The sequence below is a fragment of the Burkholderia thailandensis E264 genome (assembly GCF_000012365.1).
GTDB classification, from domain to species: Bacteria; Pseudomonadota; Gammaproteobacteria; order Burkholderiales; family Burkholderiaceae; genus Burkholderia; species Burkholderia thailandensis.
The window spans coordinates 1,259,611-1,719,048 of record NC_007650.1; the positions used below are offsets into that span (position 1 = coordinate 1,259,611).

General features: G+C 69.1%; 379 protein-coding genes and 15 pseudogenes (2 of these 394 cut by a window edge). 181 read left to right on the forward strand and 213 right to left on the reverse strand.

Features of this window, described 5'->3' with window-relative positions; genetic code table 11:
• Positions 1 to 693: the 3' portion of an efflux RND transporter periplasmic adaptor subunit gene (locus BTH_RS05550; RefSeq protein WP_048901535.1), read on the forward strand. Its footprint begins 576 nt before the window's first position; 693 of the gene's 1,269 nt are visible here — the last part of the coding sequence; the start codon falls outside the window, past its left edge; it ends in the stop codon at positions 691 to 693.
• Positions 694 to 909: 216 nt separating this feature from the next.
• On the opposite strand, the gene BTH_RS05555 is transcribed toward BTH_RS05550, so the two are convergent.
• The 3 genes and pseudogenes from BTH_RS05555 to BTH_RS05565 all read right to left on the reverse strand — a co-directional run bounded on the left by BTH_RS05555 (position 910) and on the right by BTH_RS05565 (position 5,319).
• The gene (locus BTH_RS05555; protein WP_011401137.1) at positions 910 to 2,178 is read right to left on the reverse strand and encodes an IS256 family transposase; all 1,269 of its coding nucleotides are present in this window, start codon (positions 2,176 to 2,178) and stop codon (positions 910 to 912) included.
• 86 nt (positions 2,179 to 2,264) lie between these two features.
• Positions 2,265 to 4,537 (reverse strand): annotated as a pseudogene (locus tag BTH_RS05560) (prolyl oligopeptidase family serine peptidase).
• A 248-nt stretch (positions 4,538 to 4,785) separates the two neighbouring features.
• Positions 4,786 to 5,319, reverse strand: coding sequence for a cytochrome b (locus BTH_RS05565; protein WP_009896577.1), 534 nt, complete (start codon positions 5,317 to 5,319; stop codon positions 4,786 to 4,788).
• Positions 5,320 to 5,838: 519 nt separating this feature from the next.
• On the opposite strand from BTH_RS05565, the gene BTH_RS05570 reads away from it, so the two are divergent.
• The 4 genes from BTH_RS05570 (at position 5,839) to BTH_RS05585 (ending at position 7,637) form a co-directional block, all read left to right on the forward strand.
• The gene (locus tag BTH_RS05570; protein ID WP_009896579.1) at positions 5,839 to 6,186 is read left to right on the forward strand and encodes an ArsR/SmtB family transcription factor; all 348 of its coding nucleotides are present in this window, start codon (positions 5,839 to 5,841) and stop codon (positions 6,184 to 6,186) included.
• A complete protein-coding gene (locus BTH_RS05575; RefSeq protein ID WP_009896581.1) occupies positions 6,176 to 6,610 on the forward strand; it encodes a YeeE/YedE family protein in 435 nt (144 codons plus the stop codon). Before BTH_RS05570 ends, BTH_RS05575 begins: the two co-directional genes overlap by 11 nt.
• Position 6,611: 1 nt before the next feature.
• On the forward strand, positions 6,612 to 7,034 hold the full coding sequence (locus tag BTH_RS05580) for a DUF6691 family protein (protein WP_009896583.1): 423 nt from the start codon (positions 6,612 to 6,614) through the stop codon (positions 7,032 to 7,034).
• 93 nt (positions 7,035 to 7,127) lie between these two features.
• Positions 7,128 to 7,637: a GNAT family N-acetyltransferase gene (locus BTH_RS05585; RefSeq protein ID WP_009896584.1), complete on the forward strand. Its 510-nt coding sequence runs from the start codon at positions 7,128 to 7,130 to the stop codon at positions 7,635 to 7,637.
• Positions 7,638 to 7,948: 311 nt separating this feature from the next.
• Here BTH_RS05585 and BTH_RS05590 read toward each other — a convergent pair whose 3' ends face one another.
• The 4 genes from BTH_RS05590 to BTH_RS05605 form a co-directional block, all read right to left on the reverse strand.
• Entirely contained in the window at positions 7,949 to 8,161 is a 213-nt protein-coding gene (locus BTH_RS05590; RefSeq protein WP_011401139.1) for a DUF3079 domain-containing protein, read from the reverse strand.
• Positions 8,162 to 8,465: 304 nt separating this feature from the next.
• Complete coding sequence (locus tag BTH_RS05595; protein ID WP_009896586.1) at positions 8,466 to 8,738, reverse strand: hypothetical protein; 273 nt, start codon at positions 8,736 to 8,738, stop codon at positions 8,466 to 8,468.
• Between the two features lie 313 nt (positions 8,739 to 9,051).
• Positions 9,052 to 9,912 (reverse strand): class I SAM-dependent methyltransferase, encoded by an 861-nt coding sequence (locus BTH_RS05600; protein WP_009896587.1) that lies wholly within the window; start codon positions 9,910 to 9,912, stop codon positions 9,052 to 9,054.
• Positions 9,913 to 10,074: 162 nt separating this feature from the next.
• The gene (locus BTH_RS05605) at positions 10,075 to 11,424 is read right to left on the reverse strand and encodes a cytochrome-c peroxidase (RefSeq protein WP_227739544.1); all 1,350 of its coding nucleotides are present in this window, start codon (positions 11,422 to 11,424) and stop codon (positions 10,075 to 10,077) included.
• Here BTH_RS05605 and BTH_RS34965 point away from each other — a divergent pair.
• Positions 11,423 to 11,737 carry a hypothetical protein gene (locus BTH_RS34965; protein WP_223297107.1) on the forward strand — a complete coding sequence of 105 codons (315 nt, stop codon included), beginning with the start codon at positions 11,423 to 11,425 and terminating at the stop codon, positions 11,735 to 11,737. The genes BTH_RS05605 and BTH_RS34965 overlap by 2 nt on opposite strands.
• Here the strand turns inward: BTH_RS34965 and BTH_RS05610 are convergent.
• The 4 genes from BTH_RS05610 to BTH_RS05625 form a co-directional block, all read right to left on the reverse strand.
• The gene (locus tag BTH_RS05610; RefSeq protein WP_011401142.1) at positions 11,703 to 13,181 is read right to left on the reverse strand and encodes a metallophosphoesterase family protein; all 1,479 of its coding nucleotides are present in this window, start codon (positions 13,179 to 13,181) and stop codon (positions 11,703 to 11,705) included. The genes BTH_RS34965 and BTH_RS05610 overlap by 35 nt on opposite strands.
• A gap of 218 nt (positions 13,182 to 13,399) precedes the next feature.
• A complete protein-coding gene (locus BTH_RS05615) occupies positions 13,400 to 14,290 on the reverse strand; it encodes an amidohydrolase family protein (RefSeq protein ID WP_009907539.1) in 891 nt (296 codons plus the stop codon).
• A gap of 51 nt (positions 14,291 to 14,341) precedes the next feature.
• Complete coding sequence (locus BTH_RS05620; protein WP_011401144.1) at positions 14,342 to 15,649, reverse strand: MFS transporter; 1,308 nt, start codon at positions 15,647 to 15,649, stop codon at positions 14,342 to 14,344.
• A gap of 49 nt (positions 15,650 to 15,698) precedes the next feature.
• On the reverse strand, positions 15,699 to 16,424 hold the full coding sequence (locus BTH_RS05625; RefSeq protein ID WP_009896591.1) for a GntR family transcriptional regulator: 726 nt from the start codon (positions 16,422 to 16,424) through the stop codon (positions 15,699 to 15,701).
• Between the two features lie 200 nt (positions 16,425 to 16,624).
• On the opposite strand from BTH_RS05625, the gene BTH_RS05630 reads away from it, so the two are divergent.
• Both BTH_RS05630 and BTH_RS05635 read left to right on the forward strand, forming a co-directional pair.
• The gene (locus tag BTH_RS05630; RefSeq protein ID WP_019255458.1) at positions 16,625 to 17,887 is read left to right on the forward strand and encodes an MFS transporter; all 1,263 of its coding nucleotides are present in this window, start codon (positions 16,625 to 16,627) and stop codon (positions 17,885 to 17,887) included.
• A gap of 355 nt (positions 17,888 to 18,242) precedes the next feature.
• Complete coding sequence (locus tag BTH_RS05635; RefSeq protein WP_009896593.1) at positions 18,243 to 18,863, forward strand: HAD hydrolase-like protein; 621 nt, start codon at positions 18,243 to 18,245, stop codon at positions 18,861 to 18,863.
• Positions 18,864 to 19,321: 458 nt separating this feature from the next.
• Here BTH_RS05635 and BTH_RS05640 read toward each other — a convergent pair whose 3' ends face one another.
• Both BTH_RS05640 and BTH_RS05645 read right to left on the reverse strand, forming a co-directional pair.
• Positions 19,322 to 20,713 carry an NYN domain-containing protein gene (locus BTH_RS05640; RefSeq protein ID WP_009896594.1) on the reverse strand — a complete coding sequence of 464 codons (1,392 nt, stop codon included), beginning with the start codon at positions 20,711 to 20,713 and terminating at the stop codon, positions 19,322 to 19,324.
• Positions 20,714 to 21,075: 362 nt separating this feature from the next.
• Entirely contained in the window at positions 21,076 to 21,585 is a 510-nt protein-coding gene (locus BTH_RS05645) for an Lrp/AsnC family transcriptional regulator (RefSeq protein WP_009896595.1), read from the reverse strand.
• A 192-nt stretch (positions 21,586 to 21,777) separates the two neighbouring features.
• Between BTH_RS05645 and BTH_RS05650 the strand changes: the two genes are divergently transcribed.
• From BTH_RS05650 to BTH_RS05655, 3 genes are all read left to right on the forward strand, one after another.
• Positions 21,778 to 22,794, forward strand: coding sequence for a 1-aminocyclopropane-1-carboxylate deaminase (locus BTH_RS05650; RefSeq protein ID WP_009907543.1), 1,017 nt, complete (start codon positions 21,778 to 21,780; stop codon positions 22,792 to 22,794).
• Between the two features lie 175 nt (positions 22,795 to 22,969).
• Positions 22,970 to 23,128 carry a hypothetical protein gene (locus tag BTH_RS34300; protein ID WP_009896597.1) on the forward strand — a complete coding sequence of 53 codons (159 nt, stop codon included), beginning with the start codon at positions 22,970 to 22,972 and terminating at the stop codon, positions 23,126 to 23,128.
• A 319-nt stretch (positions 23,129 to 23,447) separates the two neighbouring features.
• Positions 23,448 to 23,801 (forward strand): hypothetical protein, encoded by a 354-nt coding sequence (locus tag BTH_RS05655; protein ID WP_009896599.1) that lies wholly within the window; start codon positions 23,448 to 23,450, stop codon positions 23,799 to 23,801.
• 87 nt (positions 23,802 to 23,888) lie between these two features.
• Here BTH_RS05655 and BTH_RS05660 read toward each other — a convergent pair whose 3' ends face one another.
• The 4 genes from BTH_RS05660 to BTH_RS05670 form a co-directional block, all read right to left on the reverse strand.
• Positions 23,889 to 24,530, reverse strand: coding sequence for a VC0807 family protein (locus tag BTH_RS05660; RefSeq protein WP_009896600.1), 642 nt, complete (start codon positions 24,528 to 24,530; stop codon positions 23,889 to 23,891).
• A 177-nt stretch (positions 24,531 to 24,707) separates the two neighbouring features.
• Positions 24,708 to 26,099, reverse strand: coding sequence for an alkaline phosphatase family protein (locus BTH_RS05665; RefSeq protein WP_011401150.1), 1,392 nt, complete (start codon positions 26,097 to 26,099; stop codon positions 24,708 to 24,710).
• Positions 26,100 to 26,214: 115 nt separating this feature from the next.
• Positions 26,215 to 26,496: a hypothetical protein gene (locus BTH_RS33240; RefSeq protein WP_127446362.1), complete on the reverse strand. Its 282-nt coding sequence runs from the start codon at positions 26,494 to 26,496 to the stop codon at positions 26,215 to 26,217.
• Positions 26,497 to 26,520: 24 nt separating this feature from the next.
• Positions 26,521 to 26,862 (reverse strand): hypothetical protein, encoded by a 342-nt coding sequence (locus BTH_RS05670; protein ID WP_009896602.1) that lies wholly within the window; start codon positions 26,860 to 26,862, stop codon positions 26,521 to 26,523.
• A gap of 173 nt (positions 26,863 to 27,035) precedes the next feature.
• Here BTH_RS05670 and BTH_RS05675 point away from each other — a divergent pair, with 173 nt between their 5' ends.
• Positions 27,036 to 28,226: a serine hydrolase domain-containing protein gene (locus tag BTH_RS05675; protein ID WP_009896603.1), complete on the forward strand. Its 1,191-nt coding sequence runs from the start codon at positions 27,036 to 27,038 to the stop codon at positions 28,224 to 28,226.
• A 273-nt stretch (positions 28,227 to 28,499) separates the two neighbouring features.
• Here BTH_RS05675 and BTH_RS05680 read toward each other — a convergent pair whose 3' ends face one another.
• The gene (locus BTH_RS05680; RefSeq protein ID WP_009896604.1) at positions 28,500 to 30,530 is read right to left on the reverse strand and encodes a BCCT family transporter; all 2,031 of its coding nucleotides are present in this window, start codon (positions 30,528 to 30,530) and stop codon (positions 28,500 to 28,502) included.
• 339 nt (positions 30,531 to 30,869) lie between these two features.
• Here BTH_RS05680 and BTH_RS05685 point away from each other — a divergent pair, with 339 nt between their 5' ends.
• From BTH_RS05685 to BTH_RS05720, 8 genes are all read left to right on the forward strand, one after another.
• Complete coding sequence (locus BTH_RS05685) at positions 30,870 to 31,805, forward strand: MurR/RpiR family transcriptional regulator (RefSeq protein ID WP_009896605.1); 936 nt, start codon at positions 30,870 to 30,872, stop codon at positions 31,803 to 31,805.
• Positions 31,802 to 32,830: an isoaspartyl peptidase/L-asparaginase family protein gene (locus tag BTH_RS05690; protein ID WP_009896606.1), complete on the forward strand. Its 1,029-nt coding sequence runs from the start codon at positions 31,802 to 31,804 to the stop codon at positions 32,828 to 32,830. Before BTH_RS05685 ends, BTH_RS05690 begins: the two co-directional genes overlap by 4 nt.
• A 40-nt stretch (positions 32,831 to 32,870) precedes the next feature.
• On the forward strand, positions 32,871 to 34,859 hold the full coding sequence (locus BTH_RS05695; RefSeq protein WP_009896607.1) for a dipeptide ABC transporter ATP-binding protein: 1,989 nt from the start codon (positions 32,871 to 32,873) through the stop codon (positions 34,857 to 34,859).
• Between the two features lie 192 nt (positions 34,860 to 35,051).
• Positions 35,052 to 36,614 (forward strand): glutathione ABC transporter substrate-binding protein GsiB, encoded by a 1,563-nt coding sequence (gsiB, locus tag BTH_RS05700; RefSeq protein WP_009896608.1) that lies wholly within the window; start codon positions 35,052 to 35,054, stop codon positions 36,612 to 36,614.
• Between the two features lie 157 nt (positions 36,615 to 36,771).
• Positions 36,772 to 37,692: a glutathione ABC transporter permease GsiC gene (gsiC, locus tag BTH_RS05705; protein ID WP_009896610.1), complete on the forward strand. Its 921-nt coding sequence runs from the start codon at positions 36,772 to 36,774 to the stop codon at positions 37,690 to 37,692.
• Positions 37,693 to 37,699: 7 nt separating this feature from the next.
• On the forward strand, positions 37,700 to 38,602 hold the full coding sequence (gene gsiD / locus BTH_RS05710) for a glutathione ABC transporter permease GsiD (protein ID WP_009896611.1): 903 nt from the start codon (positions 37,700 to 37,702) through the stop codon (positions 38,600 to 38,602).
• Positions 38,602 to 39,942: a P1 family peptidase gene (locus BTH_RS05715; RefSeq protein WP_009896612.1), complete on the forward strand. Its 1,341-nt coding sequence runs from the start codon at positions 38,602 to 38,604 to the stop codon at positions 39,940 to 39,942. Before gsiD ends, BTH_RS05715 begins: the two co-directional genes overlap by 1 nt.
• Positions 39,942 to 40,769, forward strand: coding sequence for a M55 family metallopeptidase (locus BTH_RS05720; protein WP_009896614.1), 828 nt, complete (start codon positions 39,942 to 39,944; stop codon positions 40,767 to 40,769). The genes BTH_RS05715 and BTH_RS05720 overlap by 1 nt, the downstream gene beginning before the upstream one ends.
• A 173-nt stretch (positions 40,770 to 40,942) precedes the next feature.
• On the opposite strand, the gene pcaG is transcribed toward BTH_RS05720, so the two are convergent.
• Both pcaG and pcaH read right to left on the reverse strand, forming a co-directional pair.
• Entirely contained in the window at positions 40,943 to 41,536 is a 594-nt protein-coding gene (gene pcaG, locus BTH_RS05725; protein ID WP_009896617.1) for a protocatechuate 3,4-dioxygenase subunit alpha, read from the reverse strand.
• A gap of 2 nt (positions 41,537 to 41,538) precedes the next feature.
• Positions 41,539 to 42,243 carry a protocatechuate 3,4-dioxygenase subunit beta gene (gene pcaH, locus BTH_RS05730; RefSeq protein WP_009896619.1) on the reverse strand — a complete coding sequence of 235 codons (705 nt, stop codon included), beginning with the start codon at positions 42,241 to 42,243 and terminating at the stop codon, positions 41,539 to 41,541.
• Positions 42,244 to 42,351: 108 nt separating this feature from the next.
• On the opposite strand from pcaH, the gene pcaQ reads away from it, so the two are divergent.
• Positions 42,352 to 43,353, forward strand: a complete 1,002-nt coding sequence (gene pcaQ / locus BTH_RS05735) for a pca operon transcription factor PcaQ (RefSeq protein WP_009896621.1) — start codon at positions 42,352 to 42,354, stop codon at positions 43,351 to 43,353.
• 215 nt (positions 43,354 to 43,568) lie between these two features.
• Here pcaQ and BTH_RS05740 read toward each other — a convergent pair whose 3' ends face one another.
• Both BTH_RS05740 and BTH_RS35565 read right to left on the reverse strand, forming a co-directional pair.
• Positions 43,569 to 44,240 (reverse strand): hypothetical protein, encoded by a 672-nt coding sequence (locus tag BTH_RS05740; protein WP_009896622.1) that lies wholly within the window; start codon positions 44,238 to 44,240, stop codon positions 43,569 to 43,571.
• A 292-nt stretch (positions 44,241 to 44,532) separates the two neighbouring features.
• A pseudogene (locus BTH_RS35565) lies at positions 44,533 to 44,905 on the reverse strand (hypothetical protein); the annotation flags it as partial.
• 296 nt (positions 44,906 to 45,201) lie between these two features.
• Here BTH_RS35565 and BTH_RS05755 point away from each other — a divergent pair.
• Positions 45,202 to 46,671, forward strand: coding sequence for a GGDEF domain-containing protein (locus BTH_RS05755; protein ID WP_009896627.1), 1,470 nt, complete (start codon positions 45,202 to 45,204; stop codon positions 46,669 to 46,671).
• A gap of 210 nt (positions 46,672 to 46,881) precedes the next feature.
• The gene (locus BTH_RS05765; RefSeq protein ID WP_009907552.1) at positions 46,882 to 47,550 is read left to right on the forward strand and encodes an O-methyltransferase; all 669 of its coding nucleotides are present in this window, start codon (positions 46,882 to 46,884) and stop codon (positions 47,548 to 47,550) included.
• A gap of 165 nt (positions 47,551 to 47,715) precedes the next feature.
• Here BTH_RS05765 and BTH_RS05770 read toward each other — a convergent pair whose 3' ends face one another.
• On the reverse strand, positions 47,716 to 48,834 hold the full coding sequence (locus BTH_RS05770) for a 3-deoxy-7-phosphoheptulonate synthase (RefSeq protein ID WP_009896629.1): 1,119 nt from the start codon (positions 48,832 to 48,834) through the stop codon (positions 47,716 to 47,718).
• A gap of 293 nt (positions 48,835 to 49,127) precedes the next feature.
• Between BTH_RS05770 and BTH_RS05780 the strand changes: the two genes are divergently transcribed.
• A complete protein-coding gene (locus BTH_RS05780) occupies positions 49,128 to 49,565 on the forward strand; it encodes a YciI family protein (protein WP_009896633.1) in 438 nt (145 codons plus the stop codon).
• A gap of 141 nt (positions 49,566 to 49,706) precedes the next feature.
• Here the strand turns inward: BTH_RS05780 and BTH_RS05785 are convergent, their stop codons facing one another.
• The 6 genes from BTH_RS05785 to BTH_RS05810 form a co-directional block, all read right to left on the reverse strand.
• Positions 49,707 to 51,221, reverse strand: a complete 1,515-nt coding sequence (locus tag BTH_RS05785; protein ID WP_009896635.1) for a GGDEF domain-containing protein — start codon at positions 51,219 to 51,221, stop codon at positions 49,707 to 49,709.
• 333 nt (positions 51,222 to 51,554) lie between these two features.
• Entirely contained in the window at positions 51,555 to 51,749 is a 195-nt protein-coding gene (locus BTH_RS05790) for a hypothetical protein (RefSeq protein WP_009896639.1), read from the reverse strand.
• 250 nt (positions 51,750 to 51,999) lie between these two features.
• On the reverse strand, positions 52,000 to 53,295 hold the full coding sequence (locus tag BTH_RS05795; RefSeq protein WP_009896641.1) for an APC family permease: 1,296 nt from the start codon (positions 53,293 to 53,295) through the stop codon (positions 52,000 to 52,002).
• A gap of 344 nt (positions 53,296 to 53,639) precedes the next feature.
• Positions 53,640 to 58,340, reverse strand: coding sequence for a DEAD/DEAH box helicase (locus BTH_RS05800; protein WP_009896642.1), 4,701 nt, complete (start codon positions 58,338 to 58,340; stop codon positions 53,640 to 53,642).
• A 456-nt stretch (positions 58,341 to 58,796) separates the two neighbouring features.
• Positions 58,797 to 59,321, reverse strand: coding sequence for a hypothetical protein (locus BTH_RS05805; protein WP_009896647.1), 525 nt, complete (start codon positions 59,319 to 59,321; stop codon positions 58,797 to 58,799).
• 304 nt (positions 59,322 to 59,625) lie between these two features.
• The gene (locus BTH_RS05810) at positions 59,626 to 60,144 is read right to left on the reverse strand and encodes a metal-dependent hydrolase (RefSeq protein ID WP_009896649.1); all 519 of its coding nucleotides are present in this window, start codon (positions 60,142 to 60,144) and stop codon (positions 59,626 to 59,628) included.
• 481 nt (positions 60,145 to 60,625) lie between these two features.
• On the opposite strand from BTH_RS05810, the gene ggt reads away from it, so the two are divergent.
• Complete coding sequence (gene ggt, locus BTH_RS05815) at positions 60,626 to 62,347, forward strand: gamma-glutamyltransferase (protein WP_009896652.1); 1,722 nt, start codon at positions 60,626 to 60,628, stop codon at positions 62,345 to 62,347.
• A gap of 204 nt (positions 62,348 to 62,551) precedes the next feature.
• Here the strand turns inward: ggt and BTH_RS05820 are convergent, their stop codons facing one another.
• Positions 62,552 to 64,117: a TolC family protein gene (locus BTH_RS05820; RefSeq protein ID WP_025370252.1), complete on the reverse strand. Its 1,566-nt coding sequence runs from the start codon at positions 64,115 to 64,117 to the stop codon at positions 62,552 to 62,554.
• A 145-nt stretch (positions 64,118 to 64,262) separates the two neighbouring features.
• On the opposite strand from BTH_RS05820, the gene BTH_RS05825 reads away from it, so the two are divergent.
• From BTH_RS05825 to ppk2, 7 genes are all read left to right on the forward strand, one after another.
• The gene (locus tag BTH_RS05825) at positions 64,263 to 64,436 is read left to right on the forward strand and encodes a hypothetical protein (protein ID WP_009896656.1); all 174 of its coding nucleotides are present in this window, start codon (positions 64,263 to 64,265) and stop codon (positions 64,434 to 64,436) included.
• A gap of 239 nt (positions 64,437 to 64,675) precedes the next feature.
• Positions 64,676 to 64,861 carry a hypothetical protein gene (locus BTH_RS05830; protein WP_025370253.1) on the forward strand — a complete coding sequence of 62 codons (186 nt, stop codon included), beginning with the start codon at positions 64,676 to 64,678 and terminating at the stop codon, positions 64,859 to 64,861.
• A gap of 135 nt (positions 64,862 to 64,996) precedes the next feature.
• Positions 64,997 to 67,120, forward strand: coding sequence for a peptidase domain-containing ABC transporter (locus BTH_RS05835; protein ID WP_009896660.1), 2,124 nt, complete (start codon positions 64,997 to 64,999; stop codon positions 67,118 to 67,120).
• Positions 67,117 to 68,139 carry a hypothetical protein gene (locus tag BTH_RS05840; protein WP_009896662.1) on the forward strand — a complete coding sequence of 341 codons (1,023 nt, stop codon included), beginning with the start codon at positions 67,117 to 67,119 and terminating at the stop codon, positions 68,137 to 68,139. Before BTH_RS05835 ends, BTH_RS05840 begins: the two co-directional genes overlap by 4 nt.
• Positions 68,140 to 68,151: 12 nt before the next feature.
• The gene (locus BTH_RS05845) at positions 68,152 to 69,447 is read left to right on the forward strand and encodes an HlyD family secretion protein (protein WP_009896664.1); all 1,296 of its coding nucleotides are present in this window, start codon (positions 68,152 to 68,154) and stop codon (positions 69,445 to 69,447) included.
• Positions 69,448 to 69,460: 13 nt separating this feature from the next.
• A complete protein-coding gene (locus BTH_RS33245; protein WP_009896666.1) occupies positions 69,461 to 70,975 on the forward strand; it encodes an OmpW/AlkL family protein in 1,515 nt (504 codons plus the stop codon).
• A 222-nt stretch (positions 70,976 to 71,197) separates the two neighbouring features.
• Positions 71,198 to 72,130 carry a polyphosphate kinase 2 gene (gene ppk2 / locus BTH_RS05855; RefSeq protein WP_011401162.1) on the forward strand — a complete coding sequence of 311 codons (933 nt, stop codon included), beginning with the start codon at positions 71,198 to 71,200 and terminating at the stop codon, positions 72,128 to 72,130.
• 55 nt (positions 72,131 to 72,185) lie between these two features.
• Here the strand turns inward: ppk2 and BTH_RS05860 are convergent, their stop codons facing one another.
• On the reverse strand, positions 72,186 to 72,443 hold the full coding sequence (locus BTH_RS05860; protein WP_009896671.1) for a hypothetical protein: 258 nt from the start codon (positions 72,441 to 72,443) through the stop codon (positions 72,186 to 72,188).
• 403 nt (positions 72,444 to 72,846) lie between these two features.
• Between BTH_RS05860 and ilvA the strand changes: the two genes are divergently transcribed.
• A complete protein-coding gene (gene ilvA, locus BTH_RS05865) occupies positions 72,847 to 74,454 on the forward strand; it encodes a threonine ammonia-lyase, biosynthetic (RefSeq protein WP_011401164.1) in 1,608 nt (535 codons plus the stop codon).
• Between the two features lie 556 nt (positions 74,455 to 75,010).
• On the opposite strand, the gene BTH_RS05870 is transcribed toward ilvA, so the two are convergent.
• From BTH_RS05870 to BTH_RS05900, 6 genes are all read right to left on the reverse strand, one after another.
• Entirely contained in the window at positions 75,011 to 76,075 is a 1,065-nt protein-coding gene (locus BTH_RS05870) for a DMT family transporter (protein WP_025370255.1), read from the reverse strand.
• Positions 76,076 to 76,224: 149 nt separating this feature from the next.
• Positions 76,225 to 76,815 (reverse strand): IMPACT family protein, encoded by a 591-nt coding sequence (locus BTH_RS05875; RefSeq protein WP_009896681.1) that lies wholly within the window; start codon positions 76,813 to 76,815, stop codon positions 76,225 to 76,227.
• 217 nt (positions 76,816 to 77,032) lie between these two features.
• Positions 77,033 to 77,734 carry a DUF2894 domain-containing protein gene (locus BTH_RS05885; RefSeq protein WP_025404182.1) on the reverse strand — a complete coding sequence of 234 codons (702 nt, stop codon included), beginning with the start codon at positions 77,732 to 77,734 and terminating at the stop codon, positions 77,033 to 77,035.
• Complete coding sequence (locus BTH_RS05890) at positions 77,727 to 78,374, reverse strand: OmpA family protein (protein WP_009896686.1); 648 nt, start codon at positions 78,372 to 78,374, stop codon at positions 77,727 to 77,729. Before BTH_RS05890 ends, BTH_RS05885 begins: the two co-directional genes overlap by 8 nt.
• Positions 78,371 to 80,707, reverse strand: a complete 2,337-nt coding sequence (locus BTH_RS05895) for a DUF802 domain-containing protein (RefSeq protein ID WP_009896687.1) — start codon at positions 80,705 to 80,707, stop codon at positions 78,371 to 78,373. Before BTH_RS05895 ends, BTH_RS05890 begins: the two co-directional genes overlap by 4 nt.
• A 10-nt stretch (positions 80,708 to 80,717) precedes the next feature.
• The gene (locus tag BTH_RS05900; RefSeq protein ID WP_009896688.1) at positions 80,718 to 81,482 is read right to left on the reverse strand and encodes a DUF3348 domain-containing protein; all 765 of its coding nucleotides are present in this window, start codon (positions 81,480 to 81,482) and stop codon (positions 80,718 to 80,720) included.
• Between the two features lie 255 nt (positions 81,483 to 81,737).
• Between BTH_RS05900 and BTH_RS05905 the strand changes: the two genes are divergently transcribed.
• A complete protein-coding gene (locus BTH_RS05905) occupies positions 81,738 to 82,070 on the forward strand; it encodes a DUF2322 family protein (protein WP_009896689.1) in 333 nt (110 codons plus the stop codon).
• Between the two features lie 131 nt (positions 82,071 to 82,201).
• On the opposite strand, the gene BTH_RS34310 is transcribed toward BTH_RS05905, so the two are convergent.
• Positions 82,202 to 82,576: a hypothetical protein gene (locus BTH_RS34310; protein ID WP_155624921.1), complete on the reverse strand. Its 375-nt coding sequence runs from the start codon at positions 82,574 to 82,576 to the stop codon at positions 82,202 to 82,204.
• Positions 82,577 to 82,825: 249 nt separating this feature from the next.
• On the opposite strand from BTH_RS34310, the gene BTH_RS05915 reads away from it, so the two are divergent.
• Positions 82,826 to 84,244 (forward strand): CoA transferase, encoded by a 1,419-nt coding sequence (locus BTH_RS05915; RefSeq protein WP_009896692.1) that lies wholly within the window; start codon positions 82,826 to 82,828, stop codon positions 84,242 to 84,244.
• A 202-nt stretch (positions 84,245 to 84,446) separates the two neighbouring features.
• On the opposite strand, the gene BTH_RS05920 is transcribed toward BTH_RS05915, so the two are convergent.
• Positions 84,447 to 85,190 carry an SDR family oxidoreductase gene (locus BTH_RS05920; RefSeq protein ID WP_009896693.1) on the reverse strand — a complete coding sequence of 248 codons (744 nt, stop codon included), beginning with the start codon at positions 85,188 to 85,190 and terminating at the stop codon, positions 84,447 to 84,449.
• 120 nt (positions 85,191 to 85,310) lie between these two features.
• On the opposite strand from BTH_RS05920, the gene BTH_RS05925 reads away from it, so the two are divergent.
• From BTH_RS05925 to BTH_RS05935, 3 genes are all read left to right on the forward strand, one after another.
• Entirely contained in the window at positions 85,311 to 86,213 is a 903-nt protein-coding gene (locus tag BTH_RS05925; RefSeq protein ID WP_009896694.1) for a LysR family transcriptional regulator, read from the forward strand.
• A 151-nt stretch (positions 86,214 to 86,364) separates the two neighbouring features.
• Entirely contained in the window at positions 86,365 to 87,057 is a 693-nt protein-coding gene (locus BTH_RS05930) for an aspartate/glutamate racemase family protein (RefSeq protein WP_011401170.1), read from the forward strand.
• 130 nt (positions 87,058 to 87,187) lie between these two features.
• Entirely contained in the window at positions 87,188 to 88,087 is a 900-nt protein-coding gene (locus BTH_RS05935) for a LysR family transcriptional regulator (protein ID WP_009896696.1), read from the forward strand.
• A gap of 186 nt (positions 88,088 to 88,273) precedes the next feature.
• On the opposite strand, the gene BTH_RS05940 is transcribed toward BTH_RS05935, so the two are convergent.
• Both BTH_RS05940 and BTH_RS05945 read right to left on the reverse strand, forming a co-directional pair.
• A complete protein-coding gene (locus BTH_RS05940; protein ID WP_009896697.1) occupies positions 88,274 to 89,080 on the reverse strand; it encodes a glycine betaine ABC transporter substrate-binding protein in 807 nt (268 codons plus the stop codon).
• Between the two features lie 63 nt (positions 89,081 to 89,143).
• Positions 89,144 to 90,157: a zinc-binding alcohol dehydrogenase family protein gene (locus BTH_RS05945; RefSeq protein WP_009896698.1), complete on the reverse strand. Its 1,014-nt coding sequence runs from the start codon at positions 90,155 to 90,157 to the stop codon at positions 89,144 to 89,146.
• A gap of 118 nt (positions 90,158 to 90,275) precedes the next feature.
• Here BTH_RS05945 and BTH_RS35455 point away from each other — a divergent pair, with 118 nt between their 5' ends.
• The gene (locus BTH_RS35455) at positions 90,276 to 90,410 is read left to right on the forward strand and encodes a hypothetical protein (RefSeq protein WP_009907582.1); all 135 of its coding nucleotides are present in this window, start codon (positions 90,276 to 90,278) and stop codon (positions 90,408 to 90,410) included.
• 210 nt (positions 90,411 to 90,620) lie between these two features.
• Here the strand turns inward: BTH_RS35455 and BTH_RS05950 are convergent, their stop codons facing one another.
• Positions 90,621 to 91,592 (reverse strand): LysR family transcriptional regulator, encoded by a 972-nt coding sequence (locus BTH_RS05950; protein WP_011401173.1) that lies wholly within the window; start codon positions 91,590 to 91,592, stop codon positions 90,621 to 90,623.
• 170 nt (positions 91,593 to 91,762) lie between these two features.
• On the opposite strand from BTH_RS05950, the gene BTH_RS05955 reads away from it, so the two are divergent.
• Genes BTH_RS05955 through BTH_RS05965 form a run of 3 tightly spaced genes read left to right on the forward strand, consistent with a single transcriptional unit; the run spans position 91,763 to position 95,522 of the window.
• Positions 91,763 to 93,082 carry an MFS transporter gene (locus BTH_RS05955; protein WP_009896701.1) on the forward strand — a complete coding sequence of 440 codons (1,320 nt, stop codon included), beginning with the start codon at positions 91,763 to 91,765 and terminating at the stop codon, positions 93,080 to 93,082.
• A gap of 25 nt (positions 93,083 to 93,107) precedes the next feature.
• A complete protein-coding gene (locus BTH_RS05960; protein ID WP_009896702.1) occupies positions 93,108 to 94,469 on the forward strand; it encodes a Zn-dependent hydrolase in 1,362 nt (453 codons plus the stop codon).
• 30 nt (positions 94,470 to 94,499) lie between these two features.
• Entirely contained in the window at positions 94,500 to 95,522 is a 1,023-nt protein-coding gene (locus BTH_RS05965; RefSeq protein WP_009896703.1) for a histone deacetylase family protein, read from the forward strand.
• 455 nt (positions 95,523 to 95,977) lie between these two features.
• Here BTH_RS05965 and BTH_RS05970 read toward each other — a convergent pair whose 3' ends face one another.
• The 4 genes from BTH_RS05970 to cobA form a co-directional block, all read right to left on the reverse strand.
• Positions 95,978 to 98,173, reverse strand: coding sequence for a hypothetical protein (locus BTH_RS05970; RefSeq protein WP_025370258.1), 2,196 nt, complete (start codon positions 98,171 to 98,173; stop codon positions 95,978 to 95,980).
• 621 nt (positions 98,174 to 98,794) lie between these two features.
• Positions 98,795 to 99,856, reverse strand: coding sequence for a CmpA/NrtA family ABC transporter substrate-binding protein (locus BTH_RS05975; protein WP_009896705.1), 1,062 nt, complete (start codon positions 99,854 to 99,856; stop codon positions 98,795 to 98,797).
• A 17-nt stretch (positions 99,857 to 99,873) separates the two neighbouring features.
• Positions 99,874 to 100,470 carry an ANTAR domain-containing response regulator gene (locus BTH_RS05980; RefSeq protein WP_009896706.1) on the reverse strand — a complete coding sequence of 199 codons (597 nt, stop codon included), beginning with the start codon at positions 100,468 to 100,470 and terminating at the stop codon, positions 99,874 to 99,876.
• A 102-nt stretch (positions 100,471 to 100,572) separates the two neighbouring features.
• On the reverse strand, positions 100,573 to 101,448 hold the full coding sequence (cobA, locus tag BTH_RS05985; protein ID WP_009896707.1) for a uroporphyrinogen-III C-methyltransferase: 876 nt from the start codon (positions 101,446 to 101,448) through the stop codon (positions 100,573 to 100,575).
• Positions 101,449 to 102,331: 883 nt separating this feature from the next.
• Between cobA and BTH_RS05990 the strand changes: the two genes are divergently transcribed.
• From BTH_RS05990 to BTH_RS06005, 4 genes are read left to right on the forward strand one after another with little or no spacing between them, the layout of a single operon-like run.
• Complete coding sequence (locus tag BTH_RS05990; protein WP_009896709.1) at positions 102,332 to 103,657, forward strand: MFS transporter; 1,326 nt, start codon at positions 102,332 to 102,334, stop codon at positions 103,655 to 103,657.
• 35 nt (positions 103,658 to 103,692) lie between these two features.
• Positions 103,693 to 106,272, forward strand: a complete 2,580-nt coding sequence (gene nirB / locus BTH_RS05995; protein WP_009896711.1) for a nitrite reductase large subunit NirB — start codon at positions 103,693 to 103,695, stop codon at positions 106,270 to 106,272.
• A 37-nt stretch (positions 106,273 to 106,309) separates the two neighbouring features.
• Positions 106,310 to 106,663 carry a nitrite reductase small subunit NirD gene (nirD, locus tag BTH_RS06000; RefSeq protein WP_009896712.1) on the forward strand — a complete coding sequence of 118 codons (354 nt, stop codon included), beginning with the start codon at positions 106,310 to 106,312 and terminating at the stop codon, positions 106,661 to 106,663.
• Between the two features lie 41 nt (positions 106,664 to 106,704).
• Positions 106,705 to 110,988, forward strand: a complete 4,284-nt coding sequence (locus BTH_RS06005; RefSeq protein ID WP_009896713.1) for a bifunctional nitrate reductase/sulfite reductase flavoprotein subunit alpha — start codon at positions 106,705 to 106,707, stop codon at positions 110,986 to 110,988.
• A 320-nt stretch (positions 110,989 to 111,308) separates the two neighbouring features.
• Here BTH_RS06005 and xylB read toward each other — a convergent pair whose 3' ends face one another.
• The 8 genes from xylB to BTH_RS32805 form a co-directional block, all read right to left on the reverse strand.
• Complete coding sequence (xylB, locus tag BTH_RS06015; RefSeq protein ID WP_009896714.1) at positions 111,309 to 112,769, reverse strand: xylulokinase; 1,461 nt, start codon at positions 112,767 to 112,769, stop codon at positions 111,309 to 111,311.
• Entirely contained in the window at positions 112,766 to 113,758 is a 993-nt protein-coding gene (locus tag BTH_RS06020; protein WP_011401177.1) for an AraC family transcriptional regulator, read from the reverse strand. The genes xylB and BTH_RS06020 overlap by 4 nt, the downstream gene beginning before the upstream one ends.
• 38 nt (positions 113,759 to 113,796) lie before the next feature.
• Complete coding sequence (locus BTH_RS06025) at positions 113,797 to 115,053, reverse strand: ABC transporter ATP-binding protein (protein ID WP_009896716.1); 1,257 nt, start codon at positions 115,051 to 115,053, stop codon at positions 113,797 to 113,799.
• Positions 115,054 to 115,056: 3 nt separating this feature from the next.
• On the reverse strand, positions 115,057 to 116,091 hold the full coding sequence (locus BTH_RS06030; RefSeq protein WP_009896717.1) for an NAD(P)-dependent alcohol dehydrogenase: 1,035 nt from the start codon (positions 116,089 to 116,091) through the stop codon (positions 115,057 to 115,059).
• A gap of 21 nt (positions 116,092 to 116,112) precedes the next feature.
• Entirely contained in the window at positions 116,113 to 116,925 is an 813-nt protein-coding gene (locus BTH_RS06035; protein WP_009896718.1) for a carbohydrate ABC transporter permease, read from the reverse strand.
• The gene (locus BTH_RS06040; RefSeq protein WP_009896719.1) at positions 116,925 to 117,803 is read right to left on the reverse strand and encodes a carbohydrate ABC transporter permease; all 879 of its coding nucleotides are present in this window, start codon (positions 117,801 to 117,803) and stop codon (positions 116,925 to 116,927) included. Before BTH_RS06040 ends, BTH_RS06035 begins: the two co-directional genes overlap by 1 nt.
• Before the next feature lie 182 nt (positions 117,804 to 117,985).
• Positions 117,986 to 119,266 carry an ABC transporter substrate-binding protein gene (locus BTH_RS06045; protein WP_009896720.1) on the reverse strand — a complete coding sequence of 427 codons (1,281 nt, stop codon included), beginning with the start codon at positions 119,264 to 119,266 and terminating at the stop codon, positions 117,986 to 117,988.
• A gap of 91 nt (positions 119,267 to 119,357) precedes the next feature.
• On the reverse strand, positions 119,358 to 119,879 hold the full coding sequence (locus tag BTH_RS32805) for a hypothetical protein (protein WP_162465483.1): 522 nt from the start codon (positions 119,877 to 119,879) through the stop codon (positions 119,358 to 119,360).
• A gap of 92 nt (positions 119,880 to 119,971) precedes the next feature.
• Between BTH_RS32805 and BTH_RS06050 the strand changes: the two genes are divergently transcribed.
• Positions 119,972 to 120,442, forward strand: coding sequence for a DM13 domain-containing protein (locus BTH_RS06050; protein WP_009896721.1), 471 nt, complete (start codon positions 119,972 to 119,974; stop codon positions 120,440 to 120,442).
• Between the two features lie 228 nt (positions 120,443 to 120,670).
• Here BTH_RS06050 and BTH_RS06055 read toward each other — a convergent pair whose 3' ends face one another.
• The 9 genes from BTH_RS06055 to BTH_RS06095 form a co-directional block, all read right to left on the reverse strand.
• A complete protein-coding gene (locus BTH_RS06055; protein ID WP_009896722.1) occupies positions 120,671 to 121,804 on the reverse strand; it encodes an MFS transporter in 1,134 nt (377 codons plus the stop codon).
• Positions 121,805 to 121,833: 29 nt separating this feature from the next.
• Complete coding sequence (locus BTH_RS06060) at positions 121,834 to 122,616, reverse strand: DeoR/GlpR family DNA-binding transcription regulator (protein WP_038707724.1); 783 nt, start codon at positions 122,614 to 122,616, stop codon at positions 121,834 to 121,836.
• Positions 122,617 to 123,218: 602 nt separating this feature from the next.
• Complete coding sequence (locus BTH_RS06065; RefSeq protein WP_009896724.1) at positions 123,219 to 125,252, reverse strand: bifunctional DedA family/phosphatase PAP2 family protein; 2,034 nt, start codon at positions 125,250 to 125,252, stop codon at positions 123,219 to 123,221.
• A gap of 43 nt (positions 125,253 to 125,295) precedes the next feature.
• Positions 125,296 to 128,415 (reverse strand): efflux RND transporter permease subunit, encoded by a 3,120-nt coding sequence (locus tag BTH_RS06070; RefSeq protein WP_009896725.1) that lies wholly within the window; start codon positions 128,413 to 128,415, stop codon positions 125,296 to 125,298.
• Between the two features lie 47 nt (positions 128,416 to 128,462).
• Positions 128,463 to 129,527 (reverse strand): metal transporter, encoded by a 1,065-nt coding sequence (locus tag BTH_RS06075; protein WP_011401181.1) that lies wholly within the window; start codon positions 129,525 to 129,527, stop codon positions 128,463 to 128,465.
• A complete protein-coding gene (locus BTH_RS06080) occupies positions 129,524 to 130,930 on the reverse strand; it encodes a TolC family protein (RefSeq protein ID WP_009896727.1) in 1,407 nt (468 codons plus the stop codon). Before BTH_RS06080 ends, BTH_RS06075 begins: the two co-directional genes overlap by 4 nt.
• A 168-nt stretch (positions 130,931 to 131,098) precedes the next feature.
• Positions 131,099 to 131,389: a DUF4148 domain-containing protein gene (locus BTH_RS06085; protein ID WP_009896729.1), complete on the reverse strand. Its 291-nt coding sequence runs from the start codon at positions 131,387 to 131,389 to the stop codon at positions 131,099 to 131,101.
• A 92-nt stretch (positions 131,390 to 131,481) separates the two neighbouring features.
• A complete protein-coding gene (locus BTH_RS06090) occupies positions 131,482 to 132,798 on the reverse strand; it encodes a sensor histidine kinase (RefSeq protein ID WP_011401183.1) in 1,317 nt (438 codons plus the stop codon).
• Positions 132,788 to 133,477 carry a response regulator transcription factor gene (locus tag BTH_RS06095; protein WP_009896734.1) on the reverse strand — a complete coding sequence of 230 codons (690 nt, stop codon included), beginning with the start codon at positions 133,475 to 133,477 and terminating at the stop codon, positions 132,788 to 132,790. Before BTH_RS06095 ends, BTH_RS06090 begins: the two co-directional genes overlap by 11 nt.
• Positions 133,478 to 133,573: 96 nt before the next feature.
• Here BTH_RS06095 and BTH_RS06100 point away from each other — a divergent pair.
• A pseudogene (locus BTH_RS06100) lies at positions 133,574 to 133,810 on the forward strand (VOC family protein); the annotation flags it as partial.
• A gap of 202 nt (positions 133,811 to 134,012) precedes the next feature.
• Here BTH_RS06100 and BTH_RS06105 read toward each other — a convergent pair.
• The 3 genes from BTH_RS06105 to BTH_RS06115 form a co-directional block, all read right to left on the reverse strand.
• On the reverse strand, positions 134,013 to 134,369 hold the full coding sequence (locus tag BTH_RS06105) for a hypothetical protein (RefSeq protein ID WP_009896738.1): 357 nt from the start codon (positions 134,367 to 134,369) through the stop codon (positions 134,013 to 134,015).
• A gap of 13 nt (positions 134,370 to 134,382) precedes the next feature.
• Positions 134,383 to 136,386 carry a carboxypeptidase regulatory-like domain-containing protein gene (locus BTH_RS06110; RefSeq protein WP_009896740.1) on the reverse strand — a complete coding sequence of 668 codons (2,004 nt, stop codon included), beginning with the start codon at positions 136,384 to 136,386 and terminating at the stop codon, positions 134,383 to 134,385.
• 84 nt (positions 136,387 to 136,470) lie between these two features.
• Positions 136,471 to 137,373 (reverse strand): metal-dependent hydrolase, encoded by a 903-nt coding sequence (locus BTH_RS06115; protein ID WP_009896742.1) that lies wholly within the window; start codon positions 137,371 to 137,373, stop codon positions 136,471 to 136,473.
• Positions 137,374 to 138,406: 1,033 nt separating this feature from the next.
• Here BTH_RS06115 and BTH_RS06120 point away from each other — a divergent pair.
• Complete coding sequence (locus BTH_RS06120; protein ID WP_009896744.1) at positions 138,407 to 140,152, forward strand: cation:proton antiporter; 1,746 nt, start codon at positions 138,407 to 138,409, stop codon at positions 140,150 to 140,152.
• A gap of 57 nt (positions 140,153 to 140,209) precedes the next feature.
• Here the strand turns inward: BTH_RS06120 and BTH_RS06125 are convergent, their stop codons facing one another.
• The 7 genes from BTH_RS06125 to BTH_RS34320 all read right to left on the reverse strand — a co-directional run bounded on the left by BTH_RS06125 (position 140,210) and on the right by BTH_RS34320 (position 148,165).
• Entirely contained in the window at positions 140,210 to 140,983 is a 774-nt protein-coding gene (locus tag BTH_RS06125) for an SDR family oxidoreductase (protein WP_009896746.1), read from the reverse strand.
• A gap of 49 nt (positions 140,984 to 141,032) precedes the next feature.
• Positions 141,033 to 142,034 (reverse strand): arabinose ABC transporter substrate-binding protein, encoded by a 1,002-nt coding sequence (locus BTH_RS06130; RefSeq protein ID WP_011401186.1) that lies wholly within the window; start codon positions 142,032 to 142,034, stop codon positions 141,033 to 141,035.
• 256 nt (positions 142,035 to 142,290) lie between these two features.
• The gene (locus tag BTH_RS06135) at positions 142,291 to 144,081 is read right to left on the reverse strand and encodes a peptidoglycan D,D-transpeptidase FtsI family protein (RefSeq protein ID WP_009896750.1); all 1,791 of its coding nucleotides are present in this window, start codon (positions 144,079 to 144,081) and stop codon (positions 142,291 to 142,293) included.
• Positions 144,082 to 144,759: 678 nt separating this feature from the next.
• Positions 144,760 to 146,313, reverse strand: a complete 1,554-nt coding sequence (locus tag BTH_RS06140; protein WP_025370262.1) for a methyl-accepting chemotaxis protein — start codon at positions 146,311 to 146,313, stop codon at positions 144,760 to 144,762.
• Positions 146,314 to 146,964: 651 nt separating this feature from the next.
• Positions 146,965 to 147,114: a hypothetical protein gene (locus tag BTH_RS34315; RefSeq protein ID WP_009900078.1), complete on the reverse strand. Its 150-nt coding sequence runs from the start codon at positions 147,112 to 147,114 to the stop codon at positions 146,965 to 146,967.
• Between the two features lie 98 nt (positions 147,115 to 147,212).
• Complete coding sequence (locus tag BTH_RS06145) at positions 147,213 to 147,812, reverse strand: nucleotidyltransferase family protein (protein ID WP_009896753.1); 600 nt, start codon at positions 147,810 to 147,812, stop codon at positions 147,213 to 147,215.
• Between the two features lie 194 nt (positions 147,813 to 148,006).
• A complete protein-coding gene (locus tag BTH_RS34320) occupies positions 148,007 to 148,165 on the reverse strand; it encodes a hypothetical protein (RefSeq protein ID WP_154660028.1) in 159 nt (52 codons plus the stop codon).
• A gap of 112 nt (positions 148,166 to 148,277) precedes the next feature.
• Between BTH_RS34320 and BTH_RS06150 the strand changes: the two genes are divergently transcribed.
• Complete coding sequence (locus BTH_RS06150; RefSeq protein WP_009896755.1) at positions 148,278 to 148,853, forward strand: cysteine hydrolase family protein; 576 nt, start codon at positions 148,278 to 148,280, stop codon at positions 148,851 to 148,853.
• Between the two features lie 193 nt (positions 148,854 to 149,046).
• Here the strand turns inward: BTH_RS06150 and BTH_RS06155 are convergent, their stop codons facing one another.
• The 4 genes from BTH_RS06155 to BTH_RS06170 all read right to left on the reverse strand — a co-directional run bounded on the left by BTH_RS06155 (position 149,047) and on the right by BTH_RS06170 (position 154,450).
• A complete protein-coding gene (locus BTH_RS06155; RefSeq protein WP_009896757.1) occupies positions 149,047 to 149,730 on the reverse strand; it encodes a Fe2+-dependent dioxygenase in 684 nt (227 codons plus the stop codon).
• Positions 149,727 to 150,470 carry a tetratricopeptide repeat protein gene (locus BTH_RS06160; protein ID WP_009896758.1) on the reverse strand — a complete coding sequence of 248 codons (744 nt, stop codon included), beginning with the start codon at positions 150,468 to 150,470 and terminating at the stop codon, positions 149,727 to 149,729. Before BTH_RS06160 ends, BTH_RS06155 begins: the two co-directional genes overlap by 4 nt.
• Positions 150,471 to 150,474: 4 nt before the next feature.
• Positions 150,475 to 152,721, reverse strand: coding sequence for a TonB-dependent receptor (locus tag BTH_RS06165; RefSeq protein WP_009896759.1), 2,247 nt, complete (start codon positions 152,719 to 152,721; stop codon positions 150,475 to 150,477).
• Between the two features lie 433 nt (positions 152,722 to 153,154).
• Positions 153,155 to 154,450, reverse strand: a complete 1,296-nt coding sequence (locus BTH_RS06170) for an aspartate carbamoyltransferase (protein WP_009896761.1) — start codon at positions 154,448 to 154,450, stop codon at positions 153,155 to 153,157.
• Between the two features lie 282 nt (positions 154,451 to 154,732).
• Here BTH_RS06170 and BTH_RS06175 point away from each other — a divergent pair, with 282 nt between their 5' ends.
• Positions 154,733 to 154,867, forward strand: a complete 135-nt coding sequence (locus BTH_RS06175; RefSeq protein WP_004528487.1) for an entericidin A/B family lipoprotein — start codon at positions 154,733 to 154,735, stop codon at positions 154,865 to 154,867.
• 133 nt (positions 154,868 to 155,000) lie between these two features.
• On the opposite strand, the gene BTH_RS06180 is transcribed toward BTH_RS06175, so the two are convergent.
• The 3 genes from BTH_RS06180 to BTH_RS06190 form a co-directional block, all read right to left on the reverse strand.
• Complete coding sequence (locus BTH_RS06180) at positions 155,001 to 155,471, reverse strand: cupin domain-containing protein (RefSeq protein WP_025370263.1); 471 nt, start codon at positions 155,469 to 155,471, stop codon at positions 155,001 to 155,003.
• Entirely contained in the window at positions 155,468 to 155,905 is a 438-nt protein-coding gene (locus BTH_RS06185; RefSeq protein ID WP_009896781.1) for a carboxymuconolactone decarboxylase family protein, read from the reverse strand. Before BTH_RS06185 ends, BTH_RS06180 begins: the two co-directional genes overlap by 4 nt.
• Positions 155,906 to 156,099: 194 nt before the next feature.
• Complete coding sequence (locus tag BTH_RS06190; RefSeq protein ID WP_025404184.1) at positions 156,100 to 157,578, reverse strand: PLP-dependent aminotransferase family protein; 1,479 nt, start codon at positions 157,576 to 157,578, stop codon at positions 156,100 to 156,102.
• A gap of 22 nt (positions 157,579 to 157,600) precedes the next feature.
• On the opposite strand from BTH_RS06190, the gene BTH_RS33260 reads away from it, so the two are divergent.
• The 13 genes from BTH_RS33260 to BTH_RS06245 all read left to right on the forward strand — a co-directional run bounded on the left by BTH_RS33260 (position 157,601) and on the right by BTH_RS06245 (position 183,550).
• Positions 157,601 to 157,837 carry a hypothetical protein gene (locus tag BTH_RS33260; RefSeq protein WP_127446364.1) on the forward strand — a complete coding sequence of 79 codons (237 nt, stop codon included), beginning with the start codon at positions 157,601 to 157,603 and terminating at the stop codon, positions 157,835 to 157,837.
• Positions 157,824 to 158,042 carry a hypothetical protein gene (locus BTH_RS33265; RefSeq protein ID WP_127446365.1) on the forward strand — a complete coding sequence of 73 codons (219 nt, stop codon included), beginning with the start codon at positions 157,824 to 157,826 and terminating at the stop codon, positions 158,040 to 158,042. The genes BTH_RS33260 and BTH_RS33265 overlap by 14 nt, the downstream gene beginning before the upstream one ends.
• A gap of 167 nt (positions 158,043 to 158,209) precedes the next feature.
• Positions 158,210 to 158,437 (forward strand): hypothetical protein, encoded by a 228-nt coding sequence (locus BTH_RS06195; protein WP_009896785.1) that lies wholly within the window; start codon positions 158,210 to 158,212, stop codon positions 158,435 to 158,437.
• 96 nt (positions 158,438 to 158,533) lie between these two features.
• Positions 158,534 to 159,232 carry a hypothetical protein gene (locus tag BTH_RS06200; protein WP_009896787.1) on the forward strand — a complete coding sequence of 233 codons (699 nt, stop codon included), beginning with the start codon at positions 158,534 to 158,536 and terminating at the stop codon, positions 159,230 to 159,232.
• A 15-nt stretch (positions 159,233 to 159,247) separates the two neighbouring features.
• A complete protein-coding gene (locus BTH_RS06205) occupies positions 159,248 to 168,367 on the forward strand; it encodes a type I polyketide synthase (RefSeq protein WP_227739545.1) in 9,120 nt (3,039 codons plus the stop codon).
• A 25-nt stretch (positions 168,368 to 168,392) separates the two neighbouring features.
• Complete coding sequence (locus BTH_RS06210; RefSeq protein ID WP_009896791.1) at positions 168,393 to 169,454, forward strand: TauD/TfdA family dioxygenase; 1,062 nt, start codon at positions 168,393 to 168,395, stop codon at positions 169,452 to 169,454.
• Positions 169,451 to 173,413: a non-ribosomal peptide synthetase gene (locus BTH_RS06215; RefSeq protein WP_009896793.1), complete on the forward strand. Its 3,963-nt coding sequence runs from the start codon at positions 169,451 to 169,453 to the stop codon at positions 173,411 to 173,413. Before BTH_RS06210 ends, BTH_RS06215 begins: the two co-directional genes overlap by 4 nt.
• Before the next feature lie 17 nt (positions 173,414 to 173,430).
• On the forward strand, positions 173,431 to 178,155 hold the full coding sequence (locus BTH_RS06220) for a non-ribosomal peptide synthetase (RefSeq protein WP_011401192.1): 4,725 nt from the start codon (positions 173,431 to 173,433) through the stop codon (positions 178,153 to 178,155).
• Positions 178,152 to 179,444 carry a hypothetical protein gene (locus tag BTH_RS06225; RefSeq protein ID WP_009896796.1) on the forward strand — a complete coding sequence of 431 codons (1,293 nt, stop codon included), beginning with the start codon at positions 178,152 to 178,154 and terminating at the stop codon, positions 179,442 to 179,444. Before BTH_RS06220 ends, BTH_RS06225 begins: the two co-directional genes overlap by 4 nt.
• Complete coding sequence (locus tag BTH_RS06230) at positions 179,441 to 180,505, forward strand: 1-aminocyclopropane-1-carboxylate deaminase/D-cysteine desulfhydrase (protein ID WP_009896797.1); 1,065 nt, start codon at positions 179,441 to 179,443, stop codon at positions 180,503 to 180,505. The genes BTH_RS06225 and BTH_RS06230 overlap by 4 nt, the downstream gene beginning before the upstream one ends.
• Positions 180,506 to 180,516: 11 nt before the next feature.
• The gene (locus BTH_RS06235; RefSeq protein WP_009896798.1) at positions 180,517 to 181,464 is read left to right on the forward strand and encodes an MsnO8 family LLM class oxidoreductase; all 948 of its coding nucleotides are present in this window, start codon (positions 180,517 to 180,519) and stop codon (positions 181,462 to 181,464) included.
• The gene (locus BTH_RS06240) at positions 181,461 to 183,281 is read left to right on the forward strand and encodes a fatty acyl-AMP ligase (RefSeq protein ID WP_011401193.1); all 1,821 of its coding nucleotides are present in this window, start codon (positions 181,461 to 181,463) and stop codon (positions 183,279 to 183,281) included. The genes BTH_RS06235 and BTH_RS06240 overlap by 4 nt, the downstream gene beginning before the upstream one ends.
• Positions 183,278 to 183,550, forward strand: a complete 273-nt coding sequence (locus BTH_RS06245) for an acyl carrier protein (protein ID WP_011401194.1) — start codon at positions 183,278 to 183,280, stop codon at positions 183,548 to 183,550. The genes BTH_RS06240 and BTH_RS06245 overlap by 4 nt, the downstream gene beginning before the upstream one ends.
• A gap of 28 nt (positions 183,551 to 183,578) precedes the next feature.
• Here the strand turns inward: BTH_RS06245 and BTH_RS06250 are convergent, their stop codons facing one another.
• Positions 183,579 to 184,349: an IclR family transcriptional regulator domain-containing protein gene (locus BTH_RS06250; protein WP_009896803.1), complete on the reverse strand. Its 771-nt coding sequence runs from the start codon at positions 184,347 to 184,349 to the stop codon at positions 183,579 to 183,581.
• Between the two features lie 35 nt (positions 184,350 to 184,384).
• Complete coding sequence (gene shiA / locus BTH_RS06255) at positions 184,385 to 185,692, reverse strand: shikimate transporter (protein WP_009896805.1); 1,308 nt, start codon at positions 185,690 to 185,692, stop codon at positions 184,385 to 184,387.
• 372 nt (positions 185,693 to 186,064) lie between these two features.
• On the opposite strand from shiA, the gene BTH_RS06260 reads away from it, so the two are divergent.
• Positions 186,065 to 187,210 carry a 4-hydroxyphenylpyruvate dioxygenase family protein gene (locus tag BTH_RS06260; protein ID WP_011401196.1) on the forward strand — a complete coding sequence of 382 codons (1,146 nt, stop codon included), beginning with the start codon at positions 186,065 to 186,067 and terminating at the stop codon, positions 187,208 to 187,210.
• Here the strand turns inward: BTH_RS06260 and BTH_RS06265 are convergent.
• The 6 genes from BTH_RS06265 to BTH_RS06290 form a co-directional block, all read right to left on the reverse strand.
• The gene (locus BTH_RS06265; protein ID WP_009896813.1) at positions 187,200 to 187,496 is read right to left on the reverse strand and encodes a phosphopantetheine-binding protein; all 297 of its coding nucleotides are present in this window, start codon (positions 187,494 to 187,496) and stop codon (positions 187,200 to 187,202) included. The two genes, BTH_RS06260 and BTH_RS06265, sit on opposite strands and share 11 nt — an antisense overlap.
• A 90-nt stretch (positions 187,497 to 187,586) precedes the next feature.
• Positions 187,587 to 188,510, reverse strand: coding sequence for a chlorinating enzyme (locus BTH_RS06270; RefSeq protein WP_009896815.1), 924 nt, complete (start codon positions 188,508 to 188,510; stop codon positions 187,587 to 187,589).
• Between the two features lie 145 nt (positions 188,511 to 188,655).
• Positions 188,656 to 188,901 carry a phosphopantetheine-binding protein gene (locus BTH_RS06275; RefSeq protein ID WP_009896817.1) on the reverse strand — a complete coding sequence of 82 codons (246 nt, stop codon included), beginning with the start codon at positions 188,899 to 188,901 and terminating at the stop codon, positions 188,656 to 188,658.
• Between the two features lie 17 nt (positions 188,902 to 188,918).
• Positions 188,919 to 190,415, reverse strand: coding sequence for an amino acid adenylation domain-containing protein (locus BTH_RS06280; protein WP_009896819.1), 1,497 nt, complete (start codon positions 190,413 to 190,415; stop codon positions 188,919 to 188,921).
• Positions 190,416 to 190,506: 91 nt separating this feature from the next.
• A complete protein-coding gene (locus tag BTH_RS06285; RefSeq protein WP_009896821.1) occupies positions 190,507 to 191,127 on the reverse strand; it encodes an acyl-homoserine-lactone synthase in 621 nt (206 codons plus the stop codon).
• An 83-nt stretch (positions 191,128 to 191,210) separates the two neighbouring features.
• Positions 191,211 to 191,528 carry a DUF4902 domain-containing protein gene (locus BTH_RS06290; protein WP_009896822.1) on the reverse strand — a complete coding sequence of 106 codons (318 nt, stop codon included), beginning with the start codon at positions 191,526 to 191,528 and terminating at the stop codon, positions 191,211 to 191,213.
• Between the two features lie 729 nt (positions 191,529 to 192,257).
• Here BTH_RS06290 and BTH_RS06295 point away from each other — a divergent pair.
• Together BTH_RS06295 and BTH_RS06300 are read left to right on the forward strand one after the other, a co-directional pair.
• Positions 192,258 to 193,490, forward strand: a complete 1,233-nt coding sequence (locus BTH_RS06295; protein WP_011401199.1) for a cation:proton antiporter — start codon at positions 192,258 to 192,260, stop codon at positions 193,488 to 193,490.
• Positions 193,491 to 193,540: 50 nt separating this feature from the next.
• Positions 193,541 to 194,398: an alpha/beta fold hydrolase gene (locus BTH_RS06300; protein WP_009896828.1), complete on the forward strand. Its 858-nt coding sequence runs from the start codon at positions 193,541 to 193,543 to the stop codon at positions 194,396 to 194,398.
• A gap of 98 nt (positions 194,399 to 194,496) precedes the next feature.
• On the opposite strand, the gene bpsR2 is transcribed toward BTH_RS06300, so the two are convergent.
• Together bpsR2 and BTH_RS06310 are read right to left on the reverse strand one after the other, a co-directional pair.
• On the reverse strand, positions 194,497 to 195,201 hold the full coding sequence (bpsR2, locus tag BTH_RS06305) for an N-acyl-homoserine lactone dependent regulator BpsR2 (protein WP_009896830.1): 705 nt from the start codon (positions 195,199 to 195,201) through the stop codon (positions 194,497 to 194,499).
• Between the two features lie 549 nt (positions 195,202 to 195,750).
• Entirely contained in the window at positions 195,751 to 197,832 is a 2,082-nt protein-coding gene (locus BTH_RS06310; RefSeq protein WP_011401200.1) for a M3 family metallopeptidase, read from the reverse strand.
• A 194-nt stretch (positions 197,833 to 198,026) separates the two neighbouring features.
• Here BTH_RS06310 and BTH_RS06315 point away from each other — a divergent pair, with 194 nt between their 5' ends.
• From BTH_RS06315 to BTH_RS06355, 9 genes are read left to right on the forward strand one after another with little or no spacing between them, the layout of a single operon-like run.
• Positions 198,027 to 202,556, forward strand: coding sequence for a non-ribosomal peptide synthetase (locus BTH_RS06315; protein WP_025404185.1), 4,530 nt, complete (start codon positions 198,027 to 198,029; stop codon positions 202,554 to 202,556).
• Positions 202,557 to 202,563: 7 nt separating this feature from the next.
• Positions 202,564 to 207,138 carry a type I polyketide synthase gene (locus BTH_RS06320; RefSeq protein WP_009896833.1) on the forward strand — a complete coding sequence of 1,525 codons (4,575 nt, stop codon included), beginning with the start codon at positions 202,564 to 202,566 and terminating at the stop codon, positions 207,136 to 207,138.
• Entirely contained in the window at positions 207,131 to 211,132 is a 4,002-nt protein-coding gene (locus BTH_RS06325) for an SDR family oxidoreductase (protein WP_009896834.1), read from the forward strand. Before BTH_RS06320 ends, BTH_RS06325 begins: the two co-directional genes overlap by 8 nt.
• 39 nt (positions 211,133 to 211,171) lie before the next feature.
• Positions 211,172 to 214,606, forward strand: coding sequence for a non-ribosomal peptide synthetase (locus tag BTH_RS06330; protein WP_009896836.1), 3,435 nt, complete (start codon positions 211,172 to 211,174; stop codon positions 214,604 to 214,606).
• The gene (locus tag BTH_RS06335; RefSeq protein WP_009896837.1) at positions 214,587 to 216,986 is read left to right on the forward strand and encodes a polyketide synthase; all 2,400 of its coding nucleotides are present in this window, start codon (positions 214,587 to 214,589) and stop codon (positions 216,984 to 216,986) included. Before BTH_RS06330 ends, BTH_RS06335 begins: the two co-directional genes overlap by 20 nt.
• A 12-nt stretch (positions 216,987 to 216,998) precedes the next feature.
• Positions 216,999 to 218,591, forward strand: a complete 1,593-nt coding sequence (locus BTH_RS06340) for an MBL fold metallo-hydrolase (protein ID WP_009896838.1) — start codon at positions 216,999 to 217,001, stop codon at positions 218,589 to 218,591.
• A gap of 4 nt (positions 218,592 to 218,595) precedes the next feature.
• Entirely contained in the window at positions 218,596 to 219,441 is an 846-nt protein-coding gene (locus BTH_RS06345) for a GNAT family N-acetyltransferase (protein ID WP_009896840.1), read from the forward strand.
• Positions 219,422 to 220,264: a thioesterase II family protein gene (locus tag BTH_RS06350; protein ID WP_009896842.1), complete on the forward strand. Its 843-nt coding sequence runs from the start codon at positions 219,422 to 219,424 to the stop codon at positions 220,262 to 220,264. The genes BTH_RS06345 and BTH_RS06350 overlap by 20 nt, the downstream gene beginning before the upstream one ends.
• A 60-nt stretch (positions 220,265 to 220,324) precedes the next feature.
• Positions 220,325 to 221,551, forward strand: a complete 1,227-nt coding sequence (locus BTH_RS06355) for an MFS transporter (protein WP_009896844.1) — start codon at positions 220,325 to 220,327, stop codon at positions 221,549 to 221,551.
• 262 nt (positions 221,552 to 221,813) lie between these two features.
• Here BTH_RS06355 and BTH_RS06360 read toward each other — a convergent pair whose 3' ends face one another.
• Positions 221,814 to 222,659 carry a TauD/TfdA dioxygenase family protein gene (locus BTH_RS06360; protein ID WP_011401204.1) on the reverse strand — a complete coding sequence of 282 codons (846 nt, stop codon included), beginning with the start codon at positions 222,657 to 222,659 and terminating at the stop codon, positions 221,814 to 221,816.
• A gap of 773 nt (positions 222,660 to 223,432) precedes the next feature.
• Here BTH_RS06360 and BTH_RS06365 point away from each other — a divergent pair.
• Positions 223,433 to 225,151: a CocE/NonD family hydrolase gene (locus BTH_RS06365; RefSeq protein WP_009896848.1), complete on the forward strand. Its 1,719-nt coding sequence runs from the start codon at positions 223,433 to 223,435 to the stop codon at positions 225,149 to 225,151.
• A gap of 338 nt (positions 225,152 to 225,489) precedes the next feature.
• Here BTH_RS06365 and fnr read toward each other — a convergent pair whose 3' ends face one another.
• The 4 genes from fnr to BTH_RS06385 all read right to left on the reverse strand — a co-directional run bounded on the left by fnr (position 225,490) and on the right by BTH_RS06385 (position 229,952).
• On the reverse strand, positions 225,490 to 226,218 hold the full coding sequence (gene fnr, locus BTH_RS06370; RefSeq protein ID WP_085952895.1) for a fumarate/nitrate reduction transcriptional regulator Fnr: 729 nt from the start codon (positions 226,216 to 226,218) through the stop codon (positions 225,490 to 225,492).
• 69 nt (positions 226,219 to 226,287) lie between these two features.
• Complete coding sequence (locus tag BTH_RS06375) at positions 226,288 to 226,698, reverse strand: response regulator (RefSeq protein WP_009896854.1); 411 nt, start codon at positions 226,696 to 226,698, stop codon at positions 226,288 to 226,290.
• A 546-nt stretch (positions 226,699 to 227,244) separates the two neighbouring features.
• On the reverse strand, positions 227,245 to 227,892 hold the full coding sequence (locus tag BTH_RS06380) for a response regulator (protein WP_009896856.1): 648 nt from the start codon (positions 227,890 to 227,892) through the stop codon (positions 227,245 to 227,247).
• Positions 227,889 to 229,952, reverse strand: a complete 2,064-nt coding sequence (locus BTH_RS06385; protein WP_009896858.1) for a PAS domain S-box protein — start codon at positions 229,950 to 229,952, stop codon at positions 227,889 to 227,891. The genes BTH_RS06380 and BTH_RS06385 overlap by 4 nt, the downstream gene beginning before the upstream one ends.
• A 12-nt stretch (positions 229,953 to 229,964) precedes the next feature.
• Here BTH_RS06385 and BTH_RS33270 point away from each other — a divergent pair, with 12 nt between their 5' ends.
• The 7 genes from BTH_RS33270 (at position 229,965) to BTH_RS06415 (ending at position 239,518) form a co-directional block, all read left to right on the forward strand.
• Positions 229,965 to 230,588 carry a hypothetical protein gene (locus BTH_RS33270; RefSeq protein WP_127446366.1) on the forward strand — a complete coding sequence of 208 codons (624 nt, stop codon included), beginning with the start codon at positions 229,965 to 229,967 and terminating at the stop codon, positions 230,586 to 230,588.
• Positions 230,585 to 234,409: a nitrate reductase subunit alpha gene (locus BTH_RS06390; RefSeq protein ID WP_011401206.1), complete on the forward strand. Its 3,825-nt coding sequence runs from the start codon at positions 230,585 to 230,587 to the stop codon at positions 234,407 to 234,409. Before BTH_RS33270 ends, BTH_RS06390 begins: the two co-directional genes overlap by 4 nt.
• On the forward strand, positions 234,406 to 235,935 hold the full coding sequence (gene narH / locus BTH_RS06395) for a nitrate reductase subunit beta (RefSeq protein WP_009900137.1): 1,530 nt from the start codon (positions 234,406 to 234,408) through the stop codon (positions 235,933 to 235,935). Before BTH_RS06390 ends, narH begins: the two co-directional genes overlap by 4 nt.
• Entirely contained in the window at positions 235,932 to 236,624 is a 693-nt protein-coding gene (gene narJ / locus BTH_RS06400) for a nitrate reductase molybdenum cofactor assembly chaperone (RefSeq protein ID WP_009896864.1), read from the forward strand. Before narH ends, narJ begins: the two co-directional genes overlap by 4 nt.
• Before the next feature lie 103 nt (positions 236,625 to 236,727).
• A complete protein-coding gene (gene narI / locus BTH_RS06405) occupies positions 236,728 to 237,411 on the forward strand; it encodes a respiratory nitrate reductase subunit gamma (protein ID WP_009896865.1) in 684 nt (227 codons plus the stop codon).
• 10 nt (positions 237,412 to 237,421) lie between these two features.
• A complete protein-coding gene (locus tag BTH_RS06410; protein ID WP_009896866.1) occupies positions 237,422 to 238,219 on the forward strand; it encodes a peptidylprolyl isomerase in 798 nt (265 codons plus the stop codon).
• A 24-nt stretch (positions 238,220 to 238,243) separates the two neighbouring features.
• The gene (locus BTH_RS06415) at positions 238,244 to 239,518 is read left to right on the forward strand and encodes an MFS transporter (protein WP_009896867.1); all 1,275 of its coding nucleotides are present in this window, start codon (positions 238,244 to 238,246) and stop codon (positions 239,516 to 239,518) included.
• 5 nt (positions 239,519 to 239,523) lie between these two features.
• Here BTH_RS06415 and BTH_RS06420 read toward each other — a convergent pair whose 3' ends face one another.
• The 6 genes from BTH_RS06420 to BTH_RS06445 form a co-directional block, all read right to left on the reverse strand.
• The gene (locus BTH_RS06420; protein ID WP_009896868.1) at positions 239,524 to 239,853 is read right to left on the reverse strand and encodes a hypothetical protein; all 330 of its coding nucleotides are present in this window, start codon (positions 239,851 to 239,853) and stop codon (positions 239,524 to 239,526) included.
• Positions 239,854 to 239,893: 40 nt separating this feature from the next.
• Positions 239,894 to 240,112, reverse strand: coding sequence for a ribbon-helix-helix protein, CopG family (locus BTH_RS06425; protein WP_004533002.1), 219 nt, complete (start codon positions 240,110 to 240,112; stop codon positions 239,894 to 239,896).
• A 106-nt stretch (positions 240,113 to 240,218) separates the two neighbouring features.
• Positions 240,219 to 241,028: a fused MFS/spermidine synthase gene (locus tag BTH_RS06430; RefSeq protein WP_009896884.1), complete on the reverse strand. Its 810-nt coding sequence runs from the start codon at positions 241,026 to 241,028 to the stop codon at positions 240,219 to 240,221.
• Between the two features lie 41 nt (positions 241,029 to 241,069).
• The gene (locus BTH_RS06435) at positions 241,070 to 241,330 is read right to left on the reverse strand and encodes an HPr family phosphocarrier protein (protein WP_009900145.1); all 261 of its coding nucleotides are present in this window, start codon (positions 241,328 to 241,330) and stop codon (positions 241,070 to 241,072) included.
• A gap of 61 nt (positions 241,331 to 241,391) precedes the next feature.
• Positions 241,392 to 241,838, reverse strand: coding sequence for a hypothetical protein (locus tag BTH_RS06440; protein WP_009896887.1), 447 nt, complete (start codon positions 241,836 to 241,838; stop codon positions 241,392 to 241,394).
• A 532-nt stretch (positions 241,839 to 242,370) separates the two neighbouring features.
• Entirely contained in the window at positions 242,371 to 243,144 is a 774-nt protein-coding gene (locus tag BTH_RS06445) for a YoaK family protein (RefSeq protein ID WP_009896889.1), read from the reverse strand.
• 376 nt (positions 243,145 to 243,520) lie between these two features.
• On the opposite strand from BTH_RS06445, the gene hyfB reads away from it, so the two are divergent.
• From hyfB to BTH_RS06480, 7 genes are all read left to right on the forward strand, one after another.
• A complete protein-coding gene (gene hyfB / locus BTH_RS06450; protein ID WP_009896891.1) occupies positions 243,521 to 245,527 on the forward strand; it encodes a hydrogenase 4 subunit B in 2,007 nt (668 codons plus the stop codon).
• Positions 245,521 to 246,471 (forward strand): respiratory chain complex I subunit 1 family protein, encoded by a 951-nt coding sequence (locus BTH_RS06455; RefSeq protein ID WP_009896892.1) that lies wholly within the window; start codon positions 245,521 to 245,523, stop codon positions 246,469 to 246,471. The genes hyfB and BTH_RS06455 overlap by 7 nt, the downstream gene beginning before the upstream one ends.
• Positions 246,472 to 247,131, forward strand: coding sequence for a formate hydrogenlyase (locus BTH_RS06460; RefSeq protein ID WP_009896893.1), 660 nt, complete (start codon positions 246,472 to 246,474; stop codon positions 247,129 to 247,131). It abuts the gene before it with no gap.
• Entirely contained in the window at positions 247,124 to 248,584 is a 1,461-nt protein-coding gene (locus BTH_RS06465; RefSeq protein ID WP_009896894.1) for a hydrogenase 4 subunit F, read from the forward strand. The genes BTH_RS06460 and BTH_RS06465 overlap by 8 nt, the downstream gene beginning before the upstream one ends.
• 3 nt (positions 248,585 to 248,587) lie before the next feature.
• Positions 248,588 to 250,267, forward strand: a complete 1,680-nt coding sequence (locus BTH_RS06470) for an NADH-quinone oxidoreductase subunit C (protein WP_011401212.1) — start codon at positions 248,588 to 248,590, stop codon at positions 250,265 to 250,267.
• Positions 250,267 to 250,791: an NADH-quinone oxidoreductase subunit B family protein gene (locus tag BTH_RS06475; protein ID WP_009896896.1), complete on the forward strand. Its 525-nt coding sequence runs from the start codon at positions 250,267 to 250,269 to the stop codon at positions 250,789 to 250,791. Before BTH_RS06470 ends, BTH_RS06475 begins: the two co-directional genes overlap by 1 nt.
• A 385-nt stretch (positions 250,792 to 251,176) precedes the next feature.
• Complete coding sequence (locus BTH_RS06480; RefSeq protein WP_011401213.1) at positions 251,177 to 251,593, forward strand: hypothetical protein; 417 nt, start codon at positions 251,177 to 251,179, stop codon at positions 251,591 to 251,593.
• A 446-nt stretch (positions 251,594 to 252,039) separates the two neighbouring features.
• Here the strand turns inward: BTH_RS06480 and BTH_RS06485 are convergent, their stop codons facing one another.
• Entirely contained in the window at positions 252,040 to 252,999 is a 960-nt protein-coding gene (locus tag BTH_RS06485; RefSeq protein ID WP_009896900.1) for a universal stress protein, read from the reverse strand.
• A gap of 388 nt (positions 253,000 to 253,387) precedes the next feature.
• Here BTH_RS06485 and BTH_RS06495 point away from each other — a divergent pair, with 388 nt between their 5' ends.
• Positions 253,388 to 253,645, forward strand: a complete 258-nt coding sequence (locus BTH_RS06495; RefSeq protein ID WP_009896903.1) for a DUF2249 domain-containing protein — start codon at positions 253,388 to 253,390, stop codon at positions 253,643 to 253,645.
• A 138-nt stretch (positions 253,646 to 253,783) separates the two neighbouring features.
• Positions 253,784 to 254,401: a hypothetical protein gene (locus BTH_RS06500; RefSeq protein ID WP_009896906.1), complete on the forward strand. Its 618-nt coding sequence runs from the start codon at positions 253,784 to 253,786 to the stop codon at positions 254,399 to 254,401.
• A 105-nt stretch (positions 254,402 to 254,506) separates the two neighbouring features.
• On the opposite strand, the gene BTH_RS06505 is transcribed toward BTH_RS06500, so the two are convergent.
• Complete coding sequence (locus tag BTH_RS06505; protein WP_009896908.1) at positions 254,507 to 255,289, reverse strand: hydroxyethylthiazole kinase; 783 nt, start codon at positions 255,287 to 255,289, stop codon at positions 254,507 to 254,509.
• Between the two features lie 271 nt (positions 255,290 to 255,560).
• The gene (locus BTH_RS06510) at positions 255,561 to 256,118 is read right to left on the reverse strand and encodes a PadR family transcriptional regulator (RefSeq protein ID WP_009896909.1); all 558 of its coding nucleotides are present in this window, start codon (positions 256,116 to 256,118) and stop codon (positions 255,561 to 255,563) included.
• Positions 256,119 to 256,315: 197 nt separating this feature from the next.
• Between BTH_RS06510 and BTH_RS06515 the strand changes: the two genes are divergently transcribed.
• The 3 genes from BTH_RS06515 to BTH_RS06525 all read left to right on the forward strand — a co-directional run bounded on the left by BTH_RS06515 (position 256,316) and on the right by BTH_RS06525 (position 260,011).
• Complete coding sequence (locus tag BTH_RS06515; RefSeq protein WP_373365263.1) at positions 256,316 to 258,286, forward strand: FAD-dependent oxidoreductase; 1,971 nt, start codon at positions 256,316 to 256,318, stop codon at positions 258,284 to 258,286.
• A gap of 94 nt (positions 258,287 to 258,380) precedes the next feature.
• On the forward strand, positions 258,381 to 258,821 hold the full coding sequence (locus BTH_RS06520; protein WP_009896912.1) for a nuclear transport factor 2 family protein: 441 nt from the start codon (positions 258,381 to 258,383) through the stop codon (positions 258,819 to 258,821).
• 401 nt (positions 258,822 to 259,222) lie between these two features.
• Positions 259,223 to 260,011: a helix-turn-helix transcriptional regulator gene (locus BTH_RS06525; RefSeq protein WP_025988600.1), complete on the forward strand. Its 789-nt coding sequence runs from the start codon at positions 259,223 to 259,225 to the stop codon at positions 260,009 to 260,011.
• Positions 260,012 to 260,250: 239 nt separating this feature from the next.
• Here BTH_RS06525 and BTH_RS06530 read toward each other — a convergent pair whose 3' ends face one another.
• The 14 genes and pseudogenes from BTH_RS06530 to BTH_RS06590 form a co-directional block, all read right to left on the reverse strand.
• Entirely contained in the window at positions 260,251 to 261,669 is a 1,419-nt protein-coding gene (locus tag BTH_RS06530) for a DUF6687 family protein (RefSeq protein ID WP_009896916.1), read from the reverse strand.
• Positions 261,670 to 261,687: 18 nt separating this feature from the next.
• A complete protein-coding gene (locus tag BTH_RS06535) occupies positions 261,688 to 262,179 on the reverse strand; it encodes a DUF2165 family protein (protein ID WP_009896917.1) in 492 nt (163 codons plus the stop codon).
• A 73-nt stretch (positions 262,180 to 262,252) separates the two neighbouring features.
• Complete coding sequence (locus BTH_RS06540; protein ID WP_011401219.1) at positions 262,253 to 263,656, reverse strand: MFS transporter; 1,404 nt, start codon at positions 263,654 to 263,656, stop codon at positions 262,253 to 262,255.
• 31 nt (positions 263,657 to 263,687) lie between these two features.
• Positions 263,688 to 264,551, reverse strand: a complete 864-nt coding sequence (locus BTH_RS06545; protein ID WP_009896920.1) for a VOC family protein — start codon at positions 264,549 to 264,551, stop codon at positions 263,688 to 263,690.
• 2 nt (positions 264,552 to 264,553) lie between these two features.
• Entirely contained in the window at positions 264,554 to 265,606 is a 1,053-nt protein-coding gene (locus tag BTH_RS06550) for a methyltransferase (RefSeq protein WP_009896921.1), read from the reverse strand.
• Between the two features lie 59 nt (positions 265,607 to 265,665).
• Complete coding sequence (gene ribD, locus BTH_RS06555) at positions 265,666 to 266,835, reverse strand: bifunctional diaminohydroxyphosphoribosylaminopyrimidine deaminase/5-amino-6-(5-phosphoribosylamino)uracil reductase RibD (RefSeq protein ID WP_009896922.1); 1,170 nt, start codon at positions 266,833 to 266,835, stop codon at positions 265,666 to 265,668.
• Positions 266,836 to 266,953: 118 nt separating this feature from the next.
• Positions 266,954 to 267,937: a formylglycine-generating enzyme family protein gene (locus tag BTH_RS06560; RefSeq protein WP_009896923.1), complete on the reverse strand. Its 984-nt coding sequence runs from the start codon at positions 267,935 to 267,937 to the stop codon at positions 266,954 to 266,956.
• A complete protein-coding gene (locus tag BTH_RS06565) occupies positions 267,934 to 268,644 on the reverse strand; it encodes a 1,6-didemethyltoxoflavin N1-methyltransferase (protein WP_009896924.1) in 711 nt (236 codons plus the stop codon). The genes BTH_RS06560 and BTH_RS06565 overlap by 4 nt, the downstream gene beginning before the upstream one ends.
• Positions 268,641 to 270,338: a WD40 repeat domain-containing protein gene (locus BTH_RS06570; protein WP_009896925.1), complete on the reverse strand. Its 1,698-nt coding sequence runs from the start codon at positions 270,336 to 270,338 to the stop codon at positions 268,641 to 268,643. The genes BTH_RS06565 and BTH_RS06570 overlap by 4 nt, the downstream gene beginning before the upstream one ends.
• Complete coding sequence (gene ribA, locus BTH_RS06575) at positions 270,335 to 270,952, reverse strand: GTP cyclohydrolase II (RefSeq protein WP_009896926.1); 618 nt, start codon at positions 270,950 to 270,952, stop codon at positions 270,335 to 270,337. Before ribA ends, BTH_RS06570 begins: the two co-directional genes overlap by 4 nt.
• A 45-nt stretch (positions 270,953 to 270,997) precedes the next feature.
• Positions 270,998 to 271,296 (reverse strand): annotated as a pseudogene (locus tag BTH_RS34970) (hypothetical protein).
• The gene (oprB, locus tag BTH_RS06580; RefSeq protein ID WP_227739546.1) at positions 271,293 to 272,936 is read right to left on the reverse strand and encodes an efflux RND transporter outer membrane subunit OprB; all 1,644 of its coding nucleotides are present in this window, start codon (positions 272,934 to 272,936) and stop codon (positions 271,293 to 271,295) included. The pseudogene BTH_RS34970 and the gene oprB overlap by 4 nt, the downstream one beginning before the upstream one ends.
• A gap of 2 nt (positions 272,937 to 272,938) precedes the next feature.
• The gene (locus tag BTH_RS06585; RefSeq protein ID WP_009896928.1) at positions 272,939 to 276,049 is read right to left on the reverse strand and encodes an efflux RND transporter permease subunit; all 3,111 of its coding nucleotides are present in this window, start codon (positions 276,047 to 276,049) and stop codon (positions 272,939 to 272,941) included.
• Entirely contained in the window at positions 276,046 to 277,143 is a 1,098-nt protein-coding gene (locus BTH_RS06590; RefSeq protein WP_011401222.1) for an efflux RND transporter periplasmic adaptor subunit, read from the reverse strand. Before BTH_RS06590 ends, BTH_RS06585 begins: the two co-directional genes overlap by 4 nt.
• A gap of 150 nt (positions 277,144 to 277,293) precedes the next feature.
• Here BTH_RS06590 and BTH_RS06595 point away from each other — a divergent pair, with 150 nt between their 5' ends.
• Positions 277,294 to 277,986 carry a helix-turn-helix transcriptional regulator gene (locus tag BTH_RS06595; protein ID WP_009896930.1) on the forward strand — a complete coding sequence of 231 codons (693 nt, stop codon included), beginning with the start codon at positions 277,294 to 277,296 and terminating at the stop codon, positions 277,984 to 277,986.
• 51 nt (positions 277,987 to 278,037) lie between these two features.
• Here BTH_RS06595 and BTH_RS06600 read toward each other — a convergent pair whose 3' ends face one another.
• Positions 278,038 to 279,792 (reverse strand): N-acyl-D-amino-acid deacylase family protein, encoded by a 1,755-nt coding sequence (locus tag BTH_RS06600; protein ID WP_009896931.1) that lies wholly within the window; start codon positions 279,790 to 279,792, stop codon positions 278,038 to 278,040.
• Positions 279,793 to 280,316: 524 nt separating this feature from the next.
• Between BTH_RS06600 and BTH_RS06605 the strand changes: the two genes are divergently transcribed.
• The 8 genes from BTH_RS06605 (at position 280,317) to ftsH (ending at position 289,235) form a co-directional block, all read left to right on the forward strand.
• Positions 280,317 to 281,306, forward strand: a complete 990-nt coding sequence (locus BTH_RS06605; protein WP_025370283.1) for an HlyD family secretion protein — start codon at positions 280,317 to 280,319, stop codon at positions 281,304 to 281,306.
• Positions 281,303 to 282,250 (forward strand): ABC transporter ATP-binding protein, encoded by a 948-nt coding sequence (locus BTH_RS06610; RefSeq protein ID WP_009896934.1) that lies wholly within the window; start codon positions 281,303 to 281,305, stop codon positions 282,248 to 282,250. Before BTH_RS06605 ends, BTH_RS06610 begins: the two co-directional genes overlap by 4 nt.
• Positions 282,247 to 283,299 (forward strand): ABC transporter ATP-binding protein, encoded by a 1,053-nt coding sequence (locus BTH_RS06615; RefSeq protein ID WP_009896936.1) that lies wholly within the window; start codon positions 282,247 to 282,249, stop codon positions 283,297 to 283,299. Before BTH_RS06610 ends, BTH_RS06615 begins: the two co-directional genes overlap by 4 nt.
• The gene (locus BTH_RS06620; RefSeq protein WP_009896938.1) at positions 283,281 to 284,417 is read left to right on the forward strand and encodes an ABC transporter permease; all 1,137 of its coding nucleotides are present in this window, start codon (positions 283,281 to 283,283) and stop codon (positions 284,415 to 284,417) included. Before BTH_RS06615 ends, BTH_RS06620 begins: the two co-directional genes overlap by 19 nt.
• A 20-nt stretch (positions 284,418 to 284,437) precedes the next feature.
• On the forward strand, positions 284,438 to 285,568 hold the full coding sequence (locus BTH_RS06625; RefSeq protein WP_009896940.1) for an ABC transporter permease: 1,131 nt from the start codon (positions 284,438 to 284,440) through the stop codon (positions 285,566 to 285,568).
• Between the two features lie 103 nt (positions 285,569 to 285,671).
• Positions 285,672 to 286,202, forward strand: coding sequence for a hypothetical protein (locus tag BTH_RS06630; protein WP_011401225.1), 531 nt, complete (start codon positions 285,672 to 285,674; stop codon positions 286,200 to 286,202).
• A 479-nt stretch (positions 286,203 to 286,681) separates the two neighbouring features.
• Complete coding sequence (locus BTH_RS06640) at positions 286,682 to 287,194, forward strand: BCAM0308 family protein (RefSeq protein WP_009896944.1); 513 nt, start codon at positions 286,682 to 286,684, stop codon at positions 287,192 to 287,194.
• 52 nt (positions 287,195 to 287,246) lie between these two features.
• On the forward strand, positions 287,247 to 289,235 hold the full coding sequence (gene ftsH / locus BTH_RS06645) for an ATP-dependent zinc metalloprotease FtsH (RefSeq protein ID WP_009896945.1): 1,989 nt from the start codon (positions 287,247 to 287,249) through the stop codon (positions 289,233 to 289,235).
• A gap of 106 nt (positions 289,236 to 289,341) precedes the next feature.
• On the opposite strand, the gene BTH_RS06650 is transcribed toward ftsH, so the two are convergent.
• Together BTH_RS06650 and BTH_RS06655 are read right to left on the reverse strand one after the other, a co-directional pair.
• Positions 289,342 to 289,947 (reverse strand): rhomboid family intramembrane serine protease, encoded by a 606-nt coding sequence (locus tag BTH_RS06650; protein WP_009896948.1) that lies wholly within the window; start codon positions 289,945 to 289,947, stop codon positions 289,342 to 289,344.
• A 249-nt stretch (positions 289,948 to 290,196) separates the two neighbouring features.
• Positions 290,197 to 290,421: pseudogene (locus tag BTH_RS06655) on the reverse strand (amino acid permease); the annotation flags it as partial.
• 60 nt (positions 290,422 to 290,481) lie between these two features.
• Here BTH_RS06655 and BTH_RS34325 point away from each other — a divergent pair.
• The 7 genes from BTH_RS34325 (at position 290,482) to bcmE (ending at position 296,441) form a co-directional block, all read left to right on the forward strand.
• Complete coding sequence (locus BTH_RS34325; RefSeq protein ID WP_167316229.1) at positions 290,482 to 290,622, forward strand: hypothetical protein; 141 nt, start codon at positions 290,482 to 290,484, stop codon at positions 290,620 to 290,622.
• A 618-nt stretch (positions 290,623 to 291,240) separates the two neighbouring features.
• On the forward strand, positions 291,241 to 291,732 hold the full coding sequence (locus BTH_RS06660; protein ID WP_009896951.1) for an NUDIX hydrolase: 492 nt from the start codon (positions 291,241 to 291,243) through the stop codon (positions 291,730 to 291,732).
• Positions 291,729 to 292,184 carry a nucleoside 2-deoxyribosyltransferase gene (locus BTH_RS06665; protein WP_009896955.1) on the forward strand — a complete coding sequence of 152 codons (456 nt, stop codon included), beginning with the start codon at positions 291,729 to 291,731 and terminating at the stop codon, positions 292,182 to 292,184. Before BTH_RS06660 ends, BTH_RS06665 begins: the two co-directional genes overlap by 4 nt.
• A gap of 1 nt (position 292,185) precedes the next feature.
• On the forward strand, positions 292,186 to 293,175 hold the full coding sequence (locus BTH_RS06670; protein WP_009896957.1) for a thymidylate synthase: 990 nt from the start codon (positions 292,186 to 292,188) through the stop codon (positions 293,173 to 293,175).
• Positions 293,176 to 293,190: 15 nt separating this feature from the next.
• Positions 293,191 to 293,931: a class I SAM-dependent methyltransferase gene (locus tag BTH_RS06675; RefSeq protein WP_009896959.1), complete on the forward strand. Its 741-nt coding sequence runs from the start codon at positions 293,191 to 293,193 to the stop codon at positions 293,929 to 293,931.
• A 201-nt stretch (positions 293,932 to 294,132) separates the two neighbouring features.
• Complete coding sequence (thiD, locus tag BTH_RS06680) at positions 294,133 to 294,933, forward strand: bifunctional hydroxymethylpyrimidine kinase/phosphomethylpyrimidine kinase (RefSeq protein WP_009907667.1); 801 nt, start codon at positions 294,133 to 294,135, stop codon at positions 294,931 to 294,933.
• Between the two features lie 77 nt (positions 294,934 to 295,010).
• On the forward strand, positions 295,011 to 296,441 hold the full coding sequence (bcmE, locus tag BTH_RS06685; protein ID WP_009896963.1) for a thiamine pyridinylase: 1,431 nt from the start codon (positions 295,011 to 295,013) through the stop codon (positions 296,439 to 296,441).
• Positions 296,442 to 296,521: 80 nt separating this feature from the next.
• Here bcmE and BTH_RS06690 read toward each other — a convergent pair whose 3' ends face one another.
• Positions 296,522 to 297,331, reverse strand: a complete 810-nt coding sequence (locus BTH_RS06690) for an SAM-dependent methyltransferase (protein WP_009907668.1) — start codon at positions 297,329 to 297,331, stop codon at positions 296,522 to 296,524.
• Between the two features lie 855 nt (positions 297,332 to 298,186).
• On the opposite strand from BTH_RS06690, the gene BTH_RS06700 reads away from it, so the two are divergent.
• The 3 genes from BTH_RS06700 to BTH_RS06710 are packed head-to-tail and all read left to right on the forward strand — an operon-like array spanning position 298,187 to position 301,913.
• A complete protein-coding gene (locus BTH_RS06700) occupies positions 298,187 to 298,666 on the forward strand; it encodes a carboxypeptidase regulatory-like domain-containing protein (protein WP_009896969.1) in 480 nt (159 codons plus the stop codon).
• 58 nt (positions 298,667 to 298,724) lie between these two features.
• Positions 298,725 to 301,238 carry a cation-translocating P-type ATPase gene (locus BTH_RS06705; RefSeq protein WP_009896971.1) on the forward strand — a complete coding sequence of 838 codons (2,514 nt, stop codon included), beginning with the start codon at positions 298,725 to 298,727 and terminating at the stop codon, positions 301,236 to 301,238.
• A 51-nt stretch (positions 301,239 to 301,289) separates the two neighbouring features.
• Complete coding sequence (locus BTH_RS06710) at positions 301,290 to 301,913, forward strand: hypothetical protein (RefSeq protein WP_009896973.1); 624 nt, start codon at positions 301,290 to 301,292, stop codon at positions 301,911 to 301,913.
• Between the two features lie 155 nt (positions 301,914 to 302,068).
• On the opposite strand, the gene BTH_RS06715 is transcribed toward BTH_RS06710, so the two are convergent.
• Both BTH_RS06715 and BTH_RS06720 read right to left on the reverse strand, forming a co-directional pair.
• Positions 302,069 to 304,507 (reverse strand): HAD-IC family P-type ATPase, encoded by a 2,439-nt coding sequence (locus BTH_RS06715; protein WP_161654357.1) that lies wholly within the window; start codon positions 304,505 to 304,507, stop codon positions 302,069 to 302,071.
• 237 nt (positions 304,508 to 304,744) lie between these two features.
• Complete coding sequence (locus BTH_RS06720) at positions 304,745 to 306,115, reverse strand: DUF3326 domain-containing protein (protein ID WP_009896976.1); 1,371 nt, start codon at positions 306,113 to 306,115, stop codon at positions 304,745 to 304,747.
• A 151-nt stretch (positions 306,116 to 306,266) separates the two neighbouring features.
• Here BTH_RS06720 and BTH_RS06725 point away from each other — a divergent pair, with 151 nt between their 5' ends.
• From BTH_RS06725 to BTH_RS06750, 6 genes are all read left to right on the forward strand, one after another.
• Positions 306,267 to 306,686 carry an archease gene (locus BTH_RS06725; RefSeq protein ID WP_009896978.1) on the forward strand — a complete coding sequence of 140 codons (420 nt, stop codon included), beginning with the start codon at positions 306,267 to 306,269 and terminating at the stop codon, positions 306,684 to 306,686.
• A 13-nt stretch (positions 306,687 to 306,699) separates the two neighbouring features.
• Positions 306,700 to 308,133 carry an RtcB family protein gene (locus BTH_RS06730; protein ID WP_009896980.1) on the forward strand — a complete coding sequence of 478 codons (1,434 nt, stop codon included), beginning with the start codon at positions 306,700 to 306,702 and terminating at the stop codon, positions 308,131 to 308,133.
• 57 nt (positions 308,134 to 308,190) lie between these two features.
• Positions 308,191 to 308,451, forward strand: a complete 261-nt coding sequence (locus BTH_RS06735; RefSeq protein WP_009896982.1) for a hypothetical protein — start codon at positions 308,191 to 308,193, stop codon at positions 308,449 to 308,451.
• 130 nt (positions 308,452 to 308,581) lie between these two features.
• Complete coding sequence (locus BTH_RS06740) at positions 308,582 to 309,286, forward strand: hypothetical protein (protein WP_009896988.1); 705 nt, start codon at positions 308,582 to 308,584, stop codon at positions 309,284 to 309,286.
• A 131-nt stretch (positions 309,287 to 309,417) separates the two neighbouring features.
• Entirely contained in the window at positions 309,418 to 309,717 is a 300-nt protein-coding gene (locus BTH_RS06745; protein ID WP_011401232.1) for a GYD domain-containing protein, read from the forward strand.
• Between the two features lie 108 nt (positions 309,718 to 309,825).
• Complete coding sequence (locus BTH_RS06750; RefSeq protein WP_009896992.1) at positions 309,826 to 310,959, forward strand: CapA family protein; 1,134 nt, start codon at positions 309,826 to 309,828, stop codon at positions 310,957 to 310,959.
• 115 nt (positions 310,960 to 311,074) lie between these two features.
• Here the strand turns inward: BTH_RS06750 and BTH_RS06755 are convergent, their stop codons facing one another.
• The 5 genes from BTH_RS06755 to BTH_RS33280 form a co-directional block, all read right to left on the reverse strand.
• Positions 311,075 to 313,870, reverse strand: coding sequence for an Hsp70 family protein (locus BTH_RS06755; protein ID WP_009896994.1), 2,796 nt, complete (start codon positions 313,868 to 313,870; stop codon positions 311,075 to 311,077).
• Between the two features lie 3 nt (positions 313,871 to 313,873).
• Positions 313,874 to 315,721, reverse strand: coding sequence for an Hsp70 family protein (locus tag BTH_RS06760; protein WP_009896996.1), 1,848 nt, complete (start codon positions 315,719 to 315,721; stop codon positions 313,874 to 313,876).
• The gene (locus BTH_RS06765; RefSeq protein WP_009896998.1) at positions 315,718 to 316,293 is read right to left on the reverse strand and encodes a DUF2760 domain-containing protein; all 576 of its coding nucleotides are present in this window, start codon (positions 316,291 to 316,293) and stop codon (positions 315,718 to 315,720) included. The genes BTH_RS06760 and BTH_RS06765 overlap by 4 nt, the downstream gene beginning before the upstream one ends.
• 314 nt (positions 316,294 to 316,607) lie before the next feature.
• Entirely contained in the window at positions 316,608 to 317,372 is a 765-nt protein-coding gene (locus tag BTH_RS06770) for a 2-keto-4-pentenoate hydratase (RefSeq protein ID WP_009897000.1), read from the reverse strand.
• Positions 317,362 to 317,754, reverse strand: a complete 393-nt coding sequence (locus BTH_RS33280) for a hypothetical protein (protein WP_154660029.1) — start codon at positions 317,752 to 317,754, stop codon at positions 317,362 to 317,364. The genes BTH_RS06770 and BTH_RS33280 overlap by 11 nt, the downstream gene beginning before the upstream one ends.
• 204 nt (positions 317,755 to 317,958) lie before the next feature.
• Between BTH_RS33280 and BTH_RS06775 the strand changes: the two genes are divergently transcribed.
• The 3 genes from BTH_RS06775 (at position 317,959) to BTH_RS34765 (ending at position 319,779) form a co-directional block, all read left to right on the forward strand.
• Positions 317,959 to 318,474 carry a ProQ/FinO family protein gene (locus BTH_RS06775; RefSeq protein ID WP_009897002.1) on the forward strand — a complete coding sequence of 172 codons (516 nt, stop codon included), beginning with the start codon at positions 317,959 to 317,961 and terminating at the stop codon, positions 318,472 to 318,474.
• A 13-nt stretch (positions 318,475 to 318,487) separates the two neighbouring features.
• On the forward strand, positions 318,488 to 318,817 hold the full coding sequence (locus BTH_RS06780; RefSeq protein ID WP_009897004.1) for an H-NS family nucleoid-associated regulatory protein: 330 nt from the start codon (positions 318,488 to 318,490) through the stop codon (positions 318,815 to 318,817).
• 425 nt (positions 318,818 to 319,242) lie between these two features.
• Entirely contained in the window at positions 319,243 to 319,779 is a 537-nt protein-coding gene (locus BTH_RS34765; protein WP_172961430.1) for an IS21 family transposase, read from the forward strand.
• 10 nt (positions 319,780 to 319,789) lie between these two features.
• Here BTH_RS34765 and BTH_RS06785 read toward each other — a convergent pair whose 3' ends face one another.
• From BTH_RS06785 to BTH_RS34975, 14 genes and pseudogenes are all read right to left on the reverse strand, one after another.
• Positions 319,790 to 320,890 (reverse strand): phage late control D family protein, encoded by a 1,101-nt coding sequence (locus BTH_RS06785; protein WP_009897009.1) that lies wholly within the window; start codon positions 320,888 to 320,890, stop codon positions 319,790 to 319,792.
• A complete protein-coding gene (locus BTH_RS06790; RefSeq protein ID WP_009897011.1) occupies positions 320,890 to 321,315 on the reverse strand; it encodes a phage tail protein in 426 nt (141 codons plus the stop codon). Before BTH_RS06790 ends, BTH_RS06785 begins: the two co-directional genes overlap by 1 nt.
• 17 nt (positions 321,316 to 321,332) lie before the next feature.
• Entirely contained in the window at positions 321,333 to 324,293 is a 2,961-nt protein-coding gene (locus BTH_RS06795; RefSeq protein WP_009897013.1) for a hypothetical protein, read from the reverse strand.
• A gap of 2 nt (positions 324,294 to 324,295) precedes the next feature.
• Complete coding sequence (locus BTH_RS06800) at positions 324,296 to 324,409, reverse strand: GpE family phage tail protein (protein ID WP_004552648.1); 114 nt, start codon at positions 324,407 to 324,409, stop codon at positions 324,296 to 324,298.
• Between the two features lie 8 nt (positions 324,410 to 324,417).
• Complete coding sequence (locus BTH_RS06805; RefSeq protein ID WP_004531064.1) at positions 324,418 to 324,762, reverse strand: phage tail assembly protein; 345 nt, start codon at positions 324,760 to 324,762, stop codon at positions 324,418 to 324,420.
• Positions 324,763 to 324,819: 57 nt separating this feature from the next.
• Entirely contained in the window at positions 324,820 to 325,329 is a 510-nt protein-coding gene (locus tag BTH_RS06810) for a phage major tail tube protein (RefSeq protein WP_009897021.1), read from the reverse strand.
• 15 nt (positions 325,330 to 325,344) lie between these two features.
• Positions 325,345 to 326,517 (reverse strand): phage tail sheath protein, encoded by a 1,173-nt coding sequence (locus BTH_RS06815; protein ID WP_009897023.1) that lies wholly within the window; start codon positions 326,515 to 326,517, stop codon positions 325,345 to 325,347.
• Positions 326,518 to 326,572: 55 nt separating this feature from the next.
• Entirely contained in the window at positions 326,573 to 327,244 is a 672-nt protein-coding gene (locus tag BTH_RS06820; RefSeq protein WP_004533037.1) for a tail fiber assembly protein, read from the reverse strand.
• A 16-nt stretch (positions 327,245 to 327,260) separates the two neighbouring features.
• Positions 327,261 to 329,624: a hypothetical protein gene (locus BTH_RS06825; RefSeq protein ID WP_009897025.1), complete on the reverse strand. Its 2,364-nt coding sequence runs from the start codon at positions 329,622 to 329,624 to the stop codon at positions 327,261 to 327,263.
• Between the two features lie 10 nt (positions 329,625 to 329,634).
• Entirely contained in the window at positions 329,635 to 330,189 is a 555-nt protein-coding gene (locus BTH_RS06830) for a phage tail protein I (protein WP_009897027.1), read from the reverse strand.
• Positions 330,182 to 331,087 carry a baseplate assembly protein gene (locus BTH_RS06835; protein WP_004524450.1) on the reverse strand — a complete coding sequence of 302 codons (906 nt, stop codon included), beginning with the start codon at positions 331,085 to 331,087 and terminating at the stop codon, positions 330,182 to 330,184. Before BTH_RS06835 ends, BTH_RS06830 begins: the two co-directional genes overlap by 8 nt.
• Positions 331,084 to 331,446 carry a GPW/gp25 family protein gene (locus BTH_RS06840; RefSeq protein WP_004531058.1) on the reverse strand — a complete coding sequence of 121 codons (363 nt, stop codon included), beginning with the start codon at positions 331,444 to 331,446 and terminating at the stop codon, positions 331,084 to 331,086. The genes BTH_RS06835 and BTH_RS06840 overlap by 4 nt, the downstream gene beginning before the upstream one ends.
• Entirely contained in the window at positions 331,443 to 332,123 is a 681-nt protein-coding gene (locus BTH_RS06845) for a phage baseplate assembly protein V (RefSeq protein WP_009897036.1), read from the reverse strand. The genes BTH_RS06840 and BTH_RS06845 overlap by 4 nt, the downstream gene beginning before the upstream one ends.
• Positions 332,045 to 332,278, reverse strand: a pseudogene (locus BTH_RS34975) (hypothetical protein); the annotation flags it as partial. The gene BTH_RS06845 and the pseudogene BTH_RS34975, both read right to left, overlap by 79 nt.
• An 18-nt stretch (positions 332,279 to 332,296) precedes the next feature.
• Between BTH_RS34975 and BTH_RS06850 the strand changes: the two are divergent.
• Positions 332,297 to 333,073, forward strand: coding sequence for a DNA-methyltransferase (locus BTH_RS06850; protein ID WP_011401235.1), 777 nt, complete (start codon positions 332,297 to 332,299; stop codon positions 333,071 to 333,073).
• A 165-nt stretch (positions 333,074 to 333,238) separates the two neighbouring features.
• Here the strand turns inward: BTH_RS06850 and BTH_RS06855 are convergent, their stop codons facing one another.
• The 14 genes and pseudogenes from BTH_RS06855 to BTH_RS06920 all read right to left on the reverse strand — a co-directional run bounded on the left by BTH_RS06855 (position 333,239) and on the right by BTH_RS06920 (position 340,335).
• On the reverse strand, positions 333,239 to 333,742 hold the full coding sequence (locus BTH_RS06855; protein WP_004534424.1) for a hypothetical protein: 504 nt from the start codon (positions 333,740 to 333,742) through the stop codon (positions 333,239 to 333,241).
• 153 nt (positions 333,743 to 333,895) lie between these two features.
• Positions 333,896 to 334,363 (reverse strand): phage virion morphogenesis protein, encoded by a 468-nt coding sequence (locus BTH_RS06860; protein ID WP_004531055.1) that lies wholly within the window; start codon positions 334,361 to 334,363, stop codon positions 333,896 to 333,898.
• Positions 334,360 to 334,776, reverse strand: a complete 417-nt coding sequence (locus BTH_RS06865; RefSeq protein WP_004531054.1) for a phage tail protein — start codon at positions 334,774 to 334,776, stop codon at positions 334,360 to 334,362. The genes BTH_RS06860 and BTH_RS06865 overlap by 4 nt, the downstream gene beginning before the upstream one ends.
• Entirely contained in the window at positions 334,769 to 335,044 is a 276-nt protein-coding gene (gene lysC, locus BTH_RS34980; RefSeq protein ID WP_216642431.1) for an Rz1-like lysis system protein LysC, read from the reverse strand. Before lysC ends, BTH_RS06865 begins: the two co-directional genes overlap by 8 nt.
• Positions 334,965 to 335,321, reverse strand: a pseudogene (lysB, locus tag BTH_RS06875) (Rz-like lysis system protein LysB); the annotation flags it as partial. The gene lysC and the pseudogene lysB, both read right to left, overlap by 80 nt.
• Positions 335,318 to 336,130, reverse strand: a complete 813-nt coding sequence (locus BTH_RS06880; RefSeq protein ID WP_009897048.1) for an N-acetylmuramidase domain-containing protein — start codon at positions 336,128 to 336,130, stop codon at positions 335,318 to 335,320. The pseudogene lysB and the gene BTH_RS06880, both read right to left, overlap by 4 nt.
• Complete coding sequence (locus BTH_RS06885; RefSeq protein WP_004524440.1) at positions 336,127 to 336,399, reverse strand: phage holin family protein; 273 nt, start codon at positions 336,397 to 336,399, stop codon at positions 336,127 to 336,129. Before BTH_RS06885 ends, BTH_RS06880 begins: the two co-directional genes overlap by 4 nt.
• Before the next feature lies 1 nt (position 336,400).
• Positions 336,401 to 336,745: a putative holin gene (locus tag BTH_RS06890; RefSeq protein WP_004524439.1), complete on the reverse strand. Its 345-nt coding sequence runs from the start codon at positions 336,743 to 336,745 to the stop codon at positions 336,401 to 336,403.
• A 14-nt stretch (positions 336,746 to 336,759) separates the two neighbouring features.
• Positions 336,760 to 336,966 carry a tail protein X gene (locus tag BTH_RS06895; RefSeq protein ID WP_004524438.1) on the reverse strand — a complete coding sequence of 69 codons (207 nt, stop codon included), beginning with the start codon at positions 336,964 to 336,966 and terminating at the stop codon, positions 336,760 to 336,762.
• Positions 336,963 to 337,214 carry a hypothetical protein gene (locus tag BTH_RS06900; RefSeq protein ID WP_004524437.1) on the reverse strand — a complete coding sequence of 84 codons (252 nt, stop codon included), beginning with the start codon at positions 337,212 to 337,214 and terminating at the stop codon, positions 336,963 to 336,965. The genes BTH_RS06895 and BTH_RS06900 overlap by 4 nt, the downstream gene beginning before the upstream one ends.
• Positions 337,214 to 337,693, reverse strand: coding sequence for a head completion/stabilization protein (locus BTH_RS06905; protein WP_009897054.1), 480 nt, complete (start codon positions 337,691 to 337,693; stop codon positions 337,214 to 337,216). Before BTH_RS06905 ends, BTH_RS06900 begins: the two co-directional genes overlap by 1 nt.
• A gap of 99 nt (positions 337,694 to 337,792) precedes the next feature.
• Positions 337,793 to 338,482, reverse strand: coding sequence for a terminase endonuclease subunit (locus BTH_RS06910; protein WP_009897056.1), 690 nt, complete (start codon positions 338,480 to 338,482; stop codon positions 337,793 to 337,795).
• Complete coding sequence (locus BTH_RS06915; RefSeq protein WP_009897058.1) at positions 338,479 to 339,492, reverse strand: phage major capsid protein, P2 family; 1,014 nt, start codon at positions 339,490 to 339,492, stop codon at positions 338,479 to 338,481. Before BTH_RS06915 ends, BTH_RS06910 begins: the two co-directional genes overlap by 4 nt.
• Before the next feature lie 33 nt (positions 339,493 to 339,525).
• Complete coding sequence (locus tag BTH_RS06920; protein WP_009897062.1) at positions 339,526 to 340,335, reverse strand: GPO family capsid scaffolding protein; 810 nt, start codon at positions 340,333 to 340,335, stop codon at positions 339,526 to 339,528.
• Between the two features lie 143 nt (positions 340,336 to 340,478).
• Here BTH_RS06920 and BTH_RS06925 point away from each other — a divergent pair, with 143 nt between their 5' ends.
• The 4 genes from BTH_RS06925 (at position 340,479) to BTH_RS06940 (ending at position 343,911) form a co-directional block, all read left to right on the forward strand.
• A complete protein-coding gene (locus tag BTH_RS06925; RefSeq protein ID WP_009897068.1) occupies positions 340,479 to 342,248 on the forward strand; it encodes a terminase ATPase subunit family protein in 1,770 nt (589 codons plus the stop codon).
• Complete coding sequence (locus tag BTH_RS06930) at positions 342,245 to 343,300, forward strand: phage portal protein (RefSeq protein WP_009897070.1); 1,056 nt, start codon at positions 342,245 to 342,247, stop codon at positions 343,298 to 343,300. The genes BTH_RS06925 and BTH_RS06930 overlap by 4 nt, the downstream gene beginning before the upstream one ends.
• Before the next feature lie 106 nt (positions 343,301 to 343,406).
• On the forward strand, positions 343,407 to 343,679 hold the full coding sequence (locus BTH_RS06935; protein ID WP_011401239.1) for a BrnT family toxin: 273 nt from the start codon (positions 343,407 to 343,409) through the stop codon (positions 343,677 to 343,679).
• Positions 343,639 to 343,911, forward strand: a complete 273-nt coding sequence (locus tag BTH_RS06940) for a BrnA antitoxin family protein (RefSeq protein ID WP_009897071.1) — start codon at positions 343,639 to 343,641, stop codon at positions 343,909 to 343,911. Before BTH_RS06935 ends, BTH_RS06940 begins: the two co-directional genes overlap by 41 nt.
• 557 nt (positions 343,912 to 344,468) lie before the next feature.
• Here the strand turns inward: BTH_RS06940 and BTH_RS06945 are convergent.
• The 12 genes from BTH_RS06945 to BTH_RS07015 all read right to left on the reverse strand — a co-directional run bounded on the left by BTH_RS06945 (position 344,469) and on the right by BTH_RS07015 (position 354,577).
• Complete coding sequence (locus BTH_RS06945) at positions 344,469 to 345,584, reverse strand: DUF3396 domain-containing protein (RefSeq protein ID WP_043288998.1); 1,116 nt, start codon at positions 345,582 to 345,584, stop codon at positions 344,469 to 344,471.
• A gap of 14 nt (positions 345,585 to 345,598) precedes the next feature.
• Positions 345,599 to 346,336: a VRR-NUC domain-containing protein gene (locus tag BTH_RS06950; protein ID WP_009897075.1), complete on the reverse strand. Its 738-nt coding sequence runs from the start codon at positions 346,334 to 346,336 to the stop codon at positions 345,599 to 345,601.
• Positions 346,333 to 346,866 (reverse strand): PAAR domain-containing protein, encoded by a 534-nt coding sequence (locus BTH_RS06955; RefSeq protein WP_009897076.1) that lies wholly within the window; start codon positions 346,864 to 346,866, stop codon positions 346,333 to 346,335. The genes BTH_RS06950 and BTH_RS06955 overlap by 4 nt, the downstream gene beginning before the upstream one ends.
• Positions 346,867 to 346,968: 102 nt before the next feature.
• Positions 346,969 to 347,250 carry a hypothetical protein gene (locus BTH_RS34985; protein ID WP_011401241.1) on the reverse strand — a complete coding sequence of 94 codons (282 nt, stop codon included), beginning with the start codon at positions 347,248 to 347,250 and terminating at the stop codon, positions 346,969 to 346,971.
• Between the two features lie 74 nt (positions 347,251 to 347,324).
• Positions 347,325 to 347,978: an AAA family ATPase gene (locus BTH_RS06965; protein ID WP_009897080.1), complete on the reverse strand. Its 654-nt coding sequence runs from the start codon at positions 347,976 to 347,978 to the stop codon at positions 347,325 to 347,327.
• A 100-nt stretch (positions 347,979 to 348,078) separates the two neighbouring features.
• Entirely contained in the window at positions 348,079 to 348,285 is a 207-nt protein-coding gene (locus tag BTH_RS06970; RefSeq protein WP_004532731.1) for an ogr/Delta-like zinc finger family protein, read from the reverse strand.
• Complete coding sequence (locus BTH_RS06975) at positions 348,282 to 348,548, reverse strand: ogr/Delta-like zinc finger family protein (protein ID WP_004532697.1); 267 nt, start codon at positions 348,546 to 348,548, stop codon at positions 348,282 to 348,284. Before BTH_RS06975 ends, BTH_RS06970 begins: the two co-directional genes overlap by 4 nt.
• Positions 348,549 to 348,563: 15 nt before the next feature.
• Positions 348,564 to 350,357 carry a replication endonuclease gene (locus BTH_RS06980; RefSeq protein ID WP_009897085.1) on the reverse strand — a complete coding sequence of 598 codons (1,794 nt, stop codon included), beginning with the start codon at positions 350,355 to 350,357 and terminating at the stop codon, positions 348,564 to 348,566.
• Positions 350,357 to 351,784, reverse strand: coding sequence for a DNA (cytosine-5-)-methyltransferase (dcm, locus tag BTH_RS30080; protein ID WP_043288967.1), 1,428 nt, complete (start codon positions 351,782 to 351,784; stop codon positions 350,357 to 350,359). The genes BTH_RS06980 and dcm overlap by 1 nt, the downstream gene beginning before the upstream one ends.
• Positions 351,781 to 352,902: a phosphoadenosine phosphosulfate reductase family protein gene (locus BTH_RS06995; RefSeq protein ID WP_011401243.1), complete on the reverse strand. Its 1,122-nt coding sequence runs from the start codon at positions 352,900 to 352,902 to the stop codon at positions 351,781 to 351,783. Before BTH_RS06995 ends, dcm begins: the two co-directional genes overlap by 4 nt.
• Positions 352,903 to 353,257: 355 nt before the next feature.
• Positions 353,258 to 353,479, reverse strand: a complete 222-nt coding sequence (locus BTH_RS07010; protein WP_009897093.1) for a hypothetical protein — start codon at positions 353,477 to 353,479, stop codon at positions 353,258 to 353,260.
• A 315-nt stretch (positions 353,480 to 353,794) separates the two neighbouring features.
• On the reverse strand, positions 353,795 to 354,577 hold the full coding sequence (locus tag BTH_RS07015) for a hypothetical protein (RefSeq protein WP_004532752.1): 783 nt from the start codon (positions 354,575 to 354,577) through the stop codon (positions 353,795 to 353,797).
• Positions 354,578 to 354,957: 380 nt separating this feature from the next.
• Between BTH_RS07015 and BTH_RS07025 the strand changes: the two genes are divergently transcribed.
• Positions 354,958 to 355,296: a DUF3693 domain-containing protein gene (locus BTH_RS07025; RefSeq protein ID WP_009897097.1), complete on the forward strand. Its 339-nt coding sequence runs from the start codon at positions 354,958 to 354,960 to the stop codon at positions 355,294 to 355,296.
• Positions 355,297 to 355,433: 137 nt separating this feature from the next.
• Here the strand turns inward: BTH_RS07025 and BTH_RS07030 are convergent, their stop codons facing one another.
• Positions 355,434 to 355,919: an aminoacyl-tRNA deacylase gene (locus tag BTH_RS07030; protein ID WP_009897098.1), complete on the reverse strand. Its 486-nt coding sequence runs from the start codon at positions 355,917 to 355,919 to the stop codon at positions 355,434 to 355,436.
• A 244-nt stretch (positions 355,920 to 356,163) separates the two neighbouring features.
• Positions 356,164 to 356,307 (reverse strand): annotated as a pseudogene (locus BTH_RS07035) (pyridoxal-phosphate dependent enzyme); the annotation flags it as partial.
• Between the two features lie 256 nt (positions 356,308 to 356,563).
• On the opposite strand from BTH_RS07035, the gene BTH_RS07040 reads away from it, so the two are divergent.
• Positions 356,564 to 357,052 (forward strand): adenosine-specific kinase, encoded by a 489-nt coding sequence (locus tag BTH_RS07040; RefSeq protein WP_009897101.1) that lies wholly within the window; start codon positions 356,564 to 356,566, stop codon positions 357,050 to 357,052.
• A gap of 384 nt (positions 357,053 to 357,436) precedes the next feature.
• Here BTH_RS07040 and BTH_RS34330 read toward each other — a convergent pair whose 3' ends face one another.
• Complete coding sequence (locus tag BTH_RS34330; protein WP_162482703.1) at positions 357,437 to 357,670, reverse strand: hypothetical protein; 234 nt, start codon at positions 357,668 to 357,670, stop codon at positions 357,437 to 357,439.
• A 333-nt stretch (positions 357,671 to 358,003) separates the two neighbouring features.
• On the opposite strand from BTH_RS34330, the gene BTH_RS07050 reads away from it, so the two are divergent.
• From BTH_RS07050 to irlS, 6 genes are all read left to right on the forward strand, one after another.
• Complete coding sequence (locus BTH_RS07050; protein WP_009897104.1) at positions 358,004 to 358,285, forward strand: hypothetical protein; 282 nt, start codon at positions 358,004 to 358,006, stop codon at positions 358,283 to 358,285.
• A 254-nt stretch (positions 358,286 to 358,539) separates the two neighbouring features.
• Positions 358,540 to 359,916 (forward strand): TolC family protein, encoded by a 1,377-nt coding sequence (locus tag BTH_RS07055; protein WP_009897105.1) that lies wholly within the window; start codon positions 358,540 to 358,542, stop codon positions 359,914 to 359,916.
• A gap of 10 nt (positions 359,917 to 359,926) precedes the next feature.
• Positions 359,927 to 361,381 carry an efflux RND transporter periplasmic adaptor subunit gene (locus BTH_RS07060; protein ID WP_009897106.1) on the forward strand — a complete coding sequence of 485 codons (1,455 nt, stop codon included), beginning with the start codon at positions 359,927 to 359,929 and terminating at the stop codon, positions 361,379 to 361,381.
• 65 nt (positions 361,382 to 361,446) lie between these two features.
• Positions 361,447 to 364,680, forward strand: coding sequence for an efflux RND transporter permease subunit (locus tag BTH_RS07065; protein ID WP_009897107.1), 3,234 nt, complete (start codon positions 361,447 to 361,449; stop codon positions 364,678 to 364,680).
• Positions 364,681 to 364,686: 6 nt separating this feature from the next.
• A complete protein-coding gene (irlR, locus tag BTH_RS07070; RefSeq protein ID WP_009897108.1) occupies positions 364,687 to 365,376 on the forward strand; it encodes a heavy metal response regulator transcription factor IrlR in 690 nt (229 codons plus the stop codon).
• Positions 365,373 to 366,767 carry a heavy metal sensor histidine kinase IrlS gene (gene irlS, locus BTH_RS07075; RefSeq protein ID WP_009897110.1) on the forward strand — a complete coding sequence of 465 codons (1,395 nt, stop codon included), beginning with the start codon at positions 365,373 to 365,375 and terminating at the stop codon, positions 366,765 to 366,767. Before irlR ends, irlS begins: the two co-directional genes overlap by 4 nt.
• A gap of 91 nt (positions 366,768 to 366,858) precedes the next feature.
• Here irlS and BTH_RS07080 read toward each other — a convergent pair whose 3' ends face one another.
• Entirely contained in the window at positions 366,859 to 367,131 is a 273-nt protein-coding gene (locus BTH_RS07080; protein ID WP_009897112.1) for a DUF4148 domain-containing protein, read from the reverse strand.
• A 270-nt stretch (positions 367,132 to 367,401) separates the two neighbouring features.
• On the opposite strand from BTH_RS07080, the gene BTH_RS07085 reads away from it, so the two are divergent.
• The 3 genes from BTH_RS07085 (at position 367,402) to BTH_RS07095 (ending at position 369,833) form a co-directional block, all read left to right on the forward strand.
• The gene (locus BTH_RS07085) at positions 367,402 to 367,755 is read left to right on the forward strand and encodes a hypothetical protein (protein ID WP_223297112.1); all 354 of its coding nucleotides are present in this window, start codon (positions 367,402 to 367,404) and stop codon (positions 367,753 to 367,755) included.
• Positions 367,756 to 367,832: 77 nt separating this feature from the next.
• Positions 367,833 to 368,096: a hypothetical protein gene (locus BTH_RS07090; RefSeq protein WP_009907682.1), complete on the forward strand. Its 264-nt coding sequence runs from the start codon at positions 367,833 to 367,835 to the stop codon at positions 368,094 to 368,096.
• A 477-nt stretch (positions 368,097 to 368,573) separates the two neighbouring features.
• Positions 368,574 to 369,833 carry an acyl-CoA dehydrogenase family protein gene (locus BTH_RS07095; RefSeq protein WP_009897117.1) on the forward strand — a complete coding sequence of 420 codons (1,260 nt, stop codon included), beginning with the start codon at positions 368,574 to 368,576 and terminating at the stop codon, positions 369,831 to 369,833.
• A 111-nt stretch (positions 369,834 to 369,944) separates the two neighbouring features.
• On the opposite strand, the gene BTH_RS07100 is transcribed toward BTH_RS07095, so the two are convergent.
• Complete coding sequence (locus BTH_RS07100; protein WP_009897119.1) at positions 369,945 to 370,637, reverse strand: methyltransferase family protein; 693 nt, start codon at positions 370,635 to 370,637, stop codon at positions 369,945 to 369,947.
• Between the two features lie 15 nt (positions 370,638 to 370,652).
• On the opposite strand from BTH_RS07100, the gene BTH_RS33300 reads away from it, so the two are divergent.
• On the forward strand, positions 370,653 to 370,883 hold the full coding sequence (locus BTH_RS33300) for a hypothetical protein (protein ID WP_154660030.1): 231 nt from the start codon (positions 370,653 to 370,655) through the stop codon (positions 370,881 to 370,883).
• Between the two features lie 43 nt (positions 370,884 to 370,926).
• Positions 370,927 to 371,193: a hypothetical protein gene (locus BTH_RS33305; RefSeq protein ID WP_127446368.1), complete on the forward strand. Its 267-nt coding sequence runs from the start codon at positions 370,927 to 370,929 to the stop codon at positions 371,191 to 371,193.
• A 16-nt stretch (positions 371,194 to 371,209) separates the two neighbouring features.
• Here BTH_RS33305 and BTH_RS07105 read toward each other — a convergent pair whose 3' ends face one another.
• The 8 genes from BTH_RS07105 to BTH_RS07140 all read right to left on the reverse strand — a co-directional run bounded on the left by BTH_RS07105 (position 371,210) and on the right by BTH_RS07140 (position 378,356).
• Positions 371,210 to 373,840 carry a TonB-dependent siderophore receptor gene (locus BTH_RS07105; protein WP_375166618.1) on the reverse strand — a complete coding sequence of 877 codons (2,631 nt, stop codon included), beginning with the start codon at positions 373,838 to 373,840 and terminating at the stop codon, positions 371,210 to 371,212.
• A 76-nt stretch (positions 373,841 to 373,916) separates the two neighbouring features.
• Complete coding sequence (locus BTH_RS07110) at positions 373,917 to 374,921, reverse strand: FecR domain-containing protein (protein WP_009897122.1); 1,005 nt, start codon at positions 374,919 to 374,921, stop codon at positions 373,917 to 373,919.
• The gene (locus BTH_RS07115; RefSeq protein WP_009897125.1) at positions 374,918 to 375,427 is read right to left on the reverse strand and encodes a sigma-70 family RNA polymerase sigma factor; all 510 of its coding nucleotides are present in this window, start codon (positions 375,425 to 375,427) and stop codon (positions 374,918 to 374,920) included. The genes BTH_RS07110 and BTH_RS07115 overlap by 4 nt, the downstream gene beginning before the upstream one ends.
• A gap of 184 nt (positions 375,428 to 375,611) precedes the next feature.
• Positions 375,612 to 375,971, reverse strand: coding sequence for a COG4315 family predicted lipoprotein (locus BTH_RS07120; protein WP_009897126.1), 360 nt, complete (start codon positions 375,969 to 375,971; stop codon positions 375,612 to 375,614).
• A gap of 39 nt (positions 375,972 to 376,010) precedes the next feature.
• Entirely contained in the window at positions 376,011 to 376,826 is an 816-nt protein-coding gene (locus BTH_RS07125) for a YceI family protein (protein ID WP_009897128.1), read from the reverse strand.
• 43 nt (positions 376,827 to 376,869) lie between these two features.
• On the reverse strand, positions 376,870 to 377,682 hold the full coding sequence (locus tag BTH_RS07130) for an anti-sigma factor family protein (RefSeq protein WP_009897129.1): 813 nt from the start codon (positions 377,680 to 377,682) through the stop codon (positions 376,870 to 376,872).
• Positions 377,679 to 378,200 (reverse strand): sigma-70 family RNA polymerase sigma factor, encoded by a 522-nt coding sequence (locus BTH_RS07135; protein WP_009897131.1) that lies wholly within the window; start codon positions 378,198 to 378,200, stop codon positions 377,679 to 377,681. The genes BTH_RS07130 and BTH_RS07135 overlap by 4 nt, the downstream gene beginning before the upstream one ends.
• Before the next feature lie 15 nt (positions 378,201 to 378,215).
• Positions 378,216 to 378,356 carry a hypothetical protein gene (locus BTH_RS07140; RefSeq protein WP_009897133.1) on the reverse strand — a complete coding sequence of 47 codons (141 nt, stop codon included), beginning with the start codon at positions 378,354 to 378,356 and terminating at the stop codon, positions 378,216 to 378,218.
• A 646-nt stretch (positions 378,357 to 379,002) separates the two neighbouring features.
• On the opposite strand from BTH_RS07140, the gene BTH_RS07145 reads away from it, so the two are divergent.
• The 3 genes from BTH_RS07145 (at position 379,003) to BTH_RS07155 (ending at position 382,121) form a co-directional block, all read left to right on the forward strand.
• Positions 379,003 to 379,980 carry a helix-turn-helix transcriptional regulator gene (locus BTH_RS07145; RefSeq protein WP_009897135.1) on the forward strand — a complete coding sequence of 326 codons (978 nt, stop codon included), beginning with the start codon at positions 379,003 to 379,005 and terminating at the stop codon, positions 379,978 to 379,980.
• A gap of 163 nt (positions 379,981 to 380,143) precedes the next feature.
• The gene (locus tag BTH_RS07150) at positions 380,144 to 380,848 is read left to right on the forward strand and encodes a fumarylacetoacetate hydrolase family protein (RefSeq protein ID WP_009897137.1); all 705 of its coding nucleotides are present in this window, start codon (positions 380,144 to 380,146) and stop codon (positions 380,846 to 380,848) included.
• A 364-nt stretch (positions 380,849 to 381,212) separates the two neighbouring features.
• Complete coding sequence (locus tag BTH_RS07155) at positions 381,213 to 382,121, forward strand: CPBP family glutamic-type intramembrane protease (RefSeq protein ID WP_308411123.1); 909 nt, start codon at positions 381,213 to 381,215, stop codon at positions 382,119 to 382,121.
• Between the two features lie 267 nt (positions 382,122 to 382,388).
• On the opposite strand, the gene BTH_RS07160 is transcribed toward BTH_RS07155, so the two are convergent.
• A complete protein-coding gene (locus tag BTH_RS07160) occupies positions 382,389 to 383,060 on the reverse strand; it encodes a MarC family protein (protein WP_009897143.1) in 672 nt (223 codons plus the stop codon).
• A gap of 91 nt (positions 383,061 to 383,151) precedes the next feature.
• On the reverse strand, positions 383,152 to 384,477 hold the full coding sequence (gene paaK, locus BTH_RS07165; protein ID WP_009897146.1) for a phenylacetate--CoA ligase PaaK: 1,326 nt from the start codon (positions 384,475 to 384,477) through the stop codon (positions 383,152 to 383,154).
• A 268-nt stretch (positions 384,478 to 384,745) separates the two neighbouring features.
• Here paaK and BTH_RS07170 point away from each other — a divergent pair, with 268 nt between their 5' ends.
• The gene (locus BTH_RS07170) at positions 384,746 to 385,834 is read left to right on the forward strand and encodes a calcium:proton antiporter (RefSeq protein WP_009897148.1); all 1,089 of its coding nucleotides are present in this window, start codon (positions 384,746 to 384,748) and stop codon (positions 385,832 to 385,834) included.
• Positions 385,835 to 385,948: 114 nt separating this feature from the next.
• Here the strand turns inward: BTH_RS07170 and BTH_RS07175 are convergent, their stop codons facing one another.
• Positions 385,949 to 386,917 carry a LysR family transcriptional regulator gene (locus BTH_RS07175; protein ID WP_009897150.1) on the reverse strand — a complete coding sequence of 323 codons (969 nt, stop codon included), beginning with the start codon at positions 386,915 to 386,917 and terminating at the stop codon, positions 385,949 to 385,951.
• A 20-nt stretch (positions 386,918 to 386,937) separates the two neighbouring features.
• On the opposite strand from BTH_RS07175, the gene BTH_RS35580 reads away from it, so the two are divergent.
• From BTH_RS35580 to BTH_RS07200, 7 genes and pseudogenes are all read left to right on the forward strand, one after another.
• A complete protein-coding gene (locus tag BTH_RS35580; protein WP_009907698.1) occupies positions 386,938 to 387,201 on the forward strand; it encodes a hypothetical protein in 264 nt (87 codons plus the stop codon).
• Positions 387,202 to 387,262: 61 nt separating this feature from the next.
• Positions 387,263 to 388,441, forward strand: coding sequence for an HPP family protein (locus BTH_RS07180; RefSeq protein WP_009897152.1), 1,179 nt, complete (start codon positions 387,263 to 387,265; stop codon positions 388,439 to 388,441).
• Positions 388,442 to 388,572: 131 nt separating this feature from the next.
• Complete coding sequence (locus tag BTH_RS07185) at positions 388,573 to 388,986, forward strand: MarR family winged helix-turn-helix transcriptional regulator (protein ID WP_009897153.1); 414 nt, start codon at positions 388,573 to 388,575, stop codon at positions 388,984 to 388,986.
• Between the two features lie 33 nt (positions 388,987 to 389,019).
• A pseudogene (locus BTH_RS07190) lies at positions 389,020 to 390,507 on the forward strand (chloride channel protein); the annotation flags it as partial.
• 78 nt (positions 390,508 to 390,585) lie between these two features.
• A pseudogene (locus BTH_RS35850) lies at positions 390,586 to 390,876 on the forward strand (CBS domain-containing protein); the annotation flags it as partial.
• 441 nt (positions 390,877 to 391,317) lie between these two features.
• Positions 391,318 to 392,820, forward strand: coding sequence for a class I SAM-dependent methyltransferase (locus tag BTH_RS07195; RefSeq protein WP_025370294.1), 1,503 nt, complete (start codon positions 391,318 to 391,320; stop codon positions 392,818 to 392,820).
• 160 nt (positions 392,821 to 392,980) lie between these two features.
• Positions 392,981 to 393,865, forward strand: coding sequence for an FkbM family methyltransferase (locus BTH_RS07200; RefSeq protein ID WP_009897156.1), 885 nt, complete (start codon positions 392,981 to 392,983; stop codon positions 393,863 to 393,865).
• A 92-nt stretch (positions 393,866 to 393,957) separates the two neighbouring features.
• Here BTH_RS07200 and BTH_RS07205 read toward each other — a convergent pair whose 3' ends face one another.
• Together BTH_RS07205 and BTH_RS07210 are read right to left on the reverse strand one after the other, a co-directional pair.
• Positions 393,958 to 394,689: a LytR/AlgR family response regulator transcription factor gene (locus BTH_RS07205; protein ID WP_009897157.1), complete on the reverse strand. Its 732-nt coding sequence runs from the start codon at positions 394,687 to 394,689 to the stop codon at positions 393,958 to 393,960.
• Position 394,690: 1 nt separating this feature from the next.
• Entirely contained in the window at positions 394,691 to 395,710 is a 1,020-nt protein-coding gene (locus tag BTH_RS07210) for a sensor histidine kinase (protein WP_025404188.1), read from the reverse strand.
• A gap of 304 nt (positions 395,711 to 396,014) precedes the next feature.
• Here BTH_RS07210 and BTH_RS30100 point away from each other — a divergent pair.
• A pseudogene (locus tag BTH_RS30100) lies at positions 396,015 to 396,173 on the forward strand (integrase core domain-containing protein); the annotation flags it as partial.
• A 62-nt stretch (positions 396,174 to 396,235) separates the two neighbouring features.
• Here the strand turns inward: BTH_RS30100 and BTH_RS07215 are convergent.
• A pseudogene (locus tag BTH_RS07215) lies at positions 396,236 to 396,679 on the reverse strand (MFS transporter); the annotation flags it as partial.
• Between the two features lie 1,123 nt (positions 396,680 to 397,802).
• Here BTH_RS07215 and BTH_RS07220 point away from each other — a divergent pair.
• Positions 397,803 to 398,081, forward strand: coding sequence for a hypothetical protein (locus BTH_RS07220; protein ID WP_308411103.1), 279 nt, complete (start codon positions 397,803 to 397,805; stop codon positions 398,079 to 398,081).
• Between the two features lie 123 nt (positions 398,082 to 398,204).
• Here BTH_RS07220 and BTH_RS07225 read toward each other — a convergent pair.
• Together BTH_RS07225 and BTH_RS07230 are read right to left on the reverse strand one after the other, a co-directional pair.
• Positions 398,205 to 398,432, reverse strand: a pseudogene (locus BTH_RS07225) (DUF6683 family protein); the annotation flags it as partial.
• Between the two features lie 34 nt (positions 398,433 to 398,466).
• Positions 398,467 to 398,961, reverse strand: coding sequence for a GFA family protein (locus tag BTH_RS07230; RefSeq protein ID WP_009897170.1), 495 nt, complete (start codon positions 398,959 to 398,961; stop codon positions 398,467 to 398,469).
• Positions 398,962 to 399,205: 244 nt separating this feature from the next.
• Between BTH_RS07230 and BTH_RS07235 the strand changes: the two genes are divergently transcribed.
• Positions 399,206 to 400,507: a UDP-N-acetylglucosamine 1-carboxyvinyltransferase gene (locus BTH_RS07235; protein WP_009897172.1), complete on the forward strand. Its 1,302-nt coding sequence runs from the start codon at positions 399,206 to 399,208 to the stop codon at positions 400,505 to 400,507.
• A 58-nt stretch (positions 400,508 to 400,565) separates the two neighbouring features.
• Here BTH_RS07235 and BTH_RS07240 read toward each other — a convergent pair whose 3' ends face one another.
• The 3 genes from BTH_RS07240 to BTH_RS07250 form a co-directional block, all read right to left on the reverse strand.
• On the reverse strand, positions 400,566 to 401,333 hold the full coding sequence (locus BTH_RS07240; RefSeq protein ID WP_009897174.1) for an ABC transporter ATP-binding protein: 768 nt from the start codon (positions 401,331 to 401,333) through the stop codon (positions 400,566 to 400,568).
• A gap of 64 nt (positions 401,334 to 401,397) precedes the next feature.
• A complete protein-coding gene (locus tag BTH_RS07245) occupies positions 401,398 to 402,111 on the reverse strand; it encodes an ABC transporter permease (RefSeq protein ID WP_009907705.1) in 714 nt (237 codons plus the stop codon).
• Positions 402,108 to 402,797 (reverse strand): ABC transporter permease, encoded by a 690-nt coding sequence (locus tag BTH_RS07250; RefSeq protein WP_009897177.1) that lies wholly within the window; start codon positions 402,795 to 402,797, stop codon positions 402,108 to 402,110. The genes BTH_RS07245 and BTH_RS07250 overlap by 4 nt, the downstream gene beginning before the upstream one ends.
• 461 nt (positions 402,798 to 403,258) lie before the next feature.
• On the opposite strand from BTH_RS07250, the gene BTH_RS07255 reads away from it, so the two are divergent.
• Positions 403,259 to 404,062: a lipid II flippase Amj family protein gene (locus BTH_RS07255; protein ID WP_009897179.1), complete on the forward strand. Its 804-nt coding sequence runs from the start codon at positions 403,259 to 403,261 to the stop codon at positions 404,060 to 404,062.
• A gap of 204 nt (positions 404,063 to 404,266) precedes the next feature.
• Here BTH_RS07255 and BTH_RS07260 read toward each other — a convergent pair whose 3' ends face one another.
• The 5 genes from BTH_RS07260 to BTH_RS07280 form a co-directional block, all read right to left on the reverse strand.
• Positions 404,267 to 405,382 (reverse strand): porin, encoded by a 1,116-nt coding sequence (locus tag BTH_RS07260; RefSeq protein WP_011401259.1) that lies wholly within the window; start codon positions 405,380 to 405,382, stop codon positions 404,267 to 404,269.
• Positions 405,383 to 405,434: 52 nt separating this feature from the next.
• Positions 405,435 to 405,848 carry a DoxX family protein gene (locus BTH_RS07265; protein ID WP_009897182.1) on the reverse strand — a complete coding sequence of 138 codons (414 nt, stop codon included), beginning with the start codon at positions 405,846 to 405,848 and terminating at the stop codon, positions 405,435 to 405,437.
• A 193-nt stretch (positions 405,849 to 406,041) separates the two neighbouring features.
• Entirely contained in the window at positions 406,042 to 407,385 is a 1,344-nt protein-coding gene (locus BTH_RS07270) for a cytochrome c (protein WP_009897184.1), read from the reverse strand.
• The gene (locus BTH_RS07275; RefSeq protein ID WP_009897186.1) at positions 407,385 to 408,998 is read right to left on the reverse strand and encodes a GMC family oxidoreductase; all 1,614 of its coding nucleotides are present in this window, start codon (positions 408,996 to 408,998) and stop codon (positions 407,385 to 407,387) included. The genes BTH_RS07270 and BTH_RS07275 overlap by 1 nt, the downstream gene beginning before the upstream one ends.
• Complete coding sequence (locus tag BTH_RS07280) at positions 408,998 to 409,513, reverse strand: sugar dehydrogenase complex small subunit (RefSeq protein ID WP_009897187.1); 516 nt, start codon at positions 409,511 to 409,513, stop codon at positions 408,998 to 409,000. Before BTH_RS07280 ends, BTH_RS07275 begins: the two co-directional genes overlap by 1 nt.
• A 241-nt stretch (positions 409,514 to 409,754) precedes the next feature.
• Between BTH_RS07280 and BTH_RS34335 the strand changes: the two genes are divergently transcribed.
• The 6 genes from BTH_RS34335 (at position 409,755) to BTH_RS07295 (ending at position 417,005) form a co-directional block, all read left to right on the forward strand.
• Complete coding sequence (locus BTH_RS34335; RefSeq protein WP_154660031.1) at positions 409,755 to 410,105, forward strand: hypothetical protein; 351 nt, start codon at positions 409,755 to 409,757, stop codon at positions 410,103 to 410,105.
• A gap of 168 nt (positions 410,106 to 410,273) precedes the next feature.
• Entirely contained in the window at positions 410,274 to 410,660 is a 387-nt protein-coding gene (locus tag BTH_RS30120; protein WP_009897189.1) for a hypothetical protein, read from the forward strand.
• Between the two features lie 389 nt (positions 410,661 to 411,049).
• Positions 411,050 to 412,660, forward strand: coding sequence for a S8 family peptidase (locus tag BTH_RS07285; protein WP_025404189.1), 1,611 nt, complete (start codon positions 411,050 to 411,052; stop codon positions 412,658 to 412,660).
• A 525-nt stretch (positions 412,661 to 413,185) separates the two neighbouring features.
• On the forward strand, positions 413,186 to 413,350 hold the full coding sequence (locus BTH_RS34340) for a hypothetical protein (RefSeq protein ID WP_167316230.1): 165 nt from the start codon (positions 413,186 to 413,188) through the stop codon (positions 413,348 to 413,350).
• A gap of 44 nt (positions 413,351 to 413,394) precedes the next feature.
• The gene (mgtA, locus tag BTH_RS07290) at positions 413,395 to 416,184 is read left to right on the forward strand and encodes a magnesium-translocating P-type ATPase (RefSeq protein ID WP_009897192.1); all 2,790 of its coding nucleotides are present in this window, start codon (positions 413,395 to 413,397) and stop codon (positions 416,182 to 416,184) included.
• Positions 416,185 to 416,261: 77 nt separating this feature from the next.
• Positions 416,262 to 417,005: a transporter gene (locus BTH_RS07295; protein WP_009897194.1), complete on the forward strand. Its 744-nt coding sequence runs from the start codon at positions 416,262 to 416,264 to the stop codon at positions 417,003 to 417,005.
• Between the two features lie 125 nt (positions 417,006 to 417,130).
• On the opposite strand, the gene BTH_RS07300 is transcribed toward BTH_RS07295, so the two are convergent.
• Positions 417,131 to 417,541, reverse strand: coding sequence for a DNA-binding protein (locus tag BTH_RS07300; protein WP_009897197.1), 411 nt, complete (start codon positions 417,539 to 417,541; stop codon positions 417,131 to 417,133).
• Positions 417,542 to 417,551: 10 nt separating this feature from the next.
• Positions 417,552 to 418,970, reverse strand: coding sequence for a PLP-dependent aminotransferase family protein (locus BTH_RS07305; protein WP_009897198.1), 1,419 nt, complete (start codon positions 418,968 to 418,970; stop codon positions 417,552 to 417,554).
• A 178-nt stretch (positions 418,971 to 419,148) separates the two neighbouring features.
• Between BTH_RS07305 and BTH_RS07310 the strand changes: the two genes are divergently transcribed.
• The 3 genes and pseudogenes from BTH_RS07310 to BTH_RS07320 all read left to right on the forward strand — a co-directional run.
• Positions 419,149 to 421,473 (forward strand): FdhF/YdeP family oxidoreductase, encoded by a 2,325-nt coding sequence (locus BTH_RS07310; RefSeq protein WP_009897203.1) that lies wholly within the window; start codon positions 419,149 to 419,151, stop codon positions 421,471 to 421,473.
• Positions 421,474 to 421,485: 12 nt separating this feature from the next.
• Positions 421,486 to 422,394 (forward strand): bestrophin family protein, encoded by a 909-nt coding sequence (locus BTH_RS07315; protein ID WP_009897204.1) that lies wholly within the window; start codon positions 421,486 to 421,488, stop codon positions 422,392 to 422,394.
• A gap of 17 nt (positions 422,395 to 422,411) precedes the next feature.
• A pseudogene (locus BTH_RS07320) lies at positions 422,412 to 422,693 on the forward strand (YiaA/YiaB family inner membrane protein); the annotation flags it as partial.
• A 159-nt stretch (positions 422,694 to 422,852) separates the two neighbouring features.
• Here BTH_RS07320 and BTH_RS07325 read toward each other — a convergent pair.
• Positions 422,853 to 424,166, reverse strand: coding sequence for an Nramp family divalent metal transporter (locus BTH_RS07325; protein WP_019256156.1), 1,314 nt, complete (start codon positions 424,164 to 424,166; stop codon positions 422,853 to 422,855).
• Between the two features lie 108 nt (positions 424,167 to 424,274).
• Positions 424,275 to 425,531 (reverse strand): oxalate decarboxylase family bicupin, encoded by a 1,257-nt coding sequence (locus BTH_RS07330; RefSeq protein ID WP_009897208.1) that lies wholly within the window; start codon positions 425,529 to 425,531, stop codon positions 424,275 to 424,277.
• Positions 425,532 to 425,824: 293 nt separating this feature from the next.
• Here BTH_RS07330 and BTH_RS07335 point away from each other — a divergent pair, with 293 nt between their 5' ends.
• Complete coding sequence (locus tag BTH_RS07335; protein ID WP_009897210.1) at positions 425,825 to 427,426, forward strand: ABC transporter substrate-binding protein; 1,602 nt, start codon at positions 425,825 to 425,827, stop codon at positions 427,424 to 427,426.
• 91 nt (positions 427,427 to 427,517) lie between these two features.
• Here BTH_RS07335 and BTH_RS07340 read toward each other — a convergent pair whose 3' ends face one another.
• From BTH_RS07340 to BTH_RS34345, 3 genes are all read right to left on the reverse strand, one after another.
• A complete protein-coding gene (locus BTH_RS07340) occupies positions 427,518 to 428,123 on the reverse strand; it encodes a 2OG-Fe(II) oxygenase (RefSeq protein ID WP_009897211.1) in 606 nt (201 codons plus the stop codon).
• Positions 428,124 to 428,239: 116 nt separating this feature from the next.
• On the reverse strand, positions 428,240 to 431,638 hold the full coding sequence (locus BTH_RS07345) for an autotransporter domain-containing protein (RefSeq protein WP_025404191.1): 3,399 nt from the start codon (positions 431,636 to 431,638) through the stop codon (positions 428,240 to 428,242).
• 370 nt (positions 431,639 to 432,008) lie between these two features.
• Entirely contained in the window at positions 432,009 to 432,185 is a 177-nt protein-coding gene (locus BTH_RS34345) for a hypothetical protein (protein ID WP_009897214.1), read from the reverse strand.
• Between the two features lie 821 nt (positions 432,186 to 433,006).
• On the opposite strand from BTH_RS34345, the pseudogene BTH_RS34995 reads away from it, so the two are divergent.
• Positions 433,007 to 433,486: pseudogene (locus BTH_RS34995) on the forward strand (hypothetical protein).
• Positions 433,487 to 433,797: 311 nt separating this feature from the next.
• Here the strand turns inward: BTH_RS34995 and BTH_RS07355 are convergent.
• The 4 genes from BTH_RS07355 to tssI form a co-directional block, all read right to left on the reverse strand.
• Positions 433,798 to 434,391, reverse strand: coding sequence for a hypothetical protein (locus tag BTH_RS07355; RefSeq protein ID WP_009897217.1), 594 nt, complete (start codon positions 434,389 to 434,391; stop codon positions 433,798 to 433,800).
• 9 nt (positions 434,392 to 434,400) lie between these two features.
• Positions 434,401 to 439,062, reverse strand: a complete 4,662-nt coding sequence (locus tag BTH_RS07360; protein WP_009897218.1) for an RHS repeat-associated core domain-containing protein — start codon at positions 439,060 to 439,062, stop codon at positions 434,401 to 434,403.
• Positions 439,063 to 439,113: 51 nt separating this feature from the next.
• The gene (locus BTH_RS07365; protein ID WP_009897219.1) at positions 439,114 to 439,554 is read right to left on the reverse strand and encodes a DUF1795 domain-containing protein; all 441 of its coding nucleotides are present in this window, start codon (positions 439,552 to 439,554) and stop codon (positions 439,114 to 439,116) included.
• Positions 439,555 to 439,660: 106 nt separating this feature from the next.
• Positions 439,661 to 441,646, reverse strand: coding sequence for a type VI secretion system tip protein TssI/VgrG (gene tssI, locus BTH_RS07370; protein WP_009897220.1), 1,986 nt, complete (start codon positions 441,644 to 441,646; stop codon positions 439,661 to 439,663).
• Between the two features lie 351 nt (positions 441,647 to 441,997).
• Here tssI and BTH_RS07375 point away from each other — a divergent pair, with 351 nt between their 5' ends.
• The 10 genes from BTH_RS07375 (at position 441,998) to BTH_RS07420 (ending at position 451,971) form a co-directional block, all read left to right on the forward strand.
• Entirely contained in the window at positions 441,998 to 443,164 is a 1,167-nt protein-coding gene (locus tag BTH_RS07375; RefSeq protein ID WP_025988604.1) for a hypothetical protein, read from the forward strand.
• 709 nt (positions 443,165 to 443,873) lie between these two features.
• Positions 443,874 to 444,764 (forward strand): sap1 transcriptional regulator SapR, encoded by an 891-nt coding sequence (sapR, locus tag BTH_RS07380; RefSeq protein ID WP_009897226.1) that lies wholly within the window; start codon positions 443,874 to 443,876, stop codon positions 444,762 to 444,764.
• A gap of 20 nt (positions 444,765 to 444,784) precedes the next feature.
• Positions 444,785 to 445,354, forward strand: coding sequence for a D-alanyl-D-alanine dipeptidase (gene ddpX, locus BTH_RS07385; protein ID WP_009897228.1), 570 nt, complete (start codon positions 444,785 to 444,787; stop codon positions 445,352 to 445,354).
• Between the two features lie 122 nt (positions 445,355 to 445,476).
• Positions 445,477 to 447,078, forward strand: coding sequence for an ABC transporter substrate-binding protein (locus tag BTH_RS07390; protein ID WP_009897230.1), 1,602 nt, complete (start codon positions 445,477 to 445,479; stop codon positions 447,076 to 447,078).
• Positions 447,079 to 447,098: 20 nt separating this feature from the next.
• Complete coding sequence (locus tag BTH_RS07395; RefSeq protein WP_009897231.1) at positions 447,099 to 448,169, forward strand: ABC transporter permease; 1,071 nt, start codon at positions 447,099 to 447,101, stop codon at positions 448,167 to 448,169.
• Between the two features lie 42 nt (positions 448,170 to 448,211).
• The gene (locus BTH_RS07400) at positions 448,212 to 449,153 is read left to right on the forward strand and encodes an ABC transporter permease (RefSeq protein ID WP_009897233.1); all 942 of its coding nucleotides are present in this window, start codon (positions 448,212 to 448,214) and stop codon (positions 449,151 to 449,153) included.
• Between the two features lies 1 nt (position 449,154).
• Complete coding sequence (locus BTH_RS07405) at positions 449,155 to 450,036, forward strand: ABC transporter ATP-binding protein (protein ID WP_009897235.1); 882 nt, start codon at positions 449,155 to 449,157, stop codon at positions 450,034 to 450,036.
• Positions 450,033 to 450,800, forward strand: coding sequence for an ABC transporter ATP-binding protein (locus BTH_RS07410; protein WP_009897236.1), 768 nt, complete (start codon positions 450,033 to 450,035; stop codon positions 450,798 to 450,800). The genes BTH_RS07405 and BTH_RS07410 overlap by 4 nt, the downstream gene beginning before the upstream one ends.
• A gap of 262 nt (positions 450,801 to 451,062) precedes the next feature.
• Positions 451,063 to 451,335, forward strand: coding sequence for a hypothetical protein (locus BTH_RS07415; protein WP_009897238.1), 273 nt, complete (start codon positions 451,063 to 451,065; stop codon positions 451,333 to 451,335).
• Positions 451,336 to 451,635: 300 nt separating this feature from the next.
• The gene (locus BTH_RS07420; RefSeq protein ID WP_011401273.1) at positions 451,636 to 451,971 is read left to right on the forward strand and encodes a type 1 fimbrial protein; all 336 of its coding nucleotides are present in this window, start codon (positions 451,636 to 451,638) and stop codon (positions 451,969 to 451,971) included.
• A 140-nt stretch (positions 451,972 to 452,111) separates the two neighbouring features.
• On the opposite strand, the gene BTH_RS07425 is transcribed toward BTH_RS07420, so the two are convergent.
• From BTH_RS07425 to BTH_RS07440, 3 genes are all read right to left on the reverse strand, one after another.
• Positions 452,112 to 452,984 (reverse strand): LysR substrate-binding domain-containing protein, encoded by an 873-nt coding sequence (locus BTH_RS07425; protein WP_009897241.1) that lies wholly within the window; start codon positions 452,982 to 452,984, stop codon positions 452,112 to 452,114.
• Positions 452,985 to 453,473: 489 nt separating this feature from the next.
• Complete coding sequence (locus BTH_RS07435) at positions 453,474 to 454,358, reverse strand: PEN-L family class A beta-lactamase (RefSeq protein ID WP_025370306.1); 885 nt, start codon at positions 454,356 to 454,358, stop codon at positions 453,474 to 453,476.
• A 228-nt stretch (positions 454,359 to 454,586) separates the two neighbouring features.
• Positions 454,587 to 455,558: a M23 family metallopeptidase gene (locus BTH_RS07440; protein ID WP_009897244.1), complete on the reverse strand. Its 972-nt coding sequence runs from the start codon at positions 455,556 to 455,558 to the stop codon at positions 454,587 to 454,589.
• Positions 455,559 to 456,172: 614 nt separating this feature from the next.
• On the opposite strand from BTH_RS07440, the gene BTH_RS07445 reads away from it, so the two are divergent.
• Positions 456,173 to 457,084: a LysR family transcriptional regulator gene (locus BTH_RS07445; protein ID WP_009900344.1), complete on the forward strand. Its 912-nt coding sequence runs from the start codon at positions 456,173 to 456,175 to the stop codon at positions 457,082 to 457,084.
• A gap of 482 nt (positions 457,085 to 457,566) precedes the next feature.
• Here BTH_RS07445 and BTH_RS07450 read toward each other — a convergent pair whose 3' ends face one another.
• Complete coding sequence (locus tag BTH_RS07450) at positions 457,567 to 458,721, reverse strand: porin (RefSeq protein WP_009897249.1); 1,155 nt, start codon at positions 458,719 to 458,721, stop codon at positions 457,567 to 457,569.
• Between the two features lie 18 nt (positions 458,722 to 458,739).
• Here BTH_RS07450 and BTH_RS35000 point away from each other — a divergent pair, with 18 nt between their 5' ends.
• Together BTH_RS35000 and BTH_RS07455 are read left to right on the forward strand one after the other, a co-directional pair.
• Complete coding sequence (locus BTH_RS35000) at positions 458,740 to 458,973, forward strand: hypothetical protein (protein ID WP_080511293.1); 234 nt, start codon at positions 458,740 to 458,742, stop codon at positions 458,971 to 458,973.
• A 171-nt stretch (positions 458,974 to 459,144) separates the two neighbouring features.
• Positions 459,145 to 459,438, forward strand: the 5' end (the start) of a protein-coding gene (locus BTH_RS07455) for an OpgC domain-containing protein (protein ID WP_025370307.1). Its footprint extends 861 nt past the window's final position; the window shows 294 of its 1,155 coding nt (coding positions 1–294); the start codon lies at positions 459,145 to 459,147; the stop codon falls past the right edge of the window.

The window sequence follows — 459,438 nt, forward strand, 5'->3', positions numbered from 1 at the left end:
CGGGCGAAGTCGTCGCTGGCGAACGCGCAGGCGGCGCTGGCGGGGGCGCAGGCGCAGCTGGAGGCGGCGCGCGCGCTGGGCAGCGAGCGGCCGGTCGAGCAGAACCCGGCGGTGCAGCAGGCGGCCGCGCAGTTCAAGCTGGCGTACCGGAACCTGAGGCGCACGACGATCGTGTCGCCGGTGGACGGCACGGTCGGTCAGCGGTCGGTGCAGATCGGTCAGCAGGTGGGGCCGGGGGTGCCGCTGATGTCGGTGGTGCAGTTGCGGCAGGTGTGGGTGGAGGCGAACTTCAAGGAAGGGCAGATCCGGCACATGCGGGTGGGCCAGCCGGTGCGGCTCGAATCGGACCTGTACGGCGCGCGGGTGACGTACCACGGCCGGGTGGAGGGGGTCTCGGCGGGCACGGGCAGCGCGTTCTCGATGCTGCCGTCGCAGAACGCGGCGGGGAACTGGATCAAGGTGGTGCAGCGCCTGCCGGTGGTGATCTCGCTGGAGCCGTCGGAGCTGGCGGCGCACCCGCTGCGGGTGGGGCTGTCGATGCGCGCGACGGTGGAGACGAAGGTGCGTGGCGGCCGCCTGCTCGACGGCGACGCGCCGCTGCCGGGGCTGCGCACGCGGGTGCACGAAGCGCAGGCGGGCGAGGCCGAGGCCGCGGCTTCGGCAGTGATTCGGGAGAATGACGGCCGCAGGTGACGGGCGGTTGCGGGATCGCGACAGAGAGGCCGATGGGGCGTGAGGCGGCGGTCATCTCGCGTTGGTTGCGTCGTCCGGTTTACCGGCTTCCGACGTGGCGGCGATCACGTCGATCAGCGCCACGAAGGAGCGGCAACGCGGGCGGTCGAGCGCCTTGTCAACGCGATCTACTCGGGACGTGTCAGGAATTTCGTGTGCTGAGGCCGGTTAAAGGTCTCAGTTGATGGCGGAGGTGAATCGCTCGCCGAACAGAATGGCGAACTGATTAACTGCTTGCCGCCAAGTGATAGGCGGCATCTTCCAATCCTTTTCGATGTTGCGCAAGGCCAGATACAGCAGTTTGCTGGCGGCTTCGTCGCTCGGGAAGTGGCCGCGGTTCTTGACGATCTTGCGCAACTGCATGTGCATGCTCTCGATAGCGTTTGTCGTATATACGATTCGACGCACCTCCGGCGGATAGGCAAAGAAGGGAATCACCTGTTCCCATTGGCGCTGCCACATGGCCGCGACGGTAGGGAATTTGCGGCCCCACTCGCTCTGCGCAAAGGCGTCGAGCGCCGCTGCCGCCGCCTCGGCCGTGGCGGCCTGGTAGATCGGCTTGATCGCGGCAGCCAGCGGCTTGCGATCCTTCCAGCTCGCCAGATTCAGCGAATTGCGGATCAGATGCACGATGCAGGTCTGGATTTGGGCGGCCGGATAGACCGCCTCGATCGCTTCGGGGAAGCCGCGCAACCCATCGACCACCGCGATCAGGATGTCGTGCAAGCCGCGGTTCTTCAGCTCGTTGAAGACCTTCAGCCAGAACTTGGCGCCTTCGGTTTGCTCGATCCACAAACCCAGTACTTCCTTGCGGCCGTCGGCGCGGATGCCCAGCGCCAGATAGACCGCCTTGTTCTTGACCGTGCCTTCGTCGCGGATCTTCAGCCGCAGCGCGTCGAAGTACACAATCGGATACATGGCCTCGAGCGGGCGCTGCTGCCACTGTTCGACGTCGGCCAGCACCTCGTCGGTGACCGTCGAAATCAGGTCGGGCGACACCTGCAACCCGTACAGTTCCAGCAGATGGCCCTGAATCTCGCGAACGCTCATGCCGCGCGCATACATGCTGATCACGTGGTCGTCGAAGCCTGGCAGCCGGCGTTGGTACTTGCCAACCAACTGCGGCTCAAACGTCGCCTGTCGATCGCGCGGAATATCCAGCTTCAGTTCGCCGTTGGGCGTCAGGACCGTCTTGGCGCTGGTGCCGTTGCGGTGGTTACCGGCCCTGCCTTGCTCGGTCTCGGCTGCCAGATGGTGGCTCAACTCGGCCGCGAGCATGCGCTCGGCCAGTTGCTTCTTGAGCTGGCCGGCCAGCCCCGATTCGCCCAGGATCGACTCGGCATCCTTGCCCTGAACCTGGGCAAGCAACTGATCGATCAGCTCATCGGGAAACAGCTTTGGTGCCTTCGGATTCTTGCTCTTCTTGCTCACTGTTGCATCGGTCATAGGACGTTAGTTCCGTTATCGTCTCATGACCTCAGCACACTAAAAATCTGACAGGCTCGGGCGGTCGAGCGCCTTGTCAACGCGATCTACTCGCGCGCGTCATTCGCGTCTCGGGACAGGTGATTCCATAGAAACGCATACCCGATCGCCTCGTGCTCGGCCGCATCGATCGCGTCGGCGCTGCCGTGGCCGCCATCGGTTTTTTCGAGCAGCCATACGTTCCGATGTCCTTGCGCCTGCATGCGCGCGACCATCTTTCTCGCATGCGCGGGATGCACCCGATCGTCGCTCGTCGATGTCGTGAAGAGCACGGGCGGATACGCGACGTCGCTCGCGACCCGGTGATACGGCGAGTAGGCCGCGAGCGCCGGCGCATGCGCCGGATCGTCGGGGTCGCCGAATTCGTCGAGCCACGACGCTCCCGCGTGCAGCAGCGGATAGCGCTGCATGTCGAGGAGCGGCACGTCGCTCACCACCGCGCCGAACAGGTCCGGGCGCTGGATCATGCACGCCGCGACCAGCAACCCGCCGTTGCTGCCGCCGCGGATGCCGAGTTGCGCGGCGCTCGTCACGCCGTCCGCGACGAGTTTCTCGGCGACCGCGATGAAGTCGTCGAACGACCGCTGCCGCTCCGTTTGCCGCGCCGATTCGTGCCACCGCGTGCCGAACTCGCCGCCGCCGCGAATATGCGCGAAGACCGCGATACCGCCTTTCTCGAGCCAGCCGATGCCGAGCAGCGGATCGTAATCGGGCGTGAGCGCGATCGCGAAGCCGCCGTAGCCGTTCAGCAGACACGGGCGCGGCGTGCGCGCCGCGGCGTCCAGCGCGTCGCGCGGGCCGACCAGCGTATAAGGCACGAGCGTGCCGTCGCGCGAGCGCGCGTGTTCACGCCGCACCGCCAGCGCGGACGCGTCGAACTGCGTCGGCCAGCGATCGAGCAGCGCCCATTCCGACAGGTCGTCGTCGGCGAGATTCGCGAGCGAATACTCGGGCGGCGTCAGGTAATCGTCGACGCTCACGTACACCTCGTCGTCGAACGTCGGCTCGACGGGCGATACGTCCACCTGCGCGAGCCCGCGCGCGGGGAACGCGCGCGACCGCCAGCGCCACGCGTCGCCATCCTGATGTTCGGGACACCAGATCATCGTGCGCGTGAGCACGTCTTCGAGCCAGGACACCAGCACGTAACGGCGCGTGTGCGTCCAGCCGCACGCGGACGTGCGATCGTTTGGCTCGAACAGCGTCTCGAACGTGCGGTTGCCGGCGACGAACGCATCCTCGCGGATCGCGAGCAAGCTGCCGCCCGCGTGGTGCGCGCCGTCGCAGGTCCAGTCGAGCCGCGGCTGAAGCATCAGCCATCCGCTCCAGTAGCCGACCTCGACGTGCGGCGGCACGTCATAGCGCGTCCATGCACCGTCGCCGGCGAGGCGATAGGTGTTCGCGTCGTAGAAGTTGATCGCCTGTTCGATCGCATGATGCCGATCGAGCGGATCGTATTGCGCGTCGACGGAGATGTCGCCGCGCGCGCCGCGAAACACGACGGGCGCGGCGGACAGCGGCGTGCCGCGCTTCCAGCGCCGGACTTCGCGCGGATAGCCGGAGCGCGTGACGGTGGCGCCGCCGTTGTCCCAGCCGACGTAGATCGTGTCGCGATCGATCCATTCGACCGAGTGCTTGCCGGCCGTTTCGATCGAGAAGCCGTCATCGACGAACCGGCCTTGCTCGATGTCGAACTCGCGGACGACGACTGCGTCGGCGCCGCCGTCGGACAGCACGATCAGCGCGCGATCGCCGTCCGGCTCGAGAATGAGCTGATCGTCGAACACCCATTGAACGCCTTGCGCTTCGTCGAGCGCATCGAGATCGATCAGCGTCTGCCAGTCGGCACGGCCGCTGCGCCAGCTCGCCCATCGCGTGCGCCGCCACAGGCCTTTCGGATGCTGCTCGTCCTGCCAGACGTCGTACGCCCAGTCCTGCCAGCGTTGAGGAATCACCGGGCGCTCGCGCGGCAGCAGCGCCTGCGTGAAGCGATCGACCAGTGCGCGGTAGCCCGCGTCGTCCAGCCACGGCGCATCGTGCGTGCTGGCGTTTTGCGCGTCGACCCAGTCGACGCTCGCGGAGCTGTCCAGCTCTTCGAGGAATTGGTACGGATCGGCCTGTTCAGGACGGAAAGCATGAGGCATGGCGTTTTTTTTCAGGAAGCGTGGCGTGCCATGGTAGCGCAAGCCGATGCGCGTTCGCGCTTCGATGCCGGCGCGGTCAATCTCGAATGGCTCGCCGCGTGCGTTTTCCGCGGCCCGACACACGAACGCACGCACGTCGCAAGCGCGCATTCGTCATACGCGAAGCCGCTGCGCAAGTTGTCCGTTTCCTCCGAGCCAAGGCGCGATTCCGCCTATCGCCCCAATGCGCGGCGTTATTTAGAAATGGAAACTAACTGGTGAAAAAAAGACCCGGCCGGAGCCGGGTCGAAGAGAGCGATGCAAACGGCAAAGACCGTGTCGGCCGTGGTCTTGCATCCGGCCGGCCCTCGCCGCCACGACATCACTCCGCGTGGCTGTTGCGCGCGTGGCGCGCCGACACTCGATCGGCCGCCGCGCGGCGCGTTCAGATCATCCGCTCGAACGCGCCGTCCTTCATCACGAAGCGATGGACGAGCGCCGCGAGCACATGCATGCCGATCAGCGCGATGAAGAGCGTCGCCGACAGGCTGTGCCATTCGCCGATAGCCGCGCCGAGCGAATGAGGGGCGGCGATCGTCGGCAGCGGGACGACGCCCGTGAGCTTCAACTGCCACGTGCGGCCGTTCGCGTTCAGCCAGCCGAGCAGCGGCACGGCGATCAGCGCGACATACAGCAGTTTGTGAACCGCGCTCGCCGCGAACGACAGAAGCGCGCCTTGCTGATGCGCGGGCGGGCTGCGGCGCACGATCGACCACAGCAGGCGCGCCGCGATCACGGCGATCAGCGCGGTGCCTAGCGCGACGTGCCAGGCGACGAGACCGGCGGGCGGCGCCGTGCCGTGCACGTCCGGCATCGTCCAGCCGAGCGCGAACTGCGCGAGCACGAGCGCGGCGACGCTCCAGTGGAAAATGCGGCTGAGCAGATCGTAGCGATCCGGGGTTCGTGGGGAGCGTGTCATTGCGCGAATCGTCCAGTGATGTAAGTCGTTAGTAGGGATCGGCTGGCCGACCTGTCGTGCGTTGTCGGGCTCGCCCGATTATCGCGGGCGATGCTTATGGAAATCTTAAGGTCGCGCCGACGCGCCGACGCGTCGGCGGGAAGGCGCGCGTACGTCGTCGCAACACGCACGATCGCCCGGCCGTCTGCCGAGCGACGCGGCTCAAAGCCAATTCGGCCGGCCCGCATGCGCCGGGACCGGACTATCGGCAGACGAATCGACGGCCGTCGGCCGGGTCGCGCACCCGCTCGCCGCGGAAAGCGCGCCAAGGCAAAGTAGCAGAATGAGAATGCGTTTCATGTCCGTGCGGTGCCTTCCGTTTCAGTTTCGCCTGTCGCCACTCTGCCGGACGTGGGCTTAAGGCTGGCTTAACCGCCTGACCCGGTTCGAGCGCTGAGACACGATCGCACGGCCTTTGCTTTTCGGTGTTCATTATGTAAAAATATATAATGTTGTTTTGTAGATTATTGAGGTGACGCGATGAGTGCTGCACGCTCGCCGATCGACTTGTCGGAGATGCGCGCATCGGCCGATGCCGCGTGCGCGTTGCTGAAAGTGCTGTCGAATCCGGACCGGTTGCTGATGATGTGCGAGCTCGCGCAATGCGGCGAGCTGTGCGTGAGCGACATCGAGGCGCGGCTCGACATCCATCAGCCGACGCTGTCGCAGCAACTCGGCGTGCTGCGCGAGCACGCGCTCGTCGAGACGCGGCGCGACGGCAAGAACATCTATTACGCGCTCGCGAGCGAGCCGGCGGTCGCCGTCATGGCCGCGCTCTACGAGCAGTTCTGTACAACAAACAAAAAGGGGAAGCGACGTGGTCGTTGATCTCGTTCATTTCACGCCGGGTCTGTCGTTCGCGGGCGGCCTGTTGATCGGCGCCGCGGCCGCGCTGCTCGTGGTCTTCGATGGCCGCATCGCCGGCATCAGCGGCATCGTCGGCGGGCTGCTCGCCGGCCGGCGCAGCGACGCCGGATGGCGCGCGGCGTTTCTCGTCGGCCTGATCGCGGCCGCGGTCGTCGCGAATGCGCTCGATTGGTATTCCATGCCAGCCGTCGACGCCGGCTGGGTGAGGCTGATCGTCGGCGGCGTGCTCGTCGGCATCGGCACGCGCTATGCGGGCGGCTGCACGAGCGGGCACGGCGTGTGCGGCATCTCGCGCTGCGCGCTGCGCTCGATCGTCGCCATCGCGATGTTCATGGCTGCGGGCGTCGCGGCGGTGTTCGTGCTGCGTCACGTGTTCGGAGGGTGACATGAGCGTGTTGTTCGCATTCTTGTCGGGCTTGCTGTTCGGGGCCGGGTTGCTGCTGTCCGGGATGGCGAATCCCGCGAAGATACAGGGCTTTCTCGATCTCGCCGGCAATTGGGACCCGTCGCTCGCATTCGTGATGGCGGGCGCGATCGCGGTCAGCTCGGTCGCATTCGCGTTCGCCAAGCGCCGCGAGCGCTCGTTGCTCGGGCTGCCGATGCAGATTCCTCCGCGTGGGGCCGTCACGCTCAGGCTCGTCGCGGGCAGTGCGGCGTTCGGCGTCGGCTGGGGGCTGGTCGGATTTTGTCCGGGCCCGGCTGTCGTATCGCTCGGTCTTGGCGGCGCGAAGGTATTCGGCTTTGTCGCGGCAATGCTGATCGGGATGGCGGCGTTCGAATGGATCGAGCGCTTCAGGGCGAAGCGTTGAGCGCGGCGGCGGCCGCCTGATGCGAGGGCGCGCGGCACGGTGGAGCCGGGATATGTACGATCGCGGCTTTCCGTTTTCGATTTCGGATCGCCGATGATTTCGATTCGTTTGCTCGAACCTGCCGATGCTGCGGCGTTCAGCGCCCTGCGTCTCGTTGCGATCAACACGTCGCCGACCGCGATATGGCCGACGCGTGCCGAAGAGGCGGGGCGGTCGCGGATGGAAGTCGAGGCGCGGCTTCGTGCATCCGGCACGCAGGCGGTGTTCGGCGCGCTGACCGTCGACGGCGAATTGATCGGCGTCGCCGGCGTGCGCCGGGAAGCGCTCGTGCAAATCGGCCATAAGGCGACGCTTTGGGGCGTGTTCGTTGCACCCGCGCATCGCGGCAGCGGGCTCGCGAGGCGTCTAGTCGATGCCGCGTTGACGCATGCGTCGCGCGATTGGGGTGTCGCTCAGGTCAATCTATGCGTGAATACGGGAAACGAGCCTGCGAAAGCGCTTTACGCATCGCTCGGATTCGAGACGTTCGGCGTCGAGCGGCGTGCGATGCGTATCGGTGATCGCTTCTATGATGAGCAGCACATGGTCAGGGTGCTCCGTTGAGCGCATGGTGAACTCGGCGGCCGTGGCGTATCGACACGCCCGTGCCGCCGTGCCGCCGCGCTGTGAGCGCCCGTCGGTCGCTTCGCGTGCGCAGGGAACATTCGACCGGAGAACGCGGGCCGGAGGATCGACGTCACGCCGCGTTCGCAGTCATGCTCGCGCAGCTCATGCGAACCGGCCTGAGCCGAATATCGAATGATGAGCGGCTTGCGCTCGCACGAAGCGCGCGCGGGCCGCATCTTTGCTTCTTCCGCATCGGCGGCTTGTTCGTCGAATGAGTCACGGCCGGCGCGTCGGGCCGCGGCGCGGCGTTATCGAGCGGCCGCTTGCGTCTGTTGCATTTGCTTCTGCGCCGCCTCGTTCTCCTGCTCCCATTCGTACCAGTCGTCACCGAGCAATTCGACCGGGTGCTGAGTTCGGTCGGAGCCGTTGCCGCACGACAGCGCGTCAACTGAACAATATCGGTCGCATCCCCAGCAATTACGTTCGGGGTGTTTTGGATGCAGCGGGAATTTCTTCGCCATGCCGGGGTACCTCGCAAAATGCGTTGGAGGGTGTCGCGGCGAGCGATGTCAGACGGCGCCTCGTGGGCGGGGTAGACGGCTGGGAAGGGCGCGACGCTCGCACGGCCTCGTGCGTGGCGAGTTGGCCGGATGTCCGCCGCCGCGACCAGTACATTCTGTCGCTCAGGCGACGCGCATTCCTTGATGTCGCGCATGGAATCACAAGGTGCGACGCAACGCCGCGCCGCACCCGACGGCCGCCGCCGCCCGGCTTCGTTTCGCCCCGTCCGCGCTGATCGGACGGGCCGGATATGGCGCATGCCGCTTATCGACTCGCGGCATGCGTGGCGAGGTGCTGCCGGATTAGTGTCAAGTAACGGTCGCCGACCGCGTGATCGACTTCGGCGCGCCGCGTCTGATAGCGCAGCGAGATCGGCGGCCAGACGCCCAGGTAGCGGCAGACCGCCGACAGGTAGGGCTTGCGGACGCGCCCCATGTGCTGCGCCGCGCGTTCCACGCGCTCGTCGCCAACCTGGTTGCGCAGCCAGGCGAGGATTTGTCGGTCGGTATCGTTGACGATGCGAACCAGGTGCTCCATCTCACACCTCACTGGATATAAATACAGTGCTGTTAATTTATCCAGTATTGGGCGCGTGTGCAACTGCAATAAATGGGGGCGAACCAAGGCGCGCGAGGACGAGCGGGATCGGGAAGGAACACCGCGCGGCGGAAGCGTGCGGGAGACGTCGCGGCGGACGGCGTTCGATGGCGCTTGACGCCGGCGTCGCGACGCAGGCCGCGCCCCATCGTGCCGCATTCGCCGGGCCGCGTCCGGACGCGCGCAATGGCCGGCTCGCGGATCGGATCGCGATCGGCGGCTTTCCGTCATGCGCCCGGCCGCGCATGCCCGTTCACGTCGACGCGACCAGGAACGCCTCGCCGCTCGACGGCCGCAAGCCGTCGGGGCGGCCTTCGAAATAGCGCCGGACGAGATCGTCGGTCGACACGTGCCGAACCTCGCGAAATCCCGCTTCGCGGGCGAGCGCGAGCATTTCGGCGGGGCTGAAGAAGCTCACGAAAGGCGTGCCCGCTGCCCGCGCGCGTTCATAGACGGCCGCGTGCTGCGCGCGCTCGGCCGGATCGTCGATGAGTTCGAGCGGCAGCAGGAACGTCATCGCGAGCGTCGAGCCCGGCGCGAGCGTCGCGATCCGGCGCAGCGTGCCGGCGATCGCGTCGCGCGTCAGATACATCGAGACGCCTGTCGACGACACGACGGCCGGCCGGCTGTCGTCGAAGCCGGCGGCGCTCAGCTGCGCCCGCCACGCGCCGCTCGCCTCGAAATCGACCGGCACGAGCCGCAGCCATTCCGGCACGCCGTAGCCGAGCGCGATCAGGCGCTGCCGTTTCCACGCCTGCGTACCCGGCTGGTCGATTTCGAATACCCGAAGGTGCGACGCGAGCTTCGCGCGGCGCTGCGCGAACGTGTCGAGGCCCGCGCCGAGCACCACGTACTGCGCGACGCCCCGTTCGGCCTGCTCGCCGATCAGATCCTCGACGAAGCGCGCGCGCCCGACGATCGACGCGCGGTAGCCGCGCGTGGCCTGCGGGGCCATGTCCGGGCGGCTGCGCCAGTCGTCGTCGGGGGCGGCCAATTCGAGGCCGATCCCGTCGTCGAGCACGTGCGGCGGCGCATCGATCTCGACATGCAGCGCGCGCCACAGCGCGACCCGTACCGCGGTGCTGTCCGGCGCGGCAATCGATTGGTTCGACATGACGTTTCCTCCATTCGATAGACGAGCTTCGTCGATACGCCACAGTGTATCGGTCTATCGATCCGTCGATCGCGCGTCGCCGTCCCGAGCGGCGGCGTGCGGCTCGCGCATCGCCGATGCGCTACCGGTTCGGGGCCGCCTCGCCCGGTCGGGCGCCGGCCGTCACGGCCGCGCCGCCTTGCCGTCCGGCGCCGTGGGCATCAGCCCGACGTAGCGCGCGTCCGTCAGCGTGCGCAAGAAGGCGACGAGATCGTCGACGTCGGCGTCCGTCATCGCGGGCGGCGTGCCGGGGCGGCGGTTCATCGGCGTCGAGTTCACGTTGACGTTGCCGCGATACGCACGCGGCACGTCGTCGAACGTGTCGCGGCCGTGGTACCAGCGTGCCGGATCGGTCGAGCGCGTGTTGTAGAACGCGACCGCGTCGCGCAGCGTGTCGAACACGCCGTTGTGCATGAACGATTCCTTGATCGCGACGTTGCGCAGCCCCGGCGTGCGCAGGTAAGCGCACCATTGTGTCGGCTCGGGCCAGCGCAGTTTCGCGGCGGTGTCGCACAGGCCGTTGTCGAAGTGGCGCGGGTCGCGGTTCGCGGGCAGCGCGCGATTGCGCGGCACCGCGATCGCGTCGTAGCCGAAGTCGGTGAAGAGCGAGCGCTCGGGCCGGCTCGCGGTGTCCGACAGCGTGTGGCAGCTCATGCAGTTGCCCTTGTCCGGATTCCTGAAGAGCGCGAGCCCGCGCATCTCCTGCGGCGTGAGCGGTGCGCGCTTCGTCACGTACGCGTCGTAGCGCGACGAGAAGGGCGCCATTTCGTCGCTTTGCAGGTACGCCTGCATGGCTTCGCCGAGCACGCGCACCATCCGCTCGGGATCGCGGCGCACCGATGGGCCGAAGCGCCCGGCGAGCGCCGCGCCGAGCCCGGTGCGGCCGATCTTGCGCATCAGCGCCGCGGCCGACGCGTTGTTCATCTCGTCCGGATCGAAGAGCGGGCCGCGCAACTGCTCGGCGAGCGTGTCGGCGCGGCCGTCCGAGAACAGGCCGCCGAACGGCGCGGGCGCGAGCGCGTCGTCGTCCTGATAGAAGTGGCGGCGCGGCACGTAGCGCACGTACAGCAGCGACGGCGCGTTGCGGCGGCTGAAATGGCCGGGCCGGCTGCCCTGCGGCACGCGCGGGCCGGCGAGCGCCGCGGGAGAGAGCGTCGGCGCGAACGCGCGGCCCGGATCGTGGCAGCTTGCGCACGACATGCCGCGCGGCTCCGACAATGCCGGATCGAAAAACACGCGCTTGCCGAGCGCGGCGAGCGTCGGGTCCGGGCGGAACACGGCCGCCGTCGGGTCGACTTTCGACGCGACCTGCGGCGTGCCGCGGCCGATCGTGTCGACGACGCGCTCAGGCGGCGCGCCGGGGAGCAGGACCGTCGTCGGCGGCGAGGGCGGGGCGGCCTTGGCGCGGGCGGCGTCTAGCGCGGCTTTCGCATGGGCCGGGCCGGACGCGCCCGGCGTGCTCGTCGGGTTCATGGGACTCGTTGAGCTTGCGGCGCTCGCCGGGCGAGCCGCGTGTGTCGAGTGTGTCGCGTCCGGCGCGGCCGGGCCGGACGCGAGCGCGATCGCCGATGCGCACGCGGCGAGCGCGCCGCATGCCGCCCGCACGATGGTCGAGAGGGTCAGCACGGTGCGGCGCGTCCTCGTCGTGCCGAGCGCGGCCGGGCCGAGCGCGAAGGCGGTGACGGACGCGCGCGCCGTGAGCGCTGCGGCGGGCACCGCGCGCCGCGCCGCGCTGCTTCGCCTGCGGCCCGTCACGGCGCGACGAAGCCGGTCTTGTCGCACGTGAGCGTCGTGCCCGCCTGGTCGCAGCTCGCGAGCAGCTTGCCCGCCGCCGTGTACGCCTTGAATGTCCAGCCGCGAGCGGGCGCCGCGCGCCGCTCCATGATCAGGAAGCCGAAGCTGTTGTTGTGCGACAGCTTGTCGATGACGACGCCCGGCGCGGGCGTCAGATTCGCCGGAAACGGATCGGGCAGCGCGACGTCGAGATTGTCGCCGCCGTTGCCCGACACGATCGTCGCCGGGTGGCCGGACGCGAAGTTGATCGCCTGGAAGTCGTGCACGTGGCCGTGCAGCGCGATCTGCACGCCGGGCGGGTAGTACGCCTGCGCGTAGAGGCTCGACATCACCGATTGCAGCGCGAGGTTGCCCGGCGCGGGCGTGCTGCCCGGAATCGGCGCGAACGCGAGGATCGGGTGATGGTTGGTGAAGATCGTCGTCGACATGCCCGGCTTGTTCGCGAGCGCGGCCACCGTCTGGAACTGCTTCTGGTAGATCTGGAACTGTACGTCGGTCGTCTTGAGCGCCGCGCGCCCGACCTTCGCGGTATCGAACACGATCACCTGCGAGCCAGTGCCGAGCGGCACCGCGTAGGGCTCCGAATAGTTCGCGTTGCCGTCGTTCGCGGGATCGTTGCACGAACGCGCGTCCGAGTACGGGCGCGGATCGAGGAAGCGGAACCAGCCCTGGCCCGCGCGCGCGCATTCCTCGTGGTTGCCGCGCACGACGACCCACGGCGCCTTCGCGAGGAGCGGCGCGGCGGGCTCGAACAGATCCGCGCGCCACGCGTCCCAGCCGTAGCCCCACGGGCTGTTTTTGCAGCCGGCGATGTCGGGCGGGCACGCGTTCTCGCGATAGTGATAGTCGCCGACGTGCAGCACCAGATCCGGATTCAGCTTCGCCACGCTCGCGGCGATCGTCGCGAACGGCCACACCGTTGCGTCGCTGCACGCCTGGAACGCGTTGTCGGCCTTCTTCATCCGGCAGCCGGTGTCGGCGATGATCGCGACGCGCTGCGGCTCGGCCTTCGGCAGCGGCAGCGCACGCCCGGCGACGGTCACGCCCTTCGCGTTCGCGGGCACCGTCGCTTCGCAGACGGATACCGGAAAGCCCGAAGGCTTGGAATCGGCCGGATCGCTCGCGGTCGGGCGTTGCGCGGCGGTGCCCGCGGCGGCGCGCAGCGTCATTCGGGCGATCTTGCCGTCGGCGTTCAGTTGCGGGCAGACGGCGGGCGCCGCCTCGCCCGGCGCTGCGGCGGGCGGCGCGTAGCTCGTGATCACGCGGGCGATCGCCTGGTTGGCGTCGCCGATCTCGACCCACGCCGCCTGGATGTTCGCGCTCGCGCTCGCGGCGTCCGGCTGGTTGTCGATGCTGCTCGTGCAGGCCTGGAGTAGCGCGGCGCTCGCGAGCGTCGGCAAAAGCGCGGCGGCGCGGCGAAGAATCGGTCGTGGCATGGTCGTTCCCGTTGGAAAGCCGTAAAAGTACGCATGACCGATGTAATCAATGTGAAGGCGACGTGACATCGTCGCATGGCATGCGGCGATGGCCGGGGCGAGTGCGGCGCTGTGGGGGCGCGAGATTGGACGGGCGCGAGGGCCGGCGGACGGCGTGCGATACCGGCGGCGCGCGTGGGCGTGCGCGGCGCGACGCAATGCGCGCCGCGCCCGCTGCATCATGCGCCGTGAAGCTCGCCGAACCGAAACAGCCGCGCGGGTGTCTCGACGAAGATCGCGCGGCGCATCGCATCGTCGCGCATCCATTGCCGGGCGAGCGCGAAGGCGCGGCCGAACGTCTCCGTCCTTTCGAACTGCGTATGCGGCCAGTCGCTGCCCCACACGAGCCGCTCGGCGCCGAACTCGGCCGCGAGCGCATCGAACGCCTCTTGCGCGCGGGCGTTCGCTTCGCCGGGCGCGAGGGGCCAGTTGCGATAGACGCCGGAGACCTTCACCCAGACGCGGCGCGTCGCGGCCGTGCGCAGCAGATCGCGAAAGCCGGCGTCGGCGATGCCGCATGCCGGGTTCGGGCGGCCGAAATGATCGACGACGACATTCACGCGATGCGCGAGCAGCGGCGCGATCAGCCGCCCGAGCCGCTGCGCTTGCGCGTGCAGTTCGACGTGCCAGCGCAGCGCCGCGATGCGCTCGAGCGTCGCGCGCCATGCCGGGCCGTCGAGCGCCGGGTCCGGCATGCCGATCAGGTTCAGCCGGATGCCGACGACGCCCGCGCGATCGAGCGTATCGAGTACGTGCGGTTCGCAGCCCGCGTCGATCACGGCGACGCCGCGCAAGCGCCGCGGCTGCTGCGCGAGCGCGCGCAGCAGGTAGCGGCAGTCGCTGCCGAGAAAGCTCGGTTGCACGAGCACGCCGTGCGATACGCGATGCGCGTCGAGCTGCGCGAGGTATGCATCGAGCGGCGCGTCGTAATCGGGCGCGTAGCGGCGCCGGCCGGCGAGCGGCAACCCCGTTTCGAACACGTGCGCGTGCGCGTCGATCGCCGTGATGTCGCTGGCCGCGCGCCGCATCGCCGCTGCATGCGCGCACGCGCTCCACTCCTGCCCGCTCAACGCTCGATGCTCCTCATGCGATGAATCTCCAACCCGAATCCGGCGCGAACCTCAACGATGCCGCGCGCCCGGCGCGCCGATGCGATCGGCTCGCGCATCGGCGGTGGCGTGCGCGACCGCGAGATCGTCGAGCGCGCGCGCGCGTGTCTCGGGCAGCAACAGCACCGCGACGACGACGATCGAATATGCGATCGCCGCGTCGATGCCGATCGCGGTGCCGAGCGGCATGTCGGCCGACATGTGTCCGACGAGCACCGGAAAGCCCGCCGACGCGACGCGCCCGAAGTTGTAGCAAAAGCCGACGCCCGTGCCCCGGGTGCCGCGCGGATACAGTTCGTTGAAGAGCGCGCCCATGCTCGCCGGGATGCCGGCCGCGAAGAAGCCGAGCGGAAAGCCGAGCACGAGCATCGCGGCGTTGCCGAGCGGCAGGAACAGATACGCGATCACGGTCGCGATGCAGCACGCGGCGAACGCGAGGATCGTGCCGCGCCGCCCGATGCGGTCGAGCAACTGCGCGCTTGCGATGCAGCCGCAGAAGAACGCGACGATGATGACGGCCAGATAGCCGCCCGTGCCGAGCACCGACAGATGCCGCTCGACTTTCAGATAGGTCGGCAGCCATGTCATCAGCGCGTAGTAGCCGCCGTGTGCGCCGACGCCGAGCAGTGCGCCGATCAGCGTCATGCGCCGCGTGTCGCGCGAGAAGATGCCGACGAGCGGCACGCTCGCTCGTGCCGCGGCCGGCGTGTTCGACGGGCTCGACGCGCTCACCGAAGGCTCGACGATCCCGCGCCGCACATAGACGATCAGCAGCGCGGGCAGCAGCCCGATGGCGAACATCGCGCGCCACGCGAGCGCGGCGGGCATCAGCGAGAACGCGAGTGCATAGAGCAGCACGGCGGCCGCCCAGCCGAGCGCCCATGCGCTCTGCACGGCGCCCATCGCCTTGCCGCGATGCTCGGCGCGGATCGTCTCCGCCATCAGCACGGCGCCCGCGGCCCATTCGCCGCCGAAGCCCGCGCCCTGCAGCGCCTTCAGGACGACGAACTGCGGATAGCTCGTCGCGAACGCGCACGCGAACGTGCCGACGGCGAAGCACGCGATCGTCCATTGCAGCGTGCGCACGCGGCCGAAGCGGTCGGACAGCATGCCGGCTACCCAGCCGCCGATTGCCGATGCGACGAGCGTCGCGCCGCCGACGAAGCCCGCCTGCGTGCGCGACAGCGACCATTCGGCGACGATCGCGGGGATCACGAGGCTGAACATTTGCATGTCGAGCGCATCGAGCGCCCAGCCGCCGAAGCAGGCCCAGAACGTGCGCCGTTCGCGCAGCGATACGGTGGCGAACCATTCGAACACTGTCGTCTCCAGTCGCGCGCCGGGCGGCGCCTTTCGCGCGAGCGCGCGGTTAGCGGATTTCCGCCTGATAGATGAACTCGCTCGCGGGGCCGCGCGAGCGCCGCCATTCGAGCGGCCGGCGGTCGTAGCCGTACGCGAGCCGCTCGATCACGACGGCGGGCGTGCCCGGCTCGATGCGCAGCAGGCGTGCGTGCGCGGGGCCGATCGCCTCGACGGTCAGCGTCTCGGTGGCCGACGCGACGATCTGGTTGCAGTGCGCTTCGTAGACGGGGTACAGCAGGTCGCCGATCGAGTCGAGTTCGAGCCGCGAGAACGCGGCGAAGCGGTCGTACGGCAGCCAGATTTCCTCGGCGAGCATCGGCGCGCCGTCGATCAGCCGCACCCGCGTCATCTCGATCACCGGCGCGCGGGCCGGGATCTGCAGCGCGGCCGCGACGGCCGAAGTCGCTTCGACGACCTCGCGGCGCAGGATCCGGCTCTCCGGTATCCGGCGCTCGCCGTGCTTGCTCTGGAAGCGAAAGAAGCGAAACAGCGAGCTGTCGAAGCTCGCGCGCCGCACGAACGTGCCGCGCCCCTGGAAGCGTTCGAGCATCCCGTCGGCGACGAGCAGATCGACCGCCTTGCGCACCGTTCCGATCGCGACGTCGTAGCGTTTCGCGAGCGCCTGCTCGGTCGGGATCGCTTCGCCCGGCCGCCAGTGCCGCGCGGCGATGAGCGCGGCCAGCTCGTCGCGCAGGCGCTGATAGCGGGGGAGACGGTCGTCGGTAGCGTGCATGGTTTCTCCAAATTCATCTGTATGTTTGCATGACTTCAGTACGAGCGAATCAGTGGAAACCCGATGAAATGCATGAATCACGTGTGTGCGACGCGGGTTATTCCGCATTGTCGCATGCTGCTAATCAACTAATCATCTATATGAATTTTTGAACAAGGAGACGGCAGGTGGACGAGTCCTCAATCCGTGAACGGGCGGTCATGACGAAAATCGCGCGGCGGCTAATGCCGCTGCTCGTCATCATGTTCCTGATCGCGTTCATCGACCGGCAGAACGTCGGTTTCGCGAAGCTGCAGATGGTCCACGCGCTCGGGATGACCGAGACGTCGTACGGGCTCGGCGCGTCGCTGTTCTTCATCGGCTACCTGCTGTTCGAGGTGCCGAGCACGCTCGCGCTGCACCGGTTCGGCGCGCGCCTCTGGCTCGCGCGCATCATGATGACGTGGGGCGTGATCACGGTCCTGCTCGGCTTCACGCATTCGACGAGCGTCTTCTACGTATTCCGTTTTCTGCTCGGCGTCGCGGAGGCGGGCTTCTATCCGGGCGTCATCTATTACCTGACGCTGTGGTTCCCGCAGAGCCACCGCACGCGCGTGCTCGGCCTCTTCACGCTTGGCAGCGCGCTCGCGAACATGCTCGGCTCGCTCGCGGGCGGGCTGCTGCTGTCGCTCGACGGCCGGCTCGGGCTTGCCGGCTGGCAATGGGTGTTCGTCGCGACGGGGCTGCCCGCTGTCGCCGTCGCGTTCGTCGCGTTGCGCTATCTGCCGGAGTCGGTCGAGCGCGCGACGTTCCTCGCCGACGACGAGAAGCGTGTCGTGCTCGCCGCGCTCAAGCGCGAGGCGTCGCCGGAGGCGGTGTCCGAATCGCCGTGGCGCGCGCTCGTCGATCCGCGCGTGCTGATGTTCGCGCTTGCGTACATGCTGATGTCGACGTCGCTGTACGGCGTCACGTACTGGCTGCCGACGCTCCTGAAGAGCAGCGGCGTGCCTGCGTCGCTGAACGGGCTGCTGAACATGATTCCTTGGGCGATCGCGGCGCTGCTGCTGTTGTGGTTGCCCGCGCGGCTCAAGCGCGAGCGGCTCGTGCTGAAGGCGATGGCCATCGTCGCGGGCGTCGGCGTTGCCGGCTTCGCGCTCAGCCTCGCGCTGCCGGGCCTGCCTTTGCGCTTCGCCGCGCTCGTGCTGGGCGGCGCGTGCATCCCGCTGCTGTATCCGTGCTTCTGGTCGCTGCCGCCGCGTTTCTTTTCCGGCGCGCGCGCCGCGGCGAGCATCGCGGCGATCAACTCGATCGGCAATCTCGGCGGCTTCTTCGCGCAGAACCTGATGCCGTACGTCGGCAAGGCCGCGGGCAGCACGAGCGCGCCGATGCTGGTGCCCGTCGTGTGTCTCGCCGCGCTTGGCGTCGGCATGCTCGCCGCCGCGTCGGTGGCCGGCCGGCGGCGGGCGGCGGGCATGGCGGCCTGAGCGCCGCATCGCGCCGGCGGCGTCTCGGGCGCCCCGGGCGTGCGTTTCGGCGTGAAATTGTCCGGGCGGCGTTGCGCGAGCACGCCGCCCGGTTCGTTTGGCGCGCGGCGTTCGCGAGCCGCGCTTCGTGCGCGGTCGAGCGAAAGGGCGAGGGATTGGAGGCGGGCGCCGCGCGCGTCGTTCGAGGCGCTCGAACGTTTCGCCGCGGTTTTGTCGAGGGTGCGTTTCGTGACACAATCGCGGGCCCTGTCCGATGCGACCGTGTCTGACACGACCGTGTCTCACCGGCCGTGTCTCAACGGCCGTGTCGACCCGACAGTTTCCCTCCGGCCACGATAAACACAACGAGGAAAACTTGGCCTACAAGCTTATCGCCTTCGATTTCGACGGCACGCTCGCGGATTCGCTCGCGTGCTTTCTTCTGGCATTGTCCGAATCCGCGCGGCAGCACGGCTTTCGCGCGATCGACGGCGCGTTGCTGCCGCAGGTGCGCGGGATGTCCGCGCACGAGATCGTCAAGCTGCTCGGCGTGCCGCCGTGGAAAGTGCCGCTCATCGCCGCCGACATGCGGCGGCGGATGCATGCGCGCGCTTCCGACGTGCGGCTCTTTGCGGGAATCGACGCGACATTGCGCGCGCTCGCGCAGCGCGGCACTCGCATTGCCATCGCGACGTCGAACTCGGAGGCCGTCGTGCGCGCGATCGCCGGACCCGCGACGTGTGCGCACATCCGGCATTTCAGTTGCGGGATCTCGCTGTTCGGCAAGGCCCGGCGGCTGCGCGCGCTCGCGCACGCAAGCGGCTTCGCGTGCGCCGACGTGCTGTACGTCGGCGACGAAGTGCGCGACGCACAGGCCGCGGATCGCGCGGGGATTGCATTCAGGGGCGTCGCGTGGGGCTATACCGCGCCGGATGCGTTGCAGGCGCATTGCCGGATGCCGTTGATCGAGCGGCCGGAGGAGTTGCTGGCGCTGTAGCGGCGCTCGCGGCGATGTGGCGAGCTTCGATGTGTCGGCGTGTCGATGCGGCGAGGCTGGCCGGGCGCGTTGCTTCGCGGGAGACGACCAGCCGGTCGAGGCTCGAAATAGGCTCCAAATGGCTCGAAATAGGCCTCAGGCGCGACGGACCAAGCGCGGCGATGGCGTAATCGCGGAAGGGCGCGCGGCCGGGCCGATGCCGCCTGCGTCGTTCGTCGGCGGCGCTGCGCGCGGCTTTGCAGGCTGAGCGCAGCGGTCTGCCGCTGAACGGCGTGTGACGGCCCGGCGGCGTCGGCCGAGCGCGAGACTCGCGAGGTGCGCGGATCGCGTCCGGCCGTCGCCGGCGACTCCGCCTGCGCGACGATGTCTGTCGCGCATCTTCGCGCTTCAGGCCGCGCGCGCGTCCGTTCCGCAATCACTGCAGACGCTCGCCGCGCGCTCGGCCGGCAACGCGCCGCTCAGGATTCGTTCGTCGCCACGGTTTTGCGCGGACGGCGCGCACGCGGGGCCGACTTGCGCGGGGCCTTTGCCGGCGCCGCTTCGGCTGCCGCTTCGGGAGGTGGTTCGCCGGCCGCGTTCGCCTCCGCGGCGACGGCGGGCGACGCGGGCGATGTGTCCGCCGCGCGCGCCTTGGTCCCCTTGGCCTTTTTCGCCGCGGTCTTGCGAGTGCGCGAGCGCGCGGGGCTCGCCGCCTCGGCTTCCTGCGCTTCGGCCGATTCATCCGTGCGAGCCGGTTCGCGCGCGGCCCGCTCTTCACGCGGCTCGTGCGCTTCGTGCGCCGGATGCGTATCGCGCGCGGCTTCCGCCGTGCGTTCGCGGCGGAAGTCGCGCGGCGCGGAGACGTTCGCTTCGGCGATCTCTGCGTCCGCTTCGATGTCGGCGTCCGCGTGAGCTTCCGCGCCCGTCTCGACGATCAGCGGCATCTGCTCGGGCACGCGCTTCTTCGCGCCGCGACCCTTGCCGTGCGCCTTCTTGCCCGACGGCTTCGCGCCCGCGTGATTGTCGTCGACGGTCGCGGCCGCCTCAGCCGCGCCGGCGAACTCGACGGCAACCGTCTGGATCGGCCGGAACACGAACGTGCCTGATTTGTCGTCGCGGCCGATTTCGAGCAGCCCGCGCGCCTGCGCTTCCTCTAGCAGGTTGCCGAACGCGCGGAAGCCGTAGTACGACTCGTTGAAATCCGGCTTGCGGCGCTTGATCGCGCTCTTGAGCACCGACGCCCAGATCTTGCCGCTCTCGCCGCGCTCGGACGCGAGCGCGTCGAACGTCTCGACGGCGAGCGAGATCGCTTCCGCCTTGCGCGCGTCGCCGTCGTGCCTGCGGTGCCTGTCGTCGTCGGCCGTGCGCTTCGCGCCCGCTTCGGCCTTGCGCGCGTCGCGCTTGGCGAGCGCGCGCTGCTGCTCGCGGGCGAGGTCGTCGTAGAAGATGAATTCGTCGCAGTTCGCGACGAGCAGATCGGACGTCGAGTTCTTCACGCCGACGCCGATCACGCGCTTCGCGTTCTCGCGCAGCTTCGACACGAGCGGCGAGAAGTCCGAATCGCCGCTGATGATGACGAACGTATCGACGTGCGCCTTCGTGTAGCAGAGATCGAGCGCGTCGACGACGAGCCGGATGTCCGCCGAATTCTTGCCGGACTGGCGCACGTGCGGGATTTCGATCAGCTCGAAGCTCGCCTCGTGCATCGCAGCCTTGAACGTCTTGTAGCGATCCCAATCGCAGTACGCCTTCTTGACGACGATGCTGCCCTTGAGCAGCAGCTTCTCGAGCACGGGCTTGATGTCGAATTTCTCGAACTTCGTGTCGCGCACGCCGAGCGCGATGTTCTCGAAGTCGCAAAAGAGCGCCATGTTGACGCTGTCCTGGGGTAAGGCCATGAGGTCTCCAACCTGAGTGTCGGGTCGATCTTGCGATCGCGAATGGCGCACATGATAGCGGGTCGGCGCGTGCGCGCGGAAATCCGCGCACCCGGCGGCGCGCTCGTCGATGCGCTGGTTGATGCGCGCGGGGGCGTGAGCGGTGTCGCGAACGCGGGGCGAAAGCGGGCGCGCCGCGCCCTCTCTGCGTCGCGCCGATGCGGATTCCCCGCGCGTTCCGCGCGCGCCGAACGCGTGTCCGGCATGGTTCGGGCGCGTCGCAACGCGTGCCGGGTGCGATGAAGCGGGCCGCCGCCCGCGCGTTGGGCGCGCGATTCGCGCGAATGCGCCGCGGCTCAAATCGGAAAGCTCGTCGTCGACAGAATCTCCTTCAGCACGACGAACGTGCGGATCTGCCGCACGCCGGGCAGGTACAGCAACTGCTCGGCGTGCAGCCGGTTGAACGTATCGCTGTCGCGCGTGCGGATCAGCATGATGTAGTCGAACTCGCCCGTCACGACGTGGCATTCCATGCAGCCCGACACCTTCTGCGCGGCCTGCTCGAACGCGCCGAACGAGTCGGGCGTCGAGCGGTCGAGCACGACGCCGATCATCACGAGCATTCCCGCGTTCAGCGCCTTCGGCTCGAGCAGCGCGACGATCCCGCGGATCAGCCCCATCTCCTTCAGGCGCTCGACGCGGCGCAGGCATGCGGGCGCGCTCAGGTTCACCTTCGCGGCGAGCGCGACGTTCGAGATCGACGCGTCGCGCTGCAGCATGCGCAGGATCGCGCGATCGACGCGGTCGATGTCCGCGCCCGCCGGTTGCGCGGCGGCCTTCGGTGCGGATTTTTTTGTTGCGCACATGCTTTGAGATTCCTAATTTAGTTAAGTCTAATGCTGATGGCAAAACATAAAAATAGGAAATAGGAAGTATATTCGCAACCCTGTTATTCCCGATCGTTTTTAACATGAGGCATCGCTGCGGCTGCGATCGAACGGTGCGATGCGCCGTCCGATGCGCCCGCGCGCCCGAACCTTCGACGACAGGAGCGACCGATGAATCTCCAGAAATTCCCGCGTTATCCGCTGACCTTCGGCCCGACGCCGATCCAGCCGCTCAAGCGGCTCTCCGCGCATCTCGGCGGCAAGGTCGAGCTGTACGCGAAGCGCGACGACTGCAACAGCGGCCTCGCGTTCGGCGGCAACAAGACGCGCAAGCTCGAATACCTGATCCCGGATGCGCTCGCGCAAGGCTGCGACACGCTCGTGTCGATCGGCGGCATCCAGTCGAACCAGACGCGCCAGGTCGCGGCGGTGGCCGCGCATCTCGGCATGAAGTGCGTGCTCGTGCAGGAGAACTGGGTCAACTATCACGACGCCGTCTACGATCGCGTCGGCAACATCCAGATGTCGCGGATGATGGGCGCCGACGTGCGCCTCGTGCCGGATGGCTTCGACATCGGCTTTCGCAAGAGCTGGGAGGACGCGCTCGCCGATGTCCGCGCGAGGGGCGGCAAGCCGTATGCGATTCCGGCCGGCTGCTCCGATCATCCGCTCGGCGGCCTCGGCTTCGTCGGCTTCGCCGAGGAGGTGCGCGCGCAAGAGGCCGAGCTCGGCTTCAAGTTCGATTACGTCGTCGTGTGCTCGGTGACGGGCAGCACGCAGGCCGGGATGGTCGTCGGGTTCGCGGCGGACGGGCGCGCGGATCGCGTGATCGGCATCGACGCGTCGGCGAAGCCCGCGCAGACGCGCGAGCAGATCCTTCGGATCGCGAGGAATACCGCCGATCGCGTCGAGCTCGGCCGCGACATCGCGAGCGGCGACGTCGTGCTCGACGAGCGCTTCGGCGGCCCCGAATACGGGTTGCCGAACGAGGGCACGCTCGAGGCGATCCGGCTGTGCGCAAAGCTCGAAGGCGTGCTGACCGATCCCGTCTACGAAGGCAAGTCGATGCACGGGATGATCGAGAAGGTGCGGCTCGGCGAGTTTCCCGCCGGCTCGAAGGTGCTGTACGCGCATCTCGGCGGCGTGCCCGCGCTGAACGCGTACAGCTTCCTGTTTCGCGACGGCTGATCCGGCGCGCCGGGCAGCCGTGCGTGCTCGCGCCGACGAACGGGGCGGCGCGTTCGCGCGACGGCATGGCGACGGCGCGGGCGCGTCGCCCGTCGTCGTCCCGATCGACGCGCGGCGCCAGCGCACCCGCTGATCGTCCGGGGCGAGCCGCCGGAACCCGACGATCGAGCCGGTGATGGTCAGCAACAACATCGTCGCGCTGCACAACTTCGAGATCGCGTGCGACGCGATCTCGATCTCCGGCGAGGTCACGGTGCGCTCGCGGCAGGCGCGCGGCGCACTTGCGGGGCGGCCGATGCCGATCGCGGGATGGATGCGCGCGCGATCGAATTGAAGACGTTAGTCGGGCGCACGCGGCACGAAAGTCGTGCCGCTTCGTGCCGCTCGTTCTCGAATCCCGGTGCGCGCGGCTCGCGAGCGATGGCGACGGAGGCGGCCAAGGCGGCGACGCGACGTTTCGCCGATGCGACGGAATGCGCAGGCGGCGCGGCGTGGCGTGCGAGGCGGGCGTCACGTTACATGTTCCGTAACGTCGGCGCCGTTCACGCGCCGCCGCGTCGCTGCGGCCTTGTCGCGACGGAGCCGGCCGCGCGCATTGCGGCTGGCACTCTTATTGCTCCTGAAGGAAAAAGAACCGATTCAGGGAGCTTCACATGGGATTCGTCGGGGGCGAGCGCCGGCGCGCGCGCATCGCGGAGTCGAACGAGATCGACGGCGCGACGCTGATCACCAAGGTGGCGTCCGAGCCGCTCGCCGCGCTTGGCGGCGCGCGATCCGAAGCGACGCCGCCGCTCACGCTGTACGGCGCATATCGGCAGGGCTTCGCCGACTATCTCGCGGGGCGGCCGAACCCGTACCGGATCGGCAGCCGCCTCGCCGGCATCTGGCACGAAGGGCACGCGGAGGCCGCGTCGAACGACGCGCTCGATTTCACGGCGCGCGCGCGGACCTGCGGGGGCGCACGCACGGCGGCGAATCCGGTCGCGTTCTTTCGCCGCCGCCGGTAGAGCCCGCCCACGCCGCCGACGGACGGCCCCCGGGCGCCGAGCCCGCCGCCTTGCGGCCGATGTCTCGCGGCCGCCGCCGCGCGCCGCTCAGCCGAGCGCGCCGCCTCGCGGCAAGCCGGCGAGCGCGTGCGCGCGCATCACCTTCCGATACCACAGCGTCCACAGCATCAGCGCGCCGTAGATGCCGTAGCCGACAAACGGCGCGACGACGAGCACGCGCTCGACCGGCCAGTTCCAGACCATCCACGCGCGCAGCAGATTCTCGGCGACGAGGCCGCTGCCCCACACAAGCGTCATCAGCCGCATCGCCGATACGAACGCCGGCCGCTCGGCCCACAGCGCATCGATTCGCGCGGCGCCGTCGTGCGCCTCGCGCGCGATGGTCGCCCGCGCGAGATGGAACACGAGCGGCTTGCGCAGTGCGAGCGAGCCGAGGAACGCGACGCCGATCGCGCCCGACGCGAGCGATTCGCGCATCAGCAGCATCCGCGGGCTGCCGCCCGCGAGCGCGGCGGCGATCGACAGCACGATGCCGAACAGCACGACCGCGGACAGCGCGTCGATCCGCCGGAAGCGCGCGAGCTCGATCACGCTCCAGGCGAGCGGCGGCACGGCCGACGCGATCAGGCCGCCCGTCTCGCCCCAATGCGGCGCCGCCGCGCGATAGGCGGCCCAGGGGAGCAGCAGGTTCACCGTCAGTTCGGCGACGAGGCCGGAGCGTATCTTCATGGCGGCGACGGGTTTCGTTGGGTCCGGCCGGAACGCGGTCGGCGCGGGCCGGGGGCGCGGCGTGCGTCCGCTTCGCTTCAAGCACCTATCATGCCGGATTTCGCGAGCGTCGCGCGTCGAGCGGCATGCGAGCGGGCGGTGCGCCGTGCGCCCCGGCGCGGGCGAAGCCGCTGGCCGCTATGTCGGCTTCGCCGTCGCCCGGCGCGTGAAGAAATCGAGCGCGTGCTGGCGCGTCGCGATCGGCGCGACGCTCGCGGCCGGATCGTTCCCGTCGCGCCGCGACGTGCCGGTCACGAGGCTCTTCTGCAGATCGTTGAGCGGCGCGCTCGGCGGCGGTTGGACGAAGTCCGCCGACGGCGCGGCGATCGCCGGCAGATCGCCGCGCGGCACGCTGCGCGTGAAAAGCTGCGCGAGCGTCGGCGCGTTCGCGATCCGCGCGCTCTTGAGCATCTTGTCGGGCGCGATGGCGAGCCAGTCGCGCAGCGTCGCGAGGATCGACGTGTGATCGTACGGGACGTTCGTCGGCGAGCGGAACACAGTGCCCGCTTCGATGTACGGCGATACGACGACGGCCGGCACGCGCACGCCGAAGCGATCGAACTCGAATGTCTCGTCGCCGGGGTTGCTCGCCGCGTCGGGCGGCGTCGCGTTCGCGGGCGGCAGCACGTGATCGAAGCAGCCGCCGTGCTCGTCGTAAGTGACGACGAGCAGCGTGCGCGGCCAGCCGGGCGACGTGCTGATCGCCGTCCAGATATCGTGCAGGAACTTGTCGCCCGCGAGCACGTCGTGCGGCGGATGCTGGTCGTTCGGCTCGAACAGGAAGCTCGGCTCGACGAACGCGTACCGCGGGAGCGCGTCGTTCTTGCACGCGGCGACGAAATCCGGGAAGCGCTCGAAGTTGTCGGCGTACTTGTCGTTCCACAGCGACGGAAACATCGTGTGCGTGAGCGACGGCGTGACGGCCGTGTCGCTGTACACGGCCCAGCTCGCGCCGATCGACGACAGCACGTCGAAGATCGTCGGCACGTCCCATTCGAGCGGATCGGGGATCGCGCCGTTGTTCACGTGCCCGTTCGACGTGCCCGCGTGCGCGAACGCGCGGTTCGGCCAGGTCTGGCTCGGCACCGACGCGAACCACGCGTCGGACACCGCGTACGCGCGCGCGAGCGCCGTGAGCGTCGGCAGTTGCGCGACGCTGTGGCATTGCATCACGTGGCCCGGGTCGGATGTCCGCGTCGTCTCGTAATTGACGACGAAGCCCTGCATCGGCGGCCACGGGTTGCCTGCACCGCCCGGGCCGAGGATCTGGCTCGTCACGTTGACGAAGGTTTCCTGCGGATCGGGGATCACGTTGTTCGTCGCCTCGCGCGTGACGGCGATCGTCTTGCCCGCCCTCGACGGATTCGACATGTCGGGCTTCAGGCCGTCGAACTGCGGCGAGCCGCGCGCGGGCAGCACGTGCGCGGGCTGCGTGCCGGGCGGGTAGAGCCAGCCGAGCATCGTGTCGAACGAGCGGTTCTCGAACATCACGACGACGATGTGCTCGACGTTTTCGAGGATCTTCGCCACGATCTTCTCCTTTTTATGCGCGGGCGGCGTCGCCGGGCGGCGCGCGCGGCGGCCCACGTCGCGGCGTCGGTCCGGGGCGGTGCGCGCCTGCGTGCTTCCGAGCGCAGCGGATGGATTAGGTATATCCGATATTCCGGGAAAAACAAGGCGGCGCGGCCGGCGTTCCAGCGACGCGGCGCGCTGGGGGATGGGCGCGGGCCGGGGCGGTTTCGATCATCGCCGCGAATTCATCTCCCGGAGCGCTATTCGCGCCGCCGCCCATGAAGACCGATTCGTTACGCCGATAGCCGCGCTGATGCCGCAGATGCCGCTGCCGATGGCGGCGGATCGCGGCGCGATCCGCGCGGTGCGTGAACGAACGGGCGCCGCCGGATGCGCGTGCGGGTTCGGTCGTCATGCGCAAGCGGGGCGCAACGCGCGCCTACCGCTGCCCATGCCGCAGCCGCGCGATCGCCTGCCACGCGCAGCCGGCCGTCGTGCCCGCGATGCCGAGCATCACGACGAGCACGCCGAGCCCGAAGCCGGGCGGCATCTCGCCGGAATTCGGCGCGGACGGCTTCGCGAGCAGCGCGCACGCGGTGCCGCCCGCGATCAGCGCCGCGCACGCGAGCCAGTAAGCGCGGCCGCGCGACCGGGCGAGCGCGCCGCGCAGCGACCAGCCGAGGCCGAACAGATACAGCAGCGCGAGCGTGCCGAGCGCGGCCCATTCGGCGAAAGTCGTCGCGCCGGCGGCGAGCGCGGCGGGCGTGGCGGGGGCGATCATCGGAGCGGCACCTCTTTGGCGGGCGGGGAAATCGGGGGCGACCGGCTATCTTAGCGAATCGCGCCGAGCGCGCGCAGGTCGCGCGCTTTGCCCCTGCCCGGCGGGGGGCTACGTCGGCGCAATCGCCGCAGCCTGTCTAGAATCGACGCTTTCCGACGACGAGGAGCCGCACGATGAATCTGGAGTCCGTAACCCCCGCAACCGCGGCAGCCGCCGCAACGGACCACGCCGCGGTCGCCGGGCGGCTCGACCGCGTGTTCGCGACGGCGCTGGCCGAGCGGCGCGTCGTCGGCGCGGTCGCGCTCGTCGCGCGCGGCGGCGAACTCGTCTACCGGCGCGCGCACGGTTTCGCGGAGCGCGAGACGCAGCGGCCGATGCGCGAGGACACGCTGTTTCGCCTGTCGTCGATCACGAAGCCGATCGTCACCGTGGCGGTGCTGCGCCTCGTCGCCGCCGGCCGGATGGCGCTCGACGCGCCGATCACGCGCTGGCTGCCGGAGTTCGCGCCGGCACTGCCCGACGGACGCGCGCCCGCGCTGACCGTGCATCAACTGCTGACCCACACGGCGGGCCTGAGCTACTGGCTGCTCGAGGCGCCGGGCTCGGCCTATCACACGCTCGGCATCTCGGACGGCATCGATCTCGTCGACTTCGATCTCGCCGAGAACCTGCGGCGCATCGCGGCCGCGCCGCTCGCGTTCGAGCCGGGCAGCGCGTGGCGCTATTCGCTCGCGCTCGACGTGCTCGGCGCGGCGATCGAGCGCGAAACGGGGCTCGCGCTGCCCGACGCGGTCGCGCAGCTCGTCACGACGCCGCTCGGGCTGCGCGACACGGGCTTCGTCGCCGCCGATCCCGCGCGCTTCGCGGCGGCGTACGCGAACGCCGCGCCGCAGCCCGTGCGAATCACCGACAACCTCGACGTGCCGCTGCCCGAAGGGCACGGCGTCGCGGTGCGCTTCGCGCCGTCGCGGGTGTTCGACGCGACGGCGTTTGCGTCGGGCGGCGCGGGGATGTACGGCAGCGCCGACGACGTGCTGCGCGTGCTCGAGACGATCCGCACGGGCGGCGACGGCTTCCTGCCGGCCGCGCTCGCCGCCGCGATGCGCACCGATCACACGGGGCCGGCCGCCGAGACGCGCGGGCCCGGCTGGGGCTTCGGCTATGGCGGCGCGGTGCTGTCCGACCCGGCGCGCGCGCAGTCGCCGCAAAGCGCGGGGACACTGCAATGGGGCGGCGTCTATGGGCATTCGTGGTTCGTCGACGCGGCGCGCGGCCTTACCGTGCTGCTGATGACGAACACCGCGTATGAAGGGATGTCGGGGCCGTTGACGGTCGAGGTGCGCGACGCGGTCTACGCCGTGTGAGTCGCGAGGCGGGGCGCGCGGCGCGACGAAAGCTGCGCGCTCGGCATCGTCCCGCGCAGATGGCGCCAACGGCGCGCGCGCGTCGCCGCCGCGCGCCGGAGCGCCGTGGCGGAATGCGTGGGCCCGCCGCCTTGCCCGCCGAGCCGGGCCGTGATTCGGCGGACGCGGTCGCATGCCCCGCGCGCGAACCGGCCCGACGCCCGGCCCGAGCCTCTACTTCATCGTCGGACCGGCCCTCGGCCCGGCCCGGCGCAGGCGTTTTTCCGCCGCCGCTTACTGTGTCAGCCCGTCCGGCCCGGCATGCTCGGGCGCGCGGTTCAGCAGATGCGTGCGCGTGTCCGACGCGAGCGACACGTAGCGCTCGTATTGCCGCAGCACGTCGGCGATGATCTCGTCGCCGCGCAGATACTCGATGTCGTAGCCGAGCCGCCCGTCCGCGAAGAACGTCAGCACCTCGCACACGTGCTCGCGCTGCGGCTCGGGTTCCGCCGCCTCGCGGATACGGAACGCGGGCGCCGACTTGCGCGACACCCGTGCGCCGTAGACGAAATCGCGCTGTGCGGGCGCGGGCACCGTGAGGCGCACCGCATCGTCGTCGTCGCGCGCGACGTGCGCGTCGACGCCGCCTGCCTTCAGTTCTTCGGCGACCTTGCGCAGCGCGGGCTCGACCGTCTGCGCGATGAACCGCCGCGCGTCGGCGCCCGTCGTGTGGCGCAGGATCTGCGACAGGCGCTGGCGCCAGTGCTGGCCGGTCCAGAAGCTGGTCGCGGGCGCCATCTCCTGCGAGTAGTGCGCGTGGTCGGCCTTCAGGCCGCGCCAGAGCCCATAGCAGAGCGCGAGCATCACGAGCGCGACGGGCAGCGCGGCGACGAGCGTGAGCGCCTGCAGCGCCTTCAGCCCGCCCGCGACGAGCAGCACCGACGCCGTCACGCCGAGCACGGCCGCCCAGAAGAGCCGCTGCCACACGGGCGAATGCGGCGCGCCGCGCGTCGCGATCGCGTCGATCACGAACGCGCCCGAATCGGCCGACGTGACGAAGAACACCGCGATCAGCACGATCGCCGCGACCGACAGCAGTTGCGTGAGCGGCAGGTAATCGAAGAAGCGGAACAGCAGCGCGTCGACGTTGGTCGCCGTCTGCGCGAGCGCGCCCGCGGCCGCGTGCGTGTCGAGCCAGATCGCGCTGTTGCCGAACGCGGTCATCCAGACGAGATTGAACGCGGTGGGCACGAGCAGCACGCCGATCACGAACTCGCGGATCGTGCGCCCGCGCGAGATCCGCGCGATGAACATCCCGACGAACGGCGACCACGACACCCACCACGCCCAGTAGAGCAGCGTCCAGCCGCCGAACCAGCCTTTGTCGTTCGGCGCTTCGTATGCGTACGTGCGAAACGACAGCGACACGAGCTTCGACAGATATTCGCCGACGTTGTCGCCGAACGCGCGCAGCAGGAACGACGTCGGCCCCGCGACGACGACGAACGCGAGCAGCGCGAACGCGAGCATCAGGTTCAGCTCGGACAGCCGGCGCACGCCCTTGTCGAGCCCGCTCGCGGCGGAGAGCCCGGCGAGCGCGACGACCACCGCGACGAGGCCGATGCGGAACGCGTCGCTGTCGGTTTGCCAGCCGGCGATCGTGTGCAGGCCAGCGCTCAGCTGCAGCACGCCGTAGCCGAGCGTCACCGCGATTCCGGCCACGGTGCCGACGAGCGCGAACGCGTCGACCGTGTGCCCGATCCAGCCGTTCACGCCTTCGCGCAACACCGGATAGAGGCCCGAGCGCAGCGTGAGCGGCAGGTTGTAGCGAAAGCCGAAATACGCGAGCACGAGGCCCATCACGCCATACGTCGCCCACGCGTGCAGGCCCCAGTGGAAGAACGACATCAGCATCGCCTCGCGCGCGGCGGCGGGCGTGCCGCCCAGCGCGGTGGGCGGCTTCAGGTAATGCTGGATCGGCTCGCCGACGCCGAAGTACATGAGGCCGATGCCCATGCCGGCCGCGAACAGCATCGCGGTCCACGACACGAAGCTGAATTCCGGCTCGGCGTCGTCGGGGCCGAGCTTGATGTTGCCGAAGCGGCTCGCCGCGATCAGCACGATGAAGATCAGGAAGGTCGTGATCGCGAGCACGTAGAACCAGTCGAAACGCTCGACGATCCATTGCTGGCCGGCGCCGAAGAGGGCGCCCGCTTCGTTCGGCAGCAGCGCGCAGACGGCGAGGAGCGCGCCGATCACGGCGAGCGACGGCACGACGACTTGCGGCTTGAGCGTCGTGCGCGGCGCGGATCGGGATGAGGGCATGGGCGGGTCTCCGGAAAAAGTGGCGTCGCGAGGCGCACGCCGCGGCCGACGCGGGCGCGGAACCAGTGCGGGCGGAGCGGGTGCGGCGACGCGCGCGATGCGCGGGTGGAGGGGCTGCAACGGTGAGGATGCAGGCTGAAACTGACAGATTGTAAGCTATTCGCCGATGATGCCGGGAAAAGCGGATCGGATCGCGCCGCGCACCTCCCGGTGAGCCCCTTGCGGCGAGGGTTTGCGGCGATCGCCCGGAGGCAGTGCAAACCCGGATGAAAATTTATTTTTTCTATTTTGTCGATTGTGTAAATTTACTTTCATCGCCACTCGACTCAACGCCGCCGCATGTCCGACTCGCCCGACTCGCCGCCCGACGCCGAACCGTCGATCGCCGCGCGCATCGCCGCCGTGCTGCCGTCGCTCACGCCGATCCACCGGCGCATGGGCGAGTACGTGCTCGCGAATCCGTTCCGCGCGGCGACGATGCGCATCGACGAGCTCGCGAACGCGGTGGACGCGTCGATCGCGACCGCGAACCGCTTCGCGCGCGCGCTCGGCTTCGACGGCTATCCGGCATTGCGCGCGGCGCTCGTGCGCGGCTTCGAGGCAACGCTCGCGCCCGTCGAGCGGCTGCGTTCCGCGCAGGAGCATGAGGCGGGCGCGCGCGGCGGCGAGCTGATCGACGCGAGCTTCGAGCAGGCGCTCGCGAATCTCGAGCGCACGCGCGCCCGGCTCGATCGCGCGAACGTCGAGGCGGCCGTCGATTCGCTGCTCGCCGCGCGCCGGATCTTCATCGTCGGGATGGGCGCGAGCGCGTTTCTCGCCGGGCTGATGGAGCACGGGCTATCCGTGTATCGCGACAACGTGCAGTCGCTCGCGCTGCTCGGCGGCCCGACCGACGCCGCGCGGCGCCTGTTCAGCGCGCGCGGCGACGACCTTGTCGTCGCGATCGCGTTTCCGCGCTACGTGCACGACACGATCGAGCTCACGCGCCGTGCGGCCGAGCGCGGCGCGCCCGTGCTCGCGATCACCGACGGGCCCGATTCGCCGGTCGCGCCGTTCGCCGCGCGCGCGCTCTTCGTGCACGCGGAGCGCCGGCTCGCGGCGACCTCCGAGGCTGCGGTGCTCGCGCTCGTCGAGGCGCTGATCGACGCGCTCGCGCATCGCTCGCAACGCTCGGCGCGCGCGGCCGCCGAAGTGACCGAATTCATGCTGCCGTGGCTCGAGGCACGGGGCGCGTGCGCCGCGCCGCCGCGCCGTTCCAGGAAAACCGACCGATGACTTCACCCGCAATCGTTGCGATTCACGGCGGCGCAGGCACGATCCTGCGCGACGCGATGACGGCCGACGCCGAAGCGCAGTACCGCGCCGAGCTGAACGCGATCCTCGCCGCCGCGCAGAAAGTGCTCGCCGACGGCGGCAGCGCGCTCGACGCGGTCAGCGTCGCCGTGCGCATGCTCGAGGATTGCCCGCTCTTCAACGCGGGGCGCGGCGCCGTCTACACGGCCGACGGCACGCACGAGCTCGACGCCGCGATCATGGACGGCGCGACGCTGAAAGCGGGCGCGATCTGCTGCGCGACGCGCGTGCGCAACCCGGTGCTCGCCGCGCGGCGCGTGCTCGAGGCGAGCGAGCACGTGATGTTCGCGGGCGCGGGCGCCGATGCGTTCGCGGCCGCGCAGGGGCTCGAGCTTGCCGCGCCGGGCTACTTCGACACCGAGTTCCGCCGCGCGCAATGGCTGAGGGCGCGGCGCGCGTCGGGCACGATGCTCGATCACGACGCGGCGGCGTTCGCGTTCGGCCAGGGCGACGGCGATGGCAACGGTCACGGCGGCGGCGAGCGCGCCGCGCCTGCGCCCGAGCCGCTCGATCCGGACCGCAAGCACGGCACGGTCGGCGCGGTCGCGCGCGATCTGCACGGCCATCTGGCGGCGGCGACGTCGACGGGCGGGATCACGAACAAGCAGCCGGGGCGCGTCGGGGACACGCCGATCATCGGCGCGGGCTGCTATGCGAACGACGCGACGTGCGCGGTGTCGGCGACGGGCACGGGCGAGATGTTCATCCGCCTCGCGACCGCGTACGACGTGTCCGCGCAGATCGAATATCGCGGCGCATCGCTCGCGTCGGCCGCGTACGACGTCGTGATGAACAAGCTGCCGAGAATCGCGGGCCGCGGCGGAATCATCGCGCTCGACGCGCGCGGCAACCTCGCGATGCCGTTCAACACCGAAGGGATGTACCGCGGCTACGCGCGCGTCGGCGAGGCGCCCGTCACCGCGATCTATCGCGAGGACGCGGCGTGACGCCGCGAACGCGCGCAGACAGGACCGACAGGAGAAACCGATGAGCGCGAGCCGATCCGTCCCGAGCCTGCCCGACGCGCGCGTGCTCGCGGTCGACGGGCTGACCGTCACGTTCCGCCGCGAGGGCGCGGCATTCGTTGCGGTGCGCGATCTGTCGTTCCACGTCGATCGCGGCGAGACGCTCGCGATCGTCGGCGAATCGGGCTCCGGCAAATCGGTGACGTCGCTCGCGCTGATGCGCCTCGTCGAGCACGGCGGCGGCGCGATCGCGGGCGGCGAGATCGCGCTGCGCCGGCGCGGCGGCGCGGTGCTCGATCTCGCGCGCGCGTCGCCGTCGACCTTGCGCACGGTGCGCGGCGCGGACGTCGCGATGATCTTCCAGGAGCCGATGACGTCGCTCAACCCGGTCTTCACGGTGGGCGACCAGATCAGCGAGGCGATCGCGCTGCATCAGAGCAAGCGCGCGGGCGAGGCGCGCGCCGAGGCGCTGCGCCTGCTCGATCTCGTGCGCATTCCCGAGGCGCGGCGCGTGTTCGCGCGCCATCCGCATCAGCTCTCGGGCGGGATGCGCCAGCGCGTGATGATCGCGATGGCGCTGTCGTGCCGGCCGGCGCTGCTGATCGCCGACGAGCCGACCACCGCGCTCGACGTGACGATCCAGGCGCAGATCCTCCAACTGATCCGCGGGCTGCAGGACGAGATGGACATGGGCGTGATCTTCATCACGCACGATATGGGCGTCGTCGCGGAAGTCGCCGACCGCGTGCTCGTCATGTATCGCGGCGAGAAGGTCGAGGAGGGCGCGTCCGACGCGATCTTCGCCGCGCCGTCGCATCCGTACACGAAGGCGCTGCTCGCGGCGGTGCCGCGGCTCGGCTCGATGCGGGGCACCGATGCGCCCGCGAAGTTTACGCTGCTGCGCTTCGATCCGGTCGCGGGCGATGCGGTCGTCGTCGCGGGCGGCGATGCGTCGGGCGCTTCGGCTGGTTTGGTCGCCCCGGGTGCTTCGCTTGATTCGACCGCTTCAACCGCCGCGCCGGCGGCGCACGCGCGCGCCGGCGGCGCTTTCGCGCAGCCCGCGATCGCTCCGGCGTCGCCGCCGCTGTTGCGCGTGCGCGAGCTCGTCACGCGCTTTCCGCTCAAGCGCGGCGTGTTCGGCCGCGTGTCGCAATACGTGCACGCGGTCGAGCGGGTGAGCTTCGAGCTGCGCGCGGGCGAGACGCTTGCGCTCGTCGGCGAATCGGGCTGCGGCAAATCGACGACGGGCCGCTCGCTGTTGCGGCTCGTCGACAGCCTGAGCGGCTCGATCGAATTCGAGGGCCGCGAGATCGGTGCGCTGAAGGGCCGCGAGCTGCAGGCGCTGCGGCGCGACATCCAGTTCATTTTCCAGGACCCGTTCGCGTCGCTGAATCCGCGCCTGACGGTCGGCTTCTCGATCATGGAGCCGCTGCTCGTGCACGGCGTCGCGAGCGGCGAGCAGGCGCAGGCGCGCGTCGACTGGCTGCTCGAGCGCGTCGGCCTGCCCGCCGACGCCGCGCGCCGCTATCCGCACGAGTTCTCCGGCGGCCAGCGGCAGCGGATCGCGATCGCGCGCGCGCTCGCGCTCAACCCGAAGGTCGTGATCGCCGACGAATCGGTGTCGGCGCTCGACGTGTCGGTGCAGGCGCAGATCGTCAACCTGATGCTCGACCTGCAGCGCGAGCTCGGGCTCGCGTATCTGTTCATCTCGCACGACATGGCGGTGGTCGAGCGGATCAGCCATCGCGTCGCGGTGATGTATCTCGGGCAGATCGTCGAGATCGGCCCGCGCCGCGCGGTGTTCGAGACGCCGCGCCATCCGTACACGAGGAAGCTGATGAGCGCGGTGCCGATCGCCGATCCCGCGCGCCGCCATGCGCCGCGCACGCTGGCCGCCGACGAACTGCCGAGCCCGATTCGCGCGGCCGGCGACGAGCCGCTCGTCGCGCCGCTCGTCGCGGTCGGGCCGGATCACTTCGTCGCCGGGCATCGGGTGGGCGGCGCGTATTGAGGCGGCGCCCGGCGTCGGCGCGGCGGGCCGTAACACGCGGGCGGCGCGGGACGCCGGCCTCGCCGAACGAGAGACGACAGCAGGACCGCACGGCAGCGGAGCCGCAGGATCGCAAGAACGCAGGATCACCAGACCGCAGGACCGCACGAACCCGTCACACGCACTCACGCAGCATCGCAAAGGAGCCCACACATGATTCAGTCGCATTCGTTCTTGCCGTTCTCGCCGCGCGCGCTTCTTGCCGCCTGCGCGGGCGTGATCGCGATGTCGTCCGCGCCGCTCGCGCTCGCCGAGCAGACCGCGGTGATGGCCGTCGATTCGACGTTCACGACGCTCGACCCGTACGATTCGAACGATACGCTGTCGCAGGCGGTGTCGAAGTCGTTCTATCAGGGCCTGTTCGGCTTCGACAAGGACATGAAGCTCGTGAACGTGCTCGCGACCGGCTACGAAGCGAGCCCCGACGCGAAGGTGTACACGATCAAGCTGCGCCAGGGCGTGAAGTTCCAGGACGGCACCGATTTCAACGCGGCCGCGGTGAAGGCGAACTTCGACCGCGTGACCGATCCGGCGAACCACCTGAAGCGCTACAACATGTTCCGCCGCATCGCGAAGACGGAAGTCGTCGATCCGCACACGGTGAAGGTCACGTTGACCGAGCCGTTCTCGGCGTTCGTCAACGTGCTCGCGCATCCGTCGGCCGTGATGATCTCGCCCGCCGCGCTGAAGAAGTACGGCCGCGAGATCGGGCTGCATCCGGTCGGCACCGGCCCGTTCGAGCTGGTCGAATGGAAGCAGACCGACGACCTGAAGGTGAGGAAGTTCGCCGGCTACTGGAAGGCCGGCTATCCGAAGGTCGACGCGATCGACTGGAAGCCCGTCGTCGACAACAACACGCGCGCCGCGCTGATGAAGACGGGCGAGGCCGATTTCGCGTTCCGCATCCCGTTCGAGCAGACGGCCGACCTGAAGGCGAACCCGAAGGTCGACGTGATCGAGCGCCCGTCGATCATCCAGCGCTACGTGAGCCTGAACGTGCGGCAAAAGCCGTTCGACAACCCGAAGGTGCGCCAGGCGCTCAATTACGCGGTCAACAAGGACGCGCTCGCGAAGGTCGCGTTCGCCGGCAACGCGACGCCCGCCACCGGCATCGTGCCGCAGGGCGTCGACTACGCGGTGAAGCTCGGCCCGTGGCCGTACGATCCGGCGAAGGCGCGCGCGCTGCTGAAGGAGGCGGGCTACCCGAACGGCTTCGAGACGACGCTCTGGTCCGCGTACAACAACTCGACGTCGCAGAAGGCGATCCAGTTCGTCCAGCAGCAGCTCGCGCAGGTGGGCGTGAAGGCGCAGGTGCAGGCGCTCGAGGCGGGCGAGCGGGTCGCGAAGGTCGAGAGCGCGCAGGACCCGGCCAAGGCGCCCGTGCGGATGTACTACATCGGCTGGTCCGCGTCGACGGGCGAGTCGGACTGGGCGATCACGCCGCTGCTCGCGTCGTCGTCGATTCCGCCGAAGCTCGTGAACACCGCGTACTACAGGAACGACGCGGTGGATGCCGATCTCGCGAAGGCGCTCGAGACGACCGAGCGCGCGAAAAAGGCCGAGCTGTACGCGGACGCGCAAAAGCGCATCTGGGCCGACGCGCCCTGGATTCCGCTCGTGCAGGAGAAGATCGTCTATGCGCGCAGCAAGCGTCTGCAGGGTGCGTACGTGATGCCGGACGGCTCGTTCAACTTCGACGAGATCGCGATCAAGTGACCGTGACGGTGACGCGCGCGACGCGAGGCGGCCCGGGCGATTCGCCGGGGCGGCGCGATCCCGCCCGCCCGGGCGGGCGGGGCGCATCGGACGCGTGGGGCGCATCGGGTACCGGCGGCGCGCGGCTCGTTCGCGCGCCGCATCGAGAGGCAAGCGCATGCTGAATTTCCTGGTCAAACGACTGTTCGGGCTGCTGCCGACGCTCGCGTGCGTCGCGGTGCTCGTGTTCCTGTTCGTCCACCTGCTGCCGGGCGATCCCGCGCGGCTCGCGGCCGGGCCCGAAGCCGACGACGCGACGGTCGCGCTCGTGCGCGCCGATCTCGGCCTCGACAAGCCGCTGCCCGCGCAGTTCGCGAGCTTCTTCGCGCGGATCGCGCAAGGCGACTTCGGCGTCTCGACGCGCAGCAAGCGGCCCGTCGCGACCGAGATCGGCGAGCGCTTCATGCCGACGCTGTCGCTGACCGTCGTCAGCATGGCCTGGGCGACGCTCTTCGGGATGGCGATCGGCATCGCGTCGGCCGTGTGGCGCAACCGCTGGCCGGACCGCGTCGGCATGACGCTCGCGGTGTCGGGCATCTCGTTTCCGGCGTTCGCGCTCGGCATGCTGCTGATGGAAGTGTTCTCGGTGAAGCTCGGCTGGCTGCCCGTCGTGCCGGACGGCTCGTGGAAGAGCTACGTGCTGCCGTCGCTGACGCTCGGCGCGGCCGTGGCCGCCGTGATGGCGCGCTTCACGCGCGCTTCGTTCATCGAGGTGCTGAACGAGGATTTCGTGCGCACCGCGCGCGCGAAGGGCGTGCGCGAGCCGATGGTCGTGCTCAAGCACTGCCTGCGCAACGCGATGATTCCGGTCGTCACGATGATGGGGCTGCAGTTCGGCTTCCTGCTCGGCGGCTCGATCGTCGTCGAGGCGGTGTTCAACTGGCCGGGGCTCGGCCGCCTGCTCGTCGATGCGGTGACGATGCGCGACTACCCGGTGATCCAGGCGATCGTGCTGCTGTTCTCGCTCGAATTCATCCTGATCAATCTGACCGTCGACGTGCTGTACGCGGTCATCAACCCGACGATCCGTTTCAAGTGAGGCGCGCATGAACGCCACTGTCTCCACCACCTCAGCCCCGTCCGCCGCCGCGCCGGCCGCGATCCGCACGCCGTGGAGCGAGTTCTGGCGCAAGTTCAGGAAGCAGCGCGTCGCGCTCGCGGCGGGCGCGTTCGTGCTGCTGCTCGTCGTCGTCGCGATCGTCGGCCCGCACCTCGCGCCGTACGACCCGGAGAACTACTTCGACTACGACGCGCTGAACGCGGGCCCGTCGGCCGCGCACTGGTTCGGCGTCGATTCGCTCGGCCGCGACATCTTCAGCCGGATCGTCGCGGGCGCGCGGATCTCGCTCGCCGCGGGCTTTTTCTCGGTCGCGCTCGGCGCGGCGATCGGCACGGTCTTCGGGCTGCTGGCCGGCTACTACGAAGGCTGGTGGGACCGCGCGACGATGCGCGTCGCCGACGTGCTGTTCGCGTTCCCGGGCATCCTGCTCGCGATCGGCGTGGTCGCGATCCTCGGCAACGGGATGATCAACGTGATCTGCGCGGTCGCCGTGTTCAGCGTGCCCGCGTTCGCGCGGCTCGTGCGCGGCAACACGCTCGCGCTCAAGCAGATGACCTACGTCGAGGCCGCGCGCAGCATCGGCGCGTCCGACTGGACGATCATCATGCGGCACATCCTGCCCGGCACCGTGTCGTCGGTCGTCGTCTACTTCACGATGCGCATCGGCACGTCGATCATCACCGCCGCGAGCCTGTCGTTTCTCGGCCTCGGCGCGCAGCCGCCGACGCCCGAGTGGGGCGCGATGCTCAACGAGGCGCGCGCGGACATGGTCAACGCGCCGCACGTCGCGCTCTTTCCGAGCATCGCGATCTTTCTGACCGTGCTCGCGTTCAATCTGCTCGGCGACGGGCTGCGCGACGCGCTCGATCCGAAGCTGGAGCGGCGCTGATGGGCGCGCGCGCGGCGAGCGGGCCGGATGAGACGGGCGAGGCGAAAGTGGCGCACGTGACGCACGCGGCCGGTGGGGCGCACGCCGCGCCGCACGTCGGCGTGCTGCCGGCGGGGCCGCTTCGCAGCATCGCCGACGTCGCGGGCGTGACGGTCGGCCACGCGACGCTCGACGCGCTCGGCGTGCAGACCGGCGTGACCGTCGTGCGGCCGCACGCGGGCGACGTCTATCGCGACAAGGTGCCCGCCGCGTCCGCGGTGATCAACGGCTTCGGCAAGAGCGTCGGGCTCGTGCAGCTCGACGAGCTCGGCGTGATCGAGACGCCGCTCGCGCTGACGAACACGTTCGGCGTCGGCGCGCTCGCGCACGCGCAGATCCGCGCCGCGATCGACGAGAATCCGCAGATCGGCCGCACGTGGCCGACCGTCAATCCGCTCGTGTTCGAATGCAACGACGGCTATCTGAACGACCTGCACGCGTTCGCGGTGACGCCCGCGCATTACGCGCAGGCGCTCGCCGACGCGCGGCCCGCGTTCGCGCGCGGCGCGGTGGGCGCGGGGCGGGGGATGTCGTGCTTCGATCTGAAGGGCGGAATCGGCTCGGCGTCGCGCGTCGTGCGCGCGGCGGGCGAGGCGTGGACGGTGGGCGCGCTCGTGCTCGCGAACTTCGGGCGGCTGCCGATGCTGACGATCGCCGGCGTGCCGGTCGGGCGGATGATCGCCGAGCGGGACGCGGGCGGCGCACGGCGCGCGCACGGCGCGCGGGACGATGCCGGGGCGGGCGAGATGCGCGAGATGGGCGATGGGGCGCGCGATGCGGGCGGCCGCGAGAATGTCCGCACGGGCGGCGGCGCGACCGATGGCCCCGCGTCGCGCCGCGCACGCGACGCCGGCGCCTTTTCGCCGGACGCGCCGCTGTCCGCGCCGCGGGACACATCGCCGGACACATCGCCGCCCGAGCAAGGCTCGATCATCATGCTCGTCGCCACCGATGCGCCGCTGTCGTCGCGGCAACTCAAGCGCGTCGCGCTGCGCGCGGCCGCGGGCCTCGCGCGCACGGGCTCGGTGTACGGCCACGGCAGCGGCGACATCGCGCTCGCGTTCTCGACCGCCTACACGGTGCCGCACGACGCCGAGCGCGTCACGCTGCCGGCGCTCGTCGCGGATGCGGCGCTCGATCCGCTGTTCGCCGCCGCGGCCGACAGCGTCGAGCAGGCGATCGTCGACGCGCTGTGGTGCGCAACGCGCGTCACGGGCCGCGACGGCCACGCAAGGCGCGCGTTGCGCGACGCGGCGCCGGAACTCGAACGATGGCTGCGCGCATCGCGCGCGGGAGCGTGATGAAAGTCCTGATCTCGACCGATATCGAAGGCGTGGCGGGCGTCGTGAACGTCGAGCAGACGCGCGCCGGCAATGCCGAATACGAGCGCGCGCGCCGCTGGATGACCGCGGAGGCGAATGCGGCTGTCGAGGGCGCGTTCGCGGGCGGCGCGACGTGCGTGTGGGTCAACGATTCGCACGGCGGCTTTCGCAACCTGCTGCCCGACGGCATCGACGCCCGCGCGCGCGTCGTGCTCGGCAAGCCGCGCACGCTCGGGATGATGGCGGGCCTCGAAGCCTCGCCGGACCTCGTGTTCATGATCGGCTATCACGCGAAATCGCAGACGCGCGGGCTGCTCGCTCACACGATCAACAGCAGCGCGTTCGCGCGCGTGGTGCTCGACGGGCGCGAAATCGGCGAGGCGGGGCTGTACGGCGCGCTCGCGCACGAATACGGCGCGCACGTCGCGCTGCTGTCCGGCGACGACGTGTTCGTCGACGAGACGCGGCCGCTCTTCCCGGCGGCGCGCTTCGTGACCGTGAAGGACGCGGCGGGCTACGCGAGCGGCGTGTCGATGACGCCCGCCGCCGCATGCGGGGCGATCGGCATCGCCGCGCGGCAGGCGGTCGAGCAGGCGCGCGAGGCCGCGCGCGTCGCGCGGCAGCACGCGCCGCGCGCGGCGCGCTGCGAACTGCAGGCGCAGACTGTCGCGGCCGCCGATCTGTTCTGCCAGTGGCCGTCGCTCGAGCGCGTCGACGCGCTCACGCTGCGCTTTTTCGCGCCGTCGATCGAGCACGTCGTGCGCACGCTGAACTGTCTGTCGGCGATGTCGTTCATGCTGCGCTGAGCGCGCGGCGGCGGGCGCGCGCGGCGGCGAGGGCGAGGCGGGTGCGAGGCGGCCGCGTGCGCCGCCGCGCGCTCGCAAGAGGCCGCGCGGCGAGCCGGGCAAAGCGACGCGCGTGCGCGCCGATGCCGGCCCGAAGCGGGCCCGAAGCGGGCCGCCGCGCCTCGCACGCCGGATCAGACGTCGAAGAACACCGTTTCCCGCTCGCCCTGCATATGGATGTCGAAGCGGTAGACCGCCACGCCGTTCGCCCGCGCGTCGCGCGTCGCGATCAGCGTCGCGCGCCGCGCGGCGGGCACGGCTTCGAGAGCCGCGTCGGCCGCGTTCGCCGCCGCTTCGTCGTCGAAGTAGATCCGCGTGAACGCGTGCGTGAGAATCCCGCGCATCATCACCGTCACGTCGACGTGCGGCGCGTCCGTGTCCGACGTGCGCGCCGGCTTCACCGTGCGCACGACGAAGCGGTTCTGCGCGTCGGTGCCGGTGCCGACGCGCGCGAAGCCGCTGAAGCCGCGCCGCGCCGCTTCTTCGCGCGACGCCGGATAGCGGCCGTCGCCGTCGACGTGCGTGAATTCGAGCACAGCGTCGCCGACGGCGTTGCCGTCGCCGTCGAGCACGCGGCCGACGAGCAGGATCGGCTCGCCCGCGGCGTCGGGCGTCGCGATCTCCGCCGTGAAGAGGCTCTTCAGGTCGTAGTTGTACTGCTGCGGGCAGAGGCCGTAAGCGAAGTACGGGCCGACGGTCTGCGAAGGGGTCTGTTTCAGCGTCGTCATGTTCAGCGCTCCATCGGGGTGGCGTCGCGGCCGCGCAGCACGATGTCGAATTCGTAGCCGAGCGCGAAGCCTTCTTCGGTCGTATCGATCGAGAAGCGCGAGATCAGCCGGTCGCGCGCGTCCTCGGGCGTGCCCTGGAAGATAGGGTCGAGCGCGAGGAGCGGATCGCCCGGGAAATACATCTGCGTGACGAGCCGCGAGCCGAAGTAGTCGCCGAACAGCGAGAAATGGATGTGGTTGGGCCGCCACGCATTCGGATGGTTGCCCCACGGATACGCGCCCGGCTTGATCGTGAGAAACCGGTAGCGGCCGTTCTCGTCGGTCAGGCACCGGCCCGCGCCGAGGAAGTTCGGGTCGAGCGGCGCGTCGTGCCGGTCGACCTTGTGCACGTAGCGGCCGGCGGCGTTCGCCTGCCAGACCTCGACGAGCGTGTTGCGCACCGGCTTGCCGCCCTCGTCGAGCACGCGGCCCGTGACGACGATCCGCTCGCCGAGCGGCTCGCCGTTCTTCGCCGCGTTTTTCGTCAGGTCGTGGTCGAGCGGGCCGAGATCGTCCGCGCCGTACACGGGCGCGTGCTGGTTGCGCAGCTTCTCCTTCAGCGGAATCAGCGGCTGCGTCGGGCCGCGCTTCACGGAAGAGCGGTACGGCGGGTGAATGTACGCGGGATGCGACGGCCAGTCGCGCGGCGCGAGCGTCGAGGAATCCATCGGGATCGTCTCCGGTTTGATGGTTGTCAAGGCGGGATGGAGGGACTTTAGCTAATCGAGAAAGTTATGCAAAATGATGTTTTATCGCTGATCGTATAACTGTAAGTAATGCAAAACCGGATCGCCGACGGCCGGGTCAAGTTCCGGCACCTGCAGTGCTTTCTCGCGGTCGCGCAATTCGGCGGCGTGCAGAAGGCCGCGCAAAGCCTGTCGATCACGCAGCCGGCCGTGTCGAAGACGATCGCCGAACTCGAATCGATCCTCGGCGTGCGGCTGTTCGAGCGCGGCCGGCAGGGCGCGCGGCCGACGCGCGAGGGGCAGCTGTTCATCCCGCACGCGAGCGCGTGCGTGCTCGCGCTGCGGCAGGGCGTGGGCCTCCTCGCGCGCGCGAGCGGCGGCGCGGCGGCGACGCTCGAGATCGGCATGTTGCCGACCGTCGCCGCGTCGCTCGCGCCCGCCGTGCTGAAGGCGCTCGCGACCGACTGGCCGCGCGCGGTCGTGCGGATCACGACCGTCGCGAACGCCGAGCTGCTCGAGCGGCTGAAGGCGGGCGCGATCGAGTGCGCGATCGGGCGGCTGTCCGAGCCGGAGCGGATGGTCGGGCTGTCGTTCGAGCATCTGTACAACGAGCCGCTCGTCGCGGTCGTGCGCGCGGGGCACCCGCTTGCGGCGAGCGCGTCGCCCGCCGCGCAGCTCGCGCGCCATCCGGTCGTGCTGCCGCCCTACGGCACGATGATCCGTCAGGCGGCCGAGCAACTGCTGAGCGCGTGCGGCGCGCCGCCGCTCGAATCGTTCGTCGAGGTGCTGTCGGTGTCGGTCGCGCGCGCGCTCGCGCTCGAGAACGACGCGGTCTGGTTCGTGCCGCGCTACGCGGCCGAATTCGATCTCGCGGCGGGCACGCTCGTGCGGCTCGCGCTGCCCGTCGAGGGCGCGGACGAGCCGGTCGGGCTGATCCTGCGCACCGACGCGCAGCCGTCGCCCGTCGCGCGCTCGCTCATCGACGCGGTGCGGGCGGTCGCGCGGCGGCGGCTTGGCGAGCCCGGCAGGCGGCCGCGCGTCGGGCGGGGGGCGGCGAAGAAGGCGCGTGGCGAGGGCGGGCGCAACGCGTGACGCCGGCGGCCGGTCATGCGATGCAGGGCGCTGCGTTGCGTGCCGGATGCGCTTCGATTGGCTGATTCGGGCGGCTGATTCGGGCGTTTCGCCTGATCGCGGGTGACATTCGCCGCCGCGGCAACGCCGCGCAGCGTGGACGGCGCGCATCGCCGCCACGTTGCCGCACCGCCGCACCGCCGCGACGCGCCGCGCGGCCAACGGCGAGCGTTCGCTCACTCCACGCCAAGCCTTCCGAAATCGAATCGCTCTTTGGACAGCAGAAAGCCGCTCGCTTTCTTGCCCGGCTCCGAGCCCTCGATCTGGCATTGCTTGAGCAGCGAGACATACGTGTTCTGCTTGTAGCCGCTGTCCGGCGCGGGCTCGACGTAGCGCACCCATAGTTCGAGCGCGTCCTTGTTCGGCATCGCGATGAAATGCCCGGCGTCGCGCAACTGGTTGACGTAAGCGCTCGACATCCACCACGCATATGCGGTGCGGCTGCGCATCAGCTCGCCGCGCGTCTCGACGAACAGCACGCACGCGAGCGCCGAATTGGGCGTCGCGCAGATCAGATCCAGGTCGGCCGGTTTGATCGGAAAATAGCCTTCCCAGCTCGGCCGCTCGCCTTTTTCCTTCTGCGGCGCGACGGGCGCGGCCTGGCGGCTCTTGACCTGCACGTAGATCGGCGTTTCGGGCACGCTGCGATCGACGGGCCGCGGCGCGTCGTCGAGCCGCGACAGATGCCGGTACGCGCGCGTGACGACGAGATCGAAGCCCTTGTCGATCGGCAGCTTGAACGCTTCCATGTTGTGGCGGAAGCACTCGGACATGATGTAGTGCTCGCCGGCCGCGCCGATATAGAGATATTCGGTGGGAATGGACGAAGACGATTTCGCGTTGGCCATGTCGTGGATGAAGGGTGGACGAGTCGGATTTGCGGTTGCGACGCTTGCCGTTCGAATGCGCAATGCCGCGGCGTTTCGGGCATTTCGTGCATTTTGGCGATTTGGCCGCCAAACGAGCGACGCATTCGATCGGGCGCGTCGTTCGGCACGCTTGCGCGTCACGCAAAAGTACGACGAACGACCTCGCGGGCGCAAGCGCGCGCCGCATCGCCGGGCCGCGCCGTTGGCTACGCCCGCGGCCGCGCGGGCGTAGCGGAAACGCGGCGCGGGCGGCGGGCGCCGTGGCGCGTTGACGGGGTGGATCGGGCGTTATTGAGCGCTTTCCTGCGACGTGAATCGAATTGCGGTGCGCGAGGTCAACATTGCGCCGAACGTTCGATAAAATGGCCGCTCGTCGCGTTGCGCGACGTCGATTCGAAATGCGTTCCGATCGACTGCTCCGCGTCGCCGATTCGGCGCGCCGATGCACTTCGCGATCGGAATTTTCCGATCCGGCTCGGCCTGTCGGCGCGCGACGCGCGTCGTTTCGATGCGCGTCGTGCCGCGCGCATCGCGGATAATAGCCGGCGATGTTTTTCGTGACGAAGCGCGTCGCGCTCATCTAGGGCCTGTTCACGCTGATAGCGGGCTTGCGCCGGCCGCCAGAAGGGCCGGGCGCGAGGGATGGGGCGCAGCGAATACTCGACGTATTCGACGTAATCGCAAGGAGCATGGCGCGGCGATCGGCCCTTCTGGCGGCCAGCCCCGCGAATCGATTTCAAGAATCAGGGGAACGGGCCTTGCCGGCCGCATTGCGGCGTCGCGCGTCGCTTGTTTGGCTCGGCCAAACGGCGGCTCCGTGCCCCTTGCGCTGCGGCCGGCAACGCACGTTCGCAAGCCCGATATTTGCGTGAACAGGCCCTAGTCAAGCATGAAAACGATACATGCCGGCTTGCGCGGACGGCGAGGACCGTCGCACCGGATGCCGCTCGGCTACATGGTGATTGCCGGCGCGGTGGCGGTCGCGATCGTCATGATGTCGATCTGCGCGGCGATCCTGCGCGACAGCCGCGACGACGCGTTCGAGCACGCGCAACGCGCCGCGCGCAACACGCTGCAAATGATCGAGCGCGACGTCACGCGCAGCTTCGCTCTGTACGGCGGCACGCTCGCGCGCATCGCCGCGCAGCTCGGCGACCGCCGGATCGCCGCGCTGCCCGCCGATCTGCGCCGCGAGATCCTGTTCGATTCCGCGGCGGCCGCGAACGAAGCCGGCGCGATGTACGTGCTGGACGCGCGCGGGCATGTGACGCTCGCGTCGACGCGCGGCCCGCTGCCGACCGCGAGCTTCGCGTCATACGATTTTTTCGCCGCGCAGCGCGACTCGCCGGCGCTCGGCACATACCTGAGCGGGCCGTACCGGATGCCGTCGCGCGGCGGCGAGCCGTGCGTCGCGCTGTCGCGGCGCGTCGAGCGCGCGGACGGCGCGTTTGCGGGCGTCGTCGTGCTCGCGGTGCGCGTCGCGTATTTGCGGCAGTTGCTGGCGGCGGCGAGCGCGGGCCCGCACGGGGTGCTCGCGCTGGTGCACGCGGACGGACGCATCGTGGCGCGGATGCCGTTCGACGAGACGCTCGTCGGCCTCGACCTGAGCGGGACGAGCCTCTACTCGCGCATGCAGTTCGGCCGCTCGGGCGAGTTCTTCGACGTCGAGCCGATCGATCACATGAAGCGCTTCTACCTGTATCGGCGGCTCGACGGCGTTCCGCTCGTCGTGCAGGTCGCGATCGCCGATGACGACATCTATGCGACGTGGCGCGTGCGCGCGTGGCGCTTCGGCGTGGTGACGGGCGTGTTCGCGCTGATCTTCGTCGTGATGAGCGCGTATCTCGCGCATTCGCTGTGGCGCAAGTCGACGGCCGAGGCGGCGCTCGCGCGGCTCGCCGGCACCGACAGCCTCACGGGCCTGCACAACCGGCGCGCGCTCGACGAGACGCTCGAGCGCGAATGGCGGCGCGCGGTGGGCGGCGAGCGGCCGCTCGCGATCCTGTTCGTCGACATCGACCACTTCAAGCGCTACAACGACACGTACGGCCATCAGGTCGGCGACGAGGTGCTCGCGACCGTGTCGCGCTGCATCGCGCAGCAGGCGGCGCGGCTCGGCGACGTCGTCGCCCGCTACGGCGGCGAGGAGTTCGTCGTCGTGCTGCCGGACACGCCGCGCGGCGGCGCGCTCGTCGTCGCCGAGCGCGTGCGCCTCGGCGTGCGGATGCTCGGCATCGAGCACGAGGGCTCGGAGGTCGGGTTCGTGACGGTCAGCGTCGGCGTCGCGGTGTGGCAGCCGGACGGCGCGCGCGCGCCGCACATCGCGGCGATCGTCGAGGCGGCGGATCAGGCGCTCTATCAGGCGAAGGCGGCCGGGCGCAATCGCGTCGTCGACGTCGGGCCCGCTTGACGGGCGATTCGATCGGCGCGGGCCGCGATGACGAAACGATGCGGTTCGCCGGGCGTCGATGCTCGCCGTTCGCCGTTCGTCGCTCGTCGCTCGTTCCCGACCGCGATTTCCGCCTGACGGCGGGTCAGGCAAATCCAGCGTGTGACGGCGCGATGCTCGCCCGCCGCCCGCCATAGAATGACCTTCCCCCCGACAGACGAAAGGTGCGCGATGAACGAACGACAATGGAGCGCGGTCGACGATTTCTTCTGCAGCCAACTGGCGCCTTCCGATCCGGCGCTCGACGCGGCGCTGGCGTCGAGCCGGGCGGCCGGCCTGCCCGCGATCAACGTCACCGCGAATCAGGGCAAATTCCTGAACCTGCTCGCGACGATCCGCAGCGCGCGCCGGATTCTGGAACTCGGCACGCTGGGCGGCTACAGCACGATCTGGCTCGCGCGGGCGCTGGCGCCGGGCGGCACGCTCGTCACGCTCGAGGCGAACCCGGACTACGCGGCGCTCGCGCGCGAGAACATCGGACGCGCGGGATTGGGCGGCGTCGTGTCGGTTGTCGTCGGCCGCGCGAAGGGCAGCCTAGAGCGGCTGATCGCCGAGCGCGCCGAGCCGTTCGATCTGATCTTCGTCGACGCGGACAAGGACAACTATCCGGCATATCTGCCGCTGACGGTCGAGCTGTCGCGGCCGGGCACGGTGATCGTCTCCGACAACGTCGTGCGGCAGGGGCGCGTCGCGGATCGGCAGAACCATGATCCGGACGCGGTTGGCGTGCGCGAGTATTTCCGTCTGATCGCCGCGCATCCGCGCCTGTCGACGACCGCGCTGCAGACCGTCGGCTCGAAGGGCTGGGACGGGTTCGCGCTGACGGTCGTGACGGCGTAGGCGGCGGGGCGCGGCGGCCAATCGCCGCCTGCGCCGTTCGGCGAGTCGTCAAAACGATGACGAGGCAAGCCGGCGAACCGGCGAACCCGCGAACCGGCGGCGCGGCGCCTTCCTGCACCGCAGCAAGCCGGGCCGCGCGGTTCACACCGCCGGCCGCGCGCGGCGTCAGGCGGTGCGCCGCCGCCGCACCGCCTGCGCGAGCGTGTCGAGCACGGGCTCGGTCTGCGCCCAGCTCAGGCATGCGTCGGTGATCGACACGCCGTATTGCAGCGGCGCGCCGGGCTTCAGATCCTGCCGGCCGGCCTCCAGGTTGCTCTCGACCATCACGCCGGTAATGCGCCGCTCGCCGTCCGACAACTGCCGCGCGAGGTCCTCGGCGACGTCGATCTGCCGCAGGTGCGACTTGTTCGAATTCGCATGCGAGCAGTCGACCATCACCTGTTCGCGCAGGTCCGCCGCGCGCAGCGCCGCGCACGCTTCGTCGATGCTCGCGCGATCGTAGTTCGGGCCCTTCTTGCCGCCGCGCAGGATCACGTGCGCGGTGTCGTTGCCGCGCGTCTCGAAGATCGCCGCCATTCCCATCTTCGTCATGCCCATGAACGCGTGGCTCGCGCGCGCCGCGACGATCGCGTCGGCCGCGACCTGCACGCCGCCGTCGGTGCCGTTCTTGAAGCCGATCGGGCAGCTCAGCCCCGACGCGAGCTGCCGGTGACTCTGGCTCTCCGTCGTGCGCGCGCCGATCGCGCCCCACGCGATCAGGTCCGCGATGTACTGCGGGCTCAGCAGATCGAGGAATTCGGTGCCGGCGGGCAGGCCGAGCGCGTTGATGTCGATGAGCAGCCGGCGCGCGGCGCGCAGCCCTTCGTTGATGCGGAAGCTGCCGTCGAGGCGCGGATCGTTGATGTAGCCCTTCCAGCCGACCGTCGTGCGCGGCTTCTCGAAATACACGCGCATCACGATCAGCAGGTCGTCGCGCAGCGCGTCGGCGGCGGCCTTCAGCCGGCGCGCGTAGTCGAGCGCCTGGTCGTGATCGTGGATCGAGCACGGGCCGACGATCGCGAGCAGGCGATCGTCGCGGCCGTGCAGCACGCCGCCGATCGCGTCGCGGCTCGCTTCGACGAGCGTCTGGACGGCGCCCGGCACGGGCAGTTCGTCCTGCAGCAGCGCCGGCGAGATGAGCGGGCGCACCGCGCCGATGCGCACGTCGTCGATGCGCGTCGTGTCCTGCGTCGCGTCGGCGCAGCCGGCTTCCCGGTCGCGCTGCGGGTTGTCGATGTTTTGCATGGTGGGGTTCCGGTTCTACGAAGTCAGCCACGATTATGGCACTCGCGCCGGGCCGGGCGCGACGCTCGGCGGCGCTTCGCGCTGCGCCGCCGCAAACCATCGCGACGCGTGCGTCGCGCGGCGCACGCATCGGCGGCGCACGCAGGCGCGCATCGGCGCGCACGTCGGATTTTTCGGCGCGAGGATGTCGAATCCGGCGAGGCCCGATCGTCGACACGTCGTGGCCGCCCGATGAAACCGGACCCGATCCGGCGCCTGGGCGGCTCGACTCGTTCACTCAAGGAGAAAGCAAGATGCGCGTGATGGTCATGGTGAAGGCGACGAACGAATCGGAAGCGGGCAAGTTGCCGACGAAGGCGCAGTTCGAGGCGATGGGCAAGTTCAACGAGGAACTCGTGAAGGCGGGCGTGATACTCGCGGCCGACGGTCTGCATCCGAGCGCGAAGGGCAAGCGGGTGCGCTTCTCGGGCAGCGCGCGGACCGTGATCGACGGGCCGTTCGCGCAAACGAAGGAACTCGTCGCGGGGTTCTGGCTGTGGAAGGTCGCTTCGATGGACGAAGCCGTCGAATGGGTGAGGCGGTGCCCGAATCCGATGGACGGCGATTCGGAGATCGAGATCCGACCGCTGTACGAGATGGAGGATTTCGGCGAGGAATTCACGCCCGAGCTGCGCGAGCGCGAGGCCCGGTTGCGCGACGGGATCGACGAGCCGCGCGAGGGGGCGCGCTGACGCCGGGCGGGCGTCGGCGGCTGCCGGCGGCGGGCGCGAAACGAGCGCGCGGCACGCGGAAGAGCGCCGCAGCCGGCGGCGCATGCCGTGTCGCCGCCGCGCGCGGGCGCGCCTGCGACGGGCGCGGCGCGCAGCGCATCGTCATGCGGGCGACGCGAGCGCGCCGGCCGCCACGGTGCGGTCCCGTCCGTCCGCCTTGGCCCGGTACAACGCATCGTCGGCCGCGCGGACGAATGCATCGAGCGACGCATGAGCGCCTCGCCGGGCGGTTGCGCATCCGACGCTCACGGTGAAGCGCGGGATCGGCGGCGTCGCGCCGGCCCGCGTCGCGTCGCGAATGCCCGCGCGAATCGATGCGGCGATCCTCGCCGCGGCGGCCTCGTCGGCATCGGGCAGGATCGCGACGAATTCCTCGCCGCCGTACCGCGCCGCCAGATCGCCCGAGCGGCCCGCGTGCCGCGCGATGCACGCGGCGAGCCGCTTGAGCGCGAGATCGCCCTGCGTGTGGCCGTGCGCGTCGTTGTAGCGCTTGAAGTGGTCCGCGTCGATGAAGAGGATCGACAGGCAACTGTCATTGCGTTGCAGACGCGCCCATTCGCTTTGCAGCGCGTCGTCGAGCGCGCGGCGGTTCCCGAGGCCCGTGAGCGGATCGGTCCGCGACAGTTCGAGCAAGCGGTCTCGCGCGGCGGTGCGATCGCGCAGCGCGAACGCGAGCAGCCACACCACGCCGGAAAACGCGACGCTCACGCACGCGGCCGAGATGCCCACGCCGAGCGCGAGCGAATGCCACGACGCGAGCACATCCTGCTGGGCGGGCGCGACGACCGCGATCAGCGGCGTGCCCGGGATGCGCTCGAACGTGTAGAGGCGCAGCACGCCGTCGATCGACGAGCGCGCCGCGTAGAAGCCGGCGTCGTGGTTCACCATTCGCGGGAAGGTTGGCGATTTCACGACGATGCTCGGCCCCGCGTGCGGCAGGCCGGGATTGCGCGCGACGAGCGTGCCGTCGACATGGACGATCGCGCTGACGCCGTTCGGCCCGACGTTCAGCTTCGACAGCAGATGCCGGAAATACGCGACGTCGATCGCGACCACGGCCACGCCGTCGAACGAGCCGTCGGCCTTGCTGATGCGCCGGCTCAGCGCGATCGACTCGACGCCGTCGCGCGCTCTGGACCGGTAGGGCTTCGATACGAACAGCCCCGCGTCGCGCGTGTTCCGGTGCACGAGAAAATAGTCGCGGTCGCTGAAGACGCCCGCGCGCGACGCGTTGCAACAGCCGTCGACGATACGCCCGTGAACGCTCATCACGCCCATGCCGGTCACGTATTTCGCGGCGGCGGTTCGATCGAACAGCAGTTCGTGGCGCGTTGCGCGCTCGAGCCGCCGGATCTCGGGCTGATCGAGGCCGGCGATCAGCGTGAGCAGCGAGTGGTCGGATGAATCGATCGTTCTCGCGATGTTGCTGACGATAATCGTCGCGATGTTTCTCGACATCTCGTGTGCATGCTCGATGGCCTGGTTGCGCGCCGCGCGGAGCGTGACGAGGCTGATCGTCAACACGCCGAGCGCCATCAGCATGCCGAGCGTGCCGGCGATCCACGGATGGCGGCCGGTCAGGGCGGCGAGGCGGCTGGTCGGGATGCGGGCGATCACGATGCGGGGCTTGTAGCGGGTTGGGGGGGCGGCGCCGGGGCGCGGATCGACACCGGCGAGCGGCGCCGTGCGCCGGCGGTTGGGGGGCGCGGTGACCGGCGGCCCCCGCGTTATCGGCCGAGGCGCGCGAATCTTTAGGCCGGCGGAGAAGCCGGCGCGGCGGTTCGGCGCGGATGCCGGCGCATGGCGCGCGCGGACGGTCATGCGCGGGCGATCGCGACGGGGCGGCGGCGAGCGCGCCGCTGCAACGGCTGCGCGCGCGGTCCGGATTCTTCGCGATGACGGCGCGGCGGGCGCGGCGATGAGCCGCCGCGCCCGCCGTTCATCGAGCGGTCAGCGGCGCGGCTCGCGCAACGACGCTTCAGCCGCATGCAGCGTGCGCCGCCGGACCCAGCCGCTCACGAGCCGGATCGCGAGCCAGTCACGCGTGAACGAGAGCTTCGCTGACCGGCGCGGACAATACGCGGATGTCTTGGCCTCCAGCACGAGGCCGCGCTGCGGTGCGTCGACAACGGCGAAGCGCAGCACGCGCTTCGCGTCGTGCGGGGCGCGGTGGCGTTCGAACGACGCGCGGCGTCGCCGATCGCCGCAAGCCCGAAATCCGGCCGCCGGAACCGGCCGACGCGCCCGAGCGACAACTCGCGCTCGTCGCGCTCGTCGCGCCGCAGCCGCGTGAACGCGTCGAAGCCGAAAGGGCGGTCGGCGCGCGGGCCGCGCGGCGGCGTTGCGTTCGTCGCTGGCGCGATTCCGGCGCGATTCCGGCGCGGGGCGGCGGCTTTCAGCGCTTCGCCGCCGTTCGCTTGTCCGTCACGCGGAGATACCCGATTGCCGCCGCCGTCAGCAGCAGCGGCCACAGCAGATACCAGCCCGTCGTCGCGAGCAGCAGGAGCGACGACAGGAACGCGACGACCGACGCGCGACGCGCGAACCCGCCGCGCGGCAGCAGCTTCGTGGCCGCCGCCGAGCCGAGCACGTAGACCATCACGAAATTGCCGGATGTCGCGAGCACGAGCGGCTTCGGCCCCGTGCCCGTCGCGACGGTCGCCGCGAGCGCGCAGCCGGCGAGCGCCGCGAGGACCGCGAGGCTGCGCCGCGGCACGCCGCCCGTCTGGCTGCCTTGCGCGAACCAGCGGGGCAGCGCGCCGTCGCGGCCGAGCGCGGCGCCGAGCTTCGCCGCGCCCGCGAAGTACGCGTTCATCGTGCCGAGCGTGAGCAGCAGCGCGGCCGCCGTCGCGATCAATTGCGCGTTGCCGCCGATTCCGCGCGCGATCAGCGCCGCGAGCGGCGCGCCGGACGTGCCCGCCGCGGGCCCGAGCACGAGCACGCTCGCGGCCGCGACCGACAGGTACAGCAGCCCGACCACCGCGACCGCGATGCCGGTCGAGCGCGGCAAGTCGTGCGCGGGCCGCCGGAACTCGGCCGCGAGATGCGTGATCGCTTCCCAGCCCGCGAAGCTCCAGACGAGCAGCGCGGCGGCCTGACCGACCGCGAGCCAGCCGTGCGGCGCGAACGGATGCAGGTTCGCCGCGCGCGCGTGCGGCGCGGACGCGAGCACGGCGGCGACGAGCAGCGCGACGAGCAACGCGGACAGCACGAGCTGCATGCGTCCCGACACGGTGACGCCGAACGCGTTCGCGGCCGCGACGATCGCGATCAGCGCCGCCGCCGACGCGATCATCGTTGCGTGTCCACCGCCCGTGACGGCGGCGACGTACGCGCCGCCGAACATCGCGGCGGCGGGCGCGCCGGCCGGCACCGCGAAATAGAAGCACCAGCCGACGACGGCCGCCGCTTTCGCGCCGAACGCGTTGCGCACGTAGGTCGATACGCCGCCCGCGTCCGCGTAGCGGGCGCCGAGCGCGGCGAAGGTCGCGGCGAGCGGGATCGACAGCACGACGAGCGCCGCCCACGCGAGCAGCGACGCGGGGCCCGCGACTTCGGCCGCGAGCGCGGGCAGCGCGATCACGCCGGTGCCGAGCACCGCGCCGATGTAGAGCGCGGTGCCCTGAAGGATCGTGAGCGAGCCTGCGTGGTGCGGCGCGGCCGTGGCGCCGCGCTCGACGGGGGCGTTCATCTGTCGGGGTCTCCTGGTGTGGGCGTGTTCGAGTGTGCCGGCGCGTGCGTGCGGCATCGGGCGGAAGATCCGCCGGGCGGCGCGCAACGCGAGCGGCGATGATAGTGGATGGCGGCGATTTCGGCGCGCGGGCGTTCAGTAGTTTGTCGTCGCCGGCGGGGATTGTTTCGTGTGGTGATGGGGAAGCGGCGGGCTTGCGCCGTGCGATCGGCCGGGGTTGGACTGGCGAGGCGGGCGTCTTCGCGAGCCGCCCGCGCGCCGGCCGGCTCGGTGCGACGCGGGGGCAGGCCGCGGCGCGGGCGGGCCGGGACGCGCGCCGAACCGCCGCTGCGGCCCGGCCCGCGTTACCGGTGCCGGGCGAGCTTCATGCGTGCGTCGTCCTGCTCGGCCGCACCGAGTTCGCGCGCATAGACGAACTGCCCGCCGACGAGCGAGGCGATCGGCACGCCGTCGCGGAACAGGACCCGGTTGCCCGCGAGCGCGGGCACGCGCTGGCCGGGCAGCAGCGTGCCTGTCAGGTTGAGCGGATCGGCGCCGCTCACGCACAGCATCAGCCCCTCGGCCGGCCGGCGGCGGAGTTCGCGCAGGATCGGGATCGCGTCGGGCAGCGCGAACTGCTCGCCCGCGAGGCCCGCGACGAACCGGCCGCCGCGGATCTCGCCGCGCGCCTCGAGCCGCCGGTAGACGGGCAGCAGCTCGCGCCAGCTCGGCATCCATTCGGCCTCGCCTGCGAGGATGCGCCAGAACACGACGCCGTAGCGGCGCAGCAGCGTGCGCGCGACATGCTCGAGCGCGGCGGGCGCGATCGCATGGCGGCCCGTCGGCGGCGGCGCGGCCCGCATCGCGCGCGCGATGCGGGCGTCGGCATCGGCGACGGACGCGTCAAGGCGGCGCGCGGCGCCGCCGCCGATACGGTGCGCGCCGCCGTCGGACGCATCTTCGTCGCCTGCTTCGAAATCGAGCGGCGCGAGCGGCGGCCGCTGCACGAGCGCCCAGCGCCCCGCGTCGTCCATCCCGCCGATCAGCGCGCCGCCGCGCCGCGCGCGCGACGGCCGGTGCGCGCTGCGCTGGGCGGCCGGCCGGATCAGCGCGCGCAGGCCCGCGAAGCTGTCCGCGTTGACGAGGCCCGCCGCGACGAGCTCGCCGAGCGCGCGCTCGAGCTCGACGGGCAACAGGTGCGCGTGCGCGGCCAGCTCGTCGAAGAACATCGCGCCGTATGCGGCGAGCGTCGCGCGCACGCGTTCGGCGCGCGCCGACAGCGCCGGCTGCGCGGCCGGATCGCGCAACGCCTGCCAGGCCGCGAGCTCGCGGCGCGGCAGCAGCACGACGGGCGTCGTCTTCACGGGCGCGCTCGCGGCCTTCGACGGCGCGCCGAGCCGCGCCCACGTCAGCTTGCCGGCGCGGCACGGCTCGTCGAGGCCGCCCGCCACGTAGTCGGCGAGCCGCGCCGGCAAAATCTCGTCCTCCCATGCGCTCGCGGCCGCCTCGAAGCCTTCGAGCTGATGGACGACCGATGCGAGCGCGTCGCCTCCCAGGCCGCGCGTATCGGGCGCGACGCGCTGCCAGTGGAGCAGGAAGCGCATGAAGTCCGCGAGCCCGACGGGCTCGATCTCGCGCCGCAGGCGCTTGACCGTATAGCGATGGATGCGCGCGAGCAGGTGCCGCTCGCACCATTCGTCGTCGCGCGCGCCCGGCGTGAAGCGGCCGCGCATCACGTAGCCCTCGCGCTCGAGCGCGGCGAGCGCGATCGCGACCGACGCGTCGGGCAGCGCGAGCGGCGCGGCAAGCGCATCGGCCGCGAGCGGGCCGAAGCCGGTGAGGCGCGCGCGGATCACGTCGACGAGCGCGGCGTCGGGCTCCCATCGCGCGTCGAAGCCGGGCGGCGGGGCAAGCGGCGGATCGAGCGCGGCGTCCTCGCCGTACAGCGCGCGCATGCACGCGACGCGCTCGGCCGGAATCCACAGCCCGCGGCCGCCGGCGAGCGCGAGCCGCGCCGCGCGCCGGCCCGCCGCGAGCCGCGCGATGCACGCGCGCCAGCCGTCGTGCGAATCGATTTCGTCGTCGGCGATGCACGCGAGCCCGACGAGCGCGTCGTGCATCTCGTCGGCATCGCGCACGAGCGGCCACGCCTCGTCGCGCACCGAGTCGATCGCGCCCGCGTCGAGCGCGCCGAGATCGTCGGCCGATTCCGGATCGGTCCAGCGCCGCGCGAGCACCGCCTGCGTGCGGCGCTCTTCGAGCGGCGCGTCGTCCAGGAAGGCGTACGGCTTCGCGTTCAGGATCTCGGCCGCGAGCGGAGAAGGCGCGCTCAGATCGCGCGCGACGAGCGCGACGCCGCCCGCCTCGATCCGCCGCAGCAGCGCGAGCCAGCCTTCGGTGTCCATCGCGTCGTGCAGGCAGTCGTCGAGCGTCTGGTCGACGAGCGGATGTTTCGGCACCTCGCGTTCGCCGACGATGTTCTCCGCGCACGCGACCTGATCGGGGAACACGGTCGCGAGCAGATCCTCGCTCTTCATCCGCTGCAGTTGCGGCGCGACCTTGCGGCCGCCCGCGAAGCGCGGCAGCGCGAGCGACGTCGTCGCGTTCCAGCGCCAGCGCGCGGTGAAGAGCGGCGCGTCGAGGAGCGCCTGGATCAGCACGTGTTCGGCGCTCGACGCACGCAGGTAGCGCCACACCTCGTCGAGCGCGAAGCTGTGCGCGAGCGACAGCGACAGGATCAGCGCGTCGTCCGTCGCGGCCGCCTGCAGCTCGAAGTTGAAGCTGCGGCAGAAGCGCTTGCGCAGCGCGAGGCCCCACGCGCGGTTGATCCGGCTGCCGTAGGGCGAATGGATCACGAGCTGCATGCCGCCCGATTCGTCGAAGAAGCGCTCCATCACGAGCGTGTCCTGCGTCGGCAGCGCGCCGAGCGCCGCGCGGGCGCGCGCGAGGTAATCGGCGATCTGCCGCGCGGCCTCGGCGTCGAGGCCGAGCTCGCCCGTGAGCCACGCGAGCGCGGGCGCGAGGCGGCTTGGCTCGGGCGCGAGCTCGGACGCGGGGGCGAGTTCGGACACGGCGGCGATCTGCGTCGCGGCGGGGGCAGACGTGGCGGCGGACGTGCGGGCCGCGAGCGGCGCCGCGGGCGAAGCGCGGCGCGCCAAGGCGGGCGTGCCGTGCGTCGCGGCGGCGGGCGCACGCGCGCCTTGGCCGGCCGTGGCCGCTTCGCGCTCGGGCGCGGCGGCGGGCGAGCCGGCCGCGTCGCCGCGCGCGAGCAACGCGTCGAGCCGCGCGCGCAGCCGCGCGACGCCCGCCGACAGCTCGTCGCTGCGCGCGGGCGCCTCGCCGAGCCAGAACGGGATGTTCGGCGCCTGCCCGTGCGCATCCTCGACGCGCACGCGTCCCGTCTCGATCCGGATGATCCGGTACGACTGGTTGCCGAGCTGGAACACGTCGCCCGCGAGGCTCTCGACCGCGAAATCCTCGTTCACGGTGCCGATGTTCACGCCCTGCGGCTCAAGCAGCACCGCGTAGTCGGCGTTGTCGGGAATCGTGCCGCCCGACGTGACGGCCGCGAGCCGCGCGCCGCGCCGCCCGCGCACCGTGTGCGCGACGACGTCGCGATGCAGGTACGCGGCGCGCGCGCCGCGCCGGCTCGTGAAGCCTTCGGCGAGCATCTTCAGCACGTCGTCGAACCGCTCGCGCGCAAGCGTCGCGTACGGCGCGGCCTGCGTCACGCAGCGATAGAGCGCGTCCTCGTCCCACTCTCGGCACGCGATTTCGGCGACGAGCTGCTGCGCGAGCACGTCGAGCGGCGCGTGCGGGATGCGCAGCACGTCGAGCTCGCCGCGCCGCACGCAATCGAGGAGCGCCGCGCATTCGACGAGCTCGTCGCGCGACAGCGGAAAGAGCCGCCCCTTCGGCACGCCGCCCACATGGTGCCCGGAGCGTCCGACGCGCTGCAGGAACGGCGCGATGCCGCGCGGCGAGCCGAGCTGGCACACGAGATCGACGTCGCCGATGTCGATGCCGAGTTCGAGCGACGCGGTGGCGACGAGCAGCTTCAGCTTGCCGTGCTTCAGGCGCTGCTCGGCGTCGAAGCGGTGCTCCTTCGCGAGGCTGCCGTGGTGCGCGGCGATCGCGTCCGGGCCGAGCCTGTCCGCGAGATGGCGCGCGGCGCGCTCGGCCATCCGGCGCGTGTTGACGAACACGAGCGTCGTCCGGTGCGCGGCGGCCAGTTCCGCGACGCGGTCGTAAAGGCGCTCCCACACGTCGTTCGCCATCACCGGCCCGAGCGGCACGGGCGGCAATTCGAGCGCGAGATCGCGCGTGCGCGTGTGGCCTGTGTCGACGATCGCGCAATCGAGCGGCGCGTCGTCGCGGCCGCCGACGAGAAAGCGCGCGACCGCCTCGACAGGCTTTTGCGTCGCGGACAGCCCGATGCGCGGCAGCTTGCGGCCGACGAGCGCGTCGAGCCGCTCGAGCGACAGCGTGAGATGACTGCCGCGCTTGGCGGCCGCGAGCGCGTGGATTTCGTCGACGATCACGGTGCGCGTGCTCGCGAGCATCCGCCGGCCCGATTCAAACGACAGCAGCACGTACAGCGATTCCGGGGTCGTGACGAGAATGTGCGGCGCGTGCTTGCGGTGCGCGACGCGCTCGGCCTGCGTGGTGTCGCCCGTGCGCACGGCGGTGCGGATCTGCGGCACGGGCAGCCCGCGCCGCGCGATTTCGGCGGCGATGCCGGCGAGCGGCGCCTCGAGGTTCACGTGGATGTCGTTCGACAGCGCCTTGAGCGGCGACACGTAGACGACGAGCGTCTCGTCGGGCAGCGCGCCGTCGTGCGCGAGCGCGTCGCGCACGAGATCGTCGAGCGCGGACAGGAACGCGGTGAGCGTCTTGCCGGAGCCCGTCGGCGCGGCGACGAGCGTCGAGCGGCCGGCCTTGATGTGCGGCCACGCGAGCGCTTGCGCGCCGGTGGGCGCGGCGAACGTGTCGGAGAACCAGGCGGCGACGACGGGGTGGAACGCGTCGAGCGCGCCGGCGGCGGGGCGGGTGGGGGTGACGTCCATCGCAATCGTAAGTGTGGGCGGGCGCGGCCGTTGCAAGGCTCGGCCGGGCCCGGCGAGATAGTGTGCCAGACGCGCGGGCGGCCTGCAGGCGCAACGCAAACGGCTGCGCGATGCGGCGCGGCGGGCGGATCGACGGGAGCCGGCGGTGCAACACGGGGCCGGAACGCGAACGCGGCTCACGGCAACGCGGCCGCGTTGCGCGGCGGATCGGGGCGATCAAGACGATCGGGGCGGCGCGCGTCATGCCGCGCGGGCGCGGCATGCGCGGGAGAAATGGCTGCGGCGGCCGGAGCGCTCGCCGGCGACTTGCCCGCATTGGCGCTGGCGTTGAGCTGGCACATCGAGCCGGCGATGTCCGGGGGGACCTCTTCAGCGGAAACGTCAGCGGCACAGGCGCGCGCGCGTCACGTCACGTCACGTCACGTCACGGCGTTCGCGCGTCTGCGCCGACAATCGTCAGAACAGCCAGCTCTTCAGCATGCCGGCCGGGTCCGTGAAGATGCTCATCGGATGGACGACGAAGAGCTGGAGCGACTCGATCGAATGCGGAATGATCGCGAGCTTGTAGACGATGTGCGCCGCGACCAGCGCCACCGCGAGTTGCGCCGCGCGCGCCCAGAATCGCCGGCCGGTCAGGGCGATGTGCCGCTCGGCCGCGCGCCACACGCCGACGATCCACCAGACGTTGAGGAGCGACAGCGCGGCATCGGCGAGGACCACCGCCGGGACCGCCGCGAGCGCGCTCGCGATCGCGTCGTTGTCGCCCGGCCCTTGTCCGTGATCGAGCAACTCGAACACGCGGGTCATCAGCACCTCGCTGCAGACCGTCCGCAGCACGGAGACCGGCACCGGATTCAGCCAGAAGGAGACGGCGAGCGAGTAGCCGCCGCGCCAGTGCCGGACGATCCAGCGAAGCGGGCCGAAGCTCGGCAGCGGGCGCGCGGCGGACGAAGGCGCAGGCGTCGTGATGTCGTCGGTCATGTTCTCGTGCGTTGTGTCGCAAACGATCCGGCCCGATCGTCGAAGGGGGCGGCGAGGCCGCGTTCGTCATTCTACCGGCGGCCGCGGCGCGGGCCGCGAGGCTGCCGCGTGCCCTGGCGGTGGGCCTTCGGCGCGGCGACCATCGGTCGGATGGCCGAAGGTCGAGCGGGCGCCGACGCCGCGCGCATCGAGCGGACAATCGCCGGACGCGCGACTGTCGGTCGAGCCGTGATCGATCGGGCGATGACGATTGGGCGTGCGTCGGCCGGGCAATCGCCAATCGTTCGTTCATCGGCCGATGGCGTCACACCGTGCGCAGCCAGCCGAGCCAGTGCGCGAGCGGCGCGGCGTGCCCCCACGCGGCCTGCGCGAGCCACAGCGCGCCCGCCCACGCGGCCGCGACGACGATCAGGTCGCAGTGCCCGCTGTTCCACCAGTTCAGCGAATGGCGTTTCCACAGCCACGGCACGCCGAGCGGGTTCGGCCAATCGGCGATCAGATGCACGAACCCGCCGCATGCGAAGCCGAAGAGCGGCGCGGCCCACGGGTGGCGATGGCCGAGCGACCGGTACGCGAAGGCGAGCATCGCGACCCACGCGAGGCCCCAATGCGTGACGGTGCGATGCGTGACCCAGAGCCGCCGCGAGCGGCGCCACCACGCGAGCTCGAGCCAGTCGGGCGCGGTGCCGCCCGCGACGCCCGCCGCGAACGCGGCGAGGCTGTAGACGTGCCACGGTCCCGAGGCGCCCGCCTGCGCGACGAGCGCCGCGGCAACGAGCCCCGCGGCCCAGCCGCTCGCATGATGTGCTGCGTGTGAAGCCATGCCGGTATTGCGTCGGCGTACCGACGAAAGCGAAAAGGGGCGCTATCTTCGCAGATTTGGCGCGCGGCGCGCAGCGGCGGCGGTGGAAAATTTTCGGCGCGGGGCAATGGGTTCGAGCGAGTCGTTGCAGGCGATGCGCCACTCACGCGGCGCGGCCAGGCGCGGTCCCTCGCGCCGATGCCGGCGCCGTGCCGGTTGCGGGCTCTGCGCGGTTGCCCGCGCGTTGCCGTCGCCGGGCGTTTCGATGCAACTAACTACACGGATTGAAGCGTCGGCGCGCGGCCGACGGCCGCCTCCGCGCGCCGCATGATCGATCGTCCGGCGCGCGTCGCCGCCATCCGGTTGCAACGCGTCGCTTGCGGGCAGCCCGCCCGCGCGCCTACGAAACGCCATTTTTGTATACGTGCGCGGCCATGCTATAAGCCTATTCATCGGACCTTTGTGCCCCAATTAGCAAGGAGATCGGAATGGGAGACATGCAATGAACGCAACGAATCGCTTCAAGTCGACGGCGCTCGCCGCACTCGTGAGCGCGACGCTCGCCGGCTTCCTGCCGAGCGCGCCCGCTTACGCGAAGGGCCCGCAGCAGCGCGTCGTGCTGGACGGCTCGGCCGTCGCGGTCGCCGACAAGTACAGCGCCGACGCGGCCGAGCAGATCTTCAAGCAGGGCGGCAACGCGGTCGACGCCGCGGTCGCGATCGCATTCACGCTCGCCGTCACCTATCCGGAAGCGGGCAATATCGGCGGCGGCGGCTTCATGACCGTCTACATCGGCGGCAAGCCGTACTTCCTCGACTATCGCGAGCGCGCGCCGCTCGCCGCGACGAAGGACATGTACCTCGACAAGGACGGCAACGTCGTCAAGGGCATGAGCCTGTACGGCGATCGCGCGGTCGGCGTGCCGGGCACGGTGGCCGGGATGTGGGAGGCGCAGAAGCGCTTCGGCAAGCTGAAGTGGAAGCAGGTGCTCGCGCCCGCGATCCGCTATGCGCGCGACGGCTTCAACGTCGACGAGCAGCTCGCGCAGCGCGGCGCGGAAGCGTCGAAGGAGTTCGGCGGCAAGACGAACTTCGACCAGTACTTCAGCGGCCTGAAGGCGGGCGCGAACTTCAAGCAGCCGGAACTCGCGGCGGTGCTCGCGCGCATCGCGAACGACGGCGCGAAGGACTTCTACGACGGCAAGACGGCCGACCTGATCGCCGCGTCGATGAAGAAGGGCGGCGGCCTGATCACGAAGCAGGATCTCGTCCAGTACAAGGCGGTGTGGCGCCAGCCGGTGCAGGCGAGCTGGAACGGCTATCGGGTGATCACCGCGCCGCCGCCGAGCTCGGGCGGCATCGGCCTCGTCCAGTTGCTGAAGATGAAGGCGGACCGCAAGGCGGATTTCGACGGCGTCGCGCTGAACTCGCCGCAATACGTGCACCTGATCGCCGAGATCGAGAAGCGCGTGTTCGCCGATCGCGCGCAGTACCTCGGCGATCCGGATTTCTACAAGGTGCCGGTCGCGCAGTTGACCGACGACGCATACATCGCGAAGCGCGCGGCCGAGGTGAATCCCGAGAAGCCGTCCGATACGAAGAGCGTGCAGCCGGGCCTCGGCACGTCGATGCCGGAGAAGGCCGAAACCACGCACTTCTCGGTCGTCGACAAGTGGGGCAACGCGGTGTCGAACACGTACACGATCAACGGCTACTTCGGCTCGGGCGTGGTTGCCGAAGGCACGGGCATCGTGCTCAACGACGAGATGGACGACTTCTCCGCGAAGCCGGGCGTCGCCAACATGTTCGGCGTCGTCGGCAGCGACGCGAACGCGATCGAGCCGAAGAAGCGGCCGCTGTCGTCGATGTCGCCGACGATCCTGACGAAGGACGGCAAGGTCTCGCTCGTGATCGGCACGCCGGGCGGCTCGCGGATCTTCACGTCGATCCTCCAGGTGATCACGAACCTGTACGACTTCAAGATGCCGCTGAAGGACGCGGTCGGCGCGATGCGCTTCCACCATCAACTGCTGCCGCCGAACACGATCTTCTGGGAGCCGTACCACCCGATCGACGGGGATCTGGCGAAGGGCATCGAGGCGAAGGGCTACACGCTCAAGGGCCAGGATTTCAGCGGCGACATCCAGGCGATCCGGATCGACGGCAAGACGCCCGAGCCGGTGTCCGATCCGCGCGGCCGCGGCGTGTCGCGCGTGATCCAGTGAGCGCCTCGCGCCGCGTGCCGAAACGGCGCGCGGCGCGATGACGAACGCGCGGGCGAAAGCGCGGCGCGCCAATCGAGGCGCGGTGCGCTTCGCTTTCGCTTGAGTTCGAGCGCTCGCTTTTGCTTTTGCGCCACGCTCGCATCGCATCGCTGCCCGTTGCCGAGCCGCCCGCATCGGCCGCGTCCGCGCGGCCCGGTCATTCGCTCATTCGCTCCTGCGATCCGCCGGGGCCGCATTGCTCGCGAGGAAGCTGTCGACCGCGACGAGCGACTGCTCGTCGAGCGTGCCGAGAATGCCCTTGAGCTTCAGTTGCAGCTTCAGCGCGTCGAGGTAGCTCTCGAACAGCTTCTGGCGGATGTTCGAGATGTCGGTGCGCAGGTTCAGCGTCTCGTACGTCGTGCTGTAGCCCACCTGATGCGCCTTCATCGACGAGTCGTACGCGAGCCGCGCCGCCTGCAGCGACTGCTGCAGCGCGCGGATGCGCGTGCCGATCGACTGCAGCGCCGCGAGCATCTCGCGATGGTCGGTGCTCAGTTGCTGCTCGACCTCGCGCAGCCGGTTCTGATACTGCGTCGCGACGTGGTCGGCCTCGATCTTCCGGTAATGCACGCTGCCGCCCGAGAAGATCGGGATCGTCACCTGCACGCCGACCGCGCTCTGGTGGAAGTCGTTCTTGTCGGTCAGGCCGCGCAGGTTCGGATTGAGGCCGCGCGAATACGTCGCGAACAGGTCGACGGTCGGCAGGTGCTCCGCGTTGATCCGTTTCGACGCGAGCCGCGCGACGCGCAGGTCGCGATATGCCTGCTGATACGACGGGTTGTCCTGCGGCTGGTAGTCGCCCGCCGGAATGCGCGGCGACGTGCCGTGCATCGCGAGCCGCGGCCAGCGCGTGAAGTCGATCGCGGAGCCGAGCAGCGTTTCGTAGCGGGCGCGCCGCGCCTCGACGTCGGTGCGCGCGAGCGCCTCGTCCGATTGAGCGAGGCTTCTGCGCGCCTCGATCTCGGCCGTGTCGCCGATCGTCTTCATGCCGAGTTGCGCCATGCGGCGCGTGTCGCTTTCGAGGCGCGTGAGCGCGTCCACCTCGTCGTCGGCGAGCTGGAGTTTCTCGCGCGCGGACAGCAGGTCGAAGCATGCGTTCGCGACGCGCATGATCAGCTCCTGCTTCGCGACTTCGAGCTGCTGCCGCGCGGATTCCTCGAATTCCTTCGCGCGGCTCATGTCATACAGGTACGGCATGTTGAATAGCGCCTGCGAGAGTTGCGCGGCGCCGTACGCGGCGGTGCTGTTGCCGCTCACGTCGATGCCGAACAGGTTCGCGTGCGTGCCGTAGCGGCCCCATTCGAACTGCGCGCTCACCTGCGGCAGCATCTGCGCGCGCGCCTGCGGAAATTTCTGCCGCGCGGCGTCGTATTCGGCCCGCGCCTGGAGGAATTTCGGATCATTCGAGATTGCGTGCTGATAAGCCTCGTCGAGACAGAATGCGCGCGCCGATTCGGAACCGGTGCCGAGTGCGGCAAGCGCCGCGCAAACGGTAACGTAAACCACATTGATGCGGAGTCGAAAGGATTTTGTCGTTAAGTGAAAACCCGCATGCCGAAATTTAGACGAGGCACCCAAATTCGCTGTTTCAAACATCTCCGTCTCCATCTCCTGCCTTGTGTCAAGTGGTCCGGGGCACAAATTAAACGTTTTAAATATCGAGTTGAAACGCATGCATCTTTTTGGTGAATTCCGTGTCGTCAAAAATCCATATAAGACGCGACCGGCCATCTTGTTTCTGTCTTGGGCGCATGATAGCCTGATTCCGGCTTGTAATCGCAGCGATAAAAAATAAACGTCGTTCGGTTATTTACGGCCATTGGCATTATTAGAGAGAAGTCTTGACGTCGTCTTTATTCTTTACGAGGAGATAGTTATGAAGGTCATGACGATGGAGCAGGCGAAGGTGGTCAACGGTGGCGGCCCGATCAGCTCGCTGGGCACGCTGGCGGCAGCGTCCGGTCCGCTGTTCACGGCGCTCGGCCAGTTCATGCCGACGCTCGGCGGCTATCTGCAAGACCCGAAGAACTTCAATAGCAACGGCAAGTAAGTCCTAGCCGTCGCATTTGCGCGGGGAGGCGCCCCCCGCGTAAAATCATCTGAAGTTTGATCTGTAAAACGGTAATCCGTGGCCAATCTAGATATAAAACACTTATTCATTCGTCTTAGTTGGCAATCGGAGGAAGTGATCAGGAGACAGTGATGTCGAGGCATCTCCGAACGGGGCGTTCGCTCAGGCGGATGCGGATTCGGGTCGATGACATCGCTACAAGCGTAAAGGCCACCCCGATGCAAGCCATATCAGAACAGCAGGCCCGTGCGATCCGCGGCGGAGGCTCCGCGTACGCCAACTCGGCCGCCTACACGGTTTCCCTTGCGAATCAGTCGATCGGCCCCGTCGTCAACGGGCTCTTGACCGAGTACCAGGCCCAGGCCGTCAACCAATTCAAGATGGCGCTCGGCTCCGGCAGCTGACGCCGGTTTCGCGCATCGTTTCCCATCGCGTTCCGCACCGGCGGGGCGCGCGTTCATGCCGCGCCCGCGCGAAGGCCCCGAGCCGGATCGCGCCGCGCGCGGGCCGGCATTGTCGTGTCAAGCGATTCGCAAGCTATGTGGTTCAATACAAATAAAGTCAGGCCCATTCTTCAGGACGAGGTGACCGAGTGCGGTCTCGCGTGCCTTGCGATGATCGCCACTTGGCACGGCCGCGACACGACGTTGCGCACGCTGCGCAACCGGTATCCGGTCAAGATCGATTCCGGCCTGTCGTTCTTCGATCTGATGGAGATCTCGAACGACCTCGGGATGCGCGCGCGCGGGCTCCAGTTCGAAGCGAACGAGATCGACGCGCTGAAGCTGCCCTGCATCCTGCACTGGGGGATGAACCACTATGTCGTGCTGACGAAGGTCGGCTACGGCAGCGTGCACATCGTCGATCCGGCGCTCGGCGAGACCAAGCTGCCGCTCGCGCAGGCGCTCACCCAGATCACGGGCTACGCGCTCGAGCTCAATCCGGACATCGGCTTCAAGCATGTCGGCACGTCGGACAAGATTCGCCTGAGCGACTATCTGGTGGGCCTCACGGGCATCCGCAAGAGCATCCTGCTCGGCGTCGCGGGCGGCATCGCCGCACAGTTGCTGCTGCTGCTCGGGCCGTCGTACGTGCAGTTGACGATCGATGAGGCGCTGAAGAAGACCGACGTCGACATTCTGTACCTGCTGACGATCCTGTTCGGCATCGTGTTCCTGTTCGACACGCTGTACGCGAACCTCGTCGGCAACATCAAGAGCTACCTGCGCAACATCGTGTCGCAGCAGCTGTCCGCGAACATGGTCGGGCATCTCGCGCGGCTGCCGATCGGCTATTACCTGTTCCACAACACGGGCGACTCGATCTCGCGCGTGTCGTCGGTGTCGGAAATCGGCCGGTTTCTCGTCGACGGGCTGATCGGCGGGCTGCTCAACGTGTTCACGTGCGTGATCACCCTCGTGCTGATGCTGTACTACAGCCCGGTGCTCGCCGGCATCAGCCTCGCGGGGATGGTGCTGTTCGCGCTGTCGCGGCTCGCGATCCAGCCGCAACTGCAGGATGCGATGTCGCAGATCCTCACGCGCGGCGCCGAGGCCGACGCGCTGCTCATCGAGAACATCCGCTCCGCGCATTCGATCAAGCTGCTGTCGTCGGAGACCTCGCGCAGCAGCCTGTGGGTGAACGCGTTCACGCAGAAGCTGCAGGCGGTGCGCCAGCAGGAGCGGCTGCAACTGCTGTTCGATGCGATCTCGAAGGGCATCGTCCACGTCGAGCAGCTCGTGATCGTCACGTACGGCGCGTGGCTCGTGATGCACGGGCAGAGCACGATCGGCATCATCTACGCGTTCATCCAATACAAGAACCTGTTCGCCGACAAGTTCGTCGATTCGATTCAGCTCTACGTGCGGCGCAAGGTGCTGCAGGTCCACATGGACCGCGTCGCCGACGTGCTGCAGACCGAGACCGAGGAGCCCGCGCCCGACGCGCCGGTGCGCTCGATCGAGCATTTCGACGGCTCGCTGTCGATCCGTGCGCTGACGTACACGCCGAAGGGCGGCCGTCGTGCGATTCTCGAAGACGTGAATCTCGACGTGCCCGCCGGCGCGAAGATCGCGATCGTCGGCCGCACCGGCAGCGGCAAGACGACGCTCCTGAACCTGATCTGCGGGCTGTACCAGCCGGCGCCCGGCTCGCTGTTCGTGGGCGGCGTCGATTTGTCCGAGGTGAACCTGAGACTCTACCGGAAGCACGTCGCGGCGGTCACGCAATCGGATCAGCTGTTCCGCGGCACGATCCGCGACAACATCACGAACTTCGCGCCCGCGCCGCGCTTGGGCGCGATGCACGAGGCCGCGCGCCTCGCGTGCATCGACCGCGACATCGACGTGCTCGACAACCGCTACGACACGCCGCTCGGCGACACGCAGAAGTTCCTGTCGGCGGGCCAGATGCAGCGCCTGCTGATCGCGCGCGCGCTGTATTGCGAGCCGCGGCTTTTGATTCTCGATGAGTTCTCGTCGAACCTCGATCAGGCGACCACGCATGAGATCTGCCGCAACGTGCTGATGCTGCCGTGCACGATCGTGCTCGTCACGCACGACGCGTCGATCCTGTCGATGGTCGATCGCATCTACGAGATGCGCGACGGCCGCCTGGCCGACATCACGCCCGCGCGGCAACCGGAACTGGAGGTGCAGAAATGACGCTGATGCGGCTCTTCCTGTTCAACGCGTTCTCGTATTGCTTCTTCCTGCGGCGGGTCGTCAAGCGGATCGCGCTCGGCCGCTCGCCCGAGCGCGGGCTCGGCATGATGCGCTGGTGCGCGGGCGTGTGCCTGCGCCTGTTCCCGTCGATTCGCGGCTCGATCGAGATGTCGGTGCGGCACATGCTGAGCGCGCATCTGAACGACGATCCGGTGCGCATTCGCGGCGTCGCCGACGGCATCGTCCGCGAGCTGTTCGAGGCCGAGGTCGCGGGGCTGATGCTGCGCTCGCACAGCATCGCGTCGATGAAGGCGCTGATCGACCGGATGGAATGCGAAGGCGAGAGCGTGCTGCGCGCGGCGCTCGCGCGAGGCGGCCCGCTGATGCTCGCGGGGCTGCACTTCGGCAATCTGATGCTGTTCGTCACGAAGCTGCGGCTGATGATTCCCGACGACCGCAAGATGATGATCGTGATGCACAAGGACGCGCCGGGCGCGTTCTTCGACGACGCGCTGCGCCTTGTCGACGAATACGGCGCGGGCAAGATCGAGCTGATCGACATCGAGCAGCGCGTGCATCTGCGCCGGCTCGTCACGGGCTTGCGCAAGGAAGCGCCCGTGTTCCTGCTGTTCTCCGATTTGCACGGCCGCTTCGGCAAGACCAACGCATGCCGGCTCGGCGGGCGCTGGGTGCGGCTCGCGGGCGGCGGCGTGAAGCTCGCGGTCGAGCACGACATTCCGGCGCTCGTGTCGTACGCGACGGGCGTGCCGTTTCGCGACGCATGCAAGGTGCATTTCGTCGAGCTCGACGCGCGGCCCGCGTCGCGCATGCTCGGCGTCGCCGACGACGCGTCGCGCGTCGCGGCCACCCACCAGCGGATCGCCGACAAGCTCGAGGAAGCGCTCGTGAAGCAGCCCGAGCAGTGGCACTTCTGGGAGCACTTCACGCCGTACCTGATGCCATCCCCGTTGCTCGAGCAGAACGCGCGCGCCGCCGCGCAATCGCTGCGCAGCGCCTGACGAGTTTCGCCCATGCCTATCTGGATGACCGCTCTGAGAGAGCAGAAGACGCCGCGCAAGCTCACGCGCGGCACGGCGTTCGGCACCGTGATCAACGGCGTCGTCGACGTGCCGATTTCGATGCGTTTTTTCTGCTATCTGTCGATCGCGATGTTCGCGATGTTCATCGTCGCGCTCGTGCGCCTCACCTATGCGAACACCGAGAACGTGATGGGGATGCTCACGCCGCGCTCGGGGTTGATCGGCGTCGGCGCGCCGCCCGGATGGGCGGTGCGCGAGGTGTTCGTCGCGAAGGATCAGCACGTGAAGGCCGGGCAGAAGCTCTTGAGCGTCACGCGCGACACGAGCTTCGTGTCGCAGGCGAACAACGTGCAGGGGATGCGCGAATCGATCAAGCGGCAGCGCGTGGAGGTGGGACAGCAGATCGACGCGGCGAAGCTCGAATATCAATCGACGATCCAGCAGATCAATCAGCAGATCGCGGCGTTCGACGAGAGCCGCGGGCTCATCGACAAGCAGATCCAGGACCAGAAGCGGATCGTCTCCGAATACCAGGAGCGGCGCGACCGCGTGAAGCAGTTGTTGAACGAGCAGGTGGTCACGCTCGAGCAGTACAACCAGGTCAACACGCAATACCTGCAGGCAAGCCAGGCGTATCAGGACCTGATGCTGCGCCGGGCCGATCTCGCGAAGAACGCGATGAAGCTGCGCGGCGATCTGGAAACCGTGCAGAGCAAGTACGACGGCTCGAACGCCGAGCTGAAGATCAAGCAGGAAGAGCTGAACTCGAAGGAATACAACATCGACGAGAGCGTGAACCAGGTGCTGTACGCGCCCGCCGACGGCCAGATCGTGCGGCTCGACGTCGTGCAGGGCAGCGTGATCGATCCGCCCGGCACGCGCGTTGTCGAGATCCTGCCCGCGAAGGCGGACGGGCTCATCGCCGAGCTGTACATCCCGTCGTCGAAGGCCGGCTTCGTCAGGCCGGGCCAGGAAGTGAAGCTCGCGTACGGCAGCTATCCCGTCGAGAAGTTCGGCACCTATCGCGGCAAGCTGCTGTCGGTGTCGCCCGTCGCGTTCACCGCGAAGGAGCTGAACCTGCCGGCCGACAACGGCGCGCCGCAGACCTACTTCAAGAGCTGGGTCGAGCTTGTCGACCGCAATCCCGCATTCGAAGGCAAGGCGCTCGCACTGAAGGCCGGCATGACGCTCAGGGCGGACATCGTGCTCGAAAAGCGCACGTTGCTCGAATGGCTGTTCGAACCGTTGTATCGGATCCGGCAGCGGATATTCGGTACGCCTGCGTGACGGTTGATGCGTGATGGGTGACAAGCATCGCCGTCGACGTGCGCGCCGCGACTGGCGCGCCCCGGTGTCCTGCTGGCTCGGCGCGACGCTGCTCGCGTGCGCGTGGTCCGCGCACGCGCAGGACAGCGGCGCGGCGAGGTGGCGCGACGGCGCGGACGGCATCGGCTTCTTTCCGGGCGGCGACGCGCCCGGCTTCGACGCGAGCGCGTGGGGGCCGGTGCCGGGCGACGCGCGTCGCGCGGCGTTGGACGCGGGGCGCGGCGCGGCGTCGAACGGCGGCGCGGCTTGGAGCGGCGCGCCGGACGGGGCGGGCGCGTCGGCGGCATCGAACGCGTTCGCCGCGGCCCCGAACGCGCCGCGTCCGCGCAAGCTGACCGATGAGAAGATCATGCTCGGCCAGCGCGTCGCGCCGGCCGCCGCGCCGCGCGCCGAGGGCGATGACGGCATCGGCTTCGCCGACGCGCCCGGCGGGGCGCCGGCGGACGTCGCGGCGTCATCCGCCGCGTGCGGCGGCGGCGGGTGTGCGGCCGACGGTGCCGGCGACGGCGGCGCGACGCGCCGCCCGCCCGCCGACGCGACGCCGCGCTTCATCGCCGGCGTGCGCTACGACCGGATGCCGTACGAGCTGCACCCGATCGATCCGGAGATGCTGCCCGATTTGCCGGAGGCGCAGGGCCCGACGCTCCTCGAGCAGTTGCGGGGCGACGACAGCAACATGATCGGGATCGGCTGGCACTACGTGCTGTCGACGGGGCGCTCGACGCCCGTGACGACGACGACGGCGGCGCTCGGCATCGGCAGCTTCGCGAATCCGGGCTCCGCGGTGTCGATCAGCAATACGAACACGCCGGCGTTCACGTTCACGCACTTCTTCGGCGAGCACGTCGCGGCCGAGGTTGTCGCGGGGATTCCCCCCAAGCTGACGATGCGCGGGCACGGCAGCATCGGGCTGCCGTTCGACAAGATCTTCTCGGGCGTGCAGGGCCGGTTGCCGCTCGTCGATCTCGGCAACACGCAGAGCAACCCGCTCGGCACGACGCGCGCGTGGCTTGGCTCGGCCGTGTTCAAGTATTACCTCGGCAAGCGCGAGGACCGGCTCCGGCCGTACGTCGGCCTCGGACTCAGCTACACGCGCTTCACGAACACGAACCTGAACCCGGTGTTCGCACGCAAGCTCGCGTCGCTCGGCGGCCTGCTGTCGGCGGGCATCTCGCTTGGCGACCTGCAATCGCTGCTCGCCGATCCGGGCGCGCTCGACCGGCTGCTGCAGGCGGGCGCGAACCTGATCCTGCCGAACGGCGTGCGCGCGACGGCCAACGTGAAAAGCGCATGGACGCCCGTGTTCGTCGTCGGCGCGAACTACCAGCTCACGCGCCAGCTGTCGCTGTCGACCGCGCTGTCGTACATTCCGCTGAAGGCGGCGATCACGGTCGACATCAACGATTCGAAGCGAATCCTCGCGTCGAACACGACGACGCTTTCCGCGAACGTGCTGCTCTGCACGATGCTGCTCAACTACCGGTTCTGAACCGTGCGGCGCGCTCGGCCGGGCATCGGCGGCATCCGCTGCTCCTTGCCGCGCGCCGGCGATCGCCGCGCGACCGGCGGCCGGTTGCGAGACTGACAGGCGGCCGACCGGCGACCGACCGGCGGACAACCTCGCGGCCGCGGGCCGCGGTCATTGCCCGGACATTCTCGCCTGCGATAATGTCCGCGGAACGCATCTGCGACGCGCAGCAAGGAGGCCGACATGGACATGAGCGAGAAGGACACGCGGCGCGATACCGCGCCGCTGCACGAGCGGCAGCGCCGCTTCGAGGAGGATCTCGTCGACGCGTACGACGAAGAGCTCGAGATGGAGCTCGACGATCGCCGCTTCGACGACGAGTCGCTCTTTTCCCCCGAGCGCCGCGAAGCGCGCAAGCGCTACTTCCGCGAGCTGTTCCGTCTGCAGGGCGAGCTGGTGAAGCTGCAGGACTGGGTGGTGAGCAGCGGGCACCGGCTCGTGGTGATCTTCGAGGGCCGCGACGCGGCGGGCAAGGGCGGCGCGATCAAGCGGATCACGCAGCGCCTGAATCCGCGCGTGTGCCGGGTCGCCGCGCTGCCCGCGCCGAGCGACCGCGAGCGCACGCAGTGGTACTTCCAGCGCTACGTCGCGCATCTGCCCGCGGGCGGCGAGATGGTGCTGTTCGATCGCAGCTGGTACAACCGCGCGGGCGTCGAGCGCGTGATGAACTTCTGCACCGATGCGGAATACGAAGAGTTCTTCCGCTCGGTGCCCGAGTTCGAGAAGATGCTGGTGCGCAGCGGAATCCAGATCGTCAAGTACTGGTTCTCGATCACCGACGAAGAGCAGGAAGTCCGCTTCCAGAACCGCATCGAAGATCCGCTCAAGCAATGGAAGCTGAGCCCGATGGATCTCGAGAGCCGGCGCCGCTGGGAGGCGTACACGGCGGCCAAGGAGGAGATGCTGATGCGCACGCACATTCCGGAGGCGCCGTGGTGGGTCGTGCAGGCGGTCGACAAGAAGCGCGCGCGGCTCAACTGCATCCACCATCTGCTGAGTCTCGTGCCTTACTACGAGATCGAGCGCGATTCGGTGCATCTGCCGCAGCGCGAGCATCACGACGACTACATCCGGCGTCCGGTGCCGGGGGACATGATCGTGCCGGAGATTTACTGAAGTGTTCGCGCGGCGCGCGCGGGCGAACGTCCGCGCGCGCCGGCGCCCGCTCGCGTCAGTAGTGCTTGGCCGGAATGCCGAACAGGTTGAGGAGCGAGTTGCCGAGGTTCACGGCCCCCGTCGTCAGCACTTCGCCGACGCCGTATGCGGCTCGGCTGATCGGCGACAGAAGGCCGAGCGTCAGCGTGTTGCCGATCGTTTCCGCGCCTTTGCCGGCGACCTCGATCAGATTGCCGAGCGTGTCGAAGATGCTGCCGCCGTCGTAGTAGCCGCCCGACACGTGGGCGATTTCCTGCTGGCTGAGTTCCTGCATCCTGGTTCTCCTGAGAAATTTGGACCAAAGAGTCCGGATTGACGGGGGCCGACGGGCGCCGAGTCCCGCCGGCATTCGGCGACACCGGACCGGGGCCGGTGTCGCAGCAGACGTTAGAGGCATTCCCGATTGAAAGGTGTGCGTCAGGTTACGTATGTGATGTGTCGGGATGTGCCGCACGCCGTGGCCGCGCGGCTTCGAGCGCGCCGGGTGGGATTGACAAACCGCGCGCGCTACCGCAAGCTTGCGCGAATGAACTCCCACTGCTTCCGCATTGCGCACATTATTCGCACCATTCGTCGAATGGTGGGTTAGCGCGCGTCCGAAGCAATCACAGCAACCCGCCCCGTGAGGCGGGTTTTTTGTTTCCGTCTCCCGGGGCCCACTCTCAGGAGAGCCCGCCATGCAGTCAGACGACGCCGTCACGGAAACCCCCGAAGCCCTCACGCCCGACGCGCGCCCGCGCGCGACGATCGCGCCGCGCGCGGGCACGCTCGACGATTACCTCAAGCTGACGCTGAACGCGCGCGTCTACGACGTCGCGCGCGAGACGGCGCTCGAGCGCGCGCGCAACCTGTCCGCGCGGCTCGACAACGCCGTCTACCTGAAGCGCGAGGACAACCAGCCGGTGTTCTCGTTCAAGCTGCGCGGCGCGTACAACAAGATGGCGCACATCCCCGCCGACGCGCTCGCGCGCGGCGTGATCACCGCGTCGGCGGGCAACCACGCGCAAGGCGTCGCGTTCTCGGCCGCGCGGATGAACGTGAAGGCGGTGATCGTCGTGCCGGTGACGACGCCGCAGCTGAAGGTGGACGCGGTGCGCGCGCACGGCGGGCCGACCGTCGAGGTGATCCAGGCGGGCGAATCGTACAGCGACGCGTACGCGCACGCGGTGAAGGTGCAGGCCGAGCGCGGCCTCACGTTCGTTCATCCGTTCGACGATCCGTACGTGATCGCGGGCCAGGGCACGGTCGCGATGGGAATCCTGCGCCAGCATCAGGGGCCGATTCACGCGATCTTCGTGCCGATCGGCGGCGGCGGGCTCGCGGCGGGCGTCGCCGCGTACGTGAAGGCGGTGCGCCCCGAGATCAAGGTGATCGGCGTGCAGACCGACGATTCGTGCGCGATGAAGCAATCGCTCGCGGCGGGCAAGCGCGTCGAGCTCGCCGAGGTCGGCCTCTTCTCGGACGGCACGGCGGTCAAGCTCGTCGGCGAGGAGACGTTCCGCCTCTGCGCGGCGTATCTCGACGACGTCGTGACCGTCGACACCGACGCGCTTTGCGCGGCGATCAAGGACGTGTTCCAGGACACGCGCAGCGTGCTCGAGCCGGCCGGCTCGCTCGCCGTCGCGGGCGCGAAGCGGTATGCGGAGCGCGCGGGCATCGAGGGCGAGACGCTCGTCGCGATCACGTCCGGCGCGAACATGAACTTCGACCGGATGCGCTTCGTCGCCGAGCGCGCCGAGGTGGGCGAGGCGCGCGAGGCGGTGTTCGCGGTGACGATCCCCGAGGAGCGCGGCAGCTTCAGGCGCTTCTGCTCGCTCGTCGGCGAGCGCAACGTGACCGAGTTCAACTACCGGATCGCCGATGCGCAATCGGCGCACATCTTCGTCGGGGTGCAGATCCGGCGGCGCGACGAAACGGACGAAATCGCGCGCAACTTCGCCGCGCACGGCTTCACGACCGTCGATCTGTCGGGCGACGAGCTGTCGAAGCAGCACATCCGCTACATGGTGGGCGGCCGCTCGCCGCTCGCGCACGACGAGCGGCTGTTCCGCTTCGAATTTCCCGAGCGGCCGGGCGCGCTGATGAAGTTCCTGTCGTCGATGGCGCCCGACTGGAACATCAGCCTGTTTCACTACCGGAACCAGGGGGCCGATTACAGCTCGATCCTCGTCGGCCTGCAGGTACCGCAGGCGGACCACGCGGCGTTCGACCGCTTTCTCGCGGCGCTCGGCTATCCGTGTCGCGAGGAATCCGGCAATCCCGCCTACCGGCTGTTTCTCGGCTGACGTTCGTCGTCGGACCCGCGCGCGTGTCGCGTGGGCGCGGGCGCGGGATCGGCGACGGGCTGGGCGAGATCGTCTCGGCGATGCGCGGGCACGCATGCGCGAGCGCGCTGCGCTGCGCCTCGGGCGACGAGATCGCGCGCGTCGCGCTCGTGGCGATCGCGTTGCCGCCCGCGCGGCGCCTATTTGTGGATCGTGTCGGCGGTGGCGGCGACGGTGAGTGTCGCGGGGATCGTCGGCGCGGCGTCGGGCGTGGCGCGCTGCCGGCGGCGCGGAAGAGGCGATCCGGCGTCGCGCGGCACGCGTGTCGATGCCGGGGGAGCGCGTGCGGGGCGGGCGTGGGTCGGAGCTTCGCCAGGGCCGATGTCCGAAACCGTAAGCCCGGGATCAGAGCGAAGCCCAGGCTCGGGACTCGGAGCACGCAAGGCGCAAGCCAAGAGCGGGGCCGAAATCGGAAGCGCCCAGTTCCGAAGTCTTCCAGGGCGGCCGTAGCAAGCCGGAGCGCAGGGGGAGTCGGACAAATCGGCAATGCCGGCCGCGATGCGGCGCGCGCCGGCGCTCAGTGCGAATGCCGGTGATGAATGTCCGGGAAATGCGCGTGCGTATGGGTGATCGGCGTGTGCCGGTGCGCATGCGTGTGCGGTTCCGCGCCGTCCCAGTCGAAGTCGTGCGCGTGCTGATGATGCTCGTCGTGCCGATGCCGGTGGCTGTGCTCGAGCGCTTCGTGCGTATGCGGATGCTCGTGGCGCTCGCGCAGGTGCAGCCAGATGCCGATCGCCATCAGCGCCGCGGCCGCCCAGAACGACCGCGGCGGCCATTCGGGCCATAGCGCGAGCGACAGCCCGACGCCGAACAGCGGCGCGACCGAGAAGTACGCGCCGGTCCGCGCGGTGCCGAGATTGCGCAGCGCGACGACGAACAGCACGAGGCTCACGCCGTAGCCGGCGAAGCCCGTCAGCATCGCGGCGGCGCGCTCGGCGGCGGCGGGCAGCCGCGCGCCGAGCGCGAGCGCGATGCCGAGGTTGACCGTGCCGGCGACGAGGCCCTTGATGCATGCGATCGTCGCGGCGTCGTGGGTCGAGACCTTGCGCGTCAGGTTGTTGTCGATCGCCCAGCACGCGCACGCGGCCGCGACGAGCAGCGCGCCGAGCGGTACGCCCGCCGCGCCCGGATGCCAAGACAGCAGCACGCCGCCCGCGACGATCGCGATCATGCCGGCGAAGATCTGCGCGTCGACGTTCTCGCGAAACACGACCCACGCGATCACCGCGGTGAACACGCCTTCGAGATTGAGCAGCAGCGCGCTCGTCGCGGCGGGCGTCGTCGCGAGGCCGAGCATCAGCAGCGCGGGGCCCGCGACGCCGCCCGCCGCGACCGCGCCCGCGAGCCACGGAAGCTCGGCGAGCGGCAGCCGCGCGTGCCCGGCCTGCGATGCGCCGGGGCCGCGCGCGAGTCGGCGCAGCAGCATGAACGCCGCGAGACCGATGCCGCTGCCGAGATAGAACAGGCCGGCAACCATGAACGGCGTGAGCGAGCCGAGCAGCGTTTTCGCGAGCGGCGTGGTGGCGCCGAACAGCGCGGCGGCGAGCAGAGCGGTGAAAGCCGCGTTCGTGCGTGCGGACATGGGCGAGTGTGGCGCGGGCGGCGCGGGTCGATCCGGAAAAGTGACGCCACGATAGCGCAAAGCGGAGTCGGCGGCCATCCGTTTCGCGACGGGGCGGGCGATGGTTCGTCGATGCGGCTGACGCGCGCCGCGCGCGACACCGCGCGCCGTCAGTCGGCTGAAGGAAACCCGGCGCGCCCCTGCGTCTGATCGAACAGTGCGTCGCGCGCGGCGTCGAGCGCCGTGGCGGGCAGCCGGATCACGAGCCTGACGGTCATTCCGTACGCGCTGTCGACGAGATCGTGCCCTTCCTGCTCGATCCAGCGGCGCACGCGCGCCTCGTCCGGATAGCCGATCTCGATCGCAAGCCGCGCGTATGCGATCCGTTCGATGCGCTCGGCGTCGATCAGCGTGGCGGCGATCGCGTCGGTGTACGCGCGCACGAGACCGCCCGCGCCGAGCTTCACGCCGCCGAAGTAGCGCACGACGGCGCCGAGCACGCCGTCGAGATCGTGATGGCGCAGCACTTCGAGAATCGGCCGGCCGGCGGTGCCGGACGGCTCGCCGTCGTCGGACATCCCGGACTGGCCGCCCGCGAGCAATGCCCAGCAGACGTGCGTCGCGGCGGGATGCTCGGCGCGCAGCCGCTGCAGTTCGGCCATCGCCGCGTCGCGGTTCTCGACCGGGATCGCGTACGCGATGAAGCGGCTCTTGCGGATTTCGAGTTCGCGCGTGTAAGTGGCGGCGAGCGTGTAGGTCATGAGCGTTGCTGGCGAAAAACGCATTGTATTCGACGTCGCGGCGCGATTCCGCGCGCCGGCGCGTCGAACGGCGGGCGGCGCGATGCGTCGTCATGGTATCGCGCGGACGGCGCGTGGCGCGCGTCGATGCCTGCGCCGGCCGCGATGCGCGGCGGGCGCGGCAAGCGCCAGGCGTGCCGCTTGCGCGCGCGCCGCATACGGGATCGCGATCGTCGCGCTACCGTGATTTCTTTCGCGTGCTCTTCTTCGCGCCTGCGCCGCCGCCGCGCGTCGCGTCGTCGCTCGCCGCGGCCTCGTCGCCGCTCAACTGCTGGAGCCATGACAGCGCGTCGACGTAAGACAGGAATTGCCGCAGATACTCGGGCGACAGTTCGCGCATCAACGACAGCGACCGATGCACGAGGCTGCTCGAATTGAGCGGCCCGGCATTCTTCGGCACCTGTTCGAGCGATGCGCGCAACTGGCTGTCCGCGCTGATCTTCGACCAGGTTTCCCGGAAGTAGTCGAGCATCTCCGGCTCGGGGCGCAACGCGACGCGGTCGCGGCTTGCGCCTTGGCCCGCGCGATGTTCGGCGGGAACGCCCGCGCCGCGCCGCTCGCGGCCGCCGAGATAGTCGAGCAGCGCGGCGAGCGGCCCGCGTGCGGGCTCGGCCGGCCGCGATGCCGGCGTTGGCGTCGCAGACGAAGCCGCGCATTCGGCCGCATTCGCGTTCGATTCGGCGCGCCGAAGGTCGTCCGCGTACGCATCGAGCAGCGCCGCCAGCCGTGCGTCCAGCAGCCGGCGCGCGTCGCCGTCGTGCGCGGCCGCCCGCCGCAGCAGCGAGTCGATGAAGCGAAAGCGCACGGGATCGAGCCGATCGGCGCCGCGCTCGCGCCATGCATCGAGCGTTTGCCGCGCGCGCGCGGCGACGTCATTCACGCTGTTCACCGTCACCCGTCGTCGGCCGCGGCACCGGCGCGATTTCGACGCGCCGGTTCTTCGCGCGCCCGGCGTCGTCCGAATTCGGGCTGACCGGCTGTTCGGAGCCGAACGCGGCCGCGAACACCGACGACGCCGGCACGCCTTCGTCGATGAACGCGCGCGTCACCGTCAGCGCGCGTTTCGCCGACAATTCCCAGTTGTCGGCGAAGCGGCGGTTGCCCGCGCGCACTTGCAGGTCGTCCGCGAAGCCGCTCACCATCAGGATCTCGTGATTCGCGTCGAGGTAGGCCGCGAGCGGCCCGGCGAGGCTCTTCAGCAGATCGCGCCCCGCGGGCTGCAATTCGTCGGAATTCAACGCGAACAGCACGCTGCCGCTGATGCCGATGCGCCCGTTGACGAGCGTCACGCGTCCCGCCGCGAGCGGGCCCGCCAGCGCCTGTTCGAGCGTCTTGCGGCGCTGCGATTCCCATTGCCGCTGCCGGACCTCGGCGTCGAGCTTCGACGAGAGTTCCAACTGCACGCCGATCACGCCGACGAGGATCAGCACGAACGCGCCGAGCAGCACCGACATCAGGTCGCCGAACGCGGCCCAGATCGGCGCGCTCGGCTCGACGCCGCCGTCGATTTCGTCGCTCATGCTGCTTCGGCTCCGGCGGATGCGCGCTTGCCGGCCGCGCGCTGCAGCTCTTCGATGATCTGCTTCTGCGACATCATGCTCAGGTCGATCACCTCGCGCGCCTGCGCGACGTAATACGCGAGCTGCTCGTCGCTGCGGACGAGCGACTTGTCGAGCGCGGCCTCGATGCGTTGCAGGTGCGCGACGAGCTTGTCGTTCGATTCGCCGAACGACTGGACGGCCGCGCCGAGCGCGTCGCCGAGGCTCGCGACCTCGACCGCGCTGCCCGTGACCTGCGCGGCGATCGCACCGAGCCTGTCGGTCTCGGCGCCGACCTTGTCCGTGAACTGTGTGCCAACGCGCTGCAGCAGATCCGAGGAAGTCGCGACGAGCGCATCGACGGCCGCGCGCTGCTCGGTCGACGCGTGATTGACCGCATCGAGCAGCGTTTCGAGCGTCGCGAGCATCCGGCTGCGCTCTTCGAGCATCGCGGTGTCGCGAACCATGCTGTCCGAGAGTTTCTGGCGCAGCTCGGCGACCACTTCGGCCGCGGCCTTCGGCGCTTCCGACGCGGCCTGCACGAGCCGCGAGATCTCGGCGATCGTGTCGCTCGCGTGCGCTTGCGTGTGGGCGGAGATGTCGCGTGCGGTTTGCGCGAGCGCGTCGCAGATCGTCTGTTGACGGTTCGCCGCTTGCGCGGTGGCTTGCTCCCACTCCGTGCCGAGCTTCGCGGCGATCGACGCGAGCGAATCGGTCCATGCCGACAGGCGTTGCTCATCGCGCGATTCGAGCGCGATTTGCAGGTTCGAATGCGATTCGCCGATCGAGCGCAGCAGCGATGCGGCGTGCTGTTCGAGCGCCGAAGCTTGAGCCGAGATGTCGCGCGACGTTTGCGCGAGCGCGTCGCAGATCGTCTGTTGACGGTTCGCCGCCTGCGCGGTGGCGTGCTCCCACTCCGTGCCGAGCTTCGCGGCGATCGACGCGAGCGAATCGGTCCATGCGGTCAGGCGTTGCTCATCGCGCGATTCGAGTTGCGTTTGCAGGCCCGCATGCGACTCGCCGATCGTGCGCAGCAGCGCCGCCGAGTGCCGCTCGAACGTCGCGGCGGCCGCCCCCAGTGCCTGCCGGTTGCGCTCGGCGTGCGCGCCGTTCGCTTGCTCCTGCTGCGCGAGCGCATCGCGCCACGCCGCCGCCACGCCGCTCGCCGTCGCGTCGAAGCGTGCCGAAACGCTGTCCAGCAGGTTCGCCGAGCGCCGATCGAGCGATTCGGCGAAACGGTCGACCGAGCCTTGCAGGCGCTCCGCGAGCGCGTCGCTCGAGCGCTGATGCTCGGCGAGCGCGTGGCGCCAGACGTCCGCGACGTTGGCCGCGGTCGCTTCGAAGCCGGCCGACAGCCCGTCAAGCTGCCGCTCCACCGCGCGCGTGACGGCGTCGTGCAGCGCGGCCGTCTCGCGCGCGAGCCCGGCCATCGTGGTCTCCATCACGGGTTGCAGCGCCGAGCCGGCGGCGCGCGCGCTTTGCGCGACGCTGTCCATGAGCGATTGGCCGACCGACGACGCGAGGCGCGCGTACGTCTCTTCCGCCTTGCCGAGAAACGCTTGCTGGCCGGCGATCTGCCGTTCGGCCGACGCGGCGCTCTGCTGCTCGAGCGCCGTCATCATCGTCTGCAACCGGTCGACGAGCGTCGGCATCATGTCGGCTTGCCGCTGCAGGAGTCTGAAGGTTTCGTCGCGCTGATGCGCGTGCGAATGGACGCGCAGCGTCGTCGCGATCGTCGCGTCGAGCGCTTGCGCGGCATCGAGCCGCTCGCGCCGGCACAGCGCGGACAGCAGACCCAGCATCGCCGACGTCGCCACGCCGGCGATCGACGTGCCGAACGCGAACCCGAGCCCCTTGACGGGCGAGGCGAGCGACGCGCGGATCGCTTGCAGGTCCGTCGCGCTTTCGAGCGCGGCGCCCGTGCCTCGGAGCGTCATCACCATCCCGATGAGCGTGCCCAGCATGCCGAGCAGCACGAGCAGGCCGACCAGATACGGGGTCAGCGCGGGGCCGGGCAGCGCGACGTGCTCGCCTTCGATGCGCGCGCGCACCGCGTGGCGCAGGCTCGGATGCAGCCGTTCGAGCCACGCGCCGAGCGTCGGCGGCGGCTCGGACAGCTCCGCCACCGCATGCGCGAGCGTCGACGTGGCCTGCTGGTAGCGGCGCAATTCGAGCGCGCCGGCGAGATAGCAGGCGGCGATGACCAGCGTGACGGCGAGCGCGACGGGGTTCGAGACGGCATAGCCGGCGCCGATCCAGCAAACGGCGGCGAGACCGGCGAAAAAGACGACGAGATGAACGTGAAATCTGGACATGGGAGCCCGGTTAGCTGGCGCGAAGGGCGGCGAGCAGCCCTTCGACCGGTTGAAAACGAATGTCTAGCTCGGCAAGCAGCACGCTCTGCATATCCGCGCGGAACGCGTCAAGCCATGCGTCCGGCGCGGGGGCGGCGGGGTCTGTCGCGGCATGGGGATCGGCGTCAGGACCGGCACCGGCCTCGGCAACGCGCTGCCGCTCGGCCTGGCGCAGGCGCTCGAAGTACGCGCCGAGCAGCTTCGGCACGGACGCGAAGAGGCTGCGCTCGCGGGCGACGAGCGCGCGCTCCATCGTCGCGTCGAGCACCGCGAGCCGGGCGAGCGCGGGCGTTCGCCCGGCCATCGTCTGGCGCAGGCGGTTGCGCAGATCGCCGATGTCGATCTCCATCGCCTGTTGAATCGACAGGTAGTCGTGCCGAAAGAGCGTGAAATCGGCGGGCGCGTCGTTCGGCGCGCCGCGTGGGGCGCCGCGAGCGCCGCCGTCGCGTGGGGCGGCGAACGCGCCCGCGCGGGCGATCGCCTTCGCGAGAGACGCGCGCACGCGCGCGCCCTGGCCGTGCGGGTCGTCGCTGGCGGGGCGCGCGCCGGCCGCGGCGACGGGCGGACTCACGCTGAGCGCGGACGACAGCGCGATCGCGTCGGTCCACGCGAGCCATTGGCTCAGCCGGTCCGACAGCGGCTGCCCGGACGGCGGAACGTCGGCGTCCGCGAGGCGAGCGAGCAGGCGGATCAGCGTCGGGCCGCCGAGCGCGCTACGTTGCGGGACTTGCACCATGCGGCGAGTGTCTGTGTCAAAAAAAGGCAGCAGTTTACACGTTGGCGACGCTCGGGCAGGAGTTCTTGATGAGGGCCGGGCGGCGGGGGGCTTCGGCGGGGCGATGCGCGGCACCGGCGGATGCCGGCGCGCCCGGCCAGGCGGCGCGCGCAATCTGACCGCGGACCGCGTGGGCCGGGCGGCCGTCAGTCGTCCGGTGCAATCGGCTAACATACGCCCCGCGTGATTTTTCCCCGACCAGACGGAGCGTTTCCCGTGATTCAGCCGACCGTAGTATTCAAGGACAACCTCGCCCAACTGCCCGCGATCGACGGCATCGAGCGCATCGACCTCGTCGACGGCGGCGGCGCGGTGATCGCCAGCATCGAGAACAAGCCGGGCAAGCAAGGCTCCCTGGCGGTCTATCACTATCTGCGCGAGGCGTTCGGCACGCTCGATGCACGAGCCGCCGAGCACGGCCTCGCGGTGTTCGCCGAGCACACCGCCGATGCGCGCCATCGCCCGGGCGCGCATCCGAACGTCGACCGGCTGCTCGCGATCGCGGCGGGCGGCGATGCGCTGCGCATCGACGTCGTCGCGCGAGGCTGACGCGTTTCGTGCGGGCGACGGCGGCGCGCCGCGCCGTGACGCCGAGGGCCTGCCGCGGACGCTGACCGGGCTGCCCGGCGCAAGCGCTTCGGCAAGGTGGCCGTGCGCGTCGGGCACGGCGCGCCGTCAGTTCACCGCGCATGCGCATGCGTGCGCTTGCGCCCGCGCGGGCGGCGCGATGTCCATCCGGCGCGCGCGGCCGGTCGCCGCCTGGCGCGCTGTTGCGCTTGCGGCGCGACGGCGCATCGCCGCCGGTTCGACGGAAAGGGGCGCTTGCCGTCGATGCCGAAACGACGCGATCGCCACGTGCTCGCCGGTCGAATCGCATGGATGAAACGAATCGACGAGCGTTCGCCATGTTGATTCGGCGAATCAATGTCGAATGCCGATCGACGGAAAATTGAAATCGGTTTGGCGAGTCGGCATTCGACGTGTTTTCGAAATCTCGCCTTTGAAACGTTACGGCTGCGCCCGGCATGCGCGAGGCGGCCGATTGGCGCTTCCATTCCGGTGTGCCGGCGGGCTGCGGCGGCCATCGAAGCCTTGCCGCATCGGCTCCAGCGGCGGACGTCCGAGCGTCGAAAGACGGCTGCGCGAAAACGCTCTGCCGCTCGGCAGGCACGCGCGCATCCCGATTTGTTTTCAAGGGCGTCATGCGGAATCCAATCAAATTGACTTGATTCGCGGAATCAACGTTGACACTCGAATTGCGCGGGAAATAATCTTGCGGCGATATCGTCAAGCCGAGGGCGTCAATGTTCGATTTTTCTTCTTTGCCTCAATCGGAGCAGTCCGGTCACGCGCGCACCGCCGCGTATCTGCGCGAAATCTGGCAGGCCGCGCACGGCGATCCCGAGCTTCTGCACGCGCTCGAATTCAGCGGCGCGGGCGCGTTGCCGTCGGTCTTCCCGGTTACCGATTTCGCATCGGCCGCGATCGGCGCGGCGGGCGTCGCGCTTGCCGAATTCGTGCATCGCGCGACCGGCAAGCTGCCCGGCGTGCGCGTCGATCGCCGCTACGCGTCGATCTGGTTCGGTACATCGCTGCGCCCGCGCGGCTGGGACACGTCGCCCTTGTGGGATGCGATCGCGGGCGACTACCGCACGGCCGACGGCTGGATCAGGCTGCACACGAACGCGCCGCACCATCGCGCCGCCGCGCTTGCCGTGCTCGGCGCGCGGCCCGACAGGCAGGCCGTGGCGCGCGCGGTCGAGCAGTGGCGCGGCGACGCGCTCGAATCGGCCGTCGTCGAGCATGGCGGCTGTGCGGCCGTCATGCGCACGGAGGACGAATGGGCGCGTCATCCGCAGGGGCGTGCGGTGCGCGCGGAGCCGCTGATGATTCGCGACGACGTGAACGTCGACGGCAAGCGGCCCGCGTGGCCGACGCAGGCCGGGCGGCCGCTCCTCGGCGTGCGCGTGCTCGATTTGACGCGCATCCTCGCGGGCCCCGTCGCGACGCGCTTTCTCGCGGGCTTCGGCGCGCAGGTGCTGCGCATCGATCCAATCGGCTGGGACGAGCCGGGCACGGTGCCCGAAGTCGTGCTGGGCAAGCGCTGCGCGCGCGTCGACCTGAAATCGGCGCAAGGGCGCGCGCTGCTGCGCCGCCTGATCGGCGAGGCCGACGTGATGGTCCACGGCTACCGGCCCGGCGCGCTCGATGGCCTCGGCTTCGACGCGCACGAGCGGCGACGGCTGAACCCCGGACTCGTCGACGTGTCGCTCGCCGCGTACGGCTGGAGCGGGCCGTGGCGCGGCCGCCGGGGCTTCGACAGCCTCGTGCAGACGAGCGCGGGCATCGTCGCGACGGGCATGCGCGAAACCGGGGGCGCGCACCCGGTGCCGCTGCCCGTGCAGGCGCTCGACCACGGCGCCGGCTATCTGCTTGCCACCGCCGCGATTCGCGGTCTTTCGCACCGGCTCGCGACGGGCGCGGGAACGCGCGTGCGCGCGTCGCTCGCGCGAACGGCGGCGCTGCTCGTGTCGGGCGGCCTGCAGGAAGGGGGCCGGCCCCCGATCGCGCGGGAGACGGCGGGCGATCTCGACGAATGGTGCGAGCAGACGAGCTGGGGGCCGGCGCAGCGCGTGCGCGCGCCGGTGGCGATCGAGGGTGCGCCGGTGCGATGGCCGCATCCGGCGCGGGCGCTCGGCACGTCGCCCGCCGCATGGGCGTAGCCGGTGGCGGCCGGCGGGCGCGGGCGCGTTCGTCGCGGCGAAACTCGGGCATGCGGATGACACAGGCCGTCGCGCGGGGGCGGCGGCACGGGAATCGGTCGCGCGACCGCGCGTCGCATCGCGCGGCGGCGCGCGCGCGGCGATCGCCGGACGCCGCGCCGGCGCGTTCGCGCGCGGCCGAACCGGGCGGCCGCGCGCCCGCTCACGCGAGCCCGCCGTTCGCGCGCAGCACCTGCGCGTTGACCCAGCCGCCGTCCGGGCCGGCGAGAAACGACACGACGCCCGCGATGTCCTCCGGCTCGCCGAGGCGCTCGAGCGGCGGCATCTTCGCATAGCCCCGGATCTGCTCGTCCGTCTTGCCTTCGAGGAACAGCGCGGTCGCGACCGGGCCCGGCGCGACGACGTTCACGCTCACGCGGCGTCCGCGCAGTTCTTTCGCGAACACGTGCGAGAGCGCCTCGACCGCGCCCTTCGTCGCGTTGTAGAGCCCGTAGCCGGGCAGCTTCAGCGCGAGCGTCGTGGTCGAGAAGTTGATGACCCGGCCACCGTCGGCCAGCCGCTTCGCCGCTTCACGCAGCGTGTTGAAGGTGCCGCGCACGTTGATGTCGAAAATCCGCTCGAATGCGTCGTCGGTGGCGTCGGCGAGCGGCCCGGTCTTCAGGATGCCCGCGTTGTTGACGAGCACGTCGACGCGGCCGAGCTGCTGCTCGACGGCGTCGAACATCCGGCGCACGTCGCCCGCGCGCGCGACGTCCGCTTGCACCGCGAGCGCGGCCGCGCCGCTCGCGCGCAGCTCGCCGACGAGCGCGTCGGCTTCGGCGCTGCTCGACGCGTAGTTGACGGCGACCGCGAAGCCGTCGCGCGCGAGGCGCCGCGCGATGGCCGCGCCGATGCCGCGCGACGCGCCGGTGACGAGGGCGATTCGGGTGTCTGTCGTGGCGTTCATGATGTGTCCTCGGTGAAATGGGTGGGTGAGACGAATGATCGGCCATTCCATCGGGGGGATAATCATGGTCAAATGGATATCATCATTCCATTTGCTTTAACGATACGCCGGGGCGCCTCGATGGACCGATTTCAGGAAATGCAGGTTTTCGTGCGGATCGCCGAGCGGCAGAGCTTCAGCCGGGCGTCGGACGATCTGCAGATTCCGCGCGCGACCGTGACCAACCTGATGAAGCGGATGGAGGCGCGGCTCGGCACGCGGCTGCTCGAGCGGACGACGCGCACCGTGCGCCTCACGCAGGACGGGCAAGCGTACTACCGGCGCTGCGTGCGGCTGATCGCCGATCTGGAAGAGGCGGAAGGGGCGTTTCGCGACGCGGCGCCGAAGGGGCTGCTGCGCGTGAACCTGCAGGGCACGCTCGCGCGCTACTACGTCGTGCCGGCGCTGCCGGATTTTCTTGCGCGCTATCCGGGAATCCGGCTGCACATCGGCGAGGACGACCGGTTCGTCGATCTGGTGCGCGAGGGCGTCGATTGCGTGCTGCGCTCGGGCAACCTGCAGGATTCGTCGATGGTCGGGCGGCGGGTCGCGCAGCTCGAGCAGGTGACGGTCGCGAGCCCCGGCTATCTCGCGCGGCACGGCGAGCCGGCCGATCTCGCCGCGCTGGCCGCGCATCGCGCGGTCGACTATGTGTCGAGCGCGACGGGCAAGCCGATGCCGCTCGAATTCACCGTCGACGGGCGCGTGACCGAGGTGCGGCTCGACGCGGCGATTTCCGTCGCGGGTGTCGAGCTCTACACGGGCGCGGCCGTCGCGGGGCTCGGCATCGTCCAGGTGCCGCGCTACCGGATCGCCGACGAGCTGGCGCACGGGTGCCTGAAGATCGTGCTCGCCGCGTATCCGCCGCCGCCGATGCCCGTGAGCGTGCTGTACCCGCAAAGCCGGCAGCTGTCGTCGCGGGTGCGGGTGTTCGCGCGCTGGCTGCGGGAGCGGTTCGAGGCGCTGGAGGCGGGGGCGGGGTGACGGCGCGCGCGGCGCGGCGGGCCTTTCCGGTTCCATCTTGCGCGCACCGTCGCCGGCTCAGCCCGAAACGGCGAAATTGTCCCTGTCGCGGCGGCCGCCGTGTCGCTAGATTCATCGTCGGCATCACGAACGAGCGATACAGGGGCGCACGATGAAAACGATTGGACTGATCGGCGGGATGAGCTGGGAATCGTCGGCCGAATACTATCGGCTGATCAACCAGCACATGAAGGCGCGCCTCGGCGGGCATCGCAACGCGCGCAGCGTCATGGCCACGGTCTGCTTCGACGAGATCGAGACGCTGCAGCACGCCGGCCACTGGGGCGAACTGGGCCGCCGGATGCGGCAGGCCGCGCGGCAGGCCGAGGCGGGCGGCGCCGATTTCGTCGTTCTCTGCACCAACACGATGCACAAGGTCGCGCCCGCGATCGAGGCCGCGTTGTCCGTGCCGTTCGTGCACATCGTCGATCCGACCGCGCGGGCGCTGCGCCGCGCGGGCGTTCGCCGCGCCGGGCTGCTCGGCACGCGCTTCACGATGGAGGAGGCGTTCTATCGCGAGCGGATGGCGTCGCTGCACGGCATCGACGTCATCGTGCCGGACGAGCGCGATCGGGCCGTCATTCACGACGTGATCTACGACGAGCTGTGCCACGGCGTCGTGCGCGACGCGTCGCGCGACGCTTATCGGCGCATCATCGAGTCGCTCGAAGCGGCCGGCGCGCAAGGCGTGATTCTCGGCTGCACGGAGATCGCGCTGCTGATCGGGCCCGAGGATTCGGCGTTGCCGGTGTTCGACACGACCGAATTGCATGCGCTCGCGGCGGTCGAACTGGCGGCCGGCTGAGCCGCGCGAGCGCGGCCGGTCGCGCCGGCGCGCGAGGGCGACGAGCGCCGCTCGACTGCCGCACGCGTGTGCAGTACCCTTGCAGCCCGTTGCGCGCCCTCCCGCGCGCCGATCGCGCCGCCGCCACCCGATGATCCGATTCGACGACCTCGCCGTATTCGTGCTCGCCGCCGACAACGGCAGCCTGTCCGCCGCCTCACGGCTTCTCAACGTCGCGCCTGCCGTCGCCAGCGCCGCGGTCAAGCGGCTCGAGAGCGAGCTCGACGTGCGTCTGCTCGCGCGCTCGACGCGCAGCCTGCGCCTCACGCCGGACGGCGAGCGCTACCTCGCGCATGCGCGCAATGCGCTCGCCGAGCTGCGCGCCGGCAAGGACGCGCTCGCGCGAGGCCGCGACGAGGTCGGCGGCGACCTGACGCTGTCGATACCGTCCGACTTCGGCCGCAACGTGCTGTCCGGCTGGCTCGACGAGTTTCTCGCGCTGTACCCGGCCGTCTCGCTGCACGTGCGGATCGGCGACCGGATCGTCAACCTGTTCCGGCAGCCGGTCGACGCGGTGCTGCGCTACGGCGTGCCCGACGATTCGTCGCTGATCGCCGCGCCGCTCGCGCCCGACAACCGGCGCGTGCTGTGCGCGTCGCCCGCTTACTTCGCGCGGCACGGCAAGCCGAGCACGCCGGACGATCTGAGCCGCCACCATTGCCTGCGCTTCGCGCTGAGCGAGCGCACGCACGACCAGTGGACCTTCCATTCGGGCGATGTCGCGCGCACGGTGAAGGTCACGGGCAACCGGGTTGCCGACGACGGCGAGCTCGTGCGCCGCTGGGCGCTCGGCGGATACGGAATCGCATACAAGTCGCGGCTCGACGTGCTCGACGATCTGCGCGCGGGGCGTCTCGAGTCCGCGCTCGACGCGTGGACGACCGAGGCGACGCCGCTCAACCTCGTCTACACGCATCGGCTCGCGCTGTCGCCGACGCTCGACGCGCTGCGCGATTTCCTGCGGGCGCGGATCGCCGCTTATCTCGCGTAGCGCGGTGCGGCGCGGGTTGCGCCGACACGCGTCGATCGCCGGCGGTCGAGGCCGATTGACGTCGGTCCGCAGCGAACGGCGCCAAGCCACGCAAGCCACATCGTCGTTCGGCGCATCGGGGCCGAGAAACAACCGGCAACCGGCAATCGGCAATCGGCAAGCACACCCGGCGCGGCCGGGCACCGCTCAATTGCCGGCCACGCCCTGCGCCGCCGCGAGCTCGCATAAATACCGCTCGCCGGCTTCGAGCGGGCTCAGCCCTTCGCGGGCGATCAGATGATCGAGCCGGGTGATGCCGGCGTTGCCGGGCCGCAGCCGCCGCAGCGCATCGACGGCTTCGGCGGGCAGCCGCTCGCGCGTCGACTTGCGCAGCACGAGCGTCGCCGCGTCGGTGCCGCGCAGCAGCCCGCGCGGCTCGCGCAGCTCGCGGATCGTGTGACGCCAGTGCAGATATTGCGGCTGCCACAGCGGCACGACGATCCACGCGCGCCGCGCGATCGCGCGCTCGAACGCGTCCACGCATGCTTCGAGCGTGCCGTTCGCGAAGCGATAGCCGTGCGCGTCGAGCGCGTACGCGGCGAAGATCTCGCGCGAGAAGCGCGAAATGCCCGCGCCCGGGCCAATGCCCTGGATCAGCGGCGTCATGCGCACGACGACGTCGGCGCGCGTCAGGTCCGCGACGCTCGACACCGCATCGGCCGGCACATAGTCGGGCACGCCCCACAGCGCGTACGGCGCGTACATCTCGGCGAGCGGATCGAACGCGTCGGCGATCGCGTCGAAGTACGCGCCGTGGCTGCCCGGCAGCCACGCGGCGCACAGCATGTCGGCCGTGCCGTCGCGCAGCAGCTCGAACGCGGCTTCGTGCGGCCGCCGGATTTCGTCGACGCGCACGCCGTGGCGCGCGAGCGTCGCGCTCACGATGCCGGCCGCGGCGTGATGGAACGACAGATCGATCGTCGCGAGCGTGACGACCGGATGAGCTCGAGTCAAGGCGACCTCCGGAACAAGGCGAAGCGGCGGCGCGGCGGGCGGGCCGCGCCGCGGATCAATCGATCAGAAGCCTTCGAGCACGATCTTGCCGCGTGCGCGGTTGCTTTCGATGAACGCATGCGCGCGCTTCAGGTTCGCCGCGTTGATCGCGCCGAAGTGCTCGCCGAGCGTCGTGCGCAGCGTGCCGGCGTCGACGAGCGCCGCGACGCGATCGAGCAGCGCGTGCTGCTCGATCTGGTCGTGTGTGCCGAACATCGAGCGCGTGAACATGAACTCCCAGTGCAGCGACGCGCTCTTCGCCTTCAGCTTGCGGACATCGAGCCGTTCGGGATCGTCGATCAGCGCGAGCTTGCCTTGCGGTTCGAGCGCGTCGACGATCTGATCGAAGTGGCGATCGGTCTGGTTCAGGCTCGCGACGTAGTCGACCCCGCCGACGCCGATTCGCGCGAGCTCGGCGGCGAGCGGCTTCGCGTGGTCGATCACGTGATGCGCGCCGAGCTCGCGGACCCACGCGGCGGTTTCGTCGCGCGACGCGGTGCCGATCACGGTGACGCCCGTCAGCCGGCGCGCGAGCTGCACGAGGATCGAGCCGACGCCGCCCGCCGCGCCGACGACGAGCAGCCGCTTGCCGGCGGCGGCCGCGCCCTCGGGAATCCGCAGGCGGTCGAACAGCAGCTCCCACGCGGTGATCGCGGTGAGCGGCAGCGCGGCCGCGTGCGCGAAATCGAGCGACGCCGGCATCCTGCCGACGATTCGCTCGTCGACGACGTGCAGCTCGCTGTTCGTGCCCGCACGCGTGAGCGCGCCCGCGTACCAGACGCGCTCGCCCGGCTTGAACAGCGACACCGCGCTGCCGACGGCCCGCACGACGCCCGCCGCGTCCCAGCCGAGCACTGTCGGCTGGCCGGCTTCGGGCGGCCGTCCGGCGCGGACCTTCACATCGACGGGATTGACCGACACCGCGCGCACCTCGACGAGCAGGTCGTGCGGGCCCGGCTGAGGGTCGGGCAGCTCGATGTCGACGAGCGAATCGGCGGCGTCGATCGGGAGGTTCTGGTAGAAGGCGATGGCTTTCATGGCGGTTCGAATCGGTAAGGTGAATTGGACGTGCGGACCAGCGCGTGGAAGCTGCGGCGGATGCGCTTGCCGCGATGCGCCGCGCCGGCGTGCGGGGGCGTTCGCGACGATCGGCGGGATGATCGCCGGCGGCGTTTCCGGGGCCCGTCTGGTCGGCTCCGGCAGTGATGATGCGGCGCGCGGCGGGCGCATCACAGCCGGCGGGCGCGATTTCAGTTTCAACGCAGCTTTGAAAATCCCGGCGGGCGCGTAACGCGGCGTTTGCCGGTCCGTTCGCGTTCGTTCCGTCGCCGTTCAGCGAAGATCGCGCGCCTTTATCGCTCGGCGGCGAGAGAGGCGACGTGCCGCGCCGCCGTGTTCGGCGCGATCGCCGCGCGGCGTTGCGGTGTCGCCGCGCGCGGGTCCGACCGTTGCCGAATGCGTTCGGCCGCGGCGGGCTCCCGACCCTCGGCGGTCTTGCCGCTCAATGCAGCATGCCCAGCCGCTCCGCCATCGGATAGCGCTGCACGTAGCGCTGAAACGCATCGATGAACACGTTCTCGGCCGCATTCATCCGGCGCTCTCGGTTCCACATCAGAAAGATCTCGACGTCGAGCAGCCCTTCCTCGGGCGGCAGCCGCCAGAGCCGCTGGCGCGCGAGGTCGTCGCGCACGATGTGCTCGGGCAGGCAGCCGATGCCGTAGCCCGCGAACACGAGGCGGCGGATTTCGTCGAGGCTCGGCGACGTCGCGACGATGCGCCCGGTGAAGCCGCGCTGATCGCGGAACACGGTGAGCGGCGCGAGCGCGTCGCCGATCTGGTCGCTGGTGAAGGAAACGAAATTCTCGGCGAGCAGATCCTCGATTTTCAGCGCCTGACGGCCGAATAACCGATGGTGACGTCCGCAAAACATTGCATAGCGTTGTCGCAGGAAACTGCGTAATTCGATTTTATCGACCGGCGTTCGACATAATGCGAGTCCGCAAGTCGCCGTTTTTTGCAATAAAGAAGAGAGAATATCCACCGAGCGCATCACTTCGACGTGCAGATCGACGCGCGGATACGTGCGGCGGAATTCGGCGAGAAATTCGTCGTAGACGGGCGACTCGACGCGGCTCACGCACAACAGGCGCACCGAGCCGATCAGCTCGCCGCCGCGGTCGTCGAGCTCGTTGTCGAGCCTCGACATGTGGCCGTAGATGTCGGTCGCGATCCGGTAGACTTCCTCGCCCGCACGCGTCGGCAGGAACTGCGCGCCGCGCCGCTGGATCAGCGTGCGGCCGAGCGAATCCTCGAGCCGCTTGAGCGCCTGGCTCACCGCCGGCTGCGTGAGGTGCAGGCGCGCGGCCGCGCGGCTGATGCTGCGCTCCTGCATGATCGCCAGATACGTGCGCAGCAGATTCCAGTCGAGGCGGTCCATCAAGACGCGGGAAACGTGGCTTCGAATATTCGACATTTATTTTTACTCCAGGGAAACGATTTTGCATCGTAGAACTGGATTAATGAAATTTATTCTAAAGATAATAACTTAGAATTTGACCGATTAATCCCGGTGCGCGATAAAACGCCCATTTGCCGAATCCGGGCGATTCGGCCGGGGCGGACATTTCAGCGAGGAGAAACGCATTGAACCGGGGCATCCCACCGAGCCCGCCGGCGCGCCAGCCGCGCCGCGCGGCCGGCGCCGCGTTCGTCGGCACGATGATCGAGTGGTACGACTTCTACATCTACGCGAACGCGGCCGCGCTCGTGTTCGGCGAGCTGTTCTTCCCGTCGCGCGATCCGTTCACGAGCACGATGGCGTCGTTCGCGACGTTCGCGGTCGGCTTCTTCGCGCGCCCGCTCGGCGGGCTTTTCTTCGGCCATCTCGGCGACCGGATCGGCCGCAAGAAGGCGCTGATGACGACGCTCGCGCTGATGGGCGCGGCGACGGTCTGCGTCGGCCTGCTGCCGACCTACGAACGCGTGGGCCTGCTCGCGCCCGTGCTGCTCGTGCTGCTGCGGATCGTGCAGGGCATCGCGGTGGGCGGCGAGTGGGGCGGCGCGGTGCTGATGGCGGGCGAGCATGCGCCGCACGGGCGGCGCACGTTCTTCGCGTCGTTCGCGCAACTGGGCAGCCCGGCCGGGCTCATCCTGTCGCTCGTCGCGTTTCGCGCGGTCGCGTCGATGGAGCGCGACGCGTTCATGGCGTGGGGCTGGCGGCTGCCGTTTCTCGCGAGCATCGCGCTGCTCGCGGTCGGCGTGTTCGTGCGGCTGAAGGTCGACGAATCGCCCGAGTTCGCGCACGAGAAGGCGATGGCGCGCACGGTCGCGCGGCCGATCGCCGAGGTGCTGCGCACGTCGCGCGCGATGCTGCTGTTCTGCCTGTGCGCGAACACGATCGGCATCGCGGGGCTGTATTTCACGAACACGTTCATGATCGCGTTCACGACGCAGCACGTCGGCGTGACGAAATCGCTGATCCTCGATTGCCTGTTCATCGTCGCGATCATCCAGTTCGTGACGCAGCCGATCGCCGCGTGGCTCGGCGGCAAGCTCGGCGACGCGCGCTTTCTCAAGCTCGCCGCGCTGTTCGCGATGGCCTCGCCGTATCCGATGTTCGCGCTCGTGCAGACCGGGCGCCTCGCGCCGATGGTGATCGGCATTTCAATCGCGACCGTGTTTCTCGCCGGCTTCTATTCGGTGATCGCGGGCTTCGTGAGCGGCGCGTTCCCGACGCGCGTGCGCTATTCGGCGATCTCGATTTCGTACCAGATGTGCGGCGCGATCGCGGGCGGGCTGACGCCGCTCGCCGGTACGTGGCTCGCGCACCGGTTCGTCGGGCAATGGTGGCCGCTCGCGGTGTTCTACACGTGCCTCGCGGCGTTGTCGCTCGCGGGCGTGATCGCGCTCGATGCGCGCCGCCATCGGCGGGCCGACGTCGCCGACGCCGTGCTCACGCGCTGATTCAGGAAAAAAGACGGAGGCTTCAGTGTGGGAAATTGACGGTACGCGGCTTTGGAACAGCTTGACGGAACTCGCGCAAATCGGCGGCACCGCGCGCGGCGGCGTGCGCCGGCTCGCGCTGACCGACGCCGACCGGCGCGGCCGCGAGCGCTTCGCGCAATGGTGCCGCGACGCGGGGATGACGGTGCGCGTCGATGCGATCGGCAATCTGTTCGCACGGCGCGCCGGCGCGGATGATGCGCAGCCGGCCGTGCTCGTCGGCAGCCATCTCGACACGCAGCCGGAGGGCGGGCGCTTCGACGGCGCGTACGGCGTGCTCGCCGGGCTCGAGCTCGTGCGCACGCTGAACGATCGCGGGATCGTCACCGACAAGCCGATCGAGATCGTGTCGTGGACCAACGAGGAGGGCGCGCGCTTCACGCCGGCGATGCTCGGCTCGGCGGTGTTTACCGGCGAGCTGCCGCTCGATGCGGCGCTCGCCGCGCGCGATGCGCACGGCGTCTCGCTTGCCGAAGCGCTCGAAGCGTGTGGCTATCGCGACGCGCTGCGCACGGCATGGCTGCGCGGCGCGCAGGCGGCGCGCGATCCGGCGCCGGGGCTCGCGCAATTGCGCGAGCGCGTCGATGCGTACTTCGAAGCGCACATCGAGCAAGGCCCGGTGCTGGAGCGGCACGGCGCGGCGATCGGCGTCGTCACGGGCGGACAGGCGATCCGCTGGCTCGATGCGACGGTGACGGGCGCGGCCGCGCATGCGGGCACGACGCCGATGCCGTACCGGAAGGACGCGCTGTTCGCGAGCGCGGAGATCGCGCTCGCGATCGAGGCGCTCGTCGCGCGCCATGCGCCCGACGCGCTCGCGACGATCGGGCAGATGGCGATCGACCATGCGTCGCGCAACACGATCGCCGAGCGTGTCACGTTCAGCATCGACCTTCGTCATCCCGACGACGCGCGGCTCGACGCGATCGAATGCGAACTGCGCGACGCGTGCGCGCAGATCGCCGGGCGCCGCGGCGTCGCGCTCGACTTCGGCGTGCATTGGTCCAGCCCCGCGACGCCGTTCGATCCGGCGTGCGTCGCGCTCGTCGAAGCGGCCGCGCGCCGCTGCGGCTACGCGCACGAGCGGATCGTGAGCGGCGCCGGGCACGATGCGATTCGTCTCGCTCGCTGCGTGCCGAGCGCGATGGTGTTCATTCCGTGCGCCGGCGGGCTGTCGCACAACCCGGCCGAGCGAGCGTTGCCCGAGCATGTCGAGGCGGGCGCGAACGTGCTGCTCGGCGCGGTGCTCGCGCGCGCCGGCGTATGCGGACACGCCGAGCAATCGGCGCAATCGGAACCACCGGAGCATGCGCACGCGCGCGCGGACATCGCCGCGCAGCCGCATTGACCGGTCGATCCCGAACGGAACCGAACTCGCATGCTGACCTATTTTCATCCGGACCAACTGAAGCACAGTCCGCTCACCTATCTGTCGCGGGGCAAGATGCGCGCGCCGCACGAGGTGCCCGAACGGGCCGTGCGGCTGCTCGACGCCGCGAAATCGCTCGGCTTCGACGTGCGCGCGCCCGAGGACTTCGGCGCGGCGCCGCTCGCGGCCGTGCACGGCGAGCCGTACCTGCGCTTTCTCGCCGGCGCGCATCGCGAGTGGCGGCGCATCCCGGAGGACTGGGGACCCGAGGTGATGTCGAACATCTACGTGCGCGAGCCGAATCCGCTGCGCGGCGTGCTCGCGCAGGCGGCGTACTATCTCGCGGACGGCAGCTGCCCGATCGGCGAGCACACGTATCGCGCCGCGTACTGGTCCGCGCAGTGCGCGCTCGCCGGCGCGGCGGCGCTCGGCCGCGGCGCGCGCGACGCGTATGCGCTTTGTCGCCCGCCGGGCCATCATGCGCGCCGCGACGCGGCAGGCGGTTTCTGCTATCTGAACAACGCGGCGATCGCCGCGCAGGCGCTGCGCGCGAACCACGCGCGCGTCGCGATCCTCGATACCGACATGCATCACGGCCAGGGTATCCAGGAACTGTTCTACGATCGCGACGACGTGCTGTACGTGTCGATTCACGGCGATCCGACCAACTTCTATCCGGCCGTCACCGGCTACGAAGCGGAGCGCGGGGCGGGGCGCGGCGAAGGGTTCAACGTGAACCTGCCGATGCCGCACGGCTCGGCCGAATCGGTGTTTTTCGCGCAGCTCGAGCGCGCGAAGACGCATGTCGAGCGTTTCGCGCCCGACGTGCTGGTGTTCGCGCTCGGCTTCGACGTGTATCACGAGGACCCGCAGTCGAAGGTCGCGGTGTCGACGGAGGGCTTCGGGCGGCTCGGTTCGCTCGTCGGCGGATTGCGCGTGCCGACGCTGATCGTGCAGGAAGGCGGCTATCACCTCGATACGCTCGCGCGCAACGCCGCCGCGTTGTTTTGCAGTTATCAGGCGGCGCGCTGATCGCGCCCGCCGGGGCGTCGGGGCGGCGAAGCGGCCGCCGCCGGCGTTCGACCGGTTTCGTTGGTTCGGCACTAGTGGCTGATTGAGGCTAGTGCGCCGCCCGCCATCTGGAGGTGGCCCTTGGATGCAGGCGGATTTTGCCGCGCGAGCGATCGCGCGGCTTTTCTCTTTTTGCGCCGCGCTTTCCGGCGCGGTGGTGTCGGCGGATCGCGCTGTCGCCGGCGAACGGCGGGCGACGCGCGCGATCGTTTTTGCCCGCAACAGGCAGCAGGCGGCGGGCGGCGCGCGACGGCGGCCGCGAATATGCGCCGGCGCGCGTCGCGGCGAATGCTCGGCCGCTCGACGCCGCGATCGGCGCCGCGCCGATCGCGCCGATCGCGCCGGCGCGGCGGGCCGGCCTCAGGCGTGCCGGTTTCGACGGCGGCTCGCGATCGAATGGCCGTGCGCCCGCGCGATCACGACGCCGCGCGTGTCACCGCGTTCATCGCCTGCGCGCCGTTTCCCGCCGCCGCGTCGGTCGCGACGCGCCGCGGCGCGTCGCCGCCCGCCGCGCGCGCTTCCCACCAGTATTTGCCGGCGCGCAGTTGCGGATCGCGGATCGCGAGATACGTCGTGCTCCACAACTGCGCGGCGTTCGCTTCGGTCGCGTCGGCGCTGCGCGTGCCGAACGCCTCCGTCTGGTATTGCCCGTTCGCGTACGACCACGACCACATTTCGGTCAGGCGCATGTCCTTCGCGTTCGCGATCACCTGCCAGATCTGCTGGCGCGCCTGCGTGAGCAGCGCGCGCACGTCGCTCGGCAAATCGGTGCGCGCGAGCTGACGGTCGAGGCCCGCGACCCACATCGCCTGCTGCCACGACCAGATCACCGTGCCGTGATACGCGGCGTTCGTGAAGCGCGGCCACAGCGCCGGGTTCGCGTACGCGGGATTCGCGATCAGCATGCCGACATCGGTCGCGAGGCCGACCGGGAACGGGCGCATCACGTCGGTGACGATGCGCGCGAGCAGCGCCGGCGGCGGATCGCCGAACAGCAGCACGAAGCCGCCGTCCGAGTGCATGATCGGGATCGGGTTGGCGTTCGCGTCGAGCGCGACGGCATCGAACTGCAGCGCCGTGTTCGGCACCGCGCCGGCCGGCACGCCCGCCTGCGGCGCGTACGCGGCGAGCTTCGCGCGCGCGTCGTCCGGCGTGACGGCGACCTGGAAGTAGGGCGGCGCGGCGCGCTCCCAGACATCGGCCGCCGCGCCCGCGGCCGCGAGCACGGCGCGCTGGTCGGCGCTCAGGTACGGGTCGAGCAGCCCGCGTGCGAGGAAGCTGCTCGTCGCGCGCAGCGCGGCCGGCACGAGCGCGACGTTCACGTCGTACGGATAGACGCCGCCGCCGATGCCGTCGGTGCTGTCGCGCCAGTTGCCGACGATCTCGCCGGGACGCAGCCGGATCAGGTTCGCGGCGAGCGCCTGCTGCGCGAACGGCTGCGCGGTCTGCACCACACGCAGCAGGTTGGCGACGAAGCGGCTGCCGTTCGTCGCGCCATCGCCGCCCTTTTGCGCGAGATACGCGGCGGCGCGCGCCTGCCCGCGCGGGTCCTCGATCAGCCAGTCCTCCATGATCGGCGCGAGCATGTAGTCGCCGTCGATCATCTTGTAGTCGTAGGTCGGCGTCGGATCGTTCGGGCGGCCGTGCCTGCGGTTGTCGATCAGCGCGAATTCGCCGATGCCTTCCTCGTGCGCGACCTTGCCGTCCGGCGACAGGCGGCTCAGCACCGAGCCGAGCCCGGCCTCGATCACGTCCGGCTGCAGAACGGGCATCAGCATGCGCACCGAGATCAGCGTGTCGCGGCCGAAGTAGGTGTCGTACTGCCACGAGCCCGCGAGCAGCTTGTCGCTGAAGCTCAGGAATTCGAACACGTTCTGGCTCTGCGGATCGGGGTTGACCGCCGACGTGAACAGACTCGCGTGCGTGATCGGCTGCAGCGGCGTTTCGCCGCTGAACGCCTCGATGCGCAGCCGCAGCGTCGGCGCGCCGGACGGCGATTGCAGCAGCAGCTTGCCGGCGCCGTCGGCGGCGATCGCGCCGCCGTCGATCACCGTGACGCGCAGTGCGTAGCCCGGCGCGTCGTCGATGCGATTGCGCTGCCAGAGCGCGACGTTGCCCGACACGGACGGCTGCACGACGATGTCGGACGGCACGCTTGCGCCGCCGTTGTAATCGCGCAGGAAGCGCACGGAACTCAGCAGCGCCTGCCGGATCGACAGGTTGCTCACGTCGGCCGACACGTCGACGCCGATGCCGTACAGCGTGCGGCCCGACGCGTCCTGCGTGGTGGCGGGCGCGATCGGCGTGTCCTGGCTCCAGTTGACGGGCTGCGGCGTGTCGTCGAACCAGAGGCCCGTGCCGCTGTTGCCGGCCGGAAACACGACGAGCAGGCGCGGTTTCGCCGACGAGCGCATCAGCAGATGCGCGGCGATCTTGTCCCGCCGATAGAACGCGTTGATCTGCCCGCCGCGGTCGAGCCGGAACGCGAGCGCGGACGCGGGCGGATCGCCGCCGCCCGAAATGTCGTCGTGATCGGAACAGCTCGCGAGAAAGGCAATGAAAAAGGCGAACAAATAACTGAAGACTTTCCTCGTATCAAGACGCGGCTTCATATCTCCTCCATTTGCTCGTGGGCAAGGGAAATGGTGTCGATGGGCCCGATGAACGGACGTCGCCCGATGGGCGAAAGCACTGCCGAATGACGCTTGAATCGGGATGCTCGTGCGAGACGGCCGGATGCTCGCGGGGGTGATGCGGATGGCGTGCCGACGTGGCGACGTGCGGTTGCCGTGCGCGCGTCGCGCGCGTAGCCGGAGCCGCCCGGGCCGGCGGGCCGCTGCTGCGGCCGACGGGCGCGAGCCGGGCGGCAGAGGCGGACGTGGCGCGGCGCGCCGATGCGCGCGGCGCCGGCCGAGTGCGACGCGAGCCAGCCGCGCCTCGGCGAAAACACATGGACTTCGGCTACGTCGCGTGCTGCGCGCTCGCATCCACACGAAGGCGTGGTTCGTCAGCACGACTGCATGCTAAACCATTCGTCGCGGGATTGGGGCGCGAATAAGCAGTGCTGTTGGCGTCTTCAATGTATCGAGTTGTTAATGATTCAAATGGACGCGCATTAAAAAAGCAGAATTCGGTAATCGATTCCGTTTAATTCACGTAGCAGAAAAAACGTCGATTTCGCGATTGGCGGATTTCGGTGCGGGCGCGTCGCGCGACCCGCGCGGCGCACCGCGTCAATCGGCTCGCCGGGCCCCCGCGAGCGCGACCGCTTCGTCATAAATCGCCGTCTGCGCGACGCCGGTCGCGATCGCCGCATCGTCGACGTCGCCGCTCAACATCCCCCAGCGCCGATACTGCGACAGGAACCACAGGCCGTCGCTCGCCGCCGGCCGGTTCGCCGTGCCGTGCGCGTAGAAGCGGATCGGTGCGGGCGGCTGCGCGAACGGCCCGGCGCCGTAGTCGCCGAGCAGCCGCGGCGCGATCTGCTCGAGCGGCACGCCGATCGCGTCCGGTTCCGCCAGCCATTGGGCCGCCCGCATCCGATGCGCCGGATCGTCGAGCCATGCGCAAGCGTCGAGCAGCGTGCGCACGAGCAGCCGCGCGGCATTCGGATACAGCGCGACGAATTCGCGCCGGCACGCGAGCGCCTTCTCCGGATGATCGCGCCACACTTCGCTCGTCGTCGCGACCGTGCGGCCCGCGCCGCGCGCCTGCGCGACCGCGTTCCACGGCTCGCCGACGCACAGCCCGTCGAGCTCGCCCGCCGCGAGCGCGCCCACCATCTCCGGCGGCGGAATCACGACGCTGCGAACGTCGCGCAGCGGATCGACGCCGTGCGACGCGAGCCAGTGATACAGCCACATCGCGTGCGTGCCGGTCGGGAAGGTCTGCGCGAACACGGGGCGCCGGCCGAGCGTCGCGAGCGCGGCCTTCAGGTCGCCCGACGCGCGATACGCGTCGGCGAGCCGGTTCGAGAACGTGATCGCCTGGCCGTTGCGGTTCAGCACCATCGGCACCGCCAGGTCGGCGCGCGGCCCGCCGATGCCGAGCTGCACGCCGTAGACGAGCCCATACAGCGCATGCGCTGCGTCGAGTTCGCCCGACAGCAGCTTGTCGCGGATGCTCGCCCACGACGGCTGCCGGCACAGCTCGAGCGTGAGGCCGTAGCGTTCGCCGAGTTCGAGCCGCTTCGCCGCGATGAGCGGCGCGGCATCGCTCAGCGCGACGAAGCCGATGCGCAGGCGGCCGCGTTCCGGCGCGTCCGGAGCCGTTTGGTTGATGCGCGCTGTGTCCATGCTGGATGCACCTTCGGTCAAGATTGCGAGTGCGCCGCGAGCAGCCGGCGGGCCGCCTCGACGATCCGGATGCCCTGATCCATCGCGCTGCGTCGCAGCGCCGCGTACGCGTCCTGCTCGGACAGCTTGCGGCGGTCCATCAGCATGCGCTTCGCGCGGTCGATCAGCTTGCGATCCGCGAGCTCGCGCTCGACGTCGGCGAGCCGCTTGCGCAGTTGCTCGTCGTGCGAGAAGCGCGCGAGCGCGACTTCGAGAATCGGCGCGAGCCGCTCGGCGGACAGCCCTTCGATCAGATACGCGCTCACGCCCGCGCCGACCGCCGCGCGGATCAGCTGCTGGTTCGCGTCGTGGCTGAACATCAGCACGGGGCGCGGCGCGGTCGCGTTCATCACCGCGAGCTGCTCGAGCGTGTCGCGCGACGGCGATTCGGTGTCGATGATCACGACGTCCGGGCGCTGCTCCTCGACGGCCGCGGGCAGCCGCGCGGGCGTCGCGACCGCGTCGAGCATCTCGTAGCCGAGGCGCGCGAGCGTGTCGCGCAGCTCGCCGAGCGGCTTGTCGGTGTCGGTGACGAGCAGCACGCGCAGCCGGGAGGAAGGATCGGTCGATTCCATGTGTCGGACGAAAAGAGGCGGGCGCGCCGCGGCGGCGCCCGCCCATGCTTGTGTGTTGACTACACGATACGCGCGCGGCGCGAAACCGCCCGCACTCGCGGCTCAGGCCGCGCGGGAGACCGGCGGGCAAGCGGGCGCGCGCGCGCCGTGCGCGCGGTGTGTGCCGTTTGCGCGGCTTGTGCGGTTTGCGCCGTGCGCGCCGTCCAAACCGTCCGAACCGTCGGGCGTCGTCGCGTCCCGCGCCTCGCAAGCGTCGCCGATCGCGAGCGCTTCGCCGATCGCGCGGCCGACCAAGATCACGGCCGGGCTGCCGAGCCCCGCTTCGGACGCGCCCGCCGCGAGACGGCCGAGCGTGCCGGTCCAGCGCCGCTCGGCCGGCGCGCCGGCCCATTGCACGACGGCGGCGGGCGTCGCGGCATCGAGCGCCGAGAGCAGGCCCGCCGCGATCCGCTCGATGCGGCTCATCCCCATGTAGATCGCGAGCGTCGTGCCGGTCGCGGCGAGGCTCGCCCAGTCCGGTTCGCCGTGGTCCTGCCGGTGCGCGGTGACGAACGTCACGCCCGGGCAGTGTTCGCGATGCGTGAGCGACACGCCGAGGCCCGCCGCGGCCGCGAATCCCGACGAGATCCCGTTGACGATCTCGACCGGCACGCGCGCCGCGCGCAACGCGCCGAGCTCCTCGCCCGCGCGGCCGAACAGCAGCACGTCGCCGCCCTTGACGCGCACGACGTGCGCGCCGCGCAGCGCGTAGCGGCACATCAACCGCTCGATGAACGCCTGCGGCGTCGAGCGGCAGCCGCCGCGCTTGCCGACGCGGATCACGCGCGCTTGCGGCGCGAGCGCGACGATGTCCGGATTGACGAGGTCGTCGAGCAGCAGCACGTCGGCGGCCGCGAGCGCCTTCGCCGCCTTCAGCGTCAGCAGGTCCAGATCGCCGGGGCCGGCGCCGAGCAGCGTGACTTTGCCCATCGTGTTCATCTTCGTATCCCTCTACCGTGCGCGCGGCGCGTTCGGGGCGAATGCGCTTCGCCAAAAAAGGACGGCGTCCTGCGCATCCGGTCGGCGAGGCGGCCGGATGCGCGGGACACCGTTGTCCAGATGGACCGTCCGCTGGCGGGCGGTCCGAAAGAAGTCTTGCGATGCGCCACCGGCGCCGTTGCCGATGACGTCATGCGTCGAGCAATATCCGGGCCAGCGTCGGTCGCCCGCTCGGGGAAGCGGGGCGACGGCTTGCACGCGCCGTGTCGCACGGGGCGGCGGCGACGCAGCCGCGCATCGTGCGCGCGCCGGCCCCGGCCCCGGCGGGCGATCGGGCCGCCGATGGCGTGCGCGTGGCGCGCCTGGCTCGCCGCGCCGCCTTGCGTGCCGCGCCGCCGCGTCGGCTCGGGCGCGGCGCGCGCCAAGCGCCAAGCGCGTCCGCGTCACGCGCTCGTGTCATGCGCTGGTGTCGCGCAAACACGGCGACGCACAGGCCCGCGCCGCGCGTGAGCCCGGACGCGCGCCGTCGCGATCGATGCGCGGCGCGCGTCCCGGCGCCTGTCGTCGCGCGGGCGCCGCGCGGGCCTGTCGCACGCGCACAGTGCTGCATCGCACCAGAACTGTGCTTCGCTGCCTCATCGCGCATCGTCGGTGCGCGGCGCGAAATCGGTGCAATCGGGCGCAATCCCATGCCGCGTCTCGCTTTGTGACGGTTGGCACGGCACTTGCCTAGCGATCGACAGGCGACTCAACGACGATTCGCTTCGCAGCACCGAATACCGATCCGCCCGGCAACGGGCTTCCTGGGCAACGGCGTCCTACGCATCCGGTCACTCGAGACCGGGTTCGCAGGACGCCGTTTTCGTTTGGTGAGACCACTCCGATGTCCGATAAAGCCACCCGCATCGATCTTCTCGACTGGCGCACCCCGCCGATGCGCGCGTTCCATCTGACGTGGATCGCGTTCTTCGTGTGTTTCTTCGCGTGGTTCGCGTGCGCGCCGCTGATGCCGCTGATCGCCCGCGAATTCAGGCTGAGCGCCGACCAGGTCGCGAACGTCAACATCGCCGCCGTCGCGGCGACGATCGCGGTGCGGCTCGTCGTCGGTCCGCTGTGCGACCGCTTCGGCCCGCGCCGCGTCTATGCGGGCCTGCTCGCGCTCGGCGCGATCCCGGTGTTCGCGGTGACGTTCTCGCACGACTACCCGACGTTCCTGCTGTGCCGGCTCGGCATCGGGGCGATCGGCGCGAGCTTCGTGATCACGCAGTACCACACGTCGGTGATGTTCGCGCCGAACGTCGTCGGCACCGCGAACGCGGCGGCGGCCGGCTGGGGCAACGCGGGCGCGGGCGCCGCGCAGGCGGCGATGCCGCTGCTGGCGGCCGCCGCGCTGCTGCTCGGGCTGCCCGACGCGTGCGCGTGGCGCGCCGCGCTCGCGGTGCCGGGCGTCGCGATGCTCGTGATGGCGATCGTCTACTGGCGCGGCACGCAGGATTGCCCGCAGGGCGATTTCGTCGCGCTGCGTGCGCGCGGCGTGACGGTCGACAGCGGCAAGAAGGGCGGCTTCGCGAGCTTCGCCGCCGCGTGCGCGAACTACCGCGTGTGGATGCTGTTCGTCACGTACGGCGCGTGCTTCGGCGTCGAAGTGTTCATGCACAACATCGCCGCGCTCTATTACGTCAATCACTTCCAGCTGTCGCTGAAGGATGCGGGCCTTGCCGCCGGCATCTTCGGCCTGCTCGCGCTCTTCGCGCGCGCGCTCGGCGGCTGGCTGTCGGACCGCGTCGCCGCGCGCCGCGGGCTCGACGTGCGCGCGACGCTGCTGTTCGCGCTGATCGTCGGCGAAGGCCTCGGGCTGCTGTGGTTCGCGCACGCGGGCAGCGTGCCGGTGGCCGTCGTCGCGATGGTCGCGTTCGGTCTGTTCACGCATATGGCGTGCGGCGCGACCTACGCGCTCGTGCCGTTCATCGATCGCCGCGCGCTGGGCGGCGTCGCGGGGATCATCGGCGCGGGCGGCAACGTCGGCGCGGTCGCGGCCGGCTTCCTGATGAAGGGCGTCGGCGATATCGAACAAACGCTCACGCTGCTAGGCCTATTCGTCACCGTTTCGGCGTTTTGCGCGCTCGCGGTACGGTTCAGCGCCGAGCACAAGGCGCGCGAGGCGGCGCTGCGCGAGCGCGCGCTCGCCGCGAACGGCTTCACGCATTAACGAACGGCTTCACGAATCAACAGAGGGCATCCATCATGAAAATCGTCGTCATCGGTCACGGGATGGTCGGTCACAAGCTGCTCGAATGCATCGCGGCCGGCGCGCAGGGCGCGCTCGTCGCGCCGCAGGTCGCGGTGATTTGCGAAGAGCCGCGTCCCGCGTACGATCGCGTCCATCTGTCGGAATTCTTCGCCGGCAAGTCCGCCGACGATCTGTCGCTCGTCGAGCCGGGCTTTTTCGAGCGTCATCCGAACTTCCGCCTGCTGCTGAACACGAAGGCGGTCGCGATCGACCGGGGCGCGCGCACGGTCGCGCTGTCGACGGGCGAGACGCTCGCGTACGACAAGCTCGTGCTCGCCACCGGCTCGACGCCGTTCGTGCCGAGCGTGCCGGGCCGCGAGCGCGCCGGCTGCTTCGTCTACCGGACGATCGAGGATCTCGAGGCGATGCAGGCGTGCGGCGCGCGCGCGAAGTCGGGCGTCGTCGTCGGCGGGGGGCTGCTCGGCCTCGAGTGCGCGAAGGCGCTGCGCGACATGGGGCTCGCCGCGCACGTGGTCGAGTTCGCGCCGCGGCTGATGGCCGTGCAGGTCGACGAAGGCGGCGGCCGGATGCTGCGCGAGAAGATCGAGGCGCTCGGCGTGCAGGTGCACACGGGCAAGAACACGCTCGAGATCGTCGACGGCGAGACGGGCGCGCACCGGATGGCGTTCGCCGACGGCACGCATCTCGACACCGACATGATCGTGTTCTCGGCGGGCATCCGGCCGCGCGACGAGGTCGCGCGCGCGTGCGGGCTCGAGATCGGCCCGCGCGGCGGCGTCGCGATCGACAGCCACTGCCGCACGAGCGATGCGGACATCTACGCGATCGGCGAGTGCGCGGCGTGGAACGGCCAGACGTTCGGCCTCGTCGCGCCCGGCTACGACATGGCGCGCGTCGTCGCGCAGCGGCTCGCGGGCGGCGACGGCGCGTTCACCGGCGCGGACCTGAGCACGAAGCTCAAGCTGATGGGCGTCGACGTCGCGAGCATCGGCGACGCGCACGGCAAGACGCCCGGCTGCCGCACGTACCAGTTCGCCGACGAGCGCCGCGGCGTCTACAAGAAGCTCGTCGTGTCCGGGTGCGGCAAGGAACTGCTCGGTGCGGTGATGGTCGGCGACGCAGCCGATTACGGCACGCTGCTGCAGATGATGCTGAACCGCATCGAGCTGCCGGCGGCGCCCGAGTTCCTGATCCTGCCGCCGGCGGACGGCGCGGCGAAACCGGCGCTCGGCGTCGATGCGCTGCCGGACGCCGCGCAGATCTGCTCGTGCAACAACGTGACGAAGGCGCAGCTCTGCGAGGCGGTCGCGGGCGGCGCGACGAGCATCGGCGCGCTGAAGGGCTGCACCGGCGCGGGCACGTCGTGCGGCGGCTGCGTGCCGCTCGTCACGCAGGTGATGAAGGCGGAGATGAAGAAGCAGGGGCTCGCCGTGAACAACCACCTGTGCGAGCACTTCCCGTATTCGCGGCAGGAGCTCTATCACTTGGTGCGCGTCGAGCGGATCAAGACGTTCGGCGCGCTCCTGGGCAAGCACGGCCGCGGCCTCGGCTGCGACGTGTGCAAGCCGGCTGTCGCCGGCATCCTCGCGTCGTGCTGGAACGAGTTCGTGCTGAAGAAGGAGCACGCGGCGCTGCAGGATTCGAACGATTACTACCTCGCGAACATCCAGCGCGACGGCACCTATTCGGTCGTGCCGCGGATGCCGGGCGGCGAGGTCACGCCCGAAGGGCTGATCGCGGTCGGCCAGGTCGCGCGCAAGTACGGGCTCTACACGAAGATCACGGGCGGCCAGCGCGTGGACCTGTTCGGCGCGCGCGTCGAGCAGTTGCCGCTCATCTGGGAAGCGCTGATCGCGGCCGGCTTCGAATCGGGCCATGCGTACGGCAAATCGGTGCGCACCGTGAAATCGTGCGTCGGCTCGACGTGGTGCCGCTACGGCGTCGGCGATTCGGTCGGCCTCGCGATCGAGCTCGAGAATCGCTACAAGGGGCTGCGCGCGCCGCACAAGCTGAAGTTCGGCGTGTCCGGCTGCACGCGCGAGTGCGCGGAGGCGCAGGGCAAGGACATCGGCGTGATCGCGACCGAGAAGGGCTGGAACCTGTACGTGTGCGGCAACGGCGGGATGAAGCCGCGCCACGCGGAGCTGCTCGCGGCCGATCTCGACCGCGCGACGCTGATTCGCTACGTCGACCGCTTCCTGATGTTCTACATCCGCACCGCCGACCGCCTGCAGCGCACGAGCGTGTGGCGCGACAACCTCGAAGGCGGGCTCGACTACCTGATCGACGTGGTCGTGCACGACAGGCTCGGGCTCGCGGCGGAGCTCGAGGTGGAGATGCAGCACGTGGTCGACACGTATGAGTGCGAATGGAAGCGGGCCGTCACCGATTCGGCGACGCGCCGGCGCTTCCGCCATTTCGTCAACAGCGACGCGCCCGATTCGACGATCGCGTTCGTCGAGGCGCGCGGCCAGATCCGACCGGCGACGCCGGACGAACGCGATGCGGCCGGCCCGCACGGCGTGCGCGCCGTGCGCGAGGACGAAGCGCAAACCGAAACCGAGACGGCCTGAGCGTGCCGTCTTCGCCCATCAACGCAAGGAGATCCCGATGAACAGCCAACGTCATGCATCCGCTTGGACGCCCGTGTGCGCGCTCGACGAGATCGTGCCGAACACCGGCGTGTGCGCGCTCGTCAACGGCGAGCAGGTGGCCGTGTTCCATGTCGACGCCGGCGACGGCGGCCGCGCGTTCGCGATCGGCAACGTCGATCCGCATTCGCAGGCCGCCGTGCTGTCGCGCGGGCTGATCGGCAGCCTGGGCGAGCGGATCGTCGTCGCGTCGCCGCTCTACAAGCATCACTTCGACCTGCGCACGGGCGAGTGCGTCGAGGCGCCGGACAAGTCGGTGAGCGCGTATGCGTCGCGCATCGAGGACGGCTACGTGTGGGTCGCGGCGGCGTAACGCGCCAAACGGCCGATAACGACGATACGAGGCGAACGAACGTGACGAGCGCGAGCGTGAAGACGGTGTGCCCATACTGCGGCGTCGGCTGCGGGATGGTGCTGCACGTCGAGGGCGGCGAGGTGGTCAAGGTGTCCGGCGACGCCGAGCATCCGGCCAACTTCGGGCGTCTGTGCACGAAGGGCTCGTCCGCGCACGTCGCGCTGCGCAACGCGGGCCGGCTGGAGCGCGCGTTCGTGCGCGACGCGCGCGAGCGCGATCCCGCGCCCGTGCCGATCGCCGACGCGATCGCCGAGACCGCGCGCCGGCTGCGCGCGACGCTCGACGCGCACGGACCCGACGCGCTCGCGTTCTACGTGTCGGGCCAGATGTCGCTCGAAGCGCAGTATCTCGTCAACAAGCTCGCGAAGGGCTACGTGCGCACGCCGCACATCGAGTCGAACTCGCGGCTCTGCATGGCGAGCGCGGGCAGCGGCTACAAGCTGTCGCTCGGCGCGGACGGCCCGCCCGGCTCGTATCAGGACTTCGACTGCGCGGACCTGTTTTTCGTGATCGGCTCGAACATGGCCGATTGTCATCCGATCCTGTTCCTGCGGATGATGGACCGCGTGAAGGCGGGCGCGAAGCTCGTCGTCGTCGATCCGCGCCGCACCGCGACGGCCGACAAGGCGGACCTGTTCCTGAAAATCCGCCCGGGCACCGATCTCGCGCTCCTGAACGGCCTGCTGCATCTGCTGCACGCGAACGGCCAGACCGATGCGGATTTCATCGCCGCGCATACCGAAGGCTGGGCCGCGATGCCCGATTTCCTCGGCGATTACACGCCCGAGAAGGTCGCCGCGATCACGGGCCTTACCGAGGCCGACATCCGGCTCGCCGCGCAGTGGATCGGCGACGCGCGCGAATGGACGAGCTGCTGGACGATGGGGCTCAACCAGAGCACGCACGGCACGTGGAACACGAATGCGATCTGCAATCTCCATCTCGCCACGGGCAAGATCTGCCGGCCGGGCAGCGGGCCGTTCTCGCTCACCGGACAGCCGAACGCGATGGGCGGCCGCGAGATGGGTTACATGGGGCCGGGGCTGCCCGGCCAGCGCTCGGCGCTCGACGGCGACGACCGCCGTTTCGCCGAGGACGTCTGGGGGCTGCCCGCCGGCACGATCCGGGCGGACGCGGGCGGCGGCACCGTCGACCTGTTCGCGAGGATGGCGGCGGGCGGCGTGAAGGCGTGCTGGATCATCTGCACGAATCCGGCCGCGACCGTCGCGAACCGCAAGAACGTGATCGCCGGGCTTCAGGCGGCCGACGTCGTGATCGTGCAGGACGCGTTCCTCGACACCGAGACGAACCGCTACGCCGACATCCTGCTGCCGGGCGCGCTGTGGGCGGAAGCCGAAGGCGTGATGATCAACTCCGAGCGCAACCTGACGCTGATGCGGCGGGCGGTCGAGCCGCCCGGCGACGCGTGGCCGGACTGGCGGATCGTCGCGGCGGTGGCGCGCGAGATGGGCTACGGCGACGCGTTCGACTATGGTTCGGCGGCCGAAGTGTTCGACGAGATCCGGCGCTTCGCGAACCCGAAGACGGGCTACGACCTGCGCGGCGCGAGCCATGCGGCGCTGCGCGATGCGCCGCTGCAGTGGCCGTGTCCGCCGCACGACGGGCGCGACCGCCATCCGATCCGCTACCTGAACGACGGCGTGAGCCAGGCGCGCGCGACGCTCGCCGACGGCCGCGTGCCGCCGCTCGCGTTCCCGACGCCGACCGGCAAGGCGCGCTTCTTCGCGCGGCCGCACGTCGCGCCGGCCGAGATGCCGACGCCCGAATTCCCGATCGTGCTGAACACGGGGCGCTTGCAGCATCAATGGCACACGATGACGAAGACGGGCAAGGTCGCGATGCTGAACAAGCTCAATCCGCGCCCGTTCGTCGAGATCCATCCGGACGACGCGGCCGCGCTGTCGATCGCCGCGAAGGACGCGGTGGAGATCCGCTCGGCGCGCGGGCGCGCGGTGCTGCCCGCCGTCGTCACCGATCGCGTGCGGCCGGGCGCGTGCTTCGCGCCGATGCACTGGAACGATGTCTACGGCGACGATCTGTGCGTGAACGCGGTGACGAACGACGCGGTCGATCCGGTGTCGCTGCAGCCGGAACTCAAATTCTGCGCGGTCGCGCTCGCGCGCGTCGACGCGATGGGCAACGCGGACGTCGATGCGGATGACGAGACGGACGACCGCGTTCGCGCGTCCCGCGCCGCATTACACGAAACCGGCTCGCACGAAGCCGATGCGCACGAAGCCGATGCGCACGCCGCACCGGATGCGCATGGCGCGTCCCGCGCCGAGGCCGACGCTTCCGAGGAACACCACATGTCCGACATCGACACCTTCGCCGCGCTGCTCGGCATTCCGGCCGCGGCGAGCGCGCCGCAGCTCACCGACGCGCAGCGCGTCTACGCCGCAGGCTTCGTGAGCGGGCTGCGCTCGGCCGAAGGCCGGCGCGCGGCCGGCGTGCCGATGCTGCCCGCGAGCGCGCCGTTCGATGCGAACACGCGGCTGTGGGTGGACGGGCTGCTCGCTGGGCTGTTCAGCCGCGCGCCGGGCGGTGCGGCGGCGCGCGTCGATGCGCGCGCGGCCGCGCAGCCGGCAGCGATCGCCGCGGCCGACGCGTCGAGCGCGCCGAGCGGCGTGCGGATCGTGCGCACGCGGCCGAAGGTCGTGCTGCTGTGGGCATCGCAGACAGGCAATGTCGAATCGCTGACCGAGCGCTACGCGACGCAACTGATGGACTCGGGCTTCGAGATCCGCGTCGCGTGCATGGCCGACTATCCGGCCGCGTCGCTCGCGAAGGCGCAGTACGCGCTGTTGATGACGAGCACGTTCGGCGACGGCGACGCGCCCGACAACGGCCAGGAATTCTGGGCGGCGCTGAACGCGGCGGACGCCGCGCGCGCCGACGGGCTGCGCTATGCGGTGCTCGCGTTCGGCGACCGCAACTACGACCAGTTCTGCGGCCACGGCCGCCGGCTCGACGCGCGGCTCGCGGCGCTCGGCGCGACGCGGCTTGCCGAGCGCGTGGACTGCGACGCCGAATTCCAGCCGGCCGCCGATGCGTGGCTCGATCGCGCGATCGCGCGGATCAAGGAGGAGGACGCGGCGCTGCATGCGGTGCCGGCGGACGGGATGATCCCGTCGGGCGCGATTCCGACGAAGACGCGTCCGGCCGCGTCGCGGCTCGTCGCGAACCTGCGTCTCAACGCGCCGGGCGCGGCAAAGGATACGCGTTACGTGTCGCTGTCGACGGACGGCGCGGCGATCGAATACGAAGCGGGCGACGCGCTCGGCGTGTGGCCGACGAACTGCCCGGAGCTCGTCGACGAGCTGCTGACGTTGACGCGCCTGACGCCCGACGCGCCGGTGACGGTGGCGGGCGTGGGCGAGCTGCGGCTCGCCGATGCGCTCGCGAAGCATTTCGACATCACGCGGCCGCATCCGGACGCGCTCGCGTTCGTCGCGGCGCGCAGCCGCTCGGGCGACGCGCTCGCGCGCCTGCTCGGCGACGATCGCAAGACGGACCTGAAGCACTGGCTGTGGGGCCAGCAGCTCGCCGACGTGCTGCACGAGTTTCCGCTCGAGCTGTCGGCGGTCGAGCTCGTCGGCATGCTCAAGCGCCTGCAGCCGCGCCTCTACTCGATCGCGTCGAGCCCGAACGCGCATCGCGGCGAGATCCATCTGACGGTATCGGCCGTGCGCTACGGCAACGGGCGGCGGCAGCGCAAGGGCGTCGCGTCGACGTTCCTCGCCGACCGCGCGGCCGACGCGCCCGTGCCGGTGTTCGTGCAGAAGTCCGCGCACTTCCGGCCGCCCGCGAGCGGCGACGCGCCGATCGTGATGGTCGGCCCGGGCACGGGCGTCGCGCCGTTCCGGGGCTTTCTGCACGAGCGCCGCGCGCGCGGCGCGAAGGGGCGCAATTGGCTGTTCTTCGGCGAGCAGCACGCGGACACCGATTTCTATTACCGCGACGAGCTCGCGCAGATGCGCGCGGACGGCTTCCTCACGCGGCTCGATGTCGCGTTCTCGCGAGACCAGGCGGAGAAGGTCTACGTGCAGGACCGCATGCTCGAGCAGGGGGCGGCGTTGTGGGCGTGGCTCGAGGAGGGCGCGCATTTCTACGTGTGCGGCGACGCGTCGCGCATGGCGAAGGACGTCGACGCGGCGCTGAAGACGATCGTCGCGCGGCATGGGGGGATGACCGACGAGCAGGCGGCGGACTACGTCGCGCGGCTCGCGAAGGACAAGCGTTATGCGAGAGACGTTTATTGAAGCGGGCGCGCCGCGCGACGGCGGCGCGGCGATGCCGAGGGACACGGCGTACGTGGGGCCGGCACGGATGTACGGGCGCAGGCGGCGGGTGCGCAGCCGCGCCGGGCGGGAGGGGGCGCGCCTGCGTGCGCGCGGGGGCCGGATCGCGTGCCTGCGCGGCGCGGCGGCCTGAGGCGAGCAGGCGTGCGCTGCGGCGAATCCGGCTGTGCTTGCGATTGCCGTGTTCGCGACGACGGCGCGGGGCATGGCCGAGGGCTTGGCGGGCCGCGCGCGAGCCGTCCGGCGGCGCGGCGGGCGCGGAATCGCGACGCATGCGAGCGTCAGCCCGCGAATTCGCCCTTCAGCGCCCGATACAGCCGCCGATAGCGTTCGAGCCGCTCGCCGAGCAGGCCCGCTGTGGCTGGCTCGGGCCGGTAGGTTTCCGCGATCGCCGGCGCGACGCACACGTCGTCGAGCGCGTCGTGCGTCGCCGCGAGCCGCGCGAGCCGCGCCGCGCCGAGCGCCGCGCCCACCGCGCCGCTCGCGTGCCGGTGCATCGCGAGCCCCGTCGCGTTCGCGCACAGTTGCGCCCAAAACGCGCTCTTCGAGCCGCCGCCGATGAACGACGCGTCGTCGAGCGTCGTGCCGGCGCGGCGTAGCGCCGCGTAGCCGTCCGCCATCGCGAACGCGACGCCTTCCATCACCGCATACGCGAGGTCGCCCGCGCGATGCTCGCTCGCGAGCCCGAAGAACACGCCGCGCGCGTTCGCGTCGTTGTGCGGCGTGCGCTCGCCGCTCAGGTAGGGCAGAAACAGTGGCGCGCGCGGCGCGTCCGCGCGCTCGGCGAGCGCGGGCAGCGTGTCGACGGCGACGTCGTGCGTTTTCGCGAACCAGTCGAGGCTCGCCGCGGCCGACAGGATCACGCTCATCTGATGCCAGCGCTCGGGCAAGCAGTGGCAGAACGCGTGCACGGCGTCGCCGGGATTCGGCGCGAAGCGGTCGTTGCCCGCGAACAGCACACCCGACGTGCCGAGCGACAGGAATCCGCTGCCCGCGTTCGCGACGCCCATGCCGATCGCGCTCGCCGCGTTGTCGCCCGCGCCGCCCGCGATCGTGACGGGGCCGCTCACGCCCCATTCGCGCCGCAGCGCGTCGCGCAACTGCGCGGCCGCGGCGCTGCCTTCGACGAGCCGGGGCATCTGCTCGCGCGACAGCTCGGTCGCGGCGAGCATCCGCTCGGACCAGTCGCGCCGGCCGACGTCGAGCCACAGCGTGCCGGACGCATCCGACATGTCGGACACGAATTCGCCGGACAACCGCCACGCCACGTAGTCCTTCGGCAGCAGCACCTTGTGCGCGGCGCGGAACACCGCGGGCTCGTACTTCGCGAGCCACAGCAGCTTCGGCGCGGTGAAGCCCGGCATCGCCATGTTGCCGGTGATCGCGCGCGATTCGGGCACGAGCGCCTCAAGCTCGACGCATTCGGCCGCGGCGCGCGTGTCGTTCCAGAGGATCGCGGGGCGCAGCACTTGCCCCGCGCGGTCGACGAGCGTCGCGCCGTGCATCTGGCCGGACAGGCCGATCCCGCGCAGCGCGGCGAAGCCGCGCGGATGCATGGCGCGCACGGCGGCGATCGCGTCGAGCGTCGCGTGCCACCATGCCTGCGGGCTTTGTTCGGACCGGTGCGGATGGGGGCGCTCGACGGTGAGCGGCGCGCTGCCGGTGGCGAGCGGCGCGGAATCGGCGTCGGTGAGGATCGCCTTGACTTCGGACGTGCCGAGATCGATGCCGAGGAAGGTCACGGGTGGAGGCTCCGGTGCGAGTGGGGGGCGGTGCGCGCGATGGGGGCGGGGGCCGTGGCCGCGAAGGCCGCCGTGGCCGATGCCAATGCCGATGCCGCGGCAGCGGGCGCCGCGTCCTGCTCGCGCGGCTCGTTCAACCGGTGCAGCGCGCGAAAGCGTGACGGCGGCATCCCCTTCATCGCGAGGAATTGCCGGTTGAAGTTCGACAGGTTGTTGAAGCCGACGCGATAGCAGATGTCGGTGACGTTGAGCGCCGAGCACATCAGCAATTCGCACGCTTCGTTGATCCGCAGCCGGTTCAGGTACTGGACGAACGTCGAGCCGGTATGCCGGCGAAAGAAGCGCGTGAACGTGCTCACGCTCATGCCGGCGAATTCGGCGACGTCCGCCTCGCGCAGCGCGCCCGGCAGGTTCTGCCGCAGATACGCGAGCACCTGGTTGATCGTCGACGACATGTAGTGCTGCGCGTCGATCCGGTAGCCGGGGCCCGCGAGCGGGCGGCGCGCGGCGCACGACGCCAGCCGGTCGAACAGCGCCATCAGCACCTCGACGCGCCGGCAGCCGTGCGCGCTCGCGAGCTCGACCATCAGCGGCGCGACAGCGAGCCCGACTTCGTCCGGGAACTGCACGCCGCGCGACGCTTCGTCGATCAGGTCGAGCACCGGCTGCAGCTCGGCGAACGCGGCGACCATCTTCTCGGCCGCGTCGCGCGAGAACTGCAGCACGACGTCGCGCGACGGCACGCGCTCGCCGGGGCCGAGTTCGCTGATCCAGTTGTGCGGCAGGTTCGGCCCGGTGACGACGAGGTTGCCGGGCGCGAAATCGCCGATGTAGTCGCCGACGAAGAACTTGCCGCGCGAGCCCTGGATCAGGTGGATTTCGTACTCCGGATGGAAATGCCACTTCGCGACCGTGTGCGGATAGTCGTGCGACCACGCGCGAAACGATTCGTCGCGGCGGGTGGGGACGATTTCGAGGTCTGGGTTCATCTGTCGCTCCTGCGCGTGCACGGATCGGCGCTCGACGTTCACGAGCGCGACATCGCGAGCCCATGCGGCGCGTCCGGCGCGTCCGGCGCGTCCGGCGGCGGCCGCATCGCGGCGCCGGGCGGTGCGGCGCTGGCGGGCGCGCCGGCCTCGGGCAGCATCACGTTGCGCCCGGTGGCCGCGTCGAACAGATGCAGGTCGCGCTCGTCGAACGTGAACGTTACCACGGCGCCGAGCGCAGGGGCGGCCGGCGCGCTCACGAGCGCCGCGAACGGCGCGCCGTTCCAGTCGAACGTGACGAGTGCCTCGGCGCCGAGCAGCTCGACGAGCTCGACGCGGCCTTCGAGCGCGAGCGCGCTTGGCCTGTCACCCGGCCCCGACGCCGCAGGTGCGTTCCGCGCGCCCGCGGCTGCGCCCGCGCCCGTCGCGATCCGCAGATAGTTTGGCCGGATTGCGAGCTTCACGCGCCGGCCGTCGGCAAGGCTCGCGAAGCGGCGCGCCGCGAGCGGCCAGCGCGCGCCGCCCGCCGCGAGCGCGACGCCGCCCGCCGTGCGCTCGATCGCGCCGTCGGCGAAGTTCATCGCCGGCGTGCCGATGAAGCCCGCCGCGAACACGGTGTGCGGGCAGCTGTACAGCTCGGCCGGCGTGCCGAGCTGCTCGATGCGCCCGCCGCGCATCAGCACGACGCGGTCGGCAAGCGTCATCGCCTCGAGCTGATCGTGCGTCACGTACAGCGTCGTCGTCTTCAGCCGCTGGTGGAGCCGCTTGATGTCGCCGCGCAACTGCGCGCGCAGCTTCGCGTCGAGATTCGACAGCGGCTCGTCGAACAGGAACACGTCGGGCGTCTTGATCATCGCGCGCGCGATCGCCGCGCGCTGCTGCTGGCCGCCCGACATCGCGCGCGGCTTGCGCTCGAGGAGCGCGTCGAGGCTCAGCACGCGCGCGACCTCGCGCACGCGCCGGTCGATCTCGGCGGCGGGCACCTTCAGGCGCCGCAGCCCGAACGCGATGTTCTCGTACACGCTCATATGCGGATACAGCGCGTAGTTCTGGAACACCATCGCGACATTGCGCTCGCGTGCGGCCAGATCGTTGACGACGGCGCCGCCGATCGCGAGCTCGCCGCCCGTGATGGTTTCGAGCCCGGCGATCATCCGCAGCATCGTCGATTTGCCGCAGCCCGACGGGCCGAGCAGCACGATGAACTCGCCGTCGCCGATCTCGAGATCGAGCGGATGCAGGACGGGCGCGCCGCCGTCGTAACGTTTGGTCAAGCCGGTGCAGACGATCCGTGCCATCGCTCAATCCATTTCGATCTGAATCTTCACGTCGTGCGGCTGGCCGCTCGCCGCCGCCTCGAATGCGCGCAGGCCGTCCGAGAACGGGAACGTGCGCGAGATGAACGGCTTCACGTCGATCGCGCCGGATTCGATCAGCGCGAGCGCGCGCGGAAAGACGTTCGCGTAGCGGAACACCGATTCGATCCGCGCCTCCTTCGCCTGCAGCGCGACGACGTCGAGCGGCACCGGTTCGAGCGGCATGCCGACCAGCACGAGGCAGCCGTTCGGGCACAGCAGATCGACGATTCCCGCATAGGCCTTCGCGTTGCCGCTCGCCTCGAACACGACGTCCGCGCCCCAGCCGTCGGTCGCGTGCGCGACCGCGTCGGCGAGCGACTGCGTGCTCGCGTCGACCGTCGTCACCGCGCGGTTCGACGCGAACAGCGCGAGCTTCTCCTTGACGACGTCGGCCAGAATCACGCGCGCGGCGCCGCCCGCGAGCGCGGCGAGCGCCGTCATCGCGCCGATCGTGCCCGCGCCGACGACGACCGCGATGTCGCCCGGCTTCATCGCCGCTTTCTTCGCGGCCTGCAGCCCGATCGCGAGCGGCTCGACAATCGCGCCCTCGGCGAACGACACGTTCTGCGGCAGCCGGTACGTGAACGCCGCCGGATGCACGACGTAGGGCGCGAGGCACCCGTGCACGGGCGGCGTCGCCCAGAAGCGCACCGACGGATCGAGGTTGTAGAGGCCGTGCAGTGTCGCCTTCGAATCGAAGCGCGGGACGCCGGGTTCCATGCAGACGCGGTCGCCCGCGCGCAGGTGCGTGACGTCGCGCCCGACCTCGACGACCGTGCCGGACGCCTCGTGGCCGAGCACCATCGGCGCGTCGACCCGGAACGGGCCGATCCCGCCGTGCGTGTAATAGTGGACGTCGCTGCCGCAGACGCCCACCGTGTGGATGCGGATCTTGACGTCGGCGGGGCCGACCTCGAGCGGCAGGTCGATGTCGCGCAGCGCGAGATCGCGCGCCTTTTCGAGTACGAGGGCTTTCAACGGATTCTCCTTGGCGGCCGCCTATCGGCCTTTGAGCATCGAGTTCAGCAGCCGGCTCAGCATGCCGACGAAGACGAGCGGCGGCAGCGCGAGCAGCACGGTGGACGCATTGATCACGCCCCACGGCACCTCCTGGCCGAGCGACGTGAACGCGGACGCGACGACGGGCAGCGTCGCCGCGCGCGACGACGTGAGCGCGAGCGCGATCATCAGCTCGTTCCAGACGAGCACGAAGCTGAACACGATGCCGCCGAGCAGCGTGCTCGCGCAGATCGGCAGCGCGACGCGCCAGAACACCGCGTACGGCCCGTAGCCGTCGAGCGCGGCCGCCTCCTCGATCTCGCGCGGCAGCCGGCGGAACACGGGGATCGACAGCCACGTGATCGTCGACAGCGTGACGAGCAGGTACGTGACGATCATCGACAGCTTCGTGTCGTAGAGCCCGAGATCGACCCAGATCGCGATCAGCGGGATCGCCACCGCGACGGGCGGCAGAAAGCGCAGCGACAGCAGGAAGAACTGGATGTCGCGCTTGCCGCGCACCGGATAGCGGGCGATCGCGTACGCGGCGGGCACGCCGAGCACGGCGCCCAGCACGACCGCCGCGCCGACGATCGCGAGGCTGTTGAAAAGGCCGATCAGCACCTCCGGGCTCGAGAGCACCTGCCGGTAGTTGTCGAGCGTCGGCGTGAAGATGAAGCGCGGCGTCGGCGTGACGATGTCGAGCAGGCGCTTGAGCGAATTGAGCAACGCCCACGCGAGCGGAAACACGGCGACGAACGCGATCGCGCCGCCGACGGCGACGGTGCCGCCGCGCGCGATCAGGCCTTTCATCAGTCGTCCCATTTGTCGACCCGCTTCCAGATGAACGTGAACACGAGCGTCGTCGCGACCATCATCAGCACCGCCATGCTCGACGCGTACGACACCTTGCCGGACAGCCCGATGCCTTGCGCGTACGCGTACATGTCGAGCGTCTCGGTCGAGATGCCGGGGCCGCCTTTCGTCATCACGTAGATGAGATCGAACGAGCGCAGCGATTCGACCATCTTGATGAACACGAGGCTCATGATCGGCGCCTTGAGCATCGGCAGCGCGATGTACGCATAGACCTGCCACGTCGACGCGTAGTCGAGCCGCGCCGCTTCGAGCGGCTCGGGCGGCAGCGTCTCGAGCAGCTTCAGCACGACGACGGAGAAGAAGAGGCCCCATTGCCAGACGTCGACGAGCGCGACCGCGGCAAGCGCGAGATGCGGATCGGCGAGGAGCGCCGCGTTCGAGATGCCGAACGCGCCGAGCAGCCAGCTCAGGATGCCCGTGAGCGGCGCGTACATGAACTTCCAGATGAACGCGGCCGACACGCGCGGCAGCAGCACCGGCACGATCAGGATCAGCACCGCGGCGCGGCGCCAACGGCCGTGCACGCGCTCGAACAGGAACACGGCGAGCACGATGCCGACGGCCACCGCGCCCGCGACCGTGGCGATTTCCCATAGCGCCGACACTTCGACCGCGTTCAGGAAGCGCCGGTCCGACGCGAGCCGCGCGAAGTTGCGCAGGCCGACGTAGTCGCTGTCCGCGTAGCGCAGCACGCGGTTCTTCAGCGCGAGGTTGATCGCGGCGATCGTCGGCACGAGGCCGAGCACCGCCATCAGCGCGAGCGGCGGGCCGAGAAAGAGCCAGGGCAGGCTCGTCTTGCCATGATTGAACATCGAAGTCTCCTGCGAGGCGGGCGGCGGGCGGCGGGCGGCGGGGGGGCGAGGCAGCGGTGTGAGCCGGCGGCGGCGCGCGGGGCGGCGCGGGGCGGCGCGAACGGGGAGCGGCGTCGCCGCGCCGGCGCATCGCCGTGCCGTCGCCTCACGGCCGCGCCGTCGCACGCCTCGCGTCGCTTTCGTCACTTGCGCGCGCCGTGCGCCATCGCGTCCTTCGCGTATTGCACCGCGTCGTCGAGCGCGCCCCGCACGTCGGTTTGCGTGCCGGTGAAGATCTCCTCGAGCGCGATGCCGAGGTTCTCGCCGATGTCGGGCCACTGCGGCGTCGCCCAGATCGTCACCTTCGTCACCGGGTTCGTGTCGGCGAGGCCCGCGAGGATCTGCGGCTTCACGTGCTGCTTGAAGTAGTCGCTGCCGATCGTGCTCGCTCGGTTGTAGTCGCTGAACACGCCGTTGCGCAGCCGCGCCTGCTCCTGCTCCTTGCTCGTCGCCCACGCGATGAAGCGGCCCGCGGCCTGCCGCGTGCAGTCGTCCTTCGCGCCGACCGACGAGATCGCGAGCCCGTGCCCGTAAGCGGCGGACGGCAGCGGCGCGGGCGGCCGCACGTAGCCGACCTTGCCCGCGACGCTCGACTTCGACGGGTCCTCCATCCAGTCGGCGAACGGCGTCGATTCGATCATGAACGCGACCTTGCCCGAGCGGAACGCTTCGAGCGCGTTGCTCCAGTCGTAGGTCGCCGCGCCGGGCGGCGCGTACTTGAAGAGATCGCGGTAGCGCTCGGTCGCCTGCACGGCGGCGGGCGAGTTGAAGGCCGGCCGGCCGCTCTTGTCGGTCCATGCGCCGCCCTGCGCGAGCATGAACGGCGCCCAGCGCCACACGTTCATGCCCGAGCCGCGCTGGCCGCGCGCGACCCAGCCGTACAGCTTCGGCGGCGCGTTCAGCTTCCTGATCGCGGCGACGAGCTCGTCGACCGTCTTCGGCACCGGGATGTGCGCGGCGTCGAGGAGGTCGCGCCGGTAGAACAGGAAATCGCCGCCGCCGATGAGCGGCGCGAAGTACGCGACGCCCTTGTAGCTCGCGGCCGCGCGGCGGCCCGGCAGGAAGTCGTCGTAGTCGTATTCCTTCGGGTAGTACTTGAGGAGCGGTGTGATCCAGCCGGCCGACGCGAATTCGGCGACGTTCGCCTCGTCGACGTAATAGACCTGATACGAGCCCGCGCCCGTCGACGCGTCGAGACGCGATTTCGCGCGGCGGTCGTTCTCGCCGAAATAGCTGATCTCGATTCGGGTGCCGGTCGTCTTCTCGTAGTCGGGCAGCGATTTCTCCATCACCGAAAGGCCGAGGCTCTTCTGCGCGAGGACCTTGAGCGTCGGCACCTTGCAGACTTGCGTCGCGGCCGCGGCCGGCACGCACGCGCCGGCGAGCCCGGCGGCCAACAGGAATCGGAATCGCATCGTGTTCACCAGTGTCTCCTTGATTCTGCTTGTGAGCCGTCGTGCGGGCGGCGCGGACGGCAGGAGCCACTGTAGTGATTCGCGGCGCGGGTTCACTACGTCAAAAGAAATCCGCCGCCGATACTTTTCGGTCACGTTCGGCGTTGCGGCGCACAATTCGTGTCGGTTGGCGGGCGGCGCGCGCGTCGCGCCGGACGGTCAGCGCGCGCCGAGCGGCCGGCCGGCACGGGCTTGCGCGCGCGCCGACCGGGCCACGTTCGCCGGTCGTCGGCATGGGCGCCGGGGCGGGCAGGCTCGCCGCACGGGCCGTGGCCGCGCACATCACATGCGATGAACCGGTGCCGCGCAGGCCGGGGGCTTTCGGCTGCGCGTCCCAATTCAGGCGGCGGCCGAGGCGGGCGCGGGCGAAGACGATCGGCGAGCCGGCGGGACCCCGCCGCCTGGATCGCCGGCGCGATGCCGTCGGGCGCGGCGGCCGTGCAGTCGCGCGCATCGGCCGATGCGGCAGCGGGGACATCAAGCCAGCGCGCCGCCGGCAGTGCGGCGAACGTGCGCCGACGCCCGCCGAAGCGACGCTCGGCCGCCGCGTCCGCATGCCGCGCGCGGTTTCGCGTTCCGCCATCTGTCATATTTCGGCCGCCGCGCCGACTGTAGTCGTGCCGGGCCCGCTCGCGGGCGTCCGGCGCATCGGTTCGACTATGGAGGACGGAAGTCATGAAGAAAGCAGTGATTCGGATCGGCTCGCACGCGCTCGCGCTTGCATTGGGTTTCGCGCTCGGCGTGTACGCGTTGCCGATCCTGACCGCGGAGCAGGGCGCGACCCAGACCGAGCTGCGCCCGATCGCCGATCGGGCGCTCCACACCGGCCGCTTCGAGCGCGGCCTGACGGGCGGCGACCCGCTGCACTGGACGGACGGCAAGCTGTCGGTCACGCGCGCGGCGCTTGCGTTCGAAGGGCGCGTCGCGCCGGGGCCCGACTACAAGATCTACCTCGTGCCCGAGTTCGTCGCGTCGAAGCAGGCGTTTCTCGACGTGAAGTCGCGCGCGCGGCGGGTCGGCGAGCTGAAGACGTTCGGCGATTTCGTCGTGCCGCTCGCGGAGGACGTCGACGTCGACGCGTACACGACCGTCGTGATCTGGTGCGAGCGGTTCTCGCAGTTCATCGGGGCGGCGAGGTATCGATGACGCGCGTAGGCCGTGCGCGGCCGGATCGGCGCGCGGCGATAACGCGGCGGAACGGCGATGGGTGAGGCGACATCGCGAAAGCGCCGCCTTGCTCCCGCCGACGGCTCTTGCGGGACCCGCGCGGCTGCCTGCCGCGCGCTTCGGCGCTTCTCCGGCCGCGGCGCCTAAGATCCTTCAGCCGTCGCCGTCGCCGTCGCGCGCAAGTCCGTTACGTTTCGGCGCCTCCCGCTATCGGCTCGCCGTCACCACGCGAGCGCAGAGCGGAACGAGACACAGCAGGCCGGCAAGCATCCAGAACGCGCTGTCGAGCCCGGCGTTGCGGGCGACGAAGCCCATCCCGGCCGGGCCGACCAGATGGCCTCCGTAACCGGTGATCGTGATGACCGTGACGGCCAGCGCCGAGGGCATCGCCCGTTGCGCGCCCGCGCGTCGAAACAATACCGGCACGATGTTCGACGCGCCCAGGCCGATGAGCAGGAAGCCCGTCATCGCGACTCCCGCGGCCGGCGCGGCCAGCAGAACCACGAACCCGGCGACCGCGAGAAGACCGCCCCAGAACATCGTCGGCCGGTCGCCGATGCGCGTCGCGATCGCGTCTCCGCCGAAGCGGCCCGCGGTCATCGCGATCGAGAACAGCACGTAGCCCAATCCTCCCCGGGCCGCGGCGACGAGCCCCTTGTTCGAGATCAGCAGCGCGCTCCAGTCGAGCAGCGCGCCCTCGGCGAGAAACGTGATCGCGGCGAGGAGCGCGAGCAGCGGCACGACGCCGCGAGGCATCACGAACCGCAGCCGCTCGGCCGCCGGCGCGGCGCGCAACAGCCTGGGGCTCGCGAACAGGATTGCGGCGAGCATCGGAATCGCGCACAGCAACGTGCTGGCGAGCGCGCCGATGCGCATCGACAGCAGGAACGTCATGAAGCTGGAGCCGGCGGCGCCGCCGACGCTGAAGAGCGCATGAAACCCGGACATCAGCGGCCGCGCGGCGGCGCGTTCGACTTCGATCGCATGCACGTTCATCGCGACGTCGAGCGAGCCGAGCGCGCCGCCGAACGTGAACAGCGCGAGGCCGAGCGCGGGCGCCGTGTTCGCGACGGACAGCAGCGGCAGAACCGCGGCCAGCGCGATGCCTCCCGCGACGATGATCGGCCGGCTGCCGTATCGCGCGCTGAGCGGCCCAGTGATCAGCATTGCGATCACCGAGCCGAGGCCGACGCACAGCAGCAGCACGCCGAGGACGCCGTCGTTCACGCCGAGGCGGGCTTTCGCGAACGGCACGAGCGGCGCCCAGCACGCGACGCCGAAGCCGGCGACAAGAAAGGCGAGACGGGTGGCGAGCCGGGTAGCCGGCCGGTCGGAAGACATGTCGATGGACTCCGCAAGCATGACGGGCGTTAGGGTTGCGCGGGCGGCTCGGCCGTGAGGACGGATGCGCCGGCGTTCGACAGCGCCGCGCGGTCTTCGGGCGGCAGATCGTGCTCGACGACGATGCAGTCGATTTCGTTGAGCGTCGCGAACCGGTGTGGCGCGCGCGCGGCGAGCTTGTCGGTGGTCGCGAGCACGACGCAGCGCGCGCTCGCGGCGACCACGGCGCGCTTGAACGTCGCGTCGGCGAGGCCGAACGCGCTGAGCCCGCGCTGCGGCGACAGCGCGCACGCACCGATGAAGGCGAGATCGACGTTCATGCGGGCGACGCTCTGCACGGCGCTGGCGTCCACGCATCCGCCGGCCGTCGGGTCGACCGCGCCGCCGATCATGATCAGGTTCAGGTCGGCGCGGCGCAGCACCGCGGCGGCGATGTCGATCGAATTGGTCGCGACGGTGAGCTCGGCATCCTCGGGCAGGTACTGGACGAGCGCGAGAGGCGTGCTGCCGCTGTCGAGAAGCAAGAGCTCGCCGGGCCCGATCAGCGACGCGGCCGTGCGCGCGAGCGCCGCCTTGCGCTCGCGCGCCGCGTCGATCCGGGCCGCCATCGGCGCGGACGCCGCCGTGACCGGCAGCGCGCCGCCATAGACGCGGCGGCAGCGGCCTTCGGCGGCGAGCGCGCGCAGATCGCGGCGGATCGCGTCTTCCGAGACGTGGAATTCCGCGGCGAGCGCGGCGGCCTGCACCGGCTGCCCAAGGGCGAGCCGGCCCGCAATCGCGTCGCGTCGTGCAAGGGGAATGACGTCAGTCATGTGCGCAGTATAACGTGCATAAACAAGAATTAAAACGTGCAAGAACGTGCAATCCGGGCAAGCCGTTGTGTCGCGCATCGAAGTCGGCCGACGCGGCGTCGTGCGCCCGGAGGCTTCGCATCGAACGAAAATCGGAGGGGGCAGCGGAACGCGGATGGGCCGTCGCTCCGGGTTCTTGCCCGCACGACGATGGATCGAGGCCGTCGAAGCGTCGCGCGCGACGCGGCTTTCGGGCCGCCGCGAGGCCGCCGGACCAAGCGATGGCCGAGATATTCATCGGCCGGGTGTGCTTTTTTCAGGCCGCCGTGCTCGTCGCAATGCCGCCATTCGGGAAGTCAGTCAGGCGGAGAACGATGCGCGCCGCAGCATGCGGCGATCCGGGCGGCCGGCGCAATCCCGCCGTGTCGATTCCGGTCTCGCGACCGAAGTGCCGGTTGACGAGCTGCCGGGCAATGTTCCGAACCAGGCGACGGGTATCGCATTCAGTCGGGGCGAGCCGGCATCACGAGCAAGGAGAGTCCGCGATACGCGCCGATCGCAAGGGCGCGCGAGCGCGGCGCCATGCCTTTGGCGCGACGGCTGGCCGCGCGCGAGCCGGCGGTTCAATGGGCGGGGGAGCGGATCGCGGCCGGCAACACGAGTACGACATGCCGCGTCCGGCCATTCTCGACCGCGTCGAGGGGCAAGGTTTGCCAGCCCGCCGGAAGCAAACCGGGTATCGCGGCCGCGTCAGGCGGTGCCGTGGCGGCGCCTACCGTGAGCAGGCGCCACGGCTGCCGGAACGTTTCCGGATAGAGCGCGCCATACCAGACCGGGACGTCGCCTGGCCGGCCGAAGGCGCCGCCGCTCGTGAGTCGGTAAGCGGACCGCCAAAGCCGCAATACGAGGCGCTCTTTCGGCCGATTCGGATCGAACTTCACGAAGGTCAGGGTCGTGCCGCGTCCCGCCGACAGTTTGGGCAGCACGGGCAATGCCGCCACGGACGTCCCGGGCGATAGCCACAGCAACGCAGATTGCATGGACCATGCCGGGGCGACTTGCCAACCCGCTGCTTCGAGGCGATGGGCGATTGCGCCGGAGTCGCCGATCCACTGCAGCGCAAGCGCTTCTTCCTGATCGCCGCTCAGTTCGGTGCGGCGTGCCGGGAGCGCGCGCCAGCCGCCATCGGTCCACTGCTTGAGCGTGAGCACGGTTTCGCGGGCCGACGGCCGGTATTGATCGAGGGTGGTTCGCAGATGCCCAGGATTCGTCCACGGCCCGAAAACCGCGAGTACCGCCGCCACGAGGCAGGCGAGCCTCACCGGCTGGACGTCGTCATCCACCTGCCAGTGCGTGTAGACGCCCGCCAGCAGCGCGAACCACGCGAGACCCAGACCCCAGCCGGCCAGAATGTCCGCGAGCCAGTTTTCGCCGAGGTAGAGACGGGCGAATCCGATCAGCGCGACCCAGATGGCGATGGCGACCGCGACGGCGTTGCGCCATGCCGGCGACCGGCGGTAGGCCAGCAGCCAGCCCAGAAATCCGTATACGAGAGTGTTGAAGGTGGCATTGCCGCTGGGTAACGGCGTGTGCGTCGCGCCCGCGTGCCACGCAAGCGGGCGCACATAGTCCTGGGGGCCGAGGACGGGACTGACGGCGGCCGCGATGCCGACCGTGATGGTCCAGTAGAGCGCCGTGCGCCAGGATCGCCGCGCGATGAGCCAAACGAGCACGGCGGCGGCCACGGCAAAGCCGGCGTCCCAGGCGCTCAATTCGACGAGGCTCGCCATCAGATAATCGACCGGCGTCGTGCGCAGCGTCTGCAGGAAGCCGTAGATCACGGTGTCGGCGAGCATGAGCGGATCGCGCGCGACGACGTCCTGCAGCACACCCAAGAACAGCCACACGCCGCCGACGAAGAGCAGCGCCAGGACCAGCAGGATCGGCGACTCCGGGTGATCGTGGCCGAAGATGCCCGACAACCGCGCCGCGAGGCGCGGATGCCGACGGCTCAGACGCGCGATCGCCCGCTGGGCGCCCACTCGGGCGAGGGGCACGCCGTGCCGGATGGCGACGCGCGTCAGTCGCACGATCGACCAGACGAGCGCCGACAGCACGAGCAGCATCGCGGCGAGGCGGCCGCTAACGGCTTCAGCGAGATGGGCCGATGCGCCGAACACGATGCCCGGACCGATGTGCACCGGTGCCCAGACGAGCGCAGAGGCCGCATTGATCGGGTAGAACCGGCGTCGCGGCATCTGCGCCGCGCCGACGACGAGCGGAACGATGGCGCGCACCGGCGCAAAGAAGCGCGCCATGATGATGCTTTTCCTGCCGTGCCGGCCGGCGAATTGCTCGCCGCGCGCCCAGGCCGCGCCGTGCCCTTGCTTCGCCCACCACGTGCGCACCTCGCCGGCATACCGGCGGCCAAGCTCAAAGCTGATCCCGTCACCCGCGATCGCGCCGAGCGCGGCGACGCCGAGCGTCATCCACGCGTCCAGCACGCCTGCGCCGATCAGCGCGCCGGCGGCGAACATCACGATGCCGGCGGGGACGAGGGTTCCCACGACGGCGAGCGATTCCGCGCACGCCACGCCGAAGACGACGGCGAGGACAAGCATCGGATGGTCTTCAATGCCGACGAACCACGGGTGCATGGGCGAATTCCGGTCAAAGACAAGGAGCGCGAATCTGCATCGCCTACTGGTTGGACGGCGCAGCGAGCGGTTCGGCCGGCGCGTCAGGTTCGAAGCGTCCGTGCCGCAGCGCGAGCGCCGGCAGCACGATCAGGTTCAATGCGGTCGACGTGACCAGGCCGCCCAGGATGACGATCGCCATCGGCCCCTCGATCTCGTTGCCGGCGGCGCCGCTCGTCAGCGCGAGCGGCAGCAGCGCAAGCGCGGTCACGAGTGCGGTCATCAGGATCGGGACCAGCCGTTCGGATGCGCCTCTCACTGCGGTATCGATTCCCCACGGCATGCCTTCGACGTGTACGAGGTGTTCGTAATGGCTGATCAGCATGATCGAGTTGCGCAGCGAAATGCCGAAGAGCGTGACGAAACCGACCATGCTGCCCAGCGACAGGTCGCCGCCCGTCAGCACCACGCTCAAGACTCCTCCCACGAGCGCGAACGGCAGATTAACCATCACCAGCACGACGCCGCGACGGCTCTTCATCGCGAGGAACAGCAGCAGTGCGATGCCGACGGCGGACATCGCGCCGTACATCAGCAGATCGCGCTGCGACCGCAAGCGCGCTTCGCTCTCGCCGGAGAACACGGCATAGGTGCCTCGCGGCATCGCGATCTCGCGATTCACGCGCGCCTGCGCCTCCTTCGCGAAATCGCTCGCGACGCGGCTGCCGAGGGTCACGGAAACCGTCTGCATGCGGCGGCCGCCGTCATGGGTGATCTGGTAGCGGCCCGACACCTGACGGATGGCCGCCAGCGCGCGCAACGGCACCGCGAGACCGTCCGGATTGCGCAGCGTCAGCGCTCCCACGTCGGCGAGGTTCCGGCGCACGGCGGGCGACAGAATGACGACGACGTCGTAGGCACGGATGCCATGATAGACCTGCGATGCCGCGGCGCCCTGGTAGGCGCTTTGGATTGCATCGAGCACGTCCGCCGGCCGAAAGCCCCAGCGGCTCAGTTGATCGGGATCGAGTCTGATTTCCAGTTCGGGAATGCCGGGGGGCGATTCGACGTGTACGCTCGCCGCGCCGCGAATCGTCCCGAGCAGGCGGGCGATCTCCTGCGCCTTGCGGTCGATGACGTCGAGGTCGTCGCCGAACACGTTGACGACGACCGGCGCGCTCACGCCCGAGATCGTCTCGTCGATCCGCTCGACGAGGAACGTATTGACCGACGTCGTGAGGCCGGGGAAGCGCGCGAGCGACTGCCGGATGCGGTGTAGGGTCGCGCGCTGGCCGGACGCGCCCATCGGCTTCAGATCGACCTCGAATTCGCTCAGCTGCACGCCCATCGGGTCGACCACCTCGTTGGCGCGCCCGACACGCTGCGCGACCAGGCGCACGCCAGGCACCCGCATCAGCGCCTGCGTGACCTGCGCGCCGATGCGCATCGATTCGGCGAGCGACGTCCCCGGGGCGAGTCCCATGTGGACGATATAGTGCCCCTCGCGCAACGCCGGGATGAAGCCGCCGCTCATGAACGGCAGCGCGGCGAGCGCCGCGACGCACATCAGTGCCGCCGCGGCCACCACGGCCTTCACCCGTTGCTCGACCTTCAGCAATAGCGCCGTGTAGCGCCGCTTCATGCCTGAAATCAGGCGCGGCTCGTGCTCCGGCAGCGCGCCGCGCGTGAGCAACGCAAGCGCCATCGCCGGCGTGAGCGTCAACGCGACGCCGAGCGAGGCCAGCACCGCGAGAATGTACGCAATGCCTAGCGGCGCGAAGAGCCGGCCGGCCACGCCCGAGAGCGTCAATACCGGCAGGAAGATCAGCATCACGATGAAGGTCGCGAACACCACCGCGCTTCGCACTTCGAGCGACGCGCGCAGCACCACGCGAAACGCGGGCAACGGCGTTGGCCGGGCGCGATTCTCGCGGAGTCGCCGGTAGATGTTCTCGACATCGATGATCGCATCGTCGACCACCTCGCCCAGCGCGATCGCCAGGCCGCCCAACGTCATCGTGTTCAGGCTCACGCCGAACGAGGTCAGCACGATGATCGCGACCAGCAACGACAGCGGGATCGCGACCGCCGATATGATCGCGGTCCGGACATCGAGCAGGAACAGAAACAGCACCGCGACCACGAGCGCCGCGCCGACCAGCAGCGCGGTACGCAGGTGTCCGATCGACGCGTCGATGAAGTTGGCCGGACGAAAGACGTCCGGCTGCAAGTCGACGCCTTCCTTGGCCAGCATCGGCGCGAGCGCGGCGAGCGTCTGGTCGATATGGCGGGTCACGGCCAGCGTGTTCGCGCCGTACTGGCTTTCGAGCACCAGCATGATGCCGGGCCGCCCCATGATCGACGCCGCGCCCATCGCCGGCGCGCCGCCCCAGGCCACGGCCGCGACGTCGGACAGGTGAACGGCGACGCCGTTGCTCCAGCGCAGCACGACGCCGGCCAGGCGCTCGGGCGTCGCGACCTGACCGTCCGCATTGATCGCGATGCGCTGATTGTCGTTCTCGATGAAACCGGCGCCGCGCACGCCGCTCGAGCGGCGCGCCGCCGCGATCACGTCCTGGATGGACAGGCCGTAGCGCATCAGCTTGGCGGGATCGACCTGAATCTGCAGTTGCCGAGCCTCGCCGCCGAACACGATCGCGTCGGCGACTCCCGGGGCGCTCAGCAACTGCGGCCGGATTGTCCACTGGGCCAGGTCGTACAGGTCCATCAGCGAGCGCGTCCGGGAAGTCAGGCCGATCGTGCGGACCACGCTGGTGGTCGTCGTCAGCGGCAACAGGCGCGGCGGCGGCACGCCCGCCGGCAGCGTCGCGGCCAGCGCATTCACGCGCTCGGACACCAACTGGCGTATCTGCATCACGTTCGCGTGAGCGTCGAACACCAGCGTGATCGAGGACAGGCCCTGCATCGATCGCGAGCGCATCGACCGCAGCCCGGCCATGCCGCCCAGCCCGTTTTCGACCGGCTGCGTCACGAGCGTTTCGACTTGCTCGCTGGTCAACCCCGGCGCTTCGGTCTGCACGATGCTCATCGGCGGCGCGAACTCCGGGAAGACGTCGAGCTTCGCGCGCGTCAGCGTGTAAAGGCCGTAGCCGGCCGCCAGCGCGGCCAATGCAAAGAGGATGCCGCGAAAGCGCAGCGAGAAGCGGATGATCGCGTGAAGCATGGGCAGTTGTCGGATGCGTGTCGTGCAAGGCCGGCTCGGGGCTCAGTTCAGTCGTCGCATTCGGGCGGGTCCTTGCAAGCCGTCGCGATGCCCTGCGGCTTTTGCTCCTCGGACAGCAGCAATTGAGCCCCCTGCGTCACCAGCGAATCGCCGGCATGAAAGCCGGCCGTCACGACGAAACCCCGGCCGCCTGCGGAATCCGCCGCAACGGCGCGGCGCGTGAAGCGATCGGGCGCGGTGCGCACATAGGCCCACGGCTGTCCGCCATACCAGACCACCGCGCGCTCGGGGATCACGAGCGCGGATGCGCCGCCGTTCGGCGCGGGCACGTGCGCGCTGGTGCGCGTGCCGACGGGCAGCATGCGCTCGGCCGCATAGAGCCACGGCATTCCCTGCACGGCCGCATCGCCTTGCGGCGAGGCAGAGAGCTTGCGCACGGGCACCGGACGGCCGTCGGGTCCGTCGATGGTCATGCGCTCGGGGGCGGCGTCTCCGTCGTCGGACGGCAACGTCACGCGCACGATCACCGTCTGGCCGGTGAGCAGGCGCTGAAATAGCCCGGAATGAGGTGTCATCGCCGCATTCGTCAATGCAGCGCCGTACTGCTGGCGCATCGTCGCGGCCAATGCGCCTTGCGTCGCATCCGCGGACTGCAGCCTGGCACGGGCCACCTGCGCTGCCGCCTGCGCATCCTGAAGGGCCTTTTGCGAAATGTTGCGGTCGTCCGCGTACAGCGCGCGGCTGCGCGCGTACTGCGCCCGCGATGTCGCGGCCAGCTCGCGCGCGCTGTCGCGATCCGCGAGCGCCGTCGCGAGCCGGTTGCTCAGGTCGAACAGCGGCTGAAGATCGATGACCGTTGCATATGCGGTGCGCTCGGAGCGGATCGTCGTCGCGGCCAACTGCGTGATTTCGATGCGGCTGGCACGCTGCTCGTCCGGCGGCACGACGACGACCGTTTCACCGTCGACGGTCTGCACGGCGGAGCGGGGCATTGCCGGCGTCGCCGCGGGCCATGCCGGGGCGGGCGGCGCGTAGACCCGATAGGCGTACCATCCGGCGCCCGCCACCAGCAGCACGGAGACGGCGGAACAAATGAGCAGTCGACGTTTCATCGCGCGATCTCGTGAGGGGAGTGGGCCGCATCGCCGGTTCCCGGCGTCAGGGTGTCCGGCGTCAACGGGCGCTGCATCGCATCCTCGAGCGCGCCTGCCGCCTGATGGGCCGACACGATCGCGTTCAGGTACGCGATCTCGCTCGCCTCGTAATCGGCTTTCGCCCGTGTGAGCGTCAGGCGGTCCACGTCGCCCGCCGCGAACCCGGCGGCCTGGCTGTTCAGCTGTCCGCGCGCGGCGGCCCGATGCGCGCCGGACAGCTTCAGTGCGGCGATGCTCGCCCGATAGCGGTTCAGCGCGCGCGCCAGATCGCCCAGGATCGCGTCCTGCAGCGCGGCGGTGCGGGCGGCGGCCTCCTTGCGCTTCGCTTGCGCGAGGGCGATGCCGCCCTGGTTCTGATCGAAGATCGGCAGCGTGATGCCGGCCAGACCGAACCCGATCTTGTGGGTGCCGGTGTCGTATGTGTAACCCGGCCCTAAATGAATATCGGGGTATTGTTTCGCGACCTCGAGCTGCAACGCGGATTCGGCCGCCGCATAGTCCGCGAGCGAGCCCAGCAGATCGGCCCGATGCAGGATCGCGTCGCGCTGCGCGTCGGCCGCGGGCGGCGGAGGCGGGATGTCGTCGAATCCGTCGAAATCGAGCCGGACGCCATCGAGCGCGGATGCCGGCACGCCGATCGCCGCGGCAAGCTGAGCGCGCGCATCCTGTTCGGCGGCTTTGGCCGCCGCAAGATCGGCCTGCGCCTGGGTGGCGGCGACGACGGCCGCATCCACGTCCGGGCCGGCGTTCTCGCCGACCGATCGCCGCTTCGTCACCATCGCGACGATCTGCTGTTCGGCGTCGACCGTGTGCGCGAGCAGCGCACCGCGTTCGCGCGCCGCGTGGAGGGTCAGCAGCGCGTCGTGCACCTGGGAACGCACTTTCCATGCCTGATTGCCGATCGCGAGGCGCGCGGCCTCCGATAGGCGCGACGCCTGATCGATGCGGTAGCCGCGCTTGCCCGCCGTCTCGATCGGGATGTCGAGGGCCAGGCCTGTCGTGAACGGCGCGCCCGGTCCGGGGTTCGGCGTGGCCCACTGAAACGGCAACTGAAGCACGGGGTTCGGGATCGCCCCGGCGACGTCGATGGCGGCTCTCGCGGTGCCCCACTGCGCGCGCGCGACGTCGAGCGCCGGGCTGTAATACCAGGCCGCGAGCGTGAGCATCTCGCGATTCCAGCCCGGCAGCGGCCACGGCGTGACGTCGTGCCCGAGCGCACGGCAGAGGTATGCGTGCAGTTCGGCGCTCGCGAGCGTGCGCGCCTCGAACTGCCGGGCGAGCTCGGCCGGCGCGATCGGCCGGGGATGATAGGCCGCACAGCCGGCCAGCCAGACACAGACAACGAGCAGCGCTCGGCGCATACGGACGTTCGGTGGGTTGCGCCGGCGGCCGGCATGCAGGCTCTCGGCCCGAATGCCAGGCAACCGGCGGTGAGGGGGGCGTCGGGAAAGCGCCGCGTCGGCTGGCGCTGTCACCGCTGCGCGCGGCATCGATGACGGCTGCCTCGATGCCGCATGCGTCGGGCGGTTTCAGTGGTGCCTGAACAGCGTCGTCCGGTCCGACGGCTGCCACGCCGGCGCCCCGGCTTGAGCGCTTCCGGTCATGGCCGCCCCGGAGCCGGACGTGTCGCAGGCCGCGCCCGTCTGCTTCGCCGAGAACGGATAGTTTTGCTTGGCTTGCGGGATCATTCCCTGCTGCTCCGCGCAAACCAGTTGGGCGCGCACCTGCGCGCGCGTCAGTCCGGGCGGTTGCTCGGCGAACGAAAGCGACGGGAGCATGACGGACGACGCGACGACGAGCGTCGCGATAAGCGATTTCATGGCGGGCTCCTTCGTAAAGGGTGGATGCGCTTTCCGGAAACACGCGGGAAGGCCCATGAACCCATGCTACGCAGCCGCTTGTGAAGTTTTCGTCAAGACGATGCCGAGGTGCTGCGAGGGCTGCTCACGTCCGGCGGGCTGGCGAGCGGCAGGCGCAGCGACACGCGGGTGCCCCGATCGGGTTCGCTGTCGATCCGGATGGCCCATCCATGGCGGTCGCAGATCTTCTTGACGATCGACAGGCCGATGCCGAAGCCCGGTGCCGCGGGGTCCGCCGAATTCGCGCGATAGCCGCGATCGAAGACATGGGGCAATGCGTTTGGCGCAATGCCGCGCCCCGTGTCTTCGATGTGAAGCCAGCCGTGCGCGAAGGAAAAATCGATGCGGCCGCGGCCCGTGTAGCGAACCGCGTTGTCGACCAGGTTCGACAGCACGAGCCCGAGCACTGAACCGTTGGCCTCGACGTGCAGATCGGGGGCGACGTCGATGCGGGGCTGGATGCCCTTGGCCTTCAGCGCCGCGGCGACCGGATCGAGGGCGTTGCCGATCGCGGTGACGAGACGAATCGGGCCAACGTCGGCGGGCGACTTTTCCCGCGCGAGCAGCAGCAGCGCGTCGACCAGGTCCTTCATCCCGTCAGCCGCGCGCTCGATTTGCCGCACGCGCGCGCGCGACTTCGCCGAGATCGATGCGTCGTGCTCGAGCAGCTCGCAACTGGTCTTGATCACGGTGAGCGGCGTGCGCAGTTCGTGGCTGACGTTGCCGGTGAACGCCTTCTCGCGCTCGACCATCTCCGCCATGCGCCGATGGTAATCGTTGAATGCGTCGACGAGCTCCGCGACTTCCGCCTCGTCGTATTTGCCGGGATTGATCGACTCGGCCCCGCCGAGGCGCAGGGTTTTCACCTGCTGCGCGAGCCCCGCGATCTGCCTGACCAGCAGGCCCGACACCCAGAACGCGCACCAGATCGTGAGCAGCGCAAACACCCCGGTGCCCGCCATCAGCGCGTTGATCACCTGCTTGAAGCGCCGTTCGTACGCGCTGAAGTTGAAGACGCGATAGATCCGGCTCGGGCCGAACGGCACGATCGCGACGTGAATCTCCCGCCCTTCGAGAATGATCTCGTGCGTGCCGTCGGCGAGCTGCCTGACCGAGTCCGGAAGGGCGAACTGCGGGCGGTCCGCCGCCGACACGTAGCCATTCAGGCGCGGGTCGAACGGCGGCATCAGCGCCGGATCGCCTCGGTAGGAGCGCACCAGGTTGGCGAGATCGTCGTGAATCAGCGCGGTGATCAGTTTCTCTTCCTGGGCTTCCGCAAGCGTCTTCACGCCGAGCGCCTGGGCGATCAGCAGGACGATCGTCAGCCCGGAGAAAAAGAGCGCGACCTTGACGCGCAGGCTACGACGCATCGTCGTCACCCGCTACGAGTCGGTAGCCCAGCCCATGAACCGTCTCGATGAGATCCGGTTCGCCTTGCGCCGTGAGCGCTCGGCGCAGCGTGTAGACATGCGCGCGCAGCGTGTCGCTGTCCGGCAAGGCGTCGCCCCAGATCTCGGCTTCGAGCTCCGCGTGCCCGATGACCCGATTGGGTGTCTGCATCAGGATGCGCAGCAGGTGCAGGCATTTGGGCGGCATCTTGACCGCCCGCCCGGCGCGCTCGACCGTCAGCGTCTGCAGATCGAGGCGCACGTCGGCGCGGCAAAGCGCCGCCTGCGTCACTTGCCCCCGATAGCGCTTGATCAGCGCGCCGAGCCGCGCGGCGACCTCCTTCAGCGAGAACGGCTTGACCAGGTAATCGTCGGCCCCGTGGACGAAGCCCGCGAGCTTGTCGTCCAAGGTGTCTCTGGCGGTCAGCATCAGCACCGGCGTATCGCGGCGGATTTCCTCGCGCAGCTTGCGGCACAGCGTCAGTCCGTCCATGCCCGGCAGCGACAGGTCCAGAAGGATCGCATCCCACGGCTGGGTTGCCGCAAGCTGCAGTCCGGCCGGGCCGTTCGCCGCCGCGTCGACTTCGTAACCGGCGCTTTCCAGATAATCGTAAAGGTTGGCGGCGATGCCGGCGTCGTCTTCGATGACGAGTACGCGCACGATGTTCTCCCACGGTCGACAGGCTGCGTCGATTGTGCCATGCGAGCGCGGCGCGTCGGGATCGTCGAGACGGCGCTCGTCGCGCGCATCCCGGCTCAGGCGGAGCTCGACCGCTACTGGAGCGCGCTGCTCGACGGCGGCGCGCCCGACGATTGCGGATGGCTGAGAGACCGATTCGGCGTGTCGTGGCAAATCGTGCCGGACGATCTCATCGCGATGATGGCCAACCCCGACCCCGACCCCGCGAAGGCCGCGCGCGTCGCCGATGCGATGCTGCGCATGCGGAAGTTCGACGTCGCCGCGCTCAAAGCCGCCTGCGCGGGCGTGGACTGACGAGCGATTGCGCGCCGACGGGCGCGCGGGCTCCGGTGGCGAAGCCGGCCGCACGCATCCGGCGCCGGTCGAGCGCGATCGCGCGCAATGCACGCCGGACGCTCGGCGCGGCGTTCCGGTCCGCGCCGGGCGCGCCGTCGCGCCGCGCTTTCGCGACATGCCGAACGCAGCGCCCGCCCGACCCGCGCGGCCGCGCCACGCCTCACGCGCCCGTTGTCTCCGGCGCGGCGCGCCGCCGCACGCACAGCCGCGCGACGAGCATCACGACGATCCACGTCACGCCGAACGACGCGAGCATGAATCCGGTGTCGACGCTCACGCCGTCGATCAGCCGGCGCGCATAGATCGGCAGCGGCGCGCGGTACGCGTCATACGACGGCGCGATGCCCGCCGCCGCGATCGCGCACGCGATCGCGTGACGCGGGCGATCGCCGATGCGCGCGCGGGCGATGCGCGCGAACCCCCGCGCGACGATGATGAACGGCAACCCGTAGACGATCAGCAGCGGCGCCATCAGCACCGTGATGAGCAGGTACAGCAGAAACGTTTGCATGTTCATGACGGAGCTCCGCTTAGTGCGCCGAACGATCGGCGCGTGAGCCGCCGGCCTGGATGGCCGCGGTTTGAATGACGCCATCCCGATTCGATCCGGCGCGGGCGAACGCCGCGCGGCCGGCGGCGGCGCGCGCCGGCGCGCTTCGCTGCGGCGCCTCGCGCGCGGAAGCGACGTGCGGCCGCGCGACGTTCGCGGCCGCGTGCGCATTCGCGTTCGCGCGGCCGGCCGCATTCGCCGTCGCGCCGCCGCCGTGCTCGCCGTCCGGATACAGGCAGATGAACGACGCGCGCCCGCCTTCGATCCCGTACGCGGGCAGGTTCGACGAGCTCGAGCAGACCGCGCCGTCCTGCGTGAACGTCATGTCGCGCAGCCACGTGACGCGCGTCGGCAGCGGATACGTGATGAACGTCTGCGTGCTCGGCACGAAGCGGAAGATCCGGTCGGACATGTTCGACGTGATCCACACGTCGCCCGTCTTCGGATGCACGTTCAGCGCATACGGCACTTCGTATTCGTTGTGCGCGAGGAGCGGCAGCTTGAAGGTCTGGAAGCGGTGCGTGCGCGGATCGAATTTCATCAGCCCGCCGTCGTCGAACGCCGGAATCCACAGATTGCCCTGCGGATCGAAGCGCAGCCGTCGCGGGCCGCGGAGCGGCGTGTCGAATTCGGTCACCGCGAGCGTTTTCGGATCGATGCGGCCGATCTTGTTCGCATAGAGCTTCGCATACCAGATCGAGCCGTCGACCGGATTCACGTCGATTCCGTACGGGAACGGGAACGCGTCGCGGCCCTGGAACGCCCACTTGTGATGCGTGAGCGCGAGCTGCAGGTTCTGCCCCGGGAACCACGCGGCCATCTTCACGACGAGCGGAAACAGATAGTGCGACACCGCGCGCCAGAAGCCGCCGTCGGGCAGGTGGATGATCGTGAACTTCTCGGTGTTCGGATCGAAGCGCGCGACCTCGTTCGACGCGACGATCGTGAACCAGACGATGCCCGCGCGATCGATGCGGATCGTGTGCGGATACAGGTGCGAGTGGCCGATCGGATAGAGCTTGAAGCGCTTTGTCACCGGATCGAACGACGCGAGCGTCGATGACAGCGCATTCGTGATCCAGAACCGGCCGTCGGCCGCCTGCGCGAGGCTGTGCGGCCCGTGCTTGCCGCTGAACACGCCGATCGGCAACTGCACGCCGGAGAAGATGCCGCCCACGGGCAGATCGATGTCGGGCTCCTTCCACTCGGTGAGCTTGCCGGTCTTGCGGTCGAGCTCCCAGAGCTTGTCATGCCCTTCGTCGGCGCCGTACAGATGATCGTCGAAGCCGATGTCCGCGTCGTGAATGAACGTGAGGCCGTCGCCCGCGGCCCATTCCCGGATCTTCGCGGGCGCGAGCCGATCGTCGTACAGGTATTTCTCGACCGCCGTGACCGCGCGCCCATCCATCCCCTGATAGAGCGTGTGCGTGATGTCGCGCGCCTGCCGGTCCGTCAGCAGCGCCGCGTAGCCTTCCATCCGGCGCACGGTCGCGCCCCACGCGGCTTCGTCGCGCGGCGTGCGCGTGAGCGCGTTGCCGACCTGATGGCAGTAGTTGCACTGGCTGATGAACGTCGTGCGCGAGTCCTGGCTGCTCCACGGCAGCGCGGCCAGATGCGCGGACGCGGGCAGGCTCGCGGACAGCTCGTCGGCCACCGTCTGCCGCGTGAGCGAGAAATCGAGTGTCTTGCGCGCATCGGGCGCGAGCGCGAGGTCCTGCGCGGCGTCCTTGAAGTACGGCGTGCGGGCGCGCACGCGCAACTCGCCCGCGAAGTCGACGGTGATGCGGTAGCGGCCGTTGCGGTCGGTGTAGACGGTGTCGCGGCGCGCCTGCGCCGCGTCGAACACGGTGACCATCGCGCCGGCGAGCGGCGTGCCGGCCGACACGACGGTGCCCGACAGCGTGCCCGCCGCGGCGCCGAGGCTCACGGCCTGCGCGCCGATCAGCAACAGGAACGAGGCCCGTTTCAAGCGAATGTGGATCATGGGTGACGTGATGTGGGCAAACGAAATCGATGAATGGAGGCGCGCGAGCGGCGGCGCTTGCGCCGCGCGTTCGCGCGGTTTCGCTCAGGTGGCCTTGTTCGCGCCCCAGTTGCCGCCGTGGGCGGCGGCCTGCGCGGCGGGCGAGCGCGCGAGATAGTCGAGCGCGAGCTCGGTCGAGCCTTCGCCATGCGGCGTGTATGCCGGATTGAAGTAGCGCAGCGCGGCGCCGATCGTCTTCCAGAACGACGGCAGGTGTTTGCGGCGCGAACCGCGCGTCCATGCGCGCACGAACCCCGGATAGCGGCCCGCGTTCGGATCGCGCGTGTACATGAATTTCGAGCCCATCGACACGAACAGGACCAGCAGCGCGATCGCGAGCAGCATGTGGAACGCGCGTCCGAAGTAGCCGCCGCCCATGTAGCGGTGCAGGTCGAACGCGACGGTGCCGTGCTCGACCTCCTCCGCGCCATGCCAGCGCAGCAGGTCGAGCATTGCCGGATCGGCCCGCGCTTCGTCGAGCTCGCGCGCGTTCAGCACCCAGCGGCCGAGATACGCGAAGAAATGCTCGAGCGCGGCGATGATGCCGAGCTGCTGGCGCAGCCAGAAGCGCGTGCGGCCGATCTTCAGGCCGAGCGGCGCTTCGCCGAGCACCTTGCCGAAGAGCCAGGTCAGACGCCGCGTGTACGGCTGCGTGTCGACGCCGTGCCGCGCGTAGCACTGCTTGGCGACCGCGTGGTGCGAGCGCGAGTGCACGGCTTCCTGGCGCAGGAAGCCGTCGGCGTCCGCATGCAGCACGGGGTCGTCGATGAGCGGCAGCGCCTTGTTGTACACGCGGCAGAACCACAGCTCGCCTTCCGGGAACAGCAGGTTCAGCGTGTCGATGATGTGCGTGCTCGCCGGGTCGCCCGGAATCCATTGGAGCGGCGTTTCGCCGAAGTCGAATTTGACGTGGCGCGCCTTGATCGGGTGATGCTTGCCGACTGCCATGTATGCCTCCCTATGGTTTGAGTTCGTCGAACGGCGCGAGGCCGTTTCGTATCGCGTGTGGCTGGAGAAAGCGGGATCGTGTGCGCGGCGCAGAAGCGCTGCGGGCCGGCGTTCGCGGCCAACCATTACATCGATCAATGTAACGATGATAATCGCTTGGCCGGCGGGCACCAGCCGATTCGAGTGGGGATTTCCCCTGATGCGACGGCGGGAATATCGACGCTTCGGAAAATGGCGGAGAAGGGCGGCCGCGCCGCGCCGTTTGATCGCCGGCCGGGAAGCCAGGCGGAAAGGGCGTTGCGTGGTGCAGGCGCGGTTCGATATCGAACGGGTTCGACCCGATGCGGCAGATGGTCGCGGAAACGGCGGCGGAACTTTATTTCTGAATCGTTTCCAACAAAAAGATCTTTGATTCGACATGAGCCGATCAAGATTTGATTTGAGTCAATGACAAATTGAACTGAACCGGATTAGGAGCCGGCTCGGATTCGGTCGGGCGGATGGCGGCGGCCGCGGTTGAGCGTCGGCGTGGCGGCGGTCAACGCGGCGTCGGAATCGACGGCCGGGCGGCAAGGCTGGTCAGCGTCGGTTCCGGCGTGAGCCGTCTCGGGCGAGCGGACTCATGCGGGAGCGCGCCGAGGCGGATGGCCTCCGGCGCCGCTGCGGCCGCGCGGCGGATCGGGCGATCGCACGCCGCCGGGTCATTCTTTTTTCCTGTCGCTGCCTGTCGGTTCGCCAATCGGGTGTCGACGGGATCTTCGCGAAGCGAGGCGGCGCCGCGCGTCTGTCACGCAGCGGCGCGCGCGGCGATTGCCCGATATGCCCGCCCGGCGCGCGCCGGCATCGAACGCAGCGAACAAGCGAGATTCATGCGCCGCCGACCGCCCGCTCGCCCGGATTCGTTCGGCAATGCGTTGCCCACACGGTGTTGTCCCGCGAACGCGCGTAACAAATTTGGGGCGGTTCGCGCATTTGTCGCCGCGATCCCTTATTCTTCAATTCTTACGAAAACGTTACATTCAATGGAGCGCGGATGCCTCATGACGTCAGCCTGATTGCACTGCTCGCGGCCGGTTTCGGCCTCGCGATGATCCTCGGTTACTTCGCGTCGCTGCTGAAGATGCCGCCGCTCGTCGGCTATTTGCTCGCCGGCATCGTGATCGGTCCCGGCACGCCCGGCTTCGTCGGCGATCTCGCGCTCGCGCAGCAACTCGCCGAAATCGGCGTGATGCTGCTGATGTTCGGCGTCGGCCTGCATTTCTCGCTCGGCGATCTGCTCGCGGTGCGCAAGATCGCGCTGCCCGGCGCGATCGTCCAGATCGCGGTCGCGACGGCGCTCGGCGCCGGGCTCGCGCTGCTGTGGGGCTGGAGCGTCGGCGCCGCGCTCGTGTTCGGCCTCGCGCTGTCGGTGGCGAGCACGGTCGTGCTGCTGCGCGCGCTCGAGGGGCGCGGGCTCATCGAATCGGTCAACGGGCGGATTGCGGTCGGCTGGCTCGTCGTCGAGGATCTCGTGATGGTGCTCGTGCTCGTGCTGCTGCCGCCGCTCGCGGGGCTTCTCGGCGGCGAGCCCGCGCTCGGCGGGGCGGGCTCGCATGCGGGCGACGCGCTCGGCAGCCTGTGGGGCGCGCTCGGCGTCACGCTGCTGAAGGTGGCCGCGTTCATCGCGCTGATGCTCGTGGTCGGCAAGCGCGTGTTTCCGCGCATTCTGTGGCTCGTCGCGCGCACCGGCTCGCGCGAGCTTTTCACGCTTTGCATGATCGCGGCCGCGGTCGGCGTCGCGTTCGGCGCGGCGAAGCTGTTCGACGTGTCGTTCGCGCTCGGCGCGTTCTTCGCCGGGATGATGATGCGCGAGTCGGAATTCAGCCGCCGCGCGGCCGACGAGACGCTGCCGTTGCGCGACGCGTTCTCGGTTCTCTTTTTCATCTCGGTCGGCATGCTGTTCGATCCGCGCGTGCTGATCGACGAGCCGCTGCATGTGATCGAAGTCGCCGCGATCGTCGTCATCGGCAAGACGCTCGCGGCGGTCGCGCTCGTGCTCGCGTTCCGCTATCCGCTGAACACCGCGCTCACGGTCGGCGCGGGCCTCGCGCAGATCGGCGAGTTCTCGTTCATCCTCGCGAGCCTCGGGCGCGGGCTCGGGCTGCTGTCGGCCGAAGGGCAGAGCCTCATTCTCGCGGTCGCGCTGCTGTCGATCGCGCTGAACACGCTGCTGTTCGCGGCGATCGATCCGGCGCTCGCCTGGGTCCGCAAGCACTCGGCGTTCGCGCGCCGGCTCGAATCGCGCAACGATCCGCTCGCGGCGCTGCCGATGTCGACGCCGCAGGCGCATCTGACGGGGCAGGTCGTGATCGTCGGCTACGGGCGCGTCGGCACGCGGATCGCGCACGCGCTCGACGCGCGCGGGATCGCGTATGTCGTCGTCGAGCAGAATCGCGAGACGGTCGAGAAACTGCGCGCGGACGGCGTCGCGGCGGTGTCCGGCGACGCGATCGAGCCGATCGTGCTCGTGCAGGCGCACGTCGCGCGGGCGGGGATGGTCGTCGTCACGCTGCCGGACGTGTTCGACGTGCGGCAGATCGTCGAGATCGCGCGCACGCTGAATCCGGGGATCGAGGTCGCGCTCTGCACGAACAGCGACGATGAAGCGGCGCTGCTCGCGAGCGAAGGGATGGGCGACGTGTTCGTCAGCGAAACCGAGCTCGCGCGCGGGATGACCGAGCACGTGCTCGCGCGGATGGGGGCCGATGAGCGCCGAGCGCGGCGGGCGGGCGCGCACTGATCGGACGCCGCGGGGCGCGCGCCGCCGCGCGGCAAGCGGGCGGCGCGCGGCGCACCGTCAATAGAACGACTCGAGCGTCAGCTCCTGCGCCATCACGCGGTTGCCGGCGAGCAGCCCGCCGTCGACGGGCAGCATCGCGCCGGTGATCGCGCGCGCCGCGTCCGACGAGAGGAACAGCGCGGCGTTCGCGACATCGTCGGGCGTCGCGAAATCGTCGAGCGGATACCACTTCTTCAATTGCTCGAACACCTGCGGGTTTTGCCGCACGCGCGCTTCCCACGCGGGCGTCTTCACGGTGCCCGGGCACACGACGTTCGCGCGCACGCCGTCGCGCCCGTATTCGATCGCGAGCGATTTCGCATAACTGATGAGTCCCGCCTTCGCCGCGCTATAGGCGGGGTGGCCGAGCGCGGCGACGCCGTTGACCGAGCCGACGATCGTGATCGCGCCGCGGCGGCGCGCGCGCATGCCGGCGAGCACGGCCTCGACGCTCACATAGGTCGCGGTCAGGTTCGCGTCCAGATCCGCGCGCCACGACGCGCTCGTCGTCGCGCGCAGCGTCGCCGATGCGGCGGTGCCCGCGTTCGCGACGAGCACGTCGACGCGCTCGTTCGCGAGCGCGTCCGCGAGGCGCGCGGCGTCGGTCAGGTCGTCGACGACGGGCGCGACGGCCGCGCCGCCGAGCGCATCGACGAACGCGGCGAGCGCCGCGCGGTCGCGGTCGAGCGCGAGCACACGGTCGCCCGCGGCAAGAAAGCGGCGCACGAGCGCCTGGCCGATGCCGCCCGCGGCGCCCGTGATCAGCGTGGTGCGTGGTGTCGTCATGCGCATTCCTCCGGTTGGAAAAGCAATGTCGGCGCCGCTTGCCGCGCGGTGCCGCTCACAGCCCGAGCTGCGCGCGCGCCGTCTTCTCGTTCGCGCGCGTGATCAGCGTGCCGGAGGTCAGCACGAGCGGCGGCGGCGTCCGGTTCTGCGTGATCCAGTCGTACATGTTGACCGACGTGTCGTAGCCGTGCAGCCGCGGATTCAGCAGGATCGAGCCGAAAAAGCCCGTCGGCTTCGGTTTCGCGAATTCGTTCAGCGCGACCTGGCTGCCGTTGATGCCGACCGCGATCATGTCGTCCGTGCCGATGCCGCGGCCTTCGCCCGCGCGCACCGCGCCGACCGTCGTGTCGTCATTCGATCCGAACGCCACCCAGTGCCTGAAGTTCCGGTGCTTGGTGAACGCGATGTTCGCGGCGTTGAACGCGCCTTCGGTGTCGGCCGTCATCTCCGGCGCGTCGACGACGTTCGCGGCCGCAAAGCCGGCCGCCTTCAGCGCGTCGACCGCGCCCGTCGTGCGCTCGCGCGCGGTCGGCAACTGGTCGTACGCGAGCCGCAGCACGCCGACCTCGGCCGGATTCCAGCCGCGCCGCTTCGCCTCGGCGGCGATCGCGTCGCCGACCTGCCGGCCGATCCGGTAGGCGGAGATGCCCATGTGCGGCACGTCGGCAAGCGGCGCGCCGCGCCCGTCGACGAGTTGATCGTCGACCGACATCAGCTTCATTCCGTAGCGCTTCGCCTTCGCGGCGATGCCGGGACCGAGCTTCACGTCGGGCGCGCAGATGATCACGCCTTGCGCCTTTTGCGCGGCAAGGCTGTCGAGCGCGGTCGACACTTTCTCGCCGCTCGGCGCGGCGATCTTCACGAGCGTGAAGTGCTTGTCCTTCGCCGCCTGCTCGGCGAAGCGCCATTCGTCCTGAAACCACGGGTCGTCGGGCTGCTTGACGACAAAGCCGATCTTCACCGGGGCCGCGCCTTGCGCACGCGCGGGTGCCGCCGCCGACAAACCGGCGGCGAGACTCGTGCAGACGAGGGCGGCTTGAAGCCAACGCAATCCCATGAGTGTCTCCTTCGTGCTCCGTTTTCAATGGATGCGGCCTTGCGAGCCGCGCAACGGCATGCATGTCGTGCGGCAGATTGTAGGAGGCGGGGTCGCGGGTTTCCAAATAATGCGAGGCGATCCTGAAGAATGGGATCGGGGCGGGCGAAGGGGGGCGGCGGAACGAAGAGGAAGAGAAAGGTGGAAGTTGAAGTTGAACGGCGAAGGCGGCGCGCCGAGCGCAGGGAACCGATCGCCGTCCGCCGCCTTCGCCCCGTCACGTCCTCGCTTTCGCCTGCGGCTTCGCGCCGCCCGCGCCGCCGGCCGGCTTATCGGCGGCGATGGGCGCATCCGGCGGCACGCCGAGCAGTTGCAGCGAGCCGCTCATCACCGACGAGAACACCGGCCCCGCGACCGTGCCGCCGTAATAGCTCCGTGCGGCCGGCTCGTCGATCATCACCGCGATGATGAGGCGCGGATTGCTCATCGGCGCCATCCCGGCGAACAGCGCACGATACTTGCCCTTCACGTAGGCCGCGCCGACCTGCTTGCGCGCGGTCCCGGTCTTGCCGCCGACGCGGTAGCCGTCGACGCGCGCCGCGCGCCCGGTGCCGCCCTGGCCGACCGCCATCTCGAGCATCGAGCGGATCGCCGCCGCGGTGGCGGGCGTCGTCACGCGATGGCCGCGGCGCGCATCGGCCGAATGCGGATCGTCGCTCGATTTCAGCAGCGACACCGGATGGATCGTGCCGTCGCCCGCATACGCGGTGTAGACCTGCGCGATCTGCAGCAGCGACGCGGACAGCCCGTAGCCGTACGCCATCGTCGCCTGCTCGATCGGCCGCCAGCGCTTGTACGGGCGCAGCCGCCCGGACGCGACGCCGGGGAACGTCAGCTCCGGCGCGCGGCCGATGCCGTATTCCTGGTATTTGTTCCAGATCGTCTCGGCGGGCAGGTTCAGCGCGAGCTTCGCGAGCGCGATGTTGCTCGACATCTGCAGCGCCTGCGCCACCGTGATCGCGCCGTGGTTCGATGTGTCGTGAATCACGTTCGGGCCGATCTTGTACGAGCCCGGCGAGGTATCGATGATGGTCTGCGGCCGCACCTTGCCCGCGTCGATCGACAGCGCGACGACGACCGGCTTGATCGTGGAGCCCGGCTCGAACGTGTCGATCACCGCGCGGTTGCGCAACTGCTGGCCCGTCAGGCGCGCGCGATCGTTCGGATCGAACGTCGGATAGTTCGCGAGCGCGAGGATTTCGCCGTTCTGCGCGTCGAGCACGACGACGCTGCCTGCCTGCGCGTTGTTCGCGATGATCGTCGACTTGAGCTGCGCGTACGCGAGCTGCTGAATCCGGCGGTCGATCGTCAGCTCGATCGTCGCGCCGTGCTGCGCGGGCACGAGCGGGCCGGTGTCGGAGACGATCCGGCCGAGCCGGTCGCGGATCACCTGGCGCTGGCCGGCGGTGCCGGACAGCCGCCCGTTCGCGGCGAGCTCGACGCCTTCCTGCCCGCGATCCTCGACGTTCGTGAAGCCGACGACGTGCGCGGCCGATTCGCCTTCCGGGTAGAAGCGCTTCGAATCGGCGATCTGCGTGACGCCGTCGATATCGAGCTTTTCGATGCGGGCGGCCGTTTCGGGGTCGACCTGGCGCTTGAGCAGCACGAACGAGCGGTCGCCCGTGAGACGCCGCCGCACCTCGGCAAGCGGCATGTCGAGCAGCTTCGCGAGCGGCGCGTACGCGACCTCGTCGACCTGTTTCGGATTCGCCCAGATTTCATAGGTCGTGAGGCTCACGGCGAGAAGCGCGCCGTTGCGATCGACGATGCTGCCGCGCATCGCGCCGAGCTCGATCGTGCGCTGATAGCGCTTCTGGCCTTGGCCGACGTAGAAATCCTGGTTCGCGATCTGCACCCAGAACGCGCGGGCGATCAGCGTGCCGAACGCGATGAACACGAGGATCACGATGAATTTCGAGCGCCACATCGGCAGGCTCGACGACAGCATCGGGCTTTTCGCGACGGCGACGTAAGGATCGGACGGCTTCGGTTTTTTGTTCAGGCGCATGGGCTGGCTATCGCTGGGCGGGACGGCGGATCGCGTCCCGAAGATGGAATTGTAATGAATGAGTAATGATTTCGTCTGGATCGGCGGTCAAATCGTGTAAAGATCTGACAAATCTTCGGGGCGGGCGCGAGTGGCGCCGGAGCCGGCGCGGGTGGGACGGCGGCGATCGAAGCATGCGCGGCGTGCGGCGCTGCGGCGCACCCGGGCGCGCTGCGCGGGGTTGGCGGAGAACCGGCGGACGACGCCGGCGAACGGCGCGAAGGGCGTCGACGGCGATCGCCGCGAGGAGGTCCAGGCAAGAAGAGGGGAAAGGGCGGGAGAACGGGGCCCGGCATCGCGGCGGGCGGCGGCCCGCCCATCGCGGCCGTCGCTGCTGCGGGCCGGCGCGGGCGACCGCTCGGCCGCCGCGCGCCGGCGGCGCGATGGCGCGCGGCGGACGGCGAACGTCGAGAATGCCGCGCGCGGATATGCCGATCAGCGGGGGCGAGATCGCCCGGCGAGAAAACGACGCGGCGGCGGGAAAGCCGGGCGCTGCGCACGCCGGGGAGGAGCCCCGGCGGACAACCGAGGATTCGGGGCGGAGATAGGGAAACGGCGGGAAGCGGGGCAGGAAACGGGGCGCGAAACGAGACAGAAAACGGCGCGGCTGCGCCGCTGCGTTGCGCGCGCCGGGCCCGCTCAGGCGGGCAGCGCGAACTGCGCGACCGTCGAGCGCAGCGCGTCAGCCTGGTCCTTCAGCGAATGCGCGGCGGCGGCGGCCTGCTCGACGAGCGCGGCGTTCTGCTGCGTGACCTGGTCCATCTCGCCGACCGCGCGATTCACCTGATCGATGCCCGCGCTTTGTTCGCGCGACGCGTGGCTGATCTCCTCGAGGATCTCGTTCACGCGCCTCACCGATTGCACGATTTCCGTCATCGTCGCGCCCGCGCGCGTGACGAGCGTCGCGCCGTGCTCGACCGTCGTGTTCGACGTCTCGATCAGCGACTTGATTTCCTTCGCGGCCGTCGCGCTGCGCTGCGCGAGCGTGCGCACCTCGCCCGCGACGACCGCGAAGCCGCGCCCCTGCTCGCCCGCGCGCGCGGCCTCGACGGCCGCGTTCAGCGCGAGGATGTTGGTCTGGAACGCGATGCCGTCGATCACGCCGATGATGTCGCCGATCTTGCGCGACGCGTCGGTGATTTCCTCCATCGTGCGCACGACGTCGTCGACGACCGTGCTGCCGCGCGTCGCGACCTGCGCCGCCTGGTCGGCGAGGTCGGCCGCCTGCGACGCGCTGTCCGCGTTATGCTTCACGTTCGTCGTCATCTCGTCCATGCTCGACGCGGTCTCGACGAGCGCGGCCGCCTGCTGCTCGGTGCGCTGCGACAGGTCCGTGTTGCCGGCCGCGATCTCGGACGCGCCGACGTTGATGTTCTCGGTGCCGAGCCGCACGCGCGACACCATGTCGATGAGCGCCGTCTGCATCATGTGCAGCGCGTGCAGGAGGCTCTTGCGGTCGTCGTGTCGGATGTCGACGGGCGCGGTCAGGTCGCCCTGCGCGATCCGCTGCGCGGTGGCCACGGCCGCTTCGAGATCGCCGCCTAGGCTGCTGCGCACGCTGCGCACCACGAGCCCCATCAGGATCGTCGCGGCGACGCCGAGCACGACCGTCATCGCGAGCCAGCGGGCGGTGCTCGCGAGCACGGCGGCCTGCAGGTCGTCCATGTACATGCCGGTCACGATGTACCAGTCCCACGGCGCGAAATGGCGCACGGCGCTCGTCTTGTCGATCGGCTTGTCGGCGCCGGGCTTCGGCCACATGTAGTTGACGAAGCCGAGGCCGCCTTGCGTGTTGCCCGCCTTGACGATCTCGACGAACAGATGCTTGCCGCCCGGATCGGTGAAGCCGGACACGTCCTTGCCGTTCAGTTCCGGCTTGATCGGATGCATGACGACGACGGGCTTCGAATCGTTGACCGACAGATAGCCGTCCTTGCCGTAACGCATGGCGGCGATCGCTTCGAGCGCCGCGCGCTTCGCGTCGGCCTCGGGCATCGCGTTCTGCTGGGACAGCTTGTAGAAATGATCGCTGACGCTGTATGCCTGCTCGGTCAGATACCCGAGCTGCTCGCGTCGGTCCGTGATCATCGACGAGCGGTTCTGCCATGCTCCCGTCGCTCCGATCAGCAGCAGGCCGATCCAGAGAATGACGATCATCGACGTGAGCTTTTGGTTCAGTGAAAGAGAGCGCATGGTGGGTATCGTGGAGCGGTTGATGCTTGGGGACGAATGCCTGTTTATCGGCGTGGGGACAGAGGGGCGCAGGCGGGTATTCCCTAGGTGGGGGCTCGGGCGGGCAAGTCCTGACAGGGATTTGACGGATGTCGGCCCAGGCGGGGACGCGGCGGCGGAATCGGACGGGCGGCGTTCAGTCGGTCGATCGGCCGGCCGCTCAAACGGTCGGGCGATCGACCGTTTGGATGACGAGGTCGGGGGGCGGGATTGGCCGGTTGGTCAATTGGTCGGTTTGCAGGTTTGCAGGTTTGCCGATCGGCCGATCGGCCGATTGCTCAGGTCGCCAACGGCAGTTCGTCAGCCGAATCGACGAGGCGACCGGCGCGTTCGGTCATGCGATGAGCGCAACGAGCGCGCGCCGGAAGACGGCGGCGCGTCGCGCAACTCGCCGCGGCGAGGCCGGGCACGGCGCGCGGCCGGAAAGCCGGTCTCGCACGGCAGCCCGAGGCGATCCGAGCAAAGCGCCGTGCGCGGGCCACGGCCTGCGCCCTGATCGAGCGAGGCCGAATTCCGCGAGCGCGCCCGAACGCTGAGCGGGCGCCGGCTTGCGGCGAGGGAACGCACGCGGCGAGATCATGGCGCACGCCGCGCCCGCCCGCCTCGGGCGCGTCACACCGGGTCCTTGCTCGGCGGCTCTTCCGGTTTCTGCGGGTTCTCGTGATGGGGGTGGCCGGGGGACGAGGGCGAGAGCGTGTCGTCTTCGGGGTCGCGGGTCGGGTCGGCGGGCGGTTCCGGCAGCGGCGTCGTATGGTCGGTCATGGGAATGGGCGAATCGCGGTCAATGCGGAGGACCGGCGCGCACGCGCCGGGTTCGTCTTCCGTTATAGGCAATCGGGCGCGCGTTTGCTGGCGCGGCGTCAATCGTGCGGCGGCGTGTGCAGATCGGCGCGCGTGTCGATGTCGCGCAGCACGGCCGGATCGGCGACATCGACGAGCGCGGGCGGCGCGGCCGCGAGCACCGCGCGCGCGCCCGTGTCGCCGTCGAGCGTTGCGAGCGCGTCGTAATGGCGGCTCGCGAAGCCCACCGGATGGCCGCGCCGCCCGCGATAGACGGGCGCGACGGTCGACGCGAGCCCCGCGTCGAGCGCGCGCGCGACCGATTCGATCGTCGCCGGCGCGATCCACGGCATGTCCGCGAGCGCGACGATCCAGCCGGGGCTGTCTGCGCGTGCGCGCACGCCGGCCGCGAGGCTTGCGCCCATCCCGCGCTCGGCGTCGGGCGCGAACACGACCTGACAGCCGACGTCGCTGAGCAGACGCGCGAGCTTTTCCGCGCCGGGACGCACGACCGCGATCACGTCCGGAAGCACGGCGGCGAGCCGTTGCGCGGCCGCGACGGCGACGGGCGTGCCGTCGGGCAACTTCGCGAGCAGCTTGCTGTGCACGCCGCCGGGATCGAAGCGCGTGCCGAGGCCCGCGGCCAGCAGCACGCCGGTGGCGAGCGACGCATGGGTCATGGCGATAACCGGTGGCGGAGGTGCTGCGATTGTGCGGCGCGGCGCGGGCGGCGCGCAAGTGCGGGGAAGCCCTTTCCTCGGGCGCGCGCGGGTGGCGCGCGGCGTCGTCGGTTGACGGTCGCGGGGAGAGCGGCTTGCGGAGCCGGGCACGGGCGCAGGTGTCGCACCATCGGCGTTTTCGTCACGCCGCGCCCTCACGGCGGGGAAATGGAACTCGGACGGAAGGGCGCCGGGAAGCCGCGGCAATCGGAAGCACGGAAGGTCGGGCGCGTCGCCGCGAGGACATCGTTTTCCGCCGAGCAATAACCGGCGTCGAATTCCGGCGGGCGGCGGGCGGCGAGCGCCGACGACATCGGCGCTCGGAGCAGGGGGCGAAGGCTCGCCATACATCGGCGATATCGATTGGCGAAACCGCCGATACAATCGTCGCTCGATCCATTCCTTCGCGACCGATTCGCTTGCCACATGGACGCATCCACCTCGCTTTCGACGCGCGCCGCACTGCTGCTGATCGACCTTCAGAAAGGCATTCACGACCCGAAACTCGGCCGACGCAACAATCCGGACGCGGAGGCGCGCGCCGCGGCGTTGCTCGATGGCTGGCGGCGCAGCGGGCGTCCGGTCGTGCATATCCGGCACATTTCCCGTTCGCAGGATTCGGTGTTCCGGCCGGGGCAGTCCGGCGTGGAATTTCAGGAAGCGTTTGCGCCGCTCGATCGCGAGCACGTGGTCGAGAAGAACGTCCCCGATGCGTTCGCCGCGACCGGGCTCGCACGCTGGCTGCATGAGCGCGGAATCGCGCAGCTCGTGATCGCGGGTGTCATCACGAACAATTCGGTCGAATCGACCGCGCGCTCGGCGGGCAATCTCGGGTTCGATGCGATCGTCGCGGGCGACGCGTGCTTCACGTTCGATCAGCGCGATCTGTCGGGGCGGCTCTGGGCCGCCGAGGACGTGCATGCGCTGTCGCTCGGCAATCTCGCGATGGATTACGCGCGCGTGATGAACGTGGCCGACATCGTCATGCTCGACTGCGGTTGACGGCCCGCGCGTGCCGATGCATCGGCGATGCCTCCCGCTCGTCGACGAGTCGAGCGCGCCATCGCCGTCGATCGCCGCTGCTCAGTGATCGGAGCGCTCGGACGGCTGTTCCGGGGAAGGCGAAGCGGCAAGCGCGCGTAGGCGGCTCGGGGCGAGGGCAATCTCCCGTGCTCGCTCGCGGATTCCCCGTCCGTCACGCATCCGCCCACCGCCGCAACAGATTGTGATAGATCCCGGTGAGCGCGATCACGCTCGCATCGCGCCCGCCTTTCTCGGCGGTCAATTGCTGAATCTGCGTGTCGAGCTGGAACAGCAGCGTGCGGTCCGCGTCGTCGCGCACCATGCTCTGAATCCAGAAGAACGACGCCACGCGCTCGCCGCGCGTGACGGGCGTCACGTGATGCAGGCTCGACGCCGGATACAGCACCATGTCGCCCGCCGGCAGCTTCGCGCGGTGGACGCCGTAGGTGTCCTCGACGCACAGCTCGCCGCCGTCGTACGCATCCGGCTCCTCGAGAAAGAGCGTCGCCGACAGATCGCTGCGCACGCGGAAATCCGTGCCGCGCAGCAGCCGGATCGCATTGTCGACGTGCGTGCCGAACGCATCGCCGCCCGCGTAGCGGTTGAAGAGCGGCGGAAACACCTTGAGCGGCAGCGCCGCCGAGAAGAACAGCGCATTGCGCGCGAGCGCATCCTGGATCGCGTCGCCGATCGCGCGCGCGGCGGGCGAGCCCTCCGGCAACTGCCGGTTGCGCTTCGCGAGCGCCGATTGCGCGCCGGACGTCGCGTTGCCGTCGGCCCAGTCGGCGGCGTCGAGGATGTCGCGGCATTGCGCGACCTGCTCCTTCGTCAGCACGCCGGGAATGTGAAGCATCATGTTGCGAATTCCTCCTGTCGCGCCGCGATCGCGCGGAATGCGTCGATCGGCGATGCCGCGAGATACGCGCGCATCTTCGCGACGAACGCGGGCGTCGCGGTGCGCGGCACGCGCGCGAGCCACTCGAGCGCCTCGGCGACGCGCCCGCGCTCGCCGAGCAGCCGCGCATAGTTGAACTGGCCACGGAAGTCGCCCGCTGCGGCCGCGCGCCGGTAGCAGTCGAACGCGGCGTCGCGGTCGGCCGCGACGACCCAGCCGTCCTCGTAGAAGCCGCCGATCAGGTTGATCGACTTCGCGTGGCCGAGCGCCGCCGCCTTTTCGAACCACGCGAGCGCGGCCGCGCGATCCTCGTCGACGCCGTTGCCGAGCGCGAGCATCGTCGCGTAGTTGTACATCCCCCAGTCGAGCCCCGCACGCGCGGCCTCGCGATACCAGTACGCGGCGACGGCCGCGCTCGCGGCCGTGCCCCAGCCGAACTCGTAGCAGCGGCCCAGCATGTTCATCGCCATCGGATGATCGGCGCGCGCCGCGTGCTTGAACCAGCCGAGCGCGGCGGCGGCGTCGCGCGCGACGCCGTGGCCGTCGAGCAGGTATTGCCCGTAGACGGCCTGCGCCTCGACGATCCCGTTCTCCGCGGCCGCCGCGACCCATGCGGCCGCGCGCTCGGGCGGGCCGGCGAGGATCTCGGCGAGATCCTCGCGCGACGCCGACGCGAGCGCCTTCAACGTTACCGGCCGCATCGCGTCAGTAGCGCGCGTTGAGCGTGACGAACGCCGAGCGGCCCGGCGCGATCGACGCGTAGTGCGCCGGATAGGCCTGATCGAAGTACGTGCGGTTGAACAGGTTGTTCACGTTGAGCCGGACGTCGAGCTTCTTGTTGATCCGGTATTGCGCCATCGCGTCGAAGCGCCAGTACGACGGCACCGCGCGCAGGTTCGCGGTGTCGCCGAACACCTTCGACATGTAGAACGCGCCGCCGCCGACCGTGAACTTCGGCGTCACGTCGTAGTTCGTCCATAGCGTGAAGCTGTGCTTCGGCGTGTTCGGGAACTGGTGGCCCTTGTCCGCCGTGTTCTTGCCGTTCTCGCGCAGCTCGCTCTTCAGGTACGTGTAGCCGCCGAACACCTGCCACGCGCGCGTGAGCCGGCCGGAGAAGCCGAGCTCGAGCCCCTGCACGCGCTTGCTGCCGACCATCGCGTACTGGTTGTTCGGCAGCGTGACGCGCGCGTTCGTCGTGTCGATCTGAAAGAGGGCGGCCGTGAGCGCGAGCTTGTCGTCGAGCACGTTCCACTTGGTGCCGAGCTCGATGCTGCGGTTCTTCTCCGGCGCGAGCTGGTCGGCGTTCGAGCCGACGCCGCCTCGGCCCGGCGTGAGCGATTGCGTCTCCGCGCCTTCGCCGAGCAGCGCGCCGGCGGGCGTCGACGACGTCGCGTACGACGCATAGATGCTGCCGTTGGGCGCCGGCTTGAACACGAGGCCGAGCTGCCAGTTCACGAGCGTGTCGTCGCGCGTGTAGGTCTTGCCGCCGTTCGCGCGGGTGTCGGTGAAGCGGGTCGAGTAGTCGTCGATGCGCACGCCGGCGTTCACCTGCCAATGCTTGCTCAGCTCGACCGTGTCGAAGCCGTAGAGCGATTTCGTCACGGTGCGCGCATGCGCGTAGTCGTTGTTGCGCCTGATCGAGCCCGCCCACGGATCGTTCGGGTTCGGCGACCACAGGCTCGTGCAGTTGTAGCCGGACGCCGCGCCGATTCCTTGCTGGCAGATCTTGCCGGTGCCGGTCGCGACGCTGTACGAATCGCGCTTGCCCCATTCGCGCGACAGCTCGATGCCGGTCGTGAAGCTGTGCTTGAACGGGCCCGTGCGGAATTCGCCGAACAGCTCGGTCTGGTTCGCGATGCTGTTGATCGCGCTGTTGCGGTTGTTGTTGCGCCGCCAGACGCGGCCGTTGATCACGTTGCCCTGGCTGTCGTCGGGCTGCGTCCAGATGTAGTCCTGCGTCGATTCCGTGTAGCGCGTCGTGTTGCGCACCGTCAGCGACGGCGTGATGTCGTGCTCGATCCGCAGCGTGCCGATGTCCGACGTCGTCTTGCGGAAGTCGCGGTCGACGAGGCCGTAGAAGTTGTGCCGATCGACGTTCGCCGGATAGATCGTGTCGACGTTCGCCGGCTTGTTCGAGGCCGTGTAGAAGTACGGGATGCCGCCGTCGGGCAGGTCGTCGGTCGACAGGTGGTAGTAGCTCGCGGTCACGCGGGTGGGCGTGCCGAGCCCGAACGCGATCGACGGCGCGACACCCCAGCGTTCGTTGTTCACCGCGTCGCGGCCCGCGACGTCGTTGTTGTGGCTCATCAGGTTCAGGCGAAACGCCGCGTGGTCGGCGAACTGCCAGTTGCCGTCCGCGGTGAAGCGGCGGTAGCGGTCGGTGCCGAGCCCCGCGCTCGCCTCGGCTGTCGTGCCGAGATGCGGCGCCTTCGTGACGAGGTTGATGCTGCCGCCCGCGCCGCCTCGGCCGCCGTACGCGCCGTCCGAGCCCTTCGTGATCTCGATGCGCTCGGTGTTGAAGATCTCGCGCGTCGTCGCGCCCGTGTCGCGCATCCCGTCGACGAACAGGCTGCCCTGCGTGTCGTAGCCGCGGATGAACGGGCGGTCGCCGAGCGGATTGCCGCCTTCGCCCGCGCCGAACGTGATGCCGGGCACCGTGCGCAGCGCCTCGGTGAGCGTCGCCGCGCCGCTGTCGTGGATCAGTTCCGGCGGAATCACGGTGACGGATTTGGGCGTGTCGACGAGCGGCGCGGTGAATTTCACCGACGACGAGAAGTCCGCCTTGTAGCTGCGCTCGGCGGCGCCCTTGACCTGGATCGGCGCGAGCTCCTTGTCGTGATCGGCGGTTGCCGCGGGCGGCGCGGCGTCCTGCGCGAACGCCGGGCTCGCGGCGAGCACGCTGCAGAGGGTGGTGAATTTTCCGAGCTTCAACTCGTCGGAACGCGACTTCATCGGTGGTATTTCCTCGCCAGGTGTGACTCGATCGGGCGAAGCAACGGCCGCTGCATGATGCGTTCCGCCCAATTATTACAAATTGTTTTCGGGCGCCATTTTAGTGAATAAGTGTATAAATGAGAAGCGTTCTTGTTACATTGATCGAAACGGCCGGCCGACTTCGGCGCTATCTGATTGAAAAGAAAGGGAATGCGCGGAATGACGCAGCGTGGCCGCAGCGGCGTGAGCCGCGCTTGCGTCTGCGATGCGGCCTGAGGGCCGTGACGTGGCGGTAAGAATCGGCCCGGCGACGCAGGGGCGACGCGGGGGCGATGCGGGCGCCGCAGGGCGCGAGCGACGAACTCGGGCGAGGGCGCGAACGGCGGCGCTAATCCGAACGCGGCGGGCGAGGCGGCCGGCTTCCCGACCGGCCGCGCGCGCCGGGCGGGCGTCAGTCGATCCCGTGGAACACGGCGTCCTCGGGCCCGAGGTACGCGGGCGGACGCCACGTCGCGTCGCGCATCGAGTGCTGGACCAGATGCTCGACGCCGAGCAGCACCGCGAAGATCGCCATCCGGACCGGAATCCCGTTGTCGGTCTGGCGGAAGATCGCGAGGCGCGGGTCGCGGTTCAGGTCGGTCGACAGATCGTTCGCGCCCGGCCGGCTGTCGCGCGGCAGCGGGTGCATGATCAGCGTGTCGCGGCCGCACGCCGTGTCGACGAGCGCCTGGTTGATCTGGAAGTCGGGCGTGTAGCCTTCGAACGATTCGTCGGTGAAGCGCTCCTTCTGGATTCGCGTCGCGTAGACGACGTCCGCGCCCTTCAGGCCCGCCGCGAGGTCGTGCGTCTCCTCGACGACGTGGCCGTTCGTCGAGATCTGGTCGACGATGTACGCCGGCATCTCGAGCGTCGGCGGCGACACGAGCGTGAACTTCAGCCCGCGATACAGCGCGAGCAGCTTGACGAGCGAGTGGACCGTGCGGCCGTATTTCAGGTCGCCGACGAGCGCGATGTGCGCGCCGTCGACGATCTTGCCCAGGCGCGAGAACTCGCGCTGGATCGTGTACAGATCGAGGAGCGCCTGGCTCGGATGCTCGCCGGGGCCGTCGCCGCCGTTGATCACGGGCAGGTTCGTCGCGCGCGCGAACTCGGCGACCGAGCCTTGCTCCGGGTGGCGGATCACGAGCGCATCGACGTAGCCCGCCATCACGCGGCTCGTGTCGTAGATCGATTCGCCCTTGGCCATCGACGAGAACGTGAAGCCCGTCGTGTCGCACACCGAGCCGCCGAGCCGGCAGAACGCGGCGCCGAACGACACGCGGGTGCGCGTGCTCGCCTCGAAGAACAGGTTGCCGAGCACCGCGCCCTCGAGCACGCGCGAGATCTTGCGGCGGCGCGCGATCGGCTGCATCACGTCGGCGACCCGGAACAGCGCCTCGACCGAGTCGCGTGAGAACTGATCGACCGACAGCAACTGCGGCTTGCCTTCGAACAGGAACTGGCTCGCGAGCGGCTGCCGGGAATCTACGCTTTGCGCATACCCTTCGCCGGCCGGCGTGCGTTCGACGATTTCGGAGACGAAACGCTCGACGATCTCGGGCATGCCGCGCGATTCCTGCGAATCGTCGGGCAGCAGCCATGTGTCGAGCGCGCGGCGGCTGACGCCGATGCGGTTCGCGAACGCTTCGCGGGTCATGTTGAGGCGGCGCATCGCGTCGCGCAGGAACGCTTGCTGAGGAACGGTCATCGGTCGGCTGGGCTCTCTGAAATATACGCGATGCGTATGGTAGGTCGCCGGCGCTCGAAGTCAAGCGAAAAATGCGCGCCGATTGACGGAGACACTGACGCGGACAAGGCGCGCAGGCGTTGCGCGACATTGCCGCACGAACCGAAACACGTTTAACAATTGCTTTGCCCCGCGCGATACGGCGCGTCCGTATAATCCGGACCGGTCCCCGCGCCGTCTCGCGGGCGGATTCCGATACGCCGGTCGCTCGTGAAGCGTCCGCACTGAACTAGGAGAGTGAGAATGAATCGCGCGATTGCCGCCGCCCTGTTGATCCTGACCGCCGCGCTCGCCGGCTGCAACACGATCGCCGGCGTCGGCCAGGACATCTCGAAGGGCGGGCAGGCGATTTCGAACACGGCCGAAAAGGCGAAGTAAGCGAGGTCGTTTTCGTTGTCGACGATGCCGCCGCCGCGGGTGCGACGGCATGAGCGGGCCCGGCATCCAGCCGGGCCCGCGTCGTTTCGGGCGCTTGCCCGCCGGGCGAGCGGCGCGGCGGCGCGGCGGCGCGTCAACGCGGCAGCGGCGTTTTCAACGCGCGATGCTCGCCAACCACCGCGAACACGACGATCTGCGCGGGCTCGGTATCACTCGCGTTGCGCGACACGATGTGATGCGAGCCGGGCGGTTCGTACCACGCTTCGCCCGGCCCGTAGGTCCGCGGCGGCTCGCCCTCCAGTTGCGACACGACGCGGCCCTGCGTGACGAACGCGAAGATCGAGCCCGCGTGCGCGTGCGGACCGGACGCCGCGCCGGGCGCATACGCTACCGTCACGACCTGCGCGTCGTTGCCGGGTGCTTCGGCGAGCGGCTGCGTCAGCACCGGCCGCACTTGCCCCACGTCGCCGCGATGCGCGCTGCCCGGCGCGGCGAAGAGCGCAGCGGCGAGCGCCGCCGCACCAAACGCGGCGGATCGCGCGATGCCTGCGATTCGCGCGGAGGCCGCGATTCCTTTCCTGTCGGGCGCCATGCCTGACCTCACGCCGGCAGCTTGCGAAACGACACCGCGAAGCGGTTCCAACTGTTGATCGTCGCGACGGCGAGCGTCAGATCGACGAGTTCCGCATCGGTGAAATGCGGCCGCACCGCCTCCCAGACGGCGTCGGGCACGTGATCGCGCGCGACGAGCGTCACCGCCTCGGTCCATTCGAGCGCCGCGCGTTCGCGATCGGTGAAGAACGGCGCCTCGCGCCAGACGACGACCGTCGCGAGACGGCGGTCGGTTTCGCCGTGCTTGCGCGCGTCGCGCGTGTGCATGTCGACGCAGTACGCGCAGCCGTTGATCTGCGACGCGCGCAGGCGCACGAGCTCGATCAACGTCGGCTCCAGCCCGCTTTGCGCGATTCGCTCCTCGAGCGCGAGCATGGCGTTGAGCGCGTGCGGGTTCGCTTTGCGGTAGTCGAGACGGGTTTCCATGATGCGTTCCTCGGTATCGGGTGATCGTCGAATGCGCGAAGCCGCGCGACGCAGCCAGATTAGCGGCGCGAATGGCTATCCGGAATGACCAATTTCCGGAATTTTCAGGAGGCCGGGTTGCGGGGCGGCGAGTTCGCGTGCCCTGGGACACGCGCCCTCGAGTCCGAAAATCCGTGCGCCCGAAAGCCCGAAACTCACGCGCACCGACTCAACACGTCCGCGAGCCGCGCGAGCGCGACGTCGATCGCGGGCGCGTCGATGCCGCCGTAGCCGAACAGGATGCCGGCGTCGGGCGGACTATCCGCGTAGAACGCCGAGATGCCGTGCAGGTCGATGCCCGCTTCGCGAGCGGCGTCGAGCGTCGCGCGCTCGTCGATGCCCGCGGCGAGGCGCGCGCTCAGGTGAATGCCGGCCGCCGGAATCACGGGCCGCAGCCAGCGCGACAGCGCGCCGTGCAGATGCGCGGCGAGCAGCCGGCGGCGCGCGTCGTAGTGGCGGTGGATGCGCCGCAGATGGCGGGCGAACGCGCCGTCCGCGATGAACCGCGCGAGCGCCGTCTGGGTGAGCGTGCACGCGTGCCAGTCGGCGATCTGCTTCGCGTTGCGCAGCGCGAGGTTCAGCGAGTGCGGCGGCACCGCGTAGCCGATCCGCAGCTCCGGAAACAGCGTCTTCGAGAACGTGCCGACGTATGCGACGAGCCCCGCGCGATCGAGGCTCTTGAGCGGTTCGAGCGGCCGGCCCTCGAAGCGGAACTCGCAGTCGTAGTCGTCTTCGACGATCACCGCGCGCCGCCGCTGCGCCCATTCGAGCAGCGCGACGCGCCGCTCGAGGCTCATCGGCATGCCGAGCGGGAACTGATGCGACGGCGTCACGTAGACGAAGCGCGCGTCGTCCGGCAGTTGCGCGACGACGAGGCCGTGCGCATCGACGGGCACGCCGGCCACGCACGCGCCGAGCGCCGCGAACGCCGCGCGGGCGGGCGGATAGCCGGGCTCCTCGACGGCGACGACGTCGCCCGGGCGTATGAGCACGCGCGCGAGCAGGTCGAGCGCCTGCTGCGCGCCCTGCGTGACGATCACGTCCTGCCAGTCGCATGCGACCGCGCGGCTGAAGCCGGCGTAGCGCGCGATCGCGTCGCGCAGCTCGGGCTCGCCCGCCGGGTCGCGATAGTCGCCGCTGCTGCGCGCCTGCGCGCGCAACGCGTGCAGGACGCAGCGCCGCCAGTCGTCCCACGGAAAATGCGCCTTGTCGGTGACGCCGCCGCGGAAGTCGAACGCGAGCGGCGCGCGCGCCGGCGGCATCGACAGCCCGGCCGGCACGTCGGACCAGCCGTCGTGCGCGCGGGCGAGCGCATCGTCGCGGCGCTCGGCGCGGTAGCCGTCGCGCATCGCATCCGCGGGAGCGCCGTCGGCGTGCGCCGCGGGCACGCGTGTCGGGCCGTCGGCGACGAACGTGCCGCAGCCCGCGCGCGTCAGCAGAAAGCCCTCGCTCGCGAGGCGCTCGAACGCGTCGAGCGTCGTCTTGCGCGACACGCCGAGCTGGTGCGCGAGATCGCGCGTCGAAGGCAACCGCGCGCCGGCGGCGACGCGTCCGTCGACAATGGCCGCGCGCAGTTGCCGATAGATCTGGCCGGCGAGGTCTCGGCGATCGTGGAGGCTGATCTGAAGTTCCACGGCGTGGCCACCTGAACGAGCGATGAATTCGCCATTCTGGCATGCCGGCGCGGCCCATGCGGCGCGCATCGCCGGCGCGCGGCCGGTTCCGGTCCACGCGCGAATCGAGCTGTTTCGCGCCGTTTCGCGCCGTTTTGCGACTGCGCGCTCGGCGCGCTCGGCGCGGAACCGTTCGCCTGGCCGGCGAATGAAATTCAAAAATTTGAGGTGTTCCGTCAAATTCCTGGATTTCGCAATGAAAATCAATGGCTGTAATTGATGTTGAAATGAAATCGATGGATGAAATATTACCCGACCGATTATTTTCGATGCGGAATCGGCATAAATTCAATTTTGCGAAATTAACGAAAAAAATGCCTTTTGGCTTTTCTGCCGCCGCTGCCGGTATGCTAATCTGGCTGCGCTGGCAGTGGCGTTTCGTCTGTTTCGCGCGCATTGGATTCAAGCGGGCCGTCCATTGTTGAGCACCATGGCGACAAGCGTTTGAGTCATTTTCAACATGAAAATGATCGTGTCTTGAAGTGCGGATGTCCGGTTCGGCGGGAATGCGCCTTGCTATTGCCGCTCGATTCTCGCTGGAATTGTCTCGAAATCGATGGTCCCTTCCCATTCACACTGTGAGGTGATTGACATGCTTTATGACGACATCGTTTCCGCATTAGGCAAAGCCGTTAAAGATCCCGGTTATCGTTCCAAACTCCTGGCCGATCCGAACGGCACGCTGAAGGCCGAGGGCGCCGATCTCGGCAATTCGGTCACCACGCTCGAGTGGGTCGAGTCGACCAACTGCCTGAACGTCCACGTGGCCAACGGCGGCGCGAACTGGAGCGGCGCGGTGCTGCTCAAGATCGAGAAGTAAGGCCGCCGCCGCGGTCGCGGTGATCGCTCGCGAAGGGCGCGGCGCCGTTGCGGCGGGCCCTTCGCATTCCTTTCACGAGCCCATGTGAGTCCGCCCTTGATCTGGACGTTTCCAGCCCCGCTTTGCCTGTTCGTTCGCGCGACCATCCGGCGCGAGAAATACGCGGCGTTCAAGGAATTGGCGCGCCAGGTCGCGTTCGCGTATCGCCAGCACCCTGCGCGGCTCGAGTGGAGCGCGTACGCGACCGTCGCGGGGCCGTCGCTTGGCGTCTACATCATCGTTCCCCTCGATTCGCTCGGCGCGATGGACGACATGGCGTCGCTCGACAAGGTGATGGCCGATGTCTACGGCGACGAAGGCGCGATCCGGCTGGGCGAATTCCAGGATTGCGTGCTGGACATGAACACGTCGGTGCTCAACAGGATCGACCTCGGGCTCGCGCCCGTGCCGCCGCGCGACGCGCCGGCGGAGTATCTGTATTACCTGAACGTCAAGGTCGCCCCCGCGGCGGCCGGCCGGTTCGTCGACCGCGCGCGCGAGGCCGCCGCCGCGATGACGAGCGGCCCGTTCGCGCTCTACGGCACGTTCGCCGGCGCGACCCGCGTGCACGGCTTCGCGCTCGGCGAGCGCATCGCCGATCTCGAACTCGTTGCCCGCCTGCAGGGCCGCATCGCGTCGGGTTCGCCCGCCGACGACGGCGAGCGCATCTGGGCCGGCATTCACGACACGCTTCAGGAGACCGAGACGTCGATCCTTCGCCACATCGGCCACGACGTTCGCGACGACAGGCGCTGAATGCCGAGGCCGCCGATGAACACGGACAACCCTTGTCGGGCGGAACCGATCGCGATCGTCGGGATGGGCTGCGTCTTTCCGGGCGCCGTCGGGCCGGCGGCGTTTCTCGACCTGCTGCGCGCGGGCCGCGTCGCGGTGCGCGAACTGCCGCCCGAGCGCTGGGACGCGGCCGCGCTGCACGATCCGGACCCGGACGCGCCAGGCCGCGTCCTGACGCGCCGGGCCGCGACGATCGACGGCGCGGACCTCTTCGATCCCGATTTCTTCGGCCTGTCCCGGCGCGATGCGCGCGAAATGGACCCGCGTCAGCGGCTGATGCTGAAGACCGCCTGGTGGGCGCTGGAGGATGCCGGCATGCCCGGCTGGGGATTGGGCGGGCGATCCGTCGGCGTCTTTCTCGGCGCGAGCAACGGCGAATTCGGCGGCGCGCATGCGCAACTGTCGGCGATCGGCGCGTCGACCGCGGCGGGGCACGCGACGAGCGTGCTCGCCAATCGCCTCTCGTATCTGCTCGGCTTGACGGGGCCGAGCCTCGTCGTGGATACCGCATGCTCGTCGTCGCTCGTCGCGGTCCATCTGGCTTGCGCGGCGCTGCGCGCAGGCGAGTGCGAGCTGGCGATCGCGGGCGGCGTGTCGCTGATGTTGCGCCCCGATGCGTCCGTCGCGTTTTCCCGCGCGCGCATGCTCGCCGCCGACGGGCGATCCAAGCCGTTTTCCGCCTCCGCCGACGGATACGGTCGAGGCGAGGGCGCGGGCGCCGTCGTGCTCAAGCGCCTGTCGGACGCACGCCGGGACGGCGACCGGATCGTCGCGGTCGTGCTCGGCTCGGCCGTCAATCACAACGGTTCGTCGAACGGGATCACCGCGCCGAGCGCGCTCGCGCAGGAGGCGCTGATCCGGCGGGCGCTCGAGGCGGCCGGCGTCGCGCCGGAGCAGATCGACGTCGTCGAGGCGCACGGCACGGGCACGCTGCTCGGCGATCCGATCGAGGCGAAGGCGCTCGGCCGCGTGCTGGGCGCGGTCGTCGGGCGCGCGGCAGCGCTGCCCGTCGGCTCGGTCAAGGGCAACATCGGGCATCTGGAAGCCGCGGCGGGCGTGGCCGGGCTCATCAAGCTGGCGCTTGCGCTGCGGCATCGCGAAGTCCTCGCGAGCGCCGGATTCGACGCGCCGAATCCGCACATCGATTTCCATGCATGGAATCTCACGGTGCCGACCGCGCTCGCACCGCTGCCCGATCGCGGGCGGCCGCCGATCGGCGCGCTCAGCTCGTTCGGCTTCGGCGGCGCGAATTGCCATCTGATCGCCGCCGCGCCGCCGTCCGATTTGCTCGCCCCGCCTGATCCGCCCGCCCGGCATGCCGGCACGAAAACGGGCGATCCGTGGCTGCCGTTGCTCGTACTGTCGGCGGCGAGCGACGAAGCGCTGAACCGGCTCGCCGCGGCGACGGCCGAGCGCGTGCGCGGCGATCCGCCCGGCGCGTGGCGTCTCGCGCGAGCGTCGCACGCGGCGCGCAGCCCGCTGAAGCAGCGGCTCGCGGTGGTCGCGGCGGACGCGGGCGCATTGGCCGCCGCACTCGATCGTGCCGCCGCGGGCGGTCTGGAGGGCGTCGCCGCGAGAGGCGCCGCGCCGCGGCGCCGGCCGGCGCTCGCGTTTCTTTACGCCGGCCAGGGCGCGCAATTTCCCGGCATGGCGGCCGGCCTGCTCGACGGCGATACCGAATTGCGCCGAACGCTCGAGCAAGCGTGCGCGATCACCGGGTTGCCGATCATGGATTGGCTCGCGGCCGGCGACGAAACGATCGACCGCACCGACGTGACCCAGCCGCTGATGGTCGCGCTGCAGGTGGGCTTGACGCGCCAGTGGGCGGCCTGGGGCATCGAGCCCGACATCGTGATCGGCCATAGCCTCGGCGATTACGCGGGCGCGGTCGCCGCGGGCGCGCTGTCGTTCGACGCGGCGATGCGCGTGGCCGCGCTGCGCGGCCGGCTGGCGGCGACTTCGGCCCGGCCGGGCGGCATGGTCGCGGTCGCGGCCGCGCGCGATGCGGTGGCGCCGCACCTCGCGCCCGGCGCGGCGATCGCGGTCGACAACGGTCCCGCGCAACTGTCGGTCGCGGGCGACGCGCACGCGCTTGCGGAAACGGTGCGGCGGCTGGCGGCGGCCGGGATCGCCACGCGAGCGTTGCCCGTGTCGGCCGCGTTCCATTCGCCCGCGATGGAGCCGATGCTCGACGCGTTTCGCGCGGCGCTCGCCGACGTGGCGATGCAGCCGCTGCGCCTGCCGATGGTCTGTAACCGGACGGGCGCGGTCCTGCCGGCCGGCACGGTGCTGGACGCCGAATTCTGGGTGCGGCATCTGCGCGAGCCCGTGCGCTTCGCGGACGGCGTGCGCGCGCTCGCTACGGAGGGCATCGCGCTCGGGCTGGAGATCGGGCCGCAGGCGATGCTGAGCCGGCTCGCGCCGCTGTCCGCGCCGACGCTGAAGGTCGTGCCGTCGCTCGCGCGCGGGACGCGGGATCGCGACGCGCTGCTCGCCGCGGCGGGCGCGCTGTGGGTGGCGGGCGTGACGCCGGACTGGCGCGCGATCGACGGGCCCGGCCGCGTGCACGCCGAGCTGCCGCTCTATCCGTTCGACGACGCGCCGTTTCCGCTGCTCGCGGAAGGCACGGTCGTCGCGGGCGCGGCCGCGACGACGGGCGCCGTCGCGACGCGCGACGCGCAGGCCGAGCCGCCGCCGGTCGCGGCGGTCTTGCCGGCCACGGCGGCGCATGAGCGCGCGTGCGACATCGGCGCGAAGCTGCGCGACGCGATCGCGCAGGCGCTCGAAACGTCGCCGGACCGTATCGATCCGACGGTGCCGTTCATCGAGATGGGCGCGGACAGTCTCGTCCTGATGGCTGCGGCGAGGAAAATCGAGGCCGCGTTCGGCGTGCGCGTTCCAATGCGTGCGTTCTTCGACGAACTGTCGACGATGGATGCGCTCGCCGCGTATCTGGCCGCCGAGGCGCCGCAGCCGCCGGCGGAGCCGGGCGAGCCGGCGGGGGCCGCGAGTGCGTCGTCCGATGTGATCGCGCAGGTGGTGCGCGAGCAACTGGACCTGATGCGCCGGCAACTGGATCTGATCGAGGGCCGCCGCGGCGCGGGCGAGCGTGCGCTGCCGGACGGCGCGGCGCGGCGGCCTGTCGCCGAAATCGCGCGCGCGGGCGGCATGCGCGGTGCGATCCGCGCCGCGCATCCGACGCGTCGCGCGGATACGGCGCGCGACGCGCTGTCGCCCCGTCGGCAGGCGCACCTCGACAGACTGATCGGCGACTACACGCGCCGCACCGCGGGCTCCCGCGCGCTTGCCGCGCGCTATCGCGACGTGATGGCCGACAGCCGCGCGAGCGCTGGCTTTCGGCCGTCGATCAAGGCGATGCTGTATCCGATCGTCTGCCGCTCGGCGGCGGGCACGACGTTCGAGGACGTCGACGGCAACCGCTATCTCGACATCTCGATGGGCTTCGGCGTGCACCTGTTCGGGCATGCGCCCGACTTCGTCGCGCACGCGCTGCGCGAGAGCCTGTCGCGCGGGCTGCGGCTCGGCCCGCAATCGGACCGCGCCGGCAAGGCGGCGGCCGCCATCGCGCGGCTGTCCGGGCAGGACCGGGTCGCGTTCGTGAACTCGGGCACCGAAGCGGTGATGGTCGCGCTGCGGCTCGCCCGCACGGTCACCGGACGGGAGCGCGTCGTGATCTTCCGCGGCGCGTATCACGGCCATTTCGACGGCGTACTCGCGGACGCGGCCGACCCGGACGATCCCGCCGCAGGCGGCACGCCGGCCGTGCCCGGCGTCGCGCGCGGCGCGGTCGCCGACACGCTGGTGTTCGAATACGGCGACGAGGCGTGCCTCGACACGCTCGCCGCGCTGCTCGGGCAGGTGGCGGCCGTGCTCGTCGAGCCGGTGCAGAGCCGGCGGCCCGACCTGCAGCCGGCGGCGTTCTTGCGCCGCCTGCGCGCGCTGACCGAGCAGGCGGGCGCGCTGCTGATCTTCGACGAGCTGATCACCGGCTTCCGGATCGCGGCGGGCGGCGCGCAGGCGCACTTCGGCGTGAAGGCGGACCTGGTCGCGTACGGCAAGATCCTGGGCGGCGGCTTGCCGATCGGCGCGCTCGCCGGCCGCGCGGACGTGATGGCGGCCGTGGACGGCGGCGCGTGGCGCTATGGCGACGACAGCGCGCCCGTTGCCGAGACGACGCTGTTCGCGGGCACCTTCAACAAGAATCCGCTGTCGATCGACGCGTGCGTGGCCGTGCTGACGGAGATCGAGCGGCGAGGCGACGCGCTGTACGCGCAACTGAACGACCGGGCCGCGCGCCTGCATGCGCGCCTCGCGCAGGCGCTCGCCGGCACGCCGATCGGAATCGCGCGCTTCGGCTCCGTGTTCCGCTTCGTGTTCGAGCGCAATCTCGATCTGTTCTTCTATCACCTGCTGCTGCGCGGCATCTATGTGTGGGAGGGGCGAACCTGCTTCCTGTCGGCCGCGCATACCGAGGCCGACTGCGACCGGCTGGTGGCGGCGGTCTCCGACACCGTCGCCGCGCTGCGGGACGGCGGCATGCTCGACGAGCGCCACGGCGGCGCCGCGATCGGCGCGGCCGATGGGATCGACGCGGCCGGCACGGCTGTTGAGGCGGCGGGCGATGCCGGCGCGCTGCCGATGATTCGCGCGCAGCGCCAGCTCGCGGCGCTCGCGGAAATGGACCCGGCGGGCGCCGTCGCGTACGCGTTGCCGCTGCTGCTGGATCTGGACGGGCCGCTCGATGCGAACCGGCTGCGGGACGCCGTCGAGCGGGCGGCCGCGCGGCACGACGGCTTGTGGGCGGCGATGGACCCCGTGTCCGGCACGCTGCGCATGATGCCGCCGGGCCGGCTGGCGCTGGCGGCGCGAGCGATCGACGCGGCGGAGCTGGACGCCGAGGTGCGCCGGGGGATGGCCGTGCCGTTCGATCTGAAAACGCCCCCGTTGCTGCGGGCGACGCTGTTCGAGATCGCGGACGGCGCGCATGCGCTGCTGCTCGTCGGCCATCACGCGGCGCTCGACGGCTTTTCGCTGCAGGTGCTGGCCGCCGACATCGCGGCGTGCTACGGCGGCGCGCCGCTGCCGCATGCACCATCGCTGCGCCGCGTGCTTGCCTCGCACCGGGACGCCGAGCGCGACGGCCGCTGGGCGGCCGCGCGCGACTGGTGGCGCGCGCGGCTGCAGGACGCGCCGCTCGGGCTCGATCTCGACCTCGCCGCGCCGCGCCCGTCCGTGCGCGCGTTCCGGGGCGCGCGCGAGGTGCGGCGCGTCGATGCGCCGTTGGCCCGCGCGTTGCGCGCGCGCGCGGCCGCCGAGCGGACATCGCTGCTCGCCGTGCTGCTGACGGGCTTCGCATGGCTGCTCGCGCGGCACGGCGCGCTCGACGTCGTGATCGGCGTGCCGTACGCCGGGCGGGCGGCGGCGGGAGACGGCGCGGAGCGCGTCGTCGGTTATTGCGCGCATCTGCTGCCGATCCGGCTGCGCATCGACGCCGTCGACAGCGCGTGTGCGCTGCTCGCGCACACGCGCGCCGCCGTGACGGAGGCGCTTGAGCACGCCGACTATCCGTTCGCGCACATCGTCGACGATCTCGCGCTGAAGCGGGACCCGGCGCGTCCGCTGCTCGTGCCGGCGACGTTCAACCTCGACCGCGTGCCGCCGGCGCTCGATTTCGGCGAACGCGTCGCGGCGCGCCTGCGCTCGCCCGCCGTCGGCGCGGGCCGGTTCGATCTCGCGTGCAACGTGGCCGACGGCGGCGACGCGCTGATGGTCGAACTCGACCATGACGAAGCGCTGTTCGGCGACGGGCGCGCGCAGCGCCTCGCCGACGAGTATCTGCAACTGCTCGGCCGCATCGCGCAGGGCGGCGAGCAGCCGTTGCGCGACGGCGCCGAGCATGTCGCGCGCTGGGCCACCGTCGTCGCGGCCGGGCGCGCCGAGCCGCTCGCCGCGCGCTGGCGCCGGCACCTCGAGCGTGCGCCGCAGCACGTCGCGGTGGCGGTGGACGGCGACGCGCGCCTGACCCGCGCCGAGCTCGACCGCTGGTCCGACGCCGCCGCTGATGCGATCGACGGCGCGGGCGCGGCGCATGGGCCCGTCGCGCTCTTGCTGCCCCGGACCGAGGCGCTGCCCGTCGCGATGCTCGCGTGCTGGAAGGCCGCGCGCGCGTGGATGCCGATCGATCCCGCGACGCCCGCCGAACGAATCGCGGACATGATCCGCCGCGCGGGCTGCGCGCTCGTCTTGCGCGATGCGGCTGCGGACGCGGACCCGACGCTCGCGCACGGTTGCGCGACGCTCGATCTTCCGTCTCGCGCGCAGGCGACTCGCCGCGACGCGCGGCGCGCGTGGCCGGCGCCGAATCCCGAGGACGTCGCCTACGTGCTCTTCACGTCCGGTTCGACAGGCAGGCCGAAGCCGGTCGCCGTGCCGCATCGGGCGGTCGAATGGTATGTGCAGGGCCTGCTGAACCGGCTCGGATTGCCGCCCGGGCTCGCGTGCGGGCTGGTCTCGACCGTCGCGGCCGACCTCGGCCTGACGGCGACGCTGCCCGCGCTGTTCGACGGCGGCTGCCTGTGCGTGCAGTCGGACGCCGCGGCGCGCGATCCGCTGTTGCTCGCCGCCGTTCATCGCAAGCGCCCGGTCGATTTGCTGAAGATCGTGCCGTCGCATCTGGAGGCGCTGCTCGCCGGCGCGCCCGATCCGCAGCTGCTGCCGCGCCGCGTGCTCGTGCTGGGCGGCGAGCGGGCCCGGCCCGGCCTGTTGAGCCGGCTCGCCGAGTGCGCGCCGCCTGGGCTGCGCGTGATGAACCATTACGGGCCGACGGAGACGACCGTCGGCGTCGCGACGGGCGAGTGGACGCGCGGCGCCGGCGAGCTGCGGCTCGACGCGCCGCTCGCCGGCGCGGCGCTCGTCCTGCTGGACGCCGGCGGCCGGCCGGCGCCCGCCGGCGTGTGCGCGCAACTGCACGTCGGCGGCCCGCAGGTGGCGCTCGGCTATCCGGGCTGTCCGGACGAGACCGGCGCGCGCTTCCGGCCGCAGCCGTCGAGCGGCGTCGACGGGCCGCTCTATGCGACGGGCGACCTGGCCCGGCTGAACGCGGACGGCACGCTGACGATCGTCGGGCGGACCGACGACCAAACGAAGATCCGCGGATACCGGGTGGAGCCGGGCGAGGTCGCGGCGGCGCTCGAAGCGTTGCCCGGCGTGGTTTCGGCCGCGGTGGTCGCCGCCGATCATCCGGCGCGCGGCACGGTGCTGGTCGCCTACGTGGTGGGCGACGGCGCGCCAGGCGATCCGGCGTCGCTCGCCCGCGCGCTGCACGGCCGTTTGCCCGACTACATGGTGCCCGCGCAGGTCGTCCGGTGCGGCCGTCTGCCGCTGAGCGCCAACGGCAAGCTCGATCGCGGCGCACTGCCCGCGCCCGACTGGTCGGCGGGCGCGGCCGAAGCGCCGGTGTCCGCCTCGTGCGACGCCGACCGCGTTCAGGCGGCGCTCGTCGCGCTCTGGCGCGAACTGTTCGGCCGGGCCGACATCGGCGTGCACGACGAATTCTTCGCGCTCGGCGGCGACAGCATCCTCGGCATCCGGATGGTCGCGAGGCTGCATCGGGACGGATGGCGCCTGCAGGCGAGCGATCTCTATCGGCATCCGACGATCGCGGCGCTCGCGCCGTTGATCCGTCCCGTCGACACGCAAGCCGAGCAGGGCGTGCTGAGCGGGCCGGTGCCGCTGCTGCCCGCGCAACGGCGCTGGCTGGAGATCGGCGCGGGCTGGCGGGCGCACGCGAATCTGTCGCTGCTGCTGGAGCTCGACGTCGCGGTCACGCCGGATCGCGTGGCCGACGCGTTCGTTCGGCTGATGCATCAGCATGACGGGCTGCGCCTGCGCGCGAACGCCGGCGGCGGCGAGCCCGCGCAGATTTACGGTCCGGTCGCGCCGCCGCCGCTGCATCGCGTCGACGCCGCGCACGCGACGCCCGACGCGCTGACCAGGCTGCAGGCGCTCGCGGACCCGGCCGTCTCGCCGCTCGTGCTCGGCTGGCTGGACGGCGCGCCGCCGCGCCTGCTGATCGTCATGCATCACTGGATCGCGGACGCGGTGTCGTGCGCGATCCTGCTGGACGATCTCGCCCGGCTGCTGCGCGATCCCGGCGCGCCGCTCGGCCCGAAGACGCCTTCGCTGCGGCAATGGGCGCAGACGCTCGCCGAGCGGGCCGCGTCGCCGGATGCGCTCGCGCAGCTCGAATACTGGACGCTGAGCACGAGCCTGCCGCCGCCGGCGCTGCCGGTGAAGGCGGGCGGCGGCGGCGGAGCGCCGGCGTCGGCCGGGCTGACGCTGTCCGGGGACGAGACGCGCGAGGTCATCGCCGGCCCGGCCGCGCAGGCGGGCGCGGAAACGGAGGACTTGCTGCTCGCGGCGCTCACGCTCGCGCTCGGCGGCCGCACCGGCGAGCCGCTGCTGTACGTCGAGCTGGAGGGGCACGGACGCACGCCGCCGCACGGGCTGCCCGAGCCCGCGCGCACGATCGGCTGGCTCACGGCGCGCCATCCTGCGTGGTTCGATCTGACGGGCGTGCCGGAAGCCGCCGCGGCCGCAGCGGTGCGCGCGCAGCGCCTGTCGATTCCGAATCGCGGCGCGGACTACGGCGCGCTGCGCCATCTCGGCCCCGACGACGCGCGCAACGCACTGGCGGCGGGCCACCGGCCGGCCGTCAGCCTCAACTGGCTCGGCCAGTTGACGGGCATCGCGCACGCGCCGTTCCGGGTGATCTCGTGGCGGCCGGGCTGTCCGCTGCGCGGCGCGGAGCGTGCGGCCGATCTGCCGCAGCCGCACGCGCTCGCCGTCGAGGCGATGCTGATCGACGGATGCCTGCGGATCGAATTCATCTACGACGTCGCGCGCTTCGACGCCGCCGCGATCGACGCGCTCGCGGCCGACTGCGCGGCGTCGCTGCTGCGCCTGGCGCGCGAGTCCGCCGCGCCGCCCGCCGCCCCGGCGGCGTCCGCGCCGCCGCCCGATCCGCGCGGCGAGCTGGATGCGGACGATCTGGCCGCGCTGGCCGCGAACCGTTGAGCAACCGCTTTCGAGGACGAACGACATGCACGCTTCATCGACGCCCCTGAAGCTGGCCCGGCGCCAGACGATCAACGTGACGGCCGACAGCATGGTCCGGGCGCGGCCGCTGTTCGCCGACGGCGCGCTGCCGCTCGTCGTGGAGCCGGAGCTGGCGGGCGTGGACGCGGCCGCATGGATCGAGCGGCACGGCGACACACTGACCGCCTGGCTCGCGCGGCACGGCGCGATCCTGTTTCGCGGCTTCGGCATCGCGGACGAAGCGGCGTTTCACCGCGCGGTCGCGGCGACCGGCGTGCGCCTGATGAGCTACATCGAGAAGGCGACGCCGCGCGAGCATCTCGGGCAGCACATCTACACGTCGACGTATTTCCCGCAGGAATACCCGATCGCGCTGCACAACGAGCTGTCGTACGTGAAGGCGTGGCCCGGCCGGATCTTCTTCTGCTGCACGGTGCCGTCCGAGACGGGCGGCGCGACGCCGCTCGCGGACGTGCGCCGCGTGCTCGGGCGCATCGATCCCGCGGTGCGCGACGAATTCCGCCGCCGCGGCTGGCAGCTCTCGCGCTGTTTCGGCTCGGGAATGGGGCCGAGCTGGCGGCACGCGTATGCGGTCGAGACGGTCGACGAGCTCGAGCGCTATCTGCGCGCGATGGACGTGTCGTGGCAATGGCTGCCGAACGGCTGGCTGCGCACGCGCCAGATCCGGCCGGCGATCCACGCGCATCCGCGCACGGGCGACGCGCTGTGGTTCAACCACGTCGCGTTCTGGCACGGATCGAGCCTGCACGAGCCGGTGCGCCGCCGCTTCGAGGCGGACTTCGGCATCGAGAGCCTGCCGTACAACACCTGCTACGGCGACGGCGGGACGATCCCCGACGACGTCGCCGCGCACCTGCGCGACGCATACGCGTGCGAGACGGTGGCGTTCCCGTGGCAAAAGGGCGATTTCCTGATGGCGGACAACATGCTCGTCGCGCACGGCCGCGCGCCGTTCACCGGCGAGCGCCGCGTGCTCGCCGCGATGGGCGACGCGGTCGAGCTGGACGCGCGCGAGATGGCCGCGCTCAAGGAGCGCCTTGCATGAGCGCGACGAGCGAGACCGCGCTGAACGGCTTCCGGCTGTCGCCCGGGCAGCAGCGCTTATGGGCGCTGGCGGACGCGGGGTGGCTGCCGGCGGAGCAGCGGGTGGCGGCCCGTTTCGCATGGATGGCCGCGCCGCCGCCTCGCGCGGCGGTCGAGGCCGCGCTCAACGCGCTGATCGGCCGGCACGAGATTCTGCGCGCGCGCTTCCCGCGATTGCCGGAGATGCGCCTGCCGCTGCAGACCGCGCCGGGCGACGCGTGTCTGCGTCTGGACGACGGAAGCGAGCCGGGGGCGCACGCGCCGGCATTGCGCGCATCGATGGATGCGGCGGGCCTCGTGCTGTCGCTGCCGGCGCTGTGCGCCGATGGCCCGACGATGCTGCGCATCGGCGCCGCGCTCGCCGCGCGGCTCGCCGGCCGGGACGCGGATGCCGACGCGCCGCTGCAATTCTTCGATCTCGCTCAGTGGCAGCACGACCTGCTGGCGGAAGACGGCGCATGGCGCTGGCCGGAAGGGGCGCTGCAGTCCGTCGACGGGCCGTGGCCGGCCCTGCCGGCGCTGCGCGCGGGCCGTGCATCCGCGTATCGGCGCGCGCGCCACGCGTGTTCGCTGCCGGCGGACACGGGCGCGCGCGTCGGCGCGCTCTGCGCGCGACTCGGCGTGACGCCGGCCGATCTGCTGACCGCCGTCTGGGCTGTGCTGCTGCGCCGGCTGTCGGGCGGCGATGCGCAGCCGGTGGCGATCGTCGCCGACGGCCGCCCGTTCGACGAGCTCGCCGCGGCGCTCGGCCCGCTCGCCGCGCCCGTGCCGCTTTCGCTGTCGAGCGCGTTGTCCGCGCCCGACGGCACGTTCGCCAGCCTCGCGCGATCGGCGGCCGACGCGCGCGCGACGGCCGCCGATCTGCGTCACCATCTCGTCCCGCCGGACGACGGACGCTTTGCGCCGTTCCAGATCGAGGTGCTCACGGCGGCCGAGATGCCGGACGGCGCGCCGCTGCGCGTCGTCGACGTGACGGCGGCGGGCGAGCCGGCGTTGCTGAGGCTGTCGGTGCTCGTCGGGCCCGGCGGCGCGCTGCGCGCGGACATCGACTACCACGCGGGCGCGGTGCGCGACGACGGCGCGATCGCACGGCTGGCGGAGCAGTTCGCGACGCTGCTCGCCGCGGCGCTCGCGAACCCGGACACGGCATTCGACGAGCCGGACTTGCTGGGCGAGACGGAGCGGCGGCTCGTCACCACGGACTTTCAGGGCCCGCGTGTGGACCACGGCCGCTGGACGCCGGTGCATCTGGCGGTGGCGGCGGCGTCTGCCGCGACGCCGGATCGGCTCGCCGTGCAGGACGGCGCCACGCGCATGACGGCGGCGGCGCTCGAGCGCGAGGCCCGTGCGCTCGCGGCGCGGCTGACGGCGGCGGGCGTCGCGGCGGAGACGCCCGTCGCGCTGCATCTTCCGCGCGGCGCGGCGCTCGTGACGGCGATGCTCGCCGTGATGCGGGCGGGCGGCGTTTTTCTGCCGATGCCGCCGGAGCTGCCCGCCGCGCGCCGGCGCTACATGCTCGAGGACAGCGGCGCGCGGCTCGTGCTGACGCCGCCGGACGCCGCGGCCGATCTGCCGCAGGATCTCGCGCTTGTGTGCATCGATCCGGCCGGGCCCGGCGCGGGCGCGCACGTGCCCGCGCACGAGGCGTCGGAGCTGGTGGCGAGCGCCGCCGCCGATGCGGATGCCGGCGCGGGCGGCGACGCGGATCTGGGCGCGTGGCCCGTCCCGGCACCCGAGCAGGCTGCGTACGTGCTGTACACGTCGGGCTCGACGGGGCGGCCGAAAGGCGTCGTGGTGACGCACGGATCGCTCGCGAACCACATGGCGTGGATGACGCGCGCGTTCCCGCTCGGCGCGGACGATGCGGTGCTGCAAAAGACCGCCGCCGGATTCGACGCGTCGATCTGGGAGTTTTTCCTGCCGCTACTCTGCGGCGCGCGGCTCGTGATGGCGCCGCCCGGTCTCGAGCGCGACGTGCCGGCGCTCGTCGAAACGCTCGCGCGCGAGCGCATCACCGTGTTGCAGCTCGTGCCGAGCCTGCTGCGCGTGCTCGTCGACGAGCCGGCCTTCGCCGCGTGCGGCGCGCTGCGCCGCGTGTTCTGCGGCGGCGAGGCGCTGACGCCGGATCTCGTCCGGCGCTTCGCCGCCGTGCACCGCGCCGCGCTCGTCAACCTGTACGGCCCGACCGAGACGACGATCCAGGTCTGCGCGGAGCGGGTCGACGCCGCCGACGATCCCGTGCCGGTCGGCCGCCCGATCGACAATGTCCGGCTGTACGTCGTCGATTCGCGCGCCCGCCCGGTGTCTGTCGGCATGCGCGGGGAGATCCTGATCGGCGGCGCCGCGCCCGCGCGCGGCTATCTCCATCGTCCCGATCTGACCGCGGAGCGCTTTGTCGCCGATCCGGTCGATCCGCTCGCGCCGCGCGTCTATCGCAGCGGCGATCTGGGCGCGTGGCGCCACGACGGCCGGCTCGACTTTTTCGGCCGCGCCGACGATCAGGTGAAATTGCGCGGTTACCGGGTCGAGCTCGGCGAAGTGGAAGCGACGATCGCCCGGCATCCGGACGTCGCGAACGCGGCGGCGCGGGTCGACCTGGACGCGAACGGCATCGCGCGGCTCGTCTGCGCGTACGATTGCCGCGCCGGCCGCGGCGTGGAGCCCGCGCCGTTGCGCGAGTGGCTCGCGACGCAACTGCCGGACTACATGATTCCCGGCCAATGCCGGCGGCTCGACGCGCTGCCGCGCAACGCGAGCGGCAAGGTCGATCGCGCGGCGCTGGCGGGCGGCGTCGACGCCCCGCCCGACGGCGCCGCGCCGCGCGACCCGGTCGAGCTGCGGCTCGAACGCGTGTGGGAGGCCGTGCTCGACGTCCAGCCGGTGGGCGTCGATCGCACGTTCTTCGACCTCGGCGGGCATTCGCTGCTGGCCGTGCGGCTGATGGCGGAAGTCAAGCGCGAGTTCGATTGCGATCTGCCGCTCGCTTCGCTGTTCGACGCGCCGACCGTCGCCGCGCAGGCGGCGCTTATCCGGCGGCGCGCGCAAGCGCACCCGGTGGTGGTGCCCATCAATCGCGGCATCGACGGCGAACGCCCCGTCTTCCTCGTGCATCCGACGGGCGGCAACGTGCTTTGTTACCGCGATCTCGCGCGGCGGCTCGGCCCGAGCCGGCCGATCTACGCGCTGCAGGACCCGGGCCTCGACGGCGACGCCGATTACGGCAGCGTCGAGGAGCTGGCGGCGCTCCATATCGCGCACATGCGCCCGCTCGCGGGCGACGGCCCGTACTACCTCGCGGGCTGGTCGTCGGGCGGCGTCGTCGCGTTCGAGATCGCGCGCCAGTTGCTCGCGCAGCGGCAGGAGGTCGGGCTGCTCGCGCTGATCGACAGCGTCGCGTCGGACGGCGCCGATCCGGGCCCGCGCACCGACGCCGAGCTGATCGGCTCGGTCGGCCGGCTGCTCGCGTTCACGGCGGGAATCGACGCGCCGGATCTGTCGACGCTCGAACCGCCGGCCGCGATGGCGCGGCTGCGCGAGCTGGCCGTCGCGGCCGGCTCGCTGCCGCCCGATGCGCCGCCCGAGCGGATGCGCCGGCTCTTCGAGGTCTTTCGGCGCAACGCCGCCGCCGTGCGCCGCTACCGGCCCGGGCCGTATCCGCGCCGCGTGCTGCTGCTGCGCGCGACGCAGCCGCTGCCCGCGCCCGTGCGCGACGCGGCGGCGCGCCAGCGCAGCGATTCGCCGGAACTGGGCTGGGAGCGCGTCGCGGTGGTCAGCCGCCGAGACATCCCCGCGCATCACCTGTCGATCGTTCGCGAGCCGGCCGCGGCGCTCGTCGGCGCGCAGATCCGCGACGCGCTGCGCGCGGCGGACCGCATCGAGGCGATCGGCGAGCGGGTTTTCTTCACGCTGCTCGGACACTGATGGAGGCGAGCCGACCGATGACGACGAGCGCTTCTTCGCCGATCCTTTTTCCCACCGCCGCCGATACGCGGTCCGGTCCGCCGGCGATCGAGGCGGTGCTGCCGCTCACGCCGATGCAGCACGGCATGCTGTTCCACAGCCTGCTCGATCCCGCGTCGGCCGTGTTTTTCCAGCAGCTCATAGCCGAGCTCGACGGCGCGCTCGACGCGCGCGCGTTCGCCGCCGCGTGGGCGGACCTCGTCGATCGGCATCAGAGCCTGCGCGCCGCGTTCCTCTGGGAGCGGCGCGACGAGCCTCGGCAGGTCGTGCTGCGGCGCGCGCCGGCGCCGATCGAATGGCTCGACTGGCCGGATCTCGAGCCCGACGCATTCGACGCGAAGCTCGACGCGTACCTGCGCGCGGACCGCGAGCGGCGCTTCGATCCGGCGAAGGCGCCGCTGCTGCGCGTCGCGATCGTGCGCCGCGCGCCCGCGCGCCACCTGATGATCGTCAGCCACCATCATCTGATTCTCGACGGATGGTCGACGGGCGTCCTGCTCGACGAGCTGCAGACGCTCCACGCGGCGCATCTGCACCGGCGCCCGGCCGCGCTGCGGCCCGCGCCGCGCTACGCCGCGTTCGTCGAGCGCATCGCACGCGCCGACCGGCCGCGCGACGACACGTTCTGGCGCGCGACGCTCGCCGGCTTCGCGCAGCCGACGCCGCTCGTCGGCGATCTCAGGCGGGACGCCGCGACGAGCGGCGACTACGTGCCGTGCGATCTGCAACTGGACTTGCCGGCGCGCCGTGCGCTGGAGGACGCCGCGCGGCGTCATCGCGTGTCGGCCGCCGTTCCGGTGCTCGCCGCGTGGGCTTGGCTGCTCGGGCGGCGGGCGGACGTGCCGGAGGTCGTCTACGGCGTGACGGTGGCCGGCCGGCCGGCGGACTTGCCCGACGCGGACCGGCTCGTCGGACTTTGCATCAACACGGTCCCGCTGCGCGCGGCCGTGCCGGCGCAAAGCGACATCGGCGGCTGGCTGCGCGACGTGCAGGAACGGCTCGCGCGCACGCAGCCGCACGAGCATGCGTCGCTGTCGGCGATCCAGCGCGCGTCGGACTTGCCCGCGGGCGTGCCGCTGTTCGACAGCCTCGTCGTCTACGAGAACTATCCGGTCGCGCCCGCGTCCGCCGGTGCGCCGCTGCGGCTCGTGCACGCGCGCGTCGAGGAACGCGCGAACTATGCGCTGACGCTGATCGCGGAGCCGCGGGCCGACGGGCTGGCGTTGCGGCTGATCGTCGATCGCACGCGAATCGCGATGGAGGAAGGGCGGCGCATGCTCGGCCAGTTGCGCGTCGTGCTCGCCGGCATCGCGCGCGCCGACGAGCGCGCGGATCTCGCGGGCCTCGCGCTGCTGACGGCCGACGAGCAGCGCCGCATCCTGCAAGACTGGAACGCGACGCAGGCGCCGTACGAGCGCACGGCCACGCTGCACGGGCTGTTCGCGCGCCGGGCGGCGCAAGCGCCGGACGCGCCCGCGCTGATCGACGGCGCGGGCACGCTCGGCTACGGCGAGCTGGACCGGCTGAGCCGCGCGGTCGCCGCCGCGCTCGACGCGGCGCGCGTGCCCGCGGGCGCGCCCGTCGCGGTGCGCATGTCGCGTGACCGGCATCTGGTCGCGGCGCTGCTCGGCATCCTGCGCTCGGGCCGCGCGTATGTTCCGCTGGCGTGCAACCTGCCGCCCGCCCGGGTCGGCGACATCGTCGACGCGTTGTCGATCGGCTGCGTCGTCACGTCCGCGGCGATCGGCGACGAGACGGCCGCGCATCTGGGCGGTCGCCCGGCGGCGCTGCTCGTCGCGGAGGAGATCGTCCGGGGCGCGAGCGCACCGGGGCGCGAGCCGGAGCGCGGCACCGCCGACGATCTCGCGTACGTGATCTTCACGTCCGGATCGACCGGGAAGCCGAAGGGCGTGATGATGCGGCATCGGCCGGTCGTCAACCTGATCGAGTGGGTGAATCGCCGGTTCGGCGTCGGGCCGTCGGACCGGATGCTGTTCGTGACGTCGCCCGCGTTCGACCTGTCGGTCTACGACATCTTCGGCGTGCTCGCGGCGGGCGGGTCGATCCGCATCGCGAGCGACGACGAGGCGGCGGACCCGGAGCGGCTCGCCCGCATCCTCGCCGAGGAGCCCGTCACCTTCTGGGACAGCGCGCCGGCCGCGCTCTGGCAGCTTCATCCGCTCTTGCAGGAGCGTGTCGAAGGCAGCCGCCTGCGTCTCGTTTTTTGCAGCGGCGACTGGATTCCGCTGTCGCTGCCCGACTGGATGCGCGGCTGCTTTCCCGGCGCGAGCGTCGTCGCGCTCGGCGGCGCGACCGAGGCCGCGATCTGGTCGAACTATCACGTCGTCGAGCGCGTCGAGCCGGGCTGGCGAAGCATTCCGTACGGCCGGCCGATCCAGAACGCGCGCTACTACATTCTCGACCGGGCGCTGCGCCCGGTGCCGCCCGGCATCCCCGGCGATCTGTACATTGGCGGCGAATGCCTGAGCGACGGCTACGCGGGCGAGCCCGCGCTGACGGCCGCGCGCTTCGTCGCGGACCCGCACGGCGATCGCCCGGGCGCGCGGATGTACCGCACGGGCGACCGCGCGCGCTTCTGGGACGACGCAACGATCGAGTTCCTCGGCCGCGACGATCATCAGGTGAAGATTCGCGGCTTTCGTATCGAACTGGGCGAGGTCGAGGCGGCGCTGGCCCGTCATCCGGACGTGCAGGACGCGCTGGCCGTCGTGCGCGCGAACGGCGAGGGCGGCCCGGCGGACGGCCGCGACGACCGGACGCTCGTCGCGTACGCGGTGCCGAGGCCGGGCGGCCGCGCGGGCGCCGCCGACCTGATCGCGCATCTGCGCGGCCTGCTGCCGCCGCCGATGGTGCCGGCGCATCTGGTGATGCTGGACGCGCTGCCCGTCAGCGCGAACGGCAAGGTCGACCGCCATGCGCTGCCCGCGCCGCTCGCCGAGCGCGCGAAGGCGGACGGCGCGGCGCATCTGGTCGAGGAACTGGTGGCCGGGATCTGGGCCGACGTGCTCGGCCTCGCGTCGGTGCCGGTCGATCAGGACTTCTTCGCGCTCGGCGGGCACTCGCTGCGCGCGACGTCGGTGATCGCGCGGCTGCGCGTCGCGCTGCGCCGGGACCTGCCGCTCGCGCTGCTGTACCGGCATCCGACCGTGCGCGAGCTGAGCGCGGCGATCGTCGCCGGCGACGCGCGCGCACGCGACGCGGGCGATGCGCAGGACCCGCACGGCGCGCAGGAGGGCGCGCTGCCGCGGCTGTCGCGCGACGGCCCGCTGCCGCTATCGCCCGCTCAGGAGCGGCTGTGGTTCCTGCATCGCCTGGAGCCGGACAGCCCGTTCTACACGATCGTGCTCGCGGCCTGGCTCGACGGCCGCGTCGAGCGCGCGGCGCTCGAGCGGGCCGTGGCCGTGGTGGCCGAGCGCCACGAGATCCTGCGCAGCCACATCGTCGACATCGGCGGCCGGCCCGCGCAGACGCCCGCCCGCGCCGACCTGCCGCTGCCGCTGCCGATCCGGGTGGCGGACCTGACGGGCGCCGCCGATCCGCAAGCCGAAGCGCTCGCGCTCGCGCGCGCCGACGCGCGGCGGCCATTCGATCTGGCGCGCGAACTGCCGTTCCGGGTGCTGCTCGCGCACACGCGCGCGGACCGCGCGCTGGCGCTGATCCTGATGGATCACGCGGCGGCGGACGGCTGGTCGGTCGGCATCTTCGCGCAGGAACTGCTCGGCGCGTACGACGCGCTCGTCGAGGGCGCGGCGCCGGCGCTGCCGCCGCTCGACGCGCAATACGCGGATCTGAGCGCGTGGCAGGCGTCGCGGCTCGCGCGCGGCGAGCTCGAGCGGCAGCTCGACTACTGGCGCGCGACGCTCGCGGGCTTGCCGGCGCTGAACCTGCCGACCGATCGGCCGCGCTCGCCTGCGCAACGCTTCGCGGGCGCGGTGGTGCGCTTCCGGGTGCCGGCGGCGACGTCTCACGCGCTCGCGGCGCTCGCGCGCCGCGAGAGCTGCACGCTCTTCATGGTCGGGCTCGCCGCGTTCGCGACGGTGCTGCGCCACCGCAGCGGGCAGGACGATCTGGCGATCGGCACCGATCTCGCGGGGCGCACGCACCCCGCGGCGGAGCGGCTGATCGGCTTCTTCGTGAACCAACTGGTGCTGCGCATCGACCTGAGCGGCTGCGACAGCTTCCGCGATGCGCTGCGCGCGGTGCGCGCGCGCGCGCTCGACGGTTTCTTCCATCAGGACGTGCCGTTCGACACGCTGGTGCGCACGCTGAATCCGCCGCGCGAGCCCGGGCGGATGCCGCTGTTCCAGGTGAAGTTCGTGCTGCAGAACACGCCGTTCATGACGCTGTCGAGCCGCCATCTGCGCGTCGAGCCGCTCGAGATCGACACGGGCACAGCGAAGTACGACCTGCTCGTGACCTTGGCCGAGCGGCCCGACGGACTCGCGGGCACGCTCGAATACGCGACCGATCTGTTCGACGCGGCGACGGCGCAGGGCATCGCCGCCGATCTGCAGGCGGTGCTCGAGCTCGTCGCGCAGAACGCCGCGGTCGGCGTGGCCGACATCGCGCGGCTGCTCGATGCGGGCCAGGCGCAGCGCGCGGAGCTCGGCCGTCAGAGCTTGCGTCGCGCGGGGCTCGAACGGTTGCGCCGGCTCGCGCGCACGGAAGGAGGGGGGCGATGAACGATGTCTTCGGCGAACGCGGGAGCCATGTCGCGAGCGGCATGAAGGGCGACACGAATAACGATGTCAAGAAGGGCGATCTCGAGGGCGGCATCAAGAGCGGCGCGGCGCGCGACCACTGCGCGATCGTCACGCGCCACGCGCCGGCGGCGATCCTCTGGGATGCCGCCGACGCCGCGCCGGAGCTCGTCGCCGCGCGCCCCGCGCTCGCCGATGCGCTCGCCGGGCTGCGCGCGGGCGTGCCGGCGGCCGGCCGGATCGCGCCATTCGACGATCCGGCCGCGGTGCGCCCATACCGGCACTTGCGCGCGTTCTACCTGCAGCGCGCGGACGGCGTGCTCGCGATCAAGGGCAGCGAGATCCTCGCGGCCGACGTCGAGCCGCATCTGCGGATGCTCGCGGCGCATCGGGTCGAGTTCCCCGGCCGGGGCCGCTCGCTGTTTTCCGCGCTCGAGCATTTCCCGCTGAACGAGCAGAAGATTCCGCTCGCGATGTCGGTCGACGAGGCGCTCGAGGACGCGCACGCCGCCGCCGCCGTGCAGCGCGCGCATCTGGCGCGCTTCGGCCGCGTCGCGCGCGTGCCGCTGCCGCTCGTCGCGATTCGCTGGCCCGACGCGGCAGCGCACGCGCATCTCGCGCGGCTCGCGCCGCTCCTCACGCGCCGCGCGCGGCTCGCCGTCGAGCGTGTCGCGGCCGATGGCCTGGGCGCGGTCGCGTACCACTATCCGGCCGTCCCGCATCGCGTCGCGCATCTGCCTCAACTGCTCGCCGGACGGCCGGAAAACGGCTGGCTCGCGCGCCTGTCCGCGCTGACCGATCCCGCCGCGACGATCGACGGCTGGCTCGAACTGCTCGCGCGCATGCTCGCGCTCGGCTTCCTGCCCGCGAGCGTCGAGAGCATGGGCGTGGGCCATTGCCTCGACACGAAGAACGCGGTCATCGACGGCGGATTCGTCGACCTGGGCTCGGTATGCCGCACGGCCGACGTGACCGACGATCGGCGGTTTCTCGAAACGCTGCTGTCGGCGATCGCGGATCTCGCGCAGACCTGCCGGCAGTTCCTGCTCGGCGATGCGCCGGACGTCGAGGCCGAGTACCGCAATCCGTCGCTCGCGATGGTCTTGGTGCTCAACCGGCTGTTGCCGGATCTCGCCGCGCGCGTGCAGCGGCTCGGCGGGGCGGATTCGCGCATCGCGGACGCGCTCGCGCCCCGGCGCGCCGCCGACGCGCTCGCGGGCGAATTGGCGCGGCTCGGCCTCGGGGCCGCGCCGCCGGGAGGACATCGATGAGCCGCGTACGCCTGCTTTCCGAACTGGTTCCGGGGCTCGACACGCTCGTCAGGCCGCTGGACCTGCTCGAGCGGCCCACGCCCGTGACCGAGGAGCCGGAACTCGCGCGCCGTTGGGGGCAGGCCGGCCTGTGGGTCAAGCGCGACGATCTCGCCAATCCGCTCTACGGCGGCAGCAAGGTCCGCACGCTCGAGTTCTTCCTCGGCCGCGCGCGCGCGGTGGGCGCGGACGGCGTCGTCACGATGGGGCCCTACGGCAGCCATCAGTTGCTCGCGACCGCGGTGTTCGGCCGGCTGACGGGTTTTCGCACGCGCGGCGTCGCGACGCCGCAGCCCGACGTGCCGGAGATCGAACTGAACCGCCGGCTGCTGCCCGCGTACGGCATGGAGGTGATGCGCTGCGGCAGCTTCGCCGCCGTGCCCGCGACGCTGCTGCGCGCGCGGCTCAAGCGGCTCGGCTCGGCGCGGCCGTTCTGGATTCCGCCCGGCGCGAATCATCCGCTCGGCGTGATGGGCGTCGTCGAGGGCGCGCTCGAAGTCGCGCAGGCGATCCGCGCGGGCAGCCTGCCGCTTCCGGACGACGTCGTCGTGCCGACCGGCACCTGCGCGACGGCGGCGGGCGTCTACCTCGGCTTCGCGCTCGCGGGGCTCCACGTGCGGGTCGTCGCCGTGCGGATGGTGCCGATGATCGTCACCGGGCCGGCGAAGCTGCTGCGCATGGTCCGGCAGACCGAGTGGCTGCTGCGCCGCTACGGCCTGACGGCGACCGCGCGCTGGGGCGCGCTGCTGTGGACGAACGACCATGCGGGGCCGAGCTACGGGCGGGGCGGCCTCGTCGCCGAGCGCGCGCGCGCGGATGTCGAGCAATTCGGCGCATTCCGCACCGAAACCACCTACACCGCGAAGACGCTCGCGCTGCTCGCGGGCGGCGGTCTTCGGCAGCGGCGAGTGCTGTTCTGGAACACCTACAGCGCGATCGATCCCGATCCGATGCGGGACGCCGCCGACGCGTGCGCGCCCGCCGACGGCGCGCCCTTTCCTCGTTGCGCAACCGAACCGTAGGAGATGCCGAATTGACGAAGTCGACGATCGCTCATTCTCGGCCGGCGCAGTCGGTCCTGGATTTCGGAATCGTGGCGCCCGGCCGCGCCGGTCCCGCCGTGCTCGCCGACAGCCTCGCGCTCGCCGACCGGCTCGACCGGCTAGGCTACCACCGGCTCTGGCTGTCCGAGCATCACGAATCCCATTTCTGCTGGGCCGTGCCGGAAATGATGGTCGCGGCCCTCGCGCAACGCACGCGCACGCTGCGCATCGGCACGGCGGCCGTGCTGCTCCCCGTGCGCAATCCGTTGCTGCTCGCGGAGAGCTTTCGCGTGCTCGAGGCGCTGACGCCCGGCCGCGTCGATCTCGGCGTGTGCGCGGCGGTGCCGCTCGATCCCGTCGCGCTGTCCGCGCTCGCCGGGCAGCCGCGGCCGGATGTGGCCGCGCTGATGGCGAGCTTCGACGGGCGGCTCGGCGAACTGCTCGACTTTTTGCGCGGCGGGTTTCCCGACGGGCACCGGTTCGCGTGCGGCGCGACGCCGCCGTTCGTCGACGCGCCGCCCGTTTGGGTGATGGGCTCGGGCCCGGGCAGCGCGGCGACGGCCGCGGCACGCGGCGCGCACTACGCGTATTCGCTGTTCCACAAGGGCAGCCGGCAGGACCCCGCGGTGCCGGCCGCGTACCGCGAGCGGCGGCCGGACGGCCGCGTCGCGGTGGCCGTGAGTTGCATCAGCGCGGACACGGACGCCGCCGCGGCCGAGCAGCGCCGCCTCGTCGAAGGCTGGCTGCGCGACGACATGCGCGTCGTGCTGTCGGGCTCGCACGACGCCTGCCGCGAACAGGTGCGCGCGCTCGCGCAGCGGTTTCACGCGGATGAAGTCATCCTGCTGCATCTGTGGCATGACCCCGCGCGCCGCATCGACGCGATCGAGGCGATGGCGTCGATGATTCATCCGTTGGCCGAACCGGTGCGCGCATGACGACGTCCGCCCATGTCGCCACGGTTCGCACGCCGACGATGGTCGACATCGTGCGCGCGCACGCCGAGCGGCAACCCGGCCGGCGTGCATACACGTATCTGCCGGAACAGGAGGGCGCGCCCGCCGCGCAGCTCGACTATGCGTGCCTCGTTCGCCGCGCGGATGCGATCGCGGCCGGCCTCGACCGGCGCCTGGCGTGCGAGCCCGATGCGCCGCGGATGGCGATGCTGCTGTTTCCGCCGGGGCCGGACTTTCTCGCGGCGTTCTGGGGCTGCCTGTCGGCGCGCGTGATCGCGATTCCGGCGCCGCTGCCGCGCCCCGGGCGCGGCCCGGCGACGCTCGATGCGATCGCGCGGAACGCGGGCGCACGGCTGATTCTCGCGTGCCGCCCGCAGGCCGACGCGATCGGCCGGATGCGCGCGCAATCCGCGGCGCTCGCGCGCCTCGACGTGCTGTTCGTCGACGACATGCAGGCGGACGGCGCCGGCCGTCCCGCGCCGCCTAGGCCCGCGGCGCACGACATCGCGTTCCTGCAATACACGTCGGGCTCGACGAGCCGGCCGAAGGGCGTCGTCGTCCGCCACCGCAACTTGGTCGCCAACGAACGGATGATCGCGCAGGCGATGTCGCTCGATCGCGCGTCGACGACGGTGACCTGGATGCCGCACTACCACGACATGGGCCTGATCGGCGGCATGCTGCAGCCGCTCTACAGCGGCGCGGACTGCGTGGCGATGGCGCCGACGACGTTCCTGAAGCGGCCGCTGCGCTGGCTGCAGGCGATCGCGCAATGGCGCGGGGTGTCGTCCGGCGGGCCGGATTTCGCGTACCGGCTGTGCGTCGAGCGGATCGCGCCCGAGCACACGGCCGGGCTCGATCTGTCGAGCTGGCGCGTCGCGTTCAACGGCGCGGAGCCCGTGCGCGCGGCGACCCTCGCCGCGTTCGGCGAGCGCTTCGGCCCCGCCGGCTTTCGCGCGAGCGCGTGCTATCCGTGCTACGGGATGGCGGAAGCGACGCTGCTCGCGGCGGGCGGGCGCGCGGGCGACGGCGCGCGCGTGCTGCGCATCTCGGCCGCCGGGCTCGCGGCCGGCCGAGCCGAGCCGCCGGCGCCGGGCGACGCGAGCGCGGCCGCCGTGTGCTGCGGAGCGCCGCCGGCGGGCGCGCGGCTCGCCGTCGTCGATCCGGCGACGCGTCGGCGGCGTCCGGACGGCATCGTCGGCGAAATCTGGATCGCCGGCCCGCACGTCGCCGACGGCTACCATCGCGCGCCCGAGGCGAGCGCCGCGACGTTCGGCGCGGCGCTCGCCGGCCCGGAGCCGGACGCGGGCCCGTGGCTGCGCACGGGCGACCTCGGGTTTCTGCTCGACGGCGGCGTGTACGTCACCGGCCGGCTGAAGGAGATGATGATCGTCAACGGACGCAACCTGTATCCGCACGACGTCGAAGACACGCTGCGCGACGGGCTCGCCGAGATCCGCGACGCGGCCGTGTTCGCGTTGGCCGAGCCGGGCGGGCGCGAGCGCACGGTCGCGATCCTCGAGCTGGCCGCCGCGCAGCGCCGGCTGATCCTGCAGCGGGACGCGCACGCCGACGCCGGGCTGCACGCGATCGCCGTCGGCGCGCGCGCGCTCGCCGCGCGGGCCTGCGAGCTGCCGCTCGACCACGTGCGGCTGAGCCTGCCGGGGGCGATCGTCAAGACGACGAGCGGCAAGACGCGCTATGGCGAGCTGCGCGCGCGCATGCTCGCGCTGCCCGATTCGTTGCGGCAGGCGCCCATATCGATAGAGGCGGGGCGCGCCCGCCGGGAGGAAGCATGAACATGACGAGCACGGCCTTGCCCCCCACGGCCGACGCGATCGAGCGTTGGCTGATCGGACGGATCGCGGCGGCGACGGGCTGCGCCGCGGCCGCGATCGATCCGGACAAGGCGATGGAAGCCTATGGGCTCACGTCGGTGATCGCGGTCGGCCTGAGCGCGGAGCTGGAGGATTGGCTCGGGATCGACGTCGACGCGACGATCGTCTGGGACTATCCGACGGTCGCGGGCCTCGCGGCCCATCTGGCGGACGCCTTGCGCGCGCGCTGACGGGGCGCCCGCGCCCGAGCGCGCCGGCTCACAGCACGTTCATCATCGCGAGCGCGGCTTCCTGCAGCGGCGGCAGCACCCGCTCGAGCGCGGCGTCGGCGCTTTCGCCGCCGATCGGCATGTTGGTGCTGAGCGCGGCGACGACCTCGCCGTGGCGGTTCTTGAGCGGCACGGCGATCCCGCGCACGCCGAGCTGCAATTGCTGCTCGATCAGCGCATAGCCGTCGATGCGCGCGCGGTCGATCTTTTCCTGCAGGCGCGCCTTGTTGGTCAGCGTGTGCGGGGTGAACGGCGGGAACTCGGTCGAGTCGAGCCACGCGCGCACCGCGTCCTGGTCCGCCTTGCACGCGAGCAGCACGACGCCCGGCGAGATCAGCGGCGCGGGCACGCGCGCGCCGAGCACGAAGCCCGTCGTCATCACGCGCGACACGCCGTTGCGCGCGATCACGACGAGTTCCCATTCGTCGAGCACGCTCACGTATGCGGATTCGTTGAGCGTCGCGCTCAATTGCTGCAGATACGGCTGCACGGTGCGCGGCAGGCGCGCCGAATCGAAGTACGACCAGCCGACCCGCAGCACGCGCGGCGTGAGCCCGTAGAGCCGCCCGTCGGTGTATACGTAGCCGAGCGCTTCGAGCGTGAGCAGATAGCGGCGCGCGGCGGTGCGCGTCAAGCCCGTGCGCGCGGCGGCCTGGGTCGGCGTCATCCGCGCGTGCTGGCTGTCGAACGCCTCGAGGATCGCGAGGCCTTTCTCGAGGCCCGCGATCCAGTCGCGTCGGTCGAGCGGCGTCTTCTTCATTCGCGATGTCGCGATGGGCGATTCGCCGCGCTCGCTCAGGCGGCGCGCATCCGCGCGGCCACGAGCGTCGAGACGAGGCAGCCCGTCGCGAGATACGCGGCGACGAGATGCCACGAGCCGCCGCCGAAGCTCACGAGCGCGACCGCGATGAACGGCGTGAAGCCGCCGCCCACCACGCTCGCGAACTGATAGCCGACGCCCGCGCCGCTGTAGCGGTACTCGGCGCCGAACAGCTCGGTGAAGAGCGGCTGCTGGACGCTCACGACCATGTCGTGCGCGACGTTCGCGAGCATCACCGAGCAGATCACGATCCAGACGGTCGCGCGCGCCTCGAGCGCGACGAAGAACGGCACCGCGCACGCGAGCCCGACGAGCGCGCCGGCGATGTAGACGCGGCGCAGCCCGAAGCGGTCGGCGAGCCACGCGAAGCACGGGATCGTCACGCAGCTCAGCGCGCCGACGAGCAGGCCGATGTTCAGGAACAGGTCGCGCGACATCCCGAGGTTCGACGTCGAATAGCTGAGCGCGAACGCGGTCACGATGTACATCGTGAACAACTCGGCGAGGCGCAGCGCGACGATGTAGACGAACGCCCTCGGATGACGGGTCAGCGCCTCGAGCACCGGCAGCTTCAGCTTGCGGTGGCCGTGCTCGACTTTCTCGACGAATTCCTGCGATTCGTCCATGCTCGAACGCACCCACAGGCCGATCAGCACGAGCACGATGCTGAACACGAACGGCAGCCGCCAGCCCCACGCCCGAAACGCGGCGTCGCCGAGCGTGTGGCCGAGGATCGATACGATGCCCGTCGCGAGCACGAGCCCGACGCCGTAGCCGACCTGCACGCCGCTGCTGTAGAACGCCTTCTTTTTCTCGGGCGCGCTCTCGACCGCCATCAGCGCCGCGCCGCCCCATTCGCCGCCGACCGCGAAGCCCTGCACCGCGCGCAGCGCGACGAGCAGCGCGGGCGCCCACCAGCCGATCGTGCCGAAGGTCGGCAGCAGGCCGATCGCGACCGTCGACACGCCCATCAGCATCACCGTCAGCACGAGCATCCGCTTGCGGCCGAGCCGGTCGCCGTAATGGCCGAACACGACGCCGCCGAGCGGGCGGAACAGGAAGCCGACGCCGAACGTCGCGAACGCGGCGAGCGTGCCCATCGTCGGGCTGACGTTCGGAAAGAACGCATGGTTGAAGACGAGCGCGGCGACGATGCCGTACAGCAGGAAGTCGTACCAGTCGACCACCGCGCCGACGAAGCTGCCGATCGCGGCCTTGCGGGCCTGGTTGCGGTGAGCGGGCGCGGTGCCGATCGTGCCGGCCGCGTCGAATGCTGGGGTCATGCGATGTCTCCTGTTGTCGCCGGCACATGGCCGCCGCGCTGGCGCGAGGCGCGGGCGGGGCCGCCGGCGCGGCTCGTGCGAGCCGTCGTGTCGGGGTGACTCGCAGCATAGGAGCGGCGGCGGCTTCGGAGCAACGCGGCGACGAAACATTGTGCGCGATTAGCGAACGAAAGCGTGCGATTATCGATCGGTTTCGGGGTTTGCACTAGGGCGAACGGCGAATGCCCGCCGGGCGACGATACGGATGCCGGCGCCGCAGTGCTTCGCATCGTGAACGATTTGGTTAAAATTGCCGGCGCGGCCCGGCCGCGCGGCGCGACGCGCCGCCGCCGCCGACCAGCGACGATTCCCCCGCCAGCCCAGGAGACCTCGATGTCCAGCTCAGCCAGTCCCGCGTCCAGCGATCCCGCGTTTGCCGGCCCGCCGGGCGACAACCCGCTCGGCATGGCGGGGCTCGAATTCGTCGAATTCGCGTCGCGCGAGCCTGACGCGCTCGCGCGGCGCTTCGAGCAGCTCGGTTTCAAGGCGATCGCGCGGCACGTCAGCAAGGCGGTCACGCTCTACCGGCAAGGGCCGATGAACTTTCTCGTGAACGCGCAGCCCGATTCGTTCGCCGCGCGCTACGCGGACGAATATGGCACGGGCGTGTGTGCGATCGGCATTCGCGTCGACGACGCGCAGCGCGCGTTCGAGCGCGCGATCGAGCTCGGCGCGTGGGCGTTCGAGGGCGAGCGGATCGGCGTCGGCGAATTGACGATTCCGGCGATCCAGGGGATCGGCGCGTCGCACATCCATTTCGTCGACCGCTGGCGCGGGCGCGGCGGATTGCGCGGCGGGGTCGGCGACATCTCGATCTTCGACGTCGATTTCCGCCCGATCGACGTCGCCACGGCGCAGGCGGACCTCGACTACTTCGGCGCCGGCCTGCGGCGCGTCGATCACCTGACGCAGACGGTCGGCCGTGGCCGGATGCAGGAGTGGCTCGATTTCTATCGCGATCTGCTGCACTTCCGCGAGATCCATGAACTCAACGCGAACTGGCACGTGTCGGAGGAGGCGCGCGTGATGGTGTCGCCGTGCGGCGACGTGCGGATTCCGGTGTACGAGGAGGGCACGAGGCGCACCGAGCTGATGCACGAGTATCTGCCCGACCATCCGGGCGAGGGGGTGCAGCACATCGCGCTCGCGACCGACGACATTCTCGCGTGCGCGGACGCGCTCGCGGCGAACGGCGTCGAGTTCGTCGAGCCGCCCGCGCGCTACTACGACGAGATCGAGGCGCGATTGCCCGGCTGCCGGATCGACGTCGATGCGCTGCGCGCGCGCCGCATTCTCGTCGACGGCGAGATCGGCGACGACGGCGTGCCGAGGCTGTTTCTCCAGACGTTCGTCAAGCGCCGGCCCGGCGAGATCTTCTTCGAGATCGTCGAGCGGCGCGGGCATCACGGCTTCGGCGAGGGCAATCTGCGCGCGCTCGCGCACGCGAGGAATGCGGCGCGCGGCGCGCTCAGGCAGTGAGCGGTCGCGGCGCGCTTGCGTCGCCTAAGCCGTCGTTCAGCGCGCGGATCAGCGTGTCGGCGAAATCGCCGATGCACGCGCTGTTCAGCAGCAGATGCGGCGCGATGTCCGCGCAGAGCCGGTGCTGGAGCTGCGCGACCACGCGCTGCGCGGCCTGAAGCGATCCGCCGATCGACAAGAACGCGTCGTGCATCGCGGCATCCGGGCGATCGAGCACGGCCCGGACGACGGCGAGCACCGCGTCGTCGATACGCTGGACATGCGGAACTTCGACGTGGATCGTCATGGTCTTCCTCCGAAGAAAAAACGGGGAGCGGCGGCTCCCCGTAGGCGGTTCCCAGTATCCGCGCGGCGAGTGCTTCGGGCTCGCGCGGGATTACGCGGCGGCGTGGCGGACGAACGGCACGCCGCGCGCGTTTTGCGTGACCTGACGGTTGTGCCGGAAGCTGTCCTCGCCGGACACGAGCACGACGCCGTACTTGTCGAGCTTCACTTCGCTGCCGTACTCGCTGACGGTATCGGTATCCGGGTAGATCTGGACCGCCGCGGGCACGTACCGGCACGCGTAGCCGAGGCGAGTGCGATCCTTCGTCGAGTTGGGGAACGACGAGTGCATCAGCGTCGACCAGAAGATCACGAACTCGCCCGGCTTCATCTCGATCGACACGGCGTTGCGCTCGTCCGGCTTCCAGTCCGGGTCCTTCTGCAGGCTGCGGTAGTCGTAGCCGAAGAAGCCGCGCTTGATCCCGTCCTTCTCGAGCGAGTTGATGTTCGACGGGTCGAAGGTCATCTTCTTCGATTCGTCGTAGAACATCTCCTCGTGCGTGCCGGGCATGAAGCGCAGGCAGCCGTTTTCCTCGTCGCAATCGGTGAACGCCGTCCACACCGTCACCGCGCCGCCGAAACGGCCGTCGCCGGGCCACACCACCTGCGGCTTGCCCGACGCGTGCGCGAACGTGTCGGCCTGGTGCCAGTCGGTGCCCTCGTCGCCCGGATATTTCGGGAACATTTCCGAGCGCCAGCAGATGAGGTCCGGGCCCAGGATCGAATTGAGCTTGTGCACGATCTCCGCACGCATGATGTGCTCGCTCAGCAGATTCACGTCGAGATGCCGATCGTAGTTCGCGATCGGGCTGTTCGGCGGCAATTCGTAGATCGCGTATTCGCGGTCGAACAGTTGCGCGCGGATCTGGCGGTAGCGATCCCGCGCTTCGTCCTCCGAATAGAGTTTGAACGGTCCGATATAGCCCTGCTCGCGGAAGCGGGCGATCTCGTCGGGCGTCAGCTTGAATTGCGACATGATGTTATTCCTCTGAATCCTGGTTATGGCTCGTTCGGCCTGTTCGTGTTCGTGCTCGTGTGGATCGGCGGCGATGCCGCACGGCGCGCCGACATGCGGTGTCGTCGCGCCATCTACGCCGCGTGCAGCGGCAACCGTTCGCTCGTCACGACGCGGTCGCCGCGGCCTCCCGATAAACCTGCGACCATCCTTCGACGGTGGGCGCCGCCATCAGCTTGCTCGTCGGCACCTGGCGCTGCAGCTGCTGCTCGATCTGAATCTGCAATTCGACGATCGTGAGCGAGCTCACGCCGCGCTCGAAGAAATCTTCGCAGGACCGAAGATCGGGAATCCCGAGCACGCTGCGGCAGGCGTTGTGAATCGTTTCGGTGATGTCTATCGTGTGGGTCATGGCTTCTCTCCGATGGTCTAGGTCTCGCTGACCGGCAGCCTGTTGCGATCGAGCTTGCCGTTCGCATTGAGCGGGATGTGCTGAAAAATCTGGATATCGTCGGGAATCTGGAACGGCGGCACCCGCTTGGCCAGTTCGCGGCGAACGTGGGCTTTCATGTCCGGTCCGGCGCGGCCGGATTGAACGATCGCGCTGAGGCGTTTCTCGCCGGTCGCTTCTTCGGATACCTTGACGATCGCCTCCTCGACGCCGGGAATGCCAGCGATGACGGACTGCAGCTCGTCGAGCGACACACGATAGCCGCGTATCTTCACAAGCCGGTCGCCGCGGCCGAGGAACTCGATCACGCCGTCCGCCCTTCGCCGCGCCCGGTCGCCCGTGCGATAGAGCAGGCCGCCTGCCGCCGGGCAATCGACGAACGCGGCGCGCGTCGCATCGGGCGCGTTCAGGTAGCCGAGCGCGACGCCAAGGCCGCTCGCGCACAGCTCGCCTTCGGCGCCGTCCGGCACCTCGCGCAGTGCCGCATCGAGAATGTGAACGCCGGTGCCCGTGATCGGCCGGCCGATCGGCACCGTATCGGTGGGCCGCCGGTCGGCCGTCATCACGTGGCAGCACGTGAATGTCGTGTTCTCGGTCGGCCCGTATCCGTTGATGACGGTGATCGACGGATATGCGTCGAACACCGCGCCGATCGCGGCGGCGTTCAGCACGTCGCCGCCCGCCAGCACGACGCGCAGACCCGCCAGCATGCCGACGAAGCGCCGCGCGACGAGATGGAACAGCGCGGCGGTGAGCCACATCACGCTGACTTTCTCGCGCGCGATCAGCCGGCTGACGGCGTTCGGATCGAACGTGGCGTCCTCGTAGATCGCAAGCCGCGCGCCATTGAGAAGCGCGCCCCAGATCTCGAAGGTCGACGCGTCGAACGTGATCGGCGAGAGCAGCAGCAGCGTGTCGTCGCGCGTGATCCGGATGTAGTTCGTCTGCCGCACCAGGCGCGCGACGCCGCGATGCGCGACGATCACGCCCTTCGGCCGCCCGGTGCTGCCGGACGTGAACATCACGTAAATCGGCGTTTCTCCGTCGTGCCCCGCATCCACTTCGGGCCCCTGATCGTCGCGTCCCGTCGACAGATCGTCGATGTCGAGAACGCACAGCCCGTCATGACGAAACGCCTCGGCGTCGGCCGCGCGCGCGAGCACATGCCGCGCGCCGCTGTCGCTCGCATAGCCGCGCTTGATCGTGTCGGGATACGCGGGGTCGACCGGCACGAACGCCGCGCCGGTCTTCATGACCGCGAGCATCGCGATCACCGCGTCGGCCGAGCGCGGCACGCAGAGCAGAACCCGGTCGCGCGGCCGCACGCCGCTGTCGGCCAAGCGCCGCGCGAGGCGGTTCGCGCATCGGTCGAGCTCGCCGTACGTGAGGCGCGTGTCGCCGCTCGAAAGCGCGAGCGCATCGGGCGCAAGACGGGCTTGCGCACTGAACAGTCGATTGACGCTGATGGAAGTCACGGATTCTCTCGCGTTCTGGGAAGCGAATGGCCCGGAGGAAACAGCGGGCGCGTGTGGCGATGCCGCGCCGATGTCGCGCGGCCTTGGCCGCTTACGAGTGGCGCAGCGGAGCGCCGGCCGGCGAAGCGGCAGGCTCGACGCCGAGTGCATCGAGCGTGATGTCGTCCACCTCGATCCAGCACGCGAACACCGGCTTGCCGTCGATCAGCCGCGGCGGTCCCGCACGGTGAATATGGACTTTCAGGCGATTGAGCAGACGCTCGACCGCGAGCGGAGAAACGGTGATCAGGCGCTTGACGCCGGCAGCCTGCGCGAAGTGGACGATTTGCGCGAGCAGGATGCGCGTATTGCGGTGAGCCCGCTGCAGCGCATCCGGCCCGCCGGACAGGATCGACGACGAAAATCGCGAGATTTCCCACACGTCCGCGCAGCAGGGCGGCGGCGCATCGCCCATCAGGTCGGCGAACACCTCGCCGAGCAGGTAGGGCTTCGTGGTGGGCAGCAGGCGCGCGCATCCGCAAATATCGCCGGACTCCGTCTTGCCGACGACGTAGATCGTATCGGGGCGGTCGAATTGATCGATTTCGAGTCCGTCGACCAACGGCAATGGCCAGCCGAGTTTCTCGATGAATATCGCCCGACGATAATTGCCGAGTGCTGCCTTGACGGTGGAATCCAGTTGCGCGGCGCTTATGACGGTCGTGTCGATCATGTGTGCGTACCCTCTTTAGATGCGCACATTAGAGACGATGCGACGCCTTTGCGAAACTACGATTTTCTACAGGTTTTAAATTTTCAATCCTGAATCAACGGGGCGAGCAATCCGCGCCAATCGAATTTGGCAATCCAATCCAATAGAAATCGCCGGGTATTTTCCGGGCCGAGATCATAGCCTTCGGCGCTGATAATCATCAGATTCGATGCCAGGCTGTCCGGGACGATGCGCAGCGTTTTCTCGACGTCGACGAACCACGACCAGCCGAGCGATGTCGGCGCGGGCCAATGCGCGTCGCTCCATTCGCAATAGCCGGCGCGCAGCGCGCAGATGCCGAGGTCCCAGATTTCCGAGAGGATCTGATCGTCCGCGGCCGCGAACGTCGGCGCGAGCGACACGCGCGCCAGTTGCGGCAGCGACAGACGAACGTATCCGTCCTGGCCGGCGGCGGCCGGTGCGGATGAAGCCGGAGCAGAGCGTTGGGCCACGTGGATCTCCTTCCGACGCGCCGGGCGCGGCCCATCGCCCGCCCGTGCCGGGGGTTAAATGAGCGGCGAGCCGCAACACATGCGCGGCTCGCCGCGGGGCGACGGCGCCGCGGCGGAGCGCGAACGTGACGGTGGCGTGTCCATGCCGAATGACGGGGAATGAAGGGTGAGCGGAAATCGTGCGGTGCCGAACTGCTCGATGCGGCGCGCCGATAAATAATCGACACAGTGCATTTTTGTTCGGCGGATTCTGCCTAATCGATGAGCGATGCGCAAGCCATTAATTGCCTATGCGCATGCAAATCGCCGAGCGTCGCCTGCCTGATGCGAGTGACAAGCGCTTTCCGACAAGAAAGCCGGGCAATGCGGAATTAAACTTGCATTCGATGAGTTGTTTTTTATCGGAAGGCAGCGTGAATTCACGATGAGGCGAGGCGATATTCGCATCGCTTCATTGGGGCGCAACCACGGGATTTTCCGCTTCCCGCGTAAAAGGAGTCATTCGACTATCAGATTTGATAGTTGCTCCGGTCGAGGGTTTGCATTGTACTGACGCGGCTTTGGCGGCCGAACGTCGGCCGGAACACGAACGCTGTCGGATCGCCCGCAATCACGCCGGTCGAACCGAGGAGGATCCGGATGGTTATGTGGTTATTGCAGCTCGCCTTGATCATCGCCGTGTGCGCCTGCTTCGGTTGGCTCGCACAGCGCGTCGGGCAATCGAAAGTGGTCGGCGAACTGGCTGCGGGCATCGCGCTCGGCCCGGCGGCCCTGGGCGCGATCGATTCGAACTTCTACGCAACCGTCTTCGGCCCGGGCGCGTCTACCGGGATGGCGCAACTGGGCGAGGTCGGCGTGATCGCGCTGATGTTTCAGATCGGACTGCACATGAACCTCGGCGGGGCGTCGACGCTGCGGTCGCTGAGAACCATGCCGCCCGCGGTCGTGGTCGCCGGAATCGGCATGCTGCTGCCGATGGCGGGCGGCATCGCGATCGGCTATCTGTCCCACGGCGCGCTCGCGCCGCGGATCGCCGCGCTGCCCTATGTGCTCTTTTGCGGCGTCGCGCTATCGGTTTCCGCGCTGCCGGTGATGGCGAGAATCGTCATGGACATGGAGCTCGTCGACGCGCCGCCGTCGCTGCTCGCGTTGTCGGCCGCGATGCTGACCGACCTGGCGGGCTGGATCATGCTCGCGTTCGTTTCGGCCATCGCGGTTGCCGGCGCGGATGCGTCGGGGCCATCGCATATCGTCGCCGGCATCGCCGTGTTCCTGCTGCTGGCGAAGCTGGTCGCGCGGTTCGTCGTCTCGCCGCTCGCCGCCGACGCGGCGAAGCGGGCGTCGCCCGCGAAGCTGATGAGCGTCGTCGTTCCCTACGTGCTGGTTTGCGCGTGGGCGACGACGGCGATCGGCGTGCACAGCGCGTTCGGCGCGCTGCTCGCCGCCGTGATGCTGCGCGGCGTGCCCGGGCTGCAGGCGCAGTGGGAGCGGCAGATGGAAGGCTTCGTGAACGCGGTGCTGCTGCCCGTGTTCTTCGTCTATTCGGGGTTGCGGGTCACCTTCGACAGCTTCGACGGCGCGTCGCCGTGGCTGTGGTTCGTGCCGTTCCTGTGCGTCGCGTTCGTCGGCAAGTTCGGCGGTGCGTATCTCGGCGCGCGGATCTGCGGGATGAACCGGGGAGATGCGGCGCTCGTCGGCTCGCTGATGAACACGCGCGGGCTCGTCGAGCTGGTCGTGCTGTCGGCGGGGCTGCAGATCCATGCGCTATCGCAGAGCGCCTACGCGGTGCTGCTGCTCGTCGCGCTGACCACGACGGCGATGACGACACCGTTCGTTCGCTTGTGGCGGCGCGCGGTATTGCGTCCGGCTTGATGTCGCGACGATCCGCTGCGGCGGCCCATCATCCTGCACGGCTTTCTCACATGAACAGAAGATCGATCATCGCCGACGACGGACGCGAGCTGAACGCATTCGTCTACGGCGCCAATCCCGATGCGCCGGCCGTCGTGGTCGTGCTGCCGTTCGGCGCCCGGCACGCGATGCTGAGCAGGTTCTACGACGCGCTTCAATCCCGCTTCACCGTCGTGACGTGGGAATCGCGATTCGTGCTGGATGTCGATCGGGACGACGACGATGCCGGCATCGCCGCGCAGACGCATGCGCGCGATCTGGCGAGCGTCATTCGGGCGACGACGGGGCGCGGCCGGAACGTCCCTGTCGACGTGGTCGCCTACTGCTCGGGCGCGGGCGTCGCGCTGCTGGCCGCGCACCATCATCCGGACGCGATCTCGCGCATCGTGCTCGTGAGCGGTGAATATCTGCTGCCGGCCGCCGTCGCGGCGCCCACCGACATCCAGCGCCAGATGGACATCTTCCTGTCGCTCGCGGCGCGCAGCCGTGCGATCGCCGGCTCGATCCAGGAGAAGATCGCGGCGGCGCAGGAGCGGGGGCAGACCGAATTCCAAGCGCATCTGTCCGAGCCGTTTTCATCGGACCTGCACCTCCATCGATACGGGATCAACTACCTGTCGTATCGCGACGTCGACATGATCGAAGTGGCGAAGCAGGTCTCGCATCCGGTGCTGTCGATCGTTTCGACGGAGGACATGCACGTCGGTCCGGCCGGATCGCTCGAGATATCCCGCCTATTGCGTCGTTGCGTGCGCAACGTTTCCGTGGCGGGTGACCATTATGAAATCTGCCGGGGCAACGCCGACATCGTCAAAAGCGTCGTCGAGTTTTTGGACGCCGACGAACCGACGCTTCGCGAGACGCCCTGATGCGGATTCGCCATGCTCCGGCCGAATGAGCGCGCGTGTCCGCCCGGTCCGTCGTTCGCGAGGCACGGGACGCGCTCGAGGCTGCCACGCCCGATCCGTCACAGCATGCCCATCAGCGCCGCCTTGGCCACCGCCTGTATCTTGTTCGTGGAGCCCAGCTTGGAGACGATGTTCTTCACGTGAAAATTGACGGTGCTTTCCGAGATGCTGAGAATCAGCGCGATTTCGTACGCCGTCTTGCCGTCGGCCGTCCACTTCAACACATCGGTTTCCCGGCGCGTGAGGTCCGGATCGAATTCGTCGGCGGCGGGCAGGAACGGCGCCATCGACGCATGGGCGACGTTGGCGAGCCAATGGACGATGCTCTCGTTGCGGAATTTCTCGGCCGTGTCGATCGCGTCCTGCCTTCTCGACAACGACAGCACGCCGATCGTGCCGTCCGCGCCCCTCGACGCGGACGACCAGCCGTGAGCGATGCCGAACGACAGCGCCTCGGCCCAGAACGCGCTCTTCGACGCGTTGGTCGATGCGGACCAGGTCACCGGCCGGTCGCTGCCGAGCGCGGCCTTGACCGCGCTGTCGACGTTGGCGAATCGCGCTTCGATGTAGCGCTCCTGCCACCGGTCGGGATAGTTCGACACCATGAGGATCTGCGGATTGCTGATCGGAAAAGGGCGGCGCATGCCGTAGGCGGCGTATTCGTAGCCCAGGGTGGCGGCCGCGCGGGTCAAGACGGAATTGACGTGCTGTGGGTTCTCACTGCGGGAAAATTCGTTTAGCCAAAATTGAAGAAAATCGTGCATCTCCATATCCTCGCATTGAAATACCGAGAAACAACAGTATTCGGGCGGCGACCTCGATGAAGGTTCGCAGTCCGGTGTCGGTTATTTTTTGGTTCACTCTGGCGGTGAAATGATGTCAGGTAAAGACGGGATCTCGTCCCGACTGCGAAGATATTGCCACAACAATTACAGTTTTGAGTACTCCCGTGCATTTATCGAGCGCCGCATAATTTTCCAAATTAATCATTGGAATTTCCGGTGACATCCGGATTTGAAGCCCGCGTCGGCGAATTTTGGGGATGAACATTTTACTAGTCCGATTTGGCGAAAAATTGACGCAACTTGCAACAATGCCGTGTATTTTTTTGTGAGCGTCGGCGCGTGATCGCCGCTTCGCCACGGGCATTCGAACCGGCCGTGGCGATGCGCCCGACACGTCTGACCGAGTGATCGGAGGCTGATGGAGAACGCGGACGAGTCCGGTGCAAGCGGCCGTCCCGGGCTTTCACGAGTGCCGGGCCGCCCGTCGCCGGGGCCGTCGAAACGGCCGAAACGGCTGGCCTGCGGCGGCTAGCGGTCTATCCGGCAGTGCCGCAGCAGCGCGTCCAGGCTCGGCGCGCGGCCACGGAACGCGATGAACGATTCAAGCGCGGGCCGGCTGCCGCCCGGCTCGAGCACTTCGGTCCGATAGCGCTCGCCGGCTTCCCGCTTTCCCACTTCCGCACGCTCGACGCTCGCTTCCTCGACGGCGGCGTACGCGTCGGCCGCGAGCACCTGCGCCCATTGATAGCTGTAATAGGCCGCGGCATAGCCGCCGGAGAAAATGTGACTAAATGTATTCGCGCTTCGCGCCTGGCGGTCTAGCGGCGTCAATTCATATTTCTGATAAATTTCATGTATCGTGTTTTGCATCGAATTGATTGAATCTATTTCTTGGCGCGAATGCAACGCGATATCCAGCATCGACAACGCGATCTGGTGAGCCATTTCAATGCCCTGGTTGAAATGGCGGGCGGCCAGCATGCGCTCGAACAGCGTATTCGGTAATGGCTCGCCTGTTTCGACGTGAGCGCTCAGCGTGGAAACGACATGCGGGTCCCAGCAAAAATTCTCCATGAATTGCGACGGGAATTCGATTGCATCCCACTCGACGCCGTTCGTGCCCGATATCGCGCTTTCGGCCACGCCGGTCAGCATATGGTGGAGGCAGTGGCCCATTTCGTGGAACAGCGTCACGACCTGATCGAAGGCGAAGCAGGCGGGCGAACCGGCGGCGGGCGCGGCCACGTTGCACATCAGATAGGCGACGGGCGTGCGTATGGAGCCGTCCGGGCCCGTGGCGCGCGAACGGCCGCTCGCCGCCCAGGCGCCTTCCCGTTTCCCGTCGCGCGCGTACAGATCGAGGTAAAGGTGCGCGACGGTTTCGCCGCGCAGGTCCTCCAGCCGAAACAGGCGAACGTCGTCGTGCCAGACGCTGCCTTCGTCGGGGCGAATCCGGATGTCGAACAGCGTTTCGACGAGGTCGAATAGCCCCCGCAACACGGCGTGCTCGGGGAAGTAGCGGCGGACGTCCTCCGTCGAGACCCCGAAGCACTGCTGGCGCATGCGCTCGGTGGCGAACGCGATGTCCCACGGCTGCACGTCGGCCAGGCCCAGTTCGCCGCGCGCGAACGATTGCAGCGCCTGCCACTCGAGGCTCGCCTTCGGACTCACTCGCCGATGAAGATTCTCGAGAAACGCGCATGCGCGCTCAGGGGTGCGCGCCATCTTCCGTTCGAGCGACATCTGCGCGAAATCGCGATAGCCGAGCAGCCCGGCTTCCTCGTGCCGCAGCTTCAGCATTTCCGCCATGACGGGCGCGTTGTCCCATTGCGCGGCGCCGTTCGCGTATGTCGCGCCGAGCTCCGACGCCCGCGTCGAGCGCGCCCGATACATTTCCTCGCGCAACGCCCGGCATGTCGAGAACTGCATGACCTGCTGATAGGACGCGAAATCCAGCGTGAATTCGAAGCCTTCGGCCGCGCGTCGCGCCGCCGCGGCCCGGGCAGCCGCGCGCGCGTAGTCGGGAATGCCGTCGAGCTCGGCGTCATCCGTCACGATGCGCGCAAATGCGCGGGTGGCGTCGGCGATGTTGTCCTGGTACGCGGTGGCGAGCTGCGCGATGCGCTCGCGCAGGACATTCAGGCGCGCTCTCGGGCCCGGCGGCAGCTCGCTGCCCGCGAGCCGCGCGTCGCGAATCAGGTTCCGCACGACCGTGCGCCGTTCGGGCGCGAGGGCGCAAAAGCCGTCCGATTCGGCGACGGCGCGATAGCGATCGAGCAGCGCGGCGTTTTGCCGGAAGCGCGACAGGGCCGCCGACACCCGTCCCGCGCACGAACCGTATGCGGCTCGCAAGGGCGCCGAATCGCATACCGACACGAGATGCGTGACGGTGCCCCACGCATATTCGAGCGATTCGAGCGCGAGACTGATCGGCTCAATCACATTGACCCAATTCGGCGGGGAATTTTTCGCGCTCGCACGCAATATCGCGTTATCGAGATCAATCAGAAGCGCATCGACGGCCTGACTTACATGGAAATCGCGAATTGATTCAAAACGGGGTAATTGAGATCGATCCAGAAGGGGATTGACTAATGTTGTCGGCGCCACGAATCCGCTCCTCTTTCAATGTCACTGAACGATAGCGATGATTGTATGAAGACGCAAGGAGTGCGATACGTTGCGTTACCTATTAGTTCTTGCAGTTACTGATGCGAAGGGGCCAAGTTATGCTTTTCGCGAAATAATTCAACGAATTCAATAGACGGAATTCGATTTCGTCACGCAAATTTCAGGAATGCCGCATGCTCCAAGCTGTCAATGAAACATTGCCGCTCACGAACAGCCAGATGGCAATGTGGTTGCAATGGAAATACGCGCCTGACGATCCCGCCTATAACAATCCGCTGCTTTTCGAACTCGACGGAGAGGTCGACGTCGAGCGGTTGAAGGAGGCATTCGCCGCGGTGGCCGATGCGCACCCGGCCATTCGGATGCGCTTTATCGAGCGTGCGGGCGTGCCGGTTCAGTACAGCGAATCGAATCCGCGCGGACCGCTCGAATTCGTCGATCTGTCGGACGTCGATCCTTCGGTGCGCCAGCAACGGATCGACGCCGCCGTTCAGGGCTGCCTTCTCGCGCCGTTCGATCTGCTCGCCGAGCCCGTCCACCGGTTCCTGCTGATCAGGACGCGGCCGCGCGGCTATCTGCTGGCGCTGAACATCCACCATGTCTGCGTGGACGGCGCATCGGCGCTGATCTTGCTGGACGACATCTCGTCCGCATACGGCGATCGCGCCGCTTATGCGGCTGCATCGGCCGCACGCACGGGCCAGGGATTCGACGCGGTGTTGAACCTCGAGCGGCAGCGCTGGGCGGACGGCGTCCACGCGCAGACCGAAGCGGCGTGGCGCGCGCATCTCGCCGATCGCGTATGCAGCGTCGAGTTCGCGAAGCTCGCGTTCGACGGCGATCGCCCGGCGGGCGACGGCGCGAGGCAATATCGATGGACGCTGCCCGACACGCTGCCGGCCAGGCTCAAGGCCGTCAACCGCGTGACGCGAACGACACCGTTCGTCATCCTGATGAGTGCGTTCAGCGTGCTGCTGCATCGCTATTTGCAGCAGGATGCGCTCGCGATCGCCTATCCGGTCGATACGAGGCCGTCCGGCTTCGCGCGGATCTTCGGCTCGTTCATCAATTTCGTGCCGGCGTTCGTCGACGTGTCGCCCGACATGACTGCCGACGCGCTGTTCGAGAAGGTGCGCCAGCAGCGGCGTCAGACCAAGGCGATCGCGGACTTCCCGCAGGTGGATTTGATGCGGCTCGCGCGGCGAACGCTGGCCGATTCGTCGTCGCCGTGCCTGAACGTGGCGCTCGTGCCCGCGCGCTTCGCGCTCGATTCGCTGAAGCTGGGCGGCGTCCGCGTCGAGCAAAGGCACTATTTCGTCGGCTCGGCGAAACAGGATTTGGCGCTGCTCTACGACGGCGACGATACGCTGAGCCTGATCCTCGAATACCGGCACGGCTTGCTGAGCGAATCGGTCGCGCGTCAGATGGCGAGCGACTTCAACGTCATCGTCGAGCAGATCGTCGATCGGCCGGACCTGCGGATCGGCGATCTGGCGTTGTCCGATCAGCACGCGTTCGCCGAACGCCATGCGACCCTTGCCGACGCCGCGCCACAAACTACGGCCGTCGCGGCGATCGAACGCGCGCTGCGTGAGCAGCCGACCCGCATCGTCGCCGGCGAGCCGGGCCACGCGGTGTCCGCCCGGCAGTTGAGCGGCGCGTCGAACGGGATCGCGCGCCGACTCGCGGCGGCGAACGTGAAGGCGGGCGATCGCGTCGGCGTGCGGATGAACCGCGGCGGCGCGCTGCTGGCGGCGCTGCTCGGCATATGGAAGATCGGCGCGGCCTACGTGCCGCTGCCGACGGATCTGCCGCCCGCGCGCCGCGCGCACATCGCGGACGACGCCGGGCTTGCAGCGTGCCTCCACCGGACCGCTCCGGCCGATCCGACATCGCACGACATCGTGCTGACCGACGAGATTTTCGCCGCGCCCGACGCCGAGGCGCTCGCCGACATCGATGCCGATCCGGACGGCATCGCGTACTTGATTTACACGTCGGGCTCCACCGGCGTCCCGAAAGGCGTCGAGGTGACGCATCGCAACGTCGCGAGCTTCCTGCGCGCGATGGCGGGCGCGCTGCCGATCGGCCGCGACGATCGCCTGCTCGCGACGACGACGATCGGCTTCGACATCTCGCTGCTCGAACTGCTGCTTCCGCTGACCGTCGGCGCGGCGGTCATCGCATGCCCGGAGCACGTCCGCATCGATGCGAAGGCGCTCGAACGCGTGATCGACGACGAGCGGATCACGTGGCTGCAGGGCACGCCGTCGTTCTTCAACGTGCTGCGCGCGGGCGGCTGGCGCGGCAACAAGGGCTTGAACATCCTGTGCGGCGGCGAGCCGATCGATGCGTCGACCTACGACTTTCTGCGCGACGCGTGCGCTTCGGTCTGGCAAGTCTACGGCCCGACCGAAGCGACGATCTGGTCGACGATCGCCGGCCCCGAGGCCGATGGCGTAGCCGGCCTCGGCGAACCGCTTCGCAATACGACGATCCATTTGCTGGACGCGCACGGCCAGCTCGTGCCGCGCTTCAGCAAGGGGGAAATCTGCATCGGCGGACACGGCGTCGCGCGCGGCTACCGCAATCGCGCCGCATTGACCGCCGAGCGCTTCGTGCACGTGCCCGGCGCCGGCCGCGTCTATCGGACGGGCGACTTCGCGTTCCGCGATTCGCATGAGCGGCTGCGCTTTCTCGGCCGCGAAGACGGGCAGGTCAAGATCCGCGGCTTTCGGGTGGAGCTCGGCGAAATCGAAAAGCAGATCGAAGCGCTCGGAGAGGTTCGAAAGGCCGTCGTTCTGGTGCAGCGGGCAACGGCCGCCGAGCCGACGTTGATCGCATGGTGCGAGCCCCGCGCGGGCCGCGCGCTGGAGCCCGACGCGCTGCGGGCCGCGCTTGCCGCTGCGTTGCCCGCATACATGGTGCCCGCGCGAATCGCGCGGATCGATTCGTGGCCGCTCAACGCGAACGGCAAGATCGATCGCGGCGCGCTGGCCGATCGCGCGACGGCGCCCACGTGCCCGCCGCAAGCGCCGCCGCTCGATGCGCTCGATGCGCTCGTTCCGACTTTTCAGGCGATTTACGCGGACGTGCTTCGTCTGGACGCCGTCGATCCTCGCGCGACGCTGATGACGCTCGGCGGCCATTCGCTGTCCGCCGTGCGGATCATCGCGCAGCTCCGGCAAAAGCTGAATGTCGACGTCGGCCTGGAGACGTTCATGGCGAATTCGAGCATCGTTGGATTGATCGGCAGCCTGCGTGAGTCCGGCGCGTTGGGCGCGGCAGATAACGGCGGCGGAGACGGCGGGCGGGCGTCGCCGCCCGAGGCGGAAGGCGCGGCGGCGACGAGCGAAACCGTGGTCCCGAGCGCAGCGCGGCCGGACGCGAGCGCCGCGTCCGCGCCGTGCGTATCGGCGCGGACGCTGAAGCCGTCGGCGAGCGAAAAGGCGCTTTACTTCCTCGACAGCGTTTCGACGGTGCGGCAGACGTACAACATCCCGGTGGGGCTGCATTTTCCGGAAGGCGTGAACGCCGACGCGCTGGAGCGCGCGCTGAGGCACGTGCTCGACACGCACGAATCGCTGCGGGCCGCGTTCGAGCCCACCGCCGAGGGGCTGGTCAAGCGCATCCATCCGACGCCCGCCGGCGCGCTGATCGAGCGCCACGCGCCGACCGATTTCACGACGCTTCGCCGGACGTTGAACCGGATGCTGCGCGAGCCGTTCGAGCTGCACGAAGGGCCGCTGATGCGCGCGCATCACTTTCCGCTGGAGGAGGGCGGCGCGGCGGTGTTCTATCTGTTTCACCACATCGTCGTCGACGGAATCGGCTGCGGGAATTTCCTGCGGGAGATGGCGGGCGCGTACGAGGCGATCCGCGGCGGCGCGCAGCCGGTGGGCGACGGCGCTTCCACGGGCGACGACGATGATCCGCCGGCGAACGCCGCCGCGCGCGTCGACGAGCTCATCAGCCGATTCGGCATCGTCGATCGCGTGCTGAATCTGCCGTATCGCGCGCCGTTCCCCGAGGTGCGCACGCTGGCGGGCGACAGCCTCGCGCTCGAGATCGCCGCCGACGTGCGCGCCGAACTCGACGAATACTCGCGCGCCGCGGGCGTGCCGCTCGCGACGATATTCCTGAGCGCGTTCGCGCTGACGCTGCATCGCCTGAGCGGCGACCGGATCGTCAATGTCGGCCTGGCGACGATGAACCGCACGCCCCGGACGCTCGGAAAGATCGGCCTGTACACGAACACGATCGTGCTGCCGGTCGAAATCGAGCCGTCGAGCCGGCTGAGCGACTTCGTCGATCGGGTGACGGCTTCGCTGTTCTCGATCTACGGCTATGCCGACGTGCCGTTCGAGGAGGTCGCGAGCCGCCTCGTCGAGTACGCGTCGCTCGGCAGGACCCCTGTCTTTCAGACCTTTTTCAATTTCATCGATCGCTCGATGTACGAGTTCTCGATGGCGGGGCTGCCGGTGCGGGAAATCGCGCTGCGCCCGACCGGCGCGAAGTTCGAGCTGTCGCTCGAAGTCAACGACTTCCGCACGCACACGCAAGTCTTCTTCGAATACAGCCAGGACGTATTCGACGAAGCGCTCGTCGACGAGATCGCGTCCGAGTTCGTCCGCAGCCTGCTCGCGTGCGTGCGCTCCCCCGGCGACGCGGTCGAGCGACTTGCCCTGACCACGCAATCTTGAGGAAAACATGGAACAGGTAGCACTGATTGGATCCCGACTGCGGCTGCCCGGCGCCGATACGGTCGATGCGTTCTGGGAGAACATCCTTGCCGGCCGGGATTGCATCGATTCGCTGTCCGACGCGGAGCTGCTCGCGGCGGGCGTCGATCCCGCGGCGTTGAGCCAGCCCGAGTACGTGAAGCGGGCCGGCGTGCTCGCCGACGTCGACCGCTTCGATTACCGCTTCTTCGGTTACACGTTCCGGGAAGCGCAGGCGATCGACCCGCAGCAGCGCGTGCTGCTCACGCTCGCGCATCAGCTGCTCGAGCAGGTCGGCGCGTCGAGCCGCGACGTCGGCGTCTACACGTCGATCGGATTTCCGCACTACCTGCTGAACAATCTGAGCGCCCAGGCGCCCGGCCGGGTCGCGTTGTCCGACGTGGTGTTCGGCAATAGCGGCGATTGCGCGTCGACCCGCATCGCATACAAGCTGGATCTGCACGGCCCGGCGATGTCGATCCAGTCGGGATGCTCGTCGGCGCTGATGGCGCTGCACAGCGCGCGGATCGCGATTCTCACCGGGCAGTGCCGGATGGCGCTCGTCGGCGCCGCCGCGATCCGCACGCCGCAAAAGGAAGGGTATCTGTATCAACGCGACGGCGTGCTCGCGAAGGACGGCGTATGCCGGCCGTTCGACGCGCGCGCGTCCGGCACCGTGTTCACGAACGGCGCGGTGGTGCTCGCGCTGAAGGCGTTGTCCGCCGCGCAGCGCGACGGCGACGACATCATCGGCGTGATCCGCGGCTCGGCGATCAACAACGACGGCCAGCGCAAGTCCGGCTACACGGCGCCGAGCGTCGCCGGGCAAAGCGAGGCGATTCGGCGCGCATACGAGCGCAGCGGGATTGCGCCGGAGACGATCGGCTACGTCGAGACGCACGGCACGGGCACCGCGCTCGGCGACCCGATCGAAATCCAGGCGCTGAAGGACGCGTATGGCGGGCATGGCGGCGCGAGCGCGCGTTGCGCGCTCGGCTCGACGAAGGCGAACATCGGGCATACGGACGTCGCGGCGGGGCTGGCGGGCGTGCTGAAAGCGGCGCTGTGCCTGAAGCACGCGATCAAGCCTGCGCTCGCCGGATTCGAGCGCGCGAACCCGAATCTTCCGCTCGACGGCTCGCCGTTCTACATTCCGAGCGCGCCCGAACCGTGGCCGGACGCACCCGGGCAGCCGCGGCGCGCGGCGGTCAGCGCGCTCGGCGTCGGCGGCAGCAACGCGCACGTGATCCTCGAGCAGGCGCCGGGCCGCGATCTGTCGCGCCGCGTCGACGCGGGACCGCTGCTGATATCCGCGCAAACGCCGCCCGCGCTCGACGCGCTCGATGCTCGATATGACGAGGCGCTCGCGCGGCAAACGCTGCCGTCGGGCGATGCGCGCTACACGTCGCAACTGTTCCGTCAGCATTATCCGGAGAAGCGGGCGTTCGTATTCGAGCCGTCGGGCGGCCGGCGCCGGGTCACGCCGTCGGGCGACTGGCGTCACGCGCAAGCGGCGCTGCTGTTTCCGGGCCAGGGCACGCAGTACGCCGGCATGGGCGGGGCGCTCTACGCGCGCGGCGGGTGGTTCCGCGCGGCGTTCGACGATTGCGCCGATCGCTTCGTGCGCGAAGGCTGCGCGGACCCGCGCGAGCTGCTGAACGCGGACGAGGCCCGCATTCGCGATACGGCGGTTCTGCAGCCTTATCTGTTCGCGCTCGAATATGCGTTGGGCGCGACGCTGCTGGCGATGCGCTTGCCGGTCGCGGCCGCGATCGGGCACAGCCTCGGCGAATACGTCGCCGCGACGCTCGCCGGCGTGTTCGATCTGGCCGACGCGGTCGCGATCGTCGCGATCCGCTCGCGCATCATGAGCCGCGCGCCGCGCGGCGCGATGCTCGCGGTGCTCGCCGACGAGGCGCGAGTCACGGCGTTCCTGAACGACGAGCTGTCGCTGTGCGCGGTCAACAGCGATACGTCGTGCGTCGTGGGCGGCACCGAGCAGGCAGTCGACGCGCTCGCCGCGCGCGTCGCGCAAGCGCAGCTCGCGTCGGTGAGGCTGCCGACGTCGCACGCGTTCCATTCGCACCTGATGGAAGCGAGCAGCCGCGAGTTCGCGGCCGCGTTCGACGGCGTGTCGATGCGCGCGCCGCGCTTTCCGATCGTCTCCAATCTCGACGGGCGCGCGGATTTGCCCGAGCGCTTCGCGACCGCCGGCTATTGGGTCGACCATCTGCGCCGTCCGGTCCGCTTCCGCGATTGCCTCGCGACGCTGGCGTCGCTCGTGCCGTTCGGCGCGTGGATCGAGGCGGGGCCCGGCCGGTCGATCGCCAATACGTTTGCGCGGCTGCCGTTGACCGACGCGAGCTGCTTCCCGACGATGCTGCCCGGACACGAAACGGTGCTGTTCGACACGCTGGCCGCGCAATGCTGGGCCAACGGCGTCGACGTCGACTGGACGCCGCTCTACGGCGACGCGCGCGGCAACGTGGTTCCGCTCGTGCCGCATCCGCTCGACGAGATCTCGTGCTGGATCGACGCGCCGGCGAAGCGGTCCGCCTCCGACGCGGCGCCCGAATACCAGAAGCAGAGCGATATCGATCAGTGGTTCTACGAATACGACTGGACCACGGTGCCGCCGCGCGGCGACGGCGCGAAGCCGGACGAGGCGGCGGAGACGGCGATCGCCGATTCGGTCCTGCTGATCGGGGACGCGAGCGCCGAAGCCGCGCTGCTCGCCGAGCGCGTCGCGCGGGACGCCGCATCGTTCTTCGTCGTGGACGGCGCGCATCCGGACGTGCTGGACGGACGGCTCGCGGCGATCGCGGCCCAGGCCGGATCGAAACAGACGCGCATCTCGCGCGTGTTGATCGTCGTGCCGTCGCGGCGCGACGGCGCGGCCGCGCATCGCGCGGATTCGGACGACACAGAAACGCACGACGAATCGGGCCGCGCAATCGATGCGATGCTGTCGATGCAACGTACGTTCGATGCGCTGCGCAACGCATTGCCGGGCAAGCTCGACATCGCGTTGATCGCGTTTTCCGGCGTGCACGCAGACGAGGCCCGGCCGTCGGTCGGACGCGCGTGGATCGACAGCTTCGCGACCGTCGTGCAGCAGGAATTCTCGCGGATGATCTGCCGCACCGTTCACGTGGATGCCGCGGCCCTCGCGGGCGGCGAGACGGACCCCGAAGCAAGCCGGCGCTCGATCGATGCGCTCGCGCGCGCTTGCCTGCGTCACTCGGGCCGGTTCCTGCGCATTCGCGACGGCCGGTTGATCGAGCGCAAGCTCAAGCGTGGCGGATCAAGCGCCGCGCCCGCGCCGGCCGCGGCGCCGAAATCGCCTCGCAGCGTGCTGGTCGTCGGCGGAGCAGGAAATGTCGGGATGATCTACGCGGCGTTCTTCTCGACCGTCGTCGGCGCGGACGTCGCGATCGTCAGCCGCAGCGCGAGCGCGTTCTCGAACGCGCTGCGCGATCCGAGCGCCGCGGCGGACCGCGCGCTGCGGCGGCGCAAGGCGCTGTACGAGCGCATGGTCGCGGCCGGGCGCCGGATCCTGTTCGTCGATGCCGACGCGACCGATCCGCTGCAACTCGAACGCGCCGCGCAATCGGTCGCCGACGCGTTCGGCTCGCTCGATCTCGTCGTTCATGCGGCGGGCGCGCCGGCCGACATGCACTACCGGACGTTCGACGATACCGATGTCGCGTATCTGGATGCGCTCGTGTCGCCGAAACTCGACGTATGCGCGAACCTGCATGCGCTGACCCGCGCGCTGCGCATTCCGCGCGTGATGATCGTGTCGTCCATTTCGGCCACGCTCGGCGGGATCGGGCTGTACGGCTACGCGGCGTCCCACTCGCTGCTGAACGCGTATGCGCAGTCGGCGAGCAGTGCGGCGTGCCGGTGGACCGTGATCGACTGGGATGCGTGGGAATTCTTCAAGGACACGCGCGACGAGGCGAATGACGACGTCGGCATCGATCACTACGCGATCAGCGAACAGGAAGGGCTGTCGGTGCTCGAGCGCCTCCACGCGCTCGATTGGCCCGCGCACGTCGTCGTCGCGAGCGGCGATCTGATCGGGCGCTATCGCAACTGGGTGCTGTCCGAGCGCGACGAAACGCCCGCCGCGCAGCAGATCGTCGCGCCGCGCCCGCTGCTGAAGGACGAGCTGATCGCGCCGCGCACCCGCACCGAGGCGGCGCTCGCGAAGCTGTGGGGCGAGTGCATCGGCGTCGAGCCCGTCGGCATACGCGACAACTTCTTCGAGCTGGGCGGCCATTCGCTGATCGCGCTGAAACTCGTCGACCGGATCAATCAGACGCTCGACTGGGATCTGTCGGCGGTCGACATGTTCAAGTTTCCGACCATCGAACGTCTCGCCGACGCGAACGCGGCCGACGACGCCGTTGCCCCCGATGCGGCGGACGGCGCGCGCGACGATGCGCACGACGACGCCGTGCCGGCGTCGGCTGCGCTCGATGCGGGCGTGCACGCGCAGCGGCGTCGCCATCACTACTACCAAAGCAGAAAACACAGCATGGAGTCGAAAAGTGAATAATCTTGACGTCGCGATCATCGGCATGAGCGGAGCGTTTCCGGGCGCGTCCGATGTCCGGGAATTCTGGCGCAATCTGGAATCCGGCCGTTGTTCACTGGAGCGCTATTCGGAGCAGGAACTGCTCGACGCCGGCGTCGATCCCGCGCATCTGAAGTCGCCGAAGTACGTGCCGGTCGGCGGCCGCATGCGCGACATCGAATGCTTCGACAACGAATTCTTCGGCATCAGCAATCACGACGCGCGGCTGATGGACCCGCAGCAGCGCGTGTTCCTGCAGCTCGCGTGGCATGCGTTCGAAGACGCGGGCTTCGTGCCGGGCGCGCATCCGGGGCGCGTCGGCGTCTATGCGGGCGTGAGCCTGAACAGCTATCTGCACACCGTCGTGTTCCGGTCCGACGAAGTCGACCTCGACCGCGACGGCCAGAGCATCCTGTTCGGCAACCTGAGCGACTATCTGACGACCCGGCTGTCCTATCTGCTCGACCTCAAGGGGCCGAGCGTCAACATCCAGACCGCGTGCTCGACGTCGCTCGTCGCGATTCACGAGGCATGCCAGGGCCTGCTGAGCTACCAGGCGGACGTCGCGCTGGCGGGCGCGTGCTCGATCAACGTTCCGAACACGCGAGGCTACCTCTACAGCCAGGACAGTTTCTTCTCGCCGGACGGCCAGGTCCGTGCATTCGACGAGCAGGCGGCAGGCACGGTGTTCAGCAACGGCGCGGGGCTCGTCGTGTTGAAGCGTCTCGAGGACGCGCTGCGCGACAACGATCAGATCTACGCGGTGCTGAAGGCGAGCGCCGTCAACAACGACGGCTCCGACAAGGTCGGCTACGCGGCGCCGAGCGTGTCCGGGCAGAGCGCCGTGATCCGCGATGCGCTGCACGCGTGCGAGATCCGCCCCGAGCAGATCCAGTATGTCGAGACGCACGGCACGGGCACCTCGCTCGGCGATCCGATCGAGATCGCCGCGCTCACGCAGGCATACGCGGCAGACCGGCGGCGCGGCGCGGCCCACCGGCCGGCGAAATGCGCGATCGGCTCGGTGAAGACGAACATCGGGCATATCGACGTGGCGGCAGGCGTCGCCGGCGTGATCAAGACCGCGCTCGCGCTGCGGCACAAGACCTTGCCCGCGTCGCTCGGCTTCGAGAAGGCGAACCCGCGGCTCGGCCTCGAAAACGGCCCGTTCTACGTCAATGACCGCACGCAGCCGTGGGCGTCCGACACGCTGCGCGTCGCGGCCGTGAGCAGCTTCGGCATCGGCGGCACGAACGCGCATGCGATCCTCGAGGAAGCGCCCGTGCAAGACCCGCTGCCGGCGACGAAGCCCGCGTACTGCCTGACGCTGTCGGCGCGCACCGCGCAGTCGCTGGAGGCGCTGCGCGGCAGCTATCTGGCCTTTCTGAGCGGCGACGATCTGCCGTCGTTCGCGGATCTCTGCTTCACGTCCAATGTCGGGCGCAAGCCGTTTGCACACCGGATCGCGATCGCGGCGAGCGGGGCGGCGGACGCCGCGCGGCGGCTCGCGGACGCGACGGCGGCGACGAGCGACGGACAGCCGCATCGCATCGTGGTGTCCACGCCGGCGGCCGACGCGAACGCGACGTGGCAGGCGATCTGCGGCGGCGACATCGACCCGCGCGAGCCGCTGTTCGAGGCGGCCGACCGTTACAGCGCGGCGGAACTGGTGGCGGCGTATGCGGCCCTGCTCGTCGCGCAACTGCGGCGGCTCGGGCTCGCCGCCGCGCTGCGGCAGCCGGCGCATCTGCCGGACAGCCTCGTCGAGCTGCTCGCGCCGCGGCGCGACGATCCGCTGCGCGAGCTGATCGCGCAAGCGCCCGCCGACGCGTCGCAGTCGGACTATCCGCTGACGCTGTCCGCCGAGTCCGAACTGCGGATCGGCACGCGCGTGCATGCGCTCGGCGCGCCGTCGCTGCGCGGGCGCTTCGTCGCGGAACTGCTCGCGGCCGGCTGGGCGGCCGGCGTGCCGGTGGATTGGGCGTCGTTCCATGCGGACGAGGCGCGGCGCAAGACGTCGCTGCCGGCGTACGCGTTCGCGAAAAAGGCGCTGTGGCTTTCGACCGCGACCGAGGCCGAGCGGCGCAATCGCAAGATCGAAGACATCGGCCAGTGGTTCTACAAGCCGACGTGGCGCGAAACCGCCGCGCTCGCCGCGCGCACCCGGCGCGCGGACGAACCGGCGGACGCGAGCGTGCTCGTCTTCAGCGCCGATCGCGCCCATCGATTGGCCGCGCCGTGGGCGGCCGCCGCGCGATGCCTGTATGTGGTGCCGGGCGCCGGCTTCGGCGAGTTGAGCGACGACACCTATTGCATCGATCCGGCATCCGAAGGCGATTACCAGCGCCTGATCGAGACGCTGGCCGCGCGCGGACGCCTGCCGCGCCGCGTCGTGCACGCGTGGCTCGCCGCCGAGGCCGCGTGGGACGGCACGCCGGCGAACTTCGCGAACTGCCAGACGCTCGGGCTGTTCAGCCTGATTTTCTTCGCACGATCGCTGAACCGCGTGACGGTTGGCAGCGCCGCATGCTCGATCGTCGTCGCCGCGTCGCAGATGGCCGCGCTGACGCCTCGCGAGGAGGTGAATCCGGACAAGGCGACCGTGCTCGGCATCAGCCGGACGCTGCAGAAGGAGTATCCGTTCATCGATTGCCGGATCGTCGATATCGCGTCGCACGAACTGTTCGGCGCGACCGATTCGGCTGCGCAGCTCGGCCTCGAGTTTCTCGAGCCGCTCACGCCCGAAAACGAAATCGTCGTGCTGCGCGGCGCACGCCGCTGGCAGACCACGTATCAGCGGTTCGCCGTGCCGGCGAAGTGCGAGCCGGACGTCCAGGCGCGCGGCGTCTACGTGATATTCGGCGGTCTCGGCGAGCTCGGGCTGAACGTCGCGGCCCATCTCGCGAGCCGCGCGCCGTGCACGCTGCTGCTCGTCAACTCGAAGCGCTTCGTCGCGCGCGACGAGTGGCCCGCGTGGATCGACGAGCATGGCGCCGATCACCCGTACTCGAAGAAGATCGAGAAGATACGCGAGATGGAGAAGGCGGGCGCGACGGTGCTCTTGCAGCAATGCGACGTCGCCGACGCGAAACGCGTCGACGCGGTGCTCGACGACGCGCGCGAGCGGCATGGCGTGATCCACAGCGTGATCCACGCGGCCGGCCGCGTCGAGAACGGCATGATCGACAACAAGGACGTCCGCCACTTCGAGACGGTGTTCGAGGCGAAGGTGTACGGCACCTACAACCTGCTGTCGTACCTGAAGCGCCATCCGGTGACGAAGGTGATCCTCTGCTCGAGCATGAACTCGATCATCGGCGGGCTCGGGCAGATCGACAACGCGGCGGCCAACGCGTTCGTCGACGCGGTCGCGCAAACCTCGCTCGCGGCGTCGCTCGGCGACATCTGCTCGACCAACTGGGGCGCGGTCAACGCGGAGCGGCTCACGCGCCCGAACGTGCTGCCGCAGTTCGCGGACCTGAGCCGCGAGCACATGCGCAATCACATGACCGAGCGCGAGATCGCGGCGGTCTATGACCGGATACTGCACTGGAACTTCGGGCCGCGCCTCGTCATTTCGACGATCGATTTCGATTCCGTGCTCGAGCACTGGGGCGAAGTGAGCAAGGTGACCGAGCTGGCGCGGCTGCGCCATGTCGCGGCGGAAGCGGGCGAGCAGGCGAGTGCGCGCGCGCCGGACGACGACGGCTACGCGTATCGGTCGGAGCTGCACCGTTTCGTCGAAACGAGCTGGGCGCGGATTCTCGGCGTCGCGCATGTCGACTGGGACGGCGTGCTGCTCGAGCTGGGCGCGCATTCGCTGAGCGCCGTCCAGTTCGTGTCGATGGTCAAGGACCGCTACGACGTCAGCCTGCACGCGATGATCATCTACGAAATCCGGACGTTGGGACTGCTGGTCGAGCACATCGAAACGAAGCTGCTCGAGAAGGCCGCTCAGCTTGAAGTCAGCCAATAACACCATGAACACGACTTTCGAATTTGATGGAGCCCAGCCATGACCCACTCTGTTTTCGCACGGTTCGAGCAAGTGTGCCGCAGCAGTCCGCAAGCGGTCGCGTTGGAGAGCGGCGAGCGCCGTCTCACGTACGCGCAGTTGCATGACATGGTCGCGTCGATCGGCGCGCGTCTCGCCGCGGCGGGCGTGACGCCCGGCGCGCTGCTCGGCATCTTCCTGCCGCGCGACGTGCGGCTGCCGGCCGCGCTTCTGGCGTCGCTCGGCAGCGGCGCCGTGTACGTGCCGCTCACCGAGAAATATCCGCCCGAGCGCCTGCGCGAGATCATCGAGACGCACGGCATCGAGCACGTCGTCACGACCGATGCGCTCGCGTCGCAATTGCCCGCGTCGTGCGGCAAGATCGTGCTGCCCGCCGAAGGCTTCGAGAAGGCCGACTGGCTGCCCGCCGCCGTGCGCCCGCAGAACGCGCCCGTCTACGTCGTGTTCACGTCCGGCTCGACGGGCACGCCCAAGGGCGTGCTGATCGGCGAGCGCAATCTCGGCAATCTGATCGACTGGTATCGCGCGGCCTTCAGCGCCGAGCAGCGGCGCTCGGTGCTCGCGTCGACGCAGATCACGTTCGACCTGTCGGTGTTCGAGCTGATCTGCACGCTTTGCACGGGCAGCAAGGTCGTGATCGTCGAGAACGTGCTGCAACTGCTCGACGACGGCGCGCCGTGCGACGTGAGCCTGATCAACACGGTGCCGTCGGCGGCGCGGGAGCTGGTGCGTCACCGCAAGTTCCCGGCGGCGGCGCGCGTCGTGAATCTGGCGGGCGAGGCGCTGTATCAGGATCTCGTCGACGATATCTACGAAACGGCGCCGCAGGTCGAGCAGGTGTTCAACCTGTACGGCCCGTCCGAGGACACCACGTATTCGACGGGCCACGCGGTGCCGCGCCGCGCCGCGAGCCGCACGGTCAGCATCGGCCGCTCGCTGCCGGGCAAGCACGCGCACATCCTGGCGGACGATCTGACGCCCGTCGCGCCCGGCGAGGTCGGCGAGATCTGCCTGAGCGGCGAAGGCGTCGCGCTCGGCTATCTGAACGACGCGAAGCTGACGGCCGAAAAATTTCCGACGATCGGGCACGGCCCGCTCGCCGGGCAGCGCATCTACCGCACGGGCGACCTCGGCAGCTTCGACGGCGACGGCCTGCTGCGCTATCTCGGGCGCGCGGACCGCCAGGTGAAGGTGCGCGGCGTGCGGATCGAGCCGGGCGAGATCGAGGTCGCGCTGCGCAGCATCGAAGGCATTGCGGATGCGGCGGTGGTGAAGGTCGTCGATGCGGCGAACAACGATCAGTTGGTCGCGCTCGTCGTCGCGCAGCCGTCAGCCCCGAGCGCGAACGACGTGCTGGACCGGCTGCAAACGCTGATCCCGGCGTACATGGTGCCGTCGCGCGTCGAGCTGATCGACGCGATTCCGCTGAACGGCAACGGCAAGACCGATCGCACGAAGCTCGAGCAGATCGCCGGCGCGCTGTTCGGCGCTGCGCCGAGCGCCGACGACATTCAACCGCGCGTCGCGGAGATCGTGGCGAAGCTGATGTCGCGAACGGACGTGGCGCCCGACGCCGATTTCTTCCGGATCGGCGGGAATTCGCTGCTGAGCGCGCAACTGACATTCATGCTTCAAAAGCAGTTCTCGGTGACGCTCAGCATCGCCGACGTGTTCCGCCATCGGACGATCGACGCGCTCGCGGCGATCATTCGCGAACGATCCCAAAAGGCCGCGAAGACGGCGCCTGCGGCTGCCGGCCAACCGCCGGCGGCGACGCAGTCGACCCCCGGCAGCGCAGGCGCCGCGGACCGGATCGTATTCGCGACGCCCGCGCAGCGCGGGATCTGGCTGCTCGAAAACAGCCCCGGCGGCCGGGCGGTGTCGAACGCGCCGCTCGTGTTCGATTACGCGGGCACGCTCGACCGCGCGCTGCTCGAGCGATGCGTGGCGCAACTGCTCGAGCGCCATGCGATCCTGCGCAGCAACTACGTGTGGGAGGACGGCAGCCTGCGGATCAAGTGCAACGCGCGCGCGTCGTTTCGCATCGAGTCGGTCGATCTCGGATCGCAGACGCCCGACGCGCAACGGGCGAAGGCGGGCGAGCTGGTCGCGCGGGAGGTGATGCGCCCGTTCGATCTGCGGCGCGATCCGATGCTGCGCGTGACCGATATCGCGTTCGGCGAGCGCGCCGGACAACTGGTGTTCGTGTTCCACCACATCGCGGTCGACGATCGGGCGCTGAACATCGTGTTCTCCGAATTGCAGCGGCTCTACAACGCGGGCGGGGACCCGACGGCGATCGGCGCCGCGCCCGCCCGGCAGTTCGCCGACTACGCGGCGGCGGCGCGCGATGCGAACGCGCGGCTCGGCGCGAATCTCGATTACTGGCGGCACAAGCTGGCCGATTACCGCGGCGCGACGCCGTATCTGGTCGACGCGCAGGCGAAGCCCGCGTCGCGGTTCGCCGGGCGGCTCCATTTCCATAGCGTCGCGCAGGACGTGAGCCGGAACCTCGAAGCGGGCGCCGCGCGCCGCGGGCTCACGCCGTTCGCGCTGTTCGCGGCCGCCGTCGCGTGCATCGTGCACCGCGCGTCCGGCAGCGACGACGTGACGATCGGCACGTTCTTCTCGAATCGCGATCACTTCCAGGACAACGAGCTCGTCGGCTTCTTCGTCAATACGCTGCCGCTGCGCATGCGAATCGATTCCGGCTGGGATGTCGATCAGCTCGCGCAGGCGGTGTCGGCGACGCTCGCGGACGCGCATTCGCATCGCGACGTGGCGACCGAGGACGTGTTCGACGCATTGCGGATCAACAACACGCTGCGCCGCGCGGCGTTCCGGGTGATGGTCAACCTCGAGCCCGAGCAGGCGGAGGTGCTGACGATGGGCGCGCTGACGGCCCGCCGGGCGCTGCTCGACCGGCATGTCGCGAAGTACGACTTGCTCTTCTCGTTGCGCAAGGAGGACGGGGACTATCGCGTGCTCGTCGAATACAACACGGATCTCTACGACGGCGACGTCATTGCGAGGGTCTGCGCGAATCTCGACCGGGCGCTCGCGGCGCTGACGGGCGCGACGCGCGAGCGGCTCGCCGCGATTGCGCTGCCGAATCCGCTCGAGCCCGGCGAGCCGGGCGGCGAGGCCGCCGATGCGAAGCCGAAGGCGGCCGCCGACCTCGATCTGCGCGCGGTGGTTCGCGACATCTGGGCGAGCGAGGTCGGCAACCGGACGTTCGGCGACGACGAGAACTTCTTCGACGTCGGCGGCAGCTCGCTCAAGATCATGACGGTCTACGAAAAGCTGTCGAGCTTCCTGAAGGACAACGGCTTCGAGAAGGAAATCGACATCGTCGATCTGTTCGAGCACGTGACCGTCGCGACGCTGACCGATTTCCTCGGGGAATTGATCGAACATGACGCACTCGCACAGTGACGTGGGCGCGCGCCCTTCCGGCGCGCCGGAGGGCCGCCCGATGGACATCGCGATCGTCGGCGTGAGCGCGCGCGTGCCGGGCGCGCGCGACGTCGACGCGCTGTGGTCGCTGCTGATGTCGGGCGGCGACGGGCTCACGACGTTCGAGCCGCACGAGCTCGCGGCCGAGCTCGCGCCGCTCGGCGATGCCGAGCGGGCGCGCTACGTTCCGCGGCGGGGCGTGCTCGACGGCATCGAAGCGTGCGACGCGGGCTTCTTCAACCTGTCGGCGGCGGAGGCGACGCTGCTCGATCCGCAGCATCGCGTGCTGATGGAGCTTGTATGGGAGGCGCTCGAGGACGCGGGCGCGGCCGATTGCGCGGGGCGCAACGTCGGCGTGTTCACGACGTCGGGGCTGAGCCACTACCTGATCAAGCATCTGCTGCCCGACCCGGCGATCAGCGAGCGGCACGGGCAGTTGCAACTGCTGATGCTCAACGACAAGGATTTTCTCGCAACCCGCATCGCGTACTTCCTGAACGTGCACGGGCCCGCCGTCAACGTGCAGACCGGGTGCTCCAGCTCGCTCGTCGCGCTGCACTATGCGTGCCTGTCGCTGCTGCGGCGCGATTGCGAAATGGCCGTCGTCGGCGGCGTGTCGATCGCGCTGCCGCAGCAGGCGGGCTACGTGTTCTCGGAGAACATGATCGGCTCGCGCGACGGCTTTTGCCGCGCGTTCGACAGCGACGCGTCGGGCACCGTGCGCGGCAACGGCGCGTGCGCGGTCGTGCTCAAGCCGCTCGCCGAGGCGCTCGCGGACCGCGATCCGGTGTGGGCGGTGATCAAGGGCACGGCGCTCAACAACGACGGGCGCGACAAGGTCGGGTTCACCGCGCCGAGCCCGAAGTGGCAGGCGGACGTGATCGATGCCGTCTATCGCCGAAGCGGCGTCGCGCTCGACGACGTCGATTTCGTCGAAGCGCACGGCACGGGCACACCGCTCGGCGATCCGATCGAGGCGAGGGCGATCAATCAGGTGTTCGCGCGCGCGGGCGCGCGCCGGCCGCGTTATCTCGGCGCGCTGAAAACCCAGATCGGGCATCTGGATACGGCGGCGGGCCTCGCCGGGTTGATCAAGCTGTGCGTTGCGCTGCGAAACGGCACGATTCCGCCGACCTCGCACTTTCGAACATTGAATCCGCGCATCTCGCTCGACGATTCGCAGTTCACGATCAACACCGAGCCCGTCGCGTGGCCCAGACGCGACGCGCCGCGATACGCCGCGCTCAGTTCGTTCGGCATCGGCGGCACCAACGCGCACGTGGTCGTCGCGGACGCGCCGGCGGGCGAGCGGGCACCGGCGGCGGGAAGTGCGGCAAGCGTGGAAAGCGCCGAAAGCGGCCCGCATCTGATCGTCGTGTCGGCGAAGAGCGCCGCCTCGCTCGATGCGCTGAGGAACGCCTACGCGGACGCGATCGCGGCGCTCGACGACGCGGCGCTCGCGGATTTCGCTTACTCGACGCGCGTCGGCCGCCGCGGCTTCGAGCATCGGCTGGCCGTCTGCGCCGACGGTCGCGCGGACGCGGTCGAGCAACTGCGCGCGGCGCGCGCGCGATTCACTGCGAAGACGGTGGAGGGCGTGAGCGTCGCGGCTGCCGACGCGCCTTCGATCGCGGCGCGGCTCGGCATCGCGTCGCCCGAGCGCGCGGAACGCCCGGTTGAAGCGATCGCCGCGCGGCTCGCCGAGCTGGGCGTCGCGATCGACGCGGGCGCGGCGGTCCGGCTTGGCATTGCCGACGGCCGGCTTCACGTCGTCACGCCGGACGCGTGGTCCGAGGCGATCGACGCCGCGACGCCGGACGCCACCGGCCGCCATCTGCAGGCGGCGCTGTGGCGCGCGGGCGTGGCGGTCGATTTCGGCCGCGACACCGGCTCGGCGGCGCGCAGACGAATCCGGATTCCGACTTACCGGTTCGACCGGCAGCGACACTGGATCGACGCCCCGTGCAGCCGGCATGGCGACGGCCGCGACAGCCAGTCCGCCGGCGACGCCGCGCCGGATGCGCGGCGCCGGATGCCGCCCGCCGAGCAGCCGACGAGCCTCGTCGCGCTCGAAGCGGCGCTGCTGTCGCACTGGCGCGGCTTGCTGGGATTGCCGACGCTTCGCAGCACCGACAACGTTTTCGAGCAAGGCGCGGATTCGCTCACGGTCGCGCAGTTCGTCGCGCAACTGACGTCGGAGCGCGCGCTGCCCGTGCACGTCGTCGACTGCTACAGCGAGCCGAGCGTGGGCGGCCAGGCGCGCCTCGTCGGCGCGCGCATCGGGCTGGGCGGCCCCGCCGCGGCGGCAGCGCAAGCGAGCGCGCCGGCACCCGAAGTCGAGAGATTTGACAACCTTTAAAGCGAGATTGCAGTGACGAGCCAATATTTCCTCAAGAAGAACGTCAAGATCGAGCCGCTGGTCAATCGCTGGCACGCCAATCCGTGGCTCGTGTATCCGCCGACGGCGGCTTATCTGATGCGGCATCACCTGGACATCATGACGTCGTTCGTCAAGCACGCGGCGCTGCACGAGAAGGCGGCCGGGAGCCGGAAGATTCGCGGCGGACCGTTCGTGCAGGGACTCGGCGCGGACGACGTGCCGGCGATGGAGGCGCTGATCGAGGCGACGCGGCGAGACGGCGCCCATCTGTTCGGGCTCGCCGACGATCTCGACGCGCTGCGCGCGGCGCTCGGCGCGGCCGACGGCCATAGCCTCGTTCCGTTCTACGAACAGGTGCCGCCTCGCTTGCGCGGGATGGTCGAGCTCGCGTATCAGGCGGGCAACCACGCATATGCGCGGCTCATGGAAGGGCTGTACTACGACGCATACGACACGAGCGCGCTGCAGTCGTTCGCGCTGGCGCCGCTGTGGGACGACAGCCGGCCGTTCTGCCTCAGCACGCCGCGGCTCGACACGAGCGGCGACGTGCTGCTCGACATTCCGTTCGCGGACCCGCTCGCGGTCGCGCTGACGGCGTCGCGCCGCAACGGCCTCACGCCCGCGCAATTCGAGGCGATTCTCGATCGCCGCTCGAAGGGCACGCGCGCCGACGCCGTCGCCGCGCTCTTCTCGGACGCCGCGCCGGAGCACCGCCCGGCCGAAGCGCACGAGCCGCGCGTGCGCTACTTCGGCCACGCGTGCGTGCTCGTGCAGACCGGCACGGAAAACCTGCTGTTCGATCCGCTGATCAGCTACCCGTTTCCCGGCCAGTCGCCGCGCTTCACGTTCGACGATTTGCCCGACGTGATCGACTACGTCGTGATCACCCATTCGCATCACGATCACTTCGTGCTCGAGACGCTGCTGCAGATCCGCGATCGCGTGAAGACGATCGTCGTGCCGCAGAACACGCACGGGCAACTGATGGACCCGTCGCTCAAGCACGCGGCGCACGCGCTCGGATTCGAGAACGTCATCATGATGAGCGAGTTCGACACGCTCAAGCTCGGCGGCGGCAAGCTGCACGCGGTGCCGTTCCTCGGCGAGCACGGCGATCTCGACATCCGCAGCAAGCTCGGGTTTCTCGTCGAGGCGGGCGATCGGCGCGTGCTGATGGTCGCGGACAGCAACAATCTCGACGACAGGCTGTACGAACACATCCGCCGCCGCTACGGCAAGGTCGACCTGCTGTTCATCGGCATGGAGTGCGAGGGCGCGCCGGTGTCGTGGCTGTACGGGCCGATGCTGAACACGAAGCTCGCGCGATCGATGGACGACAGCCGGCGTCTCAACGGCTCCGGCTCCAGCGCCGGCTTCCGGCTGGCCGAGATCGTCGGCGCGGATCGCGTGTTCATCTATGCGATGGCACAGGAGCCGTGGCTCACGTTCATCAGCAGCCTCGAATACGACGAGAGCTCGTTCGCGATGCGCGAGGCGAGAAAGATGATCGACGCGTGCAGGCAGGCGAACGTCGACGCGTGCCTGCTCAACGGCTGCGTCGACATTCCGTTGCGCGCGCGGTGACCGGATGGATCGCGCTCATCGAGAATCGGCGAGTCCGGTCGAGACGTTGCTCGACGGCATGATCGGGAAGAACGCGTATTTTCCGCGCCGCATCGGCGGCGCGATGCGCGTGCATGCACTCGGCGATCATGCGGTCGTCAACAGCGGGCTCGCGACCGACACGTTCAATCTGGTCATCAGCCGGGCGGCCGACGGGGCGCAGGCGAACGCGGTCGCGCCGATCGCGCGCGACTTCGACGAAGCCGGCCTGCCGGCCGCATGGTGGACTTGCCGCAGCGGGCCGGACGCCGCGTTCTCGCGAGCGCTCGGCGACGCGGGATTCGTCGACGACGAAACGAGCGTCGGGATGCTCGCCGAGCTGGACGCGCTGCCGTGCGTCGAGCCTCCGCGCGGATTCCGGGTGCGCCAGATCAGCGAGGCGGGCGACGTCGCGCGCTTCGGCGCGCTGATCTGCGCGCTGTTCGATCCGCCCGATCCGTTCGTCGACGCGTTCTATCTGCACGTCGCCGCGCTGGAGATCGACACCGCCGAGCCGCTGAAGCTGTTCATCGGCGAGATCGACGGCCGCGCGGTCAGCACGGCCGCGCTCTATCTCGATGCCGGCACCGCGCACGTGTTCGACATCAGCACGGCGGCGCACGCGCGAAGGCGCGGCTATGCGCGCGCCATCACCCACTTCGTGCTCGCGCATGCGAGAGACCGGCTCGGCGCGGACCGCGCGGCGCTGCAGGCGTCGCCGGAAGGTCTGAACGTCTATCGGCGTCTCGGCTTTCGGCCGGTGTGCGAGTTTCGCGTGTATTCGAACCGCGCCGCGGTTCTGGAGAGAAGCCATGACCAGCATCCCCGTTAGACTCGATCAGTTTCCGCCCGCCGCCGATCCGGCCGCCCCGGCGGCGGCGTTTCCCGCTCCGGCCGCGAAGGCCGCGATCCGCACGCTGGTTGCGCCGTCGCCCGGCGGCGCGCACGTGCTGTGCATTCCATGGGCCGGCGCGAGCATCGAGCGCTTCTTCGCGTGGAAGCGGCATCTGCCGGCGGGCGTCGGTTTGTCGGGCGTCCAGTTGCCCGGACGCGGGGCGCGCGCGCACGAGCCGTCGCCGACGGATCTCGTCGCGCTGCTCGACGAGATCGCGGCCGAATACCTCGCGCTGCCCGATCCGCCGCGCATCCTGTTCGGGCATAGCTTCGGCGCGCTGATCGCGTTCGAGATCGCGACGCGCGTGAGCCGCGCGGCCGGCCAGGCGGGCGGCGATCCGTTCGTGCGGCTCGTCGTGTCGGGGCTGTCCGCGCCGAGCGTGATCGCCGAGGAAAAGCGGATCGCCCATCTCGACGACGACGCGTTCAGCGCGGAAGTGCACGCGCTCAACGGAATGCCGCCTGAAATCGCGCGCAGCCCCGAATCGCTGCGCTACTTCATGGCCGTCCTGCGATGCGATTTCCGGCTGTACGAATCGTATTCGTTCGACGCGGATCGTCCGCCGCTGCGCTGTCCGATCGCCGTGTGCTCCGGCCGCGACGATCCGAGCGTGTCGGAGCACGGGCTGAACGCGTGGGCCGCGCTCACGACGGGCGAGTGCCGGCGTCACGATTTCGACGGCGATCACTTCTTCATCGCGGACCACGCGGCCGCGATGCTCGGCCTCGCGCTGGACGCCGAAAGCACGCTCGTCGGCTGAGCGGCGCCGCCTTTCTTTCCATTCCTTTTCTCGAATCGTCATTTCCTGTCGACCACGTTCATGAGCGAGACTTCGAAGCGCCATCCATCCCTCGTGTTGATCCTGATTCCGGTCGTGATGCTCGGCCAGCTCTCGATGGACATGTATCTGCCCGCGCTCGGCAGCCTGCAGGCGAGCATGCGCGCGACGGGCAGCGAGCTCCAGATGACGCTCAGCGCGTTCGTCGTGTCGCTCGGCGTATCGCAGTTCCTCGTCGGCGAGTTCGCGCGCCGCGCCGGGCGAGGGCGCGCGATCCGGATCGCGCTCGTCGGCTTCGTTTGCGCGACGGCCGGCTGCGCGGTCACGTCGTCGATCGCGCTCTTCATCGTCTGCCGCGCGGTTCAGGGCATCGCGGCGGCGGTGTGCGTCGCGCTGTCGTACGCGGTGATCGCCGATAACGCGAAGGACAGCCACGAAAGCATGCGCGGGATGACGATGCTCACCGTCGCGTCGACGGTCGCGCCGCTGATCGCGCCGGTGGCGGGCTCCCAGGTGCTTCAGCTCGCCGGCTCGTGGCGGGCCGTCTTCATGCTGCTGCTGTGCGTCGCGATCGTCGCGGTTCTCGCGTTCTTCGCGCAACCGGCGGCCCGCTTCGATGCGCGCGCGCACGATGCGTCGAAGCCGGCCCGCAAGATCTATCTCGGGATCGTGACGTCTTCGCAATTCTGGCGCTATGCGCTGCTTTGCTCGATCGGCACGACGATCAATTTCTGCTTCTTCTCGTTCCTGCCCGGCATCCTGCTGGTTCAGAACGGGCTTACGCAGAACCAGTTTTCCGCCGCGTTCTTCCTGTGCGGGCTGACCGAGATCGCGGGCTCGCTGCTCGCGCCGCGGATCAGCAAACTGATCGGCCCTCCGGGACTGGCGGGGCTCGCCTGCGTCTGCTGCGCGCTCGGCGGCTTCGGCGTCGCCTATTTTTCGACGACGCCAAATGCCGTCGTGCCGATCGTCGCCGCGTTCTCGATCGTCGAGCTGGGAACCGGCATGCTGATCGCGCCGTGCTTCTCCGCGGCGCTGTACCTGTTCCGCTCGACGTCCAACGAAGCGTCCGCGATCTGCGGTTTCCAGCAATTCATGATCGCGGCCGGCGTCGCGACGTTCGCCGCCGCGATGAAGTGGCAATCGTCGTACGCGCTCGGCATCCTGATCGGCGTCGCCGCGCTGATCGGCGCGGCGCTCTGCGGCACGCTGCCGGGGGGCGCGCAAGCCGACGAGCAGACGGCGGGGGTGCCGCTGAATTCAGACTAGCGTTCGGCCGGATTCGATTCGCCCCGCGCGTGTCGCGGGGCGATCGTCCGGGGAAGCGGGCAAGGCGGTGGAATGAGCCCGCTCGGGAAAGCCGCGACGGAAGGCGAGAGAAGAAGTTGGTGGAAGAGGCTGGTGAGCAAGAGGCTGGTGAGCAAGAGGCTGGTGAGATGGGCCGCCCGGCGAATCGCCCGGCAATCGGCGAATGATCGACGGCTTCGCGAAATCGACCGATTGCCGGCGTGCCCGTTTGGCGCTTGCCGGCTTACTGATAGAACGGCTTCGGGCCGGACACCATCACGCGCCGCATGATGCGATTGCCGACGGGCGGATTCGGCGAGTTGGTGTGGATCAGCGATGCGTTGTCCCAGATCACGAGGTCTTCGTTCGTGTAGCGATGGCGGTAGATGAAATCCTCGTTGCGGCAATGCGCGAAGATGCGATCGAGGATCTCGTCGCTTTCCTCGTGTGAATAGCCTTCGATCCGGTCCGTGTGCGCCCAGTTGACGAAGATCGAGCGTCGGCGCGTATGCGGATGGGTGCGCACCGCGGGATGCGAGACGGTCGGCTTGAAATCGTCTTCCGCGATGTTGAGATCGAAGCCGATCTTCCTGCATCGCTTCACGAGGCTGCTGTCGAGACTGAAGATCGCGTTCCTGCCGTCGATCGCCGACTTCAGTTCGTCGGGAAGCGTCTCGTACGCGGCGAACATGTTCGCGAACCAGGTGTCGCCATGCGCATCGGGCACCGATTCGGCGTAGAAGAACGTCATTTTCGCCGGATGTTCGAGATAGCACAGATCCGAATGCCAGAGCTCGAACGGCGGCGTCGGGTAGCCTACCGGCTTGCCGTCCGTCGTCACGTTCGACACGATCGTCATTTCCGGGAACGAAGACGTGTTGGTCGTCATCGGGTGCGGTTCGAGCTCGCCGAAATCCCGGCACGCGGCGACTTGCTGCTCGCACGACAGGCGCTGGCCGGGAAACACGAGCAATTGATGTTCGGACAACAAACCGATGATGTCGTCGCGCGTCTGCGACGACAGCGGTTGCGAAAAATCGATGCCTCGAATCTCTGCGCCGAGCGCAGGGGACAATTTGCGTGAAATCATGCGAAATCCTGTGGTGACGATGTTGGATCGTGATGCGCTTCGAGCGGAATCCGGATGCGAATTCGATTTCGATATTCGATCGGAAATTGGATTCCTGATTAAATTAAAGGAATGAAAAAAATATCGTTCGGAATACGTGCTGTCTAGCTATCAATTTTCACAGGTCGCTATCGCGGATCAGGACGATATCGAGAATCGCAAAGGCGAATGAATGGCTCGAATGGCGTGAAATCGATTTTCCGCCGGGGCCGAGTTCGCCGTTGCAGATTCACGCGCGCAACCGCGACGCGCGACTTCGACCGGCTCATTCGGTTCCGGACCGTGGCCGAAGACGGCCGAAGGGCGCGGCTCACGGCTTGTTGCGGCACGTCGAACACGCACGATCCGCTGGACGTGGCGCGGCGCACACGCTTGCACGCCGCGGGCGCATCACACGCCCATACGTTCGCCCGCGATTCGCGCCGCACGTCTCGCGCGACGCGCGCGCATTCCGTTTCGAGCGTTTACTTCACACACGCGCCGCCGGCGGGTTTTAAACGATCGTTATCCGATCGGACGACATTTCCGGCTTTCTCCGCAACGATTTTGCGATGCGACTCAAACGGCGAGTGCCGCAGCCGTCGCGTCGGCCGGCCGACTCTCGACCTTTGTCCGCCTTGACCCCGCGCACGACGGATGGCTCAATCAGCCAGCGCCGTGCGTAAACCCGTCGAAAGCGGGCCGCCGGCCGAACTTTCCACCGAACAAGATCCGAGAACAACTGGAGGAGCTACATGAAATTTGCGCGTTTGATCGCGGGCGCGAGCGTCGCGCTTGCCGCATCGTTCGCTCACGCGGGCGTATCCTGCCGGCCCGCAACGCCCGCCGAAGCGGCCGTCTACACGACGCCGTTCCAGTTTCCCGGCGTGAGCTCGCCGAAGGACGGCACCTGCTGGGTCAACAACCAGACCGTCATTGCGACGGACGGCACGCGGCTCACGGCGAACGTGTTCCTGCCGAAAATCACGAGCCCAGACCAGAAGTTTCCGGCGATCGTGATGATCTCGAGCTGGGCCGCATCCGATTTCTTCGAATACCTCGGCCAGCAGCGCAAGCTCGCGCAGGACGGCTACATCGTGCTCGCGTACACCGCGCGCGGCTTCTATCTGTCCGGCGGCCAGGTCGAGGTGGCGAGCCCGCAGGACGTGAAGGACGTGTCGTCGGCGGTCGACTGGGTGTCCGCGAACACGCCCGCCGATCCGGACAAGCTCGCGGTGAGCGGCATCTCGTACGGCGCGGGGCTGTCGCTGCTCGCGCTCGCGCAGGACAAGCGGCTGAAGACGGCGGCCGCGCTCTCCGGCTGGGGCGATCTCGTCGATCAGCTGTACGGGGCCGAGTCGCCGAACGCGACGTGGAGCTCGGTGCTGTTCCTGTCCGGCAAGGTGACCGGGCGGCTCGATCCGATCGTCGACCAGTACGTGAAGGCGCTGCTCGATCCGAACACGACGCAGGCGAAGGTCGAGGAGATCACCGCGTGGGCGCAGGCGCGCTCGCCGTCGACGTATCTCGACACGCTGAACCGCCGCGGCGCACCGATCTTCATCAGCAAGAACTTCGAAGACGACATGTTCACGCCGAATTCGTCGATGAAGCTGTTCTCGAAGCTGACGGTGCCGAAGAAGCTGCTGCTGAATCCGGGCATCCATGCGCAGGCCGAGATTCCGGGCGCGCTCCTCGGTGCGCCGAACTATCCGTACGATCAGGCGCATCGCTGGTTCGACCGCTGGCTGAAGGGCGTGCGCAACGGCGTGGACACCGAGCCCCAGGTATCGATGCAGATCAAGTTCACGAATACGCGCGAGTCGTTCGACACGTGGCCCGCGAGCAACGTGCACGCACAGACGCTGTACATCGGGCCGCGCGGCGCGTTGCGCTGGGATCTGTCGTGCCTGTGCACGAAGGGCGTTTCGGGTACGCTGCAGGGCGCGCCGAACCGCACCGCGGGCGCCGACCTGATCCAGAATTTCTCGGACACGACCGCGACGAGCGGCCCGATTCCGGTGCTGTCGACGTTCGGCGAGAGCCTCGGCGCGCCCGTCGTCAATCAGCTCGCCACCGTCAATCTCGCGACGGGCGTGCGCTACGAGGGCGCGGCGCTCGCGCAGCCGCTGCATCTGCGCGGCGCGGCGCAGCTGAACCTGCGTGCGACGCCGTCGCAGGCGCGCGCGCAGGTGGTCGCGTATCTGTACGACGTCGATGCGCTCGGCTTCGGCAAGCTGATCACCCACGGCGCACGAACCGTGCACTGGGCGAACCCGGGCACGACGATCGATTTCCCGATCGAGTTCTCGGCGATCGCGTACGACGTGCCCGCGGGCCATCACATCGGTGTCGTGCTCGATACGCGCGACAGTCTCTACCAGCCGCCCGTCAATCCGGGCGAACGGTTCGGCGTGACATTCCAGTTCGACCCGAACCGGCAATCGACGCTCGTGTTGCCGGTGCGCTCGTGACGCGGCGCGCGCATCGGACGCACGACGCACGTCGCCGTCCGGCCGCGCGCATGGAATACAACGCCCGGCGCGGTCGGCCGGGCGTCGACAAAAAAATGGACGGTCGTATCGCTACGCCGTCCTGAAGCGCCTCTTTCGAGGTAGGGTATTCGTTCGCCGGTCTTCGATCCCGCTTTCCTCGTGCCAGCCGGTCTGCTCCCCGTATGAGTCGGCCCCGTCGCTGCGCGGCTGGCCTGCCCCTGCCTGTCCTGGCGAGGACTGTCCCCGTCGCGTTCGTCCCGCCTGCCTTTCTTCTTTCCCCGTAGCGATTGTTCTGTCCGCGATCCGTGCGGCCGGCGTCACACGCGCGCGAGGCCCGCCGGATCGATGATGCGAATCTGCTTGCCGCGCGGCGCGATCAGCTTGTCGCGCTGGAACTTCGACAGCATCCGGCTGACCGTCTCGAGCTTCATGCCGAGGTAGCAGCCGATTTCCTCGCGCGTCATCCGCAGGTTGAATTCGGCCGCCGAGTAGCCGCGCTTCTGGAAGCGCTCGGAGATGTTGAGCAGGAACGCGGCGACGCGCTGCTCGGCCGTCATCGTGCCGAGCAGCATCATCTGGCTCGATTCGCGCACGATCTCGCCGCTCATCAGCCGATGGACGTGGTGCTGCATCGGCTTGACTTCGCGGCACACCGCCTCGAGCTGTACGAACGGGATGATGCAGACCGTGCTGTCCTCGAGCGCGATCGCGTCGCTGTTGTGATGGCCGGCGCACACGCCGTCCAGGCCGAGCGTTTCGCCGACGATCTGGAAGCCCGTCACGTGCTCCTGGCCGTCGCGATGCATGACGACCGTCTTGAACGAGCCGGTGCGCACCGCGTAGATGCTCTGGAACGCGTCATGCGTGCGGAACAGCGTGTCGCCGCGCTTGACCTGGCGCGTCGAGCAGATCAGCGCGTCGAGCTTCGCGAATTCGTGTGCGTTCAGATCGGCGGGCATGCAGACCGTGCGCATCGCGCAGCTCGAGCAGCGCGGGACCTGACGCTTCGCCGCGTCGTCGCGCGCGGCGACCGCGCGCAGCGGCATCGTCACGCGCGGCCGCTGCGCGGGCGTGATAGCGTTGTGCGTTTGCGCTTGCAACATGATCTGCTCCTGTCATTCGGCCGCGCTTGGTCGGTGCGCGCTGGCCAGGGTTCTCACGGTGCGGCAGGCGGCGTCGACGTCGGCGGTCTTGTCGAAGAAGAAATCCGCCCCCGCTTCGCTGCATGCCGCGCGAAATGCCGCCCCGGACAGGTTGGTCAGCACGATCTTGACCACCCTCGGAGCGGCGCGCGTCAGCGCCGAAATCAATTCGAGCCCGCTGCCGCCCGTCAATCGCAATTCGATGACGGCGACGTCGGCGCCCGTTTCCAGAATGCCTGCCAGCGCGGCCGGGACGTCCTCGGCCTCGCCGACCACCGCGACCCCGACGATCGTCTCGAGCAGCGACGTAAGGCGATCTCTGACAGGGGCCGCGTGGTCGACGAGAAACACTCTCAGAGGAGGGGTCGGCTCGCGTGCATCCATGGCAGGCAGTATGGGCCGCGCGGTCGCGACGCGAAATCAGCGCCAGGTGAAAATGGGGTAGGCGTTGGCTCGTTCGCTGTAGGGATATTCCTACGAGGGTTTGCGCCGATGCGGACACGAAATCGGGGCCGGATGCCGGGCGGGCAGTGTAAGGGACGCGCCGCGCGGCGGCGAAGCGGGCGTCGGGCGGCGAAGGATTCGGCCCGCCGGCCGGCGGCCCACGGGCGCTCGCCGGTGCGGCGCGCCTGGCGGCGGCCCGAGGCGGGCGGGATGAGAACGGCGACGGGCGGCGAACGAAGCCGAGGGAGGCCGAGGGAAGGCGGGCGGGCAATGGCGCGCGCGACAACGCGACCACGATACGAACGGATGGCGCTCGCGGCGTGAATCGCGTCAATCCGACATTTCGGCGTCGGCGGAGAAAGCTGGTGGGACGGCGGGGGAGGCGCGGCGGCGGTAAGCGGCGGCGGAGGCTGCCGGAAACCGCGCATGGCGCGCGTCGGCGCGAAGGAGCGCGCCGCGACCGGCCCGCGGCCCGCGCCGCGTCGATCAGATCTCGTCGCCGTCGTCGAACAGCTTGTGCCGGATCGCGTAGCGCACGAGCGCCGCGTCGTGCGGCATCTGCATCTTCTCGAGGATGCGCGCCTTGTAGGTGCTGACCGTCTTCGCGCTGACGTCGAGCGCCTGCGCGATCTCGGTGATCGTCTCGCCGGCGGCAATCCGCCGGAACACGTCGAACTCGCGGTCCGAAAGCCGCTGGTGCGGCAGCGATTCGACGGGCTCGTTCAGGCTCTGCGCGAGCCGCTCGGCCATCGCGAGGCTCACGTAGACGCCGCCCGCCGCGATCTTCGTCAGCGCGCCGACGAGTTCCGCGCTCGCGCTTTCCTTCGTCATGTATCCTGACGCGCCCGCGCGGAACGCCCGCGACGCGTATTGCTGCTCCGCATGCATCGTCAGCACGAGAATCCGCAGCGCGGGCTTCTCTTCCTTGATCTGCTTGATGAGATCGAGCCCGTTGCGGCCCGGCATCGACAGGTCGAGCACGAGCAGTTGCGCATCGGTCGAGCGCATCAGATCGATCGTCGAGGGGCCGTCGCATGCTTCGCCGACGACCTCGAAGCCCGTCGCGCTGCCGAGAATGTGGCGCAGGCCGTCGCGCACGAGCGCATGATCGTCCGCGATCAGGACCTTGATCATAGGGGCGTGTCCGTTTGCCGGATCGCGGCGAGCGGCAGCGCGACCTTGATCGAGAAACCCTGCCCGGGCGCCGAGTCGATCGTGACCGTGCCGCTCAGCATGTGCGCGCGTTCGCGAATGCCGATGAGGCCGAACGACTTGTCGCCGTGCGCGTCGCGGCGCTCTTCGGGCTGCACGCCGCGGCCGTCGTCCTTGATCTGCAGCCGGCAGAAGTCCTGGTCGATCGCGAGCGTCAGGTCGACGCGGGTCGCGTCCGCGTGGCGCGCGACGTTCGTCAGCGCCTCCTGGACGATCCGGAACAGCGTCGTCGCGCCGGCGTTCGTGAAGCTCGTGTCCGCGGTGTCGAGCCGGCGCTCGACATCGATCCCGTAGCGGTTCGTGAAATCGTTCACGAGCCATTCGATCGCGGGCACGAGGCCGAGATCGTCGAGCATCACGGGCCGCAGGTCGGCCGCGATGCGCCGCACCGACGCGACCGTCGAGTCGATGAGCCGCCGCATCCCGTGCAACTGCTGCTCGACCGCCGCGATCGGCTGCGGGCTCGTCTGCGAGGTTGCCTGCGAATCGCGATAGCGGGCGAGCGCGATCGCGATCGCCGACACGTCCATCTTGAGCGCGGTCAGTTGCTGGCCGAGGTCATCGTGCAGTTCGCGCGCGATCCGCGTCTTCTCTTCCTCGCGCACGTTCTGCAGGTTCGCGGACAGTTCGCGCAACTCCTCGCGCGACTGCCGCAGCGCGTTCTCGTTGCGCACCCGCTCGGTGACGTCGCGCAGCATGACCGTATACAGCTTGCCGGAGCCGTCGCGGATCTGCGAGATCGACGCCTCGATCGGGAACTCCTCGCCGTTCTCGCGCAGCCCGAACAGCACGCGCTGGCGGCCCATCTGCCGCTCGGACACGCCCGTCACGCCGAACTGATCGACGTGCTTCGCGTGCGCCGCGCGAAAGCGCTCCGGAATGAAGCGCGACAGCGGCGAGCCGATCGCGTCCATCGCGGACACGCCGAACACGCGCTCGGCGGCCGGATTGAAGATCACGATCGTCTGCGTTTCGTCGACCGTGATGATCGCCTCCATCGACGAGCGGATGATGCCCATCATCCGGGCTTCGTTGAGCGGCCTGTTGTCCGCATAGTCGTCTCGCGCGCCGACGCGGCCGACGAGCAGGTACGCGAGCACCGCGAGCAGCGCGGAAGTCGCCGCGCCGGCGATGAACACCGTGGTCGCGACGCCGTTCGAGCGGATCGCGGCCCAGCGGTTTTCCGTCGTATAGGCAAGCGTGAGCCGCGTGCCGCCGAAATTGAGCGAATCGGTGAGCGCCAGCGGCGGATGCGACACGTACGCGCCGCCGTAGTCGCGCTCGGTGGTGTAGACGAGCGCGCCCGCTTCGCCGGCCGTCATGCGCAGGTCGATGTCGCGATCGTTCGCGGTCGACAACTCGACCAGGCGACGCGGGTCGAGCGTCGCGACGACGAAGCCGGCCGTGTTCGGGCGACGGCGCTCGGCGGCGGGCAGCGCGCCGTTCGCCGTGTAGACGGGCAGGTAGAGCGCGAGCGCGCTCGTGCCGCTGTCCGGCGCGTATGTGCTGTCGGGCGGCGCCGTATGCGCGTCGAGCGTCGCCAGGCCGGAATCCGCGGCGCGCAGCAGCGCGGTTCGCGTCGTCGGATCGACGCCCGCCGGCGCGGCCGCGCCGATGGCGGTCTTCGCGTCGACGAAGCCGAGCGAGCGGATCGGCGAGCGCGCGCGGTCGAGATCGAGCTGCGCCTGATAGTTCGTCCACCCGACGGCGGCGGGCGACGCGTTCTCGCCGAGCATGCCGCGCGCGCCGCGCAGCACGGTCGTGGCCGTCAGCAGCTCCTGCCGCAGCGTTGCCGTCACATGCGCGGCGCGGCGCTCGAAACGGGCCTGCGCGGCATTGCGCTCCTGCTGCAGCACGAGCCGCGCGACGCCGTATGACGCGGCGATGCCCAATGCGGCGACGGCCACGGCGACGAGCGCGGCGCGCCGGTCGGTATGGGACGCATCGCGCGATGCGCCAGGGTTGATCCCGCTGGCGGTCATGAATTCATACCTATGCTTCGTTATGCCGGTGCTGCTGGTTGGGGGAGCGTCGAGCGAACGGGCTCGATGCGCGGCGGGAATAGGAATGCCGATATTTTGCTGATTCCCGTCATTTTCGGCAATGCGACAACGCGAAAGGCGCCGCGGACTGAAATTCTTTCAAATATTACGCGGCACTGCAATCCGTTCGAACCGGCATCGCCGCGCAGGGCGGGCCTGCCCGCGCCCGCATGGCCGACGCGCGGCTGCGGCATCGCACATCGTGCGGTGCGTCATCGGGGCGATAAACGCGGTTCCCGACGCGCCGCATCGCAATTTTTTATTCACTGCCATACGTGCGCCATCTGCTTCGCCGACATTGGGCGGCGAATCCCCATCGGCATTTTCCGCGCCTTTGCGTCCGTCCGGCCGCCGCATCCCGACGGATTGTCATCGCCGGTTTTTTCGTTGCCGCCGCTGCGTGAGCGACCGACCGAGCGACCGAGCGACCGAGCGACCGAGCGACCGAGCGACCGAGCGATCGCGGCGCGCGCGGCTGCGATCGCGAAGGGGCGCGTTACCGTTACCTTTACTTTGCGAATGGCCGTTGCTAGATTCAAAACCGTGCGCCTCACCTCCCCACAAGGATCGCCATGAGCCATTTCCTCGACAGGCTGCGCTTTTTCACGACCACCCGGCCGCAGTTTTCCGACGGACATGGCGCGGTCACCGGCGAGGATCGGAAGTGGGAAGAGGGATACCGGCAGCGCTGGCAGCACGACAAGATCGTGCGCTCGACGCACGGCGTGAACTGCACCGGCTCGTGCTCTTGGAAGGTCTACGTGAAGGGCGGCATCGTCACGTGGGAGACGCAGCAGACCGACTATCCGCGCACCCGCCCGGACATGCCGAACCACGAGCCGCGCGGCTGTTCGCGCGGCGCGTCGTACTCGTGGTACCTGTACAGCGCGAACCGGCTCAAGTATCCGCTCGTGCGCAGCGCGCTCGTCAGGCTGTGGCGCGAGCGGCGCCGCACGATGGCGCCCGTCGACGCGTGGCGCTCGATCGTCGACGACGACGACGACGCGCGGCGCGGCTATCAGAGCCGGCGCGGCCTCGGCGGCTTCGTGCGCGCGACGTGGGACGAGGTCAACGAGATCGTCGCGGCGGCCAACGTGCATACGATCGCACGCCACGGGCCGGACCGCGTCGTCGGGTTTTCGCCGATTCCCGCGATGTCGATGGTGTCGTATGCGGCCGGTTCGCGCTATCTGTCCTTGATCGGCGGCGTGTGCCTGAGCTTCTACGACTGGTATTGCGACCTGCCGCCCGCGTCGCCGCAGACGTGGGGCGAGCAGACCGACGTGCCCGAGTCCGCCGACTGGTACAACTCGACGTTCATCATGATGTGGGGCTCCAACGTCCCGCAGACGCGCACGCCCGATGCGCACTTCCTCGTCGAGGCGCGCTATCGCGGCACGAAGATCGTGTCGGTGTTTCCCGACTACTCGGAAGGCGCGAAGTTCGGCGATCTGTGGCTGCATCCGAAGCAGGGCACCGACGCGGCGCTCGCGCTCGCGATGGGACACGTGATCCTGAAGGAATTCCACGTCGAAGGCGCGAGCGACTACTTCTCCGATTACTGCCGCCGCTACACGGACATGCCGTGCCTCGTGCGGCTCGTGCCGCACGGCGCGGGCTACGTGCCCGAGCGGCTCGTGCGCGCGTCCGATTTCGACGGCGCGCTCGGCGAGGCCGAGCACCCGGAATGGAAGACCGTGATGATCGACGACGCGACGGGCGAGTTCGTCGTGCCGGTCGGCTCGATCGGCTTTCGCTGGGCGCAGCCCGACGGCGGCAACCGGGGCAAGTGGAACCTGAAGGCGGAGACGGCGGGCGGGCACGCGCTCGCGCCGCGGCTGTCGCTCGTGCGGGCCCACGACGACGCCGTCGACGTGCTGTTCCCGTACTTCGGCAACCAGCCGCATGCGCATTTCGATCCCACCGCGCACGCGTCCGAGCTGTCGCGCAGGATCGGCGTGCGGCGCATCGCGACGCCCGGCGGCGAGATGCTCGTCGCGACCGTCTACGATCTGTTCGTCGCGAACTATGGAATCGACCAGGGGCTGGGCGGGCGCGACGTCGCGACGGGCTATGACGACGACGTGCCGTACACGCCCGCATGGCAGGAGGCGGTGACCGGCGTGAAGCGCGAGGATGCGATCTCGGTCGCGCGGCAGTTCGCGGAGAACGCGCACAAGACGCAGGGCAAATCGATGGTGATCGTCGGCGCGGGGGTCAACCACTGGTTCCACATGGACATGACGTACCGCGCGATCATCAACATGCTGATCATGTGCGGCTGCGTCGGCAAATCGGGCGGCGGCTGGTCGCACTACGTCGGCCAGGAGAAGCTGCGGCCGCAGACCGGCTGGACCGCGCTCGCGTTCGCGCTCGACTGGCACCGCCCGCCCCGGCAGATGAATGCGACGTCGTTCTTCTACGCGCACACCGATCAATGGCGCTACGACCCGATGGACCCGGCCACGCTGCTGTCGCCGCTCGCCGACAAGAGCCGCTTTCACGGCGCGCCGATCGACTACAACGTGCGTGCCGAGCGGATGGGCTGGCTGCCGTCCGCGCCGCAACTGGGCGCGAATCCGCTGCGCGTCGGCGCGGACATCGCCGATCCCGCGCACGCGGGCGCGGAGCTCGCGCGGCGGCTCGCGTCGGGCGAGCTGAAGATGGCGTGCGAGGACCCGGACGCACCCGAGAACTTTCCGCGCAATCTGTTCGTATGGCGCTCGAACCTGCTCGGCTCGTCGGGCAAGGGCCACGAGTATTTCCTGAAGCACCTGCTCGGCACGACGCACGGCGTGCAGGGCGACGAGATCCGCGACGGCACGGGCCTGCGCCCCGAGGAGGTCGCGTGGCGCGCGCAGGCGCCGCGCGGCAAGCTCGACCTGCTCGTCACGCTCGACTTTCGGATGTCGACGACCTGCATGTACTCGGACGTCGTGCTGCCGACGGCGACGTGGTACGAGAAGGACGACATGAACACGTCCGACATGCATCCGTTCATCCATCCGCTGTCGGCGGCGGTCGATCCGGCGTGGCAGTCGAAGAGCGACTGGGAGATCTTCAAGGGGATCGCGAAGCGCTTCTCCGAGCTCGCGCAAGGCCACCTCGGCATCGAGCGCGACGTCGTGCTTTCGCCGATCGCGCACGACAGCGCGGCCGAGCTCGCGCAGCCGTTCGACGTGCGCGACTGGAAACGCGGCGAATGCGATGCGGTTCCCGGCAAGACGATGCCGGCCGTGGCCGTCGTCGATCGCGACTATCCGAGCACGTACCGCAAGTACACGTCGCTCGGGCCGCTGATGGAGCGGCTCGGCAACGGCGGCAAGGGCATCGGCTGGGACACGAAGGACGAGGTCGCGCTGCTCGGCGCGCTCAACTATCGCGTGACCGAAGAGGGCTGCGCGCAAGGGCGGCCCCGGATCGACAGCGCGCTCGACGCGGCCGAGGTGATCCTCGCGCTCGCGCCGGAGACCAACGGCGCGGTCGCGGTGAAGGCGTGGCAGGCGCTGTCGCGCATGACCGGCATCGAGCACGCGCATCTCGCGCACGCGCGCGAGGACGAGAAGATCCGCTTTCGCGACATCCAGGCGCAGCCGCGCAAGATCATCTCGTCGCCGACTTGGAGCGGGATCGAATCCGAGCACGTGTCGTACAACGCGGGCTACGTGAACGTGCACGAGCTCGTGCCGTGGCGCACGCTGAGCGGCCGGCAGCAGCTCTATCAGGATCATCCGTGGATGCGCGCGTTCGGCGAATCGCTGTGCGCTTACAAACCGCCGATCGATACCGGCAGCTATGCGCACATGGTCGGCCAGCGCTCGAACGGCAACCCCGAGATCGTGCTGAATTTCATCACGCCGCACCAGAAGTGGGGCATCCACAGCACGTACACGGACAACCTGCTGATGCTCACGCTGTCGCGCGGCGGGCCGATCGTCTGGATCTCGGAGCGCGACGCGCAGGCGATCGGCGTCGCCGACAACGACTGGATCGAGTGCTACAACGCGAACGGCGCGCTGTGCGCGCGCGCGGTCGTCAGCCAGCGCGTGCCGCGCGGAATGGTGATGATGTATCACGCGCAGGAGAAGATCGTGAACACGCCGGGCTCGGAGATCACCGGCACGCGCGGCGGCATCCACAACTCGGTCACGCGCGTGTCGCTGAAGCCGACGCACATGATCGGCGGCTACGCGCAGCTGTCGTACGGTTTCAACTATTACGGCACCGTCGGCTCGAACCGCGACGAGTTTCTGATCGTGCGCAAGATGAAGCGGATCGACTGGCTCGACGGCGAAAACGAAAGCGCGCACGAAGGCGGTGCGCCCGCGCCCGCGTCGAACGTCCCGACGCCGGCCGCCCCCAACGAACGCAACGCCGACGCAGGAGAGACCCGATGAAGATCCGCGCGCAGATCGCGATGGTGCTCAATCTCGACAAATGCATCGGCTGTCACACGTGCTCGGTCACATGCAAGAACGTGTGGACGAGCCGCGAAGGCATGGAGTACGCGTGGTTCAACAACGTCGAGACGAAACCCGGCATCGGCTATCCGAAGGACTGGGAGAACCAGGAGCGCTGGCGCGGCGGCTGGAAGCGGCGCGCGGACGGCAGGATCGAGCCGCGCCTCGGCGGCAAGTGGCGCCTGCTCGCGCAGATCTTCGCGAATCCGCATCTGCCGGAGATCGACGACTACTACGAGCCGTTCACGTTCGATTACGCGCACCTGCAGGAAGCCGCCGACGCGAAGGCGATGCCCGTGGCGCGGCCGCGCTCGCTCGTGAGCGGCGAGCGGCTCGAGAAGATCGAGTGGGGGCCGAACTGGGAGGAGATCCTCGGCGGCGAATTCGAGAAACGCTCGAAGGACTACAACTTCGAGCACGTGCAGAAGGACATCTACGGACAGTTCGAGAACACGTTCATGATGTACCTGCCGCGGCTTTGCGAGCACTGTCTGAATCCGGCGTGCGTCGCCGCGTGCCCGTCCGGCTCGATCTACAAGCGCGAGGAAGACGGGATCGTGCTGATCGATCAGGACAAGTGCCGCGGCTGGCGAATGTGCGTGTCCGGCTGCCCGTACAAGAAGATCTACTACAACTGGCAAAGCGGCAAGGCGGAGAAGTGCATCTTCTGCTATCCGCGCATCGAGGCGGGCCAGCCGACCGTGTGCTCGGAAACCTGCGTCGGGCGCATCCGCTATCTCGGCGTGCTGCTGTACGACGCGGATCGGATCAGCGACGCGGCGAGCGTCGAGCGCGAGACCGACTTGTACGAAGCGCAGCTATCGCTCTTTCTCGACCCGAACGATCCGGCCGTCGCCGCGCAGGCCGAGCGCGACGGCGTGCCGGCCGCGTGGCTCGACGCGGCGCGGCGCTCGCCCGTCTACAAGATGGCGATCGACTGGAAGATCGCATTCCCGCTGCATCCGGAGTACCGGACGCTGCCGATGGTCTGGTACGTGCCGCCGCTGTCGCCGATCAACGCGGCCGCGAACAGCGGCGCGCTCGGGATGAACGGCTATCTGCCGGACGTCGAATCGCTGCGCATTCCGCTGCGCTATCTCGCGAACCTGCTGACCGCGGGCGACGAAGCGCCCGTGAAGCTGGCGCTCGAGCGGCTGCTCGCGATGCGCGCGTTCATGCGCGCGCGCCACGTCGAGCGCGTCGATGCGCCGGGCGTGCTGAAGCAGGCGGGGCTGTCGATCGCGCAGGTCGACGAGATGTACCGCTATCTCGCGATCGCGAACTACGAGGATCGTTTCGTGATCCCGACGACGCATCGCGAGTACGCTGAGGACGCATTCGACCTGCGCGCGTCGTGCGGCTTCTCGTTCGGCAACGGCTGCTCGGGCGGCACGTCGCCGACGAGCCTGTTCGGGATGAAGAAAGGCCAGAAGACGATTCCGATCAAGGAGGTGGAGCGATGAGCGACGCACCGGCCGCGCCGCGCGGCGCCGTGTACTCGGCGCTGTCGGCGCTGCTCGATTACCCGAGCGAAGCGCTCGTCGACGCGCTGCCCGCGATCGACGCGTGCGTGCGCGACGCGAAAGGTCTGACGAAGGACGCGCGTGCCGGGCTCGCGCGCCTCATCGCGTATCTCGGCGAGCGCGACCTGCTGGCGCTGCAGGAGAACTACGTCGCGCTGTTCGATCGCGGTCGCGCGACGTCGCTGCATCTGTTCGAGCACGTGCACGGCGAGTCGCGCGACCGGGGGCAGGCGATGGTCGATCTGCTGCAGATGTACGAGCAGCACGGGCTCTATCTGAGCACGCACGAGCTGCCCGATTATCTGCCGGTGTTCCTCGAGTATCTGTCGCGATTGCCGGAGCGCGACGCGCGCGGCCTGCTAGAGGAGACGGCGGAGATCCTGCAGGCGCTCGCGGCGGCGCTCGCCAAGCGCGGCAGCCATTACGGCTTCGCGATCGGCGCGCTGCTGTCGCTTGCGGGCAAGGAGCGGGCCGACGTGCCCGATGCGCCGGACGACGATGCGCATGCGATCGTCGACCATCGCGCGCTCGACGCCGATTACGTGGACGAGCCGGTGCGCTTCGTCGGCGCGGCGACGCCGGGCGCGGCGGAGCCCGTTCGGTTCTACGACAAGCGGCCGGGCCGCTAGGCGGCCGAACGCGCCGCGCGCGGCGGGATGAACGGCCGCCGGCGGTGAAAAGGTTGGGGGGCGGGCCCCGCGCAGCCCCCCGGAGAAGAATCGGGAGAAGCCCATGAGCGATTACCTGAATACGTTTCTGTTCGGCATCTATCCGTACATCTGCGTCGCGGTGCTGCTGATCGGCAGCCTGATCCGCTTCGATCGCGAGCAGTACACATGGAAGAGCGATTCGTCGCAACTGCTGCGGCGCGGCGCGTTGCGGCTCGGCAGCAATCTGTTCCACTGGGGCGTGCTCGTCGTCGTGGCCGGCCATTTCGTCGGTTTTCTCGCGCCGCACTGGCTCGTGTCGCCGTTCCTGTCGGCGTCCGCGCATCAGCTCGTCGCGATGGCGGGCGGCGGCGCGGCGGGCGCGGTCGCGATCGTCGGGCTCACGATCCTGATCCTGCGGCGGCTGGGCGACGCGCGCATTCGCCACAACAGCCGCAAATCCGACATCCTGATCGTGCTGATGCTGTGGGCGCAACTCGCGCTCGGGCTCGGGACGGTCGTGCTGTCGGCGCATCACATGGACGGCGCGATGTTCGAGGTGCTGACCGACTACGTGAAGGGCGTCGTCACGTTCCGGCCGGGCATCGCGGCGCTTCTCGCCGGCGTGCCGTGGACCTATCGCGCGCACATCCTGCTCGGCTTCACGATCTTCCTCGTGTCGCCGTTCACGCGGATGGTGCATATCTGGAGCGGGTTCGCGTCGGTCGCGTACCTGATCCGCCCGTACCAACTCGTTCGCAAGCGCTGATCCGCCGCCGATGGATACGATCGACCCAACCCGCGATACGCGGCCGCACGCGCGCGTGTGCGTCAACGGCGTGGAGATCGGCGCGGCCGACATCGCCGACGAGCGCGAGCATCACGCCGACGCCGAAGATCCGCTCGGCGCGGCGCGGCGCGCGCTCGTCGTGCGCGAGCTGTTGCGCCAGCGCGCGGTCGCGCTCGGGCTCTCGGCCGACGGCGCGCCGCTCGACGACGACGCGCTCGACGCGCTGCTCGCGCGCGAGCTCACGCATCTGCCGCAGCCGACGCACGACGATTGCGAGCGCTACTACCGCAATCATGCGGCGCGCTTTCGCCGGCACGACATCGTGCATGCGAGCCATATCCTGTTCGCGGTGACGGACGCGACGCCGCTCGCCTTGCTGCGCCGCGAGGCCGAGGCGGCGCTCGCGCGCGCGCTCGCCGCACCGCAGACGTTCGAGACGCTCGCGCGCGAGCTGTCAAACTGCCCGTCATCGGCGGTCGGCGGCAATCTCGGGCAATTGCTGCGCGGCGATTCGGTGCCGGAATTCGACGCGGCCGTGTTCGATACGCCCGAGCTCGGCGTGCTGCCGCGCCTCGTGAACACGCGCTTCGGCTTTCATATCGTGCGGATCGAGCGCCGCGTGCCGGGCGATCCGGTGCCGTTCGACGCGGTCGCGGCCGACATCGCCGCGTTCCTCGCGCAACGCGTGCGGCACAAGGCGATTCAGCAATACGTGACGATTCTCGCGAGCGGCGCGCGGATCGAGGGCGTCGCGTTCGGCGACGCGAACGGCCCGCTGGTTCAATGAACTGAACGACAAAGGAGGGCGGACATGGCCTCACAGCACGATTCCGGCGCGGCCGGCCATGCGCCCGCGATTCCCGCGCGCGCGTGGTCGGTGCTCTTCGCCAGCACGTTCGCGTTCCTCGTCTGCTTCGTCGTCTGGATGATGTTCGGCGTGCTCGGCGTCCAGTTGCGCGAAGACCTGCATCTGAACGCGACCGAGTTCGGCATGCTCACGTCGACGCCCGTGCTGACGGGCGCGCTGATGCGGCTGCCGCTCGGCGCATGGACCGACCGTTTCGGCGGCCGCATCGTGATGACGGTGCTGCTCGCCGTCTGCGCGGTACCCGTCTACGTGGTGAGCTATGCGACCGCGCTCTGGCAGTTTCTGCTGATCGGGCTCTTTCTCGGCTGCGTCGGCGCGTCGTTCGCGGTCGGCACGCCGTACGTCGCGCGGTTCTTTCCGCCGCAGCGGCGCGGGCTCGCGATGGGCGTGTTCGGCGCAGGCACGGCCGGCGCGGCGGTCAACCTGTTCGTCACGCCGCTGTTGCTGGCCGCGTACGGCTGGCGCGTCGTGCCGCGCGTCTACGCGGTCGCGCTCCTCGTCACCGCGGCGATCTTCTGGTTCGCGTCGGCCCCCGATCCCGGCGCGGGCGAGCAGAAGGGCTCATGGGTCGATTCATTCAAGGTGCTGCGCGATCCGCGCGTGTGGAAGCTCTGCCAGTACTACTCGATCACGTTTGGCGGCTTCACCGCGCTCTCGCTGTGGATTCCGCAGTATCTGAAGAACGACTATGGGATGTCGCTCGTCGCCGCGTCCGCGCTCGCGGCGGGCTTTTCGCTGCCCGGCTCGGTGCTGCGCGCGCTCGGCGGCGCGCTCGCCGACCGCTACGGCGCGCACGCGGTCACCTGGTGGGGGCTGTGGGTCGCGTGGGTTTGCCTGTTTCTGCTGTCCTATCCGCCCACCGACCTCGTAATCCACACGATCGACGGCACCGCGACGCTGAGGCTGCATGTGCCGCTCGCCGCGTTCGTCGTGCTGACGTTCGTGCTCGGCGCGGTGTTCGCGTTCGGCATGGCGTCGACGTTCAAGTACGTCGCCGACGATTTCCCCCACAACATGGGCGTCGTCACCGGCATCGTCGGGCTGGCGGGCGGGCTCGGCGGCTTCTTGCTGCCGATCATCTTCGGCGCGCTCGTCGACCTGTTCCGCGTGCGCTCGACATGCTTCATGTTTCTGTACGGGATCGTCTGGGTGTCGCTGATCGTCCTGTACTTGTCGGAGATCCGGCGCGTGCCCGTGACGGGCACATCCCCGCGCTGACCCGGTCAGGCGATGCGCTCCGCGTCGGCCGGCTGCACGGGCGGCTCGGCCGCGGCGGCGCGCTCGACGCCGGCCGGCCTGCGCCTGCGCGCACCAGGCTCGAGGATGCTCGTCGCATCGCCGAGAAAGAGCCAGTGGACCTCGCCGGGCGCGGCCGCGTCCGACTCGCTGATCCAGTTCGCGCCGCACGCGCGGCAGCGAAATTTGGCGATCACGACCGGCTTGCGCAACAGCGGCCGCAGTTTGGTCGGCTTGCCGAGCGCGTCGAGCGGAACGTCGCTCGACGCCGGATGCCGCTCGGATGCGAGCGGCCGACAGACATCGCAAGGTATCATTGCTGCTTTTCTACGGCATGGGCGCGCATGCGCCCGCGAATCAGGCGGCGGGCTTGCGGCGCGGCTGCGGCTTCGCGGCGCCGCGCGCGGCAACGGTGCTGCGCGTCTTGTAGCTCACGCCGTGCTGCTCGAGATAATCGCGAATCATCTGACGCACGACCTGCGACGGCGTCAAATCCTGCGCGGCGCACAATTGCTCGAACGCCTTCTTCTTGAAGGGGTCGATCAGGACGGTCAGACGGGCGCTTTTCGTTTCCATGGCGGGACACAGTGGCAAGTATGTTAATCAAATTATAATACATGCCGCTTCCCGGACGATTTTTTCATCCGTTCCTCATTTCCGGCGACGCTTCTCGCGCGCCGCTTCATGCGTCGGCCGGTTCGCCGAACCGGGTCCAATCGTAGCTCGCGCCCAGCTCGATGCGCACCGCCGCCTCGGCGAGATCGACGCTGTGCCGATCGGCCAGCGCGTTCGCCCGCTCGATCATCGTCTCGAGCGACGGCAGCGGCGCGTCGCTTTTCCACGCGAAGACGATCAGGTTCAGCGCGCTGTCCTCGGCGGGCGCGAGCGCCGCCGACGCGCCGAACACGTCGCGCAGCGCGGCGAGGCAGTCCGCCACGCGCGGATCGTCGACGAGCAGATTGACGACGAGCACGCCGTGCGCCGCCAGATGGCGGCGGCAGTCCGCATAGAACTGCCGCGTGCTGAGCGCGTGCGGCAGGCCGCCGGCGTCGAAGCCGTCGACGATCAGTACGTCGGCGCTCGCTTCGCCTGCGGCGGCCACGTAGTCCGCGCCGTCCGCGCACAAGACCGTGAAGCGCGCATCGTCGGTCGGAATCCGGAACCGGTCGCGCAGCGCGATCACGTCCGGATCGATCTCGATCGACGTGATCCGCGCGTCGGGCAAATGCCGATAGAAGTACTTCGCGAGCGAGCCGCCGCCCAGGCCTATCATCGCGATTCGCCGCGGCTGCGGATGCAGCAGCAGAAAGCCCGCCATCGTGCGCGTGTAGCCGAGCGCGAGCAGATCCGGGCCGTTGACGTACATGCAGCTTTGCATGCCGTGCTCGTCGAAGCACAGCGATACGAGATGCGGCGTCTCGATCACGACGGGCGAATTCGCGCGAGCGCAGCGGTGCTGCGCGGACAGCGGCCCGGACGAGTTCGCGGGCATGCCGGGAAAGCGAGGTCGCATCGGGCGTTTCTCCGGCGCGCTCAACGCTGGGTCAGCAGCGATGCGAGGGAATCGAGCGCATCGTCCTCGTCGGGGCCGCTCGACAGGATCTGCATCCGCGTGCCGCATTTCGCGCGCAGCGCGACGACGGACATCACGTCCTTCGCGTTCGCATGGCGACCGTTTGCAACGATGACGATGTCGCTCTGAAAGCGGCCCGCCGCGCCGGCGAGCGCCTGGCCCGCGAATGCGGCGTCATAACGCCCCCATTTCGGACCGATTTCGATCAATGCTTGTGCCACCGGGATTCCTTCAAGTGATGCGTCGGGCGCGCGCGGTTCAGCCGGCCGCGCGCTTGCCCGCTCAATGCATGACGCGCGCCTGCGCGCGGGCGAGGAACGCGAGCAGCTCGCCGTCCCACGCGTGATCGTGCAGGACGACCTTCGCCGTGTCGAGCGGCGTCATGTCGCGGCTCAGATGCACGAGCGCAAGCGAGCGCGGCGGACACGGCCGCTGGAAAAATCGGCCTTCGTCGTCGAGGAAGAGGCACGGGCGCTGCCGGATCTGCGCGCTCGACACCGAGATCGGGTCCAGCACGTGCCGCGCCGACTCCTTCGGATACACGAAGATGACGTTGGTGCCGAGCGCTTCGAGACGCTCGCATGCGTCCGAGAAGCGGTACAGCATCTGAAAGCCGCGCTCGCCGCTTCTGCCGACGCCGACGATCACGAGCCCCTGCGCGCCCATCACGTCCCGCGGCGCGCGGCGCGCGTAGTCGTGCGCAAGGAGCGCTACGCGCATGTCGAACATGCGGGCGTCCGGGTCGGGCCGCGCATCGGAGGGCGCGAGCGGTTGAGCCAATCGCCGGAGTGGGCCGGCGCGCGATCGATCATTTTCATACCGAAGGAATTATATGCACATAACATTAACATGATATGTGCGTTCTCGGAAAGTGGGCGAGCGCACGGGACGGCGGCAAAGCGCGCGCCGACGCCTGACGAACGGCTTTCGAAGCGGCGGGGGGGCGTTGCGCCCCGCGCACCCCGCGCGGAACAATGCTGCCGGCTTGGGCTTGGGCTTGGGCTTGGGCTTGGGCTTGGGCTTGGGCTTGGGCGCGAAGCCTAGACTGGAAGCGGCGTTGCCCGGCCTGAGCGGGCGACACCGAATGGCGGCATCAGCGTCACGGGCGGCCTGCCGGCGCCAGGAATCGAGCGTCGGTGCCTGAACGTGCGGCCCGATCGCTGCGCACAACGCGTGCGGCGTGCGCCCGGCGCACGCGCTCCGGATTACCGGCCGCCGCCCACGCGGCGCGGCCCGCCACCGCCCGGCTTCCCGCGCGCCGTCAGCGGGCAGGCCCGCTGCCCGGGCGGCCCGCCCATTCGCGCAAGTCGTCGAGCATCGGCACGCCGGCCAGCACGACGAGCAGGCCCGCGAGCGGAATCGTCGCCGAGTAGCCGACGTGCTTGAAACCGAGCGCGCCCGCGAGGCCGCCCGCGAAGAACATCGCGAGCATCGTGCCGAGCACGCGCAGCTTCCGCCGGTTCGCGTACACGTCGGGCTCGCCGGGGCCGGCGTGCGTCGAATTCCAGTAGAACAGCTTGCCGAGCTCGATGCCGAGATCGGTGACGATGCCCGTCATGTGCGTCGTGCGGATCTCGGCGTTCGAGAGCTTCGTGATGATCGCGTTCTGCAGGCCCATGATGAAGCACAGCAGCACGACCGTGACGGGCACGAAGAACGCGCGCCAGAGCGCCAGATGGCTGCCGAGCAGCCCGAAGCACAGCAGCAGGAACGCCTCCAGCAGCAGCGGAAACGCGTAGCGGCTGTGCAGCCCCTTGCGCCGGCCCCAGTTCACGAGCACGGCCGACGTGGCCGCGCCGAGCAGAAAGGACGTGAGCGACGCGATCCCCGCGAACACGAGCGCGATGTCGCCGAGCGCCGCCTGATCGGCGATCGCCGACACGATGCCGCTCATGTGCGACGTGTATTGCCTGACGGCGAGAAAGCCGCCGGCGTTGGCGGCGCCCGCGACGAACGCGAGGGAAAAGCCGAGGTGACGGTTTGCGTCGAGATTGCGGTCCTTTCCGGCGAGGCTGCGAAAGTAGGCGACTGGCATGGCGTGGCGGCGGGTGGTTCTCTCGCGTGCGCTCACATGTCCGGGGTCGGCTAACGCGCGCGCCGAAGCGGCGCGACGGGAGGCGTACCGAGAAACGATGCGATGCGTATCGACGCGTATGGTGACAGATCGACAATGGTGCTAGGATGATAACGCCATTATCATACTCTTGTAACGAGATGGTCCTTCGATGACGCCTCGCCCGACGCCCCGAACCGAAAAGGAGACGCACTGCGCGGGCGCGTGTCGCGCAGGCCGCGCACATTGCGCCGCCGCATGCGCGCGGCCTTTCGCCGCTTGCATCGCGCGCGCCGCTTCGCCATACTCGTCTGCACGTCCGTTCACGCGACGCTAGGCGAACCGCGAGTCAAACAACATGGAACAGGGCCTGCTTCTCCGATGCGTGCTGTTCGTCGCGCTCGCGTGGCTCGTGCTCGGCTGCGCCGGACTCGCGAACATGCGCCGCACCGGTGTGATCGCACACGGCCTGTTTCCGCTCGGCGCGCTGGCCGGGCTCGCACTCGCGGCGCTCGGCCTGGCCGGCGTGTTCGCCGCGCCGTCGACCGCCATGCTGCCGCTCGGCCTGCCCGATCTGCCGTTCCATCTGCGCCTCGACGCGCTGTCCGCCTACTTCCTGTTCGTGCTCGGCGTGGTGACCGCGGGCGTCGGCGCGTTTTCGTCCGGCTATTTCCGCAAGGGCGAGGGCACCGCGCCCGGCCTCATTTGCTTCGAATACCACGTGTGCATCGCGAGCATGGCGCTCTTGCTCGTCGCGGACGACGCATACTGCTTCATGGTCGCGTGGGAGACGCTGACGCTGTCGGCGACCTTTCTCGTGATGACGAACCACCGGATCGCCGAGATCCGCCGCGCCGCGTTCCTCTATTTCCTGATCTCGCATGTCGGCGCGCTCGCGCTGCTGCTGTGCTTCGGCCTGCTGCAGGCGGGCACGGGCGATTACACGTTCGCGAACATGCGCGTGCAGCATCTCGACGGACTGGCCGCGTCGGCCGCGTTCGTGCTCGCGCTCGTCGGCTTCGGCGCGAAGGCGGGCATTTTCCCGCTGCACGTGTGGCTGCCGGACGCGCATCCGGCCGCGCCGTCACCCGTGTCCGCGCTGCTGAGCGGCTTCGTGCTGAAGGTCGGCCTGTACGGCATCCTGCGCACGGTGCTCGACCTGCTGCACGTGCAGGTGGCGTGGTGGGGCGTGCTCATGCTCGCGCTCGGCCTGTTCAGCGCGCTGCTCGGCGTGGTGTTCAGCACGATCCAGACCGACATGAAGCGGCTGCTCGCCTATTCGTCGATCGACAATGTCGGCCTGATGTGCGTGAGCCTCGGGCTCACGATCCTGTTCCTCGGCTACCGGCTACCCGCGCTCGCCGCGCTGTCGCTGACGGCGCTGCTGTATCAGATCGTCGCGCACGCGTGCTTCAAGAGCCTGCTGTTCCTCGGCACGGGCGCGGTGCTGCACGCGACGGGCGAGCGCAATCTCGGCCGGCTCGGCGGCCTGATCCACTTCATGCCGTGGACCGCGTGGGCGATGCTCGTCGCCGTCGCCGCGAGCGCCGGGCTGCCGCCGTCGAGCGGCTTCGTGTCCGAGTGGCTGCTCGTTCAGAGCTTCCTGTTCACGCCTGGGCTGCCGGATTCGGTGCTCGGGATGACGGTGCCGCTCGTCGCGGCGCTCGTCGCGCTGACGGCCGCGCTCGCCGGCTACGCGATGGTCAAGTTCTTCGGCATCGTGTTCCTCGGCCAGCCGCGCGAGGCGAAGCTCGAGCGCGCGCGCGACGCGAGCCCGTGGGAGCGCGTCGCGTTCGGCTGGTTCGCGGCGGCGAGCGTGCTGCTTGGCCTCGCGCCCGTCCAGTACGTGAAGGTGCTCGATGCGGTCACGCGCACGCTGATCGGCGCGGGCATCGGCGGCACGAACCACGGGTGGCTGCTGTTCGCGCCCGTGTCCACCGCGCGCGCGAGCTACATGCCGGCGCTCTTCATGCTGTTCTTCGTCGCGTGCTGTGCGCTCGCGTGGCTGCTCGTGCGGCGCTTCTACCACGGACGGCTGCGGCGCTCGGCGCCGTGGTCGTGCGGCAATCCGTTCGTGACCGCGCGGATGCAGGACACGGCCGAAGGCTTCGGCCAGCCGATCCGCGAGATCTTCACGCCGTTTTTCCGGATCGATCGGCAGTTGCCGTCGCCGTACGACCGGCAGCCGGCATACCGGATGAGCGTCGCCGACCGCACCTGGCATCTGCTGTACGAGCCGATCGCCGCGCTCGTGAACCGCGTCGCCGCGCTCGTCGGGCTGTTGCAGACGGGCCGCATCGCGATCTATCTGACGTACAGCTTCTTCGTGCTGATCGTCCTGCTGACGGTGGTGAGACGATGGTGACCGCATCCGGCATCCTGTCGCAAACGCTCGAGATTCTCGTCGCGCTCGCGGCCGCGCCGCTGCTGACGGGCTGGGTCAACCAGTGCCGCGCGTGGCTGCAGAACCGCCGCGCACCGAGCATCTGGCAGCCGTACCGGATGCTGCACAAGCTGTTCAACAAGGAGTCGATCGTCGCGCAGCACGCGAGCCCGCTCTTTCGCGGCGCGCCGTACGTGGTCTGGGCGGCGATGACGCTCGCGTGCGCGATCGTGCCGACGCTGTCGACCGAGCTGCCGTTTTCGCCCGCCGCCGACGCGATCGCGCTCGTCGGCCTGTTCGCGCTCGCGCGCGTCGCGCTGTCGCTCGCGGCGATGGACATCGGCACCGCGTTCGGCACGCTCGGCGCGCGCCGCGAGATGCTGATCGGCTTTCTCGCGGAGCCGGCGCTGCTGATGGTGCTGTTCTCGGCGTCGCTGATCACGCGCTCGACGCTGCTGACGAGCATCGTCGCGACGCTCGGCCACCGCGAGCTCGTGATCTATCCGAGCCTCGCGTTCGCGGGCATCGCGTTCACGCTCGTGTCGCTCGCGGAGAACGCGCGGCTGCCGGTGGACAACCCCGCGACGCACCTCGAGCTGACGATGATCCACGAGGCGCTGATCCTTGAATACTCGGGCCGCCATCTCGCGCTGATGGAATGGGCGGCGAGCCTGAAGCTCTTCGCGTATTCGTGCATCGGCCTCGCGCTCTTCATGCCGTGGGGCATCGCCGAGGCGGGCAGCCCGCTCGCGCTGCTGCTCGCGCTTCCGGCGCTTTTCGTCAAGCTGCTCTTGGGCGGCGCGGCGCTTGCCGTCGTCGAGACGACGAACGCGAAGATGCGCCTGTTTCGCGTGCCCGAGTTTCTCGCGACCGCGTTCCTGCTCGCGGTGATCGGCATGCTCGTCCATTTCCTGCTGGGGGCGTAGATGCACGGCTACGCGACGCAGCTCGTCAATTTCCTCGCGGCGATCCTGCTGCTCCTGTCGTTCGCGATGCTGAGCCAGCGGCGGATTCTGTCGCTGATCCATCTGTATACGCTGCAGGGCGTCGTGCTCGTGTCGGCGAACCTGATCCTCGGCTTCGTCACGGCGGACACGCATCTGTATGTGTCCGCCGCGCTCACGCTGCTGCTGAAGGTCGGGCTGATTCCCTGGATTCTGTACCGGCTCGTGCTGCGGCTGAACGTGAAGGCGGACGTCGAGCCGCTGCTGAACATTCCGACCACGCTCGTCGCCGGCATCGCGCTCGTGATCGTCGCGTTCAACGTCGCGGCGCCGATCAGCCGGCTCGCCGAATCGGCCGCGCGCGGCACGCTCGGCATCGCGCTCGCGTGCGTGCTGCTGTCGTTCATGATGATGATCACGCGCGCGAAGGCGATTCCGCAGGTGATCGGCTTCCTGTCGATGGAAAACGGCCTGTTCTTTGCGGCCGCGGCGGCGACCAACGGCATGCCGATGATCGTCGAGCTCGGGATCGGGCTCGACGTGCTCGTCGGGATTCTGATCCTCGGCGTGTTCATGTTCCAGATCCGCGAACAGTTCGACAGCCTCGACATCCACCACCTCGAGAAACTGAAAGATGATTGACGTCTACGTGCTGCTGGCGTCGCTCGGCCTGCCGCTCGTCGCGGGCGGATGCCTCGCGCTCGTGCGGCGGCAGCACGTCGCGCGCGCGCTGAACGTCGGCTTCAGCTTTCTCACGTGCGCGGCGGCGTTCGCGCTCGCCGCGCGCACCGTCGCGCACGGGCCGATGTACGCGGCGGGGAAGCTCTTCTTCGTCGATCCGTTCAATGTGTTTCTCGTCGCGCTGACGGCGTTCGTCGGCTGGACGACGTCGCTGTTCTCGAATCCGTACATGCGCATCGAGCAGGACCGCGGCAAGATGAGCGACGGCCGGATGCGGCTTTATCACTGCATGTACCAGTTGTTCATCTTCGCGATGCTGCTCGCGCTGCTCACGAACAATGTCGGCGTGCTATGGGTCGCGATGGAGGCCGCGACGCTCGCGACGGTGCTGCTCGTGAGCGTCTACCGGACCGCGGCGAGCCTCGAGGCCGCGTGGAAGTACTTCATCCTGTGCGGCGTCGGCATCGCGCAGGCGCTGTTCGGCACGATCCTGCTGTATCTCGCGGCGGGCCGGCGGCTCGCGGACGGCGACGCGCTGCTCTGGACGAGCCTGAACGCCGTCAAGACGCAGCTCGATCCGACGATCGTGTCGATCGCATTCGTGTTCCTGCTCGTCGGCTACGGAACCAAGGTCGGGCTCGTGCCGATGCACAACTGGCTGCCCGATGCGCACGCCGAAGGCCCGACGCCGATCTCGGCGGTGCTCTCGGGGCTGCTGCTGAACGTCGCGCTGTATGCGGTGCTGCGCTGCAAGGTGCTCGCCGACGGCGCGCTCGGCAACGGGCTGCCCGGGCACCTGCTCGTCGGCTTCGGGCTCGTGTCGGTGCTCGTCGCGTCGTTCTCGCTGTTCCGGCAAAAGGACGTGAAGCGGCTGTTCTCGTATTCGTCGATCGAGCACATGGGCCTGATGACGTTCGCCTTCGGCCTCGGCGGCCCGATCGCGACGTTCGCGGGGCTGCTGCACATGACGGTCCACTCGCTCGTGAAGTCGGCGATCTTCTTCGCGGTCGGTCACGCGGCGCAGAAGGCGCGCACGCAGGCAATCGACGGCATCCGCGGCCTCCTGCAGGTGAGCCCGACGGTCGGCTGGGGAATGATGCTCGGCACGCTCGCGATCCTCGGCATGCCGCCGTTCGGCGTGTTCGCGAGCGAATTCCTGATCCTGACGACGGCGATCGCGAAGCTTGCGTGGAGCGCGCCGTTTTTGCTCATCGCGCTCGCGGCGGCGTTCGCGGCGATTTTCATGCGCGTGCAGCGAATGGTGTTCGGCGAATCGAACGTCGCGACGCTCGAGCATCCGCCGGCGCTGCTGCCGGTGTTCGTTCACCTCGCCCTCGGCTTGATGCTCGGGCTCTACGTGCCGCCGTATCTCGCGACCTGGTATCGGCAGGCGGCGGCGATGATAGCGGGGTAGCCGATGCGGATCGAATCCTTCCACATTCCCGGCCAGACGCGCATGGCGAGCGCGGCGGGGCAGCCGCGCGTCGTGTTCGCGTCGGTCGATGCCGATGCGTGGGTGCGCGCGGCCGACACGATCCGCGAGGCGGGCGGCCGACTTGTCACGTTGTGGGGCGGCGAGCCGGCGGCCGGGCGCTTCGAGGTGTGCGCCGCGTACGAGTTGGACGACGGGCTGTTGTGGCTGCGGCTGCCGGCAGAGCCGGCGGCGAACGAAGCGCGCGAAGCCGGCGATGCGCAAGAGCACGACGACGCAGGCGAGCGTTCCGGCGACTATCCGGATCTGTCGACGATCTTCGCGGGCGCGGCGCGAATGCAGCGCGCGATTCGCGATCTCGTCGGCCTGCGCGCGCGAGGCGCGCACGACATGCGGCCATGGCTCGATCACGGCGCATGGCCGCGCGGCTACCATCCGCTGCGCCGGCGTGCGACGGGCCGCGAGCGCTTCGAGGCCGCGACGGCCGACTATCCGTTCGTGCCGGTCGCGGGCGACGGCGTTCACGAGATCGCGGTCGGGCCGATTCATGCGGGCGTGATCGAGCCCGGGCATTTCCGCTTCTCGGTCGTCGGCGAAAAGGTGCTGCGGCTCGAGGAGCGGCTCGGCTACGCGCATCGCGGCATCGAGCGGCTTCTCGAGCGCGCGGATGCGCTCGCGGGCAGCCGGCTCGCCGCACGCATCGCCGGCGATTCGACGGTGGCGTTCACGTGGGCGTACTGCATGGCGCTCGAACAGGCGATGAAGATCCGCGTGCCGGACCGCGCGCTGCGGCTGCGCGCGCTGCTGCTCGAGCGCGAGCGCGTCGCGAACCATCTGGGCGATCTCGGCGCGCTCGGCAACGACGCGGGCTTTGCGGTCGGCCTCGCGCATTTCTCGCGGCTCAAGGAAGACTGGCTGCGCCTGAGCGACCGGATCTTCGGGCATCGCCATCTGATGGATCGGATCGTGCCGGGCGGCGTTCGCCACGACCTCTCTGCGGACGACGCCGAGGCGATCGTCGCGCAGTGCGACCGGATCGAGCACGAAGTGCGTGCGATGCAGACGATCTACGACGATCAGTCCGGCCTGCAGGACCGCCTTGCCGGCACCGGGCTGCTCACCGCGCGGACGGCCGCGCATTTCGGCGTGTGCGGGCTCGTCGCGCGGGCGAGCGGGCAGCCGCGCGACGTGCGGGCGGACCATCGGCTCGCGCCGTACGACGCGGTGCCCATCGATGTCGCCAGCGACGCGCGCGGCGACGTCGCGGCGCGCGTGGCGGTGCGCTTCGCGGAAACGTACGAGTCGATGCGCGTGATCCGCGCGCTGCTCGCGGGCTTGCCGGGCGACGGCATCGCCGCCGAGGTCGCGCTCGCCGCGAACGTTCCGTCCAACCCGGCCGGCGCGGCGGAGGCGCACGGGGAAGGCCATGCGGGGAACGCCGCGCCCGAGGCGCGGCGCGGCATCGGCTGGGTCGAAGGCTGGCGCGGACCGGTGCTCGTCGCACTCGAGCTCGATGCGCGCGGCGGCGTCGCGCGCTGCCATTGCCACGATCCGTCATGGCACAACTGGCCCGCGCTCGAGCATGCGATCATCGGCAACATCGTGGCCGACTTCCCGTTGATCAACAAGTCGTTCAATCTGAACTACGCGGGGCACGACCTGTAATGTGGCAGCTCATCAAACAGATCGCACGCACCGGCCGGCCCGACGAGCCCGCGCCGGCGGGCGAACCCGCATGGCAGCGGGACGCGCAGCCCATCCGGCAGGAGATTCTCGACATCCTCGGCCGCGCGCTGTGCATCCGCGCGATCGACGCCGGCTCGTGCAACGGCTGCGAGCTCGAACTGAACGCACTCGGCAATCCGTACTACAACATCGAGGGCCTCGGCATCAAATTCGTCGCGAGCCCCCGGCACGCGGACATGCTGCTGATCACCGGGCCGCTCACGCTGAACATGCGCGACGCCGTGCGCCTCGCGTACGACGCGACGCCCGCGCCGAAGCTCGTCGTCGCGGCGGGCGACTGCGCGTGCACGGGCGGCGTGTTCGCGGGCAGCTACGCGGTGTGCGGGCCCGTCGAGACGCTCGTGCCGGTCGACGTCGCGATTGCCGGCTGCCCGCCGCGGCCGATCGATCTGCTGCGCGGCATCCGCGGCGCGCTCGAGCGCGTGCGCACGGGCCCGCGCTAATGCACTGATGCGCGGACGTCGCGGCGCGCGGCGCACGACGATTACCCGATGATTCCTCTTCGCATCGAGATACATGCGAACCGCTCGAACGGCGCATCGCGACGGCCGGCGCGATCGCGCGCGGTCCGCGAACCTACCCATTCCGTCTGTAGGGGAATTCCTACGCGCGCTGCGCGTAATCCTACGCCGCTCTCGTCTTTTGCTGATTTTCAATCAGGCACTTTTTATCGCACCCTTGATGGATCGAAAAATACAAAAAGTCGCCGCGCCTGCTCGAAGCTGTACCCGGTCCGAAACTCCCGTCAGTTTCCCGAAAGACGCGAAAACTCATTGTCACCGGTCATCTCCGGCCGAGCGAGCAACGGAATAGAAAGGCACGAAGTCGATGGGATTACTGCGGAGTTTCAGAGCGTGGCGCAAGCTGCGGCGCTTGCCGCCGATCAAGATCGAGACAATGGCGGCCGCGACGGAGCGCGAGCCTTCGGTACACGCGAGATGGGCGGTGGTGATCCGCAACGCGGACGGCACGCGAGTCGGCGAGGCGATCTACGGCCTTTCCCAAATGACCGACCGGCTGTACGTGCATAGCCTCGAGATCGCGCCGTCCGAGCGACGGCGCGGCTACGCGCTCGCGTTCCTGATGATGCTCAACCGCTACTACAAGGTGCCGATCGTGCCGATGTCCGACATGGCGGGCGGCAGTCTGTTCTGGGCCAGCGTGAAGAAGCTGAGGCCGGGCGGCCTCGCCGTGCTGTTCGAGGAACGGGCCGATGGCGCGGGTAAGCCGCTGCCGCGCGCGTAACGGCGCTCGGCGGCGGCTGGACGAAACCGGTAGGCGGCGGCGGTGGGCCGCCGCTTTTTCTTTGCGGCGTCGACTTCTTCCAGGCGGAATGCCATCCCGTTTCCTCGCGGCCGCGGGGTGGCGAGCGACGTCCGCGGCCGCGGCCATGCTCGCTCGACCGATACCGCGCGCGGGGTGGGAACGGCGCGTGCGCCGCGAATCGATGGCCGTCGCCCTCGGGACAATCTTGACATGAGGCGCGCGCCGCCAGGATCGGCGCGACCGGCGCGGGCGAATGCCGCGCGCACCGGGCGAGGCTCGCGCGCCGCTTGCCGCCGCGGCGAAGCCGGCGTTCGGGCTTCGAGCCGGAACCGAAGCGGATCGCCCGGTACGGGATGCGACGCCGCTGTCGAGCTGCCCGGAGCGTTCGAGCACGACGCGCCCGCGCGGCTCGCCTGCGTTGCGGCTCAGGCGTTCGGCCCGTGCACGAGCAGCAACGGAATCTGCGTGAGCCGCGCGACGCGCTGCGCGACGCTGCCGAGCAGCCAGCGCGACACGCCGCGCCTGCCGTGCGTGCCCATCACGAGCAGATCCGCGGGCCAGCGGTCCGCTTCGCGGACGATCGTGTGCGCGACGTCGTCGCTCGTCCGGTCGGTGCTGACCACTGCGGTGCTCGATTGGCCGGGCGCTTCATCGAGCAACTGACGCGCGACGGCGAGCGCCTTTTCGCTTTCCTCGACGAACGCGTCCTCCAGCACGTGGATCGGCACGAAATCGGTGAGCCGCACCGCACGGTCGATCACGTAGATCGCGCGCAGATGCGTGTCGGGCGTCGCGAATTGCGCGCCGTAGCGCAATGCATGCGCGGCGATCGGGCTGCCGTCGGTCGCGAACAGCACGCGCTTCGGCGCGTGCGCGGCCGATTCGACGCCTGACGGCACGAACAGAATCGCGCAATCCGTCTTCGCGAGCAGCGGCTCGGACACGCTGCCGTCGACCCAGCGCAGCAACCCCTGATACTGATGCGAACCGACGACGAGAAGATCCGCTTGCCAGTCGCGCGTCTCGTCGAGAAGCGCGTCGACGATGTCGCCGCCTTTCTTCGCGAGGTCGACGATCGCCGTTTCGACGGCGACGTCGGGGCGGCCGAAGCTGGCTGTCGCCTCGCCCAGCGCGTTCGACGCGTCGTTGACGAGTTCGGTGTGCGCCGCCGCGAACTCCGACGGCGCGAACGTATGCGGCAGCGTGTACGCGCGCGGCGTGTCGACGACGCTGACGAAGCGCACCGTCGCGCCGGCGGGCACGACGTGCTTCAGATAGTCGGCCGCGCGATGCGACGCCTTCGACGCGTCAATCGCGACGAGAACGCGCTGCGGCAGCGACAGCGAGGCGGGATTCGAGGTATCGGTAGGCATCGTCGACTCCATCAGCGTATGAGGCGGGCAAGCGTCCATTCATTGTCCGGCGCCGGCCACGCCGTTCGTTGAGCGAAATCAAGCTTTTCGAGCGCCGGGAAAGGGCGCGCGTGCGGCGAAGCCGCGTCGTGAAGCGGCGCGCGCCCGCGTCGGCGCGGCTTTGCGCGGCCGCGCCGGACGCTGGTTCCGGAGGCTTCGCGCGAATCGACCGGCGCCGAAGCCATTGTGCGCGCCGGGGCACGAACATAGAATAGGTGCGCACAACATGCATCTATTAGGCCGGGCCGATTGCCGCCGCGCCGCCGTGTTCGCGGGCCGGCACGCATCGGTTCGTCCGGCGACGCATCGTGCGCGCCATCGTTTTCTCCACCCTGGTGTCATCCGATAAGGACGTCCAATCATGTCGCAGCCGCATCTCCATCTTTCCCCGACCGCGATCTACCCGTTCGACGCGCGTGGCGTCGCGAAGCGCTTCCGTCACGCGGCGATCTTCGGCGCGATCGACGCGCTTCAGTCCGGCGAAACCATGCGCTTCGTCAACGATCACGATCCGCTTCCGTTGCTCGAGCAGATTCGACAACACTATGGCGAGCGGGTCGGCATCGAGTACCGGCAGCGCGAGCCCGGCGCGATCGTGATCGACTTCGTCGTTCAGTGATCGGCGCCGCCGCACGCACGGGCGGCGCGCCACCGTTCGCGGCGTTCGCGGCGTTCGTGAGCGCGCGCCGGGCGCGGCATCCATTCCGGCACGTTCGACGCGATTCGCGCGACGCGCCACAAGCGTATTCACACCATCATGCAACCCTCAGACCAATTTCCTGATTTCTTCGACGCCGCACCGCGCATCGCGCTGCGCGATCCGCTCGCGGCGTTCCTCGGCGCCGCGAGCGGCGGCGCGATCGAGTACGGCTACGCGGACGTCGTGAAGCTCGCCGGGCATTCGTGTCCGACGGTCGCGTCCGCGTATCTGATGACGCGCGCGGCGCTCGGCGCGCTGTACGGCGGCGTGCCCGCCGAACGCGGCGCGATTCGCGTCGCGCTGCGCGATCCGGCGACGGAGGGCGTGACGGGCGTGATCGCGAACGTCGTCGGCATGCTGACGGGCGCGACGTTCGACACGGGCTTCAAGGGCATCGGCGGCCGCTTCGATCGCCGCCGGCTGCTGGCGTTCGGCGAGCCGATGCCCGGGCAGCTTCGCTTCGCGCGCGTCGATACGGAGGCGAGCGTCGGCGTGTCCGCGCGGCTCGACCGCGTGCCCGGCGATCCGCGAATCGCGGATTTGCTGCCGCGTTGTCTCGCGATGACCGCCTCGCCCGACGAAGCCACGTTGTTCCGCGAGCTGTGGCAGGCGCGCGTGCGCCGGCTGCTGCTCGACCACGCGGACGACGCCGACGTGATCGTGCTGCACCGCTGATGCGCGAGCGCGTTGCCGCGCGTGCGGCGTGACGCGCGGCGAGCGATTTCCACGGCGCGCGGCCGGACAGCAGCCGCACGCCGGTCGTGAAGGCTTATCGCGCGATCATTCGCCGGGATCGAGCAGCGACAATTCATCGACGAAGCGCACGGCGAACGATCCGGTGCCGCGCGCATCCGCCGCGCGCTCGGCGGCAATCGCATAGATCGCGTGCGCCGCCGCCGCCGCGGCGAGCGCCGCGCCGCGTTGCGCGAGCAGCGCCGCGATCAGCGCGCCGAGCGCGCATCCGGCGCCCGTCACGCGCGTCAGGCGCGCGTCGCCGCCCGCGATCGCGAGCGTGTCGATGCCGTCCGTCACGTAGTCGATCGGGCCACTCACCGCGACGACGGCGCCGCTGCGCCGTGCGAGATCGCCGATGTACGCGAGCGCGCTGTCCGAGCTCGCGGTCGTGTCGACGCCCTTGCCGGCCGCCGTGCCGCCCGCGAGCGCGATCAGTTCGCTCGCGTTGCCGCGGATCACGGACGGCCTGAACGCGAGCAGTTCCTGCACGATCGCGTCGTACTCGGGCGCACCGGCACCGGTCGCGACCGGATCGAGCACCCAGCGCGTGCCGGTTTCCGACGCTGCGCGCGCGGCCGTGCGCAGCGTATCGGCGCCGCTGCTCATCAGCGCGGCCGTGTTGATCCACAGCGCGCCCGCGCCGGCGCCGAATCGCGCGGGCCAGTCGGCCGCGGCGCCGATCGCGGGCGCCGCGCCGACGGCGAGCAGCACGTTCGCGCTCAGGTTCGCGGCGACGTAGTTCGTGAGTCCATAGACGAACGGCGCCGCGCGTTTGACGGCGGCCAGTTCTTCGCGAACGGACCGCGTGTTCCAGTTGATCGATTCCATGTCGTCACTCCTTGTCGCGTTCGGGCTTGCCGCGTGCTCGCACGAACGTGCGCTCGACAGCGCGCGTTCGCGTATCGCCCGCCGAATTCCGCCGGCGATTGCGGGGCGATTGCGGGAAAAGGGCGCTGCGGCACTGTAAACGCTACGGCGCGCGCGCGCATCGATCGCCGTCAAGCCATCGGGCGTTTTCGCCTGATGACGATGCGCGGCCGCGCGAACCGGCGGCCCGAGCGATCGCCCGCACGCATCGCCGCTCGCGGCGACACCGGCGTCACGCGCCGCGCGGCTTCGCTCGCTCGGCCGGCATCGACAGAATATCGAGCGCCTGCTGCATCAGCTCGATGCTCTGGCTTTCCTGAAGTATCCCCGCGTGCAGCACGAGATGCTGCAAGCGTCGCTCTTTCGTGTCCATGCCGTGCGTGAAATCGCGCGCCTCGATCTCGCGGTACAGCGCGAGCTTTTGCCGATGCAGTTCGAGCCGCCGCCGGATTTCGTCCGCAAGCCCGGTCGGGCCGACGACCGCTTCCGCGCGCAGCCGGATCATCAGCTCGTCGCGCAGCGGCTTCGGATCGTCGCGCTGCGCGATCCAGCGCTTCAGCTCCTTGCGGCCCGCGGGCAAGATCCGGTACGCGCGCTTGCGCCCGCGCGCCTGTTCGACGGGCGTCGATTCGACCCAGCCTTCGTCTTCGAGCCGCGCGAGCTCGCGATAGATCTGCTGATGGGTCGCATGCCAGAAGTAGCCGATCGAGCGATCGAAGCGGCGCGTCAGCTCGGAGCCGGAGCCCGGGCGTTCGGCGAGGGACGTGAGCAGCGCGTGAGGCAGGGACATTGCGATGGAGCCGGGGATCGGAATGCTCGCATCTTGCCATACCGCGGGGCGCGCGCCCGTTTAGAGGACGCACTTTATGCAACGCGTTGCACTTACTGACGGCCGTCGATATATTTATGCAACCCGTTGCAAAAAAAGAGCGACCGATGACCTTCTATCCCCACCTGACGGCTCCGCTGGAGCTCGGTTTCACTTCGCTGAAGAACCGCGTGTTGATGGGCTCGATGCATGTCGGGCTCGAAGAGGCGCCGAACGGCTTCGAGCGGATGGCCGCGTTCTACGCGGAACGCGCGCGCGGCGAGGCCGGGCTCATCGTCACGGGCGGCATCGCGCCGAACGAGCGGGGGCGAATGACGCCCGGCGGCTCGATGCTCGCGACCGAGGAAGAGGCCGAGCGCCATCGGATCGTCACGCGTGCGGTGCACGACGCGGATGGCAAGATCGCGATGCAGATCCTGCATTTCGGCCGCTACGCGTACCATCCGGCGCTCGTCGCGCCGAGCGCGCTGAAGGCGCCGATCAACGCATTCACGCCGCATGCGCTGTCCGCGAGCGAAGTCGACGCGACGATCGACGATTTCGCGCGCTGCGCGGCGCTCGCGCAATACGCGGGCTACGACGGCGTCGAGATCATGGGCTCCGAAGGCTATCTGATCAACGAATTCATCGCCGCGCGCACGAACCATCGCGACGACGAGTGGGGCGGCCCGTACGAAAACCGCATCCGCTTCCCGGTCGAGATCGTGCGGCGCGTGCGCGAGCGGGTCGGCGCGAACTTCATCATCATCTACCGGCTGTCGATGCTCGATCTCGTCGAAGGCGGCTCGACGCTCGACGAGGTGATCCGGCTCGCGCAGGCGATCGAGGCGGCCGGCGCGACGATCCTGAACACCGGCATCGGCTGGCACGAGGCGCGCATCCCGACGATCGCGACGAAGGTGCCGCGCGCCGCGTATGCGTGGGTGACGAAGCGTCTCGTCGGCCACGTCGGCATTCCGCTCGTGGCGACGAACCGGATCAACACGCCCGAGCTCGCCGAGCAACTGCTCGCCGACGGCTATTGCGACATGGTCTCGATGGCGCGGCCGTTCCTCGCCGATGCGCAGTTCGTGCGCAAGGCGCGCGAAGGGCGCGCGGACGAGATCAACACCTGCATCGGCTGCAACCAGGCGTGCCTCGATCACATCTTCAGCGGCAAGATCACATCGTGCCTCGTCAACCCGCGCGCGTGCCACGAGACGGAGCTCGCGATCGAGCCCGCCGAGCGGCGCAAGCGGATCGCGGTCGTCGGCGCGGGCCCCGCGGGCCTGAGCTTCGCCGTCACCGCCGCCGAGCGCGGGCACGCGGTCGAATTGTTCGAAGCGCAGGCGCAGATCGGCGGGCAATTCAACATCGCGAAGCGGGTGCCCGGCAAGGAGGAGTTCCACGAGACGCTGCGCTATTTCGCCCGGCAGATCGAGTTGCGCGGCGTGACGCTGCACCTGAACACGCGTGCGGACGTCGCGCGGCTCGCGGGCGGCGGCTTCGACGAGATCGTGCTCGCGACGGGCGTGACGCCGCGCGTGCCCGACATCGACGGCATCGATCACGCACGCGTGCTCGGCTATCTCGACGTGCTGCGCGACGGCAGGCCGGTGGGCGCGCGCGTGGCCGTGATCGGCGCGGGCGGGATCGGCTTCGACGTCAGCGAATACCTGACGCAGACGGGCGAGAGCGCGAGCGTCGCGCCGTCGAAGTTCTACGCGGAATGGGGCATCGACGTCGGCTACGATGCGCGCGGCGGCGTGCGCGCGCCGCACGTCGACGCCGCGTCGCGCAACGTGCATCTGCTGCAGCGCAAGGCGTCGAAGGTCGGCGACGGGCTCGGCAAGACGACCGGCTGGATTCACCGGACGTCGCTGAAGGCACGGCGCGTCGCGATGTCGTCCGGCGTGTCGTACGAGCGGATCGACGACGCGGGGCTGCACGTGCGCATCGACGGCGAGCCGCTGACGCTCGCGGTCGACAGCGTCGTCGTCTGCGCGGGCCAGGAGCCGCTGCGCGAGCTGTACGACGGCCTGCGCGCGGCGGGCTGCTCGGTGCACCTGATCGGCGGCGCGCACGTTGCCGCCGAGCTCGACGCGAAGCGCGCGATCCTGCAGGGCACGACGCTCGCCGCATCGATCTGACGCATGCGGTTCGCCGCGCATGGCGATGCGGACATGCGGCTTCGCGCCGCGCAACCGCCGCCCATCCCCGATTTGACCGACAAGGAGACGCAACATGACTTCGATTCCCGCCGCCGTGCATCCGTCCGTGCGGCAGTCGCTCGAACGCTGGCACGCGATGGTCGCCGCGCGCGACATGAGCTCGCTTGCCGACATCGCCGATCCGAACGCGGTGTTCCGTTCGCCGATCGCGCATTCCGCGTACGCGGGCGCGGCCGCGCTCACGCTCGCGATCGGCACGGTCGTCAACGTGTTCGAGAATTTCACCTATCACCGCCAGCTCGCGACCGACGACGGCCTGAGCGTCGTGCTGGAATTCAGCGCACGGGTTGGCGACAAGCGGTTGAAGGGCATCGACCTGATCCGCTTCGACGAGGCCGGCAAGATCGTCGAGTTCGAGGTGATGGTGCGGCCGGCGAGCGGCCTGCAGGCGCTTGGCGCGGAAATGGGCGCGCGCATCGGCGCGCGCCTGCCCGAGTTTAAATCGAATGTGTGAACGACGAGCGAATAAAAATAGAAATAGAGATTTTCGATTAATAAAACACGAATAGCGTCTTCAGGCTAAATATTACGATTGCATTGCTCTAAACTCCGAAACAGGCCGCGCGTTCGTTGTGCCACGCACGCGTGACCGATCCCTTTTGCCGACGATTCGCGAACGAAACCGCGAATCGTTTTATTTGGAATGCGCGGCGGCCGTGTTTCACGGCGCGGCGGAACACCGATATTCCGATCGGACTCCGGCGAGCGGGTGCGCCACGCGCACCGCTCGGCGTCGTTGCGCATGCCGGCATGCAGTGATCGATCAAACAGTGGAGGGGACTGTTTCGACCGCGCGCTCGTTTAACGCGCGGCGAAATCATATAGGCGGCCAGAAAAATGCCAATCGGAGGCCAGATGACCTGTTTCGTTGACCCGTTGAAGTTGATTTTCGATCATTATCCCGGCCTTTGGGGCTGCCAGGACAGCGAGTCACGTTTCATTCACGTCAATGATGCATTCGCGAAAGTGGTCGGCGTGCGCGATCCGCGCGAACTCGAAGACAGATCCGCATTCGATCTGCCATGCGGATCGTCGAATTGCGCAGCGCAATTCCAGGCGCAGGATCGCGAGGTTCGCGAAACCGGCCGGGCGATCAAGGTGCTCGACATCCATCCCTACGCGTCGGGCGTCTGGATGGCCTTCGTCTTCACGAAGATCCCGCTCGTCGACCGCAACGACGAGATCGTCGGCACGATTTTCCATGCGACGGAGCTGTCGCAGATCGACATGATCACGCTCGGCCGCGTGATCGGCGATTCGTACGCGGGCAAGCGGACCGGCGGGCCCGTCGAGCAAGGCTCGTACCGGATCGATTCGCCGAGGGACGCGCTCGAGCTGACCGAGCGCGAGCGGCAGGTGCTGTTCTTCCTCGCGCGCAACAAGACGGCGAAGGACATCGCGAACATTCTCGGGCTGTCGGCGCGCACGATCGAGCAATACATGGAAAACCTGCGCTGCAAGTTCTCCGCGTCGAGCAAGAACGAATTGATCGATCTCGCGGCGGGGGCCGGCTATTGCAACCGGATTCCGCAATCGCTGTTGCGCAACCAGCTATCGGTTGTGCTCGAGCGCGGCGAGCCGCAGAGGCACGGCGACGCGCGCGAGGCCGCGCGCGTGCCGCCGGCGGTCGTCGCGATGCTCTAGCGGGCTGTCGGAGGCCGTTCGAACGCGCCGCCATCCGCCATCCGCCATCCGCCATCCGCCATCCGCCATCCGCCATCCGCCATCCGCCATCCGTCATCCGAAATGGGCCGCGCCTTCTTCATCGCCATCCGCGGCTCCGCGCCCTGGGGAGCGCGGCGGGGCGCGGGCGCGGCGGATTGCGCGCGTCGAGCCGCCGACGATGCGCGGCATCGACGGCCCCGATCGTCGTTCAACAGGCGCTAGCCGAGCGCGCCGCTCGCGGTGCGCTCGGACGGCGCGTCGTCGCGCCGCTGCGCGTCGGGTGTCGGCGTCCACGCGGCGGGCGCGATCGCCAGCAGCCGTTTCAGCGCGTCCACGACCGCCTCCGCCGGCAAGCCGCTCGGCTGTGCGCCATCGTGGCCGAGCCTCGGCATGATGTGCTGCACGCCGTCGTACTGCCAGCGGCACGCGTGCGGTTCGGCCGCGCGCAGCGCGCGCGCGAGGATCGACAGGTCGCGCCGCGGCCGGGGCGCGGCGGATACGCGTTCGACCCAGCCCTCGTAGCGCTGATGCACGACGACGTCGCCGTGCGCGACGATCGCGAGCGTCGACAGCGGCGTGCGATTGTGGAAACCGATCGGCGACAAGCCGAAATAGCGCCGCGCCGCGCCTGCGCGCAGCGCCGGCGCGGCAGGCAGACGAAACACGGCGAGGTCGAGCGCGGGGTGCTGCTCGAGCGCGGCGTCCGGATGGTCGAGCAACGCTTCGGTCTCGGCGTGGTGGCGATCGGCGTCGCGCCACAGCGCCTCGGGCGGCGACGGCGCGTCGAGCAGGTCGCGCAGCGCGGGCAGCAGCGCACGAAAGCGCCGCGCGATGCGCGCGCTCTCGTCGTGCAGCGCGCCGATCTCGCGCGACGTGCGCGCGGCGACGGCGTCCAGCGCGAACGCGAGCCGCCGCGCCGCATCCGAGCGGCCGCGCGCGAAATCGCCGAAGCGCGCGAGCTCGACGAGCCGCGCCTGGTGGCGCAACGCATGGTCGGGCGCGATGAGGCCGTACACCGACGCGAGCCCGTCGAGATCGAAGTGATCGGTCGTCACGTGGCGCACGTCGGGATCGTCGGCCCGCTCGGCCACGAAGCGCAGCACGCTCTCGGTCGACAGGTTCGCCTTGTAGCGCGCGGGCGTGCGGTTCGCCGGCCAGTGCGACAGCGTGAGCCGCGTTGCCGCGTTGTGCGTGGCGTCCGCCGAGATGTTCGGCACGTCGCGCGCGTGCTCGAACGGCACGAACGCGAGCCGGTCGCCAGGCGAAAGGCGGACGGTTTGCATGGGCGATCGCGGCGCGGCCGGCGACGGCGGCCGCGCGGATTCGCCGGCGTGCGCGAGCGCGGCGGCCAGGCGGGTGGCGTCGGTCTCGGCATCGCGCGGCACGAGTTCGCCGTGGCCGCCGAAGTCGTAATGCAGCGTGCCGAGGTTGCGGCGGCGCAGGTCGTGCGGATCGCCGTCGCGCGTGAACGCGCCGTCGCCCGCGATCAGGTTTTGCAGGTCGATGAACTGGTTCTCGCGCATCGCCACGACGCGGCCCGCGAGCAGCCGCAGCTCAAAGCCGGCGAGCCGGGCCGCGACGTCGTCGTCGAACTGCACGGCGTGATCGCCGTCATGGAGGGGAAGCAGGGTCGTCATCGCGGGGATTCCGTCAGATCAGGTTGTCGTATCGAAGTGGAACAGCAGATAGGCGGCGATCGACCAGACGACGAGCGCGATGTGCGTCAGTTGCAGGCCTTCCTGGCGTATCCAGTAGCCGTACCACAGCCCGCCGAGCAGCAGCACGAGCGCGCACGCGGCGAAGCCGGCCGCGCCGGCGTCGAGCCACGGCAGCGCGGCCGCGTGCGGCGGCGCCGTCGCGAGCAGCAGCCGCACGCCGCCCCACATCGCGATCGCGGTGAACGCCTGCAGCAGCACGATGATCGCGAGCGCGGCGCGGTGCAGCGCGCGAGACGCCGTCGCGCGGCGCAGCAGCGGCGTATCGACGGGCGGGTCCTGCTTGAGCAGCGCCATGCTCATCGTGCGGCCGACGGTGCTCGTCGTCGCGGCGAATGTCTGTACGTTGTTGATCGTGACGATCGTCGCCCAGCCGGCGATCGCGACGGCGTGCAGGGTCTTGAACAGATCGATGCCGGTCAGCGGGGCCATCATACTCATCGTGCGTGTCCTCTCTCGCGGGGCGGCCGGACGATGCGCGCCCCATTCGATGCGTGCGCGGCGCTCATCGCACCCGCACGCGGCGCGCGACGACCGCGGCAAGCACGGGCGCCGCCGCGAACACCGCGAACAGCCACGCGGCCGCATGCTGCGCGCCGGCAAGGCCGCCCGGCGCGGAGAAGCCGGCGAGGTTCGCGACGAGACCCGCGAGCGCGGAGCCGATCGCGGTCGCATAGAGCTGAACGGTCGTGATCGATGTCGACGCGAGATCTTCCTGGCCCGCCGGCGCGTTCGTCAGCACCTGCGTGAGCAGATGCGGCCAGCCGACGCCGATGCCGACGCCCACCGCCGCGAGCGCCGCGCACAGCGCGGCGAGGCCTGGGCCGCCGGCGAGCAGGTGCTGCGGCGGCACGACGAGCGCGAGCGCGACGAGCGCGATCACGACGACGAGCGGCCCGCCGCGCACGAGCGCCCGCGCGGCCGCCCCGCTGCGCCCGGAGCTGAACAGCGAGCCGACGGTCCAGCCCGCGGCCATCAGCGCGGTCAGGTAGCCGGCGAGAAGCGGCGGGTAGCCGTGGATGATCTGCAGGAAGTACGGCACGAAGATCTCGGTCGTCATCCCGATCACGAGCAGGCTCATGCACGCGTAGATCGCGCCGAGCGGCGCGCGCACGTCGTATGCGCCCGTCGGCAGCAGCCGGCGCGCCGCGCCGCGCTCGAAGCGCGCGATCAGCAGCGCGATCGCGAGGCCCGCGGCGACGCCCGCGACGTTCGCGACGATCTCCTTGGACAGGCTCGCGACCGACACGACGAGCACCGACGCCGCGAGCAGCAGGATCTTGCCGATCGCGGGCCGCGCGGCCCGCGCGCCCGACGCTTCACGCGCGGGCAACTGGACGATCACGATCAGCGCGAGCACCGCGGCGACGGGCACGAGCGCGACGAACGCGAGCCGCCACGTGCCCGATTGCGCGAACACGCCGCCGATCGCGGGCCCGCACAGCGTCGCGACGCCCCACATGCCGGAGACCATCGCCATCGCGCGCGACCACAGCCGCTCGTCGAACACGATGCGGATCAGCGCGTAGCTGAGCGCGAACAGGATGCCGCCGCCGAAGCCTTGCGCGGCCCGGCCGACGAGCATCCACGGCATGTCCCGCGCGAGCGCGCACGCGAGCGTGCCCGCGCAGAACACGACGAGCGCGACGAGATACGCGGCGCGCGGCCCGAACCGGCTCAGCACGTTCGCGGACAGCGGCGCGCCGACGATCGAGGCGGCCATGAACAGCGTGGTGTTCCATGCGTAATACTCGAGCCCGCCGATGTCGCGCACGACCGAAGGCAGGATCGTCGTCGCGATGTAGATGTTGATCGCATGCAGCGCGACCCCGCCTGCGAGCGCGATCGAGCGCAAGCCGTTGCGGCCGGATAGCAGCTCTCCCCACGAAGGGGCGGTGATGGAACTCATGGACTACCTCGTCGGTTGCGGGTTGGGTTCGTCAGGATGGCGACAGATGCTGCGAGATCAATTGCGGATTGCTCTCGAGCATCTCGATCTCCGGGGAATAGACTTCGATCTCGAGCCCGTCGGGGTCCTGGAAGTAGACCGCGGTGCGCACGCGGTCGGGGCCCGCGTGAAAGCCGGGCGCCGGGCCGTTGCCCTTGACGATCCGGATGTCTCCGTCCGCCTCGACGAGCGCGGCGATCGTCTTCACGCCGTCCGGGCCCGCGCGCACGCCGAAGTGATAGCCGGGCGGGTAGGCGACGGCGTCCGCCTGCTCGATGAAGAAATCGAAGCCGTTGAGCTCCATTACAACCTTCTTCGGACCGAGGTTGTAGCAGTACGACGCTCCGAAGATTCGGCGGTAGAAGTCGACCGATCGCTCGAGATCGCGCGCGAGGATGTTGATGTGATTCACGCGCAGCTCGCGCGGGCGGCCTTGCTCGGGTGCGTCGCGCAGCCGCCGCCACATCTTGATGCATGCGGTGAAGGTGGCGAAGCCCGCGAGCCAGTCGCGCACGAGGTCGGCCGATGCGTCGGCCGCCTTCAGCGACAGCGCGAGCGGATAGCAGAACGCGCCCGGATGGGCTTCGCGCCAGATCGCGGGCGCTTCGCCTTCGTTGCCGGCCGCATCGATGCGGATCTGCGCGGCGGCGGCCCAGCCGGGCACGCCGGCGCGCCCGGCGCCCGCGGCGGCCGACGCCGAGCGCGACAGCACGAACACGCCGTCGGGCGCCGGGCCGTCGGCCTGCGGCGCGCGCAGCCGGTAGCCGGCCGCCGTGCATTGCGCGGACAGCGTGCGCGTGAGCCGCTCCGCGTCGGCGGGGGCGGCGTCGAGATTGATCAGTTCGAAAACGAGCATGGTTAGACCTCGCCGGAGGAACGTTGACCGATGAGCAGCGTGTAGCGGCCGATCGACCGCTCGCCGACGGCGAGGCCGGCGTCGCGCACGACACCTGCGATCCACGGCGTCGGGTGCAGCTCGCCGTGATTCGTGTTCACCATCATGTGCAGCGAGAAATCGGCGGACAGCGCGGGCGTCACGCGGTCGTCGTTCATCGTCATCGTGAGGATCAGCAGCGCGCCGCCCGGCTTCACGAGGCCGGCCGCGTGGCCGATGACCTCGCGCGCCTCGCGCGCGTCGAAGTAGTGCAGGCAATCGTTGAGCATCACGACATCGGCCGCGCCGCCCTCGAAATTGCGCGCGTCGAGCAGGTTCTTCTCGAAGAACTCGACGCGGCCGCCCAAGTCGTGCGCGTGGATCGTCTTGCGCGCGGCGTCGCGGGTCGTCGGCAGATCCCAGATCTGGCCCGTCAATTGCGGATGGCGGCGCAGCACCTGCGCGAGATACGTGCCGTGGCCGCCCGCGAGATCGATCACCGTGCGCGCGCGCGCGAACACGCCGAGCTCGCTCACGACGTCGACCATCGGCTGGCTCAGGCGCACCATCGCGTCGTTGAACGCGTCGCGCGCGCGCGTGTCGTGCGCGAAGCGGCTTTCCTGCTGGAACGCGAGCGGCTTTTCGCTGCGCAGGATTTCCCCGAGGCGCGGCCAGTTGTCCCATTGCAGATACTGGTGCTCGACGATCGGGCCGATGTAGTCGGCGCTCGTCGTCGTCAGATAGCGCTCGGTCAGCGCGGTGTTGCGGAACGCGTCGCCTTCCTTCGTCAACAGCCCGAGCGCGGCGAGCGCATGCAGCAGGATCGCCGCCTTGCCCTCGACCATGCCGAAGCTCGCGGCGACCTCGGCCGGCGTGCGGCCCGTCTGCGTGAGGTCGAACAGCTTGTCGGCGACGGCGTAATGCAGGATCGCCGATTGCCGGTATTGATCGGACAGCTTCACCAGATCGACGACCGAAGTCAGTGCCGCCTTGTCTTCGGTCGACTCGTAGATGGTCTCGACTGCGGATGCGTTCATTGAGGTCCTCGTTCGATGTGGTCCTGAAATAAAGCGGTGCGCGGCGATGCGCCGCGCGGCTATGGGGTGACGCCCGACGCGCCTTGCCCGGGCTCGGGCCCGCGCGCGCGGCGCAGCACGATCCGCTCGCCGCGGCCGATCGCGAGGCGCTCGCGCGGCCGCAGGCCCCAGCGGCGCGCGACGTCGTCGATCGCCGCGGCGAGCCACGACGCCGATACGGGCGCGTCGCGGCTCGCCGGGTGTGCATACAGCAACAGCTCGTCGGCGAGATCGGCGCCGAACAGCGCGTCGCACAACGCGAGATCGGCCTCGACGAACAACTCGTTGACGCCTTGCTTCGCGAGCCGCGCAAACGCGTCGGGCAGCGGCAGGCAGGCGTCGGTGTCGGCAACCGGAGCCGACGGTGCGCCGGCGGGCCGCGCATCGGCGCGATCGGCGCGATGGCCGCTGCCGCACGCGTCTTCGCATGCGCGCCCGCCTTTGTCGTCGCGATGCAGCGCGAGCGTCGGCGCGCCGTCGGCGGGCGCGCACGCGACGCTCGCCGCGCCGAGCGCCGCACAGTCCCGCGCGCTCACGACGTAGCGGGGCGCGGCCCCGTCGCGCCCGACGGCGCGGCCGGCGTCGGGCGCGCGTTCGAGCACGACCGAGCTGCGCGCGCGCCAGTGCCGGAGGTCGTCGCGCGCCTCGGACGGCGCAGCGTCAAGCGCCGCCAGGTCGGCCGAATCGGGCGCGGGCGGTCCGTCGATCGGCAGGCTGAGCGTCGCGCGCGTCCACGGCCGGCCGCGCTCGATCCGGCTGAAAAAGCCGATGTTCAGCTCGCGCGCCTGCGCCTCCAGCAAGCCTTGCTCGACGACGATGCCCGCGTCGGCCAGGCGCGCGGCTCCGCGCCCCGCGACCTGCTCGAACGGATCGCGCGCGGCGATCACGACGCGCGCGACGCCCGCCGCGACGAGCGCGTTCGCGCACGGCGGCGTCCTGCCGAAGTGCGCGCAGGGCTCGAGCGTCACGTACGCGGTTGCGCCGCGCGCGCGTTCGCCCGCTTCGCGCAGCGCGTGCACTTCCGCGTGCGGTTCGCCCGCGCGGCGGTGCCAGCCCGCGCCGAGCGTCTGGGCGCCGCGCGCGATCACGCAGCCGACGCGCGGGTTCGGATGCGTCGTGTAAAGCCCCTGTTCGGCGAGCCGCAGCGCATGGGCCATGTGCATGCGGTCGATGTCGGAGAACGTGCTCATCGTCGGCGGCCCGTCCGATCGGTCGAGGGCGGCGCGTACACCGCCGGCGCCGCTCGCGGCGCGCGGGCGTGCCGCATCGACGGAGGGCGTGCGCGCCGGCCGGCGCTCGATCCGGCGTTCATCGCGACTCCGCGAGGCGAAAACCCATCGCGTAGATGTCGCGCTGATAGCGGCCGTGGCGGCGCGCGCAGCGCGCGAGATCGCCGAAGCGCGTGAAGCTGCCGCCGCGCGCGATCCGGTAGCCGCCCTGCGTGACGGCGAGATCGTCGGCGATCGCCTCGCCGCCCGGATACGGGCGATAGTCGTCGGCGACGTATTCCTCGACGTTGCCGGCCAGATCGTCGATGCCGAACGCGCTGCGCCCGAGCGGGAAGATGCCGACGGGCGTCGTCGACAGCGGCCCCGCCTCGACCGTGTTCGCCGCGCGCGGATCGAACGCGTCGCCCCACGGATACTCGACGTCCGCGCCGCCCGACGCCGCGTACTCCCATTCGGCCTCGGTCGGCAGCCGGAAGCGCCGGCCGGTCGCTTCGCCAAGCCAGGTCGCGTACGCGTCGGCGGCCTCGGCGGGCACCGACCAGACCGGATGGTTCGCGCGCTCGAGCGGGTAGACGCCGAACGTCCACGACGTCGGCAGCCACGGCGCGCCCGTCTCCTCGAGGAACCGCCGGTATTCGAGGTTCGTGACCGGGTAGCGCATCATCCGGTACGCGGCGAGCTCGACCGTATGGCGCGGGCATTCCTTCTCGATCCATTCGTCGATCACGCCGACGCGCGCCCATTCGGCGATCACCTGCGGCACGCGCGCCGGCTCGGTGCCGAGCCGCGCGCGCGCGGCGGGCACGTCGCACATCGGCGGATCGAGCGCTCGGATGCGCGGATCGCCCGCGAATCCGAGCAGCGTGCCCGCCGCGTAGCGCCGCTCGAACGGCGCGTCGGGACTCTCGGCGATCGCGATCCACTGCGCGCTCGTCATGCGCAGCAAATCGACATGCGTCGAGAAGACCGTCGCGCTCGTGCGCGCGACGAACAGATCGTCCGGCAGCGCCATTGCCGCGCGGTCGCTGAGGCGGTTCGGGTTGTCGGCCAGCTTGAGCGTCATCGGCGTCCACTCGCGTCAGTCGAATCGGTTTTGCGGGCCGTCATCACCAGATAGTGCAGGCCGGCTTTCGGCCGCGGCACCCGCTGGCTGTCGACGGGGGTGAAATGCGCGGCGCGCAGCAGTTCGGCGAGCTCGGGCTCGGTGAACTCGCGATAGAGGCGCTGCGCGTGGTTCGCGTAGAGCCGCCCGGGGCCGTCGGATTCGAACACGGAGATCGTGAAGCGCCCGTCGGGCCGCAACAGTGCGTGGATGCGCGCGAGGTACGTGCCGTACGCGTCCGGATGCTGGTGGTGCAGGCAGCCGTTGTCGAGCGCGCCGTCGAAGCGGGCTTCGCCGTCGAGCTCGGACACGGGGCACGCGACGAAGCGCACCCGCTCGCCCCAGCGCTGCGCGAGCGGCGCCCACTCGGGCGGCTCGACGAGATCGACCGCCGTCACCCGGTGCCCTTGCTCGAGGAAGTACGCGGTGTCGCGGCCGCGGCCCGCGCCCGCGTCGAGGACGACGGCGGGGCGGCCGAGATGCGCGTGCAGGATCGCACTCGCCGGACGCATCGCCGCCTCGTCGGTCCAGACGTCGCGGCCGTCGTGATAGCTCGACACGAAATCCGAGCGCAGCACCGCCGCGTATTCGTGCGGCGCCGCGAGCGGCGCGTCGACGGGCGCGATCGCGCGTTGCGCGTCGATGTAGTGCGGTTCGGCGGCGCTCATGCGCGCTCCAGCGGAATGCGGTACACGCTGCCGTCGTACGAGCTCGCGAGGAACGCGCGCGCGGCCGGATCGTACGCGAGCGACGATACGCCCGCCGTCGTCACGCGCGCGTCGAGCGCCCAGCGCGTCTCGACGCGGTCGTAGACGGCGACGCGGCCGTTGTAGCTGCCGGTGGCGACGTAGCGGCCGTCGGCGCTCGCCGCGACGCATTTGATCGAGTGCGTGTGCGGCGTCGCGATCACCTCCGCGTGATGGTCCGGCGACCAGATCCGCAGCTTCAGGTCGCGGCTCACCGACGCGAAGTAGCCGTCGCCGAGGCCCGCGCAGCCGTTCGCGATCTTGTCGTGCGCGCGCTTGAGCTCGAACGCCGGCTCGAGCGTCGACGCGCGATACCAGGTGGCCGACGCGTCGGCCGCGACCGAGAAGATCAGATCGCCGGAGATCGCGATGCCCTTGACTGCGTTCGCGTGCAGCGGCAGGTCGGCCACGTGCGTCGCCCGTGTGCCGTCGATCCGCAGCACGATGCCTTCGCCCGTATACGTGCCGATCACCGCATGCGCCGCGCCGTCGCGCGCGAACGCCACGCCGCAATTCAGCGGCGAGCGGTGCTGATGCAGTTCGCGGCCGCTGCGCGCGTCGAACACCTTGCCGAGCTGGCCGCCCGTCAGGATCAGGTCGCCCGCTGGCGCGAGGAAATTGCACAGGCTGCCCGTGCGCGCATGCTCGCGCTGGTCCACCCGCACGATGCCCGCGTCGCCGATCGTCCACAGATGGCCGTCGACGGGCTGCACCGCGTTCACGCCGTGCGTCGGCGGCAGCTCGGCCGCGTCCCAGCGCTCGGTCTTCCAGTTGTAGCGGCGGTAGCTCGAGTGGAACGTCGAGAACACGATGTGCTCGTCGCCCTCGAACGAGCACGAGCGCGGCCACACCTCGGGCGGCAGCGCCGCGCCGCCGAGCGCCTGCGGCTCGCCCGCCGCGCCGACCCTCCAGAGCCGCATCGTGCGGTCGTACGACAGCGACACGAGCAGGCCGCGGTCGCCGTCGAGCACGAGGCGCTTCACGCCCGCGTCGTGCGCGGCGATCGTCGCGCGCGCGCCGTCGACGCCGATCGAGATGATCTCGCCCTCGTCGTTGCCCGCGAAAATGCGGCCGTCGGCGGCGATCGCGATCGTGTCGGTCTCGATGCCGTCGAGATCGATGTCGGCGACGAGGCCGTTGTTCGCGAGCGACCAGCGCTTGATCGTGCCGTCGTCGCTCGACGAGACGATCTCGTCGGCGCCGCGCATCCATTCGACGGAGATCACGTCGGCCGTATGGCCGCTGAACGTGTGCAGCAGCCTGCCGCCGAAATCGTAGACGCGCACGCGGTGATCGCGCGACGCGGTCGCGACGAGCGGCTTGTCCGGATGGAACGCGCTCATCTCGACGTCGTCCTCCTGATCAGCGAACACGGCGACGAGCCGCAGATCGGGCACGGTCCAGAGGCGGGCGCTGTAATCGGACGACGACGTGACGACGTACGCGCCGTCGGGCGAGAACGCCCCCTGATTCGCGAGGTGGTCGTGCATCGCGCGGGCGAGCGGACGCTGGGTCTTCGCGTCCCACAGGATGACCTGGTTGTCGTAACCGGCCGTCAGAACGTACTGGTCGCGGTGCGCGGCAATCCCGCTGATCGGTGCGCGGTGAGTGATCATTGCAGTTCCTGGCTGAGGTTGATGGCGTGGCGGTGGTGATCGATCTTCGCGCGCAGGTAGCCGTGGTTCGTGGTGTTGACGAACACGCCCGTCTGCAGCACGCGCCGGATGCGGATGCCGTGCTTCTCGATCTGCGAGACCTTGTCCGGGTTGTTGGTGACGAGCGAGATCTCGGTGACGCCGAGCGCCTGCAGCATTTGCGCGGCGACGCGGAAATCGCGCATGTCGTCGGGGAAATTCAGCGCGCGGTTCGCCGCGAACGTGTCGAGGCCCTGCGAGATCTGCAGGCGGTACGCGTCGAGCTTGTTGTACAGCCCGATGCCGCGCCCCTCCTGGCGCAGATAGAGCAGGATGCCGCCTTCACGGCCGAACATCGCGACCGACTCGTCGAGCTGCTCGCCGCAATCGCAGCGCGCGGAGCCGAACACGTCGCCCGTCAGGCACTCGGAATGCACGCGCACGAGCGGCGCGTCGGCGAGCGGCCCGAAAACGAGCGCGAGATGCTCGGCGTTGTCGCATAGGCCCTGGAACGTGACCATTTCGGCATCGAACCGCTGTTGCGCGGTGCGCGGACGAATGGGCACATTGACGCGCGTACGGACGGACGCGCTCATCGTTGGGGAAATTCGACCATCGTTCATGCTGTGCCTCAAGGTTATTCAACATTGAGATACGCATCGCGAAGAACACGGAAGTCTTTGGATTGTTATGTCGAATGCTTGAATCGATTTCCGGCTTGTTGCTGTCTCTCGGGTTCTAGGCGAGCTCTTGATTGGCTGCTGCGTTCGATTGTGCAAAAGCATCGCCGATTGTGCATCCGTACCGATTACGGTATCGCCGATCATTTCCCGATCCGTTTTTCTTCGGGTTCCAGGCGGCGCCCGATTCGCGCTCGACCGGAGCGCCATCCGTTCGGCCGCCGCCCGTTGGGTTGCCGCCCGTTGGGTTGCGCGTTCAACCAATCTCGGCCGCTGTTCGCGCCGACGCCGGCGCAGGCGCTGCCGCCTTGCCGTAGTCGACAGGCGCATCCGCCGGGCGCGGCGTCTCGCCCGCGCGTTCGATCCAGCCGCCGCCCAGCGCGCGATACAGATCGACGAGGTTCGTCCAGCGCGCGAGCCGCGCGCTGATCAGTTGCTGCTGCGCCGAATACAGATCCGTCTGCGCGGTCAGCACCGACAGATAACTGTCGACGCCGTTCTTGTAGCGCAGGTCCGACAGATCGTAGCGGCGCTGCTGCGCGTGCTCGTTGCGCTCGAGCGCCGCGATCTGCTGATCGTACGTGCCGCGCGCGGCAAGCCCGTCCGACACCTCGCGGAACGCGCTCTGGATCGCCTTCTCGTAGTTCGCGATCTCGATGCGCTTCTGCACGTGCGCGAGATCGAGATTGGCGATGTTCTGTCCGCCCTCGAAGATCGGCAGCGCGATGCTCGGCGCGAACGACCACGCCGCCGTGCCCGCCTTGAACAGGCCGCCGAGCGTCGGGCTCGCGGTGCCGAACGCGCCGGTGAGCGAGATTTTCGGGAAGAACGCCGCACGCGCCGCGCCGATGTTCGCGTTCGCCGCGCGCAGCGTCTCCTCGGCCTGCATGATGTCGGGGCGGCGCGTCAGCAGATCGGACGGCAGCCCGGCCGGGATGTCGGTCAGCAGATTCTGCGCATTGAGCGGCAGGCCGGCCGGCAGATCGTCGGGCAGCGGCTCGCCGATCAGCAGCACGAGCGCGTTGACCGCCTGCGCGCGGGCGCGCGCCTGCGCCTGCTGGTTCGCGAGCGCGGTCTCGACGACCGTCTGCGCCTGCCGCAGATCGAGCTCCGAGCCGGTGCCGTTGTCGAACTGCAGCTTCGTCAGGTCGTACGACGCGCGCGCCGTCTTCAGCGTGTTCTCCGTGATCTGCAGCAGATCGTCGGTCGACAGCAGCGTCAGATACTGATCGGCGACGCTCGCGACGAGCGAGATCTCCGCGGCCTTGCGCGCCTGCGCGGTCGCGAAGTATTGCGCGAGCGCCTGATCCTTCAGGCTCTGCACGCGGCCGAACAGGTCGAGCTCCCACGACGCGGACACGCCGACATTGTAGGTCCGCGAGATGAGCGGCTGGCCGGTTACCGACACACCGGCCGGCGTGCGCTGGATCGTGCCCGTGCCGGTGCCGTCGAGCGTCGGGAACAGGCCCGCGCGCGTGATCCGATACTGCGCGCGCGACGCCTCGACGTTGAGCACCGACACGCGCAGATCGCGGTTGTTCTTCAGCGCGATCTCGATCAGCCGCTGCAGGCGCGGATCGACGAAGAACTCGCGCCAGCCGATGTCGACGGCCGCCTGGCCGTTCGCGCTGCGCGCGCCGGCCGCGGCGCCCGGCTGCGCGGCGTAGACGCCGTCGGTCGGGAACGCGCCCGACACGGGCGCGGCCGGACGCTCGTAGCGCGGCGCGAGCGTGCAGCCCGCGGCGAAGAGGGCGGCCGCGACGGCGGCGGCGCGAACCGCCGTGCGCGCGATCGACGCGCACGCGGCGCACGAAGCGCGGGCAGCGCCGCGCGCGCGGCGGCGGCAACGGCGCGGGACCGCCGCCGTATCGTGAGGGAAGCGATGCATCGTGTCGTTCATGGTTATCGAGTGGCTGCGAGAAGTTGCGCGCGCTCGCTGCGCATCGCCGCGCCGTGATCCTTCGCGACGAACGTATAGACGGTCGGCAGCACGAACAGCGTGAACAGCGTGCCGACCAGCATGCCTGTCGACACCGTGATGCCGATCGCGAAGCGGCTCGCCGCGCCGGCGCCCGCGGCGAACACGAGCGGCACGAGGCCCGCGACCATCGCCGCGGTCGTCATCAGGATCGGTCGCAGCCGCACCGCCGCCGCGCGCTCGATCGCCTCGCGCCGGCCGAGCCCTTCGTGGCGCTGCAGATCGTTGGCGAAGCTGACCATCAGGATTCCGTGCTTCGAGATCAGCCCGATCAGCGTGACGAGCCCGATCTGCGTATAGATGTTGAGCGTCGCGAAACCGAGGTAGAGCGGGGCGAGCGCGCCGCAGATCGACAGCGGCACCGACACCAGGATCACGAGCGGATCGCGCAGGCTCTCGAACTGCGCGGCGAGCACGAGGAAGATCACGATCAGCGCGAAGCCGAACGTGACGGCGAGCCGGTTGCCTTCCTGCACGTATTGCCGCGATTCGCCGAGCCAGTCGATCGAGAAGCCGGCGGGCAGCTTCTGCGCCTCGAGGAACGCCACCGCGTCGCCCATCGTCACGCCGGGCGCGGGCACCGCGGAGAACGTCGCCGCGTTCATCTGGTTGAACTGGCTGAGCGCGTTCGCCTGGCTGCCGTTCGTCACGTGAATCACGGTCGACAGCGGAATCATCTGCCCCGAGCCCGTCTTCACGTAATAGCGGCTGAGCATCTCGGAGGACAGCCGCTCGCCGCGCGACACCTGCGGGATCACGTCGTACGAGCGGCCCTTGAAGTTGAAGCGGTTCACGTAGTTCTCGCCGACGAGCACGGCGAGCGTGTCGGCGATGTCCTTCATCGTCACGCCGAGCGTGTTCGCCTGATTGCGGTCGATCGTCACGCCCACCGCGCGGCTGTCGAACGTCAGATCGCTGTCGAGCACCGCGAAGAGGCCGCTCTTTTGCGCGGCCGCCTTGATCCGTTCCATCTGCGCGTAGAGATCCGCGAAGCCCGACGGCGCGCGCAGCACCATCTGGATCGGCAGCCCGCCGCTCGACGCGGGCAGCGCCGGCAACTGGAACGCGAACACGCGGTCGCCGCGAATTCCGTCGCCGCGCGCCTGGATCAGCGCCTGCAGCGCCGCCGCGCTGCGCGTGCGCTTGTCCCAGTCGACGAGGTTCACGCCCGCGAAGCCGAGATTGCTGCCGCCGTAGCTGTTCAGGATGAAGCTCGTGTCGGCCTCGGGCAGCGTGCGGAACACGCGCTCGATATCGGGCGCGTAGCGTTCCATGTAATCGAGGTTCGCGTACTGCGGCGCCTTCACCGCGACCATGATCGAGCCCTGGTCCTCCTGCGGCGCGAGCTCGCGCTTCACGCCCGAGAAGAGCAGCACGATGCCCGCGAGCACGCCGGCGCCGATCAGCAGAATCGCGGGCCGCGCGGCGAGGCTCGCGTGCAGGCCGCGCCGGTACGCATGCGTCACGCGCTCGAGCGTGCGCTCGATCGCCTTCGCGACGCGGCCCTCGGACATCCTGCTCGTGAGCAGCAGCGAGCCGAGCATCGGCGACAGCGTGAGCGCGACGATGCCCGACACGAGCACCGCGCCCGCGAGCGTGAACGCGAACTCCTTGAACAGCGAGCCGGTGAGGCCGCCCATCAGCCCGATCGGCGCATAGACGGAGATCAGCGTCGCCATCATCACGAGCACGGGCGACGCGATCTCGCGCGCGCCGATCAGCGCCGCGCGCACGGGCGGCTCGCCCTGCTCGATGTGGCGGTGGATGTTCTCGACGACGACGATCGCATCGTCGACGACGAGCCCGATCGCAAGCACCATCGCGAGCAGCGTCAGCAGGTTCAGCGAGAAGCCCGCGGCGAGCATCAGCGCCGCCGAGCCGACGAGCGACAGCGGAATCGTCAGCACCGGGATGATCACCGCGCGAAACGAGCCGAGGAACAGGAAGATCACGACGACGACGATCGCGATCGCCTCGGTGAGCGTCGAGCGGACCTCGGCGATCGACGCGTTGACGAAGCGCGCGCCGTCGAACATGTTCGCGATCTGGACGCTCGCGGGCTTGTTGCGCTCCATCGCGGGCAGCACCGCGCCGACGCCGCGCACGATCTCGAGCGGGTTGCCCGCGGGCGTCGCGTTGACCGCGATGTACACCGCGCGGCGGCCGTTCATCAGCGCGCTCGAGTTGTAGTTCTCGCCGCCGATCTCCACGGTCGCGACGTCCTTCAGCCGCACGAGGCCGCCGCCGTTCGGCGCGCTTTTCACGACCATCTCGTTGAACGCGCCGACGTCGGTCAGATCGGTGTTCGCCGAGATGTCGGCGATCGTGAGCGAGCCCTTGACCTGGCCCGGCGCCGCCTGCACGTTGTTCGCGCGGATCGCCGCGGCGACGTCGCCCGCGGCGAGCCCGTGCGCGGCGAGCCGCGTCGCGTCGAGCCAGACGCGCATCGCGAGGTTCTGGCCGCCGAGGATCTCGGCGGAGGCGACGCCCGGCACCGTCGTCACGAGCGGCTGCGCGACGCGCACCACATAATCGGTGATCTGCGGAATCGACAGCGTATCGCTCGCGAAGCCGAGATACATCACCGCGGTCGGCGCGTCGGTGAGCTTCGTGATCACCGAATCGTACGCGTCGGCGGGCAGCTTGTACTTCACCTGCTGGACCTTGGCCATCACCTCGGTCATCGCGCGGTCCGCGTTCGCGTTCAGGCGCAGCCGCGCCTTCACGACGCTCTTGCCTTGCGTCGTCGTCGACGTGATGTACTCGATGCCGTCGGCGGTCGCGATCGATTGCGCGATCGGCGTCGTCACGAAGCCCTGCATCAGGTCTTGCGACGCGCCCGGATAATCGGTCGCGACGCTGATCGTCGCGCTCTCGAGCGCCGGATACTGGCGCACCGGCAGCGACATCAGCGCGCGCAGGCCGACGAGCAGGATCAGCAGGCTGAACACGAGCGACAGCACCGGGCGGCGGACGAACACGTCCGTGAAGCGCGCGCGGGCCGCGCCGGAATCGTGGGGCGCGCCGGCGTTCATTGCGCGGCTCCCGAGCCCGCGCCGTCGTCGAGCGCGACCTTCACCCTGTCGCCCGCCGCGAGCCGTACCTGGCCCGACGTGACGACCACGTCGCCCGGGCGCAGCCCGTCTGCGATCGCGATGCGGCCGTCGGCGCGCCGGCCGGTTCTCACCGGCTGCAGCCGCACGACGCCGAGCCCGTCGCGGCCCGGCTTGCCGACGACGAGCACCGATTCGCCGCGCTGCGAAGTCTGCACCGCGGTGTCGGGCACGGTCAGCGCGCGCTCGCGCGGCGGCAGCTCGAGCCGCGCCTGGATGTACATGCCCGGGCGCAGCAGGCGATCGGGGTTCGACAGCGTCGCCTGCACGGCGACGTTGCGCGTGTCGGCGCTGATCTGCGGCTCGATCGCGCTCACGCGCGCGACGAGCGTGCGCTCCGGATACGCGTCCGTCGTGATCGATACGCTCTGGCCGAGACGCAACTGGCTCAGGCTCTTCTGCGGCACCGTGAAGTTCGCGTACAGCGTGTCGAGATCGGTGAGCGTCGCGATCGCGTCGCCCGCGTTCAGATATTGGCCGAGGTTCACGCGGCGCAGGCCGAGCACGCCGTCGAACGGCGCGCGCACCGCCTTTTGCGTGATCACCGCCTGCGTCTCGCGGATGTCGGCCGCGGCCGCGTCGAAATCGAAGCGGTGCTGATCGAAGAGGTTGCGCGGCTCCGCGCCCGTCTGCGCGAGCGCCTGCGACCGGTCGAGCTGGCGCTTCGCGTAGGCGGCCTTCGCCTGGATCGACGCGAGCTTCGCGTGCTCCGGCTCGTCGAAGAGCTGGACGATCAGTTGCCCCTTGCGCACCGCCGCGCCCGCGTCGAACTGCAGCGCGACGATGCGCCCGGCCACTTCGGGCGCGAGCGTCACCTGCCGGACCGCGTCGAGCGAGCCGACCGCGTCGAGCGTCACGCGCTCGGGCGCGGCGCGCACGGCGACGGCCGGGACCGTCAGCGCGGGGAGCGCGGCGGGGGGATGATCGGCGGCCTGCACGCGGCTTTCCCGCCACAGGAACAGCCCGCCGAAGATGAACGCCAACAGCGCCAATGCAAGCAATAGCCGACGGCCCATGGAAATCTCTCAATCATTTTGTAAGAATCGCGGACATGATTTGTCTGACGATCCAATAAGTCAAGCATATCCTTTTTTTATTTGGGTGATTGTCCGGCGTGCATCGCGATATCATTGCATTGCACAAGTCCGGCATTTGATAATGCAACGATGGACGATAATTTTTCAAAACAGGAAATTCCGGTCTCCGAGCGCGTGCTGAACGTGCTGAAGCGGCGCGGGCCGCTGCAGGCGGCCGAACTCGGCGCGTACCTCGGCACGACGGGCGAAGCCGCGCGGCAGCAATTGAAGAAGCTCGAGGCGGAAGGGCTCGTCGAGGCGGAGAACATGCCGCAGGGCGTCGGGCGGCCGGCGCGGATCTGGCGGCTCACGTCGCTCGGCCACGGTCACTTTCCGGACGCGCACGCGGACATGACGGTCGACCTGATCCGGATCATCCGCACGACGCTCGGCCAGCCGACGCTCGATCTGCTGATCGCCGCGCGCGAGACGGAGATGCGCCGCACGTACGCGCAGACGCTCGCCGGCGTGACGGACCCGGAGAAGCGGATCGCGCGGCTCGCCGAGCTGCGCGACCGCGAGGGCTATTTCGCCGAGTGGTCGCGCGCGCCCGACGGCGACGGTTGGCTCTTCATCGAGAATCACTGCCCGATCTGCGCGGCCGCGACCGCGTGCCAGGGGTTCTGCCGCTCGGAACTCGAGATCTTTCGCGAGATGCTGGGCGATGCGCTGACGATCGAGCGCATCGAGCACATCCCGGCCGGCGCGCGGCGCTGCGCGTACCGGATTCGGCCGAGCGGCGCGGGCGAGGCGGCGGAAGACGGGCGCGCGCGTCGCGAATGACCGGCTCGCCGGCGCCCCGGCCGGCCGGCCGCGCGTGCGCTAGCGGCCCGGCTAGCGCGACGCCGCGCGCAGGAATTGCCCGCAGCGGCGCGTGTCGCCGAAGCCTTCGGCGAACGCGCCGTCGCGATACACGAGCTGCCCGTTGACGAGCGTCGCCGCGATCGCCGCGCCGCTGCGGTTCACGAGCCGCCGCAGCCCGCCGAACACGGCCATCTCCTCTTCGTGATACGCGTCGACCGACGCGTCGAGATGCGCGGGATCGACGATCGCGATATCGGCGCGGTCGCCCGCGCGCAGCGTGCCGGCGTCGACGCCGAAGTACGCGCCGAGCTCGCCCGTCAGCCGATGCACCGCCTGCTGCACCGACATGAACGGCCGGCCGGCGCGCTCGGCCTCGCGCACGCGGCGCAGGAAGCGCACGGGCGCGTTGTAGAACGCCATGTTGCGCAGGTGCGCGCCCGAATCGGCGAAGCCGATCTGCAGCGACGGATGCGTCGCGATCCGGTCGAGCACGTCCGCGCGGTGATTCGCGATCGTCATGCACCAGCGCAGTTGCTGCCCGTGCGCGACGACGAGATCGAGGAACACGTCCGCCGGATGGATGCCGCGCTCGTCCGCGACCTGGCCGAACGACTTGCCGACGACCGACGCGTCCGGACATCCGACGATCCGCGTGTCGTGCAGATCGCGCGTCCAGAGCCGCAGATCGAGCCCCTTGCCGACCTGCCTGCGGAACTCGCGCCGATAGCCTTCGTTCTGCAGCAGCCGGTTGCGCTCGAGCGCGTCGTTCAAATGGAGCGCCGCGCGGCCCGCGCCGAATTCCTCGAAGATCACGAAATCGATGCCGTCCGCGTAGACCTCGAACGGCACCGGCAGATGCTGCCAGACGAGCTCGCCGCGAAACAGCGCGTTCGCGAGCCGCACGCCGCCGAGCTGCACGTCGATGGTGCCGCGCGGCGCCGCCTTGCTGTCCGCCGCGACGAGCAGCGACGTGCGCAGCGGCTTGCGCACGAAGTAGCCGCAGCTCTCGGCCATGAAGAGCAGGCCGTTCAGCGGATTCGTCGTGTTCGGCGCGCTCTGCAGCACGCGGCCGCGGCGGCGCAGCACGCGGTTCAGCCGCCGGTATTCGCGCCACGTCGCGAACGTCGACGGCAGCGACTTCGACCGGTAGCGCTCGCCGTCGAGCTTGTCCCAAGGCGTCGTCATCGACGACAGGCCGACGAAGCCCGCGTCGAGCGCGTCGTCGAGCAGCCGCTCCATCCGTTGCAGCTCGGCCTCGTGCGGGCGTACGCGGTCGTCGACCGCGCGCCCGAGGCCCAGCACGTGCGTGCGCAGGTCCGAGTGGCCCAGGAACGCGGCGACGTTCGGGCCGAGCGGCAGCGATTCGAGATGGCGGACGTACGCAGCCGCGGTGTCCCAGGTCTTCACGCGCGACAGCACGGCGAGCATCTGCTCGCGCGGCAGCGCCTCGACGCGGCTGAAGAGGTCGGTGCAGTCGAGCGCGTTCGCATGGACCGTCGACAGCGAGCACGAGCCGAGAAAGACGCTCGTCACGCCGTGCCGCACCGATTCGGGCAGCCCCGGCGAGACGAGAATCTCGGCGTCGTAATGCGTGTGGATGTCGACGAAGCCGGGCATCACCCATTTGCCGGCGGCGTCGATCACGCTCGCGCCGTCCGCGGCGAGCGGCGCCTCCGACACCATCGCGACGCGGCCGTCACGAATGCCGAGCTCGCGCATGCGGGGCGCGGCGCCCGTGCCGTCGAACCACAAGCCGTTGCGGATGATTGTGTCGTAGCGCGCCATCTTGGGGGGTCTCCATATCGTTCTGTAGACGGCCGGGGGCGGCGAACCGCGACGCGACGGCCGTCGTGCTCCGTCGAAACATGACATTGAGCGATGTCAAGATGAATTGCAATCGAATATTGCTTCGAATTGACGCATCGATTCGCCCGGCACGCGCACGCACGGGCAAGGGCCGCGCCGCGGGGAATCGCCCGCCCGCGATCCGGACATCGCGAGCGCGCGGCGCGGCGCGCCCATCGCACGGCCGTGCGCGGCCGTGCGCGTTCGTCCGGCGTCGGCGTGCCGGGCCGCGCCGAACGACGGCATCGTCCGCGCAGGGCGTCGCGCTGCGCCGCACCATTGGGCACGCGCGCGCCCGCGCGAACCCGCTCGGCGCGGCGAGAGACGCGACGGCCCGCGTCGCGAGCGCGCCGCGCGGCGTTCGCGACGGCGCGCGCCGCGCGTTGACCCGCTTCAAATATCGGCGCGGCTGCGCACGTAAAGTGATCGCATCGCTGCGTCCCACGTCGCCCCGCGTTCCCACGATGCCGAACCCACGCCGCCTTCGCCTGACGCTGACCGTCGCGCTCGCCGCCGCCGCGCTCGGCTTTGCCGCGCTGCGCTCGCCCGGGTGGTTCGGCGCGCCGAAGCCGCCGCCGCGGATCGTCGTGTCGGGCAACATCGAAGCGCACGAAAGCGTGCTGAGCTTCACGCAAGTGCAGGCGCCGATCGTCTACCTGCCGTTCGACGAAGGCGCGCGCGTCACGCGCGGCACCGTGCTCGCGCGCGTCGACGACCGCGTGTACCGGCGGCAGACCGACATCGACCGCGCGAACGTCGACGTGCAGACCGCGCAGGTCGAAGCGAACCGCAGCAACGTCGCGGCGCTCGAGCACGGTGTGCTCAGCGACCGCTTCGATCTCGACGAAAAGCGGCTCGACTTCGTGCGCGCCGATACGCTCGCGCGGCAATCCGCGGTGTCGCAGCAATCGCGCGACCTCGCGCAGACGGCCGCGCGCCAGTCCGCCGCGGCGCTCGCGCGCGACGAGGCGCTGCTTGCCGCCGCGCGCAACGACGTCGCGCTCGCCGTGGCGGGCGTCGCGGCCGCGCAGGCGAAGCGCAAGCTCGACGAGGCGACGCTGTCGTACACCGAGCTCGCCGCGCCGTTCGACGGCGTGATCGCGGTGCGGCATGCGGAGCTCGGCCAGCTCGCGGGGCCGGGCGTCGCGATCTTCACGATCGCCGAGCTCGATCACGTCTGGCTGCGCGCCTACGTGAACGAGCCCGACGTCGGGCGCATCCGGCTCGGCGAGCCCGCCGACGTGCGCACCGACGCGTATCCGTCGGCCGTCTATCGCGGCCGGATCAGCTTCGTGTCGCCGCAGGCCGAATTCACGCCGAAGACGGTCGAGACGCACGAGGAGCGGGTCACGCAGGTCTATCGGGTCCGCATCGACATCGACAACCCGACGCACGAGCTGTTGCCCGGCATGCCGGCCGATGCGACGATCGCCGCGCTCGCGAGCGGCCGATGAGCGCGCCCGCCGCCGCCCCGGCCCCGGCGACCGTGCGCGTCGAGCATGTCGCGCGCCGCTTCGGCACGGTCGATGCGGTGCGCGACGTGAGCTTCGAGGTCGCGCGCGGCGAGATTTTCGGCCTCGTCGGCCCGGACGGCGCGGGCAAGACGACGCTGATGCGGATGCTCGCGGGCGTGCTGCGCCCGGATGCGGGCCGCATCGAGCTCGACGGCGTCGACGTGATCGCCGCCCCCGAGCGCGCGCGGCTGTCGCTCAGCTACATGCCGCAGCGCTTCGGGCTGTACGAAGATCTCACCGTCGACGAGAACGTGTTCTTCTACGGCGAGCTGTTCGAGGTGCCGCGCGCGCGGTATCGCGCGGACCTCGCCGATCTGCTTGCGGCGGCGGGGCTCGGGCCGTTCCGGCGGCGGCTCGCGGGCCAGTTGTCGGGCGGCATGAAGCAGAAGCTCGGGCTCGTGTGCGCGCTGATCCACCGGCCGAACGTGCTGCTGCTCGACGAGCCGACGACGGGCGTCGATCCCGTGTCCCGCCGCGACTTCTGGACGATTCTCTACCGGCTGCGGGAGACCGGCGTGACGATCGTGATGTCGACCGCGTACATGGATGAAGCGCAGCGCTGCTCGCGGCTCGCGCTGCTGCACGCGGGCGCCGTGCGGCGGTGCGACACGCCGGCGCGGCTGAAGCGCTCGATGCCGGGCGCGCTCGTCGCGGTCGGCGGCGGCGATCCGCGCGCGATCCGCGACGCGCTCGCCGGTGCGCCCGGCGTGCTCGGCACGCTGATGATGGGCGATCGCGTGCACGTGCGCGTCGACGACGCGGCGAGCCGCACGCCCGAGCTCGATGCGCGGCTCGCCTCGCGCGGCATCGCGCATGCGCCGATCGTCGGGATCGAGCCCGGCATCGAGGATACGTTCGTCGCGCTCGTCGGAGACGCCGGATGACGCGCGCGACGATACCGCCCGCGCGCGGCACGCCGGGCGCGCCGCGCGCCGCCGAGGCAAGCGCGCGCGCGGGCGCGGCGCGGCCCGACGCGCACGCCGTCGTCGTCGCGCGCGGGTTGACGAAGCGCTTCGGCGCGTTCACCGCGGTCGACGCGCTCGATCTGTCGATCGCGCGCGGCGAGGTCGTCGGCTTCATCGGCCCGAACGGCGCGGGCAAATCGACGACGATCCGGCTGTTGTGCGGGCTGTTCGCGCCGAGCGCCGGCAGCGCGACGGTCGCCGGCTTCGACGTGGGCACGCAGGCCGAGGCGGTGCGCGCGCACATCGGCTACATGTCGCAGAAATTCTCGCTGTACGGCGATCTGTCGTGCCGCGAGAACCTGCGCTTCTTCGCGGGCATCTACCAGGTGCCGCGCGACATACGCGACGCGCGCATCCGCTTCGCGATCGAGATGGCCGGGCTCGAAGGGCGCGAGGATGCGCTCGTGAGCACGCTCGCGGGCGGCTGGCGGCAACGGCTCGCGCTCGGCTGCGCGATCCTGCATCGGCCGCCCGTGCTGTTTCTCGACGAGCCCACCTCCGGCGTCGAGCCGCAGGCGCGCCGGCGCTTCTGGGATCTGATCCACGGGCTCGCGGCCGACGGCGTGACGGTGCTCGTGTCGACGCATTACATGGACGAGGCCGAGTACTGCAACCGGATCGCACTGATCGACGCGGGCCGGCTGATCGCGCTCGGCAGCCCGCAAGCGTTGCGCGAGCGCGAGCTGGGCGGCGCGCTGTTCGAGCTCGCGTGCGCGCCGCTCGGCGAGGCGGTCACCGTGCTGCGCGGCGCGCGCGGCGTCATCGACGCGTCGATCTTCGGCGACCGGCTGCACGTGCTCGTCGCGCGCGACATGCCGGCGCTCGCGCTGCGCGACGCGCTCGCCGCCGCGCGCATCGACGCGGGCGAGCCGCAGCCGGTCCGCCCGAGCCTCGAGGACGTGTTCGTGCGGCTCGTCGCGCGCGCCGACGAACGCAAGCGGAGCGAACCATGCGCATCCGGCGGCTGATCGCGATCGCGTACAAGGAGACGCTGCAGATCTGGCGCGATCCGCGCAGCCTCGCGGTCGCGCTGCTGATGCCGCTCATGCAGATGGCGCTGCTCGGCTACGGCGTGAGCCTCGACATCAAGCACGTGCCGCTTTGCGTGCACGACGAGGAGCGCAGCCAGCTGAGCCGCGAGCTGATCGAGCGCTTCGTGTCGTCCGGCTGGTTCGCCGGCGTGCGCACGCTCGGCAGCGAAGCCGCGCTGCGCTCGGCCGTCGACCGCCACGCGTGCGCCGCGGCCGTCGTCGTGCCCGTCGACTTCTCGCGCACCGTCGCCACGCGCGGCGCGGCGGCGGTGCAGACGATCTTCGATGCGACCGACACGAACACGACGAACATCGCGATCGGCTACGCGCGCGGCGTGCTCGCGCAATTCGGCGCGGACCTGAACGCGCGCTGGCAGGCGGCGCACGGCGTGCCCGCGCAAACCGTCGGCGCGATCGATCTGGAGCCGCGCGTGTGGTTCAACGAAGGGCTCGACAGCCGCAATTTCGTCATTCCGGGGGTCGTCGCGGTGATCCTCGCGCTTGTCGGCGCGCAACTCACGTCGCTCACGATCGCGCGCGAATGGGAGCGCGGCACGATGGAGCAGTTGATCTCGACGCCTGTCTCGCCGCTCGAGCTGATGCTCGGCAAGGTGATTCCGTATTTCGCGGTCGGCTTCGTCGACGCGGCGTTCTGCCTGCTCGCCACCGTCTACTGGTTCGGCGTGCCGTTTCACGGCAGCGTGCCCGCGCTCGTCGCGACGACCGCGCTCTTCACGCTCGTCGTGCTCGGCATCGGCTATCTGATGTCGGTGCGCATCCGCAGCCAGTTGGGGGCGAGCCAGATCGCGCTGCTGCTGACGATGCTGCCGACGACGATGCTCTCCGGCTACACGTTCGCGATCGAGCAGATGCCGGCGCCGATCCGGGCGATGACGTTCGTCGTGTACGCGCGCTACTACGTGACGATCCTGCGCTCGGTGTTCCTGAAGGGCGGGCCGATCGCGAACATCGCGGCGCCGTTCGCGGCGCTCGCGCTGTACGCGTTCGTGATCGGCTGGCTGAGCGTGCGCGCGTTGCGCAAGCGCATCGATTGACCCGCGCCCGCAGAGCCGCCATGTTCGACCGCGTGCAATCGATGCTCGTCAAGGAACTGCTGCAGCTCAAGCGCGACCGCTGGGCGCTGATCCGGCTGTTCGTGCCGCTCGTCGTGCAGGTGATCGTCTACGGCTACGCGGCGACCTTCACCGTCAATCACGTCGCGACGGCGCTGCTCGATCTCGACCGCAGCGACGCGAGCCGGGATCTCGTGTCGCACTTCGTCGCGACAGGGCGATTCGACATCGTCGACGTCGCGGCGAGCGACGACGCGATCCGGCGCGACATCGACGGCGGCCGCGCGGAGTTCGCGATCGTGATCCACGCGGGCTTCTCGCAGTTTCTCGGCAACGGGCGAACCGCGCCGCTTCAGGTGATCGTCGACGGCACGAATTCGAACACCGCGCTGATCGCGCTCGGCTACGCGAGCCAGATCGTCGCGCGGTTCCAGGCCGACCGGGCGTCGCGCGCGTGGCCGGCGAGCGCGGGCGCGGCGCCCGCCGCGCTCGCCGTGTCGCTGCAAGAGCGGCCGTGGTTCAACCCGGGGCTCGACGATCGATGGTTCTTCATCCCGGGCGTGATCGGCACGCTGACGCTGATCCAGGTCGTGAGCCTCACCGCGTTCGCGGTCGTGCGCGAGCGCGAGGTCGGCACGCTCGAGCAGATCATGGTGAGCCCGATCCGCCCCGTCGAGTTCATTCTCGGCAAGACGGTGCCGTTCTTCCTGATCGGGCTCGGCGACGTCGCGCTCGTCGCGGCGATCGGCATCGTCTGGTTCCACGTGCCGTTCGTCGGCGACTGGCTCGTCATGCTGCTCGGCGTCACGCTGTTCCTGCTCGCGACGCTCGGCTTCGGGCTGCTGCTGTCGACGTTCTCGCGCACGCAGCAGCAGGCGTTCGCGCTCAATTTCTTTCTCGTCAATCCGATCTTCATCCTGTCCGGCTTCGCGTTTCCGATCGCCGCGATGCCGCGCGTGCTGCAATGGCTGACGTATCTGAATCCGCTGCGCTATTTCCTTGTCGTGATTCGCGCGCAGTTCCTGAGCGGCGCGGGGCTGGCCGTGCTGTGGCCGCAGCTCGCGGCCATGGCGCTCCTTGGCGTCGCGATGCTTGCGCTCAGCGTGCTGCGCTTCAGGAAATCGCTCGATTAGCGCGACGGCGCACGTCGCCCCGCGTGGTTGACGCACGTCAAGCGGCGGCGCCGCCGCGGCGCTACGTTGTGACGTATCGTGACGCGCGCCGCAGGGGGACGAGATGAATGCTACGACGATACGAGCCGCGGCGCGCGCGGCCGGCGTCGCGCTCGCATGCGCGCTCGCGGCGAGCGCTTCGGCACAGATCCATGTCGGCCACGCGGGCGGCTTCCACGGTGGCCACGGGGGCGGGTTTCGCGGAGGTGGAGGGCGTGGCGGCGCATCTCGCGGCGGCGCGCCGTTGCACGGACACCCGGACTTCCACGGCCGCGACTTCGGCCATTTCGCGCCGCACGATAACCTGCGCTGGCGCGGCGGTCACTGGTCGCACGGCTGGCACGGCGGGCGCTACGCATGGTGGTGGATAGTCGGCGGCGTCTGGTACATCTATCCGGAGCCCATCTATCCTTACCCGACCTACGTTCCGCCCGCCGTGGTCGAGCAGGCGCCGCCGCCCGTGCCGCGCGGGCTGCCGCCCGCGCGCGCGTGGTACTACTGCGCCGATCCGCAGGGCTATTTCCCGTACGTCGCGTCGTGCAACGTGCCGTGGCAGGCCATTCCGATTCAGCCCGACGAGCCGGTGCGGCCGTGAGCGCCCGGACGAAGCGGGCCGGCGCTCGTCGCGGCCGGCGAAAGGGTCCGCGAGTGCGCGCCGCCCGGGCCGGCGCTCGCGCGCCGAGCGCAGCTAGCCTTCATGGGCCGCGCGCCGCGGCGGAAAGCGCGAGAACGCGTCGCGGCCGGTATCCGGCCCGACATCGCCACGACGCGCGCGGCCACGGCCGGCCCGCACGCGACCGTCGGCCGCCGGCGCGGGCCGATCGCGCAGGTTCGGATCGATTGAGTACGGATTTGCACCAATCGGCGCGCGCGAACCGGCACGATGTGCGCCACCGTTGATCGGCGTCAACCGCGTGCGCGGGCGATCGCCGATGCTCGGTGGTGTACGTCGCGCGCCGCGTGCCGCCACGGCAGGCATTCCGGCGATTCCGCGATTGCGGCGCGCCCGCGCATGCCGCCGCCGGCCGCCCGGCGCCGCACGCGAAACGTACGACCTATCGACAAGGAAAGACGATGATCTACGGATCGAACGAACTCTATGCGGCGATGCGGCAGCGCCGCGATCGCATGCCCCGCGCGCACCCCGCGGACGGCTACGGCGCGCCGGCGCGCCTGAAGAGCGGCATGGGCTGCACCGAATGCGGCGCGCTGTATGACGACGGCCGCTGGAGCTGGCACGCGGCGGCGGGCACGCTGCTGCAGATCGTGTGCCCCGCTTGCCGCCGGATTCGCGAGCGCGCGAGCGCGGGCGAGCTGATGCTCGAAGGCGGCTACTTCGCGCGCCGCCGCGACGACATCGTCGCGCTGCTGCGCCGTCACGCGGGCGACGATCTCAACGGGCGCCCGCACGAGCGCATTCTGTCGATCGACGCGCCGCGCACGCACATGGTCGTGCGCACGACGGGCTCGCATCTCGTCCACCGGCTGAGCGAGGCGCTCGTGCGCGCGCACCGCGGCGATCTCGAAATCGACTATCGCGAAGGAGAGGACGTGCTGCGCGCGCGCTGGATGCGCGAGACCGCATAGCGTCCGCGGCTTTCGCTTCCCCGTATCGCAACACGCACGCCGAGGCATCCCGATGAAAAGCGAAACCGGATATTTGGGATTCGTCGTCGTGCTCGTGTTCATGGTGCTGCTCGCGCTGCAGCTCGCGACGCTCAGCGCGCCCGCGACGCAGATCGCATACAGCGACTTCCGCAAGCTCGCCTCGGCCGCGCAGGTCGACGATCTCGAAGTCAGCCCGACGAGAATCACCGGCGTGCTGCGCAACGCGGCCGCGGCGGCGGCGCTGCCCGCGTCCGATGCGCAAGCACTCAAGCGCGCGGGCGCGCCGTGGCGCTTCTCGACGAAGCGCGTGACCGACGAGCGGCTGATCGACACGCTCACGGCGACGGGCACCCGCTATCGCGGCGCCGACGACGACACGTGGATCGGCACGCTCGCATCGTGGATCGTGCCGATCGCGGTGTTCGCGATCGTCTGGAACCTGATGCTGCGGCGTCCGCGCGGCGGCCTGCAGGACTGGTCGGGCGTCGGCAAGAGCAAGCCGCGCGTCTACATGGAGGCGAAGACCGGCATCGATTTCGACGACATCGCGGGCATCGACGAGGCGAAGGCCGAGCTTCAGCAGATCGTCGCGTTCCTGCGCGCGCCCGCGCGCTACCAGCGGCTCGGCGGCAAGATCCCGAAGGGCGTGCTGATCGTCGGCGCGCCCGGCACCGGCAAGACGCTGCTCGCGAAGGCGGTCGCGGGCGAGGCGGGCGTGCCGTTTTTCTCGACGAGCGGCTCGTCGTTCGTCGAGATGTTCGTCGGCGTCGGCGCGGCGCGCGTGCGCGATCTGTTCGAGCAGGCGCAGCAGAAGGCGCCGTGCATCATCTTCATCGACGAGCTCGACGCGCTCGGCAAGGTTCGCGGCGCGGGCCTCGCGTCGGGCAACGACGAGCGCGAGCAGACGCTGAACCAGTTGCTCGTCGAGATGGACGGGTTCCAGGCGAACTCGGGCGTGATCCTCATGGCGGCGACCAATCGTCCGGAGATTCTCGATCCGGCGCTGCTGCGCCCGGGCCGCTTCGACCGGCACATCGCGATCGACCGGCCGGATCTGACGGGGCGCCGGCAGATCCTGTCGGTCCACGTGAAGCACGTGAAGCTCGGGCCGGACGTCGATCTCGGCGAGCTCGCGTCGCGCACGCCCGGCTTCGTCGGCGCGGATCTCGCGAACATCGTCAACGAGGCGGCGCTGCACGCGGCCGAGCTCGACAAGCCGGCGATCGACATGTCCGATTTCGACGAGGCGATCGACCGCGCGATGACCGGCATGGAACGCAAGAGCCGCGTGATGAGCGAGCGGGAGAAGATCACGATCGCGCATCACGAGGCGGGGCACGCGCTGATCGCGCAAACCCGCGCACACAGCGATCCGGTGAAGAAGGTGTCGATCATCCCGCGCGGCATCGCGGCGCTCGGCTACACGCAGCAGGTGCCGACCGAGGATCGCTACGTGCTGCGCAAGAGCGAACTGCTCGATCGGCTCGACGTGCTGCTCGGCGGGCGCGTCGCCGAGGAAATCGTGTTCGGCGACGTGTCGACGGGCGCGGAGAACGATCTCGAGCGCGCGACCGAAATGGCGCGGCACATGGTCGCCCGGTACGGGATGAGCGAGCGGATCGGCCTCGCGACGTTCGGCGACGGAGAAGGGCCGGGCCTGCCGCCCGTCGTCTGGCAGCGCGGCGGCGAGCGCTGCAGCGAGAGCACCGCGACGCGGATCGACGACGAGATACAGCGGCTCCTCGCCGAAGCGCACGATCGCGTGTCGCGGACGCTGAAGGAGCGGCGCGGCGCGCTCGATCGGATTGCGCAGTATCTGCTGAAGCACGAGGTCGTCGACCACGACCGGCTCGTGAAGCTCGTCAACGACGAGCCGGTGCCGCAAAGCGATGCGGGCGGCGACACGGCGCAACTCGGCGGCGGCGATCCCGCTTTCGCGCCGGCGAAACCGGCGGTGGACGCCGGCCAGCCCGATGTCACCGACACAACCGATAAAGCCGATCAGTCCGTGCCGCAGTGAAGGCGGGGGCAAGGCGCTAGCCGCCGCCACCGCCGTCTCCGTCGTGCCCGGCCGTGCGCCGGAAAGCGCGCATCGCGCCGGCCGCCGGCGAACCACGCGCGTTCGCTCATTCGAGCGGCCGCGCCTTTCGCGACCGCGCCCAGAACAGCATCAGCGCGACCGCGCCGAACATCCCGCCCAGATGCGCGAAATGCGCGATGCCGCTCGCCGCGCCCGCGACGCCGAGCAGCAGCTCGACGCCCGCGTAGAGCAGCGCGCACACCCATGCTCGCATCGGAATCGGCGGAATCAGCAGGACGACGCGGCGCGACGGGTACAGCAGCGCATACGCGGCAAGCACGCCGAACACGCCCGCCGACGCACCGATCGTCGGCGCGGCGCCCGCCGCCGTATAACGCGCGACCGCGAGCTGCGTGAGCGCGCCGCACACGACGCTCGCGAGATAAACCGCGCCGAAGCGCGCGCGGCCGAGCGCGCGCTCGACGTCGCGGCCGAACATCACGAGCCCGAGCATGTTGAACAACAGGTGCGACAGCCCCGCGTGCAGCGCGCTGTACGTCACGATCTGCCAGACGTGAAACGCGGGCGCGGCGGATGGCCCGCCCGCGCCGGGAACCGGCGGCCATAGCGCGAACATCGACAGCACTCGGTCGGGATCGGCAAGCTCGACGAGGAAGCCGATCAGGTTCAGGACGACGATGGCGAGCGTCATGGCGGCCGCGGAAGAAAGAGTGAGGCGTCGCCGGTCATTATGCCGACATCGTGTCGTTCGCGCCGATGCCGCGCGGCCCTGAGCGGCCCTGAGCGGCATCGGCCCGCCGGCTCGCGCGGCGCGGCCGCCGCACCGTGGCCACTTGCGAAGCCGAGGCGGCCAGGACCGCCGCGCGAAGCATGAACGAAGCACGGACGAAGCACGGGCGGCGCGCGGCGGCCGATCGTTCCCGCGCTCCGCCCGTGTGCGCTACAGGCTGATCCGGCCGGCCGCGACGAGCCAGCCCGCGAGCGCCGCAAACGCGACAAGCGCAATCAGGATCGCCGCCTCGAACGGCTTGAAGGGCCGCTCGCCGCGCTCGCGCTTCGCCCACGCGTACAACAGCGCGCCCGGCGCGTAGAGCAGGGCGCTCAGCAGCAGATACTTCGGGCCCGCCGCATACAGCAGCCAGCAGCAATAGACGGTCGCGACGGAGGCCGGCCGGCGCGCTCGCGGGCCACGCCGCACGTCGCGCGGATCTTCCTCGTGCGCGGCATGGCGATGCTGGCCGCGTTCTCCCTGCCCGGATGCCGCCCGAGCGCCGGCGAGCATCGCCTTGAAATCGTCGATGCCGCCGTCGTTTTGCAGTCCGTCGCCGCAGATCGTTTCGAGTTCGAGAATATTGCGCGCGTTTGAATAGCGTTGCGTCCGTATTCGCCGGAGAGTTCAGTCGAATACGTTTGCATAATCGATCACTTTTCATGTTTCGGTTGCGCGACGATGAAAACGCGCTATCGGTTACCGATTCGGTTGCCGATAGCGAGTGCGGCGGTGTTGCCGATTACCTAAAATGCAGGCTGATTCGGGATCGGGCGCGTCGATTTCTGTCCGGCGCCGCGTCGAAAAGGCACGATCCGCACGCTTGATGCCCGTCGACACCCCGCGATAGTGTTCGATCGGACGGCGCGTCGATTCGCGGCAGCTAATAGGCATTAGCAACAGCCGGATTCACTCGTCAACCGACCAGGGCAATACCCGCCGAACGCGCGCGATTATGTCGCGATCGACAATTTCGTTAATTCAATTGCGCTCGGGTGAATCGACACGATTGTGTTAGGCTAAGCGCTCCGCGAAATTTCCGAAAATGGAACGCTCGCTGAATCGTGAATCGAAAATATTTATTCGCAAAATCCCGGCGAGATTTACGCGGATTGTTTCATTCATTAACCATAGAGGCGGCCAGTGACCGTCGATTTGCGCGCCGGCGGCGAACGGCGGCGCGCGACAAGAGGGCGCAGATGCGGAGCATCGACGATGACTGATCCGAAAGACACGGGGGCCGCGCCGCGCGACGCAGCGGCGCTCGCAACGCCGCGCGTCGCGGTGATCGCCGTCACGTTTCGCGGCGACGACGTGATCCTCGTTCAGCGCGGCAAGGAACCGCAGAAGGGCACGTGGGGCTTTCCCGGCGGCTCGGTCGAGCCGGGCGAGAGCCTTCGCGACGCGGCCGCGCGCGAGCTGTTCGAGGAGACCGGCGTGCGCGCGCAGATCGGCGAGCCGATCGACGTCGTCGAGGTGATCGGCTTCGACCCGCACGGCTGGCATCACCACTACGTGCTGGTCGCGATGCTGTGCCGTCATGTCGAGGGCGCGCCGCGGCCGGGCGACGACGCGACGGACTGCCGCTGGGTCCGCGTGCCGGACGGCCTGCCTCGATTCCCGGGCGTTCTCGCTGACCACGTCGTGCGCGTGGCGCAGCGAGCGCACGCCCTTAGTCATTCCAACCGAAAGGAAAACAGCCGATGAAGCGCATGTTCTTGGGCGGACCGTTCAAATCCCTGGTCGACAAGCACACCGGCGTGATGCCGGAAGACAGCATCAACCTGTTTCGCCGCGTGATCGAGCATTTCGAGGAGCGCGGCTGGGATGTGCATTGCGCACACCGGCGCGAGCATTGGGGGCGCGAATTCATGACGCCCGCCGTCTGCACGAAGACCGACTACGAGCAGATCAGCCTGTGCGACTACTTCGTCGCGTTTCCGGGCGCGCCGGCGTCGCCCGGCACGCACATCGAGCTCGGCTGGGCGTCCGCGCTCGGCAAGCCGATCGTGCTGCTGCTCGAAGCCGACAAGGAGTACGCGTACCTCGTGCGCGGCCTCGACGAGATCACGCGCATCGAGCGCGTGGAATTCAGCGGCGGCGGAATCGATCCGGCCGCGATCGAAGCCGCGATCGACCGTTTCGAAGCGCGGGGCTGACATGCGCCGCTATCCGGGTCTCAGCGAGCTCTACCTCGCGACGCTCAGCGACGTCTGCGGCGCGTACGAATTCCGGAGCGCGCCGCGCGGGCACGCGGAGCGCGAAATCATCGGCTACGGCGCACGGATCGACGATCCGCGCGCGCGCTTTTGCCGGCGCGCCGCGCGCAAACAGAACGTCGTCTTCAACTACGCCGAGGCGCTGTGGTATCTGTCCGGCCGCAACGACCTCGAATTCATCGAGCACTACGCGCCGTCGATGGCGCGCTACAGTCCGGACGGCAAGCATCTGCCGGGCACCGGCTACGGCGCGCGGCTCATGCATTACGGCGCGCGCGCGCTCGACCAGATCGAGCGCGCGCTCGACATCCTGTCGCGCGACGACGCCGAGAGCAAGCGCGTCGTGCTGCAGATCTTCAGCGCCGACGAAGACCTGTACCGGCGCAACATCGACGTGTCGTGCACGCTCGGCCTGCAACTGCTGCTGCGCGAGGGCCGGCTGCACATGGTCGCGTTCATGCGCGCGAACGACGCGTACGTCGGGCTCCTGAACGACGTGTTCTCGTTCACGTTCCTGCAGGAGTACGTCGCGACGCGGCTCGACTGCGAGATCGGCGCGTATTCGCATCACGTCGGCTCGATCCACGTCTACGACGACAATCTGCCGCGCGCGCTGGCGCTCCTCGACGACAGCGACGCGCAGATCGTCACCGCCGCCGCGCCGCCGCGGATGCCCGCCGGCACGAGCCCCGCGACGATCGCGCGCGTGCTCGAGCACGAAGGCCGGATTCGCGCGGGGCGGATGTCGCTCGCCGCGCTTCAGGACATCGATCTCGATCCGTACTGGCGCGACGTGCTCGGCCTCTTCTGGATCTACCGCGAAATCAAGGCGGGCAACCCGCCGCCCGACGACGCGCTCGCGTTCGTCGGGCCGTTCCATCGCGCCTATCTGCTGAACCGGTGGGACATGGCGCCCGCCTCGCTTCAATAACGCACAAGGAACCCGATGAAGACCGACTGGACCGAACACGAGGTTTCGCAACGCTTTCACGCATACGACGACCGGATCGAGGCGCGCTTCGGCTACCGGCCGCTGATCGCCGAGCTCACGGGCTCGCTCGGCACCGCGATCCGCGTGCTCGATTACGGCTGCGGCGGCGGCAAGGTCGCGCGGCGCTTGCGCGCGGCGGGCGTCGCGCACGTGACGGGCGTCGACATCGCGCCGACGATGATCGACAACGCGATCGCGGCCGGCGTCGACGACGGGCTGGACTACGTGCATATCGACGGGCCGTTGCTGCCGTTTGACGACGCGAGCTTCGATGCGGCGATCAGTTGCTTCCTGTTCGTCAACATCTCGCAGCGCGCGGAGCTCGCGCGCGTCGCGGCGGAGGTGCTGCGCGTGCTGAAGCCCGGCGGCGCGTACTACGTGCTCGACACGAACCCGCGCGCGACGGGCGTGCAGTTCCCGACGTTCCGCAACGGCGAGCCGGGCATCGTCTACCGCGACGGCGATCCGCGCACGGTCCATCTGCACGTGCCGGGCGAAGGCGTGTTCGACGTCGTCGACACGCACTGGGACATTGCGACGTATCGCCATGCGTTCGAGGCAGCGGGCTTCGCGCTCGCGGCGACGATGGAACTCGGCTTTCGCACGGCGGATGCGGGCGGCGCGCCGGGCGCCTACGCGGATGCCGACGGCAGCAAGCCGTTCGTGCTGTTCAAGGCGGCGAAGCCGCTGCGCTGACGCCGAGCGTCGCGCGCCGCGGCGCGCGGCATGGCAGGGCGGCGCCGCGAACGCCCGGCCGCCGGCACGCGCGCGGCGAAAACGACGCGCACGCGGGCGTCGCCCGGCGGCCCGCCCGATGGGCGACGCGATGCGTTGCGCGGCGTCGCCCGCCCGGCCATCGACGACAAAACGACAAAACTCAACGAAACACGAGGGAACATGATCGCGAACGTACTGACGATCGCCGGCACCGACCCGACGGGCGGCGCGGGCATTCAGGCCGATCTCAAGGCATTTTCCGCAATGCGCGCATACGGGATGGCGGCGATCACCGCGGTCGTCGCGCAGAACACGGCCGGCGTGCGCAGCTTCCGCGCGCTCGATCCGGCGTTCGTGGCCGATCAGATCGACGCGGTGTTCGACGACGTCGCCGTGCACGCGGTCAAGATCGGGATGATCGCGACCGCGCCGATCGCGGAGGCGGTCGCCGCGGCGCTCGTCAGGCATCGCCCCGCGCCCGTCGTGCTCGACCCGGTGATGGTCGCGAAAAGCGGCGACCGGCTGCTCGATCCGGACGCGGTCGACGCGATCCGCGACAAGCTCGTGCCGATCGCCACGTTGATCACGCCGAACCTGCCGGAGGCGGGCGTGCTGCTCGGCCGCGGCGAGCCGCGCACGCTCGCCGAGATGCATGCGGCGGCGGCCGAGCTGCACACGCTCGGTTCGCGCTGGGTGCTGCTCAAGGGCGGCCACCTGCCGGGCGAGCGCAGCGTCGACGTGCTGCGCGGCCCGGCCGCGGCGACGGTCGAGCTGTCCGCGCCGCGCGTCGCGACGAAGAACGACCACGGCACCGGCTGCACGCTGTCGGCCGCGATCGCCGCGCTGCTGCCGCGCCACTCGGTCGAGGACAGCGTCTGCCGCGCGAAGGCGTACCTGAGCGACGCGCTCGCCGCATCCGGCCAACTCGATGTCGGCCACGGGCACGGCCCCGTCCATCACTTCCACGCGCTATGGAACTGACGCGCGCGCCGCGCGCCGGCAAGCGCGCGCATCGGCAGGCGCGCCGATCCCCACGCGTCATTCGACAAGGAACCATCATGCGTCGCCTCCTGTGCTGCCTCACGATCCTTCTGGGTTTTCTGTTCGCCGCGCCGTCGCATGCGGGCGACGCGGCCGCCGTGCAGCAACTGACGGTCGCGCTGTATCCGTGGGTGCCGCGCGTCGACCAGTTCAGGCGCGCGATCGAGAGCGAATGGAAGAAGGTGCAGCCGGCCGTCGCGCTGCGCTTTCTGTCCGCGGATGCGTGGGACGGCGGCTACAAGAACGATCCGCCGGCGAACGCCGACGTCTACGTCTACGACGCGATCTTCTTCGACTACTTCCGCAGCCAGAACTGGCTTGAACCGCTCACGGCGAGCGAGATCCGCAACATCGACGATTTCCTGCCGTACGCGATCCGGGGCGTGAAGTCGGGCGACCTGTACTACAGCATCCCGCAACTCGGCTGCGCGAACGTGCTGTTCTACCGGAAGGACGACGCGGCGCTCGCGGCCGCGACGACGCTCACGCAGGTGCGCAGCGCGCTCGGGCAATGCACGTTCACGAGCGAGATTGCGCCGGACAAGCGCGGGCTGATGGTCGACATGTCCGGCCGGACGACGAACGCCGCGCTCTACCTGGACGCCGAGCACAGCCGCACGGGCGCGTACCCGCTGCCGCTGCCGTGGAGCGCGAACGACCTGAACGGCGGCGCGCTCGGCAGCCTGCGCGCGCTGATGGCGATGTCGAGCTGGCCGAACGCGACGGCCGAACTGCCCGGCCAATACGATCGCTCCGCCTGGTTCAGCGACGGCGACGGGCGCGCGGTGATCGGCTATTCGGAATCGATGTCGGCGATGAGCGAAGCGGCGCGGCGCAATCTCGACTTCAAGTTCCTGCCGCTGTCGGACGAGCCGCAGCCGCCGCTCTTCTACGCGGACGTGATCGGCGTGAACACGACGACGAACGCGCGCGGCACGCGCGCGCTCGCGGTACAGCTCGCGAACGTGATCGCCGCGTCGTCGACGATGGTGCAAAGCGTCGGGCCGGACGGCAGCGGCGTGCCGCAGTATCTGTTCTCCGCACGGCGCAGCGTGCTGCAGACGCTCGCGCAGCGCTATCCGCTCTATCGGAAGATGGTCGCGCTGCTCGACGCGCGCGAGCCGGTGATGTTCAAGATCGACGCGCAGTCGCGCAACTGGCTCGCGTCGATGAGCGGGCCGATCGCGCAGCGCGCGCGCGCCGATTATCCGTGCGGCTGCGACATCGACACTGCCTTGCCGATCGCCGACTATCGCGGCGCGCAGGCCGTGTGTCCGACCGTCTGCGCGGCGCAGGGCGGCTGGAACGGCCAATGGGCCAACCAGTCGCCGGCGGCGCCCGCCGGGCAGTCCGCGTGCGGCTGCAACGCGTGCCCGATTTCAGCCGCCGCGAAACCGCCGCGCGCGCTCGCCACCCGCGCCGCGCCTGCCGAGCGCGAGAAGCCGTGACGGACGGCGCCCGGCCGGGCCGACGCGGCAGGCCAGGCGCCCGATGCGCCCGGCGCCGGCGGGCGCGTCCGGATCGCCTGCTAGAGCTGCACGCATGCGCACATCTGGCCGAAGAACTCGACCTGTGCGCGCGACTCATGAATCTCACACTGCAGATCGCCGCTCAGCCGCCCGAACTCGAGCGGCTTGCCGATGCCGAGCACCGTCGAATCGGGATCGGCCGACAGCGCCCGCAGCATTTCCGCGAGCCATGAACTGAGCTTCGTGGCCGTCCCGCCGTCGACCGGCACCTCGTACGACATCCTCGGCAGCGGCAGCCCCGCGGCCGCGAACAGCTTCACCATCCGGTGCGCGACGTCGAACGACGGGAACGACCGCTTGCAGCGCTCGAGAATCTCCGCCGTCACCGAATCCCAGAGCGGCAGGGGCGGCGTCGACATCGGCTTGCGCACGAAATCGGGCTCGTGCAGCGCGAGATATCCGCCGGGCCTCACGAAGCGCGCCGCGTGGCGGACGAACTCGGCCGCGTGCAACTGATGCATCAGCACGTAGCGGGAGACGACGACGTCGAAGCCGTGCGCGCCTTCGACCTGATCGAGGCCGCACGCGCGAAAGCGGATGTTGTGCAGTCGCGCGCGCTCGGCGTTGGCGCTTGCCGCTTCGATCGCGGCGTCGCTCGGGTCGATCGCGACGACGCTGCCGCCCGGGCCGACCATCTCGGCCGCGAGCATGCCGACGCCGCCCGTCCCGCAGCCGATGTCGAGCACGCGCATCGAGGGTCGAAGTCGCGCGTTCTCGAGCAGGCGCCGCGTGACGGGCTTCAGCATCTCCGACTGGAAATCCAGCCGGCGAAGTTCTATCGGCGAGTGCCCCAACGTGTATTTGGACATGGTTCGTTCGATCTCCTCTCATGGTTGCGGATTCGGCGGCGGCGGCGCAAATGCGTCGGCCGCGCGGCGCGCGCGCCGTTCGTGTGCAGCCGATCGCGCGCGCCTGCTCGCGAACGTGCGAACGTGCCGGCGGGCAACGCGCGGCGGCCCGCATCGGACGCGAGGCACGAACGCGCCGCGCCGCATGCCCGCGTCGACGGCAAGCCCATTCGAGACGCTCGCGCATTGCGCGACCGAGACAAGACGCGTACGCGCGCCGCATCGACGATATTCCGTGTAACGACAGGCGGCATCGTTCGACGTCCGGCAACGCATCATGCTGCCGACGCGGCGACGCGTTCGCGATACCGTGCGGAATCGATGCGAAGCGCGCGTCGAAGCCAGCGCGAATCGCGACGATACGCGACGAATCGCGATGAATCTCGCCTTGATAGCACGCGCATGCGCATGCGGAAAGCGCGAAGCTTCGGAGGTCGACCGATGTCCGGACGACTGCGGCCAAGCGCCGGAACCCGCGCGACGTCATCGCCCGCAGTCATCGCCCGCAGTCGTGGCCGACACCGCTCGACGATTCGCTCCGATTCGCTCGATACGCGCGCGCATCGAGCGCCGCACCGGGTTCGATGCGCGCGCGGCGGACTGCGAACCACGATTCGCGCAGTCCTGGCGACGGCGGCGGCCCATTCGTCCGTCGCCCATCGCCCCGAATGCGCGTCAAGCCGCGCGCATCCCGTCCCCGGAGCGCTTGACCTGCATCAAGCCGGCCATCACCGATGGCCCGCACCCTTTAGACAAGCGAAACAGTGCGCGCCAGCGTGGCGCGCACGTTTTCGCGGTCCGAACGGAGAAATCGCCATGCGAAACACTGTTCATCGATGGGCGCGCGCCGTAGCCGCCGTCGTCGCCGTTGCCGCGCTCGGCTCGACGGCCGCCGTGAGCGCGACGCTCGAACCCGCCACGCAAAACGGCGTCGCCTACGTGACGGGCGGCATCGGCCAGGACGAGGTCGACGCCATCCGCGCGGCCGCGCCGAAGTACAACCTGCGCATGATGTTCGCGTCGCGCAGCGGCGAATATCTGTCCGACGTCGACGTGACGATTCGTTCGGCGGCGGCGCAGCCTGTGCTGATCGTTCACACCAAGGGCCCGTTCCTGTATGCGCGGCTGCCGGCGGGGCAGTACCGGATCGATGCCCGCTACGGCGGCGCCGAGCAGCGGCGAAACGTGCGCGTGCCCGCACGCGGCGGCGTCCAGGTCGATTTCCGCTGGACCGAGCCCGATCGGCGCGGCGCGATGCAGATCTGCGATCCCGGTCCATGTCCCCGTCAACGTTGAGCGTCGCGCGTTCGATCGCGCCGCGCGAGCGGCCAGGCGGACGCGCCGCGATCGTCCCGTGAGCGCCCGGTCGGCCGCGCCGGATCGGCCGGACGGCGCGCCGGACGCGACGGCGCCCGCCGCCGACGCGTGGCGGCGCACGCCCGCGAGCGGCCTGTCGAGCGCGCAGGCGGCGGAGTTGCGCCGGCGCTTTGGCCCGAACGCGATCGACACGGGCGCCGGCCGCGGCGCGTGGCGCACGTCGCTCGACGTGCTGCGCGAGCCGATGCTGCTCCTGCTGCTCGGCGCGGGCGCCGTCTATCTGGCGCTCGGCGAATTGCCGGACGCGCTGACGCTGCTCGCGTTCGTCGCCGCGATCGCCGCGCTCACGATCGTGCAGAGCCAGCGCACCGCGGGCGTGCTCGCCGCGCTGCGCGCGCTGTCCGCGCCGCGCGCCGACGTGATGCGCGACGGCGAACGCCGGCTCGTCTCGGCCACCGAGCTGGTGCCGGGCGATCTGCTGTGGATCGCCGAAGGCGCGCGCGTGCCGGCCGACGGCTGGCTCGTCGACGCGCACGAGCTGAGCGTCGACGAATCGCTGCTGACGGGCGAATCGGTGCCGCTCGACAAGGCAGCCGAGCGGCCCGACGCGCCGACGCCCGACGAAGCCGCGTGCCGCGTCTATTTCGGCTCGATGGTCGTGCGCGGGCAGGGGCGGATGATCGTCACTGACACCGGGGCGCGCACCGCGCTCGGCCGCATCGGCAAGTCGCTCACGAGCATCGCGGGCGCGCCGTCGCCGCTGCAGCGCGACGCGCGCGCGCTCGCGAACCGAATCGCGCTCGTCGCGCTCGCGCTGTGCGCGGCGCTCGTCGCCGTCTACCGCTGGCGCTCGGGCGAATGGCTGCCGGGCGTGCTCGCGGGGATCACGCTCGCGATGGGCATCTTTCCCGAGGAAATTCCCGTCGTGATGACCGTGTTCATGGCGCTCGGCGCGCGCCGCATCGCCGACGAGGGCATGCTCACGCGCCGCATGAGCGCGATCGAGGCGCTCGGGCAGACGTCGGTGCTGTGCGTCGACAAGACGGGCACGCTCACGCAGAACCGGATGACGGTGCGCGCGCTGTTCGCGAACGGCCGGCGCTGGACGCTCGGCGACGACGCGCTCGACATCGACGAGTCGTTCCACGAGCTGCTCGAATATCTGGTGCTCGCCAGCGAGATCGAGCCCGTCGATCCGATGGAGCGCGCGTTCCGGCATGCGGGCCGCCGATGCCTCGCCGGCACCGAGCATCTGCACGACGACTGGTCGCTCGTCCAGGAATATGCGCTGACCCCCGAGCTGCCGGCGATGTCGCACGTGTGGCGCGCGCCGCGGCTCGATCATTGCCCGGTCGCGTGCAAGGGCGCGCCCGAGGCGATCATCTCGCTGTGCCATCTCGACGGCGCGACGGCGCGCGCGCTGTTCGACGAAGCCGAGCGCATGGCCGCGCGCGGGCTGCGCGTGCTCGGCGTCGCGCGGGCCGCGCACGCGCGAGGCGAATGGCCCGCGCGGCAGCACGACTTCGATTTCCGGTTCGTCGGGCTGGTCGGCCTGATCGACCCGGTGCGCGCCGAGGTGGCCGACGCGATCGCCACGTGCCGCGCGGCCGGCATCCGCGTCGTGATGATCACGGGCGACTATCCGTCGACCGCGCGCGCGGTCGCGGGCGAGGTCGGCGTCGCCGCGCATGCGGTCGTCACGGGCGACGAAATCGCGGCGATGAGCGACGCGGCGCTCGGCGAAGCGGCCGAGCGCGCCGACGTGTTCGCGCGCGTGCGGCCGGACCAGAAGCTGCGCCTCGTCACCGCGCTCGAACGCGGCGGGCACGTCGTCGCGATGACGGGCGACGGCGTGAACGACGCGCCCGCGCTGAAGGCCGCGCACGTCGGCATCGCGATGGGGCTGCACGGCGCCGAGGTCGCGCGCGAGGTCGCCGCGCTCGTGCTGCTGCGCGACGATTTCACGCCGATCGTGTCGGCGATCCGCCAGGGCCGGCGCATCTACGCGAACCTGATGCAGGCGCTCGGCTATACGGTCTCCGTCCATCTGCCGATGATCGCCGCGGTGATGGTGCCCGCGCTCGCCGGCTGGCCCGCGATGCTCGCGCCGCTGCACATCGTGTCGCTGCAGCTCGTGATCGATCCGGTGTGCTCGCTCGTGTTCGAGAACGAGCCCGCGCGCATCGACGCGATGCGCGTGCCGCCGAGGCCGCCGCACGTGCGGCCGTGGACGTCGCCGCTCATCGCGCGGGGCGCGGCGGCGGGCGCGCTCGCGGCGGCCGGCGTGATCGGCCTGTACGCGCTGCTGCTCGCGCGCGGTGGCGACCCGGCATTCGCGCGCACCGTGGCGTTCGTCGCGCTCGTCGCGGTCAACGTCGCGCTGATCTTCGTCGTCCGTTCGCTCGCGGGCGGCGAGCGCGCAAGCAGGCCGTTCGCGGGCAACCGGTATCTGTGGATCGTGCCCGCGTGCGCCGCGTGCGGGCTGCTGGCGCTGCTCGCGGTCCCGCCGCTCGCGGCGCTGTTCGGGCTCGTCCCGCTGCTCGCGCGCTGAGCGCGGCGCCCGAGCCGCGCAGCCGCGCCGCCGATTCGAGGAATCACGCCGATGTCGACTCTCGCCGCATTGTTCGCCACGATCCTGCTGCTGAACCTCGTGCCGGCGTTCGCGCCGCCGACGTGGATGGCGATGTCGTGGCTCGGCTTCAGCCGGCCCGAAGACGATCCGCTGCTGATGGCGCTCGTCGCGGCGGGCGCGGCGACGAGCGGCCGGCTGATGCTCGCCAAGGCGTCGCGCGCGCTCGTGCGAGGGCGCCTGATGGGCGAAGCGGACCGCCGCAACGTCGACGTCGCGAGGGCGTGGATCGAGCAGCGCCGGCGCGCGACCGCCTGGGTGCTGCTTGCGTATGCGTTCAGTCCGCTGCCGTCGAACTATCTGTTCATCGCCTACGGGCTGACCGGGCTGCCGCTGCCGCTGATCGGCGTGCCGTTCTTCTTCGGGCGGCTGGCGAGCTACGCGCTGTGGGCGTGGCTCGGTCAGTTCACGCACGATTACGTCGAGCCGGAATCGAATCTCGGCGGCGCGTATCTCGGCCTCTATTTCGCGGTGTCGCAGCTCGCGTTTCTCGCGCTCGTCTATGTATTCGCGAAGATCGACTGGGCGTATCTGCAGCGCGAGCGCAAGCTGCGCTTTCGACGCGCAGGAAAGGACGGCGGCGGGGCAAACGCCTGACGGCCGCGGGGCGGCGCGCGAGCGATCGACGGCTTCGCGGGCCACCGCGCGCCCGCGGCGGCCGAGGCGAGCGCGTCGCGCGCCGGCGCGTTGCCGCGCGAAAAGGATGCGCCGGGCCGTGCGAATCGCCGGCGCGCGCCGCATCCGCAGCGGCGTCAGGACGGGCGGCGCGCGCCGCGTTGCGCCGGCGCGTCGGTCGTCTCGCGCTTTCGGGCCGCGCGAGACGCCGCGCGCGCCATCCATCCGAGCGCGGCCGCCTTCAGCAGCGCGAGCGCGATTGCAAAGCCGATCGTCGCGACGAACGCCGCCGCGACGATCGGAAACGCGAGCGGCGTCATCAGCGCGCCGCTCGTCGTCAGCGCGACGGCGAGCGCGACGTCGGCGAGCGACGAGCCGACGAGCAGCGCCCCCGGCCGCGTCGGCCGCCCGCGCCGGCGGTTGCGGATCACGTAGACGACTGCCTGGCTGTCGAACACGAGCGTGGCGAACGCGAGGCTGCGCAGCGCGTCGATCGGCAGCGCATAACGAAAATAGGCGACCGCGATCACGGCGATGCCGAACGCGCACTGGCACAGGCCGATCGCGACGGCGATCAACGTGATTCGCCGCATTCTCCATGCGTCCGGCATGGCCGACGGGCTCACGCGGTCGGTCGTCAGCGCCATCGTGATGAAGTCGCCCGTGACGAGCAGCAGCGCCATCAGCATCGGCGTCAGGAGCGCGTGCCCCGTCATGACGACGCCTGCCGCGAGAAACAGCACGAGATGGATTTTCTTCGCAAGCGCGTTGAGCGCGTATGTCGTCAGTCGCTCGAACGCGAGGCGGCCCTCGACGATCGCCGCGACGATGCCGTCGAGGCCGGGCTTGGTCAGCACGATCGCCGCGGCCTTTTTCGCGACGTCGGTCGCGCTCGACACCGCGATGCCCGCCTGCGCCTGCCGCAGCGCGGGCGCGTCGTTGACGCCGTCGCCGCACATCGCGACGACGTGCCCGTCGCCCTGGAACGCCTTCACCAGATGGAACTTGTCTTCGGGCAGCACCTGCGCGTAGACGTCGACATCCTCGGACGGGCGCGGCGGCCGGCTCGCATCCGTGCGCGACGCGACGCGCGCGCCGAGCCCGACCGCGCGCGCGCCGAGCCCGACCGCGCGCGCGACGACGGCGGCCGTCGCCGCCGTGTCGCCCGTGATCATCACCGCGCGCACGCCCATCGCGCGCAGCTTCGAGACGAGCGGCGCGGAATCGGCGCGCGGCGGATCGCCAAGGCCGACATAGCCGACGAGCGAAACGGGGCCGCCGTCTTGCCCGGCGGCGACGGCAAGCACGCGCAGCCCGTTTCGCGCGAGCGCATCGATCGCGGCCGTGTCGACGGGTACCCCCGCCGCCGCGGCAACCGCCGCGGGCGCGCCCTTGAGCACGCGCAGCATCCGTGCGCCGCCGACATCGACGTACGCGTCGGCGATCCTGCGCGTCGGATCGAACGGCGTGAATCGCACGACGCGCGCGTCCGCGAGCGGCCGCGAACAGTGCGCCGCGCTCGCGCGCCTGAGCGCCGCGTCGCGAATCGCCGTATCGACGGCGTCCGGCGAGCCTTCCGCGCTCGCGAGCGCCGCGCAGGCAAGCACGTCGTCTTCGCCCGCGTCCGGCGACGCCGCGCGCACCGCGTCCACCCGCATTGCGTTCTCGGTCAGCGTGCCGGTCTTGTCGACGCACAGCACGTCGACGGCCGCGGCGTCGTGCAGCGCGGACAGACGCGTGAGCAGGACGCCGCCGCGCGCGAGACGCTGCGCGCCGAGCGCGGCCGCGAGCGTGAAGGTTGCCGGCAGCGCGACCGGAATCGACACGAGCACCGCCGTCAGCACGAGCGCGACGAGATGCGGCAGCGCCATGCCGGCCGCGTGCGCGTACAGCACGAGCGCGGCGACGATCGCCGCATTCACGATCGCGAGATTGCGCACGGCCGCGACGATCGCGCGCTGCTCGCTGCTGTCGCCCGCCGCCGTGCGGACCAGTTCGGCCGTGCGGCCGAAGTAGGTGCGCGCGCCCGTCGCCGTCACTTCGGCTATCGCGGCGCCCTGGCGCACGAGCGCGCCCGCGTAAGCCGCCGCGCCCGCGCCCGCGTCGACGGGAGCGGATTCGCCCGTCAGCATCGACTGGTCGAGCAGCACCGCGCCGGAGGCGATCCGCACGTCGGCGGGCACGATCACGCCGAGCGCCAGCCTCACGGCGTCGCCGGGCACGAGCGACGCCGCCGGAACGCGTGTCCATCGCCCGTCGCGCTTGACCGTCGCCACGGGCGCGAGCCGAGCCTTCAGCGCGTCCAGCACGCCGGCCGCGCGCGTTTCCTGAAACAGGCTGAGCGCGACGTTGAAGATCAGCAGCGCGCCGATGATCGCCGCCTCGAGCCGCTCGCCGACGACGAGCTGCAACACGATCGCCGCTTCGAGCATCCACGGGATCGGCGCCCAGAAACGCGCGGCGATGCGCCGCGCAAGCGGCACGCGCGTCTCGGCCACTTCGTTCGGGCCCGATTGCGCAAGGCGCTGCGCGGCTTGCGCGCTCGTCAGGCCTTGCAGGTCGCCCGCGTCCATCATCGCGGCGCGGCCACGGTCGGGCCGCGGCGGGGCGCGGCAGGGCGTCGCGCGAGTGCACGCGCGCGGGGCGAGCGGCGCGCGAGTTCGACGCGGGTATCGGGTTCGACGCCGGCGCCCGCGCTCCGGCACGGCGGCCGCGCCTGATCGGCCACTCGGCGGGCCGAGGGCCGGCATCCGCCGCGCCCGGGCGCCGGCGAGCGAGTGACGTCGATGTTTCGCGGAGCCGTCATCGCCGCGCTACAGCTCGGGCAGATACGCGGGCTCGGCCCGCCGCTCGCGCGCCTTCGCCTGGGCCGCCCGCACGAACGGCTGCACGGCGACACCGGCGATCGGACGCCGCAGCGCGCCCGGCCAGATGCCGCGCCTCAGCGCGGCGACGAGCCCCGCCGCCTCCAGATAATTGTCGACCTCGTGCAGTTGCCCCGGCGCCCACGGCAGATCCGCGAGCCGGTTGCGCATGACGTTCGCGTTGCCGCGCACCGCGATGACCGGCATCCGCTGCTCGAGCGCCGCGAGCACCGGCAGCCCGATACAGCCGTCCGGCGTGATCACGCACGACACGTCGGCGGCCGTGAGCGTGCCGCTCGCACGCATTGCGGCAGCGCTCGCGACGATCCGCGGGCTCTGCTTCAGGCCTTTCAGCACGCACATGAAGAAGCCGGTGGAAATCGCTTCGGCGGCCATCCGCGGATCGACGATGCCGATGTCCTCGTGCGCGACCGCCGCCGAGTCGGACATCGGCGCATGCGCGGCCGGCACGTTCAGGAGCAGCGACAGCGCGTGCGTGAGCAGCGCCTCGGCGCCGCCCCACGGATTCACGAGCTCGCCGTGGCTGCGGAAATACGCGATGCGCCGCTCGGCCTCCACCGCGACGCGGCTCGACAGCGCGATCGCGTCGAACTCGCCGCGCCGCGCGGCGATCGCATCGAGCAGCCGGTCGAGATGCCTGACCGTGCCCGTCGCCCGCCCGGACGGCATGAAATGCGACGCCACCTGCACGTCGGGATCGGTCAGCACGACGCCGGGGCACTGGATGCCGCACGTCGCGCCGGCGGCCGCCACCGAGTTGATCGCCGCATGGAGGATCGGTGCGTCGTCGTGCGCCTCGACGATCGCGAGCACGCGATTCGCGCGCACGCGCCGCAAGCCGATCGTGCCCATCAGCAGGCGCGTCAGCGTGCTGCCCTCGAGGTACAGCGCATTCCCGGGCATCTCGTTCAGATCGGATGCGTTGACCGCATTCGGATGGGTGAGCAGCGTGTCGCAGACCGATGCGAGCAGCGCGACGGCCGGCGCCGCGTCGCCGGCATGCCCGCCGATCGCGCAGCCGATGCCGGTGGGCACGATCATTGCGACGTTGAATGCGTCCGTTTCGCCGATCTCGCGCTCGACGAATCCGAACGCCGAATTCGTCGCGACGCCCGCGGGCGCGTCTTCGATCACGCCGACTTCGCACCGCCACGTCGTCGCGTCGCTCGACGCGACGACGAACCGGACCGGCAGCGACGACGCGCCCACCTGCCGCATCACCGCGCGCTCGACGTGCGAAAGCGGCCGCTCGGACGCGGCCGGCACGGGGATCTCGATACTCAGCTCTCGCACCTGCATGATGGCCTCCCACTCGACGCTCCGCCGCCGCGCCTCGATTTTGAGCGAGGCCCCGGCGCGGCGATTGACGCAAGTCAAGGCCCGCCCGGACGCGACGCCTAGGCTTGTCTCGCATGCGATTGGGCGGCAGGGCACGCGCGGAGCGACGCAAATGACCGCATTCTGGGAACACTTCCGGCATGGCGCGGACATCGGCGTGCGCGGCGTCGGCGAGACGCTCGCGCAGGCTTACGAACAGGCCGCGCTCGCGCTGACGGCGATCGTCGCGAATCCGGCGTCGGTCCGGGCGCTGCGCGACGTCGAGATCGCGTGCGCGGAGGCGGACCGCGAACTGCTGCTCGTCGACTGGCTCAACGCCATCGTCTACGAAATGGCGGTGCGCAAGATGCTGTTCAGCCGCTTCGAAGTGACGCTCGCCGAAAACGGCCTGCGCGCGCGCATCGCGGGCGAGCGGATCGACGCCGCGCGGCACCGGCCGGCCGTCGAGCCGAAGGGCGCGACCTACACGGCGCTCCACGTGGGCCGCCGCGGCGACGGCGCGTGGGCCGCCGAGTGCGTCGTCGACGTATGAACGGAGCTTGCCGATGGATTTGACCCGACTGACGCGGCACGGCGAATTCGAGTGGCACATCCCCGCGACGGGCGCGATGCGCGTGCCGGGCGTCATTTATGCGGACCGCAAGCTGATCGCCGACATGGACGACAAGGTCTACGAGCAGGTTTGCAACGTCGCAATGCTACCGGGCATCGTCGGCGCGTCGTACGCGATGCCGGACGCGCACTGGGGATACGGTTTTCCGATCGGCGGCGTCGCGGCGTTCGACGCGCACGCGGGCGGCGTGATCTCGGCGGGCGGCGTCGGCTTCGACATCTCGTGCGGCGTGCGCACGCTGCACACGGGACTCGTGCGGGACGACATCGACGCGGTGAAGAAAACGCTCGCCGACGCGCTGTTCGCGCACATTCCGGCCGGCATCGGCAGCACCGGGCGGCTTCGGCTGTCGGCCGCGAAAACGGACGACATGCTCACGGGCGGCGCCGTGTGGGCCGTCGAGCAGGGTTACGGAACGCCGAGCGATCTCGAGCGCATCGAAGAGGGCGGGATGGTGCGGCATGCGAAGCCGTCGATGGTGTCGGCGCTCGCGAAACGGCGCCAGCGCGACGAGCTGGGCACGCTCGGCTCCGGCAATCACTATCTCGAAGTGCAGGAGATCGAGGACATCTACGATCCCGCATGCGCGCAACGCTACGGGCTGCAGCGCGGGCAGGTCGTCGTGACGATCCACTGCGGCTCGCGCGGGCTGGGCCATCAGATCGGCACCGAGTTTCTGAAGGCCATGGTGATCGCCGCAAAAAGCTACGGGATCGCGCTGCCCGATCGCGAGCTCGCGTGCGCGCCCATTCTGTCGGACCTCGGCGAGCGCTACCTGGGCGCGATGCGCGCGGCGATCAACTGCGCGCTCGCGAACCGGCAGGTCCTCACGCATCTGACCCGCGAAGTCTTCGCGAAGGTATTGCCGGCCGCGCAGCTGACCCTGTTTTACGACGTGTCGCACAACACGTGCAAGGTCGAGGATCACGTGATCGACGGCCGCCGCAGGCAGCTCTACGTGCACCGCAAGGGCGCCACGCGCGCGTTCGGGCCTGGACATCCGGCGCTGCCCGATGCGCTGCGCGACGCGGGCCAGCCGGTGCTGGTCGGCGGTAGCATGGGAACGGCGTCGTACGTCCTGGCGGGGGCGAACGCCCCGGGCGGCGAGCGCGCCTTCGGCTCGGCGTGCCACGGCGCGGGCCGCGCGATGAGCCGCTTCGCGGCCTCCCGGCGCTGGCGCGGCCGGGCGCTCGTCGACGAGCTCGCGGCCCGCGGCATCGTGATCCGCAGCCTGTCGGACCGCGGCATCGCCGAAGAGGCGCCGGGCGCTTACAAGGACGTCGGCGCGGTCGTCGACGCCGCGGCCGAGGCCGGGCTCGCGCGCAAGGTCGCGCGGCTCGCGCCGCTTGTCTGCATCAAGGGTTGACGCATCGCGCCGGTACGCAGCGAAGCAATCGATCTCAACCGGAACGGGAGAAAAACCATGGCCAACAAGCTCAATTCCGCATCGCACCCCGCCACCGCGACCGAGATCCGCGACATCATCGGACCGGTCGAGGACGACGTCATCGCGAAAATACTCGAAATCGCGCCGACGAGCGCCGAAGTGCTCGACGCATACACGTGGCTGCGATCCGACGAGCGCCTGCTGTTCCGGCTCGATCGCGAGCCGCACGGGCGGGCCGCGCGCGTGTTCGAGATACTGGAGAGCGAGGAGGGGGACGACAACGACCGGCGCCAGTGACCTCGCTCGCGGGGAGGCGCGGGGGCAGCGCCGAGGGCGGGTCGCCGCGACGCGCGGCGTTCGCGCCGCGCGACACGCGCTCGCGCGCCCGAAGCCGTCATTCATCGTCGGTAACGACAGGCGAATCGTCATGGTCAACGCGAACCGCAATTTCCGGGAGGCGCGCGCCGGGCAGCCGGCCAGCCAGGCCAGGCCGGCCGCCGCCCATGCGCACACGCCCGGCAGGCCGCCGCGTCAGCGGGCGCTGCGCGCGTTCCTGTCGGCGCGCGTCGGCGCCGCATGGGCGTTGGTGCGCGCGGAGCTCGCGCAGCGCTTCCCTGAGCTCACGGACCTCCCGGCAAGCCTCGTGGCAACGCACACGTCGTCGAAGCACGGGCACGTGCGCATCCACGCCGCGCATGGCGTCGTCGCGCTCGACGATGCGGACTGCGCGTTCTACGTCCATCCCGAGCTCGGCACGCTGATGCGCAACGCCGCGCTCGCGTCGCGCATCCAGCAAGAAAAGGCGCGCGACGCGCGGCGCGCGGAGGAACGGCGCGCACGGATGCGGCCCGTGTCCGCGCATGCGCAGGCCCACAAGATCGGGCCGACGTGGTATCTGGTCGAGCTCGACGCACTGCCGTTCTCTCGCCGTGAAGCCGCCGATACCGGCACGCGCGCGGCGCGCGAGCACGCCGCCGTGTTCGATGTGGTGCTCGGGCGCGTCGTCGATGCGTCGGAGCGTTTCGACCTCGAGCACCTTTACGGCCGCCGCGGCGTGTACGGCGCGCGCAAGCGCGCGCTGTCGTATCGCGAGTTGCGCGACCTCGGCCTGCTCGCGCCCGCCAGGCCGTGATCGGCGGCAAGCGCCTTGTCGCGCGGCGGCCCGCGTCGCGCGCATGCGTGAGGACCTTGATCGTGATCAACGGGCGCGCGGTCCGATGCGCAATGCTTGAAGGACGCCGATCCACGCACAAGGAGGCGACCATGCCGGACTTCATTTTGTTGACGCGCTTGTCCCCGGAAGGACTTCGATCGCCGTCGAGTCTGGAAACGCTCGAGAAACGCACGGTCAAGGAAATCGAACAAGCGTGCCCGGGCGTCGAATGGCGGCACTGTTACGCGATTCTCGGGCCGTACGATTATCTCGACATATTTTCCGCGCCCGACATCGAGACCGCGTTCAAGGTGTCGGCGATCCTGCGCACGCTCGGGCGCTCGCACGCCGAAGTGTGGGCCGCAACCGAGTGGCGCGCGTTCAAGGCAATCATCGATTCGATCGGCTGAAGCGAACCGTGCGACGCATGCGCGCTACGCGGCACGCGCCGCCGGGCAACCCGCAACGGGCTGTTTGTCTGAAGGAGCGCGCGCGCGGCCGGCGCGCGCGTCGATGCGATGAACGAAACCGATGATGCGCCGCGCGACGCCCGCGTGCGCCTGTTCCTCTGCGGCGACGTGATGACGGGCCGCGGAATCGACCAGATCCTGCCGCATCCGGGCGATCCCCGGCTGTACGAGCGCTATTGCCGTTCCGCGCGCGACTACGTGCGTCTCGCCGAGCGCGCGAACGGCGCGCTGCCCGCGCGCGTCGACTGCGCGTATCCGTGGGGCGACGCGCTCGCGGAACTCGACCGCGTGCAGCCGCACGTGCGGATCGTCAATCTGGAGACCGCGATCACGACGAGCGGCGACCGCTGGCCGGACAAGCCAGTCCTGTACCGGATGCACCCGCGCAACGTCGGTTGCGTGTCGAGCGCGCGGATCGACTGCTGCGTGCTCGCGAACAACCATTCGCTCGACTGGGGGCGCGCGGGTCTCGCCGAGACGCTCGCCACGCTGCACCGGGCCGGCATCCGGACCGCCGGCGCGGGCGACGACGACGCGCGCGCGGCCGAGCCCGCCACGCTGCAGCTCGCGCACGGGCGCCGCGTTCGCGTCTACGCGTATGCGAGCGAAACGAGCGGCGTGCCGCCGTCGTGGGCGGCGACGGCGCGACGCAGCGGCATCAACTATCTGGAGAATCTGTCGCCGGAGCAGGCGACACGGACCGGCGAGCGGATCGCCGCGCAGCGACGCGAAGGCGATCTCGTCGTCGTTTCGCTCCATTGGGGCGGCAACTGGGGGTTCGAGATCGGCGACGACGAACACGCGTTCGCGCACCGGCTGATCGACGCCGGCGCGGCCGACGTCATCTACGGCCATTCATCACACCATGTCAAAGGCATCGAGATCTACCGCGAGCGGCTGATCCTGTACGGCTGCGGCGATTGCCTGAACGACTACGAAGGCATTCACGGCCATCATCCGTTCCGGCCGGATCTCGCGCTGATGTACTTTCCGGTGCTCGACGCGGACAGCGGCGCGCTCGTCGAGCTTTCGGCGGTGCCGATGCAGATCCGGAATCTGCGGCTGCAACGCGCGCCCGCCGACGGCAAGGCCTGGCTGCACGCGGTGCTCGAACGCGAAAGCCGGCGCTTCGGCACGCACGTGTCGGCATGCGAGGCCGACGGGCTGCGTCTGCACTGGTGACGCGGCTCGCCCGCCGGGCGATCATCGACGGCGCGGCCCGCGAGCCGCGGCCGGGCCGGCGCGTCGCGCATGCCGCGCGCGTCTCGCCGGCCGCAAGCCCGCCGCGCCGTTGCGCTCAATCGGCGACCAGCTTCAATCCGGCCGGCAGCGATTCGCCGAACGCGCGGCCGGTGTCCGCGCTGTCGAGCGCGACGACCTCGCTCACCATCCGGACCCACGCATCCGACGCATTCATCGCCGCCAGCCGGCGCACAACCCGCTCGCGCACGTCGGCCGCCACGTCGCTCGACCGGTCGCCCGTCATCCGCGCGATCTGCGCGGCCGCAAACGCGGCCGGCTCGACCTTCTTCCAGTCGACGGCGAGGATCGCATCCAGCCAGCGTCCCGCGACGTCGGGCGGCACGACGCCGTGCGCGCTGCCGTACAGCGGCCGCCGCGCGCCGATGCGGCCGATCGCCCACCAGCACTGATGATTCTCCGCGGGCCTTCGCAACCGCGCGAGCAGATCTTCGCCGAGCGCGATCTTGCGCTCGACGGGAACACGTTCGAGCGACGCGGACAGGCGCACGATGTCCATGTCCCCGATCTTCGCGGCGTCGAACGGCAGCTTCGGCCGCTTCGCGCGCGCGGCTTCCTGCAGCCACGCCATCGCGTCGAGCGCCTCGCGCTGCGCGTCGTCGTCGAGTCCGCCCGCCGCCCGCCGCCACAGCGTCCACCATTCGGACCACACCTGAGCGTCGTTCACGTACTGGATGCCGTCGTCGAACAGCGTCCAGAGCTGCGCGACGCGCCAGTCGTCGAGCGGATGGCCGAAGCCCGGCCGAACGCAGTAGCCGGCGAGGTTCAGCCACACGCGCTCGTGATCCGCCGAGCGCCGCCGCCGGCCGGCGCGCGCCCACAGCGCGCCGAACAGCTCGCGCAGCAGGGCGATGTCCCACGCGTCGCGCGCGCCGAGCAACTGCTCGAGCTGCCCGCGCAGGCGCCGGACTTCCTTCGGGTCGACGTTCGCGAGCCGCGCGCCGAACGAGCGATCGATCAGCTCGATCGCCTCATCGAGCGACGGATGGCGCGACGCATCGGCCGCGTCGCCGCCGCCCGCCGGCTCGCGCCGCAACTGGAATTCGAGCTGCCAGCGCTGCGACGAGTCGTCCGTCGCGATGCAGCGCATGTCGAGCGTGCCGACCTCGGTGAGCGACGTCGTCAGCTTGACGAGCCGCTCGCTCGCACCGCCCGCGTCCTGCCGCCGGACGACCGTCGCGACGGGCGGCAGCCGGACGAAACCGCCCGCGCCGAGATCCGCGAGCTCGCCCGCGCGCCATGCATGGTCGGCGACGGTCGACGCCAGATGGAAACGCACCGGATGCCCGAGCCGAAGCGCGAACACGCGATCGTCGAGACGCACGTCATGCCCCTCGGCCGTGCCGCGCGGCAGCACGCAAACGCCGCGCGACGCGTGCGCGCCGTCGTCGACGACGAGAAAATAGCTGCGCGGCGAGCCGCCGCCGATTCTCGGCGCCCGGCCGGCGCGCGCGAGCCCGTACGCGACCGCGCCGCGCGCGACCGCGACGTCCGGATGATCGTTGCGCAGCACGTGCAGCGGCTGCCCGCGCCAGTCGCCGAGCACGCCCGCGACGCGCTCGGCGAGCGCCCTCGAGCGAAACACGCCGCCGTTGAGCAGCAGCGTGTCGGGCACCGGCAACGCCCGATCCGACGCGCCCGCCGCGCCGAGCGCGTCGCGCGATTGCGCGGCGAGCCGGTGCAGGAACGCCGCGACGTGCCGCGTGACGGCCGCATCGGCGGCGTAGGGCAGGCCGAACTCGACGAGCGCCGCGCGCGAGCGACGCGGCAGATCGTCCGGGCCGCCGGCCGGAAAGAATCCGTCGACGACGATTTGCTCGACCTCCGCGCGGCCCAGCTCGGTCTTGCGCGCGCCGCCGACGAGCCGCGCGCCGGCGCCGAGCAGCGTGACACCCACCGAATCGGGCGGGTTCGCATCGAGCAAACGCTCCTTCGCCGCACGGCACCGTTCGACGAGCTGCGACAGGCTCGCCGCCGAAAGACGCGCGCCGCCGTCCCGCGCGAGCCTCGCCTCGGCGACGCGCGCGAGCGCGAGATCCATGTTGTCCCCGCCGAGCATCAGGTGATCGCCGACGCCGATGCGCGTCAACTGCGGCTCGCCGTCCTCGGCGTGCACCTTGATCAGCGTGAGATCGGTCGTGCCGCCGCCGACGTCGCACACGAGCACGAGCCGCGTGCGCGCCAGTTCCTCGCGCAGCGAGTCGCGATGATGGAACAGCCAGTCGTAGAACGCGGCCTGCGGCTCCTCGAGCAGGCGCAGCGCGGGCAGCTTCGCGAGCCGCGCGGCTTCGAGCGTGAGCGAGCGCGCGCCGTCGTCGAACGACGCGGGCACCGTCAGCACGACGTCCTGCTGTTCGAGCGGCGCGTCCGGAAAGCGCCGGTTCCACGCGGCGCGCACGTGCGCGAGATAGCTCGCGCTCGCGGCGACGGGCGATACCTTGCCGCCGGCGTCGGCCGCGCCCCACGGCAGGATCGGCGCGAGACGATCGACCGACGCATGCGACAGCCAGCTCTTCGCGCTCGTCACGAGCCGGCCCGGCACCTGCGCGCCGAGCGTGCGCGCGAGCGTGCCGATCACCGCGGGCGGCGCGTCGCCGGCATCGGCTGCATCGCCCGCTTCGGCATCGCGCCACGGCAGTTGCAGCTCGCCCGGCGCGAACTCGCCCGGCGCCGGGTGATAGCGCGCCGACGGCAGCAGCGGCCGCGCGCCGACTTCGCCGGGCGCGACGAGCTGATCGACGTCGAACACGCGGATCGCGTCGCCGCCCGCCTCGACATACGCCACGACGGTATTGCTCGTCCCGAGATCGATGCCGACGATGAATCGTTTCATCGGTTACGCATTCGCGCCGCCGCGCACGTCGAACTCCACCTTCCAGCGTTCGTTCGTGCCGCCTTGCACGGCTTCGAGCTCGAGCGTGCCGGCTTCCGTCACACGCGCATGCAGCTTCACCGGCACGATCTCGCCCGACGTGCGGCCTTCGGTCGGCAGCGTCGCCTCGATCGCGTCGAGTTCCTGCAGCTCGTCGGGCGACCAGAAGTCGAGCAGCGTGCCGACCTGGTCCTGGCGGCGCACCGACGAACCGAAGAAGCGGAAGTGGACGGGCTCGCCGACCACGAGGCCGAATTCCTGCGGGGGCAGCGCGGCGTCGGTGCCTTCCTCCATCCCGAACGGCGCGACGCACAACGCCTGGATCGGCGGCTCGAGGCCGGGAACGGCCGGCATCGCCGATTCCACCGCGATGTAGTACGCGCGCGCCGTGCCGCCGCGAATGCGCACGCCGCGGCCGCGCTTCACGTAGCCGTAGTAGGCCGCGCCGCGCGCCACCGCGAGATCGAGGTCGGCGCCGCCGAGCAGGCGCGCGGGCGCCGCGCCTTCGGCCGCGAGCCAGCCGTTGAGCGTGTCGAGAAGGCGCTCGACGAGCAGCGGCGACTTGAACACGCCGCCGTTGAACAGCACCGCGGTCGGATGCAGGAAGCTCGCCGATGCGTCGTGCGCATGCTGCAGCCCGCCGAGCTCCGCGAGCGCCGCGACCTGCCGGCCGAGAAACGCCGCGAGATGGCGCGTGACGCCGGCGTCCTGCGCGTACGGCAGGCCGAGCTGCGTGAGGCCCGCGCGCGTGCGGCTCACGGGCCGCGCCGACGCGTCGACCTGCGGGAAGAACCCTTCGAGGATCGTCTGCGTCAGCTCGGCGCGCGTGAGCTCGGTGCGAATCGAGCCGCCGATCAGCTTCGAACCGCGGCTCGGCACGACGAGCGGCACGGCCTGCGCCGACGGATCGCCGAGCAGCGTCTCCTTCGCGCCGCGGCACGCGTAGGTGAGCGCGCGCAGTTGCCACGGATCGGCCTGCGTGCCCTGCGCGGCGAGCTTGCGCGCGACGACGTGCGCGAGCGCGAGATCCATGTTGTCGCCGCCGAGCAGGATGTGCTCGCCGACCGCGACGCGATGCAGCTCGAGGTTGCCGTCGCGCTCGACGACCGCGATCAGCGACAGGTCCGTCGTGCCGCCGCCGACGTCGACGACGAGGATGATGTCGCCGACCTTGACTTCCTTGCGCCACGCGCCGCCGCTTTTCTCGATCCAGCTGTAGAGCGCCGCCTGCGGCTCCTCGAGCAGCGTCATGCGCGCGTAGCCGGCCGCCTGCGCGGCCTCGGCCGTCAGCTCGCGCGCGGCCGGATCGAACGACGCGGGAATCGTCACGGTGACGTCCTGCTGATCGAACGGCGCATCCGGATGCGCGTGATTCCACGCGTCGCGCAAGTGGGTCAGATAGCGCACCGAGCTTTCGAGCGGCGACACGCGCGCGACTTCGGGCGGCGCGTCGCTCGGCAGGATGCCGGCGCGGCGATCGACGCCCGGATGGCACAGCCAGCTCTTCGCGCTCGACACGAGGCGGATCGGCGTGCCCGCGCCGCGGCTGCGCGCGAGCTCGCCGACTGCGAAGTCGCGCTCGGCCGCCCACGGCAGCGCGAGCTCGCCCGGCGCGAGCTCGCTCGGATGCGGCAGATACAGGAAGGACGGCAGCAGATTCGGCGATTCGATCGCGCCCGGCGCGGTCAACTGCGCGATGGGCAGCACGTCGAGACGGGTCCGCTCGCCGTCGCTCGCGGCGAGATCCACGTACGACAGCGCGCAGTGCGTGGTGCCGAGATCGATGCCGATCGAATAACGCGGCTCGCTCATAGCTCCACCTCGGCCGGAGCGATGATCGACGCGTCGTGTCCCGGGTTCAGCTTCGGCAGCCGGACGGCGTCGACACGCCAGCCGCGATGGCCGATGCTGCCGTGGAACGGCGGCTTGCCGACGACGTTGCCCGTCAGGCGGATCGCAGCCGCATCGAAGCCTTCGCCGATCGTCACGCGCGCGCCTTCTGCCTCGTCGCGCACCGGGCGGATCGTGAAATGCTCGCGCAGCGTCGCGCGGCAGCCGTCGTGCACGATGCGCGCGGCCGCGCCGATGTCCGCATCGGAGTAGCCGGCGATGTCCTCTTCGACGAAATCGATGAGGCGTGCGTCGCGCTGAAGAAGACCGAGCAGTTGAAGCGCCGCGTCAGGCGTCGCTTCCTTGATGACCTCGGGCGCGCTCGCCGCCGCGGGCTGGCGCGGCGCGACGGGCGCCGCGTCCGGTGCGGCGGGGGGTTCCGCGTCGCGCAAGCGGCGGGCGCGGTTCGCGAGCTCGCGGTCGCCGAGCACGGAGAAGAACAGGCCGAAGGCGAGCGACAGCCTGCCGGCGAATGAAATGTTCGATTCGGTCATGGGAATAAGGCTCCATTGGCCCCGCCTTTCAGGCGGGCTTTCCTGCCGGACGCGAGACGAACGACGAGCGGCGCGTCGGACGTCCTGCTCCGGCATCTCGTATCTGAGCCCGACGGGCGCAAAACCCGTATTTTGCCTTGATCTGGTGTCGAGCCGGCCACGGCGTGCGGGCGGGCGGTCATTTTTCGCGGATATCAGTCTCAAAGCGAGCGGCGACGGGACATCCACCGGGGGCAGGGACGATCGCGACGACCGTCACCGTGCGCGACGACGCAAACGCCAGGCCTCCCGAGCCGCGGAGCGGCGCTAGCCGCTCAGGCGCGCCACTCAGCCGCGAGGCTGCCGAGCTCGCCGAATCGCACCGTCAATGCCAGATCGAGCGGCACATCGATCGCGCCCGCATACGAGCCGGTGGTGACGATCTGCCCGGCCCGGACCGGCTCGCCCCGCGCTGCGAGGAAATTCACGAGCCAGATCAATGGCTTGAGCGGATGCCCGTCCGGATGCCTGCCGTCGCACGTCCGGTTCACGCCGCCGCGAAATTCGAGCGCGATCGTGTCGAGCGACGCGCTCAAGCCGTCGCTCACGACCGGGCCGACACACAGCCCCTGGTTGAATTGACCGTCCGCGAGCAATTCGGGCACGGTGGCGCGCGACGGTTCCGCATAGCGACAGCCGAGCACCTCGAGCGCGAGACGGACTTCGCGGATCGCGGCGCGCACGTCGTTTTCGTCGTATGGCCGCTCGCGCGGCGGCAGATCGCGATCCAGGACGAAGGCGATTTCCGGCTCGATCCGGACGGTCCGCGCATCCGCGACGACCGGGAACGGGCCGCCCGCGGCCCGGATCGTCGACGCGAGGATCGGCGCGACAACGACCCGGCCCGGCGGCGGGAGCGCGCATTTCCATCCGCCGACCGGCTCGCCGAGCCGCTCGGCCACGCGCCGCTGGATCGCGAGCGCGGTCTCGATGTCGTCGGGCCGGCACGCGCCGGGCAGAAGCGGGCCGGCGACGCCGGCGCGGCGGGCCGCAACCAGGTGGCGCGCGGCGGCGTCGACGCGCTCGGGGTTATTCGTCATGTTTCATGTTGTTTGGAAAATGTAAGTATCGCCGCGAGCGGCGCGCCGAAAAGGAAGCAACGGGAGCGATGATAGCCATTTCATCGCGATTGCATCGTGCCTCGGCCACGAGGTTCGCAGCAGACGATGCGCCGAGTTGCGTCGGGCAACGTTGCGGCCGATCGCGCCGCGAATTCCGCGTGCGGCGCCAACTCGACCCGCCCAACCCAAGGAACCCGCTGATGGCCGCGCGGTCGTCGGGCAGCACGGCTTCCGGTAGAAAGGCGACACGACGCGCTGTGAGCCGGCTTTCACGACGGCGGCGGCCGGCAGACATCAGGCGACGGCAGCCGGCGGCCCGCTTGCTTGCCGATTCGTCTTCCTGCGAGGGAGGGGCGATCATTCCGACGACATTCCGGAGACGATGCGCGGCGCGTGAGCCCGCATCTGCGACGCGATATCCGTCGACGCGGCTGCGCTTGCGCCGCCGGACGCGCGCGGCGGCGGCCATCGCCGACGTCGGCGAGAACGCCCGGCGACGGAATCGCTAAAACGCACGGCGATCGGCTGCTACAATCTCGGCTTATTTTTCAGTGAGCTGGAAGTTATGGGCTTTGAGCAACTTGCGTCATTGCGCGATCAACTGGCGAGAGACGCCGCGCAAAAGCGGGCGGTGACGAAACCGCAGAAGCGGGACGCCAAGCCGGCGACTGCGCCGAGCTCGACGGACCCGGTGGTGTTGACGATCGCGAAACTCCAGAAGCGGTTTCCGCAGGCGTTCCCGCGCAATCCCGCGCCAAAGGTGCCGCTCAAGGTCGGCATTCTCGAGGACCTGGTCGGCCGGGCGAGCGAGCTTCGACTGACCGAAGCCGAATTGCGCGACGCGATGCGGACCTGGTGCCAGGGGAACCGGTACTGGACGTGCCTCGTCGAAGATGCCGTGCGAGTCGATCTGGCGGGCGGCGAAGCAGGGCGGGTATCGGCCGCCGACGCGAAACGCGCGCGAATGCTGAAAGGGCGCCGCCCGGCGAAGCCGCGCGCGCAGTCGGCCAAGCCCGAACAGACTCGGCAACAGCAACCGACATCCGCATGCCCGCCGCAGGGCGAGCAGCACACCGATTGAAGACACAGATCACGTGACAACCAGCAAAATTCAGACACTGCAGAAGGAGCTCGGCCACCTCAACCTGCTCCTCGAGGAAGCGAAGAAGAAGGAAAAGGCCGAGGCGCTGGCCGCCATTCGCGAACAGGTGAAGCAGTTCGACATCACGGAAGTCGAGTTGCTCAGGGCCGCGGGCTTTGTGAAAGACAAGCCGAAGAAACTGCCGGCGAAATACTACGATCCGTCGACGGGCAAATCGTGGACGGGCCGCGGTGCATGCCCGAAATGGCTGATCGGCAAGAACCTCGACGATTATCTGATTCGGCCCGCGCCGGAGCCTTGGTGGCCGGGGGAAAATGCGTAGACGGGCTCGCGCGGCGCTGCAACACGAGACCCTTGCGGCCCGGGTTCCCACAGCCGGCCGGCCAGCCGTCGCCGAATCTGCCACGTCGTCAACCCAAGTCGCTCGACCGGCGCCACGGGGTGAGCTTGTCGTCCGCCGCGTCCGGAATGACCTTGAATCGGTCCGGTCCCGTGATCCGTTCCGTTGCAGCCAACGAAGCCTCCGGAGCTGGATTGCCAGCGGCCGGTCAGTACGATGGGTCGAAAAGCGGGCATCTGAACTTAGCCAGAAGCGGACATTTGAACTTGGCAACCACAACCCGGAAGGTCGATAATTTACGTTATGTCAAATTTGATCGCTAGCTGAACCTGTCGGACCTGTCAGGTTGATTCACGAATTTGTAAACATATTTACAAATCGTTACAGAATCCCACGCAGTCCACACAATGAACCCCGCCGCGCCCCGTCATGGCGAGCTGTCCGATTTTATCGCGCTCACTGACGGCCTCTCCATCCGCCAAATTGCCGAAGCGCTTCGTTGCTGTACGCGTAGCGTCCGCAACTACTTGGCCGGCCGCTCGCCGATCCCATGGCATCGCGTCGAAGTATTACGTCTGCGCCAAGTCGAGATAGACGCAGCCCAAGCCACTCCGCAACTACTTATCGGCGAAATTCCCGTGGAGCCGACGATCGAGCCGGACGTATCCGCTCCCGACGTGACACCCACCGAAATTCTCGCGTGGGTCGGCGTTCACGCTCCACACTACCTGTCCAGCCAAAGAAGCTTTCGCCAGTACGTTCGTGGTTGGAATGTTGTCGACAAGATCCGACATTCAAAGGCCAAAGGCGTGTTCGCAGCCGTGCTGGCGAAATGGCGCGTGCTCGCGGTCGACCTGCCGCGCTCGTGGAAGTCATGGCGATCGGGCGGCGTCTTCGCGGACACCGATCCGCCAGCTTACCGCTGGCGCAGCAACTCGTCCTGACCGCCCTGCACTACTTGCCGGAACGCCGAAAATGCGATCGGTGCCGATCGGTCGTCGGATCGTCCCGCATTTCGAGCTCGAGCGCGGTCGTGAATCCAACGTCGCCGATCGTGTGCGTTGCCTTCTTCACGAGCCACGGCGTCTCGTCGATTTCCGGTTTGAAGCCTGACACGGTCACGGGCATTTCCGGGAACAGTTCGGCGCGGCCGCGCGCGAGCGTGTAGCTCATCGTCGCCTGGCTGCGCTGCATCCGCTTGAACTCCGCTTGCGCGGCAGCGCGCGCTTCCGCCTCCGTCGCGTAGTCTTCCGGCAGCACCTTCACGTTCTTGTTGTTCTCACCGCCGACGATGACCGACTTCCGCTTCGCGCGGCCGGTCGAATGGTAGTGCGCGCGCACGGCCGCGTAGTTCTCGCGTTCGGACACGTGGTAACGATGACTGTCGCCGCTCGCGCGCGTCAGTTCGAGCACGTCGAGCTGCTTTCCGCTCGCCGTCTGGCCGGTGCCGATCGGCATGAACAGCAAGCGTAGATCCTTCACGTTCATGACGGCGTCATAACGCTTCGCCAGACGCGTCAGAAACGACATGTCCGATTCGTGCGTCTGGTCGATGTGCGCGATCAGGACCTTCGCGAGCGCGTCGCCGACGATCGGCGCCAGCGAGTAGCGCCCGGCGATCGCGTGGACGATCGAGCCGATCGTCTGCCGATGCCAGCTCTTCTCGCGGCGCTCCTGCATGCCGCTCGTCATCGCGGCCGAGCGCGCGCGGATGGTGATGATGTCCGGCGCGCCGCTGTGCTCGACTTCGTTCACAACGAAGCTGCCCTTGTCGACGAGCGGCTCGCCGGCCCATCCGATCGACGCCTTGATCGTCGCGCCGCGCTTCGGAATGTCCAGATCGTTTTTCGAGTCGTCGAGCACGATATCGATGGTGTCCGCCTCGTCGGAGCGCGACTCCGAAATCGACAGCGACACGAGCCGCGGCGCGAACAGGCGCGACAGATCGCGGCCGCCGACTGAAATGCGGTAGTCCGGCTGCGGATGCAGGCGCGCGACGCGCGGCGCGTCCTGCAATTCCGCCCTCGTGGTGCGTTCGTTCGTCGGCGTGGGCATCAGCGCTTGTCCTTGCGCGTGTTCTTCTCGCGCGTCGTGCGCAGCACGTCGTCGTCGACGCGCTCGATCGTGAGCTGGAACTCGATGCGCCGCGGCGTGCCGTCCGCCGTGTGGTAGCTCTGCGTCTCGTTCAGCTCGGCGATTACGTACGCGCCGTAGACGTTGCCGGCGCCGTCGACGAGCACGTGCGCTTCGCCGGTGTCCGCCATCGCGGCGAGCTCGCGAATCGACGCGATCGAGCCGAACGTCTCGGGCGCGACGAGGCCGTTCAGCGTGATCGTGTCATCGCCGACGCCGGCGAACTGGCGGCCGTCGCGCGCGCCGACGCGCGAGCTCGTCGGATGCTTCCACGTGCGCCGCCGCTGCAATTCGCGGAACGGTGCGCTCGTCAGGCTGAAAACGAATTGGTCGAGGGACATGAGCATGCGTGGCTCCGGTTGCGTCAGTCCGACAGGCGCGAGCCGATGCGCGACTGCTTCGCGCGCTCGCGGCGATCGAGCGCGGCTTCGACGGCGCGTGCGATCGCGTGCGGGTCCTGCCCGGCCTGCGGGTAGATGTTGATGACGATCGGCGACGCCGGCGCGGCCGGCGATGAAGCCGCGGATGGCGCGGCGAGCGGCGCGCGGCGATCGATCGGCACGGTCGCCTGCACGAGCGGCGGCATCGGCTTTGCGAGCGCCGGTGTGCCGAATGACGTGACGGCTACGGTTGCAAGGCCGAGCGCCGCTTTCGCGATGCGCTGCTGCTCACCCTGCATACCGAGCGCGGCGCCTTCACCGACGAAGCCGCCGAGCTGCGCGAATACACGGCTCGGGCTATGGATGCCGAGCTTCTCTTTGAACCAGCCCACCGTGCTGTTCGCCATATTCGAAATCGCGTCTTTCACCTTGCCCAGTCCGCTGCTGATGCCGCCGACGAGCCCGTCGATAAGGTGTCCGCCGAACTCGGAGAACTTCGCGGGCAGCTCGACGCCGAACAGCGACAGCACGCCCGCGAGCGCCCGGTAGAACATGCCGAGCGGCGACCAGTTCAGAATCAGCGTGCCGAGCGCGGCGAGCCCGCCGTTCAATGCCGCGCGCGCGTCGCCCATCGCTTCCACGAACAGGCCGGCGAGCCCGCCGAGCGCGCGGCCGAGCCACGTGAGCGGCACGAGCGCGACGCGCAACACCGTGCCGAGCACCGCACCGAATCCGCGGCCGGCCGCCGCCGCCGCGGATAGGGCATCGGCGCTCGCGCGCGCCGGCGCGAACAGCTTGCCGAGCCAGCCGGCCACCGTCGAGAGCGCACCGCCCAGCCCGTTCCACAGCGGTTTTGCTGCCGCGAGCGCGCGACCGACCGGCTGCAATGCGCCCCGAAGCGCGACGCCGATCGGCGCCAGTGCATCGCCGATCGCCGTGAGCGCGCCCCCGACGAACGCCTTGATCGGCCCCCAATAGCGGTAGATCAGCAGCGCGGCGGCGGCGAACGCCGCGGTGTATAGGCCAATCGGCGTCGTGAGCAACAGGCGGCCGGCACCCATCGCGGCCGTGCCGAACATCCGCCATGCGGCCGCGCCGATGCCGAGCGCGCGCGACAGGATGCCGCCCTGGATGCCGAGCGTCGCCATGCTGAAACGCACGACTGCGAGCGGGCCGAGCACGCCGGCGAGGACGATCGTGAACGTGCCGAGCACCGCGAGCAGCGCGGCGAAGCCGGCCGCGAGCGCGACGACTACCTTCGTTGCCTGTGGGTGTGCCTGAATCGTCGTCAGCAGCCTGTCGGCGAGCTCGCGCGTCTTGTCGAGCGCGGCGTTATACATCGGCGCGATGCGCTCGCCGATTTCATTCAGCAGATCACGCAGCTTCGCGCGTGCGTCGAGCTCCTTTCCGGGCGTCTGTTTCGACGCAAGGTCGTGCATTTCGTCGATGCCATACGCGCCCTTGTTCAGCTTCTCGTTCTTGTGGATCTGCTGGCTCTGCATGTACATCGTCGAGAACAGATTCGCGGCCGTCCGGTTCGTGAAGATCGTCGAAATCATGTCCTTCACTTTGTCGGGGTCCGTGACGCCCTTCTTCGCCATCTGCGGCAGCAGCACCTTTTCGAGCCATTCGAGCGGCGACGCCTTGAACAGATCGCCGCCGAGCAGCGCGCCCGGCTTGATCCGCTTGATCATGCCGATTTTGTTGTACTCGACGTTCTTCTTGTCGAGCAGCCCGAGCTTCATCATCTCCTGTGCGGCCCGCACGGTCGTCTTGCCCTGGTAGACGTTGCTGTATGCGGACATGAGCCCGGTGCCGACCTGGTGCCCGCCCATTTCCTGAATCAGCGGCTCCATCTGGTAATAGAACGCGTCCTGGCGCATCTGCTTTGCCGCGATGCCGCCCGTCTGGATGAAGTTGCGCCACTCGTCGCCGCCAACGCGGCCGCCCGTCGCCGACAGCACCTTCTGTACCATGTTCGCTTCGTTCCTGAACGTCGCTTCGTCCTTCGTGCCGCCGCGCAGCTCGATGACCTTCAGCATGTTCATGAACTTCTCTTCGTTCGCGTGCGCGTCTTCCGCGCCGAACATCGCCTCGTTCGCGAACTTCATTTTCGCGAGCGTCGGCATCACCATCTGCGCGTGGTGCTCGTCCGCGAAGATCGACAGCGCGTCGCGCATCAGCGTCATGTTGTCCGACGTGCTCACGCCCATCATCTTCATCGAGCGCACGTACTTCTCGGCGTCCTTTGTCGCCTGGTCGCCGAGGCCTAGCGCCGTAATGCGCGCGCGCTCGTTCTGTATCTTCTTCGTCTCGTCGAGCGCCTCGCGCAGATCGCCGAGCGCGTGCGCGCCGGTCGAGCGCGCCGCGTAACCGCCGATCGCCATGCCGCCGGCGACGCCCTGTAGCGCCTGCATCTTGCCGCGCGCCGCGCCGAGCTTCTTCTCGCGCTCGGCCATGGCTTCGAGCTGGCGCGTCTGCGTTTGCATTGCCGCCGTGGTCTGCGCGATGTTCGAGCGCAGCGTGCGTTCGTGCTCGGCGAGCTGGCGTGTATCGATGCCCGTGCTCGCGAGCTGCGCGCGCAGCTCACGTACGCGGGCGGACTGCTTCTCGTGCTCGATCGACAGGCGCGCCGCGGACTGCTTCGCCTTCTCAAAATCGGCAATCATCTGGCGCGAGGGTTGGTCGGCCGCACGCAACGCAGTGGCGAGGCCATTCACGCGCGTTCGCGCTTCGCCGAGCTTCTCCGCTGTGCCCGCGAGCCCGGTGCGCATCTCGCGGAACGAGGCGACGGCCTTCTGCTGCTTGCCGAGCTCGGCGAGCTCGCCGCGCGTCTGCTTGAGCGCCTGCGCGAGCCCCTTGTTGCTGTTCAGCACGTTTTTCAGGGGCTTCGTGAAGTTGTCGATCATGTCGAACATCACGCGCAGTTTCAGGGCGTTGTCCATCGTCACTCGTTTCCGCTACGTATCCGGGCGCGCTCGCGCCAGTCCATCAATTCGGCCAGGGAGAAGGCGGCCATATCGCGCGGCGTCCAGCCAAACACCGTCGCGATATCGGCCATCGCGTCTTCTACGCGGGCCGGGATTCCATGCTCGCTTTCAGCGCCTTCGGCATCAAAAAACCGGCGAAGATACCCCCCAACGCCACGAGGTCGGCCGGGTCCATGCCGGCCACGTCGAACTCGGTCAGCGTCGGCGTGCTGATGCGCGGCAACACCTTGCGCAGCGCGTCGACATCGAGATTCACGAGTGCGGCGAGCGACGTGCCGCGCAGCGCGCCCGCGGCCGGCTTGCGCAACGTCACCTGCGTGATGGTCTGCCCTTCGCGCTCGATCGGTGTGTCGAGCGTGTGCGTGTTCTCGTCGGGCGCGGCGTGGCCCGTCGTTTCGATGTGAGCGGTATCGATGGTCGTCATGGTGTTTCCTGGGTTGGATGTGAAATTGGACTGGCCCGCGCTCGACGCGGGCGTCGATTACAGGCCCATCGCGCGGCGAAGGTCCGACGCGAGGTCCATGCCGTTGATCTTCTCGACCGCGTTCACGAAGTCGAGCTCGATGAGGTCGCGACCGTTCACGGTCAGCTTGTAGTAGCTGGCGTTGGTCGTGATCTTGAATTTCGTGTCTTCCTTCGCCTTCGCGGTGCCCATGTCGATCTCTTCGTGGCGGCCTTTCACGACCACTTCAATCTGGTCGTGCTTCTTGCTGTCCTCGCGCCGATAGCCGCCGGAGAAGCGCAGCAGCACGCCGTCGTGCTGCACGGCGCCGTACTGTTCGAGCACTTCGACCATGAAGCCGCCGCACGTCCATTCGAGCTGAAGCTCTTCGTTGCCGAAATCGACTTTGACCGGGCCGGTCATGCCGCCGCCTTGCCACGGCTCCATCTTTCGCTTGAGCTTCGGAAGAACGAGTTCATCGACTTCGCCCACGAAGTTCGCGCCGTTGTGAAAGACGTTGAAGCCCTTCAGTTTTCGAGGCATACCCATTGCATTTGACTCCTGTTAGCCCGCCACGCGCGCCGGGAAATCGGCGAGGAAGCGGTCGGTGATGCGCTGGCGCAGCACCAGATTTTCGAGAGGCGGAACCGGCGTGTAGTCGTAATCGATGTACGCCTTGCCGGACGCGAGAATGTCGGCCGTGTTCGGCTCCGGATCGATCCACGCGCTACCGCCGATCAGGTAGCCGTTCGCGACCTGCTGCCGAAACCAGCCGTTGATGCTTTCCACGATGTCGCGCGCGAGCGACGGATTCAGCGGGCCGTCGACGACGGGCATCTGCGCTTCGGCGATCGAATCGCCGGCCACCTGAGCGGTGCGCGTGTAGTTCTCGAACGCGAACTTCGGATCGTCCGAGCACGTGCGCTCGCCCCAGAACCGGAAGCCGTTGCGGTTCACGAGCGTCGTCACTTCGTGCTCGTTCAGGTAGCCCGCATCGGTCGCCGGGTCCTGCAAATCCCACGACACGTCGGCGCTGATGCCGGACACGCCGTTCACGACGACATTCGAAATCGTCTTGTGCCAGCCGATGTCGTTGTCGATCTTCGCGCGCAAGCCGGCGGCGATCGCCGGCGCCGGGATGACGGCCGTCGAGTTCGTCGTGTCGTCCCAGCCGAGCCAGTCCGGCCAGATCACCATGATTTCGCGTTGGCCGAACTGCTTGCGGTACGCGGCGGCTTCTTCCTTCGTCTTGCAGCCGGACGCCGACACATAGGCCATCGCGCGCAGCGACTGCGCGGTCGCCGCGAGCGCGGCCGCGACCGGCTGCGTATCGAGGCCGGGCGCCGCGAGAATGCGCGGCTTCACGCCGAGCGGACCCTGCGCGGCGAGCAGCGCCTTGATGCCCGTGTACTTGCCGTCCGGCGTCACGGTGCCGATGACGTTCGAGGTCGTCTCGTCGGCGTCCTTGCCTTCGGCGACGCGCACGACGACGGTCAGCGGCTTCGTCTGCTTGCCGATCGCGTCGAGCGTGCGGCGCAGCGTGCCTTTCTTGCCGGCCTTGCCGAGCGCCGCGACGACGTTCGTCAGCAGCACGGGCGTATTGAGTGGAAACGCGCTCGCGTCAGCGTCGGCCGCCGTGCAGACGACGCCGAGCACGGCTGTCGACACTGAGCGAATCGGGCGGCCGCCTTCGTTGATTTCGATGACGCGTACGCCGTGGTGGTAATCCTGCGGCATGGTGTGCAGCTCCTGTTACGTAAAAATCGGGAGGATTCCCTATGATCGGCCGGCGTCAGGCCGGGGCGTGTTCGGGTTCCGGCCGCGCGGCGTCGCCGGCAACGGCCGGTGCGGCGGGCGGCATGCCTTCCGGCGCGACGGGCTCGGGCGGCGGCGGAACGTACGGCGCGGGCGTGTCGGGCCACGCGATCGCGTCCGGGAACGTGTCTTTCTGGATCGCGGCGACGAGCGCCATCTGGTAGGCCGACCAGGCTTTGAAGTAGTACGTCTGCTCGTCGTCGAGCTGGCCGGCCGCGTACGCGTCGGCTTTGCCGAGGTTCTCCCGGCGCGCGATCGCCAACCGTCGCTCGAACTCGGCCATCGCCGCGTCGCGCTTCTCGCGCGCGAGCAGCTCGGCCGGCACGGTCCATGCGCCGTCGAGCCACGCGTGCCGCTCGGACGGGCGCGGCTCGGTCGTCAGGCCGAGGTCGGCCGGCGTCTTGCCCGCGATCGCGATCTCGACCGGCTCGCCCGTGTCCGTCCGATAGCAGAGGCGGCCGCGGTAGTCGGGCAGCAGAAACCACGCGCCGTCGCGGTAAAACGGCCACGTGGTCGGCGTGCGCGCCGGCGGGGCGTCGAGCGTCGCGGACGCCGGAATCAGCCAGCGGCCGTCGTTGCGCGGGTCGGCGTCCGGCTGGCCGCTGCTCAGGTATTCGCCCGTTGCCGGGTCGTAGTGGTGAATCAGCATGTCGTGTCTCTCGTGGTTAGTAGGCGCGAATCAGCGCGAGCAGCGCGACGTTGCGCGGGCGCGCTTCGTCGCCGCCGTCGGGTTGAACGGCGATCGTGTGCGCGTGCCGGCCACCGCCGCCGATACCGACGGCGTGCCCGTGATTGCCGTTGCCTTCGGTGTTGAACTCGTGGTTGTGGTTGCCGGCCGGGCTCGTCATCCCGTACACGTTGTCGTTGTCGCTGCCCTCCGCGCCGCGGTTGTTGGCTGCGCCCCACGTGCCCCACGGCGGGTTGTACATCTGCGGGTGCTCGCCCCACGGCGAGACGTGCTGGTGGTCGCCGACAGCGTTCGTCCAACCGTGGTGGCCGTGCCAGCCCTGCACGTCGGTCCACGCGGTGTGGACGTGGTCCGGCGCTTCGCTTGCCGCGGCGCCGTGTGCGTGCGTGTGGTTCTGGTCGCCCTGGAAGGCGCCGATTTGGCGCGTCGCGTCGACGCCGCCGCGCGCATCGGACCAGCAACGAATGAATTCGCCGCGCAGCTCGGGCAGGCGAAACGTCGTCGCGCCGTCGCCGGTCGAGAAACAGCCCCACCGATCCTTCATCCAGTCCGCATCGGAGACGAGCGCGCCGCTCGCCTGCGCATACGCCCACAGCTCGGGATAGTCGGCACGGTTCACGAGCACGCCGTTCGCCTTGAGGAAGCCCGGCCGCACGGTCGTGCGCGGCTCGAAGACAATCTGGCCGATCGTCGTCGCCGACAGGACCGTGCGCACCCATTCCGTCGTCGCGGCGCGCGTCGATCGATCCGCCGCCGGCGGCGTCGGCACGGTCACGGGTTGCTCGAAGGCCACGAGCGCCGGCGAGAACCGCACGACGGCGCGCCCGTTGCAGGTCACGCCGAACTCGCCGTCGGCTGCGTGATAGAGGCCGGTATCCGGCGCGCCGTCGTTGGCGAACGTGAGCGACGGCGCGGCCGGGCTACCTTCGGCGAGCACGAGCCGCTTGCCCGGCGCGAACGACACATCGCCGGCCAGCATGCCGCCCTTGCTCTTGTCGAGCGGGTCGAGATTGCCTTCGTGCCACGCCATCCGCCCGTCAATGCGAAACGTGTGATCGGCGAAGATGTACTGATAGGACGATCCCGCCGGCGACCACCAACCGGTGCTGACCGGGTTCGCGTAGAGGTAGCCGTCGACCGGCCCGAGCTTGATATGCCCTTCGCTTGCCTGCCGACCGACTTCGAGGTCGCGCGCGACGTCCACGGCGCCGCCGAAGACCGTGCCCGCTCCGCTGCCGTCGACGATCACCTGCCCTGTCGACAGCGACCACGAGAACGGCCGATAGTCGTTGAAGCCGCCGTCCGGGGCCCCCTTCGGTGTCGACAGGAAATAGACGCTCCGGCCGTCGTTGCGGATGAACGCGCCGTAGCCGTCGTACACGGCGCGGAACTGCCCGCCGGCGCCGCCGGCGTCGATCGCGCGCGCGGCGACGCCTTCCGATGCGTCGACGCCGCCGCGCACCTGCAGCGCGGTCTTGCCGTCGTCCGCGCGCTCGCCGATCAGCACGCGGCCGCCCGACGCGAAGCGTGCGACGCGCTTCTGCTTCGCGTCGCTCGCCGCATCGTTGTTCGTGCCGTCGTTCAGGCAAACGTCGACGTACTCGCGCCCCCACGCGCCGGCGTCGAATCCCGCGCGCAGCGTCGCGACCAGGCGCGGGCTCAGATCGGGCAGCGTCGCGTCGCCGAACGTGCCGAACAGGCGCGCCTTGCCGGCCTTGCCGACGCCGGCCGTCTTCGGCGACACGTCGAGCTGCGCGGCGCGATCGTCGACATCGGCGACGACACGCACGCGCCCGTCGAACGTCGCGCCCGAGAGCGCCGCGTAGCGCCGCTTCGCCGTCTTCGGCGTGATCGCGCGCGTGTCGTCGTCGCCGGCGTCCACTTCGGCCTGCGTGGCGAGCTCGACCACGCCCTTGCGCTCGGTCGTCGCCGGCGGATTCAGGAACGTCGCCGGCCCGAACTCGAGCTTGGCTGCGTCGATCGTCGCGAAAACGACATCGGTCGCGAGCAGCATCATCGCCGCGGGGGATTTTTCCAGAATCGGCGCGTCCTGCACGTACACGGCGAACAGCACGCCGTTGTCGAGATACAGGCCGAACGCGTATAGCGAATACTGGTCGCTCGTGTCGTCCTGGATCACGACGTGCACCGTGTCCGGCGCGACGTTTTCGCCGCCGAACGTGGACACGCGCTTGCGCTCGTTCGGCATCGTCTTCATGCCGCGATCGAACGCGAACGGCGCGGTGCCGAGCCCGATTTCGACGACGCGGCGCGCGGCCGTGCCGGTGTTGCCGCCGGCGACCAAGGCCGCGCGGCCGGCGTCGGTAATGTGGATGACCATTCCTGCCATGTCAGATATCCGTGAGGGACAGGCGGCGATACACCGCCGCGCGTGCGCCCGCGCCGATGCGCTGCGTGCCCGTCGCGCTGAAACCCTGCGTGAACGTGTAGTGCGCGGTGCCGCGCTTGGCCCGGTCGACTTCGGCGATGATGTCGGCGACGTATTCGGCGGTTGCCGGGATGCCGTCGCGCGCGCCGACCGTCATCAAGATTTCGAACGTGCCCGGCCGGCCCTTCGGCGTCTTCTCGAACCACTCGCGCATCGCGACGTTCGCGCCGAACGACGCGCACACTTCGCGCACGGCCGCAGCCGTGCCTTTCTTGCGCGCGATCCGGATTGCCGCTTTCACGCGCGCGCGCTTCACCTGTTCGGGCCAGTAGTCCTTCCACGTCTCGACGCCGAGGTGCCACGCGAGCCACGGCAGAAACCGCAGCGGGATCGCGTCCGGGTCCATCAGCGTGCCGATGTCGACCGGGATGTCGCTGATGCGCGCGTTCGTGTCCGCGAGCCGGCGCTCGAGCGCGGTCGCGTTCGGCGGCAGCAGCGAGGTTGCCCGTCTAGTCATCCGCCACCCCGCCGTCGATCAGCTCGATTCCGGTGCAGTACGGCGCCTGCTCGTGCGTCACGGGCACGCCGCCGGCGGGCGAGTCGAGCAGCACCTTTTGCACGCCGGCGACGCGCATCGCCGCGTGCAGGCCGTCGACCGTGATTTCCATGCCGATGCGCCGCATGTCCGCCGCGAACTTCGCGGTGCGCTTGCGGGCTTCCGCGAGCGCCACGCCGCGATCCGGGCCGGAGAAGAAGCGCAGCGTCGCGCGGATCGCGTAGCGCACGATCTTTGCGCTCTGCACGATCACTTCGTCGGTCTGCGGCCGCTTGCCTTCCAGGTTCTTCCTGACGATCTCGATCAGCTCGTCGCTTGCGGTTCCGTCGCCTTCGCGCGACAGGATCGTGATGACCATCACGCACGGCTCGGGGCTGAACGCGGCGGCAGACAGCACGCGGCCATCGGCTGAACGTGCATGAAACACGTATGCCTCTTCAGGGCCGGCGACGGAGAAGCCGCGCGGCGCGAGCTGCACGCGCTCGCGCAGACTGTCGTCGTCCTCATAGACCGCATCGATACCGTGCTCCGGATCGGCCGCCGTGACCACGAGCCGCTCGACATCGAACAGCGCCGCGATGTGTTCGAGCGTCGTGCCGCGCGCATAGGCGAGCAGCAGGCCGCGCGCCTTGTCGTTGATGAGCTGCCGCAGCAGGACTTCGCGATAGGCGTTCTCCTGAAGGACGCGCGTCACGGGCTCGGATTCGAGCGCGAGCGTCGCGGCGATTTCCGCCTGGTGCTCGGGCGGATACAGCGACACGAGGCGCGCCTTGCGCTCGGCGAACAGCGTCTCGAAGTCGAGCGGGTCGACGATGTCCGGCGCGGGGAGCTGCGAAAGATCGATGGGCGTGCTTCTCATGCTGTTCCTCCGTTCGTCATCGGCACGCGCAGCGAGACGAGCTCGTCTTGCTCGTCGGTCCAGCCTTCGATGTCGACGAACTGCCGGCCGGCGAAAGCATCGGCGGCGGCCGCCGAAATCTGAACGCGCGTGACGGTCAAGCGCGGTTCCCACCGCATGAGCGCGGTCGCGATCGCCGCATACAGGCGAATCCGGGTTGCGCCGTTGGCGGGCGCGTCGATGAGGTCGGGCAGTTCCGAGCCGAACGTGCGGCGCTGGATGCACGAGCCAAGCGGCGTCGAGACGATGCGGCCGATGGACTGCGCGAGGTGATCGAGGCCGGACATCGAGCGGCCCGTCTCTGCGTTCATGCCCCTCATAGCGGCGGGCTCACTTCGGCCGATTCGCCGCGCGCCTGATGCGTATGGAAGGGCAAGCTCTTGCCCATCGAGCGCACTTCGCCCGTGAAATCGGCCGCGCCGTCGATGCGCATGACGTGGCCGCCGCCGGCGCTGCCCGAGCCCGTCATGCCGGACTTGAACACGAGCGGCCCTTTCACGAGCAACGCGCCCGTGCAGGTGGTCTGTTCAGCGTCGAACGTGACCGACGCGGCTTTCACGGTCGCCGATTCCGTCTCGACCGTGACCGACACGGGCGCGATGAGGCGCACCGTCGCGCTGGCGGGCAGTTCGGCCGTGAGCGCATGCGCGTCGTGGTCGTAGCTCACGCGCGCGCCGTCCGCGTAGACGCGGGTGTGGGTGTTCGGCAGGTGGTCCGGTGCGGGGAACGCGTCGGAGAACACGCCGCGCAGCGCGACGCCTTGCGCAAGGTCGCCCATCGCGCCGAGCACGACGACTTGCTCGCCCTTCGTCGGCGGCAACCATTCGCGCGTCGCGCCGGCCGAGGGCGTGAGCCAGGGAATCCAGTTCGTTTGCAGGCCGTCGTCGTCCGATTCGCCGATCGCCACGCGGCAAAGCGCCGCCTTGTGGTCGACATCGAGAATCGAGCCTTTGCGCACGGCGTTGCGTGCTTGCCGTTGAATTTCGTTCGCATCCATACCGGCAATGGTGCCGGTCGCCCGCGCGTGGCGCGAGCACTCGCCTTTGTCGTGCTGCCGGGTACAGCGCACTCGTGATCCGCGCAATGAAACGTGCGTCGACAATGGCCGCTCGACATACGCAACAGTGCGGGCGGCTCGTGCCGCGCGCGCATTTCCACTCTCGCAACACGATGACGATTCACGCTACCGACGCCGCGCCCGCGGCCGATCTTTCCCCGCTACTCGACCGACTTCACGCAATGGATGCGCTCACGCTCGCGCGCATGCTGCCCGACGCGTCAATTGACATGGTGTTCACCGATCCGCCGTATTCGTCGGGCGGACTGCACACGTCGGCGCGCTCGCGGCCGCCGAGCACGAAGTACATCAACAGCGACACGAAGACTGTCTATACCGACTTCGAGAGCGACAACATGGACCAGCGCGCGTGGGCGTTCTGGTGTCACGCGTGGCTGACGGAATGCCGGCGCGCGTTGAAGCCGGGCGGGCTGCTCGTGAGCTTCATCGACTGGCGTCAGCTCCCGACGCTGACCGATGTCGTGCAGGCGGCCGGCTTGATCCTGCGCGGCGTCGCGGTATGGGACAAGACGCCCGGCCGCACGCGGCCGCGGCGCGGCGGCTTCGCGCAGCAGGCGGAATTCGTCGTATGGGCGAGCCGCGGCGCGATGCGTGACTGCGAGGTGTATCTGCCCGGCGTGTTCCCGTGCCGCTTGCCGTTGCCGAAGCAACACGTGACCGAGAAGCCGCTCGACATAGCGCGCGAGGTCGTGCGGCTCGTGCCGGCCGGCGGCGTCGTGTGCGATCTGTTCGCCGGTTCCGGCACGTTTCTCGCCGCGGCGCGCGAGGCCAGCCTACATTGGATCGGGTGTGAGACGAATGCGGCGTATCACGCGATCGCATTGCATCGCTTGGGTATGTCGAGCGACTCAGCGCTTCAGGTCACTTAACGACCCATGTCGCTTGCGCTCGATCGCCGCGCGCATGCTTCAACTCGGAGACAGGCGGGCCGACAACCATGTCCGAGCGTGAGTGTCTTCGACAGCCAGTCGTAAAAGTGTCGTCGGCCAGTTCGTGAACTTTTAAAAATGTTCAGAACGCTTATGTGATGCGAACTATTTTATGTTGAGTGGTTTCGTGTCCCGATTAGGAATTACTCCCTCGGTGCCTGTCCAACCTGCATACTTCACATCCGATGCATGGGGGTCTACGACAGAATAGACGCCGACGCCAGCTGAGCTGGATTTGACTAGAGCATAGCCCTTCGGTGCAGCGAAATTGCATCCGGTACCCAACAGTGATCTGCCTAGAGGATCATTTCCAGTGTGGCACGACAAGAGATACAGCGTCACATTGCGCTGGTTGAGCGATGTTCCGAACGGCACAATCTGATCCTGCCGCATATCCTTCGGTGGATTGCCCATGGCGATCTCAAAGGTGTTGTTATTGCCATGACTCATAATGGCGAGATAGCCACCGTTATCAACCGAATCGATCTGCGACCAAAAGAAATCAGTGCTATTTGTTAGCGCGACTCTTGTGTAATTTTTGTTCTTGAAGTAGTCGAGCAAATCCTTGTTGGCCTCGTTCGCGTCATATAGAAACAGTTTGCTAGGCATCGTAAGCCTCCTGGAACAAAGCGGCATCTATGAAGACCAAGCACGCACATCGGATGTCGAGCGAACAGACTGTGCAATCCGCGCGTGCGTGACGTGCAGCCTATCTAAGCGTTGGATTCACACAACTCCAATTTTTGGTAGGTGCGCGACGATTTACCGAGTCAACTCGCGAAGGAGCCGATCGCGCACGAGCTCGCGATCGGCATCCGAGAAACCGAGCACGACGCGAACCGGATACTGCGCGAGCGGCCCGCCCGGCTCGACGGGCGCTTTCTGACCCTCCTGGTGGACACGCGCGATGCGCGAGAGCCGTTCGTCGAAACCGATCGCGAGGCCCGTACTGTCGACATCGATGCGCAGATAGCGCGCGGTGCGCAGCTTCCGGAACATCGCCTCGCGCTTGACGCGGCCGGCCTTCTCGCGCAAGCGCTTGCCGCCCGCCTTCACCTTCCGCGGCTCGTACGCGCTGCCGTCCGGATTCCGCTGCGCGGCGACGCGCGACTGCTGCGCGCGGCGCAGATCGCGGCCGAGCTCGCGCAGCAGTTGACGGCGGGCCGCCGGCGACAGCTTCGCGAGCAACCCGCCCGCCCATCGTTCGAGCGCCTGAAGATCGTCCGTCATGAGAGCCACTCGTCGGCTGCGTCGTCGATGTGCTCGACCGTGCGGTTGCCGGCTTCGTCGGTGCCGACCACGACGCTTTCCGACAGCTTCACCTTGAGCCCGAGGTCGACGGCGTTGTTCGACAGGATGTCGGCGACGAACGTCATGCCGTTGCGGCGCTCGTCCCGATTCGTCACGAGGTCTGGCTGATTCGCGCGCGCCCATTCGACCACGGCGATCATCACGTCGTCCGGGTTGCCGATGAAGTCGCGAATGATGATCTCGCACTCGTATTCATAGTCGAACGACGCCGTGCGCGTGCCCGTCGCCTCGATCCGGCCTTCGTTGACGAACACGAGCAACTGGTCCGGCGAGGCGTTGAGCTGCGGTAACGCGGCGACGAGCGCCGCGCGTAGGCTGCTCGGCTTATTCATGGCCGTCCGTCCGCCGCACGCGTGCCTGACACGTCGCGATCATGTCGACTTCGGACGCGCAGCGCGCCCACGCCGCGCGCGCGACGTGCAGCGCGTCGCTGAGTTCACCGTTGGTCCGTGGCGCCATCGCCGGCATCGTGCAGGGCGTCACCGCCACGCACTCGTTGAGCGTAATCGTCGGCGCCATTGAGGGCGGGGCTTGCGTGCAGGCGCACAACGTCGTCAGGCAGAGCGCCAGCAGCCCAGGTGCGCACGGCGGCGTTTTCATCGATCAGTCTCCGCAGTTCGTTTCGATAGGTCGCGAGCGTCGCGTCGACGCCGGCGCGCGCGCGGTCGAGCTGCTCGCGTTGTGCATCCTTCGCCTTGGCGTCGGCCAACAGGCGCTCGATGACGGCGGCGCTCGCTTGCGCGTCGCGATTCGCACGGCGCGCGTCGTCGGTCGCCCGCTCGAGCTGCGCGCGCAGCGCGCGGCCGTGCTGGCAGCTTGCGGCGAGCGCGATCAACGCGAACAGCGCCAGCCACGGCATGAGGCGCGAGAGGTTCATGCGGCCGCCTTGCCCGTGCCGGCGTACTTCGCATACGCGCGGTCGAGCTTCACGTCATACAGGTTGATCGCGAATTCCGGGCCGTTGTAGCCTTCCGCGAACGTCGCCCACTTCCGGGCACGAAGCGCCGCTAGCAGCTTCTTGTCGGCCGCGACGTACCGCACGAACGCGTCGAGGTGCTCGGCTTCGCCCAGCTCCATACGGGACACGAATTCGTCGACGCTCGCGTAACCCAGGCGTTTCCAGTGATACGCCATGATCTGGAACGCGCCCCAGCTCGCGGACTCGTAAGCGGATGCCGCGTCGATGCGCGCCGCGGTGTCGAGCCGCACGTATTCGGCGGCGCCGCCCTGGTAGCCGCCGCGCTTCGGGTTGACGACGCCCGGCCATCGTGCGGCGGCAGCGTCCGCCGCTTCCCTGCCGACATTCGCGACGAGCCGCTGATACATGACATGCCGCTCGAACAGGATTTTCGGTCGGCCGTCGTCCAGAAAGCCGACGCCGCGGGACTCAACTTCGTTGACAGCCCGCACGCACGCGAGCGATACGCCGAGCGTCGCGGCCGCGCGCGCGAGGTCGGCGTCCGTCAGGTGCTTAGGGTCGCGCTGCCCGCTGGCGAGCACCCGGTACGTCTTCGGGCCGGCGATGCCGTCGACGACGAGACTCGCGGCCGCCTGCAACGTCTGGACGGCTCGCTCGGTCTGTTCGTCGTAAAGGTGCGATACGTCGACCGGGTAGCCGGCGCGCACGAGGCGCTGCTGCAGCAGTCCGACTTCCGCGCCGTGATCGTTGAATCGAAGGATGTTCACGCTTCGTCACTCCGTAGAAGGCGCGCGACGTTGCCGCGCGCGAGGTACACCAACACGGCGAGCAGAACCGCGAGCGCCGCGTGAAAGAAGCCGGTCGGCTTCGGATGAAACAGCAGCTCGATCGCCGAGCCGCCCGAAATCGCGACGATCACCCAGGCCGCCCACGCGACGTGGAAGCGATGCCGCGCGCCGTTCTTGCGGTAGGTCAGCACGCGCACGATGACGGCCAGGTGCGCGGCGAGCGCGACGAGTGCGGACGAGACATGCACGTCAGTCTCCCTTGCGAAACAGCGCGAACAGGTCCATGCCCTTCACGCGCTCGATCAGCGTGAGCGTGACCGCGATCACGAGCGCGGCCGCGAAGAACGCGGCGACACCCGTCGAGCGGATCGGCACGGCGTGGATGATTTCAGGCGCGGCGAGGTAGCCCATCACGAGCGAGATGAGCATGTACGCGGCGCGCTTCGCGAGGCCGAGGTCTTTCGACGTGACGACGACGAGCGCCGCGCCCGCGAACGCGCCGATTAGCGCGTCGCCGTCGACGCCCGGCGCGATGCCGGCGAGGCCGACCGCGGCGAACAGCGCCGCGGCCGAAGAAGTGTTCGGTTCAGCCATTCATTCGGCTCCGGTCAGTCAAACAGTTGCAATAGCGGCGTGGTCGTCTCGATCGCGCGGCGCTCGGGCATCTCCACGACGGTTCCCATCGGCAGCACGACGCCGAGCTCGGCGAGGCCGGGGTTCGCTTCGAGCACGGCTTCAACCGTGCCCGCCGTGCTGCCGTAGTGCCGCCAGCACAGCGCGTCGAGCGTCTCGCCTTGCAGCGCCGCGATCTTCATTGCCCGAGCGCCTGCCCGTCGCGATCGAACAGGCCGAGCACGCGCGGCTTGAGCCGGGCTCGCCGGCGCGCGATCACGGCGGCTCGTATGGCCGCCTCCGCGCCGGTGCGATCCGAGCAATAGGCAATCTCAAGCCAGAACAGGCCAGCGACGCGCTGCTGCACCTGGCACGCGCCGGCGCAGAACAGCTTCCCGCCGCGCACGCGGGACTGCGCGAACTGACGAATGCGGTACAGGGGGCGGGCCATCAGATCAGCTCCACTGTCGAGCGCGCGAGGCCGAGGATGTCGCTGATTGCCCACCTCGCGTTGCGGCGCGCTTCGTCGATCGTCTCCGCTAGGTCGGCCGCAGCCTGGCCGCCGCTCTTCGTCGTGTCGTAGCCGCGGTACTTCTCGGTCACGTCCGCGTGCGTCAGGTGGTACACCGCGCGCCGGTAGCGGGAAACGAGCGCGGATTCCCCGTCGACGCGCGCGGCCGGCACGTCGGCGAGCGTCGCCGCGCCCGCCGTGCGATGCCGGGCGCGCCACGCGGCAAGCTCGTCGTTCACGGTCAGCAGCGCGTCGCGCGCGGCGTGCCGCAGCCGCTCGGCCGTCACGGTGCCGTCCAGGCGCATCGCGTCGCGCAGCGCGGACAGATCGATGTCCGGGAAGAAGCCGTCGTTCGTCAACGTGCCTTCGATCGGCGTCGCCGCGACGGCGGGCGCGGCGGTGGCAACAAAGCTGTTCATGGTCGGTTCGCAATGAGGTGGCGGTGGACCGGCGCACAAGGCCCGTGACCGTCAGGCGTAGGGCCTGGGCGCCGGTGCCGCCATGCCGAGGTGGGCTCTTTACGTGCCGTCGGCGCCGTCGCCCCGACGGCCCGCGGCTTCGACCTGCTTCGTCAGCCGGTCGATGTCCTTTTTCACGCCGACGCGATCGTTCAGCGCGACCGCGCGGCGCAGATAGTCGAGCGCGCGCGCCGGCGCGGCGGCCTGCGTCGCGTAGCCGAGCGCCTTGTACAGCTTCGCGCGCACCTGGTCGTGCATGTCGGCTTCGCGCGTCAGATCGTCGACGAGCTCGAGGCTCGCCGCGTCGAACGTCTCGCCGTCGAGGAACGACGACAGCGCGGCGTCGGCGAACTGCTCGGCGACGAGCGACGCGAGCGAGCGCTCGAACTGGTCGGGCAGCGTGAGCCCGTTCGAGAGCGCGTAGGCCGCGATCGCGAGCGCGCCGTCGAAGTCGCCGGCGTCGATGCGCCAGACCATGACCGTCACGAGCACGTCGTCCTGCGCGCCGCGGCCGCCGCTCAACACGCCCGCCACGTAGTCGGCGTAGTCCGGCAGCAGCTTGCGTTTCAGCTCGATCTTCCGCTCGATCGACTGAATGCCCTTGAGCGCGCGGCGGTCGGCCGCGAGCTTCGCGAGCATCAGCTCATAGGCGGTCGCGCCCTTCATCGTCGCGCCGGGCGACGCGGCGGCCGCCGCGCGCGCGGCCGAGACGCGATTGAAGTGTGCGCGGGCGGGCGTGTTGATCGTCATGCCGCCGCCAGTTCGATGTTTTCGGCCACGCAGCCGCAGCCGAAGTCTTCGACCACGTAGGCGTCGTTCGACGATTCGTAGTTCTCGATGCGGTCGCGTTCCGGCACTTCCTTCAGCGTGCGCCGGCGCGCGCCTTCCTGGTAGTAGATCGACAGATTTGACAGCTTCGTGACCATCAGCGCGCGCTTCGGGAAGAACGGCACGCGCACGGCCGGCAGATTGCCGATGCGCTTCTGGCTCACGATCAGATCGGCCGCGAGCCGCTCGGTCGGCGCCTGCGTCGCGTTGACGATCGGGAAATACTTGTCGTGCAGCAGCTCGCGGCCGCAGATCACGACGAGGCCCGTGTCTTCCTGGAACCACGGGTCGATCATCGACGACACGATATCCATCACGAGCGCGTCGAGGTTCTCGTAATCGCCCGCCTTGCCGACGAGCACCTTGCCGGCCTGCTTCGCGCCTTCGTGCAGCACGCGCTGCGCTGCGCGCTCGCGGTACTGTTGCAGCCAACCGATGTTCACGTCCTGCAACAGCGGGTTTGCCTGACGGTCGGTCGTCGCGGCCGCCTTCACGCCGTTCCAGCCGATCATGATGCGATCGAGCGCCCCCTGGTTGAGGATCACGTCGCGGATGCGCTGCTGGAAGTCGGCGAACTTCGCCCACATGTCGAGCTTGCGATACGGAATCGCCGTGTCGTAGTCGGTCTTCTCGCAGCGGTAGCGGTTGCTGTCGAGCGCCGTCGGGTCGATCGGTTGGCGTGCGGCCTTCGTCGTGTCGGTGCGGCTCGCGATCGGGCCGGACACGGACAGGCCGAGCTTTTCGCCTTCGAGCTCGGTCACGGGTAGCACGTTGATGCGCTTGAGAAACTCGCTCGATTCATGCATCTTCGTTTCGAGCCGCTGTTGCACGGTCGGCTCGACCGCGAATTTCTTCGACACGTCGCCCGTGTCGTTCAGCTTGGCGATTTGCGCGGCGTACTTTTCATATGCCTGGCGCGTTTCCTTCCTCATTGGGAAATTCTCCTGTGTGGTGTGCGGGATGGGTCAGCAATCGGTCACGAGCTCGCCCGTCGAGCCGGTCGACGGCGGGCGCTGCGGCGCGCCGTTGTCGGTGTTCGACAGCTTCTCGGTCAGCGCTTCGACGGCGGCGAAGGCTTCATCGGCGCGCTTCTTCGCGTCGGCCGCGGCGCCCGTCACGCTCGTGACAGCCGTGCTCAGCGTCGCGACTTCGCGGCCCGTGTGGTGCGCATGGGTGGCGACCCGCTCGAGCGCTTCGCGCACGTCGGCGAAGCGCTCGTCGTCGTTCTCGCGGTTGCGGGCGAACAGGCCCTTTACCCATTCCTTGAGGCCGGCCGTTTCGGCCGCGCCTTCGAATTCGATCGCCGTCTCGCACGCGGGCGTATAGAGGTTGTTCGAGCGCTTCGCGGCGAATTGCAGCGCTTCGGTGCCGAGGCTCGCCGGGTCGTCGGTCGCCGCGAGCCCGACGAGATACGCCTCGCCGATGTCGGCGAAGTCGGGGTTGATTTCGATCGACGTGAAGAGCTTCTGGCGCTTCTTCGACAGCGCGACGAGCTCGTCGGTCGGATCGATCTGCGCATACAGCGCCATCTTCCCTTTCAGCGGGCCGTCTTCGATTTCGGCCGCCTTCAGCGCGATCACGTCGCCATACGCGCCGAACGGGTTGTTCGCCGACAGCGGCGCCCAGCCCTTGATGTGCTCGACGTTCACGCGTGCGCCGTACAGCTTCGGGTCGTAGTGCTTCGCCATCTGCGTGAGCCATTCACGCTTGATCTCGCGACCGTCGACGGTCGCGCCTTCCACTGCGACGCGGAAGAATTTCGTTTTGCTTGCCATAGAGAGGGTCGAACGTGGTTGAGTGAGCGTGGTTCTCATGTTCGGCGTTCACGCGCCACGGCTCAATCCGCGGCGTTTGTGGGCCACGCGGGTACAGCGCGCTGCGCGTGCTCGCGCGTGCGCGGCGGCCTACGCTTGGCCGCATGCTCGAAACCACGGACCCTCATCAGCTCGAAAACGACGTGCGCAAGGTCGCGCGCACGCTCTATTGGCAAGGCTGGCGCATCGCGTCGATCGCCCGCCATCTCGACATTAAGCCCGCGACCGTCGCGTCGTGGTGCCGCCGCGAAAAGTGGAAGGACGCAACGCCCGTCGAGCGCATCGAGGCATCGCTCGAAGTGCGCATGATGGTGTTGATCGCGAAGGAGAAGAAGGACGGTGCGGACTACAAGGAAATCGACCTGCTCGGCCGCCAAGTCGAGCGGCTCGCGCGCGTGCGCAAGTACGACGAGACGGGGAAGGAATCGGATCTGAACCCGAAGATTGCGTCGCGCAACGCCGGCCCGAAACGCCGTGCGCCCCGTAACGAAATCAGCGACGAACAGCACAAGCGCATCATCGAAGCGTTCCGCGATTCGCTGTTCGACTATCAGAAAGTCTGGTATCGGAACGGCGATCAGCGCACGCGCAACATCCTGAAATCGCGGCAGATCGGTGCGACGTGGTACTTCGCGCGCGAGGCGCTCGTCGACGCGCTCGACACCGACCGCAATCAAATCTTCCTGTCGGCGAGCAAGGCTCAGGCGCACGTCTTCAAGCAGTACATCACGCAGTTCGCGCGCGCGGCGGCCGACATCGAGCTCACGGGCGATCCGATCATCTTGCCGAGCGGCGCGACGCTGTACTTCCTGGGGACGAACGCGCGCACCGCGCAGTCGTACCACGGCAACTTCTACTTCGACGAATACTTTTGGGTTCCGAAGTTCCGCGAGCTGAACAAGGTCGCCTCCGGCATGGCGATGCACAAGCGCTGGCGCAAGACGTACTTCAGCACGCCGTCGAGCGTCACGCACGAAGCGTACGCATTTTGGAGCGGCGCGCACGCGAACCGTGGCCGTGCCGCGGCCGACCGCATCCAGATCGACACGAGCCACGAGGCGCTCGTGCGCGGCATGTTGTGCGAGGACGCGCAGTGGCGGCAGATCGTGACCGTGCTCGACGCGATGGCGGGCGGCTGCAACCTGTTCGACATCGACGAGCTGCGCCGCGAATACAGCGCCGAGGAATTCGCGAACCTGCTGATGTGCCACTTCATCGACGATTCGCTGTCGGTGTTCAAGCTGTCGGACCTGCAACGCTGCATGGTCGACTCGTGGGAAGAATGGGCGGACGACTTCTCGCCGCTGCTGCTGCGGCCGTTCGGCTATCGCGAGGTGTGGGTCGGCTACGATCCGGCGCTCACGGGCGACTCGGCGGGGCTCGTCGTCGTGGCGCCGCCACGCGTCGACGACGGCGCCTTCCGCGTGCTCGAACGTCACCAGTTCCGCGGCAACGACTTTGAGGAACAGGCCGCGGCAATCGAGGCGATCACGCAGCGCTACAACGTCGGCTACATCGCGATCGACACCACGGGCATGGGGCAAGGCGTCTACCAGCTCGTGCGCAAGTTCTTCCCGGCCGCCGTCGCGCTGAACTACTCGCCCGAGGTGAAAACCCGCCTCGTGCTCAAGGGCCAGTCCGTCGTCCGGAACGGCCGCCTGCAATTCGACGCGGGCTGGACCGATCTGGCGGCGGCGTTCATGGCGATCAAACAGACGATGACGGCGAGCGGCCGTCAGGCGACCTACACCGCCGGCCGTACCGACGAGACGGGCCACGCCGACTTGGCGTGGGCGTGCCTGCACGCGATCGATCGCGAGCCGCTCGCCGGCGGCGGCATTCATTCATCTTCATTCACGGAGTTTTACGCATGAGCAAGCGCCGATCGCGCGCGCCGCGCACGTTCGCGGCCGCGCCCAATCCGAGCGCCGGCAGCGCCGCGCCGGCGCGTGCCGAGGTCTTCACGTTCGACGATCCGACGCCCGTCATGAACCGGGCCGAGATTCTCGATTACGTCGAGTGTTGGTCGAACGGCGAATGGTTCGAGCCGCCGGTCAGCTTCGCCGGCCTGGCGAAATCGTTTCGCGCGAGCACGCACCATAGCTCGGCGCTGTTCTTCAAGGCGAACGTGCTGGCGTCGACGTTCCGCCCGCACCGCTGGCTGTCGCGGCACGCGTTCGAGCGGTGGGCGCTCGATTTCCTGACGTTCGGCAACGGCTATCTGGAACGCCGCCGCAACATGGTCGGCGGCACGCTGCGGCTCGAGCCCGCGCTCGCGAAGTACGTACGGCGCAAGGCGGATTTCAGCGGCTTCGTGTACGTGAACGGCTGCCAGGAGCGGCACGAGTTCGCGCCCGACAGCGTGTTCCAGCTCGTGCGGCCGGACATCAATCAGGAGGTCTATGGCCTGCCCGAGTATCTGAGCTCGCTGCACTCGGCCTGGCTGAACGAATCGTCGACGCTGTTCCGGCGCAAGTATTACGAGAACGGCAGCCACGCCGGCTTCATCCTGTACATGACCGACGCCGCGCAGAAACAGGACGACGTGGACAACATGCGCGACGCGCTGAAGAACGCGAAGGGGCCGGGCAACTTTCGCAACGTGTTCATGTACGCGCCGGGCGGGAAGAAGGACGGCATCCAGCTCATTCCCGTGTCCGAGATCGCCGCGAAGGACGAGTTCTTCAACATCAAGAACGTGACGCGCGATGACCTGCTCGCTGCGCACCGCGTGCCGCCGCAGTTGCTCGGCATCGTGCCGAGCAATTCGGGCGGGTTCGGCACGCCGGATACCGCTGCACGCGTGTTCGGGCGCAACGAAATCAGGCCGCTACAGGCCCGCTTCGCCGAGCTGAACGACTGGCTCGGCGAGGAGGTCGTGGCGTTCGACGATTACGAGATTCCGCCGGCGCCGGTCGCGGCGTAGCGCATTGAGCGGGACGCGTCCGCGCCCGCGAACGCTGCCTCACACGGATAAAAGTATGTACAAATATTCGTTGCGCCGGGATATTTTTGTACTTACAATAAAGCCCATGGAACTTGAATACGATCCGAACAAACGCGACAAGACACTGACCGAGCGGGGGCTGGATTTCGCGCGTGCAGTGGAAGTGTTCGCCGGGCACCACTTCACGTTGGAGGATACGCGGGAGGATTACGTTGAATCGCGCTACATCACGGTCGGCATGCTGGACGGCCGCATGATCGTGATGGTTTGGACGCCACGCGGCGAGGCTCGCCGCATTATCAGCATGAGGAAAGCAAATGACCGTGAGCAAGCGCGCTACGCATACCGATTGGGTTGATCCGGACGACGCGCCGGAGCTGACCGACGAATTTTTTGAACGGGCGGACGAGTACGTCGGCGACCGTTTGGTCCGCCGCGGGCCGGGCCGGCCGCTCGGCAGTCACAAAACCGCGACGACGATCCGGCTCGACGACGACGTGCTCGACGCGTTCAAAGCGACCGGCCGGGGCTGGCAAACGCGGGTGAATGCCGCGTTGAAGGAGTGGCTCAAGACGCACAAGCTGGCGTAGCGAATCGCATCGGTCAAATGCAGGGCCGCGCACCGGGCAACCGGGCGCGGCCTTTTTTGCGTCTGGAGAACGCGAACCGCAGAGCGACTCGGTGGGACGGCGCGCGGCGTGTCCCGTCAGTGTCCCGACTAGCGTCCCGTTGTCCCATCTAGCGTCCCATCGTCCCGATTGCTGTTGCCGCGAGTCCGCGAAAGCGGTATGGGTCGATTCCGACGGCGCGATTAGAGGGCCTACAGCGGCTTGGCGCTGGCAGGGTGGATGCGTCCCAGCCGCGCGCCGCGAGCGGCTCCACGAGGCCGTGACGCGGCCGCACGGGGTATTTGAGGGTCCGGCCCGCCTGCACACCGGCGGTCGCTGCGGCGGCTTTTGCGCGGTCCCCCTCCTCGCCCGCGGGCTTTCTTGATGGGGCAGTTTTCATGCATTCGCCGCCCAGCGCCCGAGCGCCTACTGGCGCGGGCTTCGCGTGATTTCGCATGGTGGCAAATTTGTGCGTTTTCATGCGCTTTCGTGCGGAATTTGGCACCACTATTGCAACTCGCGCAATGGCACCCTTGCCGTTACGGCGACGGCGGCAGCTTCGGCATCTTGTGCAGCGCTTCCCAATAGCCGTAGATGCGATCGGGATCGATATCGAATCGGTGCAGCCAAGCCTCTGTCGAGACTTCGGTGTTTAAAAGCGGCGCGGTGCTATTCGGCGTGCCGCTCTGAAGCGTGCCGACGGCATCGGCAATGAGTGGACGCAGCGCCTGATTCACGAGTACATATGCTGGCGGCGGTTCGGGCGCTTGCCCCTTCTCCCCTGCGATTCCCGTTTGCGGTGCCACTCCTGCTTGAATGAGCAAGCCGTCGTTACCGTAAGACCGCAGCCCGAACCAATCGGGAGGGAGAGCCAGACTCTGCCGCCCGCCGAGCTCGCGCACCATATCGGCATTGATTGCCGTGAGCCAGTCGACCGTTTTGATACGGTTCGTGAGTCGGCGCACCCCCCTTCGAACTGGGTCACCTACATCGAGCCCCGGACCATAGCGACGGGCCAGAAAATACTCCGACGCCTCGTTCGGATCGCGCCGCAGCAGTGACAGATTCACCGCATACCCGGCATGCCCATGTACGGCGTCCAGATCGTCGGCCGCTTGTGCGAAAAGTGCCTGAAAAACATTCGGGCACAACGTCAGGAACGCCGGCGGGACTGAGAACGACAGCACATCGAGCCCGCGATTCAGCGCTGCTTGCCAGTCTTCGAGACAGAACGTCACAAACTCCATCGCCCCCGCGCCTTCTTTCTCTTCCGCATCTGACAACCCGACGACGAGTAGATCATCAGACGGAATGTCCTTCGCGAGCGAGGAAAACGACGGAGCTTTTTCAATCGCCGTCGGTTGCTTCCCCTCCTGATACAGCCAGCGGAGTGGCGTGCCCATCGATGGTTCGCGTCCTTGCGATTGCTCAAGTGCGCGCTGATATGTGCGAAGCGCAGCGTCGTAGCGTTCGAAGCAGCGAGCTAGCGCCTCGCGCCTCTGCGGCGTGTGCCCGTCTCGGAAGTACAGTACGCCGCGGACGGCCAAAATCGCGCCTACGATCTTGCGTTGATGGTTTGGCTCAAACAGCCCATAAGGGAGTGATCCGGCCCGGCCCGGATCATTCGCCCATGCGGCCAGTTCATCTTGCGTCATTGCCATAATTAGAATCAGGGAAGCGGTAACGGTACGGGGGGAATCGGCGGCATCAGCGGCATGATACCGCCCGACGACGGCAGCTTGTCGCCGAACATGTCTTCCAGATTGGGTTGCTTTTGAGTGGAGGTCGACGGCTGCGATTGACGATCCGCCTCGCCGCACCGGCAATCTTCCGGCCCAATCGCCGCAAGCTTTCGGTCATCGCCGGCGATATCCAGATACGCCTCGCGCTGGCCCTTCGAAAAGTCGTCGGGCGGAAACTTCATCTCGACAATCTGCTTGATGTTGGACTGGATCGGCGGCTGGCTTGGATCGTTCACGATCACGACATCAGGCCGGCGGAAGTACGTCTTCTTCGCTTGCTTGTATGCGTCCATGCCGCCCGGAAAATACTTCTGAATCCATGCGGGCAACCAGCTATGCGGCATGAGCGGGTCGGCACTACTCATCACGGGCGCTGGGGGAGATTGCCGCATGTCGTAAGTGACTTCCGGAAGATACTGCGTCGGCGCGCCGGTCAGTCCCTTGGCGACCAAGTTTTTCGCCTTCAGCCGTTGCGATACGCATGCCTGGCGCAAAATCTTGCCGTCCGTCGTCGCGACGCCGACACGGCTGCAACGGCAAATCGCATCACATAACACAGCATGATCCTGCGGCGACAATTGCCCGCGGCTCAACCCAACTCGCGTGGTGTGGCCTTCGCCCGTCGACATGCCGCCGACGGCGTTGCTTGTTCCGTAGTCGCTCATGCGGGGCTCGCGCCCGAGTTGGTGAACGTCAGCGACGAAGCTTCGTCACTGTCGAGCCAGCTTGTGAATCCGTTCGCGTCGGTTTGACCGTGGACGGTCCGACCGTCCGCGGACGTGATCGTATATGCGTGATTCGCGAGTGGCTCGCGTGTATGGTCATCGAGCAACTGGAAGCGGCCGCGATACGGTTCATTCGGCGCCGAGCGCGCCTGCGCGATGACGCTCTTTCCGCCGCCAATGGGGCTACCTTGGCCCGCCGTGGGCGCAACCGTTGCGGTGCCTTGCGAAGCGATCAGCGTCGCACCGCATGCCGTCTTGTCGCCATCGGTCGCGACCGGCCGGTCGCCGAACGTCATGTTGAGTCCGCTTTTCACGCTCACGATCGGAAAGATTCCACCGCAGCGCGGGCACGTCACCATATCGCCGAGCAGCGCGATTGCCTTGCCGTAAACGAGATTGGCCGTGTTACAGCCGACGACACGGCCACCGTGCGTCGTCGTGTCGCCTTCGCAGATGAATGCAAATCCCATGTTGACAACCCCCGGAGTATTTGGCGGGGAATGTAGCATGTACTCCAGAGCGCCAATCCTGTCAGTTTTATCAGGGCGGCTGCGCTCATGATGCGAGCGTCGTCAATCGCGCATCGTCTCGTCAACGAAGCGCGACGCGCCCAAGGCGAGCACGGCGTTTCGCGATATACCCATTGCATGCGCCGCACGGTCGACGCGTTCGAGCAGTTCGGCATCAATATCCATGCTGATTTTTTTCTTTCTCGGCCGGCGCGGCGCTGTCGGGCTCTGCGGCTCGACTGTTACAACAGGCGGTGCCGCCGGCCGCGCGTCAGGTGCACCCGAAATGAATGCGGCAATCGCCGCCTCGCCTTGAGAAAGCGTCGGTCTTTTCGTAATCGACATGTCAACCCCTATCTATTAACTATCCTCTCGATACCATGTCGATATCCATTCGATATCGACATGATGTCTTTTCACTAGCACGCGAGCGCCCCGCTTGCTCGCAGCACGGCATCCTGCACACGTTCGATTTCTGCACACGCTACGGTGTCGCGGCGCGGCATTTCTTCGACGTGCAACCCGGCCGCGCTCGCGTTCGAGAACGCTTTGCGACGATGCAGACGGCACGGCAGCAATTCGATGCCCGCGTAGCCCGCGATGATCGATTCGGCGTCGCGATTGTCCGCCCCTTGCACATCCGCGGCGTTCAGAAAAGCGAATGCGCGCAGCTCGCGCACTGCGCGAGCCTCATCGAGCAATTTCGCCATGTCATCGAGCGCCCACACGTCGAAGGATCGCGGGAGAACCGGAATCAACACCGCGTCGGCGACGGTCAGGGCCGCCCGGAACGCACCGGAGTCGCGCCCGCCAACGTCGATCACGACGTGATCGAACTGCACGCACTGCTGCAGCACTTGGGCCCGCAACGACGGGCCGTCCGCATAGGCCGACGCCGCGATCAACGGCCGGCCCGTGTGTGCGCGAGCCGTGATCGCCGACAGGCTCGTTCGCTGGCTGTCACCGTCGACGAGCCAAACGCGCGCGCCGTCGAGCGCCAGACCGATCGCGAGCTGTACCGCAGTCGTCGACTTTCCGACGCCGCCCTTCGGGTTTCCCACTGCCAGAATCATCAACCACCCCTATCTCTGTTCGATATCGACTCGATGCCGTTTAGACACCGTGTCGATGCCGTTTAGACACCGTGTCGATACCGCTCCACTTCGCAGCAGCTCAGACAGCGAGCCGCATCTGTTCGCCGACGCGCTCGCGCCGCTGCACGGGCGCCGTCGGCGTCATTTCGAGCCGTGCGCGGTACGTATGGCCGCACACTACGTCATCGCACTGGTAATCGATCTCCCACGCCAGCGCGGACTTCTGTTCCAGCACGCGGGCGATGCCGCGCGCGCCGCAGTGAGGGCAAGCAATCGTGAATCTCACTTCGCCGCCTCCATCAGCCGGAGCGTCGTGCGCGAATCGACAAAGCCGCGCAGTCGATCCGATGGCCGCACATCGAGCGCGACGTCGGGCCGCGGCCGCGCCGGGGGCGACAGCGAGAACAGGATTTCGAGACCGGCCGGCGTTCGAAAGCCGCAGTCGTCGCACACGAAGTAGAGGCGGCGCAGCGTCTCCGACATCGCTTCCGTATGGCGTGCCTCGATTTCGCCTCCGCAGCACGGGCATTCGATCGTCATATGCGTCATAGGGTGTTCCTCACTCTACAGGTTCCGATGACCCCGTTTCGCGCCGTTCCCTACCCCGTTGGCACCGATCCGTACAGCTTCCGCGGGTATCTCGGCCACCCCTGGCCGATCGTCCCGCGTACAGTTATTGACACGAGTCCAAGGGCGGGCGGCTCCGCCGCCACGCCGAACGACCCGCCACTCGTGCCGCGTCGACGGGACGAAAATCTTCGTCTCGCGCGAGTACGAGCAGAGCCCATCGACGATGTGCGCAACGCCGAGCGCCTCGACGCCGTGCGGCACTCGCACCGGGCCGATGCCGTACCGCCCTTCGCGCTGCTCGACGGTATGGCGCACGTACACGATGCGCGCTTCGCCGGCGATACCTCCCATTGCGCGCGAATACTCCGCCCAGTCCGCCGCGTGCTCGTCGGTCTTCTGCGCGGCAGTCCACGCAGCGCGGATACACGGCGCTTCGTCCTCGCTCGGCAAGTCCTCTTCCTTGACGCGGCGCAGCTCGCGCCATACGCCGACCGGCGCCCCGCCGAACTGTTGGAACTGACGGATACCCCACAGCGCCGCCCATGCCTCGACACGCTGCGACGGCGTGATTTCGTCTCCGTCCCACATGTCCGCTTGGATGACGTAGCCGTCCTGCGTCTTGTGCTCGCCGACCGCATGGCCGTCGATATTCTTGCTGATGTACTTCGCGACGTAACCGACCGCCGAGCCTTTCGCCCGGTCGATCATCTCGAAGCGCACACGATGGCGCTGCGCACCTGGCTCGTCGCCGGAATCGCGCAGGCCGTGCTTGCGCATGACGGAGCAGAATCGTTCGATCTTGTCGGCAAATACCAAGCCGTGCCAATGAGGCGTACCGTCGTGATTTGGCTCGGCAACGCGCATCCCGAAATAGACGATGCCTTCGCGCTTCAGCTCGGCACGAGTCCGTTGCCATACCTTGCGCAAATATGCTTGCGCCGCGCGCGGATCGACATCGTCATAGCGCGGGTTCGGGCGAACCCAACTGTCCGTCGTCGTGACCGCGTGAAATCGGCTCGGGCAGGTCAATGTGAACATGACGCCCCGAAACTTCGCGTCGTCGGCAAGCTCTTCAAGCCCGCGCAGACGCGTGAACAGCTCGCCGCGCTTCATCGCCTTGTTTGATATGCCTTTTGCCGCCAGTTCAGCGAGCGTGAATTGCTGGCCGACCTCGTTCTCCATCGTCACGGATTCGAGCGTGCGCGCATTGCGCCGATTCTGTGCAACGCGACGACGCACGGCGTCATCACTCGCATACGGTTCTGCGCGACGATGCACGTAATGTAAGCGGATATTGCTAAATTCGAGCGCACGAATATGCATCTTGCGCAGTTGTCGCCGCCACCACAACTCGCAGCGCACGCGTGCGACACGCTCGGCCGGATGCTCGAAATTGGGTAGGTCGACGCCATACATCGCGCACGCATTCTCCGCGACAATGTGCGCGTCGAGTATCGACAGCCCATGCGACCGCAGCGAGACATCGATTGCGATTCGACGGGCTTTCAGGCAGATTTCGAAATCATTGGCGTCCGGCCGGACAGGGAAACTGTCGGGGGCGTGCTCGTCGAGAAACTCGCGAATTGCACGCGCAGCTTCCGACACGTCGAACATACGATCCGCGACCTGCTGGTCGGGCCGTGCAAACTTCACGGCGCTCGCATGGCCGGCCGCTTCCGCGTGGCTCAGCGCGCGCCGATACCAACGCGCCGGCAGGCGCTTCGCGGCTGCCTTCGCTTCGGGGATTCCGGGCAGGAAATCCGCTACGTCGTACGCGTAGATCCACATTATCGAGCCCTCGCCTCTGCCGTCGCGAGCTGTTCGACGAGCTCGATTCGCTCACCGATCCAACGCATCACGGACACCGCCATGCTGTTGCCGAGCGCCTTGTAGCGCGGGCCGTCTTCCACGTGCGCTGTCCACGAACCGTCCAGATTGGGCACAAAGAGGTCCGGATATTTTCGGCACCGTTTGGCGCTCGGCCGCGCCCGCATTACACGAATGGGAATCCGCGTGTAGTCGTCCGGGAAGCCTTGCAGGCGCTCGCATTCGCGTGGCGTCAGCCGCCGCACCGTCGACCCGATCATCGCGTGCGCCTTGTCGCTTCCGCCCTGGCTTGCCCGAAGCGCCGGCGTGACGCCCTCCGACAACTCCGGGAGATTGGCGCCGTCACGTCCGCGCAAACTCAACGCGACGGCCGCATGTCCGCCGCCGAACCCCTCTCCGCGCAACGTGCCCGCGATTTCGCCGATACTGAACGACGTGTCGCCGCCGGCCTTGCAATCGAAGGCGATCACCGGCTCACTGGTAGCTGCAAGCGTGAAGCACGGATCGGTCGATTGTGGGTTCGACCGATTACTAGGGTTTGTCACCTGCTGAAGGTCATACGCACGCGCGACGAGCGGTACACCGCGGCCCGTGCCATCTTCGCTCGCGTCATACCCACTTCCCTTCAACGTATGTGCAACGAGCGTTTCCGTCTCGAAGTCCTGCCGGCTCATCCCGCCCGCATTCAGGCAATACGATACGTCGCCCGTGCTTGCGATCAGTCCGCCGTCGCACTCGAAGTCGGTTCCGAGTCCGCCGCCGCTCTGAGGGCGTGCGCTAAGGCAGGCGGCAACACCTTCCCGCGCTTTGCGGCGCGGCGCCGGATACCCGAGCATGCCTTCGCGCTCAAAAAGAACCGCTGCGGCACGTCGCCAGTCTCCAAGATGTCCGACAACGAAGACACGCCGTCGTCGTTGAGGGACGGCGCGAGGGTGTGATTCCACTCGGACGTACTGAGCGTCAAGAACCCGGTATGCGAACCCATACCCGAGTTCTGCCAAGCCCCCGAGGAAGGTTCCAAAATCCCGTCCGCCGTTGGACGACAGGACACCGGGGACGTTTTCCCAGACCAGCCAGCGGGGAGCGTAGCGGCGAGCAATCGCAAGATAGGTGAGCATGAGGTTGCCACGCGGATCATCCAGCCCCTTGCGGAGTCCGGCGACGCTGAATGACTGGCAGGGAGTTCCGCCGACGAGAAGATCGATAGCTGCATCAGGCCATTCCTTGAAACGCTTCATGTCCCCAAGATTGGGAACCGTTGGGTAGTGATGGCGCAAGACTGCGCACGGAAACCGTTCAATCTCGCTGAACCATGCCGGCCGCCAGCCGAGCGGATGCCATGCAACCGTAGCCGCCTCGATGCCCGAACAAACGGAACCGTAGATCATTCGCAGAGCCCGTATGCAGACGCGCACGCGGTCGGCGGCTCGACATCCACGAGAAGATCGTATTGCCGGCCGCCGCGCGTCGTTTTCGACCATTCGACGACTGAATAGATGGTACTGTCCTGCCCCGCATGTCCCTGCGTGCCCAGGTGAAAAAACGAGACTGGCGAGCGCGGACGGCAAACCGTCGAAACTAACCGCTCCCATTCCGCGATACGCTCGACGTGCTCGGGAAATCGACGCGCGATCTCACGAATTTCGCGCTTCTGAGCATTGATGCACGGCATACAGCCAACGCGCGACATTCCCCGGCGATACAGCGGGTTCGCGCGAATGCCCGCTGCCGCGTGCGCCTCGAACACAGCCTCAACGTTCCAACGTAGGATCGGGCGATAGACAGCGTAGTGGCCGCCGCGCCATTCATAAGCGGGAAGCCAGCGCCGAGCGTCGCTTTCGTCCGCTCGCACGCCCTGCCACGATTCCACGAAGTACCCTTGGTCAATCAGGCCAATCGCGTATTCCGTCAGTGGATTGCGCTTCAGGTACTCCGTGCAGTACTGGCGGTTACGAGACGGGAACCCACCGCGCACCATACACAGGTCGAGGAACGGGACGCCGGTCGGGTGCAGCACTTCAAGCGCTCGTGCGGCCGCCTCAGGCGTCCAGCGGTACATGAACTCACGCTTGCCGTATACGGCCGACTCGAGCTCGCCAGCGGCGATCCGCGCGAGGTTTGCCCGCTTCGTCGCGAACTCGTCGGCGAAGTCGGCGCGGACAACGTCGACGGGAATGTCGAGCACGTGCGGCAAATATTCGAGCGCGTACTCGTAGGTCGCCTCATGCTCGTTTCCCGTGTCCGCGAACACGGCACGCACGTTCTCGCGGCCATGCAATTCGAGCGCGACTAGCAGCGTTGCGGTGCTGTCCTTCCCGCCAGAAAGCGAGACGACATGCAGTGTTGAACGACGGTTACGGACACTATCCACCCAACGGCTCCAAACTAAAAAAAAGCGGGGCGCTGTCCCAGCCGCCCCGCAAAGGCTCGCCGTGGCTATCCGAGGGCCAGAAAGTTGCACGGCGAGTGACCACACGTCAGCCCAGCTACCGCGCGCTATGCGCATGAAACCGGGCGAATCTCCTGTCGTGCCGGCTCTTCCGGCTCACCATGTACACCGCACCACGCAATGATCGCGACGAGGGAAATCAACCAGATCGCCCAAAGCGGCAACGTCTTCTCCGTCCTTTTCATCTGCTCTCCTATCGCAGAATCAACCGACGCCGCGCAAGCTTCGCGAGCAGTGGTCGCAATTCCTTCATCGCATTGGCCGCCGCTCGATCGCCGCGCGCCGTACGCGGTGGGGTGTACACAACGAAAGCCGGCACGCAAACGCCCGCGCCTATCCCAAGTTCCGCGAGGTCTTCGAACAGCGCTTCTCGCCGTTCAGCGACCCCGCGCTCGTTCGATTGCTCCATGCCCTACCACCGATGCGAAGCAAGCTGTAACGCTTCATCGCGCGTCATCATGACCGTCGTGTCGCTCGCGTCCGGCTGCTCGCACCAGTGATATTCCCGGCAACCCGACGGCGTTTTCACGATGAAGTAACCGCCGCGCATATACCGCTCAAAGAAAGGGCCGACTTCGACCACCCCCGGCGCAACGACGCGCGGCTGTGCCTGCGCAATATCGAAATCAGTCACGCGAGCCTCACAATCGAATACACCCGCCCGATGCGCTTCAACGTCGCGCGTGGTCGATCGACATCAGCCGCATCGCTCGCGCGACGGCGTGCCATCTGCTCCGCGTTGCTCGCGCGAATCATTCGCCGAATCGCAATCGCTTCCGCCTCTTGTTGATTAGGATTGCTATAAATATGAGTCATTGAATCACCCCGCTATGTGTGTTTGTGCTGTCAACAGTTTGGGTCGCTGCGGCGGGCTATACTTACTCGCCCCTCAAGACCCATCCAATCGCGATAAACAGAGGCAGAAATGAACACGAAGGATTCTCCGAATTCACCCGCAACTATCGAGAACGTGCAGCAATTCACGAACGCCGGTCTTTTCGTGACCGGCCAGATCATTGCGCGCGTTATCCCCGTCTTTCTCAGCCACCCTGTCACTGACCACGCCAGCCTCGAACGACTTATCGAGGCCCTTAAGGCACTCGGTAATGAACTCGCGAAGGAGTCGCCGCTGTTCAGCGTTCAAGTGATGGACGGCATCATCGGCGAATTGCTCGACAACCCGCACAAGGTCTTTCCACACGTTGCTTGATCGCAGGCGCATCAACACATCTTCGAACTCGCGAGCCCGCGCCCGCTGTGCACGGACTCGCTCGATCCAAGACTCGCCGCCATACACGAGCGCCTCGGCGACTAGCTGATAGGCAGCGACACCGTCCGCGGCCGAATTACCGCCACACGTGAGTACGGCACGGGTCAGCAACCGCCGTCGAACATCGTCGCGCACAACGTTCTGCGACATGACACCGGCAAACCGGATCGCCACGGTCCACAGTTCAAACTGGTGATCTGAAAGCAGCGATCGAGCGTTTGCGATGATGCGATCCGCGCACTTCAACTCGCGATACAACGCATCGACGCTGCCACCGTCAATCGCCGCTTGCCGTTCGTTGGCACGCGTGATGCCCTCTCCGATCACGGCGTCACGCTCGTTCATGTTCGCCCATTCCATCTTCTGGTCGAACGTGGCAACTGAAAGTGCGCTGCGGATGATGATGTGCGCGACGCGCAACTCGTCGCGCAGTTCGTTCACGATCGTTTTCATGCCGCCCATCCCCCGCGGAGCGTAGCCGGCGTTTGCGTCCACTTTTGGACTAATCCGATCATTGCGTCCATAAACGCACGGAAATACGGTTCGATCGTCTGGCGCACCAGCGCCGAAGGTGTAAGCGTTTGTTGCAGCGAAACGTGCATCTGACTTCCCCTTTCTCAACCCCTTGAACGGTGTACGGCTTGAAAGTCGACCGGCGGCTGGATAGCTAGTCCAGCACCGGCGGGGTTGGGAACCGGCTGCCGAGTCGACAGGCGGAGAATAGTCTCATTTGATGAAACGTGTCAATGACTGATACGTATCATGCACAGTGACAGTTGCATCTGATGAAGCGTCGCAGTACCTTTGACGCCGGGTTGACTTTGATTGGATAGGGGTTGTCTATGAAAACGACAGTCGATTGGCTCGACGCGGTGAAAGCTCGCCTCGACCTTCCCTCCGACTACGCAGCAGCGAAAGTGCTGGGAGTGACGCGTGGCGCGGTCAGTAAGTACCGCAACCAGCAATCAGTGTTCGACGAGAAAACAGCTATCCGCGTTGCGGAAATTCTGGGCGTCGATCCGTTCGAAGTGATCGCCACCGCGCATGCCGAAAGCTCGCGCGACGATCGCACGAAGGCAATTTGGGTTCATGCATTGGAAGTTTTTTCCAAGGGCCTCCAGGGTTTTCGGTGGCTGGCGCTACCCGCTAACGCTTGCGGGGCCTTGGTCCTGCAGGTGTAACGCCAGCTAAAGTTAGCGATCCCTTTTTACGTTATGTCAAATAACAGATACCGACGAACTCCCCCTGACAGTCCGCCGCGCGACACCCGTCGTTCGGCTCGGACTCCAGCCACATCCGTGCGGGCCACTCACTTCGCTCAGGAAACCACCCCCTGAATCTTGTGCGAGAAGCTCGCCCGCTCCGCCTTGTCCATCAGCGAAAGAAACTCGTCGCGGTCCATGTGGATCAGCTCTTCGTGATCGCCGGCCTCGAAATACACGTCGGGCTGCCGCGCAAGGCTGTCGTCGAGGAACGTCTGCATCCCGTAGGCCATGCACACGGGCGGCAGCGCACCCACGTCGCAATCCTTGAACAACTCGCGCAGTTCAACTTCCTTCGCGAGCACGAGATGGCGTCCGGTCTTCGCCCACAGCTCCGATAACCGCACCGCGTGCGTCGTCGGCAGCACGGCCGCTACGTAGCCTTGCGCGTCTTCGAGCAGCACGGTCTTCGCGAGTCGGTCGCCCGGTATATGTGCAGCCGCAGCCGCCTCCATGTTCGAGTGGCTGTACGGATGATGGATGACTTCGTATCGCGAAGCCTTCTGGCGCAGGCAGTCCTGCAGGGTGACGGACATCGACATGGCACACCTCCGTCTGAGAAACGTTGATCGCCGCCGGTTGGCAGGATCTTTGTAGGATAGGTCGCGTTCGCTCGTCCGAACAATGCGGCATCGCCGCACCTACGTCGGCTCGAGCCCGCGTTCGCGCAGCCAGTCGCGGTTGAAGCGCCGCGTTCGATACATGTCGCCGCGGTCGCACAGCAGCGTCACGATCGTATGCCCGGCCCCATCTGCCGCGCAAGCCAGACGGCTACCGCGACATTGATGCCGCGCGATCCTTCACCGAGCCGCCCGGATTCATGAATTCGGCCTTGCCGAGTATTTCGCCGCCCGTTTCCGCGCTGAGCTTGCCCAGGCGGATCAGCGGCGTGCGTCCCACGCACTCGGCGAAAGCCTGCCGCACGTCCACGATCGTTCCTCCTTCCTCACCCGCTGCGCGCGCCGTCCTCCCGGTGGCGCGACCTCACGCCCCACTCGCAAGGATAGATGACGGTGCCGGCACGCGCCGCGCTTTCGTCGCCCGACACCGCGTACTAAGCTGAAAAATAAGCAGGCAACCAAGCAGAAGAGTGTCCTGAAAATCGAACCGCAACGCGATTGCGCCGCGGCGCTCGCCCGCCGGCGCGTTGCGCGGCCGTTCGCGTCGTCATGAGACGAGGTGCGACATGCTGCAATTGCTTACCGTTGCAATCGACAAGCCCGAGACGGCGAACTTCATTCTCGGTCAGACGCATTTCATCAAGTCGGTCGAGGACATCCACGAGGCGCTCGTCGGCGCCGTGCCCGGCATCCGGTTCGGTCTCGCGTTCTGCGAGGCCTCCGGCAAGCGCCTCGTGCGCCATTCCGGCACCGACGGCGCGCTGACCGAGCTCGCCTGCCGAAACGCGACCGCGATCGGCGCCGGCCATTGCTTCGTTGTCTTTCTCGGCGACGGCTTTTATCCGCTCAACGTGCTGAACGCGATCAAGGCGGTGCCCGAGGTCTGCCGGATTTTTTGCGCGACGGCGAATCCGACCGAAATCGTCGTCGTGCAATCCGATCAGGGGCGTGGCATTCTCGGCGTCGTCGACGGCTTTGCGCCGCTCGGCGTCGAAAACGACGAGGACGTGCGCTGGCGCAAGGAACTGCTGCGCAACATCGGCTACAAGGCGTAGCCGACGCGCGCGGCCGGGCGGCGGCTCGGAGTTGCGCGCGTGCGCCTCGGCCGCATCAGCAGGATGCCCTATCGTCACGCGCCGGACGGCAAGCGCGGCGCCCGGCGCTCGCGACAGCGATCGCGCGGCGGTTGGCCACGCGGCCGGCGGGCGCCGGATCGTTCCGGCGGCGCCCTCGCGAACGCATTTCCAACCCGCCGCCCACCGTTCGGACGCCCGCTTTCGCCCCCGCCGAAGCCCCCCCGTCATGCTCTCCGCCTCACCTTCCACTCTCCGATTTCCGCTAGGCATCGCGTAGGAAATCACCGACAAGTAGCCGCGCCGGATGACCCGAAGTTCGTCCCCCGCTGATTGGAACGGCCCGTCGCGTCGACGATACTTCAGTCACGACAAAGAGAATTTCATGTTTTGCGGCGGCGCTGGAGAGGCGCCGCGGCGAAGGAGACCAACATGAGCCTCGCTGCGCAAGATCTCATCGAACTGCTTCGTCTCGCTCAAGGCGGCGCCGGCGCGCTCACGCAGCATCTGCTGCGCGAAATCGCCGGGAATCTGATCGCATGCGGCGTCGCCGACTGCCGGGGCGGGTGCTGAGCGCATCGTGACGAACGATGCCGGCACGGCGGGGCGTCGTGGTCCGCCCCCGCCGAACCGGAGTCGAATCGTTTTTTCGTTCGATCGGGTATCGATGCCGACCGCCCCGCCCGCAGCGCAGCATCGCGTTGCAGCCGCTGCGGCTTCTCCAGCCCCTCCTCCCGTCCGCTCGCTCGCGGTACCCGACGCGCTTTCCTGCAGCGATCGGCAACGATTCGGTCCGCCGCGGAAAACGCATGATCCGCGCACCGCGCGACGTTCCTGACGGACTTGTCACCTCGCAGTCATCGTCACGCTGCGCCCCGTCGTCACACTGAACGGGTCCGCCGTTCCGGCGGCGCCACCCAAGCGAGATATTCGATGAAACGAGCCACATCCATCACCTTCGCGGCGCTGTTCGCCTTCGCCGCATCATCCGCGTTCGCGCACGGCATGCCCGAGCGCGTGTTCAAGGAGCGCAAGCCGATTGGCGCGGAGGCCCCGCAGCAGTCGCATCGCGGCGCGCCGTCGACGGCCTGCGCATCCGGCTGCCAAGCCGGCGCGACGCTGTCGCAGCGAGACGGCGGCGCGCCGGGCGCGAACCCGCCGGCTGTCGGCGTCGAGGCCACCGCCCGCGCGCATTCCGTCGTCGGCGGCGGCTGATCCGCGTTCCCCGCCATCCCGCCACGCCTGCCGGCGCGCGCTCGCGCGCCGCCGCGGCCCGCTCGACGCGGTCGACGCCGCCCTTCCAACGCCCTTCCCTCACGCCGCCTGCACGCCCGGCTCGCCGATGAACCCGCTGCATCGCGCACGGCGCTCGCTGCGTCGCGAACGTGACAAAAATGTCATGTTCACCTCATGTTTGCATTGCGGCACGCCCGTAGCATCGATCGCGTTTCACCGGAACTCGATCACTCATGCCCAAGCGTATCTTCGCCGCACTCGTGTCGGCCGCGATCGCGGTGTCGGCGGTGCAGGCGCACGCGCAGCACGCGCCAGCCTCCGCCGCGCCCGACCACCCGAGCGCCGAACCGTCGGACGCCCGTGCGTCTTCCCTGCCCTCCGCGCCGCCCGTGTCCGCCGCGCCGCTTGCGTCAGCTTCGGCATCGACCACGCTGTCGCTCGACGATGCGCTGGATCTCGCCGCGGCGAACAATCCGCTGCTGAAAAGCGCGCAATCGGGCGCCGAAGCATCCGTCGGCGCGCTCATCCAGGCAGGCGCGCGCCCGAATCCGAACGTGTCGTTCCTGCAGGAAGGCTTCGAGCGGCGGGAGCGAACGTCGACCGGCCTCATCAACCAGACGATCGAGCTCGGCGGCAAGCGGCGCGCGCGCATCGACGCCGCGTCATACGGCCGCGAATTCGCGCTCGCGTCGCTCGACGGCCGCGCGGCCGCGCTGCGCGCCGACGTGACGAGCGCGTTCTACGGCGTGCTCGCCGCGCAGCGTCAGTTGCAAGTCGCGGAGGAATCCGCCGCGATCGCCGCGCGCTCGGCCGACATGGCCGACAAGCGCTCGCGCGCCGGCAAGGTGTCGCCCGTCGAGGCGACGAAGGCGCGCGTCGCGCAGACGGCCGCGCAGATCGAGCTGTCTAACGCGCAAACGCGCGTGTCGGCGGCGCTCGCGCGGCTCGCGAACGCGACCGGCAGCGCCGACGTGCACGGCCGCGTCGCATCGGGCGATCTCGACGCGCTGCCGAGCGTCGCGCCGCTGCCGCAATTGCTCGGCCGGCTCGACGACGCGCCGCTCGCGCGCGCGGCGAAGGCCGACATGCTGCGCACGAACGCGCAGATCGCGATCGAGCGCGCGAAGCGCGTGCCGGACATCACCGTCAGCGCGGGCGTCAAGCGCGTCGTCACGGGCGGCTTACTGGACAACCAGGCGGTCGTCGGCGTGTCGATTCCGCTGCCGCTCTTCGATACGAACAAGGGCGCGATTCTCGAAGCCGTCCACAAGGCCGCGAAAGCGAACGCCGATTTCGACGCCGAGCGCGCGCGCCTGCGGCTCGATCTCACGCAGGCCTACACGAGCTACGAGCGCTCGACGGGCGAAGCGCGGCGGCTGAAGGCCGACGTGCTGCCCGCCGCCCGGCTGTCGCTCGATGCGATGTCGCGCGGCTATCAGCTCGGCAAGTTCAGCTTCCTCGACGTGCTCGACGCGCAGCGCACGCTGTTCGACGCGCAGTCGCGCTACGTGCAGGCGCTCGCCGACGCGCATCAGTCGTTCGCCGATATCGAGCGCGTCGTCGGCGCGCCGTCGAGCGACGCCTCCCGCCCCCTCGCCCAACTTCGCTGAAGAACTCGTCATGCAACGCAAGCCCCTGATTCTCGCCGGCGCCGCCGCGGCCGGCGCCCTCGCCATCGCGCTGGCGCTCGCGCGCGCGCCGTCCACGTCGGCCATATCGTCCGCGCCGGCCGACGCTCCCGCGTCCGGCGCGATCGGGCCGCACGGCGGCACGATGCTCGCGCAAGGCGCGCTGTCCGCCGAAATCGTGCTGTCCGAGAAGCCGGACGATGCGCGCCTCGTCGTCTATCCGTTCGTCGACGGCAAGCCCGTCGAGAAAGACGTAACGGTTGCCGGCGCGCTGACCCGCTACGACGGCAGCCGCGTCGCGCTGCAGTTCTTGCGATCCGGCGCGAAGTACACGTCGGCGCAGTCGATCGCGAAGCCGCACGTGTTCGACGCATCGATCGACGTGAAGGTCGGCGCGCGCAGCGCATCGTTTCCGCTCTCGCGCGCGGACGGCGCGATCGCGCTCACCGACGAGCAGATCGGCGCGGCGAAGATCGGCGTCGCGCGCGCGGGCCCCGCGCAGGTCGTCGCGAGCTTCCAGTTGCCCGGCGAGATCAAGTTCAACGAGGATCGCACCGCGCACGTCGTGCCGCGCGTCGCGGGGATCGTCGAGCGGGTAGCCGTGTCGATCGGCGAGAACGTCAAGGCGGGGCAAGTGCTCGCGGTGATCGCGAGCACGGATCTTGCCGATCGCCGCAGCGAGCTGATGACGGCCGAGCGCCGGCTGCAGGCCGCCCGCACGTCGTATGCGCGCGAAAAGACCTTGTGGGAGGAGCGCATCTCCGCCGAGCAGGATTACCTGCAGGCGCAGGTGCAGTTGCGCGAGGCGGAAATCGCCACGGCGAACGCGCGGCAGAAGCTGGCCGCGCTGAACGCGAGCGCCGCGCCCGGCGCGCTCAACCGCTACGAGCTGCGCGCGCCGTTCGCCGGCACGATCGTCGAGAAGCACATCGCGCCCGGCGAGGCGATCGCGGCGGACGCGAACGTGTTCGTCGTGTCCGATCTGTCGTCGGTGTGGGCCGAGATGGCCGTACCCGCGCAGCGTCTGAACGACGTGCGCGTCGGCCGCCACGCGAGCGTCAGCGCGGCCGCGTTCGAATCGAAGTCGAGCGGGCCGATCGCGTACGTCGGCGCGCTGCTCGGCGAGCAAACCCGCACCGCGTCCGCGCGCGTCGTGCTGCCGAACCCCGACGGCGCGTGGCGGCCGGGGATGTTCGTCAACGTGACGGTCGACGCCGGCACCCAGAACGTGCCCGTCGCCGTCGCGAGCGACGCGCTGCAGGAGATCGACGGCGCGCCCACCGTATTCGTTCGAACGCCGAAGGGTTTCGTCGCGCAGGCGATCGAAGCGGGCCGGCGCGACGACAAGTCCGTCGAGATCGTCAAGGGCCTCGCGCCCGGCCAGACCTACGCCGTCGCGAACAGCTTCGTGTTGAAGTCCGAGCTCGGCAAGGCCGCCTCCGAGTAGCGCCGACGCGCCGCGCGGCGGCGGCGCGCATCGCTTTCTTTTTCGCATTCCAAAGGACCGTCACCATGTTTGAGCGTCTGATCCGCTTTGCGATCGCGCACCGCTGGCTCGTGATGCTCGCGATCGTCGCGGCTGCGTCGCTCGGCGTCTACAGTTACCAGAAGCTGCCGATCGACGCGGTGCCCGACATCACGAACGTTCAGGTGCAGATCAACACGTCCGCGCCCGGCTACTCGCCGCTCGAGGCCGAGCAGCGGATCACGTATCCGATCGAGACCGTGATGGCCGGCCTGCCGAACCTCGAGCAGACGCGTTCGATCTCGCGCTACGGGCTCTCGCAGGTCAACGTGATCTTCAAGGACGGCACCGACATCTACTTCGCGCGCCAGCTCGTCAACGAGCGCATCCAGGAAGCGAAGGACAAACTGCCGCCCGGCATTGCGCCTACGATGGGGCCGACGTCGACCGGCCTGGGCGAAATCTATCTGTGGACCGTGGAGGCCGATCCCAGCGCGCGCAAGCCCGACGGCACGCGCTACACGACCGCCGATCTGCGCGAGTTGCAGGACTGGGTCGTGCGCCCGCAGTTGCGCAACGTGCCGGGCGTGACCGAGGTGAATACGATCGGCGGCTACGTGAAGGAATACCGCGTCGCGCCGAATCCGACGAAGCTGATGTCGTACGGGCTCACGCTCGCCGACGTCGTGCGCGCGCTTGAGCGCAACAACGACAACGTCGGCGCGGGCTACATCGAAAAGCGCGGCGAGCAGTACCTCGTGCGCGTGCCGGGCCAGGCGCGCTCGGTCGACGACATCGCGAACATCGTGCTCACGAACGCGGGCGGCGTGCCGGTGCGGATGAAGGACGTCGGCGTGGTCGACATCGGCCGCGAGCTGCGCACGGGCGCCGCGACGCAGAACGGCGAGGAGGTCGTGCTCGGCACCGTGTTCATGCTGATGGGCGAGAACAGCCGCACGGTCGCGAAGGCGGTGGCCGCGAAGATGGGCGACGTGAACCGCACGCTGCCCGCCGGCGTGCGCGCGATCCCCGCGTACGACCGCACCGTGCTCGTCGAGAAGGCCGTGCAGACGGTCAAGAAGAACCTGCTCGAGGGCGCGGTGCTCGTGATCGCGATCCTCTTCCTGTTCCTCGGCAACATCCGCGCGGCGGTGATCACCGCGCTCGTGATTCCGCTGTCGATGCTGATGACGTTCACCGGAATGGTCAACGCGAAGGTCAGCGCGAACCTGATGAGTCTCGGCGCGCTCGATTTCGGCATCATCGTCGACGGCGCGGTCGTGATCGTCGAGAACTGCATTCGCCGGCTCGCGCACGCGCAGCACGCGGCGGGCCGCCCGCTCACGCGCGACGAGCGCTTCGCCGAGGTGTTCGCCGCATCGCAGGAAGCGCGCCGCGCGCTGATCTTCGGGCAACTGATCATCATGGTCGTCTACCTGCCGATCTTCGCGCTGACGGGCGTCGAGGGGAAGATGTTCCATCCGATGGCGATCACCGTCGTGATGGCGCTCGCGGCCGCGATGGCGCTCACCGTCACGTTCATTCCGGCCGCGGTCGCGCTCTTCATCGGCCGCCGCGTCGAGGAAAAGGAAAACCGGCTGATGAGCGCGGCCAAGCGCCTGTACGCGCCCGTGCTCGACGCGTTCGTCGCGCGGCCGAAGCAGGTGCTCGCGGGCGCGGCCGCCGTCGTCGCGCTCGCGCTCCTGCTCGCGACGCGGCTTGGCAGCGAGTTCATCCCGAATCTGAATGAAGGCGACCTCGTGGTGTCCTCGCTGCGCATTCCCGGCACGAGCCTTACGCAGTCGATCGCGATGCAGCAGTCGATCGAGAAGACGCTCAAGGCGCGCTTCCCGGAAATCGAACGCGTGTTCGCGCGCACCGGCACCGCGGAGATCGCGGCCGATCCGATGCCGCCGAACATGTCGGACGCCTATGTCATGCTCAAGCCGGTCGATCAGTGGCCGAATCCGCGCAAGTCGCGCGATACGCTGCGCCAGGAAATCGAGACCGCGCTCGCCGATCTGCCCGGCAACGCGTATGAGTTCTCGCAGCCGATCCAGTTGCGCTTCAACGAGCTGATCTCCGGCGTGCGCAGCGACGTCGCGGTCAAGATCTTCGGCGATGACATGGCGGCGCTCAACGCGACGGGCGAGCAGATCGCGGCCGCGCTGCAGAAGGTGCCGGGCGCCTCCGAGGTGAAGGTCGAGCAGACGACGGGCCTGCCCGTGCTGACCGTCAACCTCGATCGCGACAAGCTCGCGCGCTACGGCGTGACGGTGGGCGACGTGCAGGACGCGGTCGCCGCGGCGGTCGGCGGGCGCAAGGCGGGCCTGCTGTTCCAGGGCGACCGGCGCTTCGACATCGTCGTGCGGCTGCCCGACGAGTTGCGCACCGACGTCGAGGCGATCAAGCGGCTGCCGATCGCGCTGCCCTTCCCGGCGGCGACGGGCGCGAGCGGCCCGCTCGCCCAGGCCCCGTACGTGCCGCTCACCGAGCTCGCGACGGTCGACCTGTCGCCCGGGCCGAACCAGATCAGCCGCGAGAACGGCAAGCGCCGCGTCGTCGTCAGCGCGAACGTGCGCGGGCGCGACGTCGGCTCGTTCGTCGCCGACGCGCGCGAGCGAATCGCGGCCGACGTCCAGGTGCCGGCCGGCTACTGGCTGTCGTGGGGCGGCCAGTTCGAACAGTTGCAAAGCGCGAGCGAGCGGCTGAAGATCGTCGTGCCGCTCGCGCTCGCGATGGTCTTCGTGCTGCTGTTCGTGATGTTCAACAACGCGAAGGACGGCCTGCTCGTGTTCACCGGCATCCCGTTCGCGCTGACGGGCGGCGTCGTGTCGCTGTGGCTGCGCGGCATTCCGCTGTCGATCACGGCCGCGGTCGGCTTCATCGCGCTGTCGGGCGTCGCGGTGCTCAACGGCCTCGTGATGATCTCGTTCATCCGCAACCTGCGCGAGGAAGGCATGCCGCTCGACGCCGCGGTGCGCGAAGGCGCGCTCACGCGGCTGCGGCCGGTGCTGATGACGGCGCTCGTCGCGTCGCTCGGCTTCCTGCCGATGGCGTTCGCCACCGGCACGGGCGCCGAGGTCCAGCGCCCGCTCGCGACGGTCGTGATCGGCGGCATCCTGTCGTCGACCGCATTGACGCTGCTCGTTTTGCCGGTACTCTATCGGGTGGCGCACTCGGCGTCGCTGCGCGCCACGCTCGGCGAGCGCCTTGCCGGCCGGCTCGCGAAGCTCGCGCCCGCGGCCATGCTGCGCCGCCGGCGCGAATCATCGAGGTGAATCCAGATGCGAATACTGATCGTGGAAGACGAGCCGAAGACCGGCATGTATCTGCGCAAGGGGCTGACTGAAGCGGGCTTCATCGCGGATTGGGTCGAGGACGGCGTGACGGGCCTTCATCAGGCCGAGACCGAGGAGTACGACCTCATCATCCTCGACGTGATGCTGCCCGGCCACGACGGCTGGACCGTGCTCGAGCGGCTGCGCCGCGAGCGCTCGACGCCCGTTCTGTTTCTGACCGCGCGCGACGACGTGGGCGACCGCGTGAAGGGGCTCGAGCTCGGCGCGGACGATTACGTCGTCAAGCCGTTCGATTTCGTCGAGCTGGTCGCGCGCGTGCGCTCGATCCTGCGCCGCGGACAGGGGCGCGAATCGACGATCCTCAAGATCGCCGATCTCGAGCTCGACCTGACGCGGCGCAAGGCCACGCGCCAGGGCGACGTCGTGCTGCTGACCGCGAAGGAATTCGCGCTGCTGTGGCTGCTGATGCGCCGCGAGGGCGAGATCCTGCCGCGCGCGACGATCGCCTCGCAGGTGTGGGACATGAACTTCAACAGCGATACGAACGTCGTCGATGCGGCGATCCGCCGGCTGCGCTCGAAGATCGACGACGCGTACGAGCCGAAGCTGATCCACACGGTGCGCGGGATGGGCTACGTGCTCGAGGTCAGGAGCGGGAGCGCGCCGAGCCGATGATCAAACGCCTGTTGCCTCGCACGCTGCGCGCGCGCCTGACGGCGCTCATCATCCTGTCGACCGCGGCGACGCTCGCGCTGAGCGGCATCGCGCTATACAGTGCGCTGCACAACCGGCTCGCAGGCATGTCGTCGTACGAAATGTCCGCGACGCTCGCGGCGATGCGCACGCATCTCGCGAGTGTCGCGAGCGTCGACGACATCCCGCGCAAATCGGATCTGTGGATCGATCAGCTGCACGGCCACCAGAATCTGGATCTCGCGATCTACGACACCGGCGGCCGGCTGCTGTTCGCGACGCGCGGCTTCGTCGCGCAGCGGCCCGCGCCAGGCGCGCCGCAAACGCGCGTGCCGGAGAACACGGCGCGTGCCGGCACGACGTACAGCTACCTCGCGGGCGACGCGCCGCTGCGCGACGCCGCGAGCCGGACGGCGCGCATCGTCATCCAGTACGACGGCAGGAACGACCACGCGCTGCTGCGCGCGTACGCGTACACGGTGGTGGTGATCGAGGTGCTCGCGGTCGTGCTGACGGCGGCGCTCGCATACGGCATCGCGATGTTCGGCCTGAGCCCGCTGCGGCGGCTCGTCGCGCGCGCCGAGCAGATGTCGTCGAGCCGGCTGGCTCAGCCGCTGCCGGAGCTCGACACGTCGGGCGAGCTGAAAGAAATGGAACACGCGTTCAACGGAATGCTCAAGCGCCTCGACGAATCGTTCGTCCGGTTGAGCCAGTTCTCGTCGAATCTCGCGCACGACATGCGCACGCCGCTCACGAACCTGCTGGCCGAAGCGCAGGTCGCGCTGTCGAAGCCGCGCACGGCCGACGAATATCGCGACGTGATCGAATCGAGCATCGACGAATACCAGCGCCTGTCGCGCATGATCGAGGACATGCTGTTCCTCGCGCGCTCCGACAACGCGCAGAGCCATCTGGCAATCCGCACGCTCGATGCGGCGGCGGAGGCCGAGCGTGTCGCCGGCTATTACGAGCCGATGGCCGAGGATGCGGGGGTGAATATCGTCGTGAGCGGCAAGGCCGACGTGCAGGCGGACGCGCTGCTCTATCACCGCGCGCTCAGCAACCTGATCAGCAACGCGCTCAATCACGCGCCGCGCGGCTCGACGATCACCGTCGAATGCCGGCGCACGGCCGACGCGACGATGGTCAGCGTCTCGGACACGGGCCGCGGCATCGAGCCGCAACACCGCGAGCGGATCTTCGAGCGGTTCTATCGCGTCGATCCGGCGCGGCACAACTCCGCGTCGGGCACCGGGCTCGGCCTCGCGATCGTGCGCTCGATCATGGAGAACCACGGCGGCACGTGCGGCGTCGACAGCGAGCCGCACGTGCGCACGACGTTCTGGCTGAAGTTTCCCGGGAATTCGGCCTGAGCGGGCGCATCGCTCGCGGGAGGCGGCAGGTCAAGCCGCCCGCGCGAATGCGATCTGGCGTGCCGCTTGCCCGGCCCCGGCCGCGCGCGCATCAGCGCGCCACGGCCTGATCGTGCTGATCGAGCGCGACGCTGGTCTTGCCGCCGTGCACCGCGATCGCGTGCACTTCCTTGTTGCGCTTGACGAGCGCCGCGCTCGGCGGATAGTCGTTCTTGCCGGCGGGCACGACGCCTTCGTGCTGCGCCTGGATCAGCTCCTGCTTGACTTCCCCGCGCGTCTTGCCCTGCGCGAATGCAGCGGGCGAGACAGCCAGCGTCGTCAGTGCCGCGGCGGCGGCCCATGCCATCAGTTTTTTCGTGTTCATCGCGAACTCTCCATAAAGTAGATCCCTGTCGGTCGACAGTTGGCTCTACTTTGAACGTCGGACGGCACGCAACCATGAGCGTGAGATGACAAATCCGTCATGAGCGCGATGCGCGGAAACGGCCGCGAGCGCGGCCGGTTCGATGACGAAAATTTCACGTTCGCGTCAGCGTGGCGCCGCGACGATCCCGTAGCATCTGCATTCCAAGATCGCCGATCAGACGAAACTGGAACGAGGTGTTGGGTTCCCCCCTCGAGCACGCGAGGCGCATTGGCACCAGCAGGTGCTATCGCTCTTTGGCCGGACAGCTCCCCCTGTCCGGCCGTTTTTTTGGGTTTTCGAATCCGCGCGCCCGAGATCGCGATTCGCCGCGCGCGTCGCGCAGATGCGCACCCCGTCGCGCGGCGGCACGAAGCAGCCGGCGGTTCGCTTCGCATTCCGCGCTTCGTCATGGCGCGCGATTTCTCCCCGTCGTCGCGTCTCGGGCGCGCGCGTCTCACGCTGCCTGACCATTTCCCTTGCCGATGCGTGCGTGCCGAGCACGCCGCGGATCGCATGCTCCGCCTCGACGACATCTTTGTCATGTTCGGCTCACGTTCGCGCAGCGACGCACGCGCAACATGAGCGCACATCGACCGATGCGATCGAGTCCCGTGGCCGCGTCGAAGTCGAATCGAACGATACGAAACAAGAGGAGCATCATGAAAGCGTCGATCGTCGCAATCGCGCTCGGCATTGCGCTGGCAGCCTGCGCCCCGCTTCGTCAGGCGCCGCGATCCGTCGAAGCGGGGCCGTCCGTCGCCTCGTCGAATCGCGGCGGCGGCGGCGGCGGCGGCGGCGAAAGCCTGGCGAGCGAATCGCGGCGCCCGGCGAACGAAGTCGTCGACTACACGGGACGTCCGTGCGTGAATCAAACGCTGTACGTGAAGATGCGTCCTTGCGTCTTTCCGCAGTTACAACGCTGAACCGGCAGGTTGCCGTTGCATGCGGCACGGCGCGCGCTCGCGCCGTTCAACGCGCGGGTCGAGCGCGCTCACACGGCGTCCCGCACGGCGCGCGTCATGCGAGCCGCGCATCGCGCCGTGCGGACCTCGATCGCGCCGATTCGCGGCGCGACGGCCATCGGCTCGCCGCCTCTTTCTCCCCCCTCCCCGTCGATTGCTTATCGCGTCGCGCTTCATAACGAATCGCGAACTGCTTCTTTGTGTTTTGCGGGCGCGCTTCGTATAACTGCGATTTGCCGTTCGAATCGCCCCAACCGAGGAGCCGCCCCTTGAGCACACTCGATCCCGACGCCGCCCCCGCTCCGCGATCGCCAATCCCTCTGATCGCCCGACGCCGACCGCACTCGCACCCGGGGCCGTGACCACGCGCACGCAAAACGCGCGCCCGGCCCGCGGCATCCGCCGAATCACGTTTCTTCACTCCCTGAGGACTTCGCCATGTCTCACGCCCTTGCCGATCCGGCGATCTCGACCGGCACCGACTACGCATCGCTCGCGGCCCGCTTCCGGCCGATCTTCGCGCGCATCGCCGAAGGCGCGATCGAGCGCGACCGCACGCGCGCGCTGCCGCACGAGCCGATTCGCTGGCTGAAGGAAGCCGGTTTCGGCGCGGTGCGCGTGCCCGTGCACGCGGGCGGCGCCGGCGCGTCGATTCCGCAGCTCGTTCAATTGCTGATCGAGCTCGGGGCCGCCGACTCGAATCTGCCGCAGGCGCTGCGCGGCCATTTCGCGTTCGTCGAGGACTGGCTGAATGCGCCGGCCGCCTCCGCGCGGCAGGCATGGTTCGACCGCTTCGCGAGCGGCCAGCTCGTCGGCAACGCGTGGACCGAGGTCGGCGACGTCGCGCTCGGCGAAGTGCGCACGAAGGTGGCGAAGCGCGACGGACGCTGGATCGTGAACGGCGAGAAGTACTACAGCACGGGCGCGATCTTCGCCGACTGGATCGATGTCTACGCGCAGCGCGCCGACGACGGCAGCCCGGTGATCGCCGCGGTCGCGACGCATCAGGAAGGCGTGATCCGCGACGACGACTGGGACGGCTTCGGTCAGGCGACGACGGGCAGCGGCACGACGCGCTTTGTCGACGCGCACGTCGACGAAGCGAACGTCATCGATTTCGCGCGGCGCTTCAAATATCAGACCGCGTTCTACCAGCTATTCCATCTCGCGACGCTCGCCGGCATCGGCCGCGCGGTCGAACGCGACGCGAGCGCGCTCGTGCGCGAGCGCACGCGGATCTACAGCCACGGCAACGGGCCGCGCGTGAGCGACGACGCGCAGATCCTGCAGGTCGTCGGCGAGATCTCGGCGTGGGCGTACGCAGCCGAGGCGATCGCGCTACGCGCCGCGCAGCCTTCGCAGCGCGCGTACGAAGCGCACTTCGGCGGCGAGGCGGCCGCCGAGCACGACGCGAACATCGCCGCCGAAATCGAATCGGCGCAAGGGCAACTGGTGGTATCGGAACTCGTGCTGCGCGCGGCGACGCATCTGTTCGACGCGCTCGGCGCATCGGCGACAAGCGCGTCGAAGGCGCTCGATCGCCACTGGCGCAACGCGCGCACGGTCGCGTCGCACAATCCGCTCGTCTACAAGGCGAGGATCGTGGGCGAGCGCGCCGTCAACGGGACCGCGCCGCCGTACGTCTGGCAGATCGGCGCGGGGCCCGGCAAGCCGCAGAAACACGAAAAGGCCGCATGACCCAGCGGCGGCGGGCGGGTTCGCGCGGGGTTCGCGCATTGCCCGCCCGGCACCCGTGCGGCGTCGGTCGAGCCGGTTCTGGCCGGTCGATCCAAAAGCGCCGCGGCCCGCTCAGAACAGGCCCGGAATCACCCGGTAGCGAACCGAGCGCCGGTAGGCGCGATACGCGGCGTCCTCGGACAGGACCCGCTCCTCGCGACGAATCCGGCCGATCTGCAACCCGATCTGCAGCACGACCGCGATCAGGTTGCGCGCGCTGAAATTCGTCAGCAGGAAGCCGGTGTCGATGATCAGATAGCCGAGGTACATCGGATGCCGGACGAACCGGTACGCGCCGCGCGACACGACGCCGCGATTCGCGGGCAGGATGCCGAACGATTGTCTCAGCGACACTTTCGCGAACAATTGCCAGAACAGGCCGAACAGCTGGATCGCCGCGCCGGCCGTCTCCGGAATCAGTTGTCGGCTCGCGGTGAGCTGGAAGACGAGATAGTAGAAGGTGCCGCCGAGCGAGAAGAACAGCGCGACCGGGCTCCAGTCGCGCTTTTTCGGCGGCTCGGCGAACAGCGACAAGCCGACTGTCAGCGTGGTCGACACCGCGAGCAGGATCAGCGTGATGCGCGACGGATCGAGCCGCCACTGCGTATACGCCGCATATGCGAAAACCCCGAGCGCGAGCGCCGCGGCGACACGCGCGCACACTTCGATCAGGATGCCGGAGAACCCGTCGGATTGACGCGCGGCGCCCGTTCGGGCGGCCTCCGCCGGCGCGGCCGTCGTGTCGTGCCGCCGCGTCGTGGCCATCGATGGTCGGACTTCGTGTTCCATCGCGAACACCCCCGTTCGTCTCGTGCTGCTTTCATGTCGATCGAGCTTATCACGCTGCCGCCGCCCGCCGGCTCGCCGAATCTAAAAAATCAGGTCGATTATTCCAGCATCGAACCGGCGATTTTCTCGATCCGGGCCCATGCAATCGTTTGCGAATCGCCGGCCAAGACGGGCCGCACGATCATCATTTCGAATCGCGCCGCGCGTGCACGCCGTTCATAGGGGTTCTCCCGCGCATCCCGCACATCCCGCGCGCAATTCAATCATGACGGAAGCCATCCCCGGATGGTTTGGCCTCATCCGATTCGTTGCGATCGGCGGCATTTTCCGGCTCGCCCGCAATCGAGCTCTTTCGATTCAACGGCGCGTCGCCCGATTGATCCGGCATTTCCCCCGGCGTTTATTTTTCATTGCGCGGCCCAAGCGTGCGCCGGACGATCGGAGCGTGGCCTCATCGGTTCCTCCCGCGCGCGTCGCGCCGTGCGCCGCACGGCCCGACACTCGCTTCGTCGATTCGGAGAATCCGCCATGAAAAGCGGCGGCCCGATTCAGAACTGCAGCGTCGTCAGCAGCGACACCTGCCGCGCATCGCCGACCGACACGAAGAACCGGTTCACGCTCGACGGGTAATACGTGCGGTTGAACAGGTTCTTCACGTTCAGCTGGAACTGCAGCTTCTGCTTGCCGACGCGCGTGTCGTAGGTCGCGAAAGCATCGGCCGTCGCGTACGCGGGCAGCGTGAAGCTGTTCGCCGAATCGCCCGGCCGCGCGCCGACGTAGCGCCCCGCCGCGCCGATCCGCAGGTCGTCGCCGCCGAACACGGCGCCCGCGTCGTAGACGGCCGCGAGCGACGCCGTGTGCCGCGCGACGTTCCACAGCCGGTTGCCCGCGTACAGCGGATCTTCGGTCGTCTTCGCATCGATGTACGCGTAGCTCGCGATCACGTTCCAGCGCTCGCCGATCCGCCCCGACACGTCGAGCTCGATCCCGCGCGAGCGCGCGCGTCCGGACGTGCGCCAGTCGGTCTGGTTCGTCGCGTCGTTGTATTGCGACACGAGCACGTTCTTCTTGTCGATCTCGAAGAACGCGAGCGTGCCGGCGAAGCCGCTCGGCAGGTCGAGCTTCGCGCCGAGCTCCCACGACGCGCCCTGCTCGGGCGCGGTCGAGCCGTCGATCACGTAGCCGCCCGACATCGGCGCGATCTTCGACGTCGGCTTCAGCGACTGCGTGTAGCTGCCGTACAGCGACAGCGCGTCGTTCCACTTGTAGACGATGCCCGCGCGCGGCAGCCACTTCGTGCCGCTCAGGTTCGTGTTGACCCGGAACGGCCGGCCGCGCCCGGCGAGCTGGCTGTAGCGGACGAAGCGCGCGCCGCCGACGAGAATCCACTTGTCGGTCAGATGGATGCTGTCCTGGAAGAACAGCGACGCGGTGTGCAGCGTGTCGCTCTGATCGCTGTCGGACGCCGATACGCTCGTCGACGGCGGGATCAGCCCGTACGTCGGGTTCAGGTAGCTGAACGGCGTCTTGATCGCCTGGCGCAGCATGTCCGCGCGGTAGACCTGCCGGTATTCGCTGTCGACGCCGAACTGCACGTCGTGCCGCATCCCGGCGAGCGTCACGCGGCCGTCGACGTATGCGATTGCGTAGCTGTCGGTGCTGCGCGAGCCGTGCGTCGCGTCGTTGCTGCGCGTGAGCGTGCCCTTGACCGGATCGACCGCCGTGATGCGTATCTGGTTCGCATCGTAGGTCTCGCGGTTGTAGCTGTAGCCGAGGTGCGCCTTCCAGTTGGGCGCGAGCTGATGGTCGACCGTTAGTTGCACCAGATTCGATTCGCCGCGCATGTCGTTGAACGGCTCGTCGAGGCGGCGGCGCGCCGGGATCGCGAGCGGCTCGTTCGTGCGCGGATCGAGCGCGGTGCCCCGATCGAACGGCATCAGGAAGCGCCGGTACTCGTACGACAGCACGACCTGCGTGTCGCGGCCGTACCACGCGAGCGACGGCGCGACGAGCGTCTCGCGATGCTCGCCGTAGTCGCGCCAGTACTGCTCGTTCGTCTGATCGACGATCAGCCGGTACGCAAGCCGCGAATCGCCGATCGCGCCCGTCGAGTCGAACGTGAGCTCGCCGCCATTCCTGCCGTGCCCGTAGGTCGAGCCGAGCACCGAGATCGCGTTGTGGCGCGTGAGCTGCGGCTGCTTCGTGACGACGTTGATCACGCCGCCCGGGTCCATGATCCCGTACAGCAGCGAAGCCGGCCCCTTCAGCACTTCGACGCTGTCCGTCGTCGCGTTCAGCGAGCGGCCCTGCACGATCGGCATCCCGTTGCGCATCACCGAGCCGTCGCGGTTGTCGCCGAAGCCGCGCTTCATCACCGTGTCCTGCGTGCTGCCGAGCGTGTTGCCCTGCGTGATGCCGCTCACGTTCGCGAGCGCGTCGTCGAGGTTGCGCGGGCGCTGGTCGCGCAGCACCTGCGGCGCAACGATGTTGACGGCCTGCGGCACCTCGGCGAGCGGCGCGTCGCTGCGCAGCCCCGCCGCCTCGCGCGGCGCACGGTAGCTGTCCGCGTGCAGGCCGCTCGCGCGCACCGAGACGGTCGGCAGCGTCGTGTCGGTCGCGAGCGCCGCCCCCGCGCTCGGCGCGGCCGGCCCGGCGGGCGACCTGACGAGCGTGTAGCCGCCGCTCGGCTGCCGCAGCGCGACGAGGCCCGTGCCCGTCAGCAGCCGGTCGAGCGCCGCGGCCGCATCCGCGCGACCGTGCAGGCCGGGGCTTTGCAAGCCCGCGGCCAGTTCGCCCGGAAACGACAGCAGGATGCCGGCCTCGCGGCCGAAGCGGGTCAGCGCGGCGTCGAGCGGCCCGGCCGGGATGTCGTACGCGCGCGTCGAGGCGGCCGGCTCGGCCGCGCTCGCCGCGTCGGGCGCGGCGAACGCCGAGAACAGCGCGGCGGCGGCCACGCTCGCGACGACGCGGCGCGGCGCGAACGGCGCCGCCGCGCGGCTTCGCCGGCTCACGCCGCGCGGCGCCGCATGCGGGCGGCCGGGCGCGCGCGCGCCCGACTCGATCGAACTGGCCGGCGCGCGCGCGGAATCGGCGAACGCGTGGCGAGAATGGCGATTGCGGAGTGAATCCATGATCGATGACTCGTTGACGATGGGTGAAATGCAGCCTTCATTTCCCATGTCACGCGAACATCGAAAACAGCTCAGGCCTGGCGAAAATTTTCTCGAGGGTATTCGGGAAGCGTTCGGATCGCGCTCATTCGCGCGCCGCGACGACCGTCACCCAGTAACGCGTCACGTACTCGACGTCGACGGGCAGCGTCTCGCGCAACGTATCGAGAATGCGATCGGTGTCGTCGAGCGGGTATGTGCCCGACACGCGCAGGTTCGCGACCGTGGCATCGCAGCGCACGCGGCCCGGGCGGTAGCGGTCGACCTCGGCGAGCAGGTCGGCCAGACGCAGGTTCGACGCGACGAGGATGCCGTCCGCCCACGCGCCCGCTCCGCCCTCGATCGCGCGCGGCGGCCCGGCGAGCGCGTCGCGCGTGAAATCCGCGCGCCGCCCCGCCGCGACCAACGGCGCAACGCCCGTCGCGCGCAGCGGCGCGATCCGAACCGCGCCGTCGAACACGTCGACGCGCGTCGCGTCGCCGCGCTCGCGCACCGAAAAGCGCGTGCCGTCCGGCCGCACGTCACCGTGCGCGGTCGCGATCACGAGCGGGCGGGCGGCCGCGCGCGCCGCGTCATGGCCGCTCGTCACCATGATTTCGCCGCGCCGCAGGCGCACGCGGCGCGTCGTGTCGTCGAAGCGGACGTCGATCGCGGTATCGGTGTTGAGGATGACCGTCGTGCCGTCGGCAAGCGTGATCGCGCGCCGCTCGCCGACGGCCGTGCGCACGTCCGCGCCCCAGGCGCGCCACGGCGAGTGCGCACGGCCCGCCCACGCCGCGCCGCCCGCGAACAGCAGCACCGCGAGCGCCTTGACCGCCGCGCGCCGTGCGCGCGAGCGCGGCGGCAGCAGCGCGGCGCGCGCCGCCCGTGCGCCGAGCGTACCCGCGACATGGCCGAGCCGCCCGTTGACGGCCTCGATGTGCCGCCACGCGGCGTCGTGCGCCGGGTGCTCGGCACGCCAGCGCGCAAGACGCGCGCGCGTCGCGTCGGTCGCGTGCCCCGAGCCGAGCTCGACCCACCATTCGACCGCGCGGCGCGCGACGGACGCCGGCACGGCGGGCGGGCCGCCGGCCGCCTGCGCGCCGCTCATGCGGCGATCGCGAAGTAGCACTGCGCGCCCGCCTTCACCAGATAACGCTTGACGGTCGCGAGCGACACGCGAAGCTCGGCCGCGATCTGCGCGTGCGTCATCCCGTCGAGCTGCGCGAGCAGGAACGCACGCCTGACCGCGGCGGGCAGCCCGTCGAGCATCCGGTCGATCTCGACGAGCGTCTCGAACAGGATCGCGCGCGTCTCCGGCGACGGCGCGACCGCCTCCGGCAGCCGCGCGAGCGCGTCGAGATAGGCGCGCTCGAGCCGCTCGCGCCGCCAGTGGTTGAACAGCACGCGTTGCGCGACGGTCGTCAGGAACGCGCGCGGCTCGGCCGCGTCGATCGGCTCGTCGCGCGCGAGCAGGCGGATGAACGTGTCGTGGACGAGATCGGCCGCGCGCTCGCCGCAACCGAGCTTCTTCTGCAGCCAGCCGTGCAGCCAGCCGCGATGACCGGTGTAGAGCGCAGCGATCTCCCGCTGCAGACGCAGAGTGTTGCCCGGCATGGACGTGATCCCCCCGGACCGTCGCGCCCGGATATGGTTTTGTAAATGAGAATGATTATTATATACGGATATGTAACCGAACGGTGAACGAGACGTCTCGATCCGTGAGGCCGTCGCGACAATCACGCGCACATCGACGGCATCGCGTGCTGCCGCGTGCGGCGCGCCGCGCCGTTCCAGCCCGTCATGGCCGCGCGACGTGCCACATGCCGCCGAAACCGTCGCCGTTGTGCTGGCCGGGCCTCGTGTCGCCGGAAAACCGATACAGCGGACGCCCCTTGTACGTCCACTGATGCCTGCCGCCCGCCGCGGCGATGAGGCCGAGGTCGCCGCCCGGCTTGTCGTACGCGTCGGCGAGCGCGGCCGGCCAGTTCGCCGTGCAGCCGCCCGCGCACGCGCTCTTGCCGGGCACCGTGTCGCGATCGAACGTGTAAAGCGTCATGCCGGCGTCGTCGACGACCATGCCGCCCGACGCCTTCGGCGGCTCCGCGAGCGCCGCGGCCGGCACCGCGCACGCGATCGCAGTCAGCAGAATCTTGACCATGATGACCCTCCTCGAACGAAGAAAAACACACGCGCGGGCTCAAGGCTCCGCGCGCTCCCTGACGAACTCGGCGCGAATGCGCATCCGCACGTCGTCGCCGACGGCGGGCAGCCAGCGCGACAAACCGAACGCGGCCCGGCTGAAGTGACCGTCCGCGACGAAAGCGAGCGTGCGCGCGTCGCGGGAGCCGGATTCGCGTTGGCCCCACTCCGCGCGCGGCCGGGCCGCGCCGCGTTCGACGCCTTCGCGCGCGCCGGTGCCCGGCTGCCCGGCGGCGAAACGCACGGCAAGCGTGATCGGCCGCGTCGTCGAGCGGATCGTCAGATCGCCGGTCAAGCGGCCCTCCGTCGCGCCGGTGCGCTCGAAGCGCGTGCCGACGAAGCGAATCTCCGGGTAGCGCGCGACGTCGAGCATCGCCGAACCCTTCAGGAGCGCGGCGACGAACGGCACGTTCGCGCCAAGGCTCGCCGCGTCGACCGTCACGTCGACGCGACTCGCAAGCCCATCGTCGTCGATGCCGGCCAGCTCCGCGCGCATCCGCGTGAAGCGCATCGTCAGATGCGCGTGCCAGAAATTGTCGACGCGAAACGTGACGCCGGAATGCCGGGGATCGAGCCGGTAGCGCGGCGCCGCGTGCGGCGACGCGTCAAGCGTGCCGGCCGGCTCGGCGTCCCGCACGACCTCCGCGCTCGCCGCGGCCACGAACAAGCGAGGCGTGCCCGGCGGCGCACCCGGCGCGCCTCGCGCGTCCGGCACCGGCGCGACGCTCATCGCGCCCACGCCCGGCGTGAGCCACGCGCCGAGGGCGCACGCGAGCGCCGCGACGGCCTTGGCGAATGAACCGGCGGCACGCATGATCGACTTTTCGGCGGCCTCGACATCGCGACGCGACGCGCGCCTACCGCCACCGCTCCGGATGGCCGCCGAGCTCGCCGCAGACGTCGGCCGCGATCTCGCGCAGCCGGTCTTCGGCGAGTTGGCCGGACAGCGCGTACGCGGTGCGCCCGCTGGCCCAGTAGAAGGTGCGCCGCTCGCCGTCGCGCAGCAGCCGGACCGCCATCTCGCGCTGCGCGGACGCGCTCACGTAGAGCGCGAGCCGCCCCCCCGCCGCGTTTTCGTACATGAACTGCGCGGTGGGGCCGGCCGCGCCCGGCAGCAGCCGCGCGCCGAGCAGCGCGAAGCCGTATTCGTCGAGCCGCGGCGCGGCGATCCGCCGGCCGACGCGTGCCGACAACCACGCGGAAAGCGCGCCGTCGCGATCGGCGGCGATCTCGACCGGGTGCCGCGCGTCGGGCGCGTAGACCGCATACGCGAGATCCGCCTCGCGCGCGAACGCGGCCTGCGCGGCCGCGGGCGCGACCCATCGCAGCGCGGCCGACGGCGCGAGCACGCCGCCGAGCCAGCCGAGCGCGATGCCCGCCGCCAGCGCGCCGCCCGCGAACACCGCGCGCCGCCACCACGGCGTGCGCACGCGCAGCACGACGCACGGCCCGCTGCGCCGCGCGACGGGATCGGCAAACAGCGCGCGCAGCGCCGCGCGCTGCGCGCGATAGTGCGCGGCGATGTCGGCCGCGCGCGGATCGGCCGCGAGCCGCACGGCGACCGCACGGCGCTGCGCATCGGGCAGTTCGCCGTCGACGAAAGCCGACAGCGCGTACAGCCCCGGTTCGTCGGATTCCGGCGCAACGGCTGGATCGAGATCGTCGCTCATCGATGATGCCTCGCAGTGGCGAGTGACAGCGGCGGCCGCCGCGGTGCGCCGGTCAACAGCGCGCGCATGTGCTCCCGCGCGCGCGAGAGCCTCGACATCACCGTGCCGACGGGCACGCCCAGCACCGCCGACGCCTCCTGGTAGCTCAACTCCTCGACGCACACGAGCAGCAGCACCTCGCGCTGATCGAGCGGCAGCCGGTACAGCATCCGCTGCACGTCGCGCAGCACGAGCGCGTCGACCTGGCCGACGGGCGCCTCGAGCGTGCGCCACGGGCCGTCGTCGTCGTCGACGGCGAATTCGCGGCGCGCGCGCAACTGATCGATGTACAGGTGGCGCAGGATCGTCAGCAGCCACGCACGCAGGTTGCTGTCGGGACGAAACGCGCCCATTCGCGACAGCGCGCGCTCGGCGGTGTCCTGTACGAGATCGTCGGCCCACGCGGCATCGCCCGTCAGCGCGCGCGCATAGCGCCGCAGCTGCGGCAGCCAGCCGACGACGTCCGATTCGAAGCTCACGCGCGGCGCCGTCGTTCAATAGCCGCCGCCGCTGCCGCCGGCACCGCGGCCGTAGCCGCCCGTCGGCGCCGCATGGCCGGACGGCGACATGTCGTCCGGCGACGCGCAGCCCGCCGACAGCATCAGCGCAAGCAGCGCGCATACGGCTGAAAGCATCCGTGTCGATTTCATTTCCGCCTCCGGGCGGCGCGTCGGTCTGGTCCGGGCGTCGCGCGCACGCCGCGGCGGGCGGCGCCCCATGTGAACGAAAACGAACGTCGCGCGCGTTTTATTCCTTCGGGCGCTCCACATAACCACAACGATAGGCGGACTCGCGTGCTTTTCACGTGCAGGAAAACGCTGTGATGCGGCAGCGGAGCCTGCATCGACGTCCCGGCGAGCATCGCACGTTCCTGCCCCTCGGCCGCGATGCGCGATCGCCCGCGATGATGCGCTGCGATGCGCCCCGCCGCCGGCTGCCGCGGGGCGACGGCGCGCGGCAGCCGGTCCGCGGGCGGGGTTTCCCGCGTCCGCCCCAATCGCGCCGCGCTCGGGCGCCGTGCGCTCGGCCGGCGCGAACGCGCCGCGACGTCGCACGGCGAAGGGTCGCCGCGACATCCGCGCCCATGCGAGCGGGCGGCGGCATGACGCCCCGCGCGGCCGAACCGGTCCGCGCCGGCGCTCGGCGCCGCGCCCCGCACCGGCCCGTTTTTAGCGACAATTCGATCATTGCCCGTCGCGCCGCCGCACGCGGCCGACCGCACCACCCGCATCACGACCACGACAGCCCATGCCATCCCCAGCCAAGCCGCGCACGTACGGCATGCCCGAGCGCAGCGACCGCCTCGATTTCTACATCCGCGACGAGGCCACCCGCCGGGCGATCACCGAGCCGCACCGGCACGCGTACTTCCAGATTCAGTTCAACCTCGGCGGCGACACCGAGCAGCAGATCGGCGGCGTGACGCGCGCGTTCCCGCGCGGCGCGCTCGCGTTCGTGCTGCCGTACCGCGAGCACCTGATTGCGCATCCGCCGGGCGCGCATTTCGTCGTGATCAACTTCTCGCAGACGTTCCTGCGCGCGGACCTCGACGTCGATCCGCTCGACCTCGAGGACGTGTCCGCGCAACGCGCGCCGGAGCTCGCGCCGTTCCGCTTCCAGGAGCACCTCGACTTCATCCTCACGGGCGCGGCGTTCGACGACGCGCGCCGCCTCGCGCAACGGATGCTCGAAGCGGACCGCGCGCGCACGTTCGGTTCGGCGCCGCTGTTGCGCGGCTATCTGCTGCAGCTGATCGGGCTCGTCTGCACGCAATACGCGGGGCCGCTCACGAAGCTCGCCCAGAGCGGCGCGCACCGCACCGGCCGCCGCGACGCGTTCGCGCGCGTGCTGCGCCACGTGCGCGCGAACCTGACGAACGACGCGCTGACGCTCGCGGGCACCGCACGCGCGGCGTTCCTGTCGCCGAACTACCTCGCGCATCTGATCCGCAAGGAAACGGGCAGCACGTTCACCGAACTCGTCACCGAACGGCGGATCGCGCTCGCGCAATCGCTGCTCGCGCACACGACCCGGCGCATCGCCGATATCGCGCACGCGGTCGGGTTCCGCGACGAAGGCTATTTCTCGCGGCGCTTTCGCGCGTGCGTCGGCGTGTCGCCGAAGGATTACCGCGAGGCGAACGGTGCGCTCGACGCGGCCGGCGGGCGCAACGCGCCGGGCCGCGGCGAAACGCCCGGCGCGTCGGGCGCAGCCATGCCCAAAGGCGCGGCGCGGGCCGCCACGAAGCCGCGCGCGTAGTTTTGTCCATGAAAACCACACTTCCGTCGCATCGGCGCGCAGGCCGCGCCGGTATCGTCGACATGCCGACGACGCTCACCGCGACGCGCGGCCGGGCGCTGCGCCGCCGCCGGGCGCCGCCGCCCGCGCCTTCGCTTTCCGACACTTTTTCAGAGACATCACGATGACCGATTACGTTTTCGCGCCGCCCGCCGTTCCGTCCGTCGAAGTCGCCGGCTGCGCCGCGCGCTTTCCGGTGCGCCGCGTGTTCTGCGTCGGCCGCAACTATGCGGACCACGCGCGCGAGATGGGCGCCGATCCGAACCGCGAGCCGCCGTTCTTCTTCACGAAGCCGGCCGATGCGATCGTGCCCGCGAGCGGCACGGTGCCGTATCCGACGCTCACGTCCGACCTGCATCACGAGATCGAGCTCGTGATCGCGATCGGCCGAGGCGGGCGCGCGATCGCCGCCGACGCGGCGCTCGATCACGTGTGGGGCTACGGCGTCGGCGTCGACCTGACGCGGCGCGACCTGCAAGCCCAGGCGAAGAAGGCCGGCCGGCCGTGGGACTGGGCGAAGGGCTTCGACGCGTCGGGCCCGCTGACGGCGCTCCATCCGGCCGCATCCGTCGGTCATCCGCTGCGCGGCCGGATCTGGCTCGCGGTCAACGGCGACATGCGCCAGCAAGGCGACCTCGCCGACATGATCTGGCCGATTCCCGACGTGATCGCGTATGCGTCGCGCGCGGTCGAGCTGCGCGCGGGCGACCTGATCTTCACCGGCACGCCGGCGGGCGTCGCCGCGCTGCAGCCGGGCGATCGCGTGACGGGCGGCGTCGACGGCGTCGCGTCGTTCGAGTTCGTCGTCGGGGAAAAGCCGGCCGCGTGAGCGGTTTTCCCGCGCGTGCGGCTGCGGCGCGCCGATGCGCCGCCCGAACGCGGACACCTGTTGCCCGAGCCGGGCGCGCGCCCGCGCTCACACCCCGCTGCTCAACCGGCGTTCCGGCCGGCGCGCAGCGACGCCGGAGCGCGACGGAACGAACGGGCCGTCGCCGTCTTCGATGCCGCCCGCTTCGCCGCGCATCACGCCCGGCCGCTCGGCTCGCGCCCGTCTTCGCATCGACGGGCTTAGCACCGAACCATGCGAGCGGAACACGCGGCGATCGCCCGCCACAGAACCTCGTCTGCTCGGACGAGCGCAAACGCCGGCGTCACCTCGCGCCGGCGGCCCCCAACGGCAAACGCGTTATGATGTGCGGCCTTTCATAAGATCATTCGTGGTTCTATTCATGTCTGGCAACACTTTCTGGCTCGCGGCTCCGTGGGCCGCCCTCTTCGTCGCCGCGCTCGCGGCCGTCTGGTTTCCGAAGCTGCGCGCGGCGAGCGTCGGCCTCGGCGCGCTAGGCTATGCGGGCGCGTTCGCGACCGGCCTGATCGCGCCCGTCGCGCTCGCGCCGATCGCACTTCTCGCCGCCGCCGCGTACGCGGTCGCGCCGCAGCGCCACGCGGCCGTTCGCATCGCCGGCCACGCCGTGTTCGTCGCGCTCGCGCTCGCGCTGATGCTCCACTGGCTGCCGGGATTCCACAACCCGCGCGTGATCGGGTCCGTGCGCTACACGCCGGATGCCGCGCCGTTCTCGATGTATCTGAATCTCGACAAGCCGCTCGTCGGCTTCTGGCTGCTGTGGACGCTGCCGTGGCTGCGGCCGATCGACGATCGCGCACGCGCATGGCGCGCGGGCATCGTCGCGGCCGTCGCGACATCGGCGGTCTGCCTCGTGTTCGCGCTCGGCGTCGGCCTCGTAGGCTGGGCGCCGAAGTGGCCCGAATCGGCGTGGCTGTGGTTCGCGAACAATCTGCTGTTCGTCTGCTTCGCCGAGGAAGCGCTGTTCCGCGGCTATCTGCAAGGCGGGCTGAGCCGGCTGCTCGCGAACCGCGCGCCGGCTTCGGGCGCGCTCGCGCTCATCGCCGCCGCCCTGCTGTTCGGTGCCGCGCACGCCGCGGGCGGCTGGCAATGGGTCGCGCTCGCCACTGTCGCGGGCGTCGGCTACGGGCTCGCATATCGCGCCGGCGGGCTGCAGGCGGCGGTGCTCGCGCACGTCGGCCTGAATCTCGCGCATTTCGGGCTGTTCACGTATCCGATGCTCGCGGTCGCGCGCTGAGCGGCGTCCCGCGCGCGGCGCAACAGGCCGCGCGCCGCTTCCGGTCACGCGCGCGCCCGGCACAAACTGCGTGCCGCAGCTTCTTGCGCGCGGCGAATCGGCTGTTCGTCACATCCTTTCGCAAGCGGCCGAGCCGATCGGCCGCCGCGCCGTTCAAAGGCGGCCGGCCAGCGACTCGTCGCGCCCTTTCACGCGCGCCCAGGCCGGCCGCGCGTCATTCTCTTTCGCCGGCCGGCGCGCGATCCGCGCGCGGCGTCGGCGAGGCCGTCACTTCACCTGATCGGCGATCGGCCGCAGGAACTCGGAAAAGCCCGTCAGCATGATCTGCACGCCGACGCACAGCAGCAGGAACGCCGACACGCGCATCGCGACCTTCGTTCCCTCGGTGCCGAGATAGCGCGCGAGAAACGCCGCGCGGCTGTACGTCTGCCAGATCACGAGCGCGGCGAGCGCCGACACCGCGACCGACACGATGCTCGACAGCAGGAACTCCGAGAGCTTGTGCGTGCGGTTCGCGTTCAACGCGATTGCGGTCGCGATCGAGCCGGGGCCCGTCGTCAGCGGGATCGTCAGCGGGAAGAACGCGCGCGCCATCGCGTTGCGCGGCTCGACGGGCTTCGCGGCCGAATCGCCGCCGCTCGGCACGTCGGGCTCGTTGAGCATCTGCCAGCCGGCGACGGCGACCGCGAGGCCGCCGCCGATGCGCAGCGCCTCGAGCGAGATCCCGAAGAAATGCAGGATCGGCGTGCCGACGAAGAACGCGGCGAGCAGCACCATGAACGCGTTGATCGCGACCTTGCGCGCGAGCGCCGCGCGCTGCGCCTCGGTCAGCGATTCGGTGCGCTCGAGAAACAGGAACGCGATGCCGAACGGATTGATGATGCCCATGAGGCCGGTGAAGCCGAACAGGATTTCGGAGATCAGGCGGTCGACGATCATCGGAAAGCGGGAAGGACGAGGAATGGTTATCGAAGGCCGCGCCATTGTAGAGCATGCGCGGCGGACGCACTCCGTTGCGCAGGCATGAGCGTCAGGCCGCCTTCCCGCGCCGGTCGATCACCCGTCTCGCCTTGCCCGTCGCGCTCGTCGAGATCGCGCCCGCGGGCAGCACCGCGACGCCCGCCGACACGCCGACCATCGTCTTGATCCGATGCCGCAGCTCGTTCGCGAGCGCCGCGCGCGCGTCGTCCGACAGGCCCGCTTGCGCATCCGTGCGCAGTTCGGCCGCGACGTCGAGCCGATCCATATGCCCGTCGCGCGATACCGTCAGTTGATACTGACCGGATAGCTGCGGCAGCGCGACGACAAGCGCCTCGATCTGGCTCGGGAACACATTGACGCCGCGGATGATCAGCATGTCGTCCGAGCGCCCCGCGATCCGCGCGAGCCGGCGCATCGCGCGCGCGGTCGGCGGCAGCAGCGCGCTCAGGTCCCGCGTGCGGTAGCGGATCACGGGCAGCGCCTCCTTCGTGAGCGACGTGAACACGAGCTCGCCCTCGCTGCCGTCGGGCAGCACCTCGCCCGTCACCGGATCGACGATCTCCGGATAGAAGTGGTCCTCCCAGACGGTCGGCCCGTCCTTCGTGTCGACGCACTCGCACGCGACGCCCGGCCCGATCACCTCGGACAGCCCGTAGATGTCGAGCGCGTCGATGCCCGCGCGCGTCTCGACCTCGTCGCGCAGCGCCTGCGTCCACGGCTCCGCGCCGAAGATGCCGATCGCGAGCGACGACTCGGCCGGGTCCATCCCTTGCCGCGCCATCTCGTCGAGCAGATTCAGCATGTACGACGGGGTGACGAGGATGATCCGCGGTTCGAAATCGCGAATCAGCTGCACCTGCTTCTCGGTCTGCCCGCCCGACATCGGCACGACCATGCAGCCGAGCCGCTCCGCGCCGTAGTGGATGCCGAGCCCGCCCGTGAAAAGCCCGTAACCGAACGCGTTGTGCAGCGTGTCGCCGGGCCGGCCGCCCGCCGCGCGGATCGAGCGCGCGGTCACGCTCGCCCACATGTCGATGTCGCGCGCGGTGTAGCCGACGACCGTCGGCCTGCCCGTCGTGCCGCTCGACGCATGCACGCGCACGACCTGCTCGCGCGGCACCGCGAACAGGCCGAACGGATAGTTCTCGCGCAAGTCGTCTTTCGTCGAGAACGGAAACTTCGCGAGATCGGCAAGCGTCTTCAGGTCGTCCGGACGCACGCCCGCCGCGTCGAAGCTGCGGCGGTAGTGCGGAACGTTCTCGTACGCGTGGCGCAGCGACCACTTCAGGCGCGAGAGCTGCAGCGCCCGCAGTTCGTCGCGGCTCGCGGTCTCGATCGGCTCGAGTGCGCCGGCCGGGTGGGACGGTCGTGTCATGGGGATCGCTCCTCCGGTGGAGTGATGTCGTTCTGTTTATATGGAGTCGCAATTTATAAACCGACCAGTCGGTCGATTATAAATACTTTCCCGGTCCGCCCTGCAAAGATCCTTTACCGTTCCCGCAACCATCGGCGGCATCGCGACGGCGTTTTTCCGCTCGGCCGCCGCCCGCCCGTCGAGGCGCCGCACGGCCGCGCCCCGGATTTCGGTGCCGGACCGCCTGTTAGAATCGCTGCTCGCGCCCTGCCACGACCAAGGACACTCCATGCCGATCTCTTCGCCCGCCCTTCCGCGCTGGACGCTCGCCGCCCCGCTCGCCGCCTGGCTGGTGCTCGCGCTGTCGCGCGTCGTGCCGGCCGAAGGCATCGTCATCGCATTCGTCGCGGCCGCGCTCGCGGGCGCCGTGTTCTCCGCCGTTCACCACGCCGAAGTCGTCGCGCACCGCGTCGGCGAGCCGTTCGGCACGCTCGTGCTCGCGATCGCCGTCACCGTGATCGAGGTCGCGCTGATCGTATCGGTGATGCTGTCGGCCGGTCCCGAGAAAGCGGGGCTTGCGCGCGACACAGTGTTCGCCGCGGTGATGATCGTCTGCAACGGGATCGTCGGGCTGTGCCTGCTCGTCGGCGGCTGGAGGCACGGCGAGCAGGATTTCCAGGGGCGCGGCGCGACGAAGGCGCTCGCGGTGCTCGCGTCGCTGTCGGTGCTCTCGCTCGTGATGCCGAACTATCTGAGCGCCGCGCCCGGCCCGAGGCTGTCGACGTCGCAGCTCGCGTTCGCCGGCGTGTCGTCGCTCGTGCTGTACGGCGTGTTCGTGTTCGTGCAGACGGTTCGCCACCGCGACTACTTCCTGATCGACGGCAGCAACGCCGACGAATCCGTCCACGCGGTGCCGCCGAGCGGCCGCACCACGCTCGTCAGCATCGTGTCCCTGTTCGTGAGCCTCGTCGCGGTCGTGCTGCTCGCGAAACTGCTGTCGCCCGCGGTCGAGCGCACGGTGTTGCGGCTCGGCGCGCCCGAGGCGGCCGTTGGCATCGTGATCGCCGCGCTCGTGCTGCTGCCGGAGGGGCTCGCCGCCGTCGGCGCGGCGCGCGCGAACCGGCTGCAAACGAGCATGAATCTCGCGCTCGGCTCCGCGCTCGCGAGCATCGGCCTCACGATTCCGACCGTCGCCGCCGTGTTCATCTGGACGGGCAATCCGCTCACGCTCGGCATCGGCGGAATGGAGACGGTGCTGCTGTCGCTCACGCTGCTCGTCAGCACGCTCACGCTCAGCATGGGACGCACGACGGTGCTGCACGGCGTCGTCCATCTGTCGCTGTTCGCCGCGTATCTGTTCCTGTCCGTCACGCACTGACCCCGCGCCGCCGCCGCGCGCTCCCGCACCGCGCGCGTCGCCGTGCGCCCGGACGGCGCGGCGCGCGGCCCATCGCCCGACATCGCGCATCGCGATGCGCGGCGCGTCCCGCCGTTACGCGACCTCGCGCAACGCGTTGCCCGCGCCGCCGTTCAGCCGGTTGAGCTCCCTCAGATCGTTTTCGAGCGCCGGCGCGAGCGTCGTGCGCAGATGGTCGAGGAACGTGCGGATCTTCGCGTCGAGATAGCGGCGCGTCGCGTAGACCGCGTACACGCTCAGCGTGTCGAGCCGATAGTTCGGCAGCACGCGCACGAGCCGCCCTTCGCGGATGTCGTCGAGCGCCGTGTACAGCGCGATCGAGCCGATCCCGCGCCCCGCGCGCACCGCCACCGACAGCGCGTCCGGCACGTTCGCCTGGAACGGTGCGGGCGGCAGCGCGTAGACGGTCTCCTCCCCGTCGTCGCGCTCGAGCCGCCACTCGCCGCCCGGCGACGCCGGCGTGTCGAGCCGCAGGCACACGTGCTTCGCGAGATCCTCGGGCGTCGTCGGCGTGCCGTGCCGGGCGAGATACTCGCGCGACGCGACGAGCACGCTGCAGCTCGTCCCGCAGGTCTGCGCGACGTAGCCCGAATCGGGCAGATGCGACGCCGACACGATCGACACGTCGTAACCCTCCTCGACGAGATTCGGCATGCGCTGCGCGAGCGTGAGTTCGACCGACACGTCCGGATTGTCTTCCTGATAGCGGACGATCGACGACACCACGTGGCTCTGCCCGAGCCCCGTCATCGCATGGATGCGCAGCTTGCCGCTCGGCCGCAGCAGCGCGTTGCGCGCCTCGGCGTTCGCGTAGTCGATCTCGGCGAGGATCGACTTCGCGCGTTCGAAGTAGCGCTGGCCGCTTTCGGTCAGGCCGAGGTGACGGGTCGTGCGGTGCAGAAGGCGCGTCTGCACGTGCGCTTCGAGATTCGAAACGGCGCGCGACACCTGGGCCGTGGTCGCGTCGATTTCCTTCGCGACCGCTGTGAAACTGCCGGCTTCGACGACGCGCACGAACAGGCGCATGTTATCGAGCATGTCCATGGGATGGGCTTCGGGAATGAATGGGGAACGATGGCCGGCGGGATGCGGCGCTTGCCGCGATGCGCGGCCGGGGGCGGCTGATCGACCGGATGCGCGGGCCATGGGGCAGGCTGGAGGCGGGCATCGCGGGCGGCAAATTATGTGATTCGTCGAGATCAGAACGGGCGAATTGTACGCCGATGCGCGCCGGCGCGCGCTCTCGCGCGCATTTTTCGCATCCTGAAATGCCGACGGCCGGCCGCGCCATCCGCGGGGCCGGCAATTTATATCACAATGACATATAATTTCGGGCTTGTCGCGCGACCGATCGGCGCACCCCTCCATTTACGTTACGGCAGTCCGACCTTGTCCTCGTCCCTCGCGTTTCGTCACCGCCTCGTTCACTGGCTCCTGCGCTTCGTCCCGATCCCGGTCACGCTCAGCCTGCGCGAACGGCTGCGCTCGTGCGCGGGCGCGCTCGTCGGCATCGGCTGCGTCGGCGTGACGATGCGCGCGCTGCCGGGCATTCCGGGCGACGTGCCGCTCCTCGTCGCGCCGATGGGCGCCTCGGCCGTGCTGCTGTTCGCGGTGCCGGCAAGCCCGCTCGCGCAGCCGTGGTCGCTGATCGGCGGCAACCTCGTCGCGGCGACGGTCGGCGTCGCGTGCGCGCAGTGGATCGCCGATCCCGTGCTCGCCGCGTCGGTCGCGATCGCGGGCGCGATCGGCGCGATGTTCGCGCTGCGCTGCGTGCATCCGCCGTCGGGCGCGGTCGCGCTGACGGCGGTCGTCGGCGGCCCGGCCGTGCACGCGCTCGGCTTTCGCTTCGTCGTCGAGCCGATCGCGCTGCAATCGGCGGCCCTTCTCGGCGCGGCGCTCGCCTACCACGCGCTCACCGGCCACCGCTATCCGCACGGCGGCGCGCGGCCGCAGGCCGACGCGAGCGCGAACGTCACGGCCGCGCCGCAGCACGCGCGCTTCCTGCGCGCCGATCTCGAAGCGGCGCTGAAAAACCGCAGCGAATGGCTCGACGTCGCGCCCGAGGATCTCGAATCGCTGCTGCGCGAAACCGAGCTGCGCGCGTACGCGCGCACGTTCGACGAACTGTCGTGCGCCGACATCATGTCGCGCCACCCGATCAGCATCGCGCCCGACACGCCGCTGCCCGCCGCGATGACGCTGCTCGACCGGCACCGGATCAAGGCGCTGCCGGTCGTCGACGCGAATGCGCGCGTCGTCGGCATCGTCACGCGCGCGGACCTGTCGAAGGCCGCGCCTTACGCGACGCCGGGCTTCCTGCGCGGCCTGTCCGCGCGGCTGCCGCGCTCGCTCGTCGGCCCGGCGTTCGTCGCGCGGGCCGTGATGAGCACGCGCGTGCACACGGTGCGCCCGGCAACGCCGATCGCCGAGCTCGTGCCGCTCTTCGCCGATCACGGCCACCACCACATCCCGGTCGTCGACGCGGAGCACAGGCTCGCCGGCATCGTCACGCAGGCGGACCTGATCGCCGGGCTCTACCGGCAGTCGCAGGTGCGGCTCGCCGCCTGATCGGCGCGGAATCGACGCGGAAACGCCGGGGCGGAAAAGGACTCGACACCCTGAATCCGGGCATGCCGAGCGCCGCTCAAATACATCACAATATGATATATTTCGCTCTTTTCGATCACGTTGGAACGTCGATGACGAAACCGGCACGCGAACTGCGCAAGACAGATTTCGAACAGCTTTCCGAATTCCGCTATCAGATGCGGCGCTTCGAGCGCTTCTCCGAGCGGGCCGCGCAAAGCGAGGGCATCACGCCGCTGCAATACCTGCTGCTGCTGCACATCAAGGGCTATCCGCAGCGCGACTGGGCGACGGTGGGCGAGCTCGCCGAGCGGCTGCAGGCGCAGCATCACGGCGTCGTCGCGCTGGTGACGCGCTGCGAAGCGGTCGGCCTCGTGCGGCGCAGGCCGAGCGACACCGATCGCAGGCAAGTCGAAGTGCATCTGGAGACGGCCGGCGAGCGCGTGCTCGCGCGGCTCGCCGAGCTGCACCGCGCCGAGCTGAAATCGCTGCGCGGCGCGTTCCAGGTGCCGCAGATCGATTACTGAACCGATAAAACCACAAACGTCCCCCCCGACATCATGAGCATCGCCGCCCCACACAAACGCGATTTCGCGTCGAACACACGACTGCCTCGCATCGCGCTCCTCGCGCTCGCGATCGGCGTGCTCAGCACGCTCGCCGCATTCGCGCTGCTGAGCCTCATCCATCTGTTCACGAACCTGTTCTTCTTCCAGCAATTCTCGTTCGCCGACCGCTCGCCCGCGCTGAACACGCTCGGGCCGTGGGCGGCCGCGGTGCCCGTCGCGGGCGGCGTCGTCGTCGGGCTGATCGCGCGCTTCGGGTCGGAGAAGATCCGCGGCCACGGAATTCCCGAAGCGATCGAGGCGATCCTGTTCGGCAAGAGCCGGATGTCGCCGAAGGTCGCGATATTGAAGCCGCTCGCATCGGGCATCGTGATCGGCAGCGGCGGGCCGTTCGGCGCCGAAGGCCCGATCATCATGACGGGCGGTGCGATCGGCTCGCTGATCGCGCAGTTCGTGAAGGTGACGGCGGCCGAGCGCAAGACGCTGCTCGTTGCCGGCGCGACGGCCGGGATGACCGCAGTGTTCGGCACGCCGGTGGCCGCCGTACTGCTCGCCGTCGAGTTGCTGCTGTTCGAGTGGCGGCCGCGCAGCTTCCTGCCGGTCGCGCTCGCGTGCGCGGTCGCGGGTTTCGCGCGCGCCGCGTTCTTCGGCGTCGGCCCGCTGTTTCCGGTCGAGACCGCGACGCCGACGGCCGCCGCGCTCGGCTCGTGCGCGCTGGCGGGCCTGCTGTCGGGCGCGCTCGCGTGCGGGCTGTCGGTCTCGCTCTACAAGACCGAGGACTGGTTCGGCAAGCTGCCCGTCCACTGGATGTGGTGGCCCGCGATCGGCGGCCTCGCGGTCGGGATCGGCGGGCTGATCGAGCCGCGTGCGCTCGGCGTCGGCTACGACGTGATCGGCGATCTGCTCCACGGCCACATCGTGCTGCAGATCGCGCTCGCGATTCTCGTCGTCAAGGCGGTGATCTGGGTGATCGCGCTCGGCTCGGGCACCTCGGGCGGCGTGCTCGCGCCGCTGCTGATGCTGGGCGCGGGGCTCGGCACGCTGCTCGGGCCCGTGCTGCCGGGCGGCGAGCCGGCGCTGTGGCCGCTCGTCTGCATGGCGGCCACGCTCGGCGCGACGCTCGGCGCGCCGCTCACCGCGATCGTGTTCGCGTTCGGCCTCACGCACGACGCGAACGCGCTGCTGCCGCTCCTCACCGCGACGCTCGTCGCGCACGGCTTCGCGACCGTCGCGATGAAGCGCTCGATCATGACCGAGAAGATCGCGCGGCGCGGCTATCACATCTATCGCGAATACGGCGTCGATCCGCTCGAGCGCCATTACGTCGACGAAGTGATGACGCGCGACGCCGTGACGATCGACGCGGACCTGAGCGCCGACATCGTGCGCGCGCGCTACTTCGGGGCGACGCAGGCTCACCGCGCGTACCCGGTCGTGCGCGACGGCGTGCTGATCGGCATGCTCGATCGCGCGACGCTCGATCGGGGCGCGGACGCGCACGGCGGCAATGCGCACGTCGGCGGCCGGCAAGCGGGCGTTGCGCAAGCGTCGCAGACGCAGGCGGCCGACGTGCGGGTCGCCGACATGCTGCCGCGCCGCGCCCCGCTCGTCGCGCTCGCCGACGAAACGTGCCGCCTCGTCGCGACCCGGCTTGCCCTGCATCAGCTCGAACGCCTGCCGGTCGTCGCCGACCCGGACACGATGCAACTCGTCGGCATCGTGTCGCGCAGCGATCTCGTGAAGCCGGCGCTCCACCACTTCGACGACGAACACAAGCGCGAACGCTTTCGCCGCGCACGTCCGGCCGCGTTCGTCAAGCGCCGCTTCGCGCCGGCGCGCAAGACGGGCTGAGCGGCGCGCGGCGGCCGGCCCCGCCGGCGCGCGCTGTCGAGACCGCGCGCGACCCGCCTGGGCCCGGCACGCTGCGCGCCCGCGCCGCCGGTTGCAACGTCGCCTTCTTTTGTTTTGAAGCGGAATACTGAGCCGAAGAACGGATCGCATGTGCGTCGAGGCTGACCGAGCTTGACACCGCCGCCGATGGCGCGGGTTCGCAAGACGGCCTCCCGCGACGCGACGCCCGCGCCTCGCGACCGGAACCGGCCGCCCGATCCACGCCGCGCAGGGCGCACGCGCCTCGCGGGCCGTCACGCGGCCCTCGCCCGCTGGCCGTATGGTAAGCTCGCGCGGCAAGCCGAAGCCGGCCTGCCATGCCGGCCGCCGCACGGCCCGACGCGGCGCCACTGGCCACGGCCGTCCGGCCCCCGTGCCGCGGCGCTGCGTTCGAATCGCTCCGTGCGTCGCCCGTGCAAGCCGGAGCGCGCGTTGCGCCGAGCCGGAGCGCCGGCAACCGAAGTCGTGCCCCTCATTCTCATGCAAGCATCCGATCCCGCCTCCGGCTACCTGAGCGACGTGACGTTCCCGGACCGCTTCCACCGCGAGCTGTCCCCCTCATGGCTCAATTATGTGAGCGTGCTCGGCGGCGCCCGCCCGAAGGCGCTTGACCGGCCGTTCCGCTACCTCGATCTCGGCTGCGGCTTCGCGCATTCGACCGTGATCAACGCCGCGGCGTTCGCGCACGCCGAATTCCACGCGTGCGACTTCAATCCGGCCCACATCGAAGCCGCCGAGCGACGCGCGACGCGGCTCGGCGCCGGCAACGTCGTGTTCCACGAAGCGAGCTTCGACGCGCTGCTCGACCGGGATTTGCCGCCGTTCGACTTCATCGTGATGCACGGCGTCTACAGCTGGGTCGGCTCGGACGTTCGGCACGCGATCCGGCAGTTGCTCTCGCGCCGGCTCGCCGACGGCGGGCTCGTCTATCTGAGCTACAACTGCCAGCCGGGCTGGTCGGCCGAGGCGCCGCTGCGCAAGCTGATGGTCGAGCTCGCGCAGGCCGCGCAGGGCGGCACCGAGGCCCGCACGGGCAGCGCGGTCGCCGCCATGCGGCAGCTCGGCACCCCGAGCCTGCGCTACTTCCGGGACAATCCGGCCGCCGCCGGCGCGCTGGCGGCGCTCGCCGACGCGCCGCTCGACTACGTCGCGCACGAGTTCATGAACGCGACGTGGAAGGTCCATTATTCGGTGGACGTCGGCGACGAAATGGCCGAAGCGGGCCTCGCTTACGTGGGCAGCGCGACGCTCGCCGACAATCATCCGATGCTGCTGATCGACCGTCAGGCAGCCGACGCGATCGCGGCGCTGCCGAACGCGCGGCTGCGGCGTCTCGCGGAGGACTTCGCCGTCAATCGCCGCTTTCGCCGCGACGTGTTCTTGCGCGGCGCGGGCGAGCGCGTGGCGCCCGCCGAGGCGATCCGCCATCTCGACGAGATCGCGATCGGCTGCACGACCGATGTCGAACGGATCGACACGCGCATGACGATTCCGCGCGGCGCGATCAGTTTTCAGCCCGACTTCATCGCCGATTTGCGCGCGCTGATGGGCCGCGGCGCGATGCGCATCGGCGAGATCGTCGCCCGCCTCGGCGGAGAACGCCGCAACCCGCGCGAGATCCGGCAGAACCTGCTGTTCCTCGTCGCGAGCGGCGCCTTGACGCCGTTTGCGCAGCCGGGCGGCTATACGGAAACGGGCTCGCGGCGCGCGGCGAGCCCGGCCGCCGCGGCGGCGCTCGCGGCCGGCGCGCGCGAGGCGGCGCCCACGTTCGCGCCGTGCGAGCCGCTCGGCGGCGGCATCGCGGTGAGCGCCGACGAGGCGGCGAAGGCGCTGCGCTGGATCGCCGGCGACGCGGCGCCGCGCCCGGACCGGCTCGCGCGCGTCGGCGTGCTGCGCGGCGCGTGACGCGCGCGCCCGGTTCCGGCCGCCGCCGCATCGAATCCGCGAGGCCGGCGCGGCGGCACCGGTGCAGCCGATCAGGGCCGCCGAAGTCTCGGCGATGTGCCCCGTGACATCCAGCGTTCGCCGGCGCGCACCGCCGCCTCGCATTGCAAGGGAGCAGAACATGAGTTTCGCGCAATTGTATGGACGATATCTCGATCGAAAGATCGTCGTCTTCGACGTCGGCTGCCGTTGGGGATTCTCGAACGTCTGGGAGCCGCTTGCCCCTCACGTCAGCCTGTACGGCTTCGATCCCGACGAAGCCGAATGCGCGAATCTCGCCGAGCGCTACCGGGGGCGGGACGTCACGTTCGTGCCGAAGGCGCTCGCCGCATCGATCGGCCGCCGGACGCTCTACCTGACGCGCGAGCCGGCGTGCAGCTCGCTCTACGCGCCGGCCCCGGAGCCCACGTCGTCGATTCCCGAGCTGCGCTGCGCGGCCCGGGTCGGCGCGCAGGAAATCGACGTCACGACGCTCGATGCATGGCTCGCGGAATCCGGCGTGCGCGCGCCGGATTTCATCAAGCTCGACGTACAGGGCGCCGAGCTCGACGTGCTGCGGGGCGCCGCGGCCTGCCTGCGCGACGTGCGCGCGCTCGAACTCGAGGTCGAGTTCAACCCGATCTATCAGGACCAGCCGCTGTTCGCCGACGTCGACACCTTCCTGAGGCAGCAGGGCTTCGTGCTGTGGCGCCTGTCGAACCTCGTCCACTACACCGACGATCCCACCGCCTCGGTCTTTCCGGCCGCCGACGTGCACTATTACGATTCCCGCCCCGTCCCCGTGCCGACGATGGCGGGCCAGCTCTTCTGGGGACATGCGTTCTACGTGCGGCCGGAGACCGCCGCCGGCGGACGCGCGCTGGACTGGCGTCAATGCGTGACGGACGCGGCGCTGATGCACGCGTCGGGATTTCACGATCTGGCCGACCGGCTGTTGCGAAGCGCCGCGCGAAACTGCCCGGCGGCGCTCGCCGACGCATTCCCGTCCCCGCAGGCGCTGCGCTGAGCGCTGACCACCGATACCGGCAGCGCCGACGCAACGGATCGACGAAATCGGACACGCACCGGACGCCGCCCTCGCGCCCGCTTCACCACGCATCACATGTGCTTGAACAGCCCCGCATACGCGCGGCTCACCGGCAGCACGTCGCGGTGGCCGTGCAGATGAATGCACAGGCGCCCGAGCAGATCGCGCTCGATCCGGTCGATCGCCGCATACGCGACGATCACGCCGCGATGCACCTGCGCGAAGCGATCCTGGTCGAGCCGTTGCAGCAACTCCTTGAGCGGCGTGCGGATCACGTGCCGCTCGCCCGCCGTCACGACCTCCGTGTATTTGTCGAGCGCCTGGAAATACAGCACGTCGTCGACGGACACGAGCCGCGTCGTGTCTTTCAGCCCCACCGTCAGCCAGCGGATCAGCGTCGGCTCCTTCGGCATCCGCGCGTCCGACAGCGCCTGCGCGCCCGGCGGCGCGAAGCCGCCGCGCTGCAGCTTCGCGATGCAGCGCAGAAGACGCTCGTCGGTCACGGGCTTGAGCAGGTAGTCGATCGCCGAGCGGTCGAACGCCTCGACGGCGTACTCGTCATACGCCGTCACGAACACCACGTGCACGTCGGGCACGAGGCTCGCGAGCTTGAGGCCGTCGATGCCGGGCATCCGGATGTCGAGAAACGCGATGTCGGGGCGCGCGGCGTTGAGCGCCGCCAGCGTGTCGACGCCGTTGCGCGGCATCGCGACGATCTCGAGTTCGGGCCACAGCTCGGCAAGACGCTCGGCGAGCTCGGCGGAAAGGTTCGGTTCGTCGTCGGCAATGAGCGCGGTCGGCATGTCAATCGATCGGAATTTGCAAGGTCGCGGTCACGCCCCGCGTGGCGCCGGCCGTCGCGCCCACCGACACGCGGCCGCGCTCGCCGTGGAGGCTCTTGATGCGCGCGACGACGTTGGCCAGCCCGACGCCGCCGTGCAGTTTGGTTTCGCCGTTGCCGAGGCCGACGCCCGTGTCGATCACGCTCAGCTCGAGCAGCTTGCCGTTGCGCCTGCCGCTCACGCGGATCTCGCCGCCGTCGATCGACGGTTCGATCCCGTGCAGCAACGCGTTCTCGACGAGCGGCTGCAGCAGCAGCGGCGAAAACGCGAGCTCGCGCAACGACGCGGGCACGTCGATCGCATAGCGCAGCCGCTCGCCCAGCCGGATCGACGCGATCTGCAGCAGCGCCTCGACGAGTTCGAGCTCCTCGCCGAGCGTCGACGTCGCCTTGCGGGTGCGCCCGAGGCTCGCGCGCAGGTATCGGTTCAGGCTGTCGAGCATCGTCGACGCGCGCGCCGGATCGCGCTCGATCAGGCTCTGCACGTTTGCGAGCGTGTTGAACAGGAAATGCGGCTCGATCTGCGCCTGCAGCAGCGCGAGGCGCGCGGCCGTCTCCGCCTGGCGCGCCTCCGCCGCCTCACGGCGCTGCGTCTCGAGCGACGCACGCATCCGCGCCGCCTGCATGAACAGCGAAAGGAACGCGCAGGCGATGCCGGCCACCGCGAACGACGATCCGTACGCGAACCACTCGCGAACGCTCGCGCGCCCGATCAGGTGCGGCACGTGCCCGATCGTCGACGCCGTGATCTCGAAGCCGGCGAGCACGCTGACGGGCGCGATGATCAGCACCTTCGGCACCACCGCGAGCTTGCCGCACATCAGCTTGTCGGCGAACAGGCTGAGCGGCAGCGCGGACAGGCCGATGCCGTTCGCGAGCACGAGATAAGGCAGCACCGCGTCGTCGCGGCGGTTCGCCCATGAGCTCAGGCCGACGATGCAGTTGAACAGGACGAGCCCGGCCAGCCCCAGCATCCTGCGCATCGGCCGCGGGGCGCCGGAGTCGGCCGTCCGCGCGGAAAAGAAGGAATGGAGCCGGCTTTGCATGGTGTCGAACGGGGCATGTGCGTGAACGCATACGGGCGCGATACCGCAACCATAACGCAGGTGCGCATCGACGGCGCCGCGTGCGACGAACGGCGCCGGCGCGCGACGAGGCGCCGCTGCATCCGACGCGCCGCGACGCCACGGTGACGATTGTAGTGGAACGCCGCGCCGGTTCGGCGCATCGGATGCGGCGGGCCGGCCGGGATGCCGGCCACTCGTCGCCTGTCTGTCCGGTGCCGTGGTTTACCTGCGAGCTTACGAGTCGGTCAGCCATGCCCGGCGCTCCATCGGCGAGTACATCAACTTGTACAACCGGAAACGGCCCCATTCGAGCCTGGCGGATCGGACGCCGGATGAGGCATACTTCGCGACGCTGCCTGCGATCAAATCGGCAGCATGATTGCCTCGGACGTTCCACTTAAAAATCTCAGAAAACTGTCCGAACGAGTGAGGCCACCTCTATGCGGCGCTGCGCGCGAGCTCGATGACGCCGTTCGCGCGCCCGAGCTCCGCGCGCTCGACGAGCGCGCAAACCAGCGCCGGCGCGGCCACGCTGTACGCGACGGTCCCGCACGCGCCGACGAAGCCGAGCATCGCGAGCGACGGCAGCGTCAGCGCGTGCGATGCAAGCAGCGCCAGCGCGACGGCGAGCGCGAGCGCGCGCAGGCCTTCGGCCGCGGCCATGATCCGTTTGCGCGAGTGCCGATCCGCCCACACGCCGAGCGGAATCGACAGCAGCAGAAACGGCAGAGTCTGCGCCGACTGCAACAGCCCGGTGTCGCTCGCGCTCGCGCCGAGCGTCAGCACGGCGACGAGCGGCGTCACCGCGAGGCCGATCTGCTCGGCCGACTGCGCGGCGAGATTCGACAGCGCGAGGCGCCGGAATGCAATGGGAAGGCGGGTCATCGTTGCACCTCGTTCGGGGTCGTTCGACAAGAGATGCCCCGCACGTTACGCAAGCCCGCCACGCGACGCACTCCACTTGTTGCGGGCCAATCCGGCTCGCGCGCCGCGTCAAGCCGTGTCCCGATCGGCATCGCACGTGCAGGATCGGGCCACGCCGGATCGCACCGGAGCGACGCGGCGCGCGGCGATCCCCGGCTCGCGACGACCCGCCGCCGCGCGTTCGTCGCGAAGCCGCCATTCGCCGTCCCCGCATCGCCGTCCTCGCATCGCCGTGCCCGATCGCTGCGGCGGCAACGGCGGCGATCCCGAAGGGAAGATGCTGTATCGCGTGAAGCGAAGAACGCGCGCAGGCGCACCCGCTTCGGCACGTGCACGCAAGAGGGGCGAGAGCGCCAAGGCCGCGCCGTGCGCCGTGCGCCGGACGGCGGCGGCAAGAAGCCGCAGAGCCGGCGGACGACCGGCTCGCCAAACCGGAAGACCGCTCCGAGGCCGACTTTCGCTACCCCACGCGTGAATCCCGGGCATTGAAAGCTCCGTTGGTTCAATCGGGGGCGGCAGCCCCGTCAAACCGCGGCCGCGCGTCAAACAATCTATGACATTCGCCGCCCGCCGATTTGAACGTGCTTAACAGTCATCGAGCGCGGTCTTTGCCATCATGAGGTCAACGAACACGAATACGAGCGCGACGGGGCCACCGTTAGCATGCACCCTACGCCAAGCGGCCGAAGAGCCGCGCGGCGTAGGCTAACGGTTTCGATCGCGTCATCCAGCGTGGCGGATCACCCCCCGCCGTTTCGCCTCGATTCTTTGCAGCCCCACTCAGCAGCCCACATCAAATCGTCCGCAAGCACGCACGTCGCCCTGGCAATGCCGGGGCGACGCATTCATTCGTCCGCGCGGCGGCACGCGCACGCATCGCATACGCATACGCCGTTGCGATTGGCAAACTCCTTAACATCTTGTTTCCGAATTGCCGGAACATCACCGACGATGCGCACTCAGACTGGATCGTAGTACCCGTTGAAATCCGATTCACGAATCACGACCAGAGGGAGATAACGTGAAATACTTACCGCTCATCGCATTGATCGCGGCAACGTCGGCGAGCGCCGCGGGCGCCGGCATCCAGAACGTGGGACAAAGCCAGAAGCCCGCGCAGGACGTCTCGGCCTGCATCGCGAAGACCTGGGCCGACAAGTCGCAACAACAGGTCGTCACGCAGAACGTGCTCGCGAACGGCCTCGCCGCCGACGTCTACGTGCCGGGCCAGCAGCCGCCGAACGGCGCGGCCGCGGTCGTGCGCCCCGCATTCTCGGGCAACGCGAAGACGTGGGTCGGCTTCCGCGCGGGCAGCGGCTCGACGGACGGCGCAGCCGCGGGCGACATCAACAGTTGCCTGTAACGCCCGACGCGCCTGCAACGCAGGCGTGACATGAACCGAAACGCCGGCACGACGAAAGTCGCGCCGGCGTTTCGCGCATCTGCCGCGGGCGCTGCCGCGCCTCGATGCGTGCGCGCGCCGCCGTCATCGAGTCACCCCGTGTTCCGTCAATCGCAATCCCTTCACGTCGCCGCCGATCATCTTGCGCGTCGAAAGCCGCGCGCCGTCACGCAGCGGATCGAGCGCCGGCACGTTGCCGCTGCGCCGCACATCGTTGCGCGCGGTGACGGCGAACATCGCCGGACACGTGGGCGTTTCGGCGAGCCGCTGCTTGTCCGCGTCCGGCATCGCGCGAACGCGCGCATCTCGAGCGCGACGCTTCGCGCACGACGTGCCGCCGGCGCCGCTAGCGCTCCCGTTTCGCACGCAACGCCGCGCGCCGCCTGAGGCTCTCGGCCGACCAGACCTCATCGGACGAGTAGTATTCGGGCACGGCGCGTGCCTCGGGCGGCAGGATCACCCACGGCTGCTTGGTCGACGTGAAGATATGAATATCGGGCGACAGGCGATCCGGCTCGTCGAGCGTGCCGACGCGAACGAAGCTCACCGCGCCGCCGCCGCCCGCATAGTGGCTCCACACCGCGATGCGGCAGTGCGGGCAGCGCGCGATCTTCTGGCCCTTGCCGCTGTTCGACGGCGTATCGACGATGTCGACTTCGCCGCGCAACAGCAGCAAGCGGTCCGATTCGATCAGCGCGTTCAGCGCGAACGCGGTGCCGGTTTCCCGCTGACACCAGCGGCAATGGCAGCAATGCACGATGAGCGGCCGGGACGTCATCCGGTAGCGCACCGCGCCGCATGTGCAACCACCTTCGTAGTTCGGGGAATCGCCGGTTTGCATGCGTCGCCTCGCTTAAAAAGGGCACGACTGCCAATGCGTCGCGCAATGCGATGATCGCGCTTCGCGCGATGCGTGTGAAGCGGCCGCCGCGTGCGCGCCCGCCAGCCCGCCAGCCCGCCCGTGCCGCCCGCGTTGCGCCCCCGTTTGCCGCCGCGCGCCGCGCCGCACGGCGAATCTGCGAAATCCTCGCGATCGGTGGCATGATATCGACCTTGCGCGTCATTACATCCATCTGCATCCGAACATGTCGAACCTGATCGTCCACGGCGGCGCCCCGCTTCGCGGAGAAATCACGCCGTCCGCCAACAAGAACGCCGTCCTGCCCATCCTGTGCGCGACGCTCCTCACCGACCAGCCGCTGCGGCTCGTCGGCGTGCCGGACATCACCGACGTCCGCAAGATCCTCGACATCTTCCGCACGCTCGGCAGCGACGTCGCGATCGACTACGCGACGGGCGTGCTCGACCTGCACCACCGCGCGACCGCGTTCGATCCGGCCGTCCACCGGCTGCCGGAGGAGATGCGCTCGTCGATCATGCTGGTGCCGCCGCTTCTCGCGCGCTTCGGCGTCGCGCGGCTCGAGAACGACGTGAAGGGCTGCACGCTCGGCGTGCGCGAGATCGATCCGCACGTGGAGGTGTTCGAGCGCTTCGGCGCGCGGATCGAACGCACGCCCGATTCGCTGATCGTGCGCGCCGACGGCCCGCTCGCGCCGAATCATCACTGGCTCGACTACGCGTCCGTCACGACGACCGAGAATTTCGTGCTGTGCGCGGCGTCGGCGAACGGCACGTCGACGCTCGTCAACGCCGCGTCGGAGCCGCACGTGCAGGAGTTCTGCCGGTTCCTCGCGATGCTCGGCGTGCCGATCGAGGGCATCGGCACGTCGCACCTGAGCGTTCAGGGCGGGCGCGCGCTCGCGGGCGGCGAATACCGCTTCAACGAGGACTTCCACGAGATCGCGACGTTCCTCGCGCTCGGCGCGATCACGGGCGGCGACATCGCGGTGCGCAACGGCTCGCCCGAGCAGTTTCCGCTGATCGATCGGACCTTCGCGAAATTCGGCGTGCGGGTCACGCACGAGAACGGCTGGTCGCATGCGCTGCGCGACGGCCCGCTGAAGGTCAAGCAGCCGTTCACCCGCAATATCCTGACGAAGGTCGAGGCCGCGCCGTGGCCTTACCTGCCCGTCGATCTGCTGCCGATCTTCATCGCGCTCGGCGTGCAGGCGCAAGGCAGCGTGATGTTCTGGAACAAGGTCTACGACGGCGCGATGGGCTGGACGGGCGAGCTCTCGAAGTTCGGCGCGCACGTGTTCCTGTCCGATCCGCATCGGCTGATCACGTTCGGCGGGCTGCCGCTCAGCCCGGCGCGCGTCGAGAGTCCGTACATCATCCGCGTCGCGATCGCGCTCTTGATGGTCGCGGCGAGCATCGACGGACGCTCGGAAATCCTGAATGCGCAGCCGATCCGGCGCGCGCATCCGCGCTTCGTCGAGAATCTGCGCTCGGTCGGCGCGAACGTCGAGTGGACGAGCGGCGAGTAAGCCGCCTTGCGGCGGCGCGCACGATCGCGGCATGCGCGCGCCGCCTGCCGGCTGCCGGCTACTTGAGCCGGCCCGACAGGAACTGCGACAGCCGCTCGCTCTTCGGATTGACGAGCACGTCCTGCGGATGCCCCTCCTCTTCGATCCGCCCCTGGTGCAGGAAGACCACGTGATTCGACACGTTGCGCGCGAAGCCCATCTCGTGCGTGACGACGATCATCGTGCGCCCTTCTTCCGCCAGCGCCTGCATCACCTTCAGCACTTCGCCGACAAGCTCCGGATCGAGCGCCGACGTCGGTTCGTCGAACAACATGACTTCCGGCTCCATCGCCAGCGCCCGCGCGATGGCGACACGCTGCTGCTGGCCGCCCGACAGGTGCGACGGGTACTTCGCCTCGACGCCCGGCGCGAGCCCCACCTTCTGCAGATACTTGCGCGCCCGCGCTTCGGCCTGGTCGCGCGGCAGGCCGAGCACGCTGATGGGCGCCTCGATCACGTTCTCGAGCACCGTCATGTGCGCCCACAGGTTGAAGTGCTGGAACACCATCGCGAGCTTCACGCGCATCCGCTGCAATTGCTTCGGATCGCCGATCTTCGGCGCGCCGCGCCCGTCGCGCGTCACGCGGATCGACTCGTCGCCGAGCGTGATCGTCCCCGAGCACGGCTGCTCGAGAAAGTTGATGCAGCGCAGAAACGTGCTCTTCCCCGAGCCGCTCGAGCCGATGATGCTGATCACGTCCCCTGCCTTCGCCCGCAACGAGATGCCCTTGAGCACCTCGTTGTCGCCGAATTTCTTGTGCAGGTCGTCCACTGTCAGCTTGTACATTCGCCGTCGTCCTTGATCGTCGTTGTGCTTCGTTGATCGATGCCGCGCGCGACGCGCGCGCCGGTCAATGCCCCTGCGGCCTCAGATACGCGAGCCAGCGCGCCTCCATCCTGCGGAACACCCAGATCAACGCGAACACGATGAGGGCATACAGCGCGGCCGCGATTCCGTACGCCTGAAACGATGCATAGGTTGCCGAATTGACGTCGCGCGTGACTTTCAGGATGTCGGGCACCGTCGCGGTGAACGCGAGCGTCGTCGCATGCAGCATCAGGATCACTTCGTTGCTGTAGCTCGGCAGCGCGCGGCGCAGCGCCGACGGCAGGATCACCCGCGTGTACAGCTTGAAGCGCGACATCCCGTACGCAAGCCCCGCCTCGATCTCGCCCGGCGCCGTCGATTTGATCGCGCCCGCGAAGATCTCCGTCGCATACGCGCATTCGTTCAGCGTGAACGCGAGCAGCGTGCAGTTCATCGCGCTCCGGAAGAAGCTGTCGAGCCACGCGTGGTCGTGCACGACGCTCAGGCTATAGATGCCCGTGTAGCAGAGCAGCAGTTGCACATAGAGCGGCGTGCCGCGGAACACGTACGTATAGAGCCACACCGCGCCCGATACCGCGCGGTTGCGCGACGCGCGCGCAACCGCGAGCGGCACCGCGAGACCGAAGCCGAGCCCGATCGACACGACGAGCAGCCACAGCGTGATCGCGAGGCCACTGATTCGGTAGCCGTCGCTGAACAGGTAGTTCTGCCAATATTGACCGATGATCTGAATCACAGCGCCAGCCTCCGCACACCCGCCGAATAGCGTTTTTCGAGGTACATCAGCACGACGTTCGACAGCGTCGTGATCGCGAGATAGATCGCGCCCGCCGCGAGCGTGAAGAAAAAGAAGTTCAGCGTGCTCTTGCCCGCGTCCTGCGACGCCTTCACGACGTCGGCCAAGCCGATGATCGACACGAGCGCCGTCGCCTTCACGAGCACCTGCCAGTTGTTGCCGATGCCGGGCAGCGCAAAGCGCATCATCTGCGGAAACATGATCCGCGCGAAGACGCGCCACGAACCCATGCCGTACGCGAAGCCCGCTTCGAGCTGCCCGCGCGGCACCGCGAGGAACGCGCCGCGAAACGTCTCGGTGAAGTACGCGCCGTAGATGAAGCCGAGCGTCAGCACGCCGGCGACGAACGGGTCGATGTCGATCTGATCGATGCCGAGCATGTCGGTCGCGTTGTTCAGCAGGATCTGGATGCCATAGAACAGCAGCAGCATCAGCACGAGATCCGGCACCGCGCGAATCAGCGTCGTGTAGAACGTGCCGACGCTCGCCAACGCGCGATTGGACGACAGCTTGGCGGCCGCGCCGGCGAGCCCGAGCACAAGCGACGCGGCAAGCGAAAGCACGGCGAGCTTGACCGTCTCGATCGTGCCGGCCCACAGCAGCGGGCCGAAGCCTTGAAAGAGCATCTGCGATTTCCTCGATGTGCGCGGGCGCGGCGCGCCGCCGCCATGAAGCGGGCGTGCAACCTGTCCGTCGGGTTTCCGGAAGCTTACGAACGGTTTCGATGCGCCGATTCAGGCCGCGCCGAAGTTGTATGTACAACTTTGCGTCGACCGATTTTGCCCGGCAATCAGTGTTTTTCTCTAATGTTCAATCGAACGCATCATGCTCAAGCGCGACGCGCGGGCCGCGGCGGTCGATTGTGCGGACATCGAAAGGAATCGGCCGCGGTGGGCGACGCGCCGCGCGCATGCGGGGCCGTGCCGTGAAAACCGGCGGTAAACCGCCGACGGTGCCCGGCGACAACGCGCAACGGCGCTCTTCCGCATTCGGCGGAAACGGGCTGCGCGCGGGACCGAATCGTCGGCGCCCGGAGCGACGGCGCGCTCCTGTACACTCGGCCCCTCGGCTCACTCGCTGCGACGATATGGATACTCAGCTTTGGATCATCTGCGGCCTGACGTTCGTCATTCACGTCATCGCCACGCTGGCTTATGCCGTGCGAATTGCAGGCGTTCGCACGCGCCGTATCGCCGTGTCGTTTTCCCTGTTCGGCATCATCGCGCTGGTGTCCAGAACGGCCAATTCCTTTCAGGGGCCATTCATCGCGAAGCGCGTCGAGCTTGATATCGCTCAACACCTCGGCCAGGGTTTGCTTGCCGACTTCAGACTCTTCCTGCTGACTGCCACGGTCGCGAGCATTGTCGGAACGCTGCTGATCCCCACGTTCCAGCGCTATGTCAGCCGCGCGGTGCATCACTTCCAAGCGAACCGTTCGATTCCCCGTCTGCTGCTTCGCATTTTCAGCCGCGGGGGCGTCGGCTACATCCGGGACGGAGCGCGGCTGCCCTCCCGGCGAAACGTCACCCAACTGGCGACAGGCACGGGAGTGTCCTGGCAAGTGATCGTGCTGAACGTCCTCGCCATGGCGATCTGGACGGTCGGCGTCTTCGCGTCCCTTTACGCCGGCTACCTGAAGCCGGAGTTGCGGGTGACATGCGCGAACCTGTCGTCGATCATCAACGGATTCGCGACGGTGGCACTGGCGGTCGTCATCGATCCGCAGGTATCGGTGATGACCGACGACGTCATCGAGGGCCGTCTCCGCGAAAATCACTTCCGCCGCGCCATCACGACGCTGGCGGGCGCGCGGGTGCTCGGCACGCTGTGCGCGCAAGCCGCACTCGTTCCCGCGGCATTCGTCATTGTCCGCGTCGCCGAGCTCATCTAGGGTTCGCGGCGAGCGCGTCGGTCGGCCGCAACGGCCCGGCGCCGGCGTTCGGCGCGATCGAGGCGCGGCCGCACGGGCGTTTTCGCCGATCCGCTTCGGCGCGACAGGCGGGCCCTTTTGCTCGAAGCGCAATACGGAAGGTGAAGAAACGGCTCCGGCGTGCCGGCCAAAGCCCTTCCTTTTCCGTATCGCGCGCTTCGCGCGTCAGAACGTATGCATCATCCCGGCATACGCGCCCGTTTGCGATTCCCCCGCGAGCGGGCTCGTGTTCGGCGTCGCGTCGCGCGGCGTCGCGAGCAGCGAGAAGTTCGAGTTCCCGCCGTTGCGCACGTAGGCGAGCGTGCCGTACAGGAAAGTCCGCTTCGACAGGTTGTAAGTCGTCCCCAGCGCATACATGGTCGCGTGGCCCGACGGATCGTGCGACGCGTCACTGCCGTCGCCGCCGCGCACGCGCACGTAGTAGCCGCCGCCCGTCACCGCCCATTGCGGGGTGGCCTGATACGTCGCGCCGAGCCAGAAGTGATCGGCGCGATCCGCGAGGCCCGCCGGCGTATCCGGTGCGGAGTAATGCGTGTAGGCGCCCTGGATCTTGAACTTCTGCACCTTCACGTTCGCGCCGACGAAATACTCGCGCGAGCTGGAGAAGATGTTGCTCATCCGGCCGTTGCTGTCGCGCAACTCGTCGTACATGCCGCGCACGTCGAGCATCGGCGAGTGATACGAGATCATCACGCCGTCGGAGCGGCCGAAGTCGCCCTGCGCACCGTAGTTGAAGCCGCGCGACTGATTGCCGAACGCATACTGCGCCTGCACGTCGAAGCCGCCGAACACCGGGCTGTGGTACTCGACGTTGTTGCTCGTCTGCTGCCAGTTGCGCCCGCGCACGAGCGACGCCGACGAGAACGCCTGCTGGACGAACGGATCGAATTCCCACACGCCGTCGCTGTCGATGAAGAGGTTGCGGCCCGCCTGCAGCGTGCCCCACGTGTCGTTCTTCAAGCCGACGTACGCACGCCGCGACCACATCCGGCCGCCGCCCGTCGTGCCGTTCATCACCTGGAACGCGGTCTCCAGGTTGAAGATCGCCGACGTGCGGCCGCCCAGATCCTCGGCGCCTTTCAGGCCGAACATGCTCGTGCCCCAGTCGCCGCTCTCGGCGCTCCAGCGCGACGCGCTGCCGCCCGAAGGATTCGCGATGTGATTCAGATATTCGACGCCGCCGTCGACGCGGCCGTACAGCGTGACGCTCGTCTGCGCGCACGCGAGCGCCGGCCCGGCCGCGACGAGCGCGACCAGCATTCTTCTCGATTGAAAACCCATTGTTCTCCGCCTGTTGTCTTCTCTCAGGTTCAACACACGTCCGGCGCGCCGCTCAGCCGCGATCGAGCGAATAGCGTCCGGGGCCAGCCGCGCACAGGGCGAGCAAGCCGCCCGTGATCGCGATGTTCTTGTAGAAGTGGATCATCATGTTCATCTGCTCGGCAGCGGGCATCGACCAGTAGTGATGGCCGATGAACGCGGTGCCGACCGTGTAGAGGCCGAGCAGCAGCGCGAGCGGACGCGTGCAGAAGCCGAGCAGGATCGCGATGCCGACGAAGAACTCCATGACGATCGCGACGACCGCCGCGATCGACGGCAGCGGCGTGCCTTCGGCGCCCATGAACTGAACCGTGCCCGAGAAATTCAGCAGTTTTTCCCAGCCGAAGATCACGAACAGGATGACAAGCAGGATGCGGGACAGCAGCAGAAGGAGATCTTTTTGAGGCGCAAGAAAAGTCTGTCTCATTGTCGTTGATAGCCGGATGCGGGCGCCGTGCGCGCTGCGCGCGACGCATCGCGCACGTGCCGGTTGCGAACCGAGGCGGCGCGCGATGCGCGTCACGCGCGAGGCGCCGCCTCCCTGTCGACTGCGACCTGCCACCGGACGGCCGCCCGGTGCGATGCCGTCCTCCCTGATCGCCGGATAACCGACTCGTACGTTACTGCGCGGCGCGCAGCTTCGCAACGTCCTGCTCGCTCACCTTCGCCGCCGGATTGCCGAATTGCGCGGTCAGGTAGTTCGCGAGCGCGGCGATCTGCGCATCCGACAGCTCGCGCCTGAACGCCGGCATCCCGACATCCTCGCCGCCCGCCTTGCGCGCGACGCCGTTCAGGATCACCTGCACGAGGTTCGTCGGATTCGGCGCGCCGACCGTCGAATTGTGGAGGAGCGGCGGATAGTAGCCGTCCGGCGTGCCCTTGCCCTGCATCTGGTGGCAGCTCGCGCAATTGCCGAGATAGAGGCGCGCGGGATCGATGCCCGTCGCGGCGAGCGCGACGCCGCGCAGCCGGATTCCGTCCTCGGCCGGCTTGCCCCATGCGGAGCGCGCCTTCGCGGTGCCGTCCGCGACGGCGGGCACCGTGCGGATGTACGTCGCGATCGCGCCGATATCCGCATCGGTCATCTGCGAGAAGCTGTGCTCGACCGCCTCGGCCATCGGCCCCGCCGCCTGCGCGAGCCCCGGCACGCTGCCCGTGCGCAGATACTGGACGAGTTGCTGCTGCGACCAGCCGCCGATCCCCGCGTTCGTATCCGACGTGATGTTGTAACCGTCCCAGCCGGACAGCACCGAGCCCGCGAGGAAGCTGCCGCCCGTTTCGTCGAGCGACTTCTCCTGCAGCGTGACGGCGCGCGGCGTGTGGCACGTGCCGCAGTGCGCGAGGCCCTGCACGAGATACGCGCCGCGGTTCCATTCGACGCTGCGCTCCGGCCTCGGCTGGTACACGCCTTCCTTCAGGAACAGCAGGTTCCAGATCTTGAGCGGCCAGCGCATGCTCAGATACCACGGGATGCCGTTCTTGCGCGGCGGCTGCCTGACCGGCTCGACGCCGTGCGTGAAGTACGCGTAGAGCGCCTTCACGTCGTCGTCGGTGACCTTCGCATACGACACGTACGGCATCGCCGGATACAGGTTGTCGCCGTTCTTCGCGACGCCGTGCCGCACCGCGCGCTCGAAGTCCGCGAACGTCCAGTCGCCGATGCCCGTTTCCTTGTCGGGCGTGATGTTCGTCGTGTAGATCGTGCCGAGCAGCGGCGCGCGCATCGGCAGGCCGCCCGCGAACGGCTTGCCGCCCTTCGCCGTGTGGCACGCCATGCAGTCGCCCGCGACGGCCAGATAGCGGCCGCGCTCGACGAGCGCCGCGTCGGCGGAGGGCGCGGAAGAAGCGGATGTCGCCGCTGCCGCAGACGTGGCGGCCGCGACCGGCGCGGACGAAGCCGCGACTGACAGGCCGGGCAGCGCGAGGCAGCCGGCCAGCACGAAGGAAAGCGTTCGTTTCAGCATCAGATTTCCTTCTTCAACTGGTCCGAGATCCGCAGCGCGAGCGCCGCGATCGTCAGCGTCACGTTCACCGTGCCGACCGTCGGCATCGTCGCGCTGCTGGAAATGAACAGGTTCGGATGGTCGAACGTGCGGCAATCCTTGTCGACGACCGAATCGCGCGGGTCCGCGCCCATGATCGTCGCGCCGGTGATGTGGTTGTTCGGCGCGAACTCGTCGTTGAACACGACGTCGGTGCCGCCCAGCACCTGCGCCGCGCTCGCGTAGACCTCGCGCGTGTGGGCCGCGCCGCGCTTCACGTAGTCGTCGATCGCATAGGTGATTTCGGGGCGCGGAATGCCGATCGCGTCGGTCGCGGTCTTGCTCGGCACGATGCGGTTCTCGGGCTGCGGGAGGATCTCGTGGAAGCAGTCGAACTGCACGTAGCGCGCGGAGCGGTCGCGGATCTGCGCGTCGAGTTCGGCAGGCTTGAGCAGCTTGCCGGCCTTGAAGATCTTCTGCGTTTCCTGGTCGATGCGCGACAGGTTCGACAGGTGGATCTTCTTCGCCGCCTCGGTCGCGCGGAACGGGCCGTCGCGAAAGCCGATCAGCGACGTCATCTCCTGCGGCCCGCGGCCGGGCCACAGCTTCTCGCTCGCGTAGAACGACACGCCTGTGCCCGGGTGATCCATCAGGTTGCGGCCGACCATGTCGGAGCTGTTGCCGACGCCGTTCGGGAAATCGTGGCTCGTCGACATCAGCATCAGCTTCGGCGTCTCGATGCCGTTCGCGGCGAGCACGAAATACTTGCCCTCGACGCGGTGCTCGGCGCCCTTCGGGTCCTTGTAGAGCGCCGCGACGATCTTCTTCTGCGGGCCCACCTCGAGCTTGTGGACGACCGCGTTCTCGATCAGCTTCGCGCCCGCCTGCTCGGCCTTCTCGACGTGAACGATGCCGTTGTACATCGCGCCGATCGGGCAGATCGGCATGCAGTTGTTGTTCCCGCAGCAGGTCGGCCGTCCGTCGTACGGACGGCTGTTGCGCGCGACGGGCTCGGTCACGACGTGGTACTTCGGATCGTGATCGTTGAGCGCGGCCTTGATCGTCCGCTCGTTGTAGGACAGCGGCAGCGGCGGCATCGGGTACGGCGCCTTGCGCGGCGACAGCAGGTCCTCTTCGGCGCCAGGCCCCCACACGCCGAGCTCTTCCTCGGCGCGCTGATAGAAATGCTCGAGATCGTCGTACTGGATCGGCCAGTCCCGGCCCACGCCGTACACGGTCTTCATCTTGAAGTCGTTCGGAATGAAGCGCCACGCGGACGCGGCCCAGTGCCACGTCGTGCCGCCCACCGCGCGAATGTACTGCGAGTTGAACTTGTGCTCGCCCTTGAGCACGAGGTAATCGTTCGGCGGCGCGTATTCCGGATGCGGCGCCCACGCGCTCGACGGATACGGCGCCATGAAATCCATCTTGTCCGGCTGGTTGCGGAAGCGCTCGACGATTTCCCAGCGCGGCATCCGCGGGCCGGCTTCGAGCAGGATCACCGATTTGCCCGCCATCGCGAGCTGATGAGCGACGATCGCGCCCGCGACGCCCGAGCCCACGACGACGACGTCGGCTTGTTGTGTTTCGGCCATCAGGCTTGCCTCTCGATCGGTTTGTCGGCCCAGAAGCCGGGTTTGTTGGGGCAGTACGAGCGGATCACGAGCATGTCGGACACGACGCCGAACATCAGCGCTTCCTCGTACGTCACCACGACGTTGTCGACGACGCCGAGATACCACGCCTCGAGAATGCGCAGCGCGAGGGCTTCCTGATCGGGCGTGAGCGCGTTCGCGGCAAGCGCGCCCGCGAGCTTCGGCAAGCGGTCGCCGAGTTCGAACGAACCCTTTTGCAACGCACGCAGCAACCGGTCGCCGACCGCGCGGTTCAGGCCACTCTTGCCGGTCAGCGCCTCGGACAGCGTCATGAATGCGTCGAGCGGCGCGGCGCTCGGCGCTTCGGCGAGCGCGTGCAGCGTCAGCGAGCCAGCGAGGCCCAATGCGGTCAGCGCCAGCGAGCGCTGCAGCCATTGGCGTCGGGTGAGCCCCCCACCCATGGGCTCGTCCGCGTCGATCGAGCGACGCGCGTGGGGATTGGTGTCGTTATTCATCGTTCCTTCTCTCTGGCGTCGGGTTCGGGAAAACGAGTCTTGATATTTCTCAAACTACGGCGCGGACCCGCAATGTACGCGTTCGTCGTGATTTGAACAATCCCTTTATAGTTCATCGAATCGTTTTGCACTCCCTTGCAATAAGGGTTGCGGCAGATTTTTCGGTTTTCGCAAGAAATTGTTTCGTAATATGGCTTGGCGGTGTCCGGACTATCTGCCTATCCGTGATAAGCAGCGCCACATGAAAGGCTCGTGGAGCCGCGCCCCGAGCGTTCCTCTCGCGGCGGCGTACGGCGCGCGGCGGGCGGCACAAGCCGCCGCGATCGGCAAAGACGGCCGGGGCGGCCGCCTGCGACGCCGAACAAACGGCACTCGCGCGTTCGGGCCGCTCTGCCAACCGCATTTTTTGATTGCGCGCGTTCGAGGCATGGTCGAAAGGCACGGGCATTTCCGCGCGCCCGCGGAAAGTCCGGCATGCAATCCGCACGACCATCCGCACGAGGGGGATCGAGCGCATGAACGACTTGCCGCGATGCTTTCCACTTCGCCCGATATCCGTATCCGCATGATCGTCTCGCACCAAGCCGCTTGAACGCGGGATCGCCGACGCGAGCGACGCGCGAACTTCCGTGCGCGCCGAAGCGGATGCCGCGCCGAACGGCACGGCCCGGGAACGCTGCCCGCTTCGGCCGCCCATACGCATGCGCCGCCGGTCGGCATTCGACGGCGGCCATGCCGCTGCGCAAGTGCGAGAGCACACATGCGCAGCGATCGGCATTGCCCGCGCGGCATCGGCCACCGCTCGATCTCGCCGGCGACGATCTTCGCCGCGATGCCGCACGAATGGCCGGCGCCTCCCTGCCGATTGCCGATGCACAAGCGCGGCGCCGGCCAAGCCTCGCGTGCCGTCTTCCACAACGCTCGCCCGGCCGATCTTCCGATGCGCACCGGCGAGCCCGTGCACGCGGCGGCCGTCCCTCGGGCGACACCCACGTATGCGGCAGCGAAGCGAGCTGAAATGAACACGCGTGCTTTTCTCGGGCAGGCCGAGCGAGCCAAGACCGGCGTCACGCCCGCCCCGCCCACTCATCGACGGCGCGGCGGCATGCCGCCGCCGTCGCGGCCGCGCATTCGATTGCCCGTTTGATACGGCCGTTCTCGGATGTTCGCGCTTATCTCAAAATCATCCTCAAAGCGGCGGGTTTCTTACACGAAAATACTCACTCTTTTGTGCGGTAAGAGACTATATTTTCCGAAAGACTATCAAGAACTGTCAAAACCAGCCGTTACCCTCACCAGTATCTCCGTTCGGGCGTCGCGCGAGCCCGACGGATTCAGGACAAGACCTGGCGACGTATCGGGATGCAACGAGGAATGACGATCGTGCTCGCGACGCCTTCACGCCACGGGTCTTGGCCGCGTTGACCGCGCATGCGGTATCGAACCCAAGAGTGGAGAGGCTTCATGAACAAGAAACATAGCAATCCTGAACAAACGCGGCGCGGCCAGGTCCGCGCCGTCGCCGGCATTCTCTCCATGTCCGTGCTCGTTCCGCTCGCCGGTTGCGGCGGCGGCGGCGACGGAGGCGCAAGCGGCACGCCGTCCGCAGCCGCCCAGCCGACGGCGCCCACGCCGGCTCCGGCGCCCGCGCCAAGTTCGGGCTCGTCGCAATCCGCGAATTCGTCCACGTCGACGGCGGCCTGCCCCGTCACGCAGGCCGCATCGACCGCCGCAAGCGAATCGCTCGCCCCCAGCACCGTCGCGTACGACGCGCCCGTCGACCATCTGATCGTCAAGCTGCAAAGCGCACCGGCGACGAGCGCATCGGGCGCGCGCATCATGGCCGCGACGAACGACGCGGCCCGACTCGATTCGCTGATTCAGCGGGTGATGTCGCAATGGAACGCGAAGAGCGGCAACGTTCGCTCGTATGCGCAGAACGTCGCGCCGATGAACGCGGTGCAGGTCGAGCGGACGATGTCGGACGGCGCCGCGCTGCTCGCGCTCGGACAAAAGATGAGCGCGGATAACGCCGGCGCTCTCGCGCAAACGTTCGCGGCCGATCCGGACGTCGCGTACGCGGAGCCCGACCGGCGCGTGTTCGCCCGCACGGTGGCGACCGATCCGAGCTACTCGCAGCAATGGAATTACTTCGATCCGACGGCCGGCATCGACCTGCCGAACGCGTGGGACGTGACGACCGGCCTGCCGAGCGTCGTCACCGCGGTGCTCGACACCGGCTACCGTCCGCATCCGGACATCATCGCGAACCTGCTGCCCGGCTACGACTTCATCTCCGACATCAACACCGGCAACAACGGCCATACCCGCAGCCCGGACGCGACCGACCCGGGCGACTGGGTCACGCAGCAGGAACTGACCGATCCGTCGAGCCCGTTCTACCAATGCGCGAGCGCGCCGTCGAACAGCAGCTGGCACGGCACGCAGGTCGCCGGCATCATCGGCGCCGCCGCGAACAACGGCATCGGCATCGCGGGCGTCAACTGGTACGGCAAGATCCTGCCCGTGCGCGTGCTCGGCAAGTGCGGCGGCACGACGAGCGATATCGCCGACGCGATGCGCTGGGCGGCGGGCATCCCTGTCGCGGGCGCCCCGACGAACCTCACGCCCGCGAAGGTGATCAACCTGAGCCTCGGCGGCACCGGCCCGTGCGGCGATACGTTCCAGCAAGCGATCAACGACGTGATCGCGCGCGGCGCCACCGTCGTCGTCTCGGCCGGCAACGACGGCCAGGCGACGACGCTGGACCGCCCGGCGAACTGCAAGGGCGTGATCTCGGTGGGCGCGACCGACAGCACGGGCCAGCGGGCGTGGTATAGCAACTTCGGCTCGGACATCACGTTGAGCGCGCCGGGCTCGAACATCCTGTCGACGACCAATGCGGGCACGACGGTGCCGACCACCGACGCGTACGGCACCCACAGCGGCACGAGCCTCGCCGCGCCGCAGGTGGCGGGCGTCGCCGCGCTGATGCTCTCGGCCAACCCGAACCTGACGCCCGCGCAGATCGCGCAGAAGCTCGCGAGCACCGCGCGGCCATCGCCGGCGACGACGTCCTGCCTCGCCCGCGCACCGGGTGCGGGCATCCTCGATGCCGGCACGGTGGTTGCGTCCGCAACGAAATAGCCGCGCGCACGCTGGCACGCAGCTCACACAGTGGCCGCCCGAACGGGCGGCCGTTCGCGTTGGCCGGCATGCGACGGCCGCCGCGCCACGCCCGAATGCCTGTGCGGGCCGCGTAAACCCACCGTAAAAAACTTGACGCTTCGCACGCCGACCCTTTACCATCGCCCCGTCTTGATACTTGGAGTGTTCCGTGAACACCGATGCGAGTTGTAGTCGGTCCTGCACCGGCTTGACTGCTGACTGAGGCATTCGCGCAGAGCCCCACGCTTCTGCCGCATCCCGGCCAGCAGGATGCGGCGTCTTTCCGGCCATCCCGGCCCGATCTTCCCGCCACGATTTTCCGAACGAATGACGCACGCGCCGCAATGCGCGCGTCGCACACGCTCGTTCCCGCGATGTACGGCCCGCGCCGTGCATGCGCGTGCACGCCCGCTCGCGCGTCGGCGGTTGCCGCAAGCGCGCCCGATGCACGCCCTTCCCGCCGTACGCCCATTCGCGTTCGGCCAACGCTAGACAGGAGTCCAGATGGAAGCAGACGACAGTAGCCGATTACCGCTCGCCGGCGCCATGCCGTTCGGCGCGCGCAACGCACGCGTCATGTCGGCTGCGCCGGCGAGCGCCCCCACCCCCCTCTTCACTCAGCCGAACGCGCGCGACGCGAAGCGGCGGGAGACGCTCGTCCGTCGATGACGTCGGCGCTCCCCGCTCGCCGCGCGCGACACACGGAGCGACCGATGACACAACGCACTCCTTCGAAACACAAGCAACGCGGATTTCTCCGTGCCGGCGCGCACGGCGACGGCGGCGATCGCCGCCCGATGCGCATCGAGCGCGAATCCGCGCAACCGCTCGCCGACACGCTCGCGAACCTGCGCACGAGCGAGCGCGGCCTCACGACGTCCGACGCCAGGGAGCGGCTGCTGCGCGACGGCCCGAACGAAATCGCGCACGACAAGCCGCCGCACTGGAGCCGGCAGCTGCTCGCGTCGTTCAACAATCCGTTCGTCTACGTGCTGCTCGTGCTCGCCGCGATCAGCTTTCTGACGGACATCTACTTCGCCGCGCCCGACGATCGCGACTACGTGAAGATCACGATCCTGCTGTCGATGGTGACGATCAGCGTGCTGCTGCGCTTCGTGCAGGAATTCCGCTCGCTGCGCGCGGCCGAGAAACTCAAGGCGATGGTCCGCACGACCGCGACCGTGCAGCGCCGCGCCGACGACGCGAGCGCGCCGATCAAGCACGACGTGCCGATGCGCGACGTCGTCGTCGGCGACATCGTGCACCTTTCGGCGGGCGACATGATTCCCGCCGACGTGCGGCTCATCGCGTCGCGCGACCTCTTCATCAGCCAGGCGGTGCTCACGGGCGAGGCGCTGCCCGTCGAGAAGTACGACACGCTCGGCGCCGTCGCGCAAAAGTCCGCCGATCCGGCGAGCCGTCACGGCGGCGGCGACGCCGGGCGCCACGATCGCCCCTCTCAAGGCGGCTCGCTGCTCGATCTCGCGAACGCGTGCTTCATGGGCACCAACGTCGTGAGCGGCACCGCGACCGCGGTCGTCGTCGCGACGGGCGGCGACACGTATTTCGGCGCGCTCGCGAAGAACGTCGTCAGCCACAAGCGGATCGAGACGAGCTTCGATCGCGGCGTATCGAGCGTCAGCTGGCTGCTGATCCGCTTCATGCTCGTGATGGTGCCGGTCGTGTTCATGATCAACGGCCTCACGAAAGGCGACTGGCTGAGCGCCCTCACGTTCGCGCTCGCGGTCGCGGTCGGTCTCACGCCCGAGATGCTGCCGATGATCGTCAGCGCGAACCTCGCGCGCGGCGCGGTCGCGATGGCGCGGCGCAAGGTCGTCGTCAAGCGGCTGAACTCGGTCCAGAACTTCGGCGCGATGGACGTGCTATGCACCGACAAGACGGGCACGCTCACGCAGGACAAGATCATTCTCGAGCATCATCTCGACGCGTCCGGCCGCAAGAACGAGGACGTGCTGCGGCTCGGCTGGCTGAACAGCTTCCATCAGAGCGGCCAGAAGAACCTGATCGACATCGCGATCGTCAACCGCGCGAACCAGCTCGGCGACTGGATCAAGCCGCAAGGCTATCGCAAGATCGACGAGCTGCCGTTCGACTTCGTGCGGCGGCGCCTGTCGGTCGTCGTCGAGGACGCTCGCGGCACGCATCTGCTCGTCTGCAAGGGCGCGGTCGAGGAGATGCTCGCCGTCTCGACGCACGTTCAGGATGACGAAGGGGTGCATCCGCTCGATTTCGCCGCGCGCAAGCGGCTGCTCGCGCAGGCGAACGCGTATAACGAAGACGGCTTTCGCGTGCTGATCGTCGCGACGCGCACGATACCGCGCGGCGACGAACGCGAACAGTACCGCACGGCCGACGAGCGCGACCTGGTCGTGCGCGGCTTCCTCACGTTCCTCGATCCGCCGAAGGAATCGGCCGCGCCCGCGCTCGCCGCGCTGCGCGAGAACGGCGTCGCCGTGAAAGTGCTGACGGGCGACAATCCGGCCGTCACGCTGAACGTCTGCCGGCAAGTCGGCCTCGAGCCCGGCAGGCCGCTCGTCGGCGCCGAAGTCGAGGCGCTCGACGACGTCGAGCTGGAGAAGGTGGTCGAGCGCACGACGGTGTTCGCGAAGCTCACGCCGCTGCAGAAGGCGCGGATCGTCAAGGCGCTGCAGGCGAACGGTCACACGGTCGGCTTCCTCGGCGACGGGATCAACGACGCGCCCGCGCTGCGCGACGCGGACGTCGGCATCTCGGTGGACAGCGGCGCGGACATCGCCAAGGAAACCGCCGACATCATCCTGCTGGAGAAGAGCCTGATGGTGCTCGAGGAAGGCGTGATCAAGGGCCGAGAAACGTTCGGCAACATCCTCAAGTACCTGAACATGACCGCGAGCTCGAACTTCGGCAACGTGTTCTCGGTGCTCGTCGCGAGCGCGTTCCTGCCGTGGGAGCCGATGCTCGCCGTGCAGATGCTCGTGCTGAACCTCATCTACGACACGTCGCAGATGCTGCTGCCGTGGGACAAGATGGACCCCGAGTTCCTGAAGAAGCCGCGCAAATGGGAGGCGGACAACATCGGCCGCTTTATGCTGTGGGTGGGGCCCACGTCGTCCGTGTTCGACATCACGACCTACGTGCTGATGTGGACCGTGTTCGGTGCGGGCGCGCTCTACCACGCGCAAGGCGGCGCGGCCGGCCAGCTCGTGATGAACTCCGGCTGGTTCGTCGAGAGCCTCGTGTCGCAGACGCTCGTCGTCCATCTGCTGCGCACGCGGAAGATCCCGTTCCTGCAGAGCACCGCGTCGCTGCCCGTGCTGCTGTCGACGACGATCGCGATCGCGATCGGCTGCTGGCTGCCGTTCTCGCCGTTCTCCGAAGCGCTCGGCTTCATCCGCCTGCCCGGCAGCTACTGGCTGTGGCTCGTCGCGACGATGGCGGGCTACATCGCGCTCGCGCAGATCGTGAAGACGCTCTACGTGCGCCGCTACAAGCGGTGGTTCTGACACCACGCGCTTCGTTTTGTCTCCCGGCCGGTGCGCGCCGCGCGCGCCGGCCGCCCGTCTCATCGAAAGGTGACGCCATGAAAAAAATGCTTCCGCTCGCCGCCGCGGGCGCCCTCTTCGCGCCCGCGGGCGCGCACGCCGACCCCCCGTTCACGTCCGACGACGCGAACACGCAGGGCGACGGCAACTGGCAGTACGAGCTGAATGTCGAGCGCACGTCGAAGCAGCCCGACATCGGCCGCCAGCAGCTCTGGAACACGACGCTCACGCGCGGCGTCGGCGAGCGCGTCGACCTGTACGTGCAGGCGCCGTACACGCACGTGCAGACGCGCTCTGACGAGGACGGCTCGGGCTTCGGCGACGTCGAGATCGGCGCGAAGTGGCGCGTGCTCGAACGCGGGCCGCTCAGCATCGCGGTGAAGCCGCGCTTCACGATGCCGACCGGCAATGACGCGCGCGGCCTCGGCAACGCTCGCGCGAACGCGGGCGCGACACTGCTCGCGCAGTACGATGTCGCGCGCTTCCAGTTGCTCGCGAACGCGGGCCTGATGTATCAGCCGAACCGGCAGGACAGCCTCGCGTCGATCTGGCAGGCGTCCGGCGCGATCATCTATCGCGCGACGGACAAGCTGCGGCTCGGCGTCGACATCGGCATTTCGCGCAATCCGGAGCGCGGCGCCGGCGCGAATCCGGCATACGTGATCGCGGGCGCCATCTATACGCCGCGCGGCTGGCTCGATGTCGACGTCGGCTACCGGCGCGGGCTCAACGATCAGATCTACGATCACGCGTTGATGGCGGGGATCACGGTGCGCTGGTGAGGGCCGCGGCCGCGGCGTGACGGAAGCGATGCCGGTTGCGGCTTGCCGGGCGCCCCGCCCTTCTTCACGCCGCCGGCCGCATCGCATCCGCGTGCGTTTCACCCGCGCGCGGCGCCACCGCCGCTTCAGGCGTCTTCGCATCGTGCGTGCGCGCCGCCGGCGAACAGCGCATCGCACCACCGCCGCCCTTGCGCCGTCAGCGCCGTGCGGCCCGCGCCGTCGTCGCGGACCATCGTCTCGGTCACGCCCGCCGCGTCGAGCCGAGTCAATGTGCGCCGCAGCGTGCTCATCGGCACGCCCGCGCGCTTGCCGAGCTTCGCAAGCGACCAAGGCGCGCCGCGCGCGTCGACGGCCGCTTCGCGCAATTGCAGCAGCACCGCCAGGATCGGCGGATCAAGGCCGTCATCGCCGGCGGCCATCTCCGCTCGCGCGTCGCACACCTGCCGCGTCGGGCGCGCCGCGCGCGCATCGCGTGCGTCGTCATCGCGATGTCCGCCGCACGCGCGACGCCCGTCTTCCGTCGCGTCCCTCTTCATCGCCCCGCCCTCATCGTTTCGCGCACACGGCGGCCAGCCGCCCGAGCGCCTTCACCGCCGCCTCGATCTGCGGCGACCACGGATAGCTGTAGTTCAACCGGATGCAGTGCCGGTAAGCAAGCGTCGTCGAGAACATGTGCCCCGGCCCGAGCGTGATCTTCTGCGCGAGCGCGAGCCGGTACAGCTCCATCGCATCGACGCCGCCCGGCAGCTCGATCCACAGCACGTAGCCGCCGCGCGGCCGCGACAGCCGCGTGCCGTCCGGAAAGAAACGCTGCACGAGCGCGGCCATCATGCTCGCCTGCTGCGCGTAGAGCTTGCGAATGCGCCGCAGATGATGATCGTAGCCGTCGTGCTTCAGGTACTCCGCGATCGCGAGCTGGTCGATCGCGGGCGTCGCGAGCGTGTTCAGGAACTTGAGCTTCTCGACCTGGTCGCGGTAGCGGCCCGGCATCGCCCAGCCGACCCGGTACGCGGGCGACAGGCTCTTCGAGAACGACGCGCAATGCAGCACGAGCCCGCGCGCATCGAACGCCTTGAGCGTGCTCGGCCTCGCGGCGCCGTAGTACAGCTCGTGGTAGACGTCGTTCTCGATCGCCGGCACGTCGTGCCGCGCGAGCAGCTCGACGAGCGCGCGCTTGCGCTCGTCCGGCATCAGAAAGCCGAGCGGATTCTGGAAGTTCGGCATCACCATGCACGCGGCGATGCGCTCGCTTGCCAGAATCCGCGCGAGCGCGTCGAGGTCGATCCCCTCGCCCGGATGCGTCGCGACTTCGATCGCACGCATCCCCAGTCGCTCGATCGCATGCAGCATCGCGTAGAACGTCGGCGATTCGACGGCGATCGTGTCGCCCGGCTTCGCGACCGCCTGCAGGCAAAGATTGATCGCCTCGGTCGCGCCGATCGTCACGACGATCTCGGCCGGATCGACCGCGACGCCGCCCTCCAGATAGCGGCGCGCGATCTGCCGGATCAGCTCCGGATTGCCGGGCGGCAGATCGTCGATCACACCCCAGCGCGTGCGCCGCCGCGCGATCGCGTGCGCATGCCGCGCGATGCGCTGCGCGGGGAACGGCGTCGCGTCCGGATACGGCGAGCCGAGCGGCACCGCGTCGTCGCGCGCGATCGAGCGCAGCGTCGATAGCACGAGCCGGCTCACATCGACGGCCGACGACACCGCGACGGGCGTCGACGCATGCAGCGCGAGCTCCGGCGCGTCCTGCCGCGCACGCACGAAGTAGCCGGACTGCGGCCGGCTCTCGATCGCGCCGCGGCTCTCGAGCACCAGGTACGCGCGCACGACGGTCGTGATGCTGAGCCGGTGCTGAACGCTCGCCTGCCGCACGGAAGGAATCCGCTCGCCCGGCCGGTAGACGCCGCGCCGGATCATCGCGTCGATGTCGTCCGCCAGTTGCTCGTAACGCTTCACCGTTCGCCCCGCTTGCCCGTTTGTCGATACGCAAGAGTACAGTTTCTTGACGCAACGCACCAGATTCAACAACTGTGCTCTTTCTCTTTTCGGCGAGGTGTGCCCCCGGCCCGCGCCGCCGCGCGCGTACGCTTCGTTGCGTCGCCGTCCCCAACCGGCGCTCAGACATTTCGACGACATGAAAACCAAGGAACCCGACGCGCGCATCGAGCCGTACGCCCATCCGGCGGGCGGCTGGGGCGCGCTCAAGCAAGTCGCGATCAACCTGTTCAAGGAAAAGGTGCCGGGCGGCAACTACCGCGCGCTGCTGCGCCAGAACCAGCCGGACGGCTTCGACTGCCCGGGCTGCGCGTGGCCCGATCGCGAGCATGCATCGACGTTCGAATTCTGCGAGAACGGCGTGAAGGCCGTCGCGGCCGAGGCGACCGCCAAGCGCGTGACGCCCGCGTTCTTCGCCGAGCATACGGTGAGCTCGCTCCTCGATCAGTCCGACTACGCGCTCGAACAGCACGGCCGCCTGACCGACCCGATGGTCTACGACGCCGCGACCGACCGTTACATGCCGATCGCGTGGAGCGCGGCGTTCGAGCTGATCGCGAAACACCTGCGCGCGCTCGACGACCCGAACCGCGCGGCGTTCTACACGTCGGGCCGCGCGAGCAACGAGGCGGCGTTCCTGTATCAGTTGCTCGTGCGCTGCTACGGCACCAACAACTTCCCCGATTGCTCGAATATGTGCCACGAGGCGACGAGCCGCGGGCTGCCGGCCACGGTCGGCATCGGCAAGGGCACGGTGACGCTCGATGATTTCGAGCTGGCCGACACGCTGCTGATCTTCGGCCAGAATCCGGCGACGAACCATCCGCGGATGATGGGCGAGCTGCGCGCATGCGCGAAGCGCGGCGCGACGATCGTGTCGATCAATCCGCTGAGGGAGCGCGGGCTCGAGCGCTTCGCGAGCCCGCAGCATCCGGCCGAAATGCTGACGATGTCGAGCACGACGATCGCGTCGACGTTCGTGCAGCCGTGCGTCGGCGGCGATCTCGCGCTCATCAAGGGCGTCGCGAAGCGCGTCGTCGAGCTCGACGACGCGGCGCGCGAGCGCGGCGACGCGCGCGTGCTCGACGTCGATTTCATCGCCGCGCACACGGCCGGCTTCGACGCGTTCGCCGCCGACCTTCGCGAGCAGGACTGGGCCGCGCTCGTCGCGCAAAGCGGCGTGCCGTACGAGCAGATCGATGCGCTCGCGCGCCTCTACGCGCGCGGCGAACGCGTGATCGCGACGTGGGGGATGGGCATCACGCAGCACAAGCATTCGGTTGCGACCGTGCACATGCTGTCGAACCTGATGCTGATGCGCGGCAACATCGGCCGTCCGGGCGCGGGCCTCTGCCCCGTGCGCGGGCATTCGAACGTGCAGGGCAACCGCACGGTCGGCATCGAGGAAAAACCTTCCGACGCGTTTCTCGACCGCCTCGGCCGCGTGTTCGATTTCGCGCCGCCGCGCGGCCACGGCTACGACGTCGTCGAGACGATCGAGGCGATGCTCGACGGCCGCATCGGCGTGTTCATCGGCCTCGGCGGCAACTTCGCGATGGCGACGCCCGACACGCCGCGCACGTGGCAAGGGCTGCGCCGTTGCGATCTCACCGTCCATGTCGCGACGAAGCTCAACCGCAGCCATCTCGTGCATGGCCGCGAAGCGCTGCTCCTGCCGACGCTCGGCCGCACCGAGATCGATCTGCAGCGCGGCGTCGCGCAGGGCGTGACCGTCGAGGATTCGATGTGCATGGTCCACGTGTCGTACGGGATGAACCCGCCGGCGTCGCCGAACCTGCTGTCGGAGATCGCGATCGTCGCGCGGCTCGGGCACGCGCTCTTCGGCAGCGAGAGGATCGACTGGCTCGGCTACATGAACGACTACGCGAAGATCCGCGACGCGATCGAGGCGAGCATCGAAGGCTTCGACGACTACAACGCGCAGATCGCGCGGCCGGGCGGCTTCCATCTGCGGGTCGCGTCGCGCGAGCGCGAATGGCTCACGCCGAGCGGCCGAGCGAACTTCGTCGTCCACGCGCTGCCCGCCGACACGCCGATCCAGCGCGCCCGCGCGCGCCACGGCAAGCGGCTGATGACGCTGATGACGACGCGCTCGCACGATCAGTACAACACGACCATCTACGCGCTCGACGACCGCTATCGCGGCGTGTTCGGCCAGCGGCGCGTCGTGTTCGCGAACCCCGACGATCTCGCGATGCTCGGCTTCGAAGCCGGCGAGCGCGTCGATCTCGAGACGGTGTGGGACGACGGGATCGAGCGGCGCGTCGAAGGCTTTCTGCTCGTCGCATACGACATTCCGCGCGGCTGCCTCGGCGCGTACTACCCGGAGACGAATCCGCTCGTGCCGCTCGACAGCGTCGGCGACGTCTGCAACACGCCGACGTCGAAGTCGATTCCGGTGCTGATGCACCGATCGGCGAGCGCCGCGGCGCGCGCCGCGTGACGCGAGGCCCGCATGATCGTCAGACCGCGCGAGCACTGGTTCCGGATGCTGTTCGTCTGGAACGGTTCGGTGCTCAAATCGATTCTGCCGCAGCTTGCGCTGATGAGCGCCGTGAGCGTCGTCGCGCTGCTGACGAACGGCCGCATTCTCGGCGAGAAGGTGCCCCTCAATCCGACGCCGTTCACGCTCGCGGGCCTCGCGCTCGCGATCTTCGCCGCGTTTCGCAACAACGCGAGCTACGACCGCTACTGGGAGGCGCGCAAGCTGTGGGGCGGCGTGCTGACCGCGGCGCGCGCCCTGACGTCGCAGGCGCTCGGCTACGACGCGAGCGCCGACGGCGCTTCGTTCGCGCGCGCAACGGCGGGTTTCGTCTATGCGCTCAAGCACCAGTTGCGCGGCACGGACCCCGCCGAAGACCTGCGCGCCCGCCTGCCCGCCGACTGGCTCGAGCCCGTGCTGGCCGCGCGCCACCGGCCGGTCGCGATCCTGCACGCATTGCGCGGCCGGCTCGCCGGCCGGCATCGCGGCGGCGCGCTGACCGACACGCAGCTGTGGATGCTCGACGCGCAGCTCAACGAGCTCGGCGCGAAGCTCGCGGGCTGCGAACGGATCGCCTCGACGCCGATTCCGTTTCCGTACCATGTACTGCTGCACCGGACCGTCTATGCGTATTGCGTGATGCTGCCGTTCGGGCTCGTCGACTCGATCGGCATCGCGACGCCGTTCGTGTCGGTATTCGTGTCATACACGCTGATCGCGCTCGATGCGATTGCAGGCGAGATCGCGGAGCCTTTCGGCGACGGGCCGAACCATCTCGCGCTCGATGCGCTCGCGCGGCAGATCGAGCGCTCGCTGCTCGAACTCGCCGGCCTGCCGCTGCCGGACGAAATCCGCGCCGGGCCGAGCTACCGGCTGTCGTGACGGCGGCGATGCGCATCGCCGCGGTATCGCTGCAAAAGAGCGTGCGCGACCGCCTCGAAGGCCTTCGGGTCACGGGCCTCTACTACGGTCTTGCGTGGGCTTCGGTGATCCTGCCGATCGCGCTGCTCGCGATCGGCCTCTTCAACGCGACGCTGATGCCCAGCGAGAAAGGCTTCTACGCGATGTCGTTCGCGCTCGCGCTGTCCGGCTCGGTGGCTGTGCAGAAAAACACGCGGGACCTCAAGGCCGCGGGGCGCGGACGGGCCGAAACGGAAATCGTCGCCGATGTCGCGGAATAACGGGCACTAGAACGGTCACTGGCACCTGCGCCGCCAACCGGCGGTTCGCGCCGGCATGCGGCGCGAAACCCGGCGCGGCGCTTGCCGTCGCTCCGCGGCGCGCCGGCCGCCCGCGCCGCTGGCACCAAACGCGCCGCCCGCCGTCGCTCGCGCGTTCGCTCAATGGAACGCCGCCCAGATCAGATACCCGTTCAGCGCGACGATCGCCGCGGCCGCCGCGCTTGCCACGACCCGCATCGGCATGCGCAGCGCATGGTCGCCGAGCACCGCGCGCCGGCTCGACAGCAGCAGCAGCGCGGCCATCGGCAGCGGCAGCACGAGACTCAACGCGACCTGGCTCAGCACCATCGCGCGCGTGACGTCACAGCCGAGCGCGACGATCGCGAACGCGGGCGCGATCGTCGCGAGCCGCCGCACCCAGATCGGCACCTGGCGCCGCAGGAAGCCCTGCATCACGACCTGCCCCGCGAGCGTGCCGACGACGGAGCTCGACACGCCGGACGCGAACAGCGCGACGAGAAAGAGCGCGCCCGCCGCCGGCCCGAGCAGCGGAATCAGCGTGTGATAGGCGTCGCCGATGTCGGCCATGCCCGGCATCGTCTCGTGGAACGCGGACGACGCCATCATCACCATTGCGATGTTCACGAAGCCGGCGACGCCGAGCGCGACCGCCACCTCGCGGTTCGAGAAGCGCAGCAGCAGCCTGCGCTCGCGCTCGTCGCGCGGCGCCGTGCGCCGCTGCGTGAGGCCGGAGTGCAGATAGAGCGTGTGCGGCATGATCGTCGCGCCGATGATGCCGACCGCGAGCGTGAGCGCCGCGCCGTCCCGCAACTGCGGCGCGACGAGATGATAGGCGGCCGCATGCCAGTCCTGCGGCGCGATCAGCAGCTCGCCGAGATAGCTCGCGCCGATCACGCCGACCAAGGCCGCGATCGCGGCCTCGAGCGGCCGGAAGCCGCGCTTTTCCAGCGTGAGGATCGCGCAGGTCAGCACGGCCGTCGCGCCCATTCCGACGATGAGCGGCAGATGGAACAGCAAGCCGAACGCGAGCGCGCCGCCCAGGAATTCGGCGAGGTCGGTCGCCATCGCGGCGATCTCCGATGCGACCCACATGCCCCAGACGACGGGCTGCGGGAAATGCTCGCGGCACAGCTCGGCAAGATTGCGGCCCGTCACGATGCCGAGCTTCGCCGACATCGCCTGAAACATCATCGCGATCACGTTCGCGGCGAGCACGACCCACAGCAGCTCGTAGCCGTATGCGGCGCCCGCCTGGATGTTGGTCGCAAAGTTGCCGGGGTCCATATAGCCGATCGACGCGATCACGGCCGGCCCGACGAACGGCAGCGCGGCCGCGACGCCCTTGCGGCGCCCTTCGAGCGCGTCGCGCGCCGCGCGGATCGTGCGCGAGGTCACGTCGCCCGCCGGCGCGAAATCGCCGGCGGATTGGCTCATCGTGGTTGAGGAAAGCATGATGGGTATCCGTTCGAGTGCTGAATGATTCGACATGCGCGGCGCGCCCGGCCGCCGAGCCCGCGGCCGGGCGACTGCGGCCGGTCCGGCCGCTCGCCCGCCGCGCGCTTACGCCGGCACGACGTCCGGCCGGTTGCGCGGAAAGCGCGCGATCACGTCGGGCGCGACGTTCAGATGCGCCTCGACGAGCTGCGGCGGCGTATGCGCGAGCCAGTCGGACAGCGACACCTCCGCGTAGCGATCGGCCTTGAAGATCTCGAGAAACACGAGATCGGTCGTGCCCGTGTTCTGCACGTAGTGGCCGAGGCTTTTCTTCACGTAACCGACGTCGCCCGCGCGGAAGTCGGCCGTCTGCGCCTTCGGGCCGGTGTCGAACACCGTCATCCGCGCATCGCCCTGGATGTAGTACTGCCACTCGTCCGCGTTGGGGTGCCAGTGCAGCTCGCGCATGCCGCCCGGCTTCACCGTGACGAGCGCGGCCGCGATCGTCTTCGACACGTCGAAGTTCGTGCTGTCGACGATCCGCACTTCGCCGCCGCGTGTCTTCACGTTCGGCTTCATGTCGCCCATCGAGAAGATGAACGGACGCTTCGGCGCGCCGCGCGACGACGCCGACGCGCGCTGCGCGGCGGCGAGCGGCCCGGGATCGTCGCCCTGGAAGATCCACAGGTTGTCGAGCGGAATGTTCCGGAACGCGCTGGCAGGCACGCCGAAGTTCAGCGCGAGCACGTCGGGCGGCGTGTGCGCGATCCAGTCCGTCACGAGCAGCGTGTTGAATTCGGACGCACGGCCGTTGTCGAACGCAAGCAGGAATTCCGCGCCGTCGACGCCGAGCCCCTGCAGCGAATGCGGCAGCCCGGGCGGGAAGTACCACAGATCGCCCGCCTTCACGTCCTGCACGGACGGCCGCCCCTCCTCGTCGAGCACGGTGATCCGGCAGCGGCCGTCGAGCATGAACGCCCATTCGGCCTGCTGGTGCCAGTGCATCTCGCGAATGCCGCCGCGCGTGAGCCGCATGTTGACGCCGGAAATCGTCTCGGAAATCGCGAAATCGTCCTGCGTCACTTCGCGCGCCCAGCCGCCGTTCTGAATTCGCTTGTGCGCATTATTGAACGATGCCCAGAAAATCGGCATTCCGTTAACGTCGGTGGCCGGCGGATTCTGAAACGAAGGAAATTCCTTCATCAGCGCCGGATTTCGCGGCCCGGGATCGGTCAGGCTCTGCGGGTTGCGCGCGTTCACCGCGCCCTCGGGCGGGCTGTCCGGATTGCCGAACGACGCGGCCTTCGCGGAAACGGCGATGCCGGCGGCGGCGAGCGCGCCGGCCGTGCCGGCGAGCATCTTGCGTCGGGACAGATTCGTCATATTCACCTCTTCGAACATTTCGATAAAAAAAAGACCCCTCCGGAATACCGATTCGATTTTCTTCAAATCGATATCCCGCCACGCAAGTTAAATACAAACCACCCAAAAAATTAAATGACTTGTTAATATGAATCGATGAATTAATCTGATTCCCTTTAAATTTGTAATCTTCAAATGCGCGGGCGGCGGGCCTTGCCGCGGCGCAACAGGGCCTCGCGCCGGGACGGCCGAGGTTTCTGAAACGCGCCCGGCAATGAGAGAATCGGGCTCGATACCTTTCCGACGGAGTCCCGATGAAGCTCTTGCTGTCCAAGCTCGCGGCGAGCGCCGCGCTCGTCGCGCTGCCCCCCCTGCTGGCCCCCGCGTTCTGCGCGCACGCGGCCACGCCGCCCGGCATCTTCGTGATCGCGACGCAGCTCGGCGAATTCACGACGCTCGATCCGGGCGAGATCTACGAGCTCGTGCCGTCCGAATACGTCGCGAACACGTACGAGCGGCTCGTGCGCGTCGATCTGCGCGACCCGTCGAAGTTCGAAGGCCGGATCGCGCAGTCGTGGAGCGTCGGCGCCGACGGCCTCACCTACACGTTCAAGCTGCGCGCGGGCCTCAAGTTCCACTCGGGCAATCCGGTGACGGCCGACGACGTCGCGTGGTCGCTGCAGCGCACGGTGCTGCTCGACAAGGGGCCGGCCGGCGTGCTCGCGGACCTCGGCCTCACGAAGGACAACGTCGCGCGGAAAGTGAAGCGGCTCGACGACGTGACCGTGTCGATCGAAACCGACCGCAAGTACGCGCCGAGCTTCGTGCTGAACGTGCTGAGCGCGGACCCCGCGTCGATCGTCGACAAGAAGCTGCTGCTTTCGCACGAGAAGAACGGCGACTTCGGCAATGCGTGGCTGCGAAACGCGGATGCGGGCTCGGGCCCGTACCAGCTCGTCAAGTGGACGCCGAACGAGAGCCTCGTGCTGCAACGCTTCGACGGCTACCGCACGCCGTATCCGATGAAGCGCATCGTGCTGCGGCACGTGCCGGAAGCGTCCGCGCAGCGCCTGCTGCTCGAGAACGGCGATGTCGACGCCGCGCGCAACCTGAGTCCGGACAGCCTCGACGCGCTATCGAAGGCGGGCAAGATCCACGTCGCATCGTGGCCCGTGTCCGCGCTCCTGTACCTGAGCCTGAACACGAAGAACCCGACTCTCGCGAAACCCGAGGTGCAGGAAGCGATGAAGTGGCTCGTCGATTACGACGGCATCCAGCGCAACATCGTCAGGACGACGTACAAGGTGCACCAGACCTTCCTGCCGGACGGATTTCTCGGCGCGCTGAACGCGAACCCGTACCAGCAGAACGTCGCGAAGGCGAAGGCGCTGCTCGCGAAGGCCGGGCTGCCGGACGGCTTCGCGGTGACGATGGACATGCCGAACGATTACCCATACGTCGAGATCGCGCAGGCGTTGCAGGCGAACTTCGCGCAGGGCGGAATCAAGGTGAAACTGATCCCGGGCGACGCGAAACAGGCGATCGGCAAGTACCGCGCGCGCCAGCATGACATCTTCATCGGCGAATGGTCGCCGGACTACATGGACCCGAACAGCAACGCGCGCGGTTTCGCCTGGAATCCCGACAATTCGGACAACGCGAAGCACAAGCTGCTCGCGTGGCGCAACGGCTGGGACGTGCCGCAACTGACCGCGAAGACCGACGCGGCGCTCGCCGAGCCGTCGACCGCGAAGCGCGCGCAGGAATACCAGGCGCTGCAGAAAGCGGTGCTCGCGAATTCACCGTTCGTCATCATGTTCGAGAAGGTCGTGCAAGTGGCGACGCGCCCGGGCGTCACGGGCCCGGAGATCGGGCCGATCAACGATCTCGTTTCATATCGGACGCTGAAGAAGTGACTGCGTCGGCGTATGTGGGCGCACCGCGCGCTCGCGCCGGCCCGCGATCGCCGGCACGGCAGCGCGAGCGCGGGCGCCCGCATCGCGCGCGCTACGGGCGCCATTGCGTCTTGAACATCAACGTGATCCGCATCTCCGGGCACGCGCGCGACACCCCGCGCGCGACGTGATAGACGAAGCCCGGAAAAATCAGCAGCCGGTTCGGCTTCGGGTAGATCGCGGACAGGATGTCGGAGCGATCCTTGTTGAAGAGGACCGTCTCGCCGCCCCAATCAGGGTCCCAGCGCTCGTGCGGGTAATACACGGCCGTGCACGCGCCCATCGCGAGCGAATCGGCGTGCAACGCGCCGTCCGCGCCGTAAGGCAGCCCGTTCGCATAGCAGCTCTGCAGCGCATGCTGCTTCAGATGCGTCCGCGCAAGCCGCTGCCAGCACGCATGCAGCAGCGGGGCGGCGCGTGCGAGCTCGTCGTGCGCGCCGGGCCCGACGCAAGGCCGCGCGGGGTCCGTCGCGCCCGCGAAATGCCGGTTCCAGAACGGCTGCGTCTGCGCGCCGTTGTGCGAACGCCAGCCGTGGCTCCATTGACCCGAAGCCAGGAACCGGTAAATCCGCGCATGCTCGTCCGGCGGCAGCAGATCGTCGACGATCGTGATGTCCTGCCACGCGCCGGATGCGCCCCGCCGGGATGCAATGTTCATGTCGTCTCCGCGAATGTCGTTGATGGCGCGCCGCGTGCGTCCCCGAAACGGCCGTGCACACGGCGCACGATGTGCGCGGGATGCGGCCCTCGCTCGCGCCCCGCGTCACTCGTGCGTCAGAACTTCCAGTGCAGGCCGCCTTGCACCGCATGCTCCGACTGACGGCTCGCGAGCGCCCCGGAATAGCCGACGCGCAACAGCCCGTTCTTGCCGAGCTCGAGCCCCGCGCCCACGTTCAACACCGCCGCGTCCTTCGCAACCGGCACGCTCGCCACGATGAACGTATTGCTGCCCGTCGCGAACGCGAGCGCCCCGGTCGGCTGCCCGTCCGTCAGCGCATGCTGCCAGCCCGCACTGCCTTGCAGCGTCAGTTGCAGCCGTGAGGTCAGGCCGAGCCTCGTCTCGCCTCGCACCCCGAGCGTCGAGAACGTCACGTCATGATTGCCTTCCTGCACGCGCAACGCCGCCGCGCCGCCGGTTTCGGTCGTCCCCTCGTTCTTCAGATGCACATAAGCGATGCCGAAGAACGGCTCGACCGTCGCGGCGCCGCCGAGCGCGAGCTGATAGCCGGCCTCGCCGAACACCTGTGTCGTTTCCGCGTGCAGCGTCGTCGTCTCGCTTTCCGCAACCGTGCCGTATTGCACCGCGCGATCGACGCCGCCGCGATGCCACGCATGCGCCGCGCCGACCCGCACGCCGAGCGCGCCGGGTTGCCATCCCGCGTATGCGCCGAGCTGAAAGCTGTCGAACGACGCCGACGACGGCTGATTCCTCAGGTTCACGCCGGTGTGGCGATAGCCGGCGAAGCCGCCCGCGCGCACACCGTCGAGCACCGCTGCGTCCGCGCCGGCGAGCAAGCCGCCCGTCGAGCTCGTGTAGCCGTTGACGTCGCCGCTGCCGCGCGCGCCGCCCCACGAACCGAGCAGCCGCGCCCACGCGCCGGCGCGGCCCGGCTCGCCGCGCGCCGCCCACAACCGATCGAGCGCCGCGTCGCGCACTTGCCGGCTTTCGTTGACGAGCGCCGCGTAGGCGGCCGGGTAGATCTCGCCCGTCAGTTGCGAGAGCGTCGCCTGCGGCGCCTGCGCGGACGCAGCAAGCAGCACGCTGTTGTAGACCGCGCTGCCCGGATTCGCCGTTTCGAGCGCGTCGGCGACGCTGCGCTCGTTCGCGGTCCGCGCGACGCTCGCGAACGGCGTCGCGTTGCGATCGATCGTGAGGCTCACGCTCGTCGGGCCATACGCCAGCACCGGATCGACGAACAGATAGCCGCCCGGCGCATCGAAGCGGCCTGCGACGCCGCCCGCCGCATTCAGGATCTCGAAGCGCCGGCCGAGCACCGAGCGCGACTGGTCGGGCGTGAGCGGCGGCGGCGCGTTCTCGAGCGCGAGCGTCAACGCGCCGCCGTCGATTTGCGCGCGCCCGCCCGCGACGATCCGGTCGCTCGCGCCGCCCTGCGACACCTCGACCGCATAGGCCGAGCCCGGCGCGAAACGCACGTCGCCCGACACCGTCAGCGTGCCGACCGAATGTCCGGGCGCGACTGTGCCGTTCGCGGCCGCCGTGAGCGTGCGCACCGTGCCGTTGCCGTTCACGATGCCGCCGTTGCCGACGGACACGTTGCCGCTCGCGCCGTCGAGCGACGCACGGCCGCCGTCGACCGCCACGTCGGCCGTGCGGCCCGTGATCACGGTAACGCCGAGCGCACCGACCGCGACGTTGCCGCTCGTGCCGCCGAGCGAAGCAAAGCCGTTCGCGACGCGCACGTCCGCCGTCGTGCCGGTCACGGCCGCCCGGCCCTGCCGGTCGACCGACAGGTTCGCGCTCGTCCCGGCGATCGTCGCCACGCCGCCGTCGACCGCGATGTCGGCCGCGCGGCCGGTCACCGTGAGCCGCCCCGCCGGATTGACGACGGCGCCCGCCGCGATCGATCCGTCGATCCTCAATTCGCCGCCGTCGACCGTCGTCAGCCCGCGATAGGTGTTCGCGCCGGCGAGCGTCAGCGTGCCGCCGCCCGACTTCACGAGGCTGCCCTGATACTCGCGCGCCTGGTACGCGGCGTCGCGCGCGACGCCGAGCGCATAGTCGATCCAGTCGCCGTCGCTCGCTCCCGCAGGCAGTCCGCGCTCCCACCCTTTCGTCTTCAGCGTGTCGAGCCATGCGCGGTGCTCGGCATCATCCTCGAGCTTGCGCGCGGCGAGCGCGACGTCAGAGATGTCGTTCGACCAGACGTCCGCGACACCCGCGGGCAGCGCCGCATGGAACGTGCCGAGCAGTTGGCCGGGGCCGTTCATCGCCCGGCGCAAGTCGACGAGCCCCCAGCCGCCGAACCCGTTCGGCACGCCCGACGCGCCGGGCTTCGCCGGGTGCACGGGCGAGAACAGCCCGTTGTTCGTGTAGTCAGGCCGGCTCGGGTCCGCCTCCATGTTCTGCGCGGTCGTGAACAGCACGGACAGCGCCTGCTCGCCCGTCATGTACGGAAAGCGCTCCATGATCAGCGCGAGCGCCGCCGACGCGTGCGGCGCGGCGGCCGACGTGCCGTTGAAGTTCGCGTAGGTCGCGCCCGTCGGCGCCGCCGCGCCGCCGGAGTACGACGTCGACGGCACGCCCGTGGGCGCCATCACGCACCACCACTTCGCGACCCCGCATTTGTTGTAGACCTGGCCGCCCAACTGGTCGTAGCCCGTCGTCGTCATCCAGTGCCCTTCGAGCTCGGGATGGAAGTACGGATACGCGCCGCGCAGGCTCGCGTTGTCGTAGCCGGTATTGCCCGAGCTGAAGTTGTTGATCACGCCGTCGCGCGACACCTTCGCCGCCGCGTCGAGCCAGGTGCCCTGACCGGTCGCCGTGCGCACGGCCTCGTGCAGCTTGTATGCGTCGGTGAGTGTGTTCAGGGTGCTGTAGTTCTCGTTGGCCGGCTGCGAGCCCCAACTGTTGCTGATGATGCGCACGCCTTTCGCGGCAAGCGCATCGTAGACCTCGGAGAAGTACTTCGCGTCCGACGCGGGAAACTTCGGATCGGACACGCCGAACCGAAAGCCGTCCGTCGCGTTCGTGTTGCCTTCGAACACCGTGGCGTCCGGCGCGACGCCGTGCATGCCGACACCGTCGCGCACGCCGCCGACGACGCCGCTCACCAGCGTGCCGTGATTGTTGTTGTTCGCGTTCAACACGCCGGACACGCCTGCCGCCGTCACCGGAACGAAGCGGCTGCCGGGCAGTTCCGGATGCTGCGCGTAGTAGCCGGAGTCCAGCACGCCGATCGCGACGTTCGCGCCGGTATGGCCGGCCGCGTATGCATACTCGGCGTGCATCGCGCCGAGCCCCCACGCGTTCGTGAATTCCGGCGTGCGCCAACTCGCCGGATCGCCGCGCCGGCCCGGGTCCTGGTAAGGCGCGGCCTGCGTCCATCCGGGGCGGGCGGCGACCGCGGCGGCGGCGGCGACAACCACGGGCGCGAGCAGCGTCGCTCCGCGGCGCTTCATCGTTTTCTGTTTATTGCGCCGGGCCATCAGCACTCTCCTCGCATTGCCGATTTGCTCGTGTTTCCGATATGGATCATCGATTTCTTCTCCTTTTTATTTATTGGCGGCCCAATTGAGCCGCCTCACTCTCTTTGCATCTGCATGCGACATGTCGTCGAACGGCCCTCTCCTCGCGGCCGCGACGGCGCAGCCGCTGCGCCGCGCGCACGGCCGGGAGTGCGCAGCGCAGCGTCGGATCGCCTGCGCGCCCATTCCTTTGGAATCGGGCGATCAAGCGACCGCGGATTTTAATGAATATGTAACTGATGCGTAATGCGACAGAAATGAAACACGAACAAAATCCCCGGTGCAATACGTCGCGCCGAGATTTGTATACATGGGAAGGTCTAATAATAAGCAGGTTCTATGAATTCAGAAACTCGATAGCACCCGTTGCCGAAGTATGCGATGCATCGAAATGACGTTCCTCGCCCGAACGCGTCGTCGCGTCGTAGACGAAGTCGCGCAAGGCCATCGAACATGCGACGCCATGTTGGCCATTCGGCGCGGAGCCTTTGCTTGCCTGGGTGAAATGCGCCATTGAAGCATCGATGAGTTGTCTCATGACCGGGACGAGCGAACGCGTGCTCCGAGCAACAATTCTGTTCTTCAGTCTGTTCTGGTCGAGTTTTGAGACAGGCCTGGGTGAAAGATGCGATCGGCAACCGATGTTTTTGCGGCGACATCAGACACGCGCGCCCGATACTCCACAGCGCGAGTCGATTTCTCTCCGCTGCTCGGGGAATCTATTTTCAGCAGCGTTATCCGCCAGATACGGCTTTCCAATTACACACGTACAGGCGGAAATTATTTTTACAATTCCCCCCAAATTCCATCCAACTCATTCTCACATTTAAATACTAAAAATCAATCTCGATGAACAGCCCCTCTTGCACTCAAAATCGCCGTTCATTGCGAGTCTTTATCAGCATTCATCGTCAGAACGGATTACGGCCTCCCTTAAAAAAGACCGAGCCGCGCCGCTCCTTTCGCCCGCCACCCGCCATTCGCCAAAGGCGTGTCATGGGGCGCCCATACGAGAACACGTGGCGCGTAGGCGATCACGACGCCAATCTCAATGGGAAGCGGGCCGACCTAATCGAGGCGAAGTGAACCGGTAAGAACGGTATTGCGAAAGAGTCGCCCCCTATATTCCCGAGCACGAATTCCACAACGAGCCCCAAATTTTCGATCAGGCGGGCAAGCTGCTCGAGCTCAATGCCACTTCCGGCGAAAGCGCGGTTCGTTATACAGTGTCGAAGGCAGAAATCTTACGCAGCAATCCGTGCCGTATCTCCGACAGAAATGCAGGACGGACATTGAAGCGCCTGGCATTTACCACGAAAAAGAATGTGAGGGTGTATGAGCGACTTCATCAAGATTGCAAGGATTGCAGCGGAAATCGACTGGAAGTGGGACGGCGAGTGGTGGATGAGCGAGGTCTCTCGGCTGGGTTTCAAGCAAGAGAAATCCAGCGCGGGCCTGGAAATTCACTCCGATCCTGAGGGCAATGCGTAGCGAGCCTGCATCAAGGACGGAAAGATACTCTTTATTGAAATCACATTTAAAAAATTCGTCGATGTCGAATCGCTGTCCGTATCTGAGTACGAGGACAAGGTGGATGAATTTTTCGCCAAGTTCGAAGCGGCCGTTGCCGAATTGACGCCTGCGATCGGCAAGCCGGACTTCTCGGACGGCGCCGCGGCGAACGGTTTCCCCGACGATCAAGAGGCGAATTGGCTTGCGCTGTGGCGTGTCAAGAACGCGCGCCTGATGCTGGAGCAGAAGCACGAATCCCGAGAATTTCCATTCCGGCTTTGTTTCGTGATCGCGCCTGTCTGATCATTACCGGAGAACCGTCGCCGCAGCTTCCGCAAGGCACGCACAATCGCTCGTATGCGCTTACGGATGGCTGTTATCCGTTGGGAATGACCACATGGCGCGTCGTTCGGCGCGGAACGCGATGCGGCGAGTTGCGGCGAGTTGCGGCCCCGGCGTAGCACCCGGTTCGGCCACGCCTTCATTCGGCCACGCCTTCAAGTTGCGCGAAGCTTCGGCATCCCGGTTTCACCTTGCTCGCCGCGCCGAGCGCAGCGGCCCCGTCTCGCATCAGGCGAAACAGGCCACGTGGCCGGATGCGTCGCCGTACATGCTCAATCCACAATCACCATGCCCGGAATCTTTTCCAGCAACGGCCTCAAGGCATCCCGGTCGACCTTGTATTCCTTGGCAAACACCTCGGCATCCCCAAAAATCGCGTTGCACCGCGGGGAATTGTTCGTATAGACGCCCATTCGAATCCCCATGTCGGCCGGCCACGCCTGCGAAGTGACATAGTCCCTTGCGAGATACGGGTTGACGATCGTAAACCGCGGCCATACCGGGAACCCGATTCGCTCGGGATCGCATTCGAAGACCCGTGAATCGCATACCTTCGCCTGTGAAAAATCGCAATCCAGCGCCTTGCCCGGCAGCGATTCGCTGTTGTTTCCGAAATCGCATCCGATGAAAGTACCGGTGAACTTCACGCCATTGAAGATCACCCGGTCGAACTGGAAATTCTTGAGCGCCTTTCTCTGGTTGAATACGCCGCCGACCATCTCGGTATTGCTGGCGATCAGCGAACGAGTCGTGCAGTCGGAATTGATCGTGCAATTCTCGAGCCTGAGGTTGGGCCCGAGCGTATGCACCTCCTTTGCATCCAGCTCTATAACCGAATCGCTGATGACCTGATTCCTCAGCTTCATTCCGCCTTCCTAGAAAGTGATCATTCTGAAAACAACATCGGACATCCGCATCGCGTGCGCATCCATGTTGCTCTTGCTACCCGACATGATGTCATAACTCAACCCCGTATTCGGATCGACCGCATCGACTCCCACGCGATTCCAATCCAGATCCATCCCCGCGATGTCCGGATCGCTCTTGACCTGGGATTCGATCCAGCGCCCCTTGGCCTGCTGCTGAAGCAGGTTCGCGCGCCAGTATTCGCCCGATGCTCGAGCGCTTTCGATCGCATTGCTTTCCGCCGGCGTGAGATTCGACGTGTTCCAGCGGGCAGCAGCGTTGTCCGTCGCATCCTGGAGCTTCTTTCCGATCGGGTCCGATTCCGGAATGACCTCCGTCGGATTCTTGCCTTTCGGGACGTTCCAGCGTTGACCGTCGTAATCGATCTGCTTGTTGCCCGCCCGATGGTTTCTCACCGTATCGTATCCCTGCAGACCGAACGGATCGCCCCACTGCATCGGATCATGCACGTAAGCGTGCGTTCGCAACCCGCCCGCCAGCCCCACCGGATCGGCGCTGAGATACTGGCCGGTCGATGGGTCGTAGTAGCGGTGCAAATTGTAGTGCAGCCCGCTTTCCTCATCTGCCCACTGCCCCGGGAATCGCAATTCGCAGTCTGGCGGATCGAATTCGTCACTATCCCGATGCCCCAATCGCAATTGCTCTCGCACCGCGCTACGAAGCGAATCACGCCCGTCGTCGCCGGCCGTGTCGCCCCATGCCGTCCGCCGCGCGCGCCACAGCGCCCTGCCGTCGCTGCTGTACAGCGTATGCGGCGCGCCATTGGGATCACAGGCGAGCGGATACCACTCGCTCGTTTGCGGATCAGGTTGATCGTCGAAGCGCAGCCGTTCCTGAGCAAGCGGTATGTGGGTGCTCGGCCGATAATGCCAACGCTGGATATCGTGCCGCGATCCGTCGCGCTCGTCATAGGTTCGCCAGGCCTCGATCATTCGGCTTCCGCACCACAAATAGGCGGCACGCTTCAAACGGTTCCGGCGGCCCCCATGCGTGCAAACCTTGCTGATGCGCCGGCCAAACGCGTCGTAGCGATACGCCCAGCGTTCGCCGCCGGGTGTCGTCACTTCTCTCAGGCGGTCGAAATCGTCCCAGCGATACCGCCATGAGCGCGGACGGAAGCCGTCGCGCAGTTCGGTGCGCGCGACCATGCGCCCACGCGCGTCGTATTTGTAGACGTTCGGCCCCGCACTGATCAGTTGATCGCCCAGGTAGTCATGCGTGCGGATTTCGCCGCCATCGATCTGCTGCTCGACCACATGGCCGAGCGCGTCGTATCGGTAACGCTCCCGAGCGCTTCGACTTTCGGTGCGCTCGTGGTAAGCGTCGACCATCTGGCCGCGAGCGTCGTACCGCCAGCGGCCCGCTTCGACAGGCAGGCCCTTGCGTTCTTCCTGCATGCCGACGCAGTGGCCCGCGACATCCCATTCGTAATGCCGGGCGCGCTGCGGGCCAAAGGCTTCGGGCGCGACCTCGTCGTGCCAAGGCAGCGCCCCGAATACCTGCGAGGTCAATTGGCTTCGCGCGTCATGCGCCTGCCGTTGCGCAAAACCGTCCGGATAGCGATCCGCCCATTCCGGTTGCCAGTTCCGCCGTTGCTCCGTCGGCAAATAGCGGCGATGGCTTTCCCGGCCGAGCACGTCGTAGCCGAAGCGGAATTGGTGGCCGTTGCTCTCGATCACGTCGAGCTGGCCGGCGAGATCGTACTGCCAACGCGTCTGCCCGCTCGGCGTACCGAGCGACGCGGGCCGCCCCATCACGTCATATTCGTAACGGATCGCCTGCCCGCTCTGGCTTTCCTCGATCAACCGGAATGCGTCGTCGTATTCCAGGCATACGTCGTTGTCGGCCCGCCACGCATCCGCGTCATCGCTACGCTCCCAAACCTGGGCTCGGGTCAGTTGCCCGCGCGATCCCCAAGCGAACGTATGCTTCTGCAGCGGCCCGGCAAGGGAAATCAACCGGTCGTATGCGTCATATTCATAGCGCAGCACGACGCCGTCCGGCAGATGCTTCTCGGTGACCTGCCCTAGCCGGTTACGCACATATCGCGTGCAGCGCCCGCGCCAATCCGTTTCGGCGATCACTTGTCCCGCGGCGTCCCGCTCCAACGTCCATCGCTGCCCCAGCGCGTTCGTCACACCCGTCAGGCGGGCAGTGCCATCGCGATGATATTGCGTGACCGCCCCCGACGGGTCCGTGACGCTCGCCAGCAAATCGAATGCGCCCCACGTATAGCGGATGCCATGTCCCAGCGGATTCACCGCCTCCCGCAACATGCCTTCCGAGTCATAGTGAAAGCGCGCGATTGCGCCGTCCGGGTACGTCACGCTGCTAAGCGCTTCGCGCGGATTGGACGGGCCCGGCTCATAGCCATAGACCGTCCGATGACCGGCCGCATCGGTTCGGCTCCTCAGTCGGCCGTATCGATCGCGGTCGAGATGGGTGTGCCGGCCGAGCGGATCGGTCCATCTGTCGGGACGCCCTGCTTCATCATGGCGCCATGCGTACGTCGCGCCATCGGGATCAGTCCGGCTGACGAGCAGGCCACGCGGGTCGTATCGAAAACGCGTCTCGCCTGACGGCCCCTCGAACGCCACCAGATTGCCCTCTGCGCTGAAATGCCAGCGCAGCGCGCCGAACGGATCGGTTCGCTCGATCAACTGCCCGGCCCCATTCCATCGATATCGACTCTCCCGTCCGTAGACGTCGATGACTTTCACGGGGCGACCGCGCGCGTCGTAACGGTACTGGCTGACTCGGCCGATCGGGTCCGTCCGCGCGCTCAGCCAGCCCCGCTCGTCGAAACTGGCATGCATCACCCGGCCCAGCGGGTCCTGCGACCGAATCAGCCGGTTCTGCGCATCGAACCAGCGTTGATGCCGGTGCCCGAGCGCGTCGATGTACGTCGTCCGCCGTTGCTCGTCGTCATACTCGAAGCGATCGTCGTACAGCGCGGTATTCGTGCGCGTGGCGATCACCCTTGCCCGCTCGTCATAGCGCAGCGCAACCTCGGTGGCGCCGCTGTCGCGCCAGTGATTGAGCCAGCCCTCGTCGGTATAGCCGAAATGAAATTCGCCCTGGAAGCGGCTATGAACGTCGGTGAGGCGCTTGCCGTCGAAACGATAGCGGACCAGTTCGCCCTCCCCGCCCGGCCGCTCCGACACGCTCTGCAACAGCCCGCGGGAATCGCAGGTGACCCACAGCGTCATCCCGCCGCTGTGCCGCACCGTGCATAGCCGGCCGAGCGCGTTGTACTCGAAGTCGATCGTGTTGCCGTTGCGGTCCTCGATGCGGGTCAGGCGGGCGACGTCGTCCTCGGCATGCGCCGGCTCGAAAATCAGCGATTGCTGCGAGCGCTCGTCGAAAACGACGGCCCGCGCGCGATTGCCGTGCAACGCGTAGTGCGGCGCCCAGAAGTTGATCGCGTTGAACGGCTCGTGCGGAACCGGATACACGAGTTGCTGGCCATCCGCGTCGAAGAACGTGACGGTGGCCGGGCCGTCCGCCGGCCGCCGATATCGCAGGCGCTGCGACCAGTTGCTGATCCACCTGTCGCCGAGCAGCCCCTCGACCGGCTGCCGCCCCGCGTACGCACGGGAAATCGTGAGCGGCAGCACGTGCGGCCACGTGAAATCCGTCCGGTAGTCGGCGTAATCGCCCGTCGCCATGTCGATCGGCTCGCCGAGCAGCTCGCGCAGCACGCCGTCCAGCAAGCCGCCTTCCTTGGTCGCCGAACGCATCATGATGACGTCGGTGGCCGTCAGCACCAACTGCTCGAGAAGCGACACGTTCGCGTCGATCTTGCCGAACGTGCCGGTCGTCTCGTCCGCGCTGATCGTCGTGCAGCCTTCCTGAATGACCGCCGAGCACGTGATCTTGTGGCCGATCCGCGCGAGCGGCAGGCCGTTGACGGATACGGTCAGGCTGCCCTGCGCGATCTGCGGCGGAGGCGTGCCGGGGTCCTTGCTGCATGTCACCGGGTCGGTCACGCGGGCAACCCGCGCCCCTTCGAACGAGACGTTGGGCGAGCCGTCCGCGATCGCGCCCGTCACCGAGCCGGTATGGCCGATGCCCTTGGCCACCGCCGCGCCGACGAATCCGCCCACCGCGCCCGAGACGAACCCGACGACGAACGGGCCGGCCGCCGCGATGGCGACCGCGGCGGCGCCGCCCGTCGCCACGATCGCGGCCGCCGCGGCGGCAATGGCCACGCCGACCGCGATCCCCGCCAGCAGGCCGGTCAGCGCGCCGATGAATGCGTTCTCGTGGACGATCTTGTGTCCGACGCGAGCCGGCGCCTTGCCGGGCTTCGCGACCGCCGGAAGCCCCATCTTGCCCAGCACCCATGTGACCGGGCGGTCCGCGCCGACCGCCTCGGCGAGCGCGCCGCCGAGCATCGCGCCGCCAAGCGGCGCGATCACGCGCCCGGCGAAGCACTGGAACGTGCCGGCCGCCCACGCGCTCGTCCCGGCCGCCGTGACTTGCGCCGCGTTGATCGCGAGCCCCATGTTGGACACCGTCTGCACGGCGTCCGCATTGCTGCCTCGTTGCGCTAGCGCCGCGAGCTTCTGCCGGCTGTCCGGCGGCGCGCTACTCTGCACTTCGCCCATGAGATCCAGCTCCTCGCCAAGTGACCGGAAAAACGGCGTCGCCCCGCGGCATCACGAAGCGGGAAGTTGCGCGCTCCGGTGAAATCTGAAGCTCGCCAACGCCGCGCCGATCGCGTCGCGAACGCCGTCCGGCAGTCGGCCGGGGCTCGTGTAGGTCAGCGCCAGCACCAGCGGCGCGTCGAGAGCGATCACCGCCATCTGGTGGATGAGCAGGTCGTCCTTGTTCCAGGTAAAGGCGAGAAACTGGCAGGGCCGCCCGTCCAGCACGCCCGGCTCGTCGCGCTGCATCTGCAGACCGCTCAGTTCCTTCCGGTATTTCGCGCGCTGCACGTCGACGTAATCGGCGAACTCGACGCCATAAGGCAGCTCGTCGCGCGTCAGCACGAGGTTGCTTCCCGTCACTTCCGCCATGGCCGGCAGCAACGCATTGACGCTGCGGTCCAGCCACTGGCCGGGCAATTCCAGATGTCCTTCGTTGACCGAGTAGCGCATGTCAGGTCTCGATGTCGATGTCGATGTGGCGCGTGCCGACGCACGCGGAAAAAGGCCGTCGCGACGGGCGCGGCCATCCACAGCCCGCGGCCCGCCGCCCGGGCGGTCAGCTCTTCGAATTCAGCCCGATATGCGTCGGGCCGCTGATCTCGATCGTGCCGTCCGCCTTCAGATGGATCACGCTCGCCCCCACTTCGATGACGATTTCCGTCGCCGCCTTGAGATGGATCTTCCCCTGGCTCGACTGGATCTCGATATCTCCGACGGTGCCGGCGGCGCCCGGCTGCGGCCCCGTGGTCGTGATCGACGCGTTGCCGCCGATGACCTGGGCATGCGTGCCGGCGACGTTCTGCTTGTGCGCGCCCTTGATGGTCTGCGTATGGTCTGCGCCGATCGTCTGCGTGCGCGCGCCCGTGATCGTGTGGGTCTGCGCGCCGCCGATCGTGACGATCTCGTCCGCGCCGATCGTCTTGGTCCGCTTCGCGCCGACGGTGTGCGATTCGTCGTGCTCGACCTCGATGCGCTGATTCCTTTCCGCATGCAGCCAGATTTCTTCCTCGCCCAGCTTGTCCTCGAAGCGAATCGCGTTGGCGTTCTCGGACGTCCCCTTGTGCGAGCGCGTGAGGAACCCGCTTTGCGTCGCGCCCGCCGGCAGCGCCCACGGCGGCATGTTCTGCGCGTTATAGACGCTCGATAGGATCAGCGGGCGATCCGGATTGCCGTCGAGGAACGTGACCACCACCTCGTCGCCGATGCGCGGAATCTGCACCGAGCCGAACCCGCCGCCCGCCCACGGCTGGCTCACCCGCACCCAGCACGAACTGCCTTGATTGCGCTGCCCGATGCGGTCCCAATGAAACTGGATCTTCACTCGCCCCAGCGCATCGGTATGAATTTGCTCGCCCTTCGGCCCCACGACGATCGCGGTCTGCGGCCCCGGAATGACGGGCCGCGCATGCGCGAGCGGCGGCCGAAACGGAATCTTCTTGCGGATGCACTGGAAGCTGGCGTGGTACGACCCCGATCCTTCGTTAGACTGATAATTGTTGACGCCATGGTGGCGGACATTCGTCAACAGGAACTGGCGGTCATGCATCGGGCCGTTGTCGTGATCGTAATGCGCGCTCAATTCAAAATAGCGGCCCGGCGCGAGCGTCCTGCCGGTGCTCGTGCCCGAAAAGGTCTTGCCGCTCGCGGCGAGCGATTCCAGCCTGAATCGCGCCAGTTCCTCGCCCCGGTCGGTCGAATCGAAACCATGCAGCCCGACGTAGTCGTAGATTTCATACCGCTCGACCTCGCCCTGATTGAAATCCGACTCGCCCGATACGTAGCGGCGGGCGGCAGGCACTTTGTAGTCATAAGCCTTCATGCTGACAGCGCCGGACATGAGTTGCCGCTGCGCCGCCCATTGCGTGACCACCGCTTCGTCCTCGAGAATCTCGCCGCTCGCATACCGCAGCGACGGCAGCCCGTCGATGGGCTTTGCACGGGTCGAATCGTCGTCGATGATCAGCTTGTGTCCGTCCTCCGCGTGCTCGAAATAGAAAAAGAGCCCTTCCAGCTCCATCAGGCGCAGCACGAAATTCAGATCCGTCTCCCGGTACTGCGTGCAATAGCTGTACGGCTTCAGCGTGCGGCCGGCGCGGAATTCGTAGGAAGCGAGCGCCGAATATTGCGAAAACACCTCGTCGAGAATGTCGCGTGCGCTCTTGTCCTGGAATATTCGCGAATCCACCCGTCGCGACAGCATCCATAGCCACGGCTGCACAGTCGCGCTATAGGTGGCGAGCCCGCCGTCGGCGCCGGTATGCGAAAACTGCGTGACGTAACCGTGAAAATGCCGGGCGGAACCGCCGACGATCCCGCCTGGGGGCTGAAGGGATATCGTGACGGCCTGGCCGATCATCTGCTTCAGTTCGATCGTCGGATCGCGCGACGCAAGCCCCAGCCGCATGTCGAACAGCACCGACAAGCCCTCGCTGCACTGGAAATCGCTGAGCACCAGCTCGGCGCGCCCGGCAAGCGGCGTCTTGATCGTCAGCAGGCGGCTGTTTTGCAGACTCAGGAAACCCGCAATATCGGACATTTTCATTATCGCCCCCGGGACAGCCGATTAACGACGGCCTATTTAAGACGGCAAATCATAGCGCACGGCAACGCCATTGAAACGAGATTTAAATAGCGCCTTTTCACTCAACTTCCCCGATCGATCGCGCCGGTAAATTTGACGGAATTCGATCTCGCAAATACCGCGGGCGAGTAAATAATTCAAGCGCGCCCGTTATCTCGAAATCCCTGATTTGGCGGTCTATTGCGGCGGATGCGATACCCCCACTGGCCTTGTGATGCGCGGCGGATTATATTGACGCCGCGCGATGCCGATGATTATCGGGTTATCCGAGAACGGAATCTCCCTCACTCGAATACGGAATACGCGAAGACCATGTCGAAGTCACCTGCTTTTTGGGAGCCGTATTGCCATCGCTCGGAGGCGGAATTCCACTTGTCGAATTTCGCCGCGCGGGTGCTCGGGCGCCATGCCGGCGTCGTGTTCTTCGACGGCATCGACGCGGCCCGCCTCAAGCAGGCGATTCCCGATGCGCACGGCGACACGCTGGATCTCGTGGCGGCCGTCGTCAGGCCGCCGCTCATGCCGATCGAGCCTGCCGAAACGCTCGGCGCGCTGACGCTCGAGCAGCTCTCGCGCGAACGGGGGCAACGCATCGCGGCACGCGCGCCGTCGGCGCGGCCGTCCCTGCCGGCGCAAGGCACCGCGCACGCACGGCGTTTCATCGAAGCGCACAAGACCGCGTTCGACGCCGCCGTCGGCGGCGAAACGTTCGGCGTGCTGGCAGGCGCCGTGTCGGTCGCGGCGATCGTCGGCGGCAGCATCGCGCTCGCGCCGGTGCTCGGCGCGGCGGCGGACGCGGCGTCCCTGCTCCTGCTCGCCGAAGACGGCTCGATGCTGCGCTACGAACTCAAGGGCGACGAGGTGCGCAAGAAAAAGCGCGAGACATCGTGGCATTGCAAATTGACCGAGACCGTCGGGCCGCTGCTCGTGCTGGCTGATCTGGCGGTCAGCGGCATGCGAACGCTCGCGTCGCCGCCGAAGGTCGCGCGGGAAGCCGGCGAAGCCGCCGAGGAAGCGGCCCAGGCGGCGAAGCGGCTCGCGACGCCACGCCACGCGTCCGACGCATTCAGGCGTGCCTCGCTCGACAATCCGGACCGCGCGGCGCGGCAAACGGGGATGCACGCAATGCAGACCGAAACGAGCAGCCTGGCGGCCGGCGTGCGCCGCGCGCAGCAAAAGATGCTGGCCGCCCGGCGAGAATTGCTGCTGCTGCGCACCATCGAAGCGCCCGCCCATCTCGCATCGATCTACGGCGCCGGCGTCTACGGCATGGACCCGCCCGAAGCCGTATCTCGCAGCACGAACTGGCTGCGGCAACAGAGGGACGAGCCGCCGCCCGTGCACCCCGATCACCCCGCGCATCTGCTGATTCCGCAGCGTCCGGCCGTCGACGGTTCGAGCGGCGCGCCCGCGATGCAGCTTCACGTTGCTGTCGGCCATCGTCCGCGCGCGGCGCCGGCCGCGCCGTCGGCCGCCTGACCGGTTACGCCGAGCACCCCGGCGATCGGCCGCGCGGCGCGCCGGGCGGCCGTCGCGGGCGGCGCGCTTTTCATCGGCGCGGGTTCCGCACCGACCGATTCAGGGCTCGCCCGGGTGCTCTTCGGGTTCGCCTTCGTCAAACTGCGTTGCCGCTTCACCGTTTATCGGGCGCAGAAACAAGTGCGCTGACTCGACCCGGCATCATTGCCGCACGAATGAGAACCGTCGGCCCGGCGCGATGCGTGACGCATGACGATCGCGGTCACGCGCCAGTGGGCCGATGCCGTTCCGGGCCGAAGGGCGGGCGCGCGCGTGCCGCACCGCATCGATCGCCGCGCCCTCGCGATGATCGCCGGCTCGAAGCGCGCCGCGCATTTCAATCGGCTCGCGTCGATCGCGCACGCATGACGTTCGAGCGCGCGACGCGCACTGCGGCGTTCGTCCGCTTCGCGTGCGCCGCTCTCGATCGGCCGGGCCGATCCGGTCGCCTCGCAAGCCGATGCCGGCGCATCCGCTCCGAAACCATGCTGGCCCGACCGCCTTCGCTCTTCGACTGCTCTTCCGCCAGGACGGGCGTGAACGCGCGAGCGGTCGAATTCGCTATCGCCGGTTCATAACGATAGATTTTTGGGTATGGCGCGCATTATTTTGTCTTTGTTAGATGGATGTCACTTTCATCAACATCGACAGCGAGCTAACACGCGCGTCCATGCCGCCCGCCTTCGTCCAAACCGTCGAAACCCGCTTTGCCGAGCTCACGCCCACGGCGAAGCGCATCGCGAGCTACATGCTCGCGAACCTGGAGCGGCTCGGCCTCGAAACCGCGGATCAGATCGCGCGTCAGACCGGCACGAGCGGCATCTCGGTCGGGCGCTTCCTGCGCAGCGTCGGCTATCGCAATCTCGACGACCTGAAGCGCGAGCTGCGCGGCGCGACCGAGCGCTCGTGGATGATCACCGACCGCCTCGACGAATATCGCCGCATGACGGCCGCGAGCGCGCCGGCGCGCGATGAAGCCGCGCCGAGCGACGCGCCCGGCCCGCTCGACGGCGCGCTCGCGCGCGAGCTCGATGCGATCCGCCACGTGTATCAGCTCGCGCGCTCGCCGGCGTTCGCGCAAGTCGCGGATCGCGTCGCGCAAGCCGACGCGGTGTTCATTCTCGGAATCCAGTCGACGCGCGGGATCAGCAACGCGTTCCACAGCTATCTCGAATACCTGCGCCCGCGCGTGTTCTACTCGGATGGGATGTCCGGCTCGTACGTCGATTCGCTGAACGCCGAATTCGCCGATCCGTATTGCATCGTCACCGATACGCGCGCGTACTCGCGGATCGCGCGGCGCTACTGCGAGGCGGCCGTCGCGCGCGGCGTGCGTTTCGCGCTCATCACCGACGTCTACTGCCCGTGGGCGCGCGAGCTGCCGTGCGACCTGCTGCAGGTGAGGACCGACGTCGGCCAGTTCTGGGATTCGCTCGCGCCGCTCACCTGCCTGTTCAACCTGCTGATCAGCGCGGTCGTCGACCGGCTCGGCGACGCGATCGACGCGCGCGTCGCCCGCAATCGCGAGCTGCAGCGCGAGCTCGATCAATTCGAACCCTGAAGCCGCAGGAGACGCCGCCCTTGAAGACTCCCGCCCATCGCCTCGTCGAGATCACGCCGCGCACGCACGGCGTCGACGTCGATCTCGCCTACGCGACCGACCGCAATCTGACCGGCAAGCCGATCTACCGGCGCACGCACTGTCTGCTCATCGAGCCGGCCGAGGCCGCGCTGCGCCGCGCGGTCACGGTGGCCGCGCAGATCGGCCTGCGGCTGCGGATCTACGACGCGTACCGGCCGCCGCGGGCGCAGCAGGTGCTGTGGGACTTCCTGCCCGATCCGGCCTTCGTCGCCGATCTCGGCCGCGGCTCGAACCACAGCCGCGGCGCCGCGCTCGACCTGACGCTCGTCGACGCGAATGGCGTCGCGCTCGACATGGGCACGGGCTTCGACGACATGGTCGCCGCGTCGAATCATTTCCACGACGGCCTGCCCGAGCCCGTGCAGCGCAACCGGCTGCTGCTGCTCGGCGTGATGCACGCGGCCGGCTTCACGCACATCGCGAGCGAGTGGTGGCACTACGAGTTGCCCGGCTCGCGCGCGCTGCCGCTGATCGACGGCGACGCAAGCGGACCGTGGCGGCTGATGTGACCGCCGCCCGCGTCGCTCGAGCCGCCGTCACGGTGCGCAACACGCCCGCCGCGCCCGGCGGGCATCCGGATGCGAGCCGAAACGATTGCCCCACTTCGAACCCTCTGCCTCATGGAGCGCGTATGAAACTGTCATTGCCCAAGCTCGTCACGGCGCTCGCCGCCGCTTCCGCGTTCGCGGCCGCGCCGGCCCCCGATGCGTGCGCGGCGCCGCCGAAAGACATGTTCGTGATGGCCACGCTGCTCGACGAATTCATCTCGCTCGATCCGGGCGAAGTCTACGAACTGGTGCCCGAGGAATACGTCGCGAATACGTATGACCGGCTGGTGCGCGTCGATCTCGCCGATCCGTCGAAGTTCGACGGCGACGTCGCGCAATCGTGGCGCGTGAGCCCCGACGGCCTCACGTTCACGTTCAAGCTGCGCGCGGGCCTCACGTTCCATTCGGGCAACCCGGTGACGGCCGACGACGTCGCATGGTCGATCCAGCGCGCGGCGCTGCTCGACAAGGGGCCGGCTGCGGTGCTCGCGGGCATCGGCCTCACGAAGGCGAACGCGCTCGCGAACGTGAAGAAGATCGACGACCTGACGGTCTCGGTGACGACCGACCGCAAGTACGCGCCGACCTTCGTGCTGAACGTGCTCGGCTCGTGGCCGGCGTCGATCGTCGACAAGAAGCTGCTGCTGTCTCACCAGCAGGGCAACGATTTCGGCAACGGCTGGCTGAAGACGCACGAGGCGGGCTCGGGCGCGTACCGGCTAGTCAAGTGGACGGCGGGCGACAGCATCGTGCTGCAACGTTTCGACCGCTACCGGCTGCCGCTCGCGATGAAGCGGATCGTGCTGCGGCACGTGCCGGAGGCGGCGAGCCAGCGGCTGATGCTCGAAAGCGGCGACATCGACGCGGCGCGCGACCTGAGCCCCGACGATCTCGCGGCCGTCGCGAAAAGCGGCAAGGCGAAGGTGACGCCCTCGCCGCAGGCGACGCTGCTGTACCTCGGCCTCAACACGAAGAACCCGACGCTCGCGAAGCCGGACGTGCAGGAAGCGCTGAAATGGCTCGTCGACTACAACGGAATCCAGAGCCACGTCGTGAAGACGACCTACAAGGTTCATCAGACGTTCATGCCGGAAGGCTTCCTCGGCGCGCTGAACGCGAATCCGTACAAGCTCGACGTCGCGAAGGCGAAGGCGCTGCTCGCGAAGGCCGGCGTGCCGAACGGCTTCACGGTGACGATGGACGTGCGCAACGACTATCCGTACACCGAGATCGCGCAGGCGGTGCAGGCGAACTTCGCGCAGGCGGGCGTCAAGGTGCAATTGATTCCGGGCGACAACAAGCAGACGCTCGCGAAGTACCGCGCGCGCCAGCACGACATCTACATCGGCGAGTGGTCGGCCGATTACATCGATCCGCACAGCAATGCGCAAGGCTTCGCATGGAACCCTGACAATTCGGATCAGTCCAGCTACAAGATGCTCGCGTGGCGCAACGCATGGAACATCCCGCAGTTGACCGCGCAAACCGACGCGGCGCTCGCGGAGCCGTCCGCCGCGAAGCGCGCGCAGCTGTATCAGGCGATGCAGAAGGAAGTGCTCGCGAATTCGCCGTTCGTGATCCTGTTCGAGAAAGTCGCGCAGGTCGCGACGCGGCCCGGCGTGAGCGGCCTCGAAGTCGGCCCGATCAACGATCTCGTGTCGTATCGCAATCTGAAGAAGCCGTGACGCCGCACCGGAACCCCGACATGTCGACACCCGCCACTCCTCTCGAAACGCTGCGCACGCTGCCCGCGCGGCGGCCCGGCGTGCGCTGGGCGCTGCGCGTGCTGCGCTGGGCGCTCACGCTCGCCGTGACGTTCGCCGGGCTCCTCGCGCTCACGTTCGTGATCGGCCGCAAGGTGCCGATCGACCCGGTGCTCGCCGTGCTCGGCGACCGCGCGTCGGCCGACGCCTATGCGGCCGAGCGCGTCGCGCTCGGGCTCGACAGGCCGCTTGCGACGCAGTTCTTCATCTACGCGCGCGACGTGCTGCACGGCAATCTCGGCATGTCGCTGCTCACGTCGAACCCGGTGCTCGACGACATCAAGCGCGTGTTCCCCGCGACGCTCGAGCTCGCGACGCTCGCCACGCTGATCGGTGTCGCGCTGGGCGTGCCGCTCGGCGTCGCCGCGGCGGTCAGGCACAACCGGCCGATCGATCACGTCGCGCGCTTCGTCGGACTGATCGGCAACTCGGTGCCGGTATTCTGGCTCGGGCTGATGGGGCTCCTGCTGTTCTATGCGCGGCTGCATTGGGTCGCGGGGCCGGGGCGGCTCGACCCCGTCTACGACGGAATGGTCGACACGCGCACGGGCAGCCTGCTGATCGATGCGGCGCTCGCCGGCGAATGGGACGTGTTCGGCAACGCGCTGTCGCACATCGCGCTGCCCGCGGCGATCCTCGGCTATTACTCGATCGCGTACCTGAGCCGGATGACGCGCTCGTTCATGCTCGACCAACTGAGCCAGGAATACATCGTCACCGCGCGCGCGAAGGGGCTTGCCGAGCGTCGCGTGATCTGGCGGCACGCATTCGGCAACATCGCGGTGCCGCTACTGACCGTGATCGCGCTCACGTACAGCAACCTGCTCGAAGGCTCGGTGCTCACCGAGATCGTGTTCGCATGGCCCGGCATCGGCTCGTATCTGACGGGCGCGCTGCTGAACGCCGACATGAACGCGGTGCTCGGCTGCACGCTCGTGATCGGGATCATGTTCATCACGATCAATCTGCTGACGGACGCGCTCTACCGCGTGTTCGATCCGCGCGCCCGCTGACCCGGCGCGGGCCGCGCCGGTCCGACCGAATTCATCATGCACATGAACGCTTCATCCGACCGCTCTCCTTCGAATCCCGCCGCGCCGACGCTGCGCGCGTGGCTCCTGTCCGACGCGCCCGCGTCGCGCCGGCAGGCGACGCTCGGCCTCGCATATCGCCGCTGGCGCCGCTTCGCCGGCAATCCGCTAAATCTCTTCGGGCTTGCGATCCTCGCCGCGCTCGTCGCGCTCGCGCTCGTCGCGCCGCTCGTCATGCCGCACGACCCGCTGCGCCAGGTGCTCGCCGACCGTCTGCTGCCGCCCGGCTCGCCGTCGCACTGGCTCGGCACCGACCAGCTCGGCCGCGACATCCTCTCGCGCCTGATCGCGGGTTCGCGGCTCACGCTCGGCATCGCGATCCTCGTCGTTTCGATCGTCGTGCCGATCGGGCTCGCGATCGGCACGACGGCCGGTTACTGCGGCGGCCTCGTCGACTGCGCGCTGATGCGGATCACCGACGTCGCACTCGCGTTCCCGAAGATCGTGCTCGCGCTCGCGTTCGCGGCGGCGCTCGGGCCGGGCGTCGTCAATGCGGTCGTCGCGATCTCGATCACCGCGTGGCCCGCGTACGCAAGGCTCGCGCGCGCCGAGACGATGCGCATCGCGAACGCGGATTTCATCCACGCGGCGCGGCTGCAAGGCGCGTCCGGTCAGCGGATCGTGCTGCGCTACGTCGTGCCGCTCTGCCTGTCGTCGGTGATCGTGCGCGCGACGCTCGACATGGCGGGCATCATCCTGACCGTCGCGGGCCTGGGCTTTCTCGGGCTCGGCGCGCAGCCGCCGAGCCCCGAATGGGGCTTCATGGTCGCGTCGGGCCGCAACGTGCTGCTCGATGCGTGGTGGGTCGCGACGCTGCCGGGCGCGGCGATCCTCGTCGTGAGCATCGCCCTCAACCTGCTCGGCGACGGTCTGCGCGACGTCTTCGATCCGCGCCATGGAGCCTGACATGTCCGCTTGCACCGCTTCCCCGAACACGCCGCCGCTCTGCGAGATCGACGGGCTGCAGATCGGCTTTCGCGCGCACGACGGCACGCTCGTCGAAGCCGTGCGCGACCTGTCGCTCACGCTCGCGCCGGGCGAGCGGCTCGGCATCGTCGGCGAATCCGGCTCCGGCAAATCGCTGACGGGCCGCGCGCTGCTCGGCCTGCTGCCCGCCGCCGCGCAATGGCGCGCCAACGCGCTGCGCTTCGAAGGCCGCGACCTGCTCGCGCTCGCCGCGCGCGAGCGGCGCAAGCTGGGCGGCGGCGCGATGGGAATGATCCTTCAGGACCCGAAATATTCGCTGAACCCGGTAATGACGGTCGGCAAGCAGATGGGCGAGGCCTTCCGGGTGCGCGAGCCCGGGCTGCGCGGCCGCGCGCTGCGCGCGCGCATCGTCGATGCGCTCGCGTCGGTCGAGATCCGCGATCCGGCGCGCGTCGCCGACGCGTATCCGCACGAGCTGTCGGGCGGGATGGGCCAGCGCGTGATGATCGCGATGATGGTGTCGACGGGCCCGCGCCTGCTCGTCGCCGACGAACCGACCTCCGCGCTCGACGTCGCGGTGTCGATGCAGGTGCTCGCGGTGCTCGACGACATGATCGCGCGCCATCGCACGGGACTCGTGTTCATCAGCCACGACCTGCCGCTCGTGACGTCGTTCTGCGATCGCGTCGCGGTGATGTACGCGGGCCGCATCGTCGAAACGTGCGCGGCGCGCGACCTCGCCCACGCGGCGCATCCGTATACGCGCGGCCTGCTCGCCGCGACGCCGCCGCTCGCGAATCCGCCCGACGAGCTGCCGGTGCTCGAGCGCGATCCGGCGTGGCTCACGGAGGCGGCACGATGAACGGCGCACCGATGATCGAGATCCGCGACGTATCGATCCGCTTTCCGACCCGCAGCGGCCACGTCGATGCCGTGCGCGGCGCGAATCTTCGCGTCGCCGCGGGCGAGGCGTTCGGGCTCGTCGGCGAATCCGGCTCCGGCAAGTCGACGCTGCTGCGCGCGCTGACGGGCCTCGTGCCGCTGGCGGGCGGCACGCTGTCGATCGACGCACGACCGCTCGAAGGCAAGCTCGACCGCGCGTTCCGGCGCGACGTGCAGATGGTGTTTCAGGACCCCTACGCATCGCTGCATCCGCGCTTCACCGTCGACGAGACGCTGCGCGAGCCGCTCGCGATCCACCGGATGCCGGGCGCGGACGAGCGGATCGCACGTGCGCTCGCCGAAGTCGGCCTCGGCCCCGCGTTCCGCTTTCGCTATCCGCATCAACTGTCCGGCGGCCAGCGGCAGCGCGTCGCGATCGCCCGCGCGCTGATCGTCGAGCCGCGCGTGCTGCTGCTCGACGAGCCGACATCGGCGCTCGACGTATCGGTGCAGGCGGAAGTCCTGAACCTGCTGAAGCGGCTGCATCGCGAACGCGGGCTGACGATGATCCTCGTGAGCCACAACCTCGCGGTGGTCGGCTTTCTGTGCAGCCGCGTAGCGGTGATGCGCGACGGCGCGCTCGTCGAGCAGCTCGGGATCGACGACGTGCGCGCCGCGCGCGTCGGCAGCGAGTACACGCGCACGCTGCTGCGCGCGACGCAGGGCTATCGGCGCGCGAACTGACCGATCGCGCCGCCCGCGCGCGATGCCGGCATCCGGAAGCGTTCGTGCGCCGCCGCCGACTACGCGCCGCTTGCCGATCGCCGCTCGTCGACCGCCGTGCCGATGAACCGGCTCGACGCCCTGCGCGAGCGACGCGCGCCGTGCCGGCGCGCCGGCGCATCACGCGCTCACTTCGCGCCGTAGACGTCGAAATCGAAGTACTTGCGATTGATCTTCGCGTACGTGCCGTTCGCGAGTATCGTCGCGCGCGTATTCGCTCGCGATGCCGCAGACGATGGTCGAGCGCGCGGACATGCGCGCGTGGTGTCCGGCCGTGCTCGGCGTCGTGCCGCCGTTTCGGGAACGCATGGCGGCACTCGCGCTGAAGGCGCATTTCGAGCCGCTCGCGCTCGGCATCGTCACACGGCGCAACAGCACGCGGAGCAGCGCCGCGCATTGCTTCATCGACTGCCTGTTTCAGGTGATCCGCCGGCACGCGCGCTCGGCGAAGAAAGAAGACCTCGCGCTGTTCGGCACGTTGACGCTGCCCGTTTGATGATCCGCTCGCATCACGGGGCGGTGCGGCCGGCCGACATTACTCGGCGCACCGCGCCGCGCCGATGTGCCGCGCCCTTCCCGCATGCCCGCCTGCCGCCTTGCATTCGCCGCGCATCGCTCCTATCTTGAAAGCGTCGGCATCGTTCAAAGGACATCGAACCGTTCGTTGTCGACGCAACCTTCCAGTCCTTTCGCATCAAGTTTTCGCATGCACTGCCGTTTACGCATTTAGCTTCGCAGCGTATCCGCAGCCTGCCGTTCGGAACGTTGCGGGGCGCTCATTCGCGTGGAGCATTCTATGCAACGTCCATCGCTGATTGCATCCAGCCTGTTGGCCGCGTCGATGTTTGCGCTTTCCTCCGCGGCTCACGCGCAGCAAAGCGGCATCATCCGTTTCAGCGGCATGATCGTCGAGCCGCCGTGCTCGTTCTCGGTCACGCGCGACGCCAGCGCGCACGCGCAGCTTCAGCCCGCGTGTCCCCGTCCGGCGAAAGGCGCCGTCACGTTCGTCGATCCGCAAAGCGGCGCGGCGCTGCGCACCTTCACGTTCACCGAGCTGTCGCGCGCGATCCCGCTGCCCGCCGGGCAAGCGGGCGGCGCGCGGCCGGTCGTCGCCGTCGTATCGTATCTGTAGCGGCCGTCGCGTGACGGCCTGCGGCGCGCGAGACTCGCGGCGAGCGTCGCTGCATGACGGATCACATGCGGCGCGCGGCTTGCGGCATGACCCGCGCCGCGTACGACGTGCGGCGCCATCGCACCGGCCGCGCCGCCCGCTCAATCGCGATTCGCGTCGAGCCACGCGCTGAAACGCCGGATCTTCTGCTGCTGCGCGACGCTGTGCGGGTAGACGAAGTCATAGCGCGCGCCCGTCTTCAGCACGATGTCGAGCGGCGTCGCGAGCCGCCTCGCGGCGAGATCCTCTTCGCTGAGCGTAAGATCGCCGAGCGCGACGCCGAAGCCCTGCATCGCGGCGCTCGTCGCGAGATCGAGCGAGTCGAAGCTCGGCCCGCGATCCGGATCGACATCGGCCACGCCGGCATATTCGAGCCACCGACGCCAGTCGCGATGATCGCGCGTCGGATGCAGCAGCGTATGGCGCGCGAGGTCGCCGGCATGCGAAATCGGCTTGTCCGTCAGCAGATCCGGCGAGCATACGGGCGTGAGCCGCTCGTCGAACAGCGGCACGGCCGTCACGTCCGGGCCGGGCGATGCCCCGTAGACGATCGCCGCATCGAACGGCTCGCTCTGAAAATCCACGTCGTGCCGCCAGGTGGTCGTCATCTGCACGTGCAGGTCCGGATGCTCGCGCTGGAAGCGCATGATGCGCGGCAGCACCCAGCGCATCACGCATGTCGGCACCTTCAGCGCGAGATCGGTGCGCTGCCGCGTGAGCTTCAGTGAAATGTCCTCGATTCGCGCGAAGCTCTCGACGACGACGGGCAGCAGTTGCTCCCCCTCCGCCGTCAACGTGAGGCCGCGCGCGTGGCGCATGAAGAGCGGGAAGCCGTAATGCGCTTCGAGCGACTGAATCTGGCGGCTGATCGCCCCTTGTGTCACGCATAGCGCGTCGGCGGCCCGCGTGAAGCTGCGATGGCGCGCGACCGTCGCGAAGATCTGCAGGGCGTTCAAGGGCGGGAGGCGGCGCATGGCGGTCGACGACGGAACTCGGAAAACTCGGAGACGCGCAGGCAAGTCGGCACCGCGATGCCTGCGGGCGAGCCGTCACGATAAGCGAAATGCGCACGTTGCGCGAGCGCCGGCGCGTGATGCGGCCGCACCACACGCTCGCCGCGCGCGCAGCGAAGCGGGCCCGGCATGGGCCGAATCGATCGAAACGGACGCGGCGACAGGATGGCGCGGGATGATGCGAACGTTGCCCGATACGGTTCGAGCGCACCTTCATCGCGCCGTTATCGCACCTTTATCGCGCCGTTATCGCAGACGATCGCCGGCCTCAGCGCCGCGAATCGCGTCACGCGTGACATGCGCGTGACAAACAAGCCGCGCGGCCCGCGGACGCCATCGAGCGCTCCTGTTGGCCGCGAGCCGATGCCGGCCGCGACCGGCGTGCTGCCGGACCGCCGGCGCACGGCAAGCCGCCGCTCGCGGCGCGCGCGAATGCGCGGCCGGGCGCCGTCAGACGAAAGCGCGCGCGGCGATCCGCGCCGCCGACGCGATCACGTCGTCGCGCGCCTGCGCGTTCCGACTGCGCATCGTCGTATAGACGACGAACACGATCGGCGCGCGATCGGGCGGATACGCGACGCCGATGTCGTTCCCCGTGCCGTAGTCGCCCGTGCCCGTCTTGTCGGCAACGCGCCAGCCGGCCGGCACGCCCGCGCGGATTCGCGCGTCGCCCGTCTTGTTGCCGAGCATCCACGCATTGAGCTGAGCGCGCTGCGCGGTGCCGAGCGCGTCGCCGACGAGCAGCCGGCGCACGCTCGCGGCCATCGCGGCAGGCGTCGTCGTATCGCGCTCGTCGCCGGGAATCGCCGTGTTCAGTTCGGTCTCGCGGCGATCGAGGCGGAATGTCGCGTCGCCGATCGAGCGCGCATACGCGGTGACGGCCTGCGGGCCGCCGAGCAACGCGATCAGCAGATTCGCCGCGGTGTTGTCGCTGTACTGGAGCGTCGCCGCGCACAGCTCGGCAACCGTCATGCCGGCGCCGACGTGCTTCTCGGTGATCGGCGAGTAGCGGACGAGGTCGCGCTTCGCATACGGAATCCGTCGCTGCAACAGCGCGGCGTCGCCGGCGCTGCGCGCGAGAACCGCGGCCGACAGCATCGTCTTGAACGTACTGCAGAACGGGAAGCGCTCGTCGGCGCGATGCGCGATGCGCGCGCCTGTCGCGGTATCGAGCGCGACGAAGCCGAGGCGGCCGTCGAAGGTCGACTCGAGTTCGCGCAATTGCTGCTCGGCGGCGACGTTTCTGGCGTTGTCCCGCAGCGGCGCACATGCGCCGACGAGCGGTGCGGAAACGGCTGCGATGAGCAGCGAACGGCGCAACGGGGAATGATTCATAGAGCGGAAAGCGAGAATAGCCAGAAGATTGAACGGACGCGCATCGGGCCGCGGTGCCCGCGCCCCCGATATCGCGGTCCGCAAGCGTATCAGCTCTCGTCACATGAATGCGTGCAAATTTGTGGCCGCACGCGTGTGGCCGCGCGCGTGTGGCCGCACGCGCGGTGCCGTGCGCCACGCGTCGGCCCGGCGGCCGCCCGCCGTTCGCCCCCCCGCAGGTGCGTTTCGCTATCCCTGCTGCCGGCCCGCCAGGTACTGCATCGGATTGACGGGCTTGCCGTCGCGCCGCACCTCGAACAGCATGCCGGCACGCGTGCTGTCGCCCGTGCCCATCTCGGCGATCTGTTCGCCCTGCCGCACGACGTCCCCCGTCTTCACGAGCACCTTGCGGTTGTGCGCGTAAGCCGTCAGAAAATCCGCGTTGTGCTGGACAAGGATCAGCGTGCCGTAGCCGTTCAGTCCCGTGCCCGCGTACATCACGCGGCCGGACGCCGCGGCGCGCACCGGTTCGCCCGCGCGCCCGACGATCCGGATGCCGCGATTGCGGCCCGGCTGGAACGTTTCGACGATCGCGCCCTTTGCGGGCCACGCCAGCGCGATCGATTGCGCGTGCCGCTTCGTTTCCTGGACGACGCGGCGGTCCGCCGCGCGCTCCGCGGCGCTTTCGGGCGCCGATGCGGGCAGCGCCGCGTCGGCCGGTGCCGCTGCGCCGGTAGCGGGCGCTACGCGCGCGCCGCTTGCGGCATCGGCCGCATGCGCGGAATCGGCCGCATTGGCCGCCGCGGAGGCCCCGCCGGCACCGTTGGCCGGCTGAAAGGCGGGAGAGGCGGCCGCGCTCTCCGCGCCCGGCGGCGCGACGCGCAGCACTTGCCCGATGCCGATGCGGGTCCGCCGGCCCATCCGGTTCCAAGCCTGCAGGTCGCGCACGGTGCAGCCGTTCGCCTCCGCGATGGCCGACAGCGTGTCGCCGGACTTCACGACATAGCGCGTCGCGACGGGCGCGGCGGCCTTCTCCTGATGCTGCGCGGCGTCGCCCGGCAGCGGCGCGGCGGCGGGCTGTGCGGCGCTTGCCGGCGCCGCCGCGCCGGCAAGCGTATCGGTCGGCGTGACGGGCGACGTGGTCGCGCAGCCCGCGACGACGAACACGGCCGCCACGCCGGACAGCCATGCGACACTACGGTCGATCTCGCTCTTGCTCATGCTCGAGACAACTCCGGTCATTGAATTTTTCGAGCATCTCAAAATTCGTCGGGAGCGCGTGTAACCGGATGCAAGAATGATGACAAAATCGCAGCCGGCATTGCGGAGGCAGAAATTGAGCCTCTCGAATCCTACGGCGAACGAAATAATTCGCCGAGGCCGCGCAACGAGCGAGGCTTTCACACGCGGCGCAAAACGCGCGTTCGACCCTCTAAAAATATCGAACGGCGCCCATTTCGGGTGAACGTTTGCATTTTCGGCCGGATTGGCAGACGCACGAGGCGTCGCGGGCCCTGCCCGGCGGGCGGCGAAATGGATCCGCAGCACGCCCGACGGCCGCATGCGTCAACGGTCCGGCGCGACCAGCGTCGAATACGCGAAAGCGATGCCGCAACAGAGAAAGAAGATGTGCAACGCAATCTTGAACGCCAGCAGCCACAACGAGATGCTTCGCATGCGCGGCTCCATGTCGACGAACGAGCGGACATGATGCGCGGCGATTCGTCGCACGAAAATGCGGAACCCGCGAAGCGGGCCTCAGGTATAGCCTGACCGCGACGGCCGGCAATCCTGTTACCGTATCGGCCATTACAACGACAACGCAAGCCAGCCTCATGCGATTCGACCTGACCGATCTGCGACTTTTCCTGCATGTCTGCGAAGCCGGCAGCATCACGGGAGGCGCCGAGCGCGCGCATATGACGCTGCAATCCGCAAGCGAGCGGATCCGCGGCATGGAAGAAGAACTCGGCGTGCCGCTCTTGCAGCGCGCGAAGCGCGGCACGCGCGCGACCGAAGCCGGCCGCGCGCTCGAGCATCACGCACGCGTCGTGCTGCAGCAGATCGACCACATGCGCGGCGAACTGCAACAGTTCGGCGCGGGATTGCGCGGCCACATTCGCCTGCTCAGCAACACCGCCGCGCTCAGCGAATACCTGCCGGACGCGCTCGCCGAATACCTGCCGCGCCACCCGAAGCTGTCGGTGAGCGTCGAGGAACGGTCGAGCCAGGAGATCGTGCACGCGATCCGCGGCAAGACGGCGGATTTCGGGATCGTCGCAGATTCGGTCGGCCTCGACGGGCTCGAGCAGATGCCGTTTCGCGAGGACTGGCTGATCGCCGTCGCGGCGCTCGACCATCCGCTCGCCGCGCGCGAGCGGGTGGCGTTCTCGGAGCTCGTCGATGCCGACTTCATCGGCATGACGGACGGCAGCGCGCTGCAGGTCCACCTTGCCGATCAGGCGAAGGCGCTCGGCAAGCGAATCGACTACCGTGTCCAGTTGAAGAGCTTCGACGCCATTTGCCGGCTGATCGCGCGCGGCGTCGGGATCGGCATCGTGTCGCGCCACGCGGCGCTGCGCGCGCAACAGACGATGCAGATCCGGCTGATCGAGCTCACGGACCCGTGGGCGCACCGTCGCTTGACGATCTGCGCGCGCGCCTTCGACGAACTGCCGAAGTACACGCGCGAGTTCATCGCATTTCTCGCGCACGATCCGGGAAAGGACGAGTCGTTCGCAGCCTGATCGCGACTGCTTGCGACTGCTTGCGACTGCTTGCGGCTGCTTGCGGCCGGCAAACGCGAGCCGGCTGCCGGTCACGGCACCGCGAGGTTCCGGGGTGCGGCGCGAACGGCGGCGCCGCACTTTCTCGCGCGCACAGCTCGGCGGCCGTCAGATGCGTCCGATGAAATCGAAGAGGAATGAGGCGCGGCCCGGCGGAATGCCAAGGCTGATTGCACCCGAAGAAACGCTGGAAGTGGCGGCACGATTGCAGGCGGGCACATGTACAGTGCGCAAGACCGTGCGAGTGGCCGAACCGGCCCACCAGGCCGGGCGAGCGCGGCCCGACTGAATCGCGAAGCCGCCCGGCACCGCTGACCGGCGGTTCCAAACGTGCCCCCCGGGACAGGCCGTCCTGATCGGCCGCTCCGATGCGGAGCCGGCCGAACGCCTTGATGAAGCGGCCGCGGCGGCGAGCCCGATCGCCTCCGCCGCAGCCGACGCGATCAGAACTTGTGACGGATCGCCGCGCGGACCGCGAACTGGTTCGCCGATGCCGACGGGCCGTCCGTGCCGACGACGTAGCCGCCATCCGCGATCGTGCCCGTCTTGTCGCCCGCAACCTTCTGGTATGCGCCCTGCAGATAGACGTCGGTGCGCTTCGACAGGTTGTAGTCCGCCATCAGGCCGATCGTGTGGTACTTCGGCTTGACCGTGCCCGCAGCCGCGTCGAACTTGCCGTCCGTGTACACATACTGCGCGCCGATGAAGAGCGCCGGCGTCAGTTGGTACTTGCCGTTGATTTCGAAGTTCTGGAACTTCGTCGCGGTCAGACCGAGGCCCGCGAACGTCGCCGTCGGCAGATAGACCGTCGAGACCGGGTTCTTCACGTCGGTCTTCGTGTAGACGAAGCCGACCGTCGCCGGGCCGAACGTGTAGTTGACGCCGCCGCCGAAGATGCGCAGGCGGTCGGCCGTGAAGTTCGCGTCGTTGTCGGCGATCGCGCCGCCCGCCGTCTTGCCCGGGTTGTTCGCCTGCAGGTACGCGGCCGCGAGTTGCAGGCCGCCCAGCGTGTACGCGGCGCCGATGCTGTATTGACGGTTGTTCGAGAAGCCCGTCGCGTTGCTGAAGCTGTACGTGCCGCCGACTTGCAGACCGTTCCAGTCCGGGCTCGCGTACTTGATCGTGTTGTTCACACGGAACGAGTTATCCGTGTTGTCGTTGTCGAACGGGTGCGAGAACAGCAGGCCGCCCCAGTTGCCGTTCGCCGTCAGCGGCGCGAGGTAGTCGACGACCGAATCGTACTGGCGGCCGAGCGTGAGCGAACCGTATTGCGCGTGCGACAGGCCGACGAACGCCTGGCGGCCGAACATCCGGCCGCCCTGGCCAAGCCGGCCGTTATTCACGTCGAAGCCATTTTCCAACGTGAAGACGGCCTTCAGGCCGCCGCCCAGGTCTTCCGAGCCGCGCAGGCCCCAGCGGCTGCCCTGCGCGAAGCCGCTCGCGAGCTGGTAGTTGCTCTTGCCGACGCCGTTGACGTTCACGTTGCTCGTGTAGTTGAAACCCTCGTCGATCACGCCGTACAGCGTGACGCTGCTTTGGGCGAAAACCGGCGCGGCGAATGCGAGCAATGCGGCAGCGGAAATGATGTGCTTTTTCATTATCGATATCTCCAGACCTTGATTCGGCGGCCTCGCGGATGTCGGGCCGCCACGATGTGTTCGGCGTTTCTGCGCCCCATTCCGGGGCATTTCCAGCGCATCCCGTCTCTACGGCGCGTATCGCGGGATTACTGCAGCAAGAGAAATACTGTCATGCAAAAAATGCAGCGTCCATGTTGGTGCATCACTTTTTTTACATTCCGTTGCGTATTGCCAACTGATGCGTCGGGTATTTGTCGGAATCGTTTGTAACCCCGCGTAAACCCGTAACCCTCGCCATCGATGGCACAATGCGCGACCATCGTCGTCCGAATTCAATCATGTAGCGATGCCGCACTTCGTCATGCGCCGTTTGTCCGTCCCCGTTTTCGCCGTTCGAGCCCCGCACCGCGCCCGTCGCGCGTCGCGCAGATGCGACGCCGCATGAACGCCGCGCCCGCCCAACGCTACGCCGAGCTCGACTTCTTCCGCGGTCTCGTGCTGCTCGTGATCGTCGTCGATCACATCGGCGGCAGCATGCTGTCGCGCGTCACGCTGCACGCGTATGCGCTGTGCGACGCGGCCGAGGTGTTCGTCTTCCTTGGCGGCTTCGCGACCGCGATCGCATACAACTCGCTCGCCGCCCGCCATACCGAGGCCGCCGCGCGCCAGCGCTTCATCAAACGCGCGTTTGAAATCTATCGCGCGTTCCTGTTCACGGCCGGCCTGATGCTCTTC

Excerpts from the sequence above, each read along its gene's own strand:
- BTH_RS05555 (WP_011401137.1), bottom strand. The coding sequence starts at position 2,178 with ATGACCGATGCAACAGTGAGCAAGAAGAGCAAGAATCCGAAGGCACCA.
- BTH_RS05565 (WP_009896577.1), bottom strand. The coding sequence starts at position 5,319 with ATGACACGCTCCCCACGAACCCCGGATCGCTACGATCTGCTCAGCCGC.
- BTH_RS05570 (WP_009896579.1), top strand. The coding sequence starts at position 5,839 with ATGAGTGCTGCACGCTCGCCGATCGACTTGTCGGAGATGCGCGCATCG.
- BTH_RS05580 (WP_009896583.1), top strand. The coding sequence starts at position 6,612 with ATGAGCGTGTTGTTCGCATTCTTGTCGGGCTTGCTGTTCGGGGCCGGG.
- BTH_RS05585 (WP_009896584.1), top strand. The coding sequence starts at position 7,128 with ATGATTTCGATTCGTTTGCTCGAACCTGCCGATGCTGCGGCGTTCAGC.
- BTH_RS05590 (WP_011401139.1), bottom strand. The coding sequence starts at position 8,161 with ATGGCGAAGAAATTCCCGCTGCATCCAAAACACCCCGAACGTAATTGC.
- BTH_RS05595 (WP_009896586.1), bottom strand. The coding sequence starts at position 8,738 with ATGGAGCACCTGGTTCGCATCGTCAACGATACCGACCGACAAATCCTC.
- BTH_RS05600 (WP_009896587.1), bottom strand. The coding sequence starts at position 9,912 with ATGTCGAACCAATCGATTGCCGCGCCGGACAGCACCGCGGTACGGGTC.
- BTH_RS34965 (WP_223297107.1), top strand. The coding sequence starts at position 11,423 with ATGGGACTCGTTGAGCTTGCGGCGCTCGCCGGGCGAGCCGCGTGTGTC.
- BTH_RS05605 (WP_227739544.1), bottom strand. The coding sequence starts at position 11,424 with ATGAACCCGACGAGCACGCCGGGCGCGTCCGGCCCGGCCCATGCGAAA.
- BTH_RS05610 (WP_011401142.1), bottom strand. The coding sequence starts at position 13,181 with ATGCCACGACCGATTCTTCGCCGCGCCGCCGCGCTTTTGCCGACGCTC.
- BTH_RS05625 (WP_009896591.1), bottom strand. The coding sequence starts at position 16,424 with ATGCACGCTACCGACGACCGTCTCCCCCGCTATCAGCGCCTGCGCGAC.
- BTH_RS05630 (WP_019255458.1), top strand. The coding sequence starts at position 16,625 with ATGACGAAAATCGCGCGGCGGCTAATGCCGCTGCTCGTCATCATGTTC.
- BTH_RS05640 (WP_009896594.1), bottom strand. The coding sequence starts at position 20,713 with ATGGCGCTCTTTTGCGACTTCGAGAACATCGCGCTCGGCGTGCGCGAC.
- BTH_RS05645 (WP_009896595.1), bottom strand. The coding sequence starts at position 21,585 with ATGTGCGCAACAAAAAAATCCGCACCGAAGGCCGCCGCGCAACCGGCG.
- BTH_RS05650 (WP_009907543.1), top strand. The coding sequence starts at position 21,778 with ATGAATCTCCAGAAATTCCCGCGTTATCCGCTGACCTTCGGCCCGACG.
- BTH_RS34300 (WP_009896597.1), top strand. The coding sequence starts at position 22,970 with ATGGTCAGCAACAACATCGTCGCGCTGCACAACTTCGAGATCGCGTGC.
- BTH_RS05655 (WP_009896599.1), top strand. The coding sequence starts at position 23,448 with ATGGGATTCGTCGGGGGCGAGCGCCGGCGCGCGCGCATCGCGGAGTCG.
- BTH_RS05660 (WP_009896600.1), bottom strand. The coding sequence starts at position 24,530 with ATGAAGATACGCTCCGGCCTCGTCGCCGAACTGACGGTGAACCTGCTG.
- BTH_RS33240 (WP_127446362.1), bottom strand. The coding sequence starts at position 26,496 with ATGACGACCGAACCCGCACGCGCATCCGGCGGCGCCCGTTCGTTCACG.
- BTH_RS05670 (WP_009896602.1), bottom strand. The coding sequence starts at position 26,862 with ATGATCGCCCCCGCCACGCCCGCCGCGCTCGCCGCCGGCGCGACGACT.
- BTH_RS05675 (WP_009896603.1), top strand. The coding sequence starts at position 27,036 with ATGAATCTGGAGTCCGTAACCCCCGCAACCGCGGCAGCCGCCGCAACG.
- BTH_RS05680 (WP_009896604.1), bottom strand. The coding sequence starts at position 30,530 with ATGCCCTCATCCCGATCCGCGCCGCGCACGACGCTCAAGCCGCAAGTC.
- BTH_RS05685 (WP_009896605.1), top strand. The coding sequence starts at position 30,870 with ATGTCCGACTCGCCCGACTCGCCGCCCGACGCCGAACCGTCGATCGCC.
- BTH_RS05690 (WP_009896606.1), top strand. The coding sequence starts at position 31,802 with ATGACTTCACCCGCAATCGTTGCGATTCACGGCGGCGCAGGCACGATC.
- BTH_RS05695 (WP_009896607.1), top strand. The coding sequence starts at position 32,871 with ATGAGCGCGAGCCGATCCGTCCCGAGCCTGCCCGACGCGCGCGTGCTC.
- gsiB (WP_009896608.1), top strand. The coding sequence starts at position 35,052 with ATGATTCAGTCGCATTCGTTCTTGCCGTTCTCGCCGCGCGCGCTTCTT.
- gsiC (WP_009896610.1), top strand. The coding sequence starts at position 36,772 with ATGCTGAATTTCCTGGTCAAACGACTGTTCGGGCTGCTGCCGACGCTC.
- gsiD (WP_009896611.1), top strand. The coding sequence starts at position 37,700 with ATGAACGCCACTGTCTCCACCACCTCAGCCCCGTCCGCCGCCGCGCCG.
- BTH_RS05715 (WP_009896612.1), top strand. The coding sequence starts at position 38,602 with ATGGGCGCGCGCGCGGCGAGCGGGCCGGATGAGACGGGCGAGGCGAAA.
- BTH_RS05720 (WP_009896614.1), top strand. The coding sequence starts at position 39,942 with ATGAAAGTCCTGATCTCGACCGATATCGAAGGCGTGGCGGGCGTCGTG.
- pcaG (WP_009896617.1), bottom strand. The coding sequence starts at position 41,536 with ATGACGACGCTGAAACAGACCCCTTCGCAGACCGTCGGCCCGTACTTC.
- pcaH (WP_009896619.1), bottom strand. The coding sequence starts at position 42,243 with ATGGATTCCTCGACGCTCGCGCCGCGCGACTGGCCGTCGCATCCCGCG.
- pcaQ (WP_009896621.1), top strand. The coding sequence starts at position 42,352 with ATGCAAAACCGGATCGCCGACGGCCGGGTCAAGTTCCGGCACCTGCAG.
- BTH_RS05740 (WP_009896622.1), bottom strand. The coding sequence starts at position 44,240 with ATGGCCAACGCGAAATCGTCTTCGTCCATTCCCACCGAATATCTCTAT.
- BTH_RS05755 (WP_009896627.1), top strand. The coding sequence starts at position 45,202 with ATGCCGCTCGGCTACATGGTGATTGCCGGCGCGGTGGCGGTCGCGATC.
- BTH_RS05765 (WP_009907552.1), top strand. The coding sequence starts at position 46,882 with ATGAACGAACGACAATGGAGCGCGGTCGACGATTTCTTCTGCAGCCAA.
- BTH_RS05770 (WP_009896629.1), bottom strand. The coding sequence starts at position 48,834 with ATGCAAAACATCGACAACCCGCAGCGCGACCGGGAAGCCGGCTGCGCC.
- BTH_RS05780 (WP_009896633.1), top strand. The coding sequence starts at position 49,128 with ATGCGCGTGATGGTCATGGTGAAGGCGACGAACGAATCGGAAGCGGGC.
- BTH_RS05795 (WP_009896641.1), bottom strand. The coding sequence starts at position 53,295 with ATGAACGCCCCCGTCGAGCGCGGCGCCACGGCCGCGCCGCACCACGCA.
- BTH_RS05800 (WP_009896642.1), bottom strand. The coding sequence starts at position 58,340 with ATGGACGTCACCCCCACCCGCCCCGCCGCCGGCGCGCTCGACGCGTTC.
- BTH_RS05805 (WP_009896647.1), bottom strand. The coding sequence starts at position 59,321 with ATGACCGACGACATCACGACGCCTGCGCCTTCGTCCGCCGCGCGCCCG.
- BTH_RS05810 (WP_009896649.1), bottom strand. The coding sequence starts at position 60,144 with ATGGCTTCACACGCAGCACATCATGCGAGCGGCTGGGCCGCGGGGCTC.
- ggt (WP_009896652.1), top strand. The coding sequence starts at position 60,626 with ATGAACGCAACGAATCGCTTCAAGTCGACGGCGCTCGCCGCACTCGTG.
- BTH_RS05820 (WP_025370252.1), bottom strand. The coding sequence starts at position 64,117 with ATGGCCGGTCGCGTCTTATATGGATTTTTGACGACACGGAATTCACCA.
- BTH_RS05825 (WP_009896656.1), top strand. The coding sequence starts at position 64,263 with ATGAAGGTCATGACGATGGAGCAGGCGAAGGTGGTCAACGGTGGCGGC.
- BTH_RS05830 (WP_025370253.1), top strand. The coding sequence starts at position 64,676 with ATGCAAGCCATATCAGAACAGCAGGCCCGTGCGATCCGCGGCGGAGGC.
- BTH_RS05835 (WP_009896660.1), top strand. The coding sequence starts at position 64,997 with ATGTGGTTCAATACAAATAAAGTCAGGCCCATTCTTCAGGACGAGGTG.
- BTH_RS05840 (WP_009896662.1), top strand. The coding sequence starts at position 67,117 with ATGACGCTGATGCGGCTCTTCCTGTTCAACGCGTTCTCGTATTGCTTC.
- BTH_RS05845 (WP_009896664.1), top strand. The coding sequence starts at position 68,152 with ATGCCTATCTGGATGACCGCTCTGAGAGAGCAGAAGACGCCGCGCAAG.
- BTH_RS33245 (WP_009896666.1), top strand. The coding sequence starts at position 69,461 with ATGGGTGACAAGCATCGCCGTCGACGTGCGCGCCGCGACTGGCGCGCC.
- ppk2 (WP_011401162.1), top strand. The coding sequence starts at position 71,198 with ATGGACATGAGCGAGAAGGACACGCGGCGCGATACCGCGCCGCTGCAC.
- BTH_RS05860 (WP_009896671.1), bottom strand. The coding sequence starts at position 72,443 with ATGCAGGAACTCAGCCAGCAGGAAATCGCCCACGTGTCGGGCGGCTAC.
- ilvA (WP_011401164.1), top strand. The coding sequence starts at position 72,847 with ATGCAGTCAGACGACGCCGTCACGGAAACCCCCGAAGCCCTCACGCCC.
- BTH_RS05870 (WP_025370255.1), bottom strand. The coding sequence starts at position 76,075 with ATGTCCGCACGCACGAACGCGGCTTTCACCGCTCTGCTCGCCGCCGCG.
- BTH_RS05875 (WP_009896681.1), bottom strand. The coding sequence starts at position 76,815 with ATGACCTACACGCTCGCCGCCACTTACACGCGCGAACTCGAAATCCGC.
- BTH_RS05890 (WP_009896686.1), bottom strand. The coding sequence starts at position 78,374 with ATGAGCGACGAAATCGACGGCGGCGTCGAGCCGAGCGCGCCGATCTGG.
- BTH_RS05895 (WP_009896687.1), bottom strand. The coding sequence starts at position 80,707 with ATGTCCAGATTTCACGTTCATCTCGTCGTCTTTTTCGCCGGTCTCGCC.
- BTH_RS05900 (WP_009896688.1), bottom strand. The coding sequence starts at position 81,482 with ATGGTGCAAGTCCCGCAACGTAGCGCGCTCGGCGGCCCGACGCTGATC.
- BTH_RS34310 (WP_155624921.1), bottom strand. The coding sequence starts at position 82,576 with ATGGAAGCGCCAATCGGCCGCCTCGCGCATGCCGGGCGCAGCCGTAAC.
- BTH_RS05915 (WP_009896692.1), top strand. The coding sequence starts at position 82,826 with ATGTTCGATTTTTCTTCTTTGCCTCAATCGGAGCAGTCCGGTCACGCG.
- BTH_RS05920 (WP_009896693.1), bottom strand. The coding sequence starts at position 85,190 with ATGAACGCCACGACAGACACCCGAATCGCCCTCGTCACCGGCGCGTCG.
- BTH_RS05925 (WP_009896694.1), top strand. The coding sequence starts at position 85,311 with ATGGACCGATTTCAGGAAATGCAGGTTTTCGTGCGGATCGCCGAGCGG.
- BTH_RS05930 (WP_011401170.1), top strand. The coding sequence starts at position 86,365 with ATGAAAACGATTGGACTGATCGGCGGGATGAGCTGGGAATCGTCGGCC.
- BTH_RS05935 (WP_009896696.1), top strand. The coding sequence starts at position 87,188 with ATGATCCGATTCGACGACCTCGCCGTATTCGTGCTCGCCGCCGACAAC.
- BTH_RS05945 (WP_009896698.1), bottom strand. The coding sequence starts at position 90,157 with ATGAAAGCCATCGCCTTCTACCAGAACCTCCCGATCGACGCCGCCGAT.
- BTH_RS35455 (WP_009907582.1), top strand. The coding sequence starts at position 90,276 with ATGATCGCCGGCGGCGTTTCCGGGGCCCGTCTGGTCGGCTCCGGCAGT.
- BTH_RS05950 (WP_011401173.1), bottom strand. The coding sequence starts at position 91,592 with ATGTCGAATATTCGAAGCCACGTTTCCCGCGTCTTGATGGACCGCCTC.
- BTH_RS05965 (WP_009896703.1), top strand. The coding sequence starts at position 94,500 with ATGCTGACCTATTTTCATCCGGACCAACTGAAGCACAGTCCGCTCACC.
- BTH_RS05970 (WP_025370258.1), bottom strand. The coding sequence starts at position 98,173 with ATGAAGCCGCGTCTTGATACGAGGAAAGTCTTCAGTTATTTGTTCGCC.
- BTH_RS05975 (WP_009896705.1), bottom strand. The coding sequence starts at position 99,856 with ATGGACACAGCGCGCATCAACCAAACGGCTCCGGACGCGCCGGAACGC.
- BTH_RS05980 (WP_009896706.1), bottom strand. The coding sequence starts at position 100,470 with ATGGAATCGACCGATCCTTCCTCCCGGCTGCGCGTGCTGCTCGTCACC.
- cobA (WP_009896707.1), bottom strand. The coding sequence starts at position 101,448 with ATGAACACGATGGGCAAAGTCACGCTGCTCGGCGCCGGCCCCGGCGAT.
- BTH_RS05990 (WP_009896709.1), top strand. The coding sequence starts at position 102,332 with ATGTCCGATAAAGCCACCCGCATCGATCTTCTCGACTGGCGCACCCCG.
- nirB (WP_009896711.1), top strand. The coding sequence starts at position 103,693 with ATGAAAATCGTCGTCATCGGTCACGGGATGGTCGGTCACAAGCTGCTC.
- nirD (WP_009896712.1), top strand. The coding sequence starts at position 106,310 with ATGAACAGCCAACGTCATGCATCCGCTTGGACGCCCGTGTGCGCGCTC.
- BTH_RS06020 (WP_011401177.1), bottom strand. The coding sequence starts at position 113,758 with ATGAACCCAGACCTCGAAATCGTCCCCACCCGCCGCGACGAATCGTTT.
- BTH_RS06025 (WP_009896716.1), bottom strand. The coding sequence starts at position 115,053 with ATGGCACGGATCGTCTGCACCGGCTTGACCAAACGTTACGACGGCGGC.
- BTH_RS06035 (WP_009896718.1), bottom strand. The coding sequence starts at position 116,925 with ATGAAAGGCCTGATCGCGCGCGGCGGCACCGTCGCCGTCGGCGGCGCG.
- BTH_RS06040 (WP_009896719.1), bottom strand. The coding sequence starts at position 117,803 with ATGTTCAATCATGGCAAGACGAGCCTGCCCTGGCTCTTTCTCGGCCCG.
- BTH_RS32805 (WP_162465483.1), bottom strand. The coding sequence starts at position 119,879 with ATGGCGGAACGCGAAACCGCGCGCGGCATGCGGACGCGGCGGCCGAGC.
- BTH_RS06050 (WP_009896721.1), top strand. The coding sequence starts at position 119,972 with ATGAAGAAAGCAGTGATTCGGATCGGCTCGCACGCGCTCGCGCTTGCA.
- BTH_RS06055 (WP_009896722.1), bottom strand. The coding sequence starts at position 121,804 with ATGTCTTCCGACCGGCCGGCTACCCGGCTCGCCACCCGTCTCGCCTTT.
- BTH_RS06060 (WP_038707724.1), bottom strand. The coding sequence starts at position 122,616 with ATGACTGACGTCATTCCCCTTGCACGACGCGACGCGATTGCGGGCCGG.
- BTH_RS06065 (WP_009896724.1), bottom strand. The coding sequence starts at position 125,252 with ATGCACCCGTGGTTCGTCGGCATTGAAGACCATCCGATGCTTGTCCTC.
- BTH_RS06070 (WP_009896725.1), bottom strand. The coding sequence starts at position 128,415 with ATGCTTCACGCGATCATCCGCTTCTCGCTGCGCTTTCGCGGCATCCTC.
- BTH_RS06075 (WP_011401181.1), bottom strand. The coding sequence starts at position 129,527 with ATGAAACGTCGACTGCTCATTTGTTCCGCCGTCTCCGTGCTGCTGGTG.
- BTH_RS06080 (WP_009896727.1), bottom strand. The coding sequence starts at position 130,930 with ATGCGCCGAGCGCTGCTCGTTGTCTGTGTCTGGCTGGCCGGCTGTGCG.
- BTH_RS06085 (WP_009896729.1), bottom strand. The coding sequence starts at position 131,389 with ATGAAATCGCTTATCGCGACGCTCGTCGTCGCGTCGTCCGTCATGCTC.
- BTH_RS06090 (WP_011401183.1), bottom strand. The coding sequence starts at position 132,798 with ATGCGTCGTAGCCTGCGCGTCAAGGTCGCGCTCTTTTTCTCCGGGCTG.
- BTH_RS06105 (WP_009896738.1), bottom strand. The coding sequence starts at position 134,369 with ATGAACATGCAAACGTTTCTGCTGTACCTGCTCATCACGGTGCTGATG.
- BTH_RS06110 (WP_009896740.1), bottom strand. The coding sequence starts at position 136,386 with ATGATCCACATTCGCTTGAAACGGGCCTCGTTCCTGTTGCTGATCGGC.
- BTH_RS06115 (WP_009896742.1), bottom strand. The coding sequence starts at position 137,373 with ATGGCAGTCGGCAAGCATCACCCGATCAAGGCGCGCCACGTCAAATTC.
- BTH_RS06120 (WP_009896744.1), top strand. The coding sequence starts at position 138,407 with ATGCCTCATGACGTCAGCCTGATTGCACTGCTCGCGGCCGGTTTCGGC.
- BTH_RS06125 (WP_009896746.1), bottom strand. The coding sequence starts at position 140,983 with ATGCGCATGACGACACCACGCACCACGCTGATCACGGGCGCCGCGGGC.
- BTH_RS06130 (WP_011401186.1), bottom strand. The coding sequence starts at position 142,034 with ATGGGATTGCGTTGGCTTCAAGCCGCCCTCGTCTGCACGAGTCTCGCC.
- BTH_RS06135 (WP_009896750.1), bottom strand. The coding sequence starts at position 144,081 with ATGCGCCTGAACAAAAAACCGAAGCCGTCCGATCCTTACGTCGCCGTC.
- BTH_RS06140 (WP_025370262.1), bottom strand. The coding sequence starts at position 146,313 with ATGCGCTCTCTTTCACTGAACCAAAAGCTCACGTCGATGATCGTCATT.
- BTH_RS34315 (WP_009900078.1), bottom strand. The coding sequence starts at position 147,114 with ATGACCGACCATACGACGCCGCTGCCGGAACCGCCCGCCGACCCGACC.
- BTH_RS06145 (WP_009896753.1), bottom strand. The coding sequence starts at position 147,812 with ATGACCCATGCGTCGCTCGCCACCGGCGTGCTGCTGGCCGCGGGCCTC.
- BTH_RS34320 (WP_154660028.1), bottom strand. The coding sequence starts at position 148,165 with ATGTCGTCGGCGCTCGCCGCCCGCCGCCCGCCGGAATTCGACGCCGGT.
- BTH_RS06150 (WP_009896755.1), top strand. The coding sequence starts at position 148,278 with ATGGACGCATCCACCTCGCTTTCGACGCGCGCCGCACTGCTGCTGATC.
- BTH_RS06155 (WP_009896757.1), bottom strand. The coding sequence starts at position 149,730 with ATGATGCTTCACATTCCCGGCGTGCTGACGAAGGAGCAGGTCGCGCAA.
- BTH_RS06160 (WP_009896758.1), bottom strand. The coding sequence starts at position 150,470 with ATGCGGCCGGTAACGTTGAAGGCGCTCGCGTCGGCGTCGCGCGAGGAT.
- BTH_RS06165 (WP_009896759.1), bottom strand. The coding sequence starts at position 152,721 with ATGAAGTCGCGTTCCGACGAGTTGAAGCTCGGAAAATTCACCACCCTC.
- BTH_RS06170 (WP_009896761.1), bottom strand. The coding sequence starts at position 154,450 with ATGACCGTTCCTCAGCAAGCGTTCCTGCGCGACGCGATGCGCCGCCTC.
- BTH_RS06175 (WP_004528487.1), top strand. The coding sequence starts at position 154,733 with ATGAATCGCGCGATTGCCGCCGCCCTGTTGATCCTGACCGCCGCGCTC.
- BTH_RS06185 (WP_009896781.1), bottom strand. The coding sequence starts at position 155,905 with ATGGAAACCCGTCTCGACTACCGCAAAGCGAACCCGCACGCGCTCAAC.
- BTH_RS33260 (WP_127446364.1), top strand. The coding sequence starts at position 157,601 with ATGAATTCGCCATTCTGGCATGCCGGCGCGGCCCATGCGGCGCGCATC.
- BTH_RS33265 (WP_127446365.1), top strand. The coding sequence starts at position 157,824 with ATGGCTGTAATTGATGTTGAAATGAAATCGATGGATGAAATATTACCC.
- BTH_RS06195 (WP_009896785.1), top strand. The coding sequence starts at position 158,210 with ATGCTTTATGACGACATCGTTTCCGCATTAGGCAAAGCCGTTAAAGAT.
- BTH_RS06205 (WP_227739545.1), top strand. The coding sequence starts at position 159,248 with ATGAACACGGACAACCCTTGTCGGGCGGAACCGATCGCGATCGTCGGG.
- BTH_RS06210 (WP_009896791.1), top strand. The coding sequence starts at position 168,393 with ATGCACGCTTCATCGACGCCCCTGAAGCTGGCCCGGCGCCAGACGATC.
- BTH_RS06215 (WP_009896793.1), top strand. The coding sequence starts at position 169,451 with ATGAGCGCGACGAGCGAGACCGCGCTGAACGGCTTCCGGCTGTCGCCC.
- BTH_RS06220 (WP_011401192.1), top strand. The coding sequence starts at position 173,431 with ATGACGACGAGCGCTTCTTCGCCGATCCTTTTTCCCACCGCCGCCGAT.
- BTH_RS06225 (WP_009896796.1), top strand. The coding sequence starts at position 178,152 with ATGAACGATGTCTTCGGCGAACGCGGGAGCCATGTCGCGAGCGGCATG.
- BTH_RS06230 (WP_009896797.1), top strand. The coding sequence starts at position 179,441 with ATGAGCCGCGTACGCCTGCTTTCCGAACTGGTTCCGGGGCTCGACACG.
- BTH_RS06240 (WP_011401193.1), top strand. The coding sequence starts at position 181,461 with ATGACGACGTCCGCCCATGTCGCCACGGTTCGCACGCCGACGATGGTC.
- BTH_RS06245 (WP_011401194.1), top strand. The coding sequence starts at position 183,278 with ATGAACATGACGAGCACGGCCTTGCCCCCCACGGCCGACGCGATCGAG.
- BTH_RS06250 (WP_009896803.1), bottom strand. The coding sequence starts at position 184,349 with ATGAAGAAGACGCCGCTCGACCGACGCGACTGGATCGCGGGCCTCGAG.
- shiA (WP_009896805.1), bottom strand. The coding sequence starts at position 185,692 with ATGACCCCAGCATTCGACGCGGCCGGCACGATCGGCACCGCGCCCGCT.
- BTH_RS06260 (WP_011401196.1), top strand. The coding sequence starts at position 186,065 with ATGTCCAGCTCAGCCAGTCCCGCGTCCAGCGATCCCGCGTTTGCCGGC.
- BTH_RS06265 (WP_009896813.1), bottom strand. The coding sequence starts at position 187,496 with ATGACGATCCACGTCGAAGTTCCGCATGTCCAGCGTATCGACGACGCG.
- BTH_RS06270 (WP_009896815.1), bottom strand. The coding sequence starts at position 188,510 with ATGTCGCAATTCAAGCTGACGCCCGACGAGATCGCCCGCTTCCGCGAG.
- BTH_RS06275 (WP_009896817.1), bottom strand. The coding sequence starts at position 188,901 with ATGACCCACACGATAGACATCACCGAAACGATTCACAACGCCTGCCGC.
- BTH_RS06285 (WP_009896821.1), bottom strand. The coding sequence starts at position 191,127 with ATGATCGACACGACCGTCATAAGCGCCGCGCAACTGGATTCCACCGTC.
- BTH_RS06295 (WP_011401199.1), top strand. The coding sequence starts at position 192,258 with ATGGTTATGTGGTTATTGCAGCTCGCCTTGATCATCGCCGTGTGCGCC.
- BTH_RS06300 (WP_009896828.1), top strand. The coding sequence starts at position 193,541 with ATGAACAGAAGATCGATCATCGCCGACGACGGACGCGAGCTGAACGCA.
- bpsR2 (WP_009896830.1), bottom strand. The coding sequence starts at position 195,201 with ATGCACGATTTTCTTCAATTTTGGCTAAACGAATTTTCCCGCAGTGAG.
- BTH_RS06315 (WP_025404185.1), top strand. The coding sequence starts at position 198,027 with ATGCTCCAAGCTGTCAATGAAACATTGCCGCTCACGAACAGCCAGATG.
- BTH_RS06320 (WP_009896833.1), top strand. The coding sequence starts at position 202,564 with ATGGAACAGGTAGCACTGATTGGATCCCGACTGCGGCTGCCCGGCGCC.
- BTH_RS06330 (WP_009896836.1), top strand. The coding sequence starts at position 211,172 with ATGACCCACTCTGTTTTCGCACGGTTCGAGCAAGTGTGCCGCAGCAGT.
- BTH_RS06335 (WP_009896837.1), top strand. The coding sequence starts at position 214,587 with ATGACGCACTCGCACAGTGACGTGGGCGCGCGCCCTTCCGGCGCGCCG.
- BTH_RS06345 (WP_009896840.1), top strand. The coding sequence starts at position 218,596 with ATGGATCGCGCTCATCGAGAATCGGCGAGTCCGGTCGAGACGTTGCTC.
- BTH_RS06350 (WP_009896842.1), top strand. The coding sequence starts at position 219,422 with ATGACCAGCATCCCCGTTAGACTCGATCAGTTTCCGCCCGCCGCCGAT.
- BTH_RS06355 (WP_009896844.1), top strand. The coding sequence starts at position 220,325 with ATGAGCGAGACTTCGAAGCGCCATCCATCCCTCGTGTTGATCCTGATT.
- BTH_RS06360 (WP_011401204.1), bottom strand. The coding sequence starts at position 222,659 with ATGATTTCACGCAAATTGTCCCCTGCGCTCGGCGCAGAGATTCGAGGC.
- BTH_RS06365 (WP_009896848.1), top strand. The coding sequence starts at position 223,433 with ATGAAATTTGCGCGTTTGATCGCGGGCGCGAGCGTCGCGCTTGCCGCA.
- fnr (WP_085952895.1), bottom strand. The coding sequence starts at position 226,218 with ATGCCGCTGCGCGCGGTCGCCGCGCGCGACGACGCGGCGAAGCGTCAG.
- BTH_RS06375 (WP_009896854.1), bottom strand. The coding sequence starts at position 226,698 with ATGGATGCACGCGAGCCGACCCCTCCTCTGAGAGTGTTTCTCGTCGAC.
- BTH_RS06380 (WP_009896856.1), bottom strand. The coding sequence starts at position 227,892 with ATGATCAAGGTCCTGATCGCGGACGATCATGCGCTCGTGCGCGACGGC.
- BTH_RS06385 (WP_009896858.1), bottom strand. The coding sequence starts at position 229,952 with ATGACCGCCAGCGGGATCAACCCTGGCGCATCGCGCGATGCGTCCCAT.
- BTH_RS33270 (WP_127446366.1), top strand. The coding sequence starts at position 229,965 with ATGCTTCGTTATGCCGGTGCTGCTGGTTGGGGGAGCGTCGAGCGAACG.
- BTH_RS06390 (WP_011401206.1), top strand. The coding sequence starts at position 230,585 with ATGAGCCATTTCCTCGACAGGCTGCGCTTTTTCACGACCACCCGGCCG.
- narH (WP_009900137.1), top strand. The coding sequence starts at position 234,406 with ATGAAGATCCGCGCGCAGATCGCGATGGTGCTCAATCTCGACAAATGC.
- narJ (WP_009896864.1), top strand. The coding sequence starts at position 235,932 with ATGAGCGACGCACCGGCCGCGCCGCGCGGCGCCGTGTACTCGGCGCTG.
- narI (WP_009896865.1), top strand. The coding sequence starts at position 236,728 with ATGAGCGATTACCTGAATACGTTTCTGTTCGGCATCTATCCGTACATC.
- BTH_RS06410 (WP_009896866.1), top strand. The coding sequence starts at position 237,422 with ATGGATACGATCGACCCAACCCGCGATACGCGGCCGCACGCGCGCGTG.
- BTH_RS06415 (WP_009896867.1), top strand. The coding sequence starts at position 238,244 with ATGGCCTCACAGCACGATTCCGGCGCGGCCGGCCATGCGCCCGCGATT.
- BTH_RS06420 (WP_009896868.1), bottom strand. The coding sequence starts at position 239,853 with ATGATACCTTGCGATGTCTGTCGGCCGCTCGCATCCGAGCGGCATCCG.
- BTH_RS06425 (WP_004533002.1), bottom strand. The coding sequence starts at position 240,112 with ATGGAAACGAAAAGCGCCCGTCTGACCGTCCTGATCGACCCCTTCAAG.
- BTH_RS06430 (WP_009896884.1), bottom strand. The coding sequence starts at position 241,028 with ATGCCCGCGAACTCGTCCGGGCCGCTGTCCGCGCAGCACCGCTGCGCT.
- BTH_RS06440 (WP_009896887.1), bottom strand. The coding sequence starts at position 241,838 with ATGTTCGACATGCGCGTAGCGCTCCTTGCGCACGACTACGCGCGCCGC.
- BTH_RS06445 (WP_009896889.1), bottom strand. The coding sequence starts at position 243,144 with ATGCCAGTCGCCTACTTTCGCAGCCTCGCCGGAAAGGACCGCAATCTC.
- hyfB (WP_009896891.1), top strand. The coding sequence starts at position 243,521 with ATGGAACAGGGCCTGCTTCTCCGATGCGTGCTGTTCGTCGCGCTCGCG.
- BTH_RS06455 (WP_009896892.1), top strand. The coding sequence starts at position 245,521 with ATGGTGACCGCATCCGGCATCCTGTCGCAAACGCTCGAGATTCTCGTC.
- BTH_RS06460 (WP_009896893.1), top strand. The coding sequence starts at position 246,472 with ATGCACGGCTACGCGACGCAGCTCGTCAATTTCCTCGCGGCGATCCTG.
- BTH_RS06465 (WP_009896894.1), top strand. The coding sequence starts at position 247,124 with ATGATTGACGTCTACGTGCTGCTGGCGTCGCTCGGCCTGCCGCTCGTC.
- BTH_RS06470 (WP_011401212.1), top strand. The coding sequence starts at position 248,588 with ATGCGGATCGAATCCTTCCACATTCCCGGCCAGACGCGCATGGCGAGC.
- BTH_RS06475 (WP_009896896.1), top strand. The coding sequence starts at position 250,267 with ATGTGGCAGCTCATCAAACAGATCGCACGCACCGGCCGGCCCGACGAG.
- BTH_RS06480 (WP_011401213.1), top strand. The coding sequence starts at position 251,177 with ATGGGATTACTGCGGAGTTTCAGAGCGTGGCGCAAGCTGCGGCGCTTG.
- BTH_RS06485 (WP_009896900.1), bottom strand. The coding sequence starts at position 252,999 with ATGGAGTCGACGATGCCTACCGATACCTCGAATCCCGCCTCGCTGTCG.
- BTH_RS06495 (WP_009896903.1), top strand. The coding sequence starts at position 253,388 with ATGTCGCAGCCGCATCTCCATCTTTCCCCGACCGCGATCTACCCGTTC.
- BTH_RS06500 (WP_009896906.1), top strand. The coding sequence starts at position 253,784 with ATGCAACCCTCAGACCAATTTCCTGATTTCTTCGACGCCGCACCGCGC.
- BTH_RS06505 (WP_009896908.1), bottom strand. The coding sequence starts at position 255,289 with ATGGAATCGATCAACTGGAACACGCGGTCCGTTCGCGAAGAACTGGCC.
- BTH_RS06510 (WP_009896909.1), bottom strand. The coding sequence starts at position 256,118 with ATGTCCCTGCCTCACGCGCTGCTCACGTCCCTCGCCGAACGCCCGGGC.
- BTH_RS06520 (WP_009896912.1), top strand. The coding sequence starts at position 258,381 with ATGACTTCGATTCCCGCCGCCGTGCATCCGTCCGTGCGGCAGTCGCTC.
- BTH_RS06525 (WP_025988600.1), top strand. The coding sequence starts at position 259,223 with ATGACCTGTTTCGTTGACCCGTTGAAGTTGATTTTCGATCATTATCCC.
- BTH_RS06530 (WP_009896916.1), bottom strand. The coding sequence starts at position 261,669 with ATGACGACCCTGCTTCCCCTCCATGACGGCGATCACGCCGTGCAGTTC.
- BTH_RS06535 (WP_009896917.1), bottom strand. The coding sequence starts at position 262,179 with ATGGCCCCGCTGACCGGCATCGATCTGTTCAAGACCCTGCACGCCGTC.
- BTH_RS06540 (WP_011401219.1), bottom strand. The coding sequence starts at position 263,656 with ATGAGTTCCATCACCGCCCCTTCGTGGGGAGAGCTGCTATCCGGCCGC.
- BTH_RS06545 (WP_009896920.1), bottom strand. The coding sequence starts at position 264,551 with ATGCTCGTTTTCGAACTGATCAATCTCGACGCCGCCCCCGCCGACGCG.
- BTH_RS06550 (WP_009896921.1), bottom strand. The coding sequence starts at position 265,606 with ATGAACGCATCCGCAGTCGAGACCATCTACGAGTCGACCGAAGACAAG.
- ribD (WP_009896922.1), bottom strand. The coding sequence starts at position 266,835 with ATGAGCACGTTCTCCGACATCGACCGCATGCACATGGCCCATGCGCTG.
- BTH_RS06560 (WP_009896923.1), bottom strand. The coding sequence starts at position 267,937 with ATGACGCTCAAGCTGGCCGACAACCCGAACCGCCTCAGCGACCGCGCG.
- BTH_RS06565 (WP_009896924.1), bottom strand. The coding sequence starts at position 268,644 with ATGAGCGCCGCCGAACCGCACTACATCGACGCGCAACGCGCGATCGCG.
- BTH_RS06570 (WP_009896925.1), bottom strand. The coding sequence starts at position 270,338 with ATGATCACTCACCGCGCACCGATCAGCGGGATTGCCGCGCACCGCGAC.
- ribA (WP_009896926.1), bottom strand. The coding sequence starts at position 270,952 with ATGAGCGCGTCCGTCCGTACGCGCGTCAATGTGCCCATTCGTCCGCGC.
- oprB (WP_227739546.1), bottom strand. The coding sequence starts at position 272,936 with ATGAACGACACGATGCATCGCTTCCCTCACGATACGGCGGCGGTCCCG.
- BTH_RS06585 (WP_009896928.1), bottom strand. The coding sequence starts at position 276,049 with ATGAACGCCGGCGCGCCCCACGATTCCGGCGCGGCCCGCGCGCGCTTC.
- BTH_RS06590 (WP_011401222.1), bottom strand. The coding sequence starts at position 277,143 with ATGGGCCGTCGGCTATTGCTTGCATTGGCGCTGTTGGCGTTCATCTTC.
- BTH_RS06595 (WP_009896930.1), top strand. The coding sequence starts at position 277,294 with ATGGACGATAATTTTTCAAAACAGGAAATTCCGGTCTCCGAGCGCGTG.
- BTH_RS06600 (WP_009896931.1), bottom strand. The coding sequence starts at position 279,792 with ATGGCGCGCTACGACACAATCATCCGCAACGGCTTGTGGTTCGACGGC.
- BTH_RS06605 (WP_025370283.1), top strand. The coding sequence starts at position 280,317 with ATGCCGAACCCACGCCGCCTTCGCCTGACGCTGACCGTCGCGCTCGCC.
- BTH_RS06610 (WP_009896934.1), top strand. The coding sequence starts at position 281,303 with ATGAGCGCGCCCGCCGCCGCCCCGGCCCCGGCGACCGTGCGCGTCGAG.
- BTH_RS06615 (WP_009896936.1), top strand. The coding sequence starts at position 282,247 with ATGACGCGCGCGACGATACCGCCCGCGCGCGGCACGCCGGGCGCGCCG.
- BTH_RS06620 (WP_009896938.1), top strand. The coding sequence starts at position 283,281 with ATGCGCATCCGGCGGCTGATCGCGATCGCGTACAAGGAGACGCTGCAG.
- BTH_RS06625 (WP_009896940.1), top strand. The coding sequence starts at position 284,438 with ATGTTCGACCGCGTGCAATCGATGCTCGTCAAGGAACTGCTGCAGCTC.
- BTH_RS06630 (WP_011401225.1), top strand. The coding sequence starts at position 285,672 with ATGAATGCTACGACGATACGAGCCGCGGCGCGCGCGGCCGGCGTCGCG.
- BTH_RS06640 (WP_009896944.1), top strand. The coding sequence starts at position 286,682 with ATGATCTACGGATCGAACGAACTCTATGCGGCGATGCGGCAGCGCCGC.
- ftsH (WP_009896945.1), top strand. The coding sequence starts at position 287,247 with ATGAAAAGCGAAACCGGATATTTGGGATTCGTCGTCGTGCTCGTGTTC.
- BTH_RS06650 (WP_009896948.1), bottom strand. The coding sequence starts at position 289,947 with ATGACGCTCGCCATCGTCGTCCTGAACCTGATCGGCTTCCTCGTCGAG.
- BTH_RS34325 (WP_167316229.1), top strand. The coding sequence starts at position 290,482 with ATGGCGATGCTGGCCGCGTTCTCCCTGCCCGGATGCCGCCCGAGCGCC.
- BTH_RS06660 (WP_009896951.1), top strand. The coding sequence starts at position 291,241 with ATGACTGATCCGAAAGACACGGGGGCCGCGCCGCGCGACGCAGCGGCG.
- BTH_RS06665 (WP_009896955.1), top strand. The coding sequence starts at position 291,729 with ATGAAGCGCATGTTCTTGGGCGGACCGTTCAAATCCCTGGTCGACAAG.
- BTH_RS06670 (WP_009896957.1), top strand. The coding sequence starts at position 292,186 with ATGCGCCGCTATCCGGGTCTCAGCGAGCTCTACCTCGCGACGCTCAGC.
- BTH_RS06675 (WP_009896959.1), top strand. The coding sequence starts at position 293,191 with ATGAAGACCGACTGGACCGAACACGAGGTTTCGCAACGCTTTCACGCA.
- thiD (WP_009907667.1), top strand. The coding sequence starts at position 294,133 with ATGATCGCGAACGTACTGACGATCGCCGGCACCGACCCGACGGGCGGC.
- bcmE (WP_009896963.1), top strand. The coding sequence starts at position 295,011 with ATGCGTCGCCTCCTGTGCTGCCTCACGATCCTTCTGGGTTTTCTGTTC.
- BTH_RS06690 (WP_009907668.1), bottom strand. The coding sequence starts at position 297,331 with ATGTCCAAATACACGTTGGGGCACTCGCCGATAGAACTTCGCCGGCTG.
- BTH_RS06700 (WP_009896969.1), top strand. The coding sequence starts at position 298,187 with ATGCGAAACACTGTTCATCGATGGGCGCGCGCCGTAGCCGCCGTCGTC.
- BTH_RS06710 (WP_009896973.1), top strand. The coding sequence starts at position 301,290 with ATGTCGACTCTCGCCGCATTGTTCGCCACGATCCTGCTGCTGAACCTC.
- BTH_RS06715 (WP_161654357.1), bottom strand. The coding sequence starts at position 304,507 with ATGATGGACGCGGGCGACCTGCAAGGCCTGACGAGCGCGCAAGCCGCG.
- BTH_RS06720 (WP_009896976.1), bottom strand. The coding sequence starts at position 306,115 with ATGCAGGTGCGAGAGCTGAGTATCGAGATCCCCGTGCCGGCCGCGTCC.
- BTH_RS06725 (WP_009896978.1), top strand. The coding sequence starts at position 306,267 with ATGACCGCATTCTGGGAACACTTCCGGCATGGCGCGGACATCGGCGTG.
- BTH_RS06730 (WP_009896980.1), top strand. The coding sequence starts at position 306,700 with ATGGATTTGACCCGACTGACGCGGCACGGCGAATTCGAGTGGCACATC.
- BTH_RS06735 (WP_009896982.1), top strand. The coding sequence starts at position 308,191 with ATGGCCAACAAGCTCAATTCCGCATCGCACCCCGCCACCGCGACCGAG.
- BTH_RS06740 (WP_009896988.1), top strand. The coding sequence starts at position 308,582 with ATGGTCAACGCGAACCGCAATTTCCGGGAGGCGCGCGCCGGGCAGCCG.
- BTH_RS06745 (WP_011401232.1), top strand. The coding sequence starts at position 309,418 with ATGCCGGACTTCATTTTGTTGACGCGCTTGTCCCCGGAAGGACTTCGA.
- BTH_RS06750 (WP_009896992.1), top strand. The coding sequence starts at position 309,826 with ATGAACGAAACCGATGATGCGCCGCGCGACGCCCGCGTGCGCCTGTTC.
- BTH_RS06755 (WP_009896994.1), bottom strand. The coding sequence starts at position 313,870 with ATGAAACGATTCATCGTCGGCATCGATCTCGGGACGAGCAATACCGTC.
- BTH_RS06760 (WP_009896996.1), bottom strand. The coding sequence starts at position 315,721 with ATGAGCGAGCCGCGTTATTCGATCGGCATCGATCTCGGCACCACGCAC.
- BTH_RS06765 (WP_009896998.1), bottom strand. The coding sequence starts at position 316,293 with ATGACCGAATCGAACATTTCATTCGCCGGCAGGCTGTCGCTCGCCTTC.
- BTH_RS06770 (WP_009897000.1), bottom strand. The coding sequence starts at position 317,372 with ATGACGAATAACCCCGAGCGCGTCGACGCCGCCGCGCGCCACCTGGTT.
- BTH_RS33280 (WP_154660029.1), bottom strand. The coding sequence starts at position 317,754 with ATGATCGCCCCTCCCTCGCAGGAAGACGAATCGGCAAGCAAGCGGGCC.
- BTH_RS06775 (WP_009897002.1), top strand. The coding sequence starts at position 317,959 with ATGGGCTTTGAGCAACTTGCGTCATTGCGCGATCAACTGGCGAGAGAC.
- BTH_RS34765 (WP_172961430.1), top strand. The coding sequence starts at position 319,243 with ATGAACCCCGCCGCGCCCCGTCATGGCGAGCTGTCCGATTTTATCGCG.
- BTH_RS06785 (WP_009897009.1), bottom strand. The coding sequence starts at position 320,890 with ATGCCCACGCCGACGAACGAACGCACCACGAGGGCGGAATTGCAGGAC.
- BTH_RS06790 (WP_009897011.1), bottom strand. The coding sequence starts at position 321,315 with ATGCTCATGTCCCTCGACCAATTCGTTTTCAGCCTGACGAGCGCACCG.
- BTH_RS06795 (WP_009897013.1), bottom strand. The coding sequence starts at position 324,293 with ATGGACAACGCCCTGAAACTGCGCGTGATGTTCGACATGATCGACAAC.
- BTH_RS06800 (WP_004552648.1), bottom strand. The coding sequence starts at position 324,409 with ATGGCCGATATCGCGACGGTGTTTGGCTGGACGCCGCGCGATATGGCC.
- BTH_RS06805 (WP_004531064.1), bottom strand. The coding sequence starts at position 324,762 with ATGACGACCATCGATACCGCTCACATCGAAACGACGGGCCACGCCGCG.
- BTH_RS06810 (WP_009897021.1), bottom strand. The coding sequence starts at position 325,329 with ATGGGTATGCCTCGAAAACTGAAGGGCTTCAACGTCTTTCACAACGGC.
- BTH_RS06815 (WP_009897023.1), bottom strand. The coding sequence starts at position 326,517 with ATGCCGCAGGATTACCACCACGGCGTACGCGTCATCGAAATCAACGAA.
- BTH_RS06820 (WP_004533037.1), bottom strand. The coding sequence starts at position 327,244 with ATGCTGATTCACCACTACGACCCGGCAACGGGCGAATACCTGAGCAGC.
- BTH_RS06825 (WP_009897025.1), bottom strand. The coding sequence starts at position 329,624 with ATGGTCATCCACATTACCGACGCCGGCCGCGCGGCCTTGGTCGCCGGC.
- BTH_RS06830 (WP_009897027.1), bottom strand. The coding sequence starts at position 330,189 with ATGACTAGACGGGCAACCTCGCTGCTGCCGCCGAACGCGACCGCGCTC.
- BTH_RS06835 (WP_004524450.1), bottom strand. The coding sequence starts at position 331,087 with ATGAGAAGCACGCCCATCGATCTTTCGCAGCTCCCCGCGCCGGACATC.
- BTH_RS06840 (WP_004531058.1), bottom strand. The coding sequence starts at position 331,446 with ATGAGGGGCATGAACGCAGAGACGGGCCGCTCGATGTCCGGCCTCGAT.
- BTH_RS06845 (WP_009897036.1), bottom strand. The coding sequence starts at position 332,123 with ATGGATGCGAACGAAATTCAACGGCAAGCACGCAACGCCGTGCGCAAA.
- BTH_RS06850 (WP_011401235.1), top strand. The coding sequence starts at position 332,297 with ATGACGATTCACGCTACCGACGCCGCGCCCGCGGCCGATCTTTCCCCG.
- BTH_RS06855 (WP_004534424.1), bottom strand. The coding sequence starts at position 333,742 with ATGCCTAGCAAACTGTTTCTATATGACGCGAACGAGGCCAACAAGGAT.
- BTH_RS06860 (WP_004531055.1), bottom strand. The coding sequence starts at position 334,363 with ATGACGGACGATCTTCAGGCGCTCGAACGATGGGCGGGCGGGTTGCTC.
- BTH_RS06865 (WP_004531054.1), bottom strand. The coding sequence starts at position 334,776 with ATGAATAAGCCGAGCAGCCTACGCGCGGCGCTCGTCGCCGCGTTACCG.
- lysC (WP_216642431.1), bottom strand. The coding sequence starts at position 335,044 with ATGAAAACGCCGCCGTGCGCACCTGGGCTGCTGGCGCTCTGCCTGACG.
- BTH_RS06890 (WP_004524439.1), bottom strand. The coding sequence starts at position 336,745 with ATGGCTGAACCGAACACTTCTTCGGCCGCGGCGCTGTTCGCCGCGGTC.
- BTH_RS06895 (WP_004524438.1), bottom strand. The coding sequence starts at position 336,966 with ATGAAGATCGCGGCGCTGCAAGGCGAGACGCTCGACGCGCTGTGCTGG.
- BTH_RS06900 (WP_004524437.1), bottom strand. The coding sequence starts at position 337,214 with ATGGCCCGCCCCCTGTACCGCATTCGTCAGTTCGCGCAGTCCCGCGTG.
- BTH_RS06905 (WP_009897054.1), bottom strand. The coding sequence starts at position 337,693 with ATGAACAGCTTTGTTGCCACCGCCGCGCCCGCCGTCGCGGCGACGCCG.
- BTH_RS06910 (WP_009897056.1), bottom strand. The coding sequence starts at position 338,482 with ATGACGATCAACACGCCCGCCCGCGCACACTTCAATCGCGTCTCGGCC.
- BTH_RS06915 (WP_009897058.1), bottom strand. The coding sequence starts at position 339,492 with ATGAGGAAGGAAACGCGCCAGGCATATGAAAAGTACGCCGCGCAAATC.
- BTH_RS06920 (WP_009897062.1), bottom strand. The coding sequence starts at position 340,335 with ATGGCAAGCAAAACGAAATTCTTCCGCGTCGCAGTGGAAGGCGCGACC.
- BTH_RS06925 (WP_009897068.1), top strand. The coding sequence starts at position 340,479 with ATGCTCGAAACCACGGACCCTCATCAGCTCGAAAACGACGTGCGCAAG.
- BTH_RS06930 (WP_009897070.1), top strand. The coding sequence starts at position 342,245 with ATGAGCAAGCGCCGATCGCGCGCGCCGCGCACGTTCGCGGCCGCGCCC.
- BTH_RS06935 (WP_011401239.1), top strand. The coding sequence starts at position 343,407 with ATGGAACTTGAATACGATCCGAACAAACGCGACAAGACACTGACCGAG.
- BTH_RS06940 (WP_009897071.1), top strand. The coding sequence starts at position 343,639 with ATGACCGTGAGCAAGCGCGCTACGCATACCGATTGGGTTGATCCGGAC.
- BTH_RS06945 (WP_043288998.1), bottom strand. The coding sequence starts at position 345,584 with ATGACGCAAGATGAACTGGCCGCATGGGCGAATGATCCGGGCCGGGCC.
- BTH_RS06950 (WP_009897075.1), bottom strand. The coding sequence starts at position 346,336 with ATGAGCGACTACGGAACAAGCAACGCCGTCGGCGGCATGTCGACGGGC.
- BTH_RS06955 (WP_009897076.1), bottom strand. The coding sequence starts at position 346,866 with ATGGGATTTGCATTCATCTGCGAAGGCGACACGACGACGCACGGTGGC.
- BTH_RS34985 (WP_011401241.1), bottom strand. The coding sequence starts at position 347,250 with ATGTCGATTACGAAAAGACCGACGCTTTCTCAAGGCGAGGCGGCGATT.
- BTH_RS06965 (WP_009897080.1), bottom strand. The coding sequence starts at position 347,978 with ATGATTCTGGCAGTGGGAAACCCGAAGGGCGGCGTCGGAAAGTCGACG.
- BTH_RS06975 (WP_004532697.1), bottom strand. The coding sequence starts at position 348,548 with ATGACGCATATGACGATCGAATGCCCGTGCTGCGGAGGCGAAATCGAG.
- BTH_RS06980 (WP_009897085.1), bottom strand. The coding sequence starts at position 350,357 with ATGTGGATCTACGCGTACGACGTAGCGGATTTCCTGCCCGGAATCCCC.
- dcm (WP_043288967.1), bottom strand. The coding sequence starts at position 351,784 with ATGATCTACGGTTCCGTTTGTTCGGGCATCGAGGCGGCTACGGTTGCA.
- BTH_RS06995 (WP_011401243.1), bottom strand. The coding sequence starts at position 352,902 with ATGCGCATAGCGCGCGGTAGCTGGGCTGACGTGTGGTCACTCGCCGTG.
- BTH_RS07015 (WP_004532752.1), bottom strand. The coding sequence starts at position 354,577 with ATGGGCGGCATGAAAACGATCGTGAACGAACTGCGCGACGAGTTGCGC.
- BTH_RS07025 (WP_009897097.1), top strand. The coding sequence starts at position 354,958 with ATGAAAACGACAGTCGATTGGCTCGACGCGGTGAAAGCTCGCCTCGAC.
- BTH_RS07030 (WP_009897098.1), bottom strand. The coding sequence starts at position 355,919 with ATGTCGATGTCCGTCACCCTGCAGGACTGCCTGCGCCAGAAGGCTTCG.
- BTH_RS07040 (WP_009897101.1), top strand. The coding sequence starts at position 356,564 with ATGCTGCAATTGCTTACCGTTGCAATCGACAAGCCCGAGACGGCGAAC.
- BTH_RS07050 (WP_009897104.1), top strand. The coding sequence starts at position 358,004 with ATGAAACGAGCCACATCCATCACCTTCGCGGCGCTGTTCGCCTTCGCC.
- BTH_RS07055 (WP_009897105.1), top strand. The coding sequence starts at position 358,540 with ATGCCCAAGCGTATCTTCGCCGCACTCGTGTCGGCCGCGATCGCGGTG.
- BTH_RS07060 (WP_009897106.1), top strand. The coding sequence starts at position 359,927 with ATGCAACGCAAGCCCCTGATTCTCGCCGGCGCCGCCGCGGCCGGCGCC.
- BTH_RS07065 (WP_009897107.1), top strand. The coding sequence starts at position 361,447 with ATGTTTGAGCGTCTGATCCGCTTTGCGATCGCGCACCGCTGGCTCGTG.
- irlR (WP_009897108.1), top strand. The coding sequence starts at position 364,687 with ATGCGAATACTGATCGTGGAAGACGAGCCGAAGACCGGCATGTATCTG.
- irlS (WP_009897110.1), top strand. The coding sequence starts at position 365,373 with ATGATCAAACGCCTGTTGCCTCGCACGCTGCGCGCGCGCCTGACGGCG.
- BTH_RS07080 (WP_009897112.1), bottom strand. The coding sequence starts at position 367,131 with ATGAACACGAAAAAACTGATGGCATGGGCCGCCGCCGCGGCACTGACG.
- BTH_RS07090 (WP_009907682.1), top strand. The coding sequence starts at position 367,833 with ATGAAAGCGTCGATCGTCGCAATCGCGCTCGGCATTGCGCTGGCAGCC.
- BTH_RS07095 (WP_009897117.1), top strand. The coding sequence starts at position 368,574 with ATGTCTCACGCCCTTGCCGATCCGGCGATCTCGACCGGCACCGACTAC.
- BTH_RS07100 (WP_009897119.1), bottom strand. The coding sequence starts at position 370,637 with ATGGCCACGACGCGGCGGCACGACACGACGGCCGCGCCGGCGGAGGCC.
- BTH_RS33305 (WP_127446368.1), top strand. The coding sequence starts at position 370,927 with ATGACGGAAGCCATCCCCGGATGGTTTGGCCTCATCCGATTCGTTGCG.
- BTH_RS07105 (WP_375166618.1), bottom strand. The coding sequence starts at position 373,840 with ATGGGAAATGAAGGCTGCATTTCACCCATCGTCAACGAGTCATCGATC.
- BTH_RS07110 (WP_009897122.1), bottom strand. The coding sequence starts at position 374,921 with ATGAGCGGCGCGCAGGCGGCCGGCGGCCCGCCCGCCGTGCCGGCGTCC.
- BTH_RS07115 (WP_009897125.1), bottom strand. The coding sequence starts at position 375,427 with ATGCCGGGCAACACTCTGCGTCTGCAGCGGGAGATCGCTGCGCTCTAC.
- BTH_RS07120 (WP_009897126.1), bottom strand. The coding sequence starts at position 375,971 with ATGGTCAAGATTCTGCTGACTGCGATCGCGTGCGCGGTGCCGGCCGCG.
- BTH_RS07125 (WP_009897128.1), bottom strand. The coding sequence starts at position 376,826 with ATGCGTGCCGCCGGTTCATTCGCCAAGGCCGTCGCGGCGCTCGCGTGC.
- BTH_RS07130 (WP_009897129.1), bottom strand. The coding sequence starts at position 377,682 with ATGAGCGACGATCTCGATCCAGCCGTTGCGCCGGAATCCGACGAACCG.
- BTH_RS07140 (WP_009897133.1), bottom strand. The coding sequence starts at position 378,356 with ATGCTTTCAGCCGTATGCGCGCTGCTTGCGCTGATGCTGTCGGCGGGC.
- BTH_RS07145 (WP_009897135.1), top strand. The coding sequence starts at position 379,003 with ATGCCCGAGCGCAGCGACCGCCTCGATTTCTACATCCGCGACGAGGCC.
- BTH_RS07150 (WP_009897137.1), top strand. The coding sequence starts at position 380,144 with ATGACCGATTACGTTTTCGCGCCGCCCGCCGTTCCGTCCGTCGAAGTC.
- BTH_RS07160 (WP_009897143.1), bottom strand. The coding sequence starts at position 383,060 with ATGATCGTCGACCGCCTGATCTCCGAAATCCTGTTCGGCTTCACCGGC.
- paaK (WP_009897146.1), bottom strand. The coding sequence starts at position 384,477 with ATGACACGACCGTCCCACCCGGCCGGCGCACTCGAGCCGATCGAGACC.
- BTH_RS07170 (WP_009897148.1), top strand. The coding sequence starts at position 384,746 with ATGCCGATCTCTTCGCCCGCCCTTCCGCGCTGGACGCTCGCCGCCCCG.
- BTH_RS07175 (WP_009897150.1), bottom strand. The coding sequence starts at position 386,917 with ATGGACATGCTCGATAACATGCGCCTGTTCGTGCGCGTCGTCGAAGCC.
- BTH_RS35580 (WP_009907698.1), top strand. The coding sequence starts at position 386,938 with ATGGGGAACGATGGCCGGCGGGATGCGGCGCTTGCCGCGATGCGCGGC.
- BTH_RS07185 (WP_009897153.1), top strand. The coding sequence starts at position 388,573 with ATGACGAAACCGGCACGCGAACTGCGCAAGACAGATTTCGAACAGCTT.
- BTH_RS07200 (WP_009897156.1), top strand. The coding sequence starts at position 392,981 with ATGAGTTTCGCGCAATTGTATGGACGATATCTCGATCGAAAGATCGTC.
- BTH_RS07205 (WP_009897157.1), bottom strand. The coding sequence starts at position 394,689 with ATGCCGACCGCGCTCATTGCCGACGACGAACCGAACCTTTCCGCCGAG.
- BTH_RS07210 (WP_025404188.1), bottom strand. The coding sequence starts at position 395,710 with ATGCGCAGGATGCTGGGGCTGGCCGGGCTCGTCCTGTTCAACTGCATC.
- BTH_RS07230 (WP_009897170.1), bottom strand. The coding sequence starts at position 398,961 with ATGCAAACCGGCGATTCCCCGAACTACGAAGGTGGTTGCACATGCGGC.
- BTH_RS07235 (WP_009897172.1), top strand. The coding sequence starts at position 399,206 with ATGTCGAACCTGATCGTCCACGGCGGCGCCCCGCTTCGCGGAGAAATC.
- BTH_RS07240 (WP_009897174.1), bottom strand. The coding sequence starts at position 401,333 with ATGTACAAGCTGACAGTGGACGACCTGCACAAGAAATTCGGCGACAAC.
- BTH_RS07250 (WP_009897177.1), bottom strand. The coding sequence starts at position 402,797 with ATGCTCTTTCAAGGCTTCGGCCCGCTGCTGTGGGCCGGCACGATCGAG.
- BTH_RS07255 (WP_009897179.1), top strand. The coding sequence starts at position 403,259 with ATGGATACTCAGCTTTGGATCATCTGCGGCCTGACGTTCGTCATTCAC.
- BTH_RS07260 (WP_011401259.1), bottom strand. The coding sequence starts at position 405,382 with ATGGGTTTTCAATCGAGAAGAATGCTGGTCGCGCTCGTCGCGGCCGGG.
- BTH_RS07265 (WP_009897182.1), bottom strand. The coding sequence starts at position 405,848 with ATGAGACAGACTTTTCTTGCGCCTCAAAAAGATCTCCTTCTGCTGCTG.
- BTH_RS07270 (WP_009897184.1), bottom strand. The coding sequence starts at position 407,385 with ATGCTGAAACGAACGCTTTCCTTCGTGCTGGCCGGCTGCCTCGCGCTG.
- BTH_RS07275 (WP_009897186.1), bottom strand. The coding sequence starts at position 408,998 with ATGGCCGAAACACAACAAGCCGACGTCGTCGTCGTGGGCTCGGGCGTC.
- BTH_RS07280 (WP_009897187.1), bottom strand. The coding sequence starts at position 409,513 with ATGAATAACGACACCAATCCCCACGCGCGTCGCTCGATCGACGCGGAC.
- BTH_RS34335 (WP_154660031.1), top strand. The coding sequence starts at position 409,755 with ATGAAAGGCTCGTGGAGCCGCGCCCCGAGCGTTCCTCTCGCGGCGGCG.
- BTH_RS30120 (WP_009897189.1), top strand. The coding sequence starts at position 410,274 with ATGCGCAGCGATCGGCATTGCCCGCGCGGCATCGGCCACCGCTCGATC.
- BTH_RS07285 (WP_025404189.1), top strand. The coding sequence starts at position 411,050 with ATGTCCGTGCTCGTTCCGCTCGCCGGTTGCGGCGGCGGCGGCGACGGA.
- BTH_RS34340 (WP_167316230.1), top strand. The coding sequence starts at position 413,186 with ATGGAAGCAGACGACAGTAGCCGATTACCGCTCGCCGGCGCCATGCCG.
- mgtA (WP_009897192.1), top strand. The coding sequence starts at position 413,395 with ATGACACAACGCACTCCTTCGAAACACAAGCAACGCGGATTTCTCCGT.
- BTH_RS07295 (WP_009897194.1), top strand. The coding sequence starts at position 416,262 with ATGAAAAAAATGCTTCCGCTCGCCGCCGCGGGCGCCCTCTTCGCGCCC.
- BTH_RS07300 (WP_009897197.1), bottom strand. The coding sequence starts at position 417,541 with ATGAAGAGGGACGCGACGGAAGACGGGCGTCGCGCGTGCGGCGGACAT.
- BTH_RS07310 (WP_009897203.1), top strand. The coding sequence starts at position 419,149 with ATGAAAACCAAGGAACCCGACGCGCGCATCGAGCCGTACGCCCATCCG.
- BTH_RS07315 (WP_009897204.1), top strand. The coding sequence starts at position 421,486 with ATGATCGTCAGACCGCGCGAGCACTGGTTCCGGATGCTGTTCGTCTGG.
- BTH_RS07325 (WP_019256156.1), bottom strand. The coding sequence starts at position 424,166 with ATGCTTTCCTCAACCACGATGAGCCAATCCGCCGGCGATTTCGCGCCG.
- BTH_RS07330 (WP_009897208.1), bottom strand. The coding sequence starts at position 425,531 with ATGACGAATCTGTCCCGACGCAAGATGCTCGCCGGCACGGCCGGCGCG.
- BTH_RS07335 (WP_009897210.1), top strand. The coding sequence starts at position 425,825 with ATGAAGCTCTTGCTGTCCAAGCTCGCGGCGAGCGCCGCGCTCGTCGCG.
- BTH_RS07340 (WP_009897211.1), bottom strand. The coding sequence starts at position 428,123 with ATGAACATTGCATCCCGGCGGGGCGCATCCGGCGCGTGGCAGGACATC.
- BTH_RS34345 (WP_009897214.1), bottom strand. The coding sequence starts at position 432,185 with ATGGCGCATTTCACCCAGGCAAGCAAAGGCTCCGCGCCGAATGGCCAA.
- BTH_RS07355 (WP_009897217.1), bottom strand. The coding sequence starts at position 434,391 with ATGAAGCTGAGGAATCAGGTCATCAGCGATTCGGTTATAGAGCTGGAT.
- BTH_RS07360 (WP_009897218.1), bottom strand. The coding sequence starts at position 439,062 with ATGGGCGAAGTGCAGAGTAGCGCGCCGCCGGACAGCCGGCAGAAGCTC.
- BTH_RS07365 (WP_009897219.1), bottom strand. The coding sequence starts at position 439,554 with ATGCGCTACTCGGTCAACGAAGGACATCTGGAATTGCCCGGCCAGTGG.
- tssI (WP_009897220.1), bottom strand. The coding sequence starts at position 441,646 with ATGAAAATGTCCGATATTGCGGGTTTCCTGAGTCTGCAAAACAGCCGC.
- BTH_RS07375 (WP_025988604.1), top strand. The coding sequence starts at position 441,998 with ATGTCGAAGTCACCTGCTTTTTGGGAGCCGTATTGCCATCGCTCGGAG.
- sapR (WP_009897226.1), top strand. The coding sequence starts at position 443,874 with ATGCCGCCCGCCTTCGTCCAAACCGTCGAAACCCGCTTTGCCGAGCTC.
- BTH_RS07390 (WP_009897230.1), top strand. The coding sequence starts at position 445,477 with ATGAAACTGTCATTGCCCAAGCTCGTCACGGCGCTCGCCGCCGCTTCC.
- BTH_RS07395 (WP_009897231.1), top strand. The coding sequence starts at position 447,099 with ATGTCGACACCCGCCACTCCTCTCGAAACGCTGCGCACGCTGCCCGCG.
- BTH_RS07400 (WP_009897233.1), top strand. The coding sequence starts at position 448,212 with ATGAACGCTTCATCCGACCGCTCTCCTTCGAATCCCGCCGCGCCGACG.
- BTH_RS07405 (WP_009897235.1), top strand. The coding sequence starts at position 449,155 with ATGTCCGCTTGCACCGCTTCCCCGAACACGCCGCCGCTCTGCGAGATC.
- BTH_RS07410 (WP_009897236.1), top strand. The coding sequence starts at position 450,033 with ATGAACGGCGCACCGATGATCGAGATCCGCGACGTATCGATCCGCTTT.
- BTH_RS07415 (WP_009897238.1), top strand. The coding sequence starts at position 451,063 with ATGCCGCAGACGATGGTCGAGCGCGCGGACATGCGCGCGTGGTGTCCG.
- BTH_RS07420 (WP_011401273.1), top strand. The coding sequence starts at position 451,636 with ATGCAACGTCCATCGCTGATTGCATCCAGCCTGTTGGCCGCGTCGATG.
- BTH_RS07425 (WP_009897241.1), bottom strand. The coding sequence starts at position 452,984 with ATGCGCCGCCTCCCGCCCTTGAACGCCCTGCAGATCTTCGCGACGGTC.
- BTH_RS07435 (WP_025370306.1), bottom strand. The coding sequence starts at position 454,358 with ATGAATCATTCCCCGTTGCGCCGTTCGCTGCTCATCGCAGCCGTTTCC.
- BTH_RS07440 (WP_009897244.1), bottom strand. The coding sequence starts at position 455,558 with ATGAGCAAGAGCGAGATCGACCGTAGTGTCGCATGGCTGTCCGGCGTG.
- BTH_RS07445 (WP_009900344.1), top strand. The coding sequence starts at position 456,173 with ATGCGATTCGACCTGACCGATCTGCGACTTTTCCTGCATGTCTGCGAA.
- BTH_RS07450 (WP_009897249.1), bottom strand. The coding sequence starts at position 458,721 with ATGAAAAAGCACATCATTTCCGCTGCCGCATTGCTCGCATTCGCCGCG.